Annotated in this window: 440 protein-coding genes, 12 tRNA genes, 3 rRNA genes, 1 other RNA gene, 2 pseudogenes and 1 other annotated feature (2 of these 459 only partly in view); of the genes and pseudogenes, 173 read left to right on the forward strand and 285 right to left on the reverse strand. The window is 55.6% G+C overall.

Features of this window, described 5'->3' with window-relative positions; translation table 11 throughout:
* Positions 1 to 705, forward strand: partial view of a sensor histidine kinase gene (locus LOC22_RS03800; RefSeq protein ID WP_032619300.1) — the final stretch only. The gene continues 993 nt to the left of window position 1, outside the view; only the last 705 of its 1698 coding nucleotides appear in the window; its start codon lies off the left edge, out of view; it ends in the stop codon at positions 703 to 705.
* A gap of 13 nt (positions 706 to 718) precedes the next feature.
* Positions 719 to 1450: a LytR/AlgR family response regulator transcription factor gene (locus LOC22_RS03805; protein WP_015572237.1), complete on the forward strand. Its 732-nt coding sequence runs from the start codon at positions 719 to 721 to the stop codon at positions 1448 to 1450.
* A gap of 35 nt (positions 1451 to 1485) precedes the next feature.
* Here LOC22_RS03805 and glk read toward each other — a convergent pair whose 3' ends face one another.
* The gene (glk, locus tag LOC22_RS03810; protein ID WP_003861352.1) at positions 1486 to 2451 is read right to left on the reverse strand and encodes a glucokinase; all 966 of its coding nucleotides are present in this window, start codon (positions 2449 to 2451) and stop codon (positions 1486 to 1488) included.
* A 205-nt stretch (positions 2452 to 2656) separates the two neighbouring features.
* On the opposite strand from glk, the gene LOC22_RS03815 reads away from it, so the two are divergent.
* Entirely contained in the window at positions 2657 to 3892 is a 1236-nt protein-coding gene (locus LOC22_RS03815) for an ion channel protein (RefSeq protein WP_230239375.1), read from the forward strand.
* Here LOC22_RS03815 and ipdC read toward each other — a convergent pair whose 3' ends face one another.
* On the reverse strand, positions 3893 to 5551 hold the full coding sequence (gene ipdC / locus LOC22_RS03820) for an indolepyruvate decarboxylase (RefSeq protein ID WP_230239376.1): 1659 nt from the start codon (positions 5549 to 5551) through the stop codon (positions 3893 to 3895). It lies immediately after the preceding gene.
* A gap of 186 nt (positions 5552 to 5737) precedes the next feature.
* On the opposite strand from ipdC, the gene mgrA reads away from it, so the two are divergent.
* A complete protein-coding gene (gene mgrA, locus LOC22_RS03825; RefSeq protein ID WP_017692976.1) occupies positions 5738 to 6736 on the forward strand; it encodes an L-glyceraldehyde 3-phosphate reductase in 999 nt (332 codons plus the stop codon).
* Between the two features lie 126 nt (positions 6737 to 6862).
* Positions 6863 to 7210 (forward strand): DUF2502 domain-containing protein, encoded by a 348-nt coding sequence (locus tag LOC22_RS03830; RefSeq protein WP_015572233.1) that lies wholly within the window; start codon positions 6863 to 6865, stop codon positions 7208 to 7210.
* Positions 7211 to 7243: 33 nt separating this feature from the next.
* Here LOC22_RS03830 and LOC22_RS03835 read toward each other — a convergent pair whose 3' ends face one another.
* On the reverse strand, positions 7244 to 8482 hold the full coding sequence (locus tag LOC22_RS03835; RefSeq protein WP_230239377.1) for an Nramp family divalent metal transporter: 1239 nt from the start codon (positions 8480 to 8482) through the stop codon (positions 7244 to 7246).
* A 345-nt stretch (positions 8483 to 8827) separates the two neighbouring features.
* Between LOC22_RS03835 and nupC the strand changes: the two genes are divergently transcribed.
* Positions 8828 to 10015: a nucleoside permease NupC gene (gene nupC / locus LOC22_RS03840; RefSeq protein WP_006811440.1), complete on the forward strand. Its 1188-nt coding sequence runs from the start codon at positions 8828 to 8830 to the stop codon at positions 10013 to 10015.
* Positions 10016 to 10061: 46 nt separating this feature from the next.
* Here the strand turns inward: nupC and LOC22_RS03845 are convergent, their stop codons facing one another.
* From LOC22_RS03845 to LOC22_RS03855, 3 genes are all read right to left on the reverse strand, one after another.
* Positions 10062 to 12251 (reverse strand): EAL domain-containing protein, encoded by a 2190-nt coding sequence (locus LOC22_RS03845; RefSeq protein WP_230239378.1) that lies wholly within the window; start codon positions 12249 to 12251, stop codon positions 10062 to 10064.
* Between the two features lie 212 nt (positions 12252 to 12463).
* A tRNA-Ala gene (locus tag LOC22_RS03850) sits at positions 12464 to 12539 on the reverse strand.
* Between the two features lie 41 nt (positions 12540 to 12580).
* Positions 12581 to 12656, reverse strand: a tRNA-Ala gene (locus LOC22_RS03855).
* Between the two features lie 217 nt (positions 12657 to 12873).
* On the opposite strand from LOC22_RS03855, the gene LOC22_RS03860 reads away from it, so the two are divergent.
* Together LOC22_RS03860 and LOC22_RS03865 are read left to right on the forward strand one after the other, a co-directional pair.
* Positions 12874 to 13236, forward strand: a complete 363-nt coding sequence (locus LOC22_RS03860) for a YfeC-like transcriptional regulator (RefSeq protein WP_015572232.1) — start codon at positions 12874 to 12876, stop codon at positions 13234 to 13236.
* Between the two features lies 1 nt (position 13237).
* Positions 13238 to 13624 (forward strand): YfeC-like transcriptional regulator, encoded by a 387-nt coding sequence (locus LOC22_RS03865; protein WP_032667710.1) that lies wholly within the window; start codon positions 13238 to 13240, stop codon positions 13622 to 13624.
* 52 nt (positions 13625 to 13676) lie between these two features.
* Here LOC22_RS03865 and gltX read toward each other — a convergent pair whose 3' ends face one another.
* The gene (gene gltX / locus LOC22_RS03870) at positions 13677 to 15092 is read right to left on the reverse strand and encodes a glutamate--tRNA ligase (RefSeq protein ID WP_015572231.1); all 1416 of its coding nucleotides are present in this window, start codon (positions 15090 to 15092) and stop codon (positions 13677 to 13679) included.
* 258 nt (positions 15093 to 15350) lie between these two features.
* On the opposite strand from gltX, the gene LOC22_RS03875 reads away from it, so the two are divergent.
* The 5 genes from LOC22_RS03875 to LOC22_RS03895 all read left to right on the forward strand — a co-directional run bounded on the left by LOC22_RS03875 (position 15351) and on the right by LOC22_RS03895 (position 16207).
* Positions 15351 to 15426, forward strand: a tRNA-Val gene (locus LOC22_RS03875).
* A 41-nt stretch (positions 15427 to 15467) separates the two neighbouring features.
* A tRNA-Val gene (locus tag LOC22_RS03880) sits at positions 15468 to 15543 on the forward strand.
* Between the two features lie 29 nt (positions 15544 to 15572).
* Positions 15573 to 15648: transfer RNA gene (locus LOC22_RS03885), tRNA-Val, on the forward strand.
* Between the two features lie 4 nt (positions 15649 to 15652).
* Positions 15653 to 15728: transfer RNA gene (locus LOC22_RS03890), tRNA-Lys, on the forward strand.
* A 137-nt stretch (positions 15729 to 15865) separates the two neighbouring features.
* Entirely contained in the window at positions 15866 to 16207 is a 342-nt protein-coding gene (locus LOC22_RS03895; protein WP_017383471.1) for a FlxA-like family protein, read from the forward strand.
* Here the strand turns inward: LOC22_RS03895 and LOC22_RS03900 are convergent.
* Positions 16198 to 17139, reverse strand: a complete 942-nt coding sequence (locus LOC22_RS03900; RefSeq protein WP_017692971.1) for a LysR family transcriptional regulator — start codon at positions 17137 to 17139, stop codon at positions 16198 to 16200. The two genes, LOC22_RS03895 and LOC22_RS03900, sit on opposite strands and share 10 nt — an antisense overlap.
* Before the next feature lie 89 nt (positions 17140 to 17228).
* Between LOC22_RS03900 and LOC22_RS03905 the strand changes: the two genes are divergently transcribed.
* Positions 17229 to 18224, forward strand: a complete 996-nt coding sequence (locus tag LOC22_RS03905; protein ID WP_015572227.1) for a bile acid:sodium symporter family protein — start codon at positions 17229 to 17231, stop codon at positions 18222 to 18224.
* Here LOC22_RS03905 and LOC22_RS03910 read toward each other — a convergent pair.
* The 3 genes from LOC22_RS03910 to zipA form a co-directional block, all read right to left on the reverse strand.
* Positions 18221 to 18436: a DUF3820 family protein gene (locus tag LOC22_RS03910; RefSeq protein WP_003861328.1), complete on the reverse strand. Its 216-nt coding sequence runs from the start codon at positions 18434 to 18436 to the stop codon at positions 18221 to 18223. The genes LOC22_RS03905 and LOC22_RS03910 overlap by 4 nt on opposite strands.
* A 1-nt stretch (position 18437) precedes the next feature.
* A complete protein-coding gene (gene ligA / locus LOC22_RS03915; protein WP_017383473.1) occupies positions 18438 to 20453 on the reverse strand; it encodes an NAD-dependent DNA ligase LigA in 2016 nt (671 codons plus the stop codon).
* A gap of 68 nt (positions 20454 to 20521) precedes the next feature.
* Entirely contained in the window at positions 20522 to 21517 is a 996-nt protein-coding gene (gene zipA / locus LOC22_RS03920) for a cell division protein ZipA (RefSeq protein ID WP_063136607.1), read from the reverse strand.
* A 229-nt stretch (positions 21518 to 21746) separates the two neighbouring features.
* Here zipA and cysZ point away from each other — a divergent pair, with 229 nt between their 5' ends.
* The 5 genes from cysZ (at position 21747) to crr (ending at position 26541) form a co-directional block, all read left to right on the forward strand.
* Positions 21747 to 22508: a sulfate transporter CysZ gene (cysZ, locus tag LOC22_RS03925; RefSeq protein ID WP_006811452.1), complete on the forward strand. Its 762-nt coding sequence runs from the start codon at positions 21747 to 21749 to the stop codon at positions 22506 to 22508.
* 163 nt (positions 22509 to 22671) lie between these two features.
* Positions 22672 to 23643, forward strand: coding sequence for a cysteine synthase A (cysK, locus tag LOC22_RS03930; protein ID WP_006811453.1), 972 nt, complete (start codon positions 22672 to 22674; stop codon positions 23641 to 23643).
* 317 nt (positions 23644 to 23960) lie between these two features.
* Complete coding sequence (ptsH, locus tag LOC22_RS03935) at positions 23961 to 24218, forward strand: phosphocarrier protein Hpr (RefSeq protein WP_000487600.1); 258 nt, start codon at positions 23961 to 23963, stop codon at positions 24216 to 24218.
* 45 nt (positions 24219 to 24263) lie between these two features.
* Positions 24264 to 25991 (forward strand): phosphoenolpyruvate-protein phosphotransferase PtsI, encoded by a 1728-nt coding sequence (ptsI, locus tag LOC22_RS03940; protein ID WP_006811455.1) that lies wholly within the window; start codon positions 24264 to 24266, stop codon positions 25989 to 25991.
* A 40-nt stretch (positions 25992 to 26031) separates the two neighbouring features.
* Positions 26032 to 26541 (forward strand): PTS glucose transporter subunit IIA, encoded by a 510-nt coding sequence (gene crr, locus LOC22_RS03945; RefSeq protein WP_003861316.1) that lies wholly within the window; start codon positions 26032 to 26034, stop codon positions 26539 to 26541.
* Between the two features lie 44 nt (positions 26542 to 26585).
* On the opposite strand, the gene pdxK is transcribed toward crr, so the two are convergent.
* The 10 genes from pdxK to LOC22_RS03995 all read right to left on the reverse strand — a co-directional run bounded on the left by pdxK (position 26586) and on the right by LOC22_RS03995 (position 34932).
* Positions 26586 to 27422: a pyridoxine/pyridoxal/pyridoxamine kinase gene (gene pdxK / locus LOC22_RS03950; RefSeq protein ID WP_015572224.1), complete on the reverse strand. Its 837-nt coding sequence runs from the start codon at positions 27420 to 27422 to the stop codon at positions 26586 to 26588.
* Positions 27423 to 27427: 5 nt separating this feature from the next.
* Positions 27428 to 28339, reverse strand: coding sequence for a cysteine synthase CysM (gene cysM / locus LOC22_RS03955; RefSeq protein ID WP_017383476.1), 912 nt, complete (start codon positions 28337 to 28339; stop codon positions 27428 to 27430).
* Between the two features lie 118 nt (positions 28340 to 28457).
* Complete coding sequence (gene cysA / locus LOC22_RS03960; RefSeq protein WP_230239379.1) at positions 28458 to 29552, reverse strand: sulfate/thiosulfate ABC transporter ATP-binding protein CysA; 1095 nt, start codon at positions 29550 to 29552, stop codon at positions 28458 to 28460.
* The gene (gene cysW, locus LOC22_RS03965; RefSeq protein WP_003861305.1) at positions 29542 to 30417 is read right to left on the reverse strand and encodes a sulfate/thiosulfate ABC transporter permease CysW; all 876 of its coding nucleotides are present in this window, start codon (positions 30415 to 30417) and stop codon (positions 29542 to 29544) included. The genes cysA and cysW overlap by 11 nt, the downstream gene beginning before the upstream one ends.
* Positions 30417 to 31250 carry a sulfate/thiosulfate ABC transporter permease CysT gene (gene cysT, locus LOC22_RS03970; RefSeq protein ID WP_017383478.1) on the reverse strand — a complete coding sequence of 278 codons (834 nt, stop codon included), beginning with the start codon at positions 31248 to 31250 and terminating at the stop codon, positions 30417 to 30419. The genes cysW and cysT overlap by 1 nt, the downstream gene beginning before the upstream one ends.
* Positions 31250 to 32263: a sulfate ABC transporter substrate-binding protein gene (locus LOC22_RS03975; RefSeq protein ID WP_015572222.1), complete on the reverse strand. Its 1014-nt coding sequence runs from the start codon at positions 32261 to 32263 to the stop codon at positions 31250 to 31252. Before LOC22_RS03975 ends, cysT begins: the two co-directional genes overlap by 1 nt.
* Positions 32264 to 32439: 176 nt before the next feature.
* Positions 32440 to 33339: a Dyp-type peroxidase gene (locus LOC22_RS03980; protein WP_032669419.1), complete on the reverse strand. Its 900-nt coding sequence runs from the start codon at positions 33337 to 33339 to the stop codon at positions 32440 to 32442.
* Between the two features lie 92 nt (positions 33340 to 33431).
* Positions 33432 to 34007 (reverse strand): RpoE-regulated lipoprotein, encoded by a 576-nt coding sequence (locus LOC22_RS03985; protein WP_015572220.1) that lies wholly within the window; start codon positions 34005 to 34007, stop codon positions 33432 to 33434.
* Between the two features lie 63 nt (positions 34008 to 34070).
* Positions 34071 to 34520, reverse strand: a complete 450-nt coding sequence (locus tag LOC22_RS03990; protein ID WP_045328432.1) for a DUF2919 domain-containing protein — start codon at positions 34518 to 34520, stop codon at positions 34071 to 34073.
* On the reverse strand, positions 34507 to 34932 hold the full coding sequence (locus LOC22_RS03995) for a GNAT family acetyltransferase (protein ID WP_003861292.1): 426 nt from the start codon (positions 34930 to 34932) through the stop codon (positions 34507 to 34509). Before LOC22_RS03995 ends, LOC22_RS03990 begins: the two co-directional genes overlap by 14 nt.
* Before the next feature lie 212 nt (positions 34933 to 35144).
* Here LOC22_RS03995 and amiA point away from each other — a divergent pair, with 212 nt between their 5' ends.
* Both amiA and hemF read left to right on the forward strand, forming a co-directional pair.
* Positions 35145 to 36020 carry an N-acetylmuramoyl-L-alanine amidase AmiA gene (gene amiA, locus LOC22_RS04000; protein ID WP_015572219.1) on the forward strand — a complete coding sequence of 292 codons (876 nt, stop codon included), beginning with the start codon at positions 35145 to 35147 and terminating at the stop codon, positions 36018 to 36020.
* Positions 36020 to 36919, forward strand: coding sequence for an oxygen-dependent coproporphyrinogen oxidase (hemF, locus tag LOC22_RS04005; protein WP_039270221.1), 900 nt, complete (start codon positions 36020 to 36022; stop codon positions 36917 to 36919). Before amiA ends, hemF begins: the two co-directional genes overlap by 1 nt.
* Before the next feature lie 84 nt (positions 36920 to 37003).
* Here hemF and maeB read toward each other — a convergent pair whose 3' ends face one another.
* Positions 37004 to 39283, reverse strand: coding sequence for an NADP-dependent oxaloacetate-decarboxylating malate dehydrogenase (gene maeB, locus LOC22_RS04010; protein ID WP_023295115.1), 2280 nt, complete (start codon positions 39281 to 39283; stop codon positions 37004 to 37006).
* 286 nt (positions 39284 to 39569) lie between these two features.
* On the opposite strand from maeB, the gene tal reads away from it, so the two are divergent.
* Both tal and tkt read left to right on the forward strand, forming a co-directional pair.
* A complete protein-coding gene (gene tal / locus LOC22_RS04015; protein ID WP_015572217.1) occupies positions 39570 to 40520 on the forward strand; it encodes a transaldolase in 951 nt (316 codons plus the stop codon).
* Positions 40521 to 40539: 19 nt separating this feature from the next.
* Entirely contained in the window at positions 40540 to 42528 is a 1989-nt protein-coding gene (tkt, locus tag LOC22_RS04020; protein ID WP_015572216.1) for a transketolase, read from the forward strand.
* A gap of 87 nt (positions 42529 to 42615) precedes the next feature.
* Here tkt and LOC22_RS04025 read toward each other — a convergent pair whose 3' ends face one another.
* Positions 42616 to 42948 (reverse strand): tRNA-binding protein, encoded by a 333-nt coding sequence (locus LOC22_RS04025; protein ID WP_017692958.1) that lies wholly within the window; start codon positions 42946 to 42948, stop codon positions 42616 to 42618.
* Positions 42949 to 43086: 138 nt separating this feature from the next.
* On the opposite strand from LOC22_RS04025, the gene ebgR reads away from it, so the two are divergent.
* The 6 genes from ebgR (at position 43087) to ygjK (ending at position 52700) form a co-directional block, all read left to right on the forward strand.
* Positions 43087 to 44070, forward strand: coding sequence for a transcriptional regulator EbgR (gene ebgR / locus LOC22_RS04030; RefSeq protein WP_015572215.1), 984 nt, complete (start codon positions 43087 to 43089; stop codon positions 44068 to 44070).
* A gap of 146 nt (positions 44071 to 44216) precedes the next feature.
* A complete protein-coding gene (gene ebgA / locus LOC22_RS04035) occupies positions 44217 to 47300 on the forward strand; it encodes a beta-galactosidase subunit alpha (protein WP_230239380.1) in 3084 nt (1027 codons plus the stop codon).
* Positions 47297 to 47746 carry a beta-galactosidase subunit beta gene (locus LOC22_RS04040; RefSeq protein ID WP_017692956.1) on the forward strand — a complete coding sequence of 150 codons (450 nt, stop codon included), beginning with the start codon at positions 47297 to 47299 and terminating at the stop codon, positions 47744 to 47746. Before ebgA ends, LOC22_RS04040 begins: the two co-directional genes overlap by 4 nt.
* 53 nt (positions 47747 to 47799) lie before the next feature.
* Positions 47800 to 49236 carry an amino acid permease gene (locus tag LOC22_RS04045; RefSeq protein WP_230239381.1) on the forward strand — a complete coding sequence of 479 codons (1437 nt, stop codon included), beginning with the start codon at positions 47800 to 47802 and terminating at the stop codon, positions 49234 to 49236.
* Between the two features lie 38 nt (positions 49237 to 49274).
* Positions 49275 to 50333, forward strand: a complete 1059-nt coding sequence (gene ygjJ / locus LOC22_RS04050) for a protein YgjJ (RefSeq protein ID WP_230239382.1) — start codon at positions 49275 to 49277, stop codon at positions 50331 to 50333.
* A 15-nt stretch (positions 50334 to 50348) separates the two neighbouring features.
* The gene (gene ygjK / locus LOC22_RS04055; protein WP_150326051.1) at positions 50349 to 52700 is read left to right on the forward strand and encodes an alpha-glucosidase; all 2352 of its coding nucleotides are present in this window, start codon (positions 50349 to 50351) and stop codon (positions 52698 to 52700) included.
* Between the two features lie 89 nt (positions 52701 to 52789).
* Here ygjK and LOC22_RS04060 read toward each other — a convergent pair whose 3' ends face one another.
* From LOC22_RS04060 to aegA, 3 genes are all read right to left on the reverse strand, one after another.
* Positions 52790 to 53833, reverse strand: a complete 1044-nt coding sequence (locus tag LOC22_RS04060; protein WP_023295117.1) for a DUF1176 domain-containing protein — start codon at positions 53831 to 53833, stop codon at positions 52790 to 52792.
* A 106-nt stretch (positions 53834 to 53939) separates the two neighbouring features.
* A complete protein-coding gene (gene nudK, locus LOC22_RS04065) occupies positions 53940 to 54533 on the reverse strand; it encodes a GDP-mannose pyrophosphatase NudK (protein ID WP_017692952.1) in 594 nt (197 codons plus the stop codon).
* A gap of 67 nt (positions 54534 to 54600) precedes the next feature.
* The gene (gene aegA, locus LOC22_RS04070) at positions 54601 to 56577 is read right to left on the reverse strand and encodes a formate-dependent uric acid utilization protein AegA (protein ID WP_319023529.1); all 1977 of its coding nucleotides are present in this window, start codon (positions 56575 to 56577) and stop codon (positions 54601 to 54603) included.
* Positions 56578 to 56729: 152 nt separating this feature from the next.
* Here aegA and narQ point away from each other — a divergent pair, with 152 nt between their 5' ends.
* Positions 56730 to 58424 carry a nitrate/nitrite two-component system sensor histidine kinase NarQ gene (gene narQ, locus LOC22_RS04075; RefSeq protein ID WP_032669410.1) on the forward strand — a complete coding sequence of 565 codons (1695 nt, stop codon included), beginning with the start codon at positions 56730 to 56732 and terminating at the stop codon, positions 58422 to 58424.
* 141 nt (positions 58425 to 58565) lie between these two features.
* Positions 58566 to 61679 (forward strand): multidrug efflux RND transporter permease AcrD, encoded by a 3114-nt coding sequence (acrD, locus tag LOC22_RS04080; protein ID WP_230239383.1) that lies wholly within the window; start codon positions 58566 to 58568, stop codon positions 61677 to 61679.
* 109 nt (positions 61680 to 61788) lie between these two features.
* Here acrD and ypfM read toward each other — a convergent pair whose 3' ends face one another.
* Positions 61789 to 61848, reverse strand: coding sequence for a protein YpfM (gene ypfM, locus LOC22_RS04085; RefSeq protein WP_015572204.1), 60 nt, complete (start codon positions 61846 to 61848; stop codon positions 61789 to 61791).
* A 387-nt stretch (positions 61849 to 62235) separates the two neighbouring features.
* Here ypfM and LOC22_RS04090 point away from each other — a divergent pair, with 387 nt between their 5' ends.
* Genes LOC22_RS04090 through LOC22_RS04100 form a run of 3 tightly spaced genes read left to right on the forward strand, consistent with a single transcriptional unit; the run spans position 62236 to position 63945 of the window.
* Positions 62236 to 62592 carry an ArsC family reductase gene (locus LOC22_RS04090; protein WP_032649036.1) on the forward strand — a complete coding sequence of 119 codons (357 nt, stop codon included), beginning with the start codon at positions 62236 to 62238 and terminating at the stop codon, positions 62590 to 62592.
* A gap of 3 nt (positions 62593 to 62595) precedes the next feature.
* Positions 62596 to 63723 carry a succinyl-diaminopimelate desuccinylase gene (dapE, locus tag LOC22_RS04095; RefSeq protein WP_017383496.1) on the forward strand — a complete coding sequence of 376 codons (1128 nt, stop codon included), beginning with the start codon at positions 62596 to 62598 and terminating at the stop codon, positions 63721 to 63723.
* A gap of 24 nt (positions 63724 to 63747) precedes the next feature.
* On the forward strand, positions 63748 to 63945 hold the full coding sequence (locus LOC22_RS04100; RefSeq protein WP_000383991.1) for a YpfN family protein: 198 nt from the start codon (positions 63748 to 63750) through the stop codon (positions 63943 to 63945).
* A 98-nt stretch (positions 63946 to 64043) separates the two neighbouring features.
* Here LOC22_RS04100 and ypfH read toward each other — a convergent pair whose 3' ends face one another.
* The 6 genes from ypfH to dapA all read right to left on the reverse strand — a co-directional run bounded on the left by ypfH (position 64044) and on the right by dapA (position 70501).
* Positions 64044 to 64739, reverse strand: coding sequence for an esterase (gene ypfH, locus LOC22_RS04105; protein WP_048973711.1), 696 nt, complete (start codon positions 64737 to 64739; stop codon positions 64044 to 64046).
* A gap of 73 nt (positions 64740 to 64812) precedes the next feature.
* Positions 64813 to 66759: a tRNA(Met) cytidine acetyltransferase TmcA gene (locus LOC22_RS04110; RefSeq protein WP_230239384.1), complete on the reverse strand. Its 1947-nt coding sequence runs from the start codon at positions 66757 to 66759 to the stop codon at positions 64813 to 64815.
* On the reverse strand, positions 66759 to 67628 hold the full coding sequence (locus LOC22_RS04115) for a neutral zinc metallopeptidase (RefSeq protein WP_001303362.1): 870 nt from the start codon (positions 67626 to 67628) through the stop codon (positions 66759 to 66761). The genes LOC22_RS04110 and LOC22_RS04115 overlap by 1 nt, the downstream gene beginning before the upstream one ends.
* Positions 67629 to 67748: 120 nt before the next feature.
* Positions 67749 to 68462 (reverse strand): phosphoribosylaminoimidazolesuccinocarboxamide synthase, encoded by a 714-nt coding sequence (purC, locus tag LOC22_RS04120; protein WP_001171626.1) that lies wholly within the window; start codon positions 68460 to 68462, stop codon positions 67749 to 67751.
* 109 nt (positions 68463 to 68571) lie between these two features.
* Complete coding sequence (gene bamC / locus LOC22_RS04125; protein WP_017383500.1) at positions 68572 to 69606, reverse strand: outer membrane protein assembly factor BamC; 1035 nt, start codon at positions 69604 to 69606, stop codon at positions 68572 to 68574.
* A gap of 16 nt (positions 69607 to 69622) precedes the next feature.
* Positions 69623 to 70501, reverse strand: coding sequence for a 4-hydroxy-tetrahydrodipicolinate synthase (dapA, locus tag LOC22_RS04130; RefSeq protein WP_003860542.1), 879 nt, complete (start codon positions 70499 to 70501; stop codon positions 69623 to 69625).
* Between the two features lie 145 nt (positions 70502 to 70646).
* On the opposite strand from dapA, the gene LOC22_RS04135 reads away from it, so the two are divergent.
* Both LOC22_RS04135 and bcp read left to right on the forward strand, forming a co-directional pair.
* Positions 70647 to 71216: a glycine cleavage system transcriptional repressor gene (locus LOC22_RS04135; RefSeq protein WP_000213743.1), complete on the forward strand. Its 570-nt coding sequence runs from the start codon at positions 70647 to 70649 to the stop codon at positions 71214 to 71216.
* Positions 71216 to 71686: a thioredoxin-dependent thiol peroxidase gene (bcp, locus tag LOC22_RS04140; RefSeq protein WP_015572198.1), complete on the forward strand. Its 471-nt coding sequence runs from the start codon at positions 71216 to 71218 to the stop codon at positions 71684 to 71686. The genes LOC22_RS04135 and bcp overlap by 1 nt, the downstream gene beginning before the upstream one ends.
* A gap of 138 nt (positions 71687 to 71824) precedes the next feature.
* On the opposite strand, the gene LOC22_RS04145 is transcribed toward bcp, so the two are convergent.
* Entirely contained in the window at positions 71825 to 72889 is a 1065-nt protein-coding gene (locus tag LOC22_RS04145) for an AI-2E family transporter (RefSeq protein ID WP_003860546.1), read from the reverse strand.
* Between the two features lie 220 nt (positions 72890 to 73109).
* Here LOC22_RS04145 and bepA point away from each other — a divergent pair, with 220 nt between their 5' ends.
* Together bepA and arsC are read left to right on the forward strand one after the other, a co-directional pair.
* Positions 73110 to 74573, forward strand: coding sequence for a beta-barrel assembly-enhancing protease (bepA, locus tag LOC22_RS04150; protein WP_015572197.1), 1464 nt, complete (start codon positions 73110 to 73112; stop codon positions 74571 to 74573).
* Positions 74574 to 74586: 13 nt separating this feature from the next.
* Entirely contained in the window at positions 74587 to 74943 is a 357-nt protein-coding gene (gene arsC / locus LOC22_RS04155; protein ID WP_017383503.1) for an arsenate reductase (glutaredoxin), read from the forward strand.
* Here the strand turns inward: arsC and LOC22_RS04160 are convergent.
* Positions 74940 to 75764, reverse strand: a complete 825-nt coding sequence (locus LOC22_RS04160) for an XRE family transcriptional regulator (RefSeq protein WP_230239385.1) — start codon at positions 75762 to 75764, stop codon at positions 74940 to 74942. The two genes, arsC and LOC22_RS04160, sit on opposite strands and share 4 nt — an antisense overlap.
* A gap of 145 nt (positions 75765 to 75909) precedes the next feature.
* Here LOC22_RS04160 and celB point away from each other — a divergent pair, with 145 nt between their 5' ends.
* From celB to LOC22_RS04175, 3 genes are read left to right on the forward strand one after another with little or no spacing between them, the layout of a single operon-like run.
* Complete coding sequence (gene celB / locus LOC22_RS04165; RefSeq protein WP_015572194.1) at positions 75910 to 77229, forward strand: PTS cellobiose transporter subunit IIC; 1320 nt, start codon at positions 75910 to 75912, stop codon at positions 77227 to 77229.
* Between the two features lie 3 nt (positions 77230 to 77232).
* Positions 77233 to 78189 (forward strand): N(4)-(beta-N-acetylglucosaminyl)-L-asparaginase, encoded by a 957-nt coding sequence (locus LOC22_RS04170; RefSeq protein ID WP_015572193.1) that lies wholly within the window; start codon positions 77233 to 77235, stop codon positions 78187 to 78189.
* Positions 78189 to 79607 (forward strand): leucyl aminopeptidase family protein, encoded by a 1419-nt coding sequence (locus LOC22_RS04175; RefSeq protein WP_230239541.1) that lies wholly within the window; start codon positions 78189 to 78191, stop codon positions 79605 to 79607. The genes LOC22_RS04170 and LOC22_RS04175 overlap by 1 nt, the downstream gene beginning before the upstream one ends.
* A gap of 86 nt (positions 79608 to 79693) precedes the next feature.
* Here the strand turns inward: LOC22_RS04175 and LOC22_RS04180 are convergent, their stop codons facing one another.
* The 4 genes from LOC22_RS04180 to LOC22_RS04195 form a co-directional block, all read right to left on the reverse strand.
* Entirely contained in the window at positions 79694 to 80395 is a 702-nt protein-coding gene (locus LOC22_RS04180; protein ID WP_211482948.1) for a DnaA inactivator Hda, read from the reverse strand.
* Positions 80396 to 80491: 96 nt separating this feature from the next.
* Positions 80492 to 81781: a uracil permease gene (gene uraA, locus LOC22_RS04185; protein WP_017692944.1), complete on the reverse strand. Its 1290-nt coding sequence runs from the start codon at positions 81779 to 81781 to the stop codon at positions 80492 to 80494.
* Positions 81782 to 81863: 82 nt separating this feature from the next.
* Positions 81864 to 82490, reverse strand: a complete 627-nt coding sequence (upp, locus tag LOC22_RS04190; protein ID WP_003860560.1) for a uracil phosphoribosyltransferase — start codon at positions 82488 to 82490, stop codon at positions 81864 to 81866.
* 226 nt (positions 82491 to 82716) lie between these two features.
* The gene (locus LOC22_RS04195; RefSeq protein WP_015572190.1) at positions 82717 to 84147 is read right to left on the reverse strand and encodes a 6-phospho-beta-glucosidase; all 1431 of its coding nucleotides are present in this window, start codon (positions 84145 to 84147) and stop codon (positions 82717 to 82719) included.
* Positions 84148 to 84413: 266 nt separating this feature from the next.
* On the opposite strand from LOC22_RS04195, the gene purM reads away from it, so the two are divergent.
* The 4 genes from purM (at position 84414) to ppx (ending at position 89920) form a co-directional block, all read left to right on the forward strand.
* A complete protein-coding gene (gene purM / locus LOC22_RS04200) occupies positions 84414 to 85451 on the forward strand; it encodes a phosphoribosylformylglycinamidine cyclo-ligase (RefSeq protein ID WP_017383509.1) in 1038 nt (345 codons plus the stop codon).
* A complete protein-coding gene (gene purN / locus LOC22_RS04205) occupies positions 85448 to 86089 on the forward strand; it encodes a phosphoribosylglycinamide formyltransferase (RefSeq protein ID WP_006811493.1) in 642 nt (213 codons plus the stop codon). The genes purM and purN overlap by 4 nt, the downstream gene beginning before the upstream one ends.
* Positions 86090 to 86317: 228 nt before the next feature.
* Positions 86318 to 88378, forward strand: a complete 2061-nt coding sequence (gene ppk1 / locus LOC22_RS04210; protein ID WP_017692942.1) for a polyphosphate kinase 1 — start codon at positions 86318 to 86320, stop codon at positions 88376 to 88378.
* A gap of 3 nt (positions 88379 to 88381) precedes the next feature.
* The gene (gene ppx / locus LOC22_RS04215) at positions 88382 to 89920 is read left to right on the forward strand and encodes an exopolyphosphatase (protein WP_003860570.1); all 1539 of its coding nucleotides are present in this window, start codon (positions 88382 to 88384) and stop codon (positions 89918 to 89920) included.
* Between the two features lie 4 nt (positions 89921 to 89924).
* On the opposite strand, the gene LOC22_RS04220 is transcribed toward ppx, so the two are convergent.
* Complete coding sequence (locus LOC22_RS04220) at positions 89925 to 92165, reverse strand: EAL domain-containing protein (RefSeq protein WP_230239386.1); 2241 nt, start codon at positions 92163 to 92165, stop codon at positions 89925 to 89927.
* Positions 92166 to 92533: 368 nt separating this feature from the next.
* On the opposite strand from LOC22_RS04220, the gene LOC22_RS04225 reads away from it, so the two are divergent.
* The 3 genes from LOC22_RS04225 (at position 92534) to LOC22_RS04235 (ending at position 94085) form a co-directional block, all read left to right on the forward strand.
* Entirely contained in the window at positions 92534 to 92704 is a 171-nt protein-coding gene (locus LOC22_RS04225; RefSeq protein ID WP_017383512.1) for a YfgG family protein, read from the forward strand.
* A gap of 156 nt (positions 92705 to 92860) precedes the next feature.
* A complete protein-coding gene (locus LOC22_RS04230) occupies positions 92861 to 93328 on the forward strand; it encodes a DUF6130 family protein (RefSeq protein ID WP_015572184.1) in 468 nt (155 codons plus the stop codon).
* Between the two features lie 10 nt (positions 93329 to 93338).
* Positions 93339 to 94085 (forward strand): alpha/beta fold hydrolase, encoded by a 747-nt coding sequence (locus tag LOC22_RS04235; RefSeq protein ID WP_045338590.1) that lies wholly within the window; start codon positions 93339 to 93341, stop codon positions 94083 to 94085.
* A gap of 129 nt (positions 94086 to 94214) precedes the next feature.
* Here LOC22_RS04235 and LOC22_RS04240 read toward each other — a convergent pair whose 3' ends face one another.
* On the reverse strand, positions 94215 to 95051 hold the full coding sequence (locus LOC22_RS04240; protein WP_032102791.1) for a MipA/OmpV family protein: 837 nt from the start codon (positions 95049 to 95051) through the stop codon (positions 94215 to 94217).
* 203 nt (positions 95052 to 95254) lie between these two features.
* Here LOC22_RS04240 and LOC22_RS04245 point away from each other — a divergent pair, with 203 nt between their 5' ends.
* From LOC22_RS04245 to LOC22_RS04255, 3 genes are all read left to right on the forward strand, one after another.
* Positions 95255 to 95932 (forward strand): response regulator, encoded by a 678-nt coding sequence (locus LOC22_RS04245; RefSeq protein ID WP_017383516.1) that lies wholly within the window; start codon positions 95255 to 95257, stop codon positions 95930 to 95932.
* Entirely contained in the window at positions 95932 to 97320 is a 1389-nt protein-coding gene (locus tag LOC22_RS04250) for a sensor histidine kinase (RefSeq protein WP_045337839.1), read from the forward strand. Before LOC22_RS04245 ends, LOC22_RS04250 begins: the two co-directional genes overlap by 1 nt.
* Positions 97321 to 97487: 167 nt before the next feature.
* Entirely contained in the window at positions 97488 to 97967 is a 480-nt protein-coding gene (locus LOC22_RS04255; protein WP_003860591.1) for an RrF2 family transcriptional regulator, read from the forward strand.
* Between the two features lie 66 nt (positions 97968 to 98033).
* On the opposite strand, the gene oqxB is transcribed toward LOC22_RS04255, so the two are convergent.
* Both oqxB and LOC22_RS04265 read right to left on the reverse strand, forming a co-directional pair.
* The gene (oqxB, locus tag LOC22_RS04260) at positions 98034 to 101186 is read right to left on the reverse strand and encodes a multidrug efflux RND transporter permease subunit OqxB (protein ID WP_017692935.1); all 3153 of its coding nucleotides are present in this window, start codon (positions 101184 to 101186) and stop codon (positions 98034 to 98036) included.
* Positions 101187 to 101209: 23 nt separating this feature from the next.
* The gene (locus tag LOC22_RS04265; protein WP_023295135.1) at positions 101210 to 102385 is read right to left on the reverse strand and encodes an efflux RND transporter periplasmic adaptor subunit; all 1176 of its coding nucleotides are present in this window, start codon (positions 102383 to 102385) and stop codon (positions 101210 to 101212) included.
* 337 nt (positions 102386 to 102722) lie between these two features.
* Here LOC22_RS04265 and LOC22_RS04270 point away from each other — a divergent pair, with 337 nt between their 5' ends.
* Positions 102723 to 103076: a helix-turn-helix domain-containing protein gene (locus LOC22_RS04270; RefSeq protein ID WP_015572178.1), complete on the forward strand. Its 354-nt coding sequence runs from the start codon at positions 102723 to 102725 to the stop codon at positions 103074 to 103076.
* 101 nt (positions 103077 to 103177) lie between these two features.
* On the opposite strand, the gene guaA is transcribed toward LOC22_RS04270, so the two are convergent.
* Both guaA and guaB read right to left on the reverse strand, forming a co-directional pair.
* Positions 103178 to 104755 carry a glutamine-hydrolyzing GMP synthase gene (gene guaA, locus LOC22_RS04275; RefSeq protein ID WP_006811514.1) on the reverse strand — a complete coding sequence of 526 codons (1578 nt, stop codon included), beginning with the start codon at positions 104753 to 104755 and terminating at the stop codon, positions 103178 to 103180.
* A gap of 67 nt (positions 104756 to 104822) precedes the next feature.
* Positions 104823 to 106289, reverse strand: coding sequence for an IMP dehydrogenase (gene guaB, locus LOC22_RS04280; protein ID WP_003860601.1), 1467 nt, complete (start codon positions 106287 to 106289; stop codon positions 104823 to 104825).
* Positions 106290 to 106448: 159 nt separating this feature from the next.
* Here guaB and xseA point away from each other — a divergent pair, with 159 nt between their 5' ends.
* Genes xseA through LOC22_RS04295 form a run of 3 tightly spaced genes read left to right on the forward strand, consistent with a single transcriptional unit; the run spans position 106449 to position 109251 of the window.
* Positions 106449 to 107822: an exodeoxyribonuclease VII large subunit gene (gene xseA, locus LOC22_RS04285; protein ID WP_047736704.1), complete on the forward strand. Its 1374-nt coding sequence runs from the start codon at positions 106449 to 106451 to the stop codon at positions 107820 to 107822.
* A gap of 58 nt (positions 107823 to 107880) precedes the next feature.
* Entirely contained in the window at positions 107881 to 108900 is a 1020-nt protein-coding gene (locus tag LOC22_RS04290) for a M4 family metallopeptidase (RefSeq protein ID WP_230239387.1), read from the forward strand.
* Positions 108901 to 109251: a protealysin inhibitor emfourin gene (locus LOC22_RS04295; RefSeq protein ID WP_006811517.1), complete on the forward strand. Its 351-nt coding sequence runs from the start codon at positions 108901 to 108903 to the stop codon at positions 109249 to 109251.
* Here LOC22_RS04295 and LOC22_RS04300 read toward each other — a convergent pair.
* From LOC22_RS04300 to LOC22_RS04380, 17 genes are all read right to left on the reverse strand, one after another.
* The gene (locus LOC22_RS04300; protein ID WP_017692930.1) at positions 109248 to 109469 is read right to left on the reverse strand and encodes a zinc ribbon domain-containing protein; all 222 of its coding nucleotides are present in this window, start codon (positions 109467 to 109469) and stop codon (positions 109248 to 109250) included. The genes LOC22_RS04295 and LOC22_RS04300 overlap by 4 nt on opposite strands.
* Before the next feature lie 50 nt (positions 109470 to 109519).
* On the reverse strand, positions 109520 to 110554 hold the full coding sequence (locus LOC22_RS04305; protein ID WP_023304207.1) for a Gfo/Idh/MocA family oxidoreductase: 1035 nt from the start codon (positions 110552 to 110554) through the stop codon (positions 109520 to 109522).
* Between the two features lie 61 nt (positions 110555 to 110615).
* The gene (locus LOC22_RS04310) at positions 110616 to 112157 is read right to left on the reverse strand and encodes a peptide MFS transporter (RefSeq protein ID WP_015572174.1); all 1542 of its coding nucleotides are present in this window, start codon (positions 112155 to 112157) and stop codon (positions 110616 to 110618) included.
* Positions 112158 to 112456: 299 nt separating this feature from the next.
* Positions 112457 to 113929, reverse strand: coding sequence for a ribosome biogenesis GTPase Der (der, locus tag LOC22_RS04315; RefSeq protein WP_022648998.1), 1473 nt, complete (start codon positions 113927 to 113929; stop codon positions 112457 to 112459).
* A 112-nt stretch (positions 113930 to 114041) separates the two neighbouring features.
* Positions 114042 to 115220: an outer membrane protein assembly factor BamB gene (gene bamB, locus LOC22_RS04320; protein WP_017383525.1), complete on the reverse strand. Its 1179-nt coding sequence runs from the start codon at positions 115218 to 115220 to the stop codon at positions 114042 to 114044.
* 10 nt (positions 115221 to 115230) lie between these two features.
* On the reverse strand, positions 115231 to 115851 hold the full coding sequence (locus tag LOC22_RS04325) for a YfgM family protein (protein WP_017383526.1): 621 nt from the start codon (positions 115849 to 115851) through the stop codon (positions 115231 to 115233).
* Positions 115852 to 115864: 13 nt separating this feature from the next.
* Positions 115865 to 117139 (reverse strand): histidine--tRNA ligase, encoded by a 1275-nt coding sequence (hisS, locus tag LOC22_RS04330; protein WP_022649001.1) that lies wholly within the window; start codon positions 117137 to 117139, stop codon positions 115865 to 115867.
* Positions 117140 to 117220: 81 nt separating this feature from the next.
* Entirely contained in the window at positions 117221 to 118339 is a 1119-nt protein-coding gene (gene ispG, locus LOC22_RS04335) for a flavodoxin-dependent (E)-4-hydroxy-3-methylbut-2-enyl-diphosphate synthase (protein ID WP_017383528.1), read from the reverse strand.
* A gap of 26 nt (positions 118340 to 118365) precedes the next feature.
* Entirely contained in the window at positions 118366 to 119376 is a 1011-nt protein-coding gene (gene rodZ / locus LOC22_RS04340; protein ID WP_230239388.1) for a cytoskeleton protein RodZ, read from the reverse strand.
* A gap of 291 nt (positions 119377 to 119667) precedes the next feature.
* Entirely contained in the window at positions 119668 to 120834 is a 1167-nt protein-coding gene (locus LOC22_RS04345; protein ID WP_003860623.1) for a bifunctional tRNA (adenosine(37)-C2)-methyltransferase TrmG/ribosomal RNA large subunit methyltransferase RlmN, read from the reverse strand.
* Positions 120835 to 120981: 147 nt separating this feature from the next.
* The gene (gene ndk, locus LOC22_RS04350; RefSeq protein WP_003860625.1) at positions 120982 to 121413 is read right to left on the reverse strand and encodes a nucleoside-diphosphate kinase; all 432 of its coding nucleotides are present in this window, start codon (positions 121411 to 121413) and stop codon (positions 120982 to 120984) included.
* Between the two features lie 124 nt (positions 121414 to 121537).
* Positions 121538 to 122413 carry a 4Fe-4S binding protein gene (locus tag LOC22_RS04355; RefSeq protein WP_230239389.1) on the reverse strand — a complete coding sequence of 292 codons (876 nt, stop codon included), beginning with the start codon at positions 122411 to 122413 and terminating at the stop codon, positions 121538 to 121540.
* Positions 122413 to 123192, reverse strand: coding sequence for a dimethyl sulfoxide reductase anchor subunit family protein (locus LOC22_RS04360; protein ID WP_230239390.1), 780 nt, complete (start codon positions 123190 to 123192; stop codon positions 122413 to 122415). The genes LOC22_RS04355 and LOC22_RS04360 overlap by 1 nt, the downstream gene beginning before the upstream one ends.
* The gene (locus LOC22_RS04365; RefSeq protein ID WP_230239391.1) at positions 123185 to 123814 is read right to left on the reverse strand and encodes a DMSO/selenate family reductase complex B subunit; all 630 of its coding nucleotides are present in this window, start codon (positions 123812 to 123814) and stop codon (positions 123185 to 123187) included. Before LOC22_RS04365 ends, LOC22_RS04360 begins: the two co-directional genes overlap by 8 nt.
* Positions 123811 to 126189, reverse strand: a complete 2379-nt coding sequence (locus LOC22_RS04370; RefSeq protein ID WP_319023530.1) for a DMSO/selenate family reductase complex A subunit — start codon at positions 126187 to 126189, stop codon at positions 123811 to 123813. Before LOC22_RS04370 ends, LOC22_RS04365 begins: the two co-directional genes overlap by 4 nt.
* 88 nt (positions 126190 to 126277) lie before the next feature.
* Complete coding sequence (gene pbpC, locus LOC22_RS04375) at positions 126278 to 128605, reverse strand: peptidoglycan glycosyltransferase PbpC (RefSeq protein WP_230239392.1); 2328 nt, start codon at positions 128603 to 128605, stop codon at positions 126278 to 126280.
* A 1-nt stretch (position 128606) separates the two neighbouring features.
* A complete protein-coding gene (locus tag LOC22_RS04380) occupies positions 128607 to 133559 on the reverse strand; it encodes an alpha-2-macroglobulin family protein (RefSeq protein WP_230239393.1) in 4953 nt (1650 codons plus the stop codon).
* Between the two features lie 286 nt (positions 133560 to 133845).
* On the opposite strand from LOC22_RS04380, the gene LOC22_RS04385 reads away from it, so the two are divergent.
* The 4 genes from LOC22_RS04385 (at position 133846) to LOC22_RS04400 (ending at position 138475) form a co-directional block, all read left to right on the forward strand.
* Entirely contained in the window at positions 133846 to 135390 is a 1545-nt protein-coding gene (locus LOC22_RS04385) for a PTS transporter subunit EIIC (protein WP_063136589.1), read from the forward strand.
* A gap of 12 nt (positions 135391 to 135402) precedes the next feature.
* Positions 135403 to 136770 (forward strand): 6-phospho-alpha-glucosidase, encoded by a 1368-nt coding sequence (locus LOC22_RS04390; RefSeq protein WP_062933302.1) that lies wholly within the window; start codon positions 135403 to 135405, stop codon positions 136768 to 136770.
* Positions 136771 to 136859: 89 nt separating this feature from the next.
* Positions 136860 to 137705, forward strand: coding sequence for a 3-mercaptopyruvate sulfurtransferase (sseA, locus tag LOC22_RS04395; RefSeq protein WP_017383536.1), 846 nt, complete (start codon positions 136860 to 136862; stop codon positions 137703 to 137705).
* On the forward strand, positions 137705 to 138475 hold the full coding sequence (locus tag LOC22_RS04400) for a MurR/RpiR family transcriptional regulator (protein ID WP_017692918.1): 771 nt from the start codon (positions 137705 to 137707) through the stop codon (positions 138473 to 138475). The genes sseA and LOC22_RS04400 overlap by 1 nt, the downstream gene beginning before the upstream one ends.
* 17 nt (positions 138476 to 138492) lie before the next feature.
* Here LOC22_RS04400 and sseB read toward each other — a convergent pair whose 3' ends face one another.
* From sseB to trmJ, 11 genes are all read right to left on the reverse strand, one after another.
* The gene (gene sseB, locus LOC22_RS04405; RefSeq protein WP_230239394.1) at positions 138493 to 139269 is read right to left on the reverse strand and encodes an enhanced serine sensitivity protein SseB; all 777 of its coding nucleotides are present in this window, start codon (positions 139267 to 139269) and stop codon (positions 138493 to 138495) included.
* A 141-nt stretch (positions 139270 to 139410) separates the two neighbouring features.
* Positions 139411 to 140697 (reverse strand): aminopeptidase PepB, encoded by a 1287-nt coding sequence (pepB, locus tag LOC22_RS04410; RefSeq protein WP_230239395.1) that lies wholly within the window; start codon positions 140695 to 140697, stop codon positions 139411 to 139413.
* 61 nt (positions 140698 to 140758) lie between these two features.
* Entirely contained in the window at positions 140759 to 140959 is a 201-nt protein-coding gene (iscX, locus tag LOC22_RS04415) for a Fe-S cluster assembly protein IscX (RefSeq protein ID WP_003860650.1), read from the reverse strand.
* A 1-nt stretch (position 140960) separates the two neighbouring features.
* Complete coding sequence (gene fdx / locus LOC22_RS04420; RefSeq protein ID WP_003860652.1) at positions 140961 to 141296, reverse strand: ISC system 2Fe-2S type ferredoxin; 336 nt, start codon at positions 141294 to 141296, stop codon at positions 140961 to 140963.
* Position 141297: 1 nt separating this feature from the next.
* Positions 141298 to 143148: a Fe-S protein assembly chaperone HscA gene (gene hscA, locus LOC22_RS04425; protein ID WP_230239396.1), complete on the reverse strand. Its 1851-nt coding sequence runs from the start codon at positions 143146 to 143148 to the stop codon at positions 141298 to 141300.
* Between the two features lie 14 nt (positions 143149 to 143162).
* Positions 143163 to 143678: a co-chaperone HscB gene (hscB, locus tag LOC22_RS04430; RefSeq protein WP_230239397.1), complete on the reverse strand. Its 516-nt coding sequence runs from the start codon at positions 143676 to 143678 to the stop codon at positions 143163 to 143165.
* Between the two features lie 76 nt (positions 143679 to 143754).
* Positions 143755 to 144078, reverse strand: a complete 324-nt coding sequence (gene iscA, locus LOC22_RS04435; RefSeq protein WP_003860659.1) for an iron-sulfur cluster assembly protein IscA — start codon at positions 144076 to 144078, stop codon at positions 143755 to 143757.
* A gap of 13 nt (positions 144079 to 144091) precedes the next feature.
* Positions 144092 to 144478 carry a Fe-S cluster assembly scaffold IscU gene (gene iscU, locus LOC22_RS04440; protein WP_003860661.1) on the reverse strand — a complete coding sequence of 129 codons (387 nt, stop codon included), beginning with the start codon at positions 144476 to 144478 and terminating at the stop codon, positions 144092 to 144094.
* A gap of 24 nt (positions 144479 to 144502) precedes the next feature.
* Positions 144503 to 145717, reverse strand: coding sequence for a cysteine desulfurase (gene iscS / locus LOC22_RS04445; RefSeq protein WP_003860663.1), 1215 nt, complete (start codon positions 145715 to 145717; stop codon positions 144503 to 144505).
* Positions 145718 to 145834: 117 nt separating this feature from the next.
* Positions 145835 to 146326, reverse strand: a complete 492-nt coding sequence (gene iscR / locus LOC22_RS04450; protein ID WP_022649018.1) for a Fe-S cluster assembly transcriptional regulator IscR — start codon at positions 146324 to 146326, stop codon at positions 145835 to 145837.
* A gap of 236 nt (positions 146327 to 146562) precedes the next feature.
* The gene (gene trmJ, locus LOC22_RS04455) at positions 146563 to 147288 is read right to left on the reverse strand and encodes a tRNA (cytosine(32)/uridine(32)-2'-O)-methyltransferase TrmJ (protein WP_015572157.1); all 726 of its coding nucleotides are present in this window, start codon (positions 147286 to 147288) and stop codon (positions 146563 to 146565) included.
* Positions 147289 to 147420: 132 nt separating this feature from the next.
* Between trmJ and suhB the strand changes: the two genes are divergently transcribed.
* The 3 genes from suhB (at position 147421) to LOC22_RS04470 (ending at position 151099) form a co-directional block, all read left to right on the forward strand.
* Positions 147421 to 148224, forward strand: coding sequence for an inositol-1-monophosphatase (gene suhB, locus LOC22_RS04460; protein ID WP_003860668.1), 804 nt, complete (start codon positions 147421 to 147423; stop codon positions 148222 to 148224).
* A gap of 209 nt (positions 148225 to 148433) precedes the next feature.
* On the forward strand, positions 148434 to 150419 hold the full coding sequence (gene tssD, locus LOC22_RS04465; protein ID WP_063931636.1) for a type VI secretion system tube protein TssD: 1986 nt from the start codon (positions 148434 to 148436) through the stop codon (positions 150417 to 150419).
* Positions 150416 to 151099 carry a DUF2931 family protein gene (locus LOC22_RS04470; protein WP_063931637.1) on the forward strand — a complete coding sequence of 228 codons (684 nt, stop codon included), beginning with the start codon at positions 150416 to 150418 and terminating at the stop codon, positions 151097 to 151099. The genes tssD and LOC22_RS04470 overlap by 4 nt, the downstream gene beginning before the upstream one ends.
* Positions 151100 to 151145: 46 nt before the next feature.
* Here LOC22_RS04470 and LOC22_RS04475 read toward each other — a convergent pair whose 3' ends face one another.
* Both LOC22_RS04475 and LOC22_RS04480 read right to left on the reverse strand, forming a co-directional pair.
* Positions 151146 to 152126 (reverse strand): nickel/cobalt transporter, encoded by a 981-nt coding sequence (locus tag LOC22_RS04475; protein WP_023295154.1) that lies wholly within the window; start codon positions 152124 to 152126, stop codon positions 151146 to 151148.
* Positions 152117 to 152755: a DUF1007 family protein gene (locus tag LOC22_RS04480; protein ID WP_230239398.1), complete on the reverse strand. Its 639-nt coding sequence runs from the start codon at positions 152753 to 152755 to the stop codon at positions 152117 to 152119. Before LOC22_RS04480 ends, LOC22_RS04475 begins: the two co-directional genes overlap by 10 nt.
* A gap of 125 nt (positions 152756 to 152880) precedes the next feature.
* On the opposite strand from LOC22_RS04480, the gene csiE reads away from it, so the two are divergent.
* On the forward strand, positions 152881 to 154158 hold the full coding sequence (gene csiE / locus LOC22_RS04485) for a stationary phase inducible protein CsiE (RefSeq protein ID WP_032649100.1): 1278 nt from the start codon (positions 152881 to 152883) through the stop codon (positions 154156 to 154158).
* Here csiE and LOC22_RS04490 read toward each other — a convergent pair whose 3' ends face one another.
* Entirely contained in the window at positions 154159 to 155298 is a 1140-nt protein-coding gene (locus tag LOC22_RS04490; protein ID WP_230239399.1) for a 3-phenylpropionate MFS transporter, read from the reverse strand.
* A gap of 172 nt (positions 155299 to 155470) precedes the next feature.
* Between LOC22_RS04490 and LOC22_RS04495 the strand changes: the two genes are divergently transcribed.
* Entirely contained in the window at positions 155471 to 155893 is a 423-nt protein-coding gene (locus tag LOC22_RS04495) for a DoxX family protein (protein WP_090279042.1), read from the forward strand.
* Positions 155894 to 155945: 52 nt separating this feature from the next.
* Here the strand turns inward: LOC22_RS04495 and glyA are convergent, their stop codons facing one another.
* Positions 155946 to 157199 carry a serine hydroxymethyltransferase gene (gene glyA / locus LOC22_RS04500; protein ID WP_003860678.1) on the reverse strand — a complete coding sequence of 418 codons (1254 nt, stop codon included), beginning with the start codon at positions 157197 to 157199 and terminating at the stop codon, positions 155946 to 155948.
* A 304-nt stretch (positions 157200 to 157503) separates the two neighbouring features.
* Here glyA and hmpA point away from each other — a divergent pair, with 304 nt between their 5' ends.
* Positions 157504 to 158694: an NO-inducible flavohemoprotein gene (gene hmpA, locus LOC22_RS04505; protein ID WP_017383546.1), complete on the forward strand. Its 1191-nt coding sequence runs from the start codon at positions 157504 to 157506 to the stop codon at positions 158692 to 158694.
* Positions 158695 to 158774: 80 nt separating this feature from the next.
* On the opposite strand, the gene glnB is transcribed toward hmpA, so the two are convergent.
* The 5 genes from glnB to purL all read right to left on the reverse strand — a co-directional run bounded on the left by glnB (position 158775) and on the right by purL (position 167130).
* Positions 158775 to 159113 carry a nitrogen regulatory protein P-II gene (glnB, locus tag LOC22_RS04510; protein ID WP_003860685.1) on the reverse strand — a complete coding sequence of 113 codons (339 nt, stop codon included), beginning with the start codon at positions 159111 to 159113 and terminating at the stop codon, positions 158775 to 158777.
* A gap of 80 nt (positions 159114 to 159193) precedes the next feature.
* Positions 159194 to 160531 (reverse strand): two-component system response regulator GlrR, encoded by a 1338-nt coding sequence (gene glrR, locus LOC22_RS04515; protein ID WP_015572150.1) that lies wholly within the window; start codon positions 160529 to 160531, stop codon positions 159194 to 159196.
* On the reverse strand, positions 160528 to 161280 hold the full coding sequence (gene qseG, locus LOC22_RS04520) for a two-component system QseEF-associated lipoprotein QseG (RefSeq protein WP_015572149.1): 753 nt from the start codon (positions 161278 to 161280) through the stop codon (positions 160528 to 160530). Before qseG ends, glrR begins: the two co-directional genes overlap by 4 nt.
* Complete coding sequence (gene qseE, locus LOC22_RS04525) at positions 161277 to 162710, reverse strand: two component system sensor histidine kinase QseE/GlrK (protein WP_003860691.1); 1434 nt, start codon at positions 162708 to 162710, stop codon at positions 161277 to 161279. The genes qseG and qseE overlap by 4 nt, the downstream gene beginning before the upstream one ends.
* Before the next feature lie 532 nt (positions 162711 to 163242).
* Entirely contained in the window at positions 163243 to 167130 is a 3888-nt protein-coding gene (purL, locus tag LOC22_RS04530; RefSeq protein WP_160176806.1) for a phosphoribosylformylglycinamidine synthase, read from the reverse strand.
* A 267-nt stretch (positions 167131 to 167397) separates the two neighbouring features.
* Between purL and mltF the strand changes: the two genes are divergently transcribed.
* Positions 167398 to 168948, forward strand: a complete 1551-nt coding sequence (gene mltF, locus LOC22_RS04535; protein ID WP_230239400.1) for a membrane-bound lytic murein transglycosylase MltF — start codon at positions 167398 to 167400, stop codon at positions 168946 to 168948.
* Here the strand turns inward: mltF and tadA are convergent.
* Genes tadA through murQ form a run of 4 tightly spaced genes read right to left on the reverse strand, consistent with a single transcriptional unit; the run spans position 168836 to position 172309 of the window.
* The gene (tadA, locus tag LOC22_RS04540) at positions 168836 to 169375 is read right to left on the reverse strand and encodes a tRNA adenosine(34) deaminase TadA (protein WP_022649032.1); all 540 of its coding nucleotides are present in this window, start codon (positions 169373 to 169375) and stop codon (positions 168836 to 168838) included. The genes mltF and tadA overlap by 113 nt on opposite strands.
* Positions 169376 to 169399: 24 nt before the next feature.
* Positions 169400 to 170035, reverse strand: a complete 636-nt coding sequence (gene yfhb / locus LOC22_RS04545; RefSeq protein WP_017383550.1) for a phosphatidylglycerophosphatase C — start codon at positions 170033 to 170035, stop codon at positions 169400 to 169402.
* A gap of 3 nt (positions 170036 to 170038) precedes the next feature.
* On the reverse strand, positions 170039 to 171403 hold the full coding sequence (locus tag LOC22_RS04550; RefSeq protein ID WP_015572146.1) for a PTS transporter subunit EIIC: 1365 nt from the start codon (positions 171401 to 171403) through the stop codon (positions 170039 to 170041).
* Between the two features lie 9 nt (positions 171404 to 171412).
* Positions 171413 to 172309: an N-acetylmuramic acid 6-phosphate etherase gene (murQ, locus tag LOC22_RS04555; protein ID WP_015572145.1), complete on the reverse strand. Its 897-nt coding sequence runs from the start codon at positions 172307 to 172309 to the stop codon at positions 171413 to 171415.
* A gap of 118 nt (positions 172310 to 172427) precedes the next feature.
* On the opposite strand from murQ, the gene LOC22_RS04560 reads away from it, so the two are divergent.
* Both LOC22_RS04560 and LOC22_RS04565 read left to right on the forward strand, forming a co-directional pair.
* Positions 172428 to 173276: a MurR/RpiR family transcriptional regulator gene (locus tag LOC22_RS04560; RefSeq protein ID WP_003860702.1), complete on the forward strand. Its 849-nt coding sequence runs from the start codon at positions 172428 to 172430 to the stop codon at positions 173274 to 173276.
* A 56-nt stretch (positions 173277 to 173332) separates the two neighbouring features.
* Positions 173333 to 173593 carry a YfhL family 4Fe-4S dicluster ferredoxin gene (locus LOC22_RS04565; RefSeq protein ID WP_003860704.1) on the forward strand — a complete coding sequence of 87 codons (261 nt, stop codon included), beginning with the start codon at positions 173333 to 173335 and terminating at the stop codon, positions 173591 to 173593.
* On the opposite strand, the gene acpS is transcribed toward LOC22_RS04565, so the two are convergent.
* From acpS to LOC22_RS04785, 45 genes and pseudogenes are all read right to left on the reverse strand, one after another.
* Entirely contained in the window at positions 173590 to 173970 is a 381-nt protein-coding gene (gene acpS, locus LOC22_RS04570) for a holo-ACP synthase (RefSeq protein WP_015572144.1), read from the reverse strand. The genes LOC22_RS04565 and acpS overlap by 4 nt on opposite strands.
* Positions 173970 to 174701 carry a pyridoxine 5'-phosphate synthase gene (gene pdxJ / locus LOC22_RS04575; RefSeq protein WP_015572143.1) on the reverse strand — a complete coding sequence of 244 codons (732 nt, stop codon included), beginning with the start codon at positions 174699 to 174701 and terminating at the stop codon, positions 173970 to 173972. The genes acpS and pdxJ overlap by 1 nt, the downstream gene beginning before the upstream one ends.
* Positions 174702 to 174776: 75 nt before the next feature.
* Complete coding sequence (recO, locus tag LOC22_RS04580) at positions 174777 to 175484, reverse strand: DNA repair protein RecO (protein ID WP_230239401.1); 708 nt, start codon at positions 175482 to 175484, stop codon at positions 174777 to 174779.
* 17 nt (positions 175485 to 175501) lie between these two features.
* Positions 175502 to 176407 carry a GTPase Era gene (era, locus tag LOC22_RS04585; protein ID WP_003860709.1) on the reverse strand — a complete coding sequence of 302 codons (906 nt, stop codon included), beginning with the start codon at positions 176405 to 176407 and terminating at the stop codon, positions 175502 to 175504.
* Entirely contained in the window at positions 176404 to 177084 is a 681-nt protein-coding gene (rnc, locus tag LOC22_RS04590) for a ribonuclease III (protein WP_003860711.1), read from the reverse strand. Before rnc ends, era begins: the two co-directional genes overlap by 4 nt.
* Positions 177085 to 177307: 223 nt before the next feature.
* Positions 177308 to 178282: a signal peptidase I gene (gene lepB / locus LOC22_RS04595; protein WP_006811565.1), complete on the reverse strand. Its 975-nt coding sequence runs from the start codon at positions 178280 to 178282 to the stop codon at positions 177308 to 177310.
* Between the two features lie 15 nt (positions 178283 to 178297).
* Positions 178298 to 180103, reverse strand: a complete 1806-nt coding sequence (gene lepA, locus LOC22_RS04600) for a translation elongation factor 4 (protein WP_003860714.1) — start codon at positions 180101 to 180103, stop codon at positions 178298 to 178300.
* A gap of 976 nt (positions 180104 to 181079) precedes the next feature.
* Entirely contained in the window at positions 181080 to 182012 is a 933-nt protein-coding gene (locus tag LOC22_RS04605; RefSeq protein ID WP_047729224.1) for an RNA-guided endonuclease InsQ/TnpB family protein, read from the reverse strand.
* A 145-nt stretch (positions 182013 to 182157) separates the two neighbouring features.
* Positions 182158 to 183828, reverse strand: a complete 1671-nt coding sequence (locus LOC22_RS04610; RefSeq protein WP_032635822.1) for a FliC/FljB family flagellin — start codon at positions 183826 to 183828, stop codon at positions 182158 to 182160.
* 758 nt (positions 183829 to 184586) lie between these two features.
* Complete coding sequence (locus LOC22_RS04615) at positions 184587 to 185009, reverse strand: hypothetical protein (RefSeq protein WP_006811569.1); 423 nt, start codon at positions 185007 to 185009, stop codon at positions 184587 to 184589.
* Between the two features lie 116 nt (positions 185010 to 185125).
* Positions 185126 to 185464, reverse strand: a pseudogene (locus LOC22_RS04620) (recombinase family protein); the annotation flags it as partial.
* Positions 185457 to 186620 (reverse strand): hypothetical protein, encoded by a 1164-nt coding sequence (locus LOC22_RS04625; RefSeq protein WP_230239402.1) that lies wholly within the window; start codon positions 186618 to 186620, stop codon positions 185457 to 185459. The pseudogene LOC22_RS04620 and the gene LOC22_RS04625, both read right to left, overlap by 8 nt.
* 58 nt (positions 186621 to 186678) lie before the next feature.
* A complete protein-coding gene (gene cor, locus LOC22_RS04630; RefSeq protein ID WP_064489611.1) occupies positions 186679 to 186912 on the reverse strand; it encodes a phage exclusion lipoprotein Cor in 234 nt (77 codons plus the stop codon).
* A 107-nt stretch (positions 186913 to 187019) separates the two neighbouring features.
* Positions 187020 to 187691, reverse strand: coding sequence for a hypothetical protein (locus LOC22_RS04635; RefSeq protein ID WP_064489610.1), 672 nt, complete (start codon positions 187689 to 187691; stop codon positions 187020 to 187022).
* Positions 187692 to 188006 (reverse strand): hypothetical protein, encoded by a 315-nt coding sequence (locus LOC22_RS04640; protein ID WP_032610596.1) that lies wholly within the window; start codon positions 188004 to 188006, stop codon positions 187692 to 187694.
* Positions 188007 to 188049: 43 nt separating this feature from the next.
* A complete protein-coding gene (locus LOC22_RS04645) occupies positions 188050 to 191883 on the reverse strand; it encodes a phage tail protein (protein WP_064489609.1) in 3834 nt (1277 codons plus the stop codon).
* A gap of 52 nt (positions 191884 to 191935) precedes the next feature.
* On the reverse strand, positions 191936 to 192565 hold the full coding sequence (locus tag LOC22_RS04650) for a tail assembly protein (RefSeq protein WP_045331483.1): 630 nt from the start codon (positions 192563 to 192565) through the stop codon (positions 191936 to 191938).
* Positions 192566 to 192644: 79 nt separating this feature from the next.
* Positions 192645 to 193097 carry a hypothetical protein gene (locus tag LOC22_RS04655; RefSeq protein ID WP_072044163.1) on the reverse strand — a complete coding sequence of 151 codons (453 nt, stop codon included), beginning with the start codon at positions 193095 to 193097 and terminating at the stop codon, positions 192645 to 192647.
* Positions 193094 to 193666: a Panacea domain-containing protein gene (locus tag LOC22_RS04660; protein WP_045142476.1), complete on the reverse strand. Its 573-nt coding sequence runs from the start codon at positions 193664 to 193666 to the stop codon at positions 193094 to 193096. Before LOC22_RS04660 ends, LOC22_RS04655 begins: the two co-directional genes overlap by 4 nt.
* Positions 193667 to 194004: 338 nt before the next feature.
* Entirely contained in the window at positions 194005 to 194724 is a 720-nt protein-coding gene (locus LOC22_RS04665) for a C40 family peptidase (protein WP_045331481.1), read from the reverse strand.
* Position 194725: 1 nt separating this feature from the next.
* Positions 194726 to 195481: a phage minor tail protein L gene (locus LOC22_RS04670; RefSeq protein WP_045331478.1), complete on the reverse strand. Its 756-nt coding sequence runs from the start codon at positions 195479 to 195481 to the stop codon at positions 194726 to 194728.
* Positions 195478 to 195825, reverse strand: a complete 348-nt coding sequence (locus LOC22_RS04675; protein ID WP_045331477.1) for a phage tail protein — start codon at positions 195823 to 195825, stop codon at positions 195478 to 195480. Before LOC22_RS04675 ends, LOC22_RS04670 begins: the two co-directional genes overlap by 4 nt.
* A gap of 56 nt (positions 195826 to 195881) precedes the next feature.
* A complete protein-coding gene (locus tag LOC22_RS04680; protein WP_020690998.1) occupies positions 195882 to 196235 on the reverse strand; it encodes a hypothetical protein in 354 nt (117 codons plus the stop codon).
* 74 nt (positions 196236 to 196309) lie between these two features.
* Positions 196310 to 199222: a phage tail tape measure protein gene (locus LOC22_RS04685; RefSeq protein WP_064489608.1), complete on the reverse strand. Its 2913-nt coding sequence runs from the start codon at positions 199220 to 199222 to the stop codon at positions 196310 to 196312.
* Positions 199219 to 199533 carry a DUF1799 domain-containing protein gene (locus LOC22_RS04690; protein ID WP_080473569.1) on the reverse strand — a complete coding sequence of 105 codons (315 nt, stop codon included), beginning with the start codon at positions 199531 to 199533 and terminating at the stop codon, positions 199219 to 199221. Before LOC22_RS04690 ends, LOC22_RS04685 begins: the two co-directional genes overlap by 4 nt.
* Positions 199530 to 199841: a phage tail assembly chaperone gene (locus LOC22_RS04695; protein WP_032654531.1), complete on the reverse strand. Its 312-nt coding sequence runs from the start codon at positions 199839 to 199841 to the stop codon at positions 199530 to 199532. The genes LOC22_RS04690 and LOC22_RS04695 overlap by 4 nt, the downstream gene beginning before the upstream one ends.
* A 61-nt stretch (positions 199842 to 199902) precedes the next feature.
* On the reverse strand, positions 199903 to 200574 hold the full coding sequence (locus LOC22_RS04700) for a phage tail protein (protein WP_032654532.1): 672 nt from the start codon (positions 200572 to 200574) through the stop codon (positions 199903 to 199905).
* Positions 200575 to 200643: 69 nt separating this feature from the next.
* Positions 200644 to 201054: a DUF4128 domain-containing protein gene (locus LOC22_RS04705; RefSeq protein WP_032654534.1), complete on the reverse strand. Its 411-nt coding sequence runs from the start codon at positions 201052 to 201054 to the stop codon at positions 200644 to 200646.
* Positions 201051 to 201635, reverse strand: coding sequence for a hypothetical protein (locus tag LOC22_RS04710; RefSeq protein ID WP_048219637.1), 585 nt, complete (start codon positions 201633 to 201635; stop codon positions 201051 to 201053). The genes LOC22_RS04705 and LOC22_RS04710 overlap by 4 nt, the downstream gene beginning before the upstream one ends.
* A gap of 1 nt (position 201636) precedes the next feature.
* Positions 201637 to 201987 (reverse strand): hypothetical protein, encoded by a 351-nt coding sequence (locus LOC22_RS04715; RefSeq protein ID WP_032654538.1) that lies wholly within the window; start codon positions 201985 to 201987, stop codon positions 201637 to 201639.
* A 3-nt stretch (positions 201988 to 201990) separates the two neighbouring features.
* Entirely contained in the window at positions 201991 to 202251 is a 261-nt protein-coding gene (locus tag LOC22_RS04720; RefSeq protein ID WP_032654540.1) for a hypothetical protein, read from the reverse strand.
* 1 nt (position 202252) lies between these two features.
* A complete protein-coding gene (locus tag LOC22_RS04725) occupies positions 202253 to 202735 on the reverse strand; it encodes a DnaT-like ssDNA-binding protein (protein ID WP_063162764.1) in 483 nt (160 codons plus the stop codon).
* Between the two features lie 36 nt (positions 202736 to 202771).
* Positions 202772 to 203128 carry an Ig-like domain-containing protein gene (locus LOC22_RS22305; protein ID WP_127353320.1) on the reverse strand — a complete coding sequence of 119 codons (357 nt, stop codon included), beginning with the start codon at positions 203126 to 203128 and terminating at the stop codon, positions 202772 to 202774.
* Entirely contained in the window at positions 203053 to 204006 is a 954-nt protein-coding gene (locus LOC22_RS04730; RefSeq protein WP_015570929.1) for a major capsid protein, read from the reverse strand. Before LOC22_RS04730 ends, LOC22_RS22305 begins: the two co-directional genes overlap by 76 nt.
* Before the next feature lie 12 nt (positions 204007 to 204018).
* A complete protein-coding gene (locus LOC22_RS04735) occupies positions 204019 to 204789 on the reverse strand; it encodes a hypothetical protein (RefSeq protein ID WP_045331455.1) in 771 nt (256 codons plus the stop codon).
* An 86-nt stretch (positions 204790 to 204875) separates the two neighbouring features.
* Positions 204876 to 205967: a hypothetical protein gene (locus LOC22_RS04740; protein WP_064489606.1), complete on the reverse strand. Its 1092-nt coding sequence runs from the start codon at positions 205965 to 205967 to the stop codon at positions 204876 to 204878.
* Position 205968: 1 nt separating this feature from the next.
* Complete coding sequence (locus LOC22_RS04745) at positions 205969 to 207357, reverse strand: DUF4055 domain-containing protein (protein WP_064489605.1); 1389 nt, start codon at positions 207355 to 207357, stop codon at positions 205969 to 205971.
* Between the two features lies 1 nt (position 207358).
* On the reverse strand, positions 207359 to 208666 hold the full coding sequence (locus LOC22_RS04750) for a terminase large subunit domain-containing protein (RefSeq protein ID WP_015570933.1): 1308 nt from the start codon (positions 208664 to 208666) through the stop codon (positions 207359 to 207361).
* A complete protein-coding gene (locus LOC22_RS04755) occupies positions 208644 to 209642 on the reverse strand; it encodes a terminase small subunit (RefSeq protein ID WP_015570934.1) in 999 nt (332 codons plus the stop codon). The genes LOC22_RS04750 and LOC22_RS04755 overlap by 23 nt, the downstream gene beginning before the upstream one ends.
* A 219-nt stretch (positions 209643 to 209861) precedes the next feature.
* The gene (locus tag LOC22_RS04760) at positions 209862 to 210092 is read right to left on the reverse strand and encodes a hypothetical protein (protein WP_064489604.1); all 231 of its coding nucleotides are present in this window, start codon (positions 210090 to 210092) and stop codon (positions 209862 to 209864) included.
* Between the two features lie 1095 nt (positions 210093 to 211187).
* Entirely contained in the window at positions 211188 to 211457 is a 270-nt protein-coding gene (locus LOC22_RS04765) for a hypothetical protein (protein WP_064489663.1), read from the reverse strand.
* A 7-nt stretch (positions 211458 to 211464) separates the two neighbouring features.
* Entirely contained in the window at positions 211465 to 212094 is a 630-nt protein-coding gene (locus LOC22_RS04770) for a glycoside hydrolase family 19 protein (protein WP_017692891.1), read from the reverse strand.
* On the reverse strand, positions 212094 to 212375 hold the full coding sequence (locus LOC22_RS04775) for a phage holin family protein (RefSeq protein ID WP_026094305.1): 282 nt from the start codon (positions 212373 to 212375) through the stop codon (positions 212094 to 212096). The genes LOC22_RS04770 and LOC22_RS04775 overlap by 1 nt, the downstream gene beginning before the upstream one ends.
* Complete coding sequence (locus LOC22_RS04780) at positions 212362 to 212748, reverse strand: phage holin family protein (protein ID WP_015570936.1); 387 nt, start codon at positions 212746 to 212748, stop codon at positions 212362 to 212364. Before LOC22_RS04780 ends, LOC22_RS04775 begins: the two co-directional genes overlap by 14 nt.
* Positions 212749 to 212926: 178 nt before the next feature.
* Entirely contained in the window at positions 212927 to 213898 is a 972-nt protein-coding gene (locus tag LOC22_RS04785) for a P63C domain-containing protein (RefSeq protein ID WP_047736739.1), read from the reverse strand.
* A gap of 561 nt (positions 213899 to 214459) precedes the next feature.
* Between LOC22_RS04785 and LOC22_RS04790 the strand changes: the two genes are divergently transcribed.
* Entirely contained in the window at positions 214460 to 214831 is a 372-nt protein-coding gene (locus tag LOC22_RS04790) for a hypothetical protein (RefSeq protein ID WP_006811580.1), read from the forward strand.
* Positions 214832 to 214974: 143 nt separating this feature from the next.
* On the opposite strand, the gene LOC22_RS04795 is transcribed toward LOC22_RS04790, so the two are convergent.
* From LOC22_RS04795 to LOC22_RS04830, 8 genes are all read right to left on the reverse strand, one after another.
* Complete coding sequence (locus tag LOC22_RS04795; protein WP_230239403.1) at positions 214975 to 215787, reverse strand: antitermination protein; 813 nt, start codon at positions 215785 to 215787, stop codon at positions 214975 to 214977.
* Positions 215784 to 215921, reverse strand: coding sequence for a YlcG family protein (locus LOC22_RS04800; RefSeq protein ID WP_017692888.1), 138 nt, complete (start codon positions 215919 to 215921; stop codon positions 215784 to 215786). Before LOC22_RS04800 ends, LOC22_RS04795 begins: the two co-directional genes overlap by 4 nt.
* Positions 215918 to 216274, reverse strand: a complete 357-nt coding sequence (locus LOC22_RS04805) for a RusA family crossover junction endodeoxyribonuclease (RefSeq protein ID WP_045343112.1) — start codon at positions 216272 to 216274, stop codon at positions 215918 to 215920. The genes LOC22_RS04800 and LOC22_RS04805 overlap by 4 nt, the downstream gene beginning before the upstream one ends.
* Positions 216271 to 216552, reverse strand: coding sequence for a hypothetical protein (locus LOC22_RS04810; RefSeq protein ID WP_064489603.1), 282 nt, complete (start codon positions 216550 to 216552; stop codon positions 216271 to 216273). Before LOC22_RS04810 ends, LOC22_RS04805 begins: the two co-directional genes overlap by 4 nt.
* Before the next feature lie 2 nt (positions 216553 to 216554).
* Entirely contained in the window at positions 216555 to 216755 is a 201-nt protein-coding gene (locus tag LOC22_RS04815; RefSeq protein ID WP_045911882.1) for a hypothetical protein, read from the reverse strand.
* 5 nt (positions 216756 to 216760) lie between these two features.
* A complete protein-coding gene (locus LOC22_RS04820; protein ID WP_045911876.1) occupies positions 216761 to 217360 on the reverse strand; it encodes a DUF1367 family protein in 600 nt (199 codons plus the stop codon).
* Positions 217361 to 217764: 404 nt separating this feature from the next.
* Complete coding sequence (locus LOC22_RS04825) at positions 217765 to 217998, reverse strand: DinI family protein (protein ID WP_006811588.1); 234 nt, start codon at positions 217996 to 217998, stop codon at positions 217765 to 217767.
* A gap of 156 nt (positions 217999 to 218154) precedes the next feature.
* Positions 218155 to 218559: a hypothetical protein gene (locus LOC22_RS04830; protein WP_230239404.1), complete on the reverse strand. Its 405-nt coding sequence runs from the start codon at positions 218557 to 218559 to the stop codon at positions 218155 to 218157.
* A gap of 449 nt (positions 218560 to 219008) precedes the next feature.
* Between LOC22_RS04830 and LOC22_RS04835 the strand changes: the two genes are divergently transcribed.
* Entirely contained in the window at positions 219009 to 219389 is a 381-nt protein-coding gene (locus tag LOC22_RS04835; protein WP_006811590.1) for a hypothetical protein, read from the forward strand.
* A gap of 577 nt (positions 219390 to 219966) precedes the next feature.
* Here LOC22_RS04835 and LOC22_RS04840 read toward each other — a convergent pair.
* From LOC22_RS04840 to LOC22_RS04875, 9 genes are all read right to left on the reverse strand, one after another.
* Positions 219967 to 220386 carry a hypothetical protein gene (locus LOC22_RS04840; RefSeq protein ID WP_023304246.1) on the reverse strand — a complete coding sequence of 140 codons (420 nt, stop codon included), beginning with the start codon at positions 220384 to 220386 and terminating at the stop codon, positions 219967 to 219969.
* A complete protein-coding gene (locus LOC22_RS04845) occupies positions 220383 to 220643 on the reverse strand; it encodes a DUF977 family protein (protein WP_006811594.1) in 261 nt (86 codons plus the stop codon). The genes LOC22_RS04840 and LOC22_RS04845 overlap by 4 nt, the downstream gene beginning before the upstream one ends.
* 3 nt (positions 220644 to 220646) lie before the next feature.
* Complete coding sequence (locus LOC22_RS04850; protein WP_006811595.1) at positions 220647 to 221333, reverse strand: DUF1627 domain-containing protein; 687 nt, start codon at positions 221331 to 221333, stop codon at positions 220647 to 220649.
* 16 nt (positions 221334 to 221349) lie between these two features.
* Positions 221350 to 222102 carry an ATP-binding protein gene (locus LOC22_RS04855; RefSeq protein WP_006811596.1) on the reverse strand — a complete coding sequence of 251 codons (753 nt, stop codon included), beginning with the start codon at positions 222100 to 222102 and terminating at the stop codon, positions 221350 to 221352.
* Positions 222103 to 222104: 2 nt separating this feature from the next.
* Positions 222105 to 222989 (reverse strand): hypothetical protein, encoded by an 885-nt coding sequence (locus LOC22_RS04860; protein ID WP_023314676.1) that lies wholly within the window; start codon positions 222987 to 222989, stop codon positions 222105 to 222107.
* Positions 222990 to 223005: 16 nt separating this feature from the next.
* Positions 223006 to 223200 carry a ClpX C4-type zinc finger protein gene (locus LOC22_RS22310; RefSeq protein ID WP_071850054.1) on the reverse strand — a complete coding sequence of 65 codons (195 nt, stop codon included), beginning with the start codon at positions 223198 to 223200 and terminating at the stop codon, positions 223006 to 223008.
* A 72-nt stretch (positions 223201 to 223272) separates the two neighbouring features.
* Positions 223273 to 223530 carry a hypothetical protein gene (locus tag LOC22_RS04865; RefSeq protein ID WP_230239405.1) on the reverse strand — a complete coding sequence of 86 codons (258 nt, stop codon included), beginning with the start codon at positions 223528 to 223530 and terminating at the stop codon, positions 223273 to 223275.
* A gap of 8 nt (positions 223531 to 223538) precedes the next feature.
* On the reverse strand, positions 223539 to 224081 hold the full coding sequence (locus LOC22_RS04870) for a toxin YdaT domain-containing protein (RefSeq protein ID WP_022651659.1): 543 nt from the start codon (positions 224079 to 224081) through the stop codon (positions 223539 to 223541).
* A gap of 2 nt (positions 224082 to 224083) precedes the next feature.
* On the reverse strand, positions 224084 to 224311 hold the full coding sequence (locus tag LOC22_RS04875; RefSeq protein WP_022651660.1) for a transcriptional regulator: 228 nt from the start codon (positions 224309 to 224311) through the stop codon (positions 224084 to 224086).
* Positions 224312 to 224426: 115 nt separating this feature from the next.
* On the opposite strand from LOC22_RS04875, the gene LOC22_RS04880 reads away from it, so the two are divergent.
* From LOC22_RS04880 to xis, 10 genes and pseudogenes are all read left to right on the forward strand, one after another.
* Positions 224427 to 224837 carry a helix-turn-helix domain-containing protein gene (locus LOC22_RS04880; RefSeq protein WP_032645736.1) on the forward strand — a complete coding sequence of 137 codons (411 nt, stop codon included), beginning with the start codon at positions 224427 to 224429 and terminating at the stop codon, positions 224835 to 224837.
* Between the two features lie 58 nt (positions 224838 to 224895).
* A pseudogene (locus tag LOC22_RS04885) lies at positions 224896 to 225136 on the forward strand (hypothetical protein).
* On the forward strand, positions 225136 to 225321 hold the full coding sequence (locus LOC22_RS04890) for a YebW family protein (protein ID WP_022651662.1): 186 nt from the start codon (positions 225136 to 225138) through the stop codon (positions 225319 to 225321). The pseudogene LOC22_RS04885 and the gene LOC22_RS04890 overlap by 1 nt, the downstream one beginning before the upstream one ends.
* 9 nt (positions 225322 to 225330) lie before the next feature.
* On the forward strand, positions 225331 to 225489 hold the full coding sequence (locus LOC22_RS04895; RefSeq protein WP_022651663.1) for a YdaE family protein: 159 nt from the start codon (positions 225331 to 225333) through the stop codon (positions 225487 to 225489).
* 83 nt (positions 225490 to 225572) lie between these two features.
* Positions 225573 to 225860: a hypothetical protein gene (locus LOC22_RS04900; RefSeq protein WP_022651664.1), complete on the forward strand. Its 288-nt coding sequence runs from the start codon at positions 225573 to 225575 to the stop codon at positions 225858 to 225860.
* A gap of 122 nt (positions 225861 to 225982) precedes the next feature.
* The gene (locus LOC22_RS04905; protein WP_196353855.1) at positions 225983 to 229048 is read left to right on the forward strand and encodes a RecE family exodeoxyribonuclease; all 3066 of its coding nucleotides are present in this window, start codon (positions 225983 to 225985) and stop codon (positions 229046 to 229048) included.
* A gap of 9 nt (positions 229049 to 229057) precedes the next feature.
* The gene (locus LOC22_RS04910; protein ID WP_022651666.1) at positions 229058 to 230143 is read left to right on the forward strand and encodes a RecT family recombinase; all 1086 of its coding nucleotides are present in this window, start codon (positions 229058 to 229060) and stop codon (positions 230141 to 230143) included.
* A gap of 34 nt (positions 230144 to 230177) precedes the next feature.
* Positions 230178 to 230789 (forward strand): hypothetical protein, encoded by a 612-nt coding sequence (locus LOC22_RS04915; RefSeq protein ID WP_032635810.1) that lies wholly within the window; start codon positions 230178 to 230180, stop codon positions 230787 to 230789.
* On the forward strand, positions 230776 to 231018 hold the full coding sequence (locus LOC22_RS04920; RefSeq protein WP_017692869.1) for a DUF4060 family protein: 243 nt from the start codon (positions 230776 to 230778) through the stop codon (positions 231016 to 231018). Before LOC22_RS04915 ends, LOC22_RS04920 begins: the two co-directional genes overlap by 14 nt.
* Before the next feature lie 76 nt (positions 231019 to 231094).
* Positions 231095 to 231349 (forward strand): excisionase Xis, encoded by a 255-nt coding sequence (gene xis, locus LOC22_RS04925; RefSeq protein WP_229692509.1) that lies wholly within the window; start codon positions 231095 to 231097, stop codon positions 231347 to 231349.
* On the opposite strand, the gene LOC22_RS04930 is transcribed toward xis, so the two are convergent.
* From LOC22_RS04930 to rpoE, 5 genes are all read right to left on the reverse strand, one after another.
* Positions 231327 to 232556 carry a tyrosine-type recombinase/integrase gene (locus LOC22_RS04930; RefSeq protein WP_006811608.1) on the reverse strand — a complete coding sequence of 410 codons (1230 nt, stop codon included), beginning with the start codon at positions 232554 to 232556 and terminating at the stop codon, positions 231327 to 231329. The genes xis and LOC22_RS04930 overlap by 23 nt on opposite strands.
* 431 nt (positions 232557 to 232987) lie before the next feature.
* A complete protein-coding gene (gene rseC, locus LOC22_RS04935) occupies positions 232988 to 233464 on the reverse strand; it encodes a SoxR-reducing system protein RseC (protein ID WP_006811609.1) in 477 nt (158 codons plus the stop codon).
* Positions 233461 to 234414, reverse strand: coding sequence for a sigma-E factor regulatory protein RseB (gene rseB / locus LOC22_RS04940; RefSeq protein ID WP_003860717.1), 954 nt, complete (start codon positions 234412 to 234414; stop codon positions 233461 to 233463). The genes rseC and rseB overlap by 4 nt, the downstream gene beginning before the upstream one ends.
* Positions 234414 to 235064 (reverse strand): anti-sigma-E factor RseA, encoded by a 651-nt coding sequence (gene rseA / locus LOC22_RS04945; RefSeq protein ID WP_015572138.1) that lies wholly within the window; start codon positions 235062 to 235064, stop codon positions 234414 to 234416. The genes rseB and rseA overlap by 1 nt, the downstream gene beginning before the upstream one ends.
* A gap of 31 nt (positions 235065 to 235095) precedes the next feature.
* On the reverse strand, positions 235096 to 235671 hold the full coding sequence (gene rpoE, locus LOC22_RS04950; protein WP_006176728.1) for an RNA polymerase sigma factor RpoE: 576 nt from the start codon (positions 235669 to 235671) through the stop codon (positions 235096 to 235098).
* Positions 235672 to 236096: 425 nt separating this feature from the next.
* Between rpoE and nadB the strand changes: the two genes are divergently transcribed.
* Positions 236097 to 237716: an L-aspartate oxidase gene (gene nadB / locus LOC22_RS04955; protein ID WP_230239406.1), complete on the forward strand. Its 1620-nt coding sequence runs from the start codon at positions 236097 to 236099 to the stop codon at positions 237714 to 237716.
* Here nadB and trmN read toward each other — a convergent pair.
* On the reverse strand, positions 237701 to 238438 hold the full coding sequence (gene trmN / locus LOC22_RS04960) for a tRNA(1)(Val) (adenine(37)-N(6))-methyltransferase TrmN (protein ID WP_032649123.1): 738 nt from the start codon (positions 238436 to 238438) through the stop codon (positions 237701 to 237703). The genes nadB and trmN overlap by 16 nt on opposite strands.
* Positions 238439 to 238570: 132 nt before the next feature.
* On the opposite strand from trmN, the gene srmB reads away from it, so the two are divergent.
* A complete protein-coding gene (gene srmB, locus LOC22_RS04965; RefSeq protein ID WP_017383554.1) occupies positions 238571 to 239899 on the forward strand; it encodes an ATP-dependent RNA helicase SrmB in 1329 nt (442 codons plus the stop codon).
* Between the two features lie 52 nt (positions 239900 to 239951).
* On the opposite strand, the gene grcA is transcribed toward srmB, so the two are convergent.
* The gene (gene grcA / locus LOC22_RS04970) at positions 239952 to 240335 is read right to left on the reverse strand and encodes an autonomous glycyl radical cofactor GrcA (RefSeq protein WP_003860727.1); all 384 of its coding nucleotides are present in this window, start codon (positions 240333 to 240335) and stop codon (positions 239952 to 239954) included.
* Positions 240336 to 240650: 315 nt separating this feature from the next.
* On the opposite strand from grcA, the gene ung reads away from it, so the two are divergent.
* Complete coding sequence (ung, locus tag LOC22_RS04975; protein WP_003860729.1) at positions 240651 to 241340, forward strand: uracil-DNA glycosylase; 690 nt, start codon at positions 240651 to 240653, stop codon at positions 241338 to 241340.
* 39 nt (positions 241341 to 241379) lie between these two features.
* Here the strand turns inward: ung and LOC22_RS04980 are convergent, their stop codons facing one another.
* Complete coding sequence (locus LOC22_RS04980; RefSeq protein ID WP_017383555.1) at positions 241380 to 242465, reverse strand: tRNA/rRNA methyltransferase; 1086 nt, start codon at positions 242463 to 242465, stop codon at positions 241380 to 241382.
* A gap of 204 nt (positions 242466 to 242669) precedes the next feature.
* On the opposite strand from LOC22_RS04980, the gene trxC reads away from it, so the two are divergent.
* The 5 genes from trxC to LOC22_RS05010 all read left to right on the forward strand — a co-directional run bounded on the left by trxC (position 242670) and on the right by LOC22_RS05010 (position 248391).
* A complete protein-coding gene (gene trxC / locus LOC22_RS04985) occupies positions 242670 to 243089 on the forward strand; it encodes a thioredoxin TrxC (RefSeq protein WP_032649129.1) in 420 nt (139 codons plus the stop codon).
* A 70-nt stretch (positions 243090 to 243159) separates the two neighbouring features.
* Positions 243160 to 243858, forward strand: coding sequence for a tRNA-uridine aminocarboxypropyltransferase (gene tapT / locus LOC22_RS04990; RefSeq protein ID WP_015572132.1), 699 nt, complete (start codon positions 243160 to 243162; stop codon positions 243856 to 243858).
* Positions 243859 to 243893: 35 nt separating this feature from the next.
* Positions 243894 to 246557 carry a bifunctional acetate--CoA ligase family protein/GNAT family N-acetyltransferase gene (locus LOC22_RS04995; RefSeq protein ID WP_015572131.1) on the forward strand — a complete coding sequence of 888 codons (2664 nt, stop codon included), beginning with the start codon at positions 243894 to 243896 and terminating at the stop codon, positions 246555 to 246557.
* 109 nt (positions 246558 to 246666) lie between these two features.
* Entirely contained in the window at positions 246667 to 248022 is a 1356-nt protein-coding gene (gene pssA / locus LOC22_RS05005; RefSeq protein WP_026094276.1) for a CDP-diacylglycerol--serine O-phosphatidyltransferase, read from the forward strand.
* A 45-nt stretch (positions 248023 to 248067) separates the two neighbouring features.
* Positions 248068 to 248391: a YfiM family lipoprotein gene (locus LOC22_RS05010; protein ID WP_003860739.1), complete on the forward strand. Its 324-nt coding sequence runs from the start codon at positions 248068 to 248070 to the stop codon at positions 248389 to 248391.
* On the opposite strand, the gene LOC22_RS05015 is transcribed toward LOC22_RS05010, so the two are convergent.
* The 9 genes from LOC22_RS05015 to rluD form a co-directional block, all read right to left on the reverse strand.
* Positions 248388 to 249695, reverse strand: a complete 1308-nt coding sequence (locus tag LOC22_RS05015; protein WP_017383558.1) for an MFS family transporter — start codon at positions 249693 to 249695, stop codon at positions 248388 to 248390. The two genes, LOC22_RS05010 and LOC22_RS05015, sit on opposite strands and share 4 nt — an antisense overlap.
* Positions 249696 to 249846: 151 nt before the next feature.
* Positions 249847 to 250299 carry a DUF4385 domain-containing protein gene (locus LOC22_RS05020; protein WP_039270055.1) on the reverse strand — a complete coding sequence of 151 codons (453 nt, stop codon included), beginning with the start codon at positions 250297 to 250299 and terminating at the stop codon, positions 249847 to 249849.
* A 128-nt stretch (positions 250300 to 250427) separates the two neighbouring features.
* Positions 250428 to 250543 (reverse strand): 5S ribosomal RNA (gene rrf, locus LOC22_RS05025).
* A 67-nt stretch (positions 250544 to 250610) separates the two neighbouring features.
* Positions 250611 to 253517 (reverse strand): 23S ribosomal RNA (locus LOC22_RS05030).
* A gap of 182 nt (positions 253518 to 253699) precedes the next feature.
* Positions 253700 to 253775 (reverse strand) — tRNA-Glu (locus LOC22_RS05035).
* Positions 253776 to 253859: 84 nt separating this feature from the next.
* Positions 253860 to 255401, reverse strand: a 16S ribosomal RNA gene (locus LOC22_RS05040).
* The 16S, 23S and 5S rRNA genes sit together here with 1 tRNA gene alongside, the layout of an rRNA operon.
* 429 nt (positions 255402 to 255830) lie before the next feature.
* A complete protein-coding gene (gene clpB, locus LOC22_RS05045) occupies positions 255831 to 258404 on the reverse strand; it encodes an ATP-dependent chaperone ClpB (RefSeq protein WP_017692862.1) in 2574 nt (857 codons plus the stop codon).
* Between the two features lie 129 nt (positions 258405 to 258533).
* Complete coding sequence (yfiH, locus tag LOC22_RS05050; RefSeq protein WP_023304261.1) at positions 258534 to 259265, reverse strand: purine nucleoside phosphorylase YfiH; 732 nt, start codon at positions 259263 to 259265, stop codon at positions 258534 to 258536.
* Positions 259262 to 260242, reverse strand: a complete 981-nt coding sequence (gene rluD / locus LOC22_RS05055) for a 23S rRNA pseudouridine(1911/1915/1917) synthase RluD (protein ID WP_017383977.1) — start codon at positions 260240 to 260242, stop codon at positions 259262 to 259264. Before rluD ends, yfiH begins: the two co-directional genes overlap by 4 nt.
* Before the next feature lie 131 nt (positions 260243 to 260373).
* Here rluD and bamD point away from each other — a divergent pair, with 131 nt between their 5' ends.
* From bamD to pheA, 4 genes are all read left to right on the forward strand, one after another.
* On the forward strand, positions 260374 to 261111 hold the full coding sequence (gene bamD / locus LOC22_RS05060) for an outer membrane protein assembly factor BamD (RefSeq protein WP_003863164.1): 738 nt from the start codon (positions 260374 to 260376) through the stop codon (positions 261109 to 261111).
* 267 nt (positions 261112 to 261378) lie between these two features.
* On the forward strand, positions 261379 to 261720 hold the full coding sequence (gene raiA, locus LOC22_RS05065) for a ribosome-associated translation inhibitor RaiA (RefSeq protein ID WP_003863162.1): 342 nt from the start codon (positions 261379 to 261381) through the stop codon (positions 261718 to 261720).
* A 104-nt stretch (positions 261721 to 261824) separates the two neighbouring features.
* Positions 261825 to 261950, forward strand: a sequence feature (Phe leader region).
* The gene (pheL, locus tag LOC22_RS05070) at positions 261826 to 261873 is read left to right on the forward strand and encodes a pheA operon leader peptide PheL (protein ID WP_100229775.1); all 48 of its coding nucleotides are present in this window, start codon (positions 261826 to 261828) and stop codon (positions 261871 to 261873) included. (Overlaps the previous feature by 48 nt.)
* A gap of 30 nt (positions 261951 to 261980) precedes the next feature.
* Positions 261981 to 263141, forward strand: a complete 1161-nt coding sequence (gene pheA, locus LOC22_RS05075; RefSeq protein WP_015571567.1) for a bifunctional chorismate mutase/prephenate dehydratase — start codon at positions 261981 to 261983, stop codon at positions 263139 to 263141.
* On the opposite strand, the gene LOC22_RS05080 is transcribed toward pheA, so the two are convergent.
* The 9 genes from LOC22_RS05080 to LOC22_RS05120 all read right to left on the reverse strand — a co-directional run bounded on the left by LOC22_RS05080 (position 263138) and on the right by LOC22_RS05120 (position 270794).
* On the reverse strand, positions 263138 to 264010 hold the full coding sequence (locus LOC22_RS05080; RefSeq protein WP_045911903.1) for an SMP-30/gluconolactonase/LRE family protein: 873 nt from the start codon (positions 264008 to 264010) through the stop codon (positions 263138 to 263140). The genes pheA and LOC22_RS05080 overlap by 4 nt on opposite strands.
* 144 nt (positions 264011 to 264154) lie before the next feature.
* Positions 264155 to 264376: a DNA-binding transcriptional regulator gene (locus LOC22_RS05085; protein WP_023323577.1), complete on the reverse strand. Its 222-nt coding sequence runs from the start codon at positions 264374 to 264376 to the stop codon at positions 264155 to 264157.
* Between the two features lie 76 nt (positions 264377 to 264452).
* Positions 264453 to 265622, reverse strand: a complete 1170-nt coding sequence (locus tag LOC22_RS05090) for a phage late control D family protein (protein WP_047721737.1) — start codon at positions 265620 to 265622, stop codon at positions 264453 to 264455.
* Entirely contained in the window at positions 265619 to 266083 is a 465-nt protein-coding gene (locus LOC22_RS05095; protein ID WP_047721735.1) for a phage tail protein, read from the reverse strand. The genes LOC22_RS05090 and LOC22_RS05095 overlap by 4 nt, the downstream gene beginning before the upstream one ends.
* 10 nt (positions 266084 to 266093) lie before the next feature.
* The gene (locus LOC22_RS05100; protein ID WP_047721733.1) at positions 266094 to 268544 is read right to left on the reverse strand and encodes a phage tail tape measure protein; all 2451 of its coding nucleotides are present in this window, start codon (positions 268542 to 268544) and stop codon (positions 266094 to 266096) included.
* Positions 268534 to 268692: a GpE family phage tail protein gene (locus LOC22_RS05105; RefSeq protein WP_308726627.1), complete on the reverse strand. Its 159-nt coding sequence runs from the start codon at positions 268690 to 268692 to the stop codon at positions 268534 to 268536. Before LOC22_RS05105 ends, LOC22_RS05100 begins: the two co-directional genes overlap by 11 nt.
* Positions 268689 to 269012, reverse strand: coding sequence for a phage tail assembly protein (locus tag LOC22_RS05110; RefSeq protein WP_032618991.1), 324 nt, complete (start codon positions 269010 to 269012; stop codon positions 268689 to 268691). Before LOC22_RS05110 ends, LOC22_RS05105 begins: the two co-directional genes overlap by 4 nt.
* Before the next feature lie 57 nt (positions 269013 to 269069).
* On the reverse strand, positions 269070 to 269588 hold the full coding sequence (locus tag LOC22_RS05115) for a phage major tail tube protein (RefSeq protein ID WP_023295232.1): 519 nt from the start codon (positions 269586 to 269588) through the stop codon (positions 269070 to 269072).
* 12 nt (positions 269589 to 269600) lie between these two features.
* Positions 269601 to 270794 (reverse strand): phage tail sheath protein, encoded by a 1194-nt coding sequence (locus tag LOC22_RS05120; protein WP_047721732.1) that lies wholly within the window; start codon positions 270792 to 270794, stop codon positions 269601 to 269603.
* Positions 270795 to 271022: 228 nt separating this feature from the next.
* On the opposite strand from LOC22_RS05120, the gene LOC22_RS22260 reads away from it, so the two are divergent.
* Positions 271023 to 271145 (forward strand): hypothetical protein, encoded by a 123-nt coding sequence (locus LOC22_RS22260; protein ID WP_258868586.1) that lies wholly within the window; start codon positions 271023 to 271025, stop codon positions 271143 to 271145.
* A gap of 23 nt (positions 271146 to 271168) precedes the next feature.
* Here the strand turns inward: LOC22_RS22260 and LOC22_RS05125 are convergent, their stop codons facing one another.
* From LOC22_RS05125 to LOC22_RS05150, 6 genes are read right to left on the reverse strand one after another with little or no spacing between them, the layout of a single operon-like run.
* Positions 271169 to 271600 carry a tail fiber assembly protein gene (locus LOC22_RS05125; RefSeq protein ID WP_047721731.1) on the reverse strand — a complete coding sequence of 144 codons (432 nt, stop codon included), beginning with the start codon at positions 271598 to 271600 and terminating at the stop codon, positions 271169 to 271171.
* A 1-nt stretch (position 271601) separates the two neighbouring features.
* Entirely contained in the window at positions 271602 to 273950 is a 2349-nt protein-coding gene (locus LOC22_RS05130) for a phage tail protein (RefSeq protein WP_047721730.1), read from the reverse strand.
* A gap of 11 nt (positions 273951 to 273961) precedes the next feature.
* Positions 273962 to 274492 carry a phage tail protein I gene (locus LOC22_RS05135; protein WP_047721739.1) on the reverse strand — a complete coding sequence of 177 codons (531 nt, stop codon included), beginning with the start codon at positions 274490 to 274492 and terminating at the stop codon, positions 273962 to 273964.
* Positions 274485 to 275393 (reverse strand): baseplate assembly protein, encoded by a 909-nt coding sequence (locus tag LOC22_RS05140; RefSeq protein WP_047721729.1) that lies wholly within the window; start codon positions 275391 to 275393, stop codon positions 274485 to 274487. Before LOC22_RS05140 ends, LOC22_RS05135 begins: the two co-directional genes overlap by 8 nt.
* Positions 275394 to 275398: 5 nt before the next feature.
* Complete coding sequence (locus tag LOC22_RS05145; RefSeq protein ID WP_047721727.1) at positions 275399 to 275749, reverse strand: GPW/gp25 family protein; 351 nt, start codon at positions 275747 to 275749, stop codon at positions 275399 to 275401.
* A complete protein-coding gene (locus LOC22_RS05150) occupies positions 275746 to 276381 on the reverse strand; it encodes a phage baseplate assembly protein V (RefSeq protein WP_047721725.1) in 636 nt (211 codons plus the stop codon). Before LOC22_RS05150 ends, LOC22_RS05145 begins: the two co-directional genes overlap by 4 nt.
* A 218-nt stretch (positions 276382 to 276599) precedes the next feature.
* On the opposite strand from LOC22_RS05150, the gene LOC22_RS05155 reads away from it, so the two are divergent.
* Entirely contained in the window at positions 276600 to 277664 is a 1065-nt protein-coding gene (locus tag LOC22_RS05155) for a PIN domain-containing protein (RefSeq protein ID WP_032659915.1), read from the forward strand.
* Positions 277665 to 277778: 114 nt separating this feature from the next.
* Here LOC22_RS05155 and LOC22_RS05160 read toward each other — a convergent pair whose 3' ends face one another.
* The 12 genes from LOC22_RS05160 to LOC22_RS05215 form a co-directional block, all read right to left on the reverse strand.
* Complete coding sequence (locus LOC22_RS05160; protein ID WP_047721723.1) at positions 277779 to 278228, reverse strand: phage virion morphogenesis protein; 450 nt, start codon at positions 278226 to 278228, stop codon at positions 277779 to 277781.
* Positions 278221 to 278688, reverse strand: a complete 468-nt coding sequence (locus tag LOC22_RS05165; RefSeq protein WP_023323591.1) for a phage tail protein — start codon at positions 278686 to 278688, stop codon at positions 278221 to 278223. Before LOC22_RS05165 ends, LOC22_RS05160 begins: the two co-directional genes overlap by 8 nt.
* Positions 278651 to 278896, reverse strand: a complete 246-nt coding sequence (gene lysC, locus LOC22_RS05170) for an Rz1-like lysis system protein LysC (protein ID WP_229694438.1) — start codon at positions 278894 to 278896, stop codon at positions 278651 to 278653. The genes LOC22_RS05165 and lysC overlap by 38 nt, the downstream gene beginning before the upstream one ends.
* Positions 278784 to 279200: an Rz-like lysis system protein LysB gene (lysB, locus tag LOC22_RS05175; RefSeq protein WP_047721720.1), complete on the reverse strand. Its 417-nt coding sequence runs from the start codon at positions 279198 to 279200 to the stop codon at positions 278784 to 278786. Before lysB ends, lysC begins: the two co-directional genes overlap by 113 nt.
* Complete coding sequence (locus LOC22_RS05180; RefSeq protein ID WP_047721719.1) at positions 279200 to 279631, reverse strand: DNZ54_00345 family protein; 432 nt, start codon at positions 279629 to 279631, stop codon at positions 279200 to 279202. The genes lysB and LOC22_RS05180 overlap by 1 nt, the downstream gene beginning before the upstream one ends.
* Positions 279628 to 280140 carry a lysozyme gene (locus tag LOC22_RS05185; RefSeq protein ID WP_017382981.1) on the reverse strand — a complete coding sequence of 171 codons (513 nt, stop codon included), beginning with the start codon at positions 280138 to 280140 and terminating at the stop codon, positions 279628 to 279630. Before LOC22_RS05185 ends, LOC22_RS05180 begins: the two co-directional genes overlap by 4 nt.
* Positions 280124 to 280345 (reverse strand): hypothetical protein, encoded by a 222-nt coding sequence (locus LOC22_RS05190; RefSeq protein WP_017382980.1) that lies wholly within the window; start codon positions 280343 to 280345, stop codon positions 280124 to 280126. Before LOC22_RS05190 ends, LOC22_RS05185 begins: the two co-directional genes overlap by 17 nt.
* Positions 280336 to 280539, reverse strand: a complete 204-nt coding sequence (locus tag LOC22_RS05195) for a tail protein X (protein WP_017382979.1) — start codon at positions 280537 to 280539, stop codon at positions 280336 to 280338. The genes LOC22_RS05190 and LOC22_RS05195 overlap by 10 nt, the downstream gene beginning before the upstream one ends.
* Positions 280539 to 281045 carry a head completion/stabilization protein gene (locus tag LOC22_RS05200; RefSeq protein ID WP_052954189.1) on the reverse strand — a complete coding sequence of 169 codons (507 nt, stop codon included), beginning with the start codon at positions 281043 to 281045 and terminating at the stop codon, positions 280539 to 280541. Before LOC22_RS05200 ends, LOC22_RS05195 begins: the two co-directional genes overlap by 1 nt.
* A gap of 99 nt (positions 281046 to 281144) precedes the next feature.
* A complete protein-coding gene (locus LOC22_RS05205) occupies positions 281145 to 281900 on the reverse strand; it encodes a terminase endonuclease subunit (protein WP_063940391.1) in 756 nt (251 codons plus the stop codon).
* Between the two features lie 3 nt (positions 281901 to 281903).
* Entirely contained in the window at positions 281904 to 282971 is a 1068-nt protein-coding gene (locus tag LOC22_RS05210) for a phage major capsid protein, P2 family (protein ID WP_230239407.1), read from the reverse strand.
* 55 nt (positions 282972 to 283026) lie between these two features.
* Entirely contained in the window at positions 283027 to 283881 is an 855-nt protein-coding gene (locus tag LOC22_RS05215) for a GPO family capsid scaffolding protein (protein ID WP_017382975.1), read from the reverse strand.
* Positions 283882 to 284046: 165 nt separating this feature from the next.
* On the opposite strand from LOC22_RS05215, the gene LOC22_RS05220 reads away from it, so the two are divergent.
* The 4 genes from LOC22_RS05220 to LOC22_RS05235 all read left to right on the forward strand — a co-directional run bounded on the left by LOC22_RS05220 (position 284047) and on the right by LOC22_RS05235 (position 289241).
* Positions 284047 to 285816, forward strand: coding sequence for a terminase ATPase subunit family protein (locus tag LOC22_RS05220; protein ID WP_045339905.1), 1770 nt, complete (start codon positions 284047 to 284049; stop codon positions 285814 to 285816).
* 1 nt (position 285817) lies between these two features.
* Complete coding sequence (locus LOC22_RS05225; protein ID WP_047721715.1) at positions 285818 to 286843, forward strand: phage portal protein; 1026 nt, start codon at positions 285818 to 285820, stop codon at positions 286841 to 286843.
* A gap of 389 nt (positions 286844 to 287232) precedes the next feature.
* The gene (locus LOC22_RS05230; protein WP_047721712.1) at positions 287233 to 288312 is read left to right on the forward strand and encodes a ParB N-terminal domain-containing protein; all 1080 of its coding nucleotides are present in this window, start codon (positions 287233 to 287235) and stop codon (positions 288310 to 288312) included.
* 2 nt (positions 288313 to 288314) lie between these two features.
* Positions 288315 to 289241 carry a hypothetical protein gene (locus tag LOC22_RS05235; protein ID WP_047721710.1) on the forward strand — a complete coding sequence of 309 codons (927 nt, stop codon included), beginning with the start codon at positions 288315 to 288317 and terminating at the stop codon, positions 289239 to 289241.
* A gap of 2 nt (positions 289242 to 289243) precedes the next feature.
* Here LOC22_RS05235 and LOC22_RS05240 read toward each other — a convergent pair whose 3' ends face one another.
* The 7 genes from LOC22_RS05240 to LOC22_RS05270 all read right to left on the reverse strand — a co-directional run bounded on the left by LOC22_RS05240 (position 289244) and on the right by LOC22_RS05270 (position 294144).
* Entirely contained in the window at positions 289244 to 290179 is a 936-nt protein-coding gene (locus LOC22_RS05240; RefSeq protein WP_047721707.1) for a DNA cytosine methyltransferase, read from the reverse strand.
* Positions 290180 to 290368: 189 nt separating this feature from the next.
* Positions 290369 to 292636, reverse strand: coding sequence for a replication endonuclease (locus LOC22_RS05245; protein ID WP_063940394.1), 2268 nt, complete (start codon positions 292634 to 292636; stop codon positions 290369 to 290371).
* The gene (locus LOC22_RS05250) at positions 292626 to 292901 is read right to left on the reverse strand and encodes a DUF5405 family protein (protein ID WP_230239408.1); all 276 of its coding nucleotides are present in this window, start codon (positions 292899 to 292901) and stop codon (positions 292626 to 292628) included. Before LOC22_RS05250 ends, LOC22_RS05245 begins: the two co-directional genes overlap by 11 nt.
* 16 nt (positions 292902 to 292917) lie before the next feature.
* Complete coding sequence (locus tag LOC22_RS05255) at positions 292918 to 293133, reverse strand: DUF2732 family protein (RefSeq protein WP_047721967.1); 216 nt, start codon at positions 293131 to 293133, stop codon at positions 292918 to 292920.
* Between the two features lie 65 nt (positions 293134 to 293198).
* A complete protein-coding gene (locus LOC22_RS05260; protein WP_023295261.1) occupies positions 293199 to 293699 on the reverse strand; it encodes a hypothetical protein in 501 nt (166 codons plus the stop codon).
* A complete protein-coding gene (locus LOC22_RS05265) occupies positions 293690 to 293869 on the reverse strand; it encodes a hypothetical protein (protein WP_047721966.1) in 180 nt (59 codons plus the stop codon). Before LOC22_RS05265 ends, LOC22_RS05260 begins: the two co-directional genes overlap by 10 nt.
* Before the next feature lie 2 nt (positions 293870 to 293871).
* Positions 293872 to 294144, reverse strand: a complete 273-nt coding sequence (locus LOC22_RS05270) for a Cox family DNA-binding protein (RefSeq protein WP_023295263.1) — start codon at positions 294142 to 294144, stop codon at positions 293872 to 293874.
* A 159-nt stretch (positions 294145 to 294303) separates the two neighbouring features.
* Between LOC22_RS05270 and LOC22_RS05275 the strand changes: the two genes are divergently transcribed.
* Positions 294304 to 294597, forward strand: a complete 294-nt coding sequence (locus LOC22_RS05275; RefSeq protein ID WP_023295264.1) for a helix-turn-helix domain-containing protein — start codon at positions 294304 to 294306, stop codon at positions 294595 to 294597.
* Between the two features lie 69 nt (positions 294598 to 294666).
* Positions 294667 to 295647: a tyrosine-type recombinase/integrase gene (locus LOC22_RS05280; RefSeq protein WP_047721962.1), complete on the forward strand. Its 981-nt coding sequence runs from the start codon at positions 294667 to 294669 to the stop codon at positions 295645 to 295647.
* Between the two features lie 188 nt (positions 295648 to 295835).
* Here LOC22_RS05280 and tyrA read toward each other — a convergent pair whose 3' ends face one another.
* Both tyrA and aroF read right to left on the reverse strand, forming a co-directional pair.
* Positions 295836 to 296957, reverse strand: coding sequence for a bifunctional chorismate mutase/prephenate dehydrogenase (gene tyrA / locus LOC22_RS05285; protein ID WP_006811631.1), 1122 nt, complete (start codon positions 296955 to 296957; stop codon positions 295836 to 295838).
* 10 nt (positions 296958 to 296967) lie between these two features.
* Positions 296968 to 298038 carry a 3-deoxy-7-phosphoheptulonate synthase AroF gene (gene aroF / locus LOC22_RS05290; RefSeq protein WP_230239409.1) on the reverse strand — a complete coding sequence of 357 codons (1071 nt, stop codon included), beginning with the start codon at positions 298036 to 298038 and terminating at the stop codon, positions 296968 to 296970.
* A 212-nt stretch (positions 298039 to 298250) separates the two neighbouring features.
* Here aroF and LOC22_RS05295 point away from each other — a divergent pair, with 212 nt between their 5' ends.
* The 4 genes from LOC22_RS05295 (at position 298251) to LOC22_RS05310 (ending at position 301026) form a co-directional block, all read left to right on the forward strand.
* The gene (locus LOC22_RS05295; RefSeq protein WP_058686100.1) at positions 298251 to 298625 is read left to right on the forward strand and encodes a DUF2799 domain-containing protein; all 375 of its coding nucleotides are present in this window, start codon (positions 298251 to 298253) and stop codon (positions 298623 to 298625) included.
* Positions 298626 to 298778: 153 nt separating this feature from the next.
* Positions 298779 to 299315 (forward strand): YfiR family protein, encoded by a 537-nt coding sequence (locus LOC22_RS05300; protein WP_015571570.1) that lies wholly within the window; start codon positions 298779 to 298781, stop codon positions 299313 to 299315.
* Positions 299308 to 300528 carry a diguanylate cyclase DgcN gene (gene dgcN / locus LOC22_RS05305; RefSeq protein WP_047734687.1) on the forward strand — a complete coding sequence of 407 codons (1221 nt, stop codon included), beginning with the start codon at positions 299308 to 299310 and terminating at the stop codon, positions 300526 to 300528. The genes LOC22_RS05300 and dgcN overlap by 8 nt, the downstream gene beginning before the upstream one ends.
* 12 nt (positions 300529 to 300540) lie before the next feature.
* Positions 300541 to 301026 carry an OmpA family protein gene (locus LOC22_RS05310; RefSeq protein ID WP_017382956.1) on the forward strand — a complete coding sequence of 162 codons (486 nt, stop codon included), beginning with the start codon at positions 300541 to 300543 and terminating at the stop codon, positions 301024 to 301026.
* Positions 301027 to 301028: 2 nt separating this feature from the next.
* On the opposite strand, the gene LOC22_RS05315 is transcribed toward LOC22_RS05310, so the two are convergent.
* The 7 genes from LOC22_RS05315 to ffh all read right to left on the reverse strand — a co-directional run bounded on the left by LOC22_RS05315 (position 301029) and on the right by ffh (position 306446).
* The gene (locus tag LOC22_RS05315) at positions 301029 to 302399 is read right to left on the reverse strand and encodes a PepSY-associated TM helix domain-containing protein (protein ID WP_230239410.1); all 1371 of its coding nucleotides are present in this window, start codon (positions 302397 to 302399) and stop codon (positions 301029 to 301031) included.
* A gap of 38 nt (positions 302400 to 302437) precedes the next feature.
* Positions 302438 to 302842: a DUF2946 domain-containing protein gene (locus tag LOC22_RS05320; RefSeq protein WP_023304265.1), complete on the reverse strand. Its 405-nt coding sequence runs from the start codon at positions 302840 to 302842 to the stop codon at positions 302438 to 302440.
* Between the two features lie 132 nt (positions 302843 to 302974).
* Positions 302975 to 303322: a 50S ribosomal protein L19 gene (gene rplS, locus LOC22_RS05325; RefSeq protein ID WP_002914145.1), complete on the reverse strand. Its 348-nt coding sequence runs from the start codon at positions 303320 to 303322 to the stop codon at positions 302975 to 302977.
* Between the two features lie 67 nt (positions 303323 to 303389).
* Entirely contained in the window at positions 303390 to 304133 is a 744-nt protein-coding gene (gene trmD, locus LOC22_RS05330; protein WP_062938601.1) for a tRNA (guanosine(37)-N1)-methyltransferase TrmD, read from the reverse strand.
* Positions 304134 to 304164: 31 nt separating this feature from the next.
* The gene (gene rimM, locus LOC22_RS05335; protein WP_015571575.1) at positions 304165 to 304704 is read right to left on the reverse strand and encodes a ribosome maturation factor RimM; all 540 of its coding nucleotides are present in this window, start codon (positions 304702 to 304704) and stop codon (positions 304165 to 304167) included.
* A 15-nt stretch (positions 304705 to 304719) separates the two neighbouring features.
* A complete protein-coding gene (gene rpsP / locus LOC22_RS05340) occupies positions 304720 to 304968 on the reverse strand; it encodes a 30S ribosomal protein S16 (protein WP_003863133.1) in 249 nt (82 codons plus the stop codon).
* A 116-nt stretch (positions 304969 to 305084) separates the two neighbouring features.
* Positions 305085 to 306446 carry a signal recognition particle protein gene (ffh, locus tag LOC22_RS05345; RefSeq protein WP_003863132.1) on the reverse strand — a complete coding sequence of 454 codons (1362 nt, stop codon included), beginning with the start codon at positions 306444 to 306446 and terminating at the stop codon, positions 305085 to 305087.
* Positions 306447 to 306612: 166 nt separating this feature from the next.
* Here ffh and LOC22_RS05350 point away from each other — a divergent pair, with 166 nt between their 5' ends.
* Positions 306613 to 307404 carry an inner membrane protein YpjD gene (locus LOC22_RS05350; RefSeq protein WP_014832951.1) on the forward strand — a complete coding sequence of 264 codons (792 nt, stop codon included), beginning with the start codon at positions 306613 to 306615 and terminating at the stop codon, positions 307402 to 307404.
* A gap of 19 nt (positions 307405 to 307423) precedes the next feature.
* Complete coding sequence (locus LOC22_RS05355; RefSeq protein WP_026094274.1) at positions 307424 to 308710, forward strand: HlyC/CorC family transporter; 1287 nt, start codon at positions 307424 to 307426, stop codon at positions 308708 to 308710.
* Positions 308711 to 308761: 51 nt separating this feature from the next.
* Here LOC22_RS05355 and grpE read toward each other — a convergent pair whose 3' ends face one another.
* Positions 308762 to 309355, reverse strand: a complete 594-nt coding sequence (grpE, locus tag LOC22_RS05360; protein WP_003863126.1) for a nucleotide exchange factor GrpE — start codon at positions 309353 to 309355, stop codon at positions 308762 to 308764.
* 122 nt (positions 309356 to 309477) lie between these two features.
* Between grpE and nadK the strand changes: the two genes are divergently transcribed.
* From nadK to bamE, 3 genes are all read left to right on the forward strand, one after another.
* Positions 309478 to 310356 carry an NAD(+) kinase gene (nadK, locus tag LOC22_RS05365; RefSeq protein WP_230239411.1) on the forward strand — a complete coding sequence of 293 codons (879 nt, stop codon included), beginning with the start codon at positions 309478 to 309480 and terminating at the stop codon, positions 310354 to 310356.
* 85 nt (positions 310357 to 310441) lie between these two features.
* The gene (gene recN, locus LOC22_RS05370; RefSeq protein WP_015571579.1) at positions 310442 to 312103 is read left to right on the forward strand and encodes a DNA repair protein RecN; all 1662 of its coding nucleotides are present in this window, start codon (positions 310442 to 310444) and stop codon (positions 312101 to 312103) included.
* A 138-nt stretch (positions 312104 to 312241) separates the two neighbouring features.
* A complete protein-coding gene (gene bamE / locus LOC22_RS05375) occupies positions 312242 to 312580 on the forward strand; it encodes an outer membrane protein assembly factor BamE (RefSeq protein ID WP_003863121.1) in 339 nt (112 codons plus the stop codon).
* 108 nt (positions 312581 to 312688) lie between these two features.
* On the opposite strand, the gene LOC22_RS05380 is transcribed toward bamE, so the two are convergent.
* Both LOC22_RS05380 and LOC22_RS05385 read right to left on the reverse strand, forming a co-directional pair.
* Positions 312689 to 312976: an RnfH family protein gene (locus tag LOC22_RS05380; protein ID WP_017383006.1), complete on the reverse strand. Its 288-nt coding sequence runs from the start codon at positions 312974 to 312976 to the stop codon at positions 312689 to 312691.
* Positions 312966 to 313403, reverse strand: a complete 438-nt coding sequence (locus tag LOC22_RS05385; RefSeq protein ID WP_003863117.1) for a type II toxin-antitoxin system RatA family toxin — start codon at positions 313401 to 313403, stop codon at positions 312966 to 312968. Before LOC22_RS05385 ends, LOC22_RS05380 begins: the two co-directional genes overlap by 11 nt.
* Positions 313404 to 313559: 156 nt before the next feature.
* On the opposite strand from LOC22_RS05385, the gene smpB reads away from it, so the two are divergent.
* The 8 genes from smpB (at position 313560) to LOC22_RS05425 (ending at position 321784) form a co-directional block, all read left to right on the forward strand.
* Positions 313560 to 314042, forward strand: a complete 483-nt coding sequence (smpB, locus tag LOC22_RS05390; protein ID WP_003863115.1) for an SsrA-binding protein SmpB — start codon at positions 313560 to 313562, stop codon at positions 314040 to 314042.
* 89 nt (positions 314043 to 314131) lie between these two features.
* Positions 314132 to 314495: a transfer-messenger RNA gene (gene ssrA / locus LOC22_RS05395) on the forward strand.
* A gap of 426 nt (positions 314496 to 314921) precedes the next feature.
* Entirely contained in the window at positions 314922 to 316160 is a 1239-nt protein-coding gene (gene rbsK / locus LOC22_RS05400) for a ribokinase (protein WP_032649197.1), read from the forward strand.
* Positions 316161 to 316281: 121 nt separating this feature from the next.
* On the forward strand, positions 316282 to 317205 hold the full coding sequence (locus LOC22_RS05405) for an ABC transporter permease (RefSeq protein WP_223230137.1): 924 nt from the start codon (positions 316282 to 316284) through the stop codon (positions 317203 to 317205).
* Positions 317205 to 318104 (forward strand): carbohydrate ABC transporter permease, encoded by a 900-nt coding sequence (locus LOC22_RS05410; RefSeq protein WP_017692842.1) that lies wholly within the window; start codon positions 317205 to 317207, stop codon positions 318102 to 318104. Before LOC22_RS05405 ends, LOC22_RS05410 begins: the two co-directional genes overlap by 1 nt.
* A gap of 14 nt (positions 318105 to 318118) precedes the next feature.
* Complete coding sequence (locus tag LOC22_RS05415) at positions 318119 to 319519, forward strand: extracellular solute-binding protein (protein ID WP_040118006.1); 1401 nt, start codon at positions 318119 to 318121, stop codon at positions 319517 to 319519.
* The gene (locus tag LOC22_RS05420; protein WP_033487530.1) at positions 319516 to 320727 is read left to right on the forward strand and encodes an ADP-ribosylglycohydrolase family protein; all 1212 of its coding nucleotides are present in this window, start codon (positions 319516 to 319518) and stop codon (positions 320725 to 320727) included. Before LOC22_RS05415 ends, LOC22_RS05420 begins: the two co-directional genes overlap by 4 nt.
* 1 nt (position 320728) lies before the next feature.
* Positions 320729 to 321784 carry an ABC transporter ATP-binding protein gene (locus LOC22_RS05425; protein WP_045349524.1) on the forward strand — a complete coding sequence of 352 codons (1056 nt, stop codon included), beginning with the start codon at positions 320729 to 320731 and terminating at the stop codon, positions 321782 to 321784.
* 72 nt (positions 321785 to 321856) lie between these two features.
* Here the strand turns inward: LOC22_RS05425 and LOC22_RS05430 are convergent, their stop codons facing one another.
* From LOC22_RS05430 to LOC22_RS05450, 5 genes are all read right to left on the reverse strand, one after another.
* Positions 321857 to 323164, reverse strand: coding sequence for an amidase (locus LOC22_RS05430; RefSeq protein ID WP_090280244.1), 1308 nt, complete (start codon positions 323162 to 323164; stop codon positions 321857 to 321859).
* Between the two features lie 53 nt (positions 323165 to 323217).
* Positions 323218 to 324513 carry a histidinol dehydrogenase gene (gene hisD / locus LOC22_RS05435; protein WP_015571628.1) on the reverse strand — a complete coding sequence of 432 codons (1296 nt, stop codon included), beginning with the start codon at positions 324511 to 324513 and terminating at the stop codon, positions 323218 to 323220.
* On the reverse strand, positions 324514 to 325656 hold the full coding sequence (locus LOC22_RS05440; protein ID WP_015571629.1) for an ester cyclase: 1143 nt from the start codon (positions 325654 to 325656) through the stop codon (positions 324514 to 324516).
* 105 nt (positions 325657 to 325761) lie between these two features.
* Positions 325762 to 326733 (reverse strand): nuclear transport factor 2 family protein, encoded by a 972-nt coding sequence (locus LOC22_RS05445; RefSeq protein ID WP_230239412.1) that lies wholly within the window; start codon positions 326731 to 326733, stop codon positions 325762 to 325764.
* On the reverse strand, positions 326730 to 327800 hold the full coding sequence (locus LOC22_RS05450) for a LacI family DNA-binding transcriptional regulator (protein WP_003862277.1): 1071 nt from the start codon (positions 327798 to 327800) through the stop codon (positions 326730 to 326732). Before LOC22_RS05450 ends, LOC22_RS05445 begins: the two co-directional genes overlap by 4 nt.
* A 308-nt stretch (positions 327801 to 328108) precedes the next feature.
* On the opposite strand from LOC22_RS05450, the gene LOC22_RS05455 reads away from it, so the two are divergent.
* The 12 genes from LOC22_RS05455 to LOC22_RS05510 all read left to right on the forward strand — a co-directional run bounded on the left by LOC22_RS05455 (position 328109) and on the right by LOC22_RS05510 (position 352294).
* Complete coding sequence (locus LOC22_RS05455) at positions 328109 to 329344, forward strand: MFS transporter (RefSeq protein WP_230239413.1); 1236 nt, start codon at positions 328109 to 328111, stop codon at positions 329342 to 329344.
* Positions 329345 to 329422: 78 nt separating this feature from the next.
* Positions 329423 to 330745, forward strand: a complete 1323-nt coding sequence (hisD, locus tag LOC22_RS05460) for a histidinol dehydrogenase (protein WP_045333240.1) — start codon at positions 329423 to 329425, stop codon at positions 330743 to 330745.
* Positions 330746 to 330748: 3 nt separating this feature from the next.
* Positions 330749 to 331513, forward strand: a complete 765-nt coding sequence (locus LOC22_RS05465) for an SDR family NAD(P)-dependent oxidoreductase (protein WP_230239414.1) — start codon at positions 330749 to 330751, stop codon at positions 331511 to 331513.
* An 8-nt stretch (positions 331514 to 331521) separates the two neighbouring features.
* Positions 331522 to 332265, forward strand: coding sequence for an alpha/beta fold hydrolase (locus tag LOC22_RS05470; RefSeq protein ID WP_163296737.1), 744 nt, complete (start codon positions 331522 to 331524; stop codon positions 332263 to 332265).
* Entirely contained in the window at positions 332247 to 333038 is a 792-nt protein-coding gene (locus LOC22_RS05475; RefSeq protein WP_023295301.1) for an HpcH/HpaI aldolase family protein, read from the forward strand. The genes LOC22_RS05470 and LOC22_RS05475 overlap by 19 nt, the downstream gene beginning before the upstream one ends.
* 11 nt (positions 333039 to 333049) lie before the next feature.
* On the forward strand, positions 333050 to 334225 hold the full coding sequence (locus LOC22_RS05480; protein WP_040118015.1) for a hypothetical protein: 1176 nt from the start codon (positions 333050 to 333052) through the stop codon (positions 334223 to 334225).
* 864 nt (positions 334226 to 335089) lie between these two features.
* Entirely contained in the window at positions 335090 to 346513 is an 11424-nt protein-coding gene (locus tag LOC22_RS05485; RefSeq protein ID WP_230239415.1) for a BapA/Bap/LapF family large adhesin, read from the forward strand.
* Between the two features lie 82 nt (positions 346514 to 346595).
* Positions 346596 to 347999, forward strand: a complete 1404-nt coding sequence (locus tag LOC22_RS05490) for a TolC family outer membrane protein (protein ID WP_023304292.1) — start codon at positions 346596 to 346598, stop codon at positions 347997 to 347999.
* Positions 347996 to 350188, forward strand: coding sequence for a type I secretion system permease/ATPase (locus LOC22_RS05495; protein ID WP_045906891.1), 2193 nt, complete (start codon positions 347996 to 347998; stop codon positions 350186 to 350188). Before LOC22_RS05490 ends, LOC22_RS05495 begins: the two co-directional genes overlap by 4 nt.
* A complete protein-coding gene (locus LOC22_RS05500; protein WP_017382757.1) occupies positions 350169 to 351368 on the forward strand; it encodes an HlyD family efflux transporter periplasmic adaptor subunit in 1200 nt (399 codons plus the stop codon). The genes LOC22_RS05495 and LOC22_RS05500 overlap by 20 nt, the downstream gene beginning before the upstream one ends.
* 250 nt (positions 351369 to 351618) lie before the next feature.
* Positions 351619 to 351918, forward strand: coding sequence for a type II toxin-antitoxin system RelE/ParE family toxin (locus LOC22_RS05505; RefSeq protein ID WP_015571638.1), 300 nt, complete (start codon positions 351619 to 351621; stop codon positions 351916 to 351918).
* Between the two features lie 10 nt (positions 351919 to 351928).
* Entirely contained in the window at positions 351929 to 352294 is a 366-nt protein-coding gene (locus LOC22_RS05510) for a HigA family addiction module antitoxin (RefSeq protein WP_032654721.1), read from the forward strand.
* 26 nt (positions 352295 to 352320) lie between these two features.
* On the opposite strand, the gene LOC22_RS05515 is transcribed toward LOC22_RS05510, so the two are convergent.
* Positions 352321 to 353502 carry a PLP-dependent aminotransferase family protein gene (locus LOC22_RS05515; protein ID WP_017382758.1) on the reverse strand — a complete coding sequence of 394 codons (1182 nt, stop codon included), beginning with the start codon at positions 353500 to 353502 and terminating at the stop codon, positions 352321 to 352323.
* Positions 353503 to 353522: 20 nt separating this feature from the next.
* Positions 353523 to 354410, reverse strand: a complete 888-nt coding sequence (locus LOC22_RS05520) for a LysR family transcriptional regulator (RefSeq protein WP_015571641.1) — start codon at positions 354408 to 354410, stop codon at positions 353523 to 353525.
* A gap of 97 nt (positions 354411 to 354507) precedes the next feature.
* Here LOC22_RS05520 and LOC22_RS05525 point away from each other — a divergent pair, with 97 nt between their 5' ends.
* On the forward strand, positions 354508 to 355110 hold the full coding sequence (locus LOC22_RS05525) for a short chain dehydrogenase (protein ID WP_033487546.1): 603 nt from the start codon (positions 354508 to 354510) through the stop codon (positions 355108 to 355110).
* Between the two features lie 110 nt (positions 355111 to 355220).
* On the opposite strand, the gene LOC22_RS05530 is transcribed toward LOC22_RS05525, so the two are convergent.
* From LOC22_RS05530 to LOC22_RS05555, 6 genes are all read right to left on the reverse strand, one after another.
* A complete protein-coding gene (locus LOC22_RS05530; protein ID WP_230239416.1) occupies positions 355221 to 356600 on the reverse strand; it encodes an amidohydrolase family protein in 1380 nt (459 codons plus the stop codon).
* Between the two features lies 1 nt (position 356601).
* The gene (locus LOC22_RS05535; protein WP_047055938.1) at positions 356602 to 357558 is read right to left on the reverse strand and encodes a carbamate kinase family protein; all 957 of its coding nucleotides are present in this window, start codon (positions 357556 to 357558) and stop codon (positions 356602 to 356604) included.
* Complete coding sequence (locus tag LOC22_RS05540) at positions 357555 to 359135, reverse strand: hypothetical protein (protein WP_015571646.1); 1581 nt, start codon at positions 359133 to 359135, stop codon at positions 357555 to 357557. The genes LOC22_RS05535 and LOC22_RS05540 overlap by 4 nt, the downstream gene beginning before the upstream one ends.
* Before the next feature lie 11 nt (positions 359136 to 359146).
* A complete protein-coding gene (locus LOC22_RS05545; protein WP_032671911.1) occupies positions 359147 to 360562 on the reverse strand; it encodes a DUF1116 domain-containing protein in 1416 nt (471 codons plus the stop codon).
* On the reverse strand, positions 360562 to 362103 hold the full coding sequence (gene fdrA, locus LOC22_RS05550) for an acyl-CoA synthetase FdrA (RefSeq protein WP_230239417.1): 1542 nt from the start codon (positions 362101 to 362103) through the stop codon (positions 360562 to 360564). Before fdrA ends, LOC22_RS05545 begins: the two co-directional genes overlap by 1 nt.
* A 108-nt stretch (positions 362104 to 362211) precedes the next feature.
* The gene (locus LOC22_RS05555; protein WP_017382766.1) at positions 362212 to 362817 is read right to left on the reverse strand and encodes an ankyrin repeat domain-containing protein; all 606 of its coding nucleotides are present in this window, start codon (positions 362815 to 362817) and stop codon (positions 362212 to 362214) included.
* A 320-nt stretch (positions 362818 to 363137) separates the two neighbouring features.
* Here LOC22_RS05555 and LOC22_RS05560 point away from each other — a divergent pair, with 320 nt between their 5' ends.
* Entirely contained in the window at positions 363138 to 364067 is a 930-nt protein-coding gene (locus LOC22_RS05560; protein WP_023295311.1) for a LysR substrate-binding domain-containing protein, read from the forward strand.
* Here LOC22_RS05560 and LOC22_RS05565 read toward each other — a convergent pair.
* The gene (locus tag LOC22_RS05565; protein WP_003862203.1) at positions 364064 to 364222 is read right to left on the reverse strand and encodes a YqaE/Pmp3 family membrane protein; all 159 of its coding nucleotides are present in this window, start codon (positions 364220 to 364222) and stop codon (positions 364064 to 364066) included. The two genes, LOC22_RS05560 and LOC22_RS05565, sit on opposite strands and share 4 nt — an antisense overlap.
* 342 nt (positions 364223 to 364564) lie before the next feature.
* Here LOC22_RS05565 and LOC22_RS05570 point away from each other — a divergent pair, with 342 nt between their 5' ends.
* Positions 364565 to 364744 carry a hypothetical protein gene (locus LOC22_RS05570; protein ID WP_015571651.1) on the forward strand — a complete coding sequence of 60 codons (180 nt, stop codon included), beginning with the start codon at positions 364565 to 364567 and terminating at the stop codon, positions 364742 to 364744.
* A gap of 37 nt (positions 364745 to 364781) precedes the next feature.
* On the opposite strand, the gene stpA is transcribed toward LOC22_RS05570, so the two are convergent.
* Entirely contained in the window at positions 364782 to 365186 is a 405-nt protein-coding gene (gene stpA / locus LOC22_RS05575) for a DNA-binding protein StpA (RefSeq protein ID WP_022651717.1), read from the reverse strand.
* Between the two features lie 496 nt (positions 365187 to 365682).
* On the opposite strand from stpA, the gene alaE reads away from it, so the two are divergent.
* Positions 365683 to 366132: an L-alanine exporter AlaE gene (gene alaE, locus LOC22_RS05580; RefSeq protein ID WP_015571653.1), complete on the forward strand. Its 450-nt coding sequence runs from the start codon at positions 365683 to 365685 to the stop codon at positions 366130 to 366132.
* A gap of 32 nt (positions 366133 to 366164) precedes the next feature.
* Here alaE and LOC22_RS05585 read toward each other — a convergent pair whose 3' ends face one another.
* On the reverse strand, positions 366165 to 366509 hold the full coding sequence (locus LOC22_RS05585; RefSeq protein WP_006811693.1) for a DUF2002 family protein: 345 nt from the start codon (positions 366507 to 366509) through the stop codon (positions 366165 to 366167).
* Between the two features lie 158 nt (positions 366510 to 366667).
* Here LOC22_RS05585 and LOC22_RS05590 point away from each other — a divergent pair, with 158 nt between their 5' ends.
* The 13 genes from LOC22_RS05590 to leuA all read left to right on the forward strand — a co-directional run bounded on the left by LOC22_RS05590 (position 366668) and on the right by leuA (position 381530).
* The gene (locus LOC22_RS05590; RefSeq protein ID WP_017382769.1) at positions 366668 to 366994 is read left to right on the forward strand and encodes a DUF883 domain-containing protein; all 327 of its coding nucleotides are present in this window, start codon (positions 366668 to 366670) and stop codon (positions 366992 to 366994) included.
* 243 nt (positions 366995 to 367237) lie between these two features.
* Positions 367238 to 367477: a glutaredoxin-like protein NrdH gene (nrdH, locus tag LOC22_RS05595; protein WP_017382770.1), complete on the forward strand. Its 240-nt coding sequence runs from the start codon at positions 367238 to 367240 to the stop codon at positions 367475 to 367477.
* Positions 367474 to 367884: a class Ib ribonucleoside-diphosphate reductase assembly flavoprotein NrdI gene (nrdI, locus tag LOC22_RS05600; protein ID WP_015571656.1), complete on the forward strand. Its 411-nt coding sequence runs from the start codon at positions 367474 to 367476 to the stop codon at positions 367882 to 367884. The genes nrdH and nrdI overlap by 4 nt, the downstream gene beginning before the upstream one ends.
* Positions 367857 to 370001 (forward strand): class 1b ribonucleoside-diphosphate reductase subunit alpha, encoded by a 2145-nt coding sequence (gene nrdE / locus LOC22_RS05605; protein ID WP_032669334.1) that lies wholly within the window; start codon positions 367857 to 367859, stop codon positions 369999 to 370001. The genes nrdI and nrdE overlap by 28 nt, the downstream gene beginning before the upstream one ends.
* A 9-nt stretch (positions 370002 to 370010) precedes the next feature.
* A complete protein-coding gene (nrdF, locus tag LOC22_RS05610) occupies positions 370011 to 370970 on the forward strand; it encodes a class 1b ribonucleoside-diphosphate reductase subunit beta (RefSeq protein ID WP_017382773.1) in 960 nt (319 codons plus the stop codon).
* Between the two features lie 333 nt (positions 370971 to 371303).
* On the forward strand, positions 371304 to 372506 hold the full coding sequence (gene proV, locus LOC22_RS05615; RefSeq protein WP_039269954.1) for a glycine betaine/L-proline ABC transporter ATP-binding protein ProV: 1203 nt from the start codon (positions 371304 to 371306) through the stop codon (positions 372504 to 372506).
* Positions 372499 to 373620 carry a glycine betaine/L-proline ABC transporter permease ProW gene (gene proW, locus LOC22_RS05620; protein ID WP_230239418.1) on the forward strand — a complete coding sequence of 374 codons (1122 nt, stop codon included), beginning with the start codon at positions 372499 to 372501 and terminating at the stop codon, positions 373618 to 373620. Before proV ends, proW begins: the two co-directional genes overlap by 8 nt.
* A 9-nt stretch (positions 373621 to 373629) precedes the next feature.
* Positions 373630 to 374625, forward strand: a complete 996-nt coding sequence (proX, locus tag LOC22_RS05625; RefSeq protein WP_017382774.1) for a glycine betaine/L-proline ABC transporter substrate-binding protein ProX — start codon at positions 373630 to 373632, stop codon at positions 374623 to 374625.
* A 166-nt stretch (positions 374626 to 374791) separates the two neighbouring features.
* Positions 374792 to 375976: an MFS transporter gene (locus LOC22_RS05630; protein WP_017382775.1), complete on the forward strand. Its 1185-nt coding sequence runs from the start codon at positions 374792 to 374794 to the stop codon at positions 375974 to 375976.
* 314 nt (positions 375977 to 376290) lie between these two features.
* Positions 376291 to 376821, forward strand: a complete 531-nt coding sequence (emrR, locus tag LOC22_RS05635) for a multidrug efflux transporter EmrAB transcriptional repressor EmrR (RefSeq protein WP_017694792.1) — start codon at positions 376291 to 376293, stop codon at positions 376819 to 376821.
* Between the two features lie 130 nt (positions 376822 to 376951).
* Positions 376952 to 378124: a multidrug efflux MFS transporter periplasmic adaptor subunit EmrA gene (gene emrA / locus LOC22_RS05640; RefSeq protein WP_017382776.1), complete on the forward strand. Its 1173-nt coding sequence runs from the start codon at positions 376952 to 376954 to the stop codon at positions 378122 to 378124.
* A gap of 16 nt (positions 378125 to 378140) precedes the next feature.
* The gene (gene emrB, locus LOC22_RS05645) at positions 378141 to 379688 is read left to right on the forward strand and encodes a multidrug efflux MFS transporter permease subunit EmrB (RefSeq protein ID WP_006811709.1); all 1548 of its coding nucleotides are present in this window, start codon (positions 378141 to 378143) and stop codon (positions 379686 to 379688) included.
* A 186-nt stretch (positions 379689 to 379874) separates the two neighbouring features.
* Complete coding sequence (gene leuA / locus LOC22_RS05650) at positions 379875 to 381530, forward strand: 2-isopropylmalate synthase (RefSeq protein WP_230239419.1); 1656 nt, start codon at positions 379875 to 379877, stop codon at positions 381528 to 381530.
* On the opposite strand, the gene LOC22_RS05655 is transcribed toward leuA, so the two are convergent.
* The 19 genes from LOC22_RS05655 to mltB form a co-directional block, all read right to left on the reverse strand.
* Positions 381517 to 382281: an AraC family transcriptional regulator gene (locus LOC22_RS05655; protein WP_230239420.1), complete on the reverse strand. Its 765-nt coding sequence runs from the start codon at positions 382279 to 382281 to the stop codon at positions 381517 to 381519. The two genes, leuA and LOC22_RS05655, sit on opposite strands and share 14 nt — an antisense overlap.
* Positions 382282 to 382334: 53 nt before the next feature.
* Entirely contained in the window at positions 382335 to 382850 is a 516-nt protein-coding gene (gene luxS, locus LOC22_RS05660) for an S-ribosylhomocysteine lyase (protein ID WP_017382778.1), read from the reverse strand.
* A gap of 151 nt (positions 382851 to 383001) precedes the next feature.
* Complete coding sequence (gshA, locus tag LOC22_RS05665) at positions 383002 to 384546, reverse strand: glutamate--cysteine ligase (RefSeq protein WP_023295314.1); 1545 nt, start codon at positions 384544 to 384546, stop codon at positions 383002 to 383004.
* Between the two features lie 83 nt (positions 384547 to 384629).
* Positions 384630 to 385058 (reverse strand): YqaA family protein, encoded by a 429-nt coding sequence (locus tag LOC22_RS05670; RefSeq protein ID WP_017692791.1) that lies wholly within the window; start codon positions 385056 to 385058, stop codon positions 384630 to 384632.
* On the reverse strand, positions 385055 to 385621 hold the full coding sequence (gene yqaB, locus LOC22_RS05675) for a fructose-1-phosphate/6-phosphogluconate phosphatase (RefSeq protein WP_015571665.1): 567 nt from the start codon (positions 385619 to 385621) through the stop codon (positions 385055 to 385057). Before yqaB ends, LOC22_RS05670 begins: the two co-directional genes overlap by 4 nt.
* A gap of 117 nt (positions 385622 to 385738) precedes the next feature.
* Positions 385739 to 385815 (reverse strand) — tRNA-Arg (locus LOC22_RS05680).
* A 64-nt stretch (positions 385816 to 385879) separates the two neighbouring features.
* Positions 385880 to 385956, reverse strand: a tRNA-Arg gene (locus tag LOC22_RS05685).
* Positions 385957 to 386020: 64 nt separating this feature from the next.
* Positions 386021 to 386097 (reverse strand) — tRNA-Arg (locus LOC22_RS05690).
* A 64-nt stretch (positions 386098 to 386161) separates the two neighbouring features.
* Positions 386162 to 386238 (reverse strand) — tRNA-Arg (locus tag LOC22_RS05695).
* 4 nt (positions 386239 to 386242) lie between these two features.
* A tRNA-Ser gene (locus LOC22_RS05700) sits at positions 386243 to 386335 on the reverse strand.
* 342 nt (positions 386336 to 386677) lie between these two features.
* Complete coding sequence (csrA, locus tag LOC22_RS05705; protein ID WP_000906486.1) at positions 386678 to 386863, reverse strand: carbon storage regulator CsrA; 186 nt, start codon at positions 386861 to 386863, stop codon at positions 386678 to 386680.
* A 241-nt stretch (positions 386864 to 387104) separates the two neighbouring features.
* A complete protein-coding gene (alaS, locus tag LOC22_RS05710; protein WP_015571666.1) occupies positions 387105 to 389732 on the reverse strand; it encodes an alanine--tRNA ligase in 2628 nt (875 codons plus the stop codon).
* Positions 389733 to 389863: 131 nt separating this feature from the next.
* The gene (gene recX / locus LOC22_RS05715) at positions 389864 to 390364 is read right to left on the reverse strand and encodes a recombination regulator RecX (RefSeq protein WP_017382782.1); all 501 of its coding nucleotides are present in this window, start codon (positions 390362 to 390364) and stop codon (positions 389864 to 389866) included.
* Positions 390365 to 390432: 68 nt separating this feature from the next.
* Positions 390433 to 391491, reverse strand: a complete 1059-nt coding sequence (gene recA, locus LOC22_RS05720) for a recombinase RecA (RefSeq protein ID WP_015571667.1) — start codon at positions 391489 to 391491, stop codon at positions 390433 to 390435.
* An 89-nt stretch (positions 391492 to 391580) separates the two neighbouring features.
* Positions 391581 to 392078 (reverse strand): nicotinamide-nucleotide amidase, encoded by a 498-nt coding sequence (gene pncC / locus LOC22_RS05725; RefSeq protein WP_003862172.1) that lies wholly within the window; start codon positions 392076 to 392078, stop codon positions 391581 to 391583.
* A gap of 130 nt (positions 392079 to 392208) precedes the next feature.
* Positions 392209 to 393087: a metal ABC transporter substrate-binding protein gene (locus LOC22_RS05730; protein ID WP_022649141.1), complete on the reverse strand. Its 879-nt coding sequence runs from the start codon at positions 393085 to 393087 to the stop codon at positions 392209 to 392211.
* A gap of 14 nt (positions 393088 to 393101) precedes the next feature.
* Positions 393102 to 393962: a metal ABC transporter permease gene (locus LOC22_RS05735; RefSeq protein WP_015571669.1), complete on the reverse strand. Its 861-nt coding sequence runs from the start codon at positions 393960 to 393962 to the stop codon at positions 393102 to 393104.
* Entirely contained in the window at positions 393959 to 394612 is a 654-nt protein-coding gene (locus LOC22_RS05740; RefSeq protein ID WP_015571670.1) for a metal ABC transporter ATP-binding protein, read from the reverse strand. The genes LOC22_RS05735 and LOC22_RS05740 overlap by 4 nt, the downstream gene beginning before the upstream one ends.
* Before the next feature lie 312 nt (positions 394613 to 394924).
* Positions 394925 to 396025, reverse strand: a complete 1101-nt coding sequence (gene mltB, locus LOC22_RS05745; RefSeq protein ID WP_015571672.1) for a lytic murein transglycosylase B — start codon at positions 396023 to 396025, stop codon at positions 394925 to 394927.
* Positions 396026 to 396275: 250 nt separating this feature from the next.
* On the opposite strand from mltB, the gene srlA reads away from it, so the two are divergent.
* From srlA to gutQ, 7 genes are all read left to right on the forward strand, one after another.
* Positions 396276 to 396839: a PTS glucitol/sorbitol transporter subunit IIC gene (srlA, locus tag LOC22_RS05750; RefSeq protein WP_015571673.1), complete on the forward strand. Its 564-nt coding sequence runs from the start codon at positions 396276 to 396278 to the stop codon at positions 396837 to 396839.
* Entirely contained in the window at positions 396836 to 397795 is a 960-nt protein-coding gene (locus LOC22_RS05755) for a PTS glucitol/sorbitol transporter subunit IIB (protein ID WP_023295318.1), read from the forward strand. Before srlA ends, LOC22_RS05755 begins: the two co-directional genes overlap by 4 nt.
* 12 nt (positions 397796 to 397807) lie before the next feature.
* Positions 397808 to 398170: a PTS glucitol/sorbitol transporter subunit IIA gene (srlB, locus tag LOC22_RS05760; RefSeq protein ID WP_017382785.1), complete on the forward strand. Its 363-nt coding sequence runs from the start codon at positions 397808 to 397810 to the stop codon at positions 398168 to 398170.
* A 14-nt stretch (positions 398171 to 398184) separates the two neighbouring features.
* On the forward strand, positions 398185 to 398964 hold the full coding sequence (srlD, locus tag LOC22_RS05765; RefSeq protein ID WP_230239421.1) for a sorbitol-6-phosphate dehydrogenase: 780 nt from the start codon (positions 398185 to 398187) through the stop codon (positions 398962 to 398964).
* A 91-nt stretch (positions 398965 to 399055) separates the two neighbouring features.
* On the forward strand, positions 399056 to 399415 hold the full coding sequence (gene gutM, locus LOC22_RS05770; RefSeq protein WP_047636629.1) for a transcriptional regulator GutM: 360 nt from the start codon (positions 399056 to 399058) through the stop codon (positions 399413 to 399415).
* 63 nt (positions 399416 to 399478) lie between these two features.
* Positions 399479 to 400252, forward strand: a complete 774-nt coding sequence (gene srlR / locus LOC22_RS05775; protein WP_015571676.1) for a glucitol operon DNA-binding transcriptional repressor SrlR — start codon at positions 399479 to 399481, stop codon at positions 400250 to 400252.
* Positions 400245 to 401210, forward strand: a complete 966-nt coding sequence (gene gutQ / locus LOC22_RS05780) for an arabinose-5-phosphate isomerase GutQ (RefSeq protein ID WP_015571677.1) — start codon at positions 400245 to 400247, stop codon at positions 401208 to 401210. Before srlR ends, gutQ begins: the two co-directional genes overlap by 8 nt.
* Here gutQ and norR read toward each other — a convergent pair.
* The gene (gene norR / locus LOC22_RS05785; protein ID WP_047052127.1) at positions 401207 to 402721 is read right to left on the reverse strand and encodes a nitric oxide reductase transcriptional regulator NorR; all 1515 of its coding nucleotides are present in this window, start codon (positions 402719 to 402721) and stop codon (positions 401207 to 401209) included. The genes gutQ and norR overlap by 4 nt on opposite strands.
* 187 nt (positions 402722 to 402908) lie before the next feature.
* Between norR and norV the strand changes: the two genes are divergently transcribed.
* Together norV and norW are read left to right on the forward strand one after the other, a co-directional pair.
* Positions 402909 to 404357: an anaerobic nitric oxide reductase flavorubredoxin gene (gene norV, locus LOC22_RS05790; protein WP_017692783.1), complete on the forward strand. Its 1449-nt coding sequence runs from the start codon at positions 402909 to 402911 to the stop codon at positions 404355 to 404357.
* Complete coding sequence (gene norW, locus LOC22_RS05795) at positions 404354 to 405487, forward strand: NADH:flavorubredoxin reductase NorW (protein ID WP_015571680.1); 1134 nt, start codon at positions 404354 to 404356, stop codon at positions 405485 to 405487. The genes norV and norW overlap by 4 nt, the downstream gene beginning before the upstream one ends.
* Before the next feature lie 127 nt (positions 405488 to 405614).
* Here norW and LOC22_RS05800 read toward each other — a convergent pair whose 3' ends face one another.
* The 4 genes from LOC22_RS05800 to LOC22_RS05815 all read right to left on the reverse strand — a co-directional run bounded on the left by LOC22_RS05800 (position 405615) and on the right by LOC22_RS05815 (position 410554).
* Positions 405615 to 406637: a HoxN/HupN/NixA family nickel/cobalt transporter gene (locus LOC22_RS05800; RefSeq protein ID WP_032669326.1), complete on the reverse strand. Its 1023-nt coding sequence runs from the start codon at positions 406635 to 406637 to the stop codon at positions 405615 to 405617.
* Position 406638: 1 nt separating this feature from the next.
* Entirely contained in the window at positions 406639 to 408855 is a 2217-nt protein-coding gene (gene hypF, locus LOC22_RS05805; RefSeq protein ID WP_230239422.1) for a carbamoyltransferase HypF, read from the reverse strand.
* A gap of 6 nt (positions 408856 to 408861) precedes the next feature.
* On the reverse strand, positions 408862 to 409407 hold the full coding sequence (gene hydN / locus LOC22_RS05810) for an electron transport protein HydN (protein WP_017382793.1): 546 nt from the start codon (positions 409405 to 409407) through the stop codon (positions 408862 to 408864).
* Positions 409408 to 409540: 133 nt separating this feature from the next.
* Complete coding sequence (locus LOC22_RS05815) at positions 409541 to 410554, reverse strand: LacI family DNA-binding transcriptional regulator (protein WP_196343912.1); 1014 nt, start codon at positions 410552 to 410554, stop codon at positions 409541 to 409543.
* Between the two features lie 214 nt (positions 410555 to 410768).
* On the opposite strand from LOC22_RS05815, the gene ascF reads away from it, so the two are divergent.
* Both ascF and LOC22_RS05825 read left to right on the forward strand, forming a co-directional pair.
* A complete protein-coding gene (gene ascF / locus LOC22_RS05820) occupies positions 410769 to 412220 on the forward strand; it encodes a PTS cellobiose/arbutin/salicin transporter subunit IIBC (RefSeq protein WP_063405108.1) in 1452 nt (483 codons plus the stop codon).
* An 18-nt stretch (positions 412221 to 412238) separates the two neighbouring features.
* Positions 412239 to 413663 (forward strand): 6-phospho-beta-glucosidase, encoded by a 1425-nt coding sequence (locus LOC22_RS05825; RefSeq protein ID WP_040118032.1) that lies wholly within the window; start codon positions 412239 to 412241, stop codon positions 413661 to 413663.
* 88 nt (positions 413664 to 413751) lie between these two features.
* Here the strand turns inward: LOC22_RS05825 and hycI are convergent, their stop codons facing one another.
* From hycI to hycA, 9 genes are all read right to left on the reverse strand, one after another.
* Complete coding sequence (gene hycI / locus LOC22_RS05830; RefSeq protein ID WP_017382797.1) at positions 413752 to 414207, reverse strand: hydrogenase maturation peptidase HycI; 456 nt, start codon at positions 414205 to 414207, stop codon at positions 413752 to 413754.
* The gene (locus LOC22_RS05835; protein ID WP_230239423.1) at positions 414200 to 414610 is read right to left on the reverse strand and encodes a formate hydrogenlyase maturation HycH family protein; all 411 of its coding nucleotides are present in this window, start codon (positions 414608 to 414610) and stop codon (positions 414200 to 414202) included. The genes hycI and LOC22_RS05835 overlap by 8 nt, the downstream gene beginning before the upstream one ends.
* Complete coding sequence (locus LOC22_RS05840; protein WP_032669323.1) at positions 414607 to 415374, reverse strand: NADH-quinone oxidoreductase subunit B family protein; 768 nt, start codon at positions 415372 to 415374, stop codon at positions 414607 to 414609. Before LOC22_RS05840 ends, LOC22_RS05835 begins: the two co-directional genes overlap by 4 nt.
* Positions 415374 to 415916, reverse strand: coding sequence for a formate hydrogenlyase complex iron-sulfur subunit (locus LOC22_RS05845; protein ID WP_110292581.1), 543 nt, complete (start codon positions 415914 to 415916; stop codon positions 415374 to 415376). The genes LOC22_RS05840 and LOC22_RS05845 overlap by 1 nt, the downstream gene beginning before the upstream one ends.
* A gap of 9 nt (positions 415917 to 415925) precedes the next feature.
* A complete protein-coding gene (gene hycE, locus LOC22_RS05850; RefSeq protein WP_230239424.1) occupies positions 415926 to 417635 on the reverse strand; it encodes a formate hydrogenlyase subunit HycE in 1710 nt (569 codons plus the stop codon).
* A 15-nt stretch (positions 417636 to 417650) separates the two neighbouring features.
* Positions 417651 to 418574 carry a respiratory chain complex I subunit 1 family protein gene (locus tag LOC22_RS05855; protein WP_017382801.1) on the reverse strand — a complete coding sequence of 308 codons (924 nt, stop codon included), beginning with the start codon at positions 418572 to 418574 and terminating at the stop codon, positions 417651 to 417653.
* 1 nt (position 418575) lies between these two features.
* Positions 418576 to 420390, reverse strand: a complete 1815-nt coding sequence (gene hycC / locus LOC22_RS05860; RefSeq protein WP_045141993.1) for a formate hydrogenlyase subunit 3 — start codon at positions 420388 to 420390, stop codon at positions 418576 to 418578.
* Positions 420387 to 420995, reverse strand: coding sequence for a 4Fe-4S dicluster domain-containing protein (locus LOC22_RS05865; RefSeq protein WP_017382803.1), 609 nt, complete (start codon positions 420993 to 420995; stop codon positions 420387 to 420389). The genes hycC and LOC22_RS05865 overlap by 4 nt, the downstream gene beginning before the upstream one ends.
* 72 nt (positions 420996 to 421067) lie before the next feature.
* Positions 421068 to 421532 carry a formate hydrogenlyase regulator HycA gene (hycA, locus tag LOC22_RS05870; RefSeq protein ID WP_017382804.1) on the reverse strand — a complete coding sequence of 155 codons (465 nt, stop codon included), beginning with the start codon at positions 421530 to 421532 and terminating at the stop codon, positions 421068 to 421070.
* A 210-nt stretch (positions 421533 to 421742) separates the two neighbouring features.
* Here hycA and hypA point away from each other — a divergent pair, with 210 nt between their 5' ends.
* The 6 genes from hypA to flhA all read left to right on the forward strand — a co-directional run bounded on the left by hypA (position 421743) and on the right by flhA (position 427490).
* Positions 421743 to 422093 (forward strand): hydrogenase maturation nickel metallochaperone HypA, encoded by a 351-nt coding sequence (hypA, locus tag LOC22_RS05875; RefSeq protein ID WP_017692771.1) that lies wholly within the window; start codon positions 421743 to 421745, stop codon positions 422091 to 422093.
* 3 nt (positions 422094 to 422096) lie between these two features.
* A complete protein-coding gene (hypB, locus tag LOC22_RS05880) occupies positions 422097 to 422960 on the forward strand; it encodes a hydrogenase nickel incorporation protein HypB (RefSeq protein WP_032671926.1) in 864 nt (287 codons plus the stop codon).
* A complete protein-coding gene (locus tag LOC22_RS05885; RefSeq protein ID WP_015571696.1) occupies positions 422951 to 423223 on the forward strand; it encodes a HypC/HybG/HupF family hydrogenase formation chaperone in 273 nt (90 codons plus the stop codon). Before hypB ends, LOC22_RS05885 begins: the two co-directional genes overlap by 10 nt.
* 3 nt (positions 423224 to 423226) lie before the next feature.
* Positions 423227 to 424348, forward strand: coding sequence for a hydrogenase formation protein HypD (gene hypD / locus LOC22_RS05890; protein ID WP_032671927.1), 1122 nt, complete (start codon positions 423227 to 423229; stop codon positions 424346 to 424348).
* The gene (hypE, locus tag LOC22_RS05895) at positions 424345 to 425355 is read left to right on the forward strand and encodes a hydrogenase expression/formation protein HypE (protein WP_047055852.1); all 1011 of its coding nucleotides are present in this window, start codon (positions 424345 to 424347) and stop codon (positions 425353 to 425355) included. The genes hypD and hypE overlap by 4 nt, the downstream gene beginning before the upstream one ends.
* A 62-nt stretch (positions 425356 to 425417) precedes the next feature.
* The gene (gene flhA, locus LOC22_RS05900; RefSeq protein WP_017382808.1) at positions 425418 to 427490 is read left to right on the forward strand and encodes a formate hydrogenlyase transcriptional activator FlhA; all 2073 of its coding nucleotides are present in this window, start codon (positions 425418 to 425420) and stop codon (positions 427488 to 427490) included.
* 61 nt (positions 427491 to 427551) lie between these two features.
* Here the strand turns inward: flhA and LOC22_RS05905 are convergent, their stop codons facing one another.
* Positions 427552 to 427896, reverse strand: a complete 345-nt coding sequence (locus tag LOC22_RS05905) for a nitrous oxide-stimulated promoter family protein (RefSeq protein WP_022649174.1) — start codon at positions 427894 to 427896, stop codon at positions 427552 to 427554.
* A 175-nt stretch (positions 427897 to 428071) separates the two neighbouring features.
* On the opposite strand from LOC22_RS05905, the gene LOC22_RS05910 reads away from it, so the two are divergent.
* A complete protein-coding gene (locus tag LOC22_RS05910) occupies positions 428072 to 428302 on the forward strand; it encodes a SymE family type I addiction module toxin (protein ID WP_017692767.1) in 231 nt (76 codons plus the stop codon).
* 113 nt (positions 428303 to 428415) lie between these two features.
* Positions 428416 to 430977, forward strand: a complete 2562-nt coding sequence (gene mutS / locus LOC22_RS05915; protein ID WP_017692766.1) for a DNA mismatch repair protein MutS — start codon at positions 428416 to 428418, stop codon at positions 430975 to 430977.
* Between the two features lie 140 nt (positions 430978 to 431117).
* Here mutS and LOC22_RS05920 read toward each other — a convergent pair whose 3' ends face one another.
* From LOC22_RS05920 to LOC22_RS05930, 3 genes are read right to left on the reverse strand one after another with little or no spacing between them, the layout of a single operon-like run.
* Positions 431118 to 431339: a non-oxidative hydroxyarylic acid decarboxylases subunit D gene (locus LOC22_RS05920; protein ID WP_003862116.1), complete on the reverse strand. Its 222-nt coding sequence runs from the start codon at positions 431337 to 431339 to the stop codon at positions 431118 to 431120.
* A 10-nt stretch (positions 431340 to 431349) separates the two neighbouring features.
* Positions 431350 to 432777 carry a non-oxidative hydroxyarylic acid decarboxylases subunit C gene (locus LOC22_RS05925; RefSeq protein WP_015571702.1) on the reverse strand — a complete coding sequence of 476 codons (1428 nt, stop codon included), beginning with the start codon at positions 432775 to 432777 and terminating at the stop codon, positions 431350 to 431352.
* Positions 432767 to 433369 carry a non-oxidative hydroxyarylic acid decarboxylases subunit B gene (locus LOC22_RS05930; RefSeq protein ID WP_003862111.1) on the reverse strand — a complete coding sequence of 201 codons (603 nt, stop codon included), beginning with the start codon at positions 433367 to 433369 and terminating at the stop codon, positions 432767 to 432769. Before LOC22_RS05930 ends, LOC22_RS05925 begins: the two co-directional genes overlap by 11 nt.
* Positions 433370 to 433542: 173 nt before the next feature.
* On the opposite strand from LOC22_RS05930, the gene LOC22_RS05935 reads away from it, so the two are divergent.
* Complete coding sequence (locus LOC22_RS05935) at positions 433543 to 433950, forward strand: MarR family winged helix-turn-helix transcriptional regulator (RefSeq protein ID WP_015571704.1); 408 nt, start codon at positions 433543 to 433545, stop codon at positions 433948 to 433950.
* On the opposite strand, the gene LOC22_RS05940 is transcribed toward LOC22_RS05935, so the two are convergent.
* Positions 433947 to 434834 carry a LysR family transcriptional regulator gene (locus LOC22_RS05940; protein WP_047055856.1) on the reverse strand — a complete coding sequence of 296 codons (888 nt, stop codon included), beginning with the start codon at positions 434832 to 434834 and terminating at the stop codon, positions 433947 to 433949. The genes LOC22_RS05935 and LOC22_RS05940 overlap by 4 nt on opposite strands.
* A gap of 109 nt (positions 434835 to 434943) precedes the next feature.
* On the opposite strand from LOC22_RS05940, the gene LOC22_RS05945 reads away from it, so the two are divergent.
* Positions 434944 to 436146, forward strand: a complete 1203-nt coding sequence (locus LOC22_RS05945; RefSeq protein ID WP_230239425.1) for an MFS transporter — start codon at positions 434944 to 434946, stop codon at positions 436144 to 436146.
* Positions 436143 to 436520, forward strand: a complete 378-nt coding sequence (locus tag LOC22_RS05950) for a DUF4440 domain-containing protein (protein ID WP_015571707.1) — start codon at positions 436143 to 436145, stop codon at positions 436518 to 436520. The genes LOC22_RS05945 and LOC22_RS05950 overlap by 4 nt, the downstream gene beginning before the upstream one ends.
* 50 nt (positions 436521 to 436570) lie before the next feature.
* On the opposite strand, the gene rpoS is transcribed toward LOC22_RS05950, so the two are convergent.
* The gene (rpoS, locus tag LOC22_RS05955; protein WP_013098493.1) at positions 436571 to 437563 is read right to left on the reverse strand and encodes an RNA polymerase sigma factor RpoS; all 993 of its coding nucleotides are present in this window, start codon (positions 437561 to 437563) and stop codon (positions 436571 to 436573) included.
* Between the two features lie 59 nt (positions 437564 to 437622).
* The gene (gene nlpD / locus LOC22_RS05960) at positions 437623 to 438696 is read right to left on the reverse strand and encodes a murein hydrolase activator NlpD (RefSeq protein WP_225986322.1); all 1074 of its coding nucleotides are present in this window, start codon (positions 438694 to 438696) and stop codon (positions 437623 to 437625) included.
* On the opposite strand from nlpD, the gene LOC22_RS05965 reads away from it, so the two are divergent.
* On the forward strand, positions 438629 to 438769 hold the full coding sequence (locus LOC22_RS05965) for a peptidase (protein WP_223230135.1): 141 nt from the start codon (positions 438629 to 438631) through the stop codon (positions 438767 to 438769). The two genes, nlpD and LOC22_RS05965, sit on opposite strands and share 68 nt — an antisense overlap.
* Before the next feature lie 94 nt (positions 438770 to 438863).
* Here the strand turns inward: LOC22_RS05965 and LOC22_RS05970 are convergent, their stop codons facing one another.
* The 11 genes from LOC22_RS05970 to cysG all read right to left on the reverse strand — a co-directional run bounded on the left by LOC22_RS05970 (position 438864) and on the right by cysG (position 447572).
* Positions 438864 to 439490 (reverse strand): protein-L-isoaspartate(D-aspartate) O-methyltransferase, encoded by a 627-nt coding sequence (locus LOC22_RS05970; RefSeq protein ID WP_015571709.1) that lies wholly within the window; start codon positions 439488 to 439490, stop codon positions 438864 to 438866.
* The gene (gene surE / locus LOC22_RS05975) at positions 439484 to 440245 is read right to left on the reverse strand and encodes a 5'/3'-nucleotidase SurE (RefSeq protein ID WP_017382816.1); all 762 of its coding nucleotides are present in this window, start codon (positions 440243 to 440245) and stop codon (positions 439484 to 439486) included. The genes LOC22_RS05970 and surE overlap by 7 nt, the downstream gene beginning before the upstream one ends.
* Positions 440226 to 441275, reverse strand: coding sequence for a tRNA pseudouridine(13) synthase TruD (gene truD, locus LOC22_RS05980; protein WP_039269910.1), 1050 nt, complete (start codon positions 441273 to 441275; stop codon positions 440226 to 440228). Before truD ends, surE begins: the two co-directional genes overlap by 20 nt.
* Positions 441272 to 441751, reverse strand: a complete 480-nt coding sequence (gene ispF, locus LOC22_RS05985; protein ID WP_015571711.1) for a 2-C-methyl-D-erythritol 2,4-cyclodiphosphate synthase — start codon at positions 441749 to 441751, stop codon at positions 441272 to 441274. The genes truD and ispF overlap by 4 nt, the downstream gene beginning before the upstream one ends.
* Positions 441751 to 442461 (reverse strand): 2-C-methyl-D-erythritol 4-phosphate cytidylyltransferase, encoded by a 711-nt coding sequence (ispD, locus tag LOC22_RS05990; RefSeq protein WP_017692759.1) that lies wholly within the window; start codon positions 442459 to 442461, stop codon positions 441751 to 441753. Before ispD ends, ispF begins: the two co-directional genes overlap by 1 nt.
* A 19-nt stretch (positions 442462 to 442480) precedes the next feature.
* Positions 442481 to 442792, reverse strand: a complete 312-nt coding sequence (ftsB, locus tag LOC22_RS05995) for a cell division protein FtsB (RefSeq protein ID WP_003862095.1) — start codon at positions 442790 to 442792, stop codon at positions 442481 to 442483.
* Between the two features lie 79 nt (positions 442793 to 442871).
* Positions 442872 to 443198 (reverse strand): DUF3561 family protein, encoded by a 327-nt coding sequence (locus LOC22_RS06000; protein WP_006811767.1) that lies wholly within the window; start codon positions 443196 to 443198, stop codon positions 442872 to 442874.
* 58 nt (positions 443199 to 443256) lie between these two features.
* Positions 443257 to 443862, reverse strand: a complete 606-nt coding sequence (gene cysC, locus LOC22_RS06005; RefSeq protein WP_015571713.1) for an adenylyl-sulfate kinase — start codon at positions 443860 to 443862, stop codon at positions 443257 to 443259.
* Positions 443862 to 445286: a sulfate adenylyltransferase subunit CysN gene (gene cysN, locus LOC22_RS06010; protein WP_015571714.1), complete on the reverse strand. Its 1425-nt coding sequence runs from the start codon at positions 445284 to 445286 to the stop codon at positions 443862 to 443864. Before cysN ends, cysC begins: the two co-directional genes overlap by 1 nt.
* A 9-nt stretch (positions 445287 to 445295) precedes the next feature.
* Positions 445296 to 446204: a sulfate adenylyltransferase subunit CysD gene (cysD, locus tag LOC22_RS06015; protein ID WP_006811770.1), complete on the reverse strand. Its 909-nt coding sequence runs from the start codon at positions 446202 to 446204 to the stop codon at positions 445296 to 445298.
* 9 nt (positions 446205 to 446213) lie between these two features.
* A complete protein-coding gene (cysG, locus tag LOC22_RS06020; RefSeq protein WP_023295340.1) occupies positions 446214 to 447572 on the reverse strand; it encodes a siroheme synthase CysG in 1359 nt (452 codons plus the stop codon).
* 237 nt (positions 447573 to 447809) lie between these two features.
* Between cysG and LOC22_RS06025 the strand changes: the two genes are divergently transcribed.
* A complete protein-coding gene (locus tag LOC22_RS06025; protein WP_015571715.1) occupies positions 447810 to 448853 on the forward strand; it encodes an aminopeptidase in 1044 nt (347 codons plus the stop codon).
* A 93-nt stretch (positions 448854 to 448946) separates the two neighbouring features.
* Here LOC22_RS06025 and cysH read toward each other — a convergent pair whose 3' ends face one another.
* The 3 genes from cysH to cysJ form a co-directional block, all read right to left on the reverse strand.
* Positions 448947 to 449681 carry a phosphoadenosine phosphosulfate reductase gene (gene cysH / locus LOC22_RS06030; protein ID WP_017382820.1) on the reverse strand — a complete coding sequence of 245 codons (735 nt, stop codon included), beginning with the start codon at positions 449679 to 449681 and terminating at the stop codon, positions 448947 to 448949.
* A 99-nt stretch (positions 449682 to 449780) separates the two neighbouring features.
* On the reverse strand, positions 449781 to 451493 hold the full coding sequence (gene cysI, locus LOC22_RS06035; RefSeq protein ID WP_015571717.1) for an assimilatory sulfite reductase (NADPH) hemoprotein subunit: 1713 nt from the start codon (positions 451491 to 451493) through the stop codon (positions 449781 to 449783).
* Complete coding sequence (gene cysJ / locus LOC22_RS06040; RefSeq protein WP_032619140.1) at positions 451493 to 453298, reverse strand: NADPH-dependent assimilatory sulfite reductase flavoprotein subunit; 1806 nt, start codon at positions 453296 to 453298, stop codon at positions 451493 to 451495. Before cysJ ends, cysI begins: the two co-directional genes overlap by 1 nt.
* Before the next feature lie 303 nt (positions 453299 to 453601).
* Between cysJ and queD the strand changes: the two genes are divergently transcribed.
* The gene (gene queD / locus LOC22_RS06045; RefSeq protein WP_006811776.1) at positions 453602 to 453967 is read left to right on the forward strand and encodes a 6-carboxytetrahydropterin synthase QueD; all 366 of its coding nucleotides are present in this window, start codon (positions 453602 to 453604) and stop codon (positions 453965 to 453967) included.
* Here the strand turns inward: queD and LOC22_RS06050 are convergent.
* Positions 453952 to 456306 (reverse strand): helix-turn-helix domain-containing protein, encoded by a 2355-nt coding sequence (locus LOC22_RS06050; RefSeq protein ID WP_230239426.1) that lies wholly within the window; start codon positions 456304 to 456306, stop codon positions 453952 to 453954. The two genes, queD and LOC22_RS06050, sit on opposite strands and share 16 nt — an antisense overlap.
* 171 nt (positions 456307 to 456477) lie before the next feature.
* Here LOC22_RS06050 and LOC22_RS06055 point away from each other — a divergent pair, with 171 nt between their 5' ends.
* Positions 456478 to 457647 carry a M20 aminoacylase family protein gene (locus tag LOC22_RS06055; protein WP_023304334.1) on the forward strand — a complete coding sequence of 390 codons (1170 nt, stop codon included), beginning with the start codon at positions 456478 to 456480 and terminating at the stop codon, positions 457645 to 457647.
* Positions 457648 to 457674: 27 nt separating this feature from the next.
* A complete protein-coding gene (locus LOC22_RS06060; protein WP_045331240.1) occupies positions 457675 to 459072 on the forward strand; it encodes an MFS transporter in 1398 nt (465 codons plus the stop codon).
* Between the two features lie 17 nt (positions 459073 to 459089).
* Here the strand turns inward: LOC22_RS06060 and queE are convergent, their stop codons facing one another.
* The 3 genes in view from queE to LOC22_RS06075 are tightly spaced (at most 54 nt apart) and all read right to left on the reverse strand, a layout consistent with a single transcriptional unit that may run on beyond the window.
* The gene (gene queE, locus LOC22_RS06065; protein ID WP_006811780.1) at positions 459090 to 459761 is read right to left on the reverse strand and encodes a 7-carboxy-7-deazaguanine synthase QueE; all 672 of its coding nucleotides are present in this window, start codon (positions 459759 to 459761) and stop codon (positions 459090 to 459092) included.
* Between the two features lie 54 nt (positions 459762 to 459815).
* On the reverse strand, positions 459816 to 460523 hold the full coding sequence (locus LOC22_RS06070) for an N-acetylmannosamine-6-phosphate 2-epimerase (protein ID WP_023304336.1): 708 nt from the start codon (positions 460521 to 460523) through the stop codon (positions 459816 to 459818).
* On the reverse strand, positions 460523 to 461373 hold the 3' portion of the coding sequence (locus LOC22_RS06075; RefSeq protein ID WP_017382825.1) for a maltose/glucose-specific PTS transporter subunit IIC. 709 nt of this gene lie beyond the right edge of the window; 851 of the gene's 1560 nt are visible here — the last part of the coding sequence; its start codon lies off the right edge, out of view; it ends in the stop codon at positions 460523 to 460525. The genes LOC22_RS06070 and LOC22_RS06075 overlap by 1 nt, the downstream gene beginning before the upstream one ends.

Below are 461373 nucleotides of genomic sequence, written 5' to 3' on the forward strand. Positions count from 1 at the left end.
ATGGCGATTGGCCTGTCGCAGATCATCTCCACCCAACTTGAGGTTTCGCGTGCAGAGCAGCTGCGCGAGATGGCAAATAAGGCAGAGCTGCGCGCCCTGCAAAGCAAGATCAATCCCCATTTCCTGTTTAACGCGCTGAACGCTATCTCCTCTTCCATCCGTCTGAATCCGGATACCGCGCGGCAGCTGATATTTAATCTGTCGCGCTATCTGCGCTACAACATTGAGCTAAATGACGACGAGCAGATCGACATCAAAAAAGAGCTGTATCAAATCAAGGATTACATCGCCATCGAGCAGGCACGCTTTGGCGATAAGCTCACGGTCATTTACGATATTGATGAAGAGGTCAGCTGCGTGATCCCAAGCCTGCTGATCCAGCCGCTGGTGGAAAACGCCATTGTTCACGGTATTCAGCCGTGTAAAGGCAAAGGCGTAGTAACGATTAGCGTGACGGAAAGCGGTAACCGCGTGCGCATCGCCGTGCGCGATACCGGGCACGGCATCGATCCGAAAGTCATCGAGCGCGTCAAATCAAACGAAATGCCAGGCAACAAGATCGGACTGCTGAATGTGCATCACCGGGTCAAACTGCTGTACGGTGACGGGCTGCATATTCACCGTCTTGAGCCGGGCACCGAAATTGCCTTTTATGTTCCGAATGAGCGAACGCCCGTGAATGCCCCGATATCCTTGTTGCCGTAGGCCGGAGTAACAGATGAAAGTCATCATCGTAGAAGATGAATTTCTGGCTCAACAGGAGTTGAGCTGGCTTATCAAAACCCACAGCCAAATGGAGATTGTTGGCTGTTTTGAGGATGGTCTGGACGTGCTGAAATTTTTACAGCATAACCGGGTCGACGCGATATTCCTCGATATTAATATTCCGTCGCTGGACGGCGTCCTGCTGGCGCAAAATATCAATCAGTTCGCCCACAAACCGTTTATTGTGTTTGTCACCGCGTGGAAAGAGCATGCCGTGGAAGCCTTCGAGCTTGAGGCGTTTGACTATATTCTCAAGCCGTACCAGGAGTCGCGTATTATCAGCATGCTGCATAAGCTGGAAGCCGCGTGGCAGCAGCAAGCATTACCCGCCAGTGCCAGCCCGGTAGCGCGGGAAAACGACACGATTAATCTGGTGAAGGACGAACGGATCATCGTCACGCCTGTCGACGATATTTACTATGCCGAAGCGCATGAAAAAATGACGTTTGTCTATACGCGGCGTGAATCCTACGTCATGGCGATGAACATCACCGAATTCTGCAATAAACTCCCGGCCGCTCACTTCTTCCGCTGCCACCGATCGTTCTGCGTCAACCTGAACAAGATCCGCGAAATCGAACCCTGGTTTAATAACACCTATATTTTGCGGCTGAAGGATCTGGATTTCCAGGTGCCGGTAAGCCGCAGCAGGGTGAAAGAGTTCCGCCAGCTCATGCACCTGTAGCGCGTTCCCTCTCCCGCAGGAGAGGGGAATGAGCATCAGAGGATCTGACCCAGTACCTGACGCAGATGCGCCCCGGAGCCCAGTAAGCCTGGGTTGTCGTGGACAATCAGGTAAACAGGAATGTCCTGGACATAGCTCCTGAAGCGGCCTTTGTCTTCGAAGCCGCCACGGAAGCCGGAGGCGGTAAAGAAATCGAGGAATCGCGGCACGATCCCGCCCGCAATATAGACCCCGCCAAAGGTGCCAAGGTTCAGCGCCAGGTTGCCGCCAAAACGCCCCATGATGACGCAGAACAGCGACAAAGCACGGCGGCAGTCAATACAGCTGTCGGCCAGCGCGCGTTCGGTCACATCTTTAGGTTGCAGATTTTCCGGCAGACGACCGTCTGATTTTACAATCGCCCGATACAGGTTCACCAGGCCCGGGCCAGAAAGCACCCGCTCGGCCGACACGTGCCCAATCTCGGCGCGTAGCTCCTCCAGAATAATGCCCTCTTCTTCGCTGTTCGGCGCAAAATCCACGTGACCGCCCTCGCCCGGCAGGCTGACCCAGCGTTTGTCGACGTGGACCAGGTGCGCCACCCCCAGGCCGGTGCCTGCGCCGTAAACGGCAATCGGTTTGCCTTCAACCGGGGCCGTACCGCCGAACTGAATCAGATGCTCTGGTTTAAGCATTGGGATAGCCATGGAAACCGCAGTGAAGTCGTTGATAATTTCAAGGTGCGAGAAGCCGAGGTTTTTCCGCATTTCGGCAATTGAGAAGGCCCACGTGTGGTTGGTCATCGCCACCCAGTCGCCGGTGATCGGACAGGCAATAGCGATACAACCGTCTTCAACGCTCACTTTATGCTCTTCCAGATAGACGCGAACCACCGCTTCCAGGCTTGGGTAATCCAGCCCTGAATAGGTTTTCGCCTGAGAAATTTCACCGCTGTTCACATCGCACAGGGCAAGGCGCGCGTTGGTGCCGCCTACATCACCTACCAAAGCATACTTTGTCATTCTTCTACTGCTCCGCTAAAGTCAGAATAAATCTTTGGGACACTGTAAATTCAAGGCGTGATAACAACAACGACCAGAAGGTGACTGCCCATGGATTATCGATCTTCGTCACATTATAACTTTACCGTTTCAGCACCTTTTGCACTATTGCCACAATGCTGATTGTGCAAAGTAACGTTAAGCCGTTTTGTACAAGGAAATCATCATGCTCCATCCGCGAGCCAGAACCATGCTGTTATTGGCTGTCCCGGCGCTGATTATTGGCGTGGCGTCGAGCCTGGTGCTCATCGTCGTCATGAAAGTGGCGGCGGTGCTGCAAACGATTTTATGGACCGCGCTTCCGGTAAAACTCGGCATCAGCATTGACTCGCCGGGCTGGATCATGATGATGCTGACCCTGACCGGGATTGCCGTAGGGCTGGTGATCCGCTATAGCCCGGGTCATGCCGGGCCGGACCCGGCACTGGAACCCTTGATTGGTGCTCCTGTCTCTCCCTCTGCTCTGCCGGGGCTTATTATCGCGCTGATTATCGGTCTTGCGGGCGGCGTAAGCCTCGGGCCTGAACATCCCATTATGGCGGTTAATATCGCGCTGGCGGTCTTTCTGGGGGCGCGTCTTTTTCCGCGCGTTGGCGCGCTGGACTGGACGATCCTGGCGTCAGCAGGCACCATCGGGGCGCTGTTTGGCACTCCGGTCGCGGCTGCGCTCATCTTTTCGCAAACGCTCAGCAGTGATCATGAAGTACCGCTGTGGGATAAACTCTTCGCGCCGCTAATGGCCGCCGCTGCGGGAGCCCTCACCACCAGCCTGTTTTTCCATCCCCATTTTTCACTCTCCATCCCCCACTACGGCCAGATGCAACTCACCGATATTTTCAGCGGTGCCGTCGTCGTCGCCATCGCCATTGCGCTGGGGATGATCGCGGTGTGGTGTCTTCCTCGTCTGCATCGCCTGATGCACAGGCTGAAGCATCCGGTGCTGATTCTGGGCATGGGGGGTTTTATTCTGGGCGTTTTAGGCGCCATCGGCGGAACGGTTACGCTGTTTAAGGGTCTGGACGAGATGCAGCAGCTGGCCTTCAGCCAGGTCTTTAGCGTCTCCGATTATCTGCTGTTCGCGCTGGTAAAACTGGCGGCGCTGGTGGTCGCTGCGGCCTGTGGTTTCCGGGGAGGTCGTATCTTCCCGGCGGTTTTTGTTGGCGTCGCGCTGGGGCTGATGCTGCATGAGCACGTCGACGCTGTCCCTGCGGCGATTACCGTCTCCTGTTCCATTCTGGGACTGGTACTGGTGGTCACGCGCGATGCGTGGCTGAGCCTGTTTATGGCGGCCGTTGTCGTGCCGGATACCACGCTTCTGCCGCTGCTCTGTATCGTGATGTTGCCCGCCTGGCTCCTGCTGGCGGGCAAACCGATGCTGATGGCATGGCGAAACGACAGGTAATCAGGCGTTATTGCGCGCCTCCAGCGCTTTGGTCAGCGCGCTCAGCAGCGGCGGAATGTCGGCTTTCGGCAGCATCACCTCGATCAGCGAAAGCCGCTCATGGTGTGCCACTTTATCCAGCACCTCCGCCAGCGCTTCCGCTTCGCTGACGCGCCAGCACTCTGCCTGAGGCGCCAGGCTCAGCGCCTGCGGGATCTGCGTCCAGTTCCAGAGGGCAATATCGTTATAGCGCTGCTCCGGCCCGTGGATGGCCCTTTCCACCGTGTATCCTTCGTTGTTAAGCACCAGAATAATCGGGCGCTGTTTGTCGCGCAGCATCGATCCCAGCTCCTGAATGGTCAACTGCGCGGCGCCGTCACCCGTCAGGACAATCACGCGTCGGTTCGGACACGCCGTTTGCGCGCCAAACGCCGCCGCCAGCGTGTAGCCAATCGATCCCCACAGCGGCTGGACGATAAAGTTCACGTCCGCGGGTAAACGCAGATCGATAGCGCCGAAAGCAGACGTCCCCTGGTCAGCCAGAATAATGTCCCCGGGGCGGATAAACGTTTGCAGGGTACGCCAGAAACTCTCCTGAGTCAGCGCCCCGTCAATAGTCGGGAACGAAAAGCCGCTGTGATCCAATGGCGCTCGCGTATCACGAACATAGGTTTTACACAGCGCTGTCAGCGTTTCAATGGCCTCCCTCATCGGGATACCCGTAAACCAGACGTCGCCGACGCGGGACGCGTGGGGCTGAACCTCTATCGTCTGGTCTGGCGTCAGCTGGTGGGTAAACCCGGCAGTGAGCGTATCGGTAAAGCGCGTGCCAATACACAGCACCGTATCAGCCCCCTCGATGGCCTCTTTGACCGGCGCGGCGCTCGCCGATCCGCTGTAGGTGCCGTAAAAACCGCTCTGTCGTTCGTCAAAAATGCCCTTGCCCATCAGCATGGTGGCGTGTGCCATCGGCACCTCTTTCACCCACGTCTGAAGGGCCGTGCGCAGACCATGGCGGAGTACGAGGAAGTCCGCTAACAGCGCGGTGCGTTTGCTCGTGGACAAGCGCTTTTCGGCAGCCTCACGGAACGCCTGCAAGCAGGCTGAATCAGCCGGTGCGGGGTTAACAGTGAGAGCGCTTACAGGGGGCGTAGCGGCTTTTTTCGCCACATCAGCGGGCAGCATCAGGTAGCCCGGACGGCGCTCCCGCAGCATAGTGGTCAGGACTCTGTCAATTTCATAGCAGGCGTTTTGTTCGGTAAGCACCGCCTGTGCAACGGTGATGGGTTCGCTCATATGATAGAAATGGCGGAACTCGCCGTCACCCAACGTATGGTGCAATAACTCTCCTCGCTGCTGCGCCGCCATACCCGGGGCCCCCACAATATGGAGGACGGGAACATGTTCGGCAAAGCTGCCCGCCACACCGTTCATGGCGCTTAACTCCCCAACGCCGAATGTCGTCAGGAGCGCGGCAAAGCCCTTACAGCGGGCATAGCCGTCTGCGGCGTAAGACGCGTTCAGTTCATTGGCACAGCCCACCCAGCAGATGTCCGGGCTGTCTATCACGTGATCGAGAAATTGCAGGTTATAGTCGCCCGGCACGCCAAACAGATGATCGGCACCACAATCTGTTAGTCGGTCCAGCAGGTAATCGGCGACGCAATAGGGGGTACGCATATTATAAGTGTCCTTCTGACATTGACCTCACTCTGAGTATTAAATAAGAGTGAAGCGTGTCCAGAATTGGCGACAATCAGGGTCTGGAAAGAATGCTTTACGAAAAAAGCTGAGCTATGCTCATTTTCTTCAGGTTAGTGTAAACGTATACACTGATGTTTCTTTCCAGCGCCAGAGGTTTCGCCAATGGGTTATCAGCCTGACAAAAATCGTTATCAGACAATGCAATATCGCCGCTGTGGACAAAGCGGTCTTAAGCTTCCCGCCATCTCGCTGGGGCTTTGGCATAATTTTGGCGACGCGACGTTACTCGAAAACAGCCGTCAACTTTTACAGCGTGCTTTCGATTTGGGTATTACGCATTTTGACCTTGCCAATAATTACGGCCCGCCTCCTGGTTCGGCCGAACGTAATTTCGGGCGCATTTTGCAGGAGGATTTCCTGCCCTGGCGCGATGAGCTAATCATCTCCACCAAAGCGGGCTACACCATGTGGGACGGGCCTTACGGCGACTGGGGCTCACGTAAATATCTGATCGCCAGCCTGGACCAGAGCCTCAGGCGTATGGGGCTGGAGTATGTCGATATTTTCTATCACCATCGCCCGGATCCACAAACGCCGCTACGTGAAACCATGAAAGCGCTTGACCATGTGGTGCGTCAGGGCAAGGCGCTGTACATCGGTCTGTCCAACTACCCGGCAGAAGTGGCAAGGCAGGCGATTGAAATACTGGAGGATCTGGGCACGCCATGTCTGATCCACCAGCCGAAGTACTCCATGTTTGAACGTGCGCCTGAAGAGGGGTTGCTGGACGTGTTGCAGCATAAAGGGGTGGGATGTATCCCCTTCTCCCCCCTGGCGGGCGGACAGTTGACCGATCGCTATCTGAACGGTATCCCGGCGGATTCTCGCGCAGCAAGCGGCAGTAAGTTCCTTAACCCGGAGCAGATCACCGACAAAAAGCTGGAAAAGGTACGCAAGCTGAATGCGCTGGCGGAAAACCGGGGGCAAAAGCTATCGCAAATGGCACTGGCCTGGATCCTGCGCCACGATGCGGTGACATCCGTGCTCATCGGCGCAAGCAAGACCGGACAAATTGAAGATGCAGCAGGCGTGCTTGAAAATTGTCGGTTCACGGCAGAAGAGCTGAAGACGATAGATACGATCCTGTCCAGTTCAGATTAAAAACACTTTTAGCAAAAAGTGCTCTCGTTCCTGATTTAGGAGTTGAGGCGATGAAACGAATGTTTACCAACTCGTAAAATTGCGTTAACAGGTCGCACAGCGGCCCCGATCGTGAAGGAGAAGAGTATGTTCAGGTCACTGATTCTTGCAGCGGTATTACTGGCTTCGGCCCCGCTGGTCGCCAGTGCGGGCGAAATCACCCTATTGCCATCGATTAAATTACAAATTGGCGATCGTGATGACTACGGCAGATACTGGGACGGTGGCTACTGGCGCGACCGTGACTACTGGCATCGCCATTATGAATGGCGTCAAAACCGCTGGTGGAAACACGATAACGGCTATCACCGTGGCTGGGATAAGCGTAAGGCTTACGAACGCGGCTACCGCGAAGGCTGGAACGATCGTGACGACCGCCGTGGCGGCTGGGGTCATGGAAAAGGCAGAGGCCACGGTCACGGCCATCACCATTAACAACAAAAAGGAGCCTTCCGGCTCCTTTTTCTTTTACAGGCCTGCGGCTGTGCCTATCAGCAACCACAAGTTTAACGCCACCACCACGACCACAATGGCCCACCCGGCGCGCTTCACCCACGTCGAATTCACCAGTTCGCCCATCAGCGATTTATTACTGGTGAAGATCAGCAGTGGCACCAGCGCCAGCGCAATCCCGAAACTTAGCAGTACCTGACTCATCACCAGAATGCGGGTCGGATCCAGCCCCATCAGGATCACAACAAAGGAAGGCAGCATCGTGACCGAGCGGCGAACCCACAGCGGAATATGGAAACGTACGAACCCCTGCATCACCACCTGCCCGGCCAGTGTCCCCACAACCGTAGATGAAAGACCCGCAGCAACCAGGCTTAAACCAAAAATAGTGGCAGCGGCATGACTCAGCAACGGCTCCAGCGTCAGGTAAGCCTGGTCGAGATCGGCAACCCCGGTATGCCCGTTAAAGTGGAACGCGGCGGCAGCGGTCGCCATCATCGCCAGATTAACAAATCCGGCAATGGTCATCGCGATAGTCACATCCCATTTCGAGGCGGAGTAGCGCTCTTTACTCGTCCCGCCATGCAGATTCTGGGTTAATGAAGAGTGCAGATAAATGACGTGCGGCATGATGGTCGCCCCCAGCACCCCGGCAGCCAGAAAAACGGCTTCAGAAGTGGGTAACGACGGGATCACCATCCCTTTCGTCAGCTGCGCCAGATTCGGCTGGGAGAAAATCAGCTCAACAATATAGGCGGCAGCGACGAACAGCAGCAGGCCGCCGATGACTTTCTCCAGCGGTTTTTGTCCCCGCCGCTGGAGCATCAGAATCAGGAAAGTGGCGATACCGGTCAGCACCGCCCCCTGAAGCAGGGAGACGCCCAGGATAAGCTTAAAGCCGATCGCCGCCCCGATAAACTCGGCGAGATCGGTGGCCATGGCGATAATTTCTGCCTGAACCCAGTAAAACCAAACTGCCGGACGTGGATAATGATCGCGGATTTGCTCCGCCAGGTTTTTTCCGGTAGCAATACCCAGCTTCGCGGAGAGCATCTGAATCAGCATCGCCATCAGATTGGCCCATACCACAACCCACAGCAGTTTATAGCCGAAACTGGCCCCGGCCTGAATGTTGGTCGCAAAATTACCCGGATCGATGTAGCCAATCGCGGCAATGAATGCCGGTCCCATTAATGCGAACCGCAGCTTGCATGCCGCTCTGCCGCTGCTACTCTCTACGCGACTATTCGTCATTTCTGCCTCTGGAAATATAGCCTTTGCTATGTTTTATGCTATCAAAATGAGAATGATTATCAAGTTCATTTGTAACGGTTAACATGATTTCTCTGATAGTCAGGAACGATAGGCAGGCAGGTGGAGCAAGGTCACAGAATGTGAAAATGCGCAGACATTTGTGAAGCGTAGCACACAAACTTAACTTTTCACTCATTTACCTAACATAACAAAAATGTCTTGTTGATCACTATTTTTGAGACTCGTCACAGGATGTAACTATAGTGTGGGCTTGATCTCGTTTTCTTTGTGCTTGTTACATAGAATGTGCACGGAAATTAAACCTGCCTCATATTTGGAGCAAATATGGACCGCGTCCTTCATTTTGTCCTGGCACTCGTTGTCGTTACTGCACTTGCATTGCTGGTCAGCACAGACCGCAAAAAAATTCGTATTCGCTATGTTGTCCAACTGCTGGTCATTGAAGTTTTACTTGCGTGGTTCTTCCTGAACTCCAACGTAGGCCTGGGCTTCGTGAAAGGCTTCTCCGAAATGTTCGAAAAACTGCTCGGATTTGCCAACGAAGGGACAAACTTCGTCTTTGGCAGCATGAACGATCAGGGTCTGGCCTTCTTCTTCCTGAAGGTGCTCTGCCCTATCGTCTTCATCTCTGCCCTGATCGGTATCCTTCAGCACATCCGCGTTCTGCCGGTGGTTATCCGTGCGATCGGCTTCCTGTTATCGAAAGTTAACGGCATGGGCAAACTGGAATCCTTTAACGCAGTCAGCTCGCTGATTCTCGGTCAGTCTGAGAACTTCATTGCGTATAAAGATATCCTCGGCAAGATGTCCCGTAACCGCATGTACACCATGGCGGCAACCGCAATGTCTACCGTTTCCATGTCTATCGTGGGCGCGTATATGACCATGCTGGAACCAAAATACGTAGTTGCGGCGCTGGTTCTGAACATGTTCAGCACCTTTATCGTGCTTTCGCTGATTAACCCGTACCGTGTGGATGCCAGCGAAGAGAACATTCAGATGTCAAACCTGCACGAGGGACAGAGCTTCTTCGAAATGCTGGGTGAATACATTCTGGCGGGTTTCAAGGTTGCAATTATCGTCGCCGCGATGCTGATTGGCTTTATCGCGCTGATCGCTGCGCTGAACGCCCTGTTTGCGGCCGTACTCGGTATCTCCTTCCAGGGTATTCTGGGCTACATCTTCTACCCGATTGCCTGGGTGATGGGCGTGCCCGCTCACGAAGCGTTGCAGGTGGGCAGTATCATGGCAACGAAACTGGTTTCCAATGAGTTCGTGGCGATGATGGATCTCCAGAAGATTGCCAGCACACTCTCCCCTCGTGCGGAAGGGATCCTGTCCGTCTTCCTGGTCTCCTTCGCGAACTTCTCTTCCATCGGTATTATCGCTGGTGCGATTAAAGGCCTGAACGAAGAGCAAGGTAACGTCGTTTCTCGCTTTGGCCTGAAGCTGGTTTACGGTTCAACGCTGGTGAGCGTCCTGTCTGCCTCTATTGCAGCACTGGTTCTGTAATTCATACCGTGCAATAAAAACCGGGAGCCATCGCTCCCGGTTTTTTTTATGCCTCCAGCGCCGTCAGGGGCAGTGGTTTACCAATCAAATAGCCCTGCAAATAGTCCACGCCGAATCGCAGCAACATCTCGCGTTGTTCAGCCGATTCCACATATTCAGCCACCACACAAAGCGATTTCGTTTTGGCCATGTTGCAAATGGACTGCACGATCATCGCATCCATGCTGTCGGTGCAGATATCTTTCACGAAGCAGCCATCGATCTTAATGATATCGGCCTCCAGCCGCTTCAGGCGCTCAAAGTTGGCATAGCCGGTACCAAAGTCATCAATAGCAATCCGGAAGCCGTAATCCCGCAGCTGCTGGATATTGTTGATGCTGCTTCCCGAGTCAGAGAAAGCCTGTTCCTCGGTGATCTCAATGACGATATCTTGCGGCGCAATGGCGTAGCGTTCAAAAAGCGCGATGATCTCAGCCGCTATCTCATTTTGCATCAGCGTCAGCGGCATCAGATTAACGGAGAACCGCGTTCCGGCCCGTTCGGACGGATGGCTGCGCATCCACATCAGCAATTTTTCCACCACGTTCAGGTCAAATCGGTGGCTCAGGTTAAACTGAGCAATCAGCGGAATAAAGCGATCAGGCGCGATGATCTCCCCCTCGCTTTCAAGCCTTGAGAGGATTTCAAAGTACCCTTCCCCACGCGCGTTATGGATTGGCTGGGCGTAAAGGTGAAGCCCACCGATATCAAGGGCACGTTTTATGCGGGCCAGCATCAGCACTCTGTCCGTCGTCTGACCGGAGACATCATCCAGACTGTTGGTTAACGCCAGGACGTTGTGCCCGGCACAGGACTGCTCGGAGAGCCAGCTCAGCTGACCCAGCGTGTGATGCAGGCTTTCTCCATCCGGCACTTCACCCCAGGAGGCGCCAAACTCGATGTCGAGCTCAGTCTTGTTCCAGATAATCTTACGGCTGTTCAGATGATCAACCATATATTGCAGACGTTCAGCCGTGCCCGGACCCAGCAAGACCACTACCAGCTCACTGCCCGGCAACTGGAAGAGCTTCTCGTCTTTTTGCAATAACGGTTGCAGCGACGCGGTTATCATCTTTTTACAATGTACACGCATGAGGATGCCGTAGTGACGGCTCAGGAATTCGAGATTATCCAGGCGCAGGCAGCAGACTTTGGCCTCGGGATGGTGCTGTAAAAACACTTCCAGCGCACGAATGTTAGGCAGACCGGTGAGCGGATCGGTAAGCGCCCTCTCCTGCCACCCCTGTTTCAGCCATTCACTTTTCTGATAGATCCGCGACATGTAAAGCAGGCAGATGGCGAAAGAGATTAGCACCGACAGGATAAAGGAGAGCGAGTGGCCCGATTCAACGCCATTAAGAAAATTATAATTATAGGTCAACAGCATGAGCGCCGAGGCCGCCCAGAATAAAGAGATGAGCGCATAGTTCAGACGACCAATCCCCAGGGTGAAAAGAATGAAAACGATTGGCATCAAATAACCCGCAATAAACTGCGACTCAAAAGGCGCGCATAAAATAGCGATCATCGAGATCAACAGCATCAGCCACACAACGATAAATAACGCTTTTTTGTGACAAAAGAGGGGCTTCACGCTTCGCCGCCAGAATGTTCGGGCATAGCGAGGATTAATAATCATTCTTAACGGATAATAGAACATCATGGTGAAAATCAGGGCGGCACAAATCAGACTCTGAATATCGATAACGTTATAAATTGCAGAGCCTTCGCCGAAATAGGAGGAGATTGTCACCGGGAAATCAAATAAATATCCCGCCAGATACATCGATAATTTGATGCCCACAGGCACCATAAATCCGAGCCAGAAAATACGTATGCCAATGTACTTATTCGGTATGCTGTGTCGCCAGCGCTTGCCCAGCACCAGACGGATGACGCCACAGGCGGCGAAGACGGTAAACGTCTGACAACATAATAATACGGCAGATTGTAGTGGTGCTAAACCAAGATTATAAATATTAGTAATACTAAAACTTAACAGCAAAGGAATGATTGCCCGCCGTCCAAATAACAACACGATGGCGAGCATGGCACTTAAGGGCAACCACGCCAGATAAACATCATTTTCGCTGACGATGGCCCGTGGAGAGATATAACGAGAAAAAGGAATCGCAATCAGGCTTAGCGCCAGGGCAATCATAAATATCTTTACATTATTGTAAATTTTTCTATTCATTAATCCTGATAATCTATTTTACCATCGTCTCATTGACCGCATGGATAATAGGTTTATTAATAACACGAATCAAGTTCAGGTCTATTTATAGACTTGTTTATTGATTTGGATTGAGGTGAGGTGTAGAAAACGACGTTAATTGCAACAAAAACAGTCTAAAATATTTTACAAGATATAAAAAAACCCCCGTCTTGCGACGAGGGTTTAAATTTTGGTGGAGCTAAGCGGGATCGAACCGCTGACCTCTTGCATGCCATGCAAGCGCTCTCCCAGCTGAGCTATAGCCCCACATGTTACTTTACCTACCGCACTCTGTTGGGTTCAGAGTTTGGTGGAGCTAAGCGGGATCGAACCGCTGACCTCCTGCATGCCATGCAGGCGCTCTCCCAGCTGAGCTATAGCCCCGTCGTAAAGCTGTCATGTTGACGGGCGGCATAATATGAATTCCGCCGCAGAGTGTCAACGGCAAATTCAGCCTCCGCCTTTCAATCGCCGAAAAATCATGCAAATGAATCACTTTGAGAGCCTGCTCGCAGCCAGGAGTTAAGCTTGTCACGTTTTCACGTAAAACGGTGCTATAAAATGAACCACTAATTAACCCCACAGATATTCAGGAAATTGTATGATCAAGGAACGAATGACGCCAGAAGAGTTAGCCCTGCTGACTGGCTATAGCCGACAGACCATCAATAAATGGGTACGCAAAGAGGGTTGGATTACATCGCCAAAGCCAGGCGTTCAGGGTGGCAAAGCGCGTCTGGTTCACGTCAATGAAAAAGTGCGCGACTTTATTCGCAGCGCGCGCAGGGCAACAGAGACGCCGGAACTGCCAGATAAGGCGTACCACGAGGGCTCGCTTCATGCCCTGCTCCTGACGCTGGCGAATGAAATGACGCCGGAAGAGCAAAAGCAGATGACATCGCTGTTACTGCGGGAAGGGATTACCGGCTTGTTACAACGTTTAGGGATTCGCGACCAACGCTGATATGAAAAGATTACGCAGCAAAATGACCACGGAAGAGCTGGCGGACAGTCTGGGCGTAGCCCGACAAACCGTTAATCGCTGGATACGACAGAAGGGATGGAAAACGGAGGGTATCAACGGTGTAAAAGGCGGAAGAGCGAGGGTGATATGTATTGATGCGCACGTTAAGGAGCACATCATTAGTCTTCCCGCCATTCGTAACCGTCGGGCTGTTTACCATGTGGCGGAAAGCCCCTCCCACTACGGCGTAGCAACCTCATCCTGCCTGCTTCCACAAATTATCGACTCGCTGGAAAACATGACGACTGTCGAACAGGAACGTTTGCACAAGTTGCTCGCTCGTGAAGGGTTGCAGGGTTTTCTCACGCGTCTTGGTATTGCTGAATAACAGGCATAAAAAAACGGCAGGTTACCCTGCCGTTTTTTGTATTACACGAGTATTACTGCTGGCTTTCACGCTCAGCAATAAAGCCCAGCGCTTTGTTGATACGCGCAACGCTACGTGATTTGCCGATGGCATGAACGGTCACGTCCAGCGCCGGAGACTGACCTGCCCCCGTCACCGCAACGCGCAGCGGCATACCGACTTTACCCATGCCAATTTCCAGCTCATCAGCGGTAGCCTGAATCGCGTGGTGAACATTTTCCGCAGTCCATTCGGTAATGGCTTCGAGTTTGTCACGCACCACTTCCAGCGGCTGACGCGCAACCGGACGCAGGTGTTTCTTGGCCGCGTCGGCGTCGAACGCGTCAAACTCTTCATAGAAGTAACGGCAGCTTTCAGCAATTTCTTTCAGCGTTTTGCAACGCTCGCCAAGCAGCTTCACCAGATCCGCCAGTTCAGGGCCCGTACGGGTATCGATGTTTGCCTGTTCAATGTGCCATTGCAGATAAGTCGCCACATATTCTGGCTGCATGGTATTGATGTAGTGATGGTTCAGCCACAGCAGTTTGTCAGTGTTGAACGCGCTGGCTGATTTGCTGACCGAGTTCAGAGAGAACAGCTCGATCATCTCTTCGCGGCTGAAGATCTCCTGGTCACCATGAGCCCAGCCCAGACGCACCAGGTAGTTCAGCAGCGCTTCCGGCAGATAGCCGTCATCACGGTACTGCATCACGCTCACCGCGCCATGACGTTTGGACAGCTTTTTACCGTCGTCACCGTTGATCATTGATACGTGCGCATACACCGGTACAGGCGCGTTCAGCGCTTTCAGAATGTTGATCTGACGCGGGGTGTTATTGATATGGTCTTCACCACGGATCACGTGAGTGATTTCCATATCCCAGTCGTCCACAACTACGCAGAAGTTATAGGTTGGCGATCCGTCAGTACGACGAATGATAAGGTCATCCAGCTCCTGGTTGCTGAATTCGATCGGGCCACGGATCTGGTCATCAAAGATAACAGAGCCATCCTGTGGGTTAGCAAAACGCACTACGCAAGGCTCATCCGCAGCATGCTCGCTGTGGTCATGGCGGCAACGACCGTCATAACGCGGTTTTTCGCCTTTTGCCATTTGCTCTTCACGCAGCGCATCCAGACGCTCCCTGGAGCAGTAGCACTTATAGGCGGTGCCTGCCACCAGCATCTCGTCAATTACGGCGTTATAGCGGTCAAAACGTTTGGTCTGGAAGTATGGGCCTTCGTCCCACGCCAGATTCAGCCAGTTCATCCCATCCATAATGGCTTCAATTGCTTCCGGCGTTGAGCGCTCCAGATCGGTGTCTTCAATACGTAGCACAAACTCACCGTTGTTGTGACGTGCGAAAAGCCAGGAGTAGAGAGCGGTACGTGCACCACCGACATGCAGATAGCCTGTCGGGCTCGGCGCGAAGCGAGTTTTGATTTTCATGAAATGGCCTTACGTTATAAAGATGCCGGTAATCGGCAAATTCCGGGAAGAAAACAATGGGCAATATTCTATCACTGTGGGCCGATTCCTCAATGTCGATCACTTTATCCGGTTCGAGATTGCTGTTTTTGTTTATAAATCATGCGCCACAGTCCGTTTTGCGATCGTTTTGACTAATTTTACGACGAACGAATAAAAACTTTAGAAAATGCGTTGACTCATTTTCAACTCTCCCTATAATGCGACTCCACACAGCGGGGGTGATTAGCTCAGTTGGTAGAGCATCTCCTTTACACGGAGGGGGTCGGCGGTTCGAGCCCGTCATCACCCACCATCTACTTCGGTAGACTCGCAGTGTAGATAAGCATTGAGATTGGGCGATTAGCTCAGTTGGTAGAGCATCTCCTTTACACGGAGGGGGTCGGCGGTTCGAGCCCGTCATCGCCCACCATTCTCACCTTATCGCAGCAGTTCCGAAATGGGCGATTAGCTCAGTTGGTAGAGCATCTCCTTTACACGGAGGGGGTCGGCGGTTCGAGCCCGTCATCGCCCACCATTTCGGGTCGTTAGCTCAGTTGGTAGAGCAGTTGACTTTTAATCAATTGGTCGCAGGTTCGAATCCTGCACGACCCACCAATGTAAAAAAGCGCCCTAAAGGCGCTTTTTTGCTATCTGCGATATAGCACATCCCCATTGCAGCCAGACCGCTTGTTTTACTCAAGCTCACGCCTTCTTTGCCGATACCTCTATTTTATGGCGAAAAGGATCTCAATATGACAACTCTTAAGCCCGTTTCTCTGTCGGCGATGGAAATCGGCAGCGTAGATAACAGCTCCGGCGGAAACGACATTGCTTCTCAAATCACCCGTCTGACCAAACAGATAACGAAAGTCACTCAGCAGCTCAAAGAAGTGGCCATGGGTGATGCCACAGCAGAAGAGAAGCAAAAGCAGCAGGAATTACTCGAATCTCAGCTGGCTATGTTGCAGGCACAGCTGGCGCAATTGCAGCGTCAGCAGGCAGAAGAGGCGATGCCAAAACAGGAAAAAGGTCAGGCAGTCGCGGAAGGCATCAATAAGCCCTCCGCGGAGCATCAGATTAATATCTACATCTGATTATTGGTTTCGTTAAAAAGTGGATCGCGTGTGCGGGCCTCCATCAAACGTTCGGCCTGCATACGCACCACATCCCAGCAGGCATGCGCCGCGCCGGAAAGTGACCTGTTTTTACGGCGTACCAGCATCAGCTGGCGTTCGACACAGGGTACGAAACGCTTCACCGTTAAACGACTCCCCTGCGGCAGTGGCAGCGCCAGCGCCGGCAGAACGCTGATGCCAATCCCCGCTTCGACCATCGGGAAGAGCGTGGCAGGATGCCCAATCTCCTGCACAATGGTTGCCTTAACGCCCTGCGCGGCCAGAGCGGCATCTATCAGCGGACGGCTGCCTGATGCATAATCCTGTAACACCAGGTTTGCCCCCTGCAAGGCCTGCCAGGCCACGTGTGGCAGCGATGCCAGCGGATCATCATCGCGGCAGAGCAATAAAAAGGGCTCCGAGAGCACCACTTCACATTCCAGGTCGCTTACCGCTCCGGGATCAATAACGATGCCAAAATCCACATCCCCCTGACGGATACTCTCCAGAACCCACTGCTGCGGCCTGTCATGCAAAACAAAATCGATATCCGGATAGCGGTGATTACTTTCAGCGATGCACTGGGGAATAAGATGCGCCGAAATCGTCTGGCTCGCCGCCACTCTCACGGTGCCGGAAAGCTGTTGTCCGAGCCGGCCGACATCCCTGAGCGTACTGTTCAGTTCATCCAGCAGCCTCTCCAGACGCATTGCCAGCTGCTGTCCCGCTTCGGTGAGTACCACTTCTCGCGTCGTACGGTCGAGCAGCTTCACTCCCGTTTGCGTTTCAAGCTCCTTAACGCTATGGCTCACCGCCGACTGGCTGAGGCCAATGATCTCCCCTGCCCGGCTAAAGCTGCGGGCCTGCGCGACGGTGACGAAAACGCGAAGCTGACGTAACGAATAATTCATCTGTTTAATTCATGAATGGATGCAATAAATCAATTTTATTTCTCAAAGGGAAGAAAGCACAATAGCGGCATCTGTTTTCAGGAGTGATTATGAAACTTTTTCGTATCCTTGATCCGTTTACGTTGACCCTGATTGGTGTGGTCTTGCTGGCCTCGTTCTTCCCGGCGCGGGGCAGTTTCGTTCCGGTTATTGAAGGGCTGACCACGGCAGCCATTGCCCTGCTGTTCTTTATGCATGGCGCCAAACTCTCCCGGGAAGCCATTATTGCAGGCGGTAGCCACTGGCGACTACACCTGTGGGTAATGTGCAGCACCTTTATCCTCTTCCCGGTTTTGGGCGTGCTGTTCGCCTGGTGGGCGCCGGTGAATGTCGATCCGGCGCTGTATACCGGTTTCCTTTATCTGTGCATTTTGCCGGCCACCGTGCAGTCCGCTATTGCCTTTACCTCGCTGGCGGGCGGTAACGTCGCGGCGGCGGTTTGTTCTGCTTCCGCTTCCAGCCTGCTGGGGATCTTTGTTTCACCGCTGCTGGTCGGTCTGCTGATGAATATGCACGGGGCGGAAGGTAATCTGGAGCAGGTGGGTAAAATTTGTCTGCAACTGCTGCTGCCGTTTGTGCTCGGACACTTATCCCGTCCCTGGATTGGGGCATTTGTGGCAAAACATAAAAAATGGATCGGGAAAACGGACCAAAGCTCAATTCTGCTGGTGGTTTACACGGCCTTCAGCGAAGCCGTGGTGAACGGCATCTGGCACAGGGTGGGCGCTGGATCGCTGCTGTTTATTGTGGTGGTAAGCATCGTTTTGCTGGCCATTGTCATCGCGGTTAACGTCTTTGTGGCCCGCAAATGCGGCTTCAATAAGGCCGATGAAATCACCATTGTATTTTGCGGATCGAAAAAGAGCCTGGCCAACGGGATCCCGATGGCCAATATTCTGTTCCCGACGTCCGTCATTGGGATGATGGTGTTACCGCTGATGATTTTCCATCAGATCCAGCTGATGGTGTGTGCGGTACTGGCGCGGCGTTACAAGGCGCAGACAGAAAAGCTGGCGCAGGAAGAGACCCGCGCCGCGAAAGTTTAAGGACGTTTCAGGGGCTGAACCAGCTGGGTCAGCCCCTCTGTTTTGATCAGTAACGTGATAGCCATCAGCTCGCCCAGACGCCCGGCGGGGAACTCATCCTTACGGGCAAACCACAGCAGATACTCTTCCGGTAAATCAATCAGCCTGCGACCCTTATATTTACCGAACGGCATCTCCGTATTGGCGATCTCAACGAGCTGCTCTTTTTCCACGTCACTCTCCTAACAGGCGCATCATTTCCGCTTCGTCGATTACCTCGATGCCAAGCTCCTGCGCTTTTGCCAGCTTCGAACCGGCCGCTTCCCCGGCAATCACCAGGTCGGTTTTCTTCGATACGCTGCCCGCCACTTTTGCCCCCAACGCCACCAGGCGCGCTTTCGCGTCATCGCGCGAGAGCTGGCTCAGGCTGCCGGTCAGCACCACCGTTTTACCGGCAAACGGGCTGTCGATCTCTTCGGCATTAACCACTACCGGTGCAGGCCAGTGAATGCCCTGTTCCAGTAATTTACCGATCACTTCACGGTTGCTCTCTTCGGCGAAGAAGTTGAAAACGTGGGTAGCGACCACAATGCCGACATCAGGGACTTTCTGTAGCTCGTCGATGGTGGCTTTCTCCAGCGCGTCCAGCGTGCCGAAATACGCCGCCAGCCCTGCCGCTGTCGCCTCTCCGACTTCACGAATGCCAAGCGCGTAAAGGAAACGGGCAAAGGTGGTGTTTTTGGCCGCCTCGAGCGCGTTAACGATGTTCTGGGCAGATTTCGGCCCCATACGATCAAGACCGGTCAGCTTACCTGCCGTCAGGGTAAAGAGGTCCGCTGGCGTATGGACGTACTCTTTCTCAACTAACTGGTCGATAATCTTGTCACCCATTCCGTCGACGTCCATCGCCCGGCGGGAGACAAAGTGCTTCAGGGACTCTTTACGCTGCGCGCCGCAGATTAACCCGCCCGTACAGCGCGTTACCGCTTCACCTTCCACGCGCTCAACGTCCGAACCACATACCGGACAGTGGGCTGGAAACTCGATGGCACGGGTATCGGCAGGACGTTCAGACTCAACAACGTTAACCACCTGTGGGATCACGTCGCCCGCGCGGCGAATCACCACTTTGTCACCAATGCGCAGGCCCAGGCGGGCAATTTCATCGGCGTTATGCAGCGTGGCGTTACTTACCAGCACGCCAGCCACCTGCACAGGCTCCAGACGCGCCACAGGCGTAATCGCCCCCGTACGCCCTACCTGAAACTCCACGTCGCGAACGAAGGTCATCTGCTCCTGCGCCGGGAACTTAAAGGCTACCGCCCAGCGCGGCGCACGGGCCACAAATCCTAACTGTTCCTGCAACGCCAGCGAGTTAACCTTGATCACCACGCCATCAATATCAAACCCGAGCGTGGGACGATCCTCTTCAACCTTGTGATAGAACGCCAGCACCGCCTCCGGAGAGTCGCAGAGCTGCACGCGGTTGCTAACCGGTAACCCCCACTCTTTGAACTGCATTAAACGACCCAGGTGAGTATCTGGCAGGTCACCGCCTTCCAGGATCCCGACGCCGTAGCAGAAGAAAGTAAGCGGTCGCTTCGCGGTGATTCGTGGATCGAGCTGACGCAGCGAACCTGCCGCCGCGTTACGCGGGTTTGCAAACACTTTCCCACCGGTACGACGCGCTTCTTCGTTGATCTTCTCGAAGCCCGCCTGCGGAAGGAACACTTCCCCGCGCACTTCCAGCCGGGCGGGAATGTTATCGCCACGCAGTTTCAGCGGGATCGCACGAATAGTGCGCACATTAGTGGTGATGTCTTCCCCGGTAGTGCCGTCGCCGCGCGTTGCGGCACGCACCATCACGCCGTTCTCATAAAGAATGCTAACGGCCAGACCATCCAGCTTTAGCTCGCAGCACCAGCTCAGATTGTCGATGCTCTTCAGGCGATCCTGCACACGCTTGTTGAAAGCCAGAAAACTCTCTTCATCAAACACGTTATCCAGCGACAGCATCGGCACTTCATGGCGCACCTGGCTGAAAGCGCCCAGCGGTTCCGCGCCGACGCGCTGCGTTGGGGAATCGGGCGTAATCAGTTCGGGGTGCTGCGCTTCCAGCTCGCGCAGTTCACGCATCAGGCGGTCATATTCCGCATCCGGCACTTCCGGTGCGTCCATAACATGATAGAGATATTCATGATGGCGAAGCGTGGTTCGCAGTTCAGTAAGTTGTTGTTCGATTGAGTCCATATCGCACCATCAATGAGAAAAACCCCCGACAGGCGGGGGTTGAGGAGGAGGTGAAGTTAACGCGACGATTACGCGTTCGCTTCCTTAACTTCGCGGATGCGGTCCTGATACTCGCGCAGTTTCTGCGGCGTCATCATTCGACGCTGATCGTCGAGCACCACACCGCCCACTTCGTCGGCGATGTGCTGAGCGGACTGTAGCATCAGCTTAAAGTTTTGCAGCTCGTCACCGTAGGACGGCACCTGCATAAAGATCGTAACCCCCGGCGTGACGAAATCACCGGTCATTTCCGGGTCAAACGTGCCTGGATTGACCATATTGGCCAGACTAAACAGCGCCGGACCGCTACCGTCAGGACTCAGGTGGCGATGGAAAATATTCATGTCGCCGAACTTGAAGCCTGCCTGTTGGATGCTGTTAAGCAGCACGTCACCGTTCAGATGGGTGCCATGATGAGCAGCCACGTTCATGATGATCACCGCTTCTTTACGCTGCGGCTTTTCAACAACCGGTTCTGGCTCTGCGGCCGGCTCTGGCTCAACGCGCGGAGCGGGCTGTGGCGCAGGCGGTTCAGGCTGCGGCTGCGGTTGTTGTACCGGCTGCGGCTGCTGAACAGGCTGTGGCTGATGCACTGGCTGTGCAGGCTGTTGCACAGGTTGCGGCTGTACAGGCTGTGGCGCAACGGGCTGCTGTTGCACAGGCTGCTGCGGCGGATGACGAACAGGTTCTTCCACTGGCGGCGGCGCTGGCTGGCGCGGCTGGGCAGAGGCATACGGTGGTTGATACTGGTGCTGCGGAGCGCGGGGGGCTTCATGCTCTCCATGCGCTGCGCCGGGCGCAGTATTGACCCGATGAACACGAACTTCACCCACGCCGTCGTCGTCAGGACCGTCGATGTCGTCTTCAACGTCATCGTCGTCACGACTGGACTTCATGCGCTTCAGTGGACGATCGCGAAACATAGAGGAACGCTCTTTACGGCTGGTCCAGAAACCATGTACCAGTAAAGCGATTATGGCGATCGCGCCAACAATGATTAATATCAGACGCAAATCCTGCATCATTATATTCTCTGTTGTTCTAACACCTTGCCACCACGGCAAACATTTACTCACTAAGAGTATTTGCCGTTTACGTCAAGTGCAAGTGTATGCAGAGCATTCACAGCATAAAGATGAACTAAATCGTGCTTTTTGCTGGTTTTTCGAACATTTCCGAACTGGTCATTGGCCCGTAACTGGATAATATAGGCGGGCAATTCCACTGGTTGTGTAAAAAGGAGTACAGCCTGGTATGGTTTCAACATCTTCTTCTGCCCCACGCAGCGGGGTCTGGTACTTTTCTCAGGGCTGGAAACTGGTCTCCCTGCCGGGCATTCGACGCTTCGTTATTTTGCCGTTACTGATCAACATTATTCTGATGGGCGGGGCCTTCTGGTGGCTATTCACAAGACTGGAAAGCTGGATCCCTTCCCTGATGAGCTATGTGCCGGACTGGTTACAGTGGCTAGACTACCTGCTCTGGCCGATTGCGGTTATCTCCGTGCTGCTGGTTTTCGGTTATTTCTTTTCGACGATAGCAAACTGGATAGCCGCGCCGTTCAACGGTCTGCTTGCCGAACAGCTGGAAGCGCGCCTTACCGGTGCGACGCCACCTGACACGGGCGTACTCGGGATCGTGAAAGATCTCCCCCGCATCATGAAGCGTGAATGGCAGAAGTTCGCCTGGTACCTGCCGCGGGCGATTGTGCTGCTTATTCTTTATTTTGTACCCGGGATTGGCCAGACGGTCGCGCCCGTGCTGTGGTTCCTGTTCAGCGCCTGGATGCTCGCTATCCAGTACTGTGATTATCCGTTCGATAACCACAAAGTGCCGTTTAAAGAGATGCGCACTGCCCTGCGCACTCAGAAGGTTGCCAACATGCAGTTTGGCGCGCTGACCAGCCTGTTCACCATGATCCCTTTCCTGAATTTGTTCATCATGCCCGTCGCCGTTTGCGGCGCGACGGCGATGTGGGTGGACTGCTACCGTGCTAAGCACGCGTTATGGAAGTAATGCAAAAATGTGTAAAAGAGGGGTGGCTTATGCCGCCCCTTATTCCATACTGATCCCCATTATTTCCTTGCAGCATATAGATATGCGATTTCCTTACTTCCCCATACCTGTTCAACAGGTATGCTGGGTCGGTATCCCAATTTCATACAGTTAAGGACAGGCCATGAGTAAGATTTATGAAGACAACTCGCTGACTATCGGTCATACGCCCCTGGTTCGACTGAACCGTATCGGTAATGGACGCATTCTGGCGAAGGTCGAATCTCGTAACCCAAGCTTCAGCGTTAAATGCCGTATCGGTGCGAATATGATTTGGGATGCTGAAAAGCGTGGCGTGCTGAAACCTGGCGTTGAGCTGGTTGAACCCACCAGCGGCAATACCGGTATCGCTCTGGCCTATGTTGCGGCGGCGCGTGGCTATAAGCTGACGCTGACTATGCCTGAAACCATGAGCATTGAGCGTCGTAAGCTGCTGAAAGCGCTGGGTGCGAACCTGGTCCTGACCGAAGGCGCAAAAGGCATGAAGGGCGCGATTCAGAAGGCCGAAGAAATTGTTGCCAGCGATCCGGCAAAATATCTGCTGCTCCAGCAGTTCAGCAACCCGGCCAACCCGGAAATTCATGAGAAAACCACCGGCCCGGAAATCTGGGAAGATACCGACGGTCAGGTTGATGTGTTTATCTCCGGCGTAGGCACCGGCGGTACGCTGACCGGTGTGTCTCGCTATATTAAAGGCACGAAAGGTAAAAAAGATCTGATTACCGTTGCCGTTGAGCCAACCGACTCACCGGTTATCGCTCAGGCGCTGGCAGGCGAAGAGATCAAACCTGGCCCTCACAAAATCCAGGGTATCGGCGCTGGCTTTATTCCAGGCAACCTGGATCTGAAGCTGATCGATAAAGTCGTCGCCATTACCAATGAAGAAGCCATCTCCACGGCGCGTCGCCTGATGGACGAGGAAGGCATTCTGGCGGGTATCTCTTCCGGTGCGGCGGTTGCGGCAGCCCTCAAACTGCTGGAAGATGAAACCTTTACCAATAAGAACATTGTGGTTATCCTACCGTCTTCGGGTGAGCGTTACTTAAGCACAGCACTGTTTGCCGATCTCTTCACAGAGAAAGAACTGCAACAGTGATGCCAGCATGTTAAAAACGCGTAAAAAAGCACCTTTTCAGGTGCTTTTTTGTGGCCTGCTTCAAAGTTTTACCCCTCCTGGCATTGCTTCACCCCGTTGGGTCTGGTATTTAAACCAGCAATTATTTTGATGCGCGAAATTAATCGGTGAACGAAATAGCGCTGCTGAATCGATTTTATGATTTGGTTCAAGTCTTGCTTTCACTGCATAATGTTTAATGACGATTGAAACGTCAGCGCTAACTATACAGGCTAAAGTTAAGTCGCCAGGCTAGACTTTAGTTCCACAACACTAAACCTATAAGTTGGGGAAATACAATGTTCCAGCAAGAAGTTACCATTACCGCTCCGAACGGTCTGCACACCCGCCCTGCTGCTCAGTTTGTTAAAGAAGCGAAAGGCTTCACTTCTGAAATCACCGTGACTTCCAACGGCAAAAGCGCTAGCGCAAAAAGCCTGTTCAAGCTGCAAACTCTGGGCCTGACTCAGGGTACCGTTGTTACCATCTCCGCTGAAGGTGAAGACGAGCAGAAAGCAGTTGAGCATCTGGTTAAGCTGATGGCTGAACTCGAGTAAGTTTACCGGGTTCTTTTCAATATCAGTCACAAGTAAGGTAGGGTTATGATTTCAGGCATTTTAGCATCCCCGGGTATCGCTTTCGGCAAAGCATTGCTGCTGAAAGAAGACGAAATCGTCATTGACCGGAAAAAAATTTCTGCCGACAAGGTTGATCAGGAAGTTGAACGTTTTCTGAGCGGTCGTGCCAAGGCATCTGCGCAACTGGAAGCGATTAAAACTAAAGCTGGCGAAACTTTCGGTGAAGAAAAAGAAGCCATCTTCGAAGGGCACATTATGCTGCTCGAAGATGAGGAGCTGGAGCAGGAAATCATAGCCCTGATTAAAGATAAAGGCATGACGGCCGACGCGGCTGCGCATGAAGTTATCGAAGGTCAGGCATCTGCCCTGGAAGAGCTGGACGATGAATACCTGAAAGAACGTGCGGCTGACGTACGTGACATCGGTAAGCGCCTGCTGCGCAACATCCTGGGTCTGGCCATCATCGATCTGAGCGCGATTCAGGACGAAGTCATCCTGGTTGCCGCTGACCTGACCCCGTCTGAAACCGCACAGCTGAACCTGAACAAGGTGCTGGGTTTCATTACAGATGCAGGTGGACGTACCTCCCACACCTCAATCATGGCGCGTTCTCTGGAGCTGCCAGCCATTGTGGGTACCGGTAGCGTTACCTCCCAGGTTAAAAACGACGACTATCTGATTCTGGATGCCGTAAACAATGTGGTTTACGTCAACCCAACTAACGATGTGATCGAGCAGCTGCGTTCCGTTCAGGAGCAGGTTGCTACCGAGAAAGCGGAACTTGCTAAACTGAAAGATCTGCCAGCTATCACGCTGGACGGCCATCAGGTTGAAGTGTGCGCTAACATCGGTACCGTACGTGACGTTGACGGCGCTGAGCGCAACGGCGCGGAAGGTGTAGGTCTGTATCGTACTGAATTCCTGTTCATGGATCGCGACGCTCTGCCAACGGAAGAAGAGCAGTTTGCAGCGTACAAAGCGGTTGCGGAAGCGTGCGGTTCGCAGGCTGTAATCGTCCGTACCATGGACATCGGTGGCGACAAAGAGCTGCCGTACATGAACTTCCCGAAAGAAGAGAACCCGTTCCTGGGCTGGCGTGCCGTGCGTATCGCCATGGATCGCAAAGAGATCCTGCGTGACCAGGTTCGCGCTATTTTGCGTGCCTCCGCTTTCGGTAAACTGCGCATCATGTTCCCGATGATCATCTCTGTTGAAGAAGTGCGTGCACTGAAGAAAGAGATCGAAATCTACAAACAGGAACTGCGCGACGAAGGTAAAGCATTTGACGAATCCATTGAGATCGGCGTGATGGTGGAAACACCGGCAGCCGCGACCATTGCGCGTCATTTAGCCAAAGAAGTTGATTTCTTTAGTATCGGTACCAATGATTTAACGCAGTACACCCTGGCAGTTGACCGTGGTAATGATATGATTTCACATCTCTACCAGCCAATGTCACCGTCCGTACTGAATTTGATCAAGCAAGTTATTGATGCTTCTCATGCAGAAGGTAAATGGACTGGCATGTGTGGTGAGCTTGCAGGCGACGAACGTGCTACACTTCTGTTGCTGGGTATGGGTCTGGACGAATTCTCTATGAGCGCCATTTCCATCCCGCGCATTAAGAAGATTATCCGTAACACGAACTTCGAAGATGCGAAGGTGTTAGCAGAGCAGGCTCTTGCTCAACCGACAACGGACGAGTTAATGACGCTGGTTAACAAGTTCATTGAAGAAAAAACAATCTGCTAATCCACGAGATGCGGCCCAATTTACTGCTTAGGAGAAGATCATGGGTTTGTTCGATAAACTAAAATCTCTGGTTTCTGATGACAAGAAAGACTCCGGAACTATTGAGATTGTTGCTCCGCTCTCCGGCGAGATCGTCAACATCGAAGACGTGCCGGATGTAGTTTTTGCTGAGAAAATCGTTGGTGATGGCATTGCTATCAAACCAACTGGCAACAAAATGGTTGCTCCAGTTGACGGTACCATCGGTAAAATTTTTGAAACCAACCATGCGTTCTCTATCGAATCCGATAGCGGTATCGAACTGTTCGTTCACTTCGGTATCGACACCGTTGAACTGAAAGGCGAAGGCTTCAAGCGTATCGCAGAAGAAGGCCAGCGCGTTAAAGTTGGCGACCCGGTAATTGAATTCGATCTGCCGCTGCTGGAAGAAAAAGCGAAGTCTACCCTGACTCCGGTTGTTATCTCCAACATGGACGAAATCAAAGAACTGATCAAACTGTCTGGCAGCGTCACCGTGGGTGAAACCCCGGTTATCCGCATCAAGAAGTAATTCTTGCCGCACAGAAAAATGGCGCCTTCGGGCGCCATTTTTGTTTATGCCGGCAGGATAAGCTCGTCATAGCCTTTCGACTGCGTATAGATCATAACGTCAGTCACCCGATCACCCGCCATGCGAATGGCATCGGCAACGGTTTTCCCTCCCACAATGCCGCTGACCAGCTCCGAACAGAACAGATCGCCCGTTCCTTTCAGATCCGTCTCTACGCGCGGGTGCGCGCTTACGGTAACACCTTCTTCGCTCACCAGCACAACGTGGATATTCTGCGGATCGTCAGACACTGGCGCACTGGTGATCGCTACCCATTTCAGCGAGTCGGACAGCAGCCCCTGCGCGGCGGCAATGGCGCTCTCCGGCGTACGGCACGGTTTGCCGCTCAGCACTTCCAGTTCATACACGTTGGGCGTAATGCCCTGGGCCAGCGGGAGCAGATGCTCACGGTAGGCTTCAGGAATATCCGGCTTCACGTACATCCCGCTATCGATATCCCCAATTACCGGGTCGACCAGCACCAGCAGATCGGGATGTTGCACTTTGATTGCCTTCAGCCACTGCGCCAGCAGCGCGATCTGGCTGGCGCTGCCCATATAGCCGGTGGTGACCGCTTTAAGCTCGCGCAGGATCTCGCGCTCTTCCAGCGCCTTAAGGTAGCCGCTGAACCACTCGTCCGGGATCACCCCGCCGTAGAAGGTGTCGTAGTGCGGCGTATTGCTGAACAGCACCGTTGGCACGGCGGTAACGTTCAGCCGGTGGGTGCGAATATTCGGCACCGCGATGCTGTTTCCCACGCTGCCGTACACCACCTGCGACTGAACGGCGACAATATCGGTTTGCTGCGCCCGGGTGTTATCCCGGAATAAAATCATCTCCATGACGCTTAAATCCCCGCCCCCTGCGAATAACTCTCTTCACCAAAGACGCCGGTAGACAGATAACGGTCGCCGCGATCGCAAATAATCGCTACGACCACCGCCCCCGGCGTGGACTCAGCCACCCGGATCGCACCCGCTACGGCACCGCCAGAGCTGACGCCGCAGAAGATACCTTCACGCACGGCCAGCTCACGCATGGTATTTTCCGCCTCGCGCTGATGAATATCCAGCACCTGGTCCACAAGCTGCGCATTAAAGATGCCCGGCATATACTCCGCCGGCCAGCGGCGGATGCCCGGAATGCTGCTCCCCTCTTCCGGTTGCAGGCCGACAATCGTCACCGGCTTCTCCTGTTCGCGCAGAAAGCGTGACACACCGGTGATCGTGCCCGTGGTCCCCATGCTGGAGACAAAGTGGGTGATGCGCCCGTCGGTTTGCTGCCAGATTTCCGGGCCGGTGGTGGTGTAGTGCGCGTACGGGTTGTCCGGGTTGTTGAACTGGTCGAGAAGCTTGCCTTCCCCGCGCTCCGCCATCGCTAACGCTAAATCTCGCGCCCCTTCCATCCCCTGCTCTTTGCTCACCAGAATCAGCTCGGCTCCATAGGCGCGCATGGCGGCCCGGCGCTCCTGGCTCATGTTATCCGGCATCAGCAACTTCATGCGGTAGCCTTTCAGGGCGGCAATCATTGCCAGCGCGATACCGGTGTTACCGCTGGTGGCTTCGATCAGCACGTCGCCGGGCTTAATTTCACCGCGCTTTTCGGCCTGGACAATCATCGACAGCGCCGCCCGGTCTTTTACCGACCCCGCCGGGTTATTGCCTTCGAGTTTGACCCAGATTTCGCTGCCGTTATCAGGCCCCATGCGCTGAAGTTTGACCAGAGGGGTGTTGCCGATGGTGTGTTCGAGTGTATTCACGATTTTTACTCAATAAAAAAGCCGGGTGGCGCTTAGCTTACCCGGCCTACAAGACGCAGTGATAACTGTAGGCCCGGTCAGCGCAGCGCCACCGGGCGATAAACATACTAATAACCTATCAGGCTGACTCCGCCAGAGCAATATCCTCGCGCGTTTCAATGCGCTCGTTACCGTGATAAATGCGCGCGTGTTGCAGCCCGACAAACAGGCGCTCCCCCCGGTGCGGCGGCACGTCGTCACGCATAACCACGGTCAGCGGCTCGGTGTACCAGCCCAGGGGCTGTACCACCAATTGGGTGTAGTGCCCTTTAGGGCTAGCTTCCAGCACCTGCACCGGAAGCGGTGAATCCAGGCTGGTACGGCGGCTGACGTCCACTTCCCACGGACGCAGGAACAGATCCACTGGCCCCTGATGCGCGGAGGTATACCCCAGCGGCCAGCGGTGCGCGCCAACGTGGAACTGACCGCCGCGAATGGTACCCTGAAGGCGGTTTACTTCCCCCATAAACTCCAGCACAAAGCGGGTCGCCGGTTCACGCCAGAGCTGCTCTGGCTCGTCAACCTGCTCAATGTTGCCCTGACTCATTACCACCACGCGATCGGCCACTTCCATCGCCTCTTCCTGATCGTGGGTCACGAAAACGCTGGTGAACTGGAGTTCCTCATGCAGCTGACGCAGCCAGCGGCGCAGCTCTTTTCGCACCTGTGCATCCAGCGCGCCAAACGGTTCGTCCAGCAGCAGGATTTGCGGTTCAACGGCTAACGCACGCGCCAGCGCCACGCGCTGCTTCTGCCCGCCGGAAAGTTGAGCCGGGAAGCGGTCCGCCAGATGTGCAAGCCGCACCATCTCCAGCAGTTTGGTCACTTTCGCTTTGATGGCGGCGGCATCTGGACGTTCACGACGCGGCAGCACGGTCAGGCCAAACGCGATGTTGTCGAATACCGTCATGTGGCGGAACAGCGCATAATGCTGAAATACAAAGCCCACTTTACGGTCGCGGGCGTGCAGGCGGCTAACGTCCGTACCGTGGAAGCGAATATGTCCGCTGGTCTGGTGTTCAAGCCCGGCGATAATACGCAGCAGCGTGGTTTTACCGGAGCCAGACGGCCCCAGCAGCGCCACCATTTGTCCGGAAGGGATATCCAGCGAGATATCATTCAGCACCTGGGTGCGACCAAAAGACTTCTTAATATTGGCAATCTCAATGCTCATGATTTCCCTCCTGATGCTGACGTTTTTCCTGATTCTCTAAACGCCACTGCACCACACTCTTCAAAAACAGGGTCAAAATCGCCATCAGCGTCAGCAACGCTGCGGCAGTAAAGGAACCGACGGTGTTGTAGTCCTGTTCCAGTAATTCAATCTGTAACGGCAGCGACAGGGTTTCGCCGCGAATCGAGCCGGATACCACCGACACCGCGCCAAACTCACCGATCGCACGGGCGTTGGTCAGCACCACGCCGTAAAGCAGTGCCCAGCGGATATTCGGCAGCGTGACGCGGCGGAACATCTGCCAGCCGGAAGCGCCGAGCAGCACCGCGGCTTCATCTTCATGGCTGCCCTGGCTGAGCATCACCGGCACCAGCTCGCGCACCACGAACGGACAGGTGACAAAGACGGTCACCAGCACCATCCCCGGCCAGGCGAACATGATTTGCAGGTCGTGCTCATCCAGCCAGCCGCCCAGCGGGCCATTGGAGCCGTAGAAGAGCAGATAAACCAGGCCCGCCACCACCGGAGACACCGCAAACGGGATATCCAGCAGGGTCAGCAGCAGCTGACGCCCCGGGAAGTTAAAGCGCGTTACCAGCCAGGCCAGCAATACGCCAAACACCAGATTCACCGGGACGGTGATCAGGGCAATCATCACCGTCAGCCAGATGGCGTGGAGCATGTCCGGATCGGCCAGGTTTTGCAGCGCGGGCATAATCCCTTTACTGAAGGCCTGCACGAAGATGTACACCATCGGCACGACGAGAATGAATGCGGAGACCAGCACGCCGGTACCAATCAGAAACCATTTGCCCCAGTTGATGCGGGGCGCGTCATAGCGCTTCAATTGCGTAACTTCCGCCATCAGTGACCTACCACACGTCGACCAAAGCGACTTTGCAGAGTGTTAATCGAAAACAGTAGCAGCAGCGACGCGGCAAGGATCACCGAGGCAATCGCGCTCGCGGCCGGATAATCAAACTCCTGCAAACGGACAAAAATCATCAGCGAGGTCACTTCGGTTTTCCACGCGATGTTCCCGGCGATAAAAATGACCGCGCCAAATTCACCGAGGCTGCGGGTAAAGGAGAGCGCCACCCCCGCCAGCAAGGCCGGAGAAAGTTCCGGCAGCACAACCTTACGGAAACTCTGCCAGCGCGTGGCGCCCAGGGTCTCCGCAGCCTCTTCGTATTCGGGGCCTAACTCTTCCAGCACCGGCTGCACGGTACGTACCACAAACGGGATGCTGGTGAAGGCCATCGCCACCGCGATACCGATCCAGGTATAGGTCACTTTAATATCAAACTTCGCCAGCCATTCGCCGTAAAAGCCGTTCACGGAGAACAGCGACGCCAGCGTCAGACCGGCCACCGCCGTCGGCAGGGCAAACGGCAGATCCATCAGGGCGTCGAGCAGCGTGCGGCCAGGGAAGCGATAGCGGGTTAAGATCCATGCCATCAGCAGGCCAAACACGCCGTTAAAAATCGAGGCCACGAATGCAGACAGCAGCGTGACCTTGTAGGCCGCCACCACCTGCGGATTGGTGACCACTTCCCAGTACTGGGACCAGCTCATCTCAGCGAGCTGCATCACCAGAGCGCTGAGCGGTAACAATAAAATCAGACAGACGAACAGCAGGCTGGTCCCGAGGCTTAAGGTAAAACCCGGCAGCACACGTCTTGTTGATCCTGCAAACATTACTTACGCCCCGCCGCCAGCAATTTGTCTAACTCACCGCCGCTGGCAAAATGCGTTTTCATCACCTCAGGCCAGGCGCCGAAATGATCTTCCACGCGGAACAGCTCGGTCTGCGGGAATTTGTCTTTCAGCTTGTTCATCACGTCCGGATTATTAACGCGGTAGTAATAGTCAGTAATCACCGTCTGCGCCTGCGGGCTGTACAGATAGTTGAGATAGGCTTTTGCCGCTTTCTCTGTGCCGTTGGCTTTGACGTTTTTATCCACCCACGCCACCGGGAATTCGGCCAGAATGTTGGTTTTCGGGATAACCACTTCGAAGCCCTGCGCTTCGTACTGTTTACGAATATTGTTCACTTCGGATTCAAAGCTGATCAGCACGTCGCCCAGCCCGCGCTCGGCGAAAGTGGTGGTTGCGCCCCGGCCGCCGGTGTCAAACACTTCGACGTTTTTCAGGAACTGGGTCATAAACTGTTCGGTTTTCGCTTTATCGTTACCGTCAGCTTTGTCCGCCGCGCCCCACGCCGCCAGATAGGTATAACGCGCGTTGCCGGAGGTTTTCGGATTCGGGAAAATCAGCTTGACGTCAGAACGCACCAGGTCGTTCCAGTCGTGAATGTTTTTCGGGTTGCCCTTGCGCACCAGGAAGCCCATGGTGGAATAGAACGGCGAACTGTTGTTCGGCAGGCGGCTTTGCCAGTCCGCCGGGATCAGCTTGCCTTTGTCGTGCAGGATCTGCACGTCCGTGACCTGGTTGTAGGTCACCACATCCGCTTTCAGCCCCTGCAAAATGGCCAGCGCCTGCTTGGATGAACCAGCGTGCGACTGTTTGATGGTCAGCTTGTCGCCGTTGTTCTCTTTCGCCCACTGCTGTTCAAATGCGGGATTAAGGGCGGCAAACAGCTCGCGCGAAACATCATAAGAACTGTTCAGCAACTCGGTTGCCTGCGCCTGCGCCACCAGCAGTAAACCTGCCAGTGCCAGCGATCCTTTTTTCAGTACAGTAACGGCCATTGCGCACCCTTATAAATGTGATGACTATCTTATAGTCATAATATTTATAACGGAGTCTAAAGGAGTAACGGTTTTATATACCGTTTGGTGATTTAGAAGCAGAAAAGGGAATAAGGGGTGCGGGAGAAATTGCCGGGTGGCGCTAACGCTTACCCGGCTTACGAATGGAGAGCGATTTACAGCGCCAGCAGGCGCTCAACGGACGGCGCAAAGTAGTAGCCGCCAGTCACCGGACGGGTGAAGCGCAGCATGGCGTCACGCTTGCCGTCAGTATCGCCAAACATGCTCAGCAGCTGCTGTTCGATGTTGTAGAGGCGTGCACAGTAAGCGCAGAAGTACAGGCCGTGCGTACCGCTCGCGGTGCCGTACGGCAGGCTCTGGCGAACAATCTTCAGCCCCTTACCGTCTTCTTTAAGGTCAACGCGGGTCAGGTGGGACGTGACCGGACGCGCATCGCCGTCAATCTCTTCATTGGCGTCTTTGGTGCGGCCAATCATCATCTCCTGATCATGCACGCTCATGCGGTTGAGCTGCCTGAGGTTATGCTCCCAGCGCTGGACGAACACGTAGCTGCCGCCCGCGTCCACGCCATCCATGATTACAGCCACCTCGCGACGCGTCTCTTCCCCGGCCGGGTTTTCGGTACCGTCGACGAAGCCGCTCAAATCGCGCTCTTCCACCCAGCGGAAACCGTGGATCTCTTCCTGCACGTCGATGCTGTCACCAAAGGCCTCAATCGCTGCCTGAGCGACGGAGAAATTCACGTCATGGCGCAGGGAGAGGATATGGATCAGGACGTCATACTGGGTGGCGGGCGCAAGACCTTTGCCATAAGGAATAAAGTCTTTCAGCTCTTCTGCGCCTTCGCCGCCGCTCAGCTGACGCCAGACGGTGTTGCCAAAGGCAACCACCGCGCCCAGATGGGCTTCGGGGAATTTGGCCTGAAAGGTGGCCAGTTTATCAACGAAAATTTTGCTTGCCGCGCGCAGGGCATCCACGTCCCCTTTGACGTTGGCTTCAATCCAAATCGCCGCGCGGCAATGTTCTGGCAAAATGCCACTCTGAACCTGAGACATCGCTCCTCCTGAAAAAAAGATGCCACGACAGCGTGGCATTGATGGCGGCTATTATACCTGGATTTCAGCGAGGCGGCTTGCTCAGGCGCAAATTACTGCTTCCAGATAATTTTGCTCACTTTCCACTTTTTCAGGGTGTCGTCAGAGGGCATTAACCCTTCCGGACCGTTCCAGGTGCCGCTGAATACATAGCTAATGTGCTGGCTGCCGTCGGCCTTACACTCGACCGCCACGCTGTCATCCGACGGCACGCTGGCGCAGTGGCCAAACGCTTTCTGGTAGAGCTCGCCAAACGGCGTACCTACCTTCACGCCACCTGAGGTCGGAATCTCTTCATCCATCACCGCAATGCGGTTGACCGTACCTTTATCGCCGTTGATGACCATCGCCACCTTGTCGTCTTTCAACGCTTCGAAATAGCGCACGATGTTGCCGTTCTCGGTTTTCATGCCGCTGCGCAGGCGATAATCACTGCCGATGGCCTCCTGAATGGCATCCTGATCCAGCGCCGTCGAGGCGGTGATTTTGCCCACGCCCTGCTCGGTCACTTCCGTTGAGGAGCCAAACCAGTTCCACGGATAGGCCGCAGACCAGTTGATGGATGAGAGCGTGGAACAGCCGGTTAACGCCAGCGGGAGAGCGCATAAAAGTAAACGCAGCGATTTCATTGAGACGTCCTTACGTAATAAATCAACGCTTGTTGGAGTGCAGTATCGGCAAAAAGTGCCGTTTTAATCTGACTCTTGCGTAAAACAGGCGCGTAAACGGGGGTTCGTGACCAGCCACAGCAGCGCGACAATATCCGCCACCACCAGCGCAATCCCGATACCTGAAAGCGGCTCGCCGTACAGCCAGAGCACGGGCTGCCAGACCAGGAGCGCAACCTGCGCCAGAATCAACAGCCAGCGAAGCGCGCGCCAGAAGCGCGGGAGGAACTGCCGCCGACCGCTGCACAGGAACGCCAGCACCGCCGGTACACCGGGCAGTAACCCCAGCCAGAACGCATCGTGATCGGGATAAAAGAGATTCAGTAGCGTATCGCCCTGCCCGCGTGACGCGCCAGCCATCACGAACAGCACCCAGGTGCGGGCCTGCAACAGCAGAACGCACCAGAATAAAAAAGGCAGACGCAGACGACCGTGAACATCATAGTCGCCAGGGTGGAACTCAGTACTCTTCATCTTCGATCAGGCGCTTACCCAGCGTCAGTACATCCGCGTGCTCGTAGCCCAGACGTTCATACATGCCCAGCACCACGTCGTTATCTTCCCGCACCATAATCTGGATTTTCGGGCAGCCACGGGCGATCAGTTTCTTTTCCAGACGGTTAAGCAGCGCGTTGGCGATGCCGCGCGCGCGATATTCCGGGTGCACGCCCAGATAGTAGGCCGACCCGCGGTGGCCGTCGTACCCGCCCATTACCGTCCCGACCACCTCGCCGTTGACCTCAGCGACCAGAAACAGACTGACGTCGTGATTCACCTTCCGTTCGATGTCCATTTCCGGATCGTTCCACGGACGCAGCAGATCGCAGCGCTCCCAAAGGGTGATCACCTCTTCGAAATCTTCCTGGCGAAAAACGCGTATCTCCATGGTATTAACCGCCTTTTCGGGTTTAAAAACAGTGATTATGGCGTGAACAGGGCATTTAGCCAATAACCGGGGAAAAACTCGCCAAAATTTGGCATAATGTCACTTTGTCACGTATTGAAATGAAAAGTAAAACAATTCTCAATAAGGAATGTCGTCACGCAAAACGCGATACGATATAACACCAGGACCCCAATTTTTACAATTCAGGCCGCATGAGCACATTCAAACCATTAAAAGCACTCACATCGCGTCGTCAGGTTCTCAAAGCGGGGCTGGCGGCCTTAACGTTAACAGGCATCGCAAAGCAGGCTCAGGCAAAAGAAGAGAGCTCGCTTAAAACCAGTAACGGACACAGCAAGCCGAAAACCAAAAAAGCCGGCGCAAAGCGTCTGGTCATGCTCGATCCGGGCCACGGCGGGATCGACACCGGCGCCATTGGCCGAAACGGGTCGAAAGAAAAACACGTCGTGCTGGCAATTGCAAAAAATGTGCGCGCAATTTTACGCAGCAACGGCATTGACGCCCGCCTGACGCGCACGGGCGACACGTTTATCCCGCTGTACGATCGCGTGGAAATTGCCCATAAGCACGGCGCCGACCTGTTTATGTCCATTCACGCGGATGGCTTCACAAACCCTTCCGCCGCAGGCGCATCGGTGTTCGCCCTCTCCAACCGTGGCGCCAGTAGCGCCATGGCGAAATACCTCTCCGATCGCGAAAACCGGGCGGATGAAGTGGCCGGGAAAAAAGCCACCGACAAAGACCATCTGTTGCAGCAGGTTCTGTTTGACCTCGTGCAGACCGATACCATCAAAAACAGCCTGACGCTCGGCTCGCATATCCTCAAACGGATTAAGCCCGTGCACCGTCTGCACAGTAAAAGCACCGAGCAGGCCGCGTTTGTGGTGCTGAAGTCCCCGTCCATTCCGTCCGTGCTGGTTGAAACCTCGTTCATTACCAACCCGGAAGAAGAGCGATTACTCGGCACCACGGCGTTTCGTCAGAAGATCGCGAACGCTATCGCCTCCGGGGTTATCAGTTATTTCAACTGGTTCGATAATCAAAAAGCACACTCCAGGAAACGTTGATGAAACCGAATGCACAGCTGGTCAAAACGTTCCTGATGCAGCTACAGGACGCGATTTGCCAGAAACTGGCCGCCGCAGACGGCGGTGAATTCCAGGAAGACACCTGGCAGCGCGAAGCGGGCGGCGGCGGGCGCAGCCGCGTGCTGCGTAACGGTGGCATTTTTGAACAGGCCGGGGTCAACTTCTCCCACGTCCACGGTGATGCAATGCCGGCGTCCGCCACGGCGCATCGGCCTGAACTGGCGGGCCGCAGCTTCGAGGCGATGGGCGTCTCGCTGGTGGTGCATCCGCATAACCCGTTTGTGCCAACCAGCCACGCCAACGTGCGCTTTTTCATCGCGGAAAAACCGGGGGCCGATCCGGTCTGGTGGTTTGGCGGCGGTTTCGACTTAACGCCTTACTATGGCTTCGAAGAGGACGCCGTGCACTGGCACACCACCGCGCGCGACCTCTGCCTGCCGTTTGGCGAAGACGTTTACCCGAAATACAAAAAGTGGTGCGATGATTATTTCTATCTGAAGCATCGCGACGAGCAACGCGGCATCGGCGGGCTGTTCTTTGACGATCTCAACACGCCGGATTTTGATACCGCGTTCAGCTTTATGCGCGCAGTGGGTGAAGGCTTTACCGATGCCTATCTGCCGATTGTCGAACGCCGCAAAAACACCGACTACGGCGTTCGCGAGCGTGAGTTCCAGCTGTACCGCCGCGGGCGCTACGTGGAGTTTAACCTGGTATGGGATCGCGGGACGCTGTTTGGCCTGCAAACCGGTGGGCGCACGGAGTCCATTCTGATGTCGATGCCGCCGCTGGTGCGCTGGGAATACAGCTTTGAACCCAAAGAAGGCAGCCCGGAGGCTGCCTTGCGTGATTTTATTCGGGTTCGGGACTGGGTGTAACCCCCTCACCCCTGCCCTCTCCCAAAGGGAGAGGGAGTATAAATTCCCTCTCCCTTTGGGAGAGGGTTAGGGTGAGGGTAAAAATTACAGCGGCTGCGTCTGTGCCTCAACCACCGCCAGCGCCACCATGTTGACGATACGACGCACGGAGGCAATCGGCGTTAATACATGTACCGGTTTTGACACCCCCATCAGCACTGGCCCTACGGTCACCCCTTCAGAACTCGACACGCGCAGCAGGTTATAGCTGATACGCGCCGCTTCTACGTTCGGCATAATCAGCACGTTCGCGGAGCCTTTCAGCGGGCTGTCCGGCATACGTTCATTACGAATGCTCTCCACCAGCGCGGCGTCGCCGTGCATCTCGCCGTCGATCATCAGTTCCGGCGCACGCTCGCGCACCAGGTCCAGCGTCTGGCGCATTTTGCACGCCGCCGCGGATTTGGATGACCCGAAGTTAGAATGCGACAGCAGCGCCACTTTCGGTTCGATACCAAAGCGGCGCACGGTTTCCGCCGCCATCACGGTTATTTCCGCCAGTTCGTCCGGGGAAGGATCGTCGTTGACGTAGGTATCGGCGATAAAGGTGTTACCGCTTGGCAGCAGCAGCGCGTTCATTGCGCCGGCAGTATGGACACCCTCGCGATAGCCGAAGATCTCCTGCACCACGCTGAAATGCTCATGGTACTCGCCGATGGTGCCGCAGATCAGCGCATCCGCCTCACCGCGGTGAACCATGATCGCGCCGATCACCGTGGTGTTGCTGATCACCGCCCGCTGCGCCTGCTCCTGGGTGATCCCGCGACGCTTCATGATCGAATAGTATTCGTTCCAGTACTCTTTGAAGCGCGGATCGGATTCGTTATTGACGATCTCAAAGTCGACGCCCGGCTTAATTTGCAGGCCCAGCTTCTGGATACGCATCTCGATCACGCTCGGACGACCAATCAGGATCGGTTTCGCCAGCCCTAAGGTGATCAGCTCCTGCGTGGCGTGCAGCACGCGCGCCTCTTCCCCTTCCGCCAGCACCACGCGCTTCGCGTCAGCGCGCGCCTGGGAGAAGATCGGCTTCATAAACAGGTTGGTTTTGTAGACGAACTCGGTGAGTTTATCGACGTAGGCATCGAAATCTTCAATCGGCCGCGTCGCCACGCCAGAGTCCATCGCCGCTTTGGCCACCGCTGGCGCGATCTTCACGATCAGACGCGGGTCAAATGGTTTAGGGATAATGTAGTCCGGGCCGAAGCTCAGATCCTGATCGCCGTAGGCGGAGGCCACCACTTCGCTCTGCTCGGCGTGCGCCAGCTCTGCGATAGCATGAACGGCGGCAAGCTTCATCTCTTCGTTGATTGCCGTAGCGCCAACGTCCAGCGCACCGCGGAAGATGAACGGGAAGCAGAGCACGTTGTTCACCTGGTTCGGGTAGTCCGAACGTCCGGTACAGATGATCGCGTCTTCACGCACTGCCTTCGCCAGCGGCGGCAGAATTTCCGGCTCCGGGTTCGCCAGGGCCAGGATCATTGGCGCACGCGCCATCTTCTGCACCATCTCCTGGGTCAGTACTTTCGGGCCTGAACAGCCGAGGAAAATGTCGGCACCTTCAATGACGTCTTCTAGCGTGCGCTTGCCGTCGTCTTCCACCGCATAGGCCGCCTTGGTTTCCGCCATGTTTGGCTCGCGGTCTTTGTAAATCACGCCTTTGGAGTCGCAGACCACGATGTTGTGTTTCTGCATGCCCAGCGCCACCAGCAGGTTCATACAGGCGATGGCCGCGGCGCCAGCGCCGGAGACCACCATGCGCACGTCGGAGAGGTTTTTCTCCACCACACGCAGACCGTTCAGAATGGCGGCGGTACTGATAATCGCCGTGCCGTGCTGGTCGTCATGGAACACGGGAATGTTCATACGCTCGCGCAGCTTCTGCTCGATATAGAAACATTCCGGCGCTTTGATGTCTTCCAGGTTGATGCCGCCGAAGGTCGGCTCCAGCGCCGCCACCACGTTGATGAATTTATCCGGGTCCAGTTCGTCCACTTCGATATCAAAGACGTCGATACCGGCAAATTTCTTAAACAGAACGCCCTTCCCTTCCATCACCGGCTTACCGGCCAGCGCGCCAATGTTCCCTAACCCCAGTACCGCCGTACCGTTAGAGATAACGGCCACCAGGTTGCCACGGGCGGTGTATTTGTACGCTGCCAGCGGATCTTTTTCGATTTCAAGGCACGGGGCAGCTACGCCTGGCGAGTAGGCCAGCGCCAGATCGCGCTGGGTCGCGAGCGGTTTGGTCGGGGATACCTGGATTTTACCCGGAACAGGAAACTCGTGAAAATCGAGAGCGCTTTGTTTTAACTGATCATCCATCTTGTTATTCCTTTCACGTTTCGGTCAAAAAGGGTGATGTTGACGTTCCTATGCACACCCTGGTGTGCCGCATAGTATCGCCGCAGGCAGGCTCCTAAACTTTGAAGGCTGCCAAACTCTCACCATTGCAGAATAAAAATTGTTATCAATTTATAACAGCCATGTTACCCGTCTCAGACAGCAATGCCTCCCCCGTCTGCTATGCTTTTTTGTTAAGTCCATCATGATTTTCTCAGAAGTGTGACCTGACGCACTCGACTAACTCTTTTATTTCCAAGGAGTAATTATGAACCAGCTAGACGGCATCAAACAATTTACCACCGTGGTTGCAGACAGCGGCGACATCGAATCGATTCGTCACTACCAGCCTGAAGACGCGACCACCAACCCCTCGCTGCTGCTCAAGGCGGCCGGTCTTGCGCACTTTAGTCATCTGATTGATGACGCCCTTGCCTACGGCAAACAGCGCGGGAAAACGCAGGAGCAGCAGGTCGCCGAGGCCAGTGACAAGCTGGCGGTCAATATCGGTGCGGAAATTCTTAAAAGCATACCGGGACGCGTCTCCACCGAAGTGGATGCCCGCCTCTCATTCGACCAGGAAAAGAGCATTAGCAAGGCTCGCCGCCTGGTGGAACTCTATCAGGAGCAGGGGATCGATAAATCACGCATCCTGATCAAGCTTGCCTCCACCTGGGAAGGCATCCGCGCGGCGGAAGTGCTGGAGAAAGAGGGGATCAACTGTAACCTGACGCTGCTGTTCTCCTTCGCCCAGGCGCGTGCCTGCGCCGAAGCGGGCGTGTTCCTGATTTCACCGTTTGTCGGACGTATCTACGACTGGTATCAGGCGAAACAGCCGATGGATCCGTATGTGGTGGACGAAGATCCCGGCGTGAAATCGGTGCGTAATATCTACGATTATTACAAGCAGCACCGCTACGAGACCATCGTGATGGGGGCCAGCTTCCGCCGCACCGAGCAGATCCTCGCGCTCGCGGGCTGCGACCGGCTGACCATCTCCCCTGACCTGCTGAAAAAGCTTCAGGAGAGTGAAGAGACGGTGATCCGCAAGCTGGTGCCAACCTCCACCGTTCTGCCAAAACCAAAACCCATGACCGAAGCGGAATTCCGCTGGGAGCACAATCAGGACCCAATGGCCGTGGAAAAACTGGCGGACGGCATCCGTCAGTTCGCCGTCGACCAGCGCAAACTCGAAGATCTTCTCGCCGCCAAACTTTAACCTTGCCACGGAGTGAACTATGTCCCGTAAAGAGCTCGCCAACGCCATTCGCGCCCTCAGCATGGATGCCGTACAAAAAGCCAATTCCGGCCACCCTGGCGCCCCCATGGGTATGGCTGATATCGCCGAAGTGCTGTGGAACGACTTCCTGAAGCACAACCCTACCGATCCGACCTGGTACGACCGCGACCGTTTTATTCTTTCCAACGGGCACGCCTCGATGCTGCTCTACAGCCTGCTGCACCTTTCCGGCTACGATCTGCCGCTTGAGGAATTAAAAAACTTCCGCCAGCTGCACTCCAAAACGCCGGGCCACCCGGAGATCGGCTATACGCCGGGCGTTGAAACCACTACCGGCCCGCTGGGCCAGGGGCTGGCGAATGCGGTTGGCCTGGCGATTGCCGAACGTACGCTGGCCGCGCAGTTCAACCAGCCCGACCACGAGATTGTCGATCACTATACCTATGTCTTTATGGGCGACGGCTGTCTGATGGAGGGGATCTCTCACGAGGTCTGTTCTCTGGCGGGCACCCTGGGGCTGGGCAAGCTGATTGGCTTCTACGATCACAACGGTATCTCCATTGACGGGGAAACCGAGGGCTGGTTTACCGACGATACGGCGAAACGCTTTGAAGCCTATCACTGGCACGTGGTGCACGAGATCGACGGTCACGATCCAGAGGCGGTGAAAAAAGCGATTCAGGAAGCGCAGAGCGTGAAGGACAAACCGTCCCTGATCATCTGCCGCACCACCATCGGCTTCGGCTCGCCGAACAAAGCGGGCAAAGAGGAGGCGCACGGCGCGGCGCTGGGTGAAGAGGAAGTGGCGCTGACCCGCCAGAAACTGGGCTGGAAACACCCGGCCTTTGAGATCCCAAAAGAGATCTACAAGGCCTGGGATGCTCGCGAAACAGGTGAAAAAGCGCAGCAGGCCTGGAACGAGAAGTTTGCCGCCTACAAAAAAGCGTATCCGGAGCTGGCGGCTGAGTTTACCCGCCGCATGAGCGGCGGCCTGCCGGAAGACTGGGAAGAGAAAACCCAGGCGCTGATTGAAAACCTGCAATCCAACCCGGCGAAAATTGCCACCCGTAAGGCATCACAAAACACCCTTAACGCGATTGGCCCAATCCTGCCCGAACTGCTGGGCGGCTCGGCGGATCTGGCGCCAAGTAACCTTACCATCTGGTCCGGCTCTAAATCCCTGAAGGAGGACATTGCCGGGAACTACATCCACTACGGCGTGCGCGAGTTTGGGATGACCGCCATTGCCAACGGCATCGCCCACCATGGCGGCTTCGTGCCGTACACCGCCACCTTCCTGATGTTTGTCGAATATGCCCGTAACGCGGCGCGTATGGCGGCCCTGATGAAGGCGCGGCAAATCATGGTGTACACCCACGACTCTATCGGGCTGGGTGAAGATGGGCCGACGCACCAGGCGGTAGAGCAGCTGGCGAGCCTGCGCTTAACGCCAAACTTCAGCACCTGGCGTCCTTGCGATCAGGTGGAAGCGGCAGTGGGCTGGAAGCTGGCCGTAGAGCGTCATAACGGACCCACGGCGCTGATCCTGTCGCGCCAGAACCTGGCGCAGATCGAGCGCACGCCGGAGCAGGTGAAAAATATCGCCCGCGGCGGGTACATCCTGAAAGACAGCGGCGGCAAGCCAGACGTGATCCTGATCGCCACCGGTTCCGAGGTGGAAATCACGGTAAAAGCGGCGGAGAAACTGACCGCCGAGGGTCACGCGGTGCGCGTGGTTTCACTCCCTTCAACGGATATCTTTGATGCTCAGGATGAGGCGTACCGCGAATCGGTGCTGCCTTCAAACGTCGCGGCGCGCGTGGCGGTTGAAGCTGGCATTGCCGACTACTGGTACAAATACGTGGGCCTGAAAGGGGCAATTGTCGGGATGCATGGTTACGGTGAATCCGCCCCGGCCGACAAGCTGTTCCCATATTTCGGCTTTACCGTTGAGAACGTGGTGGAGAAGGCGCTAAGCGTGCTGTAGTGCTTTTGCCGGGTGACGCTGTCGTTTACCCGGCCTGCGGTTCGAGGCTTTGTAGGCCGGGTAAGGCGTAGCCGCCACCCGGCTTTTTCACACCACTCTTACCCCTGCCGCCATCACCCGCTCCGGCGTTAATAACACACTTTCTCGGGCGTCATCGGTTTCCGCGCAGAGCAACATGCATTCAGATGTTTCACCGCGCATTTTAGCCTTTGCCAGGTTACACAACACCACCACCGTTTTGCCCATCAGCTCCTCTTCCCGGTAATACGGCACCAGGCTGGTGACGGTTTGCAACGTTCTGTCTCCCACCTCTATCTGCGCAATATAGAGCTTGTCCGCATTGGCGTGACGTTTAACGTCAACAATCTTCCCCACGCGGAGCTCGAGCTTTGCAAAATCATCGTACGCTACCGTTTCCACTTTTGCCTCCCTGGTAAAATTTTACTAAATACTAACACGGTAACTGGCGAGGGCAACAGGGATGTTATTTACTAAAAATTAATGCATGTCCGAACGCATCCTTTACAATAAGCTATCTCGTGGGGAATAAGGACAAACATGGCAACGCTGAAAGACATCGCGACGGAAGCTGGCGTCTCGCTGGCAACGGTATCCCGGGTTTTAAACGATGACCCGACGCTGAATGTGAAAGAAGAGACGAAACACCGCATTCTGGAGATTGCCGAGAAGCTGGAATACAAAAGCACGACCTCCCGTAAAATGCAGTCTGTCGCTGCCGGTCAGCAACATATTCTGGCGCTCTACAGCTACCAGCAGGAACTGGAGATCAACGACCCTTACTATCTTGCCATTCGCCACGGCATTGAGACGCAGTGCGAAAAACTGGGGGTCGAACTGAGTAACTGCTACGCTAATGCCACCCTGCCGGAGCTGAAAAAGCTCACCGGGGTGTTGATTGTAGGCAAACCCTCCCCTGCGCTTCGACGTGCGGCAATGTCGTTGACCGACAACGTCTGTTTTATCGACTTTCACGAGCCAGGCAGCGAGTACGATTCTGTCGATATTGACCTTTCGCGCATCAGCAAGCAGATCGTGGATTTCTTTATTGCTCAGGGAGTTAAGCGGATTGGCTTTATCGGCGGCGAAGATGAGCCAGGCAAGGCTGATATTCGGGAAGCCGCCTTCGTGGAGTACGGGCTCCTGAAAGGGGTGGTATCGGAACAGGACATCTGGCGCGGCGGTTTTTCCAGCTCGTCCGGTTATGAACTGGCAAAAATCATGCTGGCACAACAGTGCTGGCCTTCCGCCTTGTTCGTGGCCTCCGATTCCATCGCCATCGGGGTGTTACGCGCCATTCACGAAAAAGGGCTGGCGATCCCGGAAGATATTTCACTGATCAGCGTGAACGACATTCCAACCGCCCGCTTTACCTTCCCGCCTCTTTCCACCGTGCGCATTCACTCTGAAATGATGGGCAGCCAGGGCGTTAATCTGCTGCTGGAAAAGGCCCGCGATGGCCGCGCACTACCGCTTCAGGTCTTTGTCCCGAGCGTACTGAAGCTGCGCGGCACCACCCGCTGATTTCCACCTGTTAACTCTCCCGCCGGGCACGCCCGGCTTTTTTAATTTCGTGATCGAGTTAAAGCAAATCGGTTTTACTGATTTTATTTAGTAAAATATTTACTAAAATCTCCAGCAATGATGTTTTACCCCTACAGGGAGATCACATGAATCGCTGGGAAAATATTCAACTCACGCATGAAAACCGGCTCCCGCCGCGTGCGTACTTCTTCTCTTATGACACCGTTTCCCGGGCACGCACGTTTGCGCGTGAAGCCAGCAGCCACTTTCTGTCGCTAAGCGGAAAGTGGAACTTTCGCTTCTTCACGAACCCGCTGCTTGTCCCGGAAAACTTTACCTCAGAATACATGGCCGACTGGGGCGATATTACCGTGCCGGGCATGTGGCAGATGGAAGGTCACGGCCAGTTGCAGTACACCGACGAAGGCTTTCCTTTCCCGGTGGACGTACCATGGGTGCCGTCAGACAACCCGACCGGGGCATACCAGCGCTGGTTTACGCTTTCTGAAAGCTGGCAAGAGAAACAGACCCTTATCAAGTTTGACGGCGTCGAAACCTATTTCGAAGTCTACGTGAATGGCCGCTATATAGGCTTTAGCAAAGGCAGCCGACTGTCTGCCGAGTTTGATATCAGCGATGCGGTACACAGCGGGCAAAACCTGTTGTGCGTGCGGGTTATGCAGTGGGCAGATTCCACCTACATTGAGGATCAGGACATGTGGTGGACGGCGGGGATATTCCGCGACGTCTACCTGCTGGGAAAATCACTCACGCATGTCCGCGATTTCACGGTTAAAACCACCTTCGACGAGGCATACCGGGACGCCACCCTCTTCTGTCAGCTTGAGCTGGAAAACCTTGCTGCACGCCCTGGCTGTGTTCAACTGGATTATACCCTGTACGACGGCGAGACAGTGCTGCACAAGGGAACAACCGACAACCTGACCGTCAGCGAGCGTGCGGAAACCGCCTTCAGCATTGAGGTGAGGCAACCCCGCCAGTGGTCCGCTGAATCGCCGGATCTTTATCATCTGGTCATGACTTTAAAAGATAACCATGGCCAGACGCTGGAAATCATCCCGCAGCGCATCGGGTTTCGGGATATCAAGGTGAAAGACGGCCTGTTCTACGTTAACAACCGTTATCTGAAGCTGCACGGCGTCAATCGTCATGACAACGATCATCTGAGGGGCCGCGCGGTGGGGATGGATCGCGTGGAGCGCGACCTGATCCTGATGAAGCAGCACAATATCAACTCGGTACGTACCGCCCACTACCCGAACGACCCGCGCTTTTACGAGCTTTGCGACCTGTACGGCCTGTTTGTAATGGCTGAAACGGATGTGGAGTCTCACGGCTTCGCCAACGTCGGCGACCTGAGCCGCATTACGGACGATCCGGTGTGGGAGCCGGTCTACGTTGAGCGCATCGAACGCCATATTCACGCGCAGAAAAATCATCCGTCGATCATCATCTGGTCGCTCGGAAACGAGTCCGGCTACGGCTGTAACATCCGCGCGATGGCCCGTGCGGCAAAAGCGCTGGATGATACTCGCCTGCTTCACTACGAAGAAGATCGCGACGCCGAGGTGGTGGACATTATCTCCACCATGTATACCCGCGTACCGCTGATGAATCTGTTTGGCGAATACCCGCACGCCAAACCGCGCATTATCTGCGAATACGCCCATGCGATGGGCAACGGTCCCGGCGGGTTGACCGAGTATCAGAACGTGTTCGATCGCCACGACTGCATTCAGGGGCATTATGTCTGGGAGTGGTGCGACCACGGTATTCAGAAAACAGACGCCAGCGGCAACATCTGGTACGCCTATGGCGGCGACTTCGGTGATTACCCCAATAATTACAACTTCTGCCTCGACGGGCTGATCTACTCCGATCAAACGCCCGGGCCAGGTTTGCGTGAGTACAAGCAGGTGATCGCCCCGGTCAAACTGCGCTGGCAAAACGGTGAGCTGCACGTTGATAACCGCTTATGGTTCACCAGCCTGGATGATTACACCCTGCTCACGGAGGTGCGTGCGGAAGGTGAAACGCTGCACAGCGAGCCACTGAACATCACCGGGTTGGCCCCCAACAGTTCCCGCAGCGTCAGCCTGCACGTGCCGGAACTGGACGAGCGCGAAGCATTCCTGACTGTACGTATTATCAAAAACAGTCCCACGCGCTACAGCGAGGTCGGGCACGAGATCGCGGTGTATCAGTTCCCGTTAAAAGGCCGCACGGCACGCCCGACACCGTTTATCAACACCAGTGCCACTCCGCTGCGTCTGGAGGAAGATCGCCTGAGCTGCACCGTGACCGGGCATAACTTCCGCGCGACCTTCTCTAAAGTATCGGGAAAACTCAGCGCCTGGCAGGTGAACGGTGAGGAATACCTTACCCGTGAGCCGAAGATTAACTTCTTCAAGCCCATGATTGATAACCATAAGCAGGAGTATGAAGGGCTGTGGCAGCCGTATCATTTCCAGATCATGCAGGAGCATCTGCGCGGTTTCGAGGTTGAGCAGCATAACGATGCGATCATCGTCACCACCCGTACCCTGATTGCCCCGCCAGTGTTTGATTTTGGCATGCGCTGTACCTATCGCTGGCGCATCGCCGCCGACGGGCAGATCAACGTTGAGCTATGCGGTGAGCGCTACGGCGAGTACCCACACATCATTCCGTGCATCGGCTTTACGCTTGGCATCAACGGCGGTTTCGATCAGGTGAGCTACTACGGGCGAGGGCCGGGTGAAAACTATCCGGACAGCCAGCAGGCCAGCACCATCGACCTGTGGCACACCACGGTTGATAAGATGTTTGAAAATTATCCGTTCCCGCAAAACAACGGCAACCGTCAGCAGGTGCGCTGGGCCTCCCTCGCGGATCGTCATGGCAGCGGCGTGCTGGTCGTACCGCAACAGCCTCTCCACTTCAGCGCCTGGCACTACACGGCTGAGAACATTCACGCCGCACAGCACTGCAACGAACTGCGCCGCTGCGATGACATTACGCTTAATCTTGACCACCAGGTGCTGGGCTTAGGCTCCAATTCCTGGGGAAGTGAGGTACTGGAGAGCTGGCGCGTCTGGTTCAGTCCGTTCCGCTACGGCTTCACATTGCTCCCGCTCAATGGCGGCCGCATCGCCTCGATGGCGCTGGCACGCCAGCAATTCGGCACCGGTTTCTTCTCCATGGATTTGCACAGCGAGGCAGACAAATGATCGTTCTTGAGAGCCTGGAACAGTTTCAACAGCATTACCGCACGGGTCGCAAATGGCAGCGCTGCTCAGAAGCCATTAACAATATCGATAATATCTCGCCCGGCGTAGCCCATTCGATTGGCGATTCGCTGGCCTACCGTGTGACCAATGATGCCAGCACCGACGCGCTGTTTGTCGGGCATCGCCGCTATTTCGAGGTGCATTACTACCTTCAGGGCGCGCAGAAAATTGAATATGCCGCCAAAGATGCGCTTCAGACAGTGGAGTGTTACCGCGATGAGACCGATCGAGAATACCTGAAAGGCATGGGTACCACCGAACAGGTGCGCGAGGGGCAGATCGTAATTTGTGAGAACCATGAGGCGTATCGCTTTATCAGCGAGGAGCCGGTCAAAAAAGTCATTCTCAATGTGACCATCGAAGACGGTTATTTCCATAACAAATAAAAAAACGAGCGGTGCCAATGAAGCACCGCTAGCCTCTTACCCGGAGAAACGTTATGTCTGAAACCACCAAACGCAATACCATCGGCAAATTCGGCCTGCTGTCGCTGACCTTTGCCGCCGTGTTTAGTTTTAACAACGTGATCAATAATAATATCGAACTCGGACTTGCCTCCGCGCCGATGTTCTTTTTAGCAACCCTGTTCTATTTTATCCCGTTCTGCTTAATTATCGCTGAGTTTGTCTCGTTGAATAAAAACTCAGAAGCTGGAGTTTATGCCTGGGTAAAAAGTTCACTCGGCGGGCGCTGGGCATTTATTACCGCTTATACATACTGGTTCGTGAATTTATTCTTCTTCACCTCGTTATTACCGCGCGTCATTGCCTATGCCTCTTATGCCTTTCTTGGCTATGAGTACATTCTCACACCATTTGCCACAACGGTGCTAAGTATGGTGCTGTTCGCCTTCTCAACGTGGGTCTCCACCAACGGGGCGAAGATGCTGGGGCCAATTACGTCTGTAACCTCCACGCTGATGCTGCTGCTGACGCTCTCTTACATTCTGCTGGCGGGCGCGGCGCTAATGGGTGGGGTGCAGCCCGCTGATCCGATTACCGTCGACGCGATGATCCCGCATTTTAACTGGGCATTCCTCGGCATTACCACCTGGATATTTATGGCTGCCGGGGGCGCGGAATCCGTCGCGGTGTACGTAAACGATGTGAAAGGCGGTTCGAAATCTTTCGTTAAAGTGATCATCCTGGCGGGGATCTTTATCGGCGTGCTGTACTCCATCTCCTCGGTACTGATCAACGTCTTTATCAGCAGCAAAGCGTTGAAGTTTACCGGGGGTTCGGTGCAGGTGTTCCACGGTCTGGCGGTGTGGTTTGGCCTGCCGGAAGTGTTGATGAACCGTTTCGTCGGTCTGGTTTCCTTTACCGCCATGTTCGGCTCCCTGCTGATGTGGACGGCGACGCCGGTCAAAATCTTTTTCTCGGAGATCCCGACCGGCATTTTTGGTCCGAAAACCGTGGCGCTGAACGAAAACGGCGTACCGGCGCGCGCGGCCTGGATCCAGTATTTGATTGTGATCCCACTGATGATTATCCCGACCATGGGCTCCAGTACCGCGCAGGAGCTGATGAACACCGTCATCAATATGACCGCTGCGGCCTCCATGTTACCGCCGCTGTTTATTATGCTGGCCTACCTCAACCTGCGTCGTAAGCTCGATCACCTGCCGCGCGATTTCAGGATGGGTTCACGAACCACGGGTATAACCATAGTGTCGATGCTGATTGTTATTTTCGCCATTGGTTTTGTGGCATCCACTTTCCCTACCGGTGCCAATATTCTGACGATTATTTTCTATAACGTCGGTGGCATTGTTTTATTCCTCGGATTTGCCTGGTGGAAATACAGCAAATACGTAAAAGGATTATCAAAAGAACAACAAAAAATTGAAGCATCACCTGCCTCGAATATTAACTGAAATAAAAGGCATGGATTTTATCTCATTGGGATGAGTTTATGAAAATTAAACAAAAAACATTTTGGGCACTCGCTGCCCTCTCTTTCTGCTGCCCTGCTATTGCCGCAGAAGATGCCCGGCCCGCTGAACATGACGATACCAAAACACCGGCAATAACCTCCCCGTCATTTCGTTTTTATGGCGAGATGGGCGTCGGTGGGTATATGGATTTAGAAGGTCAGGATAAACATAAATACAGCGACGGCACTTATATTGAGGGCGGTCTGGAGATAAAACAGGGGAACTGGTTCGGCCTGATTTACGGCGAAGGCTGGACCGTACAGGCGGATCATCAGGGCAACGCCTGGGTGCCCGATCACAGCTGGGGCGGGTTTGAAGGTGGGATTAACCGCTTCTACGGCGGTTACAAAACCGATAACAGCACCGAGATCATGCTCAGCCTGCGCCAGGACTCGTCTCTCGATGACCTGCAATGGTGGGGCGATTTTACGCCGGATCTGGGTTATGTGATCCCCAACACCCGCGACATCTTGTACGCACTAAAGGTGCAAAACCTCTCCGGCAACCTGCGCTATAGCGTCACCGCCACGCCAGCGGGTCACCATGACGAAAGCAAGGCCTGGCTGCACTTCGGCAAATACGATCGTTATGACGACAAATATACCTATCCGGCAATGGCGAATGGCTATATTCAGTACGACATCATGAAAGATGTCACCTGGATGAACGGTCTTGAAATTACCGACGGTACAGGCCAGCTCTTTTTAACAGGCGTTTTGACACCCAACCTGGCGGCACGCGCGTGGCATCATACCGGACGGGCAGATGGACAGAACGTCTCCGGCACGGAGAGCGGATTTATGGTCAGCGCCATGGTGGAAGCCCTGAAAGGCGTTTATCTCTCCACTGCTTACAGCTACGCGAAACATCGTCCGGACGATGAGGATGAAGAAACTACCTCGTTTATGCAGTTCGGGATCTGGTACGAGTACGGCGGCGGGCGTTTTGCCACCGCTGCCGACAGCCGCTTCTATATGAAAAATGCCTCCGGCGACCCGAGCGATCAGGTCTTCCTGATGCAATACTTCTACTGGTAAAAAGGATCTACCACCATGAAATACGTCCTCACGCCGCTGGCCTGCGCGCTGGCGCTCAGTTTTTCGGCTCACGCCGCCACCGCAACTGACTTCAAAAACGTCATCAACCGTACCGGCGCGCCGCTCTTCATGCAGGATTTCGACTACGACGACCACCAGCGGTTTAATCCCTTTTTTGATATGGGTGCCTGGCATGGGCATTTGCTGCCGGACGGGCCGCAGACCCAGGGCGGATTTCCCGGCGTAGCGCTGCTCACCGAAGAGTACATCAACTTTATGGCGACGAATTTTGATCGCCTGTCCGTGTACCAGAACGGCAAAAAAGTGGATTTCACCCTTGAAGCCTACAGCCTCCCTGGCGCGTTGGTGCAGAAACTGAGCGCCAGGGATGTTCAGATCGTGATGACGCTGCGCTTTGCTTCTGCGCGTACTTCGCTGCTTGAAACCCGTATTACCAGCAAAACGCCGCTGGAGCTGGTGTGGGATGGCGAGCTGCTGGAAAAACTGGAGGCCAAAGAGGGCAAGCCGCGTTCGGATAAAACCATCGACAGCGCATATCCTGATTATCAGCGTAAAATTGTAGCCACGCGCGACGGCCTGAAGGTGACCTTCGGCAAGGTACGCTCCACCTGGGATCTGCTCACCTCCGGCAGTTCCGAATATCAGTTACACCGATCTCTTCCTGCCGAGACCACCGTTGACGGACATCGCTTTACCAGCCGGGCACAGATTTCCGGCAGCACCACGCTGTACACTACCTACTCCCATCTGCTGAACGCCGATGACGTCGCGCGTGAACAGCCGCAGATCCGCGACATTCTGGCGCGTCCGGCCTACTTTATGGCCGCCTCGCAAGCGCGCTGGGAGAGGTATTTACAAAAAGGGTTAACCAACCCGCACGCGACTCCAGAACAAACGCGCGTGGCGGTGAAAGCCATCGAGACGTTGAACGGTAACTGGCGTTCGCCAGGCGGCGCGGTGCGTTTTAACACGGTGACGCCCTCCGTAACCGGACGCTGGTTCTCCGGCAACCAGACCTGGCCGTGGGACACCTGGAAACAGGCATTTGCCATGGCGCATTTCAACCCGGAGATCGCCAAAGAGAACATCCGCGCGGTCTTCTCCTGGCAGATCAAACCCGACGATCCGGTGCGCCCGCAGGATACCGGATTTGTGCCGGATTTAATCGCCTGGAACCTGAGCCCGGAACGAGGCGGCGACGGCGGTAACTGGAACGAGCGTAACACCAAGCCGAGCCTGGCGGCATGGTCGGTGATGGAGGTGTATAACACCACGCAGGATAAAGCCTGGCTTGCCGAGATGTATCCAAAACTGGTTGCCTATCACGACTGGTGGCTGCGTAACCGCGATCATAACGGCAACGGCGTGCCGGAGTACGGTGCGACGCGTGATAAGGCCCATAACACCGCTACCGGCGAGATGCTGTTCACGGTGAAAAAAGGTGATAAAGAAGAGTCGCTTTCCGGCCTGAATAACTACGCACGGATAATCGATAACGGCCAGTACGACAGCCTGGAGATCCCCGCGCAGGTGGCCGCCTCGTGGGAGTCCGGGCGCGATGATGCCGCCGTATTCGGATTTATCGATAAAGCGCAGCTGGATAAGTACGTTGAAAACGGCGGGAAACGCAGCGACTGGACGGTTAAATTTGCCGAAAACAGGAGTAAAAAAGGCGATCTGTTAGGGTATTCCTTATTACAGGAGTCCGTTGACCAGGCAAGCTATATGTACAGCGACAATCACTATCTGGCGCAGATGGCGAGCCTGCTGGGTAAAGAGCAGGAGGCCAGCCACTATCGCCAGCTGGCAGATAAGCTCGCAACCTATATCAACACCTGCATGTTCGATGCGAAAAGCGGGTTTTACTATGACATTCGTATCGAGGATAAGCCGCTGGCGAACGGCTGTGCGGGCAAACCTATCGTCGAGCGTGGTAAAGGGCCGGAAGGCTGGTCTCCGCTGTTTAACGGTGCCGCGACGCAGGAACATGCGGATGCCGTGGTCAAGGTGATGCTGGATCCGAAGGAGTTCAATACCTGGGTACCGCTCGGCACCGCCGCGCTGACAAACCCGGCGTTCGGCGCAGACATATACTGGCGCGGCCGGGTCTGGGTCGATCAGTTCTGGTTTGGACTAAAAGGCATGGAACGTTACGGCTATCGTGAGCAGGCGCAAACCCTCGCCGAAACCTTCTTTAAGCATGCGAAAGGGTTAACCTCGGACGGCCCGATTCAGGAGAACTATAACCCCCTGACCGGAGCACAGCAGGGCGCACCTAACTTCTCCTGGAGCGCGGCGCATTTGTATATGCTGTATAACGACTTTTTCCGTAAGAGCGATCGGTGATGCCCTCGTGCCCGGTGGCGGCTACGCCTTACCGGGCCTACGGTTCTAAAAAGTAGGCCGGGTAAGCGACAGCGCCACCCGGCAAAACCCTACCTTGTGATCCACAGCGTGGGCCAGGCATCTGGTCCATTCCAGTTATCACAGCTTGGCTCTTCCGCGTAGCGTACCAGGCGGAAGCGCTGGCCGTTAAAACGCCAGCGGGTCTGGATCCCACAGTCGCCAATCCCGCGTCCCAGCGCCAGCGTGGTCAGCTCGCGCGTTTTTTCGTCGAAGCTGGCATTCATCAGCTCCATGTCGCTACTCTGGCTGGAAGGGGTAAACGGCAGGCGCAATCTCACGCTCCTGGCCGAAAATGGTTTTTTACGCGACACCAGCCACGCCAGGTCGACGGTGTTGTACGCCCCCGCCTCACAGCTGATGATCATCAGCGCTTTGTCATCGGTCAGCGCGGTCACGCGCACTTCACGCCGGTTCGGATCGAGAGAGCACTGGCTGTGGTTCATGCGCCAGGTACCGTAATCCAGCAGATCGTTGAGTTCGTTATGCGTCAGCGGCGTTGGCGTGGGGTTCACCACCGCCACCTTTTTTAATGCCGGCGCAGGCGGCACGCTCAGCGGTGGACTATCCCCTTTTTTAATCCACGCCGTTTCACTTCCGACGCGTTTTTGCTGGGCATCGATAAACAGCAGCGCCGCTTTCAGACCGGCCAGAGAAATTGTCTGCTTCCCCCCGCGCAGGGTCAGCGCCTGCCCTTCCTGAATGGTTTTCAGAAACGTGGTGATGGTGGCCGTATCGTCTGTTTTAAGATGCCAGGGGGCTAACTGCCAGTGTTGCGACGTGAGTTTAAGCGGCACATTGTCGAGCAGCAGGCGCGGGGCGATGTCAGGCTCTTTCACCGGTGGCGCCGAAAGCCCGCCGAGATCGATGCGCAGGCTGGCGTCCGTTTTTGCCCCCGCACTGCGGCTCAGCGTCATGACCAGACCGCGATGCTCGCCGGTATTGCGCGCTACGCAGAAGTTCTGGTTATTGCAGGTCACCTGCCAGTCTGAAAAAGACTGCTGCGCAGGCGCAGCCCACACCAAAGGCGCGGGAAGCACGCAAATGAAGAAGAGAAGATAAACGCAGTAGCGCATGAACGGCACAGCCCCGGAAACGAATAGGTCAATCTGGGGCGTATCTTCGTGCCCTGGGCGGGCTGGCTCAATCGGATTTATCGGATAGATTTATCTGAAATACAACTTATCGCGCTTCCGCCGCCGCATTCATCAGCCCGCTGGTTTGCAGATACTGCAACAGGATCACCGCTTTACCGTCGCGGATCTCACCGCGTTTCACCATGTCGACAGCCTGAGCGAAAGGCATTTCCAGCACTTCAATGTCTTCATCGTCCACGCCGCCGCCCCGGTGCGTGCGCTGAGCATCGGTATATTCCGCAATGAAGAAGTGAACCAGCTCGGTAACCCCGCCAGGGGACATAAACAGCTCAAAGACTTTCTGCACCGCACCCACTTCAAAACCCGTCTCCTCAATGGCTTCTTTGCGGATACACACTTCCGGCTCATCGTCATCAAGCAGACCTGCACAGGTTTCAATCAGACGTCCGTCCGCGTTGCCATTGACCCATGTCGCGATGCGAAACTGGCGGATCAGCACCACGCTTTGCTTTTCACGGTTATACAGCAGGATGGTTGCACCATTGCCCCGGTCGTAGACTTCGCGTTTATGGCGAATGACGTCCCCGTTCTTACGGGTGAGATCGTAAGTGATGTTACGCAGGACAAAGTAATTTTCAGAAAGGATTTTGTCTTTAATAACGGTAATGTTCAGGGACATACGGGCTCCACGGCAAAATGAGTCTGTTTATACTACGCCGTGATGCCCGCTTTGTCGCCCGTCTGCATTAATGCAAGTTGCGCGGCGGCACGCCAAGCCAGTCCATGATCCCCTGCGCGGCATGGCGCCCTTCCGCCATCGCGGTGACCACCAGATCCGCACCGCGTACCGCATCACCGCCAGCAAAAATCTGCGGATTCGAGGTCTGGTAGCGATAACGGCTCTCCACGGAGGCCCTGATGCGCCCCCAGTCGTCGGTGTCGACGCCCTGCGCCTGAAGCCACGGCATGGCGTGCGGATTAAAACCAAACGCCATGATCACCGCATCCGCTGGCATGACAAACTCACTGCCCGCCACCGGGACAGGACGCCGCCGCCCCTGCGCATCCGGCTCGCCCAGCCTGGTGCGCAGCATCCGGATACCGTTAACCTTCCCGTCGGTATCCAGCGTGAGCTCAACCGGCTGGACATTAAATTCAAACGCCGCGCCCTCTTCTTTCGCGTTTTTAACCTCTTTCTTTGAGCCCGGCATGTTGGCCTCGTCCCGCCGATAGGCGCAGGTGACTTTCGCCGCGCCATGCCGCAGCGCGGTGCGCACGCAGTCCATCGCCGTATCGCCCCCGCCGAGCACCACCACGTTTAAACCCTGTGTGTCGATAAACGGTTCGTCTGCGGCAGGATCAAGGCCCATCACGTTCCGCGTGTTTGCCACTAAAAACGGCAGCGCGTCGTACACGCCCGGCGCGTCTTCGTGAGGGATACCCGCTTTCATGGAACGATAGGTCCCTACGCCGATGAACAGGGCATCGTAGTCGTTTTGCAGTTGGGCCATCGACACGTCTTTTCCCACCTCGCAGTTCAGCTCGAAGCGGATGCCCATCGCGCTGAATATCTCTCTGCGCCGCGCTAACAGGGATTTATCCAGCTTGAAGGCCGGAATACCAAAGGTCAGCAATCCGCCGATTTCCGGATGGCGGTCGTAGACCGTCACGCCGACGCCGCTGCGCACCAGCACGTCGGCGCAGGCCAGCCCTGCCGGACCGGCGCCGATGATGGCGACGCGCTTACCGACCGGCTTAACGTGGCTGACGTCCGGCGTCCAGCCCATCGCCAGCGCCCGATCCGAGATATACCGTTCGATATTACCGATGGTTACTGCCCCTGACGCATCCCGCAGGGTGCAGGCGCCTTCACATAATCGATCCTGTGGGCAGACGCGGCCGGTAATTTCCGGTAAACAGTTAGTCTGGTGAGAAAGCTCAGCCGCACCGACGATATCCCCCGCCCCGATCCGCTCAATCCACTGGGGAATGTGGTTATGCAGCGGGCAGGTCCACTCGCAAATGCTATGCTCGCCACATTTCAGGCACCGGGATGCCTCACGCTGCGCCTGTTCCGGGCGAAACGGCAGGTAGATCTCGTTAAAATGGTATGCGCGTGCTTCGGGGCTGAGCTTATCCGGCTCACCGCGCGCCGGGGTGTTTTGCATCTGTTGCCGTTTGGTTTGCGGAGGGGCTGACTGAACCGCCTCGCTGTGCCACGGCAGCGCGTCCAGCCTTGCGCTGCGCTGTCGGCGCTGCTTAACCAGCTTATCCAGTACGGCTGGGGTGGCGAGCGTAAGCACCGCCGCCGGGCAGTTTTCCACGCAGGCCGGGCCTTGCGGCCTTTCCAGGCAGAGGTCGCATTTGTGCGCCGAGGCCTTTACGCTGTCGTTTTCCAGCGGGGCGATCAGCATGTCCATCGTGCCAAACGGACAGGCCACCACGCAGGCTTTACAGCCAATGCATTTTTGTTGATTGACCTGTACGCTGTCGTTGTGTTGCGTGATGGCTCCGTTCGGGCAGCTTTGCGCGCAGGGCGCATTTTCACAGTGGTGGCAGGTCACGGGACTTTTTCGCAAGCCAGTAGTAAGGACCGTAATGCGGGGATGAAAATGGCGCTCGCTCAGCGCGTGCTGTTCCCCGTTGTGCGCCATCACACAGGCAACTTCGCAGGCGCGACAACCGATACACTGCTGCGCATTGGCCATAATAAAACGATTCATAACAACACCTGTTTTTGGTTCAATAACCTTATTCTTTCTATTGTTATCGTATTTACCCACAGCGGCATGGCGACGCAATGTTCAAATGCCCAGGAAGCCGAACTATTTCCAGTGAACCTGTGGCAGATCAATTTAATTCAGGAAGCTGATGAGTGACCGTTAAACGCCCCGTATCGGGAAGCCTGGCTCGGGCTTTCTTTTCGATGATTGTCTTGTCCGTTCTGATCAGCGCCATTGCGCTGGTCACACTCGCCAGCAGCCAGCGCGACGCCGAGGCGATTAACATCGCCGGCTCGCTGCGTATGCAGAGCTACCGCCTGGGCTACGAAATGCAGCGCGCCGGCCCATCGCTGGCAGAGCACCGCGCGGTCTGGCAAAAAACGCTGAGCGCGCCTGCGTTGCAGAAGCTAAACCGCTGGTATGTGCCAGAGGACGTCAAACAGCGTTACCAGCAGTTGCACCTTGGCTGGCAGGAGATGGACACGCGCATCGCCAGCGGCGATACCGGGTGGTATCAGAGCCACATTGAGGATTTCGTGGGCCGGATAGATGCCTTTGTGCTGGCGCTACAGCACTACACCGAACATAAAATTCAGCTGGTGATTTTCATGTCGCTGACGGGCGGCCTGGGCATCCTGCTGCTGGCGGTAGTGACCCTGCGGCGCATCCGCCGTCAGGTTGTGCTGCCGCTGAATAATCTGGTGGCGGCGAGCGAGCGTATCGAACAGGGGCAATTCGACACTCCCGCGCCGGATACTACGCTTCCCAACGAGCTGGGCCAGCTTTCCCGCGCCTTCAACCATATGTCGGCGGAATTACACACCCTGTACCGTTCACTTGAGCGCTCCGTTGCTGAAAAAACCCGCCACCTGAATGAAGCGCATCAGCAGCTCGAAATGCTGTTCAAATGCTCACAGGCGTTGAATACCGGGCAGATAGACAGCCACTGCTTCCGGCATATTTTGCAGATTGTGCATGACTATACGCAGATGAATTACCTGCAATTGCGCACCAGTGACGACTGGCAGCTTTACGAAGGACAGGAGTCCCCGGGCGAGAAAATGCACAATTTACCGGTGTTAATGCAGGACACCCTGTACGGCGAACTGCGCTGGCAAAGCGCGACCGGGGATGTTCCGCTGCCGCTCATGGAAAGCGTGGCGACGATGCTGGGCCGGGGGCTCTATTTTAATCAGGCGCAGAAACATTATCAGCAGCTGCTGCTGATGGAGGAGCGCGCCACCATCGCGCGCGAGCTGCATGATTCGCTGGCGCAGGTGCTCTCCTATTTGCGTATTCAGCTTACGCTGCTGAAGCATGCCGTGCCGGGCGACAATGCTCCGGCGCAGACCATCATTACGGACTTCTCCCGCGAGCTGAATAATGCCTGGCATCAGCTACGCGAGCTGCTCACCACCTTCCGCCTGACGCTCAATCACGCCAATCTTCCTGCCGCGCTACAGGAGTCTCTCGACGGGTTGCAAAGCCAGACCCGCGCGAAGCTGGTGCTCGACTGCCGTCTCTCATCGCTGGCGCTGGACGCACAAAAACAGGTGCACCTCTTACAGATTGTGCGTGAGGCAGTGCTGAATGCGATTAAACATGCCGACGCGAGCGAGATTGTGGTCAGCTGCGTCACCACCGCGGACGGCACTCACACGGTCACGATCCGCGACAACGGCATTGGTATCGGCGACGCCAGTGAACCGCCGGGGCATTACGGGCTGAATATCATGCGCGAACGCGCGGGACGGCTCGGCGGGACATTACACTTTTCTCAGCCGCCACAGGGCGGGACACAGGTCAGCGTAACGTTCCAGACGCCTGCGGCCCAGGCTGAAAAATAGCGAGAAAGAAGGCGCGCTGAAAAAAGCGCATGATAATTTACATTATCTCCTTTATTTCTCCACGTTTGACCTGGGCCTTACCGCTAAAGTTAGGCGGGCAATAAACAATAATGACGTGCAGCAAAACGAGGTCACACTTTAATGGCGAATTTTTTCATCGATCGCCCCATTTTTGCCTGGGTGCTTGCAATCCTGTTGTGTCTGACGGGTGTCCTGGCGATTACGTCCCTTCCTGTTGAGCAATACCCTGACCTCGCGCCCCCCAACGTGCGTATCACGGCGAACTACCCTGGCGCCTCGGCACAGACGCTGGAAAATACCGTCACCCAGGTTATCGAGCAGAACATGACGGGTCTCGATAACCTGATGTACATGTCCTCACAGAGCAGCGCCACGGGCCAGGCGACGGTAACCCTGAGCTTTACGGCGGGCACGGATCCGGATGAAGCGGTGCAGCAGGTGCAAAACCAGCTGCAATCGGCCCTGCGTAAACTGCCTCAGGCGGTGCAGAACCAGGGGGTGACCGTGCGTAAAACCGGTGACACCAATATTTTGACCATCGCGTTTGTTTCAACCGATGGCTCAATGGATAAGCAGGACATCGCGGACTACGTCGCCAGTAATATTCAGGACCCGCTCAGCCGTATCAACGGCGTGGGTGATATCGACGCCTACGGCTCGCAGTACTCCATGCGTATCTGGCTGGATCCCAACAAGCTGAACAGCGTGCAGATGACCGCCAAAGATGTCACCGACGCTATCGAATCGCAGAACGCCCAGATTGCCGTGGGGCAGCTCGGCGGTACCCCGTCCGTGGATAACCAGGCGCTTAACGCCACCATCAACTCCCAGTCGCTGCTCCAGACACCTGAACAGTTCCGCAATATCACGCTACGCGTGAATCAGGACGGTTCGGAAGTGCGTCTGGGGGATGTCGCCACCGTGGAAATGGGGGCGGAAAAATATGACTACCTGAGCCGCTTTAACGGCAATGCCGCGTCCGGGCTGGGGGTGAAACTGGCCTCCGGCGCCAACGAAATGGCGACCGCGCAGCGGGTGCTAGAGCGTCTGGATGAGCTGTCGCATTTCTTCCCGCACGGACTGGAGTACAAAGTCGCCTACGAAACCACCTCGTTCGTAAAAGCCTCCATCGAAGATGTGGTGAAAACCCTGCTCGAAGCTATCGCGCTGGTGTTCCTCGTGATGTACCTGTTCCTGCAAAACTTCCGCGCTACGCTGATCCCCACTATTGCGGTGCCGGTGGTGCTGCTGGGTACCTTTGCGGTGCTGTATGCCTTCGGTTACAGCATCAACACTCTGACCATGTTCGCCATGGTGCTGGCCATCGGCCTGCTGGTGGATGATGCCATCGTGGTGGTGGAAAACGTTGAGCGCATCATGAGCGAGGAAGGGCTTTCGCCCCGCGAGGCCACGCGCAAATCGATGGGACAGATTCAGGGCGCGCTGGTCGGTATCGCCATGGTGCTGTCGGCGGTATTTATCCCGATGGCGTTTTTTGGCGGCACCACGGGCGCGATTTATCGCCAGTTCTCGATCACCATCGTTTCTGCAATGGTGCTCTCCGTACTGGTGGCGATGCTCCTTACCCCTGCCCTGTGCGCGACGCTGCTGAAACCGCTGCATAAGGGCGAACACCACGGTCAAAAAGGCTTCTTCGGCTGGTTTAACCGCATGTTTAACTGCAATGCGGCGCGCTATGAAGCGGGCGTGGGTAAAGTTCTGCACCGCAGCGTACGCTGGATGGTGGTTTATGTTCTGCTGCTCGGCGGCATGGTCTTCCTGTTCCTGCGGCTGCCAACCTCGTTCCTGCCGCTGGAAGATCGCGGCATGTTTATCACCTCCGTACAGTTACCCAGCGGCTCGACCCAGCAGCAGACCCTGAAAGTGGTGCAGAAGGTTGAGAACTACTTCCATACTCAGGAGAAAGATAACGTGGTCTCCGTCTTCTCCACCGTCGGCTCTGGCCCTGGCGGTAACGGGCAGAACGTGGCGCGTATGTTTGTGCGCCTGAAAGACTGGGACCAGCGCGACAGCGATACCGGCTCCTCCTTTGCCATCATTGAGCGTGCAACCAAAGCGTTCAACAAAATCAAGGAAGCGCGCGTTTTCGCCAGCAGCCCGCCCGCCATCAGCGGCCTGGGCAGCTCAGCCGGGTTTGATATGGAGCTTCAGGATCACGCTGGTGCCGGGCATGACGCGTTGATGGCTGCTCGCGACAAGCTGCTGGAGCTGGCCGGGAAAGATCCGCAGCTTACCCGCGTTCGTCATAACGGTCTGGATGACAGCCCTCAGCTACAGGTGGATATTGACCAGCGTAAAGCGCAGGCGCTGGGCGTCTCCATCGACGACATTAACGACACCCTGCAAACGGCATGGGGCTCAAGCTACGTGAATGACTTTATGGATCGCGGCCGCGTGAAGAAGGTCTACGTTCAGTCTGCCGCCAAATACCGCATGCTGCCGGACGATATCAACCGCTGGTATGTGCGCAATAACACCGGCGGCATGGTGCCGTTCTCGGCGTTTGCGACGTCACGCTGGGAGACCGGTTCACCGCGTCTGGAGCGTTACAACGGCTATTCGGCGCTGGAGATTGTCGGTGAAGCCGCGCCGGGCGTCAGTACCGGTACCGCAATGGACATTATGGAAAAACTGGTTCAGCAGTTACCGACCGGCTTTGGCCTGGAGTGGACAGCGATGTCCTACCAGGAACGGCTTTCCGGCGCTCAGGCGCCTGCCCTGTATGCCCTTTCGCTGCTGGTGGTGTTCCTCTGTCTGGCGGCGCTGTATGAAAGCTGGTCAGTGCCGTTCTCGGTGATGCTGGTGGTGCCTCTCGGGGTCATCGGAGCGCTGCTGGCAACCTGGATGCGCGGCCTGGAAAATGATGTCTATTTCCAGGTCGGACTCCTCACCGTAATCGGATTGTCGGCGAAAAACGCCATTCTGATCGTCGAATTTGCCAATGAGATGAATGCCAAAGGTCACGAACTGATGGCCGCCACGCTGCACGCCTGTCGTCAGCGCCTGCGCCCGATCCTGATGACTTCTCTGGCGTTTGTGTTTGGCGTCCTGCCGATGGCCACCAGCTCCGGCGCAGGCTCCAGCAGCCAGCACGCGGTGGGAACGGGCGTTATGGGGGGAATGATTTCGGCGACGATTCTGGCTATCTATTTCGTACCGCTGTTCTTTGTGCTGGTACGCCGTCGTTTCCCGCTGAAGGATAAGCCGGAATAACACGTTGAAATAAAAAAGGCGGCTTTACAGGCCGCCTTTTTATTGTGTGATTCTTTCACACTATGGTTATTTTAGTTAATTAAGTGCTCTTGCATTTCTTACCGGAAATTCATTTACGAAGCATGCCTTCGATAAAATCTTTCCAGTTCCCCAGTTCACGTTCAATCATAACAACCTCTCTTATTATTATGCGCATTCTACGAAAACGTATCATCATTGTGAAGCCACTTTAACCGATTGCTGTGATTGAGCCCCGCTGTGCTGGTAGGTTTAGGATCACTATGAGCGTTGTCGGGTAAATTTTATGTGACCTACAGCAATATTTTGAAATAGTCGGAAAAATGACAGCATTTTTAATTTCCCCCTGAGTTTATTGGCAATTTAAACAGGGTGGACAACTATGCTTAAAAGATGAAAGACTATTCAGCTTACAGCTGTTCGTTGAATTATGGAGAATTGTAAATCCCGAAAAATTCCGAATGTGTTATATTCCACTTAAGGATATATCTTCGAAAATATTGAACATTTAATCCACAAAAGAACAAAAGGATTCACTATGGTTGTGATGTACGGCATTAAGAATTGCGACACGATTAAAAAAGCCCGCCGCTGGCTGGAAGCACACAACATCGACTATCGCTTCCACGATTACCGTGCCGACGGGCTTGACCCCGCGTTTCTCCATTCCGCCATCAACGAACTGGGGTGGGAAGCGCTACTGAATACCCGCGGGACCACCTGGCGAAAACTGGATGAATCTCTCCGGACCACGATCAACGACGCCGACAGCGCAGCCAAACTGATGCTTGAAATGCCGGCAATCATCAAACGCCCATTGCTCTGCAAGCCAGGTCAGCCTATGCTGCTGGGTTTCAGTGAAACCCTTTATTCAGATTTATTCGTTGAGGTGTAGTCTATGTCATGCCCGGTCATTGAGCTGACTCAGCAGCTTATTCGCCGTCCTTCCCTTAGCCCGGACGACGCAGGTTGTCAGGCATTAATGATTGAGCGCCTGCGTGCCATCGGTTTTACCGTGGAGCACATGGATTTTGGCGATACGCAGAACTTCTGGGCATGGCGCGGTCAGGGAGAGACGCTGGCGTTTGCCGGACATACTGACGTAGTTCCCGCAGGCGACGCAGACCGCTGGATCAACCCGCCTTTTGAGCCGACCATCCGCGACGGCATGCTTTTCGGACGCGGCGCTGCGGACATGAAAGGTTCTCTGGCTGCGATGGTCGTGGCGGCAGAGCGTTTCGTCGCCCAGCATCCGAACCATAAAAACCGTCTTGCGTTTTTGATTACCTCCGATGAAGAAGCCAGCGCCCACAACGGCACCGTGAAGGTCGTTGAGGCCCTGATGGCGCGCAATGAACGTCTGGACTACTGTCTGGTGGGCGAACCGTCCAGCACCGAAGTGGTGGGCGATGTGGTGAAAAATGGCCGCCGTGGATCCCTGACCTGTAATTTGACTATTCATGGCGTGCAGGGCCACGTTGCCTATCCGCACCTGGCGGATAACCCGGTACACCGCGCCGCGCCGATGCTGAACGAACTGGTAGGCATTGAATGGGATAAAGGCAACGAATTTTTCCCGCCAACCAGCATGCAGATAGCCAACATCAAGGCCGGCACCGGCAGCAACAACGTCATTCCCGGCGATCTCTTCGTCCAGTTTAACTTCCGCTTCAGCACCGAACTGACCGACGAGATGATCAAAGCGCGCGTGATTGCGCTGCTCGAGAAATATCAGCTGCGCTATACCCTCGACTGGTGGCTGTCTGGCCAGCCGTTCCTGACGCAGCGCGGTAAACTGGTGGATGCGGTGGTGAACGCCATTGCGCACTATAATGAAATTAAGCCACAGCTGCTGACAACGGGCGGCACGTCTGACGGACGCTTTATCGCCCGCATGGGCGCACAGGTTGTCGAACTGGGTCCGGTTAACGCGACGATTCACAAAATCAATGAATGCGTGAACGCTGCCGATTTACAACTGCTGGCCCGCATGTATCAACGTATTATGGAGCAGCTCGTCGCCTGACGGGTGCTTAAAGAGGATTAGCGAATGGACTGGCTTTCAAAGTACTGGTGGATTCTGGTGTTGGTATTTCTGGTAGGCGTGCTACTTAACGTGATTAAAGATCTCAAGCGCGTTGACCATAAAAAGTTCCTTGCCAACAAACCGGATCTTCCGCCGCACCGTGATTTTAACGACAAGTGGGACGATGAAGACGACTGGCCGAAGAAGGACCAGAAGAAGTAATTGTGCACACCCCTCACCCCCGGCCCCTCTCCCCAGAGGGGCGAGGGTTGTTTTGTTCCCTCTCCCTTTGGGGAGAGGGTTAGGGTGAGGGGAAATGTTTAAATAAACTCTACAATATCATCGTCATTCGGCTTACCGCCGCTGAGCGCTTCATCAAAGTAGTGCTTCGGTACGGTATAACGCAGATGATCGAGCGCGAACTGCATGCTGCGATCGTCAATGGCATGCCCCAGATCGTCTACGATATCCAGCGTCACATCTCCGCCCTCGCGCATCAGCGTCTCCTGGGCAGCCACCGCATGCGAAAGCTCAATTACCCGGTCTTCCCCCCCATGAATGAGATGGATCGTGGTCTGCGTGGTCGCGCTTTGCGGTAACGTCGCAAAACGCCCGTTAAAGGCAATCACGCGGGACACCAGTCCGGGCTGCGCTTTTACGCTTTCCAGCGACATGATTGAGCCCTGAGAGAAGCCAATCAGCGCCGTTGCGTCGGCGCCTACGCCGCTCTGCTGCTGCCAGTAACGCACGGTATCGATAAAGGCTGGCATAGCGGCATCAATACGCGCCTGACGATTCTCCTCCGTCACGCCCTCGACGGAAAACCACTGCCGCCCGTCCGGACCGCACGGCTCCACGCCGCCAATGCTGACGATCAGCGCGTGTGGGAAAACGGGTGCAAACCAGCTGCCAATTTGTCCCATATTGACGGCATTGTCGCCCACGCCATGAAACAGAAGCAGGAGCTGTTTAGCAGGTGTATCCGGGCTTTGCACAACAAAATGGTCATGTTTCATGGCGATCTCCTTAATTGATAAGCAGGATTTTACGCCTCTGCGGGGTAATGACCATGCCACTTTACTGAAGAACTCATTGAAAAAATTGCCATTGCAAAATGTCGGCTTTCAGCTGCTGGCTACGGGAGTAATCAAGCCTTTCAAGCGCGTGAGCGGTTTCCTCGCGTAGCTTCGCCAGCAACGCTTTGCGCCCGAAATCGTGCATATTCCCTTCCATTTTCCCCCGCAGTGCCGGAAGTGGCATGTCCACGGCTAACAACAACCGCGTCAGCGCCGCAACCGAAGTTGAAAACGCCCGGTGAGCAAAGGCAAACCCCGCCAGCTCAAGCCAGTCGTCACTATTAAGGGTAGCTTCCCATGCATCCGTCACCGGGATCTTTTCGCCATTCCAGGCCGACAGGACGCGCATATCACGACATAACCGCTGATGCGCCTGTTCGCAGAGCTGATGCCCCGCCTCGCTCAGCGGCAGCAACGCCATCGCCGTATAGCACCCGCTGCTGGCTTCCCGGTAGCTGCCCATTCGCACCAGCACAAACCCGCACTGCCGCCAGAAACGCCACAGCTCGTCGGTATAGCCAAAGCTGACCGAGAGATAATCTTCTCCGCTGGCACTGCGGATCAGCCGCTGGCCGATGCCTTCCCGCTGGCGATGGGGATGCACCGCAATGCGACTGACGCGTCGGCCTTTCAGCGTCGCCGCGAGCGGCGAGCCGCCGTGCGCTGCCAGCGACTGCGCCACCAGATTTCCACGCGGCCGACGAAAGCCCGCCCAGACTGCGCGGCTAAGTTCGGAGGGTAATCCCCCCTCCTCCACCAGCCAGAGCGCGCCCGCGATCTCCGCGCCCGCCTGAGCAACAGCAAAGTGCTGGCCGGGGGCGTCCATCATCCGGCGTAAATCGAGGGGTGACGTCCGGTAGTGCGCGGCACACAGCAGCTCATACACGCCTGCCCCGCGCGCCGGATCGCTCTCCCATATCCCGGGCTCCAGCGACGTTAAACGTACCTCTCCTTCCGGTTTGCGATCGATAAGCGCATCGTCGAACAGCAGCGCGTTCGCCACTATCCGCTCAAGGGGACATCCGGCAGCCCAGCGAACTGGCGTGGATAAGGTATAACGCCGCAGCCCGCTAAACCGGGCGCAGAACTTCAGCAGGAATCCCCTGCCCGTGCCTTCATAACCCTGCACCGTGGTGGTCAGCAACACGCGGGGAAAGCGCGACGCCAGCTTCTCCAGCAGCGGGCCGGGGATGGCGGCCGCCTCATCGACAATCAGCCAGTCAGCTTCTGTTGTGGAGGCCAGCAGCGCATCCGGGGCCATAAAGTGAAAATGTTCCCCGGCGAAACGCGCGATGACATCCGTCGCCCCTTTTGCCGGTGCCGTCACTACTGCACTCCCCTGAATGCCGTTGAGCAACATGCCCGCCAGGGCGGACTTTCCGCGTCCGCGCGGTGCCGTCACGGCGGCCACGCCCGCAGGCATGGTCAGAAGAGCGTCGAGGATCTCAGCTTGCTCGCGCTGCGGTTCACCGCTGGCGGGCTGCCAGGCGGGTAAAACTGGCGCAACGGGAAGGCACAGAGGACGATGTTGATGCCAGACGATGGCATCTGAATCGGCGTCAAGCGTCCGGCAAAAGTGGTGAACAAAGTGCGGGGTGGCGATCGGCTCGGCGCTGTCGCTCCAGCGTAGAGAATCCGCGTCGGGCCTGTTAGCCCAGACGGAGAACGGCGGCACCAGCAGCATCAGAAGGCTTCCGGCGCGCAGGGTCCCGCTGAGGGCGGCGAAGGCCGAGACGTCAAACCCGCGACGCGCGTCAAAAACGGCGTGAAGGTATTCACGTCCCAGCAGGCCGCTGATGGCCTTAGAGGGGTTTTCCTCCAGCCACAGCCAGTCTCCTGGTAACGTATCGCGAAGGATGGTCGCCTGGCTCAACGTCCACGCTTCATCGCCGCTGAGCACCACCAGCCGGCGGTGCCCGGTACGCTGAAGCTGGTTGACCAGCTGTTCAAACCCCAACATCACATAGCTTTGCCGAAGGTATTACACTGCGACGGGTTGCCGCTGTCGAAGCCACGCTTAAACCAGCTGTAGCGCTGCTCTGAGGTGCCATGGGTAAAGCTGTCCGGCACAACGCGCCCCTGGCTCTGCTGCTGCAAGCGATCGTCACCAATCGCCTGTGCGGCATTCAGGGCCTCTTCCAGATCGCCTGTTTCCAGCACGCCCTGCTGCTGCATGCTGTGTCCCCAGACGCCAGCGAAGCAGTCGGCCTGAAGCTCCATGCGTACGGACAGACGATTCACCTCCGCCTGAGAAGCATTCTGCTGCATCTGACGCACTTTAGGCTCAATGCCGAGGAGCTTCTGCACGTGGTGGCCAACTTCATGCGCGATCACGTAGCCCTGGGCAAAATCGCCGTCGGCGCCCAGCTTGCTTTTCATGTCGTCATAGAAGGAGAGATCGATATAGACGGTGCTGTCCGCCGGGCAGTAGAACGGCCCCATAACGGACTGCCCGGTGCCGCAGCCGGTGCGGGTTGCGCCCCGGTACATCACCAGTTTTGGCGGCTGATAAGTCCGCCCCATTTTCTCGAACTGCTGACCCCAGGTATCTTCGGTCGTCGCGAGAATAACGGAAGTAAATTTTGCCGCTTCATCTTCATTCGGGCTGATGGAGCGCTGAGAATACTGCTGCTGTTGCCCGGTTTCACCGGTCATCAAACCGGTCAGGTCGACGCCGTAGTAGCCCGCCACCAGCACGACGACCAGCAGAATAATGCCGCCCTTGCCGCTGGGTAACCGGAAACCTGGCCCGCCCATAGACGGACCACCGCCACCACTGCTGCGTCTGTCTTCTACGTTGTCACTTTCACGACGCCCTTGCCAGCGCATAAACACCTCGAACTATTCCATTTATAATAGATATGATCGTAGGCGGTTAATGAAAGGATTACCATAGTAAACAAGGATAAGACGCCAAAGGATGCCAACATCCTTTGGCAAATGCGCAGTTTAGTCGAGCTTAACGCCTAAACGGTGAGCAACCGCTTCGTACGCTTCGACCACGCCACCCAGACTCTGGCGGAAACGGTCTTTGTCCATTTTATCCAGCGTCTCTTTGTCCCACAGGCGGCTGCCGTCCGGCGAGAATTCGTCGCCCAGCACCACTTCGCCCTTGTACAGACCGAACTCCAGCTTGAAGTCGACCAGGATCAGGCCCGCGTCATCAAACAGCTTTTTCAGCACGTCATTGGCTTTGTAGGTCAGTTCCTGCATGCGCGCCAGGTTCTCTTTGCTTACCCAACCGAAGGTTTCGCAGTAGGATTCGTTGACCATCGGGTCGTGCATGGCGTCGTTTTTCAGGAACAGATCGAACAGCGGTGGATTCAGTTCGATACCCTCTTCAATGCCCAGACGCTTCACCAGGGAGCCTGCGGCACGGTTACGGATCACGCACTCAACCGGCACCATATCCAGTTTTTTTACCAGACATTCCGTATCGGACAGCAACGCTTCCATCTGAGTCGGGATACCGGCTTCGGCCAGTTTGGTCATAATGAAGTGGTTGAACTTGTTGTTCACCATGCCCTTACGATCGAACTGCTCAATGCGTGCGCCGTCTCCTGCTGACGTATCATTGCGGAATTCGAGCACCAACAGATCCGGGTTTTCCGTGCTGTATACGGTTTTCGCTTTGCCACGATACAACTCAGCTTGCTTCTGCATCTTCATTACTCCTGGTGTGATGATTTGTATTCAAAACTGGCCATATTATGCCACGCACACGTTTGCGTAGCACGAAAATAAAAAGGGCTGGATTAACCAGCCCTCACTATTATTTGCTGAATGCGGCCTGGAAGGCAGCGACCAGCGCATCGTTCTGCGCCTGGGTCAGCGTGTGTCCTTTCGGATCGATAAATTGCAGGCTGCTGCGGTTATCGAGGTCGCCAACCTGGATTTTGTAGTCACCGGAAGGCAGCTGTGGATCGCTTGCCCCCAGCTCCTGCCAGGCGCTATCAGACAGCGGCTTATAGGTCGCTGTGATGCTGCCCGTTGAACGGGTGCTGTCGGTCACCTTCATGCCCACTTTTTCAAGCGTTGCTGGCAGGCGCTGCCAGGTCTGGTTAAACGGCGCACGCACCACCAGCATTGGCAGGCCGGTATCGTCTGCACCGCTCTGCACATCAAACGTTGAACCGTTACGGTTCTGCGCGGCGTTTGCGGCATCGGTAGCGTTCTTATCCAGACCAGCGGCAATCACGTTCAGCATTTCAGTGCTGTAGCGCTGCATGGCGGCCGGATCGGCAACCGGTTTACCTGCCTGCTCAAGATTCAACAGCTTAACGGTAACCGCCTGCTGATAACCCTGCGGCTTAACGGAGACTTGATAACGACCACGATACTGCTGGTCTTCATCGAGACGGTTCCACTCAATCCAGTCGGTGGTTAAGGTCTGGCTGGCGTCGTCGCGTTTATCAATCGTATAGTTTTTCGACTGAATAACGCTCACAACCTGCGGCCACAGCGTGGCACCGCGTGCGCTTTCCACCAGCAGAGAGGCCGTATCACCGGTAAACTGCGTGCGCGCGCCACTCACCAGCGCCAGAGGCTGAGCCGGCGGACGAATATCAAGCGCTTTACCCACCAGGCCACTGCCGTTGGTAACCGGAATATTATAATCACCGTTCTGGATCGGCAGGATCATGCCGGCAGGCGCGTGAAGTTCAGCAAGCGGCGGCGCATCCAGATAGGATTCATCACCGCTCACCTGGCGCTTGTAGCGCGAGTCTGAACTACAGGCAGCGAGGAGCATAACAAGCGAAACACCCGCAACCTTCGCCAGGCGCGACTTCTGTACTGAATAAGCCATCAAATCTCCCTAAACTTTACAGCAAACCGGCATGCTTCAGCGCGCCAGCGACAATTTCACGACCGTGGTCGGTAATCGGTGTCATTGGCAGACGCAGCGTGTCGGTTGCTACAAGCCCCAACTCCTTACATGCCCATTTCACTGGGATCGGATTGGGTTCGACAAATAATTTATTGTGCAACGGCATCAGACGCTGATTAATCACGCGAGCTTCATCAAAGTGACCGGCTGCGGCCAGTTTGCACATGTCAGCCATATCACGCGCCGCCACGTTCGCCGTAACGGAAATCACGCCATTACCACCGAGCTGCATAAAGTCCAGCGCTGTCGCATCATCACCGCTCAACAGGATAAAGTCGTCTGAAACCAGCTCTTTGATCTGATGAACGCGGCTTAAGTTCCCTGTCGCCTCTTTAATCCCGATAATATTTTTTACTTTCGAGAGACGGCCAACGGTTTCCGGCAGCATATCGCAACCGGTACGGGACGGCACATTATACAGAATTTGTGGCAAGTCAGTATGTTCAGCGATGGCTTTGAAATGCTGGAACAAACCTTCCTGAGTAGGACGGTTGTAATAAGGGGTCACCGTCAGGCAGCCGACAATGCCGCTGTCGTTAAAACGCTGAGTCAGGCTAATCGCTTCTGCCGTTGCGTTTGCGCCCGTCCCCGCGATGACCGGAATACGCCCGTCCGCCAGTTCCAGGGTCAGCATCACAACGTCGCCGTGCTCTTCGTGGCTCAGCGTAGCGGATTCACCGGTAGTCCCTACCGAAACGATCGCCGAGGTTCCATTGGCGACATGGTAATCAATGAGCTTCTTCATGCTTGACCGGCAGACATTACCTTTTTCATCCATCGGTGTAACAAGCGCGACAATACTTCCCGTGAACATGAGCCATCCTCTGTGCGAACAAGAGCCTCAATGTTACGTTTGGAACTGTAATAAAAGCAAGCGACCTGAGGTTCTCAGGCGGTTGTATGCATGTTTTTTTTATGCTTTCCTTAGGAAGACTTAACCACGCAAAGGAAGAACAGGTTTGACAACCTCATCACAACATTACCTGGTTATCACTGCGCTGGGTGCTGACAGGCCGGGTATCGTGAATACCATCACTCGCCACGTGAGCAGCTGCGGCTGCAACATCGAAGATAGCCGGCTGGCTATGCTTGGCGAAGAGTTCACGTTCATCATGCTGCTTTCCGGAACATGGAATGCCATTACCCTCATTGAATCTACCCTGCCGCTGAAAGGCGCAGAGCTGGATTTACTGATTGTGATGAAGCGCACCACCGCGCGCCCGCGTCCGGCTCTGCCTGCCACGGTCTGGGTACAGGTTGAAGTGCCTGATTCACCTCATCTGATTGAACGTTTCACGGCGCTGTTTGACAGCCATCAGATGAACATTGCCGAACTGGTTTCCCGCACGCAGCCGGGCGATGAAAACGCAATCCCGACGCTGTTTATTCAAATTACCGCACACAGCCCTGCCTCGCAGGATGCGTCAAATATCGAGCAAGCGTTCAAAGCCCTCTGTACAGAATTACATGCGCAAGGCAGTATAAGCGTCGTCGATTATTCGCAGCACGAACAGGATGGAGTTGAGTAATGAACCCACTGAAAGCCGGTGATATCGCACCGAAATTTAGCTTACCGGATCAAGACGGCGAGCAAGTAAATTTGACCGACTTCCAGGGACAGCGTGTTCTGGTCTATTTCTACCCGAAAGCCATGACCCCGGGCTGTACCGTACAGGCCTGCGGTCTACGCGACAACATGGATGAGTTGAAGAAGGTCGGTGTGGAAGTGCTGGGCATCAGCACCGATAAGCCAGAGAAGCTGTCACGCTTTGCGGAAAAAGAGCTGCTGAACTTCACGCTGCTTTCCGATGAAGACCACCAGGTTTGCGAGCAGTTTGGCGTCTGGGGTGAGAAGTCCTTTATGGGCAAAACGTACGACGGTATTCACCGCATCAGTTTCCTGATTGACGCTGACGGTAAAGTTGAGCACGTGTTTGATGATTTCAAAACCAGCAACCACCACGACGTGGTGTTGAAGTGGCTGAAAGAGAACGCGTGATCATTTTAGTGCCGGGTGGCGCTGCGCTTACCCGGCCTACAAGGTAAATGCAAAACGGTAGCATGCGCTACCGTTTTTAGTGTTTGCCCCCTCTCCCCGCAGGAGAGGGTGGGGTGAGGGCATCAGCCCGCACTAAATCTACTTCTCTTCCACCGCTGGCACATCCGGCCACGCGTGGACCACGGCTTTAATCAGCGTCGCCAGCGGAATGGCGAAGAATACCCCCCAGAATCCCCACAGCCCGCCGAAAATCACCACTGACAGGATAATCACCAGCGGATGCAGGTTAACTGCTTCTGAGAACAGCACCGGTACCAGCAGGTTCCCGTCCAGTCCCTGAATAATCAGGTATACGGCGAAACAGCTCCAGAACTCCGTACCCAGACCAAACTGGAACAGCGCCACACCGACTACCGGAATGGTCACCACAAACGCGCCGATATACGGGATCAGAACCGAGAATCCGACCAGCACCGCCAGCAGCAGCGAGTAGTTCAGTCCGAAGATCACGAAGCCAATCCAGGTCGCCACGCCCACCACAATCATCTCCAGCACTTTGCCGCGAATGTAGTTGGTGATCTGCTGGTTCATCTCCTGCCAGACCTGACCGGCGAGACCGCGATTGCGCGGCAGCACGCGGCGTACCGCGTTCAGCATCTGCTCTTTATCTTTGACCAGGAAGAACACCATTAGCGGCACGAGAACAAGGTAAACCGCCAGCGTCAGCAGGCCTACCAGCGAGGCCAGAGAGTATTTCACCACCGAGTCACCCATGGTCATGATGCGGGCGCGCATGTTTTCGGCCATCGCATCGATGATCCCGGCGTCCATCAGCGCAGGATAGCGGCGCGGCAGCGTGGCGGCAAAATCAGACAGTTTATTCAGCATGCCGGGCATATCGCGGATCAGGTAGATCCCCTGTTGCCAGGCGATGGGCATCACCACGAAGGACATCAGCAGCAGAATGCCGACAAACAGCACCAGAACAATGCTGGTCGCCCAGCGCCGGGAACAGCCGATATGTTCCAGACGCGCGGTGGGCCACTCCAGCAGATACGCCAGCACAATCGCTACCAGTAGCGGCGCCAGCAGGCCACTAAAGAAGAACAGGATACCGAATCCGGCAACCAGAATGACCAGCAAAGCAATGGCTTCCGGGTCGCTAAACCGACGCCGATACCACTGCATTAACATTTCGAGCATACAACCCTTCCCTGAATCGAATGGCGGGAGTGAGACGGTGAATTGTATCTAACTGTCACAAAAAAGACTTTCCTTTTTGTTTCACTGTCAGGTTTCGCAAAACCCTGATGAATGGGATTTTCTTCATCTCTTAACACGGCTACACTCGCAGAGCAGCGGAGATGAACGTTATGCGGGTTCATCGGTCAAATTAGCACATCCAACATACAGGACAGTGGTTATGTTCAGGCAGTTGAGAAAAACACTGGTTGCGACACTGATTGCCGCCGTGACGGTGGGTCAGGTGTTGCCCGCTTTCGCTGACTCGTCCGATTCATTGCCGGACATGGGCACCACGGCAGGAAGCACGCTCTCCATCGGGCAGGAGATGCAGATGGGTGATTATTACGTACGCCAGCTGCGCGGCAGTGCTCCGCTGATTAACGACCCATTGCTGGTGCAATACATTAACGGTCTGGGAATGCGTCTGGTGGCGCACGCCGACTCGGTAAAAACGCCCTTCCACTTCTATTTAATCAATAACGACGAAATCAACGCCTTCGCCTTCTTTGGCGGGAACGTGGTGCTGCATTCGGCGTTGTTCCGTTATTCCGATAACGAAAGCCAGCTGGCGTCCGTCATGGCGCACGAAATTTCGCACGTCACCCAGCGCCATCTGGCGCGTGCGATGGAAGATCAGAAGCGTAACGCCCCGCTAACCTGGGTGGGCGCGCTGGGCTCTATTCTGCTGGCGATGGCCAGCCCGCAGGCCGGGATGGCGGCGCTCACCGGGACGCTGGCGGGGACGCGTCAGGGGATGATCAGCTTTACCCAGCAGAACGAGCAGGAAGCAGACCGCATCGGCATTCAGGTTTTACAGCGTTCCGGCTTTGACCCGCAGGCCATGCCGAGCTTCCTGGAAAAGCTGCTCGACCAGGCACGCTACTCGTCGCGCCCGCCTGAAATTCTGTTGACCCACCCGCTGCCGGAAAGCCGCCTCTCGGATGCGCGTAACCGTGCCAACCAGATGCGTCCGGTCGTGGTGCAGTCTTCGCAGGATTTCTACATGGCCAAAGTGAGAACGCTTGGCATGTACAACTCCGGACGTAATCAGCTCACCAGCGATCTGCTGGACGCGCTGGCGAAAGGCAACGTGCGCGAGAAAAACGCGGCGCAGTATGGTCAGGCGCTCCAGGCGATGGAGGCCAGCAAATACGATGAAGCGCGAAAAGCGCTACAGCCGCTGCTGGCGGCGGCGCCTGACAATCCGTGGTATCTCGACCTCGCCACCGATATCGATCTGGGGCAGAAAAAAGCGACCGATGCGATTAATCGCCTGAAAGGGGCGAAAGATCTTCGTAACAATCCAGTATTGCAGCTTAACCTGGCGAACGCCTACCTACAGGGCGGCCAGCCCGGCGAGGCGGTGACCATTCTGAACCGCTACACCTTTAACAATAAAGATGACCAGAACGGCTGGGAGCTGCTCGCCCAGGCCCAGGGGCAACTGGGTAACCGCGATCAGGAGCTGGCCGCGCGTGCGGAAGGTCTGGCGCTGGCGGGTCGTCTCGATCAGGCCATTTCCCTGCTGAGCAGCGCCAGCTCGCAGGTGAAGCTTGGCAGCCTGCAACAGGCCCGCTACGATGCGCGAATCGACCAGCTGCGCGGCCTGCAACAACGCTTTAAGCCGTACGAGAAGATGTAATAAAGGAGAAGTCATGACAGACGCGGTAAAAATTTACCATAACCCTCGCTGCTCCAAGAGCCGAGACACCCTCAGCCTGCTGAAGTCTAACGGCATCGAACCGGAAGTGGTGCTGTACCTGGAGACGCCGCCGGACGCGCAGACTATCCGCCAGCTGCTGAAGATGCTGAACATGGGCAGCGCACGCGACCTGATGCGTCAGAAAGAAGATCTGTATAAGTCGCTCAATCTGAACGATACCAGTCTCACTGAAGATCGGCTGATTCAGGCGATGGTCGACAATCCAAAGCTGATTGAGCGCCCGATTGTAGTGGCAAATGGCAAGGCGCGTATCGGCCGTCCGCCGGAAGACGTGCTCGAGATCGTCTAATCGTTACGCCGCAGCGCTTCCAGAAACGCCTGCGGCGTACGCTCTCCCAGCTTTTTCTGCGCTTTTCCCCGGTTGTAAAACTCACACAGTTGGATCAACAGCTCTCCCATCGGTTCACTGTTCACCCGCGGAATGATTTCGCGTAACGGCACGGTGACCTGAAGAGCGAGATAATACTGTGAATGCACTTTTACGGTGACGTTATGCTCCGGCAAGTTCACTTCTAGCCCAAAAGTCTCAACAGATTGAATATCAGCCGGACAGGCAGCCAGCACCTCGTTCGTCCAGCGGGTCAGCAACTGCGGCGATACGCCAGCATAAAGCCGGGCGTAACACCAGCCGCTGACGGGTTCACGCGCCCAGAGCAGGTGTTGCTCGCCACCGTCGTCCATATGCAGCGACAGCGGCTGATGATGCAGAAACAGCTTCTGCGGCATGATACCGGCCTTCAGCGCCTTTTTGCCCTGCAACGACGCCCCCTTTTGTTTTACCGAAGCTGGTTTGAGGTAGCGGTTCAGGGTCGCGCGGGAAACGGCGATCCCGAGTCCGTCATTCACCAGCAGCAGCAGATCGTCCAGCGGTGCCCCGGTGATATCCTGCAGGGCATTTATCAGTGTCGCCTGTTCTTGTCTCAGCGCTTTGTGTATCACTTTTGGCGTGGTGTGGTTATCCGAAACCTGGTCGCGGTTGCGCCAGCGCCTGACGGTGGTGACCGAGATCCCCAGCTCAACGGCAAGTTCCCTGTCGCTTTTATCTGACTGCTGAAGATAACGACGGATACGCGGCGTGGTGGTGGCGTTGGCATGCAGTTTGATTTCCATCGCGTCTCTCCGGAACTAATCTTATGAGATTTATATCAGAGCAGCGAATGCTTTGTGACCGATTTCACCTTTCGCTCGCCGCGCTTCACTGATAATCCACAGACATAACATAAACAACACCTCTCAATCTTGTACGGAGTTCACAATGAACAATGTTCTGGGATTTCTTGAAGCAAAACTGATGCCGCTGGCGGCGAAAACGGCCCAGCAGCGTCATCTTGGGGCCATTCGCGGCGCCTACGTTTCATTCATGCCGTTTATCATCGTCGGCTCCATTCTGCTGGTGATCTCCTCCTTCCCGAATCAGGCCTATCAGCAGTTTATGTCTCAGGCCTTTGGTGAGAGCTGGAGTGCAATTATAGAGATCCCGTTTAACGCGGTGTTCTCAACCATGTCGCTGTTTATCAGCTTCCTGGTGGCCTACCGCCTGGCTGAGCATTATGGCGAGGACCGCATCTCCTGCGGCATCCTGGCGCTGGTCGCGTTTCTGATCCTGACGCCCTTTATCAAAGTGGCGGAAAACGGCGGCATTACCGTGATGCCGGTGGAGTGGATTGGCAGCAAAGGGCTGTTCGTGGCGATGATCGGTTCCCTGCTGTGGACGGAACTGTTCTGCTGGCTGAAGCGCAAAAAGCTGGTCATCAAAATGCCGGACGGCGTGCCTCCGGCGGTGCAGGAGTCGTTCGCGGCCCTGATCCCGGCCCTGCTGGTGATGATTCTGGTGCTGCTTATCCGCATCATCTTTGAAAACACCCACTATCACACCATCCACCAGTTTATTTATGAAGTGGTTGCCACCCCGGTGCGCCACTACGGCACCTCTTATTTCGGGGCGCTGATGACCGTATTCAGCATCACCATTCTGTGGTCAGTGGGCATTAACTCCGGTTCGATGATCAACGGGATTATTCGCCCGCTGTGGATGGAGAACCAGACCGACAACATCGCCGCGATCCAGGCGGGAACGACGCCGCCGCACATCATCACCGAACAGTTTTTTGACATGATCTGGATGGGCGGCGCGGGCGCCACGCTGTCGCTGGTGATTGCGATGCTGATTTTCGCCCGCAGCAAAAACATGCGCGAAGTAGCGCGCCTCGGTGCGGGCGCGTCGGTGTTTAACATCAACGAACCGATCCTGTTTGGCCTGCCGGTGATCATGAACCCGATCATGCTCATCCCGTTCAATCTGGTGCCGCTGGTGCTGGTCACCGTGCAGTATGCGGCGATGAAAATTGGTGCGGTCGCCGTCACCACCGGGGTGTTTATCCCCTGGACGCTGCCGCCGGTTATCAGCGGCTTTATCGTCACCGGGCACCTGAGCGGCAGCGTGATGCAGCTGATCAACCTGCTGATTGGCGCCATGCTGTACCTGCCTTTCATGCGTATCGTGGATAAACAGTACCGCGCCGCGGAGCTGACTACCGCTACGCAAACCGACACCACCCTTGCAAAACAGGAGTAAAGCATGTGGGGAATTATCGCAACCTGGCGAATGGCGCTTGAAGGGGTAACGGAATCTGCGTCTGCCCTGGCGGCCGGGAAACCGGTCGCTGCGGCGGTAGTCGATGCCGTCGCCGCCGTGGAGGACTTTCCGTTTTATAAATCCGTCGGCTACGGCGGGCTGCCGACCGAGAACGGCGAGGTGGAGCTGGACGCGGCCTATATGGACGGCGACACGCTGGCGTTCGGCGCCGTGGGCAATCTGGTGGATATCGCCAACCCGGTGCGCGTGGCGCACGCACTCAGCCGCCAGCGCTATAACAGCCTGCTGGTCGGCCAGGGCGCGCGCGAATGGGCGCTGAGCCAGGGCTTTGCCGACAAAACCATGCTCACGGATCGCGCCATGCAACACTACCGTAAGCGCTGCCGCGAAACGCTGGACAAGGGGTTAAGCCCCTACGACGGACATGACACCGTCGGCATCATCGGCCTCGATAAACAGGGCTCGATGAGCGTCGCCACCTCCACCAGCGGCCTGTTTATGAAAAAACGCGGTCGCCTCGGTGACTCACCCATCATCGGCTCCGGCTTTTACTGCGACAGCGAAACCGGCGCGGCCACCGCCACGGGCGTCGGTGAAGATCTGATGAAGGGCTGTACCAGCTACGAAATCGTTCGCCGGATGGCGCAAGGGATGACGCCGCAGCAGGCGGCGGATTCGGTGGTGTTCGAACTGGAAGACAAGCTGATGTCGCGCTTCGGTCGCGCGGGCGATCTCTCCGTGGTGTGCATGAACAGCAAAGGAGAATTTGGCGCCGCAACCAACATCAAAACCTTCTCGTTTGTGGTGGCGACGGCTCGCCAGCCCCTCACCGTTTTCCGTACTGAACGCCTGCGGGAGAAAACGCACTATCACGCGGTAGATGAGGAGTGGATGCAGGCCTATGCCGCGCGGATCCGCGCACCGATTGAGGAGTCATGATGATCACATACCAGTTTATCAACGCGCTTTCAGACGCGAAGCCGCAAAGCCATTTGATTGCGCGCGCTGACAGTTCCCTGATACCGGAAAGCGCTCTTGTCGCTGAAATGCGCCAGCAGAGCACCGTCGCGGACGCGCGCTTTGGCTGCGCGCCGTTTGCCCGCATCACCCTGTTTCCGGATGCGCTCTGGCATGACGCCCTGACCGAAGGGTTGCTCACCGCACTGCGACCGCTGCTTGCCGCCCCCGCCAGCGCCGAACTCGTGCTGGACGTGACGGATATTGACGATGTGGTGCTGGCGCAGGTACTGCGTTTTCTCTTTAATCAGGCGCACAGGCTCAGTGACCTGAAGCTGAAGAAGACGGACGTAGCGCTGCGTCTTACCTGCATCACTGCCCTCTGCCTGCCGGAACAGCAGGCGAAGCTGGAGACGACCTTCCGCCAGCAGCAGGCCATTGCGCTCGGCATGGTTGCGGCGCGACGTCTGGCGGATATGCCGTCCGACCGCTGCACGCCGCAGTTTGTGGTGGATGAGGCGCAAAAACTGTGTGCCGCCAGCCCTGCCCTGCGCTGCGAGGTGTTGGATGCAACGCAAATCGTTGAGCAAGGGCTTGGGTTGCTGCACGCCGTCGGCAAAGGGGCGACCTGCCCACCGCGCCTGCTGGCTATTCACTATAACGGCGTGTCTGATGGCCCGGTGCGCTGCTACGTGGGAAAAGGCATTACCTTTGACACCGGCGGCCTGTGGCTGAAGGAAGGCGCGGGCATGTACACCATGAAATATGACATGTGCGGCGCGGCTAACGTGCTCGGGCTGATGCTGACCGTTGCGGAGCTGAAATTACCCGTGCGCATCATGGGCGTGCTGGCGCTGGCGGAAAACGCCATCGGCCCCGACGCCATGCAGCCCGGCACGGTGGCGACGGCCTGCAACGGCACCACCGTTGAAATCAACAATACCGATGCCGAGGGCCGGCTGGTACTGGCAGACGCTATCGCCTGGGCGAGTCAGCGCCATCCGCAGGCGCACTATATCATTGATATGGCGACCTTAACCGGAGCGGTGGTGAAAGCGCTGGGGTATGAGCTGAGCGGGCTGATGACCCAGGATGAGCCGTTGCGTCAGGCACTGACGCTCGCGGGCAAACGAAGCGGCGACGAGGTGTGGTCCCTGCCGCTGGATGCGCGGCTGAGAAAGCAGACCGACAGCGCCATTGCCGATCTATGCAACACGCCGACCAACAATGCGGCGATCAGCGCCTCGGCGGCGTGGCTGCTGCATCACTTCTGCCCGCCGACCATTCCGTGGGCGCATCTGGATATCAGCGGGACGGCGCTGTGGCGTGAGAACGGCAGAAGCGTGGCATCGGGAAGACCGATTCCGCTGCTGGTGGAGCACTTGTTGGGGGATCTTTAGCCGGGTGGCGGCTGCGCCTTACCCGGCCTACAAGGTATGACGGGTTTTCGTAGGCCCGGTAAGCGCAGCGCCACCGGGCAAAAAACTCAAAGCTTAAGAATATCTTTTACAAACGGAATGGTCAGCTTGCGCTGGGCGGTAATGGAGGCGCGATCGAGCTGATCGAGCGTATCAAACAGCGTGCGCATTTCGCGATCCAGACGCTTGAGCAGGAAACGACCCACGTCTTCCGGCAGTTCAAATCCGCGCAGTCTGGCGCGCAGCTGAAGTGCCTGGAGTTTGTCTTCATCCGACAGCGGTTGCAGCTTGTAGATTTGTCCCCAGTCCAGACGAGACGCCAGATCCGGCAGCCCCAGATTGAGCTGACGCGGCGGACGATCGCCAGTGATCAGCAGCCGGGTTTTGCCCGACTCCAGGATGCGGTTGTAGAGGTTAAAGATCGCCATTTCCCACGGTTCGTCCCCCGCCACGCATTCGATATTATCGATGCAGACCAGGGAGAGATGTTCCATGCCCTCCAGCACCTCAGGCACAAACCAGGTGCGTTTATCCAGCGGCACATAGCCTACCGCGTCACCGCGCGCCGAAAGCTCCGCACAGGCGGCATGCAGCAGGTGGCTGCGTCCCGCGCCTTCGCGTGACCAGATATAGATGTATCCGCTGTGTTCCTGGCGCAGCACGTTTTGCAGTGCAGCCAGTAAAGAGGGGTTATCACCCGGCCAGAAACTCGCGAAAGTTTCGTCGTCAGGGAGATAAAGTGGCAGAGAGAGCTGTGCCGGTCCGTTCAGAAATACCTCAACCAGAGATCTTACATAAAATCGGAATGGAGTTTAACACGGAACCTGCAAGGAGAGAACCGGGCGATCCTTCGCCCGGCATGACGATCAATGTGGCGCTTTTTCGCTTTCGTCCGCGTCCAGCACCACCTCTTCCGGGCGGATCACCGAGATCAGCTTGAAAATCAGGCTCAGGCCGACGCCGACGATGGTCGCCAGCGCCATACCCTTCAGCTCTGCCGCGCCGATGTGCACCTTCGCGCCGCTCACGCCGATAATCAGGATAACGGAAGTGAGGATCAGGTTCTGCGCCTTGCTGTAATCCACTTTGGATTCAATCAGCACGCGAATACCGGAGGCACCGATCACCCCGTACAGCAGCAGGGAAACGCCGCCCATCACCGGAACCGGGATAATCTGGATCGCCGCCGCCAGTTTACCAACGCAGGAGAGCAGAATGGCGATGATCGCCGCGCCGCCGATAACCCAGGTGCTGTAGACGCGGGTGATCGCCATTACGCCGATATTCTCACCGTAAGTCGTGTTTGGCGTGGAGCCGAAGAAACCAGAGATGATGGTGGAGAAACCGTTGGCAAACATGGAGCGATGCAGGCCCGGGTCGCGGATCAGGTCGCGCTTCACGATGTTCGCCGTCACCACCAGGTGGCCGACGTGTTCAGCAATCACCACCAGCGCGGCAGGCAGAATAGTGAAAATGGCGAACCATTCAAAGCGCGGGGTGTAGAAGGTTGGCAGCGCGAACCAGTGCGCCTCGGCAATCGGGGTGGTATCCACAACGCCCATCACGAAGGAGAGCGCGTAACCCGCCAGCACGCCGATCAGGATCGGGATAATCGCCATAAAGCCGCGGAAGAGGACGGAACCGAAAACCGTCACGCCCAGCGTCACCAGCGAAATAATGATGGTTTTGGAATCCGGTGACTGACCGTCCGCAGGCAGCAGCCCGGCCATGTTCGCCGCCACGCCCGCCAGCTCCAGGCCGATGACGGCAACGATGGCCCCCATTGCCGCAGGCGGGAACATCACGTCCAGCCAGCCGGTACCGGCTTTCTTCACGATGAAGGAGACCAGGCAGAACAGCACGCCGCACATGATAAAGCCGCCCAGCGCGACCTCATAACCCAGCGGCAGCAACAGCAGAACCGGGGAGATAAACGCGAAGCTCGACCCGAGATAGGCCGGGATTTTGCCTTTACAGATGAAGAGGTAAAGTAGCGTACCGATGCCGTTAAACAGCAGCACGGTAGCCGGGTTAATGTGAAACAGGATTGGCACCAGCACGGTTGCGCCAAACATGGCGAACAGGTGCTGCAAACTAAGCGGGATTGTCTGTAAAAGCGGCGGTCTTTCACTCACCCCGATAGCACGGCGCGTCATAGTGTTTTCCTCTGAGTGTCATTGTTGGTTTTTATTCAAAAAAAAGCCGACTATCAAAGTCGGCTTCTTTATCGTTATTCGATTATTTAGTACCAAAAATCTTATCGCCGGCATCGCCGAGCCCCGGGATGATGTACCCGTGCTCGTTCAGTCCCTGGTCGACAGACGCGGTATAGAGTTCAACGTCCGGGTGCGCTTTTTCCAGCGCCGCGATACCTTCCGGCGCCGCAACCAGCACCAGCACTTTGATGCTGCTGCATCCCGCTTTTTTCAGCAGGTCGATGGTGGCGATCATCGAACCGCCGGTCGCCAGCATCGGGTCAACCACCAGCGCCATACGCTCGTCGATGTTAGAGACCAGCTTCTGGAAGTACGGGACCGGCTCAAGCGTCTCTTCGTTACGGTAGATACCCACCACGCTGATACGCGCGCTTGGGACGTGCTCCAGCACGCCTTCCATCATGCCCAGACCCGCACGCAGGATTGGCACCACGGTAATTTTTTTACCTTTGATCTGCTCAACCTGTACCGGACCGTTCCAGCCTTCGATGGTCACTTTTTCCGTTTCCAGATCAGAGGTCGCTTCGTAGGTCAGCAGGCTACCCACTTCAGAAGCCAGTTCGCGAAAACGCTTCGTGCTGATGTCATGCTCACGCATCAGGCCCAACTTGTGTTTAACGAGTGGGTGTTTCACTTCCACAATCTTCATTCTCTTTCTCCTCTGAGGTGGCATCCGCAAAAAAATCGCGGGATTATACCGCTTTTTTCGGATTAGGCCATACCCATCTTGCTTGACGTATATCAATCAAAGTGATTTAGAGACAAAAAAACCGGAGGCGAAGCTCCGGCTTGGGTGCGGGTTCTGCCCGGTGGCGCTGCGCTTACGCGGGCCTACGTGTAGTGTAGGTCGGGTAAGCGTTAGCGCCACCCGACAATTACAGGTTATCGCCGTTGCTGGCAATCACCTGCTTATACCAGTCGAACGATTTCTTCTTGCTGCGGTTCAGCGTGCCGTTACCTTCGTTATCTTTATCGACAAAGATAAAGCCGTAGCGTTTTTTCATCTCGCCGGTGCCGGCAGAGACCAGGTCGATACAGCCCCACGGGGTATAGCCCATCAGGTCTACGCCATCCTCCACCACCGCTTTTTTCATCTCGCGGATATGCGCGGAAAGGTAGTCGATGCGGTACTGGTCGTTCACCGTGCCGTCGCTCTCCTGCACGTCGATCGCGCCAAAGCCGTTCTCAACGATAAACAGCGGCAGCTGGTAGTGATCCCAGAACCAGTTGAGGGAGTAGCGAAGCCCCACCGGGTCAATCTGCCAGCCCCAGTCCGATTTCTGCACGTACGGGTTAGAGACCAGGCTCTTGCTCTCGTCGTAGTCCAGCTGCGGGTTGTCCGCCGTCGCTTTGGTGGCGAAAGACATGTAGTAGCTGAACCCGATGTAATCCACGCAGCCCTGCGTCAGCGCCACTTTATCTTCTTCGGTGATATCCAGCGCGAAGCCGCGACGTTCAAAGTAGTTGAGCAGATGCTGCGGATACTTGCCGCGCACGTGAACGTCGGTGAACCAGTAGCGACGATGCATGGCGTTCATCGCCATCATCATATCGTCCGGGGCACAGGTCAGCGGATAGATGGGGCACATGGCAATCATGCAGCCGATTTGCAGCGACGGGTTGATCTCGCGCCCCGCCTTCACCGCCAGGGCACTGGCCACCAGCTCATAGTGCGCCGCCTGGAACATCACCGGCTCGCGATCTTCTCCCGGCGCATATTTCAGCCCGGAGTTGGTAAACGGCGCAAAGTCTTCGTGGAAGTTGGCCTGGTTGTTGATCTCGTTAAAGGTCATCCAGTACTTCACTTTATGCTGGTAGCGCTCAAAAACGACCTTCGCGAAGCGAACAAAGAAGTCGATCAGCTTACGGTTGCGCCAGCCGCCGTATTCCGTCACCAGGTGGAAAGGCATCTCGAAGTGGGAAAGCGTGATCACCGGCTCGATGCCGTGCTTCAGGCACTCGTCAAAAAGATCGTCATAGAATTTGAGTCCCGCTTCGTTCGGCTCCAGCTCGTCGCCTTTCGGGAAGATACGCGTCCAGGCGATGGAGGTGCGGAAGCATTTGAACCCCATCTCGGCAAAGAGTTTGATGTCTTCTTTATAGCGGTGATAGAAGTCGATGGCTTCGTGGTTTGGGTAATTTTTCCCCTCCAGCACGCCGTTGGTGATTTCACGCGGTACCCCGTGGGCGCCTGCCGTCATGACATCGGCAACGCTCACGCCCTTGCCGCCCTCTTTCCAGCCGCCTTCGAGCTGGTGCGCCGCAACGGCCCCACCCCACAGAAAACCTGCTTTAAATCCTGACATTCGCTATCCCTCATTCTGCGTAATTTTCTGCAAAAACAGTTACAGAAACCGGTTTCAGTTTGATGATGTGCAAAGGGGATAGCCGTTGCAAGCAGATCGCCGAAACCGGTTTCATTTTCGTGAACAGAGTCAAGTTTGTTGCCCTGGACAGCCCGCACAGAAAAAAAGATCCTCGCGCCGAGAATAGGCTCGCAAACGTTTGCCTGGACTGTTAGAATTGCGCCGATTTTTCTTACTAGCTATGCAATCGCGTGGGGATTTAAGCCGTGACCAACAAAACTTCTCTCAGCTACAAAGATGCCGGTGTTGATATTGACGCAGGTAATGCGCTGGTTGACCGAATCAAAGGTGTGGTGAAAAAAACCCGCCGCCCGGAAGTGATGGGTGGCCTGGGTGGATTCGGCGCACTGTGCGCGCTGCCGCAAAAATATCGTGAACCTGTGCTGGTCTCGGGTACGGATGGTGTCGGTACAAAACTGCGCCTGGCGATGGATCTTAAGCGTCACGATACGATTGGTATCGATCTGGTGGCGATGTGCGTCAACGACCTGGTGGTACAGGGCGCCGAGCCGCTGTTCTTCCTCGATTACTACGCGACCGGCAAGCTGGACGTGGATACCGCAGCCAGCGTCATTAACGGTATCGCCGAAGGCTGCCTGCAATCCGGCTGTGCGCTGGTCGGCGGTGAAACCGCGGAAATGCCTGGCATGTATCACGGGGAAGATTATGACGTCGCAGGCTTCTGCGTCGGCGTGGTAGAAAAATCAGAAATTATCGACGGCAGCAAAGTGGCTGACGGCGATGTGCTGGTTGCGCTGGCTTCCAGCGGTCCGCACTCCAACGGCTACTCTCTGGTGCGTAAAATCCTCGAAGTGAGCGGTTGCGACCCGCTGACCACCGAGCTGGACGGCAAACCGCTGGCCGATCACCTGCTGGCCCCGACCCGCATCTACGTGAAAAACGTGCTGGAGCTGATTGAGAACGTTGACGTGCACGCCATCGCTCACCTCACCGGCGGCGGCTTCTGGGAAAACATTCCGCGCGTGCTGCCGGACAATACCCAGGCGGTGATCGACGCATCCTCATGGCAGTGGCCGTCTGTCTTCAACTGGCTGCAAACCGCAGGCAACGTGAGCTCTCACGAAATGTACCGCACCTTTAACTGCGGCGTGGGCATGGTTATCGCCCTGCCCGCCAGCGAAGCGGATAAAGCGGTTAAACTGCTGACAGAAAAAGGTGAAAACGCGTGGAAAATCGGTACGATTAAAGCTTCCGATTCCGAACAGCGTGTGGTCATTGAATGAAAAACATCGTGGTGCTCATTTCCGGCAACGGAAGCAATTTGCAGGCAATCATAGACGCCTGCAAACAGAAGAAAATCAATGGCACCATTCGGGCAGTATTCAGCAACAAGGCCGATGCATTCGGCCTTGAGCGCGCGCGGGAAGCGAACATTCCTGCGCACGCGCTGGAAGCCAGCCAGTTCGCCGGGCGTGAAGCCTTTGACCGTGAGCTGGTGCAGGAGATTGACGCCTACGCACCTGACGTGGTGGTGCTGGCAGGCTACATGCGCATCCTGAGCCCGGCTTTTGTTGCACACTACGCCGGACGACTGCTCAATATCCACCCTTCCCTGCTGCCAAAATACCCCGGTCTGCACACCCATCGTCAGGTGCTGGAGAACGGCGATGAGGAGCATGGTACCTCCGTGCATTTCGTCACCGACGAGCTGGACGGCGGTCCGGTCATTTTGCAGGCAAAAGTACCGGTCTTTGACGGCGACAACGAAGACGACGTGACCGAACGTGTGCAGACGCAGGAACACGCCATTTATCCGCTGGTGGTAAGCTGGTTTGTCGATGGACGTCTGGAGATGCGCAACGGCGCAGCCTGGCTGGACGGCGTGAAGTTGCCCCCGCAGGGTTATGCGGCTGAAGAGTAGTCTGTTTGAATTGCCCGGCGGCGCTTCGCTTGCACGGGCCTACGGTCCCGTAGGTCGTGGTAAGCGCAGCGCCACCCGCCCCCCCCTCCCCCAACCCTCTAAATTCCCCAACAAAAAAATAACTGTCATACTTTTCTGGCACTGTTGGACATATCGTGGAAATGCTCGCCATAATAAGGACGAGACGGATTTACCACGTCCTGTGATTGAACTGGAGTGTGAGCTGTAATGGGTCAGGAAAAGTTATACATTGAGAAAGAGCTAAGCTGGTTAGCATTCAACGAACGTGTACTTCAGGAAGCGGCCGATAAAAGCAACCCGCTGATTGAACGTATGCGTTTTTTAGGCATCTATTCCAACAATCTGGATGAGTTCTACAAGGTTCGCTTCGCCGAACTGAAACGCCGAATCATCATCAGCGAAGAACAGGGCTTGAACTCCCACTCCCGGCATCTGCTTGGAAAAATCCAGTCTCGCGTCATGAAAGCCGATCAGGAATTTGATGGCCTCTATAACGAGCTGCTGCTGGAAATGGCACGCAACCAAATCTTCCTGATCAACGAACGCCAGCTCTCCGCGAATCAGCAAAACTGGCTGCGCCACTATTTCAAACATTATCTGCGCCAGCATATCACCCCGATTCTGATCAACCGTGAAACCGATCTGGTGCAGTTCCTGAAAGATGATTACACCTATCTGGCGGTAGAAATCATTCGGGGTGAGACCATTAACTACGCGCTGCTGGAAATACCGTCTGATAAAGTCCCACGCTTTGTAAACCTGCCGCCGGAAACCCCGCGCCGACGTAAGCCGATGATCCTGCTGGATAACATCCTGCGCTACTGCCTGGACGATATCTTCAAAGGCTTCTTCGATTACGACGCGCTCAACGCCTACTCGATGAAGATGACCCGTGACGCCGAGTACGATCTGGTGCATGAGATGGAGGCCAGCCTGATGGAGCTGATGTCTTCCAGCCTCAAGCAGCGCCTGACGGCGGAGCCGGTGCGGTTTGTCTATCAACGCGATATGCCGGACGCGATGGTGGAGATGCTGCGCGATAAGCTGACCATCTCCCGCTACGACTCCATTATCCCCGGTGGGCGTTACCACAACTTTAAAGATTTCATTGGCTTCCCGAACGTCGGCAAGGCCAATCTGGTGAACAAACCGCTGCCGCGCCTGCGCCATATCTGGTTCGATAAGTTCCGCAACGGGTTCGACGCCATCCGCGAACGGGATGTGCTGCTCTACTATCCGTATCACACCTTTGAACACGTGCTGGAATTGCTGCGTCAGGCCTCGTTCGATCCGAACGTGCTGGCGATCAAAATCAACATTTATCGCGTGGCGAAAGATTCCCGTATCATCGATGCGATGATCCACGCGGCGCACAACGGCAAGAAAGTGACCGTGGTGGTTGAGCTCCAGGCTCGCTTCGACGAGGAGGCCAACATCCACTGGGCGCGCCGACTGACGGAAGCGGGCGTACACGTCATCTTCTCCGCGCCAGGGCTGAAAATTCACGCCAAGCTGTTCCTGATCTCCCGTAAAGAGGGCGACGACGTGGTGCGCTACGCCCATATCGGTACCGGGAACTTTAACGAGAAAACCGCGAGAATCTACACCGACTATTCGCTGCTGACTGCCGATGCCCGCATCACCAACGAAGTGCGTCGGGTGTTCAACTTCATTGAGAACCCGTACCGCCCGGTGAGCTTCGATTATCTGCTGGTGTCACCGCAGAACTCACGGCGCCTGCTGTACGATATGATCGATAAAGAGATTGCCAATGCGCAGAACGGCTTGTCGTCCGGCATCACGCTGAAGCTCAACAATCTGGTGGACAAAGGGCTGGTGGACCGCCTGTACGCGGCCTCCAGCTCCGGCGTTCCGGTAAATCTGCTCATTCGCGGCATGTGCTCGCTCATTCCGGAACTGGAAGGCATCAGCGACAATATCCGCGTGATCAGCATTGTGGATCGCTATCTTGAACACGATCGCGTCTATATTTTCGATAACGCCGGTGATAAGCGCGTATACCTCTCGTCCGCCGACTGGATGACGCGTAACATTGATTACCGTATTGAAGTGGCGGCACCGCTGCTGGATCCTCGCCTGAAGCAGCGTATCCTGGACATTATCGAGATCCTGTTCAGCGATACGGTGAAAGCACGTTATATCGACAAAGAACTCAGTAATCGCTATGTACCGCGCGGCAACCGCCGTAAAGTGCGCTCGCAGCTGGCGATTTACGATTACATTAAATCACTTGAGCAATCCGATTAACCTATGCCAATAAACGATAATACCCCACGCCCGCAGGAGTTCGCCGCGGTCGATCTTGGCTCAAACAGTTTCCATATGGTCATCGCCCGCGAGGTGGATGGCGCGATGCAGATCATCGGTCGTCTGAAGCAGCGTGTGCATCTGGCCGATGGTCTCGACGCGCGTAACATGCTGAGCGAAGAGGCCATGGAGCGCGGGCTGAACTGTCTGTCGCTGTTCGCAGAACGTTTGCAAGGCTTTTCGCCGTCCAGCGTCTGCATCGTCGGGACGCATACGCTACGCCAGGCGCTGAACGCGCCGGAGTTTCTTAAGCGCGCGGAAAAGGTTATCCCCTACCCGATAGAGATCATCTCCGGTAACGAAGAAGCGCGCCTGATTTTTATGGGCGTGGAGCATACGCAGCCGGAAAAAGGCCGCAAGCTGGTGATTGATATCGGCGGTGGTTCCACGGAACTGGTGATTGGCGAAGACTTCGAGCCGCGTCTGGTGGAAAGCCGCCGTATGGGCTGCGTCAGCTTCGCGCAGATGTATTTCCCGGGCGGCGTCATCACCCGCGAAAACTTCCAGCGCGCGCGCATGGCCGCCGTACAAAAACTCGAAAATCTGGCCTGGCAATACCGTATTCAGGGCTGGAACGTGGCGCTGGGCGCATCGGGTTCGATTAAAGCGGCCCATGAAGTGCTGCTGGCAATGGGTGAAAAAGACGGGTTTATTACGCCTGAGCGCCTGGTGAAACTCACCGAAGAGGTGCTTAAGCATAAGAGCTTCGACGCCCTGAGTTTGCCGGGTCTGTCCGACGAACGTAAAGCCGTGTTCGTACCGGGGCTGGCGATCCTCTGCGGCGTGTTTGACGCGCTGGCGATCAAAGAGCTGCGCCTCTCTGACGGCGCCCTGCGTGAAGGCGTACTGTATGAGATGGAAGGCCGTTTCCGTCATCAGGATATTCGCAGCCGCACCGCGCAGAGCCTGGCCAACCAGTACAACATCGACCGCGAACAGGCGAAACGGGTGCTGGAAACCACGGTTCAGATGTACGAGCAGTGGGAGGAGCAGAATCCGAAGCTGGCGCATCCGCAGCTGGCCGCGCTGTTGAAATGGGCCGCCATGTTGCACGAGGTGGGGCTGAACATTAACCACAGCGGAATGCATCGCCATTCAGCCTATATTCTGCAAAACAGCGATCTGCCTGGTTTCAACCAGGAGCAGCAAACCATGATGGCGACGCTGGTGCGCTATCACCGCAAAGCCATCAAGCTCGACGATCTGCCGCGCTTTACGTTATTTAAGAAAAAGCAGTTCCTGCCGCTTATTCAGCTGTTGCGCCTGGGCGTGTTGCTCAATAATCAGCGACAGGCAACCACCACGCCGCCGACGCTGAAGCTAAAAACGGATGACTATCACTGGACGCTGAGCTTCCCGCACGACTGGTTTAGCCAGAACGCGCTGGTGCTGCTGGATCTGGAAAAAGAGCAGCAGTACTGGGAAGCGGTCACCGGCTGGCTGTTGAAGATTGAAGAAGAGAGTTCTGAGGCGGCAGCGTAACGGCTCAGGCGCTCTCCTGAGAAGGCTGCGTGTTGAGCAACGTATCAAGCTCAGTCGGCAAGCCAATCAAATAGCCCTGCACATAATCGATACCTAGCGCGTGCACCGCGCTACGTATCTCTTCCGTTTCCACATATTCCGCCACCACCAGCATTTTCTTCATCCGGGCCAGATGGCAAATGGAAGCCACAATCTGGTAATCCAGGCTGTTGCTGACAATATTGCGAATAAAACCGCCGTCGATTTTGAGAATGTCTGCGTCCACGCTTTTTAACCGCGCATAGCTGGCGTAGCCCGTGCCAAAATCATCAATGGCGATCCGGATGCCCATTTTTTGTAATTTCCTGAGGGTCGACGCCGCCAGATCCGCATGACCAAAGGCGCTGCTTTCGGTCACTTCAAAGATCAGCTGCCACGCTTCAACGGCGTATTTGGCTAACAGGCGGCTCACTTCAAGCGGGAACTGCGCCCTGTAGGCGGTAGAAGGTGCGAGGTTGATCGCAAAGCGCTGGCCCGGCAAACGCTGGCGGTGCTGTGCCAGAAAACTCAACGTATGCTCCAGTACCCATAAATCAACACGCGACGATAAACCAAACTCCTGTGCAATGGGCAGGAACTGCTCGGGAAAGATCAGCGCCCCGTTATCATCACGCATTCGCAGCAGCACCTCGTGATAACAATCACCGCGCAGCCCGCGAACAGGCTGAACCAGCAGGGTAAAAGCGTCCTGCTCCAGCGCGGCCTGCAAACGACTCATCATCGCGACCTTATCTTTCAGGCTACGCTGCAAATGAACAGCCCCGCGCTGCTGAAGATTTTCCGGGTGGTTGGTAGAAAGGGAGAGATCGGCCACGATACCCAGTTCCCCCAGCACCAGATAGAGATGATTGACGGGTGAGCGTACATAGCAATAGCTCACGCCGACCTGAGGCTGTACCGGCATACCATCCCAGATAAAAACAAACTGCTTGATATGCTCGTCCAGCGTTTCAATGCGCTGTTGATGCGACTCCGCCTCCAGACGCACCGCCATGTCATACCCGGTGAGGTGATAGACTCGCTCATTGGGCTGAAGGGTGCCGTTTATCCATTGCGCCAGCTGCTGTTTATACTGGATCCGCAGCATCACGCCGTAATTGCGTCCCAGCACCTCCAGCTCGGGCACGCGCAGTAAACAGAGCGCTGACCACGGATGACTGGCCAGCTCGCGCGACAGCGCCCGCAGGTTGGGCATATGCACCACCGGATCGAGAAAAGCCTGACTGCGGGAGCGAATATTGATGGCCCGCTGACGTGTCGCCAGCATCGACATGTACGTCACAACGAAGGAAAAGACCAGATAGCTGGATGAGGTGATCGCCAGCTGAATGCCATACCCCTCTTGCACCGGAATGTAGTGATAAAAAAAGTGAATCGACACCAGCAGGACCGGCGTCCAGATGAGTGACATCAGCTTGTAGCCAAAGCGCATCGCCCCCCAGAGCATCACGGGCATCAGCAGGGACAAGGTGTAGTTGGTACTGAAAATGGAACTGTTTGCATTCATGGGCAGCAGCAGCATGACCAGCAACCCGCCCAGGGCTAAAAACCACACCACAAACTCAAAGGCCGTCACCTTTTTGTCTATTTGCGCGCGGAGCTGGGACATCAGTCCCTTGATATAGCGCGGATGACGTATCAGGCGGATCAGCAGGTAGCTTAGCGGCACGCCCGTCAGCCCGCTCACCAGCAGCCCCTGATAGTTAATAAGGGTCCGAATATTGAGGGGATTCAGTCCTGCGAGGCTCTGGCGGCTCTCATAGACGCCGAGATAAACCGCAAACTGAAACAGCACCAGAAAAAGCGTTGCCGGACAAAACACCTGCCAGAAGATACGCTGCCCCATCAGGCGTATGTCACCGTAAGCGGTCATATTGCGCCGGGGCGCAAACACGCGATAACCGCCCCAGCTGAGCACCAGAGGAATGATAAAATGCAGAATGCCAGCCACGGTTTCAAATAACCCAACGGAGGGGTAATAACGTAAAAACAGCGATACCACCACCCCGGGGAGGGCTTCCAGGCCAAAGAACAGCAGCAGCGCCAGCAGAAAAGAGAGCGGGAGATAATAGAGCGCAACGATACCGTCGCCCAGCTGCGTTAAGGTATTAGCCACACTTAGCACCGGGAGTAACACGACGGGTAAAATAAGAGGAAGAGCCCACCAGCGGTCTTTATTTTGCTTCAGGATATGATGAATATTCATAGATGCTCGTTTACAACCCTTGCGATCCAGAGGGTAAATGAAGACAGGCATCCAACCTGACGTACACATTGCCCGGAAAATTCCTGGCAAGCACAGTGGAGGAGGGATTTTAAATAGCAACGACGGGATGCGGTTGACCTAAATCAAATTAATTTATCTGAATAAACCTTTCTTACGTTTTTTTTGAATATTTTTCCTGTAATTATCAATGCGATAAATAAAAGCGTTGTTTTTAATAACATAAATTAATGTAAGCATTGACGGTATTTTACATTTCGCCGAATTGACCCTGACTTGCGGCTGTGCCTTAATAGCCGTATCGCCCAAAAGGGTATACTCAGGAAAAGAAAGTGAGTCAGGCTACGCGTATGCGAAAACGACATCGATTTAACACCCGGATGACCCGCATCATACTGCTCATCAGTTTCCTGTTTTTCTTTGGCCGCTTTGTTTATTCCTCCATTGGCGCCTGGTATCACCATCAGGACAAAATTCAGTCGCAGCAATCAGGTCTTGTGGTGGATTCGCCCGAGCGCTAAAGCGTGTTCGCTCCCGGAAGACAAACTGTATCGCACTGTATCCCGAGCGCTACGCTGACAAACCGGTACAAAACGCCCGCAAAAGCAAACATCCCCGATACATAAAAATGGTCTTCTGTATCCCTCGCCATAATAAACTGATGAGGAGAGACACAGATGATTCGTCGATATTTCCTGCTTCCTGTATTTGCGCTGACGTCCTTTGCTGGCGCAATGGCCGCACCGTTGGATGGCCTGAGCGCCGCTGATGTCAACGGTCCAGCCGCCGTCGCCCCGCCTGAACACCCCCAGCCGCCAGCAAAACTGATTGTCGATCCGCCGCTGGCGGGACCGCTAAGTAAAGGTGCGGTCTTTATTCAGTACCGTGTCGAAAACCTGCGCATTGAACCTGTATTTGGACCCGACGCGCTGAAAGTCACTCCGCGTATCGGCCATATTCACGTTGTGGTGGATGACGCGCCCTGGCACTGGGCTGATACCAGCGGCGAGCCGGTGATCCTGGTCGGGCTGCCCGCAGGAAAGCACAAAGTGACGATCGTCGTTGCCGACCCGACGCATAAACCCATCGACCATAAAACCGTTGAATTCACCGTGCCGCCACACGCCGCGGTTCATCACTTTTAAGGAGCCTGTTATGAAAGCATTGTCTGTATTAACAGCGATGGTGCTGGCGGTTTCCACCAGCGCGCTGGCAGAGACGAAAGCCAGCGTGGTGCTGGTGCACGGGGCGTTTGCCGACGGCAGCAGCTGGAATAAGGTGATTACCCGGCTGCAAAAACACCATACCGAGGTCATTGCGGTACAACTTCCGCTCACGTCTCTGAAAGATGATGTCGCCGCCACGCAGCGTGCTATCGCCCGGGCTCATGGGGATGTGGTGCTGGTCGGTCACTCCTGGGGCGGGACGGTAATCAGCGAGGCGGGAAACAATGCCCGCGTGAAGTCACTGGTTTACGTTGCCGCTTTTGCGCCGGATTCCGGCCAGTCGACGGCAGATCTGGCAAATAGCTACCCTGCTCCGCCAGGGACCGCCAGCCTCGCTAAAACCACAGAGGGGTATTTATATCTGCCGACAAAAGCGGTCAGCGAGAATTTTGCCCCTGACGTGAAGGACGTTGAGCGCAGCGTGATTGCCGCGACGCAGGGCCCCATTAAGGCCGATGCGTTTGGGGAGAAAATCGCGCATGCCGCCTGGCATGACAAACCGAGCTGGTATGTGGTCAGCAAAAATGACCGGATGATCAATCCTGAGCTAGAGCGCGCAATGGCGAAGAAAATCAACGCCAACACCACGGAGGTAGCGGCAAGCCATGTATCGATGGTCAGTCAGCCGGACGTCATTACCCGTACGATTGAACAGGCGTTATCGGGTCAACAGTGATAAAAAAGCCCGCATGATGAACGGTCCGACTTCGGGCCACGCCATCCTGCGGGCTTTATGCACTTCCGGCTCCTGCAACGGGGTTATGTGCGGTTTTGTCACAAACGCACCTTCCCCCTCGCTGAACCATCAGAAGCTGTACGTCACCTTCAAACTTCCCACAGGAGACGTTTTTCGCTGAACAATGGGGCTATCGCCAGCCTCTCCCGTCAGCTGCGTAACGCCAGCTGCGGCAAGCAGGCTCCAGCGGGAGGTAAGCTTATGGGTCCAGTCCAGGTTCAGCGAATACGCATATATTCCCGATCCGGCATCGTGTCGGGCAAAACCCGATGCGGCCGACTGGGCGGCATTCACCCCGTAGTAGGTTTGCACATACTTACTGGATCCCCAGCTACCGGTCAGCGCCAGCGTTAACACATTTTTCGGAGATGTATAGAGCGGGCTGGCAATGCCGAAATGCACAGCTTCACCATTGTCTCTCTCAGAAACCGGGACCTCTGCCTGCAACTGCACGGTCAGCCAGTCAGTCACCCTGTATCCCAGCCCTGGCACAACGATAGCTGAGCCTTTAATGTCACCCATTCCTCGCAGGTCGTCGCTGCCGGAGGCGATCGAATCGCTGCTTACGTCGCGATCCTTACGTCCTGCGCGATAGCTCAGCGCTGCGTTGTAGTCCAGGTTACCAAAGCTGTTGCCGTAGCCGATCCCCCGCGTGGTGCTGACAAAAAAACCATTGGCCATCGCGTAATCAACCACCTGAGCCGCAGAGACCCGGCTCTTGTCCGAACCGGAATAGCGTGGCGCAACATCCACGCCGCCTCCCAGGGTTAACACGTTGCCCTGAGGCTGATCTGCCGCCAGGGTCGGGGTAGCCAGTAACGCCAGGACGGCCCCCGGCAAGATGCTTTTCATGCTGCGACCGATGCGTGAACGGGGGAAACTATTACGCAGTGTGATGTTTCTCATTAAAGAAGCCCTTTGGATTCAGATGATTGCGATACAAGCGGTGTTAAACGCCAGAGCGCCCATTCTGAATACTCACCCTAAGGTTCTTATGAGCCGTAAATGAAGAAATGCTGAAGCACGTGAAGGTTCTGTAAACCCTGTAGAATTCCTGTTACCGTTTTTTCTTCAGTTGTTCTTCATGCACTGTTGATACAGTTACCAATGTGAAAATTCTACTAATTGAAGACGACCTGGATCTCGGCAATGGCGTGCGTATCGCCCTTGCAGATCAAGGATTTGATGTCATATGGGTACGCCGCAAAGAGGATGCGCTGCATCAGCTTGGGATCTGCGTGCCGGAACTTATTTTGCTCGACCTGGGGCTGCCCGATGGCGATGGCATGAGCCTGATGACGCGCCTGCGTCAACAGCTTAAGGGCGTCCCTGTCATCATCCTGACGGCGCGAGGCACGCTACAGGACCGCCTGTGCGGGCTGGATGCAGGTGCAGACGATTATCTGGTCAAACCTTTTGTTCTCGCCGAACTGCTGGCGCGCGTGAGAGCCCTTGCGCGGCGCAGTTACGGTTTTGAAAATGAGGCAATAGAAATTCGCGGTTTGTCGCTTCATATTCCGACGCGTCGCGTAACGGTGAGCGCACGCCACGTTGAGCTGACGGCAAGCGAATATGCGCTGCTTGAAACGTTAATGCTGCGCGCCGATCGCGTGCTTACGCGACGGTATCTGGAAGAAAGGATATTTGGCACGAAAGAAAACCTCAGCAACGCGCTTGACGTGCATATGGGTAACCTGCGGCGAAAAATTGGCGATGGCTTTGTGCGAACGGTAAGAGGCGTTGGGTATGTCATCGATACCGTACCCGTTCAGAAGGCGGCAGGTTGATGCGTAATTTTTGGCACCACCTCCGGCTTCCCACGCTGGTCAGGCGAATGCTGGTCGCCCAGATGCTGCTGCTTACGTTGCTCTGGTGTCTCTTTTTAACCTTCATTTTGCTGGAAGACCTGCGTAGCCCTCCCATACTGACGGGCAGTGAGACTTACGAAACCGTTTTTTCCCTGGTGGAGAGTATGGACGATCGCCCGCAGGCGCGTGATGCCGTGCTGGCAGCGTTCAGCAAGGCGCTGCGGGAGGGGTATGGCGGCGGCGAAGATCCGGAGCTGTCCATCAACCTCATTGTTCGCAAGAATAACGAGATTATTTTTTCTTCGGATGGTGCGCCAACGGGGGTAAAAAATAGCCGTCTGGGGGTCATGCAGCATGTCCAGAGTGAGGACCATACATGGACGAGCCGTACCCTCAAATCCGCGCACTCCGACGTGGAAGTCACCCTTTTTACCCCTGCCGGTAGCTGGAATTTCTTTATCTATCTGAACTCGCGCGGCTACTACGTCATGCCGCTGATGATATGCATCCCTTTTCTTCTGTTCCCCGCGTGGCTGTCCATCCGCATCGCGATGCGCCCCTGGAACAAGGTGGTGAATGAAATTTCATTGCGCACGCCGGACGATCTCTCGCCTTTAAAAGCCGTCCCCAGACACAGGGAGCTTCGCCAGACAGTCGACGCGATTAATGACTTTCTGGCCAGGGTGCGGGAAAGCGCCGAAAGGGAAAGAATGTTTATTGCCGATGCCGCACACGAACTGCGTACGCCTCTGGCCGCGATGCGGATCAACGTCGAGGCGTTGCAGTCCTGGGTCATCAGCGAAAGCCAGCAGGAGCTGCTTGCGGGCATTGTTCGCAGCAATAGCCGTGCTGCGCGTCTCGTCAATCAGCTTCTGCTGATGATGCACAGCGAAGCGCACATCAGCACGGTGATGTCGCCTGTGCCACTGACGACGCTTATTCAGGAGCGAATGGCTGCCCTGGAACCACTGGCGTCCGGGCGCAGAATTGAGTTTGAATTCATCGCCGATGATGAAATCCATGTCGCAGGCATTCGGGAACGTCTGGTATCGCTGATCGACAATTTGATTGAGAATGCCGTGAAGTACAGCCCTGAGGGTGGACGCATTGAGGTACAACTGCAATCGCGTGACAAGTCCGCTCAGCTGCGCGTCTCAGACGCGGGTCCCGGCATTCCGGTTGAATTGCGGGAGCGTGTGTTCGACAGGTTCTTCCGCGATCCTAATCAGACCCAAAGCGGGAGTGGACTGGGGCTTGCTATCGTTAAAGCCGTTACGCAGCAACACAACGGCAGGGTCAATCTGAGTAAGTCAGCCGAAGGCGGTCTTATGGTGACCGTTGATTTCCCGAATCCGGCGTTCGCATGAACGTAAACGCGGCGCTACACGTCCTGACATGTGTCAGCGCAGCGTTACTTCACGTATGCCGCAGATTGCTTCAATAAAATTACCGTATTTGTTATATTGTTACTTACTGATTATTCACCTCTGCGGTGCCAAAAAGAACAAGATTCACCGCAACCCAGGACAGAAAAATGTTAGATTACCGCTTCCCGACAGCTTTGCAGATGGTTCTCAGCGTAGCGATGGCGGAGCAATCGGGTGAACGTTCGACGAGTGCAATCCTGGCTTACGGCCTGGAAGCGAATCCGAGCTTTATCCGCAAATTAATGGTTCCTCTCGCCCGCGACGGCATTATCGTCTCCACGCTTGGCCGCAACGGCTCTATTCACCTTGGCCGCCCGGCGGAAGAGATTACCCTGCGTGATATCTACCTCTCCGTCACTGAAGATAAAAAGCTGTGGGCGTCCCGTCCTGACGTCCCGGCCCGCTGCGTGGTCAGCGCCAACGCCTGCTGGTACTTCAAATCAATCGCTGATGAAGCGGAGCAGGCTTCGTTAGCGGTTTTAGCGCGCCATACCGTCGCCAGCGCGCTGGAAGAGGTGAAAAAAGCCGATACCAGCGGGTGCGATCCGGTGCCGGAACTCTGCACACAGCATAAAAAAGCGCCCTAATCCTGACAGACTGCGAAAAAAAAGCCGCCTTCATTGTGAAGGCGGCTTTTTGCTATCTGCTACGTCCTACGCAGGCAACACCTCTCTTTCCGCTTTACCGCGCGTCACGAACTTACGCAGCGTCACGTAAAAGACCGGCGTCAGGAACAGACCAAACAGCGTCACACCCAGCATCCCGGCGAACACGGTGATCCCGGTGACGCCGCGCACTTCTGCCCCTGCCCCGTGACCAAGGATCAGTGGAATGGTCCCGGCAATAAAGGCGATAGAGGTCATTACAATCGGGCGTAAACGTAGGCGGCACGCTTCCAGCGCGGCCTCCATAATGCCTTTGCCCTGAATTTCCAGCTCGCGGGCAAACTCCACGATAAGAATCGCGTTTTTACAGGCCAGCCCCATCAGTACCACCAGCCCTACCTGCACGAAGACGTTGTTATCGCCCCCGGTCAGCCAGACGCCGAACAGCGCGGAGAGCATCGTCATCGGCACTATGAGGATCACCGCCAGGGGCAGCGTCCAGCTTTCATACAGCGCCGCCAGCACCAGGAACGCCAGCAGCACCGCGACCGGGAAGACGATCAGCGCCGTGTTGCCCTGGGTGGCCTGCTGGAAGCTCAGGTCCGTCCATTCAATATTCATCCCGTTCGGCAGGATCTGCTTAGACATACCGTCCAGCTGCGTCATCGCCTGCGCGGAAGAGAGCACGCGCGGGTCGGCATCGCCAATCAGATCCGCCGCCGGGTAGCCGTTGTAGCGGATCACCGGGTCCGGACCGTAGGTGGTCGTGATTTTCACCATACTGCCAATCGGCACCATTTCACCCTGGCTATTACGGGTGCGTAAATTCGCGATATCTTCCACGCTGTCGCGGAACTGCCCGTCGGCCTGTGCCATTACGCGCCAGGTGCGACCGAACTGGTTGAAGTCATTCACATAAGACGAGCCCAGATAGGTTTGCAGCGTCCCGAAGAGATCGGTGAGCGACACGCCCTGCGCTTTCGCCTTATCACGGTCAACCTGTACATCCAGCTGCGGAACGTTTGCCTGGTAGGTTGAGATAGGGAAATGCATCCCCGGCGTCTGCATAATCGCCCCGGACATGGTGTTCACCGCGTTTTGCAGCGCGCCATAGCCCAGACCAGCACGATCCTGAATATACAGCGAATAGCCCGATCCCTGGCCCAGACCTAAAATCGGCGGCGGCAGAATCGAGAAGCCAAAGCCCTGCTGGATTTGCGCGATTTTCGCGTTGATCTCCGCGTTTATTTCCGCCGCAGTATGTTTACGCTGGTCGAAAGGCTTCAGGCCAAAGAAGACCGTCCCGGTGTTCGGCGTATTGGTGAACTGGAGCGCATTCAGGCCAGGAAACGCGACCGCATAATCCACGCCTTCGGTATTCATCCCGATTTCGCTCATTTTGCGGATCACCGCATCGGTGCGCGCCAGCGACGAGCCTTCCGGCATTTTCACGCCGCCGATCAGGTACAGCTTATCCTGCGTCGGAATAAACCCGCCGGGAACGGCTTTAAACATCACGCCCGCAGCGCAAAGCAGCAGCAAATAAACCACGAACACTGCCCCGCGTCGGCCGAGCGTTTTGCCCACCAGCCCCTGATAGCCAGTCGAGCTGCGGTGGAAAAAGCGGTTAAACGGACGGAAAATCCAGCCGAACAGACGATCGATAAGCCGGGTCGGGAAATCTTTCGGGGCGCCATGCGGCTTCAACAGCAGCGCGGCCAGCGCTGGCGAGAGCGTCAGCGAGTTGATCGCGGAAATCACCGTGGAAATGGCTATCGTTACCGCAAACTGCTTGTAGAACTGACCGGTCACGCCGGAGAGGAACGCCATCGGAACGAATACCGCACACAGCACCAGCGCAATGGCAATAATCGGTCCGGACACTTCACGCATCGCCTGATGCGCTGCCGCAAGTGGGGCGAGCCCCTCTTCGATATTTCGTTCGACGTTTTCCACCACCACGATGGCATCGTCCACCACGATACCAATCGCCAGCACCAGCCCGAACAGGCTCAGGGTATTCAGCGAAAAGCCCAGCAGGTAGAGAATACTGAACGTGCCCACTACCGATACCGGCACCGCAATCAGCGGGATTATCGACGCGCGCCAGGTTTGCAGGAACAGGATCACCACCAGCACGACCAGCACCACCGCTTCCAGCAGCGTTTGCACCACAGCGCGGATCGAGTCGCGTACAAACACCGTCGGGTCGTAAGGCGCCGCCCATTTCATATCGTCCGGGAATCGTGTGGACAGTTCGTCCATTTTGGCGCGTACCGCGTTAGACAGATCGATGGCGTTTGCCCCCGGCGACTGGAAGATACCAATCCCGACCGCGTCTTTATTGTTCAACTGGGAGCGCAGCGCGTAGCTGCCGGACCCCATCTCGACACGCGCCACGTCGCGCAGTCGGACGACCGTACCATCCTGCGTGGTTTTCAGGACAATGTTGCCGAACTCGTCTTCGGTATGCAGGCGGCCCTGGGCGTTAATGGAGATCAGGAAATCGCTCTCTTTCGGCAGCGGCTCGGCGCCAAGCTGCCCGGCGGACACCTGCACGTTCTGCTCCTGCATCGCCGTGACCACGTCCGAAGCGGTCAGCCCGCGGGCCGCGACCTTGTTCGGGTCCAGCCAGACGCGCATCGCGTATTCACCCGAGCCGAAAATCTGAATCTGCCCCACGCCGGGCAGACGCGCCAGCTCGTCCTTCACCTTCAGCGTGGCGTAGTTACGCATATACAGTGAATCGTACTTACCGCCAGGCGAAAACAGATGCACCACCAGCGTCAGCGTTGGCGACTGTTTCTGAGTCGTGATGCCCAGACGCCGCACGTCTTCCGGCAGACGCGCTTCGGCCTGCGCGACGCGGTTTTGCACCTGAACCTGCGCCTGATCCGGGTCGGTGCCCGGACGGAAGGTGACGGTAGTCACCAGCACGCCGTCGGAGCCCGCGACGGATTTCATGTACATCATGTTCTCAACGCCGTTGATCGCCTCTTCCAGCGGCGTCGCCACGGTCTCGGCAATCACTTTCGGGTTGGCGCCCGGGTACTCGGCGCGCACCTGCACGCTTGGCGGCACGACGTCAGGGTATTCGCTCACCGGCAGCAGCGGGATGGCGATTAATCCTGTGATAAAAATCAGAATCGACAGTACGGCGGCAAAAATCGGCCTGTCGATGAAAAAACGGGAAAAGTCCATGGATTGGATTCTCAGGTAAGGGATCAGTTGAGGGCGGCGCTGGCGGTCATGGCAACGGTTTTCGCGTTAACCGGCATACCCGGCATAAACACTTTTTGTAAACCATCGACGATGACTTTATCCCCAGGATTCAGCCCCTGCTGTACGATACGTAAACCGTCGGCCAGACGCCCGGGCGTAATGTCGCGGCGCTGCGCTTTCCCGTCTTTATCCACGATATAGACATATTTACGATCCTGATCGGTCAGCACCGCCTTATCGTCAACAAGCGTGGCTTTAAATTCCGCACTGCCCGGCAGACGCACGCGGGCAAAGAGTCCAGGCGTGAACTGACGCTGTGAGTTATCCAGCAGCGCGCGCATGCGGATCGTTCCGGTACCCGGCGTGAGCTGGTTATCCAGGAAATCCACTTTGCCCTGATGGGGATAGCCCTCCTCGCCCGTCAGGCCAATCTCCACCGGCAGCGCCGCATGATCGCCGGACACCCGCTGCCCGCTGCGGGCCAGGTTCTGATAGTGAAGGTAGGTTGACTCGTCCACGTCGAAGTAGACATAAACCGTCTTCTGCGAGACCAGGGTGGTGAGCACGCTGGCGCTGTCGCCCGCCGTCACCAGGTTACCGCTGGTGATCAGCGCCCGGCTGGCGCGACCGTCGATAGGCGCGGTCACTTTGGTGAAGTCGAGGTTAAGTTGCGCGGCGTCCACCGCCGCCTGCGCGGCGCGAATATCGGCCTGCGCCTGGGTAGCGGCGGAACGGCGCTGCTCCCACTCTTCACGGGATACCACGTTGGTATTGACTAATTTATCGGTACGGTTAGCCTCGCTTCGCGCCAGACTGGCCTGCGTTTTGGCTCTCGCCAGGTTCGCCTGCGCCTGTTCCAGCGCGGCGCGATAGGTTCGGTCATCAATCGTGAACAGCACCTCGCCCTTTTTCACCTCCTGGCCGTCGGTGTAATTCACTTTCTCAATGTAGCCGGAGACGCGCGGACGCAGCTGAACGCTTTCCACCGCTTCAATGCGACCGTTAAAGCTGTCCCACTGGCTAATGGATTTCACCACCACGTCAGCAGCGCTGACAACGGGCGCTTGCGGCGCGGCATTTTGCGCGACGCTGTCATCGCACCCGACGAGAAGCGCGGAGAGTAAAACCACCCCCATCGCGCTCAGATGAAAGTTACCCCAGGTTTTTTGCAGGCTCATTATTTTTATTCCGGTTATTGTAGCCGCCGGGCAAGACGCAGCGGGAGGCGCCGCGCCACTTCCTTTGTCCGGTAGCTGGCTGAAGGCCATTTGTGTCGTTCATCGCCACAAAAATGTAACAGTTGCGAATACACTATCGCGGCGATTGTAGGAAGGCGCTTAATTAAGTGCAAGAATAATTGTTGCACTTTATGTGCTATTTGCGGCGAAGATAAATCACGCGTTTTGAGAAGGGATTTAAATGCAACAATAAAACTTGCAATTAATGTAAAAACGGGTCACCTTTAAGTGCAACAAACAAAGATGCTTTTTAATGCGTGGCGTAGGGGGAAGCAAAATGAACACGGGTGCATTCATTCACGATTTACTCGACTGGATCGACAACAACCTCGATAGCCGTCTGGACATTGAAACCGTCTCCAGGCGAGCCGGCTATTCGAAATGGCACCTCCAGCGGCTTTTCAAAGAACATACCGGCTCCCCTCTCGCCGAATATATTCGCGCGCAAAAGCTGCAAAAATCGGTTGAGCGCCTGGCCCACAGCGATGAACCGATTCTGAACGTGGCGATCGCGCTGGGCTTTGACTCTCAGCAGTCCTTCAACCGCAGCTTTAAGCGTCAGTATGGTCAGGCACCCGGCGCATGGCGACGCAGTATCGGCTGCCGTGAATCGCGGCAGATGAGCCAGTAGTTCACCGCCGGGCCGGATATCGGCCAAAAAGAAAAACCCTCTGTAATCAGAGGGTTTTATCAGTCTTACCTGCTTATAACTTCGCAGGAAAGGTTATGGGCTTACTCCCACTCGATCGTCGCCGGTGGCTTGCCGCTGATGTCATACACCACGCGGGAAATGCCGTTCACTTCGTTGATGATGCGGTTAGACACGCGGCCTAAGAAGTCATACGGCAGGTGCGCCCAGTGCGCGGTCATGAAGTCGATGGTTTCCACCGCACGCAGGGAGACTACCCAGTCGTACTTACGGCCATCGCCCATCACGCCGACCGAGCGAACCGGCAGGAACACGGTGAACGCCTGGCTCACTTTGTTGTACAGGTCAGCTTTGTGCAGCTCTTCGATGAAGATCGCGTCCGCGCGACGCAGCAGGTCGCAGTACTCTTTCTTCACTTCGCCCAGCACGCGTACGCCGAGACCCGGGCCCGGGAACGGGTGACGGTAGAGCATGTCGTACGGCAGACCCAGCTCCAGGCCGATCTTACGCACTTCGTCTTTGAACAGCTCACGCAATGGCTCAACCAGGCCCATCTTCATCTCTTTCGGCAGTCCGCCCACGTTGTGGTGAGATTTGATGACGTGCGCTTTACCGGTAGCGGAGGCCGCAGACTCGATCACGTCAGGGTAGATGGTGCCCTGCGCCAGCCATTTCACATCTTCCAGCTTCAGCGCTTCTTCGTCGAACACTTCCACGAACACGCGACCGATGATTTTACGTTTCGCTTCCGGATCGTTCTCGCCTTTCAGCGCGTCCAGGAAGCGCTGCTCGCCTTCCACGTGAACGATGTTCAGACCGAAGTGGTCGCCAAACATGTCCATAACCTGCTGGGCTTCGTTCAGACGCAGCAGACCGTTGTCCACGAAGACGCAGGTCAGGTTTTTACCGATGGCGCGGTGCAGCAGCATCGCGGTCACGGAGGAGTCCACGCCGCCGGAGAGGCCGAGGATCACTTTGTCATCGCCAACCTGCTGGCGGATACGCTCCACGGCATCGTCGATGATTTTTGCCGGGGTCCACAGGGCTTCACACTGGCAGATGTCACGCACGAAGCGCTCCAGCATGCGCATACCCTGACGGGTGTGGGTCACTTCCGGGTGGAACTGCACGCCGTAGAAACGTTTTTCTTCGTTCGCCATGATGGCGAACGGGCAGCTTTCAGTGCTGGCAACGGTCACGAAGTCGGACGGGATAGCGGTGACTTTGTCGCCGTGGCTCATCCACACGTCCAGCAGCGGTTTGCCGTCTGCGGTCAGGGAGTCTTCGATACCGCGCACCAGCGCGCTGTCGGTGACGACTTCAACCTGTGCGTAGCCGAACTCACGCTCGTTAGAGCCTTCTACGTGGCCGCCCAGCTGCATCGCCATGGTCTGCATGCCGTAGCAAACGCCGAACACCGGTACGCCCGCTTCGAACACGTACTGCGGCGCACGCGGGCTGTTCTCTTCGGTAGTGCTTTCCGGGCCGCCGGACAGGATGATGCCGCTTGGATTGAACTCGCGAATCTGTGCTTCCGTGACATCCCACGCCCACAGCTCACAGTAAACGCCCAGTTCACGCACGCGGCGCGCCACCAGCTGAGTGTACTGAGAACCAAAGTCCAGGATGAGAATGCGATGTTTATGAATGTTTTCCGTCATTGACGCTAATTCCGAGGCAAGTGAAACAAAACAAAGCGCCCGGCATTGAGCCGGGCGCGGAAATTTATCAGGAGCCCAGACGGTAGTTCGGGGACTCTTTGGTGATCGTCACGTCGTGAACGTGGCTCTCCTGGATACCCGCACCGCTGATGCGTACGAATTCCGCTTTGGTACGCAGCAGGTCAATGGTACCACAGCCGGTCAGCCCCATACAGGAGCGCAGGCCGCCCATCTGCTGGTGAATGATCTCTTTCAGGCGGCCTTTATACGCCACGCGGCCTTCAATACCTTCCGGCACCAGTTTGTCAGCAGCGTTATCGGTCTGGAAGTAACGGTCAGAGGAACCTTTAGACATCGCGCCCAGGGAGCCCATACCGCGGTAGGATTTATAAGAACGCCCCTGGTAGAGTTCGATTTCACCCGGGGATTCTTCGGTACCGGCCAGCATGGAGCCCACCATCACGGCTGCGGCACCTGCGGCGATCGCTTTGGCGATGTCGCCAGAGAAACGGATACCGCCGTCCGCGATTACCGGAATACCGGTACCTTCCAGCGCTTCAACCGCGTCAGAAACCGCGGTGATCTGCGGCACGCCTACGCCGGTGACGATACGGGTGGTACAGATAGAGCCAGGACCGATACCCACTTTCACCGCGCTGCAACCCGCTTCCGCCAGCGCGCGAGCGCCTGCGCCGGTTGCTACGTTACCGCCGATGATCTGGAGATCCGGGTATTTAGCACGGGTTTCACGAATACGTTGCAGAACGCCTTCGGAGTGGCCGTGGGAGGAGTCAATCAGCAGCACGTCAACGCCCGCAGCAACCAGCGCGTCAACGCGCTCTTCGTTACCCGCACCTGCGCCAACCGCAGCGCCGACGCGCAGACGGCCATGCTCGTCTTTACAGGCGTTCGGTTTACGTTCTGCTTTCTGGAAATCTTTAACGGTGATCATGCCGCGCAGGTGGAAGTTCGCGTCCACAACCAGCGCTTTCTCAACGCGTTTTTCGTGCATTTTCGCCAGCACCACGTCGCGGGTTTCGCCTTCACGCACGGTCACCAGACGCTCTTTTGGCGTCATGTAGACGCTGACAGGCTGGTTCAGGTCAGTCACGAAACGCACGTCACGACCGGTAATGATGCCGACCAGTTCGTTGTCTTCAGTGACTACCGGGTAGCCTGCGAAGCCGTTACGCTCGGTCAGAGCTTTCACTTCGTGCAGCGTGGTGGTTGGCAGAACGGTCTGAGGATCGGACACGATACCGGATTCATGCTTCTTCACGCGGCGAACTTCTTCCGCCTGACGCTCAATAGACATGTTTTTGTGGATAAAGCCAATGCCGCCTTCCTGTGCCAGGGCGATAGCCAGACGCGCTTCAGTCACGGTGTCCATTGCTGCGGAGAGCATAGGAATGTTCAGACGAATGGTTTTCGTCAACTGCGTGCTGAGGTCGGCAGTATTCGGCAGAACGGTGGAGTGAGCGGGAACGAGGAGGACGTCGTCAAACGTCAGTGCTTCTTTAGCGATACGTAGCATGGGCAATATCTCTGACCTGGGTGGTTAAATATTGCCGTGGCATTATACAGAGCGTAACCGATTGCATCCACACTTTTTTGAAAAAAATGCTTGCGCTCACCTCTCAGCAGGTTACTATCGACTGAATAACTTGCTGATTTAGAATTTGATCCCGCTCACATGTTATCCTCTCAATCCCCCTCAATTTATACTGTCAGCCGCCTTAATCAGACGGTGCGTTTGCTGCTTGAGCAGGAAATGGGACAGGTCTGGATCAGCGGTGAAATCTCTAACTTCACACAGCCCGCTTCCGGACACTGGTACTTTACGCTGAAAGACGACACCGCTCAGGTGCGCTGCGCGATGTTCCGCAACAGCAACCGTCGCGTGACGTTTCGCCCTCAGCATGGCCAGCAGGTTCTGGTTCGCGCCAATATTACCCTGTATGAGCCGCGCGGCGATTATCAGATTATCGTCGAGAGCATGCAGCCCGCGGGCGAAGGCTTGTTGCAACAGAAATACGAGCAGCTTAAAGCCATGCTTTCGGCTGAGGGGTTGTTTGACCAGCAGTTCAAAAAGCCCTTGCCCTCACCTGCCCACTGCGTTGGGGTTATCACCTCGAAAACCGGTGCGGCCCTGCACGATATTTTGCATGTCCTGAAGCGCCGTGACCCTTCCCTGCCCGTCATTATCTACCCGACTGCCGTTCAGGGTGACGATGCGCCGGGGCAGATCGTGCGCGCCATTGAGCTGGCGAATGCGCGTCAGGAGTGTGATGTCCTGATCGTTGGGCGCGGCGGCGGCTCGCTGGAAGACCTGTGGAGTTTTAACGACGAGCGCGTGGCGCGGGCAATCTTTGCCAGCCTTATCCCGGTGGTAAGCGCCGTCGGTCACGAAACGGATGTGACGATTGCCGATTTTGTCGCGGATTTACGCGCGCCCACGCCGTCCGCGGCGGCAGAGGTGGTCAGCCGTAACCAGCTGGAGCTGCTGCGTCAGATCCAGAACGGGCAGCAGCGCCTGGAGATGGCGATGGACTACTTCCTCGCCAACCGTACCCGCCGCTTTACCCAGCTTCACCATCGTCTGCAACAGCAGCATCCGCAATTGCGTCTGGCGCGTCAGCAAACCGTGCTGGAACGTCTGCGTCAGCGGATGAACTTCGCGCTGGATAACCAGCTTAAGCGGGCGGTATCGCGCCAGCAGCGCACGACGCAGCGTCTGAACCAGCAGAATCCGCAGCCGAAGATTTATCGCGCGCAAACGCGGATCCAGCAGCTTGAGTTCCGCCTCGCGGAAAATATCCGCTCACGCCTGAGCACCACGCGCGAGCGTTTCGGCAATGCGGTCACCCATCTGGAAGCCGTCAGCCCGCTCTCCACGCTGGCTCGCGGCTATAGTGTGACCACCGCGACGGACGGCAAAGTGCTGAAACAAACGAAACAGGTTAAAGCCGGGGATGTGCTCACCACCCGGCTTTCTGACGGCTGGGTCGAGAGTGAGGTGAAAGAGATCAAACCGGTGAAAAAAACGCGCCAGCGTAAAAGCGGATAAATCTTCGCCGGTTACAAACTATACTGCTGCTATTGCCTTTTTTAATAAGGAGAGCAGCATGCCCCATCTTCATAGCGTCATCCCTCCGTATATTCTTCGTCGAATTATCGAAAGCGGTTCTGAGCCGCAGCAGCGCTGCGCCCGTCAGACCTTAACCCACATCCAGACGCTGATGGCCCATATGCCGGGCAAACCCGCCGCGCCGCATGTGAATAAAGCCGGTCAGCTTGAGCGTGACATCTACGATGCGAAACAGACCCAGGAGCTGCCGGGTAGCCAGGTGCGCTATGAAGGCCAGCCCTCCAACGGCGATGTGGCGGTGGATGAAGCGTACGATTATCTGGGTATCACCCATGATTTCTTCTGGAAAGAATATCAGCGCGATTCGCTCGATAACAAAGGGCTGATCCTCACCGGCACCGTGCATTATGGTCGGGAATATCAGAACGCCTTCTGGAACGGCCAGCAGATGGTCTTTGGCGACGGTGACGGAGAAATCTTCAACCGCTTCACCATTGCCATCGACGTGGTGGCGCATGAGCTGAGCCACGGCGTGACCGAGACCGAAGCCGGACTGATCTATTTTGAACAGTCGGGCGCGCTGAACGAGTCGCTGTCAGACGTGTTTGGCTCGCTGGTGAAGCAATACCATCTTAAGCAAACCGCCGATAAAGCAGACTGGCTGATTGGCGAGGGTCTGCTGGCGGAGGGTATCAACGGGAAAGGGCTACGTTCCATGTCTGAACCCGGTACCGCCTACGACGATCCGCTGCTCGGCAAAGACCCGCAGCCCGCGCACATGAAAGACTTCATCAAAACGCGCGAGGATAACGGCGGCGTGCATCTTAACTCCGGCATCCCCAACCGCGCGTTTTACCTGGCCGCAACGGCGATCGGTGGCTACGCCTGGGAAAAAGCGGGTTATGCCTGGTACGACACGGTTTGCGATCGCAACCTGGCGCAGGATGCGGATTTTGATGCCTTTGCAAAACTGACGATCGCGCACGGCGAGAAACGCTCCGGTAGCGACGTTGGGGCGGCCATTAAACAAGCCTGGGAACAGGTGGGAGTACTGTAAATGCAGGTTCCGGAACTGACGGATGACGCCGTGGTTGAGCTGGCCCGGGAAGGCGGCGTCGCCTTTATCCCTAAGCTGAGCGGCCAGCGCACCATTGCGCTCTCCTCGCTTAATGAGGCCCAGCGCCAGCGCCTGGTGAGCATTCTTGAGCAGGCTTTCCCGCGCGGCCAGCCGCCCGGGCAAGCCTCTTCCCCCGGCAGCGGTGACCAGCGCTATTTCCGCATCCAGATTATCTGGACCGGCCAAAATCAGGCGCACTACGCCGATATCATCGTGCTGGTACCCGAGCAGGAAGCACCCGAGTCGCTGGTGGAACTGTGGCAGAAAGGTGAAGGCTGCGTGTGCGATTAACCTTCAGCCCGAACAAACTCCACGCGTTTTTTAGAGATAAGACCGTGGCCGTTCTGGCAAAAATAGTCCACCGCACCGCAGGCTTTTAGTACCTGGAGTGGCTGATGACACTCCGGGCAGCGGGCTTCGAGCGCGATATCTTTATTACAATTTTCGCAGTGCGCTACCCCGTTCAGGGGCTCCAGCGGTGTCTGGCAATCCGGGCAGGTAATCGTCATGGTGACTCCTTCAAAGCGTTCAGGTCTGCGATAATTTTACCACGTCGCGTTCAGTGCGGGCCACGCAACTGTTGCTGTAAGGTCAGCAGCAGCGTCACCTCCTCGACCCTGCGGCGCGTCGTGCGGCTCACCTGGTGCGGATCCCGTTCAAAGAGACTTTTTGCTCCCAGAATATGCTCCGCAAGGCAATGCTCGTAGATCGTACCGGGAATATGCCAGCGCTGAATTTCTTTACCCTTAATCAGCTCCAGCACATCTTCTGCGCCGCGTCGGTCGTGGCTGACGATGCGCCCGTCGCGCAAATGGAAGCGTAATCCCTTTTGCCCGCCCGCTGGCCCCGCGTATTTGTTAAGCCAGATGTCCACCGGCACGCCGCTGATGCTTCCCTGCAAATGCGCCTCGCCTTCCGCCGTGGTCAGATCGCCCGTTGCGATTTCGCGGCCCAGGCGGTCTTTTGCTGTCACCACCTGCAACGTCATATCGTCACTGCCGCCCAGGTAAAGCACCGTTTCACGCAGCATCGCCAGCACGTGCGTACCGATATCCAGAATCACACCATCTGGATGGCGAAGCGTTCGCGCGTCTGGCTCGCCGGTGGCGAAGTTGAGCGCAATGGGCTCTCCTTCGGCGTTATACCCGCTTGGCTCCTGCAAAAAGCCTTCGATTTTGACGATGTCAGAAATATGAGCGACCAGTGATTGCTTTACGCTATCGAGACGCGCCATCCAGTGATCGAGCGCCAGCACGCGGTCGGCGGCTCCCGGTTGAGCCAGCAGCGCTTTCAGTTTTTCAATTTGGGGCAGCGTGGCGACAATCGGTTTTTCTACCACAATACGCGACGCGGGTGAGGCCAGCGCCTGCTCAAGTACCTCGAGGTGGTACAGGGAGGAAGTGGTGATAAACAGGGTATCCAGCGGGTGGGAAAGAAGTTCACCGAGCGACGCGCAACGTGTGACCCCTTCAGGCTGCTTCTCGGGATGAATATCAAAACCTAAACAGCGCGGAGTATCAGGAAAAAGATTTCGTATTGCCGGTAAGTAAGCCGTTTCAACCACAGCACCAAGCCCAACAAACCCTAACAGCATGTTCTTACCTCGTTAAGTCAATTGCCGGGGCATAACGCCACCCCGGCAAGGTCGAGGTTTATCAGGCGTTAGCGGCCGGTTTAGTCTGCGCATTTTCCAGCATGCGGCGCACCGGAACAATGAGGACGATCAGCACCGCAGCACAAATCAGCAGCGCAATGGAGCAACGGGCAAAGAGGTCTGGCAGCATATCCAGCTGGTCGGCCTTCACGTGACCACCAATCAGCCCCGCAGCCAGGTTACCCAGCGCACTGGCGCAGAACCACAGGCCCATCATCTGGCCGCGCATTCTCTCCGGCGCCAGCAGGGTCATGGTCGCCAGACCAATCGGACTCAGGCACAGTTCCCCGAGCGTCAGCATCAGGATACTGCCCACCAGCCAGAACGGAGAAACCCCTGCCCCACCGTTGCTCAGCACGTTCTGCGCCGCCAGCATCATCAGGCCAAAGCCCGCCGCCGCGCACAGAATACCGATCACGAACTTGGTGATGCTGCTCGGACGAATGTTTTTGCTCGCCAGCTTCGGCCATGCCCAGCTAAATACCGGGGCCAGCAGAATGATGAACAGGGCATTGATCGACTGGAACCACACCGCCGGGATCTCAAAATCACCGATCATGCGGTTAGTGTAGTCGTTGGCGAACAGGTTGAAGGAGGTTGGCTTCTGCTCGAACGCGGACCAGAAGAACGCGGCGGAGACCAGCAGAATAAAGCACACCAGCAGCCTTGCGCGCTCTTTGCGATTCAGCCCGGCGAAGATGAACAGATAGATGAAGTAGAGCGCGACGGAGGCGGCAATCACATACACCAACACGCTGGCGACCGCGACCGGATTAATCACAATCACGCCCTGGGCAATCAACGTTACGATGATTGCAACACCCACAGCCAGCGCCAGCAGCCAGGCACCCACGCCGTTACGTTTCACTACCGGACTGTTCCAGGTGGAGTCCAGACCGACTTCACTGTCGTAGCGCTTCATGGCCGGAACGGCAAACACGCGGAAGATAATCAGGGCGACCAGCATCCCGATACCACCGATACCAAAGCCCCAGTGCCAGCCGTGGGTTTTAATCAGCCAGCCGGAAATCAGAGGGGCAATGAACGAGCCCATGTTGATGCCCATATAGAACAGCGAGAAACCGCCGTCACGACGCGCATCGCCTTTTTTATACAGGGTGCCGACCATGACCGAGATACAGGTCTTGAACAGGCCGGAGCCGAGCACGATAAACATCAGGCCGATGAAGAACAGGTTGTCGCCCATGATGGCCGACAGGGCGATCGACAGGTGCCCGAGCGCAATCAAAATCGAACCGTACCAGACGGCCCGCTGCTGGCCGAGCCAGTTATCCGCCAGCCAGCCGCCCGGCAGCGCAGCGAGGTACATGGTGCCGGCAAAGATGCCGACAATCGCCGAGGCGTTTTCACGCGCCAGGCCCATCCCGCCGTCATAGACGGTGGCGGCCATAAACAGAATCAGTAGCGGGCGAATACCGTAAAACGAAAAACGCTCCCACATCTCGGTGAAGAACAGCGAACCGAGCGGATAAGGATGGCCGAAGAAGGTTCGGCTCTCTTTTTGATTAACAGAGGATTGCATAATTCTCCCGAAAAGGTATGTGTCGTGCTTGTAAACACCAGCATGTACGCCGAACGGTTACGTATCCGATCGATTTTTTACATGCGGCGAAATGTTGGTTAACCATTTGATAACCAGGCGCTAGTTTTGTCTAGTACCGAACCTTGGACTTTAAGACGAAAATTCGATGATTGTCTACTTTCTTAGATATTAACATGGTTAAAAGCGAATAGTGATTGACATCACACAGGGAAGGCAGGCCTTTTGAATGGGCGAAAAAAACCCGCGACAGGCGCGGGTTTTAGTGAGTTCGGTAAGAATTATTTGCTTTTCTTAATGTGCTTAATCAAACGCTTACGCTTACGCATCTGGTTCGGCGTCAGGGTGTTGCGTTTATTCGCAAACGGGTTCTCCCCTTCCTTGAACTGAATACGGATAGGCGTACCCATCACGTCCAGCGACTTGCGGAAGTAGTTCATCAGGTAGCGTTTGTAGGAGTCCGGCAGATCCTTCACCTGGTTACCGTGGATCACCACGATAGGCGGGTTATACCCCCCGGCGTGAGCATATTTCAGCTTCACGCGACGACCGCGCACCAGCGGCGGTTGGTGGTCTTCAGCAGCCATGTTCATGATACGGGTCAGCATCGCCGTGCTCTGACGGCGGGTAGAGCTGTCATAGGCTTCACGAACGGATTCGAACAGGTTGCCAACACCACTCCCGTGCAGGGCAGAGATGAAGTGAACGCGGGCAAAGTCGATAAAGCCCAGACGGAAGTCCAGCGTCTCTTTCACCTGCTCGCGCACTTCATTGCTCAGGCCGTCCCACTTGTTGACGACGATAACCAGTGAGCGCCCACTATTGAGGATAAAGCCAAGCAGAGAGAGATCCTGATCGGAGATACCTTCACGTGCGTCGATGACCAGCAGCACCACGTTGGCGTCTTCAATCGCCTGAAGGGTTTTGATCACCGAGAATTTTTCTACCACATCGGTGATTTTCCCGCGCTTACGCACCCCTGCGGTGTCGATAAGTACGTACTCACGTTCATCGCGCTGCATTGGAATGTAAATGCTGTCACGCGTTGTGCCTGGCATGTCGTAAACCACCACGCGCTCTTCACCGAGAATACGGTTAGTAAGCGTAGACTTACCTACGTTTGGGCGACCCACGATAGCCAGCTTGATAGGCAGATCCTGCGGGTTGAAGTCGTCTTCCGGCTCTTCCTCGCCTTCCTCTCCGGCTTCAAACTGCGCCCAGTATTCAGCGTCCTCGTCCACCTCTTCCGGCGGGTTCACTTCATCTACCCACGGCAGCAGAACGGTTTCCAGCAGGCTGGTGACGCCACGACCATGCGAGGCCGCGATAGGATAAATATCGCCCAGGCCTAAAGACCAGAAATCCGCAACAGCCTGATCGGCATCGATGCCGTCAGTTTTGTTCGCCACCAGGAAGGTAGGCTTTTCGCGTGAACGCAGATGTTTAGCAATAGCAGAATCCGCGGGCATCAGGCCAGCGCGAGCATCCACCATAAACAGAACCACATCCGCTTCTTCGATAGCCAGCAGAGATTGCTCTGCCATGCGGGTTTCTACGCCGTCTTCCGTACCGTCAATACCCCCGGTATCGATACAGATGAACTCGCGTCCTTCCACCTCTGCACGACCGTACTTACGGTCACGCGTCAGCCCCGGGAAATCCGCAACCAGCGCATCACGGGTGCGTGTTAAACGGTTAAAAAGAGTGGATTTTCCAACGTTAGGGCGCCCGACAAGCGCGACCACAGGTACCATGTTTGAAGCCTCATAAAATTCAAAATAACGTCGCTTTCGCAGCGTTTTTAAAAATGTCAAAACGGCTCCTGAGTGAACAGGAGCCGTTTAGTATACTACAACCGCCGTGTAATTAACGCGTGATCGCGTACAGCGTGCCGTCTTTTGCCTGAATCAACAGTTTGCCGTCAGCCACAACGGGCTCCGTCAGGAAGCCTGAGCTATCCACTTTCTGCTGTGCCACGAAGCGACCATTCTCTGGATCGATCCAGTGCATATAGCCTTCGCTGTCGCCCACCACCAGGCTGCCGTTATACAGTGCCGGTGCTGTCAGCAGACGGTGCAGCAGATCGCTCTGCGTCCACAGCGTCACGCCACCTTCGGTGCTCAGCGCCAGCAGACGGTCGTTCTGATCCACCATATAAATACGGTTGCCGTCGACGATGAAATCGTTCACGGAACCCAGCTCACGTTTCCACATGATCTGGCCGCTACGCAGGTCCAGCGCCGTCAGGTTGCCGTTGTACGCCAGCGCGTAAACCACACCGTCAACGATGACTGGCGTGGTGTCCACGTCACTCAGACGGTCAATTTCAGTTGAACCGGTCGCCTGGGAAATACGCTGCTGCCAGATCATCTGGCCCTGCTGCATCAGTACCGCGCTGACACGGCCGTTGTCACCGCCCACAATGGCGGCGCCAAAGGCGGTCGCCGGAGCAGATTCACCACGCAGAGACAGCGCTGGCATATCCAGGTTAACCGTCCATTTTACCAGACCATCGGCTTCGTTCAGCGCCTGCAACTGGCCGTTGCTGGTATGGATCAGCACCAGGCCGTCGCTGACAACCGGACGCGACAAGGATTCACCGGCAACGGTGGTCTGCCATGCAACCGAACCGTCGCTGGCATTCAGCGCGTAAACCTGCGCTTTTTCGCTGCCCACATAAACGTGACCGCCGGCAACGGTCAGGCCGCCAGAAAGCAGTGCAGGTTTACGGGAGAACCAGCCGTCTTTTTCCGCCAGGTTGATGGACCACACTTCTTTTCCGTCATCAGCGTTCAGCGCTTTAACGGTGCCTTTGCGATCGGCCGCATAGACAACGCCGTCAGCAAAGGCCGGGTGCAGGTTGGAATAAAAATCGCCAATACCATCGCCTACGGAGGTGTCCCAGGCGGTGGATGGGGTGAACTGGTTTTCAACCGTCGGCAGCGGGGACATTTTAACAACGTCTTCTTCGCCACTGAACAGTGAACAACCACTCAATAACGTAACAGAAAGCAGTCCTGGCAGAAGTAATTTACGCAATTGCATTGGGTCCCTCTCAGACGGACAAATTATTTATTTTCATCTGCATCATTTCGCTCAGCGCAGGTGAAGCTTTACTATCCACGCCAGCTTGCCACGCTTTACGCGCGCCCGCTTTATCACCCTTACTCAGCAGTGCTTCACCGCGAAGATCGGCGACAATAGCGGCGAAGCCTTCGCCTTTGATGGTATCAAGCGTTTTCAGCGCGTCGTCGGCTTTTTTCTGCTGAACCTGGATACGCGCCAGACGCAGATTGATCACCGCTTTCAGATTTTCGTCACTGGCAGCAGCAAGCCCCTGAGACAGTTGCGCAGCGGCTTTGTCCAGTTCGTTTTTATCAACATACTGCTGAGCCACTTCCAGCGCAGCCAGCGCGCCGTAGGTGTTTTTGTTGTCAGCGGCAAATTTCTCCGCAGCCGTCAACGTTTGCGGCTGATCGGCACGGATTGCGCTAACGGTATTTTCGTAGTTCAGGGACGAACCGCGAGCAGAGTCAGCCTGATGATTGTTCCAGTAACGCCAGCCTACCAGCGCACCAACACCTAAAATAACCCCTACAACCAGTGCCTTGCCGTTTTCAGCAAAGAAGCGCTTAACCGCATCAACCTGGTCGTGTTCGTTCTCGTAAATTTCCACGCAGTCCTTCTCCTTAGCCCAATAGAGTGCGCAAGTGCGCCGCAACGCCATCCTGCGTTACCGTAGTTTGCTCACCAGAGCGCAGGTCTTTGACTACCACTTCGCCGTTGGCCACTTCGGACTCACCCAGCACCAGTGCGATACTTGCGCCCCACTTATCGGCACGAGCAAACTGTTTTTTAAAGTTGCCGCCGCCGTGGTTGGTCATCAGCTTAACGTCCGGCAGCGCATCGCGCACGCGTTCGGCAAGCTGCATCGCCGCAGACTGCGTATCCGCACCTGAGGCCACCAGGTATATATCGACAACAGGATCGGCTTTAAATTCCGGATTAACTGCCTGAACCAGCAAAACAAGTCGCTCAAGGCCCATCGCGAAGCCTACAGCCGGTGCTGCACGACCACCCAGTTGCTCGACCAGTCCGTCATAACGACCGCCGGCACAGACGGTGCCCTGCGAACCGAGGCTGGTGGTGACCCACTCAAATACGGTGCGGTTGTAGTAGTCCAGACCGCGCACCAGACGCTGGTTAACGGTATAAGCAATGCCCGCCGCTTCAAGCAGCTTGCACAGGCCGGCAAAGTGTTCGCGGGAATCCTCATCCAGGTAGTCACCCAGCGCTGGCGCATCGTTCAGCAGCGCCTGTACGTCAGGATTTTTGGAATCGAGTACGCGCAGCGGGTTGCTGTACATACGACGCTTACAGTCTTCGTCGAGCTTCTCTTTGTGCTGTTCCAGGAACGCCACCAGCGCATCGCGATAGTTCGCACGCGCTTCCAGAGAACCGATAGAGTTCAGCTCCAGGGAAACGTGCTCAGAAATACCGAGCGCACGCCACCAGCGGGCAGTAAGCATAATCAGTTCGGCATCGATATCGGGTCCTTGCAGACCAAACACTTCCACGCCAAGCTGGTTGAACTGACGGTAGCGGCCTTTTTGCGGACGTTCGTGGCGGAACATCGGGCCGATATACCACAGGCGCTGCTCCTGATTGTACAGGAGACCATGTTCGATGCCGGCGCGTACGCAACCCGCCGTCCCCTCAGGACGCAGAGTCAGGCTGTCGCCGTTGCGGTCCTCAAAGGTGTACATCTCTTTTTCAACCACGTCGGTTACTTCGCCGATCGCGCGTTTGAATAACGGGGTCTGCTCTACAATCGGCAAACGAATTTCGCTGTAACCGTAGCTGCCGAGCACCTGCTTCAGTGTGCCTTCAATGCGCTGCCAGATGGCGGTTTCGCCAGGCAGATAATCGTTCATGCCGCGGATGGCTTGAATGTTTTTTGCCACGTTTATTCTCTTTCTATATACAAAAAAGAACCCAAAGAATGGGTTCAATCATACATGGGAAGCAGCCTGCTTCCCATCACGTTATTTTTCAACCTGCTGAACGCTGATGCGCTTCGCTTCGTCCATCATCGTCGCTTTCGCGCGAATCCGGGCTTCGAGCTGGTCGATCATATCACTATTATCCAGACGATCTTTACGAACGCCATCTTCATAGAGACCACTTTTCTTGTTACCGCCGGTCACGCCCAGCGTGGACACCAGCGCTTCACCCGGACCGTTCACCACGCAGCCGATGATGGAAACGTCCATCGGGGTGATGATGTCTTCCAGGCGCTGCTCCAGAGCATTCACGGTGCCGATCACGTCAAACTCCTGACGTGAACAGGTTGGGCAGGCAATGAAGTTGATCCCACGCGCGCGGATACGCAGTGATTTCAGGATGTCGAAACCGACTTTGATCTCTTCCACCGGATCGGCGGCCAGGGAGACGCGTAACGTGTCGCCGATGCCTTCAGAGAGCAGCAGGCCGAGACCAATCGCCGATTTTACCGAACCGCTTCGCAGACCGCCCGCCTCGGTGATCCCAAGGTGGAGCGGCTGATCGATCTGTTTTGCCAGCAGACGATACGATTCAACGGCCAGGAAGACGTCAGACGCTTTCACGCTCACTTTAAACTGATCAAAGTTAAGGCGATCCAGATGATCGACGTGACGCATTGCGGATTCGAGCAGCGCCTGCGGCGTCGGCTCACCGTACTTTTCCTGGAGATCTTTTTCCAGAGAGCCAGCGTTCACGCCGATACGGATTGGAATGTTTTTGTCGCGGGCGCAGTCAACCACCATGCGAATGCGCTCTTCGTTGCCGATGTTGCCTGGGTTAATACGCAGGCAATCGACACCATATTCAGCGACTTTCAGCGCGATACGGTAATCGAAGTGAATATCGGCAACCAGCGGAACGCTCACCTGCTGCTTGATCAGTTTGAACGCCTCGGCGGCATCCATGGTCGGTACAGAGACGCGAACAATGTCCGCGCCTACGCGTTCTAATGCTTTGATTTGATTGACCGTCGCTTCTACATCCGTAGTACGCGTATTGGTCATCGACTGGACGGCGATAGGCGCCCCATCGCCGACTGGCACGTTCCCAACGTAAATCCGTTTCGATTTTCTACGTTGAATAGGAGCCTGGTTATGCATGTAAAATCTCCCGCATTGCCCGTCTGTTACTGTGCTGCTGATTGTTCGGCATTAACGGTAAGACGCGCAACCTGGTTAGTTCTGATAAAGCGGCTCAGATCGACAGATTTTCCTTGATACTGGATCTGTACCGCTGCCGGTGCGCCGATTTTAAGCTTGTAAGGTGCCTGGCCCGTTAGATTTAACGTGCCATCTTTACGTTGCAGGCCGCTGAACAGCTTTTTACCTGTCGCATCAGTCACTTCCAGCCAGCAATCCGCCGTGAAATTCATCACCAGCGCATTCGGGTCAACGGCAGGTGCCGCCGTACCCGCCGGGTCAGTTGGCAGTGACGCCGCGGTGTTATCTGCCGGTGCCGTTGCCGCAGGGGCGGTATCAACATTGGCCTGTGAAGGTGATACGACCGCGTTTTGATCCTGGGCCTGGGTGGCTGGTGCAGTATTCGCCGTCGCTTCTGGCGTCGTCGCTGGCTCGGTTGCAGGCGTGCTGCTTGCTGCCGCCTGAGGTTCGCTGGAGGTCGCAGCTCCTTCGGTGCTCAGCGGCACGCTTTGCGCGCCGTTATTACCAGACTGATTGAGCTCAGCGGAGGACTGATCGGCCATCGTCGTGATCTCTTCCTGCTGCGCTTTGTGGTTTTGCCACCACCATGCGCCCGTCAGGCCGACAACCACGAACAGGACCAGCCAGGTAAAGCTCATCAGCCAGCCATCGCGTTTTTTACGACGTTTACCCAGAGAGAAGCTCTGCATCGGCGCAACTTTTGCCGCACGCACAGGCGCCTGCTTCTCCATCATCGGCAGTAATTCGTCTTCAGGGATATGAACCAGTTTGGCGTAAGAACGGATATAACCGCGCAGAAACGTTGAAGCCAGATCGGCGGGTGCCTTATCTTCTTCAATATCGCGAACGGTGGAAACCTTCAGGCACAGGCGTTCTGCAACGGCTTGCTGGCTGAGTCCGAGTTGTTCACGGGCGTTGCGAAGACGAACGCCAGTGGAGAGTGCTGCATTTTGATCGTGAGTGGCTTCAGTATTCATTCGCTACAACTACTGGTACGTGAAAATAAGGGTTCAGGTGCCGGTGAGTCACAATGCCACCCGCACCGCGAAACTTTAGGTCAGTTAACCTGGAACAAACAGTATAAGACTGTCGGGCCGCAGATGACAGCGCTGGCAGGCCTTCACGCTAAACTGTTGTTACGTCGTTACATACTGCCCGAAAGTCGTATGAAACGCACCGTAATTATTAATCAGTCATAATGATTGTGACTGAATATTCAGTAAATTAATGCTTCACGGCGCAAAAAACGCGCCGTGTCTGCATAATAATCAAACGGTTTTGACCGCGATTGACTCACCCTGCATGCGCTTACGCAGCGTACGTTTGGTACGGTCAATTACGTCACCCGCCAGCTGACCACAGGCTGCGTCGATATCATCGCCACGCGTTTTACGAACGATGGTGGTGAAACCATACTCCATCAGCACTTTTGAGAAGCGATCGATACGGCTGTTCGAGCTACGGCCATACGGCGCGCCCGGGAACGGGTTCCATGGGATCAGGTTGATCTTACATGGCGTATCTTTCAGCAGTTCAGCCAGCTCATGTGCATGTTCGGTACCGTCGTTAACATGATCCAGCATCACGTATTCAATGGTCACGCGGCCCTGGTTCGCGTTAGATTTCTCCAGGTAACGGCGCACGCCAGCCAGGAAGGTTTCGATATTGTACTTTTTGTTGATCGGCACAATTTCGTCACGGATGGCGTCGTTTGGCGCGTGAAGGGAGATGGCCAGCGCAACGTCAATCATGTCGCCCAGTTTGTCCAGCGCAGGCACAACGCCGGAAGTAGAGAGCGTAACGCGGCGCTTGGACAGACCAAAACCGAAATCGTCGAGCATAATTTCCATCGCCGGAACGACGTTGGTCAGGTTGAGCAGCGGTTCACCCATCCCCATCATCACCACGTTGGTGATTGGACGTGTACCGGTGACTTTCGCCGCGCCCACGATTTTCGCGGCACGCCAGACCTGGCCGATGATTTCCGACACGCGCAGGTTACGGTTAAAGCCCTGCTGCGCCGTAGAGCAGAATTTGCACTCCAGCGCACAGCCCACCTGAGAAGAGACGCACAGCGTGGCGCGATCGTCTTCCGGGATATACACGGTTTCAACGCGCTGATCGCCAACGGCAATGGCCCACTTGATGGTGCCATCTGAAGAGCGCTGCTCTTCCACCACTTCCGGTGCGCGGATTTCCGCCACTTCTTTAAGCTTATTGCGCAGCACTTTGTTGATGTCCGTCATGTCATCAAAGTTGTCGCTGCAATAGTGGTACATCCATTTCATGACCTGATCGGCACGAAATGGCTTCTCGCCCATCTCTTTAAAGAACTCGCGCATCTGCTGACGGTTCAGGTCCAGCAGGTTAATTTTTCCATTTTTATTGGGAACCGCAGGAATGGCGACTTCGGAGGTATTCACTAATTCAGACATAATTTTTTCCGGCCTCGTTGTTACACGTTGTGGCCCTTGGTGGGTTGAAAAGAAACGCCCCGGTAAGCAGTCTGCTCGTCCGGGGCGTTGCATTGTACAAAGTCTGGCGCAGGGATGCCACGTTTGCACGCGGCATTTACGAAATTATTAGCGAGTGCGCGGGCACACTTCGCCTTCAGCGAAGAAGAACGCGATTTCGCGCGCAGCAGATTCAACAGAGTCGGAACCGTGGGTGCCGTTCTCGGTGAAGCTGTCTGCATAGTCGGCGCGCAGAGTACCTGCCAGCGCGTTGTCCGGGTTGGTTGCACCCAGCAGATCGCGGTGACGCTGTACCGCGTTTTCGCCTTCCAGTACGGATACCACGATTGGGCCAGAGGTCATGAACTCGACCAGACCATCAAAGAATGGGCGACCTTCGTGCTCAGCGTAAAAACCGCGAGCCTGCTCAACGGTCAGGTGCAGCATTTTGGTGCCAACGATCTTAAACCCTGCTGATTCAAAGCGAGCGAAGATGCTGCCAATAACGTTTTTTGCCACCGCGTTTGGTTTGATGATGGAAAAAGTACGTTCAATAGCCATTGATAACCTCTGTAAAATGTTCTGTTGTTTTTGCATACCTGAGTATGGTGTGGCGCGGATTATAAAGAGCAATAGCGCCATTGCCTATGGTTATGCATAACATTTTTTTAAAATGAGACGAAGATTAGCAACAGCTCGTATTTCGCATACCGTGTTGATGATGAAAACAGAGCGGACACTGCTTTTCATCAGACGTAAATGACCAGAAATGACGGTGGCACGTCAGGCAAACGGCTTCATATGCCGGTATGGTCACGCTTTTCGCTGTTCCTTCTGTTTGCGTCACGTTTATCGCCGCATGCTGGCATACCGCTTCGCAGCCGCCGCACCCCGTACAGCGTCCGGTTTCCACGACCAGTTCAGCGTTCTCAAACCGAATCGCGTTTTCCGTACAACTTCGCCAGCACGCGCCGCACAGTACGCAGGATTCGGTATCGAGAGTTATCTCTGCCTCGCTAAACGCAGAAAACGCCCTGCGCAGTTCACGCTGACCGGGCACGACGCTACAGGCCTGGACATGCTCTCGGGGAACGTGCATCAGCGCACGCCGGGCGGTATTAACCTCGTTGACGGGTATATGTTTAAACGCCCACGCCGCTTCACCGCGTCGACGAAGCGCCAGATTCAGCCGGGCAATCGCCAGCAACCAGTCAGGATTCTGCTCCGCGTCGATACTGATAAACCGAACGTGGTACTGCGCATGCCACAGCAGAAGCTCATTCATCCCTGGCGCACGGTCAGTAAACGGCCCAACAAGCGTATCGCCACACAGAAAGCGTTTTCGCGGCGTGATGCCGGTGATGGCCTCAGCGGGGCAGACGAACAGGCAGTCACCGCATTCAATACAACGGCTATCATCAACCGAGACGCCTGAGTCGGTAAAAGAAAAAGCCTGCACAGGACAGACGTCCGCGCAGGCGAGGCAGGAAGCGTGGCGAAAACGGCGACGGACGCACGCATGCGTCACGTCCATCGCCGGGGCAAAGGTCAATCCGCCCATCAGCCAATACTGAAGAAAACGAAGCGCAGCATCAGCTCACCGACAATCAGCAATGCGCTTCCTAGCATCATGGGAGATCGCGCCGCTTTCAGACCGCCCGCAGCAAAGCACAGCATACCCGCAACGGATACGCACCAGCTCAGCAGATGCACGGTTCGCAGTTGCTCCAGCATCTGTAGCGGTGCGTGAGGGAACGTCACCACGGTGTTGTCCATAGCCGTAATATCTGCCAGCCAGACGGGCTGCATCACCAGACGCACAAGCACCAGCAACGTGATAATGACAACCGCCGCACGCACGGTAGTCTGGGAACGCGTCCCAACGGCCATGCAGGCTGAACCGATAATCCCCACCGAACCGAAAAACAGCACCAAAGTGTTAACATGCTGCCATGTCACCACGGATGCGTGCATGTAGATCTGCGCCATGCAGAACACATCGACTAAACCAACCAGACCTGCCACAACCAACAGTGGCTTCCAGCCTGGTTTTTTGACAAACATCAGCAGCGTTGCGAGGCCAAGTGCCGCAAGATAAAGACTGGCAAAGATAATCTCACGGCTCAGCCAGGAGCTGGATACGTGGCGCAGCGCATTAAGAGCATTAAGCGGATAGCCCATGTGCAGCGCGGAGGCAAGCAGCCCCAGGCTCGCCAGCACAAACGCTCCAGCTGCCGGCAGCAGCGCGCTGCGTTGCGTGCTTCCGAACGCCAGCCACAGCGTAACGCCAACCGATCCTTGCAGGAACAGCGTAAAAATCAGCAGCGGTAACTCATGCATGACGTTTCCCCTCTTTCTCTGCGCCCTGATGCGCTTTGATCACCAGGTTTGGTTTGGTGATGGAGGAATCAGGCAAGCCTTTCACATCACAGACCGCACCATACTTCGCCCGCAGTTCATCAATCGGCCCGAATTTAATCGCTTCGAGTGGACAGGTTGCCACACAGACGGGCTGCTCTCCCTTCGCCTGGAGATCCACGCAGAAATCACATTTGGACATCTGCCCGGTCTGCTCGTTGAGCTGTGGCGCGCCGTAAGGGCAAGACCATGCGCAGTAGCCGCAGCCGACGCACTTATCAGTATCAACGCGCACAATGCCGTCCCCCGGACGCTTATGCATTGCGGTGGTCGGGCAGTTTTTGATGCAAATGGGATCCGCACAGTGGTTACAGGAAATGGAGAGCGTGTAGGCAAAAACGTTGTTGCTGACGCCGCCCTGCCCGGTCGGGATAAACCCCCCGCCGTTAACTTCATAAACGCGACGGAAACGACGTCCGACCTCAAGGTTGTTTTTATCTTTGCACGCCACCTGGCATGCCTTGCAGCCCGAGCAGCGAGAAGAGTCGATATAAAAACCCAGCTGTTTGTCGCTCACCGGTGCGTAATGTTTAAACTGACTCATGCTTTAGCTACCTCCACCAGCATGGTTTGATGGGAATTCCCTTTCGCAAGCGCGGTAATACGGGCGGAACTGAGCACGTTCGCGCAGCCGCCTTTATCGATACCCTGCGCGTCCGGCTGCCACCAGGCGCCTGCCTGCATGGCCACCACGCCTGGAATGATGCGCGGCGTGACCTCCGCCGGGATCTCGCAAATGCCGCGCGCGTTATGAATACGCACGGTATCCCCCTGCGCAATGCCACGCTTTTGCGCATCCTGCGGGTTGATCCACAGCTTTTGCTGCTGCGCCTCAATTAACCACGGGTTGGCGTACTGGGTGGAGTTAGCGCGGTTTTTCCCTTTCCAGGTGATCAGCTGGAGCGGGAAGGTTTTCGCCAGCTCGTCTTCCGGCCCTTCATGGGCTGGCACGTAGTGCGACAGCGCCGGAATTTCCGGGTGATGCATGTCGTACAGACGCTTCGAGAAGATCTCAATTTTTCCGGACGGCGTCGGGAACGGATGATTCTGCGGATCGCGAATGTTGTCTTCAAAGGCAACGTACGGCGCGCTTTTGAAAAGATGCTGACGCGTCTTCTGTAGCGTCGCGAAGTCCGGCAGGTTTTCATCCGGCATGGACAGCCGCGTCTGCTCCCAGATGTGCTCAATCCACGCTTTTTCGTCACGGCCCTCGCTGAACGCTGGCTCGACGCCAAGCTTAGCAGCGACCTCCCGCAGCCAGTCGTAGTCTGAACGGCGTTCAAATTCAGGTTCAATCAGCTTTTCTGACAGGATCAGATAGCTTGCCGTGCCCCAGGTTTCGCCGATATTCCAGCGTTCCATGAAGCTGGTTTCCGGCAAAAGCAGGTCGGCGTATCTGGCGCTCGGCGTCATAAACAGATCGCTTGCGACGATAAACTCGATTTTCGACTCGTCTTCCAGGACACGGGTTGCCTGATGAAGATCCGGGTTCTGGTTAGCCAGATAATTGCCCGCCAGCGAGAACAGGATGCGGATATTGCTGTCCAGCTTCTCAGCATCCTTCAGGCCATCTTCCGCGGTTACCTTAGAAGCATCATCCGCGGCCTGCACCCAGTTCATGACCGAAATTTTGGCGTTGACCGGGTTGTCCGGCATCTCTGGCCCGGCCGCAAATTTGCGGTTTGCGCAGCCGCCATAGCCTGCTGCCCAGCCGCCTTTCACCCCGACGTTACCCGTTAGCGTGGCCAGTATCGTCGAGCCGCGCGCGGTGCGCTCGCCGCAGTTGTGACGCTGCGGTCCCCAGCCCTGGATCAGCGCGGCGGGTTTGGTGGTTGCGTAGTCACGCGCCAGCTGACGAATAGTTTGTGCAGGCACGTGGGTGATTTTCTCTGCCCACTCAGGCGTTTTCGCCACGCCATCCTTTGCACCGCTCAGGTAAGCCATCAGGGATTCATTGGCCGGAACGCCCTCTGGCATGGCGTCTTCGTCAAAGCCCAGGGTGTAGCGTTGAATAAAGTCGCGATCGTGCAGATTCTCCGTGACGATCACATACATCATCGCGTCCATCAGGGCGTTGTCCGTGGCAGGAAGCAATGGGATCCACTGATCGGCAAGGGAGGAAACCGTATCGGAATAGCGTGGGTCGACAACAATGAAGCGCGTGCCGTTTTGCTTCATCTTCTGGTAGAAGTGGTTGCTGTGCCCGAAGATGGTTTCCGTCGGGTTATGCCCCCAGAGAATGACCAGTTTGGTATCCAGCAGCGTGTCCAGAGAGCTGCCGCTGGCGGCGGTGCCATAGGTATACGGCGTTGCCGCCGCCGTGTTACCCATACTGACCGAGTGATAGCTTTCGAGATAGCCGCCGGTTAAGTTGAGCAGACGACGAACCATTTTATCGCCGGAAAAGGTCCCGCCGGACACCGCGGTGCCCACATGAACATAGCGTGACGCAGCACCGTATTTTTGCGTAATAGTTTTTAATTGATTCGCAATGAGGGTGGTGGCTTCATCCCAGGTAATACGCTCAAATTTTCCTTCGCCACGTTTACCTACACGTTTCATTGGATATTTCAGTCGATCGGGGTGATAAACAAATTTCCGATAAGCCCGACCACGAACGCAGGCGCGCATTACTGGCATCTGCGGATCCAGCGCGTTATCCGGACGCGTTGAAATTCGGGTCACAACGCCATCACTGACGTGAGCACGAATATCACATTTGCCGCCGCAGTCAAACGTACTACAGGTTTGCACCACTTTTTCTTCAGGCGTAGCGTCTGAAACCGCCGCGCCCTGTGCCTGTACTTTGCCGGTTTTGACGACAAACGGCAGGGCGGCGAGCGCCGACCCTGCCTGAATAAACTGACGCCGGGATATGGCGGGAATAAGCCCTTCTCCCTGATGTTTATTTTTTTTCATTGCTCGTTCCTTCAAATAAAAACGTATTCTCGTTTTTTTTCAGGAACGAATATTGATAATTATCAAGCTAACTCTTGAGGGGTAATACTTAGCGATCTAATTCAAAATTCACTGTCGCCGTTTGTCCTGTTTCATCTAATACAATTAATTGATATTTACCCGGCAAATATAATTGCAGTGAATAATTCTTCTGATGCCCGTCCAGCGGTTCGCCATTCAAAAACCACCATCGTTGTCCCTCCCCGCCGCTGGTTGAAACGTTGAGGGTCATATTTTTCTCACCCGGAAGACGTTTAATTACCGCCCCTTCTCTGACGCCTGACAACATCATCGGCGCCGCATTATGGTTATCCAGCGGAGGGCAAATAGCTGAACGGGCGGGGAGACGAGCAGCCCGTTTTTCGGCAGCAGGCAGCCAGGGCTCCAGCGGCAGCGGCCAGACATCCAGCACTTTCTCTGTCGCATCAGGACAATCCGCCGCAACGCGCTTGCCTTCTTTATCCAGCCAGACCGGGAAACGGATCCCGCGAATACCTTCCTGTTCCGGCAGCAGCAGCGTAGGCGGTTCACTGCCTTCCAGCAGCCAGGTTGACAGCCGACGCCGACAGTTTTCGCTCCCTTCAGGCAGGGACTGGCCACCCGGCCAGCAAATCACGCCCCGTCCTACGCTTGCAGGACGCGGATCGCGCGGCAGGCGCGCTTCATCCACCATCGAGCGGGACTGAAGCATGTTATTGACCTGATTCAGGAGCGGTACCGCGCTGGCGAAACCAAACTGCCCGGCAACGGGCGTGCCGTCCGGGCGTCCGGTCCAGATTCCAATGACATACCGGGCATTCAGGCCGATGGCCCAGGCATCCCGGTAGCCATAGCTGGTGCCCGTTTTCCACGCCAGCGGCGCAACCTGGGGCAGCGCACTGTCCGGCAGGGGCTGTGCTTCATTAGCGAGAATGCGTCGAATGATCCACGCCGCCCCATGCGATAACAGCGGACGTTCGATCAGCGGATCGCCCGGCTGTAAACGCAGCCGGCCCGCCTTACCCTGACGCGCAAAGGCGCTATAGGCGGCAGCGATATCAGCCAGGCGTGCGCCTGCGCCCCCCAGGATCAGAGAGAGGTTGGGTTGTGCCCCCGCAGGCAGAATGAGCGGTAATCCCGCGTTGCTCAGCATTCCGGCAAAACGTTTTGGGCCGTACGCTTCGAGAACCTGCACCGCAGGCAGGTTGAGGGAACGCACCAGGGCTTCGCTCATACTGACCGGCCCATGGAAGCCGCTGTCAAAGTTGCCGGGACGATAATCCCCCGTTTTTCTTGGCACATCCTGCAATAACGAAGCGGGATGGATCAGACCATCGTCCAGCGCCATGCCATAGATGAATGGCTTGAGGACCGATCCCGGCGATCGGATCGCATTGACCATATCCACGTGGCTGAAACGGCTGTCATCATTGATATCTACCGAGCCTACCCAGCCACGCACTTTCATGGATGTATGATCCACGACGATCATCGCCAGCGAACTGCGGGCAGGCAGGCGTGATTTCCAGTTCATTGCCAGCTCTTCAAGCTGTCGTTGCAAAGCTGCATCCAGCGTGGTGACTATTTTTGTGTCACGACTTTTACTCAGCATCATGCGGGAAAAGAGCGGCGCCAGCTGCGGCATCTGCCGGGGAGCCAGCCAGACCGGCTCTTCACGGGACTCTTTCACCTGCTTCTCAGACCAGACACCCTGAGTCAGCATACGGTCGAGCACTTTGTTCCGCGCCGCTTCGGCACGTTTCGGCCAGCGATCCGGGCGCAGACGGCTGGGTGCCTGCGGCAGCACTGCCAGCAGCGCCGCGTCGGAATAGCTCAGCTGAGACGGCGGTTTGCCAAGGTAAGTCCAGCTTGCCGCGCCCACGCCCTGCAACGTGCCGCCAAACGGGGCACGGTTGAGATACAGCGTCAGGATTTCACGCTTGGAGAGATGCCACTCCAGCTGCATCGCCCGCCACAGCTGACGGATTTTGCCGCCAAAGGTACGCGGATGCGGATCCAGCAGGCGCGCCACCTGCATGGTAAGCGTGCTCCCGCCGGAAACCACTCTCCCGGAGGTGAGATCCTGCCAGGCGGCACGCAATACAGAAAGCGGATTGACGCCCGGGTGATCCCAGAACCAGCGATCTTCATACTGGATCAGCGCCTCAAGATAGCGTGGGGAAACCTCTTCAATGGTAACCGGATAGCGCCAGATGCCTTCGCTGTCGGCAAAACGCCACAGCGGAACACCCTGCTCATCCACCACCACTCGCGCTGGGTTGACCTCTTTCAGGGGCAACGGCCACACGCGGTCAGCGACGACAATCAGCCCCCCTGAAACGAGAAGCACTCCCGCCAGCCACAGCCAGCGGGAGCGAATCAGGCGTGCTATCCGCATCTTACGGAACAACGATCAGCGGGCCACTGGCCGCCCCCGTTGCCCGCCACTGCGGAACATACATGGACTCGACCATCGGAACAGGCACCTGGTAGGTTCCCGGCGTAACGGCACGGGCCAGGTAAACCAGCGTGACCGGCTGACCTTCATTGACCGGCACCGCGGCCACAAAGCGATCGTCGCGGAATTCCATGTGCTGAATATCAGACTGTTGCATCTGATTCAGCAGGTTTTGCACTTCACTGCCGCTGTCCTGCAAGCTGGCGCTGCTGCTCGCCAGATTCTGGTTTTCCAGCTCCATACCTGCCGGGAGCAGATCCACCACCAGCGCATCCGGCACGTTCTGGCTGGCCTTCACGTCCAGCCACACCAGAACCAGCTCACCGCTCTTCAGAGAAGAGAGCGACTTGCTGCTGCCGTCTGTCGCCAGGATATGACGTTCAATCTGCAAGACATTAGAGGATGGCTGAGGCGCGTACTCCGGATAGCCAGTCGTGTCCAGTCGTACCCACAGCGGCGTAGTGCCGGTATTCGTCACCTGCAAGGCATCAAGCTGGTCGCCGTTCAGGTTTTCTACCTGCGCTTTATCACTGCTCTGGGTCTGTTCAGAGAGGCTGGTCGTTGCCGTCCACGCGCCTGACAAGGTTTGCAGTGAACGTCCGGCCATGAACAGCGCATTGCTCTCCTGGGTAGACAGCCAGCGCTGGCTGAACGCGTCTTCAGATAACGCGTTCAGCAGCCTGTTTTGCGCATCCGGCAGCAGCTTGTACTCTTCCAGCAGGGAGAGCATCAGGGCATTATCACGCAGCTGGCTGCCGTAATCCGCCATCCAGTTTCGGCTGTCGTTACGGGGAGTTTTGAGAGCCAGATCCAGCGCCTGCTGGCTGCGCGGTGCATCCCCCATCAGTTTGAGTGCCATGCCCAGCTGCATCAACGGAAGCCCGGAAGCAGCCTGAGCGTGGCGCTCCCAGATTTCACGCAGCGCACCGAGCGGCGCTTTTTGCTGACGAGCCAGCACCAGCGAAGCGTACGCCTGAACAGCAAATTTGCTGGCCTGGGTGTCGTCGCTGTAGCGGATGGACATCATCCCCGGATCCTGTAAATAGCGCAGCAGTCGGCTGTTGGCGTTATTCACTGCCTCGGCAGGCACGCTGTAACCCTGCTCCCCTGCCCGCACCAGGAAGTCCGTGACATAGGCGGTCAGCCAGTTCTCTTCCGGGCCGTTTTTATCCCACAAGGCAAAACCGCCATCGTCACGCTGCATTTGCAGCAGACGGGAGATCCCGATATCAATGGCCGCACGGCGTTTATCGTCGGTATCGCCTTTAATACCCAGTGCCTTAAGTTGTGCCGCGTTGGTGAAAAGCGACGGGAACAGGCCGCTGGTGGTCTGCTCAAGACATCCGTATGGATAGGCCTGAAGTTCACGAATGTAGCGCGCCAGATTTAAAGGTGGTTTACCGCTGAGCAACAGCTGCCCCTGTAGCGTGGCAGGCGAGAAACCGTTGATATGCTGTGCTGGTGCACTCCAGGATTCGCCAGGGTTCAGCATCGTGCCCGTATTCACCGTTTGCGCCGGGAATGCGGGACGCACGCCAATTTTCCAGCTCTTCTGCTGCGGCGCAAACGTCTCACCAGGGAGCTGAAGCCCCGACACCTGAGCAGTCACTTCACCATCACCATAGCCTTCCAGGGCGCGCACCGGAATAAACAAGGTGCTACGTGCGCCAGGCGGCAGCTTAACCGGCTCTGGCTGAGCGCCTTCGAGCGACAACTTACCGGTTGCGGTTAACGCAATGTTCAGCGTTTGCGGCTGGTCCGTCAGGTTAGTCAGGTCCAGCGTCAGGCGGGAGATATCGCCACTGGCGAGGAATCGCGGCGTGTTAAGCTCGGTGATAATCGGAGCCGCCACAATGATTTTGCTTTCGCTGCTGCCGAAATCGTCTTCCGTCCAGGCCTGAGCCATCAGACGCAGTTCGCCGTTGAAATCGCCAATCGGCAGCGTGATGGTGCCTTCGCCGTTGGCATCAAGCGTAACCGGCTGCGCCTGCTGGGCAATTATGGTGACATGGTTCACCGGTGGCTTACCGCCGCGTTTCAGTTCATCGCCGTCTCCGCCAAAGCGCAGTGCGGCCAGACGTCCCTGACCTTCAATCACCTGGCCGTAAACATCATAGATGTCCGCGCCATAGCGCTTCTGACCGAAGAAAGCTTCCCACGGATCCGGCGTGACGTAGTCGGTAATGTTCAGCACGCCGCTATCGACAGCCGAGACCAGCACGTTCACCTTCTGTGGCACAGCCCCCTCTTTTACGCTGGCTTTCACTTTCACAGAAAGCGTCTGGTTCGGACGCATTTTTTGCGGGTTATCCAGTGCGATGGCCAGGCGACGATTTTCGTCCCCCATTGGCAGATGCAGCAGGCCAACCGCCCGTTTTGGCGTGGCGAATTTGGATTTATCGCCAGGACGAACCACCAGCGTGCTGAGGTAGAGATCGTGACGTTTCCAGTCCTTATCCACCGGAATGGCGAGATCCAGACCGTTTGCTGGCACGTCGATCTCTTTCCACCACAGCGGTCCTTCGCTGGATTCGATCATTGCATAGCCCTTGCCTGCGGCCGGCGCTGCAATATGCAGGTTGATGGTATCGCCTGGCTGATAGGATGGCTTGTCCAGTTTCAGCGTCACACGATCCGGGCGAGCAGCGCCCGTGCCATCGCTGTTATCCTGCCAGCTGTACCCCGCCCAGAAGCGCACGCTGCTGACCATGTCATCAGGGGCTTTCACTTCAAGACGGTATGAGCCCCACTCCACCGGGAAGGCGACTTTACCGGTTTCATCGGCCTTGAGGTTTAGCTCCTGCTCGCCCTCAACCAGATCTTTTTGATCAAACTGGGACTGCCAGCCCTCACTCTCGGACCAGTTCCAGAAGTAGTCGCGACGCTCACGGATCAGACGCACCTGCAAACCAGATACCGCTTTTTTCGTCCCGCTGGCATCGGCATAGACGATGTCAAAGCTGGCGTTGCCGTTTTCATCGACAATCGGCTGATTGACGGTGGTATCGGTACGGTAGTCGTAAACGGCCTTGCTGGCGAACTGTGGGCGGATCCCCGGAAGTTCAACCGCAGGCCAGATAGCCTGCTCGGCGCGTCGCGTTACCGGACGCCCACCTGATTCCAGCAGGCTGGCCTGCAAAATCAGTTGCAGCGGCGAGTGCACCTCTTTCCACTGGCTTTCGGTGGTAACCTGCCCACGCCCCTGTTCGTCCAGCGTAAGCTGCACTTCATCCAGACTACGGCTCAGGTTCTCCTCGGCAATATCACCGAACTGGAAGCCAGGCAGCGCAGGCACCGCGTCACGTAGCGGACGCAGGAAAAGCTGGCCTTGCAGAGAATTACCGTTAGCCGGCGCGCCATACAGGTAATAGCCCACAACGTTAAAGTCGACATTATCCTGCGGGGAAACTGGCGTTTTTTGCCCGGTCAGATTCAGCGCCATACGCTCAGGCATAAAATCTTCGACGTGGAAATCCCACATGCGCTGCTGGTTATCGCCCGTATTCGCGCGAATATGCCACATGCCGGTCTGGGCGCCGCTATCGAGCGGATAGTTGAAGCGATAAAGGCCGTTCTCAGGTTGCACAACGACCGTACGCGCCACCTGTCCGTCCGGACGCAGCACGTCAAGTTTTACCGGTTGATCGGGAAGCGGTTTGCCATCGCTGTCGCGAAGCAGGCCGTTCAGGATCACCGTTTCACCCGGACGATAAAGATCGCGCGGACCAAACATAAAGAACTGTTTGCTGTAACCCGGGTTACCGGCGATATCAAACTCCGCCAGATCCAGCGCCGGAAGTTTGAGGTCGAGAAGCGTCGTCTGGCCATCTTTACTGGCCAGGATCAGCGCGGCTTCTTTATCGGTTTGCAGTTTCGCATGACCATCGGCGTCGCTGTTCGCCTCGGCCAGGGTCTGCCCTTTATCGTTCAGAAGGGTAATGGCCACACCTGACTGCGCCGCACCGTTTTCAAGACTCTGGGTGAAGATGTCCAGGCGGTTATGATAACGGTGAGCGGACAGCCCAATATCACTTAAGGTAAAGAGCGTCGCGGCGTTACTGTAGTTATAGTGACCAGCCTGATTCATCACGGCGATATAGACGCCAGACTGCTGGAGCGGCTTAATATCTTTGAGCGGCAGGAGCAGTTTTTCACGCGTATTGCGCGCCGGGTTGAGGTCGAAACGGCCGGTGTAGACCAGTTCCGCCATCTTCAGCAGGTTGTCAGATTCCCAGTTGGTCAGCGAGTTACGGTACTCCCACTGGCTGACAAACGAGGCCAGCGACTCCGGCTTCACGCGATAGAAGTTCACATCCACATTGTTGACGTTGAGCGCCATCACCGGCAACCCTTCCACCACCTTACCCGGCAGCAGCGATCCGCGGCTGGCGAATCCGACCGTCGGTTCAACATCCCGGGTGGTGATCGCTTTTTCATAGTCGATGCCGAATGTCGCTTTGTTCAGCGCCAGCAAATTACGTTCGACGGTGACGACCAGATTACGATTCGGCTCCAGATGGCGCAGGCGCAGCTCTTTCAGATTGGGGGCCAGTTCCCAGGCGCCGTCCACTTTGCCGCTTTTTTTATCCACCACATGCACCGTTTTCGCAAAATCCTGGCTGGGATCCAGCGGTACAGAGAAGGTCAGAACCAGCGTCGCAGCGCCGTCGAGTTGCACTTCAGAGGCATCCAGCAGCGTCAACGCCTTGCCCTGACTCTGCGCGGCCAGCTTAGCCAGCTTTTCAGGATCCGGTTTTGCCGGGGTTTTCTGTTCTGATGCAGTAGACGCTGCGGGGGCAGCGGCCTGAGGTTTGTCGTCGCTGTTATCACAGCCGACAAACGTAAAGGTGGTGAGCAGCGCGAGAGAGATCGCAGCTAAGCGAAACGGTTTCATCCTGTGTCCCTGGCCTGAGGGGCCTGTTGGTCATCGTCCGGATAAGTATTATCCGCAAGTTTCGTTAATACAAAAAGTCCAATTTTATAATCTGGAAAGCACCTCGCAGAATGGCATCACGCAGCCAAACCGTGATGGAACGGCGATCACAGCGCATAACGTAACATGTTACCTTTCGCGTCATTTGTTTTTAAAACAAGAAGATAGCTGGATAAGCTCGCATCAGGCCTGCTAGTTTTATGACCATGACGCACCCCGAGTGCGCGGTTCAATAAGAGAGAAAGCCATGAAACGAGCCGTGAACGCCCTACAAAATTTCGGAAAATCATTGTACGGACCTGTACTTATCTTACCCATCGTCGGCCTGTTTATCGCCTTCGGGAATGTACTGGGTAACGGCAATCTGGCCGAGTACCTGCCGTTTCTCGGCCACCCGCTGATCCAGAGTGTCGGCCAGCTGATCGCCAAATCTGCCGTGTCGGTGCTGGTCAACCTGGCGCTGGTGTTTGCCGTCGGGATCCCCATTGGACTGGCAACACGAGACAAAGGCTACGCGGCGTTGATTGGGCTGGTGACCTTTATCGTATTCATTAACGCGATGAACGTGACGTTACAGCTTCAGGGAGAACTGGCCCCTGCGGAACAGATGAAAGCCGCCGGACAAAGCATGGTGCTGGGCGTCCAGGTGCTGGAGATGGGCGTTTTCGCCGGGATCCTGACCGGGGCGCTCTCCGGTTATCTGTACAACAAATATTCCGGTGTCCAGTTTAACGGCGCGATGGCGATTTACTCCGGTCACTGCTTTGTCGCGATTGTGATGCTGCCTGTCTCTATGCTGCTCGGCGTGGTCATGAGCGAACTCTGGCCGTACGCACAGCATGGAATAAGCGCTCTGGCGCTGGCGATCAAAGGGTCCGGTCCGTTTGGCGTGGCGATCTACGGTTTCCTTGAACGCATTCTGGTGCCGACGGGCCTGCATCATCTGGTCTATACGCCGTTCCTGTATACCGAACTGGGCGGTACGCAGGAGGTGTGTGGCGCAACCTATCAGGGCGCGCGCAATATCTACTTCGCCGAGATGGCCTGCCCGGACGTGAAGCAGCTCAGCAGTACCGTGGTGTGGGATGCGCGCGGCATCAGCAAGATGTTCGGCCTTCCTGCCGCCGCGCTGGCGATGTACATGACCGCGAAGCCAGAGCGTAAAGCGATTGCGAAAGCGATTCTGATCCCGGCGGCGCTGACCTCGCTGCTGGTCGGCGTAACCGAGCCGATTGAATTCTCCTTCCTGTTCGTCGCCCCGCTGTTGTTCGTGGTGCATGCGGTGCTGACCGGCATCGGCATGATGCTGTTCTCGCTGTTTGGCGTTCACGCCATCGGCGCCAACGGGATTATCGATTTCATCCTCTACAACCTGCCGCTCGGCACGGAGAAGTCCAACTGGCCCATGTACATCGTGGTCGGGCTGATCATGTTCGCCCTTTATTTCGTGGTATTCCGCTTCCTGATCCTGCGCTTCAACATGAAAACGCCGGGGCGTGAAGATGAGGACCAGGAGACACGCCTTTACAGCAAGCAGGAGTACCAGGCGAAGGGCAATAACGACGGGCTGGGCGAATCGATCGTGGTGGGTCTGGGCGGTCGGGAAAATATAGAGGTAGTGGATAACTGCTACACCCGCTTACGCGTCACGGTGAAGGACGTCGACATCATCGACGAACCGCGCCTGAAAGCGACCGGCGCGAAAGGGGTTATCAAACAAGGTAACAACGTTCAGGTGGTCTACGGGCTGCATGTCAAAAAAATGCGAGAAGCCGTTGAGACGTTTCTCTGAAAGGAGCTAAAGATGTTTACACCCCCATTTATTCTGTCGATTGCCGGCGGCGGTAGCACCTACACGCCAGGTATTGTGAAAAGCCTGATGGTACGTCTGCATGATTTCCCTCTGGCAGAGATCCGCCTGTATGACATTGACGAGGCGCGCCAGAACACCATTGCGCCCGTGGTGGAGAAGGTTATTCGCGACCACAGCCAGAGCATCAAATTCACCGTCACCAGCGACCCGGAAGTGGCCTTCAGCGGCGCGCATTTTGTTTTTGCTCAGATGCGCGTCGGACAGTACAAAATGCGCGAGCAGGATGAAAAGATCCCGCTGCGCCACGGGGTGGTCGGCCAGGAAACCTGCGGACCCGGCGGGCTGGCATATGGCCTGCGTACTATCCTGCCGATGGTCGAGCTGATCGATCGGGTGGAACGCTACGCGCACGAAAAGGCGTGGATCGTAAACTACTCCAACCCGGCGGCGATCGTCGCCGAGGGCGTGCGTCGCCTGCGCCCCAACGCACGCGTGCTGAATATTTGCGATATGCCGGTTGCCGCCATGCGCAATATGGGCGCCATTCTGGGCGTGGATCGTCATAAACTGGAGGTGGACTATTTCGGCCTCAACCACTTCGGCTGGTTTACCCGCGTGCGGGTGGACGGCGAGGACAAGCTGCCGGAGCTGCGTAAACATATCGCGAAGTTTGGCCTGCTGACGGAAGATGCCGCGAAAACCGACCCGCAGCACTCGGATCCGTCGTGGGTGAAAACCTGGCGCAACATCAAGCCGATTATGGATAACTTCCCGGAGTACCTGCCGAACCCGTATCTACAGTACTACCTGATGCCGAACCAGATTGTGGAGCATCAGAACCCGGACTATACCCGCGCCAACGAAGTGATGAACGGGCGTGAGAAAAAGCTGTTCGCCGCCGCCGAAGAGTACCAGCGCAGCGGAATTTTACCGGACGCCTTCCACGTAGGTGTTCACGGCGAATTTATCGTCGATGTCGCCTGTTCGCTGGCGTTCAACCTGCGCCAACGCCATCTGGTGATGGTGGAAAACCGCGGGGCGATTACCAACCTGCCCTACGATGCGGTGGTGGAAGTGCCTGCCTATATTACCTCCGAAGGGCCGGAGCCTGTCCGCGTGGGTCAGGTACCGCTGTTCCACCAGACGCTCCTGCAACAGCAGCTCGCCTCTGAACAGCTGCTGGTTGAGGCAACCATCGAAGGCAGCTACGAGAAAGCGTTGCAGGCGTTCACCCTGAACCGCACCGTGCCGACCATGGAGCACGCGAAAGCGATTCTGGATGAGATGATCGAAGCCAACCGCGACTACTGGCCTGCGTTGCAAAAGGCCTGGCAGGACGGTGAAGCGGTGAAAAAATAGGGGCTTGCTCGCGAGTTGAACGTGGTTAGCTTGTCGGTGTCAGAAAAAACACCGACAATCCTTTTTTACGGAAAAGAATGGAGGCAACCATGTCCACCTCATATTTTGTCGCTGCCGACTGGCTGATTGAGCACGGCGACGACCCGGAAGTTCAGATTATCGACGCGCGCATGGCCCCTCCGGGCCAGGAGCATCGTGACGTTCCCGCTGAATACCGTGCAGGGCACCTGCCTGGCGCGGTATTTTTTGATATCGAAGCCCTCTCCGATCACACCTCTCCCCTGCCGCACATGCTGCCTCGCCCGGAAGCGTTTTCCGTGGCGATGCGCGAGCTGGGCATCAGCAAAGATAAACATCTTGTTGTTTACGATGAAGGTAATCTGTTTTCCGCGCCGCGGGCGTGGTGGATGCTGAAAAACTTCGGCGTGGAAAAGGTATCGATTCTGGCGGGCGGACTTGCAGGCTGGAAGCGCGACGAACTACCGCTTCAGCAGGGTGACGTCACGCTGCCGGAAGGGGAATTTGATGCCACGTTTGACGCTAACGTGGTCAAGCGCCTGACCGACGTGCTGGTCGTGAGCCACGAAAACACGGCGCAAATCGTCGATGCGCGTCCCGCTCCACGTTTCAACGCAGAAGCGGATGAACCGCGTCCGGGGCTGAAACGAGGACATATCCCGGGGGCGCTGAACGTGCCGTGGGGCGATCTGGTGTTTGAAGGCGAGCTGAAAACCACCGATGAATTGCGTGCCATTTTTGAACGTCAGGGCGTGGATTTGCATCGTCCGGTTATTGCCAGCTGCGGCTCCGGCGTGACGGCCTGCGTGGTGATCCTGGCGCTGGCAACCCTTGGCGCGAATGACGTGACTCTGTACGACGGCGCCTGGAGTGAATGGGGTGCACGGGACGATCTGCCGGTTGAACCGGCGAAATAATGGATAACCGCCTGGCAACGCTGTTAACGCGCGGATCGTCGCTGACCCGCGCGGAGTATCGCGTCCTCGCCCACCTCACTGAGCATCCATTGCTGGTGGGCAACATCACGGTGCGCGAGCTGGCGCAGGCGACATTTGTCTCTACCGCGACGATTATGCGGCTGTGTCAGAAGCTGGGGTTTAGCGGCTTTAGCGAGTTTATCTGGCACTGCAAGCAGTTGCTTTCTGACACGCCGCATATCACCGTACAGCCTGAGCAACATGCGGAAATGCCCGGGCTTTTTACCCGGTTCGTTGCCAACTATCAGCAGACCTTCCAGTGGGTCACTCAGGACAAACGCCAGCAGTTTGCCAGCCTGCTGCGCCAGAAAGAGAGCTTCTTTCTCTACGGCGCCGGGTTTTCGTACCTTTTTGCCGAGTACCTGACCAAGAAGTTGCAGGTGCTGGGAAAAACGGCGTTCATCTCCGGGCCGGGAGACAGCCGGAATATTTTTCTCAGCAACGCCGCGCGCTATCAGGTGTTTATTGCCGTTTCACGCAGCGGCGAAACGGAGCAGGTACTGGATAAAGCGCGGATCGCCAAAAACGTCGGCATGACGATCGTCGCGTTTACCCGCGCGTCGGCCAATACGCTGGCGGGTATGGCGGACGTGCATTTTGCCCTCTATGACGAAGCGGTACATTTCGCCGCCGAAGCCGCAGGGGTAACGTCGTTTGAGTCGAATCTGGTGCTGCTGATGGATTTACTGCTGCTGGAAGCAACGGGGTGAAGGTCACCCCGCCGTAATCAGATAATGCGGTTGGTCTTGAGATCGCGCAGGAAGCCGCCCCAGCGACGCTCGTAGAACGGGGTGATGTGCTCGGTAATAAAGTGGCTGATCCCCTTCTCACCTTTCTTCACCTGACAGATATCAATCGGCTCATCGCCCGGCAGGGTGTCGGTTGCCACGCTTCCCGCTGCCTGGATGATCTCGTCGATATCGCCGTCGGCCTCAATCCCTATCAGCAGAACAGGCTTTTCGTCAGCGCTCTCTTTGATGGAGCAGAGAAACGCGCGTTTTACCGGCTTGATGGTTTTAAACAGCGTGGTCAGGGAGTCAATCATCTGCGCGGGCGGCTCGGCCACTTCAGACAGCAGCAGCGTTTCGCCCCCTTCCAGCACCTCCTGAGTGCTGAGCGGGTTGCCCTCGTCACCAATCAGGTGGCTGATTTCGCGCGGAGTAAACTCTTTCCCGGTCGGCAGTTTGGCGTTGAGGAACAGCGTCTGCCCCAGGGTCATTTCGAACAACGTGCGCACCGGCATCACCACGAACGCCTGTTCGTCTTCTACCGCTTCCTGCAAGGCCTCGAGCGAAGTAAAGAACGGGATCACCGAGGTGCCGTCGTCTTTCTCCCAGTGCAGCAGATCCAGCGCGCTGTCTTCGACAACCTGCTCCCCTTCCGCCGCGATGCCCGGCACCCAGACGGTGGATTCCAGCAGCGTGCGGAAAAAGGCCGGACGGTGGGCGGGTTCGGTCGCCGCCTGCTCCAGCAGGGTTTCTAATTCGTTTTTGGTTTCTGACATAGTTTGGCTACTTCAAAAAACGCCGGGTGGCGCTTCGCTTACCCGGCCTACAAAACCGTAGGCCCGTGCAAGCGCAGCGCCGCCGGGCAATATGATGACTCCGAAGGCGCGCGTAAGCGTAGCGCTACCCGGCAAAAAAGATCACTCAGCCGTCAGCAGGTTCGCCACGGTACGCACGCCCAGACCGGTCGCACCCGCAGACCACTGCTCAACCGCCGCTTTACGGTAGGTTGCGGAGCAGTCAATGTGCAGCCAGCCTTCATGGTAGTTCTCAACGAAGTGAGACAGGAAGCCTGCTGCGGTGCTTGCCCCCGCCGGGTACGCTGCGTTCGCGGTGTTGTTCAGCTCGGCGAAGTTGGACGGCAGCTGGCTGCGGTGGAACTCGGCCAGCGGCAGACGCCAGAACGGTTCGTTTTCCGCCGCCGCGCTGGCCAGCAGGCGATCGGCCAGCTTGTCGTCGAAGCTGAACAGGGCGTGATAGTCGTTACCCAGCGCCGTTTTCGCCGCGCCGGTCAGGGTTGCCATGTCGATAATCAGCTCCGGCTTCTGCGCAGAGGCGTCGATCAGGCCATCGGCCAGCACCAGACGGCCTTCGGCGTCGGTGTTCATCACCTCAACGTTTTTACCGTTGCGGTAGCGAATGATGTCGCCCAGCTTGAAGGCGTTGCCGCTCACCATGTTGTCCGCGCAGCACAGGTAGAGCTTCACGCGCTTGTTCAGGCCACGGGTGATGGCGAACGCCAGCGCGCCGGTGATGGTGGCCGCACCGCCCATGTCGGACTTCATGGAGTCCATGAACGCGCTCTGCTTCAGGCTGTAGCCGCCGGTGTCGAAAGTGATGCCTTTTCCGACCAGACAGGCAAAGACCGGCGCTTCTTTATCGCCGGTTGGGTTGTAATCCAGCGCCAGCAGGACCGGAGGACGCTCGGAGCCACGGCCCACGGTGTGGATGCCCATGTAGTTCTGCTCGCGCAGGTCTTCACCTTTGGTGATGCGGTAAGACATCTTGTCGCCCGCCACGCCGCACAGCAGGTCGACGGCGCGCTGCGCCAGCTGCTCAGGGCCTAACTCTTCCGCCGGGGCGTTGATGGTGTCGCGCACCCAGTCGATAATTTGCAGGCGGCTTTCCAGCTCTTTCTGACTGGCTTCGTCGAGGTTCGCCCACTCGATTTTGCGGGTGCCTTTCGGGCCTTTGTAGCCTGCCCAGAACGCCCAGCTGCGGTCGGTGTCCCAGCCTTCGCCTTCCAGCGACACATGCTTAAAGCCAAGGCCGTCAATTTTACGCGCGGCGCGCTGGATCAGGCCCAAATCATCATTGCCCGTCAGGTGCAGGGTAATACCGTCGTTGTTGATGCTGTAGGTGGCTTTTTCGCCCCAGCGTGCGTCGGCTGGCTGCGTGGAGAGCGTAATCTTCATCGCTTCGGTCATTTTATTTATCCTTATTAGCAACTAGCAAACGGGCCGCCTGAAGGCAGCCCGTTTATGTTATCTATTCTGCTTCATCTAACCAGACTAACAGAATCGCCTCCAGAATTTTTTCATTGGATGCGTTTGGATCGTCGTCAAAATCTTCCAGATCGCAAATCCACTGATGCATATCGGTGAATCGTACGGTCTTCGGATCGAGATCCGGGTTCGCGTCGTAGAGCGCCTCGCCGATTTCACGGCTGTCTGTCCACTTCAGTCCCATATCAATGCTCGCGTGCGTGGTTGATGGTGTAACGTGGGAACTCCACGACCAGATCTTCATCGGTCACCGCGGCCTGACAGCTTAAGCGGCTGTCGGGCTCCAGACCCCATGCTTTGTCCAGCATGTCGTCTTCGTCTTCGGTGCTCTCTGCAAGAGAGTCGAAACCTTCACGCACGATGCAGTGGCACGTTGTGCAGGCACAGGATTTTTCACAGGCGTGTTCCACTTCGATACCTGCACGCAGGGCAACATCGAGAATGGTTTCACCGGTCTTCGCTTCCAGAACAGCGCCATCCGGACAGAGGTCCGCATGAGGCAAAATTACAATCTTTGGCATATTAAACCTCGTCCACGGACTGGCCTTTCAGCGCGACGCGGACAGATTTGTCCATGCGGCGAGCAGCGAAGTCCTGGGTTTGTTTATCAACGTTTTTAATGGCTTCTTCTATTGCGTCAGCGTCATTGCCTTCGGCGACTGCGCTTAAGCGCGCGGCAGCGTCGTCAATCATCTGGCGCTCAGCGGCGCTTAACAGCGCGGCATCGGCAGCGAGTGCGCCGTTCAGGCTTTCCAGCACGCGTGCGGCTTCCACTTTTTGTTCGGCCAGCATACGCGCCTTCACATCCTGCTCGGCGTAGCTCATTGAGTCCTGAATCATGGAGGCGATTTCGCCATCGGTCAGGCCGTAGGACGGCTTCACCTGGATGGACGATTCCACGCCGGTCGATTTTTCCATCGCCGTGACGCTCAGCAGGCCGTCCGCATCCACCTGGAAGGTGACGCGAATATGCGCCCCGCCCGCTGGCAACGCCGGAATTCCGCGCAGCGCAAAGCGCGCCAGAGAGCGGCAGTCCTGCACCAGCTCGCGCTCGCCCTGCATCACGTGGATGGACATCGCGGTCTGGCCGTCTTTGAAGGTAGTAAACTCCTGCGCGCGCGCCACCGGAATGGTGGTGTTACGCGGAATGACTTTCTCCACCAGGCCGCCCATGGTTTCTAAACCCAGAGACAGCGGGATGACGTCCAGCAGCAGCATTTCGCTGTCCGGCTTGTTGCCGACCAGGATATCGGCCTGGATAGCGGCGCCCACGGCAACCACTTTGTCCGGGTCGATAGAGGTCAGCGGCGTGCGGCCAAAGAATTCGCCCACGCGCTCGCGCACCAGCGGCACGCGGGTTGAGCCGCCAACCATGACCACTTCCAGCACCTCGCTGGCCTCCACGCCCGCATCTTTCAATGCGCGACGGCAGGCCAGCAGGGTACGCTTAACCAGAGGCGCAATCAGTTCGCTGAACTGATTGCGGGTGATCTCACCCTGCCAGCCCGCAACGTTAACCGTGACCGACTGCGCGTCGCTCAGGGCAATTTTGGCGTCGATGGCCGCATCCAGCAGTTCACGCTGTACGCGCGCATCGCTGCGATCGCTGATGCCCGCCTGCTCGCGGATGTAGTCTGCCAGCAGATGGTCGAAGTCATCGCCGCCGAGCGCGGAATCCCCGCCGGTCGCCAGCACTTCGAACACGCCGCGGCTCAGGCGCAGGATTGAAATATCAAACGTCCCGCCGCCGAGATCGTAAACCGCAATCACCCCTTCCTGACCGGAATCGAGGCCGTAGGCAATGGCCGCCGCCGTCGGTTCGTTCAGCAGACGCAGCACATGCAGGCCCGCCAGACGCGCGGCGTCTTTGGTGCCCTGACGCTGTGCATCGTCGAAGTAGGCCGGAACGGTGATTACCACGCCGTCGAGATCGCCGCCGAGCGTCGCCGTGGCGCGCGCCGCCAGCGCTTTGAGGATGTCAGCGGAAATGCGAATCGGGTTCAGCAGACCGGCAGACGTTGCGATCATCGGCAGGCCGTTTTCGCTGGCCTGAAGCTGATACGGCAGATGCGGGTAACGGGTCTGGATATCAGCCAGCGAGCGGCCCATCATGCGCTTAACCGAGCTGATGGTATTGGCCGGATCGCGCGCGGCGTTAGCGCGGGCATCAAACCCGACCGCGTGACCCTGCTGCGGGTAGTGGACCACGGAAGGCAGCAGATGGCGCCCCTGCTCGTCAGCCAGCGTTTCCGCCTGGCCGCTACGCACGGTCGCCACGAGAGAATTGGTGGTGCCCAGATCAATACCTACCGCCAGACGACGCTGGTGCGGTGCGGCGCTTAAGCCAGGCTCACTAATTTGTAATAAGGCCATAATTGCTTCCGAAATTAAAAATCGAGCAGCTTTTCTTCGAGTTGTTCAGCACTGCTTCGCAGTTTATCGAGAAAACGGAGTTTGCGCACAGTGTCTGCCGCCACGTCCCAGGTCTCGTTGTTCAGTTGCTCCACCATCTGCTGATGGCGGGTATCGAACATGCCCTTTACGCGCGTGATAAAGCTTTCCAGACGCGCTTCGTCTTTAGCCTGTTCAATTTTATCCAGCTCTTCGCGAAGCTCCAGCTGTTCCATCAGAAAGGCGGTGTCGCGCACGGTATGCTGTTCGCTCGCCAGATCGAAACCGTGGAGCGAGAGCAGATATTCTGCACGCGCCAGCGGATGACGCAGCGTTTGCCAGGCCTGGTTGATGGTTGCGGAGTATGATACCGCGGCCAGCTGCTCTGCCTGCGTCCCGCTGGCGAATTTATCCGGATGGTACTGACGCTGTAGATCCTGAAAACGGACCGTCAGCGCCTGGAGATCGATCGGGTATTGAGCGGGTAGTCCGAAGAGAGTGAAGTAATCCATAACAATCTCAGGGGTAGCCTGTTAGAACAAACCCCACGCGTAGCAAAGCCACGGTGGGGTTTCGGATGACGCGCGGTTAAACGTGGAAGCTTTCGCCGCAACCACACTCGTCTTTAACGTTCGGGTTCGTGAATTTGAACCCTTCGTTCAGGCCTTCTTTTACGAAGTCCAGCTGAGTGCCGTTGAGGAATTGCAGGCTTTTGCCATCGACCACCACCTTCACGCCTTTGTCTTCAAACACGGTGTCATCAGACGCCGGTTCGTCAACAAACTCCAGTACGTAAGCCATACCAGAACAGCCGGAGGTACGTACGCCCAGTCGCAGGCCAAAGCCTTTACCACGGTTCGCCAGAAAAGAGCTTACTCGCGCGGCAGCGCTGTCGCTAAGGGTAATCGACATACTCAAACCTCAATTATTTTGCTTCACGTTTGCTTTTGTAATCCGCAATGGCGGCTTTGATCGCGTCTTCTGCCAGAATTGAGCAGTGAATTTTCACCGGCGGCAGTTCGAGTTCTTCAGCAATATCCGTGTTCTTGATTGCCTGTGCTTCGTCCAGAGACTTGCCCTTCACCCATTCAGTGACCAGGGAGCTGGAGGCGATAGCAGAACCGCAGCCGTAGGTCTTGAAGCGCGCGTCTTCAATGATACCTTCATTGTTGACTTTAATCTGCAACTTCATCACGTCGCCACACGCTGGCGCGCCAACCATGCCGCTACCGACAGATTCATCGCTGTTGTCAAAAGAGCCAACGTTGCGCGGGTTTTCGTAATGATCGATAACTTTTTCGCTGTATGCCATGATTGAATTCTCCTTATGTACCGATTAGTGATGTGACCATTCAATGCTGTTCAGATCCACGCCCTGCTTGAACATTTCCCACAGTGGAGAAAGGTCGCGCAGACGGCCGATGGAGTTACGAACCAGCTTGATGGTGTAGTCAATCTCTTCTTCGGTAGTAAAACGACCTAAAGAGAAGCGGATAGAGCTGTGTGCCAGCTCGTCAGTCATGCCCAGCGCACGCAGCACGTAGGATGGCTCCAGGCTTGCAGACGTACAGGCAGAACCGGAAGAAACGGCCAGGTCTTTCAGCGCCATGATCAGCGATTCGCCTTCAACATAGTTGAAGCTGACGTTGAGGATGTTTGGCGCGCCCTGCTCAAGATCGCCGTTCAGATACACTTCTTCCATATCCTTCACGCCGTCCCACAGACGGTTACGCAGCGTACGCAGGCGTGCCATCTCGGTTTCCATCTCTTCTTTCGCGATGCGATACGCTTCGCCCATGCCCACGATCTGGTGAACAGGCAGCGTACCGGAACGCATGCCGCGCTCGTGACCGCCGCCGTGCATCTGTGCTTCGATGCGGATACGTGGCTTACGACGAACGTACAGCGCGCCAATACCTTTCGGACCATAAATTTTGTGACCGGAGAAGGACATCAGGTCCACTTTCAGCTGGCTCAGGTCGATAGGCAGTTTGCCCACGCTCTGGGTCGCATCCACGTGGTAGATGATGCCGCGCGCACGGCACATTTCGCCGATGGTTGCGATGTCCTGAACAACGCCGATTTCGTTGTTAACGTGCATGATGGAAACCAGAATGGTGTCATCGCGCATCGCCGCTTCGAGCTCTTTCAGGTCGATGATCCCGTTGCTCTGCGGCGCCAGGTAAGTCACTTCGAACCCTTCACGCTCCAGCTGACGGCAGGTGTCCAGCACGGCTTTGTGTTCGGTTTTGCTGGTGATGATGTGCTTGCCTTTTTTCTGATAAAAGTTGGCTGCACCTTTGATCGCCAGGTTGTCGGATTCGGTCGCACCGGAGGTGAAAACAATTTCACGCGGGTCGGCACCGACCAGGTCAGCAATCTGATTACGGGCGATATCAACCGCCTCTTCAGCATGCCAGCCAAAACGGTGTGAACGGGAAGCTGGGTTACCAAAGTTTCCGTCCAGGGTCAGACACTGCATCATTTTCTCGGCAACACGCGGGTCCACCGGCGTGGTTGCGGAGTAATCGAGATAAATCGGTAATTTCATTGCTCTATAAACTCCGTACATCGCTTCAATGCAAGGAATCAGGCAACCGGCTGGATGTACGACCGAGTACGCGGGGTGTGACCACCCCGGCCTGATTCTGAATACTTATCTTTTTAATTACGCGCGCAGTTTAACGTCGATGGCGTCCTGCGAACGGGTGCTGCGCTGTGAATCCTGACTATGCTGACGACCAGAGACATCCAGAACTTCCTGGTTATTAACCAGTTCACCCAGGGTGATGTTATTCAGGAAGCCGGTCAGACGGTCGCTCAGATCGCGCCACAGCGCGTGGGTCAGGCACTTATCGCCGCCCTGGCAGCCGCCTTTACCCTGGCAACGGGTCGCGTCGACGGATTCGTCAACGGCGCTAATCACTTCGCCAACCGCAATACTGCCTGCGTCTTTACCCAGCAGATAACCGCCGCCCGGGCCACGAACGCTGGACACCAGTCCATTTTTACGCAGTCTGGAGAACAGCTGTTCCAGGTAAGAGAGGGAGATCCCTTGTCGTTCAGAAATATCAGCCAACGGAACCGGGCCCGCTTCGGAGTTGAGCGCAACGTCCAGCATCGCGGTCACGGCATAACGCCCTTTAGATGTCAGTCTCATGTCTTACTTAACCTCAAACTCGCCCCTGCCCGGGGTTTTTTATTGTAAAATGGGGGTATTGCATAGCAGGGCCAAGTCTGACATTCCTGACTAAATTGGTCAACTATTTACTTGACTGTTTTAGTCAGGTATTTAACCTTCTGTGCCGTATTTTTTGCCCGGCGGCGCTGCGCTTGCACGGGCCTACGGGCTTTGTAGGCCGGGTAAGCGCAGCGCCACCCGGCGAACACACTGCACTACTCTTTATTCTTCTGCTCAATCGACGCCAGAATCCCCCGCAGGATGTTCAGCTCCTGGCTTTCTGGACGCGCGCGGGTGAACATACGGCGCAGCTTGTTCATCACCTGGCCCGGGTGGCCTTCACGGATAAAGCCGGTTGAGAGCAGCGTCTGCTCCAGATGACCGTAGAAGCGCTCGAGGTCGTCCACCAGCGGGTAGGCCGTCTCTTCTTTAGGTTCGACCGGTTTCTCCTGCGTCGCCAGCCATGCCATGCGCACTTCATAGGCAATCACCTGCACCGCCATCGCCAGATTCAGCGAGCTGTATTCCGGGTTGGCGGCAATCGCCACGTGATAGTGGCACTTCTGTAATTCCTCGTTGGTCAGGCCAACGCGTTCACGGCCAAACACCAGTGCAACCGGCGCCTGTTCCGCTTCTGAGATGCTTTTCAGGCCGCATTCGCGCGGGTCCAGCATCGGCCAGGGCAGCGTACGGGAGCGCGCGCTGGTTCCCACCACCAGGCTGCAACCGGCCAGGGCTTCATCCAGGGTGTCCACGATCTGCGCATTCCCGATCACGTCGCTGGCGCCGGCCGCCAGAGCAATAGCCTGAGAGTCTGGTTTCACCAGCGGATTCACCAGCCACAGGTTCGTTAAGCCCATGGTTTTCATAGCGCGGGCCACAGAGCCCATGTTGCCGGTGTGCGATGTTTCGACCAGCACGATTCGAATGTTTTGCAGCATAATTTTTAGATGTCTGGATTCAGTGTCTGAAGAATATTCGGGCATATTATCATAAACGAGAGACATAATCCGATCCCGCTGCTATACTCTGCGCCGATTTTCCTGTTCTTTAACATCCAGTGAGAGAGACCGATGCATCCGATGCTGACCATCGCCGTGCGCGCAGCGCGCAAGGCGGGTAATGTAATTGCCAAACACTACGAAACCCCAGACTCCGTAGAAACCAGCCAGAAAGGCAGCAATGATTTCGTGACGAACGTCGATAAAGCCGCAGAAGCGATTATTATCGAAACGATCCGCAAATCTTACCCGCAGCACACCATCATCACCGAAGAAAGCGGTGAACATGAAGGTACCGATCAGGATGTTCAATGGGTTATCGATCCACTGGATGGCACCACCAACTTCGTCAAACGCCTGCCACACTTCTCTGTGTCTATCGCAGTACGCATCAAAGGCCGTACTGAAGTCGCCGTTGTTTACGATCCAATGCGTAACGAACTGTTCACCGCGACCCGCGGTCAGGGCGCGCAGCTGAACGGCTACCGTCTGCGTTGCAGCAATGCACGCGATCTGGACGGCACGATTCTGGCGACCGGCTTCCCGTTCAAGGCGAAGCAGCACGCAACCACTTATATGAATATCCTGGGCAAGCTGTTCACCGAATGCGCGGACTTCCGTCGCACCGGCTCTGCTGCACTGGATCTGGCCTACGTCGCGACCGGCCGCGTTGACGGTTACTTTGAGCTGTCTCTGAAGCCGTGGGACTTCGCGGCGGGCGAGCTGATCGCTCGTGAAGCAGGTGCGATTGTTTGCGACTTCACCGGCGGCCATAACTATATGTCTACCGGCAACATCGTTGCAGGTAACCCGCGCGTTGTTAAAGCCATGCTGGCAAACATGCGTGATGAACTGAGCGATGCGCTGAAGCGTTAATCCCGGTAACTGCACTCAGCGGTTATTTCCCCAATGCTGTCTGTTTTTATAAATCCCCGATATTCATCATCGGGGATTTTTTATTAGTCGTTCCTGTTACGCCTAAATAATCATCAGTATTTACTCTGTAATTTGATTTATAGCAGATTGCCTTTTCGTTTTTATCATTACGATACTTCCTGACTAAACGCCTCACTCAGGAAAAATAAATGAGCAACCTTATTTATTTAACGCTTGAGGGCAATATTCAGGGAAAGATTTCTGCTGGCTGTGGTTCTCAGGCTTCAGTCGGCAACCGCTATCAGCTGGGACATGAAGATGAAATCTTTGTTTTCAGCCTGATGCAGGAAGCGGGCGGTACCGGTGGCCGGCTTCATCATCGCGGACTACAATTCTGTAAGCTCCTGGATAAAAGCTCTCCGTTAATCAGTAACGCTATTAATAATAATGAACGTCTTAAGCTTACCTTTGATATTTACCGCACTAATCGATACGGTCAAATGGAGAAGTATTATCTTATCGAATTACGTGGTGCATCAATACGGTCCATTCAGCTGCATTCAAAAATGAATGATATGGACTATGAATATATCTCGGTGGATTATGATTATATTCTGAGTCGCCATCTTATTGCCGGTACCGAATTTGATTATCTGCTGACGCCTGAAAATTACAGCCGTCTTTTTCCGATGTTGCAGAAGACTATCCTCCCCGAAGAGCAGCCTGAACGGAGAGTGACGTTGGTGCTGGGGATATTCTTTGATGGCACCGGTAATAACGCGGTAAACACCCGGAACATGCTTGAGGCCCTTACGGCGCAGCACTTTGATATTAACAGCCCGGATGCGGCAACCATTCTCGCCAGAAATGCATCGGAGAAGATGGGAATTAGTGGGATCGGGGCGGGGAGCTATCTAGGGTATTACACGAATATTCATCGTCTGAATGAGTTGTATGAACGTAACTTCCCGCCAGACGGTAATTATATTCAAGGTGGTGTTTATGTTGAGGGCATTGGTACCCGGGCGGGCGAACCTGATAATCCGATAGGGCTTGGATTAGGTACAGCAGAGACTGGTATTGTAGCCAAAACTGACGATGCGGTAGCGCAGCTGGCGACAGCCATAGATGCAGCACTTGGTTTACTGAAAGGGAAGTTTGTTGTCGATACCCTGCTGTTTGATATCTTCGGCTTCAGCCGCGGCGCTGCGGCGGCTCGCCACTTCGCCAACCGTGTCCAGGCGGAAGACCAGTCCATTATCAGCGCCATTTCAACGGGCATGGTTAAAATTAGCTTCCGCGGTGCTCCGGCAGGCAGAAACCGTTTTCTCGGCATTATGGACACCGTAGCGGCCGTCGGCACGGTAATGAATGGTCTCAATCCGCACAGCGCCAATACCGGCAATGTCAACACTCGCCTGCGTCCCGGCGTGGCGGAAAAAGTATTTCACATCACCGCCCAACACGAATGCCGCTATAACTTCGCCCTCAACAGCATTGCTCCCGCCTGGCCGGAACTCATACTTCCCGGCGCCCATTCTGATATCGGCGGCGGCTATCTGCCCCAGTTGCGGGAAGACCTCTTCCTTACCCGTCCGCTGGTGGAAACCCTGCCTCACAACCAGCCCGGCACACAGTCGCACGTTTACCGGCAGACGATGGCGCAGCTAGGCGTGCTGGAGCATTCACCCGCCATCATGCCCGTCATTCGAACCAATGCCATCACCCCGGACGTCTGGGAAGATGATTTCGCCCCGCCTGACCGCTACAGCCAGCCGCAGAAGCGCGCGTTTGCCGCTCTGACGCTACGCCACCGGACGGTCCTTTTTGACTGGTCAAAGGTGGCGCTGCGGGTCATGGTCGATGCGGCAGTGGAGGCAGGAGCGCTATTTGCTGACGTAGACAATATCAAAACACACGCCTTACCTGATGAGCTAAAGCCGTTGTCTGACCGCGCCCGAGAAATGGGGAAAGCGGCCCGTCAGCACAGAAGCGTAACCGGCTTTACACCTGATGAGGTGGACATAATTGCCCGGAAATATATCCACTGCTCAGCCCACTGGAACGCCGTGGAGCTTAAACAGTCCGGTGAATTACAGGGTGGCGCCTCAGCCTCCGAAACCATCGGCTTTGTCAACCGGCCGGATGAAAACTGGATCAGAACGATTTACGACATGGATGGAAACAAACGATGAAAAAACGCAACGTGCTGGCGCTTGCCCTGCTGCTTACAGCTGCAGGCTGCAGCCCACAAAAATCTCACCCTTTACAGTCAAAACAAGCCGCCAGCGGTGACTGGACGCTGCCTTATGATGAATGGACTTTTACCTTCATCACGCCAAGAAAATTACCATCTATGGTAAATCACGCCAGAGTCATCGACACGGATGGTTATCTGTATACGTTCAATACCCTCGATCCGACTTCATGGGACCCTGCCTCTGTTGATAAATGGCCTGAAAATGCGCACGGTTTTTACGCGAACTTCAATAAAGTTAAAAAACCCCCGCAGTACATTGTCTTCTGCTGGGAATCCTATATTGACCAGCAAACCTACGAAACCAGCGCCGTCTTCGGCCCGGACACCTGGCTGCGAATGAAAACACCGGCAGATCATATCAGTCCCACGGGCAGAACTGTCTGGTACAACAGAATGGTATTTGGCCTCTCCCCCGGAGGAAAAGTCAAAATCTGGTTTTCAGATGTCGCCGGACGCCCCAGCCTGCCCGTCAAACCGCTGAAACTGACGACCCGCTCCGGCAAGGACCTTACCCTGTGCAAAGGCTACGTCGTTCCCGGCGGTACGTTTAACGTCATCCAGTCAACGCAGGATTTCATCAAAGGCAAAACTTACCCTTACGGGAACTGGGATTAACAATAAGCGACAGACCTGTGGTTATGGGGGATCAGACCGTACGTCGCTAAAACGGCCGCAACCCCCTACCCACCGGCACCGCGCTCATCCACATTGTCACCGCAGCCACCAGCAGAATCACCCCGCCCGCCAGCGCCAGAGTCGTCCAGCCAACCTGTCGCCACAATACCGGCGTTTTATTGCCGCTGAGTTTTACCGCCAGCTGACGGAAGCTGTGCACCAGCAGGGCTAACGAAGAGATCGTCAGAGACGTTCCCGCCGCCATCGCCAGCGCCGAGAGCATGCCCCAGCCAAATACGCCTGTCACTTTGCTGAACAACAGCACCATGATTGCGCCCGAGCATGGACGCATCCCCATTGAGAGAACAATCATCAGGCGCGCACGCCAGTCCTCACCGTTCTGTAATTGTTCCTGCGTCGGCAGATGCTGATGCCCGCACCCGCAGTTTTCATGGTGAACGTGATGCGGTGTAAAGGATTTGAATTTTGGTTTTCGCAGCAACGCGCGCAATTTTTTCAGCGCCCGCCAGCAGAGGATCAGCCCCAGCACGCCTACCAGCGCGTAACTCCCCTTCTCCAGCCAGAAGCTGCTCATATGCAGCTGGCGGGCCGGCAGCTGTAGCAGCGAAAGGACGACCACGACCAGCGCAATCGCCACACCGCCCTGAAGTAAAGAAGAAGCCAGCGTCAGGCCGATACTCGATTTCAGCTTCGACGGATGCGTGGCAAGCCAGGTCGTGATGACGATTTTGCCGTGCCCCGGTCCCAGGGCATGCAGCACGCCATAGATAAAGCTGAACGCCAGAAGAGCGCCGCCCGCTTTGGTCGGATTTTCCGCCACGGCTTTCAGCAGACCGCTCATCTGCTGATTAACTTCCCGCTGCCAGAGGATGCTTTTCATCATCACCTGCGGCCATGCCTGCCACAGCCAGAGCGCGCCGCCAACCGCTAACAACAAAAAGAGCGCCAGAGGCCAGAGGTGCAGCCAGCGACGCGGCTTACTGACGGGAGAGGAGATCACTGACATTGTAACGTCACCTCCTGCGCAAACTGTTTACCTAACTCCATGTCTTCGGGGGGCGCATCCTCTTTATCAAGAGAAACGGCAAAGTTCAGCATCTCTTCGCTGGGTTTCGGGGTGTGCACGGCAATTTTGCAGCTTTTTTGCAGCGCGTCCGGCAGCCGTACGTCGCTGTCATTGTCATAGCGCATATCGACATAGTAGGTTGGGTCAAACGTGGAAAACCTGTACTTCTGCCCGGCCAGCGGTTGAGGGTGCGCCAGCGGAAGGATAAAGGTCAGCACCGCCTGATGTCCGTCGCGGGTCATACCGTACACCGTGGGACGGTTGAGAAATTTCACCTTTTGTCCGTTGTGCCAGAACTCGGTGAAGTAGTGCTGACCCAGCACGTTGGCCATCACTTCCGCCGCCAGCTTTTTCCAGATCTCATCGCCGGGCTTTGCGTTTCCGGCATCGTACAGCAGGTCGGCGGAGGTGATTTCATCCATCGTCCAGCGCATTTTCAGGCCGCTGAGCTGCGTGCCGTCCGTCACCAGTTCGGTTTTCAGGCTGATAAAACTGTGAGGATGTGCGCTGGCGGCAAAAGTGAAAACCGCCAAAAATAACGCTACCGCGCTTTGTTTAACTATTTGCATCTGTTCCTCACGTCAAAAATTCTGTGATGTTCGCCAGCAATCCTGAGTGAAATGCCTGCCGGTGCGCTTTTCAGCGCCCATCCTTTAGCTATTCTTATCAAACATTCACACTGGATACCCGACAGATGATGACGACGCTTGAAATTCCATCTGTGCTTTCCAGTTCGCAGCGCCGCTGCCAGGTGCTTTTGATGCTTTACCTGCCCGATGCTGCCGTCACCGCACAGAGCATAATCGCTGCCAACGGCGTGGACGACGTCATGGCACGGCAAGATATAGCCGAGACGCGCGATGAAATCCAGCGCTATCATCGCCTTGATATCGTCACGCACCATGATGGCTGCTACCGAATTGAGGGTTCCGCCCTTAATCAACGTTTGTGCCTGCTGCACTGGCTGCGCAGGGCGCTTCGGCTCTGTCCACATTTTGTTGCCCAACAGTTTACCCCTGCCTTAAAAACCGCGCTTAAACAGCACGGCATTGCCCGCCCGCTTTATGACGATGCGAACCTTCGGGCGCTTATCAACTTTTGTGCGCGCAAGCTTCAGCGCCAGTTTGAGTCCCGCGACGTACAGTTTTTACAGCTTTATCTGCAATATTGTCTGATTCAGCATCATCTGGGCAATACGCCAGAGTTTTCGCCCGTTCAGCGCAGCTGGACGCAGTCCCGAGGGGAATACTTTACGGCGCAGGAAATTGTCCGCCACTGGAAACGGCGCGTCCCACAGGGAACGCACAGCGATGAACAGCTGTTCCTGGCCCTGCTGTTTATGATGCTTCGCACACCCGACCCGGTGATGGATAAACACCAGCAGGATCAGCGCCTGCGTCGCGCTATCGTGCGTATGATTGCCCGCTTCCGGGCGCAAACCGGGATGAACTTCAGCGATGAGCAAGGGCTGACCGATCAGCTTTATATTCATCTGGCTCAGGCGCTGGACCGCTCCTTATTTGACATCGGCATCGACAACAGTCTGCCGGAAGAGATCCACCGTTTATACCCCCGGCTGCTGCGCACCACTAAAGAGGCGCTGTTTGAGCTGGAAGCCGAATTTGGTCTGCGATTCTCCGGTGAAGAGATGGCTCTGGTGGCGGTGATTTTTGGTGCCTGGCTGATGCAGGAGACCGACCTGCATGAAAAACAGGTGGTCCTGTTAACGGGGGAAGATAAAGCCTGCGAAGCGTTAATTGAGCAGCAGCTTCGCGAGCTGACGCTGCTGCCGCTCAATATTCGTTATCTTAGCCTGGAGGCGTTTAAGAAGGAGGGCGCCCCCCGCGAGGCGGCGCTGGTCATTACGCCTTATCCAACCGCCCTGCCGCTGTTCTCGCCGCCGCTCATTCATGCCGTTGAGGCCCTGAACACGCAGCAGCAGGAACATATTCGCGTTATGCTCGAATCATAGTTACGAGCGAGCAGCCACCTTTGGGCGGATGACGATGGCAGGTAAAGCGACCAGCGCCATCACCCAGAACACACCGTGCCCCAGGTGCTGATAGAGGAAACCGGCAAATACGGTCATCACCGCAATACTGCCGCCCATCGCCACCGCTGAATAGACCGCCTGAAGACGGATAACGTCCCCACCCTCTCGCGCCGCAATGTAGCGCATCGCCGCCAGATGGCACACGGTGAAGGTTCCGCAGTGCAGAATTTGCGCCACAATCAGCCACGGCAGCTCCGTCGTCCAGCCCATGATGCCCCAGCGCACCACGCCGCAAACGGCGGAAAGCAGCAGCAGGTCACGCGCCCCGAAACGACGGAAAAGTTTTTGGCTCAGCGCGAAGATAATGACCTCCGCCACCACGCCGAGCGACCACAGGTAGCCTACCGCAGAAGCCGAGTAGCCCGCCCCCTGCCAGTAGATGGCGCTGAAGCCGTAATAGGCCGCATGTGCCCCCTGGAGCAGACAGACGCAGGCCAGGAAACGCCAGCTTTGCGCCACCAGCGAGCGCCAGGCGGGCCAGCCGGCGCTCTCCTGATGGCGGCTTTCGCCCTGCGGCATTACCGACGGACGCAGCAACATACCGAGCAGCATCGAGGCGATGCCGAGCGTTAACAGCGCCAGAATGGCACGATAGTCATAGAGGCTGACCAGTTTCCCGACCAGCGCAGAGCCGATCACGAAGGCAATCGATCCCCACAAGCGCACGCGGCCATAGTCCATGGTGATCTGCTTTTGCCAGGTGTTCGCCAGGGCATCCGTCAGCGGCACTAGCGGGGAGAAGAACAGATTAAAGCCAACCATTACCACCATCAGCCAGGCAAGCTGATGGCTGACCCAGAAGCAGGCCGCAAAGACCAGCGTCAGCAGGGCCAGAATTCGCACCGCTTTAATCAGTAAGGAGGGATCGCTGACGCGGGGCGCAATCAGCAGGCTACCCAGGAAACGTGCCACCAGCCCCGCGCCCAGCAGGATGCCAATGGTCTCAGGCGTCAGACCAATTCCCTTGAGCCAGACGCTCCAGAAAGGCAAAAAAATACCGTAACTAAAGAAATAGGTGAAATAGCTGAGCGCCAGCCAGCGCGTGGAATGCAAGACCATGAATCCCTCCCGAAATGGAGGCGATAGTCTGGCGTTAATCCCTGACTTTAGCAAGTCGTTAGCGCGCTACAAATTAACGATAAATTAACATCATGGACAGCCGGTCGGCGTATGGCGAGAGCGGCAAAATTGTATTACGTTTAAAGAACATCGCCTGAAGAGGTCGTTTGCCATGAACAGCTTACGTTATTTCGATTTCGGCTCCTCTCGTTCTTTCCTGCTTTTAATTGCCCGCATTGCTATTGTGGTCCTGTTTATTATTTTCGGTTATCCCAAGCTGACGGGGTTTAGCGGCACCGTTCAGTATATGACGTCGCTCGGCGCCCCCATGCCCATGCTGGCCGCCATTATTGCGGTGGTGATGGAAGTTCCCGCCGCGATTCTGATCGTGCTGGGCTTTTTCACCCGCCCCCTCGCGGTGATCTTTGTCTTCTATACGCTGGGAACGGCGGTGATTGGCCACCACTACTGGGATATGACGGGCGATGCGGTTCTGCCAAATATGATTAACTTCTACAAAAATGTGAGTATCGCTGGCGCCTTTATTTTGCTGGCGATTACCGGGCCGGGGGCCATCTCCCTTGACCGACGTTAGCCCATAAAAAAGGCCGCATGAGCGGCCTTTTTCAGTTTTGCGACGCAGAGAATTATGCGTAAACCGGGAAGCGTGCGCAGATATCCAGCACTTTACCTTTAACGCGCTCGATAACCGCGTCGTCATTGATGTTGTCCAGAACGTCACACATCCAGCCCGCCAGCTCTTTCACTTCCGCTTCTTTGAAACCGCGGCGAGTGACGGCCGGAGAACCAATACGGATACCGGAGGTCACGAACGGGCTCTTCGGATCGTTTGGCACGCTGTTTTTGTTCACGGTGATGTTGGCGCGGCCGAGGGCAGCGTCAGCTTCTTTACCGGTCAGGTTCTTATCAACCAGGTCCAGCAGGAACAGGTGGTTTTCAGTACCGCCAGACACCACTTTGTAGCCACGGTTCAGGAACACTTCCACCATCGCTTTGGCGTTTTTAGCAACCTGCTGCTGATAAACCTTGAACTCTGGCTCCATCGCTTCTTTCAGCGCGACGGCTTTCGCGGCGATAACGTGCATCAGCGGGCCGCCCTGGGCGCTTGGGAACACGGCGGAGTTCAGTTTTTTATACAGCTCTTCGTCACCGCCTTTCGCCAGGATCAGGCCACCGCGTGGACCTGCCAGGGTTTTGTGGGTGGTGGTGGTCACAACGTGCGCATGTGGAACCGGGTTCGGGTAAACGCCTGCCGCAATCAGACCGGCAACGTGCGCCATGTCGACGAACAGGTACGCGCCGATGCTGTCAGCGATTTCACGCATTTTTGCCCAGTCAACAATGCCGGAGTAAGCAGAGAAGCCACCGATGATCATCTTCGGCTTGTGCTCTTTGGCCTGCTTCGCCATGTCTTCGTAGTCAATTTTGCCGGACTCATCAATACCGTAAGGGATGATGTTGTACAGTTTGCCGGAGAAGTTAACCGGGGAGCCGTGAGTCAGGTGGCCGCCCTGCGCCAGGTTCATACCCAGAACGGTATCGCCCGGCTGCAACAGCGCGGTGTAAACAGCGAAGTTAGCCTGAGAGCCAGAGTGCGGCTGGACGTTCGCGTAGTCAGCGCCAAAGAGTTCTTTCGCACGGTCAATCGCCAGCTGCTCAACGATATCAACGTATTCGCAACCGCCGTAATAGCGCTTGCCCGGATAACCTTCAGCATATTTGTTGGTCAGCTGAGAGCCCTGCGCCTGCATCACGCGCGGGCTGGTGTAGTTTTCGGAGGCGATCAGTTCGATGTGCTCTTCCTGACGTACTTTTTCCTGCTCCATAGCCTGCCACAGTTCGGCATCATAATCGGCAATGTTCATTTCACGCTTTAACATCCGCATCTCCTGACTCAGCTAACAAGTAAATTTTTGGCCTGAAAAGGCAGTCCTGTTGGACGACGGGCAACAGTATAACTGAATAGTTCTGCGATAACAGGTCTTGACAAACGATTTTACGCAAACGTTTACCTGCACGCCACGCAAGGGTTTGAGCAATAAAGCTCTCGCCATTCTCAACGGATTTCTTTTCAGCTTTGTGATGCATATTTTTCACGATGCAAAGAACCATTTACATTGCAGGGGTATTTTTATAAGATGCATATAAAATACATCATTAAAGTAACATCAGAAGGAAGCTGCTATGCTCGACGCCCAAACCATCGCTACCGTGAAAGCCACAATCCCCCTGCTGGTTGAAACGGGTCCTAAACTGACCGCCCATTTCTACGATCGCATGTTCGCGCATAACCCGGAGCTCAAAGAGATTTTCAACATGAGCAACCAGCGTAACGGCGATCAGCGCGAAGCGCTGTTTAACGCTATTGCCGCCTATGCCAGCAACATCGAAAACCTGCCGGCTCTGCTGCCTGCGGTGGAAAAAATCGCCCAGAAGCACACCAGCTTCCAGATCAAACCTGAGCAGTACAACATCGTCGGCAGTCACCTGCTGGCAACACTGGACGAAATGTTCAGCCCGGGCCAGGAAGTGCTGGATGCCTGGGGTAAGGCCTATGGCGTGCTGGCAAACGTATTCATCAACCGTGAAGCGCAGATCTACAGCGAAAACGCCAGCAAGAATGGCGGCTGGGAAGGCACGCGCGCCTTCCGCATCGTCGAGAAAACCCCGCGCAGCGCACTGATCACCAGTTTTGAGTTTGAGCCAGTGGACGGTCAGCCGGTTGCCGATTACCAGCCGGGCCAGTATCTGGGCGTCTGGCTGAAGCCTGAAGGCTTCCCGCACCAGGAGATTCGCCAGTACTCCCTGACCCGCAAGCCAGACGGCAAAGGCTATCGCATTGCGGTTAAACGTGAGGAAGGCGGTCAGGTATCCAACTGGCTGCATAACGAAGCCAGCGTGGGCGACGTGGTCCATCTGGCGGCACCGGCGGGCGATTTCTTTATGGCCGTTGAAACGAATACCCCGGTGACGCTGATCTCCGCAGGCGTAGGTCAGACGCCAATGCTGGCGATGCTGGATACGCTGGCGAAAGCAAACCACAGCGCGCAGGTTAACTGGTTCCACGCGGCGGAGAACGGTGATGTGCACGCCTTTGCGGATGAAGTCAAAGCGCTTGGAGCGACCCTGCCGCGTTTCACCGCGCATACCTGGTATCGCCTGCCGACGGAGGCAGACCGCGCAGCGGCTCGTTTCGACAGCGAAGGCCTGATGAATTTAGGGCAGCATGAAGGGGCGTTCAGCGCACCGGGGATGCAGTTCTACGTTTGTGGGCCAGTAGCGTTTATGCAGTATGCCGCGAAGCAGCTGGTAGACCTGGGCGTGAATAAAGACAACATTCATTACGAATGTTTCGGCCCGCATAAAGTGCTGTAATCGCCCGGCGGCGCTGCGCTTGCACGGGCCTACGAAGGGTTTTTTAGGCCGGGTACGCGCAGCGCCACCCGGCAAGAATGTTAAATCGCCGCGTCGTCTTCTTCGCCGGTACGGATACGGATCACGCGCGCCACGTCAAAGACGAAGATTTTCCCGTCGCCAATTTTACCGGTCTGCGCCGTGCGGATGATGGTATCCACACAGGTATCGACGATATCATCGCTCACCACGATCTCGATTTTCACTTTCGGCAGAAAGTCCACCATGTACTCTGCGCCACGGTATAGCTCGGTGTGGCCCTTCTGACGACCAAAACCTTTCACTTCAGTTACGGTCATCCCGGTGATGCCTACTTCTGCCAGCGCTTCACGTACATCATCCAGTTTGAAAGGTTTAATAATCGCATCAATCTTTTTCATGGTGGGTCCTTAAACTCTTGCCAGTAAGCAGCCTCGTAATCGGTTGCTCACAGTATCATATTCAGGCGAATTTTGCGGTATTACTCTTTAAAATCGTTCGCTTCCAGCTCGTGGCGTGAGAGCAATTTATAAAACTCGGTACGGTTACGCCCGGCCATGCGCGCCGCGTGGGTCACGTTGCCTTTGGTGATTTGCAGCAGCTTACGCAGATAGTTCAGCTCGAACTGGTTTCGCGCTTCCGCAAACGTCGGTAAGGCCGTGTTTTCCCCCTCGAGCGCCTGCTCCACCAGCGCATCGCTGATCACCGGCGATGACGTCAGCGCCACGCACTGCTCAATCACGTTCACCAGCTGGCGTACGTTGCCCGGCCAGCTTGCGGTCATCAGGCGTTTCATCGCATCGGTGGAGAACGCGCGCACGAATGGTTTGTGGCGGTCAGCGGCCTGGCGCAAAAGGTGATTTGCCAGCAGCGGGATATCTTCCGCACGCTCGGCCAGCGCCGGGATTTTCAGGTTGACGACATTCAGTCGATAGTAAAGATCTTCACGGAACTCGTTGCGCGCCATCACCTTGGGTAAATCGCGATGGGTAGCGGAAATAATACGCACGTTGATATCGATATCGCGGTTGCTGCCAAGCGGACGCACTTTTCGCTCCTGCAACACGCGCAGCAGTTTGACCTGCAACGGCGCGGGCATATCGCCAATTTCATCAAGAAACAGCGTGCCCCCCTCAGCCGCCTGGAACAGCCCTTCACGGCTGCTCACCGCGCCGGTAAAGGCGCCGCGGGCATGGCCGAAGAGCTCAGACTCAAGCAGCTGTTCCGGCAGCGCGCCACAGTTGATGGCAATAAAGGCATTTTTACTGCGCGGGCTGGCGTTGTGGATCGCCTGGGCCAGGATCTCTTTCCCGGTCCCGCTCTGGCCGTTGATCAGCACGCTAACGTCGGATTGCGCCACCATCCGCGCCTGTTCCAGCAGGCGCAGCATCACAGGGCTACGCGTCACGATGGATTCACGCCAGGCGTCGTCGCCGGATGGCGCCGCATGCTCAAGGGCGCTGTCGATTGCTTTATAGAGAGCGTCTTTATCCACTGGTTTGGTGAGGAAGCTGAATACCCCCTGCTGCGTTGCGGCCACCGCATCAGGAATAGATCCGTGAGCGGTGAGGATAATCACCGGCATCCCGGGCTGCTGCTTCTGGATCTCCGTGAACAGTTGCAGGCCATCCATTTCATCCATGCGCAAATCGCTGATCACCAGATCGATTTTCTCGCGGCTGAGCACTTTCAGCCCCTCCTGCCCGCTTTCAGCGGTGACCACGCTGTAGCCTTCGCTGACCAGACGCATTCCCAGCAGCTTTAACAGCCCGGGATCGTCATCCACCAGTAACAGATGGGCAGGTTTACGGCTTGTCATGGCTTCACATCCTCTTGTTTCGGCGTCTCACTGTCTGGCGTCGTGGCAGAGTTGCCTTTCGACCCATCGGGCAGATAGCTGCCTGCCGGCTTACGCGTCGAGAGCTGTCTTTCGATATCGGTCAGATTTTCGAGCTTGCGGGTGGTGGTTTCCAGCTGCTCGCGCAGCGACTCCTGCTGCTGGCGAAGCGCATCAAGCTCGCTGTCGCTCGACTGCTGCAATTTGCTGTAGCGGAAACGCTCTTCAGACAGTTGTAATTGCAGGGTTTGTCCATCCCGCCAGAGCTGATAGACCGGGCGCACCTGCGGGGGAATATTGATCACGTAAGTATCCAGCCGCGTCACGTTGGCGCGGCGTTCGACAGGCGTGATTCTGGCATCCGCCATCACGATCCCACGTTTAAACGCGTCCTGCCAGGTATCGTCCACCAGCATCGCCGCCTGGGCACGGGCCTCGGCGGGCGCCAGCCGCTGGGCGCAGTCTATTCCGCGCAGCCAGAACAGCGGATTGGATTCAACATCACGCCCCGACAGGTTCCAGATATCATCGCAACGTGTTGAAAGGAAATCGGCCAGCTGTTTTTGCGGCCATTTATCTTCCTGTTTGTGGCTAATTGCACTTTTCGGCGCATGGGTTACACAGCCGGCCAGCAGTAAGCAGGGCAGGCTCAGGCGCACATTTTTGCTGGAAAACACCGCGCGCAGTGCGCGGTAAAAGACGTGTGACATACTCACCAGGTTGTTATTCATTTCATTGATTTTTCCGGCTCAAGAGGCAGTTCGATACGAAAACAGACATCGGCGCGTTCATCACTCACGATGTTAAGCTCACCCTGCATGCGTCGTATGCAGTCGCGGGCAATACTCAGCCCCAGACCACTTCCTTTTACCGCACCTTTTCGCTGATGACTCCCCTGGAAGAAGGGCTCAAAGATCATCGTTTTTTCATCATCCGGAATCGGGCTTCCCGTATTCGCTACGTCAATAAATACCCGCGAACCGTTGTTATTGCTTCTGATATAAATGGTACCGGATTCAGTACCATAGTGCACCGCATTGGAATAAAGATTATCCAGTACGCTCATCAACAGCATCGGCTCTGCCAGGCAGGAAGGCGCATTGAGATCCACCTGGGTATGCATCATTTTAGCTCTTGCTGGCAGGCTATGGGCGGAGATCACCATGTCCACCAACGGTTCAATCTCAACGCTTTCAAGCACCACAGCACCATCCGCCAGCTTGCGGTTATAGTCCAGCAGTTGTTCAATAAGTTTTTGTAAATTGCGGCTACTGGCATCCAGAATCGCCACGATCTCTTTTTGCTCAGGGGTTAACGGCCCCGCTACTTCGTCTGCCAGCAGCTCCGTGCCTTCACGCATACTGGCCAGCGGTGTTTTGAGTTCGTGTGAGATATGGCGCAGGAACTGATGACGCTGCGATTCCAGCCACGCCAGGCGTTCAGAAAGCCAGATGATACGCTGACCGACCGAGCGCAGCTCGCGCGGGCCTTTAAAAACAACCGTATCCCCGAGAGATTTGCCCTCCCCCAGGCGGTTAATCATCCGCTGGATCCCCTTTACGGGGCCGATGATCATGCGGGTAAAGAGCAGTACCAGCCCAAGGCTGACGAGGAACAGCACCAGCGCCTGCCAGCCGAAGAACTGGCCGCGCTCGGCAATCTCCTGCTGGAGTTGCTGCCCACGGGAAAAGATAACCGTACGGGTGGACTGCACCATCTCCGTATTGGCGTTCGCGAAGGCTTCAAGTCGGGCGGCGGCGGCGGCATCAGGACCGCTGTTTTTGCACTGGAGCTGCGCCAGATCGTTCAGATCCTGACGCAGCGCCTGATAGAGTTTGTCATCCGGCAAGACCCCGGCATGGGCATCCAGCATTTCGCTGTAGCGTTTACGCTGGTTCTGATAAACCCTCTCCAGCGTGCGGTCGTCCAGCACGCAATACTGGCGATAGCTACGCTCCATCTCCAGCGCGGCGTTGGTCATTGCCTCGCTACGGCGGGCATCAATAAGCGTGGTGCGGTTAGTCAGGGCCGCCTGGGCACTTAACGCATTCAGGCTTTGCCATGCCTGCCACGCCAGAACCAGTAAAGGTAGCAGGATCAGCAGGAAGGCCATCATAACGAGCTGTCGCAGGGAGCGAGGGAAAGCGGGCCAGCGTTTCAACACATTACTCTCATCATCCGGGTTTGAGGAGAGCGTAACTGAGTCTGCCCTTCAGATACAACAAAGCCGGGTAAAAACCCGGCTTTGTCATGGAATAAGGCGGTGCCTAACTCGACGTTTCGCCCTGGCCTGATAAAGCATTGCAATAATCAGTAGTTGGACGGCAGGCACCTTTTTGTGCGTCATTCGAAGTTTATGTAGCACGTCCCGAAGGGGCTGACATAAGAAGGTGAATGAGCCACTGGTTACTATTATGCAACGTGCGTGCCAGATTGCAAAAATTGATACTATCCTTATGATTAATAATCGTTTTATTATTAAAATGCATTGATTGTCAGGTGAATGATTTCCAGGCTAAGTGTCGCTATTAAGCAACACCTTAATGGGAACCCGTCCTGATATATATAAATCAATAAGTTAAATGTCTCTTATTGGAGACACTCAACCCAGAGGATTGTCGCGATTTTGCGACAGGTACAAAAAAGCCCGGTGGCGCTCGCGCTTACCGGGCCTACAGTCAGGGCGTTGAAACTTAACCCAGTTGTTTACGCGCGTTGCGGAAAATGCGCATCCACGGGCTGTCCTCGCCCCAGTTTTCCGGGTGCCAGGAGTTGCTAACGGTACGGAAGACACGCTCCGGGTGCGGCATCATGATCGTCACCCGACCGCTTTCGCTGGTGACGGCGGTAATGCCATTTGCCGAACCGTTCGGGTTAGCCGGATAGGTTTCGGTGACCTTGCCGAAGTTATCAACAAAGCGCAGCGCCACCAGTCCTTTGCTTTCAAGCTGAGCCAGGTGCGCCGCATCACGCACTTCAACCTGACCTTCACCGTGCGAAACCGCGATTGGCATCTGTGAACCGACCATTCCCTGCAACAGCAGAGACGGGCTTTGGGTCACTTCTACCAGGCTGAAGCGCGCTTCGAAGCGGTCAGACTGGTTACGCACAAAGCGCGGCCAGGCTTCGCTGCCCGGGATCAGCTCGCGCAGGTTAGACATCATCTGACAGCCGTTACACACGCCCAGCGCCAGCGTCTGCGGACGATGGAAGAAGGCTTCGAACTCGTCACGCACGCGGCTGTTGAACAGAATAGACTTCGCCCAGCCTTCGCCCGCGCCCAGCACGTCGCCGTAGGAGAAACCGCCGCAGGCGACCAGCGCCTGGAAATCATCCAGCCCGGTACGCCCGGCCAGCAGGTCGCTCATGTGGACGTCGATGGCGTCAAAGCCCGCCCGGTGGAAGGCCGCCGCCATCTCAACGTGGGAGTTAACGCCCTGCTCGCGCAGCACGGCTACTTTCGGACGCGCACCGGTCGCAATGTACGGCGCGGCAATGTCTTCGTTAATGTCGAAGCTGAGCTTCACGTTCAGGCCAGGATCGTTGTCGTTCGCCTTCGCGTTGTGTTCCTGATCGGCGCATTCCGGATTGTCACGCAGGCGCTGCATCTGCCAGGTGGTTTCCGCCCACCACATACGCAGCGTGGTGCGGCTTTCGCTGAACACCGCGTGGCCGTCGGCTTCAATCACGAAGCGGTCGCCCTGCACCGCTTTACCGAGATAGTGTACGCAGTCTGCCAGACCGTGCTGCGCCAGAATCGCTTCCACCGCGTCGCGATCTGCGGCGCGTACCTGAATGACCGCGCCAAGCTCTTCGTTAAACAGCGCTGCCAGGCGGTCTTCGCCAAGCGTGGCAATGTTTGCTTCAACGCCGCAGTGACCGGTGAAGGCCATCTCTGCCAGCGTCACCAGCAGGCCACCATCGGAACGGTCGTGGTAGGCCAGCAGCTTACGCTGCGCCACCAGCGCCTGAATTGCGTCGTAGAAGCCTTTCAGCTGAGCGACGTCGCGCACGTCGGCTGGCTTATCGCCGAGCTGGCGGTAAACCTGCGCCAGCGCGGTGGCGCCCAGTGCGTTATGGCCTTTGCCGAGGTCAATCAACAGCAGGGCGTTATCTTCAGTGGAAAGCTGCGGCGTAACGGTATGACGCACGTCTTCCACGCGCGCAAACGCGGTGATCACCAGCGACAGCGGAGAGGTCATCTCGCGCTGCTCGTTACCTTCCTGCCAACGGGTTTTCATCGACATGGAGTCTTTACCCACCGGAATGGTCAGGCCGAGCGCAGGACAGAGCTCTTCACCCACAGCTTTCACCGCTTCGTACAGGCCGGCATCTTCGCCCGGGTGACCGGCAGCGGCCATCCAGTTCGCGGAAAGTTTGATACGTTTGATATCGCCAATCTGCGTCGCGGCGATGTTGGTCAGCGCTTCACCGACCGCCAGACGGGCAGAAGCGGCGAAGTCCAGCAGCGCCACTGGCGTGCGTTCGCCCAGGGCCATCGCTTCGCCGTAGTAGCTGTCGAGGCTCGCGGTGGTCACGGCGCAGTTAGCGACCGGGATCTGCCACGGGCCGACCATCTGATCGCGCGATACCATACCGGTCACGGTACGGTCGCCGATGGTGACCAGGAAGGTTTTCTCTGCCACGGCAGGCAGGTGCAGCACGCGGTTAACCGCTTCTGCCACGGTGATGCCCTGGCGATCCAGCGCTTTGCCCGCCGCTTTGCGAGTCTGCACGTCGCGGGTCATCTTCGGCGTTTTGCCGAGCAGCACGTCCAGCGGCAGATCGATCGGCTGGTTGTCAAAGTGGGTGTCGCTTAAGGAAAGGTGCTGCTCTTCGGTCGCTTCACCGATGACCGCATACGGCGCGCGCTCGCGGCGGCACAGCTCGTCAAACAGCGGCAGCTGATCGGCGGCAACCGCCAGCACGTATCGCTCCTGGGATTCGTTACACCAGATCTCCAGCGGGCTCATGCCCGGCTCATCGCTCAGGATATCGCGCAGGTTGAAGCGTCCGCCGCGACCGCCGTCGCTCACCAGCTCAGGCATAGCGTTGGAGAGTCCACCCGCGCCCACGTCGTGGATGAACAGAATCGGGTTGGCATCGCCCAGCTGCCAGCAGCGGTCGATCACTTCCTGACAACGGCGCTCCATTTCCGGGTTGTCGCGCTGCACGGACGCGAAGTCGAGATCCGCATCAGACTGGCCGGAAGCCATAGACGAGGCTGCCCCGCCGCCCAGACCGATGTTCATTGCCGGGCCGCCGAGCACGATCAGCTTCGCGCCGACGACGATCTCGCCTTTCTGCACATGATCGGCGCGAATGTTGCCGATCCCGCCCGCCAGCATGATCGGTTTGTGGTAGCCGCGCAGCTCTTCGCCGTTGTGGCTGTCCACTTTCTCTTCGTAGGTACGGAAGTAACCGTTCAGCGCCGGACGACCAAATTCGTTGTTGAACGCCGCGCCGCCCAGCGGGCCTTCGGTCATGATATCCAGCGCGGTGACAATGCGCTCTGGCTTGCCGAAGTCTTCTTCCCACGGCTGCTCAAAGCCCGGAATACGCAGATTGGAAACGGAGAAACCGACCAGACCCGCTTTTGGTTTCGCGCCGCGACCGGTCGCACCTTCGTCACGGATTTCACCGCCGGAGCCGGTCGCTGCACCCGGCCACGGGGAGATCGCCGTCGGGTGGTTGTGGGTTTCCACTTTCATCAGGATATGCGCAGGCTCCTGGTGGAAGTCATAGCGCCCCGCTTCGCGGTCGGCGAAGAAGCGGCCCACCTCGGAACCTTCCATCACCGCGGCGTTGTCTTTATAGGCAGACAGCACGTGGTCAGGGGTTTGCTCCATGGTGTTTTTGATCATTTTGAACAGCGACTTCGGCTGCTGTTCGCCGTCGATAATCCAGTCGGCGTTGAAAATCTTGTGGCGGCAGTGCTCGGAGTTGGCCTGCGCGAACATATACAGTTCGATGTCGTTCGGGTTGCGATTCAGCTTAACGAATGCATCCTGAAGGTAGTCGATTTCATCTTCTGCGAGCGCCAGACCAAGACGCAGGTTTGCGTCGATCAACGCCTGACGCCCCTGCCCAAGCAGATCCACGCTCTGTACCGGCGCAGGCTGATGGTGGGAGAACAGTTTCTGCGCATCATCCAGAGAATCAAACACGCTCTCCATCATGCGGTCGTGCAGCTCTGCGGCAACCACCTGCCACTGCGCGTCGCTCAGGGTTGACGCTTCCACATAGTACGCCACGCCGCGCTCCAGACGGTTAATCTGGTTCAGGCCGCAGTTGCGAGCGATGTCGGTGGCTTTGGAAGACCAGGGGGAGATGGTGCCAGGGCGTGGCGTGGCGAGGATTAATTTGCCGGTCGGCGTATGGCTGCTCAGGCTTGGGCCATATTTAAGCAGGCGTTCCAGCTGTACGCGCTCCTCTGCATTCAGGGGGGCGTTCAGGTCAGCAAAATGGACATACTCAGCGTAAATATTGCTTACCGGAAGGTCGGCCGCCTGAAAACGTGCCAGCAGTTTGTTAATACGGAAGGCAGACAGTGCAGGCGAACCACGCAGAATTTCCATCATAAGTCTCTCGTCTTCGAAGCGCCGGGGCGCTTACAGTGTGCGCAAGGGGGGAAAACGGGCGTCATTATAGAGAATCCTGAGCGCCGACGAAACCGTTTGCGTCGAAATAAAATCATCCTTTATGTTTAACAATAGATGTGACCTGTCTCTCTAATTGGTTGCCAACTGGCGCTACTTTGCGCAAAATGCCGCTCAATCAATGGCAAACTCTACTCTTAACATGACTACAGCACACTGAGGCAACCGGCGTCGCAGAGAATTAACTAATTGAAAAAATTAAAGATTAATTATCTGCTCATCGGCATTGTTACGTTGCTGCTGGCAGTGGCCCTCTGGCCGTCTATCCCCTGGTTCGGCAAGGCCGAAAACCGTATCGCCGCCATTCAGGAGCGGGGGGAGTTGCGCGTCAGTACCCTCTCCTCCCCGCTTATTTACGACGATATCAACGGTAAAACCATCGGTCTTGATTACGAACTGGCACAGCTGATTGCGGACTATCTGGGCGTGAAGCTGAAAGTTACCGTGCGGCAGAACATCAACCAGCTATTTGATGATTTGGACCATGACCGTGCCGATATTCTCGCCGCAGGTCTGGTGTACAACAGCGAACGCAGCAAAAACTATCAGCCGGGCCCGACCTATTACTCCGTGTCGCAGCAGGTGGTTTATCGTGTGGGTAGCCTGCGCCCGCGCTCACTGGCCGACATCACCGACCAGCAATTGACCATTGCGCCAGGCCATGTGGTGATTGACGATCTGCGGGCGTTGAAAGAGAAAAAATACCCTAACCTCAGCTGGACGGTCGATCCTAAACTCGGCACGACTGAATTGCTGGAGCAGGTAAAAGATAAAAAGCTGGCCTATACCATTGCTGATTCGGTGGCGATCAGCCTTTTCCAGCGCGTTCATCCTGAAATCGCCGTGGCGCTGGATGTGACCGACGAACAGCCGGTGACCTGGTTTACCCAGCTAGACGACGATCAAACCGTCTCTGCGGCTATGCTCGATTTCTTTAATTCCATCAATGAAGACGGCACCCTGGCGCGCCTGGAAGAGAAATATCTCGGTCACGGGGACGATTTTGATTACGTTGACACCCGCACTTTCCTGCGCGCGGTGGACAGCGTGCTGCCGGACCTGCAACCGCTGTTTGAGAAGTACGCCGAGGAGATTGACTGGAAGCTGCTGGCGGCAATTTCCTACCAGGAATCGCACTGGGATGCTCAGGCCACCTCCCCCACGGGCGTGCGCGGGTTGATGATGCTGACCAAAAATACCGCCCAGAGCCTCGGCATCAGCGACCGGACCGATGCGGAACAGAGCATCAGCGGCGGCGCGCAGTATTTAGAGGATATGATGGCGAAAGTGCCGGAGACGGTCCCGGAAGGGGAGCGTATCTGGTTTGCGCTGGCCGCCTATAACATGGGTTATGCGCACATGCTCGACGCGCGGGCGCTGACGGCGAAAACCAAAGGTAACCCGGACAGCTGGTCAGATGTAAAACAGCGCCTGCCGCTGCTTAGCCAGAAACAGTGGTACCAGAAGCTGACGTACGGCTATGCGCGCGGGCATGAAGCGTATGCCTACGTGGAAAATATTCGTAAGTACCAGATAAGCCTGGTGGGATATCTGCTGGAGAAAGAAAAAGAGGCAGCCGAGGCGCAACAGCTGGCTGAAAGCTATCCGGTGGTCGCACCGGACGAGCTTAATCATCCTGCGGTTTCAATTCTGCCTTTTGTTGCTTTTTCTGCTGCCGACGCATTCGAAAAAAGTCACTTAACAGACCCGAACATTCTGGTGCAAGTACCCCGCCGATAGTTTTCACCTGGTGGTTCATCCCCGGATGCCCAAGTACGTCCATCAGTGAACCAGCAGCGCCCGTCTTTTCATCCCGCGCGCCAAACACCAGCGTACCGATTCGGCTGTGCACCATCGCCCCGGAGCACATTACGCACGGCTCAAGGGTGACATACAGGGTGGTATCAAGCAGACGATAGTTTTGCAGCACCAGTCCGCCCTGACGCAGCGCCATAATTTCAGCATGCGCGGTAGGATCGTGACGGCCAATCGGACGGTTCCACCCTTCCCCAATCACCTGATTGTTATGGACCAGTACCGCGCCCACGGGCACTTCGCCCTCTTCCCAGGCGCGCTGAGCCAGCGCCAGCGCATGGCGCATCCAGTATTCATGATTGTGTTCAGGGTTGGACAAGGGCTGATACTCCAGTCGAAAAGCGGGCGGCATTATACACAGCCGGTACAGATAAGACTATTCGAGTTGCTGAAGTTCGCCCAGAGGCGTGACGCGCCAGCGGTGCTGGCAAAAATAGAGCAGCGGGTTGTCCTGCTTGCTGTCGCTGTAGCCGCTGTACAGACGCAGCGGCGTACCGATGCGTTTCTCCAGCTGCACCACTTTTTCATGTCCGAGGCAGCGCATAGTCAGCACCCAGCCGCCGTAGCCGCGCGCGATTTGTGTCGCGATAAGATTCACGCGCGGCAGCCAGGGCGTATCAAAATAGACATGCTCCACCAGCGTCTGCGGGGAGCCGGTAATCAGCCAGATATCGGCATCGTTGGCGTCGAGATAGCTGGTCAGGCGCGCCTGTACCACGGGAAACGCGGCGACGTGCCCGCGAAACCAGTGCGCAAAATCCTGTTCGAGCTGCTTAAGGCGCGCTTCGCTATGACCAAACGTGCATCCCCAGAGCAGCAGGCTCATCGGCCAGCGCGCTGCACGGCCTTTCACCAGCAGCGCGATACCAATAACGGGTAACAGGGGTAATACCAGCAACGCGTTAAGGGGCTGGCGCCGCAGCAGGTAGCGCATAAAGGTGCCGAACATATCCTGCTGATGCAGCGTTCCATCCAGATCAAAAAAGACAACGCGACGCTCGTGACTGGCCAAACCTTACTCCTCTGGGTCGTTGAATCCTAACAGCCAGGTAAACAGGAACCCGGCGATCACCGCTACCAGATAGCCTAACAGATAGAGCATCACTTTTCCGGTCACGATGGTTAATGCCAGCGGTAAACCGGAGATCCCGAAGGTAATGACGGTCGCCACTTTCCAGTAGCTGATTAACGCCCCGCCCACCGCGCCACCGAGGCAGGCGGCCAGGAACGGCTTACCCAGTGGCAAGGTCACGCCGAAAATCAACGGTTCGCCGATACCGAGTAACCCGACCGGCAGCGCCCCTTTAATGACCTTTTTCAGACGCGCGTTGCGGGTTTTCATCAGCACCGCGATGGCCGCGCCGACCTGCCCAACGCCCGCCATCGACAGGATCGGCAGCAGTGCGTTATAGCCGTGCGCCTGTACCAGTTCGACGTGGATCGGCACCAGCCCCTGATGCAGACCGGTCAGCACTAACGGCAGGAAGGTCCCGGACAGCACGGCCCCCACCAGCAGCCCGCCGCGATCGATCGCCAGAGACGCGCCGTGGGCGATGGCTTCAGAGATCGCGCCACCTAACGGTTGTAGCGCCACAATCGCCACGCTCCCGGTAATCAATGTGGTCAGCAGCGGGTTGAGGATCAGCTCAATCGAGCCTGGCAGCAACGCGCGCAGCTTTTTCTCGATCCAGCACATCAGAATGACCACCAGCAGCACGGCAATCACCCCACCGCGGCCTGGCTGAAGCGCCTCGCCAAACAGCGTAATCTGCGCCAGCTGCGGGCTGGAGAGGATACCCGCCATTACACCGCCCATCGCCAGCGAGCCGCCGAACACTTTGGCCGTGTTTACCCCCACCAGAATGTTCATGATGGCAAACACCGCGCTGCCGAAAATCGCCAGAATACCCAGCAGGTTCGGATACTGGGTGGCGAAATTCCCGACAATATCCGGACGCTTGAGGATATTGATAATCCCGGTGATCAGCCCCGATGCGATAAACGCCGGGATCAGAGGAATAAAGACGTTTGCCAGCTGGCGCAGCGCATCGCTCATGGGGGCTTTGTATTTGGCTTTCGCCTGCGCTTTGGTGCGTTCCGCGTCGTCAAAGGCGGGAGCCGTTTCACTGCCCGTCATCAGGGCGCGCATGGCATCAACCACCTGCGCCGCTTTGCCCGGACCGACAATCAGCTGGTGCTGTTGCCCCTGTTTAACGTACCCGCTCACGCCGGGGAGCTGCTTCAGGCGCGTTAAATCAAGCTTTTCGTCGTTGTGCACCTCGACGCGTACACGCGTCATGCAGTTTTCCAGACGCTGAATATTTTTTTCCCCACCGATCCCAAGCAGGATGTCGCTGGCGAGCGCTGCTGTTTTGTCCATACACGCCTCTTATTGGTGTTCTAATGCCGCCCGTAAAAACCCGTGATGGGCTTCGAGCCTGGCTCTGGCCGCGGCTGCATCCAGCCCGGTTAATATCATCAGAATGGCGGGTTTGACGTCGTAATCGGTCTGTTTGAGTACCGCTTCCGCCTCTTCCCGACCTGCCCCTGTCGCCTCTATCACCATGCGGCAGGCTCTGTCCACCAACTTGACGTTGGTGGCCTGCATATCCACCATCAGGTTTTGGTAGACCTTGCCGAATTTCACCATCGCGCCGGTGGAGATCATATTGAGCACCAGCTTCTGCGCGGTTCCCGATTTCAGGCGCGTGGAGCCGGTGAGCGCTTCCGGCCCGACGACCGGAGAGATGGCAATGGCGGCCACCTGCGCAATCGGCGAACCCGGGTTACAAGAGATGGCCACCGTGGTACATCCCGTCTGTCTGGCGTATTCCAGCCCACCAATGACGTACGGCGTACGACCAGAAGCCGCCAGCCCGACGACCAGATCCTGCGCGGTCAGGTTCAGCGCCCTGAGATCGTCTTCCCCAAGCTGTTTATTGTCTTCTGCCCCTTCCACCGCTTTCAGCAGCGCGCCGGGGCCACCGGCAATCAGGCCAACGACCAGACCGTGCGGAACGCCAAAGGTCGGGGGACACTCTGAGGCATCCAGCACACCGAGTCGCCCACTGGTACCCGCCCCCATGTAAATAATGCGTCCTCCTGCTTTCAGAGCGTCGGCAGCGGCGTCTACGGCTTTCGCCACCTCGGGCAATGTCTCTTTGACTGCCAGCGCGACGAGGGTATCCTGTTGATTAAAGCGGTTTACCAGCTCCAGCGTGGACAGTGCATCAAGATCCATGGTTTGCGGGTTACGCGTTTCAGAAACAAGAGAGCCTAGATTCATGTTATTTACCTCTGGAATTTTTAATTCATAATAAACGCACTATAATGGAATATAAAATTCATTCAGGCGAGCAAAATTCGTATTTGCGCGGGTAATCACATTTTCGCCAGGAGACCGTATGAACTGTTTAATTCGTATTCGCCAGCGCTACGCAGGGTTTGCCCAGAGTGACAAAAAGCTGGCGGATTATTTACTTTCCCAGCCCGATCGCGCGCGACACCTCAGCTCCCAGCAGCTGGCAGGCGAAGCCGGGGTGAGCCAGTCGAGCGTGGTGAAATTTGCCCAGAAGATAGGCTATAAAGGCTTTCCGGCGCTAAAACTGGCGATCAGTGAAGCACTGGTAAGCAACCCTAATCCGCAGTCAATGCCGGTGCATAACCAGATCCGCGGCGACGATCCGATGCGTCTGGTCGGCGAAAAGCTGATCAAAGAGAACGTGGCGGCAATGCATGCCACGCTGGATGTGAACACGGAAGAGAAGCTGCTGGAAAGCGTAGCCATGCTTCGCGACGCGCGGCGTATTGTATTGACCGGGATCGGCGCCTCCGGACTGGTTGCGCGTAACTTTGGCTGGAAGCTGACAAAAATCGGCTATAACGCCATCGTTGAACAGGATATGCACGCGCTGCTGGCGACCGTGCAGGCCATGGATCCTGACGATTTACTGCTGGCCATCTCCTATTCCGGCGAGCGTCGTGAAATTAATATGGCTACCGACGAAGCCCTGCGCGTAGGAGGAAAAATTCTGGCGATTACTGGCTTCAGCCCGAATGCGCTCCAGCAACGGGCCACCCGCTGTCTGTATACCATTGCCGAGGAACAGGCCACTCGCAGTGCGGCGATTTCGTCGACGAGTGCGCAGATGATGCTGACGGACCTGCTGTTTATGGCGCTGGTTCAGCAGGATCTGGAGCGTGCGCCAGAGCGTATTCGTCACAGCGAAGAGCTGGTAAAAAAACTGGTCTGAACAACGAATGAGCGTATAATGCCCGCCCTGTTTGTGATGTTTCTGAGAATTTCCTGATGGCGCTGTTAATCACCAAAAAATGCATCAACTGCGATATGTGCGAACCCGAATGCCCGAACGAGGCGATTTCGATGGGCGACAGCATTTATGAGATTAACAGCGACCGCTGCACCGAATGCATCGGCCACTATGAGACGCCGACCTGCCAGAAGGTGTGCCCCATTCCCAATACGATCTTAAAAGATCCGGCACACGTCGAGAACGAAGAACAGCTGTGGGATAAGTTTGTCCTGATGCACCATGCGGACAAAATTTAACTCTCGATGATCACCGTCGCACAGGCGTAGTGGCGTTCATCTGCAAGCGTTACGTGCATGTGCGCCACGCCCAGCTTTTCCGCCAGCTTAAGCGCCTCGCCCCATAAACGCAGACGTGGCTTACCCAGCTCATCGTTAAACACTTCAAACTGGTTAAACGCCAGGCCGTTACGAATGCCCGTGCCGAACGCTTTCGCCGCCGCCTCTTTTACCGCGAAACGCTTTGCCAGAAAGCGCACCGGCTGTTGATGCGCCTCCCAGATAGCCCATTCGTTATCGCTCAGCACGCGTCTTGCGAGGCGATCGCCGCTCCGGGCGATCACCGCTTCAATGCGGGCTATTTCAACGATGTCGGTGCCTAAGCCCAGAATAGCCATTACTGACGCGCTTCCAGCATCAGGCGCTTCATCTCGGAAACCGCTTCTTTCAGACCGCTCATCACCGCACGGCCAATGATGGCGTGGCCGATGTTCAGCTCGTGCATTTCCGGCAGGGCAGCGATGGCTTTTACGTTGTGATAGGTCAGGCCGTGACCGGCGTTAACCTTCAGTCCCAGGCTCGCGGCGTAGGTTGCCGCTTTGGCGATTCGCTCCAGCTCTTTCGCCTGCGCTGCATCGTTTTCGGCATCGGCATAGCAGCCGGTGTGAATTTCAATATACGGCGCACCCACGTCGGCAGCGGCTTTAATCTGGGTGAAATCGGCGTCGATAAACAGAGAAACCAGGATACCGGCATCCGCCAGGCGTTTGCAGGCATCGCGCATTTTGTCGAGCTGCCCGGCCACATCCAGACCGCCTTCGGTGGTCACTTCCTGACGCTTTTCCGGCACCAGGCAGCAGAAATGCGGTTTGGTCTCGCAGGCAATCGCCAGCATCTCTTCGGTGACCGCCATCTCCAGATTCATGCGGGTGTCCAGCGTCTGACGCAGGATGCGCACGTCCCGGTCGGTGATGTGGCGACGATCTTCACGCAGGTGAACGGTAATGCCGTCGGCGCCAGCCTGCTCAGCGATAAACGCCGCCTGAACCGGATCGGGATACGCGGTACCGCGTGCATTACGTAACGTGGCGATGTGATCGATATTGACGCCTAACAGTAATTCAGCCATGACAATCCTCGGTATTTTTGTTCATTTACCTTCTCCCTCTCCCTCCGGGAGAGGGCTGGGGTGAGGGGTAAAACATTAGCGTTTCGGCATAAACTGCCTGAATAATTCGCGGCTCTTTAAAGGTTTGCCCCCAAGATACGGCTTGAGCGCAATTCGGGTAAAGCGTTTTGCCGCACGCAGGGTGTCGGCGTCCGGGAACTCGCGTTCATACAGTGCTCTGAGCTGGCGCCCGGTAAAGGTGCTGTTATCGACGACGACACTGGCAATAAAGCCCTTTTCCGCACGATAGCGATAGGTCATGGTATCTTCTACCTCGTCGCCGCTTCCCGCACAGTGCAGAAAATCAACGCCGTAACCAAGGTGCCCGAGCAGAGCCAGTTCGAAACGACGCAGCACAGGCTCAGGGGTGCCGGTTGCGCCAGCAAGTGCCTGAATACAGTGCAGGTAATCAAAGAAAAGTTCAGAGAAGCGGGTCTCATGTTCAAGAACCCGTGAGATGAGTTCGTTAACATACAAACCGCTGTAGAGCGTGATACCAGAAAGAGGAAGCGCCAGGGAGACGGCTTCAGCACTGCGCAGGGTTTTGACTTCCCCTCGCCCGCCAAAGCGGACCAGCAGCGGGGTGAAAGGCTGCAAGGCACCTTTCAGATTAGAACGTCTGGAACGTGCGCCTTTGGCAACAAGGCGCACGCGACCGGACTCTTCCGTGAAGACGTCCAGCATCAGGCTGGTTTCGCTCCAGGGACGACTATGCAGGACAAAGGCGCGCTGCCATCCATCCATATGCTCGTCGTCTTAGGTTACTGATCTTCGCCGTAACCGAGGCTGCGCAGCGCACGCTCATCATCGGCCCAGCCAGATTTCACTTTCACCCACAGTTCCAGGTGAACCGGTGCTTCAAACATGTCCTGCATGTCTTTACGGGCTTCGATTCCGATAGTTTTGATCTTGGCGCCTTTATTGCCGATCACCATCTTCTTCTGCCCTTCACGCTCAACGAGGATCAGACCGTTAATATCGTAGCCGCCACGCTCGTTGCTCTGGAAACGCTCGATCTCCACCGTCACAGAGTACGGCAGTTCAGCGCCCAGGAAACGCATCAGCTTCTCACGGATGATTTCAGACGCCATAAAACGCTGAGAGCGATCGGTGATGTAGTCTTCCGGGAAGTGATGAGTCGCTTCCGGCAGATGCTTGCGCACGATACCCGCGATGGTATCAACGTTCAGACCCGTTTCCGCAGACAGCGGGACGATGTCCAGGAAGTTCATCTGGCTGCCCAGCCATTGCAGGTGCGGCAGCAGATCGGCTTTTTCCTGCACGTTGTCCACTTTATTGACTGCGAGGATCACCGGCGTTTTGCCGTCGCGCAGCTTGTTCAGGACCATTTCGTCGTCCGGCGTCCAGCGGGTGCCTTCCACAACGAAAATCACCAGCTCTACGTCGCCAATGGAGCTGCTCGCCGCCTTGTTCATCAGACGGTTGATGGCGCGCTTCTCTTCCATGTGCAGGCCCGGTGTATCGACGTAGATCGCCTGATACGCGCCTTCAGTATGGATACCGACGATGCGGTGACGCGTGGTCTGCGCCTTACGCGAGGTGATAGAAATCTTCTGCCCAAGCAGATTATTCAGCAGGGTGGATTTGCCAACGTTCGGACGTCCGACGATGGCAATAAATCCGCAATAGGTTTTGTCGATGCTCATTCCAGCTCCAGCATTTTTAACGCCTGTTCGGCGGCAGCCTGTTCAGCCTTACGACGGCTTGAACCCGTGCCGACCACCGGTTCACTCAGGCCACTGACCTGGCAATGGATGGTAAATTCCTGATCGTGGGCTTCGCCACGCACCTGCACCACCAGATAGGATGGCAGCGGCAGATGACGACCCTGCAAATATTCTTGCAGACGCGTTTTAGGATCTTTTTGTTTATCGCCCGGGCTGATTTCGTCCAGGCGGGTCTGATACCAGTTAAGGATCAGCTTTTCTACGGTCTGGATATCGCTGTCCAGGAACACGCCACCGATCAATGCCTCGACCGTATCGGCAAGGATGGATTCACGACGGAAACCACCACTTTTCAGCTCACCTGGCCCCAGACGCAGGCATTCACCCAGCTCAAACTCGCGTGCGATTTCAGCGAGGGTATTGCCGCGCACCAGCGTGGCGCGCATGCGGCTCATATCACCTTCGTCCACACGCGGAAAACGATGATAAAGCGCATTTGCAATCACAAAACTTAAAATAGAGTCGCCTAAAAACTCGAGACGCTCATTATGTTTGCTGCTGGCACTGCGATGGGTTAATGCCTGTTGCAACAACTCCTGATGATGAAAAGTGTAGCCCAGCTTCCGTTGAAGCCGATTAATTACGATGGGGTTCATGCGATACCAATAAATGAATGCGTCAAAAATGCAGCACACGAAACCGACCTGAGAAAACCAACGCGGTTTCGTGTGCCGTGGCACCCTTGCAGGGCCAACCTTAAACTTCGGGGGAATATTCTATACACAACGACAGGGGATGTCGTTAGTTCAAAGAGATTTATCGCTGAAATAATTCACGTAGCGGCGAATAAAAGCCGCTACGTGTTATTTTTGGCGAAAATTAATGAATTCCGCCAATACGATTCAGGCGAACGCCGGTCGGCCACTCGCCTTCCTGCTTCTCAAAACTCATCCAGATAGCGGTTGCTTTACCGACCAGATTCGCTTCCGGCACAAAGCCCCAGTAACGGCTGTCCGCAGAGTTATCGCGGTTATCACCCATCATGAAGTAGTGTCCCGGCGGCACAATCCAGGTCGCCAGCTGTTGGCCTGGCTGCTGGTAGTACATTGCCAGCTGATCCTGTGCGATGGGCACGGTCAGAATGCGGTGAGTAACATCGCCCAGCGTCTCTTTGCGTTCAACCAGACGAATGCCATTCTCTTTGGTTTCACCTTTTGGCACCTGGAAGAATCCGCTGGTCGCTTCACCGCCGTTACGGCGGGCGAAGGTCTGCACAAAATCAGCTGGCTCAACGTTGGAGTAAGTGACTGGTAGCGCATTTTCACATGCGGTGCCAGAGCTACAGCCTGGCTGAATGGTCACCTCTTTCGCCACCGGATCGTAGGTCACTTTATCGCCCGGCAGACCTACCGCGCGTTTAATATAATCCAGCCGCGGATCTTCCGGATATTTAAACACCACGATATCGCCACGTTTCGGATGACCCGTTTCGATCAGCGTTTTCTGGTAGATCGGATCTTTGATGCCATAGGCAAACTTCTCAACCAGAATGAAATCACCGATCAGCAGCGTTGGCATCATCGATCCTGACGGGATCTGGAACGGTTCATAGATAAATGAACGCACCACCAGCACAATCGCCAGCACCGGGAATACCGATGCCCCTGTTTCCAGCCAGCCCGGTTTTGGGCCGACTTTTTTCAGGGTTTTCGCGTCCAGCGCATCGCCCGTGGCTGCCTGCGCGGCAGCCTGACGTTCACGGCGTTTTGGGGCGAAGATAAACTTATCGAGGCACCACAACAGACCTGTCACCAGGGTAGCGATGACCAGGATCAGGGCAAACATGTTCGCCATGCCAACTCCTTAAGGTTATTTACCGTTACCGTCTTTACCAACATGAAGGATGGCAAGGAATGCTTCCTGCGGCAGCTCAACGTTACCGACCTGCTTCATACGCTTCTTACCTTCTTTCTGCTTCTGCAACAGCTTTTTCTTACGGCTGACGTCGCCGCCGTAGCACTTAGCCAGAACGTTTTTACGCAGCTGCTTCACGGTTGAACGGGCAATGATGTGGTTACCAATGGCCGCCTGAATCGCAATGTCAAACTGCTGACGCGGGATCAGATCTTTCATCTTCTCAACCAGCTCACGACCACGGTACGGTGCGTTATCGTTGTGGGTGATCAGCGCCAGCGCATCCACACGCTCGCCGTTGATCAGCACGTCCACACGAACCATGTTCGAGGCCTGGAAGCGTTTGAAGTTGTAGTCCAGCGACGCATAGCCACGGGAGGTAGACTTCAGACGGTCGAAGAAGTCGAGCACCACTTCTGCCATCGGAATTTCATAGGTCAGCGCCACCTGGTTACCGTGGTAAACCATGTTGGTCTGCACGCCACGCTTCTCAATACACAGGGTGATCACGTTACCGAGGAACTCCTGCGGCAGCAGCATGTGACACTCTGCGATTGGCTCGCGCAGTTCCTGAATATTATTCAGCGGCGGGAGCTTGGACGGGCTGTCGACGTAGATCACCTCTTTCGATGTGGTTTCTACTTCGTAGACAACCGTCGGGGCGGTGGTGATCAGATCCAGATCGTATTCACGCTCCAGACGTTCCTGAATGATCTCCATGTGCAGCAGACCGAGGAAGCCACAGCGGAAGCCAAAGCCCAGCGCCGTTGAGCTTTCTGGCTCGTAGAACAGGGAGGCATCGTTGAGGCTCAGCTTTCCGAGCGCATCGCGGAAGTTTTCGTAATCGTCAGAGCTGACCGGGAACAGACCCGCATAAACCTGCGGTTTCACCTTTTTGAAGCCTGGCAGCGCTTTATCTGCCGGGTTACGTGCACCGGTCAGGGTATCACCCACCGGCGCGCCGAGGATGTCTTTAATTGCACAGACCAGCCAGCCCACTTCGCCGCATTTCAGTTCGGTACGGTCAACCTGTTTTGGCGTGAAGATGCCCAGACGGTCAGCGTTGTAGACCTGGCCGGTGCTCATGACCTTGATTTTGTCGCCTTTACGCATGGTGCCGTTTTTAATACGCACCAGCGAGACAACGCCGAGGTAGTTATCAAACCAGGAGTCGATGATCAGCGCCTGTAGCGGCGCATCCGGGTCGCCTTCCGGCGGCGGAATATCACGCACCAGACGTTCCAGTACGTCCGGAACACCGACACCGGTTTTCGCCGAGCAGCGCACTGCATCGGTCGCATCAATACCGACGATGTCTTCAATCTCTTCCGCTACGCGCTCAGGATCGGCGGCTGGCAGGTCGATTTTATTCAGAACCGGCACCACTTCAAGATCCATTTCCATGGCGGTGTAGCAGTTTGCCAGCGTCTGGGCCTCTACGCCCTGCCCGGCATCCACCACCAGCAGCGCGCCTTCGCAGGCCGCCAGCGAGCGTGACACTTCATAAGAGAAGTCAACGTGCCCTGGGGTGTCGATAAAGTTCAGCTGATAGGTTTCACCATCGGAAGCTTTATAGTCGAGCGTCACGCTCTGCGCTTTGATGGTAATACCGCGTTCGCGTTCCAGGTCCATGGAGTCCAGAACCTGGGCTGCCATTTCACGATCAGACAGGCCACCGCAAATCTGGATAATACGGTCAGACAGCGTCGACTTACCGTGGTCAATGTGAGCAATGATGGAGAAATTTCTTATGTTTTTCATATGTATGGATTTATTTACTCGCTATGCGGATTAAATCTTCTTGATGGACACAGCGGTGGACACTCCACAGTAACTACCCCATCAACGACTGGCATGCATATTACACTGTAGCGCCCAAATCGTCAGCATACGATCTCCTGTTCATTGAGTGATAACGAGTGCCTACAGTTAAGCAATGTAAATTAAATTGTTGGGCAGTCATCATCACCCAGCGCGCGGTTGATGAAGAACGTCACTCTACCAAGCACCTCCCCCCTTCCAGAGCAGCACCTTCGATCGCTTCGCCATCATCTGTCATGAGTGACAGCCCCATCAGATTGGCAAACTGTGTGTGGCAGTCGCACAGAATCAACAACACATCACCTGGCGTCTTCTTCATTACAGGTTCGATTACCGCAAAGCCTGTATCAGTTTCGAAGCTCGCTCTGCAACTCTTACTATCGCCCCATCACCGGCCAGTCGCCGCCCGTTTTGCATACGACAGGCGGCAGTTTACTTTACTCGTTCTATTGAGAATAATGCGTGTATTACTCAGCTTTTTTTATCTTCTTTTTCTGCCTCGTAAATTGCTCTTATACTTCAATTTCCACTCATTGTTCCGTAGACAGCCAATAGAGCAGTCAAGTAATCCTATTTTGTAAACAAGCTTGGTAACCTGAGTCTGTCGCAGACCCAGTAAGTTTTAAGCCTATTTTCAAGAATCATTGAGGGGCGGTACTAGTTGAGATACCGAGTGGTTTATAAATTACGTTTTGAGTTAGCTTTTAACTTTCACAACTGAAAACTCGCAAATCCATTTCAACATACTTATATACTTCTACTTGTAAAGTATTGGACCAGACGTTGACATTCTCAATAACAATCAAGAGATTCTTGCTTCAACGGAAGTTGAATTAACCTTCCTCCACAAGCAGAAACGACATGCCCTGCCGCTTAAAATTCGTCACATAGTACAACATCATCACGGAAAAAACCGTTACAAGAGTTTACTCTCCCGGCGAATAATTTCACCACCCAGCCACTCTTGTTTGTATATCAACTGCCTGACAAATTCGTATCTCGTACTCGGAGTGTTATCGTTCTTGGCAGATACAGAATCCATCAAGTTCACAACCTCAACAACTGCGTGATTTTTACAAATTGCCGTGGTTGCTTTATGGATATTATCAAGTCTTATCCTTGCTGCCTTTGATCTTACTCTATCAATTTTACCTTTGGTTTTTAGCCAATTTTTGCTGTATTTCTTTCTTCTCGCCAGTGTTTTATTGAGACGGATTAACTTTTTCTTTTCTTCCGCTTGGTAAGTGTTATCACCGCCAACCCCAGATGACAGATGAACGCTATTCACATTATTAAGTACAATTGTAGTTTTGATATCAGAGGGGTGTATTGGATCAGGAACTGTTTGCTCTGTATTAAAACTGATATACCATTTTCCCTGATTAAGGGAAATAGTTGCATTTTTTAAATCACCAATGATTTCACGGCTCTTGCGATACTTTACCCAGCCGACTTTAGGGAGAGATACCAGTTTTTTTTCTTGATCTACTCTAACCCTTTGGCATGGTATACGGAAAGAATCATGCCGACCTTTCTTTTTAAACTTTGGATATTGTGATTTGCCGGTGAAAAAGTTTCTGAATGCTCTGTCTAAATCTCTTAACGATTGCTGTAAACACTGAGATGGAGCTTCTTTCAACCAAGAAAGGCTCTCTTCATTCTTCCATTCCACTAATTCAGAAGCCAGCTGATTGTAGCCTATGAATTTTTTACCCGAACGGTAATTCTCGTTAAGAAGAGCAAGGCCTTTGTTGTAAACAAAACGACAGGAACCAGCAAAGGCCAAAAAGTCAGATAACTGACCTTTGTTTGGTTCAAGCAAAAATTTGAATGCCTGTTTTTTAATCACAACTGTACCTGTGTAAACGGAGCAAAACTGGTGAAATGCTAAATCATCGTGCGAGCTTTGATTAGAGGATTTGACTACTTTTAACGAGCTTATTCAGCCAATAAAAAAGCCCCACATATATGGGGCTTTGACACTTAATATGAAATTAGCCTTGCAGCAGAGACAGAACCTGCTGAGGAACTTGGTTAGCTTTGGACAGCACGGAGTTACCTGCCTGCTGAATGATCTGCGCTTTGGACATATTCGACACTTCAGTCGCATAGTCGGCATCCTGAATACGGGACTGCGCTTCAGACAGGTTGGTAGTGGTGTTATTCAAGTTAGTTACCGCAGAGCTCAGACGGTTCTGTACTGCACCCAGAGAAGAACGGAACTTATCGATAGAGGCGATAGCATCGTCCAGCGCTTTCAACGGGTCAGAAGTAGCTGCCGAAGCACCTTGCGCTTCTGTGGTTATTGAACCATCGGCTGCCTTATACAGAGCCGCTCCTTTATCATCAATAAAGCTTCCGTTAGCAAATTCTTGATAAGTAGTAGTTACCGTTTTTTCTGTATCAGTAGTTAGCTTTCCATCTAAATCCAGGTTAACAGCTTTACCGCCAGCAGTTACCGCTCCACCTGCATCAGCGTCGTAAGAAGCAGCACCGTTAGTAACAGTATAAACTTTACCAGATAATGCTGTTGCCATATCGTCAGCAGAGATCGATGCACCTGTAATTTTAAATCCTGTTGCACCTGAACCAGTAGTTGTTAACGTACCTTTATCAGCCGTGGTAATTTCGCTTGCAACAGCAGAAGCGCCAGACATCAATCCTGCAAGCGTAGCTGCTGGAGGCGTGCCTGCACTGTTCTTGGTCAAGTTACCTGTAGTATCAAGATACAGTTGTGCATTATCATCAGCCGCAGTGATATTTCCTGCGCTATCAATGATAACATCTTGAGTGGTTGTACCAATTTTAACTGTAGCAGTAGCGGAACCACCCTTGGTCAGATAGTTGAGGGCATTTGCTGATGTTACATCTGTTGCATCAAATTTGTAGGACTTGCTGGCTGTATCAAAGGTGTAATCAGCGTCAGCATCAACGCCTAAACCGTTAGAGATGGTTGGTGCTGTCTGGCTGATTTTACTGCCGTTTGCAACGCTATTCAGCAAGTCAGCTGTAGTCGCTGACTGATAAGTAGTAACATCATTTTTAGTCCAGGTGTTGTTACCGTTTGCTCCTGGAGTCTTAGTAAAGCCGGTCAGGTCTGCTTCGGTCAGTTTAGCATTATCAACAGCACCTTTACCATTTACATTAAACCCTTTCAGATTCAAAGTATCCGAATCGATTTTTTTAAGGTCAATACTGATGGTCTGACCATCGTTTGCACCAACCTGAATTTTCATAGAGCCGTCTTTAGCCAGCACGTTCACACCGTTGAACTGAGTCTGACCGGAAACGCGGTCAATTTCGTCCAGACGGGATTTGATTTCGTCCTGGATGGAGTCCAGATCAGACTGGGAGTTAGTACCTGTAGAAGACTGAACGGTAAGTTCACGGATACGCTGTAAGTTGTTGTTGATTTCAGACAGTGCGCCTTCAGTGGTCTGCGCAACGGAGATACCGTCGTTGGCGTTACGCGCAGCCTGAGTCAGACCTTTAATGTTAGAGGTGAAGCGGTTGGCAATCGCCTGGCCAGCAGCGTCATCTTTTGCACTATTGATACGCAGGCCGGATGACAGACGCTCAATGGCTGTTGACATCGCAGACTGGTTCTTGTTGATGTTGTTCTGAGTGATCAGCGAGAGGCTGTTGGTATTGATGACTTGTGCCATGATAGTAATTCCTATTTGACTGAACTTAAATTAAGTTTACGGCTTCCACCATTTGGCTCCTGCGCCGCTATGTTCACTATCGGCAAAGTATTCTGGACCTTTAGAAGAAAAAGTGAAAACCGTCCCCATCTGCTTTCAGGCCCCAAGCGAAACAGAACTGTATGCTTGTGATAATTTCGTTTTAACGCCCTTCAACCCACCATAATAAAGCCATATAATTCAATATGTTGAGCATCGTAAATAAACTATCTCGTTTGACAAACTGGCTACCTCTTATAAACCTCTAATCTCTTCATTTCTCAGCACTCAACAAGCGAGCATAACCCGATGTTCCGATGGTAAGACCTATCCAAGGCGCAAATGCTTAGCTATCTCATCGGATGGCACCTTGTTTTATCTGTCTTTTTTAGTAGGTGTATGTAAGATGGTTTTACATTACAGTCATTCTCTGTCTAATACATGATCAGGAGATTTGTTCAGTGAATGTTTCTGCCCGTTTTGTTATACTATTAAATCTTGCATGCGCTGCTTTATTATTTACTCTACTCAATGCTAGGTTTGATTTATTCTGATCAGGATCTCATTTTACTTACTCGAAATCCCTCCTAAGATTCATGCATGTACATATCTTACATCCAATCGAGTAGTAAATCGAAAATCATCAGGGAGAATAATGACTTGATAAAGGACGTGATCATTGACCATCGTCCTAACTTTCCATAAACAGGTGGGTATTTAGTGTATGAACCCTCGTCCAACTAGTTCCTTCCGATTACCCTTAAAGCACTTTTCATGGTGATGTTTTTCCTTGTTACATATTTGGATGCTTGTTTTAAGGCATTATTCATTGCTATTACAGTCACAGGCCTAGCTAACCCTTTAACTCGATTTGATCTACTCTGGAAAACATAAATATCAGAAGGATTGCAATCCTTTCTGTACGCAATTAACTTAGAAAGCAATAAATTTAATCTAATTGTTCGTGGCTCAAATTTTGGAGTTCCAGCCAAGTGCAGCATGTCATCTTCGATATCGGAATATCTAATAGTAATCACCCTGCTGCCTTCAGCACGGAGAGAAAACAATGTTAACCATAAGTCTGCCCATGTTGATGAGATTTTAGACAATTCAAAGTGAATAGCCCTAAACTCTTCAGGTGTAATAGAATCTGTTTTTGCCATGAATACCCCCAATGCTCAACCCAACCGTTTACCAAAATTTCAACAACTTTATTACATTATTTCAATACTTTATTACGAAAATTGGATTAAATGTTCAATATTTTTTTCCTCTACCCCTACCGCGCCGGAAATTTTTTATACAAGGTGCACACCGCAACGTCGTAAATAATCGCCACCTGCTTTCTGTCCATTCCGTTTGCGATCAGCCTGCCAGCCTGCGCCCATTGCTCAGGGGTTAACTTCGGCCTTCTGCCGCCTATGCGCCCTTTCTCCCGGGCTGCCGCCAGTCCTTCCCGGGTGCGCTCAACAATCAACTCCCTCTCCATTTCCGCCAGGGCTGACATAATATGGAAGATGAAGCGCCCCATCGGGCTGGATGTATCGATACTGTCCGTGAGGCTCTTAAAGCGGATACCGCGATGCCGGAGTTCGTCGACCAGAAGATTTTTAGAACGCCCTCAATTTACCTTCAAGCTCTGCGACCCTTCTTAGCAACTGCCTCACAACCGGCACAAGATACGCTGATGCAACTTCCGCAACATCAACAATCATACCGTCTTCGATGATGCCGCCCTCACCATCATTCAGCTCCTGTCGTTCGATCAGTTCCTCGTTACGCGCCAAAATGTCCTGAGCACGAAAACCGGCACGAACCTTATCGGGTGACCATTTAAGCGTATAGAGAATTGACTCCCAGTCCTGAATAAAGCTCACTGCCTCCTCTTCACTGATGACTTTTTTCTCATTCTTGACACGGATATCTGAGACGGCTGGAGTGATAGTCCCGTTGCTGGTCTGAATCACACTTCCGCCCTGAATGAAGTACCAGTACGAACCAAAGGTGCCGTCATCACTTACGCTTATTAACGCACCGCTATTAGCAGCTTGTCCCGAGCTGTGCATGTATCCACCAAAAGCAGCATTGAGTGTATACGTGCCAGTACCAAACCTCGCAACAAACGGTTTGCAGGCAAAGGAATTAGAAGTTGCATTTGTCGTTTTCTGAGTCACAAGCCCCCCAGCTGGGCCGCCGAGAGACGTAGTGAGTGGTGCATCAATTGCAGACATTCTGTTGATATCTGAATTGTTACCAGAAGCAGCTGCGCCAAGCTTTACGCGAGCACCTGAAGCAGTATTATCACCTGTTCCGCCCTGGCTGATGCTTAGAGCCGTAGTAAGCCCACTAAGGCTGGTAATGTCGTTGTTTGCACCTTTTTTCGCCAGGGATTTCTGGCCGGGTACCGTGACAGCCGCGCCGTTAATCGTGATGGTGACGTCTGTAGTACCGTTCATCACATCAGCGAATCCGCTCATGTAACGCTGGTACATAGTGAAGGTTTCAGCGATGTCCTGCGCAAGACCGTCAACGCTCAGGCTGTCGCTCAGAAGAATGGCAAACCGGGTTCCGGCGGGAACAGTTGGGTTAGCTGCTGGCGTTACGGTGAGACTTGTTGCGCTGCCGATGTTGGTAATCTGAAATACCTGCACAGGGCTGGTCATTGCAATAACGGTACAGCCGTTACGAATAAGAGAACCAGCAGCAGTGAAGTTTGTGCCGGTACCTGTAAGGGTGTTTCCGCTGATGGCGATAGTGCCAGTAGTATAAATCATGTTTTCTCCAGGCAATAAAAAACCCCGCCGGAGCGGGGTTTGTTCAAAACTGAATGGGTTAGTGGCAGGTGGTGCTGGTGAATGTGTTGGCGCTCACCCATGACCAGTTAAAGGGATAACCGGCGCGGTACTGCGTCTGATTATTTTGCTTGCGGACTCCGTAGATCTGGACGCTGCGTTCCTGTCCGCCAACCAGGGCTGTTCCGGTGCATACGGGTTGCTGCTTCTCAATAACGCCAGCGCAACCGGAGAGCAATACCGCTACCGCCAGGTAAAGAATCATATTTTTCATAGTGGTTATATCCCAGGGCATTCATGAAGCTACACAATAACAATATGAATCAACGGGATATAATTGATTTGATAGATCAATTATTCAAAATTGATCGCTAAAAACGATCAATCATAGTTGGCGCAGTTAATGGCCATAATCACGTTCCTCAGATTCGAATACGCAACGTTCTGAAGGTTGCCGCCTGGGGTTGTCTGCGGCCTGGCGAATATCCGCGTATTGCTTCCCTCAAGCTTTGCCATGCTCTTGTAAATGGCCGAGTAAGGCTGCGGCTGGCCGCCAGCCGATATAACCCCGGTAATTAGCCCCAGCATGGCAGGTATACAGGCCCACTTCCCAGCCAGAGTTGAATTGATGTTGTATCCTGAGCTGGCATCCACCCCGGCGGTACCGAGACTGACTACGTCACTCAGCGTGCGCGTTTCGTTTGTTAAAATCAGCGACCCTGATGCATCCCACACTGCCAGCCCGTAGTCTGGCTTTGTTTGAGGGAAAATTGAGAAAAAATAAACGTAAGCCGTGCCGGTCGCAGTAGGTCTGAGGAAATCTACTGTAATCGTATTCCCGTTTACAGTCTGGGTAATTTCCACTTCAACAGTGCAGTGTACAAAAGCGATAACAGGCTGCCCTGCGGGGAAGGTGTGCGTAACTTTTGTGTTGAAACCAGATGTTCCCTGTAATACCGCCGTCTTACGGGCCTGCAAAGCAATTGGCGAGCTGTTAGCGGTTACCCATACCTCGCCACTCGTAGTTGTAAGTAAAACACCGTACTGCGCCATTTATGCCTTCTCAATCTGGAATATTAAAAATGCCGCCATCGCGGGCTCAGTGCCTGCTGAGTAATCGGTATCTCCCGCAGACGATACAGTTGCAGTTCCTCCCGAGATTGTTATCTTCCTCCTCCCTGTGCCCCATTGGTCATCATTCATGACCTGAAAGTAGGTCAACTTGCAGCCTGGTGGTAGCACTACGGAATAAGAGCCTGACTTCTGATTAACGGCAAGTTGAAGGTAACCACTGACGCTGACAGGTTTAATTCCGTAGTTGTTTACGTTTCCGGAAGCGTCCCATGTCTGGACCCCATATTCGGCCATTTACAACTCCATACTAAAAAGGGCCTCATGTGAGGCCCGTTACTTACCATGTTCCAGTAATTCTTCCGATTTGTACCCTCAGCACATTGCTGGAGTCCCGGACACTAATTGTCTGATTGGTTTGTTTCATTGCTCCCTCTCCAGCTGTGGAGCCGTAGTTTTCAAACGTCCCTGACTTATCCAGTTTCCACCCGACGGAACCAGCCACATAGTTATTTGACTGGAGGTAGTTACCGATCTTCGCGTTGCTAATGGTGCCGTCCTGGATGAACGTATCCCGGATGAAGGTCTGTCCGTTCTGGATAACGAACGGCAACGATACAGCCCCACCAGCCTGCGCCATTACCGCGAAACGGTCAGCCACAAACAGCACCTGTGATTGCATGCCGGACGGCGTATTCTGAACACCAATGCCCATTCCTGCTGCGTACTGATTGCCATTTGAATCAATAGCTACCTTGATGCTGTACATCGCATTCAGGTCGCCGTTGACGTTCGCAATGGCCTGCGCGTTGGTGGTGATCGCTGAAGTGTGCCCGTTGATGGTCGCCGTAATGCCGTTTATCTGCGTGGCCGTGGCCTGCTGATAATTGGAAAACGTCTGGTTCAGGCTGTTGATTGCTGCCTTGTTGCCGTTCACGTCAGTCTGCAAACTCAGCAGCGAACGCGCTGTTGCCTCCCTGTCGCTTGCCATAACATTATCAATACGATCGATGCTGGCCTTACTGTCACCGTACTGCGCGCTGAGTCTCACCTGCTGATCAACCTGCGCCAGCGTACTCGTTATTAGCGCGATGGAGTTACTCTGAATGCCGCCGCTGGCAGTATCTGTCCTTGCTCCCAGTTCCTCCAGACGGGATGCCATTGATGAAGTCGTGTCGGTGACAACCTGTCGCAACGTGGTGATATCAGCAGTATTTTGCGAGCTGGCTTGTTCGGCCGCATCTGCCTTACCTGATGCAGCGTCAGCTTTACTCGAAGCCGAATCAGCTTTATCAGAAATGACCTGAGTACTCGCAGTGAGCTGGTCAACAGCAGTAGCCCTTGCCTGAGCTTCATCTGACAGAGCCTGCCTTACCTCGGTAACTCCCGCCTCGTTCTGCGCAGTTTTTGCCTCAAGGCGAGTAACATCCGTGACGCGCGCTTCCGTCTCAGTGGCGATCACCTCCCTGAGCTGTTCGAATGTCGCAGAGTTAGCACCCTGCTGCGCAGTCTGGCGCACAACAACATCAGCAATAGCCAGCGCGTTGCCGATGATTGCTTCTGCTGTCTGCTTATTCGAACCTACGGCGGCAGCCAGACCATCGGCATTCTCCTTAATTGCATCAGAAAGCTCGGCCAGTTTCTCGCTACTGTCTACAGCACTTTCAATCAGATCCTTAAATACCTCGGAATCTTTAATCTCCTCCAGGATCGCATCGGTGATATCGGATACATCGATGCTGGCCTGCCCGCGCACAAAGTCTGTATATCCTGATTCGTTTCCGCTGCGGTCCACCAGCTGCGCGCGGTACCAGAAAATCTGCCCAGCCTTAAGGCCCATCTGCTGATACTTGCGCTGCGGATAGGGTACGTCTGCCAGCAGCATCGCATCGTCTTCCGTCCCGGTCGGGCTGTACTGAATTTCCGTCTTCAGCGTGTCGTCGGTGTTCGCCGGGAATCCCCAGCTCAGCTCGATACCGAAAACCACATTATCGGAAGCGATGAATCCGACCGGTTTCGGCGGATTGCCCACTTTACCCGTCAGCGTTTTCTCTTCCGAATAGCCCCACCCGGAAGAAATTTCTGCGGCATTGATGGCGCGTACACGTACCAGGTAGCGCCCGGCATATATCCCCGGCACGTCGAATGACGTGGTGGAACTGCGCGGCACGTTCACCCAGTTCCCGTCGTTGCGGCGCCATTGCGCTTCATAGGCGATAGCGTTCTGCGCCTGGTCCCAGCTCACGCGCATGGTTTCGACGCTGATGTTCTGCTGCACCACTGAAAACGAGCTGATTATGATGTTGTCTGGCGGTGACTGATTTCCCGGAGGGATCACGCTCACCGGCCGCTGGTCAATGATGGCTCCGGTATCGATTCGGGCATATTTATCCGGATCATGATTTGCACCGACGATTGTGAACGTGCAGTCATTATTATCTGTTACCGTTATAACGCGATACTGCTGTGCATAGAGTTCATCAGACTCTATGACCCACACGGCCTGAGCCACAGGCGTTTCGCTGTAAGCAGTCGTAACGGTTACTTTATTGCCCGTTATCGACTGGATGGTGCGTGACTGCGAAACCCCTGATGGCAGATTGACAATCATCCTGTCGCCCGAAGATGCATCCGGCGCCCTGTCCAGCGTCAAAACACGACCATTCACTGCTGAAACACGGCCGCCAAGGTCACGTCCGGAAAGATTTCGGTCGGCTACAGCAATTACATAGCCAGGCTGTGGGATGTTACCGTCTTCCCCTACATTGAAAGTAACAACGCGATCTTTGTTGTTGGTGAGGATCCCCCATCGCCCTTTTCGGTTCGCCTCCGATTGCCGGGTACAACCAATAGCTGTTATCTCAAGTTGATTAAATCCATATCGCGAAACCAGCGCCTGTTCAAAAACAGGTTCCATCGCATCAGAATAGGCGTTATCAGGATCAGACCAGGATACGAGCGCATTGGTATAACGGTTCTTTGTGGTGCTGCTGGAATAGGTAAACCGGCCATCGATAACGTTCGCATGAGTGTATGTAAAATCAACATCCCTCGGCATGTCCGCCAGCGCAACAATCTGGTCGTCGCCCCAGTAGGTCATCCCGCGGAAGATAGCAGCAAAATCACGCAGGACCGTATAAGCGTCGTTGCGTTCCTGAATGTATACGTTGCAGGTATAACGTGGTTCGGTGCCACTTCCGCCTTTGCCATCCGGCACCATCTGATCGCAATACTGTGCAACCTGGTAAAGTGTCCATTTGTCTATGTTCGCTGTTGTGAGACGATCCCCAAGCCCGAAACGGTCGCTAACCACCAGGTCGTAGAATATCCACGCAGGGTTATCTGTCCAGGCCCATTTGAATGTCCCAAGCCACGTACCGCTATAAGTTCTTGTTTCCGGGTCGTAAGTATCCGGTACGCGGATGACACGACCACGTGGTTCACAGGCAATTTGTGGAATAGAGCCATTGAACTGGCTGGAATCAAACTCAATGTACAACAGAGCTGTGTTTGGATAGCGCAGTTTGGCATCGATGACCTCTGTATAACTTTGGAGCGTCATCGTGTCGCCAATTTTGGCACTGTTTGCGTCAGCGGTAATTTTGCGCAGTCTGATGGTCCAGGTGCTGCCAGCTTTCGGTAAATCGATGCGATGGCTGCGTTCATAACCGGATGTGGTTTTCCCGGTCACATTAGTATCAAGGACCTTTTGCCAGCTACCACCGTCCGTCTGAAGCTCTACCACATAGTTGATGGAATACCCTACCAAATCCCCGTTATCCTGCTGTTTGAAAAGAGTTGGCCACTTCAGGCGCAGGCGAACCGCCGAAAGCTGCGTATTCGTGAAGGTATGCGTCCAGGCAGTTTCGCTGGATACTTCGGTACCGACGCTGATTTCATTTTCTGTGCCAGGTATCCCCTGAATGTAATCCTGAGCCTGCGTTCCTGGGCGAAACTCCCACAAGACACCGCTGAAGTTCTGGGAACCATCTGCGTTTTGTAAAGGTGTGCCGTCAAGATAGATATCCCTCGCGTTCAGCCCACCAGCAAACTCCCCTTCACCGAGAACCATCAGGATTTTCGCTTTCGCAACGGACTGGAGATCATCGGGCTGCTCGACAGGGATGCGGGAACTCGAACTGCCGCCTTTACGTCCGGTAATTGTTTTAGCCATATCGCGCCCATAAAAAAAGCCACCCGAAGGTGGCCTGATTGACAAATATTTGTTATTGCTGGTCTTCTACGTAAATCCCGGCAGAGGCTACAGCGCCGCCGATTCGCCGTTTACCATAGAGAATGGGGACAGGGTTTCCCTGAGAGGTTGTGTTCGTAACGCCACCAAATGCATAGCTTGCGCGGTTATCTGCTGATTGCTTGCTGGCTAGCCCGGTAGTCTGTGGAGAAAGCATCTGGACTACGCCGCCGATCGCCATTGATGCCCCAATCCCCGCCACAGCTCCCCATCCACCAGCAAAAGCAGTCCCACCAATCCCGATCGCGGCCCCTCCCGTGACGAACGCGGCAACAGCGACAAGGGCAACCCCGAGGATTGTCTGAAAAAACCCGGCTCGCTTACTGCCGATGATCACCGGCGCGATGCGGATTTCCTCTGTGCTCCTGTCCATACTGAGTTCATCGTTTACGAGGTTTCGTTTCCCGCTGAATACCGCATAAGTTAAACCTCGTTGCTTACTGGTATTCAGGAAACGCTCAAAACCCGGCACGATAACGCTCAGGGCGCGGATGGCCTCCTTTGGTGAAGCTACTGATAAACGATATTCACGCCCGAATGTGGCACCTAGCACGCCATAAAGCCGGACTGTTCTGAGCGGTTCTTTATCGAGTGAAATTGCCATATTTACTCCATAAAAAAACCCGCCGAAGCGGGTGTGTAAGATATCATAAAGCAAAAAACCGCCAGATGGCGGGTTTAAGTTATGTGCCTGTCAAACCATCGGTCGGTTCAGGCTGATCTATTAATGACGTGTTCGTACAATACTTTTCTTTAAACCTGATGTGCTTTGGTTTTGCTTGTTCTGAAATATCGAAGCCTGAGAGTACTCTCTCGAATGCAGCTTCTGGCATATCATCATGCGCCGTTATTTCACCGGCTGCATGCTTTCTTGCAACATTATCGACACGCCAGATAACTGCCTCGGCATAGACTATATAACTGGGATGCTGGATAAATCGATGGTCACCAGGGTTAAGCACACACGCATCATCATGAGGAACGCCCGGCTTAATACTGGACACGTTAACAACCAAAATGCAGTAACAGTCGTTTACTGGGTAATAAACAGGATCGTTGCAAATCACATGAAGATGATTGCATGGCCCGCTTGGAGCTAAAACGGTTCCTTTTTTATATGGTTGAAATGTGCTCATGACAATTGAGAAGAAAACTCCTTGAGCTCTTGTGATTCGCACATGCTCCTGAAAATATTTTCAGCTTCTTCAGGAGTTTTACCCTCATTCAAAAAAATTTCACGCACGTCAATAGGGGTTCTAGACCCGCGAGGATCATGCCATTCCGGGCAAACATCACGCAGGTGAGTCATATCGCGCAACTCGTATCTATTCATGTGACCATACTGGGCATAAATTTCATCGAGGATGCGGACATCTGCCCGGCTCAATTCATCGAACACTTCATCAGCATCCATTTCACGCGGATCAGCACTCAGGCAAACATCATGCCCCGCTGTTTGAATCAGCCGATACCAGTATTCACCGCCAGTCTCTGCTCTACCACGGATTAAATCCAGGGTAGTAGACATCACAGGGCCATGAGGCATTGAATAGAGACGATCCTCACCCATCATGCGTCCATGTCGGATCATAGATTGGCGATTTGCCAAGTATAATAATTTCATAAGCTTCAGATATGCCATGCGCCCGCCACGTTTAAGTAGCAGGTAAGCAGCCATCTGAGCTACTTTTTCTTCGCTAAACATATTGAACCTCTAAATCATTTATGAAAGCAGCACTCTACAGTGATTCTATAGCTAGCTATAACTTTTAAGCAATCCTCATTTGGTCAAGATAGCCCCACGTTCGACGATGATCGCGATGACCATTTTGAAAGTTAACAGCACTATCGCAGAAGTTACCCCTCAGGTAATAGTAAACTATTGTCACGTTCTCGGGAGATAGGCGGTGCCTATGAGCCAGCTTGAGCTTTCAAGAATGGCATAAATAGCACTTTTTGCACAAAATGTATGGCTTGGTTGGAATGCAGAACAACAAAGATTGCTGTAGTATTTCGCCCCCTCTGAATGGAGGTGCTCAGATTTCAACCACACTCTAATAAGATTTTATGTCTGAGTATCTTCATGGTTCTTTCCATCCAGTAGCCGCCATAAGGAACGCGCTGGCTCAGATGCCCATAAAGGTGATGCAGTAGCATGTTACCTTCCAGCAGAATCCCCGCATGATTCCACTTATCAGCCTGAACCTGCATGATTACCATATCGCCAGGTTTCGGCGGCCCGTCGAATTCACGGAATCCGCACTCGTACCAGCAATCCTGATAGAAGTTGTCCGGATAGTCGTTTTCCCACCAGGGATAACCAACCCGGTAATCGTGGAGTTCGATACCATGCGTTTGCCGGAAATAGCTCATTACCAGCCCCCAGCAGTCGAAGTGACCAAGCACAAAAGGACGCTCCAGCAGCGGCAGCTCTCCGCGCGGCTGAATGGTGCGTAAATCCCCCTCTGGCCAGCTCACGATATGCCAGGGTAAAAGCGTTGAGTCGCATTGCGCTTTATCCAGTTCGCTCGGCTGCGTAGTGGCGTCAGGGTGGCTGTGAACGATGGCGATCACCGTACCCCAGTCCTCAGCAACTGCGTAATCTTCCGGGCAGAGGACAAAATTTTCCTCCGGCGCCGCGGCAAGATTCCGGCACGGAAAATAACGTTCAACACGGCTCTTTTGCACCACCACACCACAGCACTCACGAGGATATTCAGCGGCAGCATGCGCCATAATTGCATCAATTGTTTTCTGACGCATATCAGCTCCTGATCAGCGACGTTCCCGGGAATCCACCAAACGAGAGTTGGTTATTTTCGCCGAACCGAAGTTTGCAGGCCGTCAGCGTGCCGTTGCATTCATCCAGTGACGGATCGCTTACCGGGTTGTTGTTTTTGTCGAAATAGCGCGTACCGGCATAGTCGCAGCCGTCGCCGGTGCGGTACTTATTGCGCATGCACCAGGTACACAGGGAATGAAGCTGCCGCGTGGGGATCATCTTACCCTGCAACGACATCGGGCTATCGAGTACGAATTCGATACTTTCGCCCGGAATTTCGCTGCTTTTGCCATCGATGTAAAAAACCCGTTTTCTGACCTGTTGCGGATTAGCTGTTGCGTTACCCGCTGGGAAATTCTTCTCATCGAGATAATGTGAATAAGTGTCATGGATAGTGACTTTCGCCTGTAGCATATCGTCATAGGCAAGGCACAGCGCTGTAATCTTGCTTTCGATATCTGCAACCGTCAGCGTTGGCTGGGCGCTGTTGCCGTCTGTGGAGGCTTCAAGGCCTTCAATTTGATACGGCCAGGCGGCATATTCTTCCCCCTGCCACCAGATACTTTTTGCCTTCAGCTTTGATTCATCACCACCAGCGGCGGCGATTTCCTCTTCTGTGTGCGGGAGGTTGTACGCGTGAAATCGCAGTACATCATCCACGCCGAACGTAGAGCCATCAACTTCGATAAGCCGGACTTTATTACCGGGCTCAAGGCTTTGATAGTCTGCTGTGATCATGGTGCGTACGCCTGTTTGAATGTTGCGGAAATGGTCAGAACGTTGCTGGATAAGGGCTGTGACTTGATTGATTCGGCCTCAATCCGGTAGAGCCCAGTTTCGCCAACTGGCGATGTCCAGATGAATGACTTTATAACGTGAGAACGAAAGAATTTAAGGGCCTGGAGCATGTCCGTTTTTTTGCCCGTTAGGGTTACAGGCCATGACTGCTTTTCAGAGTTGATGCCTTCCCCTGCAATCTGCTCATAGCCATCGCCAAAGGTTGCAGAGCGGGTTTTATGGCTAAACGTTCCTTCCATTCCCGCCTGTATCTGCGTTCGCCAGGTGAACGTTTCCAGTGCCATGTTTGCTCCATAAAAAAAGCCACCCGAAGGTGGCTTGTGACAATATGAGAAGGAAATTAGCGGGTTTCACAACCAAGCTGAGACTTGTCGATAATCTGCGTGCCTTCAACACGGTAACCATATGTGCCGAACAGAAATGCGTGGTTTAATTGATAAATAACAACATCGCTTAGGCCTACGGAACACTTGTCTTTTTCAATAGCCCGATCCATTGCAGTTTTAACGCTTGGAATGCCCAGCGGGAAAATAACAATTGGAGCTTTGTCTTCACCAGTCACACGTTGACCTTTTTCAAACTTAGCTGCGTTCAAGTTGTAATTTTTAGTACTACCAACGGTCATATCAGCAACACGAACAGTACAGCCAGACAACATTAAAGCCCCAAGAGCTAAAGCCACTACCTTCTTCATTTTAAGTTTCCTTTGATTGCAATCGGAAACATCTTAACATGATGAATAATGTGATAAAACAAACACCATGTCTCTTATCTTGATTTTGTTGCATTCCAGATGAGCCCACCAGGCTGAAGTTGTTTCGCAATACCTGCCCGAACAGATTGATCAATAGTCTGCTTGTAAGCGCGAGAAACAGCATCGTTATTTGCAGAAGTCTGCTGCTGAGAGTTCTGGTTTTGAACAACTACGGACGTTTGAATACTTACCCCACCGGCCGATGATGACTGAAGCCCATACATCGGAGCGTGGCCAACATAACCGCCATTTGCATAACCCTGTGCGCTTCGCATAAGTGAATAGAGGTTTCCAACTCCCAGCGCACTTGTTGCCTCTTTGGTGAAGACGAATTCGCCACCATGCACCACGCCTTTTGGCTGATACTTTCCTCCATCCCCTGTGTAGCCGCCAGTATCGAATTCCGGAACTGCGCCGCCACTAGAAAATCCGAAAAATGAACCAAATGATGTCCCCCCAAACGCAGACTTCATTCCGTTAACCAGCGCCAACTGTGTCAGCATCTGGGCTGTTCCTTTCAAAAAGGTTGTCAGGAAATCTGAGAAGTTAGCTTTTCCAGTGGTAAAAAAGTCTGTAAGAGTGCTGGCCATACCGGTGAATGTATTGCTGGTAAGTGTCTGCACTTGTGAGTAAACATTGGTTGCGGAGTCCTCAAATTCAGCCCAGCCCTTTTTCGCGCCGGTCAACCAGTCGCCACGCAACCTGTCCTCTGCGGCATAGTAATTATTCGCCGCTTTGAGCTGCTTCTGATAACCAACGTCCTCCAGAGAACCGCCGGCGTTCACCCAACCTGCGGCAAGCTGACTTTTCGCGAGTTCACGCTGAGCTAACCGATCGCTCATTCCAGCTCCACCGACCAAAGCAGCCTGCTTCTCTGCCATCTGCGTGACGTATTTCTGCGAGGTATCCATTCGCTTGTTCAGCTGTTCCTGTTCGGTAATCTGATCACCTAACAGGGCTTTCTGCCGTGCCAACTGAAGCAGCTGGTCTTTACTCGCCAGCAGGGATCGTTCCTGCTTTGTCAGGGAACGTGAACGCGAGGCCTCCTCCAGCACCTGAAATTTTGCTTCAGTCGTCCACAGATCTTTGCGCTGCTGGCTGATAGTGTCGTTCAGCCCTTTATGCTGCTGAAGAGCACGCAACTGCGCCTGAAGCGCCAGCAATTCGGCCTGAGCAGCGTCAGTACTGCGGTCGCCAGCCGATACAGTACCCTGTTTTCCTGTTTTCGTTTTTTTGCCAAACGAAGCGACTGCTTCCCGATCCTCCTGAGTGGTCGCGGCGCTTATCTTGCGGGATGTATCGAGGTACTTGCCTGCGCTAATGTCAGCCGCGTCCCAGTCCTTTTTCAGTTGAGACAAGCTGTTACCATAAGCGCCAGCCATTTGTTCGTTATAGTCCTGCCATCCCTGCAAAGTATCAGTTTTCGCCCAGTCAGGAACGAGATTAATCGCAGCCGCGATAGAAGAAGAAATAATCTGGTTCAGCTTCTGAAAAACTATCGCGACGCTGTAATAAATCGCGTTAAATTCCTTTAGCGTGTTTGATGCCAGCTCAACTACCCACTGACCGATGCTCTGCATAGCCTCAGACGCCCATCCCTTGATATCAAGCCACAGGCGGCCAAATGGCGTCAGCGAGTCGTAAGCCTGCTCTCCGCGCTCTGCCATCGTGTCGCCAAACAAATCCATAGCTTGAGTAACGGCAGCGGTCTGGTCTTTCTGCTTAACTAACTCGTCAATGTGCTTAAGCTGTGAAACGGTGAGAAAGTTGAATTGCTCATTAAGGTTCTGAAGAGCCTTAACCGGATCCTTATCAATATCCTTATAAGCCTTGGTAATGTCCTGAGCCGAAACAATACCAGTTTCAACTGCCAGCGCTGTCGCTTTGGTAGCTTTCTCAAGCTGTTGCTGGGTCATTGAGCCCATACCAACCAGCTCTGTCATCAGACTCTGGACAGTGCCCACCGTAGCCCCAGTTGAAGCAGAGATTGACTGGGAGGATGCCATAATCTGTAGCGCTGACGTACCGGCAATGTTTCCGGTGCGGATGATAGCTTTATTGATTTCGTCATAGGCTGTGAAGTAGTCCGATCCCGCTTTTGCCGCAATCAGTACAGCGCCAGCCAGACCACCAATCGCAACACGTGCCGGGGTTACCATGGATAACATCGCTTTTAGCGCGTTACCCACTCCGCCAAAGGAATCACGCAGCTGACCACCCTGTTGGATAGCGACCATATAAACCGGCATACCGGAGGCCAGTGAAGTCACAATATCCGTCATTTGCATTGGCAGGTAACGCATGGCATTACGGTACTGCCCCGCACTGATAGCTCCAGATTTCCAGGACTCTTCCTGCTCTTTTAGTCGGGCAATCATTGGCGCAGCGCGGTCCGACACGCCAAGCTGGGCCGCCTTCAGTTCGAGCAACTCTGCACGGGTTTTTCCGATAGCTGCAACCTGGTCCTCGAGTGAGTCGATAAAATTTTTGCCTGCGGCAGCTGCCCGTTGCGCTGCCTGTGCCTGCTCAATGCGAGCACGCCCCTCTGCGGTTTCAGACTCCATTACCTGTGCCAGTTTTGCACGCGTAGTCTCAAGCACGCTGTTGTAACGAGTAAAATCCTCGTCTCCCACCAGCCCTTTACCGCGAAATTTCGCCAGGCTCTCCTGGATAGTGTCCAGTTCATCCAGCGCCTTGTTTACCGGGCTGATTTTATTCAGCAGGTTTTGCAGTTCCTGCCGTTGCTGTTTCAGGCTTTCGCTGTTTTTTTTCTGGTTGTCGATCCCGGTGCGGAACGTACTGTTCAGGTCATCCGCTTTACCTGCCGCGGCGGACGCAGTCTCCTGAAAGCGATCCAGTGCCTGGTTACCGCGCTCGAGTTCACTGGTATTCACGCGCAGGGAAATAGTGGCGATGTCGTTACTCATTCCGCCCTCTCTTTATGCATAACTTTTAGTGCGGTGCTCTCCATGATTCGTATGTCTGTAAGCGCGGTTGCCTCGTCGTCGACCTTGTGCAGGCGCATCACCCAGGGCAGCACATTGTAATCAAGCCCTGATACGCCTCCCATGCCCGTGCGCCACTGCGTACTGACAGCCTGAAACACCAGAAATGAAGGCCATACATCTGGCCAGACGTCGATGTATTGATCATCGTAGTCATCCGGCGTAAGCCCATAGGGTGCCAGGTCTGCCGCTGTGGGTTCAGGCGTATAGAATGCAGAGGCAACCGCTATCAGTTTTTTTCGCGTTGCCCCATCAGTTCGCGATAGTAGGTTTCAGGGATAGCCTTCATCGCCGCCGGATAGTTCTCAAGCAGCAGCGACAAGTTTTCCGCGTTAAATGCATCAGGAAGTGCCCAGCCAGAAATAATTTCCATCAGAAAATCAGTGGCGGTTTTGCCTTCGAGTTTTTCCAGGTCAGCCAGCTCTTTAAGTGGTTTATGATTGAACGTGAATGTCAGCACGCCATCCTCATCGCCAGCGCGCGGGATCGAGACGTTGGCCTTAAAAGTTGGTTTGGGCTGAAGGGTGAATTTAGTCGCCATCGTTGCCTCTTAGTGAAAGAAAGCCTCCATGGAGGAGGCTTAGACTATCGTTATGCCTGGCTTATGCCGCGGCGCCTGTGATTTTGTAGAACGTCATTGCTGGCGATTGCAGGTTCAGCACGACACTTACCGTTTCGACTTCGTTCACCGCCGTGGTCGGCGTGTCGTCAAAAGATGCCGTGGCCGCCCAGTAACGGTTTTCCTTCGCCTTCGGCACGTACATGTACGCTGCGACTGTCTCTTCGTCTTCATCCAGTTGGCGAAGCAGTGGGTATACCGGGAGCGTGGAGTCATGCGCGATCGAGTAAGTCTGAGAGACTGCGGATTTATAGGTATTCAGGTTGCGCTGACGGTCATCGCTGAGGAACTGAATCTGTGTGGTGTTCTGATCGCCACCAGATTTCGATACCTCAGTGATTTGTGGAAGTTCGGTCCATTCCTCAATCTTGCGAATAGAGCCGGAACCGCCGCCCACGGCGTATTTGTTTTTGTTGGTGGTATTGATGTTGCGAAGAGTGACAGCATTCTCCGCAATCGCGTCGATTTTCGCGATAACGTTATCAATACCCGACCAGTTGCAGTTCACGTGAACGATATCGCCGACCGCAATATCGTCCGCGGCGCTGACGGTGATCACCGCGTGCTCAGCATTCGTCGCGCCGGTGAAAGTAATGGCCGGGCCATAGCCCGACGCCAGATAAACATGAGCGCCGTTAGGCAGTGCAAAGCCCATAATGGTTTCTCCTTCAGAAACGGGAAAACCGGCTCAAGGCCGGTCAGTTGTGGGACATCACTGAGGGAATCAGTTGGTGATGTCTGCCCTATAATTCAGGCTGACAGGAACGGAGTAGGACACAGGTGTAGGGACCCCGCGGAATATGCCAGGCGCGCTGCCAATCCAGCAGGTAAAATCTTTGCCTGCAATTTCCAGCCCCTCGGGGAACAATTCCGCTACTCTGCCAGCCAGGGCAACGACGGAGGTACGGCCGGAGCCGGCTGGCGCCACGACATTAATCTGGTACACGCCTGAATAAGTCCGGCAGCGCAATCCGAGATCGATTGTTCTCGGCGTAACAGGCATATCGTGAACGGCCAGGTACATCTCGTTAGCAGGAGGTGTAAACGGCACGTTCTCCCATGCAACCGAAATGCCCTCGGCATCGGCCCAGGTACCCAGTCTGGCGGCCAGTGCAGATGCAATATCAGGAATCACCTGGACACCTCCTTGACAGCTTCCTCAAAGAAGCGTTGAAACTCAGCAGCGGTTATACGGACCATTCCGCCCGGTGCCTGTGTGGAATGCCCCATTTCAAGCGGGTATGCATACGGGACGTTGTTGCAGAAATAAATGGCCTTCATCCCGACTTTGAACAGTGACAGCGTGTAGTTCCCGGCTGCTTTTGTCAGGTCGCCGGTCTTGTCTATTCGCCCTGTTTCATCAGCTGTCGGAGCATCAAACGATACCTGCCAGTTACCGCGAAAGCGTCCGCCCGTATACCCCGGCGGTGCTTTGATATCCATCCCATCCACCACCCGGGCTTTTTTCTTCAGTCGCCCGGTTTTGGTCAGGTTGTCGGGATTTGCCCGCTGCGCCTCGTTATGGTCGTAAACAGCGCGATTATAGGAAACGGCTGTCTGGTTAACTTCCCACAACTCCGGGTTGCCCACTGGGGACATCATCACCAGTTGGTTAAGTATTTTAATACCAACCGTGCGCACCACAGCTTCTTGATTCGCTTTGGCCTTATTGACGAAGGCTGTGATTTCAGCGAGGAATGCCGTGTTCTCGCCCATGTTAAGCCCTCAGTTGCGCTTTGTAGCAGAGAACCAGCGAGGCAGGTTTTGCAGGGTTGGGGTTCACAATGCGGTAGGCTGTGCCGTCTATATCAACCACATCGCCGATTTTAATTTCCTGCTCTGACGTAAAAACAATCTGCACGTCGCCGTTAACGATGACCGTTCCATCTATTTCGCCTGGCGCGTATTCAGTCTTCACGCCCACAGCAGTAAAACGGACCTCTTCAGTTTTATGTTCAACGCCGCCGATAACCGTTACCGAGCCTTTACGGGTGACGTTGTATAACGCTCCGTTCTGCCTGAGCATGCGCGTTGTTCTGGCCTGCATACGTAGGTAATCAATGGGCATTCGTCAGCGCCTCTCGATTTGCAGATTGATAAAATCAGTTTTGAGTGATTCGATGGCGCCAACCATAACGTACGGAAAACCACCGCTATGCCAGGCATCCATAACCGCACCGCTTTCATCAATAAGCAAAATAGCCATGCTACGATAATTGCCTTCGCGAGCAGCATGAAGCGCCTCTTCCAGAAGCCTAATAACCTCTGTTCGGTTATGTTCCAGATCAGCATCTTTTCTGCTAGCCAGGTTAATAACTTTCAAGTCCGGCATGTCATGCCCTCTCTGCAAATGCATTGATTGCGTAGCCACGACCACCAGCAAGATCGCCCAGCAGCGCCATGACAGCAGGATAGGACGGAGTGAAAACTTCACCATCTGCGACCGCATAGGTCATGGTGACAGCACCTTCCACACGTTCAGTTTTCACAGCGGCTTCGCGCACGCTGGAGAGTAAATCTCCGTCGATTGCCTCTACCGCCAGCATGCACTGCGCGGTTAAAACCTGCCGTGGAACTTCATCAGGCGGGAAATCATGTTCATCCAGAACGACATTCACGCGTGGCCATGCCAGAGCCTGTCTCGGGTCAGCTTTTGAGCCTACCCAGTCCAGCCCCTCCAGGTAATCCATTGCCTTAATCAGCAAAGGGGTGAGCTTGTCAGGCAGTTTAATGCCGCGTAATTCCGCAAACGAGGCAAGTTCCTCTTCACTGGCGTAGCTGTTGGCATCAGGAGAGGTGATATCGGTATTGATCATCTAATCATCCTGTTTATGGGGCTTTCGCCCCATTCGTTATTCTCCGGCAGGCGCAGTGAAGGTGATCTCATCAGTGGTTTTCGCCACTCCTTCAATCGTGCCGGTCACCGTGAAAGTGCCAGCAACGTCTGATGTGAGTTTCACCGTTGCACCACCAGCAGAGCCGGTTTGAGAACTGGCCGTGCTAAGCGTGCCGCCTGTAGACGTCCACACGACGGTTTTACCGGATACACCGGAGCCGTTCAGCGTGTACTTCAGAGAAACAGTTACCGCATCTGTGCTGTCAGCGGTTGCGGAGGTTTTATCCGCTGACAGCGTTACTCCCCCACTGCGGATTCCAGTTTGATCAGCACGCCTGCCGTTGATTTGTTGCTGGTGAAGTGCTTCTTCCAGTTGCCAGCAGTGCCGATGGCGGTCAGGTCAGGGTTATCACCTTTGGCGGTATCCCAGCTGTAGCCCAGCAGATCGACGTTCACCACACCTTCAGCGCGATAGCCAACCGCAAGGTTTTCCTGATCGTTGATATCGTAGGAACGGAAGCCCGGCGCCTGAGACTCGGTAACGGTCACTGCGCCGGCCACCAGCCCAAGGATCGCATCAGCATCCATGGTGTCGGTCACCAGCACAGGTTTACCCAGCGTGCCCGGCTGCCCGCCGTAAACCACCACGCCCGCTTCTTCGTAAATTTTGTTGGCAATCGCCTCATCCACAATGTCGAAGTAGGTCGCGGAGTGCATCACGAACAGAACCACTCGGTTAAACTTGTCGCCATATTTGCGCAGGCCACGCGTCAGGGTCTTTTTACCGTCGGTCTCAATGTCGGCGGTTACGACCATGTCGGCGTTAGCACCAATCGCCGCAGTCAGCGCTTTCAGGCCATATTTCACATAGCCTTCCAGCGTGGCATCTGCGACATCAACGCCGATCACTTCGGAGAACTCATCAACGGAGCGGCCACGGCGTTTAAAGGCCTCTTCCGTGGTTTCATACGGACCGTATTTCCACGGTGCTTTAACGGATACCGCTTCACCGGCACCGATTTTTTTACCTGTGACTTTATCGACAGAGTTCACATTGCGCGATTCGATGGAACCACCAACTTTGTAGAAGGCGCGTTTACGGAAATCACCTTCAATCAGTTCGTTATCCAGCAAAATCGCACCGTTGGAGGAAGCGTTGAACACTTCCAGATTGTCCTGGCGACGCTCAAGAAACGCGGTCTGCGCCAGATCGTCATAAATAACCAGGTCGGTATTAACAGTCGTTGCCATGGTTTGAATCCCTTATTTCGGAAGTTTGAGGAAGGCCTGCTGGCCGTGTTTGCGGATGTAGTCCGCTTTGTCGCTGGCGCTCATTTCGGAACGTTTCAGGCTTCCACCACCGTTTGGCTTGTGTCCGCCCGCGCCCGTGCCTTCTGCGCGAGGGAACAGATGCGGAGCCGTCTCCTTGAGTGACTCCGCCCACTCAAGCGGGCTTAGTGGAGTTTTGCCGTCTTTACCGAACAGAACATCGCCATTTGCATCAACTGCTACGGCCTCGCCCTCGTCGTTGAGCTGGAATGTGCCTTTGGCACGTAGAATCAGATCGTCAGAAGCTTCCGGCAGCGCGCCCGCTTTAGAGGCTGCTGCACGGATTGCATCCCCGAGGACCCGATCCCGAAATTTGTTGGAGAACGCTTCAGCTTTTTCCGCGCGCTCGTTCGCCGCTTTGATCTGCTTATCAACGTCAGCACGCATGCGCTCGGTACGCTTATCCAGCACCTCGTCAATTTTTCCGGCGGCGATAAGCTTCGCCTCTTCATCGTCAGAAAAACGCTGGAGAATGCCGCGTACAGCGTCTGGGTCGATACCGTCAAAACGTGACAGGTTTTCTTTTTGCTGCTTGATAGTGCCCAGCAACTCAGAGTTTTTTGATTTCAGGCCTGTAACTTCACTGGTCACACGCTCATCAATCAGCTTCTGGATTTCGGGGGTGATTTCGATACCGCCACCACCACTGCCCTCACCGCCGCTTTCAGGTGCGTAATATTTCAGAAGCATGTTTCGAATTAACATAATTTCCCCTCGGGATTTTGTCGGGCCTCGCCCATAAAAAAGCCCCGGCGGATGCCAGGGCGTGTAGAAAGTGATAGTTGCCAGGTTCAAGGACCTGATAGCTGCTTAAGACGTTCCAGGCTGATCCACTCGCCTTTGTCAGTGAACATATCAGCCAGGTCGATTTCACCCGCGCGGAACAGACGGCCACGCTCGGCACCCAGAACCTGATCCTGCCTTTGAGCTGGCTGACGCGCGAGCCATTCAAGATACGTGGTTTTAGCAGGTACCTGCCCATCCATGCTGGCACGAGTGCCCTCGTCCATCTCATCAATATCAATGCCGAGTTCGCGCCAGGACTTGATAATCAGAGTTTCAGTAGAACGGCAACAGAAATGAATTTTCCCGGGCCCTTGCAGGTAAGGTACTTTGTGCCCGATCGGTTTATTATCCAGGGTGTAGCGCAGCAGGTCGCGAATGATGCAGTCGTGACTGGTTTTATTGTCCAGCGTAGACAGCCACTGCTTACCATTCACGATGTCGCTGTTGGCGCTGGTGAAGCTGTTGTGGGCGGTAGCAGCCAGATGATTCACGGCTGTTTTAGCGATGCTTGCGGCATTTGCCCTGCTCATCTGGAGCGCGCCGTCGCGATAGTCTTTATTGGCATGACCGCGCACGCTTCGGGCGATGGTTTCAACCGTGTCGCCAGCAAGATAGCCACGGCGTACAGCGTTTACGATCCGCGCCAGCCTGTCCGATTCCAGATTCTCCGTCCACTCACTCAGCAGGCGCCCCTGAAATGGCTGAGCCATCGCCGCGGCATAAACCATATCAGCGGTGATTCCCTGTAGCGGGTAGCGTGCCAGCACCTGTGAGGGAAGAAGGGAATCGAACAGGCTCAGCTGATAACTGACCTCATTCCTGGAAAGCGCAAGCAGTTCCCCTTCTAGCCCGGACTGCATCGAAGCGACAACCTGATGGTTAAGTTCGCGTACGCTGCCGAGCAAGCTTTCCAGACGTGTAACCGTGAAGCTATCAGCCGGGAGCCGATCCAGTGCATCCAGCAGGCGGGCAGACAGTTCTGCGTCTGTCTCGTTGAGCAGCTTCACCATTCGGTTAGCCACGCCCGTCGCATAGCGGCTAATCCAGACGGAATGGGTAATGGCCTCATCCCGCAAACTTTCGTTGACTGTTGCCATATCAGCCCCCGGTCAATGAGGGCGCCTGATTGCGGAGCGCATCAATCACTTCATCCGGGCTGTCTGCCGGGTTGATGAGGTCGAGTTTCTGAAGCGCCCGAATCATGTCAGTATCGCGCAGTGCGCCGGACTGCCATGCATTAACAATCGCGGTAACCATCCCGGATTCTGCAACCTTCGCGATGAATTCCTGGTTGATGGTGTAGCTCGTCGATTCGTCCTTAATTCCGAGGTATTTCGCACACCAGCCCAGCGCCAGCGTATAAGCCTCGGAAACGTTGGAAACGCAGATACCCAGCACTGACGTTGATGCGCTCTGCTCACCGCTTGCCTGCGTTGCAGTCTTCACCGTGGCGTTCTGCTCAATTAACCTGGCGCCAAGCTGCACCATGTAATCGCGTTTGCTGTCCATGGCCTCTTTAGCCAGCATGTTCGGCTGCGCCTGGGCATAACCAAACGATCCGTCTTTAGGAAGCATCAGCGGTGAACGGGAACCTATTTTTACTCCGGTCTTCTCAAGGTGATCTCGCCAGCCGGTATCAAGACCAGTCATATACGGCTGCACCTGGCCACAGAACCACACGCTGTCCTCATAGTCAGCGCTGTTTCGATAATGGCCATGGTTTATCTCCACAAGCGCGGCCAGCGGTGAATCATCGATAGTGGGATCGTTGTTCTGAGCACCGACAAAGGTGAACGGGATTTCATCCCAGTATTCCTTCCCTTTAGGCTTCGGATGATATTCGCTGTCGACGGCATAGGTTCCGCTTGCAGTGCCACCTGCCCTGCGCCATACACGGCAGATAAACTTCCCTTCTTTCAGCGCCAGCTCGCGGTACTGAATTTCATCCTTGTAAGCGTAACCATCCGGCTCTTCTACGCATTCGCGCAGGACCACCAGCACCAGCTGATCGCGTCCGTTAATGCGCTTCGTTCGCCAGTTAATGATGTTCTCTGCCGGATAGCGGAGAATGATCGCTTCGTCTGATGCCTCTGCATAGTCAACATAAAGCCCATCACGCGCCACCTCCAGCACGTTCTCGACCACCAGCTGCGACTGCTGATAAATGCTGGTACCCGCCCCGTCAGCATTGTCCAGCAGGTATTTCAGCTTCTCCGGGCCGTTAAACGTTGGGTCTTTGCGATACGCCATGCCAAGCATGCCGATCTTCGTATTGCCGGCAATGGCGTAAAATACAGCGCGGCGCAGATAGTCCTCATTGCGCTTACGGTTGCGCGTGGATTTATCGGTTGGATCGAGATAAGGCAAATACTTATTGCCCGCCGCCTTTACCGCTTCGACTCCTTTACAGAAATCACGATATTTCTTCCAGGCAGCAGAAGCCGCCCGGTGCTCTGGTCGAACCCAGGTGATGTCGTCGTTTGCCATATCAGAAAGTGGTGTCCAAGGTGATTGAGTATGCCGGTTTCACGATGGGGTAATCCTTCACAATGAAGTACCCACCAGCATCATTGGGGTGATCGTTATCCGCTGATTTATCCGGTTCGCCATTAGCCGCCCAGATTTGCTGCTCGAGGCTCTCGGTGTAAACCGGGCAGTTCTGGACGTTCACCAGGTAACGGCGCTCGCCGTTGGCGTTGCAGAACATGGCGTTCATCGAGTTGATGCGGTCCTTAACCGGCGGGTTGGCATCATCAACGATGACGCTGAAGCCGGCATCGTTAAGCTGGGCAATATCCGTCTTGCTGGCGTTCTGCGATTTGCGGGAGTCGCCTGACGCATCCGGGTAGATGTAAATCTCCCGGCTCTTCACATAACGCCCATCCTCATATCGCCAGAACTCTTCCTGGATACGCTTAATCATCGCCGGCGTGTCGTAGACTTTCACCAGTTCGCGAACCGCGCGCGGTAGCCCGTTACGCTTTACGTGAACAATCGCGGCCATTTTCCCTACGTTGAAGTCCATACCGATAAACAATGGATCCCCATCCTGAATCTCGTCAGAACAGTTGTTCAGTTTACGGTTAAAGGTGTGGTAAATGGTCCCACTGTTGAGGTTGGTGAACTTCCCGCGCAGGTATGCCTGAATCAGTTCATCAGGATAAGAACTCAGCAGCGAGGAAATGTAATCCGGGGGCAGGTTCTTCGCGTTGTCGAACGTGCTGGCCTGAATCAGCCCATACAGAGCAGAAAGCTCAGGCTTTTCGCGGACCGCCTTCACGAACTGCTGGTAGACGAACTTGAAGCCCTCCGGCGTAGTCGTTACATCGATGCCGTTACGCAACCCGTCGACTTTGTAACGCATACGGGCGATGATTTTTCGCCAGGCCTGCTGCGCTTTGGCAGCCGCCATGACGTCCAGTTCATCCACCATCGCATTACCGATTTTGAAACCAACTATCGAGCCTGGCTTCTCCATTGAGCGGCAGATTGTGGTTCCGCGGTATCGTCGCCCCTCGTAGAAGTGAACCTCTTTGTTCCCCTCATTGATTATGACGCTCAGCCCCCAGTCAAAGGCCACTTCCTCAATCGTCGGGTAGAAGATGTCACGGATCTGCGGGTACGTCGGCGCGAAATAACCCTGGTTGATTTTAGGGTGCTCCCACATCCCCTTACAGATGCCGCCACAACCCACCCACGTCTTACCGGAACCGAACCCGGCAACGTAGGCTTTGAATTTGTGCTGCATCGCGAGGAAACGCGCCTGAGGAATGTTAAGTGTCGGGCTGATCCCCATCTTCCGCCCTCGCGTCCACTACGTTGATATTGATCTGAACTGGGGTCGGTTCGTCACCATCACCATCACCGGCCAGCTCTTTGCGGAGTTTCTCAACCTCCAGCTGCCGGCGGTCGATTTCGATCTGCTGGAGACGCTGAGCGAACTCGCTATCCGCCAGGCCAAGCCGTTTCATTACGGCTTCGAACATACGCTCACGGCTGATAGCGGTTATCTCGACGCCGTTCTTTCCGACCTTTACGCCGGAGTAAGCGAGTCGCGAGACTGGCGAGAGTTTACGCGTATCAGCGAAGTAAGGCTGGCCGATACCATCGCCGTTACAGCGTGGGCAGGCAGGGTTAGGCTCACGATTATGGTCATAGCCATAGCCACCAACATCAGCGGGCTCGCGACTTTTCCGCTCAAGCGCTTCGAGTCGTTTCTCTTCGAACTCAACCATATCGCGCCACTGGTACTGGTGACCGAATCCCCAGCAGTAACGACACGCGCCGCGGCGATACTGCGATAGCTGGTTTGCATCGAAGGTGGCAAGCTGCCACATCTGCGCGAGGACTTCATCGGCACCGCCAAGCGTGCGCGCAATGGAGGCTTTCTGCTGTTGTGCAATAGCCTGGGCAACTGAAGTTTTCTGAAGGAGTTGATAACCAATTTGTTCAGCGGATTTTTTGCTGTAACCCGCCCTGATAGCTGCTTGTGTGGCGTTACCATCCTTTAGGTATTCCGCAACAAATAAGCGTTGCTGAGCAGTAAGTCCATCATCATCCATCAGCTCATTTGCGCTTTGTTCTTTCTGCGCAATGCGCACTTTTTTCTGCGCAGATTTTTGCGCAGTTTGCGCAGAAGTTTTTTTGATATATCGACGGGCGGTAGCGTAGTTCAGTCCCTGCGCTTCACACCATTCCTTTGGTGATACGCCGGTTGCGGCATGTTCGGACAGGAACCGTTGCTGAAGCTCTCCCCAGTCCGGTTTTGCCATTATTCACTCCAATAAAAAAAGCCACCAGCGAGTGCCAGTGGCTTGAATGTGGTAATCAGAAATGGGTTCGAACCGTTGGGACAAACAATATTAAGCGCTCACCCGCTGGATTAAAGTAGCATCACGCTTCGTCTGGCCGATATGAACTCCTGTATCACTCTACTGACGTATAGAACCAAGCATGACCCATCCTACTGCTACGCGCCAGTCTCGCTGCTTTCAACCAATCAGAGCATCATAAGCCTCGATAATTTCTTTCCTGCTCACGTATCTGTCGGCTGCCACCAATATGACTCCACTTTCGCCTTTCAGAAAAGTTGAAAAAAAAATCACCACATCCAAACACCTCACCTCATTATTAGCATACAGATAAAGAATCTTGCTCCGATAACTTCGAATTTTCAGCAACTTAGCAGGCTCATCATCAGCAAAAATCAATAACTGTGCCATAAAATCTCCTTCTACACATAATTCCTTACAAGAGAAGATTGTTAGTCCCATGAACATTCAATCACATTGACGAATCTTTTGCCTGTGATATACGTTACCTTTAATAGCCCAAAAGTCTTTTTTAACTCATACACCTGAATTCAATTCTGAAAGAAGTGAAAATGGCAGCAAACAAATCACCAGGAGTTTAAGTTTATTTAATTAGTTATAGTGCAGAATGCTTAACCCTGTATATAGAGTTCGCTTCTTCGCACTTTTCTTTCAAGTATATGAACCGGGTGGATACTTCACTGTTTGAGCAGTTCGTCACAATGCAGTAACCCTCTACCCACGCCTTTTCATCCTTTTCGGCAAACAAACTTTCGAAAATGGCAACCCAAGTGCTGTTAGGCATGCGTTCCAGTTCAAAATACTTCATTGTCCCTCCCTCACGAAGGGTTCTGTACTCATCCAATCCTAAGATTTTCATACTGCATCTCACGGTCTTTTTAATGTTATGATTTCTAGCATCATATCCAGGCTTTTCCTACCCCAAAATCCATGGGACTCTGCATTCTATCATCATTAGCAACCAGCAGATGAGCTTTGTAATAGATGAAGAATGCGCATAAGAAAGCCATAGCTATTCATGTGACATGCCTGTCCTCAGTATTGGATTTAGGTTACCTTCTGGATAAAAACTTACCCATCAACATTAAAAATACAACGATTCCAACAGGCACTCCAACAATAGGTGTAGCGAACGCGCTTACTCCCACGGCGGCAACCATACCTCCCAAAGTACTAAACATGATGGGTATGATTAACATAATGATAGCCTGGGGAATTCCTGCCTTCCAGAGGAGTAACACCATAATGACAACAAAGAACACCATGAGAAAAGGCATTGTTTGCCCCCTTAATTAAACACACTCTCTATATAACGACCATTTGGAAAATTTATTTAGTTATCTTTCAATTAAGGCCTACTTGCAGTTCGCCTGCCACGCTTTGTTATGCGCCAGGATGTCGCGCTTCGTCTGCCTGTCCAGTACATCCCAGTCGTGCGCTGTGCAGTAGATGGGTTTAACCCAGTCGCAAGACGTATCGGCTACCTCAACCCTTACGGGTCCAGTTGTCCCGCAGCTCGCGATCAACATCGTCGTCAGACATATGGTTAACAGTCTGCTGTACATTGCTGGCCTCTTTCGTTGCTTCTACCCGGCGTTCGGCTGCTGCGACCGTTGCCGCTGCGTTATCTTTGGTGCGCTGCTGGTCGGCTTTCGCTTCAGCTTTGCTGGTGCCGCGAATATGGCCCAGGCCAAAAGCGCCGGCGATAGCGGAAATAACCAATGCGACCAGCCCAATTATCGTTTCGATCCCCACATTCACCTCACACCAGAACGGATTTCGCCAGGTTAAATAGTGCGCGGCGTTTATCCAACCCGTTTCTGCCCCCATTGATAAGAAGCGTCACGCGTTCCACGTCGCCGGAATGAAGAAGGCAACCGCGGGAGGCATAGAACCATGCAGCAGAGCGCGCGGCGTATTCATCCTGTTCAAGCAGCTCCGGATGGGTAACAAGGTCCAGTTTCAACACGTGACCACAACTGCGATAGTTACTCAGGCCGGTAACCTGTTTCAGCCCGCGACCGCGGTATTTCCATCCATCACCGGCAGCCTGATTGCCCAAGTGTTCTTTTCCCCACTCACCGCCGTAAACCAGATTAGCGATCGCTTTCTGATTAGCCGAGTGCTCTGCCGTTCTGCCTAGTGCGGCGGCCTGCTGTGGAGTGATGCGGCGGCTGCCGAACGTCGGCACTAAGTTTTCTGCCGCATAATTAAGATTTTCCACCACACGGGTAAATCTGGAGCTTTCATGCCCCATCTGGGCAATAAACATGGCCTGATCAAGCGGTGCGGTGATGCCGTATTCCTTCATGGCGGCGTCGATATGCGGAAACCAGCGCGCAGCTAATCCGGCGCTGATACCAGCCGCCTTCTGAAATTGTGATTGGTTCATTAGTGCCTCAGATGATCAACCAGACGTGCAACGTTGCCTTTGACGGCCACCAGCACGGAAAGGAATATGATATTGGCCGCAATGGTGGCCCATGATGAATGCGGGTAGATCCCACACAGGTACGCCAGCGGTACAGCGCTGTAAGTGACGGTAATCAGCCAGGCTAAACGCGAAATCCATGGCCGATGCCGCGAATCACCACGGCGATAAAACATCAGAGTAATCACAACTCCGGCGCAGAGCAGCGCGTTGATAGTTGCTGTTGGGTCATTTAGTGCCACCTGAACCTCCCCGGCGCGTTATCAGCGCCACCAGCGAGCCGATGTCCTGCTTGTTCAGGAACGTAAGGATTTGAACGGCTAACGCAGAAGCTATTACGGCACCGATAGCATCCAGAGGCTTCTCGGTGTACCCCGTCCAGGATGTGAGTTTTGAACCCAACAGCCCCGAACAAAGAATGCCGACGATATACGACACGAAGAAGTATGCCAGGCGACGTAACACACTCAGGTCAGCCGCTGTCGCTATGTAGAATACTGCGCCTGCAAATGCTCCAAAAACAACACCGTAATCAGTTCCGGTCAATAGACCGTAAACACTGGCTCCAGTCAAAGCTAAACCGGCCAGCCCTGTGCCGGAAAATGGATCGGACATAGGTCTCCCCTCATATAGCTGTGTATCCTCTCAGTAATGAGGGGAATAAAAAAAGCCCGCACGGGAGCGGGCAACGAATGCAGATATTTATTTTTTTCAATTTCAGAACGAAGATTATCGGCAGTATTGGGAAAGACTTTAGACAATAAAAACCCGGCGCGGTGGCCGGGCAGAAAGTTTATAATTCTGGCTTCATACGGCCAAAAACTTTTTCAATGCCGGCCTCATACTCCTCTTTGTTGTCGCTCATTGCTGCAACGCCAAGAAGTTTGCCGATGTGTTGTCGTAAGGCCTTGACGCCAATTTCAGAAAGGAAGAGGTGTAACTTATCTGATTGCTTTCCATTCTCATCCCTACTGGCGCGAATTTGCTCTAATATCTTCCCCTTACTCTTAGCCAGTGGGACGTAAATTTGCATATTAGTCAACTGTCCAAAGCGGATCGGCCTGCCTTTTTCCGGACGATTAAGTCCATATAACCGATACCATTCCTCATACAACTCGTCGGGAAACTCTTTCTCATATTGGCGGGCTTCCTCTCGTACAAATGCCTTAAAAGCATCGATTACCTCTTGAACTTCAGGTCGATAACCGGCCAATGCATAGGCTACGCCTTTTATACCTGATTTAGCGGAAGCATTTATTAGTTTTTGAGCTGTATCGGCAGCAGGGATTCTAGACGGTGGCAGAGCATCGGCACTTTTTGCATCTATCAGCGCCTTTCCTATATCAACGATCACATCAATATCAAACCCATGAGCGTTATTGATGTTTTTGGACTGCCCACTATATTGAAAATTAATAGGATTTTCAATTTTCGCTATTAAACTTGGACCACCAAACTCCTTCATGTAACCAGCGCTTAGTAGTTTATCGACATCCCTTGCGAAGTTGCCGATACCTAAAAGTCGAGCAAGTCCAGCCTTAGTAACTACTGCGGTTTTCGATTCATCACTTAAGACATAACACTCAGCATCTATTCCAAATTCATCTTTGAAATTACCCATATGGGTGGCTTTGTGAATTTTATCCCTCCACCTTGCAGCAGCAGCCTTTTTGGCAATGTCAGAACGCTGCTCTTTAGTAAGAGACTTCGCCCTGGCAACCCCGCCCTTAGCTTTACCCTTTGGATCTTTCTTATCGCCTGACATATGCAAGCACCTTTCTGTAAAACATGCTTGCATAATAAACAGCAACCAAAACACATAGCAAGCATTTTTCACTATTTTATGCTTGCATAGTCAAGAGCATATAAAAGGCCGACGGATGGTAGCCTTCAGTAAACGAATGTTGTAGTGCTTAATGGTCCACCATCGAGGATTCGAACCTTGAACCACAGAGGTAGAAGCTCCGTGCACTGTCCAGTGGAAAAAAAAGACCAGCATTGGGTTGCTGGTCATGGGTCATGCAGTTGTCTCTGCGAAGCGGGTGTCTCCCCACCCAGTATTTTCAGTATCGAGAGCATTATCGAATGCCACTTTAACTATAGCATCGCGGTAAAAAATCGCTTTGCCATATTCCTATGGCTCACACTCGGAAGGTTCTGTGACCCATCGTGTAACTCATGACGCGGATATGGCAAAGGCACGCCGGATCACGACCAGAAATTTTAATTAAATAGCTTGCGAATGGTGCCGATAACCTGATCACCAAATGATGATGTGTCATCTTTAAGCGTACCAGTCATAAATGGATAACGAGGAAAACCATTAATGCATAAAAAATTGAAGTTAGCAGGAGCATTTTTATTAGCTATTTCTTCTCTTCCTGCATACACAGCTGACAAAATTGACGGCTGGATCTTTCTGACAAATACAAACAATTTCAACTTCTATGGTAAGGAACGTTCATTGACTGAAAACAAAGGTATTCGGTCAATAATCATACAAGAAGTTCCAATTTCCAAGAACTCCAGTGCGAAAATTCTCTACTCTCATTTCACCATTCCTTCTAAAGCATGCAAAAATGAGTTTGGTGAAATAACAATGTATGAAATGAGCGGAAAAGTTGCTGGAAAATATGATTATGTTAAAGGTGGCTCAAGTGCAGCCGCTTACATAGCTGATCTTGTCTGTGGAAATTAATGAATTAGCTACAAAAACCCGCACTAAAGCGGGTTTAATTTCATTTGGTCGCAATAATCAACTGTGGAAATCATACAGGACATTTTTATGCAAAGTCAACCCTAACATGCAAAAATGCGTCGTCATTTGCTTCGATCATATTATTAAGTTGTTGCCTTCTCGAATTCGACAGCCGCTTGACATTCCCACTTGCGCAGCGTGTCCACAAGCATTTCAAAGAGTGGTTTCCAATTACGCGACCATGATGACTGGTGAAGGTCAGGGAGTCGCTTCAGAATGACGCGATATACCGTCGCCGAGGAGATAGCAGAGAAGCCAATACCAGAGCAACGTTCACACGTTTTGAAAACTGGTACGCCACGTTCCTTCGTTGCTTTACGGTCCACCACTTCACCTATGCCGCCGCAACGACAACGGGCGCTTATCATTCCCTTGCCTTCGCAAACATCACAGACCGCCGGTACAACCTCTGTTACCTCTGTCCACAGCTCCCAGTCAGACGGACGAACGGCACGGGAGCGGCTGGCCCAGTATGGCGCTTTACCCCAAGGGTACGAAACCTTGCGGGTGACCTGCTCTTTAGTGGTCCGGCCGTTACCACAACAGCTGTGACACATCACGCTGGTAGCCGCCGAACAGGAATACTCCGCGAAAGCAAACTGCGCCAGCGTCAACATGCAGGCTCCGAGCTTATCGCCAGCGGCTTTGCGGACATTTTTAGGGGCGTTTTTAATGGCAAACTGCGCCAGCGCCTGAACTGCGAGTTGTTCATCTGTTTTGCTAATGCCGGCTTTGCCGAAGAAAGCAGCCAGGCCGAAGCGCGCACGGCTGCTGGTGGTGCCAATGGCCGCCATAACATCAGTGCCGGTGAGACGATCCGGAGAGGTTCCCTTTACATCTTCGCTGATATGCATTCCCTGAGGACTAAAATGTTTAAGTGCTGCTTCCAGTTTCATGTGCCCCTCTGCTTTGATTCAATTCTGATGTAATTACGGAAGATGCGGTAATCCACCAGCACCGATCCCCGGTAGCGGTAAATCCGAAGGCGCTGCCAGCGCGCGCGGAGTATTTCAAGCGTTTCTGGCTTCATCTGGCCTCCTCGATGATGATTTGCCCGGTTTCTCCCCAGATTTTGGTAACCCGTCCGTCCCAGACATGGCTATCTTCGTCAAACACTGCATCCAGCAGAGCTTTTTCCAGATTGTCTTTGTCAGGCTTTTGTTGATGAGGACGGCCGACATATTGCGCCCGCTTTGTCCTACTCCAGCTCTTTGGCATGGGGATAACGAACGTGACGTGATATCCGGACTCTGGCAGGTGGATGCCCAGCAACCGGACCTGTTCTTTGTACGCCCAGTACACTGCTGTTGCTGGCCGTTTATGCCATCGGTCGCGCTGAGTCATTCGGGGTTTGCCAATCGGCGTAATTTCGTAAATTTTCATGCGGGCACCACCAGCCCGCGGCGGGCAACTTCAATCACTGTCAGAACAATCGCGCGGTCCATAAGTTGCCGACGCTCGTCCCGGTTCAGCTTATTCCCGTTATCAATGCTGTCATGACAGCAAACGCAGAGCGCAGCTGTCGCACAGTCATCGGTTTTTAATCCCATGCCTTTTGACTCATTTCGGTGTGCCACCTGCGTCCCCCATGCTCCACAAAGAACACAACGCTCGATCTGCCCGACGGCGGCGAGCCATTTTTTGCTGCGAAAAATAGCCATGCTCACCCCCATATCCGGTTTTGCCACCGGCGATTTATACGCGGTGGTTTACTGCCTTCAGGCAGCCGGGCGCTGACGGTCCAGGTGAGATAATCTGAGTTCAGGTTGCGCTCTACCTTCACGCCGCGGCGTTGGTATTCCGCCATGAGTTCTTCGGCCTGCTGGGTTGTGCAATCGGTATGATGGAACCAGGTCTTCTTCATACCCGTCACCCCGCGAAGCTCATGAGTTGCGCAGCGGCATTCTCCGCCTCGCGCTGGTCCCTGAATGCTTTGGATAATATCCAGCGCCAGAGGACATCAAGCGCGGCCTTGTACAGCTGCTGGAACTCAATTTCGTCCATGTTGGCGAATGAAATACTGCGTGGGTGCTTCTGAAGTGTGCCATCCGGAAGTTTGATAGCGTCGTAATGCCCGGCCTGAATAGTCACCCAGGCGCGGTATGCATCGAAGGATTTACAGAGGCTGATCCCGTTTGTTACGCGGCGGCTCGCAACCTGCTCAAGATAGTGCTCAGCGGCATCGAGCAGTGCGCCTTCGTTTCCGCCATAGGTAGCCAGGAATTTAGCGTAGCCGGTAACCAGCTTGCGCTCGTTGGAGGAGATTGCGCCGCCGGTAGGCTCCCAGTATTCGAAGCCCAGATTCAGCAGAGCGAAGAAGCGGCGATGAAACGCAGGATTGCGTACCTGTTTGAAGTCGGCCACCAGCACGGCGCCGAGCTTGATTTTTGATTGCAGCAAATCGCTGGTCTCCGGCGTAGCCGGGATCAGGATCCCTGAGGACTGCTTAATGAGTTGTAACTGCGCCATGGTGTTCACTCCGTGGCGCATCGCGGTCAGGTTGCTGGTTGTTCAGGCCAGCTCAAGAATTATGATTGCGTACGTAGTGACAAGTCAATTTTTAGAAGCCATTTCCCTTACAATTTCCATAATGGTTTCTTTGGACCAGTAACGATCATCCCTACTTAGTTTTCTGTGAGTTATGGAGCTATCTTTGGTGGAAATTATATAGCGCTCTTCCGCCCCCAACTTGAAGGACAGCAACTCCCTTCCTTTCCCATCGGTTATGGTCACTCGCAGATCTGACTGAACTACACCCTCCACGGAATCCCCCTGAGCGACATACAGACGCGATTAGAAATTGTCGGCAGCAGCATCAAAGGGATTCGCAAATTGCGGTATTCTGAAAATGCGCGCTACCCCTGAGTACACCCTTAATAGAACCAGTCGTCTGCACTTTCCCAGGTTTCCTGAAGGATACCTTCAACCGTCTTCTTCGCTTCCTTTGCCCCACCATAAACGCTTAACCCATCCGAACCAGCACGACGAACAACCAGACTGCAATCCTCGAACTGATTCCGGAGCCGTTTTAGCAGTTCTTTTTCCAGCGCTGGCATTGCTCCATCAGGAAGTTTCTTTGTGCGATCAATGGTTAACTCAACTTTCATGGTGGCCTCCTTTGCACATACTGTGTTTTTATACAGTAACCCGCAAACTCAGAATGATCAACCTGTTAAGAGCACAAAATGTTAAAAACATAAACTTTTAGACATAAAAAAACCTGTCGAATAAGGCAGGTTATTTGTTGCTTTTACATACGTTGCTTAATAGCACTGGAATATGGTGTTGAACTTTGACTCTGTATTATAGGTTCCGTAAAACCCAGCCATCTTTCCTATTCCCTTGCTATACATCATGCTCCCTGAATAGCCAATAATCATATTTTCCTTCGCAATATTCAGTATAGGACTATGGAAAACCTCACCGTTTCCAAAATTTTCAAGCATAATATCGAAACGATTACCGTAATCAATAATCACAGTCCCTGATGGAGACTGGCTATCAAGTTTTGCTTCTTTATAATTCGTGATGCTGCATTTTTTTGTGGCAGCACCAGCCGGATTGTTGAGATTGGTAGCAACTGGAGATTCTACATATCTTGTTTGTTCTTTAATCACGCAACCTGATAACACTGGAAGCACCATGCCCAGAAGAAGGAATTTTTTCACGATTAGTCCTTTGATATATTTCTGACAAGATTATTCCTCAGCAGAGTGTCGAGAAAAAGCTGAAGCCTAATAATTAGGATTTTCCTCAGATAGGATAGCAATATTAACCACAATACGATATCGCTTGTCATCAGGCCGCCAACTCTCTTGGCACACAAAGATCAGGAAGATTCGCCCTCACCAGCGCCTCAGCGAATGGCGGAGGCACAGCATTGCCGCAACGGATTAATGAGAAAGAAAAAACCCGCCGAAGCGGGTTTGCTTTGCGTCACTAATGAAACTTCTCTTACAGCGAATCACGAGCGAAGCATTCTCGCGCACGTTGCGTTGCTAAGGCTACGGGGTTGAATGGCTCTCCGTGCCCATTTAAGTTGGTAAGCGGTGTTTTGTTGAACGGTTTTTGAGACGAAGATAGAATCAAACAAAACATTAAAAATGGAATATTAATTATGGATAAGAAAACCGCATCGCTGGGCTTTTCTGCTCTGTTTGTTGCGAGTGTCGCTTTTGCTGAAACTACAAGTAACTGGGTTGAGGTTACCACAGCTGATGATGGCGTTTTTTCAGCAAAAGCAGGGACATACAGGAATGTTAAAGGTGATTCATCTGCCTTGTTCATGTATCAAACAAAAAATAAAAAAGTAGAGTATTACAAAGTTAGTATTAAAGATGCCGACTGCGATAGTGGATATGGAGAGATAAAACTCTTCTATATGGATGGGAAGTTAGCTTTCAAAGGTGATTATGTTGCCGAAGGGAACAGCGTCGGCGCTGGTATTGGTGATTTTATGTGTGCCGTTAGAGGTGCTGCTAACTCACAAAAACGTTAAAGGAGGGGGCTATTGTTAAAACAATAGCTCATAATCCATATCAGAAAAATACTGATTCCGCCATTTCTGGATAAAACCCTTTACGCTCCGGCCATAGAGAATTACTTCTGTGCTCTGCTGGGGATTTAGCCATCATTCAACCTGCTGTTGCGGCGGCAACTCATCACGATTACTTACAGGTTGGCTACCCTGAAGATTGGCGGCGCGGCAGGCATTCCAGCCGCAACGAAAAGTGACATCAAAGTTGTCCTCTTCCATGAACCTACACTTGTACTCTTCGCGTGTCAGCTCACCAGGAACAGATACCTGCGCTGGCGGGGCGGAGTAAATACTCGTCCTCAATGCCCTCAACGGGTTTTGAGAAGCCGATAAAATTACCGTTATGCCAAGGTTAAGGGCCGTATGGCTCAACGGTCACACGACGCCAGCAAAGAATGGCAGTCCCCGCTTCGAGCGATTCCAGCGCTAACTTCATCACAGCAAGCGCCCGCATCTTCGTTTACGATGCCAGGCGTTGCATCGCGCTCTTCTTCAAGCTCCGAAATGGTCTTCAGGAGCTATTCTTTTAGGGTATTGCTCATGATGCTGCTCCTTTGCGAAGTTGGGCGGCGAACTCGCGGGCATCATCACCGCTGATATCTGCATGCATCTCTTTGGCGAACATCTCCACTGCTTGCGCCCGAACTTCAGCTAGGAAAGTATCGGTGGCCGGGGTTTCTCTACGTTGCATTACGACATTTATCGCCTGCTGTAAGCCCACATCAGGCCTCATGGAGCCGTGCGTGTTGAATGCGTCCAAAGCCAACAGCATTGTTTCGCTGTCAGTTGCCGGGACTTTTTTCAGCCCCGCATTCTCCGCAGCCAGCGCAGCGAGCTTGGCTTCTGACTCGGCAAGTTTCTTACGCAAACCAAGTTCACAGCTATGCGCACCGCTGCGCCCCCTCTCAAAAGAAAATCCGCAGTCACAATAAAAAACGTTGTCTTTCTCGGTAATCATGCCGCCGCCTTGTTGTGTGAAAAACGTTTCAGGTCAAAGTCGATTGTTGCCCGCAGGTCACGGAAGATACCGCAGCGCCCGTGGCGAACTAGACCACCCTGCTCCACCGCTACGCGGAGATATTTATCCGCTGTGGTCCGGTGAAGGCCGAACATCGCAACGACGTCATTCGTGGTGATGCGCCCCTGCTCCTTCACCAGTTCGATAATTCGGTTGATGATCAGGGCGCGTTCTCTGTCGGTTTTCTTTCTGGCCATCGGTTATTCCCTCCCTGTCAGCTGCTGCACGAGATTTCTGTGGCGACCAATAACACGAACCGCGTCACGCAGTTTGGTCAGTTGCTCCAGCTTGTTTCTGGTGCGGCGGATTTCGCGAGAAATGTCCCGCACCGCTGGTACCGCTTCGACTGCGTCGCACCCTTCGGTGAACGAGGGGATTTCACTCACGATCTGTTCGACTGGTTTTGCTTCTTCCGGCGCGGCAGGTGCCTCCGGTACCGGTTCTTGCTTAAGGGGTTCTGTAACAACCGCAAGGGACCAGGTAACGCCTTTGCCCTTCCCGTTCTTCACCACAACGCCCTGGCGCTCCAGCGCGCGAAGAACAGAGACCATTCCGCGGGCATTGCGATTGACGGCCGCAGCCAGCGAAACTGTCGTCATTGCCCCTTGCTCACGCAGCTGCTGTCGGACGACATCAGGATCAACGGGTTCCGGCTCCTCACCTTTCAGACGCGGCGCCGGATGAACAGGTGCCTTTGGCGTTGACTGCTGAGACTGACCTTTCACGGTACCGAGGAACCAGCCGCCGTCTCCAAAATCGCATAACCCCTGATCACGCTGCTCACGTAACATGGTGAGCGCATCGACCGGGTCGATATCAAGACGTGCAGCAACTTCGCGGTATGTCGCCCGGCCCATTTTTTCCAGTGCTTGAATTACGGTTTCCATGGTTTTTCCTCTGAAATTATTTAACAGGACGCAGATGCGACACGTTTTTTCGATAACTTTCCCAGTCGAAATTCACCCAGATACCGCCATCCATCTGAAGACGATCCATAACGCGAGCGCCCAGGGTGTTCACCAGTTCGCCGTGGTTCAGATTGGTCAGGATGCCGACCGGACGCATCGAGGAAAGTCGACGGTCAATAACTTGATTGATGATGACCTTCTCGCCACTGGAGCCGCGCTGAATACCGACCTCATCCAGCACCAGGAGATCAACGTTACACAGGTCGTTTAGCAGGGACGATTCGGACTGCCCGTCGTCGTAGCACTCGCGAACACGGAGCATCAGGTCGGGGATGGTCACTACCAGAACCGAGTGGCCTGCACCCAGCAGGTGATTGCCAATTGCCGCGGCAAGGTGGTTCTTACCGGTTCCTGGCGCTCCACTGAATACAAAGCTTGCGAAGCTGCCGCCGCCGAAGTTCTGCGCGTAGCTTTTTGCCATGCTGTATGCCTGGCGCTGCTCCGGCCCTTTCACCTCGTAATTGGCGAACGAGCAACTGCGATGCAGTGCCTGGATGCCGGCACGACCAAAAATCTTTTCTGAGCGGGCGCGCTGGTTCATCTTGTCGATTTCTCCGGACCGCTTACGACCTTCGGTTTCCTGCCACGCCTGCCACTCTTCAACGCTGGTGAATTTTGGCTGAACGCTGGCCGGGATAATTTTCTTCAGGCGCTCAAGTGCGCTTCCAGTACCAATCATATTTTTCATCGCTACCCCCTGAACCCTGGTGGGATGGATTTATCTGGACGAGAAATGGCATTCAGATCGCGCATACCTGATGGCGCCGTCACTTCCCAGGCTTCCTCATAGTGTTTCGAAGGGCCATAAAACGTTGCCGCCTGCTTCACGTACTCCGTATTCAGCTTCCCTGTAGCCCTCACGAACTCAGCGTAACGCCGGGTGCCGTCAAGCAACTCCTGAACTGTGGCACCTGTTTTAACCCTGGCCTTCCAGGCTTTGCAGGCGTCAGCCTTGCTGTTGCCGCCTGAACGCTTTGGATAAATCGCCCATGCCTGTTCGAAGTCGTCAGGGTAGGGATTTTTTTTCTGAGAGGTCACACCATCGGAGGAGTCATCACTACCTGGGGGTGTGGCGGAGCCATGCCCCAAAATGTTTTCTTCTTCCTGTTCCTGTTCCTGTTCCTGTTCCTGGTTAAGGAACGGTTCCAAAACCCTTTCAGAACCCTTTAGTTTTGCGCCTCCGAAATGAGCTATCGCATCATTCATAATCCGCGCCAGCTCTGGCTTGACGGACGACTTATCCGGCACCTGTGAAAATAAGCGCATGGCCGCTATACCCTGATTGGGATTCTCAACAGGGTTCCAGCTCATGAAGTTCCTGATCAGAACCCATTTCGTGGTAATATCACGCGTTGCGAAACCGTTCTTGGATAGTTCATCAAACCCTTTCGAAACCCTTTCGGAACTCCAGTTAAGGTCTTCTGAAACGTATCCATCAGGCAGACGGAAACACCCAATCATGTTCGTGTGTTGTCCCGTGAGCAGGTACAGCGCAAGCAGACGAGCATCATCAGAAACTCGCCGCATTCCATCGCTTATCCAAAAAGATGTATGCACCTTGCCGTAATCACGCATAAAAACCTCTGAATGCTTAAAGTGCTGTCGGTTCGTCAGTTTTTGCTGAGTGCTTAAAGATCACCTCGACGCACAAAAAAACGCAGTCCTGACAGATGCATCCACCAGGCCCAGCAATAAGTGAGCCATTGAACTCGGTGCTTTTAACTCCGCAGAATGAGCACATGTAAAAATCTCGTATTTCTTTTTTACTAGCTGTTTTTTCTGTCATAATCCCCTCGTAATTTCGCCTTGAATTACATCGAAGGTCGGTTCCGTTGGCGCGGCCCGGCCTTCACCTCTTTCAGAACAGCCCCTGCTGCTTACCGCGCTTGATGCGCTTCGACTCAAACCGGTCTGCCGGCACAGTCTGTTTTTCAGCCCATAACTTCGCGTGACGCAAAACATCATCGAAAATCCTCCCCTTACGACTTGCCTGAGACATTCGCTTGTACATATCGACGGCCTGGAATGCCCCCCCCCCCTGCGCGACAGCTGCGGTGAAGCCCTGCCGGATAAGTTCTTCGCGAACGTGCTTTTCAGTAAATTCGACATGATTCACTGCGCACCTCACATGACGCCCGGGCCCATGACTGCGAGACCACTCAGAACCTGAACAACAGCCTCCCCAGGCAGAAGCGCCAGCAGGTGTTCAATGCCCTCCCTCACCTCTTTCACCAGCTGATGCTGCGGCGCCCTCAAAATCACCGCGCGTTTCGCCTCGCCGATCTCCTTCTCCATCGCTGCATAACGCGTCATAAAGCAGTCCTGAAGTACCAGGCGGCCACGGAACTCAAGCGGTAGAACGGCGATGATCGCGGGCGACAGCTGGCTGATGTTTTTGCGCGCATACTCCGTATCACCATCGAGCCAGCGGAAGAGTTTCTGACGCTTACGGCTCAGGTCTTCGGGAAATTCCAGCCCGGCGCCGCCCTGTCGTTCCCACTCCTCAACGATGATCCCGGCAACGACATCCTGGTTATCCAGTGACGCAGCCCAGGCACGAACGGCGTCTCGGATCTGTTCGTGCTTATCTGCCGCGCCTGGCTGATTGCGATTTATCATCGCAACCGGAGTTAATCCGGTATTTTGTTGATATGAAATGGCATGCATGGTCAAGACTCCTGTTTTGGCAGCCCGTCTGTGGGATTTGGATAAATGTCACTACGTACTTCATGCGGAGTGATTTTCCATCCCAACAACTTGCAAATCGGTAGCACTCGATGCGCGGGAACCTCATGGTTCAGCCACAGACTTACAGCTTGAGAAGTTGTGCCAAGATTCTTGGCGATCTCTGTTTGAGTCATGACATCGCATACTCGCTGTTTAATTGATTTGGTCATATCCAGCCCTCAGTGAATGAAAAATGAGATTACAGCATGAAAATATTATTTTCAATCATGTATGAAAAAAATCTTTGCAATGCACTATGAAAGGCTACCTTGTAGAATGAATGCCATGAAAAAAGCACCTCATGAAGCGTTCGCCTACCGACTTCAGCTCATCAAAGATGAATTCGGCTGGAACATGTCTGATATAGCCAGGAGAGCCATGGTTACTCCCCAGGCAGTTCAGCAATGGGCTAAAGGTGAGTCAGCGCCTCGAGGTGTAAGGTTGAAACGCCTTGCAGCTGCCACAGGTAAACCAGAGCACTGGTTTTTTATGCCGCCTGATGCAGGTGATGATGACCTGAGCATGCATAAACCTCCACGGCAACTGGATGAAAAAGAAATCGCTTTGCTCTCATTATTCAACCAGATGCCTGAAGCTGAAAAGCTTCGCCTCATCGTTCACGCAAAAGCTACTCTTAAAGAGTTAGATCTCCTCAAGGATGACGTTACCAACATCATCCAAAGCATTCAGAAGTAAAAATCACATCTTTTTTTTCAATGCATCCAATAGTTTGGATGCATTGACACCCCCTTAATTGAAAATTTATATTTCATTCCGCTTGCTAGATGTAAATAATATTTGTATTGTTATCTCCATCGACAACAAGCGCATCGTTGTCAGGTAATAAACGTTCCGCTGGCCGGCGACAAGGCAAAGAGGATGAGATGATTGATTTTGCACGCAAACCAGCACAGCAGCAGGCCGTTCGCCTCAACTGGATTAAAGTCAGAATCCGCCAGCTTTGTTACTTACTGGCTCAAAAGGGTACTCCGTAATGAACACTTTATTTGCACTGGTTCTGACTGTTATCTCCCTCAACGGTGAATCGCAGGATGTAGTAATCGATGTATATGACAACCAGCAACAGTGCCAGGCAGCTGCTATCGAGCAAAACGTGAATGGTGAGTGCTGGCCTGTAGAGGGAATTATTCGTAACGGCGAGATCCCGGCAAGCCTGTAAGGAGCGGAAATGAAGAAAGAATGCGGATACTGCCGCAAGCCTTTTGAAACGGGGAAAGAAGTTAAACGCACCTTGCTTTATTTTTGTGGCAATAATCTTGCCCGTAAAGAAAAAGAGTATTGCTCAAAACAGTGTGCTGAAAAAGACCAGATGGCACACGAAGCGTAATTAGCAGCCCTGTAATTTGAAAAAAATTCGCCATTTATTTGGCGTGGATTCTTACACCCTGAATAAACCAAAAGGAACATTCTATGGAAATCGTAAAAGTCGAATTAAATCTGAAAGCAATTAACAAAAGCATCGCTTTATTCAACTGCGACAAGAAAGTATCTGGCCTGATTCATACCACTGAAAACGGCGAAACCACCGTCGTACTTGATGGGGGTTATGTTCTTGACTCGTTCGACTGTCCGCACTGCGCTATCGAGGCTATCAGCCTGCTGGCCGTGAAAATTAAAGATGGTGAAAAGAGCGGGCACGGCAGCTATCGCCAGCACAAGCGCAACTTCATGGAGCGTGCATTCATCACTGTCCATTAAAAAGCCCACCGAAGTGGGCCTGCCTGTCCGGTCTCACCGACCAAAGCGAACCGGACATCCCCAGGTAAATACGAGGTGTCTTTCAGGCACCTCCAGTCTACACGATAAGAGGATTATGTGTCATGACTAACACGAACCCTGTATTTCTTGTTCGAAGAGCAAAAAAACAATCTGGTCAGCCTGATGCAGTTTTATGGTGCAGCGAGGACTTTGAAACCGCTAATGCCACCCTGGATTATTTACTGCTTAAGTCCGGTCGCAAATTTAAAGACTATTACAAAGCGGTCGCAACTAATTTCCCTGTTGTAAACGAACTTCCACCGGAAGGCGAAATCAGTTTTACCTTCTGTGATTATTATCAGCTCGATAAAGGCAAAATGAACTGGGAGCAGATCCCTGGGGTTTCTCTGCCCGAGCATCCTGCAACACAAAAAGCGGAAATGGCCGAAGCCACGGTCGTTAATGGCGTTGACACGTCTACTGGTGAAATCGTCGACGAACAGGCTTTTAACGAGGCTGATGCAGTTCCTCCGACCAATTCTGATCTGAAGATTGACGAAGGCGACGACGAAAACACGCGCTACCCGATCGTGCAAATGTCGTTCCGCAAGCAGCTGTTGTCGCAGCTTACGTCGGATGAACTTCGCTATCACCTCACGCAGGCGGAGTATCAGGAAATAAGCACGCTGGAAATGGACACTGATAACGGATACGTCCAGAACCTGCTGCTGGCAGCCGCAAGCGTAGAAAAGATCCAGACTCTGGATATGCCATTTCTGTGGAAATACACCAGAGCCGTCAGAGACGTTTTTGATATGGAGAAACGTCACGAACTCTCTCTGATTTTGAAGTTTACGCAAGTATGGGCAGAAACATCACACCTCGATCGTGGAATTTTGACAAAAGAATGGGCCAAAGGTAACCGCATCAGCGCCGTGCAGCGTACTGACTCCGGTACTAATGCCGACGGGGGCTATAAAACGGACCGCGGCGAAGGGGCGCACCATACGCTTGATTCTCTTGATCTTGAAATTGCCTGCGCCCTGCTACCCATGGATTTCAACCCACACGAAATACCAGGCAGCGTGCTGCGCCGCGCGAAGGAGATCGTCGCTAAAAAAGAGGAACCGTGGAAATCGTGGAGCAACATCCTGCGTAATCAACCGGGGGTGCTGGCAGTGAACCGCACAGCAATCTTCAATCTCGTGCGTATCGCTCCTGAGAACATCCACAAGACCCCTGCTGCTCATCTGGAATTTGTTAATCGAACAATGACCACAAATTTCAACTCCACGACCGAGTTAATGCCGCTGCCTTCTGCCGCCCCAGTTATTTCACGTGAAGGCGTGGACAAGCAGCTGGCAGCCGAACGTGGAGAATTTGTCGAGGGTATTAGCGACCCAACAGATCCGAAATGGGAAATAACCCACCGTATGACCACCACTACTCACGAAGAGAATTTACAACGGATTCGTGAAGAAGGTGCGCGCCGCGCTGAGGAAATGAAAGAGCAGCCGGAAATCACAAGTATGGGCAACGGCATGTTTTCCATTGAAGGCCTGCTCAACCAGAGCGCCTCAAATGAAGCAGAAAAAACGGAAGTGGAGACCACCAGCAATGTGCAGGTTCAAGAGAATAACAGTAATGAAGAACCGACTTGTGATGCGCTGTCACCGGGCAAAGTCGTATTGCAGCCAGGTGAAAGCAGTGCTGACACTGGTGAGGAACCAGCTACCGTAGAGCCGTCTGCCGCTGAGATTCTGGCCACCAGCGCGCCGAGTCTCGCCAGCCAGGACAGGGATGATGCAACCCAAATTCCTGATTCAGTAGACCAGAACGAACCAGAATCGGCACAAAACGAACCAGAAGTGCATCAGGAAGAACCAGCTGTTGAATATACTGCTTATTTCGAGCCAGGCCGCTATGAAGGTCTTCCGAACGAGGTTTATCACGCCGCTAACGGCATCAGCTCTACCCAGGTAAAAGATGCGCGCGTGTCGCTGATGTACTTCAATGCGCGCCACGTTGAAAAAACCATCGTCAAAGAGCGCTCCGCAGTTCTGGACATGGGCAACTTAGTGCATGCGCTGGCGTTGCAGCCTGAACAGCTGGATGCAGAGTTCAGCATTGAACCGGTTATCCCAGAAGGCGCATTCACCACCACGGCGACACTGCGCACCTTTATCGATGAGTACAACAACGGCCTGCCTGTACTGCTGAGCGCAGACGATATCAAAAGATTTCTTGAAGAGCATAACGCCACGCTGCCCGCTCAGGTGCCGCTGGGCGCTAGCCTGGAAGAAACAGCGCAGAACTATATGACGCTGCCAGCTAACTTCCAGCGTATCGATGCAGACCAGAAGCAGACGGCAACGGCAATGAAAGCCTGCATCAAAGAGTACAACGCCACCCTGCCGACGCCGGTTAAAACTAGCGGCAGCCGTGACGCGCTGCTCGAGCAGTTAGCGATCATCAACCCTGACATGGTGGCGCAGGAAGCGCAGAAGCCACAGCCGCTGAAAGTATCTGGCACTAAGGCCGATCTGATTCAGGCCGTGAAGACAGTCAAACCAGATGCCGTGTTTGCCGACGAGCTGCTGGATGCCTGGCGCGATAACCCGGAGGGGAAAGTGCTGGTTACCCGCCAGCAGCTGGGCACCGCACTGAATATTCAAAAAGCGCTTCTGGCTCACCCGACCGCCAGCATGCTGCTGACCCACCCGAGCCGTGCCGTCGAGGTGAGTTACTTCGGCTTTGACGAGGAGACGGGCCTGGAAGTTCGTGTGCGCCCGGACCTCGAGATCGACCTGGACGGTGTGCGTATCGGCGCAGACCTGAAAACTATCAGCATGTGGAACGTAAAGCAGGAAAGCCTGCGCGCCAGACTGCACCGGGAAATCATTGACCGCGACTATCACCTGAGCGCAGCCATGTACTGCGAAACCGCGGCGCTGGACCAGTTCTTCTGGATTTTCGTCAACAAAGACGAGAACTACCACTGGATCGCCATCATCGAGGCATCCGCTGAACTGCTGGAGCTGGGCATGCTCGAGTACCGCAAAGCGATGCGCGCTATCGCAACCGGATTCGACACAGGTGAATGGCCAGCACCAATCACTGCCGACTACACCGACGAACTGAACGACTTCGACCTGCGCCGCCTCGAAGCGCTGCGTACTCAGGCATAAGGGGGATATATGCAAAATACCAACGTTACCGTTGCTGATCAGAACACCGTTATTAATTCCAACGTGGCACTGTTCGATTCCCAATACCTTAACGCCATCAGCACTTTTGCGCAGATTATGGCTCAGGGCACCGCGACAGTTCCTAAGCATCTTCAGGGCAATCAGGCCGATTGCATGGCCGTAGCGATGCAGGCAGCACAATGGCAGATGAATCCCTTTGCTGTAGCACAGAAGACGCACCTGATTAATGGTGTGCTCGGGTACGAAGCGCAGTTGGTCAATGCCGTCATTTCGCGTAGCGGCGTGCTTGCCAGCCGCTTTGAATATGAGTGGTACGGGCCATGGGAAAAAGTTGTTGGAAAATTCCATATTCGTAAAGGCGAAAAAGGCGAGTACCGGGTCCCTGGCTGGACCCTGGCTGACGAAGCCGGGATCGGCATTATTATCCGCGCAACCCTGAAGGGTGAAGATCAGCCGAGAGAACTCGATTTACTGCTGGCTCAGGCTCGCACCCGTAACTCAACGCTCTGGGCTGACGACCCGCGCCAGCAGCTTGCATATCTCGCAGTGAAGCGCTGGGCCCGCCTGTTCTGCCCGGATGTGATTCTGGGCGTTTATACCCCGGACGAGCTGGATGATCGGCGTGAAGAACGGGAGGTAAACCCTGCCCCTGTGCAGCACATAAGTTTGACTGAAATTACTGATGACAACTTATCTACCACACAGAACGCGCAGCAGTCCTCAGTAAATATCGACACTTTGGCTGATGAATACCGTAAACGGATTGATTCTGCTGAAACTCTGGACGATGCCACTACCGTCGGAAACGACATCAATGCTTCTAAATCCGTACTGGGTGCAGCATTGCACACCGAACTGAAAAACAAAGCTACGCGCCGGTACCACTTTGTGAATGCGAAAAACAAAGTTGATACAGCTATCAAAGCACTTCCAAAACCGGGAGTGGAAGGTGCGGGAGAACGCTTCGAGGAAGTTGAAAAGATGCTCTTGGCGGCTAAACGGCACTTGGGTGATGAATTGCACGATAAGTACCGCATCACCCTCGATGATATGAAACCGGAATATGTGGCCTAAGGGAGGCGGGAGGGTTCGCCCTCCCGGTAACGATATGACGAAAATTATCGAACGCGGAATGATTTTTAACGGTGAGATGGTGCGGGCGATCCTCGATGGACGGAAGACGCAGACGCGGCGGATCATCAAGCCGCAGCCAGAGGGAACATTAAGCGGAAGTTTATCCGGTATGTGGTTAAGCAGGCCTCTTAACGGACTGTTGTTGCCGAAAATTGAAGATATCGCAATCCATTGCCCGTTCGGTGTCGTCGGTGATCGCATCTGGGTGCGGGAGACGTGGGCAGAGGCTGGAGCAAGCGCGCCGGATCTGAAACTTTATCGCGCGAATTACCCTGCGCATGTTCCAACTCATTACGAGAACGTGCCGCCGGCAGAGGATGTCCGCTGGACACCCAGCATCCACATGCCGCGCTGGGCCAGCCGTATTCTGCTGGAGATCACCGATGTACGGGTCGAGCAGCTGAACGATATCAGTGAGGAAGACGCACGTTCGGAGGGAATTTCTGGCTCCTCGGCACGTGACGTTAAAGAGGCTTACGCAGCGTTATGGCGGTCTATCTACGGTTCTGACAGCTGGCGCGCTAACCCATGGGTCTATGTGATCAAGTTTAAGCGTATCGAAGGAGATGGCCATGCGACTGATTAACCGAGGTAACCAGCAATCCCCGTTAGCGCGTCAGGCATGCGACATCGCGCTGGCAGCCCACCAGCAAAGATACGGCGACTATGGGCGCAGCAAGATGAAAGAGACGTATACGGTGAAGGTTGAAGGCGTGAAGGTCTGGGTGGAGGTGGTGAACCGCAAGGCGAGCTATGTGGCCACGGCAATGACAGGCATGCGCCGCTTGCGTGCCCTTCCCGGCCAGGCGTCCTGATAAAGAATTATCAAACGGCCCCGGTTGGGGCCCTTGGAGAACGAAGATGAGCAAAGCAACGAATAAATTTGAGCTGATGAGCACTAAAGACATCTGCGGGCAGCTGTGTATTTCCTCACGTACGCTCGAACGCTACAGGAAAAGAGCCCCAAACGAGAACCCTTTCCCTGAGCCAGATTGCGCTTACATGGGTGGACCCAATAAATGGCTCAGAACCAAAGTCACCGCCTGGCAGATTAAAGAGATGTCACGATCAACCCGTAAGCCGATGTCTCACCTGAACCTAACCCGTGATGATAAAGGCCGTCTCACCCGACCTGACGCGGCGTGAACTCCAGAATGTCGGGCTCGACGATGCTCATAAGTCGGGCCCACCACTTACCATATGCCACTCTCATTTCCTCAACATAGGTGTGCTTGTCGTACACTGACCACACACCAGGCAGTTTGTGGCCAAGCATTATTTCGGCGATATGCGGCTCGGTTAGCTCTGAGAAATTCGTTCGCGCAGTCCTGCGCAGATCATGAATAGTAAAGTGTGGGACCTGCTCGTTATAGGCCTTGAGCATGAACTTAACCAGGTTACTGCTGATGCTCATATGGAAGCCTTCACTCATCGGCTTGTCTTCATATTTTGAAAAAACAAAGCGTCCTGGCGCCAGCTCAATGGCCCGTTTTATCAGCGGGAGCATTTCCGGGATGATAGGTCGAATTATCGGTTTCTTTGTCTTCCGCCCTGTCTTGTGGTTTTCCCATGGAACAGTCCAGATCCCTTCTTCAAAATCAAAGTGTGCGACTTCAGCCTGCCGGAGTTCGCCAACCCTGCACGCCCATATCAGAGACAATTTATAGAGGATCTTGTTTCGCTCAATGAGGCGGGAATCCTCAATGGCTCGCCAGACAATCGCCAGTTCTTTACGGTCCAGGGTTCGCTCACCCATTTGTTTCTGGATGCCGAAATCACGCCCAGACATTTCTGACAGCGGGTTAACTTCCAGCAGTTGCCGTTTCACTGCCCAGGAATAACACTGTCGGCCGTTGCTGATCACGCGCCGGGTGATCTCGCTGTAACCCTGGGCCAATCTGTCCAGGACAGTGAGCCAGTTGTGTAGCGTGAGCTGATGCGCAGGGTATTTCCCGAGCTTGGGGAAAACGTGCAGTTCAAACGAGCGGAGGACCTGCCCGGCTGATTCTTTCTGAATGCAGACCATTGAGTGCCATTCACGGAACAGCTCTTCGAAGGTGTACTGGCTGTTAATCTTGGCTTTATCGAGGCTTTGCCTGATCCGAGGGTTTTCGCCACGGGCAAGAATAGCTGCCCACTTTGCGACTTCATCGCGCGCGGCTTTTAATCCGAACTCCGGATAGCTGCCGATCGTCATCTTGTCCTGTTTGCCCAGGAAGCGGAATCGGTAGAAAAAAGTAACGGCCCCCTTTTTGGAGATGCGTACCCACAGACCATCACGGTCTGCCTTTTCTTCAACTTTGTCTCGTTCGCGCCCAAGGCACGACTTTAGATAACTATCTGAAATAGCCATGATTTGTCCCTGCGTGTGTCCATCAGAACGGGAGGTTATGTGTCCATCATAGAATATGGACGCACTGGTGGACACAAAAACCATGACTTATGATGTCGTAGGTTGACTGTACATGCAAACAGTATAATTTTTGGAAAGGCTGATTTGATGGGGATCTTGAGGCGTTTTTGTCGGAGGTTTGCGGAGGCTGGCGGGGTATCAATTATCGATGTGAGCAATGATCGAAAAGTTACGTATGTTCTTCATATAGTTAAATAATTATGCCTTACGAATTCCTGGAGGCCGCTGTTCTTAGCCTGACGTTTTTCAGTGCGAAAACGCAGCATTCTACACTACATCCTCGTCAGCTGGAAATGCACTTAGAGCCAGGTATAGCGCGAAGAGACGGCGTTTTCTTTATTGCGATGTAAATAATAATAAAGCCCGGCAGATTACCGGGCCTCAGAAGAGAGCGTCTCAACACGAAGTTGGTCGGGTGCCAGTGCAACGCTGAGGATAACGGGCTGCCACGCTTCCCGGGCGGCAAGCCTTGGGGAAACGCCTTTAGCAAGCCAGAACCCGCCCACGCCGCCCAAAGCGGCACCGCACATGGCGGCCAAATCTGTGCCGAACAGCATCTGGAAAACCCCGCCCATCACGAACAGACCTGCCAGCGGAGAAAGGTAAACCAGCATGGCGGAAGTGAGCAGGCTACCTTCAGCGATGCCCAGCTCCACTTTTTGCCCTGCCACCAGCGGCTGATCGCTCGGCACAGCAATAGTGTGCGACGTTTGCGGCCCCAGCTTATTCAACACGCGGCTGCCGCAACCGGCTCGCGAAGCGCAGCTGCTGCATGATGCTTTAACGTCACAGCTGACAAGCGCTACGCCATCCTGCCAGGATACGACCGTGGCCCACTCTTTAATCATTGCGCAGCCCTGAATTTAATGCTGTCTGAAATACGTTTTGCCGTTGGCGGCGGTAATTCACCGACAATGGTAATTTCCGCATTATCGCGCACCGTCGTGCTGACCGTCCGGCGACCGGTACGGAGCATCTGTTCGGAACTGTTCGCCGTAGCGCGATTGATATTCACCGAGAAGCTAAACAGCCCATCGGAATAGAGTCGCGACTCAACCGGTGTTTCGATGGTTGGGAGCTGGCGACGGCTGCTGGAAACTTCGCTGAACCCTTGCGGGATCCAGGATGGTACCCAGTTAAAATTGACAGAATCGCCGGCAGGCACGGAAAGCAAAGGCGGCAGGCTGGCTTTGGCCAGATTCTGCATGCTGTTGCCAACCTGACTGTTCACATCGAAGGAGATCACGCGGAACTGCTCCAGCGTCTCACCGTCGCGATCGAGCAGATCAACGCGCATCGGAAGCTTCGTCTCTGCGTCAATCCAGACGATATAGCTGTAACGTGTCCCATCCCGCGCGACAACGCGGATCACTTCGCACAGCCTGTCGGCAATACGCGTTCGCCCCACCGAGATAAAATCATAGTAGGGGGCGAGACGTTTAAAATCGGTGTAAATGAGCGACGGCAGGGAGTCAACGATGTAGTCACCATTGAGCGTAAACGGCTCAAGGCCAGGCTCGAAATAGCTGATTTCGTTCCCACGCTGGACCACTTCCCGACGCGGGCCATCCATCTGTAAAAGCTGGGCGAGCGGCTGGTTATCAAGGCGGGCGTGGCGATAGCGTAACGATTCGACACCCTGCTTATTGATGCTGATAAATGCCAACTCGTAATTGAGTGACTGGCTGGCCAGGTTCATTTGCTGCAACAACGCCCCGGATGAAACATCAGCCGAGGCGTTAGCAGAGAAGAACAGGCTACCCGCCATCAAAGACATGGCGAACCAAAGTTGCTTCATTACTGCGATTGCGTTCCTAAAGTTTGGTTTCCTGGCACCTGCACAGCAGCCTGCTGGGTTTGGGCCTGCTCAAACTGAAGCTGCTCGGAGTGCAGACGGCGCTGCAACTCGTAATCCTGCAACATCGCATTAATGCGACGGCGCTGCTCCTGTACCTGCTGTTGCTGTCCGCCGCTTGCGGAGGCATCTGCCGGTACGCCCAGGCTAACCGGGCTGGCTTTACCCATCATCGGCAGCGTATTGAACACTGGCGCTTCAGGCTGCTGATTGGCTTCAGACTGAGTATTATAGTGCTGGACCCCAACGATAACTGCAAGCGATACGCACGCAGCGACCCCCATTTGGGTGAGCTGGCTGGCCCATGGACGCACCTTGTGCCAGAACGGCATTTTCTGCCATTGGTGAGGTGCAGGCTGCGCTTCAGGAATCAGCGGCGTGGTCTGATGAACAGGTTCGTTCTCAATGGCCGCCATAACGCGTGCTGAGATATCGAAATGGAGAACCTCGCTGGTATCACCGCGCAGAGAGTCGCGGATAAGATGATAGCTCTCCCAGGTCTGTTGCATTTCGGGAGAATGAGACAACTCATCGAGCAGCTCATTATCCAGCGTTTCACCATCCATTAAAGCGGAAAGTTTTTCTTTCTGCATGCCTAATACCTTTTCCAGTATCCCGCTATCGTCAACGCCTGATAAGCGGTTGAACTTTATTATCAATGGCTTCTCGCGCACGGAAAATTCGTGAACGAACCGTGCCGACCGGACAATCCATGATGGCGGCTATCTCTTCATAGCTTAGGCCATCCAGCTCCCGTAACGTAATTGCCATGCGTAAATCTTCCGGGAGCGACTCGATCGTGCGAAAAACGATTTGTCTCAGTTCTTCTGACAACATTAAGTTCTCAGGGTTCGAAATTTCTTTCAGCGCGCCGCCACTTTCGAAGTTTTCTGCGTCGATAGCGTCAACGTCACTTGAAGGCGGACGACGGCCCTGAGCAACCAAATAATTCTTAGCCGTATTGACTGCAATACGATACAGCCAGGTATAAAAAGCACTATCCCCCCGGAATGAATCCAGCGCGCGATAGGCCTTAATAAAAGACTCTTGCACCACATCAGGAACATCGCCTGACGGTACATAGCGGGAAACCAGACTCGCTACCTTATGCTGGTAGCGCACCACCAGTAGGTTAAAAGCTTTCTGATCTCCCTTCTGGACCCGTTCAACCAGGACCTGGTCCGTTAACTGCTCGCTCATCCGAGGTAATGTCTCCCCAAACCAAATTCCACGCGTTATCGAAACGCCACTCTAACAACATTGCACTTTGAGCAAGCACCGAATTAGAGTGTCTGTTCTTCAATAAGTTCCGTAACGCCTTTGTTTTTGTTCATCGCGCCGCAGACCGTTCATTTTCTCTCATTATAAGTCTGTTCACGATACGCACCCGCTTTCTGACAAGAATCATCAACTTTATCGTCAGAAGAGTAACGCAACACAGGCTTTATTTCACCACAAAATCTGAAGCTAACGATCTGCTTCGCAAAATATTTCCGGCCATTTAGCACAGATTTAACTTCCGGCCTTTCGTTTAGTCATTGCAACACACATCAAAAAAAACGTGCGATATCTCGCATCGCAATGCTATTCTCCCCACACCATGTTTAGTAAATTAAACAAACATCATGAACACGACGCCTGAACTTCATTGTGATGTACTGATCATCGGCAGCGGTGCTGCCGGCCTCTCCCTCGCACTGCGCCTGGCGGAACATCAGAACGTAATCGTGCTGAGTAAAGGGCCGATGAGCGAAGGTTCCACCTTCTATGCACAAGGCGGTATTGCCGCCGTGTTTGATGAAACGGATAGTATAGCCTCGCACGTAGAAGACACCCTGATTGCCGGCGCCGGGATCGTGGATGAGCATGCGGCAGAGTTTGTCGCCAGCAATGCCCGCCACTGCGTGCAATGGCTTATCGATCAGGGCGTGCTGTTTGATACGCATGTTCAGCCTAATGGTGAAGAGAGCTATCACCTGACCCGTGAAGGCGGGCACAGCCACCGCCGTATTCTGCACGCTGCTGATGCAACCGGAAAAGCGGTTGAAACCACGCTGGTCAGCAAAGCCCTCAGCCATCCTAATATTCGGGTGCTGGAGCGCAGCAATGCCGTCGACCTGATTATTTCCGATAAGATTGGCCTGCCCGGCACGCGCCGTGTTGTCGGCGCATGGGTGTGGAATCGGAATAAAGAGAAGGTGGAAACCTGCCAGGCAAAAGCCGTTGTGCTGGCGACTGGCGGCGCCTCCAAGGTTTACCAGTACACGACTAACCCGGATATCGCCTCCGGAGACGGTATCGCCATGGCCTGGCGCGCAGGCTGCCGCGTGGCGAATATGGAGTTTAATCAGTTCCATCCTACCGCCCTTTTCCACCCGCAGGCACGTAACTTCCTGTTAACTGAAGCGTTGCGCGGCGAAGGCGCGTATCTGAAGCGTCCGGACGGTTCCCGGTTTATGCCGGACTTCGCCCCCCGAGGTGAACTTGCCCCGCGGGATATCGTGGCCCGCGCCATTGACCACGAGATGAAGCGGCTTGGCGTCGACTGTATGTATCTGGACATTAGCCATAAACCGGAAGACTTTATTCGCCAGCACTTCCCGATGATTTATGAAAAGCTGCTGAGTCTGGGTATTGATTTAACCCGCGATCCGGTGCCGATTGTACCTGCCGCACACTATACCTGTGGCGGGGTGATGGTTGACGATCATGGTCGTACCGACGTGGATGGTTTGTATGCGATCGGCGAGGTCAGCTACACCGGCCTGCATGGTGCGAATCGCATGGCCTCAAACTCGCTGCTGGAGTGTCTGGTGTATGGGTGGTCGGCTGCGGAAGATATTACCAAACGCATGCCCTATGCACGTCCGACAACACACTTGCCGGCATGGGATGAAAGTCGGGTAGAAAACCCGGACGAACTGGTGGTTATTCAGCATAACTGGCACGAGCTGCGGCTTTTCATGTGGGATTATGTCGGGATTGTACGCACAACGAAGCGTCTGGAACGCGCGTTACGCCGCATCATGATGTTGCAGCAGGAAATTGATGAATATTACGCCAACTTCCGCGTTTCTAATAATCTGCTGGAGCTGCGCAACCTTGTGCAGGTTGCCGAGCTGATTGTGCGCTGTGCGATGATGCGCAAAGAGAGCCGTGGCCTGCATTATACGCTGGACTATCCCGAACCGCTTGAAATGTCCGGCCCGTCGGTGTTGACGCCGCAGGTTCACATAAACAGATAAAAGGCCTGGGTCAGGGCAGTGTAATCTTCGGAATAACGCTGGTCTGGCCCACGAATGACCATCCTGTCGATAAAGCATTCCCCCTCTTTCGGCGAGAGCGCCAGCAACACGCGGTGCGGTAAGCGTCCTTCCGTATCCGAAATATCGGTACGAAGACGCAGATTCCAGCCGATCCCCCGTGCGATCTCAATGAAGGTATTACCCGTGCTTTCAGGCAAGACCACGCAGAAAAATCCCTCTTCCGAGATGAGCTCCGCCGCACTGGTCAGTAGCGCCTTGTGATCGAGCGAGCCGGTGTAACGTGCCTGCTCGCGTTCTGGCGTTCCACATTCCACGCCTGGCGTGAAATACGGCGGATTGCTGACAATCAAATCGTAACGCGCGGTTTGCTCCGGCGCCCAGGTCAGGACATCGGCGCATTCTACCCTGATGCGATCTGCCCACGGAGAGTCGGCAGCGTTTTCACTTGCCTGCCGGGACGCCTGAGGGTCAAGCTCAACGGCGTCGATCGTGACGTGTTCTTCCGTTCGCTGCGCCAGCATCAGCGCCTGAAGTCCGCTGCCCGTACCAATATCCAGAATGCGTTTTACACCTGCGACAGGCGCCCATGCACCCAGTAAAATACCGTCTGTGCCGACTTTCATCGCACAACGATCGTGCGCCACAAAAAACTGTTTAAACGTAAAACCATCGCGGCGCAACTGCGCTTTGAGTTGAGACATGTCAGGACAACCTTCTGAGTGAAACTGGAGTAGCATAGGGGAAAGCGAAGTGGTCGAAAAGCGATATCCATACAAACAGATGAAGATTACAGCCGTAACGTCTATAATCAGCGCCCCACACAGAGGTAGAACATGACTGTAACGACTTTTTCCGAACTTGAACTCGATGAAAGCCTGCTCAATGCCCTTGAGAGCAAAGGCTTTACACGCCCGACCGCCATTCAGGCCGCGGCCATTCCGCCTGCGCTTGAGGGCCGCGATGTGCTCGGTTCTGCGCCAACCGGCACGGGGAAGACAGCAGCCTACTTGCTGCCTGTGTTGCAGCATTTGCTCGACTTTCCGCGTAAAAAATCAGGCCCGCCGCGCATTTTGATCCTGACCCCGACCCGTGAACTGGCGATGCAGGTTGCCGAACACGCGCGTGAGCTGGCGGCGAACACCCATCTGGATATCGCGACCATCACCGGTGGCGTAGCGTATATGAACCACGCCGAAGTGTTCAGCGAAAACCAGGATATCGTTGTCGCGACGACGGGCCGTCTGCTGCAATACATAAAAGAAGAGAACTTCGACTGCCGCGCGGTGGAAACGCTGATTCTCGATGAAGCTGACCGCATGCTGGACATGGGCTTTGCCCAGGATATCGAACACATCGCGGGTGAAACGCGCTGGCGTAATCAGACAATGCTGTTCTCGGCAACCCTTGAAGGGGATGCCATTAAAGATTTCGCCGAACGTCTGCTGGAAGATCCGGTGGAAGTGTCCGCTACGCCATCGACCCGTGAGCGTAAGAAGATCCACCAGTGGTACTACCGCGCAGATAACCTTGAGCATAAGGTTGAGTTGTTGAAACACCTGCTGAAGCAGGAAGAGGCAACCCGTACCATCGTCTTCGTACGCAAACGTGAGCGCGTGCATGAGCTGGCAGAAATGCTGCGCAACGCCGGCATTAACAACTGCTATCTCGAAGGTGAAATGGCGCAGGTTAAGCGAACCGAAGGGATTAAGCGCCTGACCGATGGCCGCGTGAATGTGCTGGTTGCCACCGATGTTGCCGCGCGTGGGATCGACATCCCGGACGTGAGCCACGTAATCAACTTTGATATGCCGCGCAGCGGTGATACTTACCTGCACCGTATTGGTCGTACCGGCCGTGCGGGCCGCAAAGGTATTGCTATCTCTCTGGTAGAAGCGCACGACCATCTGCTGCTACAGAAAATTGGCCGCTACGTTGAGGAGCCGCTGAAAGCTCGCGTGATTGACGGGCTTCGTCCGACCACACGTGCGCCGAGTGAAAAAATGACGGGTAAACCGTCCAAGAAAGCGCTCGCGAAACGTGCTGAGAGAAAAGAGAAAGAAAAAGAGAAGCCGCGCGTTAAACAGCGCCACCGCGATACCAAAAATATTGGTAAGCGCCGTAAGCCAAGCTCTGCTGCGCCAGAGACAAAAACGGAAGAGTAAAAAAAAGCCGGGACATTCCCGGCTTTTTTATTCCCCCCCCGAAGCTGAAACCTTACAGGCTTTCAGTAAAGGTACGCGCGATAACGTCGCGCTGCTGTTCCGGGGTCAGAGAGTTGAAACGCACCGCATAGCCAGACACACGGATGGTCAGCTGCGGGTATTTTTCCGGATGCTCAACGGCATCCATCAGCGTTTCGCGACGCAGGACGTTAACGTTCAGGTGCTGACCGCCTTCCACGCGTACTTCTGGTTGCACTTGCATTGGAATTTCACGGTATTCAATTTCGCCCAGTTTGCTCACCGGAACGATTTCGTCTTCCGCAAAACCTGCTTTCGCTACTACACAGCGCGCTTCGTTTTTCTCGCTGTCCAGCAGCCAGAAAGAGTTCAGCAGATCGTCATTTGCAGCTTTAGTAATCTGGATACCTGTAATCATGTGTTGCCTCCCTTAGGCTACATTAACTGATGCTGGCCTTTTGCGGCCAATTGGTAAAACCATTGTTTGTTGTGTGTATATATAACATTCAGACACGGGTGATTTATTGATTTAAATCAACAAAACCACCAACCACACAAAGAGTGTGGTCTGTATTTTTTGTTTTAGATCAATTTTAAAGGTTTACCAATTCAACTTATCCTGCCTGGTTTTCAACATAAATTGAGACACTTAGCCTGCTTTTCCGCGGGTAATTTTGCTCATTGGGGTTTAACAGGTAAGCTAGACACAGAATGAGATCCGCAGGAGAGCGAGATGACAACACCTTTAACCTGGCATGACGTGCTGGCAGAAGAGAAGCAGCAGCCCTATTTTATTAACACCCTCAGTACCGTTGCGGCTGAACGGCAGGCCGGCCAGACAATTTATCCGCCGCAGAAAGATGTGTTTAACGCCTTCCGCTACACCGAACTGAGCGATGTAAAGGTGGTTATCCTGGGGCAGGATCCATACCACGGCCCCGGGCAGGCTCACGGACTGGCATTTTCCGTGCGTCCGGGCGTAGCCATCCCCCCTTCTCTGCTGAATATGTATAAAGAGCTGGAAGGAACGATTCCGGGTTTTACCCGCCCTAATCACGGTTATCTGGAAAGCTGGGCGCGCCAGGGCGTGCTGTTGCTGAATACCGTATTAACCGTCCGGGCGGGTCAGGCACACTCCCACGCCAGTCTGGGATGGGAAACCTTTACCGATAAGGTTATCAGCCTGATCAATGAGCATCGTGAAGGCGTCGTGTTTTTACTCTGGGGATCGCACGCACAAAAGAAAGGGGCGATTATCGATCGTCAGCGTCATCACGTGCTGAAGGCACCGCACCCGTCGCCGCTGTCTGCGCATCGCGGTTTCTTTGGCAGTAATCATTTTGTTCTGACGAATGAGTGGCTGGAAAAGCGCGGCGAAAAGCCGATTGACTGGATGCCTGTGTTACCGGCAGAGAGCGAGTAGGGTTTGAATGTGCCGGGTCAGGCCCGGCACATAAAAGGCTTATGCCTTGTTCTGACGCCACCATTCCGCCAGCAGCACGCCGGTCGCAACGGATACGTTCAGGCTTTCAACGTTGCCAGTGCCGTCGATAGAGACGCTCAGGTCAGCGCTGGAGAGTGCCGCATCAGACAGACCATCACGCTCCTGACCTAACACCAGCACCATTTTGCGCGGCAGCGTCGCTTTAAACAGCGGCGTAGCGGCACGGCTTGAGGTGGTGACAATGGTGTAGCCCGCTTTACGGAATTGCTCCAGGGCTTCCAGCACGCTGTCGCCGGTGATCGGCTGAACGTGCTCTGCACCGCCTTCCGCGGTACGAATCGCCGCACCGGATTCCAGCAGCGCGGCATCCTGCAACAGAACGCCTTTCACGCCAAAGTGCGCGCAGCTACGCATCATAGCGCCCAGGTTATGCGGGTTACCCACATCTTCCAGCGCCAGCACGCAGTCATCGGCATCCGCCTGGCTAACCCACTGCTGCACGGTAGTGCCGTTACGTTTTTTGATCAGGAAGCAGACGCCGCCGTGGTGTTCTGTACCGGACGCTTTTGTCAGCTCGGCATCGTCAACCACGTGGTAGGCTTTGCGGTTCGCCGCCATCCAGCGCAGCGCTTCTTTGAAGCGCGGGGTCACGCTCTGAATAAACCATGCACGAACGATACACTCCGGGCGGCTCTGGAACAGGGCCTGACAGGCGTTCTCACCGTAGACACGGGTCTCTTCCGCACGCTGACGACGCAACACTTCCGGATCGATAAAGCTTTTTCCGCTGATACCGCCGTGATCGGCTTTTTCGGTCGCCTCTTCACCGGGCGCGCGAGAAACGGTACGCCATGGCGATCCACCGTCACGGACAACATCATCGCGTTTGCGATCGTCACGCTTACGGTCATCACGTTTGCGGTCATCGCCGCGGTTATTTCTGTCATCGCGGGCGGGGCGACGGCCACCGTCTGCACGAGAAGACGCCGGACGCCCGCCACCTTTTCCGGTACGCGGATTTTGGGTGCGTTTATCAGAGTCATCATCACTGCGGACATACATCACTTTGACCTTGCCGCTTTTGTTTTTCATTTCGTCGTTCATGCTTTTCTCCACCAGCGCTGCGCGAAGCGCGCAGATTACCCGATGTGCAAGCTCATAGCCATAATTTCGTACAAAAGCCTGTGACTATTGTTCCCATTGAATAAAACGCATTGTCGTTTCATACAAGCTCACTGATAATATGTAACATATCAGAAACATTATCGGCGTTCTGCCGTTGTTCCACGGCTCTATCAGAGGTTAGTTATGAATACCGTATGTGCCAACTGTCAGGCTGTAAACCGCATTCCGGACGACCGGATGGATGACGGTGCGAAATGCGGGCGTTGTGGCCACGAATTATTTGATGGCGATGTCATTAACGCGACGGGTGCTACGCTGGACAAACTCCTCAAGGACGATCTGCCTGTTGTGGTCGATTTCTGGGCACCGTGGTGCGGCCCCTGCCGTAACTTTGCGCCCATCTTCGAAGACGTGGCTGAAGAGCGCAGCGGGAAAATGCGTTTTGTCAAAGTGAATACCGAAGCGGAACGTGAACTCAGCGCCCGTTTTCGCATTCGCAGCATTCCAACCATTATGATTTTCAAAAATGGTGAAGTGATCGACATGCTCAATGGTGCAGTACCGAAAGCGCCTTTCGACAGCTGGTTAAACGAATCCCTGTAACATTCGCGGGGCATACCTTGTGCCCCGTTCGCTCCTCTGCGAAAATGAGGTTTTTCCTGCCTTTTCGCCCATGACTGATAACGCTGTACTTCAATTACGCGCCGAGCGCCTTGCGCGCGCCACCCGCCCTTTTCTGGCCCGAGGCAATCGTATTCGCCGCTGCCAGCGCTGCCTTTTACCGCTGAAAGTGTGTCTGTGCGAAACGCTTGCACCGAGCGAGGCGAAAAGCCGCTTTTGTCTGGTCATGTTCGATACCGAACCGATGAAGCCCAGCAACACGGGGCGTTTGATCGCCGATATTCTGCCCAACACCGCAGCGTTTCAGTGGTCGCGCACTGAGCCACCTCAGGCTCTGCTCGACCTGGTGGCAAGCCCGGACTATCAGCCCATGGTCGTTTTCCCGGCATCATATGCAGGCGAACAACGTCAGGTGCTTACGGCGCCACCATCCGGTAAGCCGCCGCTGTTTATTATGCTCGACGGCACCTGGACCGAAGCGAGAAAGATGTTTCGCAAAAGCCCTTACCTTGATGCGCTGCCGGTGATTTCCGTCGATCTGTCGCGCGTTTCGGCCTATCGCTTGCGTGAAGCGCATGCCGACGGTCAATATTGCACCGCTGAAGTCGCTATTGCGCTACTGGATCTGGCGGGCGATACCCAGGCGGCCGGCGCGCTGGGCTCCCACTTCTCCTGCTTCCGTGAACGTTATCTTGCGGGAAAAACCGTTCATAAGGGTAGCGTCACAGCAACAGAGACAGAAAGCGTTTAAAATCATCAGGTCGCTTGCATTCACGGGAGGCCTGCATGAGCCAGAGAGGGTTAGAAGCGCTACTCCGTCCGAAATCCATTGCCGTTATTGGCGCCTCGATGAAACCGGACCGCGCAGGGTATCTGATGATGCGTAACCTGCTGGCTGGCGGGTTTAACGGCCCGGTCATGCCCGTTACGCCCGCTTATAAAGCGGTACAGGGAGTACTGGCGTGGCCGGATGTGCAGAGCCTGCCTTTCGTTCCCGACCTCGCCGTGCTCTGTACACATGCGAAACGAAACCTCGAACTGCTTGAGTCGCTCGGTCAGAAAGGCTGTAAAACCTGCATTATTCTTTCCTCGCCTCCTGAACAGCAGCCCGAACTGCTGGCCTGCGCCAGCCGCTACCAGATGCGCATTCTTGGTCCAAACAGCCTCGGCCTACTTGCGCCCTGGCAAGGGCTGAATGCCAGTTTTTCCCCGGTTCCGATCCGTAAAGGCAAACTGGCCTTTATTTCGCAGTCGGCTGCGGTATCCAATACCATCCTCGACTGGGCGCAGCAGCGTGAGATGGGCTTTTCCTACTTCATCGCTTTGGGCGACAGCCTGGACATTGACGTCGATGAGCTGCTGGATTTCCTGGCGCGTGACAGCAAAACCAGCGCTATCCTGCTCTACCTTGAACACCTGAGCGACGCCCGTCGTTTTGTGTCGGCGTCGCGTAGCGCATCGCGAAATAAACCGATACTGGTCATCAAAAGCGGGCGCAGCCCCGCGGCTCAGCGCCTGCTACATTCCCGTTCCGGGATGGATCCCGCATGGGATGCAGCGATCCAGCGCGCCGGTTTACTGCGGGTACAGGATACGCACGAGCTTTTTTCCGCCGTCGAAACGTTAAGCCACATGCGCCCCCTGCGCGGTGAAAAACTGATGATTGTCAGCAACGGTGCCGCTCCCGCCGCCCTGGCGCTGGACGAGCTCTGGCTACGCAACGGCAAGCTGGCCACGCTGGGTGAAGAGACGCTACAGCGCCTGCGGGACGCGTTACCGGGAAGCGTTGTTCCCGATAATCCCCTCGATTTGCGCGATGATGCCAGCAGCGATCGTTACATTAAGGCGATCACGATTTTGCTCGATAGCCAGGACTTTGATGCGCTGATGATTATCCATTCGCCCAGCGCGGTTGCGCCAGGCAGCGAAAGTGCGCGTGCGCTGATTGAGGCAGTCCGAAAACATCCCCGCGGCAAATACGTTACCCTGCTGACCAACTGGTGCGGCGAGTTCTCCTCCCAGGAGGCACGGCGTCTGTTTAGTGAAGCCGGGTTGCCAACCTACCGTACCCCGGAGGGCACCATTACCGCGTTTATGCATATGGTTGAATACCGCCGCAACCAGAAGCAGCTGCGTGAAACGCCTGCCCTGCCGGGCAATCTCACCGCAAATTCGGTGGATGTGCACAGGCTTTTGCAGCAGGCCATCGAAGAGGGCGCCGCTTCTCTTGACACACATGAGGTGCAACCCATTCTTGGCAGTTATGGAATGCAAACCCTGCCCACCTGGATTGCCGGCGACAGCGCTGAGGCGGTACATATCGCTGAGCAGATTGGTTATCCGGTCGCGCTGAAGCTGCGCTCTCCCGATATTCCGCACAAATCGGATGTGCAGGGCGTCATGCTGTATCTGCGCACCGCGACAGAAGTGCAACAGGCCGCGGATGCCATTATCGATCGCGTAAAAATGACGTGGCCACAGGCCCGGATCCACGGCCTGCTGGTGCAGAGCATGGCCAACCGTGCGGGTGCACAGGAGCTGCGCGTGGTTGTCGAACACGATCCGGTTTTTGGTCCGCTCATTATGCTGGGTGAAGGCGGCGTTGAGTGGCGGCCAGAAGAACAGGCGGTTGTCGCGCTTCCTCCTCTAAACATGAACCTGGCGCGTTATTTGATTATTCAGGCCATCAAAAGCAAAAAAATCCGCGGGAGAAGCGCTCTGCGGCCGCTTGATATCGCCGGATTAAGCCAGTTTCTGGTGAAGGTCTCCAACCTCATTGTTGACTGTGCGGAGATCCAGCGCCTGGATATCCACCCCCTTCTTGCCTCCGGAAATGAATTTACCGCGCTGGACGTGACGCTGGATATTGCGCCCTTTATCGGTGATCGGGAAAGCCGTCTCGCCATTCGTCCTTATCCTCTTCATCTGGAAGAGTGGGTGGAGATGAAAAATGGGGAACGGGCGCTGTTTCGCCCTATCCTGCCGGAAGACGAGCCGCTGCTGCGGGCGTTCATCTCGCAGGTGACGAAGGAAGATTTGTACTATCGCTATTTCAGCGAAATCAATGAATTTACCCACGACGATTTAGCCAATATGACCCAGATCGACTACGATCGAGAAATGGCGATTGTGGCGGTCCGCCGTTCCGGAGCGGGAGAGGAGATCCTCGGCGTGACGCGTGCCATTTCCGACCCGGATAATGTGGATGCGGAGTTTGCCGTACTGGTGCGTTCCGATCTTAAGGGTTTGGGGTTGGGCAGACGGCTGCTCGAAAAACTCATTGGTTATACGCGCGATCACGGATTGTCACGCCTGAATGGCATTACTATGCCAAACAATCGGGGTATGGTGACCCTGGCGCGGAAGCTCGGTTTTGACGTTGATATCCAGCTGGATGAAGGCATTGTCTCTCTGTCCCTCAGCCTGATTTCGACGGATAAACAAGAGTAAGCTGCTGGAAATGTTACCCACTTTTCGCGGCACTGGGGTATCATTGTCCGCTTATGTTGTTTGCCTGGTACAGACAACCCTTCAATGAACAGAGAAGAAACGCACTGTGATGTTGTCAAAATTTAAGCGTAATAAACATCAACAACACCTTGCTCAACTACCGAAGATTTCTCAGTCAGTTGATGATGTAGAGTTCTTTTATGCTCCCGCTCATTTCCGGGAGACGCTTCTTGAAAAGATTGCCAGCGCTACGCGACGTATTTGTATTGTGGCGCTCTATCTTGAACAAGATGAAGGTGGGCGTGCGATCCTGAACGCGCTCTATGAAGCGAAACGTCAGCGTCCGGAACTGGATGTTCGCGTGCTGGTTGACTGGCACCGCGCTCAGCGCGGCCGTATTGGTGCGGCTGCCTCGAATACCAATGCTGACTGGTATTGCCGCACGGCCCAGGAAAATCCGGGTATTGATATCCCGGTGTATGGCGTACCGGTGAATACCCGTGAAGCGCTTGGCGTTCTTCATTTTAAAGGATTTATCATTGATGACAGCGTCCTTTATAGCGGTGCCAGCCTGAATGATGTGTATCTCCATCAGCTCGATAAATACCGTTACGATCGCTACCATCTGATCCGCAATCCGCAGATGGCCGACATCATGTTCAACTGGGTTGATAAAAACCTGGTTCATGGCCGGGGTGTGCACCGTCTTGACGATCCTCATCGTCCGAAAAGCCCGGAAATCAAAAACGACGTTCGCTCCTTCCGCCAGGAACTGCGCGATGCGGTTTATCGTTTTCAGGGGGATGCCAGTAATGAAGAACTGTCCGTTACGCCTCTGGTAGGCCTGGGAAAATCCAGCCTGCTGAACAAGACCATCTTCCATTTGATGCCGTGCGCGGAGCATAAGCTCACCATCTGCACCCCGTACTTCAACCTTCCCGCCGTTCTGGTGCGTAATATCATTCAGCTGCTGCGTGATGGTAAAAAGGTGGAAATTATTGTCGGGGATAAAACGGCAAATGACTTTTTCATTCCGGAAGATCAACCTTTCAAGATCATCGGCGCACTGCCTTATCTCTATGAGATTAACCTGCGCCGCTTCCTGAGCCGTTTACAGTACTATGTGAACACGGACCAGCTGGTTGTGCGTCTCTGGAAAGATGAAGACAACAGCTATCACCTCAAAGGAATGTGGGTGGATGATGAGTGGATGCTGCTGACCGGTAATAATCTCAACCCACGCGCCTGGCGTCTGGATCTGGAAAACGCCATCCTTATTCACGATCCTCAGCATGCGTTAGCCGCGAAACGCGATCGTGAGCTGGAGCTTATACGCACGCATACTACAGTGGTTCGTCATTATCGCGATCTGCAAAGCATCGCTGATTATCCGGTGAAAGTTCGCAAGCTGATTCGCCGTCTACGTCGGATCCGTATCGACCGCCTCATCAGCCGCATTCTGTAATACACGAGCCCTGTCATCGACGGGGCTTTTTTATGGAGTCTGTTAATGCGTACGCCTTTCCTGATAATCCCTCTTTTCCTGACCGGTTGCAGCCATATGGCTAATGATAACTGGTCGGGTCAGGATAAAGCTCAACACTTTCTGGCGTCTGCAATGTTGTCCGCTGCGGGTAATGAATATGCGCTGCACCAGGGTTATAGCCGGGATCGAAGTGCCACAATGGGGCTGATGTTCTCCATCAGCCTGGGGGCATCAAAAGAACTTTGGGATAGCCGCCCCTCGGGAAGCGGCTGGAGCTGGAAAGATTTTGCCTGGGACGTAGCCGGGGCAACAACCGGCTACGCCGTCTGGCAGATGGCGCATTATTAAAGGCGGATCCCTTTTCCTTTACGATGCAGCATCAGGGAGACAATAAACGCCAGCGCCCCCATGATGGTGACATACCAGAAAAAGGTCGATTCACTGCCCCATGACTTAAGGGATAGCGCGACATACTCTGCCGAACCGCCGAACAGGGCGTTAGCGACCGCATAAGAGAGGCCTACGCCCAGCGCCCTCACCTGTGCGGGAAACATTTCCGCTTTCAAAATGCCACTGATTGCCGTGTAAAAACTAATAATAATAAGTGCCACCATAATCAAAGCGAAAGCGGCATAGGGAGAGGTTGTATGCTGTAGCGCCGTCAAAAGCGGAACAGTCCCCAGGGTGAGCATGCCACCAAAGATCAGCATGGAGGTGCGGCGACCTATTTTGTCCGACAGCGCGCCAACAATCGGCTGTATGAGCATAAAGACCAGTAACGCCACCGTCATGACGACGCTCGCAACGTTAGCATGCATGCCCGTGGTGTTGACCAGATATTTTTGCATATAGGTGGTGAAGGTATAGAAGCTTAGCGAGCCTGCGGCGGTAAAGCCTAATACCATCAAAAACGCTTTGCGGTTTCGCCACAGCCCTTTCATCGAACCGGCTTCTTTCAGCGCCCTGACCTCCTGCTGGGAGGTTTCATCAAGCTGACGGCGTAACCACAGCGCCACAACCGCCAGGGCAGCCCCCAGGGCAAACGGGATGCGCCAGCCCCAGGCGCGTAAATCTTCATCGCTAAGGATTTGTTGAAGGATCACCACAACCAGTAACGCCAGCAGCTGACCGCCAATGAGGGTTACATACTGGAATGATGCATAGAAACCTTTGCGCCCTTCAACAGCTACTTCGCTCATGTATGTCGCGCTGGTGCCGTATTCGCCACCCACTGACAGCCCCTGGAACAGGCGTGCCAGCAGCAACAACGCCGGTGCCCATGTTCCGATAGTGTCATATCCGGGCAGGCAAGCAATCACCAGCGAGCCGACGCACATCATGCATACGGAGATGAGCATGGATGTCTTGCGCCCTTTCCTGTCCGCGATCCTGCCGAACAGCCATCCGCCAATGGGACGCATCAGGAACCCGGCGGCAAAAACGCCTGCGGTTTGCAGAAGCTGCGTTGTAGTGTTCCCTGACGGGAAGAAGATATGTGCAAAGTAGAGTGAACAAAATGAATAGACGTAAAAATCAAACCACTCTACAAGGTTCCCCGATGAAGCTCCAACGATTGCCCAAACCCGACGGCGAGTATCCTTGCCTGCTAAACTTGTGTTATCCGTATCTGCACTGGCTACGGTTTCTGTCATTTTAAAATCCCCTGTCTCACATTGCGGGCCATTGCCCACAAACAGTAAAACCGGATTTAAAACGAATCGTTAGGTAAATAAAATGTTTCCAATATGTTTCATTGGATTTTGTGAACTCGATCAGGTATCGAATTATTAGCGGACGTAGTAATTATCCCCACGCTTGCTGGTGAGCCTTTTTTCGCTGCAAATAATCTTCATCAGCACGAATTTTATCCCACCACGTTTTGAACACCGCAGCGGCTTCTGCTTTTACTGGATCGTGATCGAGGGGTTTGACCTGGCGCTTCTCATCATACTTTTTACCGCCTTTATGATTGGCGTATCGCCGGGCACGGGTGTATCCCATCTGTATGAATTTACGCGCCATATCCATGCCGACAAAATCGTTTTTCCTGCGGTATTCTTCAAAAAGGGCGTAGATCTCTTCTGCCGAACGCGCTGCGACTTCAGCATTTTTATAACGCCAGTGCGGCAGGATTTCGCTTTTATAAGGCTCGACCATCAATACGCCCTGCTCACCCCGGCCAACCTGATACCATTCGGGATGTTCGCGAAAATTAATATTGGCAAAATCTTGTTGATAATCAAAGGGACGAGTCAAAGCGGCACCATTGTTAAAATTGTTTTAACAATTGTAGGCCGGATAAGGGGAAGCCGCCATCCGGCATGTTTTCTACGTACAAAGCAAAAAACCCCGCACCTTACGGTACGGGGTTCTTCTTAATTGATGCCTGGCAGTTCCCTACTCTCACATGGGGAGACCCCACACTACCATCGGCGCTACGGCGTTTCACTTCTGAGTTCGGCATGGGGTCAGGTGGGACCACCGCGCTAAAGCCGCCAGGCAAATTCTGTTAATCTGTATCAGGCTGAAAATCTTCTGTCTCTTCGCCGAAACACCTTCGGCGTTGTAAGGTTAAGCCTCACGGTTCATTAGTATCGGTTAGCTCAACGCATCGCTGCGCTTACACACCCGACCTATCAACGTCGTCGTCTTCAACGTTCCTTCAGGAGACTCAAGGTCTCAGGGAGAACTCATCTCGGGGCAAGTTTCGTGCTTAGATGCTTTCAGCACTTATCTCTTCCGCATTTAGCTACCGGGCAGTGCCATTGGCATGACAACCCGAACACCAGTGATGCGTCCACTCCGGTCCTCTCGTACTAGGAGCAGCCCCCCTCAATTCTCCAGCGCCCACGGCAGATAGGGACCGAACTGTCTCACGACGTTCTAAACCCAGCTCGCGTACCACTTTAAATGGCGAACAGCCATACCCTTGGGACCTACTTCAGCCCCAGGATGTGATGAGCCGACATCGAGGTGCCAAACACCGCCGTCGATATGAACTCTTGGGCGGTATCAGCCTGTTATCCCCGGAGTACCTTTTATCCGTTGAGCGATGGCCCTTCCATTCAGAACCACCGGATCACTATGACCTGCTTTCGCACCTGCTCGCGCCGTCACGCTCGCAGTCAAGCTGGCTTATGCCATTGCACTAACCTCCTGATGTCCGACCAGGATTAGCCAACCTTCGTGCTCCTCCGTTACTCTTTGGGAGGAGACCGCCCCAGTCAAACTACCCACCAGACACTGTCCGCAACCCGGGTAACGGGTCTACGTTAGAACACCAGCCATTAAAGGGTGGTATTTCAAGGTTGGCTCCACGCAGACTGGCGTCCACGCTTCAAAGCCTCCCACCTATCCTACACATCAAGGACCAGTGTTCAGTGTCAAGCTATAGTAAAGGTTCACGGGGTCTTTCCGTCTTGCCGCGGGTACACTGCATCTTCACAGCGAGTTCAATTTCACTGAGTCTCGGGTGGAGACAGCCTGGCCATCATTACGCCATTCGTGCAGGTCGGAACTTACCCGACAAGGAATTTCGCTACCTTAGGACCGTTATAGTTACGGCCGCCGTTTACCGGGGCTTCGATCAAGAGCTTCGCGTTGCCGCTAACCCCATCAATTAACCTTCCGGCACCGGGCAGGCGTCACACCGTATACGTCCACTTTCGTGTTTGCACAGTGCTGTGTTTTTAATAAACAGTTGCAGCCAGCTGGTATCTTCGACTGATTTCAGCTCCACCCGCAGGGGCTTCACCTACACATCAGCGTGCCTTCTCCCGAAGTTACGGCACCATTTTGCCTAGTTCCTTCACCCGAGTTCTCTCAAGCGCCTTGGTATTCTCTACCTGACCACCTGTGTCGGTTTGGGGTACGATTTCGTGTTACCTGATGCTTAGAGGCTTTTCCTGGAAGCAGGGCATTTATCACTTCAGCACCGTAGTGCCTCGTCATCACACCTCAGCGTTAACAAGGTACCGGATTTACCTGGAACCTCCGCCTACATGCTTAAACCGGGACAACCGTCGCCCGGCTGACATAGCCTTCTCCGTCCCCCCTTCGCAGTAACACCAAGTACAGGAATATTAACCTGTTTCCCATCGACTACGCCTTTCGGCCTCGCCTTAGGGGTCGACTCACCCTGCCCCGATTAACGTTGGACAGGAACCCTTGGTCTTCCGGCGTGCGGGCTTTTCACCCGCATTATCGTTACTTATGTCAGCATTCGCACTTCTGATACCTCCAGCAACCCTCACAGGCCACCTTCAACGGCTTACAGAACGCTCCCCTACCCAACAACGCATAAGCGTCGCTGCCGCAGCTTCGGTGCATGGTTTAGCCCCGTTACATCTTCCGCGCAGGCCGACTCGACCAGTGAGCTATTACGCTTTCTTTAAATGATGGCTGCTTCTAAGCCAACATCCTGGCTGTCTGTGCCTTCCCACATCGTTTCCCACTTAACCATGACTTTGGGACCTTAGCTGGCGGTCTGGGTTGTTTCCCTCTTCACGACGGACGTTAGCACCCGCCGTGTGTCTCCCGTGATAACATTCTTCGGTATTCGTAGTTTGCATCGGGTTGGTAAGCCGGGATGGCCCCCTAGCCGAAACAGTGCTCTACCCCCGAAGATGAGTTCACGAGGCGCTACCTAAATAGCTTTCGGGGAGAACCAGCTATCTCCCGGTTTGATTGGCCTTTCACCCCCAGCCACAGGTCATCCGCTAATTTTTCAACATTAGTCGGTTCGGTCCTCCAGTTAGTGTTACCCAACCTTCAACCTGCCCATGGCTAGATCACCGGGTTTCGGGTCTATACCCTGCAACTTAACGCCCAGTTAAGACTCGGTTTCCCTTCGGCTCCCCTATACGGTTAACCTTGCTACAGAATATAAGTCGCTGACCCATTATACAAAAGGTACGCAGTCACCCCATAAAAGAGGCTCCCACTGCTTGTACGTACACGGTTTCAGGTTCTTTTTCACTCCCCTCGCCGGGGTTCTTTTCGCCTTTCCCTCACGGTACTGGTTCACTATCGGTCAGTCAGGAGTATTTAGCCTTGGAGGATGGTCCCCCCATATTCAGACAGGATACCACGTGTCCCGCCCTACTCTTCGAGTTCACAGCATGTGTGCTTTCGTGTACGGGACTATCACCCTGTACCGTCGGACTTTCCAGACCGTTCCACTAACACACAAGCTGATTCAGACTCCGGGCTGCTCCCCGTTCGCTCGCCGCTACTGGGGGAATCTCGGTTGATTTCTTTTCCTCGGGGTACTTAGATGTTTCAGTTCCCCCGGTTCGCCTCGTTAACCTATGTATTCAGTTAACGATAGTGCAACGGATTGCACTGGGTTTCCCCATTCGGACATCGCCGGGTCAAAGGTTCATATCACCTCGCCGGCGCTTTTCGCAGATTAGCACGTCCTTCATCGCCTCTGACTGCCAGGGCATCCACCGTGTACGCTTAGTCGCTTAACCTCACAACCCGAAGATGTTTCACTTCTGATTGCGAAAATTTGAGAGACTCGAACACACATGAGCTGTGTGTCGTTTCAATTTTCAGCTTGATCCAGATTTTTAAAGAGCAAATATCTCAAACATGACTCGCAAGTCAGTTTTGAGATATGACGGCAGGTGACTTTCACTCACGAACCAGCAAGTGGCGTCCCCTAGGGGATTCGAACCCCTGTTACCGCCGTGAAAGGGCGGTGTCCTGGGCCTCTAGACGAAGGGGACGTACAGTCTCAATCGCAAGACGCCTTGCTATTTACTTTTCATCAGACAATCTGTGTGAGCACTTCAAAGGCAGGTTCTTTAAGGTAAGGAGGTGATCCAACCGCAGGTTCCCCTACGGTTACCTTGTTACGACTTCACCCCAGTCATGAATCACAAAGTGGTAAGCGCCCTCCCGAAGGTTAAGCTACCTACTTCTTTTGCAACCCACTCCCATGGTGTGACGGGCGGTGTGTACAAGGCCCGGGAACGTATTCACCGTGGCATTCTGATCCACGATTACTAGCGATTCCGACTTCATGGAGTCGAGTTGCAGACTCCAATCCGGACTACGACGCACTTTATGAGGTCCGCTTGCTCTCGCGAGGTCGCTTCTCTTTGTATGCGCCATTGTAGCACGTGTGTAGCCCTACTCGTAAGGGCCATGATGACTTGACGTCATCCCCACCTTCCTCCAGTTTATCACTGGCAGTCTCCTTTGAGTTCCCGGCCTAACCGCTGGCAACAAAGGATAAGGGTTGCGCTCGTTGCGGGACTTAACCCAACATTTCACAACACGAGCTGACGACAGCCATGCAGCACCTGTCTCAGAGTTCCCGAAGGCACCAAAGCATCTCTGCTAAGTTCTCTGGATGTCAAGAGTAGGTAAGGTTCTTCGCGTTGCATCGAATTAAACCACATGCTCCACCGCTTGTGCGGGCCCCCGTCAATTCATTTGAGTTTTAACCTTGCGGCCGTACTCCCCAGGCGGTCGACTTAACGCGTTAGCTCCGGAAGCCACGCCTCAAGGGCACAACCTCCAAGTCGACATCGTTTACGGCGTGGACTACCAGGGTATCTAATCCTGTTTGCTCCCCACGCTTTCGCACCTGAGCGTCAGTCTTTGTCCAGGGGGCCGCCTTCGCCACCGGTATTCCTCCAGATCTCTACGCATTTCACCGCTACACCTGGAATTCTACCCCCCTCTACAAGACTCTAGCCTGCCAGTTTCGAATGCAGTTCCCAGGTTGAGCCCGGGGATTTCACATCCGACTTGACAGACCGCCTGCGTGCGCTTTACGCCCAGTAATTCCGATTAACGCTTGCACCCTCCGTATTACCGCGGCTGCTGGCACGGAGTTAGCCGGTGCTTCTTCTGCGGGTAACGTCAATCGACAAGGTTATTAACCTTATCGCCTTCCTCCCCGCTGAAAGTACTTTACAACCCGAAGGCCTTCTTCATACACGCGGCATGGCTGCATCAGGCTTGCGCCCATTGTGCAATATTCCCCACTGCTGCCTCCCGTAGGAGTCTGGACCGTGTCTCAGTTCCAGTGTGGCTGGTCATCCTCTCAGACCAGCTAGGGATCGTCGCCTAGGTGAGCCGTTACCCCACCTACTAGCTAATCCCATCTGGGCACATCCGATGGCAAGAGGCCCGAAGGTCCCCCTCTTTGGTCTTGCGACGTTATGCGGTATTAGCTACCGTTTCCAGTAGTTATCCCCCTCCATCAGGCAGTTTCCCAGACATTACTCACCCGTCCGCCACTCGTCAGCGAAGCAGCAAGCTGCTTCCTGTTACCGTTCGACTTGCATGTGTTAGGCCTGCCGCCAGCGTTCAATCTGAGCCATGATCAAACTCTTCAATTTAAAAGTTTGATGCTCAATGAATTAAACTTCGTAATGAATTACGTGTTCACTCGTTGAGACTTGGTATTCATTTAGTGTCCGAGGACATTAAGAATCCATGTCACTTTGAGTGCCCACACAGATTGTCTGATAAATTGTTAAAGAGCAGTGCCGCTTCGTTTTCGCTGCGGCGCGGGGTGTGCATATTACGCTTTCCCGCTTCAGAGTCAAGCGTTTGTTTTGCTTTTCTCTGCTGACCCGGCGGCTTGCGTGCCGTTGTTCCGTGTCAGTGGAGGCGCATTATAGGGAGTAATTCCGAACCTGCAAGGATAAAGTGAAAATTATTTACTGACCGCTCATTTTCCAGGCAAATCACATCCCAGACCTCAATTTTCGCCTGGTTTTTAAACAAAAACGAGCCGCAAGCGGCCCGTTTTTGCGTTTTGTGACTTACTGCACTGCCACAATGCGATCGTCGTTGGCTTCCAGACGAATAACTTTGCCCGGAACCAGCTCCCCAGAGAGGATTTGCTGTGCCAGCGGGTTTTCGATCTGCTGCTGGATAGCACGTTTTAACGGACGCGCACCATAAACAGGATCGTAACCATTCTCGCTCAGCAGCTTCAGCGCATCGTCGGAAATGTGGATTTCATACCCACGCTCTTCCAGACGTTTGTACAGACGCTGCAACTGGATCTGCGCAATCGACGCGATGTGTTTTTCGCCCAGCGGATGGAACACGACCACTTCATCAATACGGTTGATGAACTCCGGACGGAAGTTTTGGCTGACCACACCCAGCACAAGATCTTTCATATGGCTGTAATCCAGCTCACCGAAGCGTTCCTGAATCAAATCGGAACCCAGGTTCGAGGTCATGATCACCACCGTGTTACGGAAGTCGACCGTTCTTCCCTGCCCGTCCGTCAGACGCCCATCATCCAGCACCTGCAACAGAATGTTAAACACGTCAGGATGAGCCTTTTCCACTTCATCCAGCAGGATGACGGAATAAGGACGACGACGAACCGCTTCCGTCAGGTAACCGCCCTCTTCATAACCGACATATCCCGGAGGCGCACCGACCAGACGCGAGACGGAGTGTTTCTCCATAAACTCGGACATATCGATACGCACCATCGCGTCATCGCTGTCGAACATAAAGTTAGCCAGCGCTTTACACAGCTCGGTTTTACCGACACCGGTTGGCCCCAGGAAAAGGAACGAGCCGATTGGACGATTCGGATCGGACAGCCCCGCACGGCTACGACGAATGGCGTTAGATACCGCTTCGACCGCTTCGTTCTGTCCAATGACGCGCTGATGCAGATCCTGCTCCATACGCAGCAGTTTCTCACGTTCGCTTTCCATCATGCGAGCCACAGGAATGCCCGTCCAGCGCGCCAGCACTTCGGCAATCTCGGCATCCGTCACTTTATTACGCAACAGACGCATGGTTTTGCCTTCCGACTGCGTGGCGATCTCAAGCTGTTTTTCCAGCTCAGGGATCTTGCCGTACTGTAGCTCGGACATCCGCGCCAGATCTCCTACGCGACGGGCCTGCTCAATGGCAATTTTCGCCTGCTCCAGCTCCGCCTTGATTGTCTGGGTGCCAGAGAGGGAGGCTTTCTCAGCTTTCCACTCTTCTTCCAGCTCAGAATACTGACGCTCTTTCTCGTCCAGTTCTTCGTTGAGCATATCGAGGCGTTTCTTACTCGCTTCATCAGACTCTTTGTTCAGCGCCTGCTGTTCCAGCTTGAGCTGGATAATGCGGCGATCGAGTCGGTCCAGCTCTTCCGGTTTCGAGTCAATCTGCATACGGATGCTGGACGCCGCTTCATCGATAAGGTCGATGGCTTTATCCGGCAACTGACGGTCGGCGATGTAACGATGCGAAAGCGTCGCCGCCGCAACGATGGCCGGGTCAGTGATCTGCACGTGATGGTGCAGCTCATAACGCTCTTTCAGTCCTCGCAAAATGGCGATGGTATCTTCAACGCTTGGTTCAGCGACAAACACCTTCTGGAAGCGACGCTCCAGCGCGGCATCTTTTTCAATGTACTGACGATACTCGTCCAGCGTAGTGGCGCCAACGCAGTGAAGTTCACCACGCGCCAGCGCAGGTTTCAGCATGTTCCCGGCATCCATTGCGCCGTCAGCTTTACCCGCGCCCACCATGGTGTGCAGTTCGTCGATAAACAGGATGACGTTACCTTCCTGTTTCGCCAGATCGTTCAGCACGCCTTTCAGACGCTCTTCAAATTCACCGCGGTATTTCGCCCCGGCCACCAGCGCGCCCATATCCAGCGCCAGTACGCGACGGCCTTTCAGCCCTTCGGGCACTTCGCCATTAACGATACGCTGCGCCAGCCCTTCAACGATGGCGGTTTTACCGACGCCAGGCTCACCAATCAGCACCGGGTTGTTTTTGGTACGACGTTGCAGTACCTGGATAGTCCGACGAATTTCTTCGTCACGGCCGATCACCGGGTCAAGTTTGCCCTGCTCGGCACGTTCGGTCAGGTCGACCGTAAATTTCTTCAAAGCCTGACGTTGGTCTTCGGCTCCCTGGTCGTTCACGCTTTCACCTCCGCGCATTTTCTCAATCGCCTGGGTCACATTAGCGGTGGTTGCACCGGCGGATTTCAGCAGGTCGGTTAAGGTACCGCGTGATTCAAGCGCCGCCAGAACAAACAGCTCTGACGAAATAAAGTTGTCCCCACGTTTTTGCGCCAGCTTGTCGCAAAGGTTCAGCACGCGCACCAGATCCTGCGACGGCTGCACGTCGCCGCCGGTACCTTCTACCTGCGGTAAACGGCTCAGCGCCTGATCGATGGCGGTGCGTAACTGGCCGGCATTAATGCCAGCGGACGTTAATAAAGGACGTACCGATCCCCCTTCCTGATTCAGCAAGGCGCTCATTAAATGAAGAGGTTCGATAAATTGGTTGTCGTGCCCCAGTGCAAGGGACTGGGCATCGGCGAGAGCAAGCTGGAATTTATTAGTAAGACGATCCAGACGCATAACTCCTCCCATAACAGGTCAAATTTGCTACTGGAGATTAAATGAGGTCATCCCTCAATTATTCAAGGTTAATAACCTGAATTATGTGAAAAGAAAACGGCGCGTACCGGATCGTCTTGATTCTTTAGGTTATATCAGCCAAATGAAACTTGCCATACGACCTGTCGTCTTGTCGCGGCGATAGGAGAAAAAATCACCCTTTTCGGTGAAGGTACAGCGATCTCCGCCGAAGATTTGGGTCACGCCGACGTTATTCAGGCGCTGGCGGGCAAGCTGATAAATATCGGCCAGATATTTATCTCCGGAAGCCACAAACGCTTCGACCGCTTGCGGATCTTTTTCCATAAAGGCATCCCGCACTTCGGGCCCTACCTCAAACGCCTGCGGGCCAATCGCCGGGCCAAGCCAGGCGATGAGATTTGCAGAATCGTCATGGAAGCAGGCAACGGTCTCTTCCAGCACGCCTTCGCACAGGCCTCGCCATCCGGCGTGGGCAGCAGCCACTTCAGTCCCTGCCTGATTGCAGAACAACACCGGCAGGCAATCAGCAGTCATCACCGCGCAAACCGTTCCCGGCGTATTGCTGTACGAAGCATCGGCGCGCTTAGACGCATAGGGCTCCCCCGTCAGCTTCAGCACCGCTTTACCATGCACCTGCTCAAGCCAGACCGGTTTTGAAGGAAGGTTTCCCGCAGCAAAGAGGCGTTTACGGTTCTCTTCAACGTGCTCCAGGTTATCACCACAGTGCGCACCGAGGTTCAGTGACTCCCACGCGCCCTGGCTCACGCCACCGATACGGGTTGAACTACAGGCGGCCACGCCTTCAGGCAGTGGCCATTCCGGGACAATCAGTTTGGTCATAACCAGTCCACGTGATCCTTATGTTCTTCGAAATCTGCGCGCATCGCGTCGATAAGTTCCACCATATCCTGTGGGATCGGCGCATGCCATTCCATCTGAATTCCGGTGATTGGGTGGTAAAGACGTAGCATCGTCGCATGCAGCGCCTGGCGATCGAATTTACGCAGCACGGAGATGAATTCATCCGATGCGCCCTTTGGTGGACGCGGACGACCGCCGTAAACAGGGTCCCCCACCAGCGGATGGGTAATATGCGCCATGTGCACGCGGATCTGGTGAGTACGCCCGGTTTCCAGACGCAGACGCAGGCGCGTATGAATACGGAAATGTTCCATGATGCGGTAGTGGGTTACCGCCGGTTTGCCCATCGGGTGTACGGACATATGCGTACGCTTGGTTGGGTGACGGCTGATAGGCTCTTCCACCGTGCCGCCAGAGGTCATATGACCAATCGCCACCGCTTCATACTCACGGGTGATTTCGCGCAGTTGCAACGATTCCACCAGGCGAGTCTGGGCGGGAACCGTCTTCGCCACCACCATCAGACCCGTGGTGTCTTTATCCAGACGGTGAACGATACCGGCACGCGGTACATCGGCAATCGGCGGATAATAATGAAGGAGAGCGTTAAGTACCGTACCGTCAGGATTGCCCGCGCCCGGGTGAACAACAAAGTCGCGCGGCTTGTTGATGACCAGAATGTCGTCATCTTCGTAGACGATATCCAGCGGGATATCCTGCGGCTCGAAGCGGACTTCCTCTTCGATTTCAGCATTGATGGCGACAGCTTCCCCACCAAACACTTTCTCTTTTGGTTTGTCCCAGATCTTGCCGTTTACCAGCACGCGCTGGTCAAGGATCCATTCTTTTATGCGTGAACGCGAATAATCAGGGAACAATTCGGCCAAAGCCTGATCTAAGCGTTGACCGAGCTGATTTTCGGAGACTGTTGCGGTGAGTTCTACTCGTTGTGCCATAAACTGCTTCTTCGTTTAACGTTGGGTTTTACGGCTTTGCCGTTTAATATAGTGTGCTATTGTAGCTGGTCTTAATCGGGAGCAGGAACTGAGTTTCTCCCGGACAAACATTTGAGGAAAGTCAAAACGTCATGACGCGCATGAAATATCTGGTGGCAGCGGCCACGTTGAGCCTGGCTTTGGTGGGCTGCTCCGGTTCGAATGAACAGGTCCCTGACAATCCGCCGAATGAAATCTATGCGACTGCACAACAAAAGTTGCAGGACGGTAACTGGAAACAGGCGATAACGCAACTGGAAGCGTTGGATAATCGCTATCCGTTTGGCCCGTATTCGCAGCAGGTACAGTTAGATCTTATCTACGCCTACTACAAAAATGCCGATCTGCCGCTGGCTCAGGCAACCATCGATCGTTTCATGCGTCTGAACCCTACCCATCCTAACATCGATTACGTGATGTACATGCGCGGCCTGACTAACATGGCGCTGGATGATAGTGCATTGCAGGGCTTCTTCGGGGTGGATCGTTCCGACCGTGACCCGCAACATGCGCGTGATGCTTTCAATGACTTCTCCAAACTGGTGCGTAGCTACCCGAACAGCCAGTACATTACCGATGCCACTAAACGTCTGGTATTCCTGAAAGATCGTCTGGCGAAATATGAGTACTCCGTTGCGGAATACTACACCCGCCGTGGCGCATGGGTTGCCGTGGTTAACCGTGTAGAAGGCATGCTGCGTGATTATCCGGATACCCAGGCCACGCGTGATGGCCTGAAGCTGATGGAAAATGCGTATCGCCAAATGCAGATGACGGCTCAGGCTGACAAAGTGGCGAAAATCATCGCCGCGAACAGCAGCAACACCTGATACCGCTACAACGCATAACGGCAGCCCGCGGGCTGCCGTTTTTTTATTCTTTCAGACTTACGCTGAAGCGGTTTAGCTTCAACACATCCATTCAACTATGACCGCAATTGTTGGCTTCGACAAGGTAAATCTCACCTCTTCCTGCCCTGCCTCACAAAAAAGATTCCCTGACAAAAACCGACAAAATAACGTGATCTAAATCACACATTTTGACATTAGGTCGGGTATGCTGGAATCACCAAGACGGAAAGACAAGAGGTAAAATTTATGACAATGAACATTACCAGTAAACAAATGGAAATTACTCCGGCAATCCGCCAGCACGTCGCAGACCGTCTCGCCAAACTGGATAAATGGCAAACACATTTGATTAATCCACATATCATCCTGTCCAAGGAGCCGCAGGGTTTCATCGCTGATGCAACTATCAATACTCCAAACGGCCATCTGGTCGCCAGCGCAAAACACGAGGATATGTACACCGCAATTAACGATTTGATCAACAAGCTGGAACGGCAGCTCAATAAAGTGCAACACAAAGGTGAAGCACGTCGCGCCGCAACCTCGGTGAAAGACGCCAGCTTCGCGGAAGAAGTTGAAGAAGAGTAATCCTCTAAAATTGAGTGTACCGACAACGCGCCTTCGGGCGCGTTTTTTATTGACAGGATCAAAACAGTGCAGGTACTTTAACCCTATCAATTTCAGGATGACTTTATGAAACAGACGCCGTTTTTCTTCGCATTCTTTTTTACCTTCCCCTGACCGGGAGGCGTTTCGTCGTGTGATAAAGAATGCGAAGACGAACAACAAGGCCTCCCACACCGGGAGGCCTTTTTTATTGATAACGATAAAATGAGACAGACAACACTATGACACCGGAAAACCCGCTCCTGGATTTACGCGTAAAAATCAGTGCACTCGACGAAAAATTACTGGCCCTGCTGGCAGAACGCCGCGCGCTCGCCGTTGAAGTGGGCAAAGCCAAGCTCGAGTCCCATCGGCCGGTGCGCGATATCGATCGCGAACGTGATTTACTGGAACGGTTGATTCAACTCGGCAAAGCGCATCATCTGGATGCGCACTACATCACCCGCCTGTTCCAGCTCATCATCGAAGACTCCGTTCTGACGCAACAAGCCCTGCTCCAGCAGCATCTGAACAAAACCAACCCGCACTCTGCTCGTATCGCTTTCCTCGGCCCGAAAGGGTCCTATTCTCACCTGGCAGCTCGCCAGTACGCAGCCCGCCATTTCGAAGAGTTTATTGAGAGCGGCTGCGCGAAATTTGCAGACATTTTCAACCAGGTCGAAACCGGCCAGGCCGATTACGCCGTGGTGCCAATTGAGAACACCAGTTCCGGCGCCATCAACGATGTTTACGATCTGCTCCAGCACACCAGCCTGTCGTTAGTCGGCGAGTTGACTATCCCTATCGATCACTGCGTGCTGGTCTCTGGCTCAACCGATCTGAGTCAGATCGAAACGGTGTACAGCCACCCGCAGCCGTTCCAGCAGTGCAGCCAGTTCCTGAACCGTTATCCGCACTGGAAAATTGAATACACCGAAAGCACCTCGGCGGCGATGGAAAAAGTGGCGCAGGCAAACTCTTCTGCCGTCGCGGCTCTCGGTAGCGAAGCGGGCGGCGCGCTGTATGGCTTACAGGTGCTGGAACGCAATCTGGCCAACCAGACGCAGAATATCACCCGTTTCGTGGTTCTGGCCCGCAAGGCCATCAACGTGTCGGACCAGGTCCCGGCGAAAACCACCCTGCTGATGGCGACCGGCCAGCAGGCGGGTGCGCTGGTTGAAGCGCTGCTGGTGCTGCGTAATCACAACCTGATCATGACGAAGCTGGAATCCCGCCCAATCCATGGCAACCCGTGGGAAGAAATGTTTTATCTCGACGTTCAGGCCAACCTGGAGTCTGCGTCCATGCAGAAAGCCCTGCGCGAACTGGGCGAGATCACACGCTCCATGAAAGTGCTGGGCTGCTATCCGAGCGAAAACGTGGTCCCGGTCGATCCGGCTTAACGTTCGATAAAGCGGCTTTTCTTCATCCCTGCCACATTTACAGGCAGGGTGAAGATGGCACCGGAAAGCGGATATTTCGCCAGCTCCTCCGCCTCCATATTTTCCCGCGTGGTGGTGATAAACAGCGTTTTCATATCGTCGCCGCCAAAGCAGACCATTGTCGGGCAGCGTACCGGCAGCCGATACTCTTCCAGCTGTTCGCCTTGCGGTGAAAACCGTGCGATACGCCAGCCGTCAAACAGTGCGCTCCAGTAGCAGCCTTCCTCATCCATTGCCGCTCCATCGGGTATACCTTCTCCCTCGCTAAACCGGCGAAACTCTTCGCGCTTACCGGGTTCCCCCTGCTCATCAAGCGGCGTACGGTAGATCACACCGTTCGGCGTATCAGAAGTAAACATCCATCGTTTGTCAGGACTAAACGCTAAACCGTTATGCCCGTGAATATCGCACTGGATCACTTTCGGCGTCAGGTCGTTGTCAATACGCATCAGCATGGCGCCGTTATAATCTCCCGGCCCCCAGAAGGTGCCCGCATAAAACCGTCCCTGATGATCGGTACCGCCATCGTTAAAGCGTGCAAGCTGCGGGTTGGATGGGTTATCGCAAACTTTACGCTGTAGCAGGCCGTGCTTATCGGTCAGCCAGATGGCGTTTCGCATCGCGACGATAAATCCGCCGCGTTCACGCAGGGCAAAACACCCAACTTCTTCATGGAATGAGAGCACCGAGTGCTCTGCGGTGGGCAAATGGTACCGATGGATCTCCCCTTCCAGGATATCCGCCCAGTAGAGCGCCTTCTCTTCTGCACTCCACGTCGGGCATTCGGGCAGATGCCCGGTATAGTTCAACAGCAGCTGCGGTTCAGCCATGACAGTTCCCCAAAATGAAAAAAGCCAGCAATGCTGTTTTAATTTTAGACACAAAATACTGAAACAAAAGGATTTGTTTCTGACGATGTCCACACGTCGTCCACACATCGAAAAAAGCCCCGCATTTGCGGGGCTTTCTTTTGGTCACATCCAGTGGATTTGTTGCTGGCCTGACTGCGTAGGGTGCGGCGGAGCTGGTACTACTTCACCCGGCGAAACGATAAAGCGCTCGACCGTCTCAGTGGTGACGAACGTGCAACTGCAATTGATGTTAGTGCACTGATGATACCGCTCTTTTGTCGTATCGGAAAAATAGCGACTTGTGCGAGCGTGGGCGGCGTAATGGCATTTCGGGCAGTGGAACATGGCGAACACCTCAGAGCGTTATTGATGAACCAATTTTAACCATTAAACCCTTACATATCAAACACATAAAAGACATTTATTGCGTTAATTCTTCGCTTTCATACTCTACATCCGAAACCTTAACCTCAAGCTCTAAGCCCGTCGTGTAGCCGTTCCCGTTAAGATAGTGCACCACCCGGCTGATTACCCAGGCCTGCTCGTCTATAACGCGCTTAAAGCCTTTCACCGCTATCGGTGTCTCAGGAAATAAATCTGCCCGACCAATAGCCAGCGAGATTGAAAACTCCGCCACTCCGCGCTGTAACTTGTCCCACTTAGCCTGAGCGGCGCGCATGGCCTGCGCTTTTGTCGCGTAGATGGTCGTCAGCTCCAGCACGTTCTCAGACTCACCGACCATATACTCGCCCTCGCGCGCCTCCTGCTCTTTTTTGGCTCCGGCCTTTGACGTGGTTTTTGTCGCTTTTGGATGTTGCAGCGCGCGCAGGTGCTGCTCCTTCGGCTTGCGCTTGAGCTTCACCTTTTGCTTTTGCGGCTTCGGGTCTTTTGTGTGCAGCCATTTAGCCGTTACGCCGGTGTAGGCTTCACGGTCAGCAATCGCAAACTGATGACGGTCGCCGTCGCCGCGTTCGATCGTCATCTGCGGGATGGGCTTGCCGCTGACCGTCCGACCGCTACCGGCTTTCAGGAACAGCAGTTTCCCCGCTTTCACCGACACTGATGCACCGTTACGGTCAGCCAGGCGGGACAGAAACACCGCGTCGGATTCCTGCGTCTGGTCAATGTGAGGCACGGGGATCGCTTTAAGTGTGTCGGCCACGCTTGCCGTGAGTTTGTTGCGCGCTGCGATGGTCTCAACAATGACACCGAGCGTGGTGTCATGCCATGACTGCTCCCGGCGAGAGTTCAGCGACCCGCGAAAATCAGCGCTGCGCCCCCGTATAGTCAGCGTATCAGGAGCGCCCCGGTGCTCGATTTCATCCACCGTAAAACTGCCTTTTTTTATTAGAGCGCTACCCTGCCAGCCGAGCCATAAGGTTAACGTTGCGCCGCGCGGTGGCAGTGCGATTTGTCCGTCGGAATCATCGAGCTCAATGTCGAGCTGGTCGGCCTCGAATCCGCGATTGTCCGTCATGGTCAGACTGATTAGCCGGTCGCTGAAATTCTGCGTGATATCATCGCCATCGAGCGTGAGCATAAACGCCGGAGCAATCTGCGCCCCGGCCTGAACATTCAGACCCGTAATCATCCCGACAGCCCTCCAATCCAGTTACCGGCAGATGTCACCAGATTGTCGGCCTGCGTTTTCAGGTCGCCGTAAATCGCTGCGAGCGAGTCATCGACCCGTTTCAGCGAGAGGCTAAACTCGATTTTTCTGGCCGCGCCGTCGCTGAATAATTCGCTATCCGTACGGGTCACTTTGTCTATGACATACATGCCGTGGATCATGCCCGTCCCGTCAATCAGCGGCCATGCCCTCCCCTCGTCGGCCATCAGTTCGACAGCCGTCAGCGACAGGCGGCCGCCGGTGATTTCGGGGTAAAGCACGCCTGAGAGCGTGCGCGTGGTTTCCCCTTCCCCGAGAAACTGATAAGCCGGTGGTTTACCGATGCGGTCGTTTGACGCCCAGCGGTAGTCCTTTGAGTACTGCATCGACTGATAAGGCAGCGTGCGGCGCTCAAACACAAATAAACCCAGTACCATTAACATGTTTTAGCCCTCATCCGTCATGGCGCATACTTGAGCGCTGGCGTGCTCTTTCTTCTCGGTCGAGTTTTTCGACTGCTTCCCGGAGCTGCCGGTCGAGGTCAGTTCCCGGCGCAACGCCACCCGACAGATTAATGTTGTATTCACGCTTGCTCTGGTCGACATAGGACCGGCCAGCAGGCGCCGTCACTGGCTGGTAGATCTGATAACCGCCATAAACGGACGTCTGCGGAATATAAGACCCGCTTTGCGCACCGGCTGCGGCACTGGCTTTAGCGGCAGTCTGGTCGAGGCCGTCCGACTCTTTTTTGATGACCCCGAGCTTTTCCAGCAGCCAGTCGACGCCACTGCGTAACTTATTGAATGAACGGAGCGGCAGCATCAGCGCATCAGCCAGTGTTTTGCCGACCAGCACCCCGACATTTTTGAAACGATCGAGCGTTTCCTGTGTCGCCTTAACCGGTGCTATCAGGTCAGTGAACCACTGCCAGACCCCGCGCAATTTCTCGATGATGGAATCAAACACCGGCGTCAGCGGCGAGAAGATTTCCGCCACCGGCGCAAATGCCGCTTTAAGCCCCTCCACCACGCCCGAAAAGAATGCGCTGATGGGCTCCCAGTATTTACGAATCAGGAGCGCCCCGGCCACCACCGCACCGGCGACCGCGACCACCGGCAGACTGATTGCACCGACAGCAGTCACTATTGCGCCACCGGCAACGGTAAAGACCGTTCCCAGCAGACCTGCGGCGGCGATAATGGCGTTAATCCCCATAACCACCGGCCACGCAATCAGGCCAATCCCGCCAATCACACCAATCAGCGCCAGTGCGCCACCGGCTACAACACCGATAGTGGTCGCCAGTGATTTATTGCGGGTGATCCAGCCATCGAGTTTCAAAACATATCGCGTGGCCGTCTGCGTCAGTTTGCGCAGAGCGTCGTTTTGCTGTTCAAACAGGTCAGTTCCCACGGCCTCATAAGCAGACTGAAACTCTTTAAAGTCGCCGCCGAGATTGTCCTGCATGATTTTGACCAGCTCCTCGGTTTTACCGTCCGAGGCTTTAAACGCTGCGGTGAGTTTGTCGAGCTTGCCGCTTGACGCTGCGGTCATCAGCACCGCTGCCGCCGAGCTGGCCTCTTCACCGAAGATGGTTTTCATGTACTCGCCGCGCTGGCTGGTACCGAGATTGTTTTTCTCAAAACTGCGCTGCATTTCCTTCAGGATGGAAAATATCGGGCGCGTGTTTCCTCTGGCATCAGAAGTCTTAACGCCGAGCTCTTTGATAGCCTCAAAGGCTTTACCGGTCGGCGCCTGTAGGCGGCTCAGGATTGCACGGCTACCCGTTCCCGCCATCGAGCCGGTAATTTTGGCATCGTGCAACGCACCGACCATCGCGGCGGTTTGCTCGATACTGACCCCGGCATTTTTCGCCACCGGCGCGGCATAGGTCAGCGCATCACTCAGCCCGTCAAAGTCGGCGGCGGTTTTGTTCATCGTCATCGACAGCACGTCGCCAATGTGCGCGATCTGGTCGTTGGAAAGCTGAAACGCAGATTTCATCCCTGTCAGCAGGGCGGCGTTTTCCTCCATTGAGCGCTGATTCGACAGCGCCATATTCAGCGTGACCGGCGTCGCCGCCTGAATGGCATCAGCATCCCCGCCACTTTTGGCGATGATGATTTGTGCACTCGCTGCATCGTCCGCAGATGCGGCGGTATTGTCTCCGAGCTGTCTGGCCTGTTTGCGTAACGCCTCCATTTCGGGCGACTGTTTGTCGACCCCGAGCACGGCTTGCAGCTCAGAGTTTTTCTGTGCAAACGAATAGCCAGGCATCAGCAGTTTTACCCCGGCCATGGTGCCAGCCGTGGCAATTCCGACACCGGCAGCACCAGCCGTCGCCGCACTACCAGCGAGGGATTTACCGGTCTGATACCGCTCTTTAACCCGGCTCAGCTTTGCCTGTTGCTGGCTGACCCGCGCCAGCGCCTCACGTTGCCGGTTAAGCTGGGTGGTCGTCTCGCTGATGCTGGTTTTAAGGCGACGCTCGTCAGCCGACAGCGTTCGGGTATTAATCCCGGCCTGAGCAAGCTCGGTGCGCTGGCGCTGTACCGACTGCCTGAGCCCGTTATATTTGAGTTGCAGGTCAGCAGCGGATTTTTTTGCCGCCTCCATCGCGCGCGCCTGCGCTTTGGTGGGGTTTTCCGTGTTTTTAAACTGGACGGCCAGCGCTGCGGCCTCCTGTTTCGCTTTGTTAAGCGACTGACCGGTCACGGCAAGCTGTGCGCTCGCTTTCCTGAATCCGTCAATTCTGGACGCCTGCGCGTTAAGGTCGCGCAGGGTCGTCTGTGAGTTGCGGATATCGCCAGCGAGGGATTTGCTGGCGTTCTGGATAGCTTTTAGCGGTCGGCTTGCCCGGTCTACTGCGTTAAGCAGCACCTCGATTCTGACGTTATTGCTCATAGTGGTTTCCGCTTCGCTGTAGCGCCTTGTCGCGCCATATGAGGAGCTCGGTCACGCTAAGGGAATACAGCTCTGATGGCGGCCAGTGAAAAATCACCGCGATATCCGCCATCAGGTCATCGACCGAAAGTTTTGCGGGGAACGTCAGCGAGCCGAAGATGGTGACAAAAAACCAATCACCTCAGCGGCGAACTGCATCAGGTCTGAGGCATCCAGACGGGCAATTTCATGCTCGGTGAGTGCCGGGTAGGTCATACGCGGCAGCACCTTAATCAGCGCGTCAACGTCAGAGTTTGCCAGCGAGGCCAGCGACACCCCGCGCAGGGTTCCCGCGTTAGGTTTTGAAACCGTCACCTCTCCGATTTTTTGCTCGCCGCGCATGAGGGGGTTATCGAGGGTCACGACGTGTGGCTTTTTGGTTTCGGTGACTTCAATTTCTGTAACGCCGGTTTCGATGTTGTTTTCCATGATGTTGCTCTCGTCAAAGTTTAGTGACCGGCCAGCCTGACTGACCGGTTAAGAGGGTTACAGGCCAATGGCCTTGCGATGCTCTGCCAGACGGTCGACGCCGTCGACTTTCAGCACCATGTTGATAACGTCAATCTCGATGACCTCCCTGCCGTCAATCGTGAGCTGGTAGTACGCGCATTCGGTCGAGATTTTGGTCGTGCCGCTTTCGCCCTGTTTGTTTTCGCCGCCGTCGTACTCTTTGTGACGGCCACGCATGACCACTTCAACGGCAGAAATCGCGCCGGTGTCATCGCGCTGGTATGAGCCGGTAAAGCGCAACGGTACGCTGTCCGCGCCCGGTGAGGCGTACTGCGCCCACAGCTCGACGTCAGGCAGACCGCCGAGCGTCCACTCGCACGACAGCGCATCGTCATCGAGACCGAGGTCAATCGACACCGAGCCCGGCATCCCGCCGCCGCGGTATTTCTCAAGCTTACGGGTCAGCTTTGGCAGGGTGACGGATTCAACGACGCCCATGTAGCTCAGACCATCGTTGAACATGTTCAGGTATTTCAGTTTGCGTGGTAATGCCATGCTCTCAGCTCCTTAGCTGTTGACCGACTCTGACAGGTTCGCCAGATAGGTATCAGTGATGCGCTGGCGCAGGGTCAGGTTTTCCAGCGGCGGGACGGGGGTGTAGTCGTAATCGATATACAGTTTCCCCACCTTGAGCGTTTCCACGCTGTTTGACTCCGGGTCGTACCAGCAGGAGCCGTCAACGATATAGCCGTTGTTTTTCAGCTCGCGGAATTTCGCATTGATACCGGCGACGATGTCGCGGATAAGCGTTGCGGTGACGGGTTTATCAATCGCCCAGGCGTGCGCCTCCGCCATCGTGTCGGCCAGCACCTGCGCCGTGCGGGTGTAGTTTTCAAAGAGAAATAACGGATCGTCGGAACAGGTGCGGTTGCCCCAGAATTTAAAGCCGTCGTTACGGATCAACGTCGTGACACCGGCCTGATTCAACAGGTTCGCGTCGGTGGCCTTCTCCTGCAAGTCCCACGAGACCGAGGCACTGACGCCGGTGACGCCATTCACGCCGACGTTAGACAGCGTTTTGTGCCAGCCCGTCTCCTGGTCGATTTTGGCACGCAGGCCGAGCGCGCGGGCGGTCGCCCATGCTATATCGGTCTGATTCGCCGTGGTATCCCACGCCAGAAAATCAGGGTGAATGACCATCAGCTCGCGCTGGCTGAAATTCTCACGGTAGGCGATGGCTTCGGAAATGGTCTTGCAGCCCCACGCGCTGATATAGCCAAACGCGCGCAGGCTCTGACAGGTCGCCGCGAGCGCGGTCGCCACCTCCAGAGAATCCAGCCCCGGCACGCCGAGAATGCGCGGCTTGACGCCGGTGACGGTTTTGGCGGTCAACAGTGCTTTAAGCCCGGTGTATTTGCCGTTTTCGTTGGTCGTGCCGATGATGTTGGAAATGGTTTCTTTCTGCGCTGCTTCCGGGTCGTCCGGGTCTTCAATACCTTCGGCAACGCGCACAACCACAACGACCGGCTTGCACTGGTCAGCAATGGCTTGCAGGGATTTTGACAGGGTGCCGAGCTTACCGGCTTTACCGATAGCGTTCTGCACGCTGGTAATCAGTACCGGCTCATTTAGCGGGAATGTGGAATCGTCAGCATCGCTGGCGGTGCAGACCATGCCGATGATAGCCGTCGAAACGGTGGAAATGGTGCGCGTGCCATCGTTAATCTCGATGACCTCGACGCCGTGATGATAGTCGCTCATCCGTTTAACTCCGTGGTTAAGGGGTGCAACTATTTTCTGTTGTGTGTGAGGTGTGAGAAACGAAAGGCCGTTGGGGGAGTGACAGCACAACGCACAGCGACCGGTTGTGGTGTGCGGGAATGGTTATTGATCGTTATCAGCGATCAATCACGGTTAATTGATCGCTGATAACCATTATCAATGAATGGGTATTGTCGCTATCGTTTCGCCATTAACGAGGAAGCGATAATGACGATTTTACTCTTGATTGTTGGTGGTCTGGCTGCATGGTGGCTCTTTGGCTTTTGCTGGCTCAGACTGTTTGTCGGTGACGAAACAGAAAAAGACTATGAAGAATGCCCCTATGACTAAACCCGCTTAACGCGGGTTTTTTATTACTCTGTTAACGGTGATTCAGGCCATTCAATTTCGTCAGGCTCACTGGTATCAACCCGGTTTAGTAAAACCCGGTATTTCTTCCACGCCGACAGGCTCGCCATTTCCTCCTCTGTCGCCATCGACAAATCGACCGCATCCTGCAAAGGGGCTATGGCCTGAGCTGCAACAGACAGGAGCTGCGCCTTTAATGACTCAGCTTTTTCGATAGCTTCCTCGCGGGTAGGCGGTTCGATGTCGACCCATTCCATACATTCTGATTCAACATTGTACTGAGGCGCTTTCCGGTCAGGTGAAACCATAAAGGCTTCATATTCGGCATCGGATATTGCCATCAGGTCTGACGGAACGGGAATACCCTGTTCTTCATATGTTCTGACAGTTTCCTCAAGGTAAAAGCTTTTATCTGTATTGCTGAAATATTTCTGCATATCAGTAACCCGTTACGTTTAAAAAGAATGTTCCGTTGCAGTTGTGGGTTTGAATTTTCACCTGATTTTTCCCGACAGGCGAACAGAGATAAAATGATGCTGAGTTATTACCCCCTGCACCGTAATAACTCGAACCGATACCGAGGATTCCATTAGGGAACGACGTAGGCAGCGTCACGGTCACAGTGGCATTATTGCCGACTGAAATATTTCTCACAGACTGCATAAACACAGCACCGTTACCGTGCGTGTAGTAAGCACTGTTATTACCTGTCGTCGTTTTACCGCCCCCGTAGCGCGCTTCCGATTCTGCTTTGGTATAGGCCTGACCTGCCGGGGTATAATTGCCCTTTGGCTGATAGGTATTTTTTAAATAGGCATCAAGCCATTGATTGCCCCATTTTGAGCCAAATATATTTCCATCAGCAGCAAAGCGAGCGCTCCCTCCTCCTGCCAGTACTTCACCACTGGAATAAACAATACTTCCATTGATTCGCCCATTTACGACCAACTGAACACCATTTGAGGGATGACGCTCAATGTAAGCTTTCCAGCCGGCATCATCTGCAAATTCTATCCTGTTGCCGCGACTCGCATCACCGCCCCAGTAAATTCGGCCGTTTCGGGGGTTGGCGCCAGTTTTCTCAGATGTGATGCCACTACCGTTTTTAAAGGTGAGAGTGCTGCTTACTGATGCGCCTGCATTCATGTTGAAGAGCATATAACTCGTTATGCCACTGTTCAGGAATCGCATTACCTGCTTGCTGTTGGCATAAACATCCAGCACACCATCTCCGTTCTGTTTGAAACCGGTGTCATTATCCCCCAGAGCAATAGAGTTCCCCCCAAGGCCGCTGATCACACCCAGACCAAGACCGCCGTTAACGACAGCACCATTACCCAGCGTCACTCTGCCATTAGTGAGATCTGCATAAAATGGACGCAGTGAACTTATGCCGCCATTTTCCCCCTGGTCTTTTGCTGTCGGAATTAGGTAAAAATTATTTTCTGAACGGCGAAAAATCATTCCGTATGCCGCATCGTAAATGCGCAACGCATCAGCAGCGCGAATCTTAAGCCCCCCGGCCATTGTATCGCCGCCCTTATTCACGGCATTAATATCAGCCGGGGAGGGTTTATTGGCCCCATCATACTGTTTAACCCAGGCTGACCACGTCCCGCTGTAAAGCGTGCGAATGTACGAGCGGGAGCTGTTATAAATCCGGTAAATCTGCGTGATACCGGCATGCTTATAAACTTCCAGCGAACCGGCGTTAGCTTCTGGATAGTTCCTGCCGGTTTGAGCCTGCGCGTTCGCTGGCTGGTAATACAGTCCCGCCGTGGTGTAGGCGTTCAGGTCGGCGGCATTGCCAATTGCCACGGCCTGCCCGTTGAAAATATCCTGCGCACTGATATTAAAATCATCAGTCAGCGCATGACCATTAATCCTGCGCCCTGATGGTACGCGCCCGTTAGCGTTGTCATTCGCGGCCTTAACGGCTTTCGGCGTTGCCGCCAGCGCCTCAGACGTGCTGTCGGTTGCGCTGCTGAGCTGGACGATACCCTTTTGCGCCGTGGAGGCGTCCTGAGCTGTATATTTTCCTTTTGCAAGGTCATACGCCGCCTTAACCGCTTTCGGCGTCGCTGCGACGCTCTCAGACGTGCTGTCGGTCGCGCTACTGAGCTGGACGATACCCTTTTGTGCCGTGGTGGCGTCCTGAGCCGTATATTTCCCTTTCGCAAGGTCATACGCCGCTTTAACCGCTTTCGGCGTCGCTGCGACACTCTCAGACGCGCTGTCGGTCGCACTGCTTAACTGAGTGAAACCTTTAGCCGTGAGCGTGGCGTCAGGATGGCGGCGGGACTGTTCATGCTCAGCGAACTTGTCGTCGACGTAGTCCTGCGTTGCCATCACCGTTGAGGTGTCGATGGTCAGCTCGACTGACTCAATGTCGCTCACCATGATAACCATACGTACGGTCTGCGCACGGCCTGACCCCTCTGCCAGCGCTGGCTTGTAGCTTTCGGCCATATTACCGACCGCAATCAGCGTACCGGTGTCGTCATAGAGGCCGAGTTCGCGCATCCAGAAACCGCCGGTCTCGGGTGGGATGAGCAACTCCGCCACGACATAATTTTTATTTTTCCTGTCCTGGCTGATTTTGTTCAGCGCATGACGCCAGACCTCTTTGACCAGCTTTGTCTGGTTCGGGTCTGGCACCGGCAGCGTACCGCCACCGTCACCGACGGCCATCGCCGTAAAATTGACTTTTTTCCCGTTCGGGACGGTCGCTGCGGCCAGCTTGATTGCACCGGCTTTGGTGATGACCGTTTTATATTTCACTGTCATTGTGCTCTCACTTATCCGGGATAAACCGTGATGATGTCGCCGTCATAGCTCAGGGCGCCGGTGTACAGATAGCCGGGAATGTCCTGAATAATATTGAGGCCGATAAGATGGCGGCTGGCTGGCTTTGCATCGGCAATAAGCCGCTCCATTTCGTAATACATTTCCTCGGTGATGCCGGTCTCTAACACACCGATATCGAGGCGAAACGTGCCGGGCGGGTCGTTTGTCTGCCACCACTCAGACACGTTTATCAGGTAGCCGAGCGGCTCCACCACGCGGCGCACTGCCCCAATCGTTCCTTTGTGTGCGTGGATATACCAGGCGCTGCGGATCACATCCCGCTTGGTGCCCTCCGGCCAGTTCTCATCCCACCGGTCAACGGAAAACGCCCACGCCAGCCACGGCAGGAGGTTTGCCGGGCAGTCGTCCGGGCTCCAGAGTCGGCGCAGGGGGACGGGGGTATTTTCGATTTCAGCGCAGGCGCGCGCCGCCGCCAACTCAAGCGGCGAGGAACCAACCGGTAACAGTCGGGTGTCATTCATCATTGCCCCCAATGGTGACGCTGTACTCGCTGCACCATGACGCCTGCGTGTCATCGAGAACGATGTCAGCCACCGGCGCGGTCAGCTCGACACGCTGCACGCCCTCGACGTGGAGCGCCGCATAGATGGCCGATTTACGGATGTCACGCCCGAGCCGGTGCTGCGCGGTGATATACGCCTGTAACTTTGCTTTTGCCGCACTGAGCACAGGCTCACTTTCGGGGCCGGGGTAAAGGTAAAGCGATGCGGTGATTTTGTAGTCGACGATTTTCGCTGACTGCACGGTCACGCGGTCGGCCACCGGCCTGACGTCCTCGTCGTTCAGCGCATCGCGCACGATGGCGAGCAGCTCGTCAGAGGCCACGCCGTTATTTTCACGCGACAGCACGGACACGGTCACACACGCAGGCTCAGGACTGATGACGGAAATATCCGCGACACGCCCGTCGGCACTGCGGCCATGAAACTGATATGCGCCGGTTGATCCGGCAGTACTCAGCCCTTCAGGCGCTTGCTGAATGCGCAGACGGTAGTCGGTGTCAGACTCCATCACCGCTGGCGTGGGCGGAAATGTCGTGTCGTCTGGCGGAGTGATGACGAGTCGCGGGACATTGGAATTAGCCCCAATCTGGTCGAGATCGCTTCCGGCAGCGTAAGCCAGCATGACCGCACGCGCGGCCTCGTTGACGCGCTGTCGCCAGATAACTTCCCGGTAGGTGTTTTCCTCCAGTAGCTTAACAATCGGCTCGGATTCGAGAGTCAGCGTGCGCGCGACTGCCTCCTGTTGTTCCTCCGGGTATAACGAGACGAGGGTCGCCTTTCGCTTTGCGAGGATGGTCTCATAGTCCAGCACCTCCACGACATCAGGCGCGGCGAGCTGGTTAAGGTCAACAATTGCCATAGCGTTTAACTCAGTGGAATGGTGAGGGAAAAGGGCTGGCCGTTAGCCGATCGCGTGCCGGTGATATCGACATACAGCCCGCCGTCGGTCTCCGACCGCTCAAAGGTGATGGTTGTCAGACTGACGCGCGGCTCCCACTTCTGGATCGCGGAATAGCACGCGGCCATAATCTGCAATCGCAGTGCCTGTGTCTGCGGCTGGTCAATCAGTGCCGACAGAAGCGAGCCGTATTCACGGCGCATGACGCGCGAGCCAACCGGCGTGACGAGAATGTCGCGCACGCTTTGCCTGATATGCTCAACCTCAGTGACACTGAGGCCGGTCTGGCTGTTCATTCCCAGATAACGCACTGTCATATCGGTGCCCCCGTTATCCCGCCACTGTCGCCCGGGTGTTTATGGAGGTGCAGCACTTTGCCATTTGACGACAGTGACCCGCCTGTATGCTCGATGTTCCCTGACATCGTCCCGCCTTTCTGCACTTCGAGCGTGCCGGTCGTCAGTTTGTTGGTACACACCACCTCGGGCGTATCGAGCGTGATGCGGGTCGAGGCTTTCACCAGCACCACCGGCACGGTGGTCGTAATGGAATCCGACGCGGTGACGTTGGCGGTTTTGATGCCAGACACGGTAAGCGCACTGTTTTCGGGTTCGTACTCAATGACCGCGCCATCAGGGAAGGTAACGTGAAGCGCATCGGGTGAGGCTGACGGCGCGGGATTGTCATCTGAGAAAATGCCCGGCAGCACAAAGGCCGTATCGAGTTCACCGCCGATGGCCAGCAATAACACCTGCTCGCCAACGGATGGAGCCCACCACACGCGAGAGCGACCGGCGCGACAGGTGAGCCAGTTAAGCCAGGTGGTTTGCATGCCGCCGGTCTGGACACGACACAGCCCCTCGTCGTGGTCGACGTTGGTCACGATGCCGGTGCGGATGAGGTTGCGGATCGCGCGTGCGATTTCCTGTAGAGAATTTAAATTATTCATACGGGAAGGATGCCGCCGGGCAAGGCCAGCGGCAATGCATGTAAGTTTTATGACACTTGACACAACATTGTGAAATTTTGGGATTCTTTGATAGGAAACGTCGGTCTTCTCATGAATAATTAATCACTTGCCTTTAAACTTGAAAAACATTAAACATCAATAGTCGAACTCACTTTTACAAGTGCGAATGTATCTGAAGTTAAAACAAGGATTCTGATATGCCATTAATCACACGCAATGTATTTATTGATACTGAGTTTTTCGTTAAAGCCAATCTCGATTTTGGCTCAAGGACGATAAAATCCTTTGAAGAACTTTGTGAAAAAGGTGAGCTTCATCACATCACGACCACTATTGTTATCAAAGAAATTGAGAGAAAAATAAAAGAGCATATTAAGGAAGCACTGAAAGGAATAAAAAACTTTCGTCGTAAAGCTATAGTATTGAGAGAGTATGAAGATGATAACATTCAAAACCTTTTTAAAGATATTAATGATAATGACATAGAAGCCAAAGCTCTGGAGGCCTTTAGTAACTTCATCGAAAATTCTGAAACTTCAATACTAGATATGAAGAATGTAGACCTAAATGAAGTAATTGAAATGCATTTCAATGAAATCAGTCCATTTAGTGCTAAAAAGCCCAATGAATTTCGTGACGCCTTTACATTACTGGCGTTACGGGCGGCATTAAACGAGGGAGAGAAGATTTATGTTATATCTGACGACCCCGACCACAAAAATTTTTGTGATGAAAATAATGACTTCATAAACGTAGACACGCTAAGCTCCTTGCTGGATATTTATAACAAACACAATGATGACAGAGCGAAGTTTGTTGCGGAATTTTTAGAAACCAAACGCGATGTAATTAAAGCAGAACTTAAAACGCAACTAGATGATGCAGAGGCATATAATAGCTCTTCATGGGAAGATTCAGAAGTTGATAGTTTTGAAGTTACTGAAATATCCGACTTCGAGCCTCAAATCATTCATCTGGATGATGAGAGCTGCCAAATTCACTTCGATGTCACCGTTAAGTTCACAGTTGAAACCACTGGTCCCGACACTGCAAATGGTTATTATGACAAAGAGGACGGTGTGCTTTATACGTTCGAATCTATTACTAAGCAAGATGAGCAAGAAAAGGAATTTTCAGTAGACATTGACTTGAACTTTGAAAGGGATGGTGAAAAATTCATTAATGACGTATTTGACATACATGTCAAAGGCCTTAGTTCTGGAATTGAATTTGATATTGAAGAAAACACATTTGACTTCTGATAGTGCTCATTAAACTTGCCACTCGTCACGTTAGTGCCCCCCCATTTTAAGGGGGGGCAAAAAAACAATCACTTCAAATTACAGAGACGATTTTTACAAGGAATTAGATAACGATCAGCGACTAAGATGTTTGATAGTCAGCGTTTCTACGAGCTCTTTATCCGCCTGGCTAAATCCGAGTAGCTGGCGCTCTGCGTACTGCACATCCTGAGCGTGCGCGTTTGGCCGGTCTTTGAGGCCGTACTGATGGACACGCGCGATACGCTGCACTTTTCCGGTAAATTCCACCACAGCACCATTTTCACGGCCACTGGCTTTCATGTACCGGTTAGTGCGCAGTTTTTGAAACATCGCCCGTTTAATTCGACCTTGTTTGGCTCTCAGTGGCTGGCGCTTTCGCGCCTGATACGGTGAGCTATCCGGGGCTTTTTGCTGTTTAATACGTTGCTGTTGCGCCGTTCTGAGTTGCTTCGCAATCTCACCGGCAAGCTTCCGGCGCCCTGCGGGTGACAGGGCAGCAAGCAGCGCGGCGAGCTGGTTATCAAAGGGCTTAAATTCACTCATCCCACTTGCTCACCAGTTCGCCGTTGATATAGAGCTCTTTTGGACGCGTGACGGGTTCAGGCGGTGGCGGCTCCGGGGCATAGCTCACATGCAGCGCGCCGTTTTCCTCCCTGATGATGGTGCGCTCGGTAAGCTGGAGGCTGATACTGATATCAACCGTATCACCGTCGTTTAAATCCATCTGGAAGCGGTAGCCCTTTTTATGCCCCTCATCGAGCGTGCAGATATCCGGCTGGTTTTCCCTGAGCCACGCGGCTACCGGCACGAAAATCAAATCAGGGTCGCCTACGAAATCACACACGATCACATTCAGGGTGTAAATTTTCTCGTGGGACAGGGAGGCCGCGAGCCGTGCATCGATATTCCCCTCGTCGGCAAAAATGCGCATCATCTCGGGGTTGGTTTTAAGCTGCGGGATGGCGTCAGTTAGCGCTTTTCGCAGGCTGATTGCTTTCTTCATCGAGTTTATCCTGACAGGCTTTGACGGTTTCAATCTGTAACGCGCAGGCGGCGAGCGCGTGCTCAAGCCTGCGGATATCTGCACTCAGGTCGCCATTAGTGACCGGGTCGCTTCCCGGCATCGGGCAATAGATCACTTTCGGGCAGGCGCTGTAAACAATGACCGGCGGAGGCGCAACCGGCGCGGGTGTGCAGCCTGCGCACAACATCAGGCAGCTCAGCGCTGTACCAGCGGCGTAACGTTTCATTTTCATTCATCAGTCTCGTAATGGTTTCTTCCCGGCGCACGGCCATCGCACCGGCAGCAATCAGCTCACCACGTAAAGTGACCTGTGCGGTTTCATTTCGCCTGGCGATTCCCTGCGAAACGGAAAGCTGATTTTTCAGCATTCCGATCACGTTTTTCTGTTCGGTCGCGACCTTATTTGCCCGGTCAAATGAGCGCCGAAGATTACCGTTCTCATGCCTTAACCAGAGCACAGCCGCCAGCGCCAGACCTGCGGCAATCAACATCACAATGAATCTGGACACAGCCCCGCCTCCTCAATGCGCTGACGGTATGAGGTGCGCACCCCCGTAAAGGTCAGGACGCAAATCAGGTAAAGCAGCGCGGTAAAGATCCAGCCAGCGCCGAGCAGACATCCTATGGTTACGACAAAAATAATAAGAGACCATGCGCGACGCGCCTTAGAGGGCTTGTTACAGAAAACAGCGCGGAAAATTTTCATTATCCCGGGTTTTACCGGAATACCTTTCCCCGCATTTCGTAGCCAGTGGTTAAAAACAGCCACACCGGCGAGGCTCGCCGTAATACAGACAACACAGCCAAACAGCGCCCACGCTGCAACAAAATTAAGTGCTGCACTTTGCGGCGAAGCCAGCCCCCATAGCAGGAATACAGCCAGCAGAACATCTAACATCAGAGAACGTAAAAATTTTTTCATTGAGAAACTCCTTTCAGACAATAAGCACGCTCACGCGCGCGGCGATTTTCCAACCCTTTATTGATTGAGCCATTCACATAAACCCAGCGGGTAAGCTGATCGCACGCCTGCCACCATTGGTGTCGCTTGATATACGAGACCAGCGTCGACCGGCAGGCCGCGCCGGTTCCCACGTTGAATGAGAAGCTGACCAGCGCGTCGTAAATGTGCTGCGGCATTTCTACCGGCACGCAGACTGCGAGACGCTTCTCGACGTTCATCACATCCGCGACGAGGTTTTCCGCAGCCTGACGTTCTGTGATTTCCCCTTTCGGGACGACCCCGGCAGTGTGGCCGATGCCTGACGTCCACACTCCCGCGCTGCACTGGTAAGGCGTCAGGCGACAACCTTCGAGGTCGGCAATCAGCGCCAGCCCCTCGGGCGAGGTGTTAAGCAGACGAAAGTCAGGCATCAGCGCCGCCAGCGCCAGCACTGCGGCCACACTGCAACGTTTAACGATTGATTTCACGAATAGCCCCCTTGTCGAGTCCGAGTGACGTCAGATAGAGGTACGTTTTGCGCTTAAACCAGTAGTTCGTCAGCGCGGTAAAAATGGCGCATCCGCCACCCACGTAAAGCGCCATCTTTTCGGGCGACATTGCGCCGAGGTACGCCAGCGCGACGGCCAGCCAGTAGGCGATAAACGTGGTGATTTTCTCCATACTCAGTCCCATAGATTCACCGTTTCGGTTCTGGCCGCGCTGTCGGTCTCGGGCAGTTCAATTGCCGTGCCGTGCGGCAGGATGACGCCGAGCTCAGACAGACCGGGATTCGCTTCTAAGACGGTTTCGACCACGCCCTCGGTGCGCCCGTAGTACCGCACACAAATCGCGTCGAGGGTGTCGCCCTGTAGCGCATACGCTTTCATCAGATTTGCCCCACAATGCAGCGCGCTTTGTCCTGGATGCGCGCCACAGACCAGCGCATATCCCGCCACATTTCATCGATAGTGCTGTCGATGCTGTCGGCCTTTTTGTCACCTCTGGCGGTCGCATCCACGCCGCGAAAACGCTCGTAAAGCGTGGCGGTCGTCATGGCACACACGGCGTTGAAGTAGTGGAAAACGCGCACGCTTTCGCCGTCGAGTCTGTCGGTCGGGACATCCGCCAGCGTGGCGTAACCGGCATCAAGCTGACGCTCGCGCCATTCGCCCAGCTCCGCGTTCGTCTCTGCGATGGCGGTCTTAATTGCCCGGCGCAGGCGCACAGGGGAAACGATCTGCTCTAAACGCATTTCGTCACGCACGCGCTTCGGGTCAACATCAGGAAAAAACGGGGTGTTTTTGATTACCGGCTCGCTCACGCCCGGCGGCGGTATTACCACGCCCGGCACATCCTGCGGCTCTTTGTTTTGCTCAATAATCAGCGTCGTCATGACAACCTCGGGTAATAGGTGGGCGGTGGACGCCGGTCGCAGTCAGGGCAATTGATACCCGCTTTGACCGGCGTGCCGCCCGGCTCGGGGAGCGCTCGGTTAACCTGCGGCTTTTGCCGCCTTTGGTGGACGCCCGCGCCGTGCCGCCGGTTTAGCGGCAGGTTTGCGCGTGCGCGGTTTAGTCGTTTTGGTTTTCGGTGCCGGTTCGGGTTTTGGCCTGAGCTGGCGCTCTAACTGCTCGATATCCTTTTTCACACCGATAGTGCGTTCTAACTGGATCGCACGTTGCAGGTGTGCCAGCGCCTCGGGCAGTTGCTTCGCATCACGCAGGACATAGCCGGTGATTTTGTGCAGCTTCGCGCGCACGATATCGGGCATGTCAGCGCGTTCAGTCAGGGCGATGGTGTCGAGCAGGTTCGCCAGTTCGACCGGCTGTTTTGCAGTGAGCAGGCGCTGCGCGGACAGTGCCACCTCTTCGGCCAGCAGGTAAGGCGTCGGACGGCGACCGGTCGGCATGGTTAGACCCCAGGTCATGGCGTAACGGGCAATTTCCAGCGCCCCGGCGATATCGTCAGCATCGAGACGCCACAGCATGACCGTCATGACGATGTCATCCTGCGCGCCCTTGCCGTTTGCGAGGACGCCAGCCACCCATGGCAGATAGAACGGCAGCAGCTCACGCTTTTTATCTGCCTTGCGCTCATTGGATCGGATTTGTTTTAGCGTGCGGTTGTCTGCGGCCAGCTTAACGAGCATCTGCTCATAGGCAGTTGCATTGCGCAGCGGGACAGCAGCCCGCCGCGCTGTTTCAGAGGCCGAGACCCGCATCATGTGACGCGCTGCGGGACTCGTCATGGCTTACTCTCCGCTTTCCGGTGCAGCAGGTGCGGTGAAGTCACCGAGCTTGATATTTTCAATCAGGCAACCGGCAGCGTATGCCTCGACCACGTAGTCGGTATTCATTGACTCGTAGTTCTCGATGCGGTCTTTCTTCGGGTTTTCGATGATGCTGCGGCGATGCGCGTCATCCATGAAGTAGATAGACAGGTTATCGAGACGCGTCACCATCAGGGCATTCGCCGGGAAGTAAGGCACGCGCACGGCAGGCAGGTTGCCGATTCGCTTCTGGCTGATGATGATGTCAGCGGCCAGCGACTCGCTATTTTCCTGGTCTTTATTGACGATAGGGAAGTATTTATCCGCCATCAGCTTGCGACCGGTGATGACAACCAGCTCCGGGTCATCCTGAAAAATCTCATCAATCAGGTTGCCGGTGGCATCCATGACCAGCGCGTCGAGGTTTGCATAGTCGCCGTTTTTACCCACGCGGATCACATCGGAAATGACCGCGCCGCCCTCGTCGGTGATTTTTGACATCACGCGCGCTGGAGCTTCATTGCGGTACTTCTGCAACCAGCCAACGGCCACATCCTGAAGCATCGGATTTTTTTTGCGGTCAGATTTTGCGGCACGCTCAATACCGTTGAAACCGGCCATGATGAAATCGAGCGCCTGACGCTTGATAATGGCGTTACGGATACGGGTCTGGAAGTCCTGGAATCGCGCCCACAGGTCGAGCTGTTTGTAGCGGATATGGAAGTCAAAGTTAATCTGCGCGCACTCGTATTTATTGGACTCCAGCGCAGTAAAATCAGCGGTTTCACGCTCGCCATCGCCGTCAGTATCGGCGGTGCTCGCGATTGTGCCGTTAACGCCCACACCGACCTTTTCGCCTTTCAGCTCGTCGACCGGCACGATGTTGATTTTCGTCAGGAATGAGGACGATTCCTGCACGGTGTCCATCATGGTTTGCGTGACCGACGGCTCGACGGTGAATTTCTTCGCCACGTCATCGGTGGAAATGTCGTTCAGCTCCGCGACGCGGGTCAGGTAGGCATTGAATTTAAAGCGGGTTTGTTTACGCATGGCTTTTCCTGTTCGGGTAATAGGTATCAGGCCGGGCGTCGCGCCCGGCGGGTTATCAGCAGTTGGTCAGCAGCTCGTCGCCCGTACCACCTTTTGAAAGCTCGCGGCGCGGCTGGCGTTGGCTTTCGGTGTTATCGAGGGAGTTTTTCAGGTCGTTAAACGCCTGCGCGCTTTCTTCGGCCTTGCTGGTCACATCCTGCTTGAGCTGCGCCAGTTCGGTCTCAAGCTCGGTGACGCGCTGGTCGGTGGCGGTGAGGTTGGTTTGCACCAGCTCGGTAACGGTCGTCACAGCCTCATGCACATCTGCAAGACGAGCGTCGTCGCTGGCCTGTTTACGGCTGAAAATGGCTTTTACCTTGTCGGTCAGGCTGTTGAGCATGGTGTCGGGAACGTCTTCAAATTCCAGCTCAGCCAGTGAGGCCACAGAGAAGAGATCGCCCGGCTGGTCTTTTTTACCGGCGAGCGGGTTCTGCGTGGCGCGGCTACAGAATTCAAGGTATTCGGTGCCGAGGCTTGCCGGGTCATCAGTGACGGCCAGCCCGATGAGATAGCATTTGCCGCTGTTAGAGAAATTCGGGCGGATCTCCATTGAGGTGTAAACCTTCTGCCCGGCACGTACCATGCTGACCAGCTCATCGAGTGGGGCAATTTTGGCAAACAGCGCCTTTTTGCCATTGAGCGCAGAGTCATCGCTGATAATCTCCGCTTTAAGCGCGGTCACATCGCCGTAGCGCTTAAATGGGCTGTCAGGGATGAGGCTTTTGATATGTTCGAGGTTGATGCGGCAGCCGTAGACGCGCGGGTCGAACGTGTCGGCCATTTCCTGAATGTCATCAGCGCTGATGACGCGGCCATCGCAGGTGTCACCCTCGACGCCGATGCGAAACCATTTAGAAACTTTCTTTGCCATTGTTCAGGTGTCCTGATGTTGGGTTTTCGGGTCGGGGTTAGTTTCCCGACTCAGCTCCTCATCAGCCACCTGTTGCGGAAGTGCAATCCCTGACACAACAGGGGTTTAGCGATTAAGCACGGTCATTTCCTTAGCCTTGCCTCGTAACATCAAAACGAGGTAAGCATGACCATTTCAACTGACCTTTCATTACTCAATGACCCACGACGACAGGCGCGGCTGTTGTACTGGCAGGGGTTCGCCGTGCCGCAAATCTGCGACATGCTGCAACTCAAGCGCCCCACGGTGCAGAGCTGGAAACAGCGTGATGGATGGGAGGAAACCGCGCCGATTAACCGCGTTGAATCGACGTTAGAGGCGCGCCTCATCCAGCTTTATGCCAAGCCCGACCTTACTCCGCACGACTTTAAGGTCGCTGATTTTCTGTCGCGACAGATGGAGCGCCTTGCGCGCGTGAACCGCTACAGCCAGACCGGAAACGAGGTGGATTTAAACCCCAACATTGCCAGCCGCAACAAAGGGGATCGCAAAAAGCCGAAACGTAATTTCTTCAGTGAAGAAGCGATTGAAAAGCTGGAAGAGATTTTCTTTGACCAGTCGTTTGAGTATCAGCTCAGGTGGCATAAAGCCGGGTTAGAGCACCGCATCCGCCACATCCTCAAATCGCGCCAGATTGGCGCAACGTTCTACTTCGCGCGTGAGGCGCTTCTGCGCGCCCTTAAGACCGGGCAAAACCAGATTTTTCTATCCGCCAGTAAAACGCAGGCTTACGTTTTCCGTAAGTACATCATCGCCTTTGCGCGTCTGGTCGACGTCGACCTGTCAGGCGACCCGATTGTCATCGGCAACAACGGCGCAGAGCTGATATTCCTCGGGACCAACTCCAACACCGCGCAGAGTCACAACGGCGACCTGTACGTCGATGAAATTTTCTGGATACCCAATTTCCAGAAGCTGCGAAAAGTCGCCTCCGGTATGGCCTCACAGTCGCACCTGCGCACCACCTATTTTTCGACGCCGTCGACGCTGGCGCACGGCGCGTACCCGTTCTGGTCAGGGGAGCTGTTTAACCGTGGCCGCAGTAACCGCGACGAACGTGTCGACATCGATATCAGTCATCAGGCGCTTGCCGGGGGCATGTTATGCGGGGACGGCCAGTGGCGGCAGATTGTCACCATTGAGGACGCACTCGCCGGGGGCTGTACCCTGTTTAACCTCGACCAGCTCAGACAGGAAAACAGCGCGGATGACTTCCGTAACCTGTTTATGTGCGAGTTCGTCGACGATAAGGCGTCGGTATTCCCGTTCGAGGAGCTCCAGCGTTGCATGGTCGATGCGATGGAAGAATGGGAGGACTTCGAGCCATTCGCCGACCGTCCGTTTAACTGGCGTCCGGTCTGGATTGGCTACGACCCGTCACACACTGGCGACAGCGCAGGCTGTGCGGTGCTGGCTCCGCCGCTGGTTGCCGGTGGTAAGTTCCGCATCCTTGAGCGTCATCAGTGGAAAGGCATGGATTTTGCCGCGCAGGCCGAGGCCATCCGTGCGCTGACCGAGAAATACACCGTCGACTATATCGGCATCGATGCGACCGGCATCGGCCAGGGGGTTTACCAGCTCGTGCGCTCATTCTTCCCGGCAGCGCGCGCCATCCGCTACACGCCGGAAATGAAAACCGCAATGGTACTGAAAGCGAAAGACACCATCCGACGCGGGTGTCTGGAGTATGACGCCGGTGCGACCGACATTACGCAGTCATTCATGGCTATCCGCAAAACCATGACTAGCAGTGGCCGCAGTGCCACCTATGAAGCCAGCCGCAGTGAGGAAGCCAGCCACGCGGATATCGCGTGGGCGACCATGCACGCCCTGTTAAACGAGCCACTTTCCGCCGGTAGCGGTATGCATTCAACCTCGATTCTGGATATTAACTAAGATGAAAAAACGCCAAAAGAAACAGCCAAAACAGACCAACATGACCGCCAGCACACCGCAGAAAATGGAGGCGTTCACCTTTGGCGAGCCGTCACCCGTTCTGGATCGCCGCGATATCCTCGACTATGTCGAGTGCATCAATAACGGCAAATGGTACGAGCCGCCGGTCAACTTCTCCGGGCTGGCGAAAAGCCTGCGCGCCGCCGTGCATCACAGCTCCCCGATTTACGTGAAGCGTAACATCCTGACGAGCACCTATATCCCGCATCCGTTGCTTTCACGGCAGGATTTCAGCCGCCTTGTGCTCGATTATCTGGTTTTTGCTAACGGCTATCTTGAGAAGCGCATGAGCGTGACCGGCCAGCTCATGAAGCTTGAAACCTCCCCGGCCAAATACACCCGCCGGGGTGTCGAGGATGGGGTTTACTGGTACGTGTCGGACTATACTCACCCGCACCAATTCGCCCCCGGCTCAGTCTGTCATCTGCTTGAGCCCGACATCAATCAGGAGCTCTACGGGATGCCGGAATACCTGAGCGCACTTAATTCAGCCTGGCTGAATGAATCTGCCACGCTGTTTCGTCGCAAGTATTACCAGAACGGCGCGCACGCGGGTTACATCATGTACGTCACCGACGCGGCGCAGAGCAGCACCGACGTCGAGGCGCTGCGCTCCGCGATGCGTGACTCGAAAGGACTCGGGAATTTCAAAAACCTGTTTTTCTATGCCCCGAACGGGAAACCGGATGGCATCAAGATTGTGCCACTGAGTGAAGTCGCCACCAAAGATGATTTTTTCAACATCAAAAAGGTGAGCGCCGCCGACCTGCTCGATGCGCACCGCGTACCGTTCCAGCTTATGGGCGGCAAGCCTGAGAATATTGGCTCAATGGGCGATATCGAGAAGGTGGCGCGGGTGTTTGTACGTAACGAGCTGACGCCATTGCAGGAGCGTTTCAGGGAAATCAATGAATGGCTCGGTTTAGAGGTGATCCGCTTTAAGGATTACAACATCGAAACCGAGTAACCCCCCGCCAGAATGCCGCCTCCGGGCGGCATCCTCTCAGAGCCAGCCAGACGCCGTACACGCGGCGCAACCAAGCCAGCACCTCATTAGCCGACCGCACATAACAGCGCGCCACCACGACGCGCACAGGCGCGTAAAATAAACCTGGTCACCACGTCTGGCGCGCAGTGCTATCCCCGCCTCGCCTGCGCGCTTAACGGGTCGCTTTTAATGCAGGTGCATCGGGAGCCCCAAGCCGCGCCAACAACGGCAATGGCGAGCAATAGCTAAGACACCAAACGAATGCAAATTAATGCAGTTCAATGCAAGCTGTTGAGCTTTTAGTGACAATCTTGGTCTTGAAAGCATAAACTGAGGCTATTCGCGATTAAACATGTCAAGGGAATAGTATGTCGCAGCCTAGAAACATAGAATTTATTCAGACGCAATTACTTTCATTCGACCCGAAGAACCCAAGATTTTACCGCTTGAACGACGCAAGTAGTGATGAAGCCGTCGTTGAAGAAATGCTTGATGATGAGAGCGTTCATGATTTGATGCTTTCAATTGGGCAACAAGGTTACTTTCCTGGCGAACCCCTTTTAGTGTTCATGGATGGCACTGACTATGTCGTTGCAGAAGGTAACCGCAGGCTTGCCGCAGTAAAATTGCTGAACGGTGAGCTAAGTGCGCCAGCGCGTAAAAGCAAAAGTGTTGAGGATATTAAAAGCGATACTTCTAACAAACCAATTGAACTTCCCTGCCTGGTATATCAGACCAGAGAGGAAGTGTTACGCTACATCGGTTACCGGCATATAACGGGTGTAAAAGAATGGGATTCCCTTTCTAAGGCTAAGTATCTTAAAGAACTATGTGAAGAGTTCTATAAATCTGTTTCTAAGGATGAGCTCCTTAAAAATCTTGCGAGAGAGATTGGTAGTAAACCTCATTATGTAGGTGCATTGCTTACCGCTTTAATGCTCTATGAAAAAGCACAAGAAAAGGGTTTTTATGGGCTAAAAATGGATGAGAATGATGTAGAGTTTTCCTACATTACTACATCCCTTGGTTATACAAACATTACTGAATGGCTCGGACTTGAGGATAAAAAAGATTTTGATAGCGGCGATATTGATGAAGAAAACTTAAAAAATCTTTTTGCGTGGTGTTTTGTTCGTGACCAACAGGGACGGACTATTATTAGAGAGTCCCGAAGACTAAAAGATATAGCTAAAATTGTCGATAATGACGATGCAGTCAATAACCTGAAAGAAACAGGAGATATTGACCAAGCCTATTTGTATACAAACGGACAACAGGAGGCGTTGGAAGAATCTATGCAGGCTGCTTCTGCGAGACTTCGTGTTGTGTGGAATATGCTTCTGAAGCTTGATTCGTTTAGTGCCGATGACGAAGAGTCCGCCAATCAAATGTTTGAAATGGCCAAGAAAATCCGCTCCCATATTAGAAGCGTGCGAGAGGATGATTAACAATGCTGTTCAATTTGGAATCATTACCCTCAAACGATGAGTTTTTTTGGGCGGATTTTCTTGAGATTCGAGCATTGGTCCACCCAGATAAAAGGTTCAATCGCGGTGAGTTAGATAGTGTTATGCGCAGCCAACCTGAGGGATATACGAGAGAGCAATCTCAGGAGAAATGGCGTTTAGCCATTGATTTTATAATTCAAAGACAAGTCATTTTTGGGAATAGTTATCCTTTTCATGTAAGTGATGATATGGATGAAGTTATTCTTAATGAAACTGATTTGAATGGTTTGAGTTCATTACAGCATATGTATTTATCCTTATTGCTGTGCGCCAACATTAAATATATTCCTAAGCGTAGAAGGGCTGAAGTTACACGTTCTTTTGAAGTGATCAGCTTGCCCATCTTTAGTTCTTTAATGCCCCGAGGCGTTCAAGTAGTCCCCAACTGGGCAGGCGGCGGTGAAGAAGCGAGGTATCGTGGTTCATTGTTTGAGAAATACCAAGCAATAGCAAATGATATTAGATGTACCGCAGTTGGTCTTAGAGAGCGCGATTTCAAACCTGGTGACCACGGTGACGGTGGGTTAGATATTATTGCCTGGCATCCCATGGGTGATGATCGCGATGCCATACCTATTGCATTTGTACAGTGTGGATGCTCTCAAAAAGAATGGGTTGCTAAGCAATTAGAGGCTTCGTATGCAAAACTTGGATCTCGTATCCCCGTTACGCACCCTTGGGCTACTTACTATTTCCTCCCACAAGATTTGAGGTGGATGGATGGTGATTGGGCTTACAAAGCAGATATAGGAAATGCGATTTTTGTAGACCGGCTACGTTTGATTAACCTGGCAAGAGAGAATGAGTTGATAGAAAACTTTCCTCTCCAGCCTTACGTCTCAGAAACCTTTGATATGGCTTATCGATAACGTTACCAGATATCTGGAATAGCCCTTGCTACCGCCTCAAACAAAGGAGGCGGTACAGCATTTCCAATCACTGTATACTTCATATTCATTGATGCTCGTTCTGTTTCCGGGAACAAAATGTCTCCAAATCCTTGCAGACGAGCCGCTTCACGGAAACTAAAACGCCTGGCTCGTTCGTCACTTACGAAACGCCATGCATCAGGCCCAACTTTTTCTAACTCTGGACTTACTGGATGGAGAGGCATGTGCCTAGGGTTAGCGACAATCGTCTTAGATATCTGGTCCCATCCTTGACGACGATTTCGTGACATATAATACCAATGAAAATCAGTATCATAGAATTCACCAGTCGGCCATTCAGGCAGATCACCAATTGCATCCTTGATAGTGGTATATGGCTTCAAACCTTCGCCGAAAGATGCTTGTGGGAACGTATACTCTGTCCCAAAACTCTCGTGTATACCAACAATAAAAATACGCTTACGATTCTGTGCAACACCAAAATGTGAAGCATTCAAAATCTGTGACTTCACTTTATAACCAGCCTCAGCAAAGACTTTAAACTGATCTTTTAATAAATGTTCAAAGTTGCTCCTTACCATCCCGGATACATTTTCTACAATGAACGCCTTTGGCTTTATCGCTCTCAGTGCTCGTGCAAACTCCAGATAAAGAGTGTTAATCTTCCGGTCTGCTTTACGAACCCCCCCTTGGCTAAAGCCTTGACATGGGTAGCAACCTACCAGGAGATCGGCAGTTGGAAAAGTAGTTATGCCACCGACATCGCCTAATACGTAGTCAGTCTCTGGATGGTTCGCGAGATAGACATCACGCGCGTAAGGCAAGATGTCATTAGCCATAAGTACGTTAAAACCGGCGTTTAACACGCCCGCATCTGAACCACCACATCCTGAAAACAGCGAAACAACAGTTGGCATTGACCCCTCCTAAAACCGACCGCGTATTATAGCGAAAGCTCTCGATTAGAGAAGCTGGTTTTTGTATACCTGCTATCCTCGCATTTTTTTATGCAACTGGCCATATGCTTTTATTAGCATCCGAACGCCTTAATCATCTTCAAATCAGCAGGATAACCGCTCGGAATTTTAGCCATTTTGTTGCAGTGATTATGCCTGCCAATCATCATTTGTCATGTATTTGAACTTTTTATCACCATAAATCACTGTAGCCCCACGGGCGAGCACGTCGAGCTCCCACCGTTCTGGGGTAATTCCTTCCTGAGCTAAATCGAACCGAATTTTTGCCATGCGAGCTCTTTCTGCCTTAGTCATCCTGGCTGATGGCGCTTGCTCGCTGGTTTTGAGGGGCGCACTGCTTCTTTGCTGCCGATGTTTGCGCGGTGCAGCAGCTTTTAATGCACCGTTAAGCACCTTCACGACGTCCGGCTCATTCCAGCCGATTACCCCGCGCTCAATCAGATTTAACACCGCTGCGGCTTGCTCAGACGGTGTGGGAGTCATAACTGGATCGTCACCGCCGGTGAGCTTTCCACAGTTATTGACAGGACTCCGAGGCGCGGCGAAGCCGCTTTTTAAGGTCAAAGGCTCAACGGCCAAAACCTTTGGAACGATGCGCCATTCGGCTGTACGGGTTACACGGACACGGTGAGCCCCGAGGTGAGGGGCATAAATACCGACCACCCTCTCGATATCTTCCTCGTATTCGTTGACCTCATCCGTCACCTTACGGGCGACCCTGACGGCCTGAGCATCACGCTTAATGTTTGCTCCTCCCTGCGCGATGATATACAGGTCAAATTCACCTTCATCAGCAGCAGCCCGGACAGCCTCGACACGGTCGTCAAACTCACTGGCGATACTCACGCCGCGCGGCAGCTTGCGCAGTTCGCGGTAAGCGCCCATCGTCGGGAGGCCAATTGGTTTAAACTGTGGGATGCGCCATGTAGACGCCCATGCGGTGACGGCGGCGGCTGTATCTTTCAGAGGCTTGCCGGTGTCGTGGTCGAGCTGGCCGTCGAGTGCGTAACCGTCGATATTTTTGGCAATGTATTTAGCGATATAACCCGCCGCGCCGCCCTGATTAAGATGACGTGACTCAAAGCGCTGTTTTGCCGCGCCCTTTTCATGACCGTCCTCTTTGAGGGCATAACGACGCATAATTTCGTTAATGGCTTTACGCTGACCGGGTTTGCAAAACAGCATCATGTGCCAGTGCGGCGTGCCGTCGTGGTGCGGTTCGACAACGCGCATCCCGTAAACCTCTAAATCGTTATCTTTGAACGCGGTGCGCATCAGGCTCCAGATTCGGCACAGATAGCGCTGACCGTCTTTTGGCGTGAATGCGCTTTCGTTCCAGCCGTGATTGAGCTGCACTGTTTTGCTGTCGCCTTTCCCGACCTGTCGGGTCGGGTGGTATTTTGATGGTGTGGTTAGTGTGATAAACATCCCCACGTCACCCACGCTGGCCGCGTAGCGCTCAATCCCGGCGATAGTATTCATCAACTCCATTCGACGGATTTCAGGGTTAGAAATACTCCCCATGACTTTGCTAATGAGGTCGATACGCTCGCCGGTGACTTTGTTTTCGAGCTCGCAGGATTTCAGGTATTCGAGATTAGCCAGGCGGCGCGCGTGAACATCGCGGATTGCCATTTTGCTTGCGTAGGGGGAACGGTCTTTATTGACCTCACCGGCAGCAATGAGCAGCGCCTCGCGCCAGCGCATACGTTGCGCCTTGAGCTGGTTAACCCACCACTCATCCTTAATCAGACGTGAAATAGCGGAAAATGCCATGCGGATCGTCATCTGACCCTTACGGTATTTTTTCCAGTACATCGGTGTGAGGTTGAAAGCGCGCGCAACACCGGCAACTTTCCCGTATAAATGCGCCTGCGCCTCATCGGTGAAAAGAGTCTCTCTGCCGCCGTGCGCTTGCGCCCATGCATCGCTTAATTCTTCGTATCTGCTCCAGAGTTGAGCGGCGATTCTGGCCGCAAATTTCCTGAGCTCTTTGTCGTTCATATCCGGCAGGCGTGCATATTCATCACGCGCAGATAAAAAACCTATCGAGGCGGATTCATTCATCCCGCACAGCTCATTAACACGCTCAAGACGCGGCAGCAGCTTGCGCTCAAACGTGTTTTTGAGGAAATACAGCGCACCCAAAGGGCTCTTTGTGCGGCGGATGAAGTTATAACGCGAGGTAAACAGCGTTTGCAGGAAAAACGGCAGACGGTCAATCCGGTTTAAAACACCTTGCACCTGACGGAGTTCGGCACGTGTAAGGGGTCTGTCGCGGCCAATGGCCTCGCGAGATTTGTTCCACGGATAAGCACCGACGAAAGTCTCACCGGTGCTTTTCGGTAGTGGCGGGGGTGGCGAGGGGGCAACGCGCCCCCGGGTCTCAACGGCCATTAGTGGTGAATGCTTCGAGACATTTTTGACCTAACTGCTCGATCTGCTTCTCTAATTCAGAAAACTGATGAGCTTCGCCGGTTAAAATGTTGTGCAGCACTAAAGCGGAAACGAGCTTGCCAATTGTTGGATAAAAACCAACAGTATCGAGCCACTCTTTACCGGCATTCTTTCCAGACTTAGCGATTTTCTTTTCCTGCAAAATAAACTGGAACTGGTCGCTGGTAATTACGAACTTATTATCGATAACAATATTAATACTCATACAGCTCCTTAATAACTTAACGCCGATTTAATATAGAGCTGTGAAGCTTTTCGGACTCCTGCCCCAACAGCTCAATGATTTCCGTGCGGTTCATTTCTGACTTGCAAATGTGAGCTATCAGAGAATCGAGCGCAGACGCAAAACGCGTCGCGGTGACTATCTGAGCCTCAAAAGCGGCCTGCGCTAACAACTCTTTCATGTTGCTGCGAGGAACTGATATTTGTTTTTCCATTTACCCGGCTCCAGACAAAAAGATGTCCCACGCATTCAAGCGCGTAAAAAATCTCCTTTATTTAATTAATGCAAATATTGCTCGGGCTTAACCGAGGTCAAAATAGTTGGGGCATATTCAAAGAGGCTGAATAACTCACGTAGAGCACGGAATAATTTCTCACGCCAATAACATGACTCCTCATTAACTCGCCAGTAAGGCTGATTAAATTCCTTTTCAGTTAATCCTGCGTGAAGGAATAAAGTGCGGCGCTGGCTTACTGTCAGATAACTTATATACGCCGACTCACTGGCTCCGACCTGACGCCGTTTAGAAAACGCACCGCGTAGCTCGTCAATCGCGCAGGCAAGACGCTCACGGTCTACATCGTTCATTTCTTCAAAACGCATGGTCGCGTGACGCTGTTTAAGCTGAGCATGAAAACAGACCGTCAGGCGGTCGCGTTCCATCATCTGATTGTAAAAATCGCAAGAGTCCTGCCAGCGAGCTTCTGCAAGATGTTTGCCGATGACAACGCGCAGTGCAGCAGGTTGTTTTTGTACCAAATCAAGAGTCATCACAGCCATTTTGACACCTCTCTGATTTTCATAATGTGCTTAACAACAGCGGCCAGAATGCCAGACTTACGGGTACGGATAATGATGCCTTTACGTCCCCGGCCGTGGGTGATGGTGAAGTTAATCGGGGTCGGGCTCTCGTTACGGAGTAACTGAGCTATGCAGCGTGGCTCATTCATAGTCATAGCCCCATCCACAACAACCATGCATCACGTTGTTCTGCCGGGCGGTTATAAAACGCCTCACGCACGCCGCGATTGAACTCAGGAATGAAAACAAGCTTGTCACCGGCACGCGCTTTTGGTTTTGCCGGGTCGCGAAACTCAATGACCGGCAGTTTGTTTTTTTCAATCATCGCTACTACTGCGGTGCGAGGTTTTCCCAGCAATTCCGCGAATTTATCAGGGTGAACTGCGTCAAGCGGATACTGGATAACGTAGTCGTTTGCTTCCATAACACACTCCTTTCTCATGTGGTTACATGCTAACCTTGCAAGATCCAGCCCCTTTAAAACGGCTCAGGATGACTCCTGACGGGGTTGGTTTGCCCTATAAGTCACAAATTCGTGACCTTGTTGGCGGTGAATATAGTCACTAATTTAGGAACATGTCAAATGAATCTTGCAGAGAAACTACGTGCGATACGGAAAGCTGAGGGACTAACACAAATGAAATTCAGCGAAATTAGCGGCATAGCGCAAGGAACAATCAAGAACTATGAAAGCGGTCAAAGTGATCCCGGCTTACAGATCGTCTTAAGGATTACGAACTCTCCTCGTTTTGAGAAATATGCTCTTTGGCTTATGACAGATAAAACCGCGCCGCAAGCTGGTCAGATCGCACCGGCTTTCGCGCACAATGGGCAAGATGCAACAAAATCAGACCACTCCGAGAAGAAGATTGGTTAACTCTTTATAAGCATTACATTTTCACTATTTGTTACCAAGATAGTTACAACCCCACCGGAGGGCTTTCTTATGTCTATTAAGAAGCTCGATGATGGGCGATATGAAGTGGACATTAGACCGCGCGGGCGCGAAGGACGTCGCATTCGCCGGAAGTTTGAAAGGAAAGCCGAAGCACTGGCTTTTGAGCGCTACACTCTGGCGAACGCACAGACCAAAGAATGGGCGGGGAAGCGAGCGGATCGTAGAACGCTTTCAGAATTGCTGGACGTATGGTGGAAGTATTACGGACAGAACCATGAGCGCGGAACGAAGGAGTTTAATCATTTGCTTAAAACCATTGGTGATATGGGAGACATACCAGTTACAAGGTTAAGCAAAAGAATACTTATGGATTACCGTTCAAAGCGACTTAGTGAGGGAGTCAGCGCATCGACGATAAACCGTGACATGTACCGCTTATCAGGCATGTTCACGAAACTGATTCAACTTGAAGAGTTTGCTGGGGTGCACCCCGTTCATGGTTTGCCACCATTAGCAGAGGCTAACCCTGAAATGACTTTCCTTAACAAAGTAGAAATTGCGCTGCTGCTTAAGTCATTTACAGGTGATGATCTGCTGGTTGCCCTGCTGGGGATTAGTACCGGCGGGCGGTGGTCAGAGCTGGCAACACTCAAACCGGCACAGATAGTAAACGGACGCGTGACATTCCTGAAAACCAAAAACGGAAAAAAGCGCACTGTACCGATTTCTTCTGAGCTTGAATCGCTCATAAAGAAGAATGCCAGCGGGAATCTGTTCAACGTCGATTACGTGAGTTTTTGCAAGGTACTGAAAATGGTTAAACCCGATATTCCTGCAAATCAGGCAACGCATATTTTGCGTCATACCTTCGCAAGTCATTTCATGATGAACGGGGGTAACATCATTGCATTACAGCAAATACTGGGTCATGCAAACATCCAGCAGACGATGACTTATGCGCATTTGTCACCGGAGTACCTGCAAAATGCCGTTGCATTGAATCCGCTTTCAGGAGGGATATCGCTGTAGATTCTGCTCCCCCCGGAGTGTCCACATTGCGTCCACACTTCGGGGTATTCGAAACGGTTCCAGATGGTTACAGCTTTTTTTAACTTATTGTTTTTATTAACGTATGAATGTAAGTGGTTGATAAACCACATCCACCCAATATATGGTAAAAGCCAGCAATGCTGGCTTTCAGTATATACATCATCGCATTACTGGCGACTGTCATTTGCCTGGCGCAACAGCGTGCGGCTTTCACTCTGGAATCGCGTGGCGTAATCACCGAACCAGTGCTCCACTTTACGGAAACTGTCGATAAAGGCTTGTTTATCGCCGTGTTCCAGCAAGGTGATCGCTTCGCCAAAACGCTGATAATAGCGCTTGATCAGCGCCAGATTATTTTCAGACGACATGATGATGTCGGCGTAAAGCTGCGGATCCTGGGCAAACAGTCGCCCGACCATCGCCAGCTCCAGACGATAGATTGGCGAGGAAAGCGCCAGCAATTGTTCAAGCTGAACGTTCTCTTCCGCCAGGTGCAGCCCATAGGCGAAGGTTGCAAAGTGGCGCAGCGCCTGAATAAACGCCATGTTCTGGTCATGCTCTACCGCGCTAATGCGGTGCAAACGTGCTCCCCAGACCTGGATCTGTTCCAGGAACCACTGGTAGGCTTCCGGCTGCCGTCCGTCACAGTAAACCACTACCTGCTTCGCCAGGCTTCCGCTGTCCGGGCCAAACATCGGGTGTAACCCAAGCACGGGGCCAGTGTGCGCCGCCAGCATTGCCTGTAGCGGACCATTTTTAACGGAGGCCAGGTCCACCAGTATGCAATCTTCCGGCAGCGGAGGAAGTTTCGCGATTATTTGCTCCGTCACATGGATCGGCACGCTGACGATAACCATTCCGGCGTCTTTCATCAGCTCCGGCGCGTGCGACCAGTCCTCTTTCTCCAGAATACGCACCTGATAGCCAGAAAGCGTCAGCATTTTCTCAAACAGACGCCCCATCTGCCCGCCACCACCGACGATAACCACCGGGCGCAGCGACGGACAGAGGGTTTTGAAGCCCTTGTCGTTTTCGCTGGAATAGGACTCCCGCATCACGCGACGCAGGACGTCCTCAATCAAATCAGGTGATACGCCCAGGGCCTGCGCCTCTTTACGGCGGGAGGCGAGCATAGAGGCCTCGCGCTCCGGAACGTAAATCGGCAGTCCGTATTTACTTTTAACCTCGCCGACCTCAGCAACCAGTGCCATGCGGCGCGCCAGAAGATCCAGCAACGCCTTATCCACTTCATCAATTTGATCGCGTAATGCGGTCAATTCAGCAACCATAACTACCCTCTTATGCCAGACGCGTCGCCAGCTGGCCGTTCAAATCTTTGTGGATCTCACGCAGCAGCGCATCGGTGGTTTCCCAGCTAATGCAGGCATCGGTGACCGAGACGCCGGGCTTCATCGCGCTACGCGGCTGTTCCGATGACTGATTGCCTTCATGAATATTACTTTCAATCATCAGGCCGATAATTGAACGGTTGCCATCTTTAATCTGAGCAATCACAGATTCTGCAACCGCAGGCTGGCGACGGTAATCTTTATTCGAATTACCATGACTGCAATCTACCATCAGCGCCGGACGCAGTCCCGCCTGTTCCATCTCTTTTTCACACTGCGCGACATCCGCCGGGCTGTAGTTTGGCGCTTTACCACCGCGCAGGATCACATGCCCGTCCGGGTTGCCCTGCGTTTGCAGCAGGCATACCTGGCCCGCCTGGTTGATCCCGACAAAACGATGGGGCATGGCGGCGGCGCGCATGGCGTTAATCGCCGTGGCCAGGCTGCCGTCGGTACCGTTTTTAAAACCAACCGTCATAGACAGGCCAGACGCCATCTCGCGGTGGGTTTGTGACTCGGTGGTGCGCGCCCCAATCGCAGACCAGCTAAACAGATCGCCGAGGTACTGCGGGCTGTTCGGATCCAGCGCCTCGGTTGCCAGCGGCAGCCCCATGCTGACCAGCTCTACCAGCAGGCGACGCGCAATCTTCAGGCCGGCTTCCACATCAAACGAGCCATCCATGTGCGGATCGTTGATCAACCCTTTCCAGCCAACGGTCGTACGTGGCTTCTCAAAATAGACGCGCATCACCAGATAGAGGCTATCGCTGACCTCCTCCGCTAATGCTTTAAATCGACGAGCGTACTCAATGGCGGTTTCAGGATCGTGAATAGAGCAAGGACCACATACCACCAGCAGACGCGGATCGCGGCCAGCGATAATGTCAGAAATGGTCTGGCGCGAGTGCTCAATCTGAGCTTCCTGCGCGACGCTCAGCGGGAATTCCGCCTTCAGTTGATCCGGGGTGATTAACACCTGTTCGTCAGTGATATGTACGTTGTTCAGCGCGTCTTTTTGCATGATTGCGATCCTGTCAAACTCGTTTGCGATAGTGGTTTTCCTCGAAGAGGTGACACAACGATATCACATTAAGTAAAGATTTCAATCCAAAATACGTACACATTACTTTACATCAACCCTTTAATTGCAAAAGTCATGGCCTAAAATCGTAAAGTTAAAATTACACACGCACGCCTGTAAGTCAGGCTATGCTCACAAAAAGGAGAATAGCCATGCGTTCAATTATTTTTATGTTGTTGTCGCTGATTTTGTCGGGTTGCCAGATCAATCCTTATACTTTTCAGCCTGACTGGACCAGCCCGGACTGGTTCACGGCCGGTAAAGAAGACGCTATGAATGGTGTTCCGGTTAAAGATAACCAGGCTCTGGCCGATAGTTTTAATGACCCTCAGGTTGATCGAGCGGAATATCTTCGTGGCTACGCTAACGGACAGAAAAAAATATGCGAAGAGGGCTTTATTCACGCCTGGGGATTAGCGGGCAAATCATTTCCTGCCAGCTGCGATGCAACTGAAAATGCAGTAAAACTGCATGAATCCTGGCAACAAGGATTGGATGAAAGTATGCGTTCCAGCAGGCTTAATTGAGCCTGCCTTAATTCCTCTGAATATAGCTCACTGTAAGATTTAGCTTAGGTCAAAACAGGGATATTTCTGACATAATGACGACTTTGATAAACAATGGTATTCTGCCGACAATTCTTAAGGACATCTATTTCCGGGGCGGTTTGGCGGATTCTGATGAGAAATGCAATCTTGATCGCTTTGCTCCGACTCCCCCTGGTGCTAATACTGTTCATTTTAGTAGCCCCTGCAACGGCAGGCTCGTTCACGGAAACGGATAAATCAGTACGTTCGATTGTTTCTGGCATTGTGAGCTACACCCGATGGCCAGCACTGTCCGGCCAGCCTAAGCTCTGTATTTATGCCTCTTCCCATTACAGACAGGCGCTCAGCAGTGAAGATGAACACAACCCGTTGCCCTATAGTCCTGTCATTGTGCATAGCGATCGGGAAGCACTCGCAGCAAGGTGTGATGCCCTCTATTTCGGGAGCGAGTCGCCGGCAAAACAACAGGAAATAATAAATCAATATCAGGGCCAGGCGTTGCTATTAATGTCAGAACAAAATCCTGAATGCGTTATTGGCAGCGCATTTTGTCTGATAATAGAGCACAACCTCGTCAGGTTTTCCGTAAATCTGGATGCGCTGGCGCGCAGTGGCGTAAGAGTCAATCCGGATGTATTAATGCTCGCACGGAATAAGAAGCATGAATAAGGAAGTCGCACCAACACCGCGTCCGACGTTTAAAAGAACGTTGCGACGAATCAGCATGATAAGCGTCATTATAACGATGACGTTTATATGGTTGCTGCTGTGTTTCGCTTCCGTGGTGACATTAAAGCAATACGCGCAAAAAAACCTCGAACTTACCGGCGCCACCATGAGCCACAGCCTTGAAGCCTCTCTGGTGTTCAACGATGCCGTGGCGGCAAATGAAACGCTGGCGACCCTCGGCAAGCAGGGGCAGTTCGCCGTGGCGGAAGTGCTTAACGCACATCATAAACGGTTTGCCTGGTGGTCATGGAACCCGGCGGATAATACCGACACGCTGGGCGCGCTGGTCAACCGGTGGTTGTTCCCTGTTCCTGTCGCACAGCCCATCATACATAATGGCAATGTGATTGGCGAAATTCGTCTGACCGCGCGAGACAGCCTGATTAGCCACTTTATCTGGCTCTCATTTGCGGTCCTCACCGGCTGCATTCTTTTTGCCTCTGCCGTCGCATTGACCATCACCCGCTCGCTACATCATGGCATGGTTGCTGAAATGCAAAACATCACTGACGTTGTGCATGACGTTCGCACTAACCGCAACTTCTCTCGCCGGGTAACGGAAGGCCGCATTGAAGAGTTCCACCAGTTTGGTGAAGACTTCAACAGCCTGCTGGATGAAATGGAAGAGTGGCAGCTCAAGCTACAGGCGAAAAACGCTCAACTGTTGCGTACCGCCATGCACGATCCGCTCACGGGGCTTGCAAACCGCGCCGCGTTTCGCAACAACATTGCGGCATTAATGAACGACGCTTCAGCAAAAACCAATTCTGCCCTGCTCTTCCTGGACGGTGATAACTTCAAGGTTATCAATGACACCTGGGGTCATGCCGCGGGTGACTGCGTACTGATCGAAGCCGCCAAAAGGATGGTCGAGTTTGGCGAAAAACGTCATCAGTCTTACCGTCTTGGCGGCGATGAATTTGCCATGATCCTTTACGGCGTCCACACCGCACGTGAGGTCGAATTTATTTGCGCTGCGCTGTCGCAGCAATTTATCCGTCCGTTTGATCTGCATAACGGGCACACAGCATCAATGTCCCTCAGCATTGGCTTTGCTCTGGCGTGGGAAAATGCCTCCGTTGAAGCATTACTGGAGCAAGCCGATCGCAATATGTATCTGGTCAAAAACCAGCGTTCGAAAACAATATCCTGAAAGGAAGACGATATGTTAAAGCGATACTTTGCGCCGTTAATACTGGCATCACTGGTAATGTCCGGATGCCAGTCATCCCCTGAAGGGAAATTCACGCCAGAGCAAATTGCGGCCATGAAATCCTACGGCTTTAACGAACTGAATGGCGACTGGTCTCTGGGCCTGTCGGATAAGATCCTGTTTGATAAAAATGACGCCAGGCTGCGCCCGGAAAGTGAAACGCAGATCCAGACTATGGCCTCACGCCTGGCGGCAACCGGTCTGAACCACGCCAGGATGGATGGCCATACGGATAACTATGGCGAAGAGAGCTACAACGAAGCGCTTTCGTTAAAACGTGCCAATGTTGTGGCGGATGCCTGGGCGAAGGGCGCGAACATCCCGCGCAGCAATCTCACTACGCGGGGCTTAGGCAAAAAATACCCTGTCAGCAGCAACCGCACTGCGCAGGGGCGCGCTGAAAATCGCCGGGTTGCGGTAGTCATCAGCACGCCTTAAGGCTATTTAACGGATGTTCCGGCGAGCGACACGCCTGAAACCGCTCGCCAGCGCAGCCAGTCAATCACAATAAAGACCGCCAGACTGACGCCCATTACCGGCAACGCCAGCCCCAGCAGGAGGCTTATCAGGAACGACACTCCCCTTCCCCACAGCGGCAATGCCAGCCAGCTTTGGCAGAGCGTCTGTACCGGGTTCGCGGCTGACGTTGCAGGGCGACGCATCCACCACATCCGGTATCCCCAGATAATCAACACACACAGCGCAACGCCAAACGCGATGAGCAGCAGCTGATTTGCCAGACCAAACAGGATCCCCATATGGAAATCCACGCCCCAGCGGGTGAGTTTAGCCATCAGCGGGAAATCCCCGAAGCGAGTGCTGTCCAGTACCTTCAGTGAGTGGGGATCCACGGCAACGGCATCAACCTGCGTTGGCCAGCGGCGATCCATTTCCGTCACCGTCCAGGCCTGGTCGGCCCTGCTTGCCGGACGGATCTCAACGTTGTTCGCATCAATCCCTGACTGGCGGGCGACCTGCAATACGTTGTCAAAAAGCGACAGTTTGACTGGCATTTCAGGCATCGTCATTCCCCCGTGATGACCACGATGTTCGGCGTGTTCATCCCTCATTTCCGGCGCACCGGAAAGGGTGGTGTTTACCTGCGGCGTCAGCCAGTTCATCTCTGCACGCAGCTTATCGACGTTGCCACCGGCCCATTGTGACCAGGTTAACCCGGTGACTGAGAACAGCAGCATTCCCGCCAGTAACGTCCAGCCTAAGATCACATGCAGGCGGCGACGATTCTGGAAACGATTGTTAATACGGCGCTTAGGTCGGGTGTAGAACCACAGCGCGATCCCGCCCAGGGCAGCAACCCACATCCACGAGGCGGCTAACTCGCTATAGAGGCGCCCGATGTCGCCCAGCATCAGCGAGGTATGCAGATAATCGATAGTCTGACGCAGCGGTAAAATCCCGCTGGTGCCGTACACGGTCATATCCCCTCGAATCTCAAGGCTGGTGGGATCAATAAAAATAGCCCGATGCTCGGAGGGACCCAGCGCCGGGTCGGCAAACATCACGCGGGTCGTTTCGCCCTCTTCCAGCCCCGGACGTACAGCATGTAAACGCAGCGCTGAACCCACGGCCTTTTCCGCCACGGCAATTTGTTCAGCAAGAGGCTGCGCCTCACCCACGGCATCCGTGTGGAGTGCATGATGGTACAGCGCCTTTTCAAGCTGCGGCGTGGCGACATACAGCGTTCCGGTCAGCGCTGCGAAGAAGATGAACGGACCGACAAACAGCCCGATATAGAAATGGAGGCGACGCAGCAGGTTTCCCCATGCCGCGCGCGGAGTGCAGGTAGTCATACTTTTCCTTTTTAAGGCAAAAAGTGAGTGATTTTGTTTTAAAGGGAGAAGGCAGACCGACGCGGCGGCGCGCGGGTATCGGGGTAAAGCCAGGGGAAAAAGTGCCAGTGGCTGACCGCCTGACGAGGCGGTTTCACGCGCAGCCGCTGCAACACCACGCTGAGCAGAACGATAAGCGCCAGCATCACGCCCGGCACATGCGCTAACAGCACGCAGTAGCCGCATGCTTCCGCATGGTCAACTGGCATAGAATGCGGCATATCACCATGATGCTCGTCCATCGACATCATGCTCATGTCATGGTGCATACCCGGCATGGCGCTCATGGGATCTTTTTGCAGCGAGACGGAGATCAGCGGCGCCACGACGATCAGCAGGATCGCAAACAGCGCGGTCAATGCCGCTGCGCGTTTCCAGTTACGCTGATGCAGTACGTTATCCACTTACCCTCCACCCAAGAGGCGAACATTGTAAATGATTTATGACGGAAGGGTTAACGCGAGAGGTGCGATGGGATAAAAAAAGGGCCAGCCTTTCGGCCAGCCCTTTCTAACAGGATGTCGCTTAAGCGAATCTTAGTTCAGACGCTCTTTAATACGAGCAGACTTACCAGTACGCTCACGCAGGTAGTACAGTTTAGCTTTACGTACAGCACCACGACGTTTAACAGCAATGCTGTCAACTACCGGAGAGTGAGTCTGGAAGACACGCTCAACGCCTTCGCCGTTGGAAATTTTACGAACAGTGAATGCAGAGTGCAGACCGCGGTTACGAATAGCGATAACCACGCCCTCGAATGCCTGCAGACGTTTTTTGGAACCTTCAACAACCCATACTTTCACTTCCACGGTGTCACCTGGACGGAAGGAAGGTACGTCCTGCTTCATCTGCTCTTGTTCAAGTTGCTTAATAATGTTGCTCATAATTTAATCTCTTATCCTGGGTAAACTGATATTCGGGTGCGTATTACGCATTCCCATCATGTTCATGCTACTGGTGCGCGTGTTCAGTTTTGAACTCGGCCAGCAACTTTGCTTGCTCTTCAGTCAGAGCCAGGTTTTCCAGAAGTTCAGGTCTTCTAAGCCAGGTTCGGCCCAGCGACTGCTTCAAACGCCAGCGACGTATCTCGGCATGGTTTCCAGACAGTAATACTGCCGGGACTTCCATCCCTTCTAACACTTCAGGACGAGTATAGTGTGGACAGTCCAGCAATCCATCGGCAAACGAATCTTCCGTTGCCGAAGCTTCATGGCCCAGTACACCCGGAATGAACCGGGCAACGGAGTCAATCAGCGTCATTGCTGGTAACTCACCACCGCTGAGAACGTAATCGCCGATAGACCATTCTTCGTCAATCTCGGTTTGAATTACACGCTCATCTATCCCTTCGTAGCGACCACAGACCAGAATCAGCTTTTGATTCGTCGCCAGTTCGCTCACGCCCGCTTGATCAAGCTTGCGTCCCTGAGGTGAAAGATAAATCACCTTCGCGCCTTCACCTGCCGCGGCTTTTGCTGTGTGAATGGCGTCCCGTAAGGGTTGCACCATCATCAACATCCCCGGTCCGCCGCCGTAAGGACGATCGTCCACGGTACGGTGCCGGTCGTGCGTGAAGTCACGAGGACTCCAGCTCTGGATGCTCAGCAGGCCATTCTTTACTGCCCGGCCAGTTACCCCGTAATCGGTAATCGCGCGGAACATTTCAGGAAACAGGCTAATTATGCCAATCCACATAGCGCCGTCTTTTACCGTTTATCCGGAGAATTTAAAAACCAGGATCCCAATCTACTTCAATGGTTTGAGTAGTGAGATCGACTTTCTTGATAACCTGTCCATCGAGGAACGGAACCAACCGCTCCTTGATGCCAAATGCATCTTTCAGGTTTGCCTTAATGACGAGAACGTCATTTGACCCGGTTTCCATCATGTCGATGACTTTCCCCAGGCTGTAGCCTTCAGTGGTCACTACCTGGCAACCCATAAGGTCTTTCCAGTAGTAGTCACCCTCTTCCAGCTGTGGCAACTGCGACGAATCCACGACAATTTCACAATTAGTCAGCGCATTCGCGGCATCACGATCGTCAATGCCTTTCAGCTTGATGATGATGTCCTGATTGTGGTGACGCCAGCTTTCCAGCTCGACCTCTTCCCACTTACCGGCTTTCTGGATAAACCAGGGCTGGTAATTAAAAATGCTATCAGCGTCTTCAGTGGAGGAAAACACTCTGAGCCAACCACGGATACCGTAGCAAGAACCCATTTTTCCCAATACGATCGGTTCAACAGGTGCTTTATTGCTCATCATGACCACCGTGACAGATTAAGCTGCTTTGTTTGCTGCTTTGATCAGCGTAGCAACGCGATCGGAAACAGTAGCGCCCTGGCCAACCCAGTGAGCGATACGATCCAGATCCAGACGGGTTTCTTCTTCTGCGCCAGCGGCCAGTGGGTTGAAGAAACCAACGCGCTCGATGAAGCGACCGTTGCGTGCATTACGGCTGTCAGTCACAACAACCTGGTAGAACGGACGCTTTTTAGCGCCGTGACGAGCTAAACGAATAGTTACCATAACATCCTCTTGTGTGAATAAAACAACCGGGCCCCATCGAGGAACGGAGCCCGGGTGTCATATTAAAAGCCCGAAAATTTTACTCATTTTCGGGCAAAAAGCAATCTCAAAAGCGATTAACGCCCAGGAAAACCGGGAGGCATCATGCCTTTCATGCCGCGCATCATCTTCGCCATGCCGCCTTTCTTCATTTTCTTCATCATGCGCTGCATGTCGTCGAACTGTTTCAGAAGGCGGTTAACGTCCTGCACCTGCATGCCGCAACCGGCTGCGATACGGCGTTTACGGGAACCTTTGATGATTTCTGGCTTCGCGCGCTCTTTCAGCGTCATCGAGTTGATGATGGCCTCCATACGCACCAGCACTTTGTCATCCATCTGGGATTTGACGTTGTCCGGGATCTGGCCCATGCCTGGCAGTTTGCCCATCAGGCTTGCCATGCCGCCCATGTTTTTCATCTGACGCAGTTGCTCAAGGAAGTCGGTCAGATCGAAACCGTCGCCCTTTTTCAGCTTGCTGGCGAGTTTTTCCGCCTGCGCGCGGTCAACCTTGCTTTCAATATCTTCGATCAGCGACAGCACGTCGCCCATGCCGAGGATACGGGAGGCAATACGATCCGGATGGAACGGCTCCAGCGCTTCGGTTTTCTCGCCCACGCCGAGGAACTTGATTGGCTTACCGGTGATATGACGAATAGAGAGCGCCGCACCGCCGCGGGCATCGCCGTCGACTTTGGTCAGCACCACGCCGGTTAACGGCAGGGCTTCGTTAAACGCTTTTGCGGTGTTCGCCGCATCCTGACCGGTCATGGCGTCAACAACAAACAGGGTCTCTACCGGATTGATAGAGGCATGCACCTGCTTGATTTCGTCCATCATCGCTTCGTCAACGTGCAGACGACCGGCGGTATCCACCAGCAGCACGTCGTAGAATTTCAGCTTCGCCTCTTTCAGCGCCGCGTTAACGATATCGACAGGCTTCTGCGCCACGTCGGACGGGAAGAAGTCTACGCCAACCTGCTCGGCCAGCGTTTCCAGCTGTTTGATCGCCGCTGGGCGATACACGTCCGCCGACACCACCAGCACCTTTTTCTTGTGCTTTTCGCGCAGGAATTTCCCCAGCTTACCAACGCTGGTGGTTTTACCCGCACCTTGCAGACCCGCCATCAGTACGACGGCCGGCGGCTGAGCCGCCAGGTTAAGCACCTGGTTCTCTTCACCCATCGCCGAAACCAGTTCGTTACGGACGATTTTGACGAACTCCTGACCCGGAGTCAGGCTCTTGTTCACTTCATGGCCAACCGCTTTCTCTTTCACGCGGTTGATAAAATCTCGTACGACCGGCAACGCGACGTCTGCTTCCAGCAGCGCCATGCGCACTTCGCGCAGCGTTTCCTTGATGTTCTCTTCGGTGAGGCGTCCACGGCCGCTGATGTTGCGCAGCGTGCGCGACAAACGATCGGTTAAATTATCAAACATTGTCTCTCGCCTGGGGTAGAAACGTTAGGTCGCCTGGGCGACACATACACAGAATTTTGCCGGAGTATAACATGAAGGCGCCTTTGTTGTTATGCAACGGTTGGAGCAGGCGTCACGTAACGTTATACTGCTTCTCTTTCTTATTAAGACAACTGTCGACGCCTATATGCCTGTTTTCGCACTGATCGCCCTTGTTGCCTACTCTGTCAGCCTCGCGCTGATCATTCCTGGCCTGCTGCAAAAAAACAGCGGCTGGCGGCGCATGGCTATTCTTTCGGCAGTGATCGCACTGATTAGCCACGCGTTTGCGCTGGAATCACGCATCATTCCCGGCGACGGCAGCGTGCAAAATCTGAGCGTACTGAACGTCGGCTCGCTGGTCAGCCTGATGATCTGTACGGTCATGACCATTGTCGCGTCTAAAAACCGTGGCTGGCTGCTGCTGCCGATAGTCTACGCCTTTGCGCTGATCAACCTGGCGTTAGCCACGTTCATGCCCAATGAGTTTATTACTCACCTGGAAGCCACGCCGGGGATGCTGGTGCATATTGGCCTGTCGCTGTTCTCCTACGCGACGCTGATCATCGCCGCCCTTTACGCCATGCAACTCGCCTGGATTGACTACCAGCTGAAAAATAAAAAGCTGGCGTTTAACCACGAAATGCCGCCGCTGATGGTGATTGAGCGTAAGATGTTCCACATCACCCAGGTCGGTGTGGTTCTGCTGACGCTGACGCTGTGCACGGGCTTGTTTTATATGAAGAACCTGTTCAGCGTGGAGAATATCGATAAAGCGGTCCTCTCCATCATCGCGTGGTTTGTCTATATTGTCCTGTTATGGGGCCATTATCATGAAGGCTGGCGCGGTCGTCGCGTGGTCTGGTTCAACGTAGCGGGTGCGGGCATTCTCACGCTTGCCTATTTTGGTAGCCGCTTCATACAGCAATTTGCTGGCTAAGTAACAAAAGGAGTTCCCCCTGGAACACATCTCTACCACCACGCTGATCGTCATTCTGGTCATCATGGTGGTCATCTCCGCTTATTTCTCTGGCTCTGAAACCGGCATGATGACGCTGAACCGCTACCGGTTACGTCATCGCGCCAAGCAGGGTAACCGTGCCGCGCGTCGTGTCGAAAAGCTTCTGCGTAAGCCGGACCGGCTGATTAGCCTGGTGCTTATCGGTAACAACCTGGTCAATATTCTCGCCTCTGCACTGGGCACCATCGTCGGGATGCGTCTGTACGGCAACGCAGGCGTGGCGATTGCCACAGGTGTGCTCACGTTTGTGGTGCTGGTGTTTGCGGAAGTGCTGCCCAAAACCATCGCCGCCCTTTACCCGGAAAAAGTCGCCTACCCGAGCAGCTTCCTGTTAGCACCGCTGCTTATTCTGATGATGCCGCTGGTCTGGCTGCTGAATATGGTGACACGGGTGCTGATGCGCATGGTCGGTATAAAGGCAGACGTCACCATCAGTAGCGCGCTCAGCAAAGACGAACTGCGTACCATCGTGAATGAATCCCGCTCGCAGATCTCCCGCCGCAATCAGGACATGCTCCTGTCGGTGCTGGATCTGGAAAAGGTCAGCGTTGACGACATCATGGTGCCGCGCAATGAAATCGTCGGGATTGATATCAACGACGACTGGAAGGCCATTGTCCGCCAGCTGACGCACTCCCCGCACGGGCGTATCGTCCTCTATCGCGATTCCCTCGACGATGCCATCAGCATGCTGCGCGTGCGCGAGGCCTATCGTCTGATGACTGAGAAAAACGAGTTCACCAAAGAGGTGATGCTGCGCGCCGCCGACGAAATTTACTACGTGCCGGAAGGCACCCCACTCAGCACGCAACTGGTGAAGTTCCAGCGAAACAAGAAGAAAGTCGGCCTGGTGGTGGATGAATACGGCGACATACAGGGGCTGGTGACGGTCGAAGATATTCTGGAAGAGATTGTCGGGGACTTTACCACGTCAATGTCGCCTTCCCTTGCGGAAGAAGTCACCCCGCAAAACGACGGGTCAGTGCTTATCGACGGCAGCGCCAACATTCGTGAAATCAATAAAGCGTTCAACTGGCATTTGCCGGAAGACGAAGCGCGGACGATGAACGGTATGATCCTGGAAGCGCTGGAAGAGATCCCGGCGGCAGGCACGCGCGTGCGCATTGAACAGTATGATATTGATATTCTGGACGTTCAGGACAACATGATTAAGCAGGTGAAGGTCCTGCCCGTTAAACCTTTACGAGAAAGTATCGCCGAATAAAATGTAGGCCGGGTAAGGCGAACGCCGCCACCCGGCACTACAGGCAGCACGTTATGCTTTCGCTTTCGCCACGGTCACCATCGCAGCGCGAATAGTACGACCGTTCAGGGTATACCCTTTCTGCATCACGCCCAGCACGTTACCCGCGGCAACGTCTTCGGATTCCACCATCGCAATGGCCTGGTGAACGTTTGGATCCAGCGGTACATCCGTATCGGCAATCACTTCAACACCGAACTTACGCACCACATCCAGCATGGATTTCAGCGTCAGCTCAATGCCTTCAATCATCGCCGCGTTATCCGGGTTAGCTTTATCCGCCACTTCCAGCGCGCGATCCAGGCTGTCGATCACCGGAAGCAGTTCGTTGACGAATTTCTCCAGCGCAAATTTGTGCGCCTTTTCAACGTCCAGCTCGGTACGACGGCGCAGGTTTTCCATTTCCGCTTTGATACGCAGTACGCCATCGCGTTCGCGATTCTGCGCTTCTACCAACTGAGCTTCCAGGTTGGCAATTTTTTCATCGCGCGGGTCCACCTGCTCAGCAGACGTGTCTGGCTCTACTGCCTCAACTTCATCGTGCTGTTCCGTGATAATTTCTTCAGGGGCTTGCCCCTCAGGCGTTTTCTGTTCTTTACTACTCATGAATTTCTCCGCGTTTTTCTGCATTCATCTCGCTAACTTCGCTTATTATGGGGATCAGTTTCCTGGATTCAAGGGAACAAGGCAGATTGTCATCATTCATCAGGCACAAGGACCTCCAGAAAATGAATAATCATTTCAGGTGTATTGGGATCGTCGGCCATCCGCGTCACCCTACCGCATTGACGACACATGAAATGTTGTATCGCTGGCTGTGTGGTAAAGGCTATGAAGTGATGGTCGAGCAGCAGATCGCCCAGGAGTTGCAGCTTAAAAGCGTCAGAACCGGCACGCTGGCGGAAATTGGCCAGCAGACGGATCTCGCCGTGGTGGTCGGTGGCGACGGCAATATGCTGGGCGCGGCGCGAACGCTGGCTCGCTATGATATTAAGGTTATTGGTATTAACCGTGGCAATCTCGGTTTCCTGACCGACCTCGACCCGGACAATGCGCAGCAGCAGCTGGCGGACGTGCTGGAAGGCCACTATATCAGTGAAAAACGGTTTTTACTGGAAGCCCAGGTGTGTCAGCAAGACTGCCAGAAGCGCATCAGCACCGCCATTAACGAGGTGGTTCTCCATCCCGGTAAAGTGGCGCACATGATCGAGTTCGAAGTCTATATCGACGAAATATTCGCTTTCTCGCAGCGTTCTGACGGGCTGATTATTTCAACCCCGACGGGGTCAACTGCCTACTCGCTTTCAGCCGGAGGCCCAATCCTGACGCCATCGCTGGATGCCATTACTCTGGTGCCGATGTTCCCGCATACGCTCTCGGCGCGTCCGCTGGTGATCAACGGCGACAGTACCATCCGCCTGCGTTTTTCCCATCGCCGTAACGACCTGGAGATCAGCTGCGACAGCCAGATTGCGCTCCCCATTCAGGAAGGTGAAGATGTCCTCATTCGCCGCTGCGATTACCATCTGAACCTGATTCACCCGAAAGATTACAGCTATTTCAACACATTAAGCTCCAAGCTCGGCTGGTCAAAAAAATTGTTCTGATTTTGCATCCAGCACTTTACTGTATATAAAACCAGTTTATACTGTATACAAACACAGTTATGGTTTTTCATACAGGAAAACAATTATGCTGGCACAACTGACCATCAGCAACTTTGCCATTGTTCGTGAGCTTGAGATCGACTTCCATAGCGGAATGACGGCGATTACCGGTGAAACCGGTGCAGGTAAATCCATTGCCATTGATGCCCTCGGCTTGTGCCTCGGCGGTCGTGCTGAGGGGGATATGGTGCGCACAGGCGCCGCCCGTGCCGATCTCTGCGCCCGCTTCTCGTTGAAAGACACACCTGCCGCCCTGCGCTGGCTGGAAGCGAACCAGCTCGAAGACGGACGTGAGTGTTTACTTCGCCGCGTCATCAGCAGCGATGGCCGCTCCCGCGGTTTTATCAATGGTACAGCGGTTCCCCTTTCCCAGCTTCGCGAGCTGGGCCAGCTGCTCATCCAGATCCATGGTCAGCATGCGCACCAGCAGTTAATCAAACCCGAACAACAGAAAGCCCTGCTTGATGGCTACGCAGGTGAGTACGCGCTTACTCAACTCATGGCGGAGCACTATCGTCAGTGGCATCAAAGCTGCCGCGAACTTGCGCAGCATCAGCAGCAAAGCCAGGAGCGTACCGCACGCGCCGAGCTGCTGGAATATCAGCTGAAAGAGCTGAACGAATTTAACCCGCAGGCGGGTGAATTTGAGCAAATCGACGAAGAGTACAAGCGTCTGGCCAACAGCGGTCAGCTGCTTTCCACCAGCCAGACTGCCCTTAACATGCTGGCGGATGGCGAAGACGTGAATTTGCAGAGCCAGCTGTATAACGTGCGTCAGCTTGTGACCGAACTGACCGGCATGGACAATAAGCTTTCTGGCGTACTGGAAATGCTGGAAGAAGCCGCGATTCAGATTTCAGAAGCCGGGGATGAACTGCGCCACTACTGTGAACGTCTGGATCTCGACCCGAACCGTCTGTTCGAACTTGAGCAACGCATCTCCCGTCAGATTTCACTGGCGCGTAAGCATCACGTAACCCCGGAAGAGCTGCCGAATTACTATCAGTCTCTGCTGGAGGAACAGCAGCAGCTGGACGATCAGGCCGATTCCCTTGAAACCTTGTCTCTGGCGGTTAATCTGCATCATCAGCAGGCGCTGGAAACGGCGAAACGGCTGCATGACGTGCGGCAACACTATGCGCTGGAGCTTAGCCAGCACATTACCGACAGCATGCATACGCTGGCGATGCCGCATGGGGTGTTCACCATAGATGTTCGCTTTGAAGAGAATCACCTGACGGCGGAAGGCGCAGACCGCGTAGAATTCCGCGTCACCACCAACCCGGGCCAGCCTTTGCAGGCGATTTCGAAAGTGGCTTCCGGCGGTGAACTGTCGCGTATCGCCCTGGCCATTCAGGTGATTACCGCCCGTAAAATGGAAACCCCGGCGTTGATTTTCGATGAAGTGGATGTGGGGATCAGCGGCCCGACCGCGGCCGTTGTCGGCAAACTGCTGCGTCAGTTAGGTGAATCGACGCAGGTCATGTGTGTGACTCACCTGCCGCAGGTCGCCGGTTGTGGTCATCACCACTTTATCGTCAGCAAGGAAACCGATGGCGAAATGACGGAAACGCACATGAAGCCGCTGGATAAACGCTCACGCTTGCAGGAGCTGGCACGCCTGCTCGGCGGCAGTGAAGTCACCCGCAATACGCTTGCGAATGCGAAAGAACTGCTGGCGGCATAAACTTTTTCGGGATCTCAGGGTCATACAGAACAACAAAAACGCCGCCAGACCGGTTTCAAAGTGGGGCAAGGTCTATTATCATCGGCATATTACATATGAGCCGCGTACTGCTCGGGCCCGAAAAGGAATCAAATCACTATGCGCTGTAAAACGCTGACCGCTGCCGCAGCGGTTCTTCTGATGTTGACCGCAGGCTGTTCCACTCTGGAGAAAGTGGTTTACCGTCCTGACATCAACCAGGGGAACTACCTTACCCCTAACGATGTGTCCAAAATCCGCGTGGGTATGACACAACAGCAGGTCGCTTATGCCCTGGGAACCCCGATGATGTCCGATCCGTTCGGCACAAACACCTGGTTCTATGTATTCCGCCAGCAGCCTGGTCATGAAGATGTGACCCAGCAAACCCTGACGCTGACCTTCAGCAGTGCCGGCGTGCTGACCAACATCGACAACAAGCCTGCCCTGACCAAATAATCAGGCGTCAGCAACGCAAAAAGGTGCTCATTGAGCACCTTTTTTGTATCTGAATTCTTACGCAGAATCGTAGCCCCGGTAAGCGAAGCGCCACCGGGGGAGAAAGCGCTACTTACCCGATTTCTCCGCTCGCTGACGGCGCAGCTCTTTCGGATCAGCAATCAGCGGGCGATAAATCTCAACCCGATCGCCATCCTTCAGCGCATCAGCAAGCTTAACCGGACGGCTATAAATGCCGACTTTATTCTTCGCCAGGTCAATATCACGGCGAAGTTCAAGGATGCCGGAGGCCCGGATAGCCGCCTCAACGGTGGCGCCCTCTTCAAGCATTACGCGCTGCAAATACTGCTTCTCTGGCAGCGCATACACTACCTCAACAGCAATCTTATGCGACACTGTAAACCTCTTTGGCGCGCGTGGTGAACGCCTGAACCATATTCGAGGCCAGCTCTTTAAAGATACGGCCAAACGCCAGTTCGATCAGCTTATTGGTAAATTCAAAATCCAGATGAAACTCAATGCGGCAGGCGTCAGCGCTCAGCGGCGTAAACTTCCACCCCCCCATCAGTTTTTTAAACGGACCATCCACCAGATGCATCAAAATACTCTGATTGCTCGTCAGGGTATTGCGCGTGGTGAACGTTTTGCTGATCCCCGCTTTGGAGACATCCACGGCCGCAGTCATCTGCGTCGGGCCGGATTCCAGCACCCGGCTACCGGTGCATCCCGGAATAAATTCCGGATACGACTGAACGTCGTTCACTAACTGATACATTTGTTCCGCGCTGTAGGGAACAAGCGCGGTACGGCTAATCTGAGGCATAGCATTTTCCATGGTCACACAACAGACAAATAATAACATTTATCACCTGTTAAAAAAACGCTAAGCCTTATCTCGTGCTAAGATAGCGCGTTAGACCTCACAGGACGCAATGAGGTGACTTTTTAAAATCAGATTACCGACGGCTTTACGACACTTATGACGAAGAAAAAAGCACATAAACCTGGTTCGGCGACCATTGCGCTTAACAAGCGTGCTCGCCACGAGTATTTCATCGAAGAAGAATTCGAGGCCGGCCTTGCGTTGCAGGGCTGGGAAGTAAAATCGCTGCGTGCCGGGAAAGCCAATATCGGCGACAGCTACGTGATCCTGAAAGACGGTGAGGCCTTCCTGTTCGGCGCGAACTTTACGCCGCTGACCGTCGCCTCTTCACATTACGTCTGCGATCCTACCCGCACCCGTAAGCTGCTGCTGAACAAGCGCGAACTGGAATCCCTCTACGGACGCATCAACCGCGAAGGCTTCACCGTGGTGGCGCTCTCTTTGTACTGGAAAAATGCCTGGTGCAAAGTGAAAATCGGCGTGGCGAAAGGTAAGAAACAGCACGACAAACGTACTGACCTGAAAGCACGCGAGTGGCAGCTCGACAAAGCACGTATCATGAAAAACGCAGGACGTTGATTCTGCGCACTTATTGTACTATTCAATAAGTTAGCGTTTCGGGCTGGTGTCGAAGAAGTAAAATCTGGTATACTGAGTTCAACACTATTGGGGCTGATTCTGGATTCGACGGGATTTGCGAAACCCAAGGTGCATGCCGAGGGGCGGTTTGCCTCGTTAAAAGCCGCAAAAAAATAGTCGCAAACGACGAAAACTACGCTTTAGCAGCTTAATAACCTGCTAAGAGCCCTCTCTCCCTAGCTTCCGCTCTTAAGACGGGGATCAAAGAGAGGTCAAACCCAAAAGAGATCGCGTGGAAACCCTGCCTGGGGTTGAAGCGTTAAAACTAATCAGGCTAGTTCGTCAGTGGCGTGTTTGTCCGCAGCTGGCGTGCGAATGTAAAGACAAACTAAGCATGTAGTACCGAGGATGTAGAAATTTCGGACGCGGGTTCAACTCCCGCCAGCTCCACCAAAATTCTCCATCGGTGATTACCAGAGTCATCCGATGAAGTCCTGAAAGCCCGCACGGCGCAAGCCCTGCGGGCTTTTTTGTGTCTGTCGTTCTCCGAGCCATTCGACTTAGTCCGGCGATTATCGCTATACGTTCAGGTATTCCGGTTCATGCCGGATCAGCCACAGCCCCCCAGACCTACACCAATGTTCTGCGTGCTAAAGCGCCCGAGAAAAATCTAACGTTGCGTCATGGCCCGTGCCATCGTTGAAATCCCCGCACTGCATATCAAAGCCCACCCCCTTTCCCGCAATCAACATAAACCATTGATATTAAATATTTATCACCTCATTTATTTCCGTTTCCTTTTGTTTTGTCGAACGATCTGTGAACAACACCAAAACATTAACAACAAGGAAACAATAATATAACTACAGAGGTGACCTTATGCTCAATAAAGAACGGCATTATGCAATTTTGACCTGGCTTAACAGGTACGAACGGGCGACGGTGAATCAGCTTGCGAAAGTATTTAACGTCACCAGGGAAACGATTCGCAGCGACCTGAACTTATTAGCGCAGGAAGGCGGCATTGAGCGATGCCACGGTGGGGCAATTATCAAACGCCGTATTTTTCATACCCAATCAGTCAATAATTTAGATAGCAATATCATTCATTTTTTTGACTCCGCGCAGTCAAGAAAAACGATCAAATCCCGACATAAAGGGCGAAAGATGAAAGGTAAAGTCTGTATTCTGGGTTCATTCAACGTTGATATTATTGCTAATGTCGATCGTTTTCCGCAAAGCGGAGAATCTATTTTCTCCGAAAATACGATTATTGGACCCGGCGGCAAAGGCGCAAATCAGGCGCTGGCCGTAAGCAAATGCAATGTTAAAACCCATTTTGTCGGTAAGGTGGGTAACGATCAGTTTAGTCAGATGGCCTTTGAACATCTTTCATCTTCTGCTATCGACAGCTTCACGCTTTATCAGGATAAGGATCAGAAAACCGGCACCGCGCTTATTTATGTTTGTCAAAGCGATGGTGAAAATATGATTGCCATCAGCCCTGGGGCCAACCGGTCCATTACAGCCGATGAAGTTGAAGCAATTACCCCTGAAGTGAAAAACGCAGATATTTTTTTAACCCAGCTGGAAAATAATCTACCCGCTACCTTTCGGGCCATTGAAATTGCCCGCCGTAACGGGATTAAGGTGGTTTTGAACCCTGCCCCCTGGTCATCTGATGTGGTTAGCTGCCTGAAGAACGTGGACTTTCTGACCCCAAACGAGACTGAGGCCTCATTGCTGTCCGGCATTCATATCGTAGACCTTGCCAGCGCGAAGGAAGCCGCCAGAGCCATTAAAGCGAAAGGGGTAGGTCACGTCATCATCACCATGGGAGCGAAAGGCGCGCTTATTTATGACGGTGAGCAATTTATTCATATCCCGGCGCTGAAAGCCGTATGTGTGGATACCACCGGTGCTGGCGATGCCTTCAACGGCGCATTCGCCGCCGCGATGGCGAAAGGGGAATCCATTATTCAGGCAGCAAAATTTGCCTGTGCTTTCGCGTCTTTGGCCGTCGAAAAAGAAGGCGCATCAAATATGCCTGAATATAAAGATGTCCTGACCCGCCTCGCGCAATATAACGATAAAAACATTCTCACCGAGAAAATTTAACGCACGCATATTTCTGCATACACAGATTATATTCACGACAACCATTTCAGTAATGGGAGTATGTCCGATGAAAGCCCTGACAGAATCTAAACCCGGCGGCGCGATACCGCAGGTAAATAACATGCCTCACCAGCAAACACTATCCCGCATGGCACGTTGCCGCCAGACGTTACGCCGGTGGTGGCCGTTCTACGTGATGGCCCTGCCTGGGGTTATCTATTTTTTTATCTGGCACTATTTACCCATTTGGGAAACCAAAATTGCGTTTGAGCAGTACCGTATTATCCCGCCGAATATCTGGGTCGGGATGCAGTATTTTGCCACGCTGATGTCATCCCCTGTTTTCTGGCAGGTGATACAGAACACCGTGATTATCGGCGCAATGAAGCTGATTTTTATTTTTCCGGTTCCCATTATCGTGGCGCTCTTGCTCAATGAAGTGCGCTCATCCGGTTACCGTAAATTTGTCCAGTCGGTGATTTATCTGCCGCACTATCTCTCCTGGGTAGTGATCGCCAGCATCGCGATTGCCACGCTCTCGCCGGTTGATGGCGCGGTTAACGACATCATTAAATCGATGGGCTACGATCCGATCCCCTTTATGACCGACAGCGGCTCTATCCGCTGGGTACTGGTGTTCACTGAAATGTGGCGCAGCGCGGGCTGGGACTCATTACTTTACATCGCGGCGATCCTCGCCATCGATCCACAGCTGTATGAAGCGGCAGAAATGGATGGTGCCGGGCGCTGGCGCAAAATCTGGCACATCACCCTGCCCGCTATCACCCCGACCATCGCCACGCTGTTTATCCTCAACGTCGGGCTGTTCCTGAGCCAGGGTTTTGATCAGGTCTTCAACATGACCAACGACGTGGTGAACGGTCAGATAGACATCATCGACACCTACGTCTACCGCATGGGCCTGCGCACCGGGGAGTTCTCGCTGGCGACCGCCGCAGGGTTATTCAAAGGCGTGATCGGCATGGTCCTTATCGTGCTGGCACATAACGTTTCAAAACGCCTGACGGGTAAAGGAGTCTGGTAATGCGCATCTCATCACGAAGCACCCCTTTTGAGCGCATCGAATACGTGCTCATTCTCTCGGTACTGATGCTGCTGGTTGTCGTGACGCTACAACCGATCCTCAACCTGGTGGCGATATCTTTCTCCAGCCCGGCAAACGTGCCTGGCATGAGCGGCCTGGAGATTATTCCGCAGGGCTTTTCGCTGGACGTCTGGAAGCTGCTGCTGACCAACGAAGCCGTGCTGCGCGGGTTTGGCAATGCGATGCTGATTACCGTGGTGGGCACCATCATCAACGTGGTTTTCACCGTGCTGCTGGCCTGGGCGCTGGCGCAAAAACGCCTGCCGGGACGCCGCTGGCTGTTTATGTTTGTCCTGTTCACCATCGTCTTTGAGCCGGGCATCATCCCCGATTTTCTGGTGATGAAAAAGCTGGGGCTACTGAACAGCTACTGGTCCGTCATCCTGTATCGCGCCGTCTTCGCCTGGTACCTGATTATTCTGGTTCGCCTGTTCGAAGAGATTCCGGAGGAGCTGCTGGAAGCCGCCGAACTCGATGGCGCGAACCCGTTCCAGACGCTGTGGTACGTCATTATGCCGGTCGCCAAATCGTCCATTGCCATGATCACGTTATTTTACATGGTGCTGCACTGGAACGAGTTTTTCCGCGCCATGGTGTACCTCAACGACCCGGACAAATGGCCGTTGCAGGTGGTGCTGCGTCAGTTTGTCGTCGAGGGCGATAAGCTGGCGATGGTAGGCGTCGAAAGCATGTCGAACTACACCGATGCCAGCCAGATCAGCATCAAGGCGCTGAAAGCCGGGATGATCACCTTAACCATCGCCCCGCTGATTGCCATCTACCCGATTATTTTGCGCTTCTTCACCAAAGGGACCATGTCCGGCGCGGTGAAGGGTTAACAGGAGCGATGACGATGAAATTATTCACAGCAATCGCCTGCGGCCTGCTGTTATGCCAGGCCGCCTGGGCCGAGCCGGTCACTATCCGGATTGTGGAAAAAGATCTGCTGACCACCAACCGCGAAGATGTCGCGCATATTCAGCGAATCGAGCAGGCGCTGGCACGCCAGGGACACGATATCCACATTGAGATCGTCAACCTGTCGTCTTCCGGCTACTCCGACGTGCTGAACGTGATGCTGCTCTCCGGCACCATCCCTGATCTGATCTATTTCAACGGCAGCGACCAGAAGATGGTCGAACAGGGCATTCTTGAAGACTGGCGTCCGTGGATTGCGCAAACCCGCTATCTGAAAGAGGCGTTGTGGCCGCACAACCAGCTTCGCCTGCAAAACCATCCGACCCTGCTGTATGTCTTTCCCCTGCGCGCGCGCCAGCCGGTGATCCGTGAGGACTGGTTACAGAAGAGCGGATTCAGCGCATCACCCAAAACGCTGGCGGAGTACGTCACGCTGTTCAATGCGATCCACGCCGGTGACTACAACGGCGACGGTAAGACGGATAGCTGGGGGATCACCTCCGAGAAAGACCTGCGCGATCTCGACGGTTTTATGAACCCGGCGTTTGGCATTCACGCCACCTGGCTCAAGGACGATCAGGGCAAGCTGATCAACGCCCAGATAAGCCCGCAGGAGCGGAGCAAGCTGGAGTTCTACCATTCGCTGTATCAGAAAGGATTGCTCTCCTCCCAGTACATCACCACCAACTGGGAGCTAAAAGAGGATGAGTTTTATACCGGCAAGGTTGGCGTGGTATCCGTCTCATCGCCGGGCAACGTCGGCGTGTACCAGGAAAAGATGCGCCAGATCCATCCTGACGCCACCCTCACCCTGCTCGACCCACCCGAAGGCCCGGCAGGTAAAGGGCTGGCGGCGACAGATGTTTCCATGGAAACGCGCGGCTTTGCCATGTCCTCGCTCTCGAAACATAAAAAGGAAGTGATGATCCTGCTCGATTTTCTGGCAAGCCCGGAAGGGCAAATGATGGAGCAGATGGGCTTCGAGAACACGCACTACGTTCGTAAGGGCAACACGATAAACGTGACGCCAAAAATTAATGCCTGGTATCCGCGGTTTATCCAGGCCGCCAACTGGAAGCCGCCGGTGGAGTGGCGGACGCCTGCGATGCTGCGCTATATCGACAATTCACAACGTTATTTTACGGCGGATAACGCCTTTATCTTCCCGGCGTCGTTTGCCGCCGCCATCGACTCAACCAGCAGTATTTATAACCAGTGGGCGTACCAGTTTGTCTCTGGCAAAGCGTCATTTGATCAGTGGGATCAGTATGTCAGCGCCTGGAAAGCCGCAGGTGGAAACGCCATGACCGAATATGCAGAGGAAAAATTAAAATGACCGTTACTCAAGCCGCTGATTTATCGTTCACGTCCCGCATTCTGGGCATGCTGTATGGCGTGGCGTTCGGTGATGCCTTAGGCGGACCGGTTGAGAAACTCTCCGCCCGGCAAATCGCGGAGAAATATGGCCGCGTCACCTCCATCCACCAGCGCTGGCACCGGATGGACGAGCCGTCCGCACGGCGCAACAACCGCGTACGCGGCAACGGTATCATCACCGACGATACGCTGATGACGCTCTGCCTGATGGAGGTTTACAGCGAGCTGGGCCGTCACGTTGATGCGTGGGATATGGGGGAGTCTTTTGTGCGGAAGATTGCCTGGGAACCGCGCTGGGTGCCGGAACTGGATCGGGAAGCGCTGGTTATTGAGCGCCTGTTTTATCCGGAAAAATGGATCTTCCATCGTCTGCAACTGGCCGCCTGCGATCCGCGCCAGGGCGGCGTGGGCAATATGGTGAACTGCGGCGCAGCCATGTATGCCGCCCCCATCGGAGCTATTAATGCCTGCAACCCTGAGGCAGCTTACCAGGAAGCCATTAATTTCACCCAGGGGCATCAGCAGAGCTATGGGCTGGAGGCCGCCGGGGTCTTCGCCGCCTGCGTTGCAGCGGCATTTATTCCTGGCATCACCATTGAGGCTATCACCAACATCGCATTGAAACTGGCTAAAGACGGCACCCGCCAGGCCATCGCGGCAACGCTTGAGGTCGCGCATCGCTACCGTGGAACCGCATGGGATTATCAACAGGTCGTTGACGCTCTGCACGATGCGCTTTTGCCCTTCTCACCGATGGGAGATGACCTGATGCACGGCCCGGAAAAAGCGGGCGTCCCGACCATGGCCTACCAGCCCTCGCGCCTGATGTCGATTGAGGAACTGCCAATGGCGCTGGCCTTCTGCCTGCTGCGCGAAGGCGAGTTTCGCGGCGCGGTGGAAGACGCCATCAATTCAGGCCGTGATACCGACTCTATCGGGGTGATGAGTGGCGCGATTTTAGGCGCGCTGCACGGGGAAGCCATTGTCGAACCTGAGGTGCTGGCGGGTATTGATAGCGCCAACCGCCTGGATCTGCGTACGGCCGCGCTGCGCTTCAGCGAATCAGCACAAAGCATTATCCAGCAGGATCTCGCTGCGGCGGCGCTTTACCGCCAGCACGTCATGCCATTATTGCAGCCAGGCCACACCGCCGGGCGAGGAGAGTAACATGAGCCAAATCGTTTTAAATAATCTCGGCAAATCCTACGGCAACGTCAGCATCATTAAAGGGATCTCGCTGAGCATTCACGAAGGCGAATTTATTGTGCTGGTCGGCCCGTCCGGGTGTGGGAAATCCACCCTGCTGCGCATGATTGCGGGTCTGGAAGACATCACCTCCGGTGAACTGCTGATGCACGGGGAGGTGGTCAACACTCTGCCCGCCAAAAAACGCGATATCGCCATGGTGTTCCAGAGCTATGCGCTCTATCCACACATGAAGGTGCGGGACAACATGAGTTTTGCCCTGAAGCTTGCCAGCGTCTCAAAAGCGGAACGGATGGCGCGCGTGGAAGAGGCAGCGGAAATCCTCGGCCTGACGCATCTGCTCGATCGCCTCCCGCGGGATCTTTCCGGCGGCCAGCGTCAGCGCGTGGCGATGGGACGCGCGCTGGTGCGTGACCCGAAGGCCTTTTTGTTTGATGAACCGCTCTCCAACCTGGACGCCAAACTGCGCCATAAAATGCGCGGCGAAATCCGTAAGATCCACCAGCGGATGGGTCGCACCACCATCTACGTCACGCACGATCAGACGGAAGCGATGACCATGGCGGACAGGATTGTGGTGCTGAATGCCGGACATATTGAGCAGGTCGGCACCCCGGAAGAGCTGTACCGTAACCCGGATAACCTGTTTGTCGCGGGCTTTATCGGCACGCCGGAAATTAACACCCTTAAAGGCGTGATTCAGCACGGCGAGATTGTGCTCAACAACGGCTACCGCTTCCCCTGCCCCCTCCGCTCACATATTGAAGGGATGGAGATCATCTGCGCCACCCGACCGCACTATATCCGGATCGGCGAGTCAGGGATGCCAGCGGAAATCGTGCTGATAGAGATGACCGGGGAAGGCCAGGAGATCCGGGTGCGTATCAACGATCAGGAACTGATCGTGGTGTCCCATGAAAAGCTGGATATCAACGTGGGTCAGAAGGTCTTCCTCACCGTAGACGCGGAAAAAATGTTCTTGTTTGATGCCCAGACCGGCAAGCGTTTGCGGTCATAACATGCTGGCTCAATCCATCCTGTGAACGCATTAAAGCCCGCATGGTGCAAGCCCTGCGGGTTTTTTATATCTTCATTTACTGTGCAATGCCCCCTCACACGCCAGCGCCAGCGTCATCAGCATCGTCTCATCCTCCTGCGCCGATAACATCTCCATCCCCACCGGCAGCCCGATACGGCTTACGCCACAGGGCAACGTAATGGCAGGCAGGCCGCTGATGGCGGCCAGTTCCGGCGCGCAGCCTGGCGGCATCTTCGCCATACTTTCTGGTAATCGTTGTACGGTGGGATACACAAATCCGTCGATGCGCTGCACCTCCGCTACCTGGCAAAGGTTCTGCCGCAACAGGCGCTGAAAGCGACGCCCCGCCAGCCAGAGAGGGGTTTTCAGCGTGTTACTCGCCAGCATCTGACGTAGAAACGGCGCAAACTCTGGCAGGAAAGCGCCGGAGTCCACAATGCATGTCAGGCCGGAGGGAGCGCCTGGCTGTTTGCTAAGCCAGTCGTCAATCGCCACGCGAAATTCATACAGACTGAGGCAGGTGGCCTGCCTCACCTCTTCAAGGAAGGGGAGTGAAACCTCCACCAGCGTCGCTCCGGCACGGCGCAACGTGTGCAGCGCCGACTGCCAGACCTCCAGCTGTACCTCATCCTCTCCGTGTAACGCGGTCACCACGCCAAAGCGAACGCCTTTCAGCGAACGCACAGGAAGCGCAACCGGCGGCAGGCCATGGATCACCGCATGCAGCAAGGCGGCATCTTCAACGCTATGTACCATTGGCCCAACGGTATCTTTGCTGGGCGAGAGCGGCGCCACGCCGTCCAGCTGTGAACGGCGAAAGGCAGGTCGTAGCCCCACCAGCCCGGTATAGCTACAGGGAATGCGGATAGAGCCGCCGGTATCGGTACCCAATGCGCCATCCGCCATTCCAGCCGCCACCGCCGCGGCGCATCCTCCGCTGGAACCTCCGGCGGTGAGTGTCGGGCAAAGTGGATTCGCCACATCGCCCCCCAGCGAGCTTCGCGAGCGCACATCGAACGCGAACTCGGACATATTGGCCCTGGCAAGAATAATCGCCCCCGCTCTGCGCAATCGCTGCACGACCCGTGCATCCGCTGTCGCGTTAAGTGAGGCCAGCGCACGGCAGCCAAGGGTGATCGGCATCGGCGCGCAGGCAATATTATCTTTGACGATCAGCGGCACGCCGTGCAGGGGGCCGATCGGCTCTCCACGCCGACGCTGCTGCTGATGCTGTTCCGCCTGAGACATGGCGTCAGGGTTAACCCCGAGGATCGCGTTGAGCGCCCGGTGCTGCTGTATGACGTCGAGACGGCGGGCAATTTCCTCCGGACAGTCGTCTGGCGGTATCAGGCGCTTCATAGTCTCAGGCTCCCCGTGCTGAAAACCGGGCAGAAGGCTGCCCGGGATACGTTTTAGTCCCGCATGCCGGTAGTAATGGCATCAATGTCCTGCGGACGCAGACGAATTTCCGCCGCCCGTCGGTGCCCCTGCATCCCCTCGGTACGGCTCTGGCGGATCGCCGGTTCTGCGATTGCCGGGATACCCTGCTCGTCAATCCACTGATGGGTACAGATTTTGACGTATGCCCCTACCCACAGACCGCCGGTATAGCGTGCCGCCGCCATCGTCGGTAACGTATGGTTGGTGCCGCAGCATTTATCGGAGAACACCACGCTGGCGTTCTGACCAATAAACAGCGAGCCATAGTTGCGGATCTTCGCTGCCGTCGCGTGCGGATCGCGGGTATGCACCTGCAAATGCTCCGTCGCCATATGGTCAGCAAACGCAATCAGCTGCGCTTCATCTTCGCAGAGCACAATCTCACCCTGCCGGCGCCACGCCTCGCCCGCCGTGGCGGCCGTTGGCAGGCTGGCAAGCTGACGCTCAACCTCCGCCAGGGTACGCTCAGCGATATCCCGGCTGGTTGTCGCCAGCCCGACGCGGGTATGAATATCGTGTTCTGCCTGCGCCAGCATATCGGCGGCCAGAATGCGCGGATCGGCGCTGTCGTCGGCGATAGTGAAAATCTCGCTCGGCCCGGCGAGGGCATCAATGCCGACTCGACCAAACACCTGGCGTTTCGCTTCGTTAACGAAGGCGTTGCCTGGCCCAACGATTTTGTCCACCGACGGAATGCTCTCCGTTCCCCAGGCCATAGCCGCAATGGCCTGCGCGCCGCCAACTTTGAAAATGCGGTGCGCGCCCGCCAGATGGCAAACTGCAATCATCGCCGGATGGGCGCCCGGGGGCAGACAGGCGATAATCTGTTCACAGCCCGCCACCGTCGCAGGAACAATCGACATCACGGGTGCGGAGAGAATCGGATACCGTCCGCCCGGCACGTAGCAGCCCACCGTCTGCACCGGGATGATCCGGTGACCGAGATGCACGCCAGGCAGCGTCTCTACCTCCAGCGGCAGCATGGTCGCCAGCTGCGCCTGCGCAAAACGACGCACCTGATTAATGGCAAACTCACTGTCGCGGCGCGTCTGGGCATCCATCCCCTCCAGTGCTTCGGCAATCTCCTGCTCGCTCACCTCAAACTGCGCCGGTACGACATGATCAAACTGCTGCGAAAAGGCTCTTAGCGCCGTATCGCCCTCGGTTTTCACGCGCTCGATAATGGCGCTGACCTTCTCCGTCAGGGAACGATCGGCCTGCGCATCCTGCCCCTGCGGACGCTTAATCCAGCTCACCTGATTTAACATTTACGCGTCCTCCATCTGGCCGAGTTTGATCTGCGCCAGCAGCGCCAGATGGTCATAAACCACCCACTCATCAACAATTTTTCCGTTGACGATGTGGTAGTGCGACATGCCCATCACGAACAGTCGTTCTCCGGTCGGCTTGCCGAGTTCGCCGTAACCCAGGTGATGTCCTTCGATAATCCAGCGTACGGCCACTTTGACGCCGCCTTCATCGCACGGGTTGGAACAAATATGCTGCGGCAGCCACGCGCCGTCAGGGATCATCCCCACCAGCGCCAGCGTCTGATGGGTTACCGCCGCGGTGCCGTACAGCTCTTTCATCAGCGGACCGTGCCACTGTACGTTAGGCGCATACACTTCTTTGATCTTGCCAAACATCCGGCGGTTGTAGATCTCATGCAGCCAGCGCAGGCACTGCTCCTCCGTATCGGTGTGCGCAATGGAAACATCGCACTCCATCTCCGGCGGATATTGCCCCAGCATGCGGCCGTTTTCGCCGATGTCCATCACGCGGAAGCCTTTATCGAACTGCTCCTTTGCCATATTAAATGCGATTTGATCGGTATTCAGGCCAAGCTGTTTCATCAGTGACATATTGTCGCTGACCACCCACTCCCGATAAATTTTATTCTCGTGGATCATGCAATCCGCCACGGTACGCGTCACAAACGTACGGTTCGTCGGCTTACCTAAATGGCTGTGCTGGGTATGCCGCCCGCTTCCCGTCACCAGGTGAGAGGTATAAAAACCGTCAACATCATTTCCGTTCCAGATAACCTGGGTTGCCATTCCGCGCCGTTCCGGGAAGGCAATTAAGCGTTGCAGCGTATCCTGTACCACCTGTTCGCGGTTATAGAGTGTCCCCAGCGCGTTATACAGCACGCAGTTATGGGTATAGTGAGAATAAATTAAACCGACATCGCGCTCGTCCCATATTTTATGGGTGCAGCGAACGATATAATCGACAATATCGGTATAGCAGTCATCAAAGCCGCGTAATGATTGCACGCGCGGTCTTTTTTCCGGTACCAGATCGACAAAATCACGACGCTCCACCTGTAATACAGGTTCCTCTTTCAGCGATTTCACGCTGCTTTTTTCGGGTACGGCTGGTGCTTTATTTGTTGCTTCGGTGGAAGACATATAAACTCCTGCTCTGTTTTCAGACAATAAGAACCCGCACCCGTAAGTGAGGGTGAATTAAACACGGTTATTTTTTGCAGCCGGAATAAGGGGGCTGCCGCCCCATTAATTAAACATTTGCGACCAAATCGCTAATTCATCGATCCCCAGATATTCACGGAAAATTAAACCATCACGTAATTCAAGCTGGCTGATACCGGTAATTGATATGGGTTTACGGGTCGGCGCACCAAATTTGCCGTAACCGTCATGCCAGGTTAACAACGACCAGCGCAATGAAAGTCGAATCGGCTCATTAGGATCTTTACGCACAATCAGGTGATGAAGCTGCGTTTCGCTGTCGGCAAATGAAGCGCGATAACCGGAAAGCTGTGCGCCAATTTCCTGTTCGCCGGTGCAGAGGCAGTGCCCCGGCGCGTACAGCGTCGCCGCCGGGTGATAGAGACCGGGCACCACGCCGCTGTTACCGCCCGCCCACATCGTTAAGTAGCGCTCAACGACCCCGGCCAGCGCCCCTTCCACGTCGTCGCCCTCAGGCCCCCCCGCCCAGCGGGCGTCCAGCGTCTCAGCAGACACAGATTCCAGCCCAAGCTGCTGGCGCATGGTCGCCAGGTTAAAAGCAAAGTCGCGGACATCCAGCCCCAGTTGCGCCACAATCGCGGCACGATCCTGAAGCAGCCACTCCTGGCGTACGGCACCATCAACACAGATGCGATCGGCCCAGGTGCGGACCCAGACATTTTTCCCGGTCGGCGGGCCAAAAAATCCCTCCCCCTGGTGCTGAATGCGGGCTACGGTACGCTGCGCCGCATAGTACTCGTCCCCCGGGTTCTGGCTGCACAGAATATCCTCCGTCAGCACCGCTCGCTGCGGGAAGCTGTGCATCGCCTCAAGCGTCAGGCGCATAAACTGGGAAAGCTCATGCAGCTGTTTTTCGGGGGTAGTGAAAACCACCGGCGTGGCGTAAAAATCCGCCAGCTGGCCGATATCTTTCTGCTCCCACACCACGTGCGTCAGCGTCAAAATGAACTGCTGGATAGAGTCGAATTGAGGGCTGAAGCCCCGTAATCTGGTCATGTGCGCTCCTTAGACTGGAATAGCGTTAAACCATTGGTTTCGATAACGCCGCTGCGTGGGCGACGCGCCGAGTGGCGTATCACCAGCGTACCGGGCACCGTAATCTGTTCAGGCTCTATGGTTCCGCTGTCAATTTGCTTCATTAACAGTTCCACCGTGGCATCCACCATCGCGCCGACCGGCTGCGACGCCGAGGTCAACGCATAAGAGGGCCAGCCGGAAGGGCCGATGTCGTCATAGCCGACAACGGAGACCTCCTCCGGAATGCGCAAACCAAACTCATAGCGCGCCACATCCATTACCGTGACGGCCATATGATCGTTGGCGACAAAGACCGCATCCGGCGCTGGCGACGTCGAAAACAGGGTATAGGCTGCCCGGGTGGTTTGCTGAGCGTCGTAATTCCCGTGCACCACCCGGACATCGGTGATGCCATGTTCTTCCAGCGTGGAAATGAACCCGCGCTGGCGGGCGATATTGACCGGGGAATCGGCCACGCCGCCCACGTAGGCAAAACGCTTGTGCTCCCCCGCCAGCAGAAACTCGGCAATCTGCCGCGCGGCCGCTTCGTTATTACTGTTGACGCTGGAGGCCATGCCACTCTCTTCGCTGCGGTTAAACAGCACTACCGGGATCCCGGCGGCAAGGCACTCCTCGGATAACTCCAGCGACAGCGTCACCGAGGCCAGCACAATGCCATCCACCCGGTACTGCATAATCTGGTCAAAAATACGGTCTACGTTACCTTCCCGATCGCCAACGAACAGCAGCAGGTGATAGTTCAGCGTATCCAGCTTTTGCGCCAGCGCCTCCAGCACCTGCGAGTAAAAGGGGTTATCAAAGTAAGAAATGACGACACCGATAATGCGCGAACGAGCCGTGTTGAGCGAACGGGCGATCGCATTCGGGCGATAGCCCAGCTCGCGCGCTGCCTTCAGCACTTTTTCACGCGTTGCCGGTGAAATGCTGGCCCCCGGCGTGAACGTTCGCGACACCGCAGATTGCGATACCCCCGCCAGCTGAGCGACCTGTTGGGATGTGACTGCTGCAAAAGTCTTACGTTTCATTACCCCTGATTCCTTATCAACGTCCTGCCCATTTGCGCGTGCTTCAAACGCCTCAGCAAGTGGGTGTTTTTTATACTTACACCACCTTTGCATGCGTATGCAACACAAAAAATTAAAATTCTCACAACAAGATCGAGATCACTTTACAAATGTGAAACCTTTTCGTAACTTCAAATCTTGAATACGTATGCAAAGAGTTTTCATACCGTCAATGGTACCGGAGAGAACAGGAGTCGCCCAAAGGATTGAACCGGTAAACGTCGTCCCTGACTGGTTATAACCCATTAATTCTTAAGAGGTTCAAAACCATGTTTCAAGCACTGTTACGCCGTCGGGAAGCCCGGCTCTTTTTCATCATCAGCATCCTGTTCTTTATCTGCATTCATAGCATTGATGCATTCCTGGCCCCCATGATGATCAACCAGGGCATTGAGCCACAGATCATGGGCATCATCATGGGCGCGTCCGGTCTGGCAACCCTTCTGATACGCTTCCCGTTAGGCATTATTTCCGACGTGGTTAAAAGCCGCAGGATCTTCATCCAGATTGGCCTGCTGCTGCCAATTATCGCCTGGCCGATTGCCTGGCTTGAACCCAACGCCATTACGCTGTATCTGGCGAAAGCGGCAGACGGTGTCACGGCGGCGACCTGGGTGCTGTACAACATCCTGTTCATGCGTTACTTCGGTCGCAACGAAGCGCCTGCCGCCGTCGCGCTGCTGGCGCTGGCAGGGCCCATCGGCGTGTTTCTCGGTAACTGTATTGGCGCGGTGCTGATTCACTATTTCGCCAATAACATCGCCTTTTTTGTCTCCTGCATCTCCGCCCTGGTGGCGTTATTCCTGACGACCCGCATTCAGGACGTGCACGACCCGGTTCAGGCCCCCACGCTTAAAGCCTGCATTACCGGCGCGCGCCAGCAGCTGGCCGACCGTTCCGTCTGGCTGATTGGCATCCTGGCGACCGTCGTCATTCTGGTGCCCTTCGCCACCCGCGACACGCTGACGCCGGTCTATGCCGAGCAGCTTGGCGCCCGGGCGGGGATCCTCGCGCTGCTGGGTAACATTCACCTTCTTTTTTACGGGCTGGCCATCGCCCTGTGCAGCTCGGTGTTTTATCAGCGCCTTGGGCTGGTAAAAACCGCCGTGCTCGGCATCGTTTTACAGGTGATTTCCACTTTCGGCATTCCCTTTACCAGCAATATCTATGTGATTTACCTGTGGCAGGCGCTGGCGGGGTTCTCGTTCGGTATGGCCTTTGCCGCATTCATGTCGCTAAGCGTAGTGAATACCTCGTCTGATGAACAATCCACGCGAATGGGACTATTCCAGACCATTTATTCCTGCGGCATGTTTGTCGGGCCGGTAATGATGGGCGTAATGATGCAACATATTAACCTGTCGTCCGGTTATATATTGATTGCCGCCCTTTCCGTTGTGGCCGCTATTGCCACGCCGCTGTCCGCTCGATGGGTATATGCCCGTAAAACGCAAACCTCAGCCCAATTATTAAAAAACGGTGCGTACGCTGCCGCGCCGGATTAATAACCCTTTCTGAAGTAAACACCCTTTCCCGGCTCGCCGGGAGGACAACTGACATCTGAAAAAGGTAAGGAGAAGCGAGTGTCCTGGAAATTAAAAACCGGTAAATCTACCGAAGAGCGCCAGCAAGCCAACCAGCAAATAAGAGAAACGGTTGAACAAATACTTGCGGATATTGAAAAACGCGGAAATAAAGCCATTCGCGAATTATCCATTAAATTCGATCGTTATGACCGTCAGGATTATCGTCTGACGTCCGCGGAGATTGACCGCTGCATAAAACAGTTAAGCCGCCAGGATATTCAGGATATTGAATTTGCCCAACAGCAGGTGGCGAATTTTGCCCGCGCGCAGAAAGAATGTCTGCGGGACCTGGAAATTGAAACACGTCCCGGGGTGATCCTCGGGCATAAAAATATTCCGATTAACGCCGTAGGATGTTACGTGCCTGGCGGAAAATATCCCCTGCTCGCCTCCGCGCACATGTCGATCATCACTGCCAGCGTGGCGGGGTGCTCAAGAATCATCAGCTGTGCCCCGCCGTTTAACGGTCAGCCCGCCCCGGCGATTGTCGCGGCGCAAAAAATGGCTGGCGCAACGGAAATCTATGCCCTTGGCGGCATTCAGGCGATAGGCGCCATGGCGCTGGGCACGGACTCGCTGGCACCGGTCGACATGCTGGTCGGGCCCGGTAACGCCTTCGTTGCGGAGGCCAAACGCCAGCTGTTCGGCCGGGTAGGTATCGATCTGTTTGCCGGTCCGACGGAAACGCTGGTGATTGCCGATGACACTGTTGACGCGGAAATGTGCGCCACGGACCTGCTGGGCCAGGCCGAACACGGCGTCACCACCCCTGCCATCCTGCTGACGAACTCGCTTCAACTTGCCAAAGAGACGCTCAGCGAAGTGGAACGGCTGCTGGAAAAGCTCCCTACCGCCGACATTGCCCGCCAGTCGTGGCAGGACTACGGGGAAATCATCGTCTGCGACAGCCACGAAGAGATGCTGCTGGAGGCAGATCGTATCGCTTCCGAACATGTTCAGGTGATGACCGACCGGGACGACTGGTTCCTGGCTAACCTGACCAATTACGGCGCGCTGTTCCTTGGACCGCGTACTAACGTGGCCTACGGCGATAAGGTGATCGGCACCAACCACACCCTGCCCACGCAGAAAGCCGCACGTTATACCGGCGGCCTGTGGGTGGGCAAGTTCATGAAAACCTGCACCTTCCAGAAAGTCCTCAGCGACGAAGCCACTGCCGAAATCGGCAGCTATTGTTCCCGTCTGTCGCTGCTGGAAGGGTTCGCCGGACATGCCGAGCAGGCCAATATTCGCGTGCGCCGTTATGGCAAGACGGAAGTTCCCTACGCCACACCGGCCCCGGTCAGGGAAAAGGTGTAAGCCATGACGCTTTTGCAAACGCCCTCTTTCACCCTGCACGGCAAACGCGCGCTGGTGACCGGCGGGTCAAGAGGGATTGGCTTCGCCGCCGCCGTCGCCCTCGCACAGGCGGGAGCAGAGGTATGGATCGCCGCCCGGGGCCGCGAGGCGCTGGCGCATGCCACAGGTCTGGTAGCGGAACACAGTCTCGCATTTCACCCGCTGGAACTGGATATTACCGACACTCAGGAGGTGGCGCGTGTGCTGGCGACGTTGCCCACGCCCGACATTCTGGTGAACAGTGCCGGGCTGGCCCGCCACCAGCCGTTTCTTGAGGTGAACGAGGATAATTTCGATGCGGTGATGGCGCTTAACCTGCGCGCCACCTTTTTTATCAGCCAGCATGTGGCGCGCAGAATGCGGGCGGGCGGTAAGGGGGGATCGATTATTCACATCTCATCGCAAATGGGACACGTTGGTGGCCCCGAGCGTAGCGTGTACTGTGCCTCCAAATTCGCGCTTGAAGGGTTAACCCGAACGATGGCGCTGGAGCTGGGCGATGCGGGGATCCGTGTCAATACGCTGTGCCCGACCTTCATTGAAACCGACCTGACGCGTTCGTCGCTCGCCGACCCGGCATTTCGCCGCTATGTGCTGGACAACATCAAACTGCGCCGGCCAGGCAGGCTGGAGGACATTATGGGGCCGGTGGTGTTCCTCGCCTCTGAAGCCGCCGGGCTGATCACCGGCAGCGCCCTGATGGTTGACGGCGGCTGGACGGCTACGTGAGGGATGCAATGGAATATCCGCTTCTGGACAATACCGATCTGCCGCTGGTGCTGCTTGGCGGCACGCTGTGTAACGCCCGGCTCTGGCAGCCCGTCATTGAACGGCTGAACGTCTCAGCGGTGCTGTGCATCACGCTGACGGGCGCAGAGTCCGCGCCGCAGGCGTCACGGCGGTTGTTAAAGGTTCTGCCGCCGCGCTTTCTGCTGGCAGGCTTTTCGCTCGGCGCGATTGTCGCGCTGCAAATGGCCGCCGACGCGCCAGAAAGAGTGAACGGGCTGGCGCTGATTTCCGTTAATCCGTTGCCCGTTGCGCCAGACACCCTCGCTTCACGCCGGGAAGCGGTACACACCGCACAGGCGCGGGGCCTGGCCGACTGGCTGGTCTCCTCGCTGTGGCAGAGCTATGTCGCCCCGTCACGTCTGTCCGATCGGATCCTGCAAGAGACTATTTGCCGAATGGCGCAAGAGTGCGGCATTGAGACCTTTGCGGAGCAAACGGAAATGGCCATTCACCGGCAGGACAACCGGGCTGCGTTTAACGCCCTCTCCTGCCCCACTTTACTTCTAAACGGCGCGCAGGACGTTATCTGCACGCCCCATCATCATCAGCTACTGGCGGCAGGCAACGCGAACGTGACCAGGCATACGGTGGAGGCTGGCGGGCATTTTATTCCGCTGGAAACCCCGGATGAGATCGCGCCGCTGCTGCGTCAGTGGATAACGGAGTGCATACAGTGCGCAAAAACAGTTTAAAGACCGCATTTCTGGAAAATACCCCGATCGTTAACGGCTGGCTGGCGATCCCGTCCGGGTATAGCGCGGAAATTATGGGCCATCAGGGTTACGACGCCGTCACCGTCGATTTGCAGCACGGCATGATTGATTTTGCCAGCGCGTTGTCGATGCTACAGGCGCTATCGAGCACGCCTGCCGTGCCGCTGGTGAGGGTGGCAGATAACGATCCGGCGCAAATCATGCGCGTATTAGACGCCGGCGCGTATGGCGTAATCTGTCCGATGATCTCCAGCGCGGAACAGGCTCGCCGTTTTGTCGCTGCCTGTCGCTATCCACCGCTGGGTGTTCGCTCCTTTGGTCCGGCCAGAGGTCTACTCTACGGCGGCAGTGATTATCCACAGCACGCTAACGACGAGATCCTGACGCTGGCAATGATCGAAACCCGCGAAGGGCTGGCGGATCTTGACGCCATCCTTGATACCGAAGGACTGGACGGTGTGTTTATTGGCCCCAACGATCTCTCGCTGACGCTGACCGGCAGCGCCAGCGCCGAATCCCAACATCCCGAAATGCTTGCTGCTATTGAGCGGGTAATTCACTGCTGCCGCCAGCAGCAGAAGATTGCCGGTATTTTCTGCACTTCCGGCGCGGCCGCCGCAGCGCGTATTGCGCAGGGTTTCCAGTTTGTTACCCCAGCAAACGACGTTATGCAGCTGGGTCGCGCCTCACGTGAAGCAATTGCTCTCGCCCGCGGCAACGCCATCCCTACCACCGGTGCATCCGGTTATTAAAAGGAGAAATGATGAAAACTATCCATCTTAGCCAGAGCCAGGCACGAACACGGTTAATCGCCCCCGACGATATGGTTTCCTGCAATCTTGCTTTTATTGATTGCAAGCTGCCCGGTTCGCATCTCAAACAAAACTATTCCTTCATCGGCCCGGGTGTAACTCAGTCCAGCGAGCAGATTGTTAATATCCCCGAGCCGCACGGCTTTAACATTGGCGCGGCGGCTATGCCGAAAGGGGTAACCAATAACCTGCATCTGCATTTCACCGCAGAAGTGTTCCTGATCCATGAAGGGACATGGCGTTTTCGCTGGGGCGCCAACGGCGAGCATGAAGCGGAATTTAGCGCGCCCACCATCCTCTCAATACCGACCTGGATCTTCCGCGGTTTCACCAACGTCAGTAAAGAAGATACCTGCGGCATGGTATTTACCGTGCTCGGCGGGGACAACACGGGCGGCATCATCTGGCACCCGTCAGTGCTGGCGGCCGCCAGCGAGTACGGTATGTATCTCAGCAAGGATAATATGCTGATTGCGCAGGAGGCAGGTGAACCAACGCCCGATCCCGCCACGCTGCTGACGCCGCTGTCAGAACAATATATTGCCGGTCTGCGTGACTACAGCGTTGAGGAGATGCGCCAGCGTGCGGTAACCGGCGATGATCGCTGCTGGTCAGCGCAGGGACTGCTGGACTCGGTGCTGCCGGGACACGGCGGCGAAATTGCGCCGGTTATCGGTTTCGGCATTTCACAGGATCGGGATTCCGCTCCCGCTATCCTGAGCCCGCACGGTTTTTCCGTCGAATGGCTGCGGCTTGCTGACGACCACATTGTCGGTCGCCATCTCTGCCCGGATATTCAGGTGATCATGGTCTTTAAAGGCCAGCTGGAGGTGACCTGGAACGAGGCGGGTAAGGAAGTCAGCATTATCGCCCCGGAACGTTCGGTGATCTCCATTCCGGCAAACAGCTGGCGCCGCTACCGCGCGGTTGATGGCAATGTGGAGTTTATTCTGACGACCCGGGGCGATCAGCGTAAGCGCCTGTACTGGGACGAAGCGATCCTGCACCAGGCGAGAGAACACAATCGCTGTCTCGATCCTGATGGCTACGTGGCGGATGCCGACATCCTGCCAGCCACGGCCCGTCGGGCCGGAGAAAAAGTAGAAAAAGTGCCAGCAGCTAACTGATTTTTACGGCAAAGTGGCGCAAAATAGGGGGGCAGGGATCGCCTGCACCATCATCAATAATGATGCACATAAAACGGATTGCATGATAAACATGGATGGAAAATCAAATGTACAGACCCATAGTCGTTATCCTCTTTATTCTTCTGACGCTCGCCGCACTGATTGAAATGGGGATTATCTCTTTCGGCTAAACCTCCCCCCTCAGAAAGGCCACATTTGCGGCCTTTTTATTTATGAAATATGTGAAGTCGACAGTTTATTTTTATGCGTAGCAGAATCCAAACCCAAACCGAAAATATATTTTATCAATGCGATTCTTTGAAATATATCATACAGCAGATGATTTACCCTAACTTAAATCATAATTAAGCAGTCATTAATATTCGCTGGAATTATAAATAAAGCCTGTGTATTCAGTATTGTCCCCCTCTCATTTCTTCCACTACCTAATCCCGACCGCCTGTACGCCAACGCCTCTGTGGCGCGGCCCGCATAGCCAACAAAATATATTCGCGCTATCAATTAATTTTCTCTGCAATCACAGTGCAGGGTTTACAGACACTTAATTTGCACATTCAGATATTTATAGCTATATCATTTTTACAGCAAAATAAATAATACCTGCACAAATAATAAGGTTTATAAAACACGAAAATATAAATAAATAACAGTTTCTCATGTAAATAATTAGCTTCGCCCTGATGTTGCCACGTTGATTGCTGGCGGATCTCGGTCGCTCTAAAGAAAGCAACGGTAAATACTGTTTTATTCACAGTATTTTCGCCGGGAGCGCCCTCATCCCTTCAGAAAATATGGCCACGTCTGACACGCCGTAAACAATAACTCTGCTGGAGTAATAACTGTATGAGCCAAATATCTGTTATATCGAAACTAACTGGCGTGGAAACGACCACGGAAGGGACACAGATAACACTCGATCACTCCTCAATCGTTAAACTTAACGTGGATCGCGCCGACATCTCAGGTTACTCCCGCAGCGGAAACGATCTGGTGATTACCCTCAACTCGGGCGAAGTGATTACCCTTAAGAATTTCTACATCACCGACGCGCAGGGCGTGAGCCAGCTGGTGCTTGAGGAGAGCGACGGTGCGCTGTGGTGGATTGAAGATCCAACCGGTGCCGCCACCTATGAATCCATCGCCTCCACGGACGCCCTACTGGCGGCGTCAGGGAGTGATACCGGCGGCGCCGCAGCGTGGCCCTGGGTGCTGGGTGGCCTGGCCGTCGCAGGTGGGATTGCCATTGCGGCGGGAACCGGCGGTGGAGGTGGCGGGGATGACGATAACAACAGTCCGAATTCCGGCAATCCGGGAAATCCTTCCGAGCCAGATACCACGCCTCCGGATGCCCCCACCAATCTACAGGTCTCACCTGACGGCAAAACCGTCACCGGTACCGCTGAGCCGGGCAGCACGATTACCCTGAAAGATGCCGATGGCAACACCATCGGAACGGGCAAGGCGGGTAGCGACGGGAAATTTACGATTGATCTCGGTACGCCACTCACCAACGGGGAACAGATCACCGCCACCGCCACCGATCCGTCCGGCAATACCAGCCAGGGCGGTCAGGTTACGGCACCGGATCTCACCGCGCCGGATGCCCCGGCCAATCTGGAGGTCTCCCCTGACGGCAAAACCGTCACCGGTACCGCTGAGCCGGGCAGCACCGTTACCCTGAAAGATGCCGATGGCAACACCATCGGAACGGTCAAAGCGGGCAGCGACGGGAAATTTACGATTGATCTCGGTACGCCGCTTACCAACGGAGAACAGATCACCGCTACCGCCACCGATCCGTCCGGCAATACCAGCCCGGGCGTTCAGGTCACGGCACCGGATTTAACCGCGCCGGATGCACCCGAGATTGTCACCGTCAATGATAACGTGGGCGCCGAAACAGGCCCGCTGAGCAACGGACAACGCACGGACGATGCGCGTCCGACGTTCAGCGGAATCAGTGAAGCCGGCACCGTCATTACCTTCTATGACAACGGGAAACCGATTGGCACCGCCACAGCCGATGCCACCGGGAAATGGAGCTTTACCCCGTCGACCAACCTGTCTGAAGGCAGCCACGCCATTACCACCACCGCGACCGATGCCGCAGGCAATACCAGCCCGGCGTCCACGGCGGTAACCTTCGTGGTCGATACCGTCGCGCCTGGCGCGCCAGCGATCGTCAGCATCACCGATGATGTTGCGCCTGGCACCGGCACGCTCGGGAGTGGAAGCAGCACCAACGACCCACGGCCACAGCTCACCGGCACGGCGGAAGCGGGCTCGACGGTCACCATCTATGATAACGGCATTGCCATTGGCACAGCGGTTGTGGGCAGTAACGGAAGCTGGAGCTTTACGCCGTCGGTGAACCTGAGCGAAGGCAGCCATCAGCTTACCGTGCGCGCTACCGACGTCGCCGGTAACACTGGCCCGGCCTCGCCGGTCTTTACCGTCACGGTAGATGTCACCGCGCCGCAAACGCCTTCCGGATTTATCATTAACGACGACACGGGCGTACTGAAAGGGGCGATCGGTGCCGGGCAATTTACCGATGCCTCAGAGCCGCGCCTGACGGGCAGAGGCGAACCGGGCAGCACGATCACGGTTTACGATAACGGCGTTGTTATCGGCACCACCACCGTTCTGCCGAACGGTACCTGGAGCATCACGCCGACGAGTCCACTGGCAGAAGGCGCACACTCGATTACCCTGCGGGAAACCGATGCGGCAGGCAACCAGAGCGGTCTGTCTCAGCCGATCAACTTTACCGTCGATCTTACGCCGCCAGACATGCCGGTTGCGACGCTCAACTCCGCAGGCACCCAGATCACCGGTACCGCCGAGCCGGGCAGTAAAATCGTCATCACCAACAATGCCGGGCTGCAAATCGGGACCGCCACTGCCGACAGCAACGGCAACTATGTCGTCAACCTGAACCCTGCGCAGACCAACGGCGAGATTATCTCCGTGGTCGCCTCCGATGCCGCAGGCAACCAGAGCTCACCGGCGCTGGTTAACGCAGCGGATATCACCCCACCTGCCGCACCGGGCAACCTGGTGGTGGCGGAAGACGGGGCCAGCGTCAGCGGAACCGCCGAGCCAAACAGCACGATTATCATTAAAGCGCCGGACGGTACGATCATCGGCCAGGCCACCGCCGGCCCGGACGGCACCTTTACCATCCCGATTTCGCCAGCCCAGACCAACGGCGAAGCCCTTGAAGTGACGGCCACCGACGGCAGCGGTAACACCAGTCCGTCTGGCTTTGCCGACGCGCCAGACAGCACCCCACCGCTGGCGCCGGAAAACGTGGTGATCTCTGCCGACGGCACCACCGTAACCGGTACAGCCGAGCCGGGCAGTACCGTCACCATTCGTGAAAATGGCGTGAAGGTCGGGGAAGCGGTCGCCGACGATCAGGGGAATTTCAGCGTAGATCTGATCCCGCCGAAAGCCAACGGCGAAGCCCTGACCGCCGATGCCACTGATACCGCCGGAAACACCGGTCCGACCGCGCCGTTTGACGCGCCGGACATCACCGCGGCACAAACCCCGGTCATCACGGGCGTGGTGGATGATGCCCCCGGCGTCACCGGTCCTGTCAGCCAGAACGGTCTCACCAACGACAGCACGCCTACCATCAACGGAACGGGCGAGCCTGGCACCACCATCACCCTCTACAGCGGTACTACCGAAATTGGCACCGCAGTCGTGTCGGCGAACGGTCAGTGGTCCATCACGCTGGAAACCGCGCTACCGGACGGCGGGCACGTACTGACGGCGACGGCGGTTGACGCCAACAATAACCTCAGCGGGACATCGAACACCTGGAGCATCACGGTGGATACCGCCGCCCCGGGCGCGCCGGCCATTACGCAGGTCATTGATGACGTACCGGGCCGCACGGGTGCGCTCGACACCAATGAAACCACCAACGACACGCTCCCGACGCTGAACGGTACCGGCGAGCCGGGCTCCACCGTGACGATCCGTCTGGACGGACAGGATATTGGTACTGCCGTTGTCAACAGCGGTGGCGCATGGACCTTCACGCCTACTACCCCATTAGTGAACGGGCAGCATACGTTCACCGTCGTCGCGAGCGATGCGGCGGGCAACGCCAGCGCACCATCAGCCGGCTTTACCTTTACCGTCGATACGACTCCGCCACCGGCGGCCACCATTGACACCGTTTCCGATAACGTGGGGCCCGTGCAGCTTCCGCTTAACAGCGGGGACACCACCGACGACACGCTGCCGCAGTTGCAGGGAACCGCACCGGACGGCACCACCATCACGATCTATGACGGAACCACCCTGCTCGGCACGGCGGTGCTCGACGGCAGCGGCGGCTGGAGCTTCACGCCAACCACGCCGCTGACGGACGGCCCGCACTCGCTGACGGTCCACGCAACGGATGAGGCGGGTAACACCACCATTTCGCCGCCGTTTGAACTGGCGATCGACACGACCGCGCCTGCAACGCCGGATATTCCTGAGATCACCGTCAACCCGGACGGCGGCACGCCGGGGACGGCCCTGAATCCTGGGGAGACCACCCGGGATACCACGCCAACCCTGAGCGGCTCGGGCACACCGGGGGATACCGTGAACATTTACGATGGCGCCACCAAAATTGGTGAAGCCGAGATCGATGGCGACGGTAACTGGAGCTGGACACCCACCACTCCGCTGCCTGACGGCACCTACGATCTCTCCCTGACGGTGACCAACCAGGACAGCGCCGGGAACGAAAGCGCCCCGTCCACGCCGGTGACCATTACCATTGATACCGACGCGCCTGCCCAGCCGGGAACCCCAACGGTGACAGACAGCGTAAGCCAGATCACCGGTCCCGTGCTGGATGGCGAATCCACCAACGATCCGCGTCCGGTCCTGAGCGGCGCCGGTACGCCGAATGACGTCATTACCATCTATGACCAGGTGGGTACAGGCGAGCCGCAGGCCGTGGGCAGCGTTACGGTGGACGGTAACGGTAACTGGAGCTGGCGTCCTGAGAGCAACATTGGCGAAGGGACGCATGAATACACGGCGACCGCCACCGATGAAGCCGGGAATGAATCTGTGCCATCAGCCGGTATCACGATAACGGTCGATACCCTCGCCCCGGACACCCCTGTTATCAGCGACATCGCCGGCGCGCAGAACGGCGGGTCCACTAACGACACCACACCGACCCTGAGCGGAACCGGCACCACCGGCGAGACGGTGATCATCTACAACAACGGCGTGGAAGTGGATCGCGTTGAAGTCGTCAATGGCGGATGGTCCTATACCCTGCCGACGCAGACTGACGGCCCGCTGAATATCACCGTCGCCGCGGTGGACGATGCCGGTAACGTTAGCCCGGTAAGCCCGGTCTTTACGGTGGAGGTTGATACGCAGGCGCCAACCGTGCCGCAAATTGACGCCGTCTCTGACAGCCAGCTGACCAACAGCGTGCTTTACACCCGCGACGGTACGCCAACCCTCACCGGGATTGGCGAGCCGGGTTCGAGCGTCACCGTTTCTGTTGATGGTGTCGCCTCGCCGGTGGTCGTGGAGGTTCAGCCGAACGGGACATGGTCCTGGACCGCCGACCCTGCGCTTACCGAGGGGCCGCATACCTTCTCAGTGGCCGCGAGTGACGCGGCGGGGAATACCTCCGCCAGCTCCGGGGATCTCAGCGTGACGGTGGATACCCTGCCGCCTGCAACGCCAACCAATATCACCATTGCCGCGGAGGGCACCCCGCTGACCGGTACGGCGGATGACGGAACCACCGTCACGGTTCGTGACGCCAACGGCAATATCATCGGGACCGGGGTCGCGACGGGAGGCAACTTCTCCATTGCCCTCTCCCCGGCCCAGTTGGATGCCGCGACGCTGACGCTGATCGCCACGGACCCCGCAGGCAATGCCAGCCCGTCAACCACCTTTGACGTGCCGGACTCTCCGCTCGAGCTGCCTGCGGTACCGGTGATTACGGCGATCAACGATGACGTCGATCCCGTCACGGGCGACGTGAAAGATAAAACCACCAATGACACCACGCCTACCCTTACCGGCACCGCCGATCCGGGCAGCGTGATCGCCATTTATCAGGATGCATCGCTGCTTCCGGTGACCACTGTCGTTGCAGATACCAACGGCAACTGGAGCTACACGCCGCTCCTGCCGCTGACGGAAGGGCCGCATACCTTCGCCGTCACCGCCACAAACACCACCACCGGCGCGACCAGCGGGCAGTCGCCTGTCGCGATCGTCACCGTCGACCTTACCGCCCCGACAGCGCCAGCCATCGGTGCGGTGACCGATGACGTAGGTCCGGTCACGGGCCCAATCGCCGACGGGCAGAGTACCAACGACAACCGTCCTACCCTGACCGGGACAGGCACGGCCGGGGACACCATTACCGTGTACAATAACGGCGACCCGCTGGGCACCGTTGTTGTCGGTCCGACCGGCACCTGGAGCTACACGCCGCCTGCGCTGGACGACGGCAGCCACACCCTGACCGTGACCGCCACCGACCCGGCAGGCAATGAGAGCACCCCGTCGGCCGGGATCATCATTGTGGTCGACACCGTTTCCACCACGCCGGTGATTACCAGCGTGACGGATAACGCAGGCAATGCGGCAACGCCTGTCCCAAGCGGCGATCCAACCAACGACACCACGCCAACCCTGACCGGTACCGCCGAGCCGAACAGCGTCGTCGCCATTTTTGATGGCGCCACGCAGATTGGTACGGTGTCGGCAGACGGTACCGGCGCCTGGACATTTACCCCAGAAACCGCCCTCGGGGAAGGGACGCATGACTTTACGGTCAGAGCGACGGATCCGCAGGGCAACGTCAGCCAGCCGTCCGGCGTCTGGAGCATCAATATCGATCTGACGGCGCCACAGGTGCCGACGATCGATACGGTCAGCGACAACGCTCCGGGTGGCGTAACCGGCCCGCTTACCGCCGGGCAGGTCACCAATGACACCACGCCAACCCTGAGCGGCACCGGCCAGGCGGGTACCACCATTCACGTTCTGAATAACGGCGTGGAGATTGGTACCACTACGGTCGACGGCAACGGTAACTGGTCCTTTACGCCGGATCCGGTTCTGACTGACGGGACGTATAACCTGCGCGTCAACGCCAGCGATGATGTCGGAAACGTCTCCGCCAACTCGCCAGTATTCGCCTTTACGGTGGATACCACCGGCCCTGCGGCCCCGGTGGTCACCACGGTGATAGACGATGTCAGCCCGGGAACGGGAATCATCGCCAGCAACGGTTCCACCAACGACACCCGTCCAACCTTCAACGGTACGGGGGAAGTGGGCGCAACGGTGCACGTTATTGTCGATGATGTGGAAATCGGCACGGCGGTCGTCAACGCCCAGGGTAACTGGACCTTCACGCCGACCACCGCGCTGGGTGAAGGGCCGCATACCATTACCTTCAACGCCACCGATGCCGCAGGCAATACCGGGGTCACCTCGCCACCGTTCAACCTGACGGTGGATACGTCGGTGCCCGACGCACCAGTCTTTACCCCTGCCACCGACAATGCCGGTCCCGTGCTGGGCCCGGTCGCCTCGGGACAAAGCACAGACGACACCACGCCAACGCTGAACGGCACCGCGGCAGCCAACGCGACCATCACCATCTATGAGAATGGTCAGCAGGTGGGCACCGCCGTGGCTGATGCCAACGGCGTATGGAGCTTCACCACCGGCACGCTGGCAAACGGCAGCCACACCTGGACCGCCACGGCAACCGATGCCGCGGGCAACGTCAGCCCTGCCTCACCAGGCTTTACGCTGGTTGTGGATACGACTGCGCCTGCCGCGCCGGTTATCACCCAGGCGATTGACGATGTTGGCACCATCACCGGGGCGATTGGCTCCGGCCAGACCACGAACGATCCTCTCCCGCGCCTGGTGGGGACCAGCGAGCCGCTGGCCACCGTGAATATCTACGAAGGCACTACGCTGGTGGGCACCGGTACTGCCGATGCTAACGGCAACTGGACCGTGGATATCACCGTGCCGCTGGGCACCGGGTCACACACCTTTACCGCAGAAGCAACGGATCAGGCGGGGAACACCGGCGCGCCGTCCGCCGACTTCAGCCTGACCATTGACACCACGCCGCCAGCGCTACCGGTGCTGACCAGCATCACCGACGACGTCGGTAATGCTGCGACGCCTGTCGCCAACGGCGGATTAACCAACGATGCACGTCCAACGCTCACCGGTACGGCAGAAGCCGGCGCGACGGTAACCATCTATGACAATGGGGTACAGATTGGCACCGCGGTCGCCACCGGCGGCGCGTGGAGCTTTACGCCGTCCACCCCGCTGGCTGACGGGCCGCATAATCTGACCTTCTCCGCCACCGACGCCGTGGGCAACGCCAGCGCGCAGACCGGGGGTTACACCATCAATGTGGATGCCACCGCCCCTGTCGCACCGGCAATCACCTCGATTGTGGATGATGTGGGAACCGTCACCGGCCCTGTCACCGGCACCAACCCAACCAACGACACCCGTCCGACCTTAAACGGTACGGCGGAAGCCAATGCCACCGTACGTATTTACGACGGCACGACGCTGGTGGGAACCGTCACTGCCGATGCCAACGGCAACTGGACGCTGCCGCAAACCAGCACCACGCTGACCGAAGGCGCGCATAACTTCACCGCCACCGCCACCGATGCCGCGGGCAATACCAGCGCGCCATCGCCGATTATCACGATCAACGTTGACCTGACGCCGCCACCAGCCCCAACCGGGCTGGCGGTGATCGCCAACGGGACGCAGGTTACCGGTACGGCGGAAGCAGGAAGTACCGTCACCATTACCAGCAGCACCGGAACCGTGCTTGGTACCGCCGTCGCGGACGGCAGCGGAAACTTCAGCGCCACCCTCACCCCTCCACAGACCGGCGGGGAGTCACTGATTGTCTTTGCTACCGATAAGGCCGGTAACGCGGGTATCACCACCTCCGTGATTGCTCCGATCACCACGATCCCGAACGCGCCGGTTATCGCTAACATCGACGATAACGTTGGCACGGTGACGGGCAACCTGACCAACGGGAAAACCACCGATGACACCACGCCAACCCTGAGCGGCACGGCGCAGCCAAACGCGACTATCACCCTCTATAACAACGGGGTGCTGATGGGCACGGTCACCGCAAATGCCAGCGGCAACTGGAGCTTCACCACGCCGGTGCTGAGCGAAGGGCCGCATGCCTTCACCGCCACGGCGAGCAACGGCTCGGGCACCAGCCCGATTTCCACCTCGACCACCGTCATTGTCGATCTCACTGCGCCAACGGCCCCGACCGGGACCTTCAACGCAGACGGCAGCGTACTGACCGGTAGCGCCGAAGCGGGCAGTACCGTCACCATCCGTCTGGCGGATAACTCAACGGTCACCGCCACGGCAGACAGCAACGGCTCCTGGAGCTACACCTTCCTCAATAAACAGACGGAAGGCCAGACGCTGCAAATCACCGCCACCGACGCGGCAGGCAACGTCTCGCTGCCCGGCTCAGCCCTTGCGCCGGTGGTGCCGCTCTCAGCCAGCACCAACGTTGAAGAGCTGGCGCTGACAACCACCGCAACGGTGACCAACTCGCAGTACAGCGACTATGGTTTCCTGCTGGTGGGCGCCGTAGGTAACGTGCTGACGCTGCTCGGCAACGACACCGCACAGGTAGGTTTCACCGTCGGCAGCGGCGGCAGTGCGGATATTGCCGTGAACGCCAACGCCACGGGTGCCGTTCTTTCCCTGCTCAATACCCTTGAGCTGGTGGTACAGCGCTTTGACGCCGCCAACAACACCTGGACCACCGTGGTCGACACCGGACAGCCGCAGTTCGCTGACCTGCTGACCCTCGGCGCGACGGGGGTGTCGCTGAACCTGACCGGCCTGGCGGATGGTCAGTATCGCGTCCTGAGCTACAACACTAACCTGCTGGCAACCGGCTCTTACACCAGCCTCGATGTGGCGGTGAAAGAGACCAGCGCAGGCACCGTGTCCGGCGAGACCAGCGTTGTCGGGAACGTCATCACCGACGTGGACCCAACCGCAGGCAGCGACAACGCCCCGGCGGGCACCACCGTCACCGCGGTCACCAACGCCCAGGGCACCACCACCAGCGTCACGGCTGACGGCACGGTGATTCAGGGGCAGTACGGCACGCTGACCATCAACCTGGACGGCAGCTATACCTATAACCTGACCAACACCAGCGCCGCCGTCATTGGGCGCACGGAGAACTTTACCTACACCATCACCCACAACGGCACCAGCGCCTCGGCAAATCTGGTTCTGTCGCTGGGCGAAGGCACCAGCAGCAGCGGTATCGTGGCAGTGGACGATACCGCCTCGCTGACCTTCGATACCACCGTGGAGGCGATTAACAACGGCACCTCGTCGCAGGGCGGCTTTACCCTGGTGGGGATCAACCTTGGCAATACGCTGGGGCTGAACCTGCTGGACGATCTGGCCAACCCGATCATCTACTCCGTAGAAGAAGGCACCACCCGCACCATGACCGTTCAGGCGTCCGTGGGCGGCGTGGCGCTGGCCTCGGTGTTCGACCTCTACATCTATAAGTTCAACAATGCGACGCAGACCTTCGAGCAGATGCGCGTTGAACCCGGCTGGCTGCGCGCGCCGCTGCTGGGCGGCACCTCCTCGCAGCTGACGCTGAATCTGCCCGCCGGCGAGTACCTGTTCCTGCTCAATACGGCGGCGGGGATCACCGCGCTGACGGCCTACACGCTGAACGTCTTGCAGGATCATGTCTACAGCGTGGCAAGCGTGAGCGAGAGCACCACCGGGGATGTGCTGGCGGATGATATTGCGCCAGCGGGTACCGTGGTCTCCGACGTTAACGGCGTGGCGGTGAACAGCAGCGGCCTGACGGAGATCACCGGCGAGTACGGTACGCTGCGGATCAACGCGGCCGGGGAGTACACCTACACCCTGGACAGCGGGGTCGGCGCGGACCATATCAGCACGCCGGATACCTTCGTCTACACCATCACCGCGCCTGACGGCTCGAAAGACACGGCATCGCTGAACATCACCCCAACCGCGCGCCCAATGGATGCGGTAAACGATGTCAGCACCGCGATGGACGTCACGTCGGTTCACCATACGTCAACCTATACGGATACCTCCGTCGGCACCGCCAGCTGGACTACCGCCCTGTTGGGGTCAACGCAGGGCAGCGGAAGCGGAACCTTCGTGGTGGATGCAAACACCGCGCTGCATAACGCCTCGCTGCACTTTAACGTGGCCTCGCTGCTGTCGCTGGGCGGGCTGACGGTGAACTGGTCAATCACTGACGGGACGAATGTGATTCGCAGCGGCTCCTTCAGCGGAGGCTCACTGCTGGGCGGCAGCATCGACGTTCCGCTGACCGGGCTGGATCTCAACGCCGGGACCTATACGCTGAACTTTACCGGCAGCGTACCGGGGCTGAGCGTGGGGAACATCACCATTACCCCAAGCGTAAACGGCACGACCTACTCCCTGTCGCAGTTCGACGCCACAGGCACCCACACCGTTGACGGCAATATCTTCGACGGCACCGGTTCCGCAGGGGCGATGGACCAGCTGCACTCGGTGGATACCCGCGTGAGCATTACCGGCTACGACGGCGTTACCACCACGCTGGATCCGTACACCGGCAGCACGATGTCAAACATCACGGGCCACTACGGGACGCTGGCGATTGCCGCTGACGGCAGTTACACCTATACCCTCAACCCGGGGATCTCGCTCTCTACCATTACCAGCAAGGAGGTCTTTAACTACACCCTGACCGATGCCAACGGTGTGAAAGATACCGCGTCGCTGACCATTGACATGGCGCCGAAATTTGTCAGTTCGGAGCATAACGATGTGATTAGCGGCACGGCCTACGGCGACACGCTGATTTATCAGGTGTTGAACAATACGGCGGGTAACGCCACCGCAGGTAACAGCACGGGCGACCACTGGACGAACTTCTCCCTCACGCAGGGAGACAAGATCGACATTGGCGATCTGCTGGTGGGCTGGAACGGTAGTGCGTCGACGCTGGGGAACTATGTGTCTGTTTCACAAAGCGGTAACAATACTGTGATCTCCATCGACCGTGACGGCACGGGAGCCGCCTACACTAAATCTGCGCTCGTTACGCTGGACAACGTTCAGACCACCTACGACGAGCTTGTAAACCAGCAACACATCATTACCTGATAGCACCTGCAAGAAATGACCCGGGCGCGCACAGCGCCCGGGCATAAACAAAAAAGCAGTACTTTTTTATTAGGGACAAGACATGGGAAAGAAGATGCCTTACTGGTGGCTCTCGTGCTGCCTGATATCTGTGCCCGCTATCGCGGCAAACCCTGCGGCGATGATTAATACCGGACAATTAAGCGAAACGCAGGAACTCCCCTCTTTAAATGGTCGCGTGGCGCCCGTAGCCAGCAAAGCCGCCCCCGGCACGCTACAGCTGAATGAAGCGGTTAACCGCGCCGTGACCTGGCATCCGGCCATCAGTGAAGCCGTCGGCAAACTTTATCAGCAGAGCGAAAATGTGGACGTCGCCAAATCGAAATATTATCCGCAAATTAACGCCGGCATGGATAACGGCTATAGCCACGACGGTGACGATAATGGCTTTACCCCTTCGCTGGTGCTTTCTCTTTCGCAAATGCTTTACGACTTCGGCAAAGTCGCAAGCCAGGTGCGCGCCGAAAACGCGGGCGTCGCCCAGCAGCAGGCCAACGTGCTGGTGAGCATCGACACCATCGCCCACGATACCGCCATCGCCATGGTGCAGGTGCAGACCTGGCAGCAGATGGTCGAGACCGCCAAAGAACAGCTGGATGCCCTGTCCTCCATCGGCACCCTGACGAAACAACGTAATGATGAAGGCGCAACGTCACTCTCTGACGTGGTGCAGACCGACGCCCGCATCGAAGGGGCGCGTGCGCAGCTGATGCAGTATCAGGCCAGCCTCGACAGCTCGCGCGCCACGCTGATGAGCCTGCTGGGCTGGGACAGCCTGAACGAGGTCAGCAATGACTTTCCGCAGAGCCTGGCCCGCAGCTGCGACATCGCCGAGCCGGACGATCGTCTGGTGCCCTCGGTATTAGCGGCCTGGGCGCAGGCCAACGTCGCGCAGGCTAATCTCGACTATGCCAACGCGCAAATGACCCCTACCGTTTCGCTGGAGCCGGAAGTTCGTCACTACCTGAACGACCGCTACGCCGGCAACGAAACGCGGGACCGCACCCAGTACTCCGCGTGGGTAAAAGTGCAGATGCCGCTCTATCAGGGCGGCGGCCTCACCGCCCGGCGTAACGCTGCCGGACACGCGGTGGAATCCGCCCAGTCCACCATCCAGCGCACCCGTCTTGAGGTGCGGCAAAAACTGCTGGAAGCGCGCAGCCAGGTGATGAGCCTGATGAGCACGCTTCAGATCCAGGGCCGTCAGGAAGCGCTCAGCGCCCGCACCCGCGAGCTGTATCAGCAGCAGTATCTCGATCTCGGTTCCCGCCCGCTGCTCGACGTGCTCAACGCCGAGCAGGAGGTGTATCAGGCGCGCTTTACCCAACAGCAAACCGCCGGACAGCTGCATCAGCTTCAGCTCAACTGTCTGTACAACACCGGGCGCCTGCGTCACGCGTTCGATCTTGAAAACCGCACCATCCAGACCGTGGAGATCCAGCCATGAAGCAACGCGATATTCCGCAGGGTGAAAATATGACGGATGAGGCGCTGGAGCAGTGGGCGCAGGCGTTTGGCTATGTGGCGACGCGCTATCGCGTTGCCTGTTCGCCAGGCTCGCTGATCGCCGGCGCGCCGTGGCTGAAAGGCAAACCGATGGTGCCCGCGCTGACGCAGCTCGCCCGTGAAGCCGGGCTGACATTCCAGCTGCTGACGGCCGATCAGCACGCTATCAACAGCTGGCGTCTGCCGGTGGTGGTTGAGCTGAACGACGGTAAAATCGGCGTGATCGACAATTTCGACGGCGAGGATACGCTTGAGGTCAGCTTTTTCGACGACAGCACGCACACCAACCGCCTGTCGATGAGCGCGATGCTGCCTGCCATCCGCCACGTCATCGCCCTGCGTCCGCTGGCGGCGCTGAAGGACAGCCGCGTGGATGCCTATATCTCAAAATACCGCCCGGACTGGCTCTACCGGCTGGTGATGCGCGACCTTCGCCCTTACAGCTGGGTGATGCTGGCTGCACTGTTCATTAACGTGCTCTCCCTCTCGGGCATCGTCTTTTCCATGCAGGTGTATGACCGGGTGATCCCCGCCCAGTCCTATCCGACGCTCTATGTGCTGACCATCGGGGTGCTGATCGCCACGCTGTTTGGCTTTGTGCTGCGCGTGGCGCGCGGACACATTATGGATCTGCTGGGTAAACGCTCGGATCTGCGCGTCTCGGATCGGGTGTTCGGCCACGCGCTGCGGCTGCGCCACAGCGCCATTCCGCGATCCACCGGCAGCTTTATCTCCCAGCTGCGCGAGCTGGAGCAGATCCGCGAGATGGTCACCTCCTCCACCATCTCCACCATCGTCGATCTGCCGTTTTTTATCCTGTTTGTGATTGTGCTGGCGATCATCGCTCCGCAGCTGGCGTGGATCGCCCCGGTGGCGGCGGTGATCATGGTCCTGCCTGGCCTGCTGCTGCAAAAGAAGCTGGCGGAGCTGGCGAAGCAGTCGGCGCATGAATCAACCCTGCGCAACGCGGTGCTGGTGGAGAGCGTGCAGGGGCTGGAGGACATCAAGCTGATGCAGGCGGAGAACCGCTTTTTGCAGCAGTGGAACAGCTATATCCAGATCACCGCTGAATCCGGCCTGCGCACCCGCGAGCTGACCCAGAACCTGATCAGCTGGGGGATGACCATTCAGAGCCTGGTGTATGCCGGGGTGATCGTGGTGGGCGCGCCGATGGTGATCGACGGCACCTTAACCACCGGTTCAGTGGTGGCCGCCTCAATGCTCGCCTCACGGATGATCGCCCCGATGGCGACGCTGTGCGGCGTGCTGGCCCGCTGGCAGCAGGTGAAGGCGGCCAAAGAGGGGCTGGACAGCATTATGCAGCTGCCGACCGAGAATCAGCGCGAAGAGACGCCGATCCGTCAGGACGTGCTGCGCGGACATTACCTGTTCGAGCAGGCGCAGTTTCGCTATCACCCGGAAGATCCGCGTATGGCGCTGCGCATTAACCGTCTGGAGATCAAAGCGGGCGAGAAAGTGGCGATCCTCGGGCGCAACGGCGCGGGCAAATCAACCCTGTTGCAGGCGATGGCAGGCGGGATGGATCTGGCGGGCGGTGAACTGCGGCTCGACAACCTCAGTCTGCCGCATCTGGACGTGGCTGACGTGCGGCGAAACGTCGGCTTTATGACCCAGAACGCCCGGCTGTTTTACGGCACCCTGCGCGAGAACATCACGCTCGGCATGCCGCGCGCCACCGATAAAGAGATCTTCGAGGTGCTGGAGATGTGCGGCGCGGCCAGCTTTGTGCAGAAGCTACCGAAGGGGCTGGATTACCCGATTATGGAGAACGGCGTCGGGCTGTCCGGCGGGCAGCGGCAGTCCATCCTGCTGGCACGGATGCTCCTGCGCGATCCGAATATCGTGCTGATGGATGAACCGACCGCTTCCCTTGATGAGCATACCGAGCGGGAATTTATTCAGCGCCTCGAAGCGTGGCTTGGCAACCGCACGCTGATTGTCGCGACCCACCGCGTGCCGGTGCTGGAGCTGGTGGAGCGCGTGGTGGTACTCAAAGATGGCATGCTGGTGATGGACGCGCCAAAAGCCCAGGCGCTGAACAACAGCCGTATGCAGCAACAGCAGCAGGCAACCGGACGGGAGTGGAAAAATGAAAATCAGTCAGCGTGACGTTGCCGCAGTAGAAGATCTGGATAACGCGCTCGACTCAGAAAGCGGTTATACCGGTGCCCGGCGCATTGTTTTCTTCTCCCTGCTGATGTTTGTGGTGCTTGGCGTCTGGGCGTGGTTCGGGGTGCTGGACGAAGTCTCAACCGGCACCGGGAAAGTGATCCCCAGCTCACGCGAGCAGGTTTTGCAGTCGCTGGATGGGGGCATCCTCACCGAGCTGAACGTGCACGAAGGGGATCAGGTGCAGGCCGGACAGGTGCTGGCGCGGCTGGATCCTACCCGCTCGGAATCCAACGTCGGCGAAAGCGCGGCGCGTTACCGGGCATCGTTGGCCTCCAGCGCGCGTCTGTATGCCGAGGTGAACGATCTGCCGCTCAAATTCCCGCCGTCCCTGGCGAAATGGACCGACCTGACCGCCGCTGAAACGCGGCTCTACAACTCGCGCCGCGCCCAGCTTGAGGATACCCAGCGGGAGTTGCGCGCCGCGTTAGATCTCGCGAACAAAGAGCTGGCGATCACCCAGCGGCTGGTGAAAACCGGGGCCGCCAGCCACGTGGAAGTGCTGCGCCTGCAACGGCAGAAAAGCGACCTGGAGCTGAAGCTCACCGACGTGCGTTCCCAGTATTACGTGCAGGCCCGTGAAGCGCTGTCGAAGGCCAACGCCGAGGTGGATATGGTGTCAGCGATCCTGAAAGGCCGCGAGGATTCCGTTACCCGTCTGACGGTGAAGTCTCCGGTGCGCGGGATCGTGAAAAACATCAAAGTGACAACGATTGGCGGTGTGATCCCGCCCAACGGTGAGCTGATGGAAATTGTGCCGGTGGACGACCACCTGCTGATTGAAACCCGCCTCTCGCCGCGGGATATCGCCTTTATCCACCCTAATCAGGAGGCGCTGGTGAAAATCACCGCCTACGATTACGCGATTTACGGTGGGCTACACGGGGTGGTGGAGACCATTTCGCCGGACACTATTCAGGACGAAGCGAAGCCGGAGGTGTTCTATTACCGGGTGTTTATCCGTACCAGCCAGGATTATCTGGTGAATAAGGCGGGCAGGCACTTCTCGATCGTGCCGGGGATGATAGCGACGGTGGATATCAAGACCGGGGAGAAAACGGTGCTGGATTATATGATCAAACCGTTTAACCGGGCGAAGGAGGCGCTGAGGGAGCGGTAGTCAAACGCCGGGTGGCGGCTGCGCCTTACCCGGCCTACATTCTCGCAGGCCCGCGCAAGCGCAGCGCCGCCGGGCATTAATCCGCACGCAAGACGTGGAATCCGCCTCGAAGAATTAACCTTTAGTCATGCATCACACTTCCCTTCAGCCATGACCAGGGTAATATTACTCGCAGACAAAACGCACTTGCGCACAGTGCAGGAGTGCATTACTATCCACTCAGCTTCAAGGACTGGAGCTTACCAGCATTATGATTAATCATTTTCGGGATCAATGGCTTGAGGATTTTTTTCTCTACGGGAGATCGAGCAATGTTATCCCTTTGAATCTGGAAACAGCGCTTGCAAGAAAGCTCGACATCATCAATGCGGCCATGTCGCACCTGGATTTACGATCGCCACCGGGCAATATGTATGAAGCATTGAGTCCTCCGTTGAAGGGATATTCCTCTATCCGGGTAAACAGACAATACAGGCTTGTATTTCGCTGGTCAGAGGGAAAAGCAGACGATCTCTATCTCTCTCCACACAAGTACACGCAACACAAGTGAGGCATCACCTATGACACTTCAACAGGCACTCCGCAAACCCACCACGCCGGGCGAGGTGTTGCAGTATGAATATCTTGAACCGCTCAATCTGAAAATCAACGATCTGGCAGAGATGCTAAATGTACACCGCAATACCGTAAGCGCGTTGGTCAATAACAATCGCAAACTTACTGCCGATATGGCGATCAAACTGGCAAAAGCCTTTAATACCACTATTGAATTTTGGCTGAACTTACAGCTAAACGTTGATATCTGGGAAGCGCAATCTAACTCCCGCACGCAGGAGGAGTTAAGCCGGATAAAAACCGTTGCGGAAGTCATGGCGAAGCGAAAACTTGGCAAGCCAGACGTTACCCTGCACGGGAACAGCGCATAACGGCATCTGCCATTATGCGCATCCTGTTACAGGGAAATTTTGAGGCGTCGAACCGCTTCTTTAAGCTGCTCATCCGTTGGGGTAACGAAAGACATGCGCAGCGTGGTATGGTCCGGCTCGTTGCAGTAGAAGAACTCACCCGGCACAAACACGACGCCGTTGCTCAACGTTTTTTCCAGCCATTTCGTCGTATTGATGCCGTTGTTCATTTTCGCCCACAGGAACATGCCGCCCTTTGGCTTGTGGAACGACATCACATCGCCCAGCTCCGCTTCCAGTTCCGTTGCAAAGGTCTGGTATTTCTGGCGATAGGCTTCGCGGATCATTTTAATCTGATTCGCCAGACGACCGGTTTTCAGATACTCGTACGTCATCAGCTGCGACAGCGTGCTGGTGTGCAGATCGGTGGTTTGCTTGAGGTTCACCACCGCGCGCTTCAGCCACTCCGGCACCAGCACCCAGCCCACGCGGGTGCCCGGCGCGAGGATTTTAGAGAAGGTGGAGGTGTACACCACGTTATCCTCATTGCCGATATCTTTGGCATGAGCAATCAGCGGGCGGAACGCTTCGTCGGTGTAGTTGATCTCGCTGTACGGGTCGTCTTCGATAATCACGAAGTCATAGCGCTTCGATAATTCCACCAGCTGTTTACGACGCGCTTCGGAGAGCGTCACGCCGCCCGGGTTACCAAAGGTTGGCACGATATAAACCGCTTTGATGGTTTTGGTGGCTACCAGCGCTTCAAGTTCATCCACTTTCATGCCGTCGCCGTCGGTGCCAACGGATTCAAAATTCGCCTGCGCCAGGCCAAAGACCTGCAACGCGGCGAGGTAGGTAGGCCGCTCCACGACGACCGTATCGCCCGGGTTAATTAACGCCCGCGCCAGCACGTCAAGCGACTGTTGCGAGCCGGAAGTAATGACCACGTCATCGGCTTTACAGGCGATGCCGCGACCTTCACAGATGCGTTGGATCTCTTCGCGCAGCCCCGGGACGCCTTCCGTCAGGCCATACTGGAACGCTTCGCCAAAATGCTGAGACAGCACGGCATCAGCAGCGATTTTTAAACCCTCATGATCGAACAGGTCCGGATTTGGAATACCGCCACCCAGCGAAATCACGCCTGCCATTTTGCTATGTTTTAATAATTCACGGATGGCAGAGGATTGCAGGCCCTGCGCGCTGCTGGCGAGTTTGTTTGCAGACATTCTTTACTTACCTTCTTTTTTTATATTGTGCCCAATCTTAGCAGAATATGGGCAATAAATTCCGTTAGCTTAGGCAGCGGCCGCAAATCCTGACGCCACAGTAAATGCACCGGCCTCGGCGCGGGCGTAAACGCTTCCAGAACCCGAACCAGCCTGCCGCTCGCCAGCTCTTCCGCCACCAGCACTTCCGGTTGCAGCAGGAGTCCCGCCCCGGCTCGCGCCGCCATGCGTAAGCCGTAGCCGTCATTGCATCGTAAGACGGCATCACGCTTCCAGCGCACTTCGCCTTCCACTCCCGGCAGCCGCCACTCGTTACGCGCCGTCCAGACCGTGTGCGACAGGCACAGGTGATCCACCAGATCGGCTGGCGTTTGCGGCGTACCGTGACGCGCCAGATAATCCGGCGCGGCGCAGATCACCATGTTGTAGGGACACAGATATTTCGCCACCAGATCCTCATTACGGATCTCACCGATACGAATGGCCAGATCGACCCCTTCCTCTACCAGATCCACCATTCGGTTGGTGAGATCCAGTTCGATGCGCACTTCCGGGTAACGCTGCAAAAACGTGGCCGTCAGAGGCGCGATAACGCAGCCGCCAAACGAGGTAGGCGCCGTCACGCGCAGGGTGCCGGCGGGCGTGGCTCGCAGACGCTCAACCGCGTTTTCAGCAATCGAGACCTGCTCCAGCACGCGCCTGGCCTCTTCGAAATAAACGCGTCCGGCATCCGTCAGGCTCTGGCGACGGGTGTTGCGCTCCAGCAGCCGCGTACCGAGCTGCGATTCCAGCTGCGCAATATACTTCCCGACCATTACCGCCGACATCTCCAGCCGGGCCGCCGCGCCGGTAAAGCTGCCGCTTTCCACCACTGCGATGAACGTCTCCATGCCGCGAAGCTTATCCATATTACGAACCTCTGGTTAGTAATCTTCTAACATCAGCCCAGTTTATCTGAATTTTTATTTATTTAAGAATGAAGGCTCACAACATAAGGAGTCTGCTATGAAAATCGTCATTATTGGTGCCAGCGGTACGGTCGGTCATGCTGTGACAGAAGAGCTAAGCCGTCGCCACGAGGTGATCCGCGTGGGTCGCACGCAGGGCGATCATCAGGTGGATATCACCTCGCAGGCGAGCGTGCAGGCGCTGTTCAAAAAGATCGGTCCGGTGGATGCGATTGTCTCCGCCAGCGGAGGGTTGCACTTCGGCCCGCTCTCAACCATGACCGACGGCGAGTTCAACCAGGGTTTGCAGGATAAGCTGCTGGGGCAGGTTCGTCTGGCGCTGACCGGCCAGCACTTCCTGAACGAAGGTGGCTCGATTACGCTGATAAGCGGGATTGTGGCGCACGAGCCGATTGCCCAGGGCGTGAATGCCACCACGGTTAACGCCGCGCTGGAAGGGTTTGTGCGCGCCGCGGCCTGTGAACTGCCGCGCGGTATTCGCATTAATCTGATCAGCCCGACGGTGCTGACCGAATCCGCCGAAGCGTACGACGGCTTCTTCCCGGGCTTTGAAAGCGTTCCCGCCGCGACCGTTGCGCAGGCTTACCGCCGCAGCGTCGAAGGGGTGCAGAGCGGGCGGGTGTATAAAGTCGGTTATTAAGCCTTACGGGCGGCGAGTATATGGCATTGCCGGGTGGCGGCTTCGCCTTACCCGACCTACAAAATCTCCGAACCGTAGGCCGGGTAAGCGCAGCGCCACCCGGCACCACATTAGCCCACAGAGCCCCAGACCAGATTCCCCTTATGGAACGTCGCGGTACGCGGAGAGATGCGTGCCACGGCCTCGGCGGAACAGGAGGCATCCACCAGCACAAAGCTGGCGTCATCCTGCGCTTTCGGCCACGCGCGCTCGCCTTTGTCGTTCAGCGGCAGTACGTCGCCGGTGGCGATGCCCAGCGCACGCGAAAGCGTCTGCTCATTCGGGCGAATATAGAGCTGTGCATAGAGGTTGGCTTTCTCCAGCATGTCCCCCAGACCGTACGGCGACCAGTGGTCGATCACGCTGTCGGTACCGGTCATGACAAACACGCCTTTATCACGCAGCTGCTTCAGCGGCATGTGCAGAGTGCCAATCGGCACGGTGGAGGCGATGGTCACCTGTTGTGCCGCCATGCGGGTGGCGATCTCATCCACCACTTGCTCGTTAAGCGTCGCCAGGGCGAAGGCGTGGCTGATGGTCAGCTTCCCCTTCAGCGCCGGCGTTTTCTCCACGGTTTGTACCATGTAGTTCACCGCCGCCACGCCCGCCGGGCTGGTTTCATGCAGATGGATATCCACCCCTTTGTCATAATCCAGCGCAATCTGGAACATGGTGTCGAGGGATTTCTCCATCGCGCCGTCGACGTTGGTCGGGTCCAGCCCGCCCACGTAATGCGCCCCCGCCTGCATCGCCTCGCGCATCAGCTTTTCAGAATGAGACAGCAGCAGGCCGTGCTGCGGGAAGGCAACGATTTCGCAGTCAAAGCCTGCGCCCCGGCGCGCCAGTACCGCCTGCAAATTTTCCAGGTTTTTCAGGCCGGAAACCGGCTCTATGTTGCAGTGGCTGCGGGCGATGGTTGACCCTTTGGACTGGAGCAGGTCGATCAGCTTTTCGGCGCGTTCTTGCGTGTAGGGCTGTAACTCCGGCAGCAGCTTCTGCTCCAGGCGGATCATGTCCTGAATGGTGGTGCCCGCCGGACGGTTCAGGGAGCGCCACGGGCCGCCGTAGAAGGTTTTATCCAGATGGATGTGCATGTCGCGCATCGCCGGGAGCATCAGCTTTTTGCCCGCGTCGAAGTGCGGCAGGGTCGCGTCCGCGTGGCTGTTGTTGTCGCGCAGGGCGACGATTTTCCCGTCTTTGATTTCCAGCGTTTTCAGCTCGGTGCGGGTACTTGTCGCCACGCTGCCGTCGAAGTTAAACCCGGCTTCCAGCAGCACGTTGTCGAGATAGTAATGTTTTGCGGTGATGTTCATCGGTTTACCCGTCTCGCAGGTTGCCTTTGCAGAATCGGCAGCATACGCGACGGAACCCGTGGCGCCAAACAGCGCGCAGGCGGTAACCATTTTGCCGCTCTGGCTGATAAACTCGCGGCGGCTTTTATTCTCACTCATCTTATCTTCCTTCATTAATAATGTGGGTACCCGTTTCACCGCGCAGCGCCGCGGGCAGGCAGTCCGGCGAGGTAATGATTACCCTCCTGCCGCCATGGCGTAAAAATTCCAGCGAGGCGACGATTTTCGGCAACATGCTGCCAGCCGGAAAATGCCCTTCTTCCATGTAGCGCGTCATCTGCGCCACGTTCACCGTGCTCAGCGCCTGCTGGTTTGGCTTGCCGAAGTGGATGCACACTTTCTCCACGCCGGTGGTGATCACCAGCACGTCGGCGCGGATCTCGCGCGCCAGCAGCGCGGTGGAGAGATCTTTATCTATCACCGCGTCCACGCTCTGGTAATCGCCCTGTTCACTGCGCACCACAGGAATGCCTCCGCCGCCCGCGCCGATCACCACAAATCCTTTCTGCGTCAGCGCCTTGATGGCATCCGACTCAACGATGCGCCGCGGCTGCGGTGAAGCCACCACGCGGCGATACCCCCGGCCTGAATCCTCAACAAAATGCCAGTCCGGGTGCGCAAGTTGCAGTTCGTCGCGCTGCGCCTCGCTGAAGAACGCGCCGATGGGTTTCGTCGGGTGCGTAAAGCCAGGATCGTTTTTATCCACCTCCACCTGGGTGACGACCGTGACCGCTTTTTGTTCCCCGCGCGCCGCCAGGCGGTTGTTGAGCGCCTGCTGGATCAGGTAGCCGATCCCGCCCTGGGTATCCGCCACGCAGTTTGCCAGCGGGGTCAGCGGCAGCCCTTCCCGCTCGTGGGCGATTTCGGCGCGGCGCAGATCCAGCCCCACCTGCGGGCCATTGCCGTGGGTGAGCACGATGTCATAGTCCGAGGACAGCATTTCGAGCACCGACTCTGCCACCGCTTTGACCGCCTGCGCCTGATGCTCAATCGACTGGCTGGCGTTGTCTTTGATAATGCTGTTGCCGCCGATGGCGACGACCATAAGCTCTTTCATTTTGTTTCCTTTAGAAGGTGCGTTCTGGTGCCCTCATCCCGGCCCTCTCCCACAGGGAGAGGGGGATTAACAGAGGTATCCAGCACATGCTTCACCACAAACATCCCGCCCATCATCAGGTAGGCCGTGACGAACATCAGGGAACTGCCCTCGGCAAAGCCCACCACCGGCGCGTGGATCACCCCAAACAGCGCCAGCAGCGCTCCACCGGCCGCCGCGACGGCCCCCCGCAGCGGTTTGTTGAGGATGGCGAAAATGGCGATACAGCCCCAAAGCATGCTGGCGAGCGGCGCGCCGTTGCCGAGATGCATCAGGCCTTCGTAGTAGATCCCCTTGCTGTGCAGCACGTCGGTGCCGATTTTCGCCGCGCTGGTCCCCGCCGCGCTCATCACGCTGTTCATCATGGTCAGCGCCCAGTTGGCGATCCACGGGAACAGGCAGATGAAGATGACGGGCACCTCCACTTTCGGGGTCTCCCTCACCACCTGGTTGGCGGTGACGACGCCGATAAACACCAGAATCGGCACGATGGCGGTCATCGGTATGATGGCGAGCATAAAGGCCCCCAGCCCGAACAGCGGCACGATGAACATGGTCACGCCGGACGCCAGGGTGTAGCCGATGCTGGCGCCCATCGCTTTCCAGCCAGGATGGCCGACGTAGACCGTGACCGGGAACGGATTGCCCATCAGGCAGCCGAGCATCGAGGCCAGACCGTTCGCCAGCATTACCTTGCGGGTCGGGTATTCATCCCCCGCCGCGTGGGCGCTTTCGATGTTCTCCAGGTCAAAGATGTAGTTCGCCAGCCCCAGCGGTACGGCGGACGCCAGATACGGCAGCGCGTGCGGCAGTCCCTGCATGAAGCTGTCCACGTGCACTTCTGGCGGGTTAAAGCCGAATGATGACATGGACGCTTTAATGGCATCCGGGCTTTGCAGGCCGGAGATCCACGCAAGCAGAGTACCGGCAATTAACAGCAGCAGGCCGGTCGGGATTTTGGCAAAAATCGGCTTTTTACCGAACCAGTTAATGAAGATCAGCAGCAGGACGATAAACGACACGGTCGGCGCTTCGAACGCCTGCAACATCGGGTTCATCGCCAGCAGCAGCAGGCCAAGACCGGACAGGCACGACAGCAGCACGGTACGCGGGATCATCTTGCGGATGGTTTCCCCCAGGAAGGAACCGCCCGCGAGGATCATCGCTTCCACAAAGCACCACACCAGGCCAATCTGAATCGCGAAATCCGCATCGCCGGTTTGCTGGTAAACCGGCATTAAGACCAGGAAGGTCACGGTAAAAATCGACGGCGCGCTTGGGCCGGACGGCAGCGCGGTGACGTCCGTTCGTCCGGTGGCGCGCGCCATTTGCAGGCCAAACCACGTATAGCAAAGACTCGCCACCAGCACCGCCAGCCCGAAGGCTGGCGCGATGCGTCCATAAACAATCTCCTTCGGGATGCCGACGACAAAAATGAGCAGCCCCATCATGGTCAGCAAATTGGTCAGGTTGTTGGTCATCAACCCGAAATAAGCTGCCCAGTCACCTCTTTTCCACTCCAGTTTCATGTTTTTCATGGATGCATACCTTATAGAACGTAGCGATCGCGGAAGGTTAACAGCGCCTTTTCAAAACAGCTAAACGGCGGGTGAACGATGCCCGCCCCAATCATGCCGATCCCGGCGTCCTTGTGGGCAATGGCGGTATTAATGACCGGCAGAATGCCGCTGCCCGCGACCTTCATGATGTCGATGGCGGTCGGGATGCCCATAAACGACAGCAGCGGAATGGTGACGTTCGGGTTTTCGCCGAGGGTGATTTCGCGCATCTGGCGAGAAAAATCGATGGCTTCCTCCACCGTGCCGCCCACCAGCGCAACGATGGCCGGGGCCGTCGCCATTGCAAAGCCGCCGATGCCGTAGGTTTCGGTAATCGCGCTGTCGCCGATATCCAGCCCGGAGTCTTCCGGCTTATAGCCCGCGAACATCGGGCCGATCACCTGCTGCGCCGGGCCGGTGAACCACTGCCCCGGCAGGCCGGAAACGCGCAGGCCGAACTCGTAGCCGTTGCGCGCCATGGTGGTGACGACGGTGCTGTACTCAATGCCGTGGGCGGCATCCAGCGCGGCCTTACACATCGCCATCCACGTCGGACCGGAGAAGTAGTCGCTGCTGGCGACAAACTCGAACACTTCACGCTGCTGCGCCACCGGATAGCCCGCCTGGATCAGCCCCGGCGTCAGCGCCTGAATAAGCAGCGTGGTGCCCGCGTTGTTGCGGTTGTGGCACTCGTCGCCCATGTGCAGCGCCTGGGCCAGCATCAGGCGCAGGTCGATTTCGCCGATAATCTTCATCGCGTCGCGCAGCATCGGGCCGAGCACGTCGCGCATCCAGTTCAGGCGCTCGATCACGCTCTGGTCGTTAGCCCCCATGCGCAGGATCTTCGCCATCTGCTCGCTGAGGTTGGTGAAGGCGCGGTTGCCGTAGGTTTTGTTCTCAACGATGTGCATAAACATCGACGCGGAGGTGACGCCCGCCATCGAGCCCACGCAGTCGTGCTCGTGGCACGGCGAGAACGTAATATCTCCGGAGGCGGCGATCCTTGCCGCATCGTCCAGATCTTTCGCCAGCCCTTCAAACACCAGCGCCCCGGTGACCGCACCCTTCATTGCCCCGCACATGTTCTCCCAGGTAACAGGCGGACCGGCGTGCAGAATGGTCGTGCGGGTCATGCCCGGCACCACGTTGATGGCCTGGTCATAGCCCACCAGCACCGGATGGGACTGAATAATCCGCTCAAGGGCAATTTTGTTCGCGGCGGCAATTTTCTCCGCCAGCGGTTTTTCCGCCAGCCGATCCAGCGCGTCCACCACCTGCATATTGCCCTGCCCCGGCGGCGTCCAGTCGAGCTGGGTCACGGGAACGTGCTGTTTTTTGAGGTCGTCGCTGAACATCGCAATCCCGACGTTAATCACGTTCAGCGGCTGGTTGAATAAGGTCGTCATTATGCTCTCTCCCCTTTGCAGACAAATTCGCGTGCCAGTAATCCGGTATTGGTGCTGCTGCTGGCCCAGATGACGCCTGCGTCAGTCAGCAGCTGGCACTGCTGCGCCAACGACTGCGGATCCTGATCGGTGCCGAGCACGTAGCCGAGAATTTCCAGCGGACGGTTGTCGGCTTTCGCGATCGCCTGTGCCTCTTTGATCGCCTCGATCATCACCCCAACCGGATCGTCATGCGCGCCAAAGCCAAGCACGAAATCCATCACGATCACCCCCACCTGCGGATCGCGCGCCTCCTGTAGCAGGCGGCTGATGCGGTTGGTCGGGTCGATCATCGGGTGTGGCTTGCCGTTGGTGAAGTCGTCGTCACCGAAATCAAGGAAGGTGTGGGCCTGGCTGACGCTGATGTCTTTCAGACGCCTGGCCGGATCCGGCTGGATGTTGCTGTAAACATCGTCAAATTTCTCCAGCGCGGCAAACATCGCTTCGTCGCACAGGGTGCCGCCGCAGAACAGGCCGCGAATGTACTTCTGCTGCGGCGTCAGGCGGGCGCGTACCTCTTCGATCAGCGGCCAGTTGAGCGGATGTAAATCCAGGGTGTCTTTTTTAATGCCGGTAAGCAGCACCGCTTTCAGGGCCGCCTCTTTAGTGCCACGAGCAAACTGCAAACCGTCTTCATCGACTGGCGGTTCGTTGCGGCCCAGGAAGCACACAACCACAGGCTTGCGGCAGGCGCGCGCACGGGCCAGTACTTTCTCAGCCACCGCGGGTGCAGGCGGTTTGGAGATGAGCGCTATCACCCGGGTCGCGTCGTCCGCCTCCAGCATGTCGATGGCATCGAGCATCATCAGGCCGCCGATCTTCTCGCTGAGATCGCGTCCGCCGGTGCCAATCAGCTGCGACACGCCGCCGCCGAACTCGTGAATGCGCACGCTCAGCTCCTGGCTGCCGGTGCCGGAGGCGCCAACGATGCCAATCTGCCCGCGACGCACCGCGTTGGCGAAGCACAGCCCCGCGCCGTTGATAATGGCGGTGCCGCAGTCTGGCCCCATCATCAGCAGACCCTTTTCATGCGCCAGCTGCTTCAGCGCCAGCTCGTCGTCGAGCGATACGTTATCGGAGAACAGCATCACGTTAAGATCGTTTTCCAGCGCCTGGCGCGCTTCCCGCGCGGCGAAGGTGCCGTTGACGGAAATCACCGCAAGGTTGCTGTCCGGACGATGGGTTTTGGCGCTGGCAATCGTCGCGTAGCGTGCTTCATGGGAGCCAGTGCGCTCTTTACGCGTGAACAGCGCTTCAATGGCGGCCAGGGTTTCCTCATTCGCCGCGTCGCCTTTAATAACGATCATCAGGTCGCCGTTTTTCGCGTCCGCTAATTCCGGCGTTAATAGCCCGAGGTTTTTTAATACCCCTTTGTTCATTTCCGTCGCCATCGCCACAAACGCCTGCTCGACGCCCGGCAATTTATTGGCTTTGGTGGAAACCGACATTAAGGAAACCGAATCGAAATACGTATTCTTTTTTATGACGATTTTGGTTGGCATTATTTTCACCTGTTTAAGATAAAAGGGGGCCGCCGTCGTGCTAAATGCACGTCGGTAACAATGCGTTTATTGATTAACGGCCAGCCAGGGGAAGGCTGACCGAATGCACTATGCGCCTGCCGCCAGCAGCAGGTCTGCGATCGCGTTGAAGCCTTTTTCCCGCGCCAGCTCGAGCGGGGTTTTGCCGTATTTATCGGTCATGTGCGGGTTCGCGCCGTGATCGAGCAGCAGCTTCACAATTTCCTGCTGCTTTGCGCCGCCGTCGTTTAATACGATGGCCTCCAGCAGCGGCGTCCAGCCGACAAAATTGGTGTGGTTGACGTTGATGTCGGTTTTTTCCAGCAGCTCACGCACGATTTCAACGTGCCCTTTTTCACTGGCAGGGGTAATGCCCACGCCGCCAAAGCGCGTCAGACGATCGAGATCCGGATTTGCCGGAAGGACAATGCGCAGCAGGGTTAAATCATTGGTCAGGCAGCCGATCAGGAAGGGGTTAAAACAGGTCTGGTCCTGTTTATCAATATCCGCCCCGGCGGCAATTAAAAACTCCACACAGGCGTAATGCCTTTTCAGACTGGCAATAATAATGGCGGTTCTTTTCTGGCGGTTGGTCGCGTTAATATCCACGCCTTTCTCCAGGCAGGCTTTTAGCGCGTCGATATTGCCCTCTTCTGCCGCCAGCAGAAATTCTGTAACCAGTGCAGTTGCAGACATATTCAGACTCCCTATGTTTCACTTCTGATGACCTGAGAATAGCAACAGCCTGGTCATAAAAGAATCCGCTTAAAAATGATTCATCGACACGCAATTCATTGTTGAGTTAAATTCAACGGTCCGGGAGAAATGTGCGTCTGTGCAACCTTTTTCTTATGTTTTACCGCTTTTACGCGCTTCAGGCTGCATTATCCTTATGGCTGAAAAAGCCTTACACAGCGCGGTTCTACGTAAAAATCCAGAACTGTGATCGACATCAACTATGATGTAACGCCGCTGTTAAAATATGTTCAAAACTGATGGTCACCAGGAGCCATAATATGAATTCCATCTTTACCGAAGAGAATTTGCTGGCCTTCACCACCGCGGCACGTTTTGGCAGTTTTAGCAAAGCGGCTGCCGAGCTGGGCGTAACCACCTCCGCCATCAGTTACACCATTAAACGCATGGAGACCGGACTGGACGTGGTGCTGTTTGTACGCAACACGCGCAGCATTGAGCTGACCGAATCCGGTTTTTATTTTTATCGTAAAGCGACCGACCTGCTGAATGACTTTCATGCCATCAAGCGCGGGATTGATACCATTTCTCAGGGCATTGAGACGCGGGTGCGCATCTGCATAAACCAGCTTTTGTATACGCCACGCCATACCGCGCGTTTGCTCCAGGTGCTGAAAAAACAGTTTCCCACCTGCCAGATCACGGTGACGACCGAGGTGTATAACGGCGTCTGGGATTCCATCATTAATAATCAGGCCAATATCGCCATTGGCGCGCCGGATACGCTGCTGGACGGCGGCGGCATTGATTACACCGAGATAGGGGCGATCCGCTGGGTATTTGCCATCGCGCCCACGCATCCGCTGGCGTTCGCCCCGGAGCCCATTTCCGAAAGTCAGCTGCGTCTGTATCCCAATATCATGGTCGAGGACACCGCGCATACCATCAACAAGAAGGTGGGCTGGCTGCTTCACGGTCAGGAGGCGATTCTGGTGCCGGACTTCAACACGAAATGCCAGTGTCAGATCCTGGGGGAAGGTATTGGCTTTTTACCGGAATATATGACGCGTGAGGCGGTGGAGGAAGGGCTGCTGGTAACGCGGCGGATCAATAATCCACGTCAGGATTCGCGCATGCTGCTCGCCACGCAGCATGCGGCGACCGGTCAGGTCACGCGCTGGATCAAACAGCAGTTTGGCCCGGAAGGCGTGCTGACCCGGATCTACAGTGACTTACTGTGGCGTACCTAGCTCTTCGTCTGAACCCAAAACGCGTGGATAAGACCGGGGAAGTAGCCCAGGATGGTCAGAAGGATATTCAGAATAAACGCCCAGCCCAGCCCCTTGCCAAGCAGCACGCCCAGCGGCGGGAGAATAATCGTAAAAACAACGCGCCAAAAACCCATAAAAAACTCCGTGCAGGCTAACCAATTGAAAATTATAAAAGACACTTCTCTAAGCGTAGCCAGTTTACGGTTAACTGCCATGCGTCTCTCGCGCTTTTACCTGCCTTTACCCTCTTTACACTGGCTTAAACCCCCGCCTTAAATGCTCTACTGTTCTGAAATTGACCGTAAGGAAACGCAATGTCTCTTCCTGTTATGTCGCCGCAGCAGGCAAACGCGCTGATTGCTGAAAGTGATGCCGTGGAACCGACGTACCTGATAAGGAGTATCTGAAAGATTAGGCTGTACCCCGCCCCCGGACGTGGGCTATGGTGAAGATCATGACAATGATGAGGAGGTGCTATGTTTTCTGTCGGTGATTATGTACAACCGCGTCAGGGCGGTCCGAAACTGAAAGTGCTCGAAGTGAATGGTGAAAACATTGTGGCTGTGCAGGCCAGCAATGAGCAGGGCGAGAAATATCACCTGAAAGCGGCGGACGTGGTTCTGTACTCCGAAGACGGTGACTTTGGCGTCTGCTAAGTCAATAATCGGGCGGAATACACCGCCCGAATAATCATCAGATCAGGAAATCGTCCAGCGATTTACCGTTTGCCAGTGCGGTTGCAATTGGCTTTGGCGTACGCCCCTGGCCGGTCCAGGTTTTTTCTTCACCGTTCGCGTCAATAAAACGATATTTCGCCGCACGCGCTTTACGTTTTTTCGTCGGCTGACCCGCCTGCGCCAGATCACTGCCTAACAGATCGCTCGGAGAAATACCGTCAGCTTTCATCAGTTCCAGCAGAGCATTAATTTTATCCTGCTGTTCAGCGCGTTGACGCTCTAATTCAGCCTGCTCGCTGCGTTTTTCTTCAGTGACAATCCGGAATTTTTCCAGCACTTCTTCCAGAACATCCATGGATAATTCACGTGCCAGCGCCCGGAGGGTACGAATATTATTAAGATTCTGTAACGTTAAAGCCATAATAATGAAAAACCTTTCTTCGTGTGTATAACATAAATCAGGCAACAGAATAATTGATTTTTGTTCTGATATCTACCCACCCTGACGTTTTGACATTATTGTAAATGTTTTAGAATATCCCGTTAATATAACCCCGAAATATATGTCTGTTTTAATGCGTAATATACCGCCCTTCCCCAGGCCAAAAACCCCTGTTTAAAACAGTTCAAAAAACCGCCTCCACTCTCCCACACAACAGAGGTTTTACACGCGCACTGATAAACTAATCCATTGATTTATTTTAATAAAATATGGACAAGGAGAGAAAATAACGAAGCGCGCAAAAAACGCACAACTTTAGAGAATTTTATGGCTAAAGCGCCAGTAAATAAAAATTAATCACTACTTGTTAGTTAAAATCCAGAGAGATACGCTATACACTCATAACAAACCAACCTAAAGCACTAAAGGCCGTAGGTAAAACGCCACTTTTTTGTCCTGTTCGAGGAGTTCAGACATGTTCTCACCGCAGTCTCGCCTGCGCCATGCGGTAGCGGATACGTTCGCGATGGTCGTTTACTGTTCCGTCGTGAATATGCTGATTGAAATTTTCCTGTCGGGAATGTCCTTTGAGCAATCCCTCTCGTCGCGCCTGGTGGCCATTCCGGTGAATATCATGATTGCCTGGCCGTACGGCCTGTATCGCGATGCAGTGATGCGTTTAGCCCGGCGTATTAGCCCGGCGGGTTGGGTAAAAAACCTGGCGGACGTGCTGGCTTACGTGACGTTCCAGTCCCCGGTGTATGTGGTTATTTTGCTGACGGTGGGCGCAGACTGGCATCAAATCGCCGCTGCGGTAAGTTCAAATATCGTGGTATCCATGCTGATGGGTGCGGTGTACGGTTACTTTCTTGACTACTGCCGCCGCCTGTTTAAAGTCAGCCCTTATAGCCAGGCAAAAGCGTAAGGTAAGGCGACTGGCTCAGGCCAGTCGCAGAGTTATTGTACGTCGCCAAACAGCCCTTTCAGGAACCGCTCCAGCGCCATACGCGAGCTGAAACCGTGCGGAATACCATAATGTTCATGCGTCTCGCCGCCTAAATAGAGCGGAAATTGCTGATAATGATCGCAGGTTTTAATATCCGAGGCGGGCTCAGCAAATGACAGGCTTCTGTCTTTGAGTGTCGGGTGAATAATGAGAGCAGTACGCCCCATTCTTGCTTCACGGTTGACGTAAACATAATTCTCACCACGGCGATATCCGTACGCTTTTGATGTTACCTCATCCATGGTGAACCCTTCTTTTTCAAGAACGCGCGCCACCTCATCGGGTCGTAAATACATATCTTTTCCTCATTATCATTCCTGCCCGGCAACCTTACAGTATTCAGCATTAGCAGGGCTTTCAGAATATTCCATAAACTGCCCGATAAGCCGTGACTCGCTTCAGATATTACATTTCTGGACTAAACTAAACGGGAACACAAATTATGGAGGATCGTATGTTTAACAGACCGAACCGAAACGATATTAATGACGACACACAGGATATTCGTAACGATGTCAGCCAATTAGCGGACACGCTGGAAGCCGTATTGAAATCCTGGGGCTCTGACGCAAAGGACGAAGCAGATGCCGCGAAACGTAAGGCTCAGTCTCTGCTGCGTGAAACGCGGGCAAGGATGAATGGCCGCTCACGTACCACTCAGGCGGCCTGCGACATGGCCAGCTGCGCCACCACCTTCGTACGTGAAAAACCACTTTGTACGCTGGGAACGGTCGCGGCGGTCGGGATTTTTGTCGGCGCCCTGCTTAGCCTGCGTAAGTAAGCGCGCGTTCTCAGCCCCGGTCGCCTCAGGCGCCGGGGCTTTTCTTTGCCTGACAGCCTGAAAAACCCGCACAGCCCGCCCTGCCCCGCCAGGCTCATCATTGGGGCCTTATTAATCTGTATTTCCCATATCTTGTGTGGTTGAAACTTATCGCAACTACATCTAGTATTCCCTTTAGCAAGACACACACAACATGACGCGTTTACTCGCGCCGTTCTCTCATTCTAAATGGAAATACGAATCATGAGCATTATTATTTACACTCGTAACGATTGTGTTCAGTGCCACGCCACGAAACGGGCGATGGAGAGCCGCGGCGTGGCATTTGAGATGGTCAATATTGATCAGGTGCCCGACGCGGCAGACACCCTGCGGGCGCAGGGGTTTCGTCAGCTTCCGGTTGTCGTTGCCGGCGACACCAGCTGGTCTGGCTTCCGTCCGGACATGATCAACCGCCTTGCCGCTCAGGGCGTCAGTGCATGAGCACGCTGGTCTACTTTTCCAGCAGCTCGGAAAACACGCTTCGGTTTATGGAGCGTCTCGGGCTGCCCGCGATACGCATTCCGCTGAACGAGCGGGAGCGTATTCAGGTAGACGAACCCTACATTCTGGTGGTGCCCAGCTATGGAGGTGGCGGCACCGCAGGGGCTGTGCCTCGTCAGGTGATCCGCTTTCTGAACGATCCCCATAACCGGCAGCTGATTCGCGGCGTGATCGCCGCAGGCAATCGCAACTTCGGCGAGGCCTTTGCCCGCGCCGGGGATGTCATCTCTCAAAAATGCGGCGTGCCGTATCTCTATCGTTTTGAACTGATGGGGACACAGCAGGACGTAGAGAACGTGCGTAAAGGAGTGAACGAATTTTGGCAACGACAACCGCAGAACGCGTGATTCAGGCGACGCCGGATTACCACGCATTAAACGCCATGCTAAACCTCTATGACCGCGAGGGGCGCATTCAGTTTGGCAAAGATCATGAGGCGGTGGACGCCTTTTTTGCCGCTCATGTACGCCCGAACAGCGTCGTCTTTGGCAGCCAGCAGGAACGTCTCGACTGGCTGGTAAAAGAGGGTTATTACGAAGAGCGTGTCCTCACCCGCTACGACCGCGCCTTCGTGGTGGCATTGTTTGAACGGGCGCACGCCAGCGGTTTTCGCTTCCAGACGTTTCTCGGCGCGTGGAAGTATTACACCAGCTACACCCTGAAAACCTTTGACGGCAAACGCTATTTAGAAAGCTTTGAAGATCGGGTGGTGATGGTGGCGCTGACGCTGGCGCAGGGCGATGAAGCGCTGGCCGAAAGACTCACGGAGGAGATCCTCTCCGGTCGCTTCCAGCCCGCCACGCCAACGTTCCTTAACTGTGGGAAAGCCCAGCGCGGCGAACTGGTCTCCTGCTTCCTGCTGCGTATTGAAGACAATATGGAGTCGATTGGCCGTGCGGTGAATTCGGCGCTACAGCTTTCGAAACGCGGCGGCGGCGTGGCGTTTCTGCTTTCGAACCTGCGGGAAGCGGGCGCGCCGATTAAGCGCATCGAAAACCAGTCTTCCGGCGTCATCCCGGTGATGAAGATGCTGGAAGATGCCTTCTCATACGCCAACCAGCTTGGCGCACGTCAGGGCGCGGGTGCGGTTTATCTGCACGCGCACCACCCGGACATTCTGCGTTTTCTGGATACCAAACGTGAAAACGCCGACGAAAAGATCCGCATCAAAACCCTGTCGCTTGGCGTGGTGATCCCGGATATCACGTTTAAGCTGGCTAAAGAGAATGCCGACATGGCGCTCTTCTCACCGTATGACGTTGAGCGGATTTACGGCAAAGCCTTTGGCGACGTGGCGATAAGCGAGCTGTACGACGAGCTGGTGGCCGACGATCGCATTCGCAAAAAAACCATCAACGCCCGCGATTTCTTCCAGACGCTGGCTGAAATTCAGTTTGAGTCCGGCTATCCGTACATCATGTACGAGGACACGGTGAACCGCGCTAACCCGATTGCCGGGCGCATCAACATGAGCAATCTGTGCTCGGAGATTTTGCAGGTCAACAGCGCGTCCAGCTACGACGAGAACCTCGACTACGCGGACGTGGGCAAGGATATCTCCTGTAACCTCGGGTCGCTAAATATTGCCCATACCATGGATTCACCCGATTTTGGCCGCACGGTAGAGACCGCCATTCGCGGGCTGACGGCGGTATCGGACATGAGCCACATCCGCAGCGTACCGTCCATTGAGGCGGGCAACGCCGCGTCGCATGCCATCGGCCTTGGGCAGATGAACCTGCACGGCTATCTGGCGCGGGAGGGCATCGCCTACGGTAGCCCGGAAGGGCTGGATTTCACCAACCTTTATTTCTACACCATCACCTGGCATGCGCTGCATACCTCGATGATGCTGGCGCGCGAACGCCACCAGCGGTTCGCAGGCTTTGAGCAGTCCCGCTACGCCAGCGGAGAGTATTTCAGCCAGTATCTGGAAGGCGACTGGCAGCCGAAAACCGAAAAAGTACGCGCGCTGTTTGCCCGCGCTGGCATCACCCTGCCGACGCGTGAGATGTGGCAACAGCTGCGTGAAGAGGTGATGCGCTACGGCATTTATAACCAGAACCTTCAGGCGGTGCCGCCAACCGGCTCCATTTCCTATATCAATCACGCCACGTCGAGCATCCACCCCATCGTGTCGAAGATTGAAATCCGTAAGGAAGGCAAAACCGGGCGTGTCTACTACCCTGCCCCGTTTATGACCAACGAGAATCTGGCGCTGTACCAGGACGCCTATGAGATTGGCCCGGAAAAGATCATTGATACCTACGCCGAGGCGACTAAACATGTGGACCAGGGGCTGTCGCTGACGCTCTTCTTCCCGGACACCGCCACCACGCGGGATATCAACAAAGCACAGATCTACGCCTGGAAGAAAGGCATCAAAACGCTGTACTACATTCGCCTGCGCCAGCTCGCGCTGGAAGGCACCGAAATTGAAGGCTGCGTGTCCTGCGCGCTGTAAGGAGAAAGGATGAAACTGTCACGCGTAAGTGCCGTTAACTGGAACAAAATTCAGGATGATAAAGACCTGGAGGTCTGGAACCGCCTGACCAGCAACTTCTGGCTGCCGGAAAAGGTCCCGCTCTCCAACGATATTCCGGCCTGGCAAACCCTGAGCCATGCCGAGCAGCAGCTGACAATCCGCGTCTTTACCGGCCTGACGCTGCTGGACACCATTCAGAATACCGTGGGTGCGCCCGCGCTGATGAGTGATGCGCTGACCCCGCACGAAGAGGCGGTAATGTCGAATATCAGCTTTATGGAGGCGGTGCATGCCCGCTCCTACAGCTCGATTTTCTCCACCCTGTGCCAGACCAGAGACGTGGACGCGGCCTACGCCTGGAGTGAAGAGAGCGCGTCATTGCAGCGCAAGGCAGATCTGGTGCTGGAATATTACCGGGCCGACGAGCCGCTGAAGAAGAAGATCGCCAGCGTGTTCCTGGAATCTTTCCTCTTCTATTCCGGCTTCTGGCTGCCTATGTACTGGTCGAGCCGGGGCAAGCTCACCAACACCGCCGATTTGATTCGCCTCATCATCCGCGATGAAGCGGTACACGGGTATTACATCGGCTATAAGTATCAGAAAGGGCTGGAGAAAGTCAGCGCGGAAAAACGCGAGGAACTCAAAGGTTTTGCCCTCGATTTACTGATGGATCTGTATGACAACGAGCTGAGCTATACCGAAGAGCTGTACGCCGGAACGGGCTGGGAAGAGGACGTAAAAGCCTTCCTCTGCTATAACGCCAACAAGGCGCTGATGAACCTGGGCTACGAAGCGTTATTCCCACCAGAAATGGCGGAGGTGAACCCGGCGATCCTCGCAGCGCTGTCGCCCAACGCCGATGAAAACCACGACTTCTTTTCCGGGTCCGGCTCGTCGTACGTGATGGGTAAAGCGGTGGAGACGCAAGACGAGGACTGGGATTTTTAATGAATGAATTAACGTTCATTAATTAACTCTGCATTTCATTATTTCCAGCCGAATATTCCACTACGTACTACACTGTAATTTCCCCGTCATATTCGCCTGAATCACACCGATTCAGGCGAAATTCTCCCATGCAACAGCAAAAAATTGAGAAAAATTCAAACCGCCCTCAGCCCTTTATTCATGGGAAATTCAGCCGTTTCGCTTGCGGCAAAATTCCGGCCTCAGGCCGGTCCAGGGTTGTCTCAGATTCTGAGTATGTTAGGGTAATGCCAGTTAACTATTTACCATGGTAATCATATCGACATAAACAAATAACAGGACACTCTCTATTGCATGGCAATTAAATTAGAAGTGAAAAATCTTTATAAAGTATTTGGCGAGCACCCGCAGCGCGCATTCAAATATATTGAGAAAGGCCTTACGAAAGAGCAAATTCTGGAAAAAACCGGGCTATCGCTTGGCGTTAAAGACGCCAGTCTGGCCATTGAAGAAGGCGAGATTTTTGTCATCATGGGATTATCCGGTTCGGGTAAATCCACTATGGTTCGCCTTCTCAATCGCCTGATTGAACCCACCCGCGGACAGGTGCTGATAGACGGCGTGGATATCGCCAGAATATCAGACGCCGAACTCCGTGAGGTGCGCAGAAAGAAAATTGCGATGGTGTTTCAGTCATTTGCACTGATGCCGCACATGACGGTACTCGATAATACCGCCTTTGGCATGGAGTTAGCCGGCACGCCCGCTCAGGAACGTCAGGAAAAAGCCCTTGATGCACTGCGTCAGGTCGGGCTGGAAAATTATGCTCATGCGTATCCGGATGAACTCTCCGGCGGTATGCGTCAGCGTGTGGGATTAGCGCGTGCATTAGCGATTAATCCGGACATTTTATTAATGGACGAAGCCTTCTCGGCGCTCGATCCCTTAATTCGCACCGAGATGCAGGATGAGCTGGTAAAATTACAGGCCAAACATCAGCGCACCATTGTTTTTATTTCTCACGATCTGGATGAAGCCATGCGTATTGGCGACCGTATCGCCATTATGCAAAATGGTGAAGTGGTGCAGGTCGGCACACCGGATGAAATTCTCAATAATCCGGCGAATGATTATGTGCGCACCTTCTTCCGCGGCGTGGATATTAGCCACGTATTCAGTGCGAAAGATATTGCCCGTCGAACACCAAACGGCATTATTCGTAAAACGCCAGGTTTTGGCCCGCGCTCCGCGCTGAAGCTGTTGCAGGACGAAGACCGTGAATACGGTTATCTGGTTGAACGCGGCAATAAATTTGTCGGCGTGGTCTCCATCGACTCTCTGAAAACCGCCCTGAGCGAAAACCAGGGAATCGATGCGGCGTTGATTGACGCTCCGCTTGCCGTGGACGCCGAAACGCCGCTCAGCGAGTTGCTCTCTCACGTGGGTCAGGCGCCGTGCGCCGTGCCGGTCGTCGGTGAAGAACAACAGTACGTTGGCATCATCTCAAAGCGGATGCTGCTACAGGCTTTAGATCGCGAGGGGACAAACAATGGCTGATCAATCAAACCCATGGGGCACCACTGAAGCAGCGGACAGCGCGGCGCAATCTGCCGATGCGTGGGGGTCGACGCCTGCGCCTGCCGATGGCGGCGGCGCGGCGCAATCTGCCGATGCGTGGGGGTCGACGCCTGCGCCTGCCGATGGCGGCGGCGCGGCAGACTGGCTCAACAGCGCACCAGCGCCTGCCCCAGAGCATTTCAATATTATGGATCCGTTCCACAAGACGCTGATCCCGCTGGATAGCTGGGTAACGGAGGGGATCGACTGGGTCGTTACCCACTTCCGTCCGGTGTTCCAGGGGATCCGCATCCCGGTGGATTACATCCTGAACGGCTTCCAGCAGCTGATGCTGGGCATGCCCGCGCCGGTGGCGATTATCCTGTTCTCGCTGATCGCATGGCAGTTCGGCAGCGCGGGTATGGGGATCGCCACGCTCATCTCCCTGATTGCCATCGGCGCGATTGGCGCGTGGTCTCAGGCGATGATCACCCTGGCGCTGGTGCTGACCGCCCTGCTGTTCTGCGTGGTGATCGGCCTGCCGATGGGGATCTGGCTGGCGCGCAGCCCCCGGGCCGCGAAGATTATCCGCCCGCTGCTGGATGCGATGCAGACCACGCCAGCGTTCGTTTACCTGGTGCCTATTGTGATGCTGTTCGGCATCGGTAACGTACCGGGGGTGGTCGTGACCATAATCTTCGCCCTGCCACCGATTATTCGCCTGACCATTCTGGGCATTAACCAGGTGCCTGCGGATCTGATAGAGGCATCGCGCTCGTTCGGCGCCAGCCCGCGTCAGATGCTGTTTAAGGTTCAGCTTCCGCTGGCGATGCCGACCATTATGGCAGGTGTTAACCAGACGCTGATGCTGGCGCTGTCGATGGTGGTGATCGCCTCGATGATTGCCGTTGGCGGGTTAGGTCAGATGGTACTGCGCGGCATTGGCCGTCTCGATATGGGGCTGGCGACCGTCGGCGGCGTCGGGATTGTGATCCTCGCCATCATTCTTGACCGCCTGACCCAGGCTGTCGGTCGTGATTCACGTAGTCGCGGCAACCGTCGCTGGTACACCACCGGCCCTGTCGGGTTACTCACCCGCCCATTTACAAAATAAGGAACAACGATGCGACATAACGTACTTTTTGCCACAGCGTTTGCGACCCTTGTCTCCACCAGCGCAGTTGCCGCTGACCTGCCGGGCAAAGGCATTACCGTGCAGCCGGTGCAGAGCACCATTTCGGAAGAGTCCTTCCAGACCCAGATTGTCAGCCGTGCGCTGGAGAAACTGGGCTATACGGTGAATACCGCCAGCGAAGTGGATTACAACGTGGGCTATACCTCCATTGCCTCCGGTGATGCCACCTTTACCGCCGTGAACTGGCAGCCGCTGCACGACGACATGTATGCCGCCGCAGGCGGTGACAAGAAATTCTACCGCGAAGGCACCTTTGTGACCGGCGCTGCGCAGGGATATCTGATCGACAAGAAAACCGCCGATAAATATCACATCACCAATATTGAACAGCTGAAAGATCCGAAGATCGCAAAACTGTTTGATACCAACGGTGACGGTAAAGCCGACATGATGGGCTGTTCGCCGGGCTGGGGCTGTGAAGCGGTGATTAACCACCAGAACAAAGCCTTCGATCTGGCGAAGACCGTCGACGTGAGCCACGGCAATTACTCTGCGATGATGGCCGACACCATCGCCCGCTTTAAAGAAGGAAAGCCGGTGATCTACTACACCTGGACGCCGTACTGGGTGAGCGACGTGCTGAAGCCGGGCAAAGACGTGGTGTGGTTGCAGGTGCCCTTCTCCTCCCTGCCAGGCGAGCAGAAAGATATCGACACCAAACTGCCAAACGGCATGAACTATGGCTTCCCGGTGAACACCATGCATATTGTGGCGAACAAAGCCTGGGCCGAGAAAAACCCGGCGGCGGCGAAGCTGTTCTCGGTGATGAAACTGCCGCTGGCAGACATTAACGCCCAGAACGCGATGATGCACGCGGGTAAATCATCCGAAGCTGATATCAAAGGCCACGTGGATGGCTGGATCAAAGCCCACCAGCAGCAGTTCGATGGCTGGGTGAAAGAGGCGCTTGAGGCGCAGAAGTAAAAAACACAACCCTTACCCCTCACCCTAACCCTCTCCCCAAAGGGGAGAGGGCCGGGGTGAGGGGCTTAACCGCACAATCCACCACGTAACAATTCCCCAACATTCACCATCATTGGTTATTATGTTTCCGGAAAAATAATCACTTAACTCACGATTCCTGAAACTAATGACAAAAACAACTCAAGGGCTTAGCCCCGCACTCATCCTTTTAATGTCCGTGGCAACGGGTCTGGCCGTCGCCAGCAACTATTACGCACAACCACTGCTCGACACCATCGCACGCGCCTTCGATCTTTCAGCCAGCTCCGCCGGGTTTATTGTCACCGCCGCACAGCTCGGCTATGCGGCCGGGCTGCTGTTCCTGGTGCCATTAGGCGATATGTTTGAGCGCCGGATGCTTATCGTCTCCATGACACTGCTGGCGGCGGGCGGGATGTTGATCACCGCCAGCAGCCAGTCGTTAACGATGATGATTATCGGCACCGCGCTGACGGGGCTGTTCTCGGTGGTGGCGCAAATTCTGGTTCCCCTCGCCGCGACGCTGGCTTCCCCGGAAAAACGCGGCAAAGTGGTCGGCACTATCATGAGCGGCCTGCTGCTGGGCATCCTGCTGGCGCGAACCGTTGCCGGGCTGCTGGCGAGCCTCGGCGGCTGGCGCACCGTTTACTGGGTGGCGAGCGTGCTGATGGTTATCATGGCGCTGGCCCTGTGGCGCGGCCTGCCAAAGGTGAAGCAGGAAAATCACCTGAACTATCCGCAGCTCCTCGCCTCCGTTTTCAGCCTCTTTACCCGGGATAAACTCCTGCGCACGCGCGCCATTCTGGGGTGTCTCACCTTCGCTAACTTCAGCATCTTATGGACGTCGATGGCGTTTCTGCTCGCCGCGCCGCCGTTTAACTACTCAGAAGGCGTGATTGGCCTGTTCGGGCTGGCAGGCGCGGCTGGCGCACTGGGCGCGCGCCCGGCGGGTGGGCTGGCCGACAAAGGCAAATCTCATATGACCACCTCCGCAGGGCTGGTTTTACTCCTGCTCTCCTGGGCGGCCATCTGGTACGGACACGTATCTGTGCTGGCGCTGATTGTCGGTATTCTGGTGCTCGACCTCACCGTGCAGGGTGTACATATCACCAACCAGACCGTGATTTACCGCGTGAAGCCGGATGCCCGTAACCGTCTGACGGCCGGGTACATGACCAGCTACTTTATCGGCGGCGCGGCGGGCTCGCTCATCTCAGCCTCCGCCTGGCAGCATGCGGGCTGGACGGGCGTGTGCGCCATCGGCGCCATTGTCGCGGCGATAAATCTGCTGGTATGGTGGCGCGGCTATCACCGTCAGGAAGCAATTCACTAAGTTTTACATTGCTTTGGGCCCCCTGGGGTGTAAAGGGGGCCTGCATCTGTTAAGGTAACGGTAATCATTTATCCCAGAAATTTTACTGTGGGTGACATATTTACTACCGGCATGAATAGTTCAGACCCCTGTCCTCACATCCCCTCTTTCGCGGGTACACACCCCACGCTCTCTGTGCTCACCGGGTCACGGATTTACCCGGCGCTTTCTGATGGTGACATACGTTTGGCGGATATAACCGCACAAATAATTCATTTACATTATTTGTCACTGTCGTTACTATATCGGCTGTAATTAATGAGGTTATGCCCAAAATGGATAGTTCGTTTACGCCCATTGAACAAATGCTTAAGTTCCGCGCCAGTCGTCATGAGGACTTCCCGTATCAGGAAATCCTGCTGACCCGCCTGTGCATGCACATGCAGGGTAAGCTGCTGGAAAATCGTAACAAGATGCTGAAAGCGCAGGGGATTAACGAGACGTTGTTTATGGCGTTGATTACGCTGGAGTCTCAGGAAAATCACAGCATTCAGCCGTCGGAACTGAGCTGTGCGCTGGGGTCATCCCGTACCAATGCGACCCGTATCGCGGATGAACTGGAAAAGCGCGGCTGGATTGAACGCCGTGAAAGCGATAACGATCGCCGCTGCCTGCATCTGCAACTGACCGAGAAAGGTCACGAATTCTTGCGCGAAGTGCTGCCACCGCAGCACAACTGCCTGCACCAGCTCTGGTCTGCCCTCAGCACCGCCGAGCGCGACCAGCTTGAGCACATTACTCGCAAGCTGCTCACCCGTCTGGACCAGATGGATGAAGACGGCGTCATCCTTGAGGCGCTGCGCTAACGCGACGATCCGCTCAACATTCCAGATTGCTAAAAAGAAAAACTGACAGGCCAGCACGTGAAACTGCTGGCCTTTCTGACAACAGGTCGGCTCAGCCGATGTGAAAATAAAAAGATCGTGGAGAACAACAATGAGCGCAAATGCGGAGAACACCCTCCCGCAGCAACCGGCCAACAAAAAGGGCAAACGTAAGAGCGCCCTTATTCTGCTGACCTTGCTCTTTATTATTATTGCCGTGGCATATGGGATCTATTGGTTTTTAGTCTTGCGTCATGTTGAAGAGACAGACGATGCATACGTGGCAGGGAATCAGGTTCAAATCATGGCCCAGGTGTCAGGCAGCGTGACGAAAGTCTGGGCTGATAACACCGACTTTGTGAAAAAAGGCGATGTGCTGGTCACGCTCGACCCGACCGACGCCCAACAGGCGTTTGAAAAAGCACAGACGGCGCTGGCCTCCAGCGTACGCCAGACCCGCCAGCTGATGATCAACAGCAAGCAGCTTCAGGCCAATATCGACGTGCAGAAAACGGCCCTGGCTCAGGCGCAGAGCGACCTCAATCGTCGTGTTCCTCTCGGCACCGCCAACCTGATTGGCCGTGAAGAGTTGCAGCACGCCCGCGACGCGGTGGCCAGCGCACAGGCGCAGCTGGACGTGGCGATCCAACAGTACAACGCTAATCAGGCGATGGTGCTGGGTACCTCTCTGGAAAACCAGCCAGCGGTGAAACAGGCGGCGACCGAAGTGCGTAACGCATGGCTTGCCCTGCAACGTACCAAAATCGTCAGCCCGATGACCGGCTACGTTTCCCGTCGTTCCGTACAGCCTGGGGCGCAGATTAGCACCACCACGCCGCTAATGGCGGTCGTTCCGGCGAACAATCTGTGGGTCGATGCGAACTTCAAAGAGACTCAGCTGGCGCATATGCGTATCGGCCAGACCGCGACCGTGGTCAGCGATATTTACGGCGATGACGTCAAGTACACCGGAAAAGTGGTCGGTCTGGACATGGGGACCGGCAGCGCGTTCAGCCTGCTGCCTGCACAGAACGCCACCGGCAACTGGATCAAAGTGGTACAGCGCTTGCCTGTGCGTATCGAGCTGGATCCTAAGCAGCTGGCAGACCATCCGCTGCGAATTGGCCTTTCCACGCTGGTGACGGTCGATACCGCCAACCGCGACGGTCAGATCCTCGCAAGCCAGGTGCGCAGTACGCCAGCTTATGAAAGTAACGCCCGTGAAATTAGCCTCGATCCGGTCAATAAGCTGATCGATGACATCGTGAAGGCAAACGCCGGTTAAGCCGAAGGTGAGCGTTATGCAACAGCAAAAGCCGCAAAAACCGCTGGAGGGGGCGCAGCTGGTCATTATGACCATTGCGCTGTCGCTGGCGACATTCATGCAGGTGCTGGACTCCACCATCGCAAACGTGGCGATCCCTACGATCGCCGGGAACCTTGGCTCATCGCTGAGCCAGGGGACCTGGGTCATTACCTCGTTCGGGGTGGCGAACGCCATCTCCATTCCCATCACCGGCTGGCTGGCGAAGCGCGTCGGTGAAGTGAAGCTGTTCCTCTGGTCGACGATCCTGTTCGTGCTGGCCTCCTGGGCCTGCGGCATGTCCAGCAGCCTGACGATGCTGATTTTCTTCCGCGTCATCCAGGGGATTGTCGCCGGGCCGTTGATTCCGCTGTCGCAGAGTTTGCTGCTGAACAACTATCCGCCCGCCAAGCGCTCCATCGCGCTCGCGCTGTGGTCGATGACGGTGATCGTCGCCCCAATTTGCGGGCCAATCCTCGGCGGCTATATCAGCGATAACTATCACTGGGGCTGGATCTTCTTCATCAACGTGCCCATCGGTGCGCTGGTGGTGCTGATGACGCTACAGTCTCTGCGTGGTCGCGAAACGCGGACCGAACAGCGGCGGATCGACGGCATCGGGCTGGCACTGCTGGTTGTCGGCATCGGCAGCCTGCAAATCATGCTCGACCGCGGCAAAGAGCTGGACTGGTTTGCCTCTACGGAAATCATTGTGCTGACGGTGGTCGCCGTGGTGGCCATCAGCTTCCTGATTGTCTGGGAGCTGACGGACGATAATCCGATAGTCGACCTCTCGCTGTTTAAATCGCGAAACTTCACCATCGGCTGCCTCTGTATCAGTCTCGCCTATATGCTCTACTTCGGCGCGATTGTTCTGCTGCCGCAGCTGTTGCAGGAGGTGTACGGCTATACCGCAACCTGGGCGGGGCTGGCCTCCGCGCCGGTGGGGTTAATTCCGGTTCTGCTGTCGCCGATTATTGGCCGTTTCGCCCATAAGCTCGACATGCGCAGGCTGGTGACGTTCAGCTTCATCATGTACGCCGTGTGCTTCTACTGGCGCGCGTATACGTTTGAACCGGGAATGGACTTTGGCGCCTCCGCGTGGCCGCAGTTTATTCAGGGCTTCGCCGTAGCGTGCTTCTTTATGCCGCTGACCACCATTACGCTTTCCGGCTTACCGCCTGAGCGGATGGCGGCGGCATCGAGCCTGTCGAACTTCACCCGCACGCTGGCGGGCTCCATCGGGACATCGATCACTACCACACTGTGGACCAACCGGGAATCGATGCACCATGCTCAACTCACCGAAGCGGTGAACCCGTTCAACCCTAACGCTCAGCAGATGTATAGCCAGCTTGAGGGGATGGGGATGACGGAGCAGCAGGCGTCCGGCTGGCTTGCCCAGCAGATCACCAACCAGGGGCTGATTATCTCGGCAAACGAGATTTTCTGGATATCGGCGGGGATCTTCATCGTCCTGCTGGGGCTGGTGTGGTTTGCCAAACCACCGTTTGGGGCCGGTAGCGGGGGCGGTGGGGCGCACTAGCCCTGTGCACGGGTTGCCGGGTGGCGGCTACGCCTTATCCGGCCTACGATCGTAGGCCCGGTAAGCGCAGCGCCACCGGGCAACAATCGCCCCCCCTTGTCCAAAACGCGACAGCGATTGTCAGTTCCGATAAAGCAGTGCGCCTGAAATCGATTCACGATAGTGAAAAGACAACAGGAGCGCACCATGCTGAACACACCCGCCGAAAAATACCAGCCTTACCCCACCCTTTCGTTGCCCGACCGCCGCTGGCCGGAGCAGATTATCACCCGCGCCCCGCGCTGGCTCTCGACCGACTTACGCGACGGTAACCAGGCGCTGGCCGAGCCGATGGACAGCGCGCGCAAGCTGCAATTCTGGGATCTGCTGCTGAGCTGCGGGTTTAAAGAAATCGAAGTCGCCTTCCCGTCCGCCTCGCAGACGGACTTCAATTTTGTGCGTCAGCTGATTGAGGAGAACCGCATCCCGGATGACGTCACCATTCAGGTGTTAACGCAGGCGCGGGACGATCTTATCCGTCGCACTTTCGACTCCCTGCGCGGCGCGAAGCAGGCCACCGTTCACCTGTATAACGCCACCGCCCCGCTGTTCCGCCGTCTGGTATTCGGCATGGAGAAAGCGCAAATCGTCGAGCTGGCGACGCGCGCGACGCGCCTGATTCGTCAGCTGTGTGAAGAGAACCCTGACACCCGCTGGCAGTACGAGTACTCCCCGGAAACCTTCTGCTTTACCGAACCGGAGTTTGCGCTGGAGATTTGTGAAGCCGTGACGGAGATCTGGCAGCCGTGCGCGGCGCGTCCGATGATCGTCAACCTGCCCGCTACCGTCGAGGTGAGCACGCCGAACGTCTATGCCGACCAGATCGAGTATTTCTGCCGCCACTTCAGCCGCCGCAGTGACGTCTGTATCAGCGTGCACCCGCATAACGATCGCGGTACCGGCGTCGCCAGCGCAGAGCTGGCCGTCATGGCCGGGGCTGACCGCGTGGAGGGCTGCCTGTTTGGTAACGGTGAGCGCACGGGCAACGTCTGCCTGGTGACGCTGGCGATGAACCTCTACAGCCAGGGCATTAGCCCGAATCTGGATTTCAGTGATATGAATCGGGTGGTTGAAACGGTAGAAACCTGCAACCAGCTGCCCGTCCATCCGCGCCATCCGTGGGCGGGTCGTCTGGCTTACACCGCCTTCTCCGGCTCGCACCAGGATGCCATCAAGAAAGGTTTCGATGCCCGTAAGCCTGGCGAACGCTGGGAGATGCCCTATCTGCCCGTCGACCCGCAGGATATTGGCTGTACCTATGAAGCGGTGATCCGCGTGAACAGCCAGTCAGGAAAAAGCGGAAGCGCCTGGCTTATTGAGCAAAACCACGGCCTGAAATTGCCTCGCGCCCTGCAACAGGATTTTAGCCAGCACGTGCAGCAGGAAACGGATAACCATGGAAAAGAGATGACGCAGAATGCGCTCTGGCAGCTGTTCCGCGCCCGCTACGGCCTGGTGGCGAGCCCGCCATTAGCGCTGCAATCGTATCGCAGCGACAGCCAGCAGGACGGCCAGCTGCGGCTGACGGCAAGCGTCGCCACGCAAGGGGGCACCCGCCAGCTGGAAGGCCAGGGAAACGGTTTGCTCTCCGCCGCCGCTCACGGCTTAAGCCGCTGGATCAACGCACCGTTTGTGATCAAGGATTATCACGAACATACGTTAGGCGAACGCAGCGACAGCCGCTCGGTGGCCTATATCCGCTGCCTGTTCCAGGATGGGACCAGCCGCTGGGGCGTGGGCATCGACAGCGACGTGGCACGCGCGTCGATTCAGGCGCTTTTTAACGCGGTCAGTCGTTCCTGAAGTAATCGCTGGGTGAGAGACCCATTACCCGGCGAAACATTGCCGTAAAGGCGCTGTGGCTGCCATACCCCAGATCCAGCGCCACGCGTAATACCGGCTGGCCCTGCGCCAGCCGCACTAAGGCTTCCAGCAGTCGCGCCCTTCTCACCCACTCGCCGTAGCTCAGGCCTGTCTGCTGCTGAAAATGGCGGTACAGCGTGCGTTCGCTCATCCCCACAATACCTGCGGCCTGGGCGCTGCTCCAGCTTTCTCCCGGGGCCATTCGAATCTGCTGGCAGAGGTGGCGCAGCGCTTCGCTTTCCGGCTCGGGCAGGTGAAACGGCAGTACCGGCATGAGGCGAATTTCATCGAGGATCAGCTCATAAACACGTTCATCGCGGCTTCCGGGTGCGTAAGATTCAGGAAGCGTAAGGGAGGTCAGGATCAGCTCGCGCAGCAGGGGCGAGATCTGCACGATCTGGCAGGTCGCCGGAAGATCGGCGCGCGCCAGCGGGTCGATAAACAGCGTGCGGGCAGCAACGTTGCCGGTGATGCGCAAGGCGTGCTGCGTACCCGCAGGTAGCCAGACGCCGCGACCGGGCGGCACCACCCAGCAGCCGGATGCGGTATCGACCCGCACGACGCCGGTGAGGCTGTGCAGGAGCTGCGCGCAGTCGTGCTGATGCCACGGCTCGCTGTCGCCATGAGCATAATCATGCGAAAACGGCACAAGCGGGCGATGGGTAAAGGAGAAGGTGGTGGTTGTCGTCATCAGGATTGTAGGCCCGGTCAGCGAAGCGCCACCGGGCATCCACAGGCACGATACTAAATGTGCAGTTCCTGAAGTTTTTCTTTTGGCAGGGCCAGCTCGTCATTGCTGTTTACACGAACATCACGTTCGATGATATGACGGGCAATCTCCTGAGCTTCTTCCAGAGAGTGCATCTGGTAAGTGCCGCACTGGTAAACGTTCAGCTCAGGGATCTGGTTCTGCTCTTTCACCTTCAGCACGTCTTCCATCGCCGCTTTCCACGCATCCGCGACGCGTTTCTCATCAGGCTGACCAATCAGGCTCATGTAGAAACCGGTGCGGCAGCCCATCGGAGAGATATCGATGATCTCCACGCCGTTGCCGTTCAGGTGGTCGCGCATGAATCCGGCGAACAGGTGTTCCAGCGTGTGAATGCCTTTCTCTGGCATCACTTCTTTATTGGGCACGCAGAAGCGCAGGTCGAAAACGGTGATCGTGTCGCCGTGCGGCGTGTTCATGGTCTTCGCCACGCGGACTGCGGGTGCTTCCATACGGGTATGGTCGACAGTAAAGCTATCTAATAACGGCATACGTCACCTCCGATAGTGATTTTTTTAAAATAAACTGAACTCTTCTACAGAATGCGCGTCTGAGTATATGAAAGACGCGCATTTGTTATCATCATCCCTGAATTCAGAGATGTATATTTTGGCCACAGCGATGTGGCCTTTTTCTTTTGGTTCAGGCCTGCTTCGCCAGAAACGCCTCAAACGACTCCGTATCCGCCGCTTCGACCTCTTTCTGACGCACAACGGACGCATCACGCTCTGTCACAAAATCCGCTTCGCTCAGGATCTCTAACGGCTCCTGCATCAGCATCTCACGGTACTCCGCTGAGAGTGAACGCCCTGTGCCACCAATTCCCTGCTCAATCATAGAACGCAGAATACGTGCTGAGAATGTCAGTTCCGGGTTATCAAAGCTTTCAACCAGTTCGTCGCAGACCTTCTGGTAAGCTTCGCCGCCGTACACGCTGTCCAGCGTCTGGGCTACGCGCTTCAGGTCATGGAACAGATCCTTCCCTACCTTAGACAGTGGGAACTGAGCCGTTTCACAGCCAATACCTAACGTCAGACCCGGCTTGCGCCCTTCCAGAATCACGCGATTCCAGTTGGCACGGGTACACAGCAGTTCGTCGGAACTCATTTCCGGCGCATCCGCCAGTACGCACCAGACCATAAACAGGTCAAGGAAGCGAACCTGCTGCTCGTCAACGCCAATCGGTGAGAACGGGTTGATATCCAGCGAGCGCACTTCAATGTATTCGATCCCGCCGCGCTGTAGCGCATCCGACGGCGTTTCACCGCTGCGCGTCACGCGCTTCGGACGAATCGGCGCATACAGTTCATTTTCAATCTGCAACACGTTGGTGTTAATTTGCAGGCGCTTACCGTCTTTTTCGAGGCCGATTTTTTCGTACTCTTCCGACGGGGTTTTTATCGCCCGCTTCAAGCCTGCCACATATTCGTGCAGATCGTTAAACGTAATTCCGAGATTACTTTGCGATTTATTGGTATAGCCAAGGTCGCTCAGGCGCAGGGAGGTCGCATACGGCAGGTAATACATGCCACATTCGGTCTTCTCGAACGGCAGCGTGGTCGGTTTCCCTTGCAGGAACGAAGAACAGACGGCCGGTGACGCGCCGAACAGATACGGAATAACCCAGCCAAAACGGTAGTAGTTGCGGATCAGGCGGAAATAGCCCGCGGAGATCGCTTCTTTATCCGTTTCACCGCACTTCGCCTGCCAGAACGCCATCGGCAGAGAGAAATTGTAGTGCACGCCAGAGATCGTCTGCATCAGTGCGCCGTAGCGATTTTTCAGTCCTTCGCGATACAGCGTTTTCAGCCGACCAATATTCGAGGTGCCGTACTGCGCCAGCTCGATATCCTGCCCCTGCTCGATATAGCACGGCATGCTGAGAGGCCACATACGCTCGTCGCCGAGGTTGCGGGCGGTGAAGCGATGCACGTCGCGCATGATCGTCAGCATATGATCAATATCACCGTCTACTGGCGTGATGAACTCCAGCAGCGCTTCGGCGAAATCGGTTGTGATCCATTTATGTGTCAGCGCCGAGCCTAACGCCTTCGGGTGTCCCGTAGTCGCTAAGCTACCATCCGCATTTACGCGCAGCGTTTCGCGCTCAAGCCCACGCTGAATACCCTTCAGTGCCTGAGGGTGATTTTCCAGCCAGGCCAGCGCCTGTGATACGTCCGGGATCAATTTGACCTCCCGCCTGTCAAAAAATTGTCACTCAGCATAATTGTAATGGTTGACGATTGAAGGTCGCGAATTCATTCCACCAATTAGTGCCACCACGTCATACCCTGTAGTGTTACCCATGCCAGTAAAACATAGCGTAACGCCTTGCCAAGGCACAAAAAAAAGAGCACCGGTCCCCAGGAGATGCGCATCCATCCCGCCAGCAGACACAGTAAATCGCCTATTACAGGCATCCAGCTTAATAACAGCGTGGCAGCGCCATAGCGTTTTAGCCAGCCGACTGCCTTTTCCTGCCAGCGAGATTTTTCGCGTAGCGGAAAGAAACGTCCAAGAATAACGTTAGTCAGCCCTCCAAGGCTATTACCCATTGTTGCTATTAAGACCAGTAACCAGGGCTGACTTACGCCGGACAACAGCATCGCCACCAGCACCACTTCCGAATTCCCCGGTAAGAGGGTGGAGCTTAAAAAACTGCTGGCGAATAATGAAGCGAGTGACAGCGCGTCACTCACAGCAAGCGAACGTCCACCGCCGCCATTCCGGCATCACGCGCGGCCTGAATGCCAAAATCAGCATCTTCAAACACCACGCATTTTGCAGGTGGAACACCCATTAATTCTGCACAGAGCAGGAAGGTATCCGGTGCGGGTTTGTGATGTTTAACATGATCGGCGGCAACGACGGCAGAAAAATAGTGGCGCAGGCCAAGGTGGTTGAGTAGCGCTTCAGCAATCGCGCTCTCGCTGCCCGTACCGACAGACATAGGACGACGCCCGTGCCACTCCTTGACGACGTCAATGAGTGGTAAAGGCTGCACGGTGTCTAACAGTATGGCTTTTACCGCGTCGGTTTTTTCACGCGCGAGCTGATGCGGGTCGAGATCGGCCTGATTCAGCTCAATCACGGCCTGTGCGATACGCCAGGTGGGCGATCCATTGAGGGCAATCATCGCCTGTAAATCGAAACGCATACCGTAACGGCCCAGGACTTCGGTCCAGGCCTGACGATGCGTGGGTTCGGTATCCAGGAGGGTGCCGTCCATGTCGAAGATCAAACCGTCATACTGTGCGTACATCGTGCTCTCGCTAAACGATTAACAAAGCATTACTTTATCGTAAAAGGGGATTTTTGTCGCTGACAGAGAGAGTGATTGCTGACGAAACGTCGAAGGAATAAACAAAGGGGGAGAATATGGTGCATCCGGGAGGATTCGAACCTCCGACCGCTCGGTTCGTAGCCGAGTACTCTATCCAGCTGAGCTACGGATGCATCGGGATTTACTGCTGTACTTCTCGATACTCATATCACTTTAAAAGCAATATGAAGTAAAAAATGGTGCATCCGGGAGGATTCGAACCTCCGACCGCTCGGTTCGTAGCCGAGTACTCTATCCAGCTGAGCTACGGATGCATCGGGATTTACTGCTGTACTTCTCGATACTCATATCACTTCAAAAGCAATATGAAGTAAAAAATGGTGCATCCGGGAGGATTCGAACCTCCGACCGCTCGGTTCGTAGCCGAGTACTCTATCCAGCTGAGCTACGGATGCATCGGGATTTACTACTGTACTGCTCGATATTCATATCACTTCGAAAGCAATATGAAGTAATAGATGGTGCATCCGGGAGGATTCGAACCTCCGACCGCTCGGTTCGTAGCCGAGTACTCTATCCAGCTGAGCTACGGATGCAAAATGGCGGTGAGGCGGGGATTCGAACCCCGGATGCAGCTTTTGACCGCATACTCCCTTAGCAGGGGAGCGCCTTCAGCCTCTCGGCCACCTCACCACACAACGCCTCTTTCGAGTGCTTCGAGCAACTCGTTAAGAGCTTCTCGTCGCTGCGTGGCGCATATATTACTTTCTGGGACTTATAAGTCAAACAATTTTCCACATGCTTTTTTCGTTTGCACAATTCGCACCCAATTCGCATGTAAAAGCCGCAAAGAGAGTGTTTTATAAGCGGATTTTGCAGGCATCTTCACAGAATTGTGTTGAGAGAAGCGCGTCTTTTGGATGAGATAAAATTATGAGAGTGGTCAAAAACGAAGCGTTTGAAATAGAACGGTAACTTTATGCAGGAAAAATAGCAGGAGGGTTGCGTCTCGCCCGACAGCGAGACGCGACAATATCAGTAACTGGACTGCTGGGATTTTTCAGCCTGGATACGCTGGTAGATCTCTTCACGGTGGACAGATACTTCTTTAGGAGCGTTAACACCAATACGTACCTGGTTACCCTTTACCCCTAAAACTGTCACGGTGACCTCATCCCCAATCATGAGGGTCTCACCAACTCGACGAGTCAGAATCAGCATTCTTTGCTCCTTGAAAGATTAAAAGAGTCGGGTCTCTTGTATCCCGGCATTATCCATCATATAACGCCAAAAAGTAAGCGATGACAAACACGTAAAGTGTAAGCAGTCACGGCATCACATTCTGTTAAACGTAAGTTTAGCCGATATACACAAACTCAACCTGACTTTATCGTTATCGATAGCGCAGTGAGCAAGACGCCATAACGTTACCGCTATGGCGTCTGCTTGTGCTTTGTAGTTATTACAGTTTCGCGCTTACCCAGCTTTCAACGCTGGCTAATGCCGCGGGAAGTGCCGCCGCATCCGTACCACCGGCTTGCGCCATGTCCGGACGACCGCCACCTTTGCCACCCACCTGCTGGGCGACCATGCCAATCAGTTCCCCTGCTTTAACACGATCCGTCACATCCTTAGAGACGCCCGCAATCAGAGAAACCTTACCCTCTGCGACCGTTGCCAGCACGATAACCGTCGAACCAAGCTGGTTCTTCAGATCGTCGACCATGGTACGCAGCATCTTAGGCTCAACGCCCGCCAGATCGCTGACCAGCAGTTTGACGCCCTTAATGTCTACCGCTTTGCTGGAGAGGTTTGCGCTCTCCTGCGCCGCAGCCTGTTCTTTCAGCTGCTGGAGTTCTTTTTCCAGCTGACGGGTACGATCCAGCGCGACACGCACTTTTTCGCCCAGGTTCTGACTATCGCCTTTCAGCAGCTGCGCGATCTCGTGCAGCTGGTCGCTCTGCGCATGCAGGCTGGCAATCGCGCCTTCCCCGGTCACCGCTTCAATACGACGCACGCCTGCCGCCGTCCCCGACTCGGAAACGATGCGGAACAAGCCGATGTCACCGGTGCGGGATGCGTGAGTACCGCCACACAGTTCGGTAGAGAAGTCGCCCATGCTCAGCACGCGAACGCGGTCGTCATATTTCTCGCCAAACAGCGCCATCGCACCTTTCTTCTTCGCTGCCTCAAGATCCATGATGTGGGTTTCGATTGGCAGGTTACGACGGATCTGGGCATTCACCAGGTCTTCCACCGCACGAATTTCAGACGGCTTCATTGCTTCAAAATGCGAGAAGTCGAAACGCAGCACTTTGTCATTAACCAGAGAACCTTTCTGTGCAACGTGCGTACCCAGCACTTCGCGCAGGGCTGCGTGCATCAGGTGAGTTGCCGAGTGGTTCAGACGAATGCGCGCGCGGCGAGCTTCGTCAACGTTGGCCTGAACGCCCTCGCCCACTTTCAGGGAGCCGGAAACCAGTTTGCCCTGGTGACCAATTGCCTGACCGTATTTCTGGGTATCGCTTACGCTGAAGCTGAAGCCATTGCCTTTCAGTTCGCCTTTATCGCCAACCTGGCCGCCCGATTCCGCATAGAACGGCGTTTTATCCAGGATAACAACCGCTTCCTGGCCCGCGCTAATGCTGTCTACGGCTTTACCGTCAACAAACAGCGCGGTCACGTTGCTGGTCAGGGCCAGCTCTTCGTAGCCTTTAAATTCAGACGCGCTATCAACGCGGATCATCGCGTTGTAGTCCGCGCCAAAACCGCTGGATTCACGCGCACGACGACGCTGTTCTTCCATTGCGGCTTCAAAGCCTGCTTCGTCAACTTTGATGTTGCGCTCGCGGCAAACGTCCGCGGTCAGGTCAACCGGGAAGCCGTAGGTGTCGTACAGGCGGAAAGCGGTTTCGCCATCCAGCGTGTCGCCCTTGAGTTTCGCCAGCTCGTCGTCCAGCAGCGCCAGACCGCGTTCCAGCGTACGGGCAAACTGCTCTTCTTCGGTTTTCAGAACCTGTTCAACCTGCGCCTGCTGGCGTTTCAGCTCGTCACCGGCAGAGCCCATCACGCCAATCAGTGGCCCAACGAGTTTATAGAAGAAGGTGTCCTTCGCGCCCAGCATGTTGCCATGGCGGATCGCACGACGAATGATACGACGCAGCACATAGCCACGGTTTTCATTCGACGGGATAACGCCGTCAGCAATCAGGAACGCACAGGAACGAATATGGTCTGCGATAACGCGCAGTGATTTGTTGCTCAGATCGGTTGCGCCCGTTACCTCAGCAACGGCTTTGATCAGGGTGCTGAACAGGTCAATCTCATAGTTGGAGTTAACGTGTTGCAGAACGGCCGCGATACGCTCAAGGCCCATACCGGTATCTACGGACGGTTTTGGCAGCGGCTCCATGGTGCCGTCGGCCTGACGGTTGAACTGCATGAAGACGATGTTCCAGATCTCAATGTAGCGATCGCCATCTTCTTCCGCGCTTCCCGGAGGGCCACCCCAGATGTGGTCGCCATGATCGTAGAAGATCTCGGTGCACGGACCGCAAGGGCCGGTGTCGCCCATCTGCCAGAAGTTATCAGACGCGTAAGGCGCGCCTTTGTTGTCACCGATACGGATGATACGTTCGCGCGGGATACCCACTTCTTTTTCCCAGATGTCGAACGCTTCGTCATCGGTCTCATACACGGTCACCCACAGACGCTCTTTCGGCAGATTGAACCAGTTTTCACCGGTCAGCAGTTCCCACGCGTATTGAATGGCGTCGTGTTTGAAATAGTCGCCGAAGCTGAAGTTACCCAGCATTTCGAAGAAGGTGTGGTGGCGCGCGGTGTAACCGACGTTTTCCAGATCGTTGTGTTTACCGCCCGCACGCACGCAACGCTGTGAGGTTGTGGCGCGGGAATAATTACGCTTGTCGAGACCAAGGAACACATCCTTGAACTGGTTCATCCCGGCGTTGGTAAACAGCAGAGTCGGGTCATTGTTCGGTACCAGGGAGCTGCTGGCAACAACCTGGTGTCCCTTACTATGGAAAAAATCGAGAAACGCCTGACGGATCTCAGCGGTGCTCTTGCTCATAATTATCCTGAAATCAAGCTAACGAAATGTCGCAGCAGATCTGTATCTGTAAACAGTTGGACGGACCAGCTACTGGAAAAAGTGGGAATAAGATAAGTTTTCTTTAGTGGGAAGTAAAATCCCGCATGCGTTCAATCGGTAAAATTACGCCAGATATCCTGAATATCTTCCATCAGGAAGCCGCGGTAGAGCAAAAAGCGCTGGATTTTAACTTTTTCTGAAAATTCACGCGGCAGCGGCTCACCGTACTTTCGTACCGCCTGTTCACGCGCCAGTTCGCACCAGTCAATTTCACTTTCGCGCATGGCTTTTTCAATCGATTCACGGGCTACCCCTTTCTGGTTCAGCTCCTGGCGGATACGCGCTGGCCCATAGCCTTTACGACCACGGCTGGCAAGAAAGCGAGCGGCAAAACGGCCGTCATCCAGATAGTGATGCTCGTAGCACCAGGCAACCACGCGGTCATAATCTTCCGCGGTGGCATCAATGTCTTCCGGACCGTTTTTGCTCATGACGGGCGCTGACAGTTTCCGCCGCAGCTCCTGTTCGCTATGGTCACGCACGGCAAGAATACGCACGGCCCGATCCAGCAAGCGTGAGTAGGCTGGTCGGCGTGATGTCGGTTCACTCATAAAAAACCTGTCGATTCAGAAATGCAAAAAGGGCCGCATCAGCAGCCCTTCATTTTTATCCGAGAGGATTAAAAGTCTTCGTTGGTTTCTTCAGCATCCGCGCCGTCGACCACGAAATCAGGTTTAGAGTCCTGGTTGTTCAGCAGGAGTTCACGCACCTTCTTCTCAATCTCTTTCGCCGCCGCCGGGTTCTCTTTCAGCCATGAGATAGCATTCGCTTTACCCTGACCAATCTTGTCACCGTTGTAGCTGTACCATGCGCCCGCTTTTTCAATCAGCTTCTCTTTCACGCCCAGGTCAACCAGCTCGCCGAGGAAGTTGATACCTTCGCCGTAGAGGATCTGGAACTCAGCCTGTTTGAACGGTGCTGCGATTTTGTTCTTCACAACCTTCACGCGGGTTTCGCTACCGACTACGTTATCCCCCTCTTTCACCGCGCCGATACGGCGGATATCCAGACGGACAGAAGCGTAGAATTTCAGAGCGTTACCGCCGGTGGTGGTTTCCGGGTTACCGAACATTACACCAATTTTCATACGGATCTGGTTGATGAAGATCAGCAGCGTATTGGACTGCTTCAGGTTACCCGCCAGCTTACGCATCGCCTGGCTCATCATACGTGCCGCGAGGCCCATGTGAGAGTCACCGATTTCACCTTCAATTTCCGCTTTTGGCGTCAGCGCCGCAACGGAGTCGACGATGATCACGTCAACCGCGCCTGAGCGCGCCAGCGCGTCACAAATTTCCAGTGCCTGCTCGCCGGTGTCCGGCTGGGAGCACAGCAGGTTGTCGATATCAACGCCTAGTTTACGGGCATAGACCGGGTCCAGCGCGTGCTCGGCATCGATAAACGCACAGGTTTTACCTTCGCGCTGTGCCGCCGCAACAACCTGCAACGTCAGGGTAGTTTTACCCGAGGATTCCGGACCGTAGATTTCTACGATACGGCCCATCGGCAAACCGCCAGCGCCCAGTGCGATATCAAGAGAAAGCGAACCAGTGGAGATAGTTTCCACATCCATGGAACGGTCTTCACCCAGGCGCATGATGGAGCCTTTACCGAATTGCTTTTCGATCTGGCCCAGTGCTGCCGCCAACGCTTTCTGTTTGTTTTCGTCGATAGCCATTATTACTCCTGTCATGCCGGGAGAAGCAACTGCGCTTCACCATGGACTTCTGTTCTGTTGAGGCAATTATACTGTATAGTCATACAGTATCAAGTATTTTGTAGAAATTGTTGCCAGAGCGTTTTTAACGCGTATTCCGTTGCCTGACGACGCACGCTTTCGCGGTCGCCGCTGAAGCATTCCCGGCGGGTGATCCCTTCACCTTTTGAGGTGGCAAAGCCAAACCAGACGGTGCCGACAGGCTTCACGTCGCTGCCGCCGTCCGGCCCCGCGATACCGCTGATGGAGATAGCGTAATCTGCGCGCGCCTCTTTCAGCGCGCCAATCGCCATCTCGATCACCACCGGCTCGCTGACCGCGCCATGCTGCTCAAGCGTGGCTTCACGCACGCCGATCATCTGCGCTTTCGCCTCGTTACTGTAGGTCACAAAGCCGCGTTCAAACCAGGCGGAACTGCCAGCAATATCGGTAATTGCTTTCGCCACCCAGCCGCCGGTGCAGGATTCTGCGGTCGTGAGAGTCGCGCCGCGCTGTTTCAGCGCCAGCCCCACCACTTCGCTTAGCTGCATCAATTCATGGTCAGTCATTCTCGCTCCAGGCCTTAGAAAAACATGCAGCACAAGATAGCACTTTCTCATCAAATATGGGGATGCGCGTCGGGTTTTACGAGGGGGCTTCAGAAAAAAGCCGATGCGGACGCATCGGCCAGAGAGACGCTTATTTCATGCTGTTAGCGAGGGTGTCCACATTGTGGCGAAACGCCTTGACGTAGGTGTCCGCCACGCCGCCCTTCGCGGACAGCGCTTCCGGGTAAAGTTCACCACCCGGCTGGGCGCCCGTGGCGGTCGCAATCTGCTTCACCAGGCGTGGGTCAAGCTGGTTTTCCATAAACCAGGTTTTCACACCGTCAGCTTTAATCTGATTGATGATCTCCGCTACCTGCGCCGCGCTGGCTTCACTCTCAGACGACAGCCCCTGCGGCGCCATAAACGTCACGCCGTAGGCGCGGCTGAAATAGCCGAAGGCGTCGTGGCTGGTCAGCACTTTGCGCTTCGCCTGTGGGATGTCGCTGAAACGCTTTTTAGCCCAACCGTCCAGTTGAGAGAGCTGCGCAATATAGGGTTTACCGGTAGCTTCAAGCGCCGCCGTATCTTCAGGATCGGCCTTCACCAGCCCTGAGAGAATATTTTGCGCATACAGCGCGCCGTTCGCCGCGCTGTTCCACGCGTGCGGATCGGTCACGGTTTTACCGTCCTCTTCCAGCGTGTGCGTTTTCACGCCGTCCGAAGCAACCACCAGCTGGCCTTTGAATCCGGAGGCTTTCACCAGACGGTCGAGCCAGCCCTCCAGCCCCAGCCCATTGACCACCACCACGTCAGCTTTACTCAGCGCCGCGCTGTCTTTGGGCGAAGGTTCGAAAGTATGGGGATCACCGTCCGGCCCCACCAGCGTCGTCACCTTCACACGATCGCCGCCAACCTGCTGCGTGATGTCTCCCAGGATGGAAAAGCTGGTCACCACATTAAGCGTTTTCGCCATTACGCCGTGCGTCATCATGCCGAGCGCGAGCGCCACGGCTAATCCTGTACGTTTCATCGTTTCCCCTTGCGTTAAAAAAGCGCCCGCAGGCTATCCGCCAGCCTGCTGCGCGTGCCAAATAAAACTGAAATAAAGAACAATGCGCTTGCGGTCAGCACAATGGAGGGCCCGGCGGGCAGACTCACTGCCCAGGAAAGGCTTAAGCCCAGCCACGCGCAAAAAATACCGCTGATACCCGCCATCAAAAGTAACCCTGGCAGTGTGCGCACCCAGCAGCGTGCCGCCACGGCGGGTAACATCATCAGCCCGACGGCCATCAGCGTGCCGAGCACCTGAAAACCGGCTACCAGGTTGAGCACCAGCAGCGCCAGAAACAGACCGTGTAACATCCCGGGCAGCCAGCGCGCGTTCACCTGCAACCACGCGGTATCAAACGCTTCGCTGACCAGCCCCCGATAAAAAATCGCCAGCGTGAGGAGCGTGAACATGCAAACGCCCGTCACGAACAGGGCTGACGCGCTATCCACGGCGAGAATGGAGCCAAACAGAAGATGAAGCAGATCGACATTTGAACCGCGCAGCGACACCAGCGTGACGCCCAGCGCCAGCGAGCCCAGGTAAAACCCCGCGAAGCTGGCATCCTCTTTAAGCGGCGTGCGGCGGCTGACCAGCCCGGCCACCAGCGCAACGGCGATCCCGGCAATAAACCCGCCGACAGTCATTGCCAGCAGCGACATCCCGCTGAGCAGATAGCCCACCGCGACACCCGGCAAAATGGCGTGAGAAAGGGCGTCCCCCATCAGGCTCATCCGACGCAGTTGAAGAAATACGCCCAGCGCAGTGGTGCTGACGGAGAGCGCCAGGCAAACCACCAGCGCGCGCCGCATAAAGCCGTACTCAATAAACGGCTGGAAGAAGAGATGCCAGATCATGCCACCCTCACCCGCTCGGTTTTCCAGTGCGGCGTATCAGCATCCAGCCGCAACGTTTGTGGGAAGTGGCGCGAGACGCGTTCGCTGTCGTGCAGTACCGCCAGCAGGGTCTGCCCCTGCATATACATCTCCAGCATCAGATCCATCAGCACGTTGCAGGTCGCTTCATCGACGCCGGTGAAAGGCTCATCCAGCATCACCAGCGGCGCCTGCTGCACCAAAACGCGGGCAAACAGCATGCGCTGAAACTGGCCGCCGGAAAGTTCATCTATGGTAGAGAACGCCATGGACTCCAGCCCCACGCGCTCCAGCGCGCCAGCAATGCGCATGCGGGTATCCCGACGAAAACCGGCAAACAGTGAGATTGCTGGCCAGCAGCCCATACTCACCACGTCCTGCACGGTCAGAGGAAATTGCGCCTCCAGCGCGTGACGCTGCGCCAGCCAGCCCACCACCGGACGTCTCCCCTGCCAGCGAAACGTACCGCTGACGGGCGGAATAAAGCCGGCGAGCGTTTTCAGCAGCGTGGATTTGCCGCAGCCGTTGGCCCCGACGATGGCGGTCATGCTCCCGCGTTCAATCACGCCGGACAGCGCGCGCGTAACGGGCTGGCGTTCGTAACCCGCCACCAGGTCGTTCATCACGATCATGGCAACGCCACCGCCCAGCGCACGGCCAGGCCGAGAAACAGAATGAGCACCAGCGCCAGCAGCAGCCGAACCGGGGATGAGAGAGAAAACAGGGACATGGAAATCTCAATTCAAAAATAATGTTATAACATAACAATAATGAAAGACGGTTAAGATGTAAACGGTGGGAGTGAAATGAGAGTGTGGCGAAATGTTACTGCAAAATTCCCCTCTCCCGTGGGAGAGGGTCAGGGTGAGGGCATCAGGCCGCACCGTGCATGCAGCCATGCCGGGTGGCGGCGTTGCCTTACCCGGCCTACCCGTCAGGGTAACTTACTGGCTAAACGGTGACGCTGCCGGCACACGCGCCTGAGACACCGCCAGCCCCAGTTGCCACACCGCCATCGCATAGTGCGTGCTGTGGTTGTAGCGGGTAATGGTGTAGAAGTTCGGCAGCCCGAACCAGTACTGATAACCGGTTCCGACATCCAGGCGCAGCAGGCTCACCTGGTCAACATTGCCCAGCGGCTGCGACGGCGTTAAGCCTGCCGCTGCCAGCTGCGCCACGCTGTATTTGGTTTTAAATCCGTTTTCCAGACCAAACGCCTCGCCGTTCGCCTGCACCGCCACCTGGCCGCCCGGCGTCCAGCCATGCGCTTTGAAGTAGTTGGCCACGCTGCCAATGGCGTCTTCGGGATCCCACAGGTTGATGTGACCATCCCCGTTAAAATCTACCGCGTACTGCTTATAGGAGGACGGCATAAACTGGCCGTAGCCCATTGCCCCGGCGAACGACCCTTTCAGATCGAGCGGATCGTCCTGTTCGTCTCGCGCCATCAGCAGGAAGGTTTCCAGCTCGGAAGAGAAATACTCGGCGCGGCGCGGGTAGTTGAAGGAGAGCGTCGCCAGCGCATCAAGGATGCGGGTTTTACCCATAATGCGTCCCCAGCGGGTCTCGACCCCAATAATACCGACGATGATCTCCGGCGGCACGCCATAGACCTGCCACGCACGGTTCAGGGCGTCTTCATACTGATTCCAGAACACCACGCCATTCTGCACGTTGTCCGGGGTAATAAACTGTTTGCGATAGCGCAGCCACGCGCCGTTTGGCCCGGTCGGCACCTGGGCTGTCGGCGCCTGCCTGTCCATCAGGCGCAGCACATAGTCCAGACGCTTCGCCTGAGACAAAATGGCATGCAGCTGCTGGCGGTCAAAACCGTGCTTGCTCACCATTTTATCGATGAACTGTTCGGCCGCAGGGTTATTCGCGAAGTCGCCGCCCATCTGCATCATATTGTGCTGCGGCTCCAGCAGGAATCCTCCGGAAGGCGCGCCCGCCGTTGGCTGAGCGGCTTCGGTCTTGGGTTTGCTACTACAGGCGGACAGGAGAATAAGCGCAGGCAACAGCGCTGCATAACGACGCTTGAACATGTGGCATCCATTTAACGAGTTCGGTAAGAACCCAGTATGGTAAAGCATCCCCAACTCCTCAAGGAAGCGGTACGCACCTCCCCGACGCAAATCCGTGCTTTTTTCCACCAAAAATTATTCACCTCACCAATAAACTTTCAAAATAATACATTTTTCTTTCATTGTGAGATCTGATTAACACTTTAAACCTTTCAAAGTGATTATTATTAGCCGCAGATAGACAAAAACAAACGCCCTACAGGAGAGAATAATGATAGAAACCATCACCCACGGCGCCGAGTGGTTCATCGGGCTGTTTCAGAAAGGCGGCGAGGTATTCACCGGCATGGTGACCGGGATCCTGCCCCTGCTGATCAGCCTGCTGGTGATCATGAACGCCCTGATTAACTTTATCGGCCAGCAGCGTATTGAACGCTTCGCCCAGCGCTGTGCCGGCAATCCGCTGTCCCGCTACCTGATCCTGCCCTTCATCGGCACCTTTGTGTTCTGCAACCCGATGACCTTAAGCCTCGGCCGCTTTATGCCAGAGAAGTACAAGCCGAGTTATTACGCCGCCGCCTCCTACAGCTGCCATTCAATGAACGGCCTGTTCCCGCACATTAACCCCGGCGAGCTGTTTGTTTACCTCGGGATTGCCAGCGGTCTCACTACGCTGGGACTGCCGCTCGGCCCGCTGGCGGTGAGCTATCTGCTGGTCGGCCTGGTGACCAACTTCTTCCGCGGCTGGGTAACGGACCTCACTACCGCCATTTTTGAGAAAAAAATGGGCATTCAGCTTGATGAGAAAGTCCAGCTTTCGGGAGCCACAGTATGAACCGGATCCGCATAGAGAAAGGCACGGGCGGCTGGGGCGGCCCGCTGGAGTTCGACGCCACCGAAGGCAAAAAGATCGTCTACATCACCGCGGGCACGCGCCCGGCGATCGTCGACACGCTGCGCGAGCTGACCGGCTGGGAAGCAGTCGACGGCTTCAAAGAGGGTGAGCCGCCGGAAGCGGAAATCGGCGTGGCGGTTATCGACTGCGGCGGCACCCTGCGCTGCGGCATCTACCCGAAGCGCCGCATTCCGACGGTGAATATTCACTCCACGGGCAAATCAGGCCCGCTGGCGCAGTACATCCTTGAGGACATTTATGTCTCGGGCGTGAAGGAGGACAACATCACGCTGGTGAATGGCACACCCGCGCCGCAAAAAGCATCCCCGCGCGACTACGACACCAGCAAAAAAATCACCGAGCAGAGCGACGGCCTGCTGGCGAAGGTCGGGATGGGGATGGGGTCCGCCGTGGCGGTGCTGTTTCAGTCCGGGCGCGACACCATCGACACGGTGCTGAAAACCATTCTGCCGTTTATGGCGTTCGTCTCGGCGCTGATCGGCATCATCATGGCCTCCGGCCTCGGCGACTGGATTGCCCACGGCCTCGCCCCGCTCGCCAGCCACCCGCTCGGGCTGGTGACGCTGGCGCTGATCTGCTCCTTCCCGCTGCTGTCGCCGTTTCTCGGCCCGGGTGCGGTGATTGCCCAGGTCATCGGCGTGCTGATTGGCGTGCAGATTGGTCTGGGGAATATTCCCCCGCACCTCGCCCTGCCCGCCCTGTTTGCCATTAACGCTCAGGCGGCGTGCGACTTCATCCCCGTCGGGCTGTCGCTGGCGGAAGCGCGCCAGGAGACCGTGCGCGTGGGCGTCCCCTCCGTGCTGGTGAGCCGCTTCCTGACGGGCGCGCCAACGGTGCTGATTGCCTGGTTTGTCTCCGGCTTTATTTATCAATAAGAGGTTCCTGCCATGACCGTGATTTACCAGACCACCATTACCCGCATCGGCCAGAGCGCGGCCGATGCGCTCAGCGACCAGATGCTGATCACCTTCCGCGAAGGGGCCCCGGCAGATATCGAAGAGTTTTGCTTCATCCACTGCCACGGCGAGCTGAACGGCGAGCTGAAGGCCGGTGGCCAGCTGGAGCTGGGCAAGGCGCGCTATGCCGTAACCGCCGTCGGTGAGGTCGCCGAGCAAAACCTGCGCGAGTTGGGGCACATCACCCTGCGTTTCGACGGCCAGCCGCGGGCGGAGTATCCCGGCACGGTTCACGTTGAGGGGCCGGTTCCGCAGGCCGTCACCCCAGGCTGCACGTTAAAATTTATTTCGTAATAAAGGAGAGACACATGAGTCAGGTTGCCGTTGTCATTGGTGGGGGACAAACCTTAGGCGAGTTCCTCTGCCATGGGCTTGTCGCAGAGGGCTACCGCGTGGCGGTCGTGGATATTCAGAGTGAGAAAGCCGCCCGCGTAGCGGACGCCATCAACACCGAATTTGGCGAAGGGATGGCGTATGGATTTGGCGCCGACGCCACCAGCGAGCAGAGCGTGATGGCGCTGGCCCGCGGCGTGGATGAGATTTTTGGTCGCACCGATCTGCTGGTCTACAGCGCGGGGATTGCGAAAGCGGCCTTTATCAGCGATTTCGAACTGGGGGATTTTGATCGCTCGTTGCAGGTGAATCTGGTGGGCTATTTCCTCTGCGCCCGCGAATTTTCCCGTCTGATGATCCGCAACGGTATTCAGGGTCGCATCATTCAGATCAACTCAAAATCGGGGAAAGTGGGCAGCAAGCACAACTCCGGCTACAGCGCGGCGAAGTTTGGCGGCGTCGGGCTGACGCAGTCTCTGGCGCTGGATCTGGCCGAATACGGCATAACCGTGCACGCGCTGATGCTGGGTAACCTGCTGAAATCCCCGATGTTCCAGTCCCTGCTGCCGCAGTATGCCGCCAAACTTGGCATCAAAGCAGAGGACGTCGAACAGTACTACATCGACAAAGTGCCGCTGAAGCGCGGGTGCGATTATCAGGACGTGCTGAACATGCTGCTGTTTTACGCCAGCCCGAAAGCCTCGTACTGCACCGGGCAGTCGATTAACGTCACCGGTGGGCAGGTGATGTTCTGAGTTCATTCCCCGGTGGCGCTGCGCTTACCGGGGCTACAATCCCCGTAGGCCGGGTAAGGCGCAGCCGCCACCCGGCAGTTAAGGAGCCGATATGGTCACCGTACTCATCACCGTCGCCGCCCTCGCCTGGCTTTGCCAGATGGCGTTTGGCGGCTGGCAAATCCATCAGTTTAACCGCGCCTTTGACGCCCTGTGCCAGAAAGGCCGCGTGGGCGTCGGGCGTTCCGGCGGACGCTTTAAACCGCGGGTTGTCGTCGCTGTTGCGCTGGATGAAAACAATATGGTTTGCGATTCCCTCATCATGCGCGGCGTAACGGTGTTTGCCCGTCCGACCAAAATTCAGGCGATCGACGGCATTTCGCTGCATGAATTACAACCTGATGTGATCTTCCCCCATGATTCACTCTGTCAGAATGCACTATCATTAGCGCTTAATCTGAAACATGGATAATTTCGTTGTGAAAGTTATAAACTTGCGGAATTATCATTTCGCAACGTAAGGAACGAAGCGCCTATGAAACCACGTCAGCGGCAGGCGGCCATACTTGAGCATCTGCAAAAGCAGGGAAAGTGCTCGGTAGAGGATCTGGCCCACTACTTTGACACCACCGGCACGACAATACGCAAGGACCTGGTGTTGCTCGAAAACTCCGGCGCCGTCATTCGTACCTACGGCGGCGTGGTGCTCAATAAAGACGAAGCCGACCCGCCTATCGACCACAAAACGCTGATCAATACCCACCAGAAAGCGCTGATTGCCGAAGCCGCCGTCAAATTTATCCAGGACGGCGATTCCATTATCCTCGACGCAGGCAGTACCGTCCTACAGATGATCCCGCTGCTCAGCCGCTTTAATAACATCACCGTGATGACCAACAGCCTGCACATCGTCAATGCCCTGTCAGAGTTCGACAGCGAGCAGACCATCCTGATGCCCGGCGGCACCTTCCGTAAAAAATCCGCGTCGTTTCACGGGCAGCTGGCGGAGAATGCCTTCGACCACTTCAGCTTCGATAAGCTGTTTATGGGCACGGACGGCATCGACCTCAACGCGGGCGTGACCACCTTCAACGAGGTGTTCAGCGTCAGCAAAGCGATGTGCAACGCCGCGCGGGAAGTGATTTTGATGGCGGACTCGTCGAAATTTGGCCGTAAAAGCCCCAACATTGTCTGTAGCCTTGAAAGCGTCGATAAGCTGATTACCGACGCAGGTATCGATCCGGCATTTAAAAAAGCGCTGGAAGCGAAGGGCATCGACGTGATCGTAACCGGAGAGAAAAATGAGTGATTTTCTGTTAAACGCAGGCCGTCAGACCCTGCTGCTGGAGCTACAGGAAGCCAGCCGCCTGCCGGAACGTCTGGGTGAGGATTTTGTTCGTGCAGCCAACACCATTATCCACTGCGAGGGCAAAGTGATCGTGGCGGGTATCGGTAAATCCGGTCATATCGGCAAGAAGATTGCCGCGACGCTTGCCAGCACCGGCACCCCGGCGTTCTTCGTGCATCCTGCCGAAGCGCTGCACGGCGATCTGGGGATGATCGAAAGCCGCGACGTGATGCTGTTTATCTCCTACTCCGGTTCAGCCAAAGAGCTGGATCTCATCATCCCTCGCCTGCAAGAAAAATCGGTGGCCCTGTTAGCGATGACCGGCAAATCCCGTTCGCCGCTGGCGCTGGCCGCGAAAGCAACGCTGGATATTTCCGTTGAGCGCGAAGCCTGCCCGATGCACCTGGCACCGACCTCCAGCACCGTCAACACGCTGATGATGGGCGACGCCCTGGCGATGGCGGTGATGCAGGCGCGCGGTTTTAATGAGGAAGATTTCGCCCGCTCCCATCCTGCGGGCGCGCTTGGGGCTCGTCTGCTCAACAAAGTTCACCACCTGATGCGCACGGACGATGCCATTCCTCAGGTCAAACTCGACACCAGCGTGATGGACGCCATGCTGGAGCTGAGCCGCACCGGGCTGGGGCTGGTTGCGGTATGCGACAATGACCGCCAGGTGAAGGGCGTCTTCACCGACGGCGACCTGCGCCGCTGGCTGGTGGGCGGCGGCAAGCTGGAGGCGCGGGTATCCGAAGCAATGACCCAGGGCGGGCTGACGCTGAATGCCGACAGCCGCGCGATTGAAGCCAAAGAGGTGCTGATGAAGCGCAAAATCACCGCCGCACCGGTGGTGGACGAGCACGGCAGGCTGTGCGGCGCAATCAACCTGCAAGACTTCTACCAGGCGGGGATTATTTAACCCTTCAGCCCCAGACGTTTCGCCAGCCTGTGAAGGTTGGCGACGTCCATCTCCAGCGCCCGCGCGCACGCTGCCCAACTGCGGTTATTCTGCTCCAGCGCGCGGGCGATCATCTGACGCTGGAACGCATCCGTCGCCTCGCGCAGGTTTTCGTTCACGCTCTCAGGTATCACCGGCTTCACGGACGGTGTCGTTTCCTCATGCAGCGCGAAATGGCGCGCATGAATAACCACTTCATCCCCCGAACGCGTTGCCCGCGCCAGCACCACCGCGCGGTGGATCGCATGTTCCAGCTCACGCACGTTACCCGGCCAGCCGTAGCTCAGCAGGTGTGTCCTCGCGCCGGGACTTAGCACCACGCGGGAAAGCCCCATTTTGAGCCGACACTGTTCGCAGAAAAAGCCCGCCAGCAGCACCACATCCTCGCCCCGCTCGCGCAGCGGCGGCACCGTGAGCGGGAACACGCTCAGACGGTGGAACAGATCGGCGCGGAAATTCCCCGCCAGCACCTCTTCGCGCAGATCGCGGTTCGTCGCCGCCAGCACGCGCACATCCACGCGTAAGCTGCGATCGTCTCCCACACGTTGAATATCGCCATACTGCAACACCCGCAGCAGTTTGGCCTGGAGCGAAAGGGAGAGTTCGCCAATTTCATCGAGGAACAGCGTGCCGTTATCAGCCATTTCGAACTTGCCGCTGCGGTTGCTGATCGCCCCGGTAAAGGCCCCTTTGACGTGTCCGAACAGCTCGCTTTCCGCCACGCTTTCCGGCAACGCCGCGCAGTTGAGATAGACCAGCGGATTCACCGCACGGGGCGAGGCTTCGTGGATCGCTTTTGCCACCAGCTCTTTACCGGTGCCGGTCTCCCCGAAGATCAGCACGTTCAAATCAGACGCGGCGACAATCTCAATCTCTTTTTTGAGCTGCGCCATGCCCGGCGAAAGGCCGATCATTTCGGTGTGCGCCACCTGCTCAAACGCCGTCGGGCTACCCGGAAGAATATTCTGGCTCTCCAGCTGTTCTATCAGCAGGGCGTTGTTCAGCGCCCCGGCCGCCAGCGCGGCAATCAGCCGTAGCTCTTCGTCGCTGAAGGTATCGAACTGATCAGGCGACATGCCGTCGAGGGTTAACGCGCCAATCAGGTTCTGCCCGGCAAACAGCGGCAGGCCGATACAGGCGTGCACCTTCAGGCTCTCCTGTCCGGGGATCAGGCCGTCGTAAGGATCGGGCAGATCGCTGTCTGCCGGGAAACGCACCACGTCACCCGCGCGGGCGATGGTTTCCAGACGCGGGTGGCCCTCCAGGGTAAAGCGCCGCCCGAGTACGTCCTTCGCCAGACCGTCGATAGCCAGCGGAATAAACTGCCGCCCTTCGTAACGCAGCAGCGCCGACGCATCGCAATCCAGCACGTGGCGCAACGTGGAGATCAGCCGCTGAAAGCGGTCCTGATGACCAATACCGGTTTGCAGTTCTATGGCGATCTTCGCCAGCACATCTACGGAAAAGCTCATCTCTGCCTCACTGTCATTTTGACAATACATAGTGTCATATTGACAATTTTTAAGATAGTCAAAATGACTACCCACTAAGGAGCATCGAAACGAAAACACATTATTTTCAACAAGTTAAAAAGTTGGCACGCAACTTGATATATGACAGTCATCTTATTTGAAAACGCCGTATTAAGTTGAGGTTGCTATGTCTATTCTGGTTAAAAATAACATTCATTGGGTGGGTCAACGTGACTGGGAAGTACGTGATTTTCACGGGACGGAATACAAAACGCTGCGCGGCAGCAGCTACAACAGCTATCTCATTCGTGAAGGTAAAAACGTCCTGATCGATACCGTCGATCACAAATTCAGCCGCGAGTTCGTGCAGAACCTGCGCAGCGAAATCGATCTGAATGAGATCGACTACATTATCATCAACCACGCGGAAGAGGATCATGCCGGGGCGCTGACCGAGCTGATGTCCCACATTCCGGATACCCCGATCTACTGCACCACCAACGCCATTGACTCCATCAACGGCCACCACCACCATCCGGAGTGGAACTTCCACACCGTGAAAACCGGCGACACGCTGGATATCGGCAATGGCAAACAGCTGATCTTCGTGGAAACCCCAATGCTGCACTGGCCGGACAGCATGATGACCTACATGACCGGTGACGCGGTGCTGTTCAGTAACGACGCCTTCGGCCAGCACTACTGTGACGAACGTCTGTTCAACGACGAAGTGGATCAGACCGAGCTGTTCGAACAGTGCCAGCGCTACTACGCCAACATCCTGACCCCGTTCAGCCGTCTGGTCACGCCAAAAATCACCGAGATCCTCGGCTTCAACCTGCCGGTGGATATGATTGCCACCTCCCACGGCGTGGTATGGCGTGAAAATCCAACCCAGATTGTCGAACTGTACCTGAAGTGGGCGGCGGACTATCAGGAAGATCGCATCACCATCTTCTACGACACCATGTCCAACAACACCCGCATGATGGCGGACGCCATTGCCCAGGGCATCAACGAAGTTGACCCGAACGTGGCGGTGAAAATCTTCAACGTGGCGCGCAGCGATAAGAATGAGGTATTGACCAACGTCTTCCGCTCCAAAGGCGTGCTGGTGGGGACCTCCACCATGAATAACGTGATGATGCCGAAAATTGCCGGACTGGTAGAAGAGATGACCGGCCTGCGCTTTCGTAACAAACGCGCCAGCGCCTTTGGTTCACACGGCTGGAGCGGCGGCGCGGTAGACCGTCTCTCCACCCGTTTACAGGATGCCGGTTTTGAGATGTCCCTGAGCCTGAAGGCGAAATGGCGTCCGGATCTCGACGCGCTGGAAATCTGTCGTCAGCACGGTCGCGACATTGCCCGCCAGTGGGCGCTTGCGCCGCTGCCGGAAACCGCACCCGCCGCGGCAGTTACGCCGAAAGCTGTAGCAGAAGCCGCTCCTGCCGCTGCCGACCTCGGCCCTTGCATGCAGTGCAGCGTCTGCCAGTGGATTTACGATCCTGAGCTGGGCGAGCCGTTGCAGGATGTCGCGCCGGGTACGCCGTGGAGCGAGGTGCCGGACAACTTCCTCTGCCCGGAATGTTCCCTCGGGAAAGACGTCTTTGATGAACTGGCAACGGAGGCAAAATGAGCCACGGCATCGTCATTATCGGCTCGGGCTTTGCCGCCCGCCAGCTGGTGAAAAATATCCGCAAACAGGATGCTAACGTGCCGTTGACGGTGATCGCCGCCGACAGCATGGATGAGTACAACAAGCCTGATTTAAGCCACGTCATTAGCCAGAATCAGCGCGCCGACGATCTCACCCGCCAGACGGCGGGGGAGTTCGCAGAACAGTTTAACCTGCGTCTGTTTCCGTACACCTGGGTCACCGATATCGACGCCGACGCCCACGTGGTGAACGCGAAAGATAAAACCTGGCAGTACGACAAGCTGGTGCTGGCGACGGGGGCATCGGCGTTTGTGCCGCCGGTTGAGGGCCGCGAGCTGATGGTCACGCTCAACAGCCAGCAGGAGTATCAGGCCAGCGAGACCCTGTTACGCGACGCCACGCGGGTGATGATTGTCGGCGGCGGACTGATTGGCACCGAGCTGGCGATGGACTTCTGCCGGGCGGGAAAATCCGTCACCCTGGTTGACCACGCGGCCAGCATTCTGTCAGCGCTGATGCCAGCAGAAGTAAGCAGTCGCTTACAGCATCGTCTGACCGACATGGGCGTGCATCTGCTGCTGAAATCGCAGTTACAGAGCCTGAGCAAAACCGAAACCGGCATTTGTGCGACGCTCGACCGCAACCGCAGCGTTGAAGTGGATGTGGTTATTGCGGCGACGGGGTTGCGCCCGGAAACCGCGCTGGCGCACCGTGCGGGCGCAGAGATCAATCGCGGCGTGAAGGTGGACAGCTACCTGCAAACCACCCAGCCGGACATTTATGCCCTGGGCGACTGCGCGGAAATTAACGGCCAGGTGCTGCCGTTCCTGCAACCGATTCAGTTAAGCGCCATGTTCCTGGCGAAAAACCTGCTCGGCGGCAACGCCCCGGTGAAATTACCCGCCATGCTGGTGAAGGTAAAAACGCCGGAACTACCGCTGCATCTCGCAGGTGAAACGCAGCGTCAGGATCTGGACTGGGAGATTGTCCTTTCGCCTCAGGGCATGGTGGCGCGCGGCACCGATACCGACGGTCAGATGCGCGCCTTTGTCGTCAGCGAAGACAGAATGAAGGAGGCCTTCGCGCTGCTGAAATCGCTACCAGCTTAACCCTCGTCATGCCGGGTGGCGCTCCGCTTACCCGGCCTACAGTACTGCCACGCTTACTTAACCTTTGGATTTTATTGTCCACCGCCCCGATGTCCCGGGGCTTTTTTTTATCGCTACACTTTCAGCGTCAGGGGCGCACCACCAGCGCGTCATAACCGCGCCAGCGATAGTTCGCCATCGAGATCAGCCAGCAGGCGACAAACAGCCCGACCACCACAAATCCGGCGTCGCCCAGGTTATCGTTCACCGCGCCAATCAGATCCCACACGCCGCCGCTGAGGGAGAACTTGTCCATCAGCAGACCCAGCGCTTCCAGGCCGCCAATAAACAGCGCCACCACCACCGAAGTCCCGGTGATGGTCATGTTGTAGTACAGCTTGCGCTGCGGCTTGTTAAACGCCCAGCCGTAGGCACCCACCATCAGCAGGTTATCGAGCGTATCGACCAGCGCCATGCCGCTGGCGAAGAGCGCCGGGAAGATCATGATCGACCACACCGACATCCCGCTGGAGGCGCTGGCGGCGGAGATCCCCAGCACGCCGATTTCGGTGGCGGTGTCGAACCCCAGGCCGAACAGGAAACCGACCAGGTACATCTGCCAGCTTTTATTGACGAGGCTGAAGGTTTTGCCGAACAGCCAGTTCATGACGCCACCCTGTGCAGGCAGCGTGATGTCGCCCTGCACCGGCCTGCCGTGTTTCAGCGCCTGAAAACTGCGCCAGACGCCGCGCAGGATCACCATATTCACCAGCGCCATCGCCAGCAGGAAGGTGGCGGAGACGGCGGTGCCAATCAGGCTGCCGGTTTCGTGGAACCATGCCATGTTTTTCTGAAACGCCGTGGCGGTAGCGGCGATGGCAATGGAGGCCAGCACCACGATGGTGGAGTGTCCGAGTGAAAACCATGCGCCCACGCCGGACGGGCGCTTACCCTGCTGCATCATCTTACGCGTCACGGTATCAATCGCGGCGATATGGTCGGCATCCACCGCATGACGCAGTCCGTAACACCAGGCCAGCAGGCTGGCCGCCATCAGCGCCGTACTGCCGCTAAAGGTGTGCCACGCCAGCCCCCAGGCCAGCAGGTTAGCCATCCCGAGAGCCAGCAGCAGGCACGCTGCACGAGGTTCATTGCGTAAAAGTCGTAACATTTTAAATCCCTTGTGAACATGATCGGGCGGCAGCAACCACCGCCTGCCCGAAGGAGATCGCTCCGTCGCCTGCGGGCAGGCGCGAAGGAAAAAGAAGCGTGAAATCAGAAAGGTAGTGACGAAGGCGCGCGCGCAGCAGGCGGTTGTGAAGGACGCCGCCGCTGAAGCACACCGTAGAGAGCGACCGTCGGCGGGCATGCGTTGCCGCCAGTTCGCTCAGCCCTTTTGCCAGCGCATCGTGAAAAGCCCAGGCACGCTCGCCGGGTTCCGCCCGCCAGGTAAGCCACTGTTGCCAGAACAGCGCAAGGTTATCCGTCTGGAGCGTCACCGGATGATCAACCCCTGCGCAGCGTTCGGCCAGCGCCTCCAGCCGGCACGCGGCTTCGCCCTCATAGCGTTGCGTTTCAATGCCCAGCGCACAGGCCACGGCGTCGAACAGACGACCACAGGAGGAGGCCCGCGGCGCATTGATACCGCGCGACACAGCCGTTGCCAGCAGCGGCCAGTTTTGACGCTGTACCACCTCTGTTTCTGGGTACTGCTGCCAGTCAGGTACGAACGCCAGACAGTGGGCGAGCAAATTGCGCCACGGCTGTTTTGCCGCCAGATCGCCCCCCGGCAGCGCAACGGCTGGCAGACCGCCCAGCCGTTCGCAGTCGCGATAGTTCACCCGCAGGCACTCGCCGCCCCACAGCGCGCCGTTCTCGCCCATGCCGATCCCGTCCAGCGTCAGGGCAATAACATCCCCGCCGTCGAGCGGCCAGCCATTCTCCGCCAGACACGCTGCCGCATGCGCATGATGATGCAGCACGGTCTCAACGGGCAGCGCCTGCGTCCGGGCCCACTGTCGGGCGTGATATCCCGGATGGGCATCGCACACCACGCGCTCAGGCTGAAAGGCGTAGATGTCCTGCATCGTCGAGAGCGCACTGCGCCACTGCGCCTCTACCCCCTCGTCGCTCAGATCGCCAAAATGCTGGCTCAGTACCGCCTGGTTGCCACGCACCAGGCAGAAGGTGTTTTTCATCTCCGCGCCGGTGCATAACATGGGCGGGATGTCGCGGAATCCGGCGGGCAATGTGATGGCATCCGGCACAAAACCGCGTGCGCGACGCAGCATCGTGCCCTCCTGGTCCATCACTGAATCATCCATCCGTTGCAGGATGTCGCGGTTGTGCAGCAGGAAGCCGTCAGCGATGTCACTGAGTTCTTCCAGCGCCTGCTGGTTGCTTATGGCGGGTGGATGGCCGCTGAGGTTGCCGGAGGTCATCACCAGCGGGCGCTGGCAGTCCAGCATCAGCAAATGCTGGAGCGGGTTCGCAGGCAGCATCACGCCGACCGTATCCAGCCCCGGCGCAATCTCCTCAGGAAACGCAGGAAGGCAAGCTTTTGGCGTCAGCACAATCGGCGCAGCGGGTGAACGTAACAGCGTCTGGATGGCCTCCGGCAGATCGTCCGCATGCGGGATCATCACCGCCAGCGGCCTGGTCGGGCGCTGCTTGCGTGCCCGTAATTTCCGAACCGCCTGCGGGTTAAGCGCGTCGCAGACCAGGTGAAAACCGCCCAGCCCTTTGACCGCCACAATCCCGCCGCCTTCCAGCATCGCCACCGCCGCGCTTAACGCCGATTCGCGGGTGGCAGCAGCCTCCCCGGCTCGCCACTCCAGCTGCGGTCCGCAGTCCGGGCAGGCCACCGGCTGGGCGTGAAAACGCCGGTCAGCCGGGTTGCGGTACTCCGTTTCACAGGGCACACAGAGCGGGAATGGCGCCATTGACGTGGCCGGGCGGTCATAGGGCATGGCGCGGATAATGGTAAACCGCGGCCCGCAGTGGGTGCAGTTGATAAACGGGTAGCGGTAGCGACGTTCGCGGGGATCGCGCATCTCCGCCAGGCATGCGGGACAGGTGGCGGCATCCGGGACGATTTGCGTGTCCATCGCCCCGCTCTCGCTGTGGCGGATGACAAACTCGTCCGGCAGCGTCGTCCAGCTGAACGGCTGCGTTTCAACGCGATCGATGCGCGCAAGCGGTGGGCAGTCCTGGCGCAGTCTCGCGGTAAAGTCACCCCCACTGCCCGCGAGACGCACCAGGACACCCTCTCCGTCGTTGCAGACGTCGCCTGCCAGCCCCAGCTGGTGCGCAAGCTGCCAGACGAAGGGACGAAATCCTACCCCCTGCACCTTGCCGCGCACCCGAAGCTGTACGCCATTAACGCGCATTGCAGCTTAAAACAGCAGCGATGACGAGGTGTCGAACGCCGCGCGGCGGCGTTTTTCGGCGCTCATCTGTTCGAGCTTGTCGCGATCGACGCAGACCAGCGCATGCGTCGGACAGGCTTCCATACACGCCGGACCGGCATCGCGGTGGTAGCAGAGGTCACATTTATTGGCTTCGGCTTTCTCCGCGCGTACGCTCAGCCCGATACCGCTGTTGCGCACCACCGGGCGAACCACCACCTCCATCGCGCCATACGGACACGCCACCACACAGGTTTTGCACCCGATGCAGCGCTCCTGCATCACATGCACGAAGCCTTTCTCGCGCTTAATCGCCCCGTTCGGACAGACGTTGGCGCACGGCGCGTCTTCGCACTGGCGACAGATAGCGGCGGTAGAAATATTCACGCCTTTAATGACGTGGATGCGCGGCAGGAAGGTATCAGGGGTGAGAGAGGCGCAATCCTGCTCTGCCTGATGGGACACCACGCACGCCACTTCACAGGTACGGCAACCAATGCATTTGCTGGCATCGGCCATAATAAAACGGTTCATCTGCTTCTCCGGCATAACTGTTATGCGCGAAGCTATTCATAAACCGTGCCAATATTTAATGAATTGATTTTATAGGGAAATTTAAAAGAGAAGGATCTGTCATCGTCATTAGTGACGATGACAGATGTCGACGTCAGCGATGCGGGCCGTCAATGACGGAGCCGCGCAGGATAAGCTCGCCGGAAAAGGTTTGCTGAGGCTTAAACTCACCGCCGTCGAGCATGAAAATCATACGGCTGATGGTCTCCTGAATCATCTCCGTTACTGGAATACGCACGCTGGAGAGGGACGGCACGATATAGGGCGCGATTGCCACATCGTCAAAGCCGATGACGGACACTGCGCCCGGCGTGGAGACGCCGCTCTCGTGCAGCTGCCTGATGGCGCCAATCGCCATGTCGTCGTTACTCGCCACCAGCGCGGTAAACGTTTCGCCGCGGGTGAGCAACTGAGAGACCGCCGCCGCGCCGCTGGCCGGGTTCCACTTCCCTTCGGCGATCAGCGCGTCGCGAACTGCAATCCCGTGCTGCGCCAGCGCGTCCTTGTAGCCGGAAAGACGCTCCACCCCGGTGGGGGAATCCAGCGAACCGGTGATAAACGCAATCTCCCGGTGGCCTTTCGCGATCAGCTGCGATACCGCGTCCTGACACGACGCTTTATGATCGGACCAGACGCTGTGGCTGCTGTTTTTCCGCAAACGGCGGTTGAGCACCATGATCGGCTGCTCGCATTTCTCAATGATCTCGTCCAGCGCTTCCACGCTCAGAAAACGCGGGTAGATGATCACCGCGTCGCAGCGCATGTCGAGCAGGTACTGGATCGCCTCGCGCTCCTCTTCGGCACTGTGCTTGCCGTCCGCCAGGATCAGCTGGCGCCCCTTCTCTTCCGTCATCCGCGCGGCGTTAAACAGCAGCTCGCTAAAGTAGACCCCATGGTACAGAGTGTTCGTCACCACCAGCCCCAGGGTCTGGGTGCGTTTGGTCGCCAGGTTTCGCGCCAGCAAATTAGGGCGATACCCGCTCTCTTCGATGGCCTGAAACACGCGGTCTTTCGTCTCCTGGCTGACGTAACCGTTCCCCGACAGCACCCGGGAGACCGTCGCTTTAGACACGCCTGCCCGCTTCGCCACTTCCAGCATCGTGGTCATAGTGTTATTCCATTCAAAACTGATGAGCCGCAGTGTACTGCACCGCAGAAAAATTGTCGCAGCGGCGTTATCACGCTTTTTACGGCCACGAGTGATCGTCATCACGAAACGAAAAAATGCATAAAAAGTGGTCTTGTTTCATTAAAAGAAACTCATGATGATTATGTGAAACCGGTTTCCTACACTTCTCACAACGATAACAGGATCACATCCGATGGCAAAAAATTACGCTGCGCTGGCAAACGACGTTGTCAGCGCGCTGGGCGGTAAAGAGAACATCGTCGCCGTCACCCACTGCATGACGCGCCTGCGCTTCGTTCTTAAAGACGAAAGCCTTACCGACGCCGCACGCCTGAAAAGCATCAGCGGCGTGCTCGGCGTGGTGCGCAACGACAACCAGTGTCAGGTGATCATCGGCAACACCGTGTCCCAGGCATACCGTGAAGTGGTGAGTCTGCTGCCCGCCAACCTGCAACCTGCCGTACCGGAAGGTCCGCAAAAACTGACCCTGCGCCGCATTGGTGCCGGGATCCTCGACGCGCTGATCGGCACCATGTCGCCGCTGATCCCGGCGATCATCGGCGGGTCGATGGTCAAGCTGCTGGCGATGATCCTTGAGATGACCGGCGTGCTGGGCAAAGGCGACCCGACGCTGACGATCCTGACCGTTATTGGCGACGGCGCGTTCTTCTTCCTGCCGCTGATGGTGGCGGCGTCCGCGGCGGTGAAGTTCAAAACCAACATGTCCCTGGCAATCGCCATCGCGGGCGTTCTGGTTCACCCGAGCTTTATCGAGCTGATGGCGAAAGCCGCGCAGGGCGAGCACGTTGAGTTCGCCTTCATTCCGGTGACGGCGGTGAAATACACCTACACGGTGATCCCCGCCCTGGTGATGACCTGGTGCCTGTCCTATATCGAACGCTGGGTGGATCGCATTACCCCGGCGGTGACCAAAAACTTCCTCAAGCCGATGCTGATCGTGCTGATTGCCGCCCCGCTCGCCATCGTACTGATTGGCCCGCTCGGGATCTGGATCGGCAGCGCCATCTCCGCGCTGGTCTACACCATTCACGGCTATCTGGGCTGGCTCTCCGTTGCCATTATGGGCGCGCTGTGGCCGCTGCTGGTGATGACCGGGATGCACCGCGTGTTTACGCCGACCATCATCCAGACCATTGCCGAAACGGGCAAAGAAGGGATGGTGATGCCGTCGGAAATCGGCGCCAACCTGTCGCTCGGCGGTTCGTCGCTGGCGGTGGCGTGGAAAACCAAAAACCCGGAGCTACGCCAGACGGCGCTGGCCGCGGCGGCCTCCGCCATCATGGCGGGGATCTCTGAACCGGCCCTGTACGGCGTGGCGGTACGCCTGAAGCGTCCGCTGATTGCGAGCCTGATCAGCGGCTTTATCTGCGGCGCGGTGGCGGGCATGGCAGGCCTTGCCAGCCACTCGATGGCGGCGCCGGGGCTGTTCACCAGCGTACAGTTCTTCGACCCGGCCAACCCGATGACCATCGTCTGGGTGTTTGGCGTGATGGGTCTGGCGGTGGTGCTGTCGTTCGTGCTGACCCTGCTGTTAGGGTTTGAGGATATCCCGGTAGAAGACGAAGCCGAAAAAGCACGCGCCCTGCAAACCGCACCGGTACAGAACAAAGCAGCAGAAGCATAAACTGAAAGCGAGGTAAGAATGTCTGTTTTTCCACAAGGATTTTTATGGGGCGGCGCGCTTGCCGCCAACCAGAGTGAAGGGGCTTACCGTGAAGGCGGCAAAGGACTGACCACGGTCGACATGATCCCCCACGGCGCAAACCGTCTGGCGGTAAAAGTCGGCAAGGAAAAACGGTTTTCGTTGCGGGACGACGAATTCTACCCGAGCCACGAGGCGATTGATTTTTACCATCGCTACAAAGAAGACATCGCCCTGATGGCGGAGATGGGCTTTACGGTGTTCCGCACCTCGATTGCCTGGAGCCGCCTCTACCCGAACGGCGACGAACCGCTGCCGAATCAGGAAGGCATTGCCTTCTACCGCGCGGTGTTCGAGGAGTGTAAAAAGTACAACATCGAGCCGCTGGTGACGCTCTGCCACTTCGACGTGCCGATGCACCTGGTGACGGAGTACGGCTCCTGGCGCAACCGTAAGATGGTGGATTTCTTCGCCCGCTACGCCCGCACCTGCTTCGAGGCGTTTAACGGGCTGGTTAAATACTGGCTGACCTTCAACGAAATCAACATCATGCTGCACAGCCCGTTCTCCGGCGCGGGGCTGGTATTTGAAGAAGGTGAAAACGAGGACCAGGTGAAGTACCAGGCCGCGCACCACGAGCTGGTGGCGAGCGCGCTGGCGACCAAAATTGCCCACGAGGTGAACCCGGAAAACCAGGTCGGTTGTATGCTGGCGGGCGGCAATTTTTACCCCTGGTCCTGCAAGCCGGAAGACGTGTGGATGGCGCTGGAAAAAGACCGCGAGAACCTGTTCTTTATCGACGTGCAGGCGCGCGGCAGCTATCCGGCTTACTCTGCCCGCGTGTTCCGCGAGAAAGGCGTGGTGATTGTGAAAGACCCGGGCGACGATGAACTGCTGAAAAACACCGTCGACTTTGTCTCGTTCAGCTATTACGCCTCGCGCTGCGCGTCGGCGGACATGAACGCGGGAAACACCAGCGCGGCGAACATCGTGAAGTCCCTGCGCAACCCGCATATTCAGGTGAGCGAATGGGGCTGGGGCATTGACCCGCTCGGCCTGCGCATCACCATGAACATGATGTACGACCGCTACCAGAAGCCGCTGTTCCTGGTGGAAAACGGCCTTGGAGCGAAGGACGTCATTGATGAAAACGGCGAGATCAACGACGACTACCGAATCAGCTACCTGCGCGAGCATATTCGCGCGATGGCTGATGCGATTGAGGACGGCGTACCGCTGCTGGGCTACACCACCTGGGGCTGCATTGACCTTGTCTCGGCCTCAACGGGGGAAATGAGCAAGCGCTACGGGTTTGTGTACGTCGACCGGGACGACGCCGGGAACGGCACGCTGGACCGCAAGCGCAAGAAATCATTCTGGTGGTATAAGAAGGTGATTGCGAGTAACGGGGGGGATCTGGAGTAGCCTGTTGCCCTCACCCCAGCCCTCTCCCACAGGGAGAGGGAGATGGGTTTGGTAGGCCGGGTAAGGCGAAGCCGCCACCCGGCACTGCTCAGAGCTGAGAAAATCCCCCATCCCCAACCCACCCGGCAAGCCGTGAATAGACCACGTCCACCGCCTCTTTCACCGGCTGCGTCATCGGGTAATAGAACCCGACAATGTCCGGCTGAATCCCCAGAAACAGCACCTCACCCACGTCGTCTTTAATCTGATCGACCAGGTAGTTCAGCGGCATATTGTGCGTCGTCATCATAAACATTTCGGCGATGTCGTCCGGGTCAATCAGGCGGATCTCACCGGGGTTGAGCCCCATATCGGTGGCATCAACGATTAACAGCCTGTCCGGGCGCAGCTCGCGAATGGCCACCACGTCGTTTTCCGGCGCGCTGCCGCCGTCAATCACCACCCAACTGCCCGGCGGGTTTGCGGCGCACAGTTCCGCCAGCAGCGGACCCGCGCCGTCGTCGCCCATCATGCTGTTGCCGACACACAGTAAAACGTCAGTCACGTAATCTCCTCACCATCAGGTAGATGGCACTCTCCTGATGAATATCGTGCAGCATGCTAAGCAGTGTTTTGCTCCACGCCTGCTGCTCGGGGGTTTGCCTGCTCAGCGCCTCGTCAAAGGCGTTAGCGAGGATCGCAATGTGGTTGGCATCGATGACGATCTCGCCGTATTTCGGCACGCCCTCCATCTTGCGCCGCGCCGTGCTGCCCTCCTCCAGCGTGGCGATCCACGCCAGGTAATCGGCCCACGGGCAGCTCAGCGCCGCCTCCAGGCAGTCGATCACCCCTAGGTGATGCCCAATCGCCAGGCTGTAATAGACCACCTGCTGCGCCGCAGCCGGCGTGGCATCGTTCTCATCAATAAACTTACGGCTCAGCTGGCTGAACACCACCGTTTCACTCATCGGATACGCGCCTCATCCACGATGCTGTTCAGGTTCGCCACGATCTCATTGAGTCGCGGATCGTTTTCCGCCTCCAGCCAGCGCGCCACCTGATGGTCGCCCTGGCTCAGCAGGCGCAGATAATCGTCGGCAATCTGGCGGCCATAGCGATAGCCCGCCAGCCTGCGCGCCGTGCGGTCGATCTTCACCCGCAGCGGCTGCACCATATCCGGGTGCAGGATAGTGGCTGGCTGGTTGTCCAGCTCGCCCGGCTCGCGGGCGTGGATTTTCTGCTCCAGCAGGCCGAGCGCCATGGCAAAACCGTACAGCGTCGCGGCGGGCGTCGGCGGGCAGCCCGGAATGTAGACGTCCACCGGCACGATTTTGTCGGTGCCGCCCCAGACGCAGTACAGGTCGTGGAAGATGCCGCCGCTGTTGCCGCAGGCACCGTACGAGATGCAGATTTTCGGGTCCGGCGCGGACTGCCAGGCGCGCAGCGCGGGGGATCGCATGGCGCGGGTGACGGCCCCGGTAAACAGCAGAATGTCCGCATGGCGCGGAGACGGCACCACTTTGATGCCGAAGCGCTCGGCGTCAAACAGCGGTGACAGCGTGGCGAAGATCTCGATCTCGCAGCCGTTGCAGCCGCCGCAGTCCACGCGGTAGACGTAGGCCGAGCGTTTGATTTTTTTCAGCAGCGACGCCTTCATGCTGGCGATGGATTCGTCCACCGTCATCGGCACCGGAATGCCGTTAGCGTCGCGCGGGCCGAGTAAGTTTTCCATCAGCTGGCCTCTCTCATATGGCGGGTGATATCAATACGGTCGGACGGCAGCAGGCATTTCTGACGCTTGCACTCCGGGCAGGTTTCGAAGCTTTCACGGTGATGCTCCGCGCGGACGTCGCCGTTGTGCTTCAGCAGCGCGATGGCGTAGTCGATCTCTTTTTGCACGGCGAACGGACGCTTGCAGACGCGGCAGTTGCACAGCGCAAAGCGCGACTGCTGGAGGAAGTCCTCTTTTTTCCACACCGCCAGCTCGTACTCCTGAGACAGGCGAATGGCCACCGTCGGGCAGACCTCCTCGCAGCGGCCGCAGAAGATGCAGCGCCCGAGGTTAAACTGCCAGGCCAGCTCGCCGGTTTTCAGGTCCGTTTCCACCGTTAAGGCATTCGACGGGCAGGCGTTGACGCAGGCCGCGCAGCCGATGCACTGCTGCGGATTGTGCTCCGGCTTGCCGCGAAAGTTTTTATCCACCGGCATCGGCTCCAGCGGATAGCTGCTGGTCTGCGTGCCGGTTTTGATCACTTTTTTGATAAAGGTAAACATGGCGAGTCCTTATTTCAGCGGCGAGTTTTTACGCTCAATGCTGTAGCGCTCAAGCTCTTTGTACGGCACCACCTGGCTTTTCTTCTTGCGCACGTCCACGACGGTCATGCGGTCGGTGCAGGAGTAGCACGGGTCGAGGCTGCCGATGATCAGCGGCGCATCGGAAACCGTGTTGCCGCGCAGCATGTAGCGCAGGGTTGGCCAGTTGGCGTAGGTGGCCGCGCGGCAGCGCCACCGGTAGAGCTTCTGGTTGTCGCCGGTCATGCTCCAGTGAATGTCGTCCCCGCGCGGCGCTTCGGCAAAGCCGAGGGCAAAGCGGTTTGGAATGTAGGTAAAGCCCTCCACCATCAGCGGGCCGCCCGGCAGGTTATCGAGGCCGTAGTCGATCATGTTCAGCGCGGTGAATACCTCGTTGATGCGCACCTTCAGACGGGAGATGACGTCGCAGCCCTGCTCGCTGTGCACGGTCATCGGCAGCAGGCCGTAGCCGACGAACGGGTGATCGGCGCGGGTATCGCGGGCGTGGCCGCTGGCGCGCACCATCGGACCAACGTTACTGAAGTCGCGGGCGATTTCCGGGTCAAGACGACCAATCCCGACGGTGCGCTGCTCAATGTTTGGCGTGCTGAGCAGCATGTCCACCAGCTCCTGCACGTCCCGCCGCATCTGCTGCGCCAGCTGGCGGGTCTGGATCATGTCGTCTTTCAGCAGGTCGCGGCGGATCCCGCCGATCAGGTTCAGGCCGTAGGTTTTACGCGCCCCGGTAAGGATCTCCGCCATCTTCATCGACGCCTCGCGCACGCGGAAGAACTGCATAAACCCGGAGTCAAAGCCGACGAAGTGGCAGGCCAGGCCGAGGTTGAGCAGGTGCGAGTGCAGGCGCTCCACCTCCAGCAGAATGGCGCGGATCATCTGCGCGCGTTCCGGCACCACGATCCCCATGCCGTTTTCCACAGAGGTGGTGTAGGCGGTGCTGTGGGCAAAGCCGCAGATGCCGCACACGCGGTCAGAGAGGAACGTGACTTCGTTGTAGCCCATGCGGGTCTCCGCCAGCTTCTCCATGCCGCGGTGGACGTAGAACAGGCGGTAGTCGGCGTCGATAATGTTCTCGCCGTCGACGAACAGGCGGAAGTGGCCCGGTTCGTCGGAGGTAACGTGCAGCGGGCCAATCGGCACCACGTTATTCTTCTTGCTGCCCAGCTCGTTGATGAACTCGTAGGTTTCGCTGTCGGTGGTCGGGGCCGGGCGCTGGCGGTAGTCCATGCTGACCTTGCGCAGCGGATAGAGTTCATCCGGCCAGTCGTCCGGCAGCACCAGGCGACGCTCGTCAGGCAGGCCAACCGGCACCAGACCATACATGTCGCGCACTTCGCGCTCGCCCCAGACGGCGGCAGGCACGCGCGGCGTGACGGAGGGGTATTCCGGCTTGTTCGGGTCGATTTCGACGCGCACGGTGAGCCAGCACTTCTCCCCCTGCTCCATCGACATCACGTAGTACACCGCATAGTTGCCACACAGCTGACGCTCGTCGTTGCCGAACAGCACTGACAGCCAGCCGCCCTGCTGGTAATAGAGAAACTCCACCACTTCCGGCAGATAGTTCACCTTAATGGTGACGGTGATCTGGTCTTTGGTTTGCCAGGACTCCTCCAGCACCACGCCCGGGAAAGCCTGATGCAACGCGGCGAGATACTGCTGACCTTTCTTTTCTTCAGACATAAACACTCTCTTTAATCACGCCACCAGCAAGGAGACGAACGCTAAAAATGCAAAACCAAAACCGGCCCAGGTGATGCGTGACGTTTCAACAAAACGCAGGCGCGCCATGCTGTTTTCAAACAGGGCAATCACCAGCACGCCGATAAGCAGCTTGAGCACAGCCACCACCACGGCCAGCAGCAGGCCGCCCGCAGAGAAGTGCGTCATCTGCCCCCACGGGAAGAAAACGCCGACGAACATCTGCAACACCACCAGCTGCTTGAGGCTGATGCCCCACTTCAGCACCGCAAAGCCGTAGCCGCTGTATTCGGTGAGCGGCCCCTCCTGTAATTCCTGCTCCGCTTCCGCGAGATCGAACGGCAACTTGCCCATCTCGATAAAGGTGGCGAACGCGCAGGCGCAGAGCGCCAGCACCAGCGGGAGAGAACGTGAAACCGGCCAGTGGTAAACGGTGTCGGTGATAAAACTGATATGGGTCGAGCCTGCAACCTGCGCGGCGACCCACAGCCCCAGCAGCAGAATTGGCTCAACCAGCACGCCGAGCATCGCTTCGCGGCTGGCGCCGATACCCGTAAACGGGCTGCCGGTATCCAGACCCGCAATCGCAAAGAAGAAACGCGCGATGGCGAAGAGGTAGATCAGCGTAATAAGATCGCCCAGCACCGGCAGCGGCGAGCCCACCGTCACCACCGGCAGCGCGGTGGCGATGGTCAGCATCACGCCCACCATCACAAACGGCGTCAGGCGGAACACCCAGCCTGCGGCGTCCGGCGCGACGCTCTGACGGGAGAGCAGTTTGAAGAGATCGCGGTACTCCTGGAGCACGCCAGGCCCGCGACGGTTGTGCAGCCGGGCGCGCGCCACGCGCGTGATGCCCGACAGCAGCGGCGCGGCGGCGAACAGCACCAGCGCCTGAAGAATTGCCAGTAACAGACTCATGTCAGGCTCCTCGTGAAATGACAATCACCACCAGCACCGCCAGCTCGATCAGCGCCAGGCGGCGGAACAGCACGGGCACGGCAGCACCCTGCCAGCCCGGCACCCAGCCCACCGGGTTCAGCCAGTGGCGCAGCTTCAGCACGGCGGCGAAGTTCTCCTTCACCGGCATAGCGAAACCGTGGGCGGTGATGACCATCGACTGCTCATGTTCGTAGCCGCAGGCCCACGCCGCGCCGCGCGAACGGGAGGCGAGACGGTCGCGTCTGAAGAACAGCATCAGCACGAACGGCAGGAGCGGCGCGGCAATCAGCAGCAGCGCCATCATCGGCTGGGAAACGACGGTATGCGCCGTGACCAGCGGCAGCGGAATGGCGTGGCCCAGCAGCGGCAGCAACCACGGCGCGGCGACGCCGCCCGCGATGCAGCACAGCGCCAGTGCGACCACGCTTACGCCCATCAGTAGCGGTGCGCAGCAGGCGTTCTCAGCCTCACGCGTACGCGGTGCGCCCAGGAAGGTGACTCCGTAAACCTTCGCCATACACATCACCGCCAGCGCGCCGGTGATCGCCAGGCCCACCGCCAGCAGCGGGCCGAGTAAACGCCCGATAAACGCCTCGCTCTGGCCGAGGGCGAAGAAGGACTGATAAATCACCCACTCGCCGGCAAAGCCGTTCAGCGGCGGCAGCGCAGCCATCGCCATCAGCCCGACCAGCATCGCCAGCGAAATGACGGGCATTTTTTTGCCAATCCCGCCGAGCTTTTCAATATCGCGGTGCCCGGTGCGGAACCAGACGCTGCCCGCACCGAGGAACAGGGTGCTTTTAAACAGACTGTGGTTGATAAGGTGATACAGACCGCCAATAAACCCGGCGGCAATCAGCGCCGGCTGGTTGAGCGCCAGCCCGGTGACGCCCGCGCCCATGCCGAGCAGGATAATCCCGATGTTCTCCAGGGTGTGGTACGCCAGCAGACGCTGGATGTTGTGCTCCATCAGCGCGTACAGCCCGCCGACGAACGCGGTGATCATCCCCGCAATCAGCAGCGCCACGCCCCACCACAGCGGCGGCTGACCGCCCGTCAGGGTTATCATCAGGATGCCGAACAGACCGACCTTCATCACCACGGTGGAGAACAGCGCAGCGGCCGGGGCTGAGGCATTGGCATGCGCCTGCGGCACCCAGCCGTGCAGCGGGATAATCCCGGCCAGCAGGCCAAAACCGACTACGCCCAACAGCCAGACGTCGTTGCCCAGCGGCTGACCGTTAAGCGCGGCAAAATCCAGCGTGCCGAAACGCTGCCACACCAGCCAGCAGGCCAGCGCCAGCAGCAGCGTACCGAGACGTCCGAGCGCAAACCACAGCTTGCCGGAGGCGCTGCATCCGGTCAGGAACACGCCGCACAGGGCCATGATTTCTGCCATCACCACCAGCGCGCCGAGGTTGCTGGCGATAACGGTACAGACCGCGGCGGCCATCAACAGGTTAACCAGCAGGCCGTTGGCTTTGGTGTGCTGATGTCGGTGCCAGTCGACATTAAACAGGCTGATAAACAGCCCGCACAGGCCAAAGGTTATCAGCCAGATGGCGTTCAGCGGCGTAAGCTCAACGGCGTGGTGAATCAGCGGGATGAGGGTGTCGACGGACTGGCCGTCGATCAGGACAACCCCGCCCGCCGCCAGCGTCATCAGGCTGCCGACCGCCCCACCGATACCGGCGATCACCCCGCTCAGCGTTTTATGGAAGGAGAGGAGCAGCGCCAGGACAGCGGCGGCGGCAAACCAGGCCACACCGCTGGTCATCATAACTATCGCGTTCATTTCGCCCCCTCGTTAAGCGCCCGCAGCAGCGAAAGATCGCCGACGTCGGTATTGATGGTCAGCTCGCGCTTGCGTTTGCTGGTGCGAGCGATGTCGCGGATGTTGACCAGGACCAGCGCCCGGGTCGGGCAGGTCCGCACGCAGGCCGGACCCTGCTCATCGAAGCTGCACAGATCGCACTTCACCGCAACGGCGCGAATGCCCGGCACCCAGTCCAGCAGCGTACTCACGCGTGCCGGAGCCGGTGGCGCAGGCGGCGCTTTCGCAGTATTAGCATTCGCCGGAATATGCAGCGGACGGCTGCCGGAAAACTCAATGGCGCCGAACGGACAGGCGATGCCGCACAGCTTGCAGCTCACGCACAGGCTTTCGTTCAGCTGTACCGCGCCGTCAACGCGGGTGATGGCATTGACAGGACAGACGCCCGCGCACGGGGCGTCTTCACAGTGGTGACAGAGCTGCGGGGCAGACTCTTTCTCATTACGCATGACGCGCAGGCGCGGCATGGACTGTAGCCCGTGCAGGCGGTGCGTTTCTGAGCACGCCGCCTCACAGGTCCGACAGCCAATACAGACCGTCGAGTCAGCAATTACAAAACGGTTCACCGGGTCATCCTCTGGTGATGGTCATTTTTGACGAAAAAAACTGTCTTATCGACACTTCTCGACACTCGCTTTTCAGGCCACGTTCGCGGAGGATTTTCCGTCGATCAGCTGTTTCAGGTTGACTGGCCTGTCATGCTCAACGGCGGCGTAGAGGCCGTTATAAACCGGCGCGATTTTCTCCAGATAGTGCTCCAGCACCTGCTGGCGATCGCGGTTGCTGACGTGACCGTCCACCATGCCGTCCGCCATCAGCTGCGCCCGGGCGATGCAGTGCCTGTCGCCCTCTTTCGTCTCGACGTAGTACTCAATCGTGTGGCTGTTGAAGGTCTCCGCCAGGGTGACGTAAATCGTAAAGTGACCGAACAGGACAAAACGCATATCCCCCTGCGCCGCACAGCTCATGGCGTGATGCAGATGGGCCTTCGACAGCGTGATCCCCTGGATCAGTGAATTGCAGTACAGGTGCCATTGCTCCTGGAGCTGCTGATGACGTTGCGCGATGTAATCCGCTTTTTCGCTAATTTCCCAAATAGTCATAAAAGGTATCCGGTTAATGGAGTTAGCGGCTGTTAAGCAGATTTCGTGCCAGTTTTTAATTTATTGATTTAAATGGATTTTAAAGAGATGCGCACTGTCACCGCCGCGGTGTCGACGTGTCATTTCGACAGCGTTGACATCGTCATGCCGTAACGCAAATCAAGCTGGCACCGTTATTGCATTGAAGGGGCAATTCATTAAGGAGGCGTCATGCACGAAATCACCCTCTGCCAGCGGGCACTGGAACTTATCGAACAGCAGGCAGTGCAAAACCACGCGAAACGCGTCACCGGCGTCTGGCTGAAGGTCGGGGCGTTTTCCTGCGTCGAGACCAGCGCCCTCACCTTCTGTTTTGAGCTGGTGTGCCGCGGCACGCTGGCGGAAGGGTGCGCGCTGCATATCGACGAGCAGCAGGCGGAGTGCTGGTGCGAGCAGTGTCAGCAGTACGTCACGCTGCTGTCATCGAAGGTACAGCGCTGTCCGCAGTGCCAGAGCAGCGGGCTGCGCATCGTGGCGGATGACGGTATGCAGATCCAACGCCTCGAAATCGAGAAGGAGTAATGTATGTGTAGTACCTGCGGTTGCGCTGAAGGCAACCTGTATATAGAAGGGGATGAACACCGTCCCCACTCCGCGTTTCGCTCCGCGCCCTTTTCTCCTGCCCCGCGTCCCGCGGCGGCCCTGACCGGCATCACCTTTGCCCCGCAGCGTTCCGACGCGGGCGACCTCCATTACGGCCATGGCGAAGCGGGTACGCACGCGCCGGGCATCAGCCAGCGCCAGATGCTGGAGGTGGAGATCAACGTGCTGGACAAGAATAACCAGCTCGCCGCCCGCAATCGCGCCCGCTTTGCCGCGCGCGAACAGCTGGTGCTGAACCTGGTCTCCAGCCCCGGCTCCGGTAAAACCACGCTGCTGACCGAAACCCTTAAACGTCTGAACGAACACGTCTCCTGCGCCGTAATCGAAGGCGACCAGCAAACGGTAAACGACGCCGCGCGCATCCGCGAAACCGGTACGCCTGCGATTCAGGTCAACACCGGGAAAGGGTGCCACCTGGACGCGCAGATGATTGCCGACGCCGCCCCGCGCCTGCCGCTGGCGGATAACGGTATCCTGTTTATTGAAAACGTCGGCAACCTGGTCTGCCCGGCAAGCTTCGACCTCGGCGAGCGGCATAAAGTGGCGGTGCTCTCCGTGACCGAAGGGGAAGACAAGCCGCTGAAATATCCGCATATGTTTGCCGCCGCCTCCCTCATGCTGCTGAACAAGGTCGACCTGCTGCCGTACCTGAATTTCGACGTGGATAAGTGCCTGGCTTACGCCCGGGAAGTGAACCCGGACATTGAGATCCTGCTGGTTTCCGCCACGCGCGGCGACGGGATGGACGCCTGGCTGAACTGGCTGGAGAACGAACGATGTGCATAGGCGTCCCCGGACAAATTCATTCCCTCGACGGCAATCAGGCCAAAGTGGAAGTCTGCGGCATCCTGCGCGATGTCGACCTGACGCTGGTAGGCAGCCACGATGAGACCGGCGCAACGCGTCTAGGCCAGTGGGTGCTGGTCCACGTGGGTTTTGCCATGAGCGTGATTAATGAGGAAGAAGCCCGCGACACGCTGGATGCGCTACAGAATATGTTTGACGTCGAGCCGGACGTGGGCGCCCTGCTGTATGGTGAGGAGCGATAACACATGCGTTACGTTGATGAATATCGCGCGCCGGAGCAGGTGTTGCAGCTTATCGATCGCCTGAAAACCCGCGCCTCGCTGCTGGACTACACGAAAGAAAAACCGCTGCGGATCATGGAGGTGTGCGGCGGACACACCCACGCCATCTTTAAATTTGGCCTCGACCAGCTGCTGCCGGAGAACATCGAGTTTATCCACGGCCCCGGCTGCCCGGTGTGCGTGCTGCCGATGGGGCGCATCGACAGCTGTATCGACATCGCCAGCCGCCCCGGTGTGATTTTTTGCACCTTTGGCGACGCCATGCGTGTTCCGGGAAAAAATGGCTCGCTGCTCCAGGCGAAGGCGCGCGGCGCGGACGTGCGGATCGTCTACTCACCGATGGATGCCCTGACGCTGGCGATGGCTAATCCTGAGCGTAAGGTCGTCTTTTTCGGGCTGGGTTTTGAAACCACCATGCCCGCCACCGCCATTACCCTCCAGCAGGCGAAAGCCCGCAACGTCACAAACTTTTACTTTTTCTGCCAGCACATCACGCTTATTCCCACGCTGCGCAGCCTGCTTGAAGCGCCGGATAACGGTATCGACGCGTTTCTGGCGCCGGGCCACGTCAGCATGGTGATCGGCACAGAAGCCTACGGTTTTATCGCTGAACAGTACAATCGTCCGTTAGTGGTGGCTGGTTTCGAGCCACTTGATCTACTGCAAGGCGTGACCATGCTGGTTGAGCAGAAAATAGCGGCCCTGAGTGCGGTGGAAAATCAGTATCGTCGCGTGGTGCCCGATGCAGGTAACAGACGGGCACAGCAGGCCATAGCCGACGTGTTTAGCGTCGAAGGCGACAGCGAGTGGCGCGGACTGGGGCTGATTGCCGAATCCGGCGTGCACCTGACGCCCACGTATCGCGCCTTCGACGCCGAAGCGCATTTCCGCCCGCAACCGCAGCAGGTGTGCGACGATCCCCGCGCCCGCTGTGGCGACGTACTCACCGGCAAATGCAAACCTCATCACTGCCCGTTATTTGGCAACGCCTGTAACCCGCAAACCGCGTTTGGCGCGCTGATGGTCTCTTCCGAAGGGGCATGCGCCGCGTGGTATCACTATCGCAACCAGGAGTGTGAAGCATGAACACGGTGGAAATGGCGCACGGAAGCGGAGGACAGGCGATGCAGCAGCTGATTAACCGGCTGTTCATGGAAGCCTTTAATAACCCCTGGCTCGCCGAGCAGGAAGATCAGGCGCGTATTGACCTCGCGACGCTGGCCGCCCACGGCGACAGGCTGGCGTTCTCTACCGACAGCTACGTGATTGACCCGCTGTTCTTCCCGGGCGGCGATATCGGCAAGCTCGCCGTCTGCGGCACGGCAAACGACGTCGCCGTCAGCGGCGCGATCCCCCGCTACCTCTCCTGCGGGTTTATCCTCGAAGAAGGGTTACCAATGGAGACGCTCACGGCGGTGGTCAACAGCATGGCGCACACCGCCCGCGAGGCGGGAATCGCCATCGTCACCGGGGATACCAAGGTGGTACAGCGCGGCGCGGCGGATAAGCTCTTCATCAACACCGCCGGGATGGGGGCGATCCCTGCCGACATTCACTGGAGCGCGCAGCAGCTTTGCGCAGGCGACGTGCTGATTGTCAGCGGCACGCTGGGCTGCCACGGGGCAACCATCCTGAACCTGCGCGAAGGCCTGGGGCTGGATGGCGAGCTGCGCAGTGACTGCGCGGTACTCACGCCGCTGATCCAGACGCTGCGCGACATGCCGGGCGTAAAAGCCCTGCGCGACGCCACGCGGGGCGGCGTGAATGCCGTCGTGCACGAGTTCGCGGCAAGCTGCGGCTGCGGGATTGAGCTGACCGAGCGCGGCCTGCCCGTTAAGCCCGCCGTGCGCGGGCTGTGCGAGCTACTAGGTCTAGACCCGCTTAACTTTGCCAATGAGGGCAAGCTGGTGATCGGCGTGGAACGCGCGGCGGCGGAAGCCGTACTTGCACAGCTGCGCGCGCATCCTTTAGGGAAAGACGCGGCCATCATCGGCGACGTGGTTGAGCGCAAAGGGGTGCGCCTGACCGGGCTTTACGGCGTGAAGCGCACGCTGGATCTGCCGCACGCTGAACCGTTACCCCGAATTTGCTAGACCGCGCCAAAAGCGGTCAGCGCTGAATTTCTCTTTTTGCCAGTTTCTATTGGAAAGCAACAATGCCGTATACACCGATGAGTGATCTTGGACAGCAGGGCCTGTTTGACATCACGCGCACACTTTTACAACAGCCCGATCTCGGCGCGCTGAGCGATGCCCTGACGCGGCTGGTCAGGCAATCAGCGCTGGCGGACAGCGCCGCCATTGTGCTCTGGCATAGCGCAACCCACCGCGCGAGCTATTTCTCAACGCGTGATAACGGCAAAATCTTCGAATATGAAGATGAAACGTTTCTGGCCCACGGCCCGGTGCGGCGTATCCTCTCCCGCCCGGAAGCGCTGCACTGCAATTTTGACCAGTTTCGCCAGGCCTGGCCGAAGCTGGCAGAGAGCAATCTTTACCACCCGTTCGGCCACTACAGCATGCTGCCGCTGGCGGTGGAAGGGCAAATTTTTGGCGGCTGCGAGTTTATCCGCGATACCGACCAGCCCTGGAGCGAGGCGGAGTACGAACGCCTGCACACCTTTACCCAGATTGTGGCCGTTGTCGCGGAGCAGATCCAAAGCCGCGTCACCAATAACGTGGATTACGACCTGCTGAGCCGCGAGCGCGATAACTTCCGCATTCTGGTTGCCATCACCAACGCCGTGCTCTCCCGCCTGGACATGGATGAGTTGGTCAGCGAAGTGTCAAAAGAGATCCATCACTATTTTAAAATCGATGCCATCAGCATTGCGCTACGCGGCAACCGGAAAGGCAAGCTGAACATCTACTCCACCCACTACCTTGATGAAGCCAACCCGGCGCACGAGCAGAGCGAAGTGGACGAAGCGGGAACGCTGTCCGAGCGGGTATTTAAAAGCAAAGAGATCCTGCTGCTCAATCTCAATGAACAGGATCCGGTAGCCCCCTACGAGCGGATGTTGTTCAACACCTGGGGCAACAAGATCCAGACCCTGTGCCTGCTGCCGCTGATGTCCGGCAACACCATGCTCGGCGTGCTTAAACTGGCGCAGTGCGATGAAGCCGTATTTACCACCGCTAACCTGAAGCTGCTGCGCCAGATCGCCGAGCGTATCTCCATTGCGCTGGATAACGCCCTCGCCTATCAGGAGATCCATCGCCTGAAGGAGCGGCTGGTGGACGAAAACCTGGCGCTGACCGAGCAGCTCAACAACGTGGACAGCGAGTTTGGCGAAATCATCGGGCGCAGCGATGCCATGTACAGCGTCCTTAAGCAGGTGGAAATGGTGGCGCAGAGCGACAGCACGGTGCTGATCCTCGGTGAAACCGGTACCGGGAAAGAGCTGATTGCCCGGGCGATCCACAATCTGAGCAACCGCAATAGCCGCCGGATGGTGAAGATGAACTGCGCGGCGATGCCTGCGGGCTTACTGGAAAGCGACCTGTTCGGCCACGAGCGCGGCGCCTTTACCGGCGCCAGCAGCCAGCGGCTGGGCCGTTTTGAACTGGCGGATAAAAGCTCGTTGTTCCTCGACGAAGTGGGCGATATGCCGCTGGAGCTTCAGCCCAAGCTGCTGCGCGTTTTGCAGGAGCAGGAGTTCGAGCGCCTCGGCAGCAACAAGCTGATCCAGACCGACGTGCGTCTGATTGCCGCCACCAATCGCGATCTGAAAAAAATGGTCGCCGACCGCGAGTTTCGCAGCGATCTTTACTATCGCCTGAACGTCTTCCCGATCTGCCTGCCGCCGCTGCGCGAGCGCCCGGAAGATATTCCGCTGCTGGTGAAAGCCTTTACCGCGAAGATTGCCCGCCGGATGGGGCGAAATATCGACAGTATTCCTGCCGAAACGCTACGCACACTCTCGGCGATGGAGTGGCCGGGGAACGTGCGCGAGCTGGAAAACGTCATTGAACGCGCGGTCCTGCTGACCCGCGGGAACGTGCTCCAGCTCTCCCTGCCAGAGGTTACTCCTTCTGAAACGACCGTGACCGCAACCGAGCTTGCGAAAGAGGGAGAAGATGAATATCAGCTCATTATGCGAGTGCTGAAGGAGACCAACGGCGTGGTAGCCGGACCGAAAGGTGCGGCGCAACGGCTGGGTCTGAAGCGTACCACCCTGCTCTCGCGCATGAAGCGTCTGGGAATCGATAAAGAGAGCCTGAATTAACCCGTCATTCCGGCGACGTCGCCCTGCGCGTAATTTGTCGCCCACTGCGGCGCGGAGCCGGTTATTTTTTGGGCCGATACTTTTCGGGTAATTCCGGAACCGGACGGCGATCGTCGATCAGATGACGGATGGTCAGAATCGGATGGCGCCATAACATACGTGGCCCTGCCCAGCGCATCACCTGCTTCATCTCTTCCCGTCGGGCGGGCTGATAACAGTGCACAGGGCACTGTTTGCAGGCAGGTTTTTCCTCACCAAACACGCATTTATCCAGCCGCTTATCGGCATAAGCCTTGAGCGCCGAATAGTGCCCCTCTTCTTTTATGGCGTGCGGACACCTGTTTTCGTACAGGGCGATCATTCTGGCGATCGTCTTTTTTTCTCGTGAAATACGTTTACCGGACATAACGTCGTCCTCAACAATAAAGTGCATTTATAATACCCTTTTATCCGCACATTTTCAGTCATTGCATTCCATTTTCTGAAGCGCCCTTCCAGAATTACCCCGCCCCCCGCTGCGTTTTACTGGTATTTTATACAGGCATAAATAACCACCTTTGACCGCATTCACCGGAGAGCTTATGCAAGAGATCGCGATCGCCAAACCCTATCGTCACTTGAAAGTGGGTTACTTCAGAAAACGTCATGAAGACCGTAAAACGAAAATTCCAAAACGCTACAGCGTACACGCAGCGCTGAGCCTGAAAGGCGACTGGCTTGAGCAAGCGGGATTTACCACCAACTCGCAGGTTCGGGTGGGCGTCGAGCACGGGAAAATCATCATTGAATTAATGGTGGAAGATGCCTCGTAAAGTCGTGACTTTTTTCTGCGCCGCACCTTTTTTTCATGCGACAATAGAAGGAACAATCGGCCATTGAGCCGCTCAAAGCGTAATATTTTCAAAGAAATGGATATCATAACTCCATGAGCACAATCGACAATTTCGACGCGCATACGCCAATGATGCAGCAGTACCTGAAGCTGAAGGCACAGCATCCGGAAATTTTGCTGTTTTACCGTATGGGCGATTTTTACGAGCTTTTTTATGACGATGCGAAACGTGCGTCTCAGCTGCTCGACATTTCCCTGACGAAACGTGGCGCGTCAGCAGGCGAGCCCATCCCGATGGCAGGTATCCCGCATCACGCGGTTGAAAACTATCTGGCGAAGCTGGTGAACCAGGGTGAGTCTGTCGCTATCTGCGAACAAATTGGCGACCCGGCCACGTCGAAAGGCCCCGTTGAGCGCAAAGTCGTACGCATCGTGACGCCGGGAACCATCAGTGATGAGGCCCTGCTTCAGGAGCGCCAAGATAACCTGCTGGCGGCGATCTGGCAGGACGGTAAAGGGTTTGGCTACGCCACGCTGGATATCAGCTCCGGTCGTTTTCGCCTGAGTGAACCGGCTGACCGTGAAACCATGGCGGCTGAACTACAGCGCACCAATCCGGCAGAACTGCTTTATGCAGAGGATTTCGCCGAGACGGCGCTGATTGAAGGTCGCCGCGGCCTGCGTCGTCGTCCACTGTGGGAGTTCGAAATTGATACCGCGCGCCAGCAGCTGAACCTGCAATTTGGCACGCGCGATTTGATTGGCTTTGGCGTAGAAAATGCCCCGCGCGGGCTGTGTGCCGCAGGCTGCCTGTTGCAGTACGTTAAGGATACGCAGCGTACCGCCCTGCCCCATATCCGTTCCATTACCATGGAGCGTCAGCAGGACAGCATCATCATGGATGCCGCCACGCGCCGCAACCTGGAGATCACTCAGAACCTCGCTGGCGGCATGGAAAATACGCTGGCGTCGGTTCTCGACAGCACGGTTACCCCCATGGGCAGCCGTATGCTCAAACGCTGGCTGCATATGCCGATCCGCAATACCGACACGCTGATCGGCCGCCAGCAAACCATTGCCGCATTGCAGGATCGTTACACCGACTTGCAGCCGGTGCTGCGTCAGGTGGGTGATCTTGAGCGTATCCTGGCGCGCCTGGCACTGCGCACCGCGCGTCCACGCGATCTTGCCCGTATGCGTCACGCGTTCCAGCAGTTGCCGGAACTGCGTGCTCAGCTGGGAGAGATCGACAGCGCGCCAGTGCAGAAGCTGCGCGAAACCATGGGCGAATTTACCGAGCTTCGCGAACTGCTGGAACGCGCCATCATTGATGCGCCGCCTGTTCTGGTGCGGGATGGCGGGGTTATTGCTCCAGGTTATAACGAAGAGCTGGACGAATGGCGTGCGCTGGCCGATGGCGCGACGGATTATCTGGATAAGCTGGAAATCCGCGAGCGTGAACGTCTGGGGCTCGACACCCTGAAAGTCGGCTACAACGCGGTACACGGTTACTATATCCAGATCAGCCGTGGGCAGAGCCACCTGGCACCGATTCACTACGTTCGCCGCCAGACGCTGAAAAATGCCGAGCGCTACATTATTCCCGAGCTGAAAGAGTACGAAGACAAAGTGCTCACGTCGAAAGGTAAAGCGCTGGCGCTGGAGAAACAGCTGTATGACGAGCTGTTCGACATCCTGATGCCGCACCTGGCTGACCTGCAACTGAGCGCCGCTGCGCTGGCCGAGCTGGATGTCCTGGTAAACCTGGCCGAGCGCGCCGATACGCTGAATTACACCTGTCCGACCTTTACTGACAAACCCGGCATTCGCATTACCGAAGGCCGCCACCCGGTGGTTGAGCAGGTGCTGAACGAACCGTTTATTGCCAACCCGTTGAACCTGTCACCGCAGCGAAGAATGCTGATCATTACCGGCCCCAACATGGGCGGTAAAAGCACCTATATGCGCCAGACAGCCCTTATCGCGCTGCTCGCCTACATCGGCAGCTACGTTCCGGCGCAGAAGGTTGAGATTGGCCCTATCGACCGTATCTTCACCCGTGTGGGTGCGGCGGACGATCTGGCGAGCGGTCGCTCTACATTTATGGTCGAGATGACCGAAACCGCCAACATTCTGCATAACGCGACAGAGAACAGTCTGGTGTTGATGGACGAAGTAGGACGCGGTACCTCCACCTATGACGGCCTGTCCCTGGCCTGGGCGTGCGCGGAAAGTCTGGCAAATAAAATCAAGGCGCTGACGCTGTTCGCAACGCACTATTTCGAACTGACACAGCTGCCAGAGAAAATGGAAGGCGTGGCTAACGTCCACCTTGATGCGCTTGAGCACGGCGACACCATCGCCTTTATGCACACGGTGCAGGACGGCGCGGCAAGCAAGAGTTATGGCCTGGCCGTCGCGGCGCTGGCGGGCGTGCCGAAAGAGGTGATCAAGCGCGCGCGTCAGAAACTGCGTGAGCTGGAAAGTTTGTCACCGAATGCGGCGGCGACGCAGATAGATGGTACGCAGATGTCACTGCTGGCGGTCCCGGAAGAGACCTCTCCGGCCGTGGAAGCGCTGGAAAATCTCGACCCGGATTCCCTGACGCCGCGACAGGCGCTGGAGTGGATTTATCGGTTGAAGAGTCTGGTTTAGTTCTCTGCGGTCTTTTTTGCCGGGTGGCGGCTTCGCCTTACCCGGCCTACAAAACCCGTAGGCCCGGTAAGCGTAGCGCCACCGGGCAAAGGACCGCACAATATTATCGCCCGGTAAGCGCAGCCGCCACCGGGCTTTTTTTACAGCAGCGGCGGGATCGTCGGCACCTGCGGCGCCTCATCAATATCCTTCTGCGTCATGCGGAACGCTTCCGGGTAATGCTCGCGGCTGGTACGGCGCAGCGGTTCGGTATCGCGCCAGGTATACAGACAGTGCTGACACTGGTATACCGTCCAGACACCTTTCACCGGTGATGTTGCCATCACTTCAATATGTTCATCGGCACAACGTGGACAAATCATTTTTTCCTCCTTATTGACGTGCCGCCAGCATCGCGGTCAGTTTTTCGGCCCAGGCTTTGGTTTCAGGGAGATCCTGTACCGGCTGGCTGTAGTGACCACGGTTGTCCGGGGCAACAGGGGTGGTGGCATCAATGATCAGCTTGTCAGTGATCCCCGCCGGGCTGGAGCCGGGGTCAAGCTCGAGCACAGACATATTCGGTAGCTGCACCAGATCGCCTGCCGGATTGACCTTCGATGACAGCGCCCACATCACCTGCGGCAGGTTAAACGGATCGACATCTTCATCCACCATAATCACCATCTTCACGTAACCCAGACCGTGTGGCGTAGTCATGGCGCGGAGCCCGACCGCACGGGCAAAACCGCCGTAACGCTTTTTAGTGGAGATAATCGCCAGCAGACCGTGGGTGTACATGGCGTTTACCGCCTGCACTTCCGGGAATTCCGCCTTCAGCTGCTGATAGAGCGGTACGCAGGTGGCGGGCCCCATCAGATAATCAATCTCGGTCCACGGCATGCCCAGGTAGAGAGATTCGAAAATCGGTTTAGTGCGGTAAGAAACTTTGTCGATACGCACAACCGTCATGTTGCGCCCGCCGGAGTAGTGACCGGTAAACTCACCGAAGGGCCCTTCAATTTCACGTTTCCGGCCTTCAATCACCCCTTCCAGGATCACTTCCGACCCCCACGGCACATCGAAACCGGTCAGCGGAGCCGTCGCAATCGGATACGGGCTTTCACGTAGCGCACCGGCCATTTCATACTCGGATTGATCGTATTTCAGCGGCGTGGCGCCCATCAGGGTGATGATCGGATCGTTACCCAGCGTAATGGCAATTGGCAGGTCTTCGCCGCGCTCTTCTGCCTTATGCAGATGCAACGCAATATCGTGCATCGGCACCGGTTGCAGGCCGAGCTTACGCTTGCCCTTCACTTCCATACGATAGATCCCGACGTTCTGCTTGCCGAAGTGATCGGGGTCGAGCGGATCGCGGGAGACAACGCATGCTTTATCGAGATAAAAGCCCCCGTCACCGTCGTTCAGGCGGAACAGCGGCAGAATGTCGAACAGGTTAATGTCTTCCCCGTCCACCGTGTTCTGCGCCCAGGCCGGGTTTGCACGACGCTCTGGCGCGACGGGGAATTTGTCCCAGCGACGAATAAACTCGTCGATCTGTTTTTTCACCGGGGTATTCGCTGGCAGCCCCATCGAAATAGCGTGGTTTTGCCACGAGCCGATAGTGTTCATCACCACACGGGCATCGGTGAAACCGCGAATATTATCGAACCACAGCGCAGGCGCGCCATCGCCAATGCGCCCGGTAGCGTTGGCGGCCGCCGCTAAATCCGGCTCAGCGTTTACCTCTTCCTCAATTTTCAGCAGCTGCCCTTGCTCATCGAGCGCCTGCAAGAAGCTTCTCAAATCATCAAATGCCATCTTTATTCTCCTGTGAAAAATGTTTCGCTGCCTGCAAACCTTCCCAGCGTCGGGCTTTTTTATGCTCCAGACCGAACTGGTCGAGAACGCGGGTCACGATATGCTGGGTAATGTCATCGGCGGTTTGCGGGTGGTTGTAGTACGCAGGCATAGGCGGCACCATCGCCACGCCCATGCGGGAAAGGGCAAGCATGTTTTCGAGATGGATGGTGCTGAGCGGCGTCTCACGGGGAACCAGCACCAGCTTGCGTCCCTCTTTCAGCACCACGTCTGCCGCACGCCCTACCAGCCCTTCGGCGTAGCCCGCGCGGATACCCGCCAGCGTTTTCATGCTGCACGGGATGACGATCATGCCGTCGGTGCGAAACGAGCCGGAGGAGATGGTGGCAGCCTGATCGGCCGGGCTATGGACGACATCCGCCAGGGCAGCAACGTCATGCGCAGTGAAGGGCGTTTCCAGCTCAATCGTGGTTTTTGCCCACTTCGACATCACCAGATGCGTTTCCACCTCCGGCATTTCCCGCAGCGCCTGCAACAACGCCACGCCTAATGGCGCACCCGTTGCGCCCGTCATTCCCACAATCAATCTCATTCAGCACCTCAATAAGTTTGTTCGTATACGAACATATTAATTAAACTACGCCTTGATCCTGCTGCTGACAAGATCGTTCGTATACGATCACACTAATCGCTAAAAAACTCTCGCGTTAAAATTCAGCCCGAGAGCGGCTATCATAGAGGGAGTATTTTTCCGTCGGAGTGTCCATGGAGTTAAGACAAGAAGCTTTCCACCTGCTACGTCAGCTTTTTCAACAGCATACCGCCCAGTGGCAGCACGCATTGCCCGAACTGACAAAGCCACAGTATGCGGTGATGCGGTCAATTGCTGAAAATCCTGGCATTGAGCAGGTTGCCCTGACTGAAGTCGCGGTGAGCACCAAAGCGACGCTGGCAGAAATGCTGAGCCGCATGGAAGCACGCGGCCTGGTCAGGCGCGAGCACGATCCGGCGGACAAGCGCCGTCGGTTTGTCTTTCTGACGGCCGAAGGTGAGGCCCTGCTTGAGAGCAGTAAACCGATTGGAAATGAGGTGGATGAGGCGTTTTTAGGGCGCCTTAACGGCGCGGAACGAGAGCAATTTTCAGCGCTCATTAAAAAGATGATGCAGGATTAAGTAACCCTGACGCGCATAAAATCAATAAATGTTCGCACTTTCGCGGGCACATGCCGGGCATCAGGATAAACGGCATAGATGCCCTGCTGAGCGAACGTGTACGCCGGTAACAGCGAGACCAGTTCCCCTGCATCCAGTGCGTTTCGCACCAGCCACTCCGGCAGCAGCGCCACTCCACATCCCGCGAGGACAAAAGCCATCAGCGCCTGGGCGCTGTCTGCATACAGGCGCGGCGCTTTCTTGATCTCAAAGGAAACCGGCTGCCCATCAACGCCTCTCATCTGCCAGCGCAGCGGCGAGGTTAAACGCTCGTGAATGATCCAGTCCGCTTCCGCCAGCTGCTCCAGCGAGTTAACCGGATGGTTTGCCAGCCAGCCTGGCGTTGCCACGGGCAGGATGGTGAAGGAGGTCATCAACGCGGCGTGGTAGCGCGAATCTGCAAGCGTGCCGAGCCGGATAGCGACATCGAAGCGCTCGGCGATAAGATCGGCATGCAAAGAGGACGAGACATGCCGCACGCGGAGGTCCGGGTGCAGCTGGCTAAATTCAGCCAGCAAAGGCACCACCACCTGCGAGCCATATTCGGGCGTGGTGGTGATCCGCAGTTCTCCCGTCAGCCCGGCGTGGTTGGCGCGAACATCATCCTGCAATCGCTCTGCATCCCGTAACAGCATCACGCTTCGTTGATGAAAGAGCTTCCCCGCTTCGGTCAGCGTCAGGCGTCGGGTGGTTCGCAGCAACAGGGTGACGCCCAGCTCCTCTTCAAGCTGACGAATATGAAAGCTGACCACCGCTTTTGTCAGCCCCATCGCCTCCGCCGCGGCGGTGAAACTGCCGGTGTCCGCTACGGCGATAAACATCGCCGTACGCTGCAAATTAAGCATCGCTTGCCTGGTTAACTGTCAAAATAATGTTGACAGTATATCGTGCTTTGTCGCGTTTATCCGTAACGCGCGGGCCGATACGATACGCCACCTCACCGGAGGAACTTCCATGACGTATCGCAGCAAAATCGCCGTCGTCTTTCTGCTCGGCTTTTTCCTTGATTTGATAAACATGTTTATTGCCAGTATCGCCTTTCCGGCGATGGCTCGTGCTTTCAATACCACACCTTCCGCGCTTGCCTGGGTAAGTAACGGATACATTGCCGGGCTGACGCTAGTCATCCCTTTCAGCAGTATCCTGACGCGCCGCGTCGGGCCGAAGCGCGTTATCCTGCTCTCACTGCTTCTCTTTAGCGCGGCCTCCGTTGCGGCGGGTCTCTCATCTTCGCTGGAAAGTCTGATTGCCTGGCGAGTCGTACAGGGCGCCGGAGGGGGGTTACTGATCCCGGTTGGTCAGGCGCTGACCTGGCAACAGTTTAAGCCTCATGAGCGGGCCAGACTCTCCTCGGCGGTGATGCTGGTCGCGCTGCTTGCCCCCGCCTGCTCACCGGCTGTGGGCGGCATGCTGGTTCAGACATTCAGCTGGCGCTGGATATTTTTTGCCACCCTGCCCGTCGCCATTGTCACCTTTGCTTTGGCCTGCGCGTGGCTTAAAACAGAACCGTCGCCGATAAACACCACCAGGACAGTAAACCTGTCTTTGCTGACGGATCCGCTGTTGCGCTTATCCATGCTTATCTATGTGTGCGTACCCGGCATTTTTATCGGCGTGAACGTAACGGGCATGTATTACCTCCAGAGCGAGGCCAATATGACACCCGCCGCAACGGGCATGCTTATGCTGCCGTGGTCTGTGGCTTCGTTTTTGGCTATCACCGCGACAGGACGCTATTTCAACCGTATCGGCCCCCGGCCGCTGGTGGTCATCGGTTGCCTTTTGCAGGCGACGGGCATTCTGCTTTTAGTTAACGTCGGCCCGGCAATGCTGCTACCTGCCGTTGCGTTTGCGCTGATGGGCGCGGGGGGAAGCCTTTGCAGCAGTACGGCTCAGAGCAGCGCGTTTTTGACGATGCGACCGGAAGATATGCCCGATGCCAGCGCGCTATGGAATCTGAATCGTCAGTTGAGCTTTTTTGCGGGCGCTCTGCTGCTGGCGCAGGCGCTGAGCTTCATGCAGGATTATCTCGCGCCGCTGGTCGCCTGGCACGGGATGTTTGTTTTTGCCGCAGTCATCACCCTACTGCCCGTACTGTACGTCTACCGTCTTAACAACACGCAGTTACTTGCGCAACTGCAACAGGAGCAACCATGACCCATTTCGAACAAGAGATCCTCGACATTCACGTCGCGCTTGAAAACTGGTTAGGTGCAGGCGAAGGCGATCGGGACGCCCTGCTCGCCCGTTTCCGTCCGGATTTTCTGATGGTTCCACCGAGTGGCAACCCTTTAGATCATCACGCGCTTGCCCAATTTTTATATGCGCAGCGGGGAACCCGACCGGGGCTCAGGATCGACATTGATGCGTTAACAACGCTTCAGACATGGGACAACGGCGCAGTGCTCCATTACCGGGAAACGCAAACCCGGCCAGGCCAGCCCGTCAACGTGCGCTGGTCAACCGCAGTGCTTAATCAGGAAGGGGATAACATCACCTGGCGTTTGCTGCACGAAACGGCGCAGCCGTAAGACATAAAAAAGGCCCGTCTCACGACGGGCCTTTTCTGACGAATGGTTGCTTACTCGCGGAACAGCGCTTCGATATTCAGACCTTGCCCTTGCAGGATTTCACGCAGGCGACGTAGTCCTTCAACCTGAATCTGACGAACACGTTCACGGGTCAGGCCAATCTCACGACCGACGTCTTCCAGTGTCGCAGCTTCATACCCCAGTAAACCGAAACGACGTGCCAGCACTTCACGCTGTTTGGCGTTCAGTTCGAACAACCATTTGACGATGCTCTGTTTCATGTCATCGTCCTGCGTGGTGTCTTCCGGGCCGTTGTCTTTTTCATCGGCCAGGATGTCCAGCAGCGCTTTTTCGGAGTCGCCACCCAGCGGGGTGTCAACCGAGGTAATGCGCTCGTTGAGACGCAGCATACGGCTTACGTCATCAACCGGTTTGTCGAGTTGCTCTGCAATCTCTTCCGCACTTGGCTCGTGGTCCAGTTTATGGGACAACTCGCGCGCGGTACGCAGATAAACATTCAACTCTTTGACGATGTGGATCGGCAGTCGGATCGTACGGGTCTGGTTCATAATAGCCCGTTCGATGGTCTGACGAATCCACCAGGTCGCGTAGGTTGAGAAACGGAACCCGCGTTCCGGGTCAAACTTCTCAACTGCGCGGATGAGACCTAAGTTGCCCTCTTCAATCAGATCCAGCAGAGCCAGACCACGATTGCCGTAACGGCGGGCAATTTTCACGACCAGTCGCAGGTTACTTTCGATCATGCGACGACGCGAGGCAACATCACCACGCAAAGCACGACGTGCGAAATAGACTTCTTCTTCGGCCGTTAGCAGTGGGGAGTAACCAATCTCCCCAAGGTAAAGCTGAGTCGCGTCCAGCACACGCTGTGTGGCACCCTGCGATAACAGCTCTTCTTCAGCCAAATCGTTATCACTGGGTTCCTCTTCTACTAAGGCTTTTTCGTCAAAAGCCTCTGCTCCGTTCTCATCAAATTCCGCGTCTTCATTTAAATCATGAACTTTCAGCGTATTCTGACTCATAAGGTGGCTCCTACCCGTGATCCCTGGACGAGACACCCTGGCTGGCATGTCCCATCAATTTATCGCTGCGGTAAATATTGCAGCGGGTTTACGGATTTCCCCTTGTAACGAATTTCAAAATGCAAGCGTGTAGAACTGGTTCCGGTGCTACCCATGGTAGCGATTTTTTGCCCCGCCTTAACTTCTTGTTGTTCCCGGACCAGCATACTGTCGTTATGGGCGTAGGCACTCAGGTAATCATCATTATGTTTGATGATAATAAGATTACCGTAACCGCGCAGTGCGTTACCGGCATAGACAACGCGCCCGTCTGCGGTCGCGATGATTGCCTGTCCTTTACTGCCTGCGATATCGATCCCTTTGTTGCCCCCCTCAGAGGTAGCGAAGTTCTCGATAATCTTGCCGTCAGTTGGCCAGCGCCAGGTGGTGATTGACGAGCTGGCATTCTGACTGCTTGCAGTCGGTACAGTAGAGCTAACCACAGGTGCCGTAGTCGGTGCTGTGACAACAGTCGCAGTACCTTTATTATTCGGCAACATTTTGTTAGCACTCTGATCACCTGAATCCTCAGAATACGTAATTACAGGTTGTGAAGCAACCACCGTGGTGGTTTTTTGTGCAGGGGTGACGCTGTTATTTTGCGCAGTTACGTCGGCCGCTGAAACGGTGTTGCCTGGCGTAAGCGGTGTCCCCGTCGCGTTGCCAACCTGAAGCGTTTGCCCGACTTCCAGACCATACGGGGCCTGGACGTTGTTTCGCTGTGCCAGATCGCGGAAATCGTTCCCGGTGATCCAGGCAATATAGAACAGCGTATCGCCGCGCTTCACGGTATAGGTGCTGCCGCCGGTATAGCTACCTTTCGGAATGTTCCCATACTTACGGTTATACACTATGCGGCCATTTTCGGTCTGAACAGGCTGATCCACTGGCTGAATCTGCGAAGGCTGCGTAACTGGACGCTGAACCGGCTGGATCTGCGGAGTTTGCTGCGCCGTGGACGTGCCCATTTTAGGCGGAGGGGTAATCAACATTCCGCTGGACGTGTTACCCGAGCCGCTGGTTCCATTGACGGAACTGACGGGCGCAGGTGCATTGTCAGAACTTGTACAGCCTGCCAGCCAGAGCGAAACCAGTGATAATGCCGCAACACGGCTGATGGTGAATTTTGGGCTTCCCGCGCTCATTTATCCCCCAGGAATGTGTTAACTACCAGTGACTTAAAAATAACCGTGATGGCACGAACCTATCGCGCCACACCATACGCTGAATTTGCCTCAATAACCCTGGAAAAATCCGAGTCTCAGGCCAGCTCGCCCTTAACCAGAGGCACAAAGCGCACGGCTTCCACGGTATCGATAATAAACTCGCCGCCGCGTCGACGAACGCGCTTTAAAAGCTGCTGCTCATCGCCGACGGGCAAAACTAGAATGCCGCCCTCGTCCAGCTGCGAGAGAAGTGCAGCGGGAATTTCAGGTGGCGCGGCCGTGACTATTATGGCGTCAAACGGGGCGCGAGCCTGCCAACCCTGCCATCCATCGCCGTGGCGTGTCGATACATTATGTAAATCAAGCTGTTTCAGGCGACGGCGCGCCTGCCACTGCAAGCCTTTAATCCGTTCCACGGAACAGACATGGTGCACAAGGTGGGCCAGGATCGCGGTCTGATACCCTGAACCGGTGCCAATTTCCAGCACCCGGGAGTCTGGCGTTAACTCCAGAAGCTCCGTCATACGCGCCACCATGTAAGGCTGCGAAATCGTCTGGCCTTGCCCGATGGGCAGCGCCACGTTTTCCCACGCTTTGTGTTCAAACGCCTCATCTACAAACTTCTCACGGGGAACCTGGGCAAGCGCATCCAGCACCTGCTCGTTGGCGATCCCCTGTGCGCGTAATTGTTCCAGAAGAGTTTGTACACGTTTACTTACCATTGCGCGTTCACTCCGACCCGATCTAACCAGTCCGACACCACATCATGCGCGCTATAAGCGGTTAAATCTACGTGCAACGGCGTAACGGAAACGTAACCCTCATCCACCGCAGCGAAGTCGGTGTCTGGCCCGGCATCGCATTTATCTCCCGGCGGGCCGATCCAGTACAGGGTATTGCCGCGCGGATCCTGCTGGGGAATAACCTGATCGGCCGGATGGCGACTGCCGCAGCGCGTCACGCGGATCCCTTTAATCTCGTCCAGCGGGAGATCCGGCACGTTAATATTGAGGATACGTCCGGTACGCAGCGGCTCGCGGCCAAGCGCACGGAGAATAGAGCAGGTTACCGCGGCGGCAGTGTCATAGTGGGTGTGGCCGTTTAACGAGACCGCCAGCGCCGGGAACCCCAGGTGACGCCCCTCCATCGCCGCGGCCACGGTGCCGGAGTAAATCACATCATCGCCAAGATTCGGCCCGGCATTGATGCCGGAGACCACAACATCCGGCCGCGGGCGCATCAGCGCATTTACGCCCAGAAACACGCAATCGGTCGGCGTCCCCATCTGGACGGCAATATCGCCATTCTCAAAGGTAAAGGTGCGAAGTGAAGACTCCAGCGTCAATGAGTTAGACGCGCCACTGCGGTTACGATCGGGAGCCACGACCTGCACATCCGCAAATTCGCGGAGGTGTTTCGCCAGCGTCTGAATACCTGGCGCATGGATCCCGTCATCGTTACTCAGCAATATTCGCATAATCACCCGACGTGTTGATAAGTTCCCTGACAACACTGGTGGCAAAGCTACCTGCCGGCAGCCAGAAGCGTAACTCGACGGTTACGTCATCCCACCAGTTCCAGCTCAGCTGTTGCGGGTAGAGGAGCATCGCACGGCGCGCCGCCTCGACTTTTTCCCGCACCAGCAATGATTGTAATTCTGGCGCATCCGCCACCGCTGACTGCTCAGCGGCCAGCGCCTCGCCCTGGGTTCCCCAGTCGCCTGAGCCCGGCAAGGCGGCGGTAATCATCAGCGCTTTAGCGTCCACGCGCGACTGGGCATCGGCCATCTCATCGGCCGTTGCCACAAACCAGCTTCCGCGTCCCGCTAATTGTAGCGCATCGCCGACAACAACTTGATTCGCGTCCGGTTTTTTCAGCCGTTCGCTCACAATCTGATTAAACAACGCACTGCGGGCTGCCGACAACCAAAAACTGCGTTTATTCCTGTCGCGCACCGGCGCGCTGCTTTGCGCCCAGCGCAGCGCGCCCAGCAGGTTGCTGCCACCAATGCCAAAGCGCTGTGCGCCAAAATAGTTTGGCACGCCGCGTTCGGTAATGGCCTTCAGGCGTTTTTCAACGTCATCGCGGTCGGCCACTTCACGCAGCACTAGCGTGAAATCGTTGCCTTTCAACGCTCCCGGACGCAATTTGCGTTTGTGGCGGGCATACTCCAGTACCTTACAGCCCTCAAGCTCAAATTTGCTTAAATCGGGCATGGCATTGCCGGGCACGCGGGCGCAAAGCCACTGTTCGGTCACGGCATGCTTATCCTTTTGACCGGCAAAGCTCACCTCGCGGGCGTGAATTTTGAGGAATTTTGCCAGCGCGTCCGCCACGAAGCGGGTGTTGCAGCCGTTTTTCAGAATGCGCACCAGGATGTGCTCGCCTTCGCCATCCGGCTCAAAACCCAGATCTTCCACTACCACGAAATCTTCAGGGTTGGCTTTCAGCAGACCCTTGCCCTGCGGTTTACCGTGCAGATACGTCAGGTTGTCGAAATCCGTCATTTGACCGCCTTCACCAGCAGCGCCACGGCTTCACAGGCAATGCCTTCGCCACGACCGGTAAAGCCCAGCTTCTCCGTGGTGGTCGCTTTGACGTTGACGTCGTCCATATGGCAGCCCAGATCTTCAGCGATAAACACGCGCATCTGAGGGATGTGCGGCAGCATCTTCGGTGCCTGAGCAATGATCGTCACATCCACGTTGCCGAGGGTGTAGCCTTTGGCCTGAATACGACGCCAGGCTTCGCGCAGCAGTTCGCGGCTGTCTGCGCCTTTAAAAGCAGGATCGGTGTCCGGGAACAGTTTGCCAATGTCGCCCAGCGCGGCGGCACCCAGCAGCGCGTCGGTCAGCGCATGCAGCGCCACGTCGCCATCAGAATGCGCCAGCAAACCTTTTTCGTAAGGAATGCGCACGCCGCCAATGATAATTGGGCCAACGCCGCCAAAGGCGTGTACATCAAAACCGTGTCCAATACGCATTATGCCTTCTCCTGAGGGGTCGTACGGGTAAGATAAAATTCCGCGAGCTGTAAGTCTTCCGGGCGCGTCACTTTTATATTATCAGCGCGCCCTTCAACAAGCGTTGGGTGAAAACCGCAATACTCCAGCGCCGAGGCTTCGTCCGTAATGGTCGCACCTTCTTTAAGCGCACGCGTTAAGCAGTCGTGGAGTAATTCGCGGGGAAAAAATTGTGGCGTCAGCGCGTGCCAGAGATCGACGCGCTCGACGGTGTGGGCAATCGCCGGTTTACCCGGTTCGGCACGCTTCATGGTGTCACGCACCGGGGCGGCCAGAATGCCGCCCACGTTACTGGTTTCACTCAGGGCCAGCAGACGTGACAGATCGTCGTGATGCAGACAGGGACGCGCGGCATCGTGCACCAGCACCCACTGCGCGTTCCCGGCAGCCTGAATGCCCGCCAGAACAGAATCGGCCCGCTCGGCGCCGCCGTCAACAACGGTAATCTGAGGATGATTTGCCAGCGGGAGTTGCGCAAAACGCGCATCGCCGGGGCTGATGGCAATAACCACGCGTTTCACCCGGGCATGCGCCAGCAGCGCTGCCACGGCGTGCTCGAGGATCGTTTTATCGCCAATTGAGAGGTACTGCTTAGGACATTCTGTCTGCATGCGCCGGCCAAAACCTGCGGCCGGCACCACGGCACAGACGTCCGAAAAAGTTGCTGCCATGTCGTAATCCTGGGCCTGATTATCGATTGTTTTGTGCGGAGCCCTGATTGCGTTTAGACGCATCCGGAACCAGGCGATAAAACGTTTCGCCCGGCTTAGTCATACTGAGTTCATTGCGTGCGCGTTCCTCAATCGCCTCCTGGCCGCCATTGAGGTCATCAATTTCAGCAAAAAGTTGATCGTTACGCGCTTTAAGTTTGGCGTTTGTCGCCTGCTGTGCCGCGACGTCATCGCTTACCCGGCTGTAGTCGTGCAGTCCGTTTTTGCCGAACCACAGCGAATATTGCAGCCAGACCAGCAAAGCCAGCAACAGCAGCGTTAGTTTACCCATCCTGCCCCCTGAAAAAACGGCATCATCATCCCATAACTTTCCGCTGGACTCTACTGCGGGGTTTTAATTATGCCGTAAGTTAGCCCATCAGCCATAAAAACAGCAGGCCAAAGATGACCACAACGGTGGCGATAGTGATGAGCGTACTATACAGGAGCTTGCCGTTGAAAAGGGAGTGCAGCGCCACGCCCACAACCACCGCAACGGGCATCAGCGCCAGAAAGAAAGGCCAGGTATAGAGGAAGAAAAAGAGGGTGTTACCACCGTAGATCAGAAACGGGATACCCAGCGCCAGTAGCCACGATACGAAGCCGACTATCGCCCCAGGGAAGGACCAGGTCGTCTCGTCGTCGGTCGTTAACGGTTCCGACCCGGTGGTAATCATGTAGTTTTCACTGTTGCGCATAGCTAATCCTGTGACCGTGACTCATCGCTCGGGAAGACAGCTCCCGAACGATACCGTCTCAGGATCTGATAATATCGTCCCGTCTGAGCAGGTCTAATAATTGGCTTACTAAATTTGTTACCAATTGTTGGCCTTCCAGATGAATCTCAGGGGATTCAGGCGCTTCGTAAACCGAGTCAATGCCGGTGAAGTTTCGCAGCTCTCCCGCGCGGGCTTTTTTGTACAGCCCTTTTGGATCGCGCGCTTCGCAGATTGCCAGCGGGGTATCCACAAACACTTCAATAAAGCGATTCTGCCCAACGCGCTCACGCACCATCTGACGTTCGGCGCGGTGCGGTGAGATAAACGCCGTTAGCACCACCAGCCCGGCATCCGCCATCAGGCTGGCGACTTCCCCTACCCGACGAATGTTCTCTTTACGGTCTTCATCGCTGAACCCTAAATCGCTGCACAGGCCGTGACGCACGTTGTCGCCGTCCAGCAGGTAGGTGCTCACCCCCTGCTGATGCAGCGCCTCTTCCAGTGCGCCTGCCACCGTGGATTTACCGGAGCCAGACAGCCCGGTAAACCACAGCACAACCCCACGGTGACCGTGGAGCTGTTCGCGCTGGGCGACGGTGACCGGATGAGGATGCCAGACGACGTTCTCATCATGGGCGGCCATCACTTGCCTCCCAGCAGATCGCGTGCGCCCCAGTGCGGGAAGTGCTTACGCACCAGCGCGTTCAGTTCCAGCTCGAAGGCGCTGAACTCAGACGTCACGCTCGCCTGTGCGTCAGGCTCGCGGACCATGCCGGCACCGACGGTGACGTTGGTCAGGCGGTCAATGAAGATCAGCCCGCCCGTCACCGGATTCTGCTGATACGGATCCAGCACCAGCGGCTCGTCGAAGGTCATATCCACCAGACCGATGCCGTTCAGCGGCAGCTCGCTCACGTCACGGTGGGTCAGGTTGTTGATGTCCACCTGGAACTGAATGCCGTCCACGCGGGCGCGGGTTTTCTTGCCGGCGATTTTAATGTCATAGCTCTGGCCTGCGGTCAGCGGCTGTTCGGCCATCCACACTACATCCACGGATGCGCCCTGCACCGCCGCCAGCGTTTCCTGAGCGTCGACCAGCAGGTCGCCGCGGCTGATATCAATTTCGTCTTTCAGTACCAGGGTTACCGCTTCACCTGCCCCGGCTTCGTCCAGATCGCCATCAAAGGTGACGATACGGGCGATGGTCGATTCCACGCCGGATGGCAGCACCTTGACGCGCTGACCCACCTTCACGGAGCCTGAAGCGAGAGTACCGGAGAAGCCGCGGAAATCGAGGTTCGGACGGTTCACGTACTGCACCGGGAAGCGCATCGGCTGGGTATCGACCACGCGCTGAATTTCAACGGTTTCCAGCACTTCCAGCAGCGTCGGGCCGCTGTACCACGGCATGTTCGCGCTCTGAGAGGCGACGTTATCCCCTTCCAGCGCCGACAGCGGCACAAAGCGAATATCGAGGTTGCCCGGCAGCTGTTCAGCAAAGGTCAGGTAGCTCTGGCGGATCTCGTCGAAACGCGCTTCGCTGTAGTCCACCAGATCCATTTTGTTTACTGCCACCACCAGGTGTTTGATCCCCAGCAGCGTAGAGATAAAGCTGTGACGACGAGTCTGATCCAGCACACCTTTACGGGCGTCGATCAGCAGGATCGCCAGGTCACAGGTGGACGCGCCGGTCGCCATGTTACGGGTGTACTGCTCGTGCCCCGGGGTGTCGGCGATAATAAATTTGCGCTTTTCGGTAGAGAAGTAGCGATAGGCGACATCAATGGTAATGCCCTGCTCGCGCTCCGCCTGCAAGCCGTCCACCAGCAGCGCCAGGTCGAGTTTTTCGCCCTGGGTGCCGTGGCGTTTACTGTCATTGTGCAGGGAAGAGAGCTGATCTTCGTAGATCTGGCGCGTGTCATGCAGCAGACGACCAATCAGGGTACTTTTCCCGTCATCGACGCTGCCGCAGGTCAGGAAACGCAGCAGACTTTTGTACTGTTGGGCGTGCAGATAAGCTTCTACGCCGCCTTCATCGGCAATTTGTTGGGCAATAGTCGTATTCATGGCGGCTCCTTAGAAATAACCCTGACGTTTCTTCAGCTCCATGGAGCCTGCCTGGTCGCGGTCAATCACGCGGCCCTGTCGCTCACTGGTGGTCGACACCAGCATCTCTTCGATGATCTCGGGCAGCGTCTGCGCACTGGATTCCACCGCGCCGGTCAACGGCCAGCAGCCGAGGGTGCGGAAACGGACCATCTGTTTTTTGATCACTTCGCCCGGCTGTAAATCAATGCGATCGTCGTCGATCATCATCAGCATGCCGTCGCGCTCCAGTACCGGGCGCTCGGCCGCCAGATACAGCGGAACGATCTCAATATTTTCCAGATAGATGTACTGCCAGATATCCAGCTCGGTCCAGTTGGAGAGCGGGAAGACGCGAATGCTTTCGCCCTTGTTGATCTGGCCGTTGTAGTTGTGCCACAGCTCCGGACGCTGGTTTTTCGGGTCCCAGCGGTGGAAGCGGTCGCGGAAGGAGTAGATACGCTCTTTGGCGCGGGATTTCTCTTCGTCACGGCGCGCGCCGCCGAAGGCCGCATCAAAACCGTATTTATTCAGCGCCTGCTTCAGCCCTTCGGTTTTCATGATGTCGGTATGCTTGGCGCTGCCGTGCACGAACGGGTTGATGCCCATCGCCACCCCTTCCGGGTTTTTGTGCACCAGCAGCTCGCAGCCGTAGGCTTTGGCGGTACGGTCACGAAACTCGTACATCTCGCGGAATTTCCAGCCGGTATCCACGTGCAGCAGCGGGAACGGCAGCGTACCCGGATAAAACGCTTTACGCGCCAGGTGCAGCATGACGCTGGAATCTTTACCGATGGAGTACATCATCACCGGGTTAGAAAACTCGGCGGCCACTTCGCGGATAATGTGGATACTTTCCGCTTCGAGCTGCCGCAGGTGAGTAAGTCGTTTTTGGTCCATAACCGTTCCTTAAGCCAAATTTATAACAGAAGCGCCAAAGCCTTCTGTGTCGGTTGTGTGTTGGAACCAGGCGAGCGTGCTGTGCAGCTGCACCACTTCTCCCACCACGATCAGGGCGGGCATTGGGGCGTCTTTCGCCAGGGTTGCAAGGTCTTGTAAGGTGCCGATGGCGACATGCTGATCGACGCGTGTCCCGCGGGAGATCACCGCTACTGGCGTCGTCGCATCGCGACCGTGCTGAATAAGCTGTTCGCTGATGTCAGCCGCTTTCATCGTGCCCATATAAATCGCCAGCGTTTGTCGGCTCTGGGCGAGATGCGACCAGTCAAACGGCGTGCTGTCGGCTTTATAGTGCCCGGTCACAAAGGTCACGCTCTGGGCGTAATCGCGATGGGTCAGCGGAATACCGGCGTAGGCCGTGACGGCAGACGCCGCCGTAATGCCGGGAACCACCTGGAACGGGACGCCCGCTTCGGCTGCCGCCTGCAACTCCTCGCCACCACGACCGAAGATAAACGGGTCGCCCCCTTTCAGGCGCACCACGGTCTTGCCCGCTTTCGCAGCGGCAATCAGCATCTGGTTGGTGTCGTGCTGGGGCACGGAGTGCTCGCCGGCACGTTTGCCGACGCAAATTTGCTCCGCGTCACGGCGGATCAGCTCGCGAATACCGTCGGTGACCAGGTGGTCATAGAACACGATATCCGCATCCTGAAGAACCTGGAGGCCACGCAGCGTGAGCAGCCCGGCATCGCCCGGCCCGGCGCCCACCAGAATGATCTCTCCGCCCGTACTGCCGGGGTTATCCAGTTCGTCTTCGAGAATTTGTTGCGCCGCCGTCTCGTTACCGGCCTGCATCAGGCTGGCAAAGCGGCCGCGAAACACACGCTCCCAGAAGCGACGGCGTTCCGTCACGCTGGTCAGACGCGTTTTCAAATGGTTGCGCCAGTAGCTGGCCTTCTCCGCCATGCGTCCGAGGCTGGTCGGCAGCAGCGCTTCGATTTTTTCTCTCAGCACGCGCGCCAGCACCGGGGCGGTGCCGCCGGAGGAGATCGCCACCAGCAGCGGCGAGCGGTCGACAATCGACGGGAAGATAAATGAACATAACGGCTGGTCGTCTACCACGTTCACCAGACGGTGACGGGCCTGAGCTGCGTCGGAGATGCGGCGGTTGAGCGGCCGATCTTCGGTTGCCGCAATCACCAGCACCACGCTGTCGATCTGAGACTCTTCAAAATCCGCCTCTGCAACGATCTGCACCTGCGCCCCGGCGCGTTGCAGGAAGGCGATTTTGCGATCGGCAATTTCACCCGTCCCGACAACCAGTACCGGTCGGTCTTTTAAGGCAGCAAAAAGGGGGAGATAGTCCACAGGCAACAACTCACTAACAACCACGAATAAAGGGACTATAGGGGGCGGCTTAGATCGAATGAAATTACGAATTGGAATGAGTAGTTACTCAATGGAATAACGCCGTGGAAAAGCAAATATCAAAAAGTGCTTAACACGCGAAATTTCGGGCATTTAGGAGCAATTCAAATTGTGTCTACCCGATCACAGTTTCATACTATGCGGGTTAAAATTTTGCTCTGTTTTTAAGGACTCACTATGTTTTCCGCAATGCGCCACCGATTCGTTGCCCTGGCGCTCGGCGTTTGCTTTATCCTTCCGGCTCAGGCAAAAAATCAATCTTACGGTGAAATAGCCAGTATGCAGGCGCGGCATATTGCGACGGTCTTTCCGGGCCGTATGACCGGAACCCCAGCCGAGATGCTCTCAGCAGACTATATCCGTCAGCAATTTGCGGATATGGGCTATGAGAGCGACATTCGCGCTTTCCACAGCCGCTACATCTATACCACACGCAATAAAACGCAAAACTGGCATAACGTAACCGGCAGCACGGTCATTGCGGCGCACGAAGGAAAGGCGGCTGAGCAGATTATTATTATGGCGCACCTTGATACCTACACGCCGTTGAGCGACGCCGATGTCGATAATAACCTCGGCGGGCTGACGCTTCAGGGACTGGATGACAATGCGGCGGGTCTGGGCGTGATGCTTGAGCTGGCCGAACGCCTGAAGAATATTCCGACGAAATACAGCATTCGCTTTGTTGCGACCAGCGGCGAAGAAGAAGGAAAACTCGGCGCTGAGAATCTCCTTAAGCGCATGAGCGCTGAGGAGAAGAAAAATACGTTGCTGGTGATTAACCTCGATAATCTGATCGTGGGGGATAAGCTCTATTTTAATAGCGGACAGAGCACACCGAGCAGCGTACGTAAACTCACCCGCGACCGCGCGCTGGCGCTTGCCCGCACACATGGCGTCTATGCCGCGACAAATCCGGGCGGTAACCCGCAGTATCCTAAAGGCACAGGCTGCTGTAATGACGGTGAAGTGTTTGATAAGGCGGGCATTCCGGTGCTGTACGTCGAGGCGACGAACTGGGCGCTGGGCAAAAAAGATGGCTATCAGCAGCGCAGCAAATCGAAAGCCTTTCCGGACGGGACCAGCTGGCATGATGTGCGGCTGGATAATCAGCAGCACATTGATAAAGCGCTGCCGCAGCGGATTGAGCACCGCAGCCGGGATGTCGTGAAAGTGATGCTGCCGCTGGTGAAGGAGCTGGCGAAAGCGGGGAAAGCCTGATGTCGTTAAGCCCGGTGGCGGCTACGCCTTACCGGGCCTACGTTTCGTGCCGTTGCAGGCCCGGTAAGCGCAGCGCCACCGGGCGAAAAAACATTACCCTTCGTGCAATCCGCACTCGCGCTTCAGCCCAAAGAATCGCGTCTCTTCTTCCGCCATTCCCGGTTCCCATTTACGCGTGGTGTGGGTGTCGCCTACCGACAGGTAGCCTTGATCCCACAGCGGATGGTACTTCAGCCCGTGCTTTTGCAGATACTGGTACACCGTGCGGTTATCCCAGTCGATGATCGGCAGCACTTTGAACACGCCGCGCTGCACCGCCAGCACCGGCAGCGTTGCCCGGCTCCCGGACTGCTCGCGGCGCAGGCCCGCGAACCAGGTCTGAGCGTTCAACTCTTTCAGCGCCCGGTTCATCGGCTCGACCTTGTTGATCTCATTGTATTTCTCAATGCCCTCAACGCCCTGTTCCCACAGCTTGCCGTAGCGCGCCTCCTGCCAGGCCGCGCTTTCCGTCGCGCGGTAAACTTTGAGGTTCAGCTTGAGCTTGTCCGTCAGCTCGTCAATAAACTGGTAGGTCTCCGGGAACAGATAGCCGGTATCGGTGAGGATCACCGGAATGTCCGGGCGGATCCGATTCACCAGGTGCAGGCTGACCGCCGCCTGGATGCCAAAGCTTGACGACAGCACATAGTCACCCGGCAGGTTTTCCAGCGCCCACGCCACGCGCCCTTCGGCGTCGAGTTTTTCCAGCTGGGCGTTGGTTTCTGCCAGGGCCAGAATGCGTTCGACTTTTGGCAGGTCATTTAGGGCGTTTAGATCGAGTACGGACATAAGAACCTCGTTTGCCTGTTTTGCCGGGCGGCACTGCGTTTGCCCGGCCTACAAAACCCGTAGGCCCGGTAAGCGAAGCGCCACCGGGCAAAGGATGTGTTACTCCCAGAAATCCCTGGCGGGATCGAGCACCGGGCGAATGATGCCCGCACGCACCGTAAAGTCGCCGAAGCCTTCACCCGCTTCACGCTCTTTCGCCCAGCGCCCGACAAGCTCGTCGATGGAATCAAGAATTTCCGGTTCCGTAATATTTTCACGGTACATACGCGGAATGCGCGTCCCCATACGGTTGCCGCCAAGGTGCACGTTGTAACGACCCGGCGCTTTGCCCACCAGACCCAGCTCGGCCAGCATCGCGCGACCGCAGCCGTTCGGGCAGCCGGTGACGCGCATAACAATATGCTCGTCCGGAATACCGTGTTTTTCCAGAATCGCTTCCACTTTATCAGTGAAGGACGGCAGGAAACGTTCCGCTTCGGCCATCGCCAGCGGGCAGGTCGGGAACGACACGCAGGCCATCGAGTTTTCACGCTGCGGTTTAACCGCATTCATCAACCCATGATCGCGCGCCAGCTTCTCGATCTTCGCCTTCTGGCTTTCCGGCACGCCGGCAATAATCAGGTTCTGGTTGGCGGTAATGCGGAACTCGCCTTTATGGATCTTAGCAATTTCCAGCAGACCGGTTTTCAGCGGGCGGCCCGGATAATCCAGAATACGACCGTTTTCAATAAACAGCGTCAGGTGCCATTTATTATCGATACCTTTTACCCAGCCAATGCGATCGCCGCGACCGGTGAATTCGTAAGGGCGGATCGGCTCAAACTTGATCCCCGCGCGACGCTCCACTTCTTCTTTGAACGTCTCGACGCCTACACGCTCCAGGGTGTATTTGGTTTTCGCGTTTTTACGGTCGGTACGGTTGCCCCAGTCGCGCTGGGTAGTAACCACCGCCTCAGCCACGGCCAGCGTGTGCTCCAGCGGCAGGAAGCCGAACTCGCTCGCGGTGCGGGCGTAGGTTTTCTTGTTCCCATGCTCGATGGACAAACCGCCGCCCACCAGCAGGTTAAAGCCGACCAGCTTGCCATTTTCGGCAATCGCCACGAAGTTCATGTCGTTGGCGTGCAGGTCGATATCGTTCTGCGGCGGGATAACCACCGTGGTCTTGAATTTGCGCGGCAGGTAGGTCTGACCGAGGATCGGCTCTTCGTCCGTGGTCGCGACTTTCTCCTGATCGAGCCAGATCTCCGCATAGGCACGCGTGCGTGGCAGCAGGTGCTCGGAGATCTTCTTCGCCCACTCGTACGCTTCGGCGTGCAGCTCGGACTCATACGGGTTCGAGGTGCAAAGCACGTTACGGTTCATGTCGTTGGCGGTCGCCAGCGCGTCCAGCCCCACGGAGTGCAGCATCTGGTGCACCGGCTTGACGTTTTTCTTCAGAATGCCGTGGAACTGGAAGGTCTGACGGTTAGTCAGACGGATGCTGCCGTAAATCGTGTTTTCACCGGCAAACTTGTCGATCGCCTGCCACTGTTTGGTGGTGATGATGCCACCCGGCAGGCGGCAGCGCAGCAGCATCGCATGACGCGGCTCCAGCTTCTGTTCGGCACGTTCGGCGCGGATATCGCGGTCGTCCTGCTGGTACATACCGTGGAAACGGATCAGCAGGAAGTTGTCGCCTTTGAAACCGCCGGTCAGGCCGTCATTTAAATCTTCGGCAATGGTACCGCGCAGGTAGTTGCTCTCTACCTTCATGCGCTCGGCATCAGACAGTTTGCCTTCGACCACCAGTGGGCCAGGATGTTTTTCGCTCATTAGTAGACATCTCGCTGATAACGGCGCTCTACGCGCAGCTCACTTAAAAATTCATCCGCCGTTTCGGCATCCATACCGCCGAATTCGGCAATCACTTCCAGCAGTGCCTGCTCAACGTCTTTCGCCATGCGATTGGCGTCGCCGCAGACATAAATGTGGGCGCCGTCATTGATCCAGCGCCACAGCTCTGCGCCCTGTTCGCGCAGTTTGTCTTGTACGTATACTTTTTCTTTCTGATCGCGGGACCAGGCCAGATCGATGCGGGTCAGCACGCCCTCTTTGACGTAGCGCTGCCATTCAACCTGGTAGAGGAAATCTTCAGTAAAATGCGGGTTGCCGAAGAACAGCCAGTTTTTACCCGGCGCCTCGTCCGCTGCACGCTGCTGCATAAAGGCGCGGAACGGTGCGATGCCGGTGCCCGGGCCAATCATGATCACCGGCGTTTCCGGGTTCGCCGGCAGGCGGAAGTTGTCGTTGTGTTCGATAAAGACGCGCACCTCGCCCTCTTCTTCCACGCGGTCGGCCAGGAAGCCCGACGCCCCACCCGCCCGCGCGCGGCCTTCGATGTCGTAACGCACCACGCCAACGGTGATGTGGACTTCGTTTTCCACTTCCGCCTGTGAAGAGGCGATGGAGTAAAGACGCGGCGTCAGCGGACGCAGCAGGCCGATCAGCGCGTCGGCATCCAGCTGTGCCGGGGAGAAACGCACCATGTCGACAATCGGCGTCGTCGCGGCGTAATGCTGTAACTTCACTTTGTCCCCCACCAGCGGCAGAAGGGACTCGCTGCGCGTTAAGGTGGCGTAGTTTTCAACGATATTGGCGGTGTTCACCGTCAGCTCGAAATGCCACTGAAGCGCCTCAGAGAGCGGTAAGGTTTTACCTTCCACCTGGACCGGCTCCGTGCCTTTCAGCCACAGCAGCTCGACCAGCTCTTTCACCAGCGCCGGATCGTTCTGATACCAGACGCCCAGCGCATCGCCAGGCTGATAACGCAGGCCGGAGTCACCGAGATCGATTTCGATATGGCGCACGTCTTTTTCCGAATCACGGCCCGTGATTTTCTGGTTTACCGACAGGCTCGCCGTCAGCGGCGCCTCTTTCGTGTAAGGGCTGGTGTGGATTTCGTTGACGGTGCCCGCTGCGGTAACGGCGGCTTGCGCTGGCGTCTCTTTCGGGACGCGGGCCTTCAGCACCTCAACGATGCGCGTCCGCCATTCGGCGGCGGCGGCCTGGTATTCGACATCAGCGTCTACGCGATCCAGCAGGCGCTCTGCACCCAGCTCCGCCAGCTTGCTGTCGAAGTCTTTACCGGACTGGCAGAAAAATTCATAGGACGTATCACCGAGGCCGAAGACGGCAAAGGCGGTGCCCTCCAGCCTGGGCGCTTTTTTCGAGAACAGGAACTTATGCAGCGCGACGGCTTCTTCCGCAGGCTCACCTTCCCCCTGCGTTGACGCCACCACCACCAGCAGTTTTTCTGACGCGATCTGTTTGAATTTATAATCCCCGGCGTTGACCAGGTTAACGTTCAGCTTCGCGGCGAGCAGGTCATCACGCAGCGCTTCGGCCACACGACGGGCATTACCCGTTTGCGAAGCGGAGATAAGCGTGATGGCAGGAATTTCAACGGCCGTTGGCGGGACGCCAGCCACAGCACCCGGCTGCTGATTGAGCATTCCCCAGAAATAGCCGGAGACCCAGGCGAGCTGGGTGGGTGAAAAATCGGAAGTCGCGGCCTGGAGGCGCGCCAGTTGCTCCGGGTTAAGGGGAAGCAAATTTGAAGGTGGGGCCTGTGTTGTCATGCGTCGTTATGTTCCAGTAGCAAAGCGGACTTTAAGCGAATAAATCCAAACTGAAGATAAGGTTAACGGCGGGGATAATAACAATTAAAGAAGGGATGGAAATAATAAATAACCAAATGGACTAACCTGTTTTAGTTATCGTTCTTAACGATAAAAGCGATTAAATAACTATTTGAAATAAAACAATAAAGGCCGATAAACACCATGAATACGAGGCGGTGACCGTTCAGAACCGTTTTAGTTAATGATAAAAATTGTGCTTTCCGGTACTATGCGGCGGTTTTTTCCGCATTCCTGAGAGCTATGATGTCCACCACACTGTTTAAAGATTTCACCTTCGAAGCCGCACACCACCTTCCACACGTTCCTGCCGGACACAAATGTGGCCGCCTGCATGGACACTCGTTTATGGTGCGTCTTGAAATCACCGGTGAAGTCGATCCCCATACGGGCTGGATCATGGACTTTGCCGAACTGAAGGCTGCGTTTAAGCCGACCTACGATCGTCTCGATCACTACTATCTGAATGATATTCCGGGCCTTGAAAACCCGACCAGCGAAGTGCTGGCGAAATGGATTTGGGATCAGATGAAACCGCTGGTTCCGCTGCTGAGCGCGGTGATGATCAAAGAGACCTGCACGGCAGGCTGCGTCTACCGCGGGGAGTGAATCTCCTCCGTTGCGGTCTCACGAGGCACGAGCGGCGTAAACTCGTAGAGCACCAGCGCATTACTCTCCAGTGATTCACTCAGTTGCCAGCCGTCATAAAGGCGTTCATCGCGTACGGAAAGCGTTGGACGCGCTTTATGCGCTATCCAGCGCCACATCTCTTCATCAGGGCCGCTTTCGCTGCCAACCCCTTCAAGTAACGGATAGAGCGCGCCGTTGTGCTGATCAAACAGATGACATTTAATTCGCCATTTACCGCGCATTCCCTTCAGGTGTAAATGATACTGCTGGCGAAAACGCTGGATGAATGCTTCTTCACTGGAAAGGAGCGGATTAAAAACCACCACATTACGCAGCAACAGCTGATAACCATTGCGATGGCGCGTAAGCAGGACACGCTTATCATTGACCAGCACCTCGCCCCGCAGACGTTGCCAGAGCCAGAGTACCCAATAAACCGGACGCGGCAGACCATGGTTATACTGTAGCGCCAGGCTTGAGGTATCGATGGTGTTGTTCGCACGAGCTTCTCCCTGAAGGCCCGAATTGAGCCAGAATCCCGCCAGCCAGACCTGCTCCGAAAGCCCGAGCAGGTTCTGCATCAGCAGCGCCCCACGAAAAAACCAGCCGTTTGTCGCCCGCGTGTTGCCGGTGAGGGTATTCCAGGAGAGAAGCCAGACGGGAAGCGAACTTTTTCGCAGGCGAAGGGCAGCGAGGATCTGGCGGACCTTCAGTATCGGATAATTTTCCGTTGAGGAGAGAGGGGTTGCCTCCAGCTGCGCGGGATCGAGAAGTTCATTAGCATCGGCAGAACAGGCAAGAAAATCGGCCTGCATCAGGATGGCTGAACTGAACAGGGTATCGTCGCTTACGCCCGCGCTGACGGGGGCAAATCGGTGCCATAAACCAAACTTTGCCTGCGGAAGATAAGTTCGTATTGCCTTTTGCTGGGCCAGCCAGACCTGCTCCCGGGTCTCCTCACTTGCCTGTGTTGACCAGTGCATGACGAAGTGCCAGCCCGCGGTGATCTCTGGCGAAAAATGATTAACCGACTGTTGTAAAAAACGGGTCAGAAGATCGCGACGGGTCGTTACGCCGGTGTGCAGTAGCACCGTCCACTGCTTTTTTGCCAGCCAGGTGAAGAGCTGATGCAGATTGTACCAGCAGGCGTAGCCCGCCATCTGGGGGTCATCCCACCCGGTGGCAAACAGACGACTGCTGAGAAAAGGTTCGGCGATATCAATTCCCTCAATGGGAATGGCCTCATTTATCGCCTCCAGATTTTGTCGAACGTCCTCACGCAGCAAATCGTCGAGCTCACGCAGGGTAATGACCACCCGCATACGGCGCAGCGAGGCAGAAAGAGGATTAAGCTGCTCAAGATCCAGGCTCTGCTCCTGCTGCGGATGAACGATGAGCGGCGAGGCTCCCCAACCGCGCGCCACCGGTTCATTGAGCAGGCTAAACAGCTTGTCCACGGCGACCGGATAGCGCTGCTCACGCCTGTCCGTCCGAATACGTGCCGCCTCCGGGTGCTGGCGCCGGGCCTTACGAAACTCACCCGGAGACATATTGTGAACACGCCTGAACCGATCGCTCATCATACGCGTGCTGGCGAAACCCTGCTCAAGCGCAATCTGGTGCAGCGGTCGGTTCGTCAGCCGGAGAGCGTCGGCCGCCTTTTCCAGCCGCAGGTGGGTGATGTACTGCATGAAACTGATCCCCACCTCCTTGCGAAAGAGACGAGAGAGCCAGGCTTCAGAGACATATTCACTCGCGGCGATTTCCGCAAGCGTAATACGGCGGGAATAACTGGCATTGATCCGCTCTATCACCCGGGCGATGCGTTTGCTGTGCGCTGAGGAAAGTTCCCGGGACAGCATACGGGCAGGCTGTTGAAAGCGGCTGGTCAGCAACAGCAATATCTCGCTCAGCCAGCGGTACGCCTCCAGCCGGTAGCGGTGCGGGTCGTTGATGAGGGTGACCACAAGAAGCTGGCGCAGCAGATCGCGAAGCGCATCGCATTGGGGCCAGACGCCTCCGGCTTCTGCCGGTACAGCATAATCATGGGCAAAAAAATCATTGCAGAGCTGGACGACCCAGCGCCCGGAAAGGGTTACGCGCAGGGTGACATTTGCCGTTTCGCTCGTGAACTGCCAGCGCCGATGACGGTTGATGATAGCAAGGGTATTGGCCTCCAGGATGTCATGTCCCACATCGGTGTTCAGCTCTGCCCGCCCTTCCAGCACCCAGAGCAACGTTAGCGTATCGCCTTCATCCTCCACGCAGTGGCGAATGTCCTGAATCTCTATCCAAAACTCATCTCCCCGTTGCGCCATCTTACCCCTCACCAAAGACAAAAAATGACCTGATCTTTTTTGTCATAACTGAATTGTATGAAAAACAATCAAAATAAAGCCGTCGCTTTACAACAAAAAAATGCATTTTCAGGCGGGACGATCGTCATAGACTCGAAATTATCATCGTTTGGCAGAAAAAGGATAACAAAAATGACACATCCAATTATCGAAGCTCTGCGTGGCAACGAAGCCCGGTTCACTGAATTACGTCACTATTTTCATCAGCATCCTGAAATTGGTTTTGAGGAGCACAACACGAGCGATCGCGTTGCAGCGCTGCTTCAGGAATGGGGATATGAGGTTCATCGCGGCCTGGCGAAAACCGGTGTGGTCGGCACACTGAAGGTGGGTAACGGGCATAAACGCCTGGGCCTGCGCGCCGATATGGATGCGCTGCCAATGCAGGAAAACAACGGCAAGGCGTGGAGCAGTACCGTTGAGGGTAAATTCCACGGCTGCGGTCATGACGGCCACACCACAACGCTCCTGTATGCAGCGGAGTACCTGGCACGCACCCGCAATTTTAACGGCACGCTGCACCTTATTTTTCAGCCCGCGGAAGAACTTCTGTATGGCGGACGCGTTATGGTAGAGGACGGTTTGTTTGACCTGTTCCCCTGCGACCACATCTTTGGTCTACACAATATGCCGTCACAGCCCCTCGGAAAAATTGGTCTGCGCGATGGCGCCATGATGGCCTCTTCCGACACCCTTCATATTGAGGTTAACGGCGTGGGTGGTCACGGCGCGGTGCCAGAACATACCGTTGACGCCACCCTGGTTGCCTGTCATATCACTATCGCGTTGCAGTCCATTGTTTCGCGCAACATTACCCCCTTCCAGCCAGCCGTCGTTACCGTAGGCAGCATTCAGGCCGGGCACGCCCCTAACATTATCAACGACAAAGTATTGATGAAACTTACCGTGCGCACGCTGGATGAAAGCGTGCGGCAAACCGTGCTACAGCGTATCCATGATATCGCCGTTGCACAGGCGGAAAGTTTCAATGCGACGGCCACCATTCGACACATTAACGGCAGCCCGGTGCTGAAAAACAATCCGCAAGCCAACGAGATGGTGCGCAGCGTCGCCACCGATCTGTTCGGTCAGGATGCCGTCGCGGAGGTCAATGCGTTTATGGGCAGCGAGGACTTTGCTTTCATGCTCGAGAAAAATCCCAATGGATGCTATTTCACGCTTGGCGCCGGGGATGAGCCTGACCGCTGCATGGTACATAACCCGGGCTACGACTTTAACGACAACATTCTCCTCACCGGCGCGGCGCTGTGGGCCGCACTGACCGAACACTATCTGCGCTGATTCGCACCTTCCCGGGAGGGCTGCACTATGAGTACCGTTTCCCTGACAGGCGCATCCGCCTACGCCGGTAACGATCGGCTGCTGGCGGGTATCGTCATGAGCGTTCTGACATTCTGGCTGTTTGCCCAGTCGGTTATCAACGTGGTTCCGGCCATGCAGAATAGCCTCGATATTGCCCTCGAAACCCTTACGCTGGCCGTCAGCCTGAGCGCGTTGTTCAGCGGCTGTTTTGTCGTCGCCTGCGGTGGGTTTGCCGATAAGTATGGGCGCATGCGCCTGACCATGATTGGCCTGATCCTGAGCATGATCGGGAGTGGTCTGCTGTTCATTTCATGGGAGCCCGTCCTGTTTCTGTTGGGACGAGCGATACAGGGGCTATCAGCGGCCTGCATTATGCCCGCCACGCTGGCGCTGATTAAAACCTGGTATGAAGGTAAAGCACGCCAGCGCGCAATTAGTTTCTGGGTTATCGGTTCATGGGGCGGGAGTGGCCTGAGCTCGTTTGTGGGAGGCGCCATCGCCACCACGCTGGGCTGGCGCTGGATTTTTATTCTGTCGATGGTGGTGGCTCTGGTCGCGCTATTGCTTATCCGCGCCACGCCGGAAAGCCGCAGCCCTGATGCGTGTCGACACAAACTGGATATCAGCGGCCTGGTGAGTTTTGTCCTTATGCTGGTGCTGTTCAATCTGTTTATCAGCAAAGGACACAGCTGGGGCTGGAGCAGCAGTTTATCGCTTCTTGTACTGTGTGGAGCCGTGATTGCACTGATGTGCTTTATCGTTACCGGGCGGCGGAAAGGCGATGCGGCGCTGATCGATTTCGCCCTGTTTAAAAACCGGGCCTATAGCGCCTCGGTATTCTCAAATTTCCTGCTCAACGGCTGCATTGGCACCATGATGATCGCCAGCATCTGGTTGCAGCAGGGCCATCATCTGTCACCGCTACAGACCGGCATGATGACGCTGGGGTATCTGGTTACCGTACTGGCGATGATCCGGGTGGGTGAAAAACTGCTTCAGCGCTATGGCGCCAGGCTGCCGATGATGACCGGCCCGCTGCTGACCGCAACAGGTATTTCGCTGATTTCATGCACCTTCTTAAGCAAAGAGGTCTACATTGTTACCGTTTTTCTGAGCAATATTTTATTTGGGCTGGGGCTCGGATGTTACGCCACGCCCTCAACGGACACGGCGGTAATGAATGCCCCTGAAAACAAAGTGGGGGTGGCTTCTGGGATCTATAAGATGGGCAGTTCCCTGGGCGGCGCAATGGGTATCGCGGTCACCGCATCGCTGTACGCGCTATGGCTGCCGATGGGAACGGCCAGTGCCGCGCAGTATGCCTTGCTTTTCAACAGTGCGATTTGCCTTGGGTCGGCAGTCGTGACCTGGGCTTTACTGCCAACAACAAAAGCCCCGCGTTAAGCGGGGCCACAAAAGTATCAGGCAATGTTCAGATATTTGTGCGTCTGCATCGACAGCCGCCAGTTGCGGGCGATACAGGTTTCAATGCACAGACGGGTCGCATCGTCTTTCTGGCTGATAGGCTGTAGCGCGATCACGCGCTGCTTTTCGTCCGTCAGCGTCGCCAGCAGTTCATCCAGCGCTTCGATGTCACGCACGCGCCCCACCGGATGTTTGATCTCATCAGCACGCTCAAGCGCCTGCGACAGTACGTCATACCCGCCGCGCATATTCACTTTTGGTGAAACCGTGACCCACGTTGAATGGGAGCAGCGCACTTCATGGGTGCCGCTGGTTTCGATCTGACAGCTATAGCCGTTCTTCTCGAGCAGTTCGGTGAGCGGCATCAGATCGTGAATGCAGGGTTCCCCGCCGGTGATCACCACATGCCGCGCCGTCCAGCCCTGACGACCAATAATGGCAAGCAGATCTTCCGCGCTGCCCGCGCCCCATTTATCGCTCTCTTTGGTTTTCGCCAGAATGCTGAACAGCGACACTTCCCGATCTGCGAGCTTATCCCACGTATGTTTGGTATCACACCAGGCGCAGCCAACCGGGCATCCCTGTAAACGAATAAAGATAGCGGGAACGCCGGTAAAGTAACCCTCGCCTTGCAGGGTCTGGAACATCTCGTTAATCGGGTACTGCATAGTCAACTCTGTTAAGGGGATAAACGATAAGTATCGCAGATCCCCGTCAGATGATCATGCTCCATCGGTGCTTTGCGCGCCAATTGCCGCCATAAACCGTTCCGTAATTTGCTGTGGTCGGGTGATCGCCCCGCCGACGACAACCGTGTGCCCCCCCAGCGCCAGACACCTGGCCGCGCGTTCAGGCGTATCCACGTTACCTTCAGCAATCACGGGGATCGTGACGGCAGACAGCACCTCTTTCAAAAACGCGCAGTCATTTTCCGGTAGCGAATGGCCCGCAGTCTCCGCCGTATAACCGTAAAGGGTGGTTCCGACGCAATCAAACCCCAGCGCCTGCGCGGCCACGGCCTCCTGCACGGTGGCAATATCCGCCATCAGCAGCAGCGAAGGGTAACGGGTGCGGATCTGCGCGATCAGCATGTCCAGCGATCCGCCACCGGGCCGTTTCCGGGCGGTCGCATCCAGCGCAACGATCTCCGGGCCGACCGCCATCAACTCATCCACTTCTTTGAGCGTTGCGGTGATGAACACCTCGCTGTCCGGATAGTCTCGTTTGATGATGCCGATTACCGGCAGTGAGACCAGCCCTTTGATAGCCTCAATATCCACCACGCTATTGGCGCGGATCGCAGCGGCACCGCCCTGGGCCGCCGCCAGCGCCATTCGCGACATAATAAACGGGCTGTGCAGCGGTTCGTTTTCCAGCGCCTGGCAGGAGACGACCAGTTTTCCTTTCAGGTTATCCAGTACAGTTTTCATTACGATAAGATCTCTTCTACTTCGTTTTTGATAATGGTGACGTGCGGTCCATAGATGACCTGGACACCGTTGCCGCGGACGATTACGCCGCGGGCGCCGGTCGCTTTCAGTGCAGATTCATTGACTTTGCTACCGTCTTTCACCGTGACGCGAAGGCGCGTGGCGCAGCAGTCAACGTCATCCAGATTGTCTTTTCCTCCCAGCCCGGCGATCACCGCCGCGGCGCGCTCGCTTTGCGGCAGGGTAGCCTCGTCAGCCAACGCCTCCTTTTCACGGCCCGGCGTGGCAAAATCAAAACGTTTGATCAGATAACGGAAGGTACAGTAGTAAAGGAAGAACCACGGTACGCCCACCAGCGGGACGAACATCCAGTTAGTTTTCGCTTCACCCTGCAAAATGCCGAACAGCACGAAATCAATAAACCCGCCGGAGAATGTTTGTCCGATGGTGATGTGCAGCATGTGCGCGAGCATGAACGCCAGCCCGTCGAACAGCGCATGAATGACGTACAGCACCGGGGCAATAAACAGGAATGAGAACTCTATGGGCTCGGTAATTCCCGTCAGGAATGAGGTTAATGCCGCAGAGAGCAGCAGCCCGGCAACCCGCTTTTTGTTCTCCGGCCTGGCCGTGTGGTACATCGCAAGGCAGGCGCCGAGCAGACCAAACATCATGGTAATAAAGCGCCCGGACATGAAGCGCGACGTGCCCTCATAGAAATGCTGCGTGTTCGGGTCGGCGAGCTGGGCGAAGAAGATCCGCTGCGTGCCCTCAACCAGGTGACCGTTAACAATTTCACTGCCGCCAAGCGCGGTGGTCCAGAACGGAAGATAGAAAATGTGGTGCAGAC

The sequence above is a fragment of the Enterobacter sp. AN-K1 genome (genome assembly GCF_020971765.1).
GTDB lineage: Bacteria > Pseudomonadota > Gammaproteobacteria > Enterobacterales > Enterobacteriaceae > Enterobacter > Enterobacter hormaechei_C.

Excerpts from the sequence above, each read along its gene's own strand:
- LOC22_RS05215 (WP_017382975.1), bottom strand. The coding sequence starts at position 283,881 with ATGGCAAAGAAAGTTTCTAAATGGTTTCGCATCGGCGTCGAGGGTGAC.
- LOC22_RS04760 (WP_064489604.1), bottom strand. The coding sequence starts at position 210,092 with ATGGCACAGTTATTGATTTTTGCTGATGATGAGCCTGCTAAGTTGCTG.
- LOC22_RS04290 (WP_230239387.1), top strand. The coding sequence starts at position 107,881 with ATGCCCCATCTTCATAGCGTCATCCCTCCGTATATTCTTCGTCGAATT.
- LOC22_RS05570 (WP_015571651.1), top strand. The coding sequence starts at position 364,565 with ATGTTTTCTGTCGGTGATTATGTACAACCGCGTCAGGGCGGTCCGAAA.
- stpA (WP_022651717.1), bottom strand. The coding sequence starts at position 365,186 with ATGGCTTTAACGTTACAGAATCTTAATAATATTCGTACCCTCCGGGCG.
- LOC22_RS05315 (WP_230239410.1), bottom strand. The coding sequence starts at position 302,399 with ATGACTACCTGCACTCCGCGCGCGGCATGGGGAAACCTGCTGCGTCGC.
- LOC22_RS04240 (WP_032102791.1), bottom strand. The coding sequence starts at position 95,051 with ATGAGAAACATCACACTGCGTAATAGTTTCCCCCGTTCACGCATCGGT.
- dapA (WP_003860542.1), bottom strand. The coding sequence starts at position 70,501 with ATGTTCACGGGAAGTATTGTCGCGCTTGTTACACCGATGGATGAAAAA.
- LOC22_RS04115 (WP_001303362.1), bottom strand. The coding sequence starts at position 67,628 with ATGCGCTGGCAAGGGCGTCGTGAAAGTGACAACGTAGAAGACAGACGC.
- raiA (WP_003863162.1), top strand. The coding sequence starts at position 261,379 with ATGACAATGAACATTACCAGTAAACAAATGGAAATTACTCCGGCAATC.
- LOC22_RS04490 (WP_230239399.1), bottom strand. The coding sequence starts at position 155,298 with ATGGTCTTGCATTCCACGCGCTGGCTGGCGCTCAGCTATTTCACCTAT.
- LOC22_RS05200 (WP_052954189.1), bottom strand. The coding sequence starts at position 281,045 with ATGACGACGCTGATTATTGAGCAAAACAAAGAGCCGCAGGATGTGCCG.
- LOC22_RS04110 (WP_230239384.1), bottom strand. The coding sequence starts at position 66,759 with ATGTTGGGGTTTGAACAGCTGGTCAACCAGCTTCAGCGTACCGGGCAC.
- LOC22_RS05250 (WP_230239408.1), bottom strand. The coding sequence starts at position 292,901 with ATGAGTATTAATATTGTTATCGATAATAAGTTCGTAATTACCAGCGAC.
- LOC22_RS05630 (WP_017382775.1), top strand. The coding sequence starts at position 374,792 with ATGACAAAAACAACTCAAGGGCTTAGCCCCGCACTCATCCTTTTAATG.
- suhB (WP_003860668.1), top strand. The coding sequence starts at position 147,421 with ATGCATCCGATGCTGACCATCGCCGTGCGCGCAGCGCGCAAGGCGGGT.
- LOC22_RS05655 (WP_230239420.1), bottom strand. The coding sequence starts at position 382,281 with ATGACGACAACCACCACCTTCTCCTTTACCCATCGCCCGCTTGTGCCG.
- LOC22_RS04195 (WP_015572190.1), bottom strand. The coding sequence starts at position 84,147 with ATGTCAGGATTTAAAGCAGGTTTTCTGTGGGGTGGGGCCGTTGCGGCG.
- LOC22_RS06060 (WP_045331240.1), top strand. The coding sequence starts at position 457,675 with ATGAGTACCGTTTCCCTGACAGGCGCATCCGCCTACGCCGGTAACGAT.
- LOC22_RS05220 (WP_045339905.1), top strand. The coding sequence starts at position 284,047 with ATGACCATTTCAACTGACCTTTCATTACTCAATGACCCACGACGACAG.
- LOC22_RS03835 (WP_230239377.1), bottom strand. The coding sequence starts at position 8,482 with ATGACGAATAGTCGCGTAGAGAGTAGCAGCGGCAGAGCGGCATGCAAG.
- LOC22_RS03985 (WP_015572220.1), bottom strand. The coding sequence starts at position 34,007 with ATGAAATCGCTGCGTTTACTTTTATGCGCTCTCCCGCTGGCGTTAACC.
- LOC22_RS05135 (WP_047721739.1), bottom strand. The coding sequence starts at position 274,492 with ATGAATGACACCCGACTGTTACCGGTTGGTTCCTCGCCGCTTGAGTTG.
- srlB (WP_017382785.1), top strand. The coding sequence starts at position 397,808 with ATGACCGTGATTTACCAGACCACCATTACCCGCATCGGCCAGAGCGCG.
- LOC22_RS05945 (WP_230239425.1), top strand. The coding sequence starts at position 434,944 with ATGACGTATCGCAGCAAAATCGCCGTCGTCTTTCTGCTCGGCTTTTTC.
- LOC22_RS03905 (WP_015572227.1), top strand. The coding sequence starts at position 17,229 with ATGAAACTTTTTCGTATCCTTGATCCGTTTACGTTGACCCTGATTGGT.
- LOC22_RS04785 (WP_047736739.1), bottom strand. The coding sequence starts at position 213,898 with ATGTCAGGCGATAAGAAAGATCCAAAGGGTAAAGCTAAGGGCGGGGTT.
- smpB (WP_003863115.1), top strand. The coding sequence starts at position 313,560 with ATGACGAAGAAAAAAGCACATAAACCTGGTTCGGCGACCATTGCGCTT.
- ptsI (WP_006811455.1), top strand. The coding sequence starts at position 24,264 with ATGATTTCAGGCATTTTAGCATCCCCGGGTATCGCTTTCGGCAAAGCA.
- aegA (WP_319023529.1), bottom strand. The coding sequence starts at position 56,577 with ATGAATCGTTTTATTATGGCCAATGCGCAGCAGTGTATCGGTTGTCGC.
- LOC22_RS03975 (WP_015572222.1), bottom strand. The coding sequence starts at position 32,263 with ATGGCCGTTACTGTACTGAAAAAAGGATCGCTGGCACTGGCAGGTTTA.
- LOC22_RS04695 (WP_032654531.1), bottom strand. The coding sequence starts at position 199,841 with ATGGCGACTAAATTCACCCTTCAGCCCAAACCAACTTTTAAGGCCAAC.
- LOC22_RS04895 (WP_022651663.1), top strand. The coding sequence starts at position 225,331 with ATGAAGAAAGAATGCGGATACTGCCGCAAGCCTTTTGAAACGGGGAAA.
- rbsK (WP_032649197.1), top strand. The coding sequence starts at position 314,922 with ATGCTCAATAAAGAACGGCATTATGCAATTTTGACCTGGCTTAACAGG.
- LOC22_RS05565 (WP_003862203.1), bottom strand. The coding sequence starts at position 364,222 with ATGGGTTTTTGGCGCGTTGTTTTTACGATTATTCTCCCGCCGCTGGGC.
- LOC22_RS03900 (WP_017692971.1), bottom strand. The coding sequence starts at position 17,139 with ATGAATTATTCGTTACGTCAGCTTCGCGTTTTCGTCACCGTCGCGCAG.
- LOC22_RS05405 (WP_223230137.1), top strand. The coding sequence starts at position 316,282 with ATGCCTCACCAGCAAACACTATCCCGCATGGCACGTTGCCGCCAGACG.
- guaA (WP_006811514.1), bottom strand. The coding sequence starts at position 104,755 with ATGACGGAAAACATTCATAAACATCGCATTCTCATCCTGGACTTTGGT.
- ipdC (WP_230239376.1), bottom strand. The coding sequence starts at position 5,551 with ATGCGTACCCCCTATTGCGTCGCCGATTACCTGCTGGACCGACTAACA.
- LOC22_RS05535 (WP_047055938.1), bottom strand. The coding sequence starts at position 357,558 with ATGAAAGAGCTTATGGTCGTCGCCATCGGCGGCAACAGCATTATCAAA.
- norR (WP_047052127.1), bottom strand. The coding sequence starts at position 402,721 with ATGAGCTTTTCCGTAGATGTGCTGGCGAAGATCGCCATAGAACTGCAA.
- LOC22_RS05940 (WP_047055856.1), bottom strand. The coding sequence starts at position 434,834 with ATGCTTAATTTGCAGCGTACGGCGATGTTTATCGCCGTAGCGGACACC.
- LOC22_RS04355 (WP_230239389.1), bottom strand. The coding sequence starts at position 122,413 with ATGGGCGGATTGACCTTTGCCCCGGCGATGGACGTGACGCATGCGTGC.
- LOC22_RS04370 (WP_319023530.1), bottom strand. The coding sequence starts at position 126,189 with ATGAAAAAAAATAAACATCAGGGAGAAGGGCTTATTCCCGCCATATCC.
- lysB (WP_047721720.1), bottom strand. The coding sequence starts at position 279,200 with ATGTTGATTGCCGCAGGTCTGGCGCTGGCGGCTGTGCTCTGGTTAAGG.
- LOC22_RS04220 (WP_230239386.1), bottom strand. The coding sequence starts at position 92,165 with ATGAATATTCATCATATCCTGAAGCAAAATAAAGACCGCTGGTGGGCT.
- LOC22_RS04715 (WP_032654538.1), bottom strand. The coding sequence starts at position 201,987 with ATGCCCATTGATTACCTACGTATGCAGGCCAGAACAACGCGCATGCTC.
- LOC22_RS05270 (WP_023295263.1), bottom strand. The coding sequence starts at position 294,144 with ATGGAAGCAAACGACTACGTTATCCAGTATCCGCTTGACGCAGTTCAC.
- LOC22_RS05885 (WP_015571696.1), top strand. The coding sequence starts at position 422,951 with ATGTGCATAGGCGTCCCCGGACAAATTCATTCCCTCGACGGCAATCAG.
- LOC22_RS03990 (WP_045328432.1), bottom strand. The coding sequence starts at position 34,520 with ATGAAGAGTACTGAGTTCCACCCTGGCGACTATGATGTTCACGGTCGT.
- LOC22_RS04750 (WP_015570933.1), bottom strand. The coding sequence starts at position 208,666 with ATGGGGATCAGCCCGACACTTAACATTCCTCAGGCGCGTTTCCTCGCG.
- dgcN (WP_047734687.1), top strand. The coding sequence starts at position 299,308 with ATGAATAAGGAAGTCGCACCAACACCGCGTCCGACGTTTAAAAGAACG.
- ebgR (WP_015572215.1), top strand. The coding sequence starts at position 43,087 with ATGGCAACGCTGAAAGACATCGCGACGGAAGCTGGCGTCTCGCTGGCA.
- rpoS (WP_013098493.1), bottom strand. The coding sequence starts at position 437,563 with ATGAGTCAGAATACGCTGAAAGTTCATGATTTAAATGAAGACGCGGAA.
- dapE (WP_017383496.1), top strand. The coding sequence starts at position 62,596 with ATGTCATGCCCGGTCATTGAGCTGACTCAGCAGCTTATTCGCCGTCCT.
- LOC22_RS04875 (WP_022651660.1), bottom strand. The coding sequence starts at position 224,311 with ATGACCAAATCAATTAAACAGCGAGTATGCGATGTCATGACTCAAACA.
- alaE (WP_015571653.1), top strand. The coding sequence starts at position 365,683 with ATGTTCTCACCGCAGTCTCGCCTGCGCCATGCGGTAGCGGATACGTTC.
- LOC22_RS05120 (WP_047721732.1), bottom strand. The coding sequence starts at position 270,794 with ATGAGCGACTATCATCACGGCGTCGAGGTCATCGAGATTAACGATGGC.
- LOC22_RS04385 (WP_063136589.1), top strand. The coding sequence starts at position 133,846 with ATGAAACGAGCCGTGAACGCCCTACAAAATTTCGGAAAATCATTGTAC.
- LOC22_RS04835 (WP_006811590.1), top strand. The coding sequence starts at position 219,009 with ATGGATAAGAAAACCGCATCGCTGGGCTTTTCTGCTCTGTTTGTTGCG.
- LOC22_RS04255 (WP_003860591.1), top strand. The coding sequence starts at position 97,488 with ATGTTAGATTACCGCTTCCCGACAGCTTTGCAGATGGTTCTCAGCGTA.
- LOC22_RS03865 (WP_032667710.1), top strand. The coding sequence starts at position 13,238 with ATGAAAAGATTACGCAGCAAAATGACCACGGAAGAGCTGGCGGACAGT.
- gutM (WP_047636629.1), top strand. The coding sequence starts at position 399,056 with ATGGTCACCGTACTCATCACCGTCGCCGCCCTCGCCTGGCTTTGCCAG.
- LOC22_RS05515 (WP_017382758.1), bottom strand. The coding sequence starts at position 353,502 with ATGTCTGCAAACAAACTCGCCAGCAGCGCGCAGGGCCTGCAATCCTCT.
- LOC22_RS05490 (WP_023304292.1), top strand. The coding sequence starts at position 346,596 with ATGGGAAAGAAGATGCCTTACTGGTGGCTCTCGTGCTGCCTGATATCT.
- glrR (WP_015572150.1), bottom strand. The coding sequence starts at position 160,531 with ATGACAAGCCGTAAACCTGCCCATCTGTTACTGGTGGATGACGATCCC.
- LOC22_RS05950 (WP_015571707.1), top strand. The coding sequence starts at position 436,143 with ATGACCCATTTCGAACAAGAGATCCTCGACATTCACGTCGCGCTTGAA.
- LOC22_RS05155 (WP_032659915.1), top strand. The coding sequence starts at position 276,600 with ATGCCATTAATCACACGCAATGTATTTATTGATACTGAGTTTTTCGTT.
- LOC22_RS05525 (WP_033487546.1), top strand. The coding sequence starts at position 354,508 with ATGAAAATCGTCATTATTGGTGCCAGCGGTACGGTCGGTCATGCTGTG.
- LOC22_RS05555 (WP_017382766.1), bottom strand. The coding sequence starts at position 362,817 with ATGTCTGCAACTGCACTGGTTACAGAATTTCTGCTGGCGGCAGAAGAG.
- LOC22_RS04800 (WP_017692888.1), bottom strand. The coding sequence starts at position 215,921 with ATGAAGCCAGAAACGCTTGAAATACTCCGCGCGCGCTGGCAGCGCCTT.
- cysJ (WP_032619140.1), bottom strand. The coding sequence starts at position 453,298 with ATGACAACACAGGCCCCACCTTCAAATTTGCTTCCCCTTAACCCGGAG.
- grcA (WP_003860727.1), bottom strand. The coding sequence starts at position 240,335 with ATGATTACAGGTATCCAGATTACTAAAGCTGCAAATGACGATCTGCTG.
- LOC22_RS04640 (WP_032610596.1), bottom strand. The coding sequence starts at position 188,006 with ATGGCCGAATATGGGGTCCAGACATGGGACGCTTCCGGAAACGTAAAC.
- ung (WP_003860729.1), top strand. The coding sequence starts at position 240,651 with ATGACAACACCTTTAACCTGGCATGACGTGCTGGCAGAAGAGAAGCAG.
- lysC (WP_229694438.1), bottom strand. The coding sequence starts at position 278,896 with ATGTTGTGCGCAGGCTGCACACCCGCGCCGGTTGCGCCTCCGCCGGTC.
- queE (WP_006811780.1), bottom strand. The coding sequence starts at position 459,761 with ATGCAGTACCCGATTAACGAGATGTTCCAGACCCTGCAAGGCGAGGGT.
- LOC22_RS06025 (WP_015571715.1), top strand. The coding sequence starts at position 447,810 with ATGTTTTCCGCAATGCGCCACCGATTCGTTGCCCTGGCGCTCGGCGTT.
- LOC22_RS04810 (WP_064489603.1), bottom strand. The coding sequence starts at position 216,552 with ATGGCTATTTTTCGCAGCAAAAAATGGCTCGCCGCCGTCGGGCAGATC.
- LOC22_RS04495 (WP_090279042.1), top strand. The coding sequence starts at position 155,471 with ATGAACAGCTTACGTTATTTCGATTTCGGCTCCTCTCGTTCTTTCCTG.
- qseG (WP_015572149.1), bottom strand. The coding sequence starts at position 161,280 with ATGAATAACAACCTGGTGAGTATGTCACACGTCTTTTACCGCGCACTG.
- sseB (WP_230239394.1), bottom strand. The coding sequence starts at position 139,269 with ATGTCAGAAACCAAAAACGAATTAGAAACCCTGCTGGAGCAGGCGGCG.
- LOC22_RS05165 (WP_023323591.1), bottom strand. The coding sequence starts at position 278,688 with ATGAAGAAAGCAATCAGCCTGCGAAAAGCGCTAACTGACGCCATCCCG.
- guaB (WP_003860601.1), bottom strand. The coding sequence starts at position 106,289 with ATGCTACGTATCGCTAAAGAAGCACTGACGTTTGACGACGTCCTCCTC.
- hycA (WP_017382804.1), bottom strand. The coding sequence starts at position 421,532 with ATGACTATTTGGGAAATTAGCGAAAAAGCGGATTACATCGCGCAACGT.
- LOC22_RS05500 (WP_017382757.1), top strand. The coding sequence starts at position 350,169 with ATGAAAATCAGTCAGCGTGACGTTGCCGCAGTAGAAGATCTGGATAAC.
- LOC22_RS03830 (WP_015572233.1), top strand. The coding sequence starts at position 6,863 with ATGTTCAGGTCACTGATTCTTGCAGCGGTATTACTGGCTTCGGCCCCG.
- LOC22_RS05520 (WP_015571641.1), bottom strand. The coding sequence starts at position 354,410 with ATGGATAAGCTTCGCGGCATGGAGACGTTCATCGCAGTGGTGGAAAGC.
- LOC22_RS05160 (WP_047721723.1), bottom strand. The coding sequence starts at position 278,228 with ATGAGTGAATTTAAGCCCTTTGATAACCAGCTCGCCGCGCTGCTTGCT.
- LOC22_RS04565 (WP_003860704.1), top strand. The coding sequence starts at position 173,333 with ATGGCGCTGTTAATCACCAAAAAATGCATCAACTGCGATATGTGCGAA.
- LOC22_RS05280 (WP_047721962.1), top strand. The coding sequence starts at position 294,667 with ATGTCTATTAAGAAGCTCGATGATGGGCGATATGAAGTGGACATTAGA.
- LOC22_RS05015 (WP_017383558.1), bottom strand. The coding sequence starts at position 249,695 with ATGACAGAAACCGTAGCCAGTGCAGATACGGATAACACAAGTTTAGCA.
- trxC (WP_032649129.1), top strand. The coding sequence starts at position 242,670 with ATGAATACCGTATGTGCCAACTGTCAGGCTGTAAACCGCATTCCGGAC.
- pdxK (WP_015572224.1), bottom strand. The coding sequence starts at position 27,422 with ATGGAGATGATTTTATTCCGGGATAACACCCGGGCGCAGCAAACCGAT.
- LOC22_RS05245 (WP_063940394.1), bottom strand. The coding sequence starts at position 292,636 with ATGGCCGTTGAGACCCGGGGGCGCGTTGCCCCCTCGCCACCCCCGCCA.
- LOC22_RS04225 (WP_017383512.1), top strand. The coding sequence starts at position 92,534 with ATGCGAAAACGACATCGATTTAACACCCGGATGACCCGCATCATACTG.
- lepA (WP_003860714.1), bottom strand. The coding sequence starts at position 180,103 with ATGAAAAACATAAGAAATTTCTCCATCATTGCTCACATTGACCACGGT.
- srlA (WP_015571673.1), top strand. The coding sequence starts at position 396,276 with ATGATAGAAACCATCACCCACGGCGCCGAGTGGTTCATCGGGCTGTTT.
- LOC22_RS04755 (WP_015570934.1), bottom strand. The coding sequence starts at position 209,642 with ATGGCAAAACCGGACTGGGGAGAGCTTCAGCAACGGTTCCTGTCCGAA.
- purN (WP_006811493.1), top strand. The coding sequence starts at position 85,448 with ATGAAAAACATCGTGGTGCTCATTTCCGGCAACGGAAGCAATTTGCAG.
- nadB (WP_230239406.1), top strand. The coding sequence starts at position 236,097 with ATGAACACGACGCCTGAACTTCATTGTGATGTACTGATCATCGGCAGC.
- cor (WP_064489611.1), bottom strand. The coding sequence starts at position 186,912 with ATGAAAAATATGATTCTTTACCTGGCGGTAGCGGTATTGCTCTCCGGT.
- hscB (WP_230239397.1), bottom strand. The coding sequence starts at position 143,678 with ATGGATTACTTCACTCTCTTCGGACTACCCGCTCAATACCCGATCGAT.
- recA (WP_015571667.1), bottom strand. The coding sequence starts at position 391,491 with ATGGCTATCGACGAAAACAAACAGAAAGCGTTGGCGGCAGCACTGGGC.
- LOC22_RS06070 (WP_023304336.1), bottom strand. The coding sequence starts at position 460,523 with ATGAAAACTGTACTGGATAACCTGAAAGGAAAACTGGTCGTCTCCTGC.
- der (WP_022648998.1), bottom strand. The coding sequence starts at position 113,929 with ATGGTACCTGTGGTCGCGCTTGTCGGGCGCCCTAACGTTGGAAAATCC.
- LOC22_RS05225 (WP_047721715.1), top strand. The coding sequence starts at position 285,818 with ATGAAAAAACGCCAAAAGAAACAGCCAAAACAGACCAACATGACCGCC.
- acpS (WP_015572144.1), bottom strand. The coding sequence starts at position 173,970 with ATGGCTATTCTGGGCTTAGGCACCGACATCGTTGAAATAGCCCGCATT.
- hycE (WP_230239424.1), bottom strand. The coding sequence starts at position 417,635 with ATGTCTGAAGAAAAGAAAGGTCAGCAGTATCTCGCCGCGTTGCATCAG.
- yfiH (WP_023304261.1), bottom strand. The coding sequence starts at position 259,265 with ATGACCAAACTGATTGTCCCGGAATGGCCACTGCCTGAAGGCGTGGCC.
- LOC22_RS04710 (WP_048219637.1), bottom strand. The coding sequence starts at position 201,635 with ATGGGCGAGAACACGGCATTCCTCGCTGAAATCACAGCCTTCGTCAAT.
- pheA (WP_015571567.1), top strand. The coding sequence starts at position 261,981 with ATGACACCGGAAAACCCGCTCCTGGATTTACGCGTAAAAATCAGTGCA.
- mltB (WP_015571672.1), bottom strand. The coding sequence starts at position 396,025 with ATGTTCAAGCGTCGTTATGCAGCGCTGTTGCCTGCGCTTATTCTCCTG.
- recO (WP_230239401.1), bottom strand. The coding sequence starts at position 175,484 with ATGGATGGATGGCAGCGCGCCTTTGTCCTGCATAGTCGTCCCTGGAGC.
- LOC22_RS04735 (WP_045331455.1), bottom strand. The coding sequence starts at position 204,789 with ATGTTAATTCGAAACATGCTTCTGAAATATTACGCACCTGAAAGCGGC.
- LOC22_RS05585 (WP_006811693.1), bottom strand. The coding sequence starts at position 366,509 with ATGTATTTACGACCCGATGAGGTGGCGCGCGTTCTTGAAAAAGAAGGG.
- LOC22_RS04890 (WP_022651662.1), top strand. The coding sequence starts at position 225,136 with ATGAACACTTTATTTGCACTGGTTCTGACTGTTATCTCCCTCAACGGT.
- proX (WP_017382774.1), top strand. The coding sequence starts at position 373,630 with ATGCGACATAACGTACTTTTTGCCACAGCGTTTGCGACCCTTGTCTCC.
- hypF (WP_230239422.1), bottom strand. The coding sequence starts at position 408,855 with ATGCGCGTTAATGGCGTACAGCTTCGGGTGCGCGGCAAGGTGCAGGGG.
- LOC22_RS22260 (WP_258868586.1), top strand. The coding sequence starts at position 271,023 with ATGACGATTTTACTCTTGATTGTTGGTGGTCTGGCTGCATGGTGGCTC.
- recN (WP_015571579.1), top strand. The coding sequence starts at position 310,442 with ATGCTGGCACAACTGACCATCAGCAACTTTGCCATTGTTCGTGAGCTT.
- LOC22_RS04160 (WP_230239385.1), bottom strand. The coding sequence starts at position 75,764 with ATGGAAATCAAACTGCATGCCAACGCCACCACCACGCCGCGTATCCGT.
- norW (WP_015571680.1), top strand. The coding sequence starts at position 404,354 with ATGAGCCACGGCATCGTCATTATCGGCTCGGGCTTTGCCGCCCGCCAG.
- LOC22_RS05935 (WP_015571704.1), top strand. The coding sequence starts at position 433,543 with ATGGAGTTAAGACAAGAAGCTTTCCACCTGCTACGTCAGCTTTTTCAA.
- ppx (WP_003860570.1), top strand. The coding sequence starts at position 88,382 with ATGCCAATAAACGATAATACCCCACGCCCGCAGGAGTTCGCCGCGGTC.
- pepB (WP_230239395.1), bottom strand. The coding sequence starts at position 140,697 with ATGACCGAAGCGATGAAGATTACGCTCTCCACGCAGCCAGCCGACGCA.
- LOC22_RS04100 (WP_000383991.1), top strand. The coding sequence starts at position 63,748 with ATGGACTGGCTTTCAAAGTACTGGTGGATTCTGGTGTTGGTATTTCTG.
- glyA (WP_003860678.1), bottom strand. The coding sequence starts at position 157,199 with ATGTTAAAGCGTGAAATGAACATTGCCGATTATGATGCCGAACTGTGG.
- LOC22_RS03995 (WP_003861292.1), bottom strand. The coding sequence starts at position 34,932 with ATGGAGATACGCGTTTTTCGCCAGGAAGATTTCGAAGAGGTGATCACC.
- LOC22_RS04700 (WP_032654532.1), bottom strand. The coding sequence starts at position 200,574 with ATGGGCTTTGCACTGCCTAACGGCGCTCATGTTTATCTGGCGTCGGGC.
- LOC22_RS05560 (WP_023295311.1), top strand. The coding sequence starts at position 363,138 with ATGAATTCCATCTTTACCGAAGAGAATTTGCTGGCCTTCACCACCGCG.
- tyrA (WP_006811631.1), bottom strand. The coding sequence starts at position 296,957 with ATGGTTGCTGAATTGACCGCATTACGCGATCAAATTGATGAAGTGGAT.
- proV (WP_039269954.1), top strand. The coding sequence starts at position 371,304 with ATGGCAATTAAATTAGAAGTGAAAAATCTTTATAAAGTATTTGGCGAG.
- LOC22_RS04845 (WP_006811594.1), bottom strand. The coding sequence starts at position 220,643 with ATGGCCAGAAAGAAAACCGACAGAGAACGCGCCCTGATCATCAACCGA.
- LOC22_RS05410 (WP_017692842.1), top strand. The coding sequence starts at position 317,205 with ATGCGCATCTCATCACGAAGCACCCCTTTTGAGCGCATCGAATACGTG.
- LOC22_RS04720 (WP_032654540.1), bottom strand. The coding sequence starts at position 202,251 with ATGCCGGACTTGAAAGTTATTAACCTGGCTAGCAGAAAAGATGCTGAT.
- fdrA (WP_230239417.1), bottom strand. The coding sequence starts at position 362,103 with ATGCCAACCAAAATCGTCATAAAAAAGAATACGTATTTCGATTCGGTT.
- luxS (WP_017382778.1), bottom strand. The coding sequence starts at position 382,850 with ATGCCGTTATTAGATAGCTTTACTGTCGACCATACCCGTATGGAAGCA.
- nadK (WP_230239411.1), top strand. The coding sequence starts at position 309,478 with ATGAATAATCATTTCAGGTGTATTGGGATCGTCGGCCATCCGCGTCAC.
- LOC22_RS04655 (WP_072044163.1), bottom strand. The coding sequence starts at position 193,097 with ATGAGCACATTTCAACCATATAAAAAAGGAACCGTTTTAGCTCCAAGC.
- LOC22_RS05240 (WP_047721707.1), bottom strand. The coding sequence starts at position 290,179 with ATGCCAACTGTTGTTTCGCTGTTTTCAGGATGTGGTGGTTCAGATGCG.
- LOC22_RS05450 (WP_003862277.1), bottom strand. The coding sequence starts at position 327,800 with ATGAAACGTAAGACTTTTGCAGCAGTCACATCCCAACAGGTCGCTCAG.
- LOC22_RS04145 (WP_003860546.1), bottom strand. The coding sequence starts at position 72,889 with ATGCTCGAAATGTTAATGCAGTGGTATCGGCGTCGGTTTAGCGACCCG.
- cysZ (WP_006811452.1), top strand. The coding sequence starts at position 21,747 with ATGGTTTCAACATCTTCTTCTGCCCCACGCAGCGGGGTCTGGTACTTT.
- LOC22_RS05545 (WP_032671911.1), bottom strand. The coding sequence starts at position 360,562 with ATGACGACCTTATTCAACCAGCCGCTGAACGTGATTAACGTCGGGATT.
- norV (WP_017692783.1), top strand. The coding sequence starts at position 402,909 with ATGTCTATTCTGGTTAAAAATAACATTCATTGGGTGGGTCAACGTGAC.
- emrA (WP_017382776.1), top strand. The coding sequence starts at position 376,952 with ATGAGCGCAAATGCGGAGAACACCCTCCCGCAGCAACCGGCCAACAAA.
- LOC22_RS04040 (WP_017692956.1), top strand. The coding sequence starts at position 47,297 with ATGATCGTTCTTGAGAGCCTGGAACAGTTTCAACAGCATTACCGCACG.
- LOC22_RS04480 (WP_230239398.1), bottom strand. The coding sequence starts at position 152,755 with ATGCAAATAGTTAAACAAAGCGCGGTAGCGTTATTTTTGGCGGTTTTC.
- ebgA (WP_230239380.1), top strand. The coding sequence starts at position 44,217 with ATGAATCGCTGGGAAAATATTCAACTCACGCATGAAAACCGGCTCCCG.
- tkt (WP_015572216.1), top strand. The coding sequence starts at position 40,540 with ATGTCCCGTAAAGAGCTCGCCAACGCCATTCGCGCCCTCAGCATGGAT.
- era (WP_003860709.1), bottom strand. The coding sequence starts at position 176,407 with ATGAGCATCGACAAAACCTATTGCGGATTTATTGCCATCGTCGGACGT.
- LOC22_RS05385 (WP_003863117.1), bottom strand. The coding sequence starts at position 313,403 with ATGCCTCAGATTAGCCGTACCGCGCTTGTTCCCTACAGCGCGGAACAA.
- LOC22_RS06000 (WP_006811767.1), bottom strand. The coding sequence starts at position 443,198 with ATGCGCAACAGTGAAAACTACATGATTACCACCGGGTCGGAACCGTTA.
- LOC22_RS04840 (WP_023304246.1), bottom strand. The coding sequence starts at position 220,386 with ATGATTACCGAGAAAGACAACGTTTTTTATTGTGACTGCGGATTTTCT.
- LOC22_RS04310 (WP_015572174.1), bottom strand. The coding sequence starts at position 112,157 with ATGCAATCCTCTGTTAATCAAAAAGAGAGCCGAACCTTCTTCGGCCAT.
- uraA (WP_017692944.1), bottom strand. The coding sequence starts at position 81,781 with ATGACGCGCCGTGCTATCGGGGTGAGTGAAAGACCGCCGCTTTTACAG.
- LOC22_RS04730 (WP_015570929.1), bottom strand. The coding sequence starts at position 204,006 with ATGGCAACGACTGTTAATACCGACCTGGTTATTTATGACGATCTGGCG.
- csiE (WP_032649100.1), top strand. The coding sequence starts at position 152,881 with ATGATGACGACGCTTGAAATTCCATCTGTGCTTTCCAGTTCGCAGCGC.
- ispD (WP_017692759.1), bottom strand. The coding sequence starts at position 442,461 with ATGGCAGCAACTTTTTCGGACGTCTGTGCCGTGGTGCCGGCCGCAGGT.
- cysH (WP_017382820.1), bottom strand. The coding sequence starts at position 449,681 with ATGTCCGTACTCGATCTAAACGCCCTAAATGACCTGCCAAAAGTCGAA.
- LOC22_RS05425 (WP_045349524.1), top strand. The coding sequence starts at position 320,729 with ATGAGCCAAATCGTTTTAAATAATCTCGGCAAATCCTACGGCAACGTC.
- LOC22_RS05415 (WP_040118006.1), top strand. The coding sequence starts at position 318,119 with ATGAAATTATTCACAGCAATCGCCTGCGGCCTGCTGTTATGCCAGGCC.
- rseC (WP_006811609.1), bottom strand. The coding sequence starts at position 233,464 with ATGATTAAAGAGTGGGCCACGGTCGTATCCTGGCAGGATGGCGTAGCG.
- LOC22_RS04345 (WP_003860623.1), bottom strand. The coding sequence starts at position 120,834 with ATGTCTGAATTAGTGAATACCTCCGAAGTCGCCATTCCTGCGGTTCCC.
- purL (WP_160176806.1), bottom strand. The coding sequence starts at position 167,130 with ATGATGGAAATTCTGCGTGGTTCGCCTGCACTGTCTGCCTTCCGTATT.
- ispF (WP_015571711.1), bottom strand. The coding sequence starts at position 441,751 with ATGCGTATTGGACACGGTTTTGATGTACACGCCTTTGGCGGCGTTGGC.
- LOC22_RS04910 (WP_022651666.1), top strand. The coding sequence starts at position 229,058 with ATGCAAAATACCAACGTTACCGTTGCTGATCAGAACACCGTTATTAAT.
- acrD (WP_230239383.1), top strand. The coding sequence starts at position 58,566 with ATGGCGAATTTTTTCATCGATCGCCCCATTTTTGCCTGGGTGCTTGCA.
- LOC22_RS05840 (WP_032669323.1), bottom strand. The coding sequence starts at position 415,374 with ATGGAAAACTTACTCGGCCCGCGCGACGCTAACGGCATTCCGGTGCCG.
- LOC22_RS06055 (WP_023304334.1), top strand. The coding sequence starts at position 456,478 with ATGACACATCCAATTATCGAAGCTCTGCGTGGCAACGAAGCCCGGTTC.
- pbpC (WP_230239392.1), bottom strand. The coding sequence starts at position 128,605 with ATGCGGATAGCACGCCTGATTCGCTCCCGCTGGCTGTGGCTGGCGGGA.
- LOC22_RS05910 (WP_017692767.1), top strand. The coding sequence starts at position 428,072 with ATGCAAGAGATCGCGATCGCCAAACCCTATCGTCACTTGAAAGTGGGT.
- rseA (WP_015572138.1), bottom strand. The coding sequence starts at position 235,064 with ATGCAGAAAGAAAAACTTTCCGCTTTAATGGATGGTGAAACGCTGGAT.
- glk (WP_003861352.1), bottom strand. The coding sequence starts at position 2,451 with ATGACAAAGTATGCTTTGGTAGGTGATGTAGGCGGCACCAACGCGCGC.
- cysK (WP_006811453.1), top strand. The coding sequence starts at position 22,672 with ATGAGTAAGATTTATGAAGACAACTCGCTGACTATCGGTCATACGCCC.
- LOC22_RS05455 (WP_230239413.1), top strand. The coding sequence starts at position 328,109 with ATGTTTCAAGCACTGTTACGCCGTCGGGAAGCCCGGCTCTTTTTCATC.
- LOC22_RS04930 (WP_006811608.1), bottom strand. The coding sequence starts at position 232,556 with ATGGCTATTTCAGATAGTTATCTAAAGTCGTGCCTTGGGCGCGAACGA.
- maeB (WP_023295115.1), bottom strand. The coding sequence starts at position 39,283 with ATGGATGATCAGTTAAAACAAAGCGCTCTCGATTTTCACGAGTTTCCT.
- LOC22_RS22310 (WP_071850054.1), bottom strand. The coding sequence starts at position 223,200 with ATGACAGAAAAAACAGCTAGTAAAAAAGAAATACGAGATTTTTACATG.
- LOC22_RS05755 (WP_023295318.1), top strand. The coding sequence starts at position 396,836 with ATGAACCGGATCCGCATAGAGAAAGGCACGGGCGGCTGGGGCGGCCCG.
- ptsH (WP_000487600.1), top strand. The coding sequence starts at position 23,961 with ATGTTCCAGCAAGAAGTTACCATTACCGCTCCGAACGGTCTGCACACC.
- LOC22_RS04850 (WP_006811595.1), bottom strand. The coding sequence starts at position 221,333 with ATGGAAACCGTAATTCAAGCACTGGAAAAAATGGGCCGGGCGACATAC.
- LOC22_RS04550 (WP_015572146.1), bottom strand. The coding sequence starts at position 171,403 with ATGGACAAAACAGCAGCGCTCGCCAGCGACATCCTGCTTGGGATCGGT.
- ligA (WP_017383473.1), bottom strand. The coding sequence starts at position 20,453 with ATGGACTCAATCGAACAACAACTTACTGAACTGCGAACCACGCTTCGC.
- iscS (WP_003860663.1), bottom strand. The coding sequence starts at position 145,717 with ATGAAATTACCGATTTATCTCGATTACTCCGCAACCACGCCGGTGGAC.
- LOC22_RS05540 (WP_015571646.1), bottom strand. The coding sequence starts at position 359,135 with ATGAAAAACATGAAACTGGAGTGGAAAAGAGGTGACTGGGCAGCTTAT.
- LOC22_RS04770 (WP_017692891.1), bottom strand. The coding sequence starts at position 212,094 with ATGAACCAATCACAATTTCAGAAGGCGGCTGGTATCAGCGCCGGATTA.
- hydN (WP_017382793.1), bottom strand. The coding sequence starts at position 409,407 with ATGAACCGTTTTATTATGGCCGATGCCAGCAAATGCATTGGTTGCCGT.
- ffh (WP_003863132.1), bottom strand. The coding sequence starts at position 306,446 with ATGTTTGATAATTTAACCGATCGTTTGTCGCGCACGCTGCGCAACATC.
- bcp (WP_015572198.1), top strand. The coding sequence starts at position 71,216 with ATGAACCCACTGAAAGCCGGTGATATCGCACCGAAATTTAGCTTACCG.
- LOC22_RS04725 (WP_063162764.1), bottom strand. The coding sequence starts at position 202,735 with ATGATCAATACCGATATCACCTCTCCTGATGCCAACAGCTACGCCAGT.
- hypA (WP_017692771.1), top strand. The coding sequence starts at position 421,743 with ATGCACGAAATCACCCTCTGCCAGCGGGCACTGGAACTTATCGAACAG.
- LOC22_RS04880 (WP_032645736.1), top strand. The coding sequence starts at position 224,427 with ATGAAAAAAGCACCTCATGAAGCGTTCGCCTACCGACTTCAGCTCATC.
- cysN (WP_015571714.1), bottom strand. The coding sequence starts at position 445,286 with ATGAATACGACTATTGCCCAACAAATTGCCGATGAAGGCGGCGTAGAA.
- nrdH (WP_017382770.1), top strand. The coding sequence starts at position 367,238 with ATGAGCATTATTATTTACACTCGTAACGATTGTGTTCAGTGCCACGCC.
- LOC22_RS04855 (WP_006811596.1), bottom strand. The coding sequence starts at position 222,102 with ATGAAAAATATGATTGGTACTGGAAGCGCACTTGAGCGCCTGAAGAAA.
- LOC22_RS05495 (WP_045906891.1), top strand. The coding sequence starts at position 347,996 with ATGAAGCAACGCGATATTCCGCAGGGTGAAAATATGACGGATGAGGCG.
- LOC22_RS05190 (WP_017382980.1), bottom strand. The coding sequence starts at position 280,345 with ATGGGACTGAGTATGGAGAAAATCACCACGTTTATCGCCTACTGGCTG.
- LOC22_RS05150 (WP_047721725.1), bottom strand. The coding sequence starts at position 276,381 with ATGAATAATTTAAATTCTCTACAGGAAATCGCACGCGCGATCCGCAAC.
- grpE (WP_003863126.1), bottom strand. The coding sequence starts at position 309,355 with ATGAGTAGTAAAGAACAGAAAACGCCTGAGGGGCAAGCCCCTGAAGAA.
- LOC22_RS03845 (WP_230239378.1), bottom strand. The coding sequence starts at position 12,251 with ATGAATAGAAAAATTTACAATAATGTAAAGATATTTATGATTGCCCTG.
- LOC22_RS05100 (WP_047721733.1), bottom strand. The coding sequence starts at position 268,544 with ATGAGCAATAACGTCAGAATCGAGGTGCTGCTTAACGCAGTAGACCGG.
- flhA (WP_017382808.1), top strand. The coding sequence starts at position 425,418 with ATGCCGTATACACCGATGAGTGATCTTGGACAGCAGGGCCTGTTTGAC.
- rnc (WP_003860711.1), bottom strand. The coding sequence starts at position 177,084 with ATGAACCCCATCGTAATTAATCGGCTTCAACGGAAGCTGGGCTACACT.
- LOC22_RS04675 (WP_045331477.1), bottom strand. The coding sequence starts at position 195,825 with ATGGCACTGGAAACGTTCACCTGGCGAACGCAGATACAGGCGGGAATG.
- ygjJ (WP_230239382.1), top strand. The coding sequence starts at position 49,275 with ATGAAAATTAAACAAAAAACATTTTGGGCACTCGCTGCCCTCTCTTTC.
- rpoE (WP_006176728.1), bottom strand. The coding sequence starts at position 235,671 with ATGAGCGAGCAGTTAACGGACCAGGTCCTGGTTGAACGGGTCCAGAAG.
- LOC22_RS05300 (WP_015571570.1), top strand. The coding sequence starts at position 298,779 with ATGAGAAATGCAATCTTGATCGCTTTGCTCCGACTCCCCCTGGTGCTA.
- LOC22_RS05835 (WP_230239423.1), bottom strand. The coding sequence starts at position 414,610 with ATGAGTGAAACGGTGGTGTTCAGCCAGCTGAGCCGTAAGTTTATTGAT.
- ftsB (WP_003862095.1), bottom strand. The coding sequence starts at position 442,792 with ATGGGTAAACTAACGCTGCTGTTGCTGGCTTTGCTGGTCTGGCTGCAA.
- xseA (WP_047736704.1), top strand. The coding sequence starts at position 106,449 with ATGTTATCCTCTCAATCCCCCTCAATTTATACTGTCAGCCGCCTTAAT.
- rpsP (WP_003863133.1), bottom strand. The coding sequence starts at position 304,968 with ATGGTAACTATTCGTTTAGCTCGTCACGGCGCTAAAAAGCGTCCGTTC.
- nudK (WP_017692952.1), bottom strand. The coding sequence starts at position 54,533 with ATGTCCCTGAACATTACCGTTATTAAAGACAAAATCCTTTCTGAAAAT.
- LOC22_RS04660 (WP_045142476.1), bottom strand. The coding sequence starts at position 193,666 with ATGTTTAGCGAAGAAAAAGTAGCTCAGATGGCTGCTTACCTGCTACTT.
- ypfH (WP_048973711.1), bottom strand. The coding sequence starts at position 64,739 with ATGAAACATGACCATTTTGTTGTGCAAAGCCCGGATACACCTGCTAAA.
- LOC22_RS05530 (WP_230239416.1), bottom strand. The coding sequence starts at position 356,600 with ATGAGTGAGAATAAAAGCCGCCGCGAGTTTATCAGCCAGAGCGGCAAA.
- LOC22_RS04665 (WP_045331481.1), bottom strand. The coding sequence starts at position 194,724 with ATGCGTCAGAAAACAATTGATGCAATTATGGCGCATGCTGCCGCTGAA.
- LOC22_RS04860 (WP_023314676.1), bottom strand. The coding sequence starts at position 222,989 with ATGCGTGATTACGGCAAGGTGCATACATCTTTTTGGATAAGCGATGGA.
- hypE (WP_047055852.1), top strand. The coding sequence starts at position 424,345 with ATGAACACGGTGGAAATGGCGCACGGAAGCGGAGGACAGGCGATGCAG.
- oqxB (WP_017692935.1), bottom strand. The coding sequence starts at position 101,186 with ATGGACTTTTCCCGTTTTTTCATCGACAGGCCGATTTTTGCCGCCGTA.
- LOC22_RS04230 (WP_015572184.1), top strand. The coding sequence starts at position 92,861 with ATGATTCGTCGATATTTCCTGCTTCCTGTATTTGCGCTGACGTCCTTT.
- rodZ (WP_230239388.1), bottom strand. The coding sequence starts at position 119,376 with ATGAATACTGAAGCCACTCACGATCAAAATGCAGCACTCTCCACTGGC.
- LOC22_RS04360 (WP_230239390.1), bottom strand. The coding sequence starts at position 123,192 with ATGCATGAGTTACCGCTGCTGATTTTTACGCTGTTCCTGCAAGGATCG.
- LOC22_RS05255 (WP_047721967.1), bottom strand. The coding sequence starts at position 293,133 with ATGGAAAAACAAATATCAGTTCCTCGCAGCAACATGAAAGAGTTGTTA.
- lepB (WP_006811565.1), bottom strand. The coding sequence starts at position 178,282 with ATGGCGAACATGTTTGCCCTGATCCTGGTCATCGCTACCCTGGTGACA.
- LOC22_RS04475 (WP_023295154.1), bottom strand. The coding sequence starts at position 152,126 with ATGTCAGTGATCTCCTCTCCCGTCAGTAAGCCGCGTCGCTGGCTGCAC.
- hisD (WP_015571628.1), bottom strand. The coding sequence starts at position 324,513 with ATGTTAAATCAGGTGAGCTGGATTAAGCGTCCGCAGGGGCAGGATGCG.
- LOC22_RS04400 (WP_017692918.1), top strand. The coding sequence starts at position 137,705 with ATGGATAACCGCCTGGCAACGCTGTTAACGCGCGGATCGTCGCTGACC.
- hemF (WP_039270221.1), top strand. The coding sequence starts at position 36,020 with ATGAAACCGAATGCACAGCTGGTCAAAACGTTCCTGATGCAGCTACAG.
- LOC22_RS04740 (WP_064489606.1), bottom strand. The coding sequence starts at position 205,967 with ATGGCAACAGTCAACGAAAGTTTGCGGGATGAGGCCATTACCCATTCC.
- LOC22_RS03895 (WP_017383471.1), top strand. The coding sequence starts at position 15,866 with ATGACAACTCTTAAGCCCGTTTCTCTGTCGGCGATGGAAATCGGCAGC.
- LOC22_RS04685 (WP_064489608.1), bottom strand. The coding sequence starts at position 199,222 with ATGAGTAACGACATCGCCACTATTTCCCTGCGCGTGAATACCAGTGAA.
- LOC22_RS04045 (WP_230239381.1), top strand. The coding sequence starts at position 47,800 with ATGTCTGAAACCACCAAACGCAATACCATCGGCAAATTCGGCCTGCTG.
- LOC22_RS05310 (WP_017382956.1), top strand. The coding sequence starts at position 300,541 with ATGTTAAAGCGATACTTTGCGCCGTTAATACTGGCATCACTGGTAATG.
- recX (WP_017382782.1), bottom strand. The coding sequence starts at position 390,364 with ATGAGTGAACCGACATCACGCCGACCAGCCTACTCACGCTTGCTGGAT.
- ndk (WP_003860625.1), bottom strand. The coding sequence starts at position 121,413 with ATGGCTATTGAACGTACTTTTTCCATCATCAAACCAAACGCGGTGGCA.
- gltX (WP_015572231.1), bottom strand. The coding sequence starts at position 15,092 with ATGAAAATCAAAACTCGCTTCGCGCCGAGCCCGACAGGCTATCTGCAT.
- nrdF (WP_017382773.1), top strand. The coding sequence starts at position 370,011 with ATGAAACTGTCACGCGTAAGTGCCGTTAACTGGAACAAAATTCAGGAT.
- LOC22_RS04870 (WP_022651659.1), bottom strand. The coding sequence starts at position 224,081 with ATGCATGCCATTTCATATCAACAAAATACCGGATTAACTCCGGTTGCG.
- LOC22_RS04825 (WP_006811588.1), bottom strand. The coding sequence starts at position 217,998 with ATGAAAGTTGAGTTAACCATTGATCGCACAAAGAAACTTCCTGATGGA.
- ispG (WP_017383528.1), bottom strand. The coding sequence starts at position 118,339 with ATGCATAACCAGGCTCCTATTCAACGTAGAAAATCGAAACGGATTTAC.
- trmN (WP_032649123.1), bottom strand. The coding sequence starts at position 238,438 with ATGTCTCAACTCAAAGCGCAGTTGCGCCGCGATGGTTTTACGTTTAAA.
- LOC22_RS04270 (WP_015572178.1), top strand. The coding sequence starts at position 102,723 with ATGAACACGGGTGCATTCATTCACGATTTACTCGACTGGATCGACAAC.
- tapT (WP_015572132.1), top strand. The coding sequence starts at position 243,160 with ATGACTGATAACGCTGTACTTCAATTACGCGCCGAGCGCCTTGCGCGC.
- tadA (WP_022649032.1), bottom strand. The coding sequence starts at position 169,375 with ATGCCGCCCGCTTTTCGACTGGAGTATCAGCCCTTGTCCAACCCTGAA.
- LOC22_RS04090 (WP_032649036.1), top strand. The coding sequence starts at position 62,236 with ATGGTTGTGATGTACGGCATTAAGAATTGCGACACGATTAAAAAAGCC.
- LOC22_RS05925 (WP_015571702.1), bottom strand. The coding sequence starts at position 432,777 with ATGGCATTTGATGATTTGAGAAGCTTCTTGCAGGCGCTCGATGAGCAA.
- LOC22_RS05260 (WP_023295261.1), bottom strand. The coding sequence starts at position 293,699 with ATGGCTGTGATGACTCTTGATTTGGTACAAAAACAACCTGCTGCACTG.
- LOC22_RS04680 (WP_020690998.1), bottom strand. The coding sequence starts at position 196,235 with ATGAAGAAGGTAGTGGCTTTAGCTCTTGGGGCTTTAATGTTGTCTGGC.
- bamC (WP_017383500.1), bottom strand. The coding sequence starts at position 69,606 with ATGGCTTATTCAGTACAGAAGTCGCGCCTGGCGAAGGTTGCGGGTGTT.
- LOC22_RS05145 (WP_047721727.1), bottom strand. The coding sequence starts at position 275,749 with ATGACAGTGCGTTATCTGGGAATGAACAGCCAGACCGGCCTCAGTGTC.
- hycC (WP_045141993.1), bottom strand. The coding sequence starts at position 420,390 with ATGAACGCGATAGTTATGATGACCAGCGGTGTGGCCTGGTTTGCCGCC.
- LOC22_RS03815 (WP_230239375.1), top strand. The coding sequence starts at position 2,657 with ATGCTCCATCCGCGAGCCAGAACCATGCTGTTATTGGCTGTCCCGGCG.
- LOC22_RS04380 (WP_230239393.1), bottom strand. The coding sequence starts at position 133,559 with ATGAAACCGTTTCGCTTAGCTGCGATCTCTCTCGCGCTGCTCACCACC.
- LOC22_RS04390 (WP_062933302.1), top strand. The coding sequence starts at position 135,403 with ATGTTTACACCCCCATTTATTCTGTCGATTGCCGGCGGCGGTAGCACC.
- LOC22_RS05230 (WP_047721712.1), top strand. The coding sequence starts at position 287,233 with ATGTCGCAGCCTAGAAACATAGAATTTATTCAGACGCAATTACTTTCA.
- LOC22_RS04625 (WP_230239402.1), bottom strand. The coding sequence starts at position 186,620 with ATGATTTATACTACTGGCACTATCGCCATCAGCGGAAACACCCTTACA.
- hmpA (WP_017383546.1), top strand. The coding sequence starts at position 157,504 with ATGCTCGACGCCCAAACCATCGCTACCGTGAAAGCCACAATCCCCCTG.
- LOC22_RS04235 (WP_045338590.1), top strand. The coding sequence starts at position 93,339 with ATGAAAGCATTGTCTGTATTAACAGCGATGGTGCTGGCGGTTTCCACC.
- mutS (WP_017692766.1), top strand. The coding sequence starts at position 428,416 with ATGAGCACAATCGACAATTTCGACGCGCATACGCCAATGATGCAGCAG.
- LOC22_RS05195 (WP_017382979.1), bottom strand. The coding sequence starts at position 280,539 with ATGAAAGCGTATGCGCTACAGGGCGACACCCTCGACGCGATTTGTGTG.
- LOC22_RS05970 (WP_015571709.1), bottom strand. The coding sequence starts at position 439,490 with ATGGTAAGTAAACGTGTACAAACTCTTCTGGAACAATTACGCGCACAG.
- LOC22_RS05740 (WP_015571670.1), bottom strand. The coding sequence starts at position 394,612 with ATGATCGTGATGAACGACCTGGTGGCGGGTTACGAACGCCAGCCCGTT.
- LOC22_RS05465 (WP_230239414.1), top strand. The coding sequence starts at position 330,749 with ATGACGCTTTTGCAAACGCCCTCTTTCACCCTGCACGGCAAACGCGCG.
- LOC22_RS04610 (WP_032635822.1), bottom strand. The coding sequence starts at position 183,828 with ATGGCACAAGTCATCAATACCAACAGCCTCTCGCTGATCACTCAGAAC.
- LOC22_RS05295 (WP_058686100.1), top strand. The coding sequence starts at position 298,251 with ATGCGTTCAATTATTTTTATGTTGTTGTCGCTGATTTTGTCGGGTTGC.
- tal (WP_015572217.1), top strand. The coding sequence starts at position 39,570 with ATGAACCAGCTAGACGGCATCAAACAATTTACCACCGTGGTTGCAGAC.
- LOC22_RS04265 (WP_023295135.1), bottom strand. The coding sequence starts at position 102,385 with ATGAGCCTGCAAAAAACCTGGGGTAACTTTCATCTGAGCGCGATGGGG.
- LOC22_RS04060 (WP_023295117.1), bottom strand. The coding sequence starts at position 53,833 with ATGCGCTACTGCGTTTATCTTCTCTTCTTCATTTGCGTGCTTCCCGCG.
- LOC22_RS05485 (WP_230239415.1), top strand. The coding sequence starts at position 335,090 with ATGAGCCAAATATCTGTTATATCGAAACTAACTGGCGTGGAAACGACC.
- srmB (WP_017383554.1), top strand. The coding sequence starts at position 238,571 with ATGACTGTAACGACTTTTTCCGAACTTGAACTCGATGAAAGCCTGCTC.
- bamB (WP_017383525.1), bottom strand. The coding sequence starts at position 115,220 with ATGCAATTGCGTAAATTACTTCTGCCAGGACTGCTTTCTGTTACGTTA.
- LOC22_RS04305 (WP_023304207.1), bottom strand. The coding sequence starts at position 110,554 with ATGCTGTTAGGGTTTGTTGGGCTTGGTGCTGTGGTTGAAACGGCTTAC.
- surE (WP_017382816.1), bottom strand. The coding sequence starts at position 440,245 with ATGCGAATATTGCTGAGTAACGATGACGGGATCCATGCGCCAGGTATT.
- murQ (WP_015572145.1), bottom strand. The coding sequence starts at position 172,309 with ATGAATCTAGGCTCTCTTGTTTCTGAAACGCGTAACCCGCAAACCATG.
- crr (WP_003861316.1), top strand. The coding sequence starts at position 26,032 with ATGGGTTTGTTCGATAAACTAAAATCTCTGGTTTCTGATGACAAGAAA.
- LOC22_RS05510 (WP_032654721.1), top strand. The coding sequence starts at position 351,929 with ATGACACTTCAACAGGCACTCCGCAAACCCACCACGCCGGGCGAGGTG.
- LOC22_RS04295 (WP_006811517.1), top strand. The coding sequence starts at position 108,901 with ATGCAGGTTCCGGAACTGACGGATGACGCCGTGGTTGAGCTGGCCCGG.
- LOC22_RS05905 (WP_022649174.1), bottom strand. The coding sequence starts at position 427,896 with ATGTCCGGTAAACGTATTTCACGAGAAAAAAAGACGATCGCCAGAATG.
- amiA (WP_015572219.1), top strand. The coding sequence starts at position 35,145 with ATGAGCACATTCAAACCATTAAAAGCACTCACATCGCGTCGTCAGGTT.
- LOC22_RS04920 (WP_017692869.1), top strand. The coding sequence starts at position 230,776 with ATGCGACTGATTAACCGAGGTAACCAGCAATCCCCGTTAGCGCGTCAG.
- LOC22_RS05505 (WP_015571638.1), top strand. The coding sequence starts at position 351,619 with ATGATTAATCATTTTCGGGATCAATGGCTTGAGGATTTTTTTCTCTAC.
- LOC22_RS04795 (WP_230239403.1), bottom strand. The coding sequence starts at position 215,787 with ATGAAACTGGAAGCAGCACTTAAACATTTTAGTCCTCAGGGAATGCAT.
- pncC (WP_003862172.1), bottom strand. The coding sequence starts at position 392,078 with ATGACTGACCATGAATTGATGCAGCTAAGCGAAGTGGTGGGGCTGGCG.
- LOC22_RS04980 (WP_017383555.1), bottom strand. The coding sequence starts at position 242,465 with ATGAACGACGAAATGAAAAACAAAAGCGGCAAGGTCAAAGTGATGTAT.
- LOC22_RS04815 (WP_045911882.1), bottom strand. The coding sequence starts at position 216,755 with ATGAAGAAGACCTGGTTCCATCATACCGATTGCACAACCCAGCAGGCC.
- arsC (WP_017383503.1), top strand. The coding sequence starts at position 74,587 with ATGACAGACGCGGTAAAAATTTACCATAACCCTCGCTGCTCCAAGAGC.
- LOC22_RS04250 (WP_045337839.1), top strand. The coding sequence starts at position 95,932 with ATGCGTAATTTTTGGCACCACCTCCGGCTTCCCACGCTGGTCAGGCGA.
- iscX (WP_003860650.1), bottom strand. The coding sequence starts at position 140,959 with ATGGGACTGAAGTGGACAGACAGCCGTGAAATCGGCGAGGCGCTCTAC.
- LOC22_RS04820 (WP_045911876.1), bottom strand. The coding sequence starts at position 217,360 with ATGGCGCAGTTACAACTCATTAAGCAGTCCTCAGGGATCCTGATCCCG.
- rseB (WP_003860717.1), bottom strand. The coding sequence starts at position 234,414 with ATGAAGCAACTTTGGTTCGCCATGTCTTTGATGGCGGGTAGCCTGTTC.
- yqaB (WP_015571665.1), bottom strand. The coding sequence starts at position 385,621 with ATGTACGCACAGTATGACGGTTTGATCTTCGACATGGACGGCACCCTC.
- LOC22_RS04365 (WP_230239391.1), bottom strand. The coding sequence starts at position 123,814 with ATGAGTCAGTTTAAACATTACGCACCGGTGAGCGACAAACAGCTGGGT.
- alaS (WP_015571666.1), bottom strand. The coding sequence starts at position 389,732 with ATGAGCAAGAGCACCGCTGAGATCCGTCAGGCGTTTCTCGATTTTTTC.
- LOC22_RS04470 (WP_063931637.1), top strand. The coding sequence starts at position 150,416 with ATGAAAAAACGCAACGTGCTGGCGCTTGCCCTGCTGCTTACAGCTGCA.
- LOC22_RS05140 (WP_047721729.1), bottom strand. The coding sequence starts at position 275,393 with ATGGCAATTGTTGACCTTAACCAGCTCGCCGCGCCTGATGTCGTGGAG.
- aroF (WP_230239409.1), bottom strand. The coding sequence starts at position 298,038 with ATGCAAAAAGACGCGCTGAACAACGTACATATCACTGACGAACAGGTG.
- LOC22_RS03980 (WP_032669419.1), bottom strand. The coding sequence starts at position 33,339 with ATGTCTCAGGTTCAGAGTGGCATTTTGCCAGAACATTGCCGCGCGGCG.
- purC (WP_001171626.1), bottom strand. The coding sequence starts at position 68,462 with ATGCAGAAGCAAGCTGAGTTGTATCGTGGCAAAGCGAAAACCGTATAC.
- upp (WP_003860560.1), bottom strand. The coding sequence starts at position 82,490 with ATGAAGATTGTGGAAGTGAAACACCCACTCGTTAAACACAAGTTGGGC.
- LOC22_RS05350 (WP_014832951.1), top strand. The coding sequence starts at position 306,613 with ATGCCTGTTTTCGCACTGATCGCCCTTGTTGCCTACTCTGTCAGCCTC.
- pdxJ (WP_015572143.1), bottom strand. The coding sequence starts at position 174,701 with ATGGCTGAATTACTGTTAGGCGTCAATATCGATCACATCGCCACGTTA.
- hypB (WP_032671926.1), top strand. The coding sequence starts at position 422,097 with ATGTGTAGTACCTGCGGTTGCGCTGAAGGCAACCTGTATATAGAAGGG.
- emrR (WP_017694792.1), top strand. The coding sequence starts at position 376,291 with ATGGATAGTTCGTTTACGCCCATTGAACAAATGCTTAAGTTCCGCGCC.
- celB (WP_015572194.1), top strand. The coding sequence starts at position 75,910 with ATGAACAATGTTCTGGGATTTCTTGAAGCAAAACTGATGCCGCTGGCG.
- LOC22_RS04805 (WP_045343112.1), bottom strand. The coding sequence starts at position 216,274 with ATGAAAATTTACGAAATTACGCCGATTGGCAAACCCCGAATGACTCAG.
- rplS (WP_002914145.1), bottom strand. The coding sequence starts at position 303,322 with ATGAGCAACATTATTAAGCAACTTGAACAAGAGCAGATGAAGCAGGAC.
- hscA (WP_230239396.1), bottom strand. The coding sequence starts at position 143,148 with ATGGCCTTATTACAAATTAGTGAGCCTGGCTTAAGCGCCGCACCGCAC.
- LOC22_RS04900 (WP_022651664.1), top strand. The coding sequence starts at position 225,573 with ATGGAAATCGTAAAAGTCGAATTAAATCTGAAAGCAATTAACAAAAGC.
- sseA (WP_017383536.1), top strand. The coding sequence starts at position 136,860 with ATGTCCACCTCATATTTTGTCGCTGCCGACTGGCTGATTGAGCACGGC.
- rimM (WP_015571575.1), bottom strand. The coding sequence starts at position 304,704 with ATGATGAGCAATAAAGCACCTGTTGAACCGATCGTATTGGGAAAAATG.
- LOC22_RS05130 (WP_047721730.1), bottom strand. The coding sequence starts at position 273,950 with ATGACAGTGAAATATAAAACGGTCATCACCAAAGCCGGTGCAATCAAG.
- nupC (WP_006811440.1), top strand. The coding sequence starts at position 8,828 with ATGGACCGCGTCCTTCATTTTGTCCTGGCACTCGTTGTCGTTACTGCA.
- iscU (WP_003860661.1), bottom strand. The coding sequence starts at position 144,478 with ATGGCATACAGCGAAAAAGTTATCGATCATTACGAAAACCCGCGCAAC.
- LOC22_RS05010 (WP_003860739.1), top strand. The coding sequence starts at position 248,068 with ATGCGTACGCCTTTCCTGATAATCCCTCTTTTCCTGACCGGTTGCAGC.
- LOC22_RS05080 (WP_045911903.1), bottom strand. The coding sequence starts at position 264,010 with ATGGCTGAACCGCAGCTGCTGTTGAACTATACCGGGCATCTGCCCGAA.
- srlD (WP_230239421.1), top strand. The coding sequence starts at position 398,185 with ATGAGTCAGGTTGCCGTTGTCATTGGTGGGGGACAAACCTTAGGCGAG.
- LOC22_RS05590 (WP_017382769.1), top strand. The coding sequence starts at position 366,668 with ATGTTTAACAGACCGAACCGAAACGATATTAATGACGACACACAGGAT.
- LOC22_RS04645 (WP_064489609.1), bottom strand. The coding sequence starts at position 191,883 with ATGGCTAAAACAATTACCGGACGTAAAGGCGGCAGTTCGAGTTCCCGC.
- fdx (WP_003860652.1), bottom strand. The coding sequence starts at position 141,296 with ATGCCAAAGATTGTAATTTTGCCTCATGCGGACCTCTGTCCGGATGGC.
- gutQ (WP_015571677.1), top strand. The coding sequence starts at position 400,245 with ATGAGTGATTTTCTGTTAAACGCAGGCCGTCAGACCCTGCTGCTGGAG.
- LOC22_RS04915 (WP_032635810.1), top strand. The coding sequence starts at position 230,178 with ATGACGAAAATTATCGAACGCGGAATGATTTTTAACGGTGAGATGGTG.
- emrB (WP_006811709.1), top strand. The coding sequence starts at position 378,141 with ATGCAACAGCAAAAGCCGCAAAAACCGCTGGAGGGGGCGCAGCTGGTC.
- LOC22_RS05735 (WP_015571669.1), bottom strand. The coding sequence starts at position 393,962 with ATGATCTGGCATCTCTTCTTCCAGCCGTTTATTGAGTACGGCTTTATG.
- LOC22_RS05445 (WP_230239412.1), bottom strand. The coding sequence starts at position 326,733 with ATGACCAGATTACGGGGCTTCAGCCCTCAATTCGACTCTATCCAGCAG.
- LOC22_RS05430 (WP_090280244.1), bottom strand. The coding sequence starts at position 323,164 with ATGAAGCGCCTGATACCGCCAGACGACTGTCCGGAGGAAATTGCCCGC.
- LOC22_RS04995 (WP_015572131.1), top strand. The coding sequence starts at position 243,894 with ATGAGCCAGAGAGGGTTAGAAGCGCTACTCCGTCCGAAATCCATTGCC.
- queD (WP_006811776.1), top strand. The coding sequence starts at position 453,602 with ATGATGTCCACCACACTGTTTAAAGATTTCACCTTCGAAGCCGCACAC.
- LOC22_RS04170 (WP_015572193.1), top strand. The coding sequence starts at position 77,233 with ATGTGGGGAATTATCGCAACCTGGCGAATGGCGCTTGAAGGGGTAACG.
- clpB (WP_017692862.1), bottom strand. The coding sequence starts at position 258,404 with ATGCGTCTGGATCGTCTTACTAATAAATTCCAGCTTGCTCTCGCCGAT.
- srlR (WP_015571676.1), top strand. The coding sequence starts at position 399,479 with ATGAAACCACGTCAGCGGCAGGCGGCCATACTTGAGCATCTGCAAAAG.
- LOC22_RS04650 (WP_045331483.1), bottom strand. The coding sequence starts at position 192,565 with ATGGCAATTTCACTCGATAAAGAACCGCTCAGAACAGTCCGGCTTTAT.
- LOC22_RS05480 (WP_040118015.1), top strand. The coding sequence starts at position 333,050 with ATGAAAACTATCCATCTTAGCCAGAGCCAGGCACGAACACGGTTAATC.
- LOC22_RS04790 (WP_006811580.1), top strand. The coding sequence starts at position 214,460 with ATGCATAAAAAATTGAAGTTAGCAGGAGCATTTTTATTAGCTATTTCT.
- cysA (WP_230239379.1), bottom strand. The coding sequence starts at position 29,552 with ATGAGCATTGAGATTGCCAATATTAAGAAGTCTTTTGGTCGCACCCAG.
- cysT (WP_017383478.1), bottom strand. The coding sequence starts at position 31,250 with ATGTTTGCAGGATCAACAAGACGTGTGCTGCCGGGTTTTACCTTAAGC.
- LOC22_RS05095 (WP_047721735.1), bottom strand. The coding sequence starts at position 266,083 with ATGTTAATGGTACTGGGTTTATTTGTGTTTGAGCGCCGCACGCTGCCT.
- LOC22_RS05730 (WP_022649141.1), bottom strand. The coding sequence starts at position 393,087 with ATGAAACGTACAGGATTAGCCGTGGCGCTCGCGCTCGGCATGATGACG.
- glnB (WP_003860685.1), bottom strand. The coding sequence starts at position 159,113 with ATGAAAAAGATTGATGCGATTATTAAACCTTTCAAACTGGATGATGTA.
- LOC22_RS05920 (WP_003862116.1), bottom strand. The coding sequence starts at position 431,339 with ATGATTTGTCCACGTTGTGCCGATGAACATATTGAAGTGATGGCAACA.
- LOC22_RS05090 (WP_047721737.1), bottom strand. The coding sequence starts at position 265,622 with ATGATTACGGGTCTGAATGTTCAGGCCGGGGCGCAGATTGCTCCGGCG.
- leuA (WP_230239419.1), top strand. The coding sequence starts at position 379,875 with ATGCTGAACACACCCGCCGAAAAATACCAGCCTTACCCCACCCTTTCG.
- LOC22_RS05265 (WP_047721966.1), bottom strand. The coding sequence starts at position 293,869 with ATGAATGAGCCACGCTGCATAGCTCAGTTACTCCGTAACGAGAGCCCG.
- LOC22_RS04560 (WP_003860702.1), top strand. The coding sequence starts at position 172,428 with ATGAACTGTTTAATTCGTATTCGCCAGCGCTACGCAGGGTTTGCCCAG.
- bamD (WP_003863164.1), top strand. The coding sequence starts at position 260,374 with ATGACGCGCATGAAATATCTGGTGGCAGCGGCCACGTTGAGCCTGGCT.
- nrdI (WP_015571656.1), top strand. The coding sequence starts at position 367,474 with ATGAGCACGCTGGTCTACTTTTCCAGCAGCTCGGAAAACACGCTTCGG.
- LOC22_RS05845 (WP_110292581.1), bottom strand. The coding sequence starts at position 415,916 with ATGTTTACCTTTATCAAAAAAGTGATCAAAACCGGCACGCAGACCAGC.
- pssA (WP_026094276.1), top strand. The coding sequence starts at position 246,667 with ATGTTGTCAAAATTTAAGCGTAATAAACATCAACAACACCTTGCTCAA.
- cysW (WP_003861305.1), bottom strand. The coding sequence starts at position 30,417 with ATGGCGGAAGTTACGCAATTGAAGCGCTATGACGCGCCCCGCATCAAC.
- LOC22_RS05815 (WP_196343912.1), bottom strand. The coding sequence starts at position 410,554 with ATGACCACGATGCTGGAAGTGGCGAAGCGGGCAGGCGTGTCTAAAGCG.
- LOC22_RS05440 (WP_015571629.1), bottom strand. The coding sequence starts at position 325,656 with ATGTCTTCCACCGAAGCAACAAATAAAGCACCAGCCGTACCCGAAAAA.
- LOC22_RS04300 (WP_017692930.1), bottom strand. The coding sequence starts at position 109,469 with ATGACGATTACCTGCCCGGATTGCCAGACACCGCTGGAGCCCCTGAAC.
- LOC22_RS05125 (WP_047721731.1), bottom strand. The coding sequence starts at position 271,600 with ATGCAGAAATATTTCAGCAATACAGATAAAAGCTTTTACCTTGAGGAA.
- xis (WP_229692509.1), top strand. The coding sequence starts at position 231,095 with ATGAGCACTAAAGACATCTGCGGGCAGCTGTGTATTTCCTCACGTACG.
- LOC22_RS05825 (WP_040118032.1), top strand. The coding sequence starts at position 412,239 with ATGTCTGTTTTTCCACAAGGATTTTTATGGGGCGGCGCGCTTGCCGCC.
- hypD (WP_032671927.1), top strand. The coding sequence starts at position 423,227 with ATGCGTTACGTTGATGAATATCGCGCGCCGGAGCAGGTGTTGCAGCTT.
- LOC22_RS05110 (WP_032618991.1), bottom strand. The coding sequence starts at position 269,012 with ATGGAAAACAACATCGAAACCGGCGTTACAGAAATTGAAGTCACCGAA.
- cysD (WP_006811770.1), bottom strand. The coding sequence starts at position 446,204 with ATGGACCAAAAACGACTTACTCACCTGCGGCAGCTCGAAGCGGAAAGT.
- tssD (WP_063931636.1), top strand. The coding sequence starts at position 148,434 with ATGAGCAACCTTATTTATTTAACGCTTGAGGGCAATATTCAGGGAAAG.
- ascF (WP_063405108.1), top strand. The coding sequence starts at position 410,769 with ATGGCAAAAAATTACGCTGCGCTGGCAAACGACGTTGTCAGCGCGCTG.
- trmD (WP_062938601.1), bottom strand. The coding sequence starts at position 304,133 with ATGTGGATTGGCATAATTAGCCTGTTTCCTGAAATGTTCCGCGCGATT.
- LOC22_RS05800 (WP_032669326.1), bottom strand. The coding sequence starts at position 406,637 with ATGTTACGACTTTTACGCAATGAACCTCGTGCAGCGTGCCTGCTGCTG.
- LOC22_RS05930 (WP_003862111.1), bottom strand. The coding sequence starts at position 433,369 with ATGAGATTGATTGTGGGAATGACGGGCGCAACGGGTGCGCCATTAGGC.
- mgrA (WP_017692976.1), top strand. The coding sequence starts at position 5,738 with ATGGGTTATCAGCCTGACAAAAATCGTTATCAGACAATGCAATATCGC.
- LOC22_RS03860 (WP_015572232.1), top strand. The coding sequence starts at position 12,874 with ATGATCAAGGAACGAATGACGCCAGAAGAGTTAGCCCTGCTGACTGGC.
- LOC22_RS05180 (WP_047721719.1), bottom strand. The coding sequence starts at position 279,631 with ATGAAAAAATTTTTACGTTCTCTGATGTTAGATGTTCTGCTGGCTGTA.
- LOC22_RS05470 (WP_163296737.1), top strand. The coding sequence starts at position 331,522 with ATGGAATATCCGCTTCTGGACAATACCGATCTGCCGCTGGTGCTGCTT.
- ygjK (WP_150326051.1), top strand. The coding sequence starts at position 50,349 with ATGAAATACGTCCTCACGCCGCTGGCCTGCGCGCTGGCGCTCAGTTTT.
- bamE (WP_003863121.1), top strand. The coding sequence starts at position 312,242 with ATGCGCTGTAAAACGCTGACCGCTGCCGCAGCGGTTCTTCTGATGTTG.
- zipA (WP_063136607.1), bottom strand. The coding sequence starts at position 21,517 with ATGATGCAGGATTTGCGTCTGATATTAATCATTGTTGGCGCGATCGCC.
- cysI (WP_015571717.1), bottom strand. The coding sequence starts at position 451,493 with ATGAGCGAAAAACATCCTGGCCCACTGGTGGTCGAAGGCAAACTGTCT.
- csrA (WP_000906486.1), bottom strand. The coding sequence starts at position 386,863 with ATGCTGATTCTGACTCGTCGAGTTGGTGAGACCCTCATGATTGGGGAT.
- proW (WP_230239418.1), top strand. The coding sequence starts at position 372,499 with ATGGCTGATCAATCAAACCCATGGGGCACCACTGAAGCAGCGGACAGC.
- LOC22_RS05420 (WP_033487530.1), top strand. The coding sequence starts at position 319,516 with ATGACCGTTACTCAAGCCGCTGATTTATCGTTCACGTCCCGCATTCTG.
- truD (WP_039269910.1), bottom strand. The coding sequence starts at position 441,275 with ATGACGGATTTCGACAACCTGACGTATCTGCACGGTAAACCGCAGGGC.
- LOC22_RS03805 (WP_015572237.1), top strand. The coding sequence starts at position 719 with ATGAAAGTCATCATCGTAGAAGATGAATTTCTGGCTCAACAGGAGTTG.
- ppk1 (WP_017692942.1), top strand. The coding sequence starts at position 86,318 with ATGGGTCAGGAAAAGTTATACATTGAGAAAGAGCTAAGCTGGTTAGCA.
- LOC22_RS05235 (WP_047721710.1), top strand. The coding sequence starts at position 288,315 with ATGCTGTTCAATTTGGAATCATTACCCTCAAACGATGAGTTTTTTTGG.
- LOC22_RS04745 (WP_064489605.1), bottom strand. The coding sequence starts at position 207,357 with ATGGCAAACGACGACATCACCTGGGTTCGACCAGAGCACCGGGCGGCT.
- LOC22_RS04905 (WP_196353855.1), top strand. The coding sequence starts at position 225,983 with ATGACTAACACGAACCCTGTATTTCTTGTTCGAAGAGCAAAAAAACAA.
- cysC (WP_015571713.1), bottom strand. The coding sequence starts at position 443,862 with ATGGCCGCCCATGATGAGAACGTCGTCTGGCATCCTCATCCGGTCACC.
- LOC22_RS05085 (WP_023323577.1), bottom strand. The coding sequence starts at position 264,376 with ATGTTCCACTGCCCGAAATGCCATTACGCCGCCCACGCTCGCACAAGT.
- LOC22_RS05205 (WP_063940391.1), bottom strand. The coding sequence starts at position 281,900 with ATGACGAGTCCCGCAGCGCGTCACATGATGCGGGTCTCGGCCTCTGAA.
- LOC22_RS05115 (WP_023295232.1), bottom strand. The coding sequence starts at position 269,588 with ATGGCATTACCACGCAAACTGAAATACCTGAACATGTTCAACGATGGT.
- LOC22_RS04670 (WP_045331478.1), bottom strand. The coding sequence starts at position 195,481 with ATGATCACAGCAGACTATCAAAGCCTTGAGCCCGGTAATAAAGTCCGG.
- bepA (WP_015572197.1), top strand. The coding sequence starts at position 73,110 with ATGTTCAGGCAGTTGAGAAAAACACTGGTTGCGACACTGATTGCCGCC.
- LOC22_RS05275 (WP_023295264.1), top strand. The coding sequence starts at position 294,304 with ATGAATCTTGCAGAGAAACTACGTGCGATACGGAAAGCTGAGGGACTA.
- iscA (WP_003860659.1), bottom strand. The coding sequence starts at position 144,078 with ATGTCGATTACCCTTAGCGACAGCGCTGCCGCGCGAGTAAGCTCTTTT.
- LOC22_RS04635 (WP_064489610.1), bottom strand. The coding sequence starts at position 187,691 with ATGGCGCAGTACGGTGTTTTACTTACAACTACGAGTGGCGAGGTATGG.
- iscR (WP_022649018.1), bottom strand. The coding sequence starts at position 146,326 with ATGAGACTGACATCTAAAGGGCGTTATGCCGTGACCGCGATGCTGGAC.
- LOC22_RS05210 (WP_230239407.1), bottom strand. The coding sequence starts at position 282,971 with ATGCGTAAACAAACCCGCTTTAAATTCAATGCCTACCTGACCCGCGTC.
- rluD (WP_017383977.1), bottom strand. The coding sequence starts at position 260,242 with ATGGCACAACGAGTAGAACTCACCGCAACAGTCTCCGAAAATCAGCTC.
- LOC22_RS04175 (WP_230239541.1), top strand. The coding sequence starts at position 78,189 with ATGATCACATACCAGTTTATCAACGCGCTTTCAGACGCGAAGCCGCAA.
- LOC22_RS04615 (WP_006811569.1), bottom strand. The coding sequence starts at position 185,009 with ATGGCAAAAACAGATTCTATTACACCTGAAGAGTTTAGGGCTATTCAC.
- LOC22_RS06050 (WP_230239426.1), bottom strand. The coding sequence starts at position 456,306 with ATGGCGCAACGGGGAGATGAGTTTTGGATAGAGATTCAGGACATTCGC.
- LOC22_RS04780 (WP_015570936.1), bottom strand. The coding sequence starts at position 212,748 with ATGTCCGATCCATTTTCCGGCACAGGGCTGGCCGGTTTAGCTTTGACT.
- LOC22_RS05855 (WP_017382801.1), bottom strand. The coding sequence starts at position 418,574 with ATGAGTCTGTTACTGGCAATTCTTCAGGCGCTGGTGCTGTTCGCCGCC.
- trmJ (WP_015572157.1), bottom strand. The coding sequence starts at position 147,288 with ATGCTGCAAAACATTCGAATCGTGCTGGTCGAAACATCGCACACCGGC.